350 protein-coding genes and 7 tRNA genes are annotated in these 343,533 nt (G+C 67.2%); 189 read left to right on the top strand and 168 right to left on the bottom strand.

Features of this window, described 5'->3' with window-relative positions; translation table 11 throughout:
- Nucleotides 1-28 precede the first annotated feature (28 nt).
- Both AB4879_RS12970 and AB4879_RS12965 read right to left on the bottom strand, forming a co-directional pair.
- The gene (locus AB4879_RS12970; protein ID WP_370507871.1) at nt 29-1,051 is read right to left on the bottom strand and encodes an iron-containing redox enzyme family protein; all 1,023 of its coding nucleotides are present in this window, start codon (nt 1,049-1,051) and stop codon (nt 29-31) included.
- A 60-nt stretch (nt 1,052-1,111) separates the two neighbouring features.
- A complete protein-coding gene (locus tag AB4879_RS12965; RefSeq protein WP_370507870.1) occupies nt 1,112-1,477 on the bottom strand; it encodes a hypothetical protein in 366 nt (121 codons plus the stop codon).
- A 44-nt stretch (nt 1,478-1,521) separates the two neighbouring features.
- On the opposite strand from AB4879_RS12965, the gene AB4879_RS12960 reads away from it, so the two are divergent.
- From AB4879_RS12960 to AB4879_RS12950, 3 genes are all read left to right on the top strand, one after another.
- Complete coding sequence (locus AB4879_RS12960) at nt 1,522-3,192, top strand: FAD-binding dehydrogenase (RefSeq protein WP_370507869.1); 1,671 nt, start codon at nt 1,522-1,524, stop codon at nt 3,190-3,192.
- A 138-nt stretch (nt 3,193-3,330) separates the two neighbouring features.
- Nucleotides 3,331-4,059 carry a hypothetical protein gene (locus tag AB4879_RS12955; protein ID WP_370507868.1) on the top strand — a complete coding sequence of 243 codons (729 nt, stop codon included), beginning with the start codon at nt 3,331-3,333 and terminating at the stop codon, nt 4,057-4,059.
- Between the two features lie 149 nt (nt 4,060-4,208).
- Nucleotides 4,209-5,594, top strand: coding sequence for an alpha/beta hydrolase fold domain-containing protein (locus AB4879_RS12950; protein ID WP_370507867.1), 1,386 nt, complete (start codon nt 4,209-4,211; stop codon nt 5,592-5,594).
- 19 nt (nt 5,595-5,613) lie between these two features.
- Here the strand turns inward: AB4879_RS12950 and AB4879_RS12945 are convergent, their stop codons facing one another.
- Nucleotides 5,614-6,330, bottom strand: coding sequence for an SDR family oxidoreductase (locus AB4879_RS12945; protein WP_370507866.1), 717 nt, complete (start codon nt 6,328-6,330; stop codon nt 5,614-5,616).
- A gap of 70 nt (nt 6,331-6,400) precedes the next feature.
- On the opposite strand from AB4879_RS12945, the gene AB4879_RS12940 reads away from it, so the two are divergent.
- Nucleotides 6,401-7,276, top strand: coding sequence for a LysR family transcriptional regulator (locus tag AB4879_RS12940; protein ID WP_370507865.1), 876 nt, complete (start codon nt 6,401-6,403; stop codon nt 7,274-7,276).
- Between the two features lie 74 nt (nt 7,277-7,350).
- Here the strand turns inward: AB4879_RS12940 and AB4879_RS12935 are convergent.
- From AB4879_RS12935 to ponA2, 4 genes are all read right to left on the bottom strand, one after another.
- Nucleotides 7,351-7,424, bottom strand: a tRNA-Pro gene (locus AB4879_RS12935).
- A 241-nt stretch (nt 7,425-7,665) separates the two neighbouring features.
- Nucleotides 7,666-8,784, bottom strand: a complete 1,119-nt coding sequence (locus tag AB4879_RS12930) for a PLP-dependent cysteine synthase family protein (RefSeq protein ID WP_370507864.1) — start codon at nt 8,782-8,784, stop codon at nt 7,666-7,668.
- A 25-nt stretch (nt 8,785-8,809) separates the two neighbouring features.
- Nucleotides 8,810-9,766: a metallophosphoesterase gene (locus AB4879_RS12925; protein ID WP_370507863.1), complete on the bottom strand. Its 957-nt coding sequence runs from the start codon at nt 9,764-9,766 to the stop codon at nt 8,810-8,812.
- 38 nt (nt 9,767-9,804) lie between these two features.
- On the bottom strand, nt 9,805-12,237 hold the full coding sequence (ponA2, locus tag AB4879_RS12920) for a transglycosylase/D,D-transpeptidase PonA2 (RefSeq protein WP_370507862.1): 2,433 nt from the start codon (nt 12,235-12,237) through the stop codon (nt 9,805-9,807).
- A gap of 292 nt (nt 12,238-12,529) precedes the next feature.
- On the opposite strand from ponA2, the gene AB4879_RS12915 reads away from it, so the two are divergent.
- On the top strand, nt 12,530-12,883 hold the full coding sequence (locus AB4879_RS12915; RefSeq protein ID WP_083120837.1) for a WhiB family transcriptional regulator: 354 nt from the start codon (nt 12,530-12,532) through the stop codon (nt 12,881-12,883).
- Nucleotides 12,884-12,922: 39 nt separating this feature from the next.
- On the opposite strand, the gene AB4879_RS12910 is transcribed toward AB4879_RS12915, so the two are convergent.
- Nucleotides 12,923-14,056, bottom strand: a complete 1,134-nt coding sequence (locus AB4879_RS12910) for an ArsA family ATPase (protein WP_370507861.1) — start codon at nt 14,054-14,056, stop codon at nt 12,923-12,925.
- 55 nt (nt 14,057-14,111) lie between these two features.
- Nucleotides 14,112-15,134: an ArsA-related P-loop ATPase gene (locus tag AB4879_RS12905; RefSeq protein WP_370507901.1), complete on the bottom strand. Its 1,023-nt coding sequence runs from the start codon at nt 15,132-15,134 to the stop codon at nt 14,112-14,114.
- Between the two features lie 62 nt (nt 15,135-15,196).
- On the opposite strand from AB4879_RS12905, the gene AB4879_RS12900 reads away from it, so the two are divergent.
- The 3 genes from AB4879_RS12900 to AB4879_RS12890 are packed head-to-tail and all read left to right on the top strand — an operon-like array spanning nt 15,197 to nt 16,607.
- On the top strand, nt 15,197-15,358 hold the full coding sequence (locus AB4879_RS12900) for a DUF4177 domain-containing protein (protein WP_005138621.1): 162 nt from the start codon (nt 15,197-15,199) through the stop codon (nt 15,356-15,358).
- Nucleotides 15,355-15,810, top strand: a complete 456-nt coding sequence (locus AB4879_RS12895; RefSeq protein ID WP_370507860.1) for a RidA family protein — start codon at nt 15,355-15,357, stop codon at nt 15,808-15,810. The genes AB4879_RS12900 and AB4879_RS12895 overlap by 4 nt, the downstream gene beginning before the upstream one ends.
- Nucleotides 15,807-16,607, top strand: a complete 801-nt coding sequence (locus AB4879_RS12890; protein ID WP_370507859.1) for an MBL fold metallo-hydrolase — start codon at nt 15,807-15,809, stop codon at nt 16,605-16,607. The genes AB4879_RS12895 and AB4879_RS12890 overlap by 4 nt, the downstream gene beginning before the upstream one ends.
- Before the next feature lie 10 nt (nt 16,608-16,617).
- Here AB4879_RS12890 and crp read toward each other — a convergent pair whose 3' ends face one another.
- Together crp and AB4879_RS12880 are read right to left on the bottom strand one after the other, a co-directional pair.
- On the bottom strand, nt 16,618-17,292 hold the full coding sequence (gene crp / locus AB4879_RS12885; protein ID WP_005138643.1) for a cAMP-activated global transcriptional regulator CRP: 675 nt from the start codon (nt 17,290-17,292) through the stop codon (nt 16,618-16,620).
- A 100-nt stretch (nt 17,293-17,392) separates the two neighbouring features.
- The gene (locus AB4879_RS12880; RefSeq protein ID WP_102809480.1) at nt 17,393-17,692 is read right to left on the bottom strand and encodes a hypothetical protein; all 300 of its coding nucleotides are present in this window, start codon (nt 17,690-17,692) and stop codon (nt 17,393-17,395) included.
- 226 nt (nt 17,693-17,918) lie between these two features.
- On the opposite strand from AB4879_RS12880, the gene nth reads away from it, so the two are divergent.
- Genes nth through marP form a run of 4 tightly spaced genes read left to right on the top strand, consistent with a single transcriptional unit; the run spans nt 17,919 to nt 21,247 of the window.
- Nucleotides 17,919-18,599, top strand: coding sequence for an endonuclease III (nth, locus tag AB4879_RS12875; protein WP_199190038.1), 681 nt, complete (start codon nt 17,919-17,921; stop codon nt 18,597-18,599).
- Nucleotides 18,600-18,621: 22 nt separating this feature from the next.
- Nucleotides 18,622-19,263 carry a TlpA disulfide reductase family protein gene (locus AB4879_RS12870; RefSeq protein ID WP_102809478.1) on the top strand — a complete coding sequence of 214 codons (642 nt, stop codon included), beginning with the start codon at nt 18,622-18,624 and terminating at the stop codon, nt 19,261-19,263.
- Between the two features lie 23 nt (nt 19,264-19,286).
- On the top strand, nt 19,287-20,063 hold the full coding sequence (locus AB4879_RS12865) for a CoA pyrophosphatase (protein WP_370507900.1): 777 nt from the start codon (nt 19,287-19,289) through the stop codon (nt 20,061-20,063).
- The gene (gene marP / locus AB4879_RS12860; RefSeq protein ID WP_370507858.1) at nt 20,060-21,247 is read left to right on the top strand and encodes an acid resistance serine protease MarP; all 1,188 of its coding nucleotides are present in this window, start codon (nt 20,060-20,062) and stop codon (nt 21,245-21,247) included. Before AB4879_RS12865 ends, marP begins: the two co-directional genes overlap by 4 nt.
- A gap of 7 nt (nt 21,248-21,254) precedes the next feature.
- On the opposite strand, the gene AB4879_RS12855 is transcribed toward marP, so the two are convergent.
- Entirely contained in the window at nt 21,255-22,196 is a 942-nt protein-coding gene (locus AB4879_RS12855; protein ID WP_370507899.1) for an alpha/beta fold hydrolase, read from the bottom strand.
- On the bottom strand, nt 22,190-22,702 hold the full coding sequence (locus AB4879_RS12850; protein ID WP_036341835.1) for a phage holin family protein: 513 nt from the start codon (nt 22,700-22,702) through the stop codon (nt 22,190-22,192). Before AB4879_RS12850 ends, AB4879_RS12855 begins: the two co-directional genes overlap by 7 nt.
- 252 nt (nt 22,703-22,954) lie before the next feature.
- On the opposite strand from AB4879_RS12850, the gene AB4879_RS12845 reads away from it, so the two are divergent.
- Complete coding sequence (locus tag AB4879_RS12845) at nt 22,955-23,557, top strand: serine protease (RefSeq protein WP_370507898.1); 603 nt, start codon at nt 22,955-22,957, stop codon at nt 23,555-23,557.
- A gap of 1 nt (nt 23,558) precedes the next feature.
- Here AB4879_RS12845 and acs read toward each other — a convergent pair whose 3' ends face one another.
- Entirely contained in the window at nt 23,559-25,517 is a 1,959-nt protein-coding gene (gene acs / locus AB4879_RS12840) for an acetate--CoA ligase (protein ID WP_370507857.1), read from the bottom strand.
- Nucleotides 25,518-25,630: 113 nt separating this feature from the next.
- On the opposite strand from acs, the gene AB4879_RS12835 reads away from it, so the two are divergent.
- On the top strand, nt 25,631-26,377 hold the full coding sequence (locus tag AB4879_RS12835) for an oxidoreductase (protein ID WP_370507856.1): 747 nt from the start codon (nt 25,631-25,633) through the stop codon (nt 26,375-26,377).
- 373 nt (nt 26,378-26,750) lie between these two features.
- On the opposite strand, the gene AB4879_RS12830 is transcribed toward AB4879_RS12835, so the two are convergent.
- Nucleotides 26,751-27,614, bottom strand: a complete 864-nt coding sequence (locus tag AB4879_RS12830; RefSeq protein WP_370507855.1) for an HAD-IB family hydrolase — start codon at nt 27,612-27,614, stop codon at nt 26,751-26,753.
- 410 nt (nt 27,615-28,024) lie between these two features.
- On the opposite strand from AB4879_RS12830, the gene ssd reads away from it, so the two are divergent.
- From ssd to AB4879_RS12795, 7 genes are read left to right on the top strand one after another with little or no spacing between them, the layout of a single operon-like run.
- Nucleotides 28,025-29,092: a septum site-determining protein Ssd gene (ssd, locus tag AB4879_RS12825; RefSeq protein WP_370507854.1), complete on the top strand. Its 1,068-nt coding sequence runs from the start codon at nt 28,025-28,027 to the stop codon at nt 29,090-29,092.
- Nucleotides 29,089-30,255 (top strand): TadA family conjugal transfer-associated ATPase, encoded by a 1,167-nt coding sequence (locus tag AB4879_RS12820; RefSeq protein WP_370507853.1) that lies wholly within the window; start codon nt 29,089-29,091, stop codon nt 30,253-30,255. The genes ssd and AB4879_RS12820 overlap by 4 nt, the downstream gene beginning before the upstream one ends.
- Nucleotides 30,252-31,031: a type II secretion system F family protein gene (locus AB4879_RS12815; protein ID WP_370507852.1), complete on the top strand. Its 780-nt coding sequence runs from the start codon at nt 30,252-30,254 to the stop codon at nt 31,029-31,031. The genes AB4879_RS12820 and AB4879_RS12815 overlap by 4 nt, the downstream gene beginning before the upstream one ends.
- Complete coding sequence (locus AB4879_RS12810) at nt 31,028-31,597, top strand: type II secretion system F family protein (protein ID WP_370507851.1); 570 nt, start codon at nt 31,028-31,030, stop codon at nt 31,595-31,597. Before AB4879_RS12815 ends, AB4879_RS12810 begins: the two co-directional genes overlap by 4 nt.
- 34 nt (nt 31,598-31,631) lie before the next feature.
- Nucleotides 31,632-31,823, top strand: a complete 192-nt coding sequence (locus AB4879_RS12805) for a DUF4244 domain-containing protein (RefSeq protein WP_370507850.1) — start codon at nt 31,632-31,634, stop codon at nt 31,821-31,823.
- A 35-nt stretch (nt 31,824-31,858) separates the two neighbouring features.
- Nucleotides 31,859-32,149, top strand: coding sequence for a TadE family type IV pilus minor pilin (locus AB4879_RS12800; protein WP_102810434.1), 291 nt, complete (start codon nt 31,859-31,861; stop codon nt 32,147-32,149).
- Between the two features lie 19 nt (nt 32,150-32,168).
- Nucleotides 32,169-32,486 carry an Rv3654c family TadE-like protein gene (locus AB4879_RS12795; protein ID WP_370507849.1) on the top strand — a complete coding sequence of 106 codons (318 nt, stop codon included), beginning with the start codon at nt 32,169-32,171 and terminating at the stop codon, nt 32,484-32,486.
- A gap of 22 nt (nt 32,487-32,508) precedes the next feature.
- On the opposite strand, the gene AB4879_RS12790 is transcribed toward AB4879_RS12795, so the two are convergent.
- Nucleotides 32,509-33,534, bottom strand: coding sequence for a PAS domain-containing protein (locus tag AB4879_RS12790; RefSeq protein ID WP_370507848.1), 1,026 nt, complete (start codon nt 33,532-33,534; stop codon nt 32,509-32,511).
- Between the two features lie 307 nt (nt 33,535-33,841).
- Nucleotides 33,842-36,169 carry a DEAD/DEAH box helicase gene (locus tag AB4879_RS12785; protein ID WP_370507847.1) on the bottom strand — a complete coding sequence of 776 codons (2,328 nt, stop codon included), beginning with the start codon at nt 36,167-36,169 and terminating at the stop codon, nt 33,842-33,844.
- 289 nt (nt 36,170-36,458) lie between these two features.
- Here AB4879_RS12785 and AB4879_RS12780 point away from each other — a divergent pair, with 289 nt between their 5' ends.
- From AB4879_RS12780 to topA, 3 genes are all read left to right on the top strand, one after another.
- The gene (locus AB4879_RS12780; protein WP_005138711.1) at nt 36,459-36,662 is read left to right on the top strand and encodes a cold-shock protein; all 204 of its coding nucleotides are present in this window, start codon (nt 36,459-36,461) and stop codon (nt 36,660-36,662) included.
- Between the two features lie 154 nt (nt 36,663-36,816).
- Entirely contained in the window at nt 36,817-37,395 is a 579-nt protein-coding gene (locus AB4879_RS12775; RefSeq protein WP_370507846.1) for a hypothetical protein, read from the top strand.
- 113 nt (nt 37,396-37,508) lie between these two features.
- The gene (gene topA / locus AB4879_RS12770) at nt 37,509-40,316 is read left to right on the top strand and encodes a type I DNA topoisomerase (protein ID WP_370507845.1); all 2,808 of its coding nucleotides are present in this window, start codon (nt 37,509-37,511) and stop codon (nt 40,314-40,316) included.
- Here topA and AB4879_RS12765 read toward each other — a convergent pair.
- Nucleotides 40,313-41,935, bottom strand: coding sequence for an adenylate/guanylate cyclase domain-containing protein (locus AB4879_RS12765; RefSeq protein ID WP_199189888.1), 1,623 nt, complete (start codon nt 41,933-41,935; stop codon nt 40,313-40,315). The genes topA and AB4879_RS12765 overlap by 4 nt on opposite strands.
- A gap of 72 nt (nt 41,936-42,007) precedes the next feature.
- On the opposite strand from AB4879_RS12765, the gene AB4879_RS12760 reads away from it, so the two are divergent.
- Together AB4879_RS12760 and AB4879_RS12755 are read left to right on the top strand one after the other, a co-directional pair.
- Nucleotides 42,008-43,222: a DNA polymerase III subunit delta' gene (locus AB4879_RS12760; protein WP_102807373.1), complete on the top strand. Its 1,215-nt coding sequence runs from the start codon at nt 42,008-42,010 to the stop codon at nt 43,220-43,222.
- Between the two features lie 23 nt (nt 43,223-43,245).
- Nucleotides 43,246-43,321: transfer RNA gene (locus AB4879_RS12755), tRNA-Thr, on the top strand.
- Between the two features lie 50 nt (nt 43,322-43,371).
- Here AB4879_RS12755 and AB4879_RS12750 read toward each other — a convergent pair.
- Both AB4879_RS12750 and AB4879_RS12745 read right to left on the bottom strand, forming a co-directional pair.
- The gene (locus AB4879_RS12750) at nt 43,372-43,740 is read right to left on the bottom strand and encodes a carboxymuconolactone decarboxylase family protein (protein ID WP_370507844.1); all 369 of its coding nucleotides are present in this window, start codon (nt 43,738-43,740) and stop codon (nt 43,372-43,374) included.
- 27 nt (nt 43,741-43,767) lie between these two features.
- Nucleotides 43,768-45,558: a hypothetical protein gene (locus tag AB4879_RS12745; RefSeq protein ID WP_370507843.1), complete on the bottom strand. Its 1,791-nt coding sequence runs from the start codon at nt 45,556-45,558 to the stop codon at nt 43,768-43,770.
- A 38-nt stretch (nt 45,559-45,596) separates the two neighbouring features.
- Here AB4879_RS12745 and AB4879_RS12740 point away from each other — a divergent pair, with 38 nt between their 5' ends.
- Nucleotides 45,597-46,529 carry an NAD-dependent epimerase/dehydratase family protein gene (locus AB4879_RS12740; protein WP_370507842.1) on the top strand — a complete coding sequence of 311 codons (933 nt, stop codon included), beginning with the start codon at nt 45,597-45,599 and terminating at the stop codon, nt 46,527-46,529.
- On the opposite strand, the gene AB4879_RS12735 is transcribed toward AB4879_RS12740, so the two are convergent.
- From AB4879_RS12735 to AB4879_RS12715, 5 genes are read right to left on the bottom strand one after another with little or no spacing between them, the layout of a single operon-like run.
- Nucleotides 46,526-46,864: a DUF2304 domain-containing protein gene (locus tag AB4879_RS12735; RefSeq protein ID WP_102807370.1), complete on the bottom strand. Its 339-nt coding sequence runs from the start codon at nt 46,862-46,864 to the stop codon at nt 46,526-46,528. The genes AB4879_RS12740 and AB4879_RS12735 overlap by 4 nt on opposite strands.
- Nucleotides 46,861-47,562 carry a glycosyltransferase family 2 protein gene (locus AB4879_RS12730; protein ID WP_102807369.1) on the bottom strand — a complete coding sequence of 234 codons (702 nt, stop codon included), beginning with the start codon at nt 47,560-47,562 and terminating at the stop codon, nt 46,861-46,863. Before AB4879_RS12730 ends, AB4879_RS12735 begins: the two co-directional genes overlap by 4 nt.
- Before the next feature lie 25 nt (nt 47,563-47,587).
- The gene (locus AB4879_RS12725) at nt 47,588-48,874 is read right to left on the bottom strand and encodes a hypothetical protein (protein ID WP_370507841.1); all 1,287 of its coding nucleotides are present in this window, start codon (nt 48,872-48,874) and stop codon (nt 47,588-47,590) included.
- Nucleotides 48,871-50,208 (bottom strand): M1 family metallopeptidase, encoded by a 1,338-nt coding sequence (locus AB4879_RS12720; protein WP_370507840.1) that lies wholly within the window; start codon nt 50,206-50,208, stop codon nt 48,871-48,873. The genes AB4879_RS12725 and AB4879_RS12720 overlap by 4 nt, the downstream gene beginning before the upstream one ends.
- A complete protein-coding gene (locus tag AB4879_RS12715) occupies nt 50,205-54,134 on the bottom strand; it encodes a Pls/PosA family non-ribosomal peptide synthetase (RefSeq protein ID WP_370507839.1) in 3,930 nt (1,309 codons plus the stop codon). The genes AB4879_RS12720 and AB4879_RS12715 overlap by 4 nt, the downstream gene beginning before the upstream one ends.
- Before the next feature lie 208 nt (nt 54,135-54,342).
- Between AB4879_RS12715 and AB4879_RS12710 the strand changes: the two genes are divergently transcribed.
- From AB4879_RS12710 to AB4879_RS12690, 5 genes are read left to right on the top strand one after another with little or no spacing between them, the layout of a single operon-like run.
- Nucleotides 54,343-55,311, top strand: coding sequence for a TerC family protein (locus AB4879_RS12710; protein ID WP_370507838.1), 969 nt, complete (start codon nt 54,343-54,345; stop codon nt 55,309-55,311).
- A 43-nt stretch (nt 55,312-55,354) separates the two neighbouring features.
- Nucleotides 55,355-55,723: an STAS/SEC14 domain-containing protein gene (locus AB4879_RS12705; protein ID WP_102807366.1), complete on the top strand. Its 369-nt coding sequence runs from the start codon at nt 55,355-55,357 to the stop codon at nt 55,721-55,723.
- 47 nt (nt 55,724-55,770) lie between these two features.
- Nucleotides 55,771-56,493 (top strand): GntR family transcriptional regulator, encoded by a 723-nt coding sequence (locus AB4879_RS12700; protein WP_370507837.1) that lies wholly within the window; start codon nt 55,771-55,773, stop codon nt 56,491-56,493.
- Between the two features lie 53 nt (nt 56,494-56,546).
- The gene (locus AB4879_RS12695) at nt 56,547-58,097 is read left to right on the top strand and encodes an NCS1 family nucleobase:cation symporter-1 (protein WP_102807364.1); all 1,551 of its coding nucleotides are present in this window, start codon (nt 56,547-56,549) and stop codon (nt 58,095-58,097) included.
- Nucleotides 58,094-58,822 (top strand): aspartate/glutamate racemase family protein, encoded by a 729-nt coding sequence (locus AB4879_RS12690; protein WP_370507836.1) that lies wholly within the window; start codon nt 58,094-58,096, stop codon nt 58,820-58,822. The genes AB4879_RS12695 and AB4879_RS12690 overlap by 4 nt, the downstream gene beginning before the upstream one ends.
- Here the strand turns inward: AB4879_RS12690 and puuE are convergent.
- The 3 genes from puuE to AB4879_RS12675 are packed head-to-tail and all read right to left on the bottom strand — an operon-like array spanning nt 58,792 to nt 61,401.
- Nucleotides 58,792-59,709: an allantoinase PuuE gene (puuE, locus tag AB4879_RS12685; RefSeq protein ID WP_370507835.1), complete on the bottom strand. Its 918-nt coding sequence runs from the start codon at nt 59,707-59,709 to the stop codon at nt 58,792-58,794. The two genes, AB4879_RS12690 and puuE, sit on opposite strands and share 31 nt — an antisense overlap.
- Nucleotide 59,710: 1 nt before the next feature.
- Entirely contained in the window at nt 59,711-60,748 is a 1,038-nt protein-coding gene (gene alc, locus AB4879_RS12680; RefSeq protein WP_102807361.1) for an allantoicase, read from the bottom strand.
- 44 nt (nt 60,749-60,792) lie between these two features.
- On the bottom strand, nt 60,793-61,401 hold the full coding sequence (locus AB4879_RS12675; protein WP_370507834.1) for a TetR/AcrR family transcriptional regulator: 609 nt from the start codon (nt 61,399-61,401) through the stop codon (nt 60,793-60,795).
- A 78-nt stretch (nt 61,402-61,479) separates the two neighbouring features.
- Here AB4879_RS12675 and AB4879_RS12670 point away from each other — a divergent pair, with 78 nt between their 5' ends.
- A complete protein-coding gene (locus AB4879_RS12670) occupies nt 61,480-62,325 on the top strand; it encodes an alpha/beta fold hydrolase (protein WP_370507833.1) in 846 nt (281 codons plus the stop codon).
- Here AB4879_RS12670 and AB4879_RS12665 read toward each other — a convergent pair.
- The 3 genes from AB4879_RS12665 to AB4879_RS12655 all read right to left on the bottom strand — a co-directional run bounded on the left by AB4879_RS12665 (nt 62,322) and on the right by AB4879_RS12655 (nt 64,402).
- A complete protein-coding gene (locus tag AB4879_RS12665; protein ID WP_370507832.1) occupies nt 62,322-63,284 on the bottom strand; it encodes an alpha/beta hydrolase in 963 nt (320 codons plus the stop codon). The two genes, AB4879_RS12670 and AB4879_RS12665, sit on opposite strands and share 4 nt — an antisense overlap.
- 9 nt (nt 63,285-63,293) lie before the next feature.
- A complete protein-coding gene (locus AB4879_RS12660; protein WP_102807357.1) occupies nt 63,294-63,830 on the bottom strand; it encodes a 2-oxo-4-hydroxy-4-carboxy-5-ureidoimidazoline decarboxylase in 537 nt (178 codons plus the stop codon).
- 83 nt (nt 63,831-63,913) lie between these two features.
- Complete coding sequence (locus tag AB4879_RS12655) at nt 63,914-64,402, bottom strand: inorganic diphosphatase (protein WP_102807356.1); 489 nt, start codon at nt 64,400-64,402, stop codon at nt 63,914-63,916.
- A gap of 161 nt (nt 64,403-64,563) precedes the next feature.
- Between AB4879_RS12655 and dacB the strand changes: the two genes are divergently transcribed.
- From dacB to hpt, 4 genes are read left to right on the top strand one after another with little or no spacing between them, the layout of a single operon-like run.
- A complete protein-coding gene (gene dacB / locus AB4879_RS12650; protein WP_370507831.1) occupies nt 64,564-65,946 on the top strand; it encodes a D-alanyl-D-alanine carboxypeptidase/D-alanyl-D-alanine-endopeptidase in 1,383 nt (460 codons plus the stop codon).
- A complete protein-coding gene (locus tag AB4879_RS12645) occupies nt 65,943-66,989 on the top strand; it encodes a zinc-dependent metalloprotease (RefSeq protein WP_370507830.1) in 1,047 nt (348 codons plus the stop codon). The genes dacB and AB4879_RS12645 overlap by 4 nt, the downstream gene beginning before the upstream one ends.
- Complete coding sequence (gene tilS, locus AB4879_RS12640; RefSeq protein WP_370507829.1) at nt 66,968-67,933, top strand: tRNA lysidine(34) synthetase TilS; 966 nt, start codon at nt 66,968-66,970, stop codon at nt 67,931-67,933. The genes AB4879_RS12645 and tilS overlap by 22 nt, the downstream gene beginning before the upstream one ends.
- Entirely contained in the window at nt 67,930-68,541 is a 612-nt protein-coding gene (gene hpt / locus AB4879_RS12635) for a hypoxanthine phosphoribosyltransferase (protein WP_199189881.1), read from the top strand. The genes tilS and hpt overlap by 4 nt, the downstream gene beginning before the upstream one ends.
- 78 nt (nt 68,542-68,619) lie before the next feature.
- On the opposite strand, the gene AB4879_RS12630 is transcribed toward hpt, so the two are convergent.
- Nucleotides 68,620-69,339, bottom strand: a complete 720-nt coding sequence (locus tag AB4879_RS12630) for an SIMPL domain-containing protein (RefSeq protein WP_370507828.1) — start codon at nt 69,337-69,339, stop codon at nt 68,620-68,622.
- Between the two features lie 36 nt (nt 69,340-69,375).
- Between AB4879_RS12630 and AB4879_RS12625 the strand changes: the two genes are divergently transcribed.
- The 3 genes from AB4879_RS12625 (at nt 69,376) to AB4879_RS12615 (ending at nt 71,490) form a co-directional block, all read left to right on the top strand.
- Entirely contained in the window at nt 69,376-70,149 is a 774-nt protein-coding gene (locus AB4879_RS12625) for an MBL fold metallo-hydrolase (RefSeq protein WP_370507827.1), read from the top strand.
- Nucleotides 70,150-70,293: 144 nt separating this feature from the next.
- Nucleotides 70,294-70,896 carry a TetR/AcrR family transcriptional regulator gene (locus tag AB4879_RS12620; protein WP_102807350.1) on the top strand — a complete coding sequence of 201 codons (603 nt, stop codon included), beginning with the start codon at nt 70,294-70,296 and terminating at the stop codon, nt 70,894-70,896.
- A gap of 90 nt (nt 70,897-70,986) precedes the next feature.
- The gene (locus AB4879_RS12615) at nt 70,987-71,490 is read left to right on the top strand and encodes a Clp protease N-terminal domain-containing protein (protein WP_102807349.1); all 504 of its coding nucleotides are present in this window, start codon (nt 70,987-70,989) and stop codon (nt 71,488-71,490) included.
- Here the strand turns inward: AB4879_RS12615 and AB4879_RS12610 are convergent.
- Both AB4879_RS12610 and AB4879_RS12605 read right to left on the bottom strand, forming a co-directional pair.
- A complete protein-coding gene (locus tag AB4879_RS12610) occupies nt 71,487-72,668 on the bottom strand; it encodes an LLM class flavin-dependent oxidoreductase (RefSeq protein WP_370507826.1) in 1,182 nt (393 codons plus the stop codon). The two genes, AB4879_RS12615 and AB4879_RS12610, sit on opposite strands and share 4 nt — an antisense overlap.
- On the bottom strand, nt 72,665-73,564 hold the full coding sequence (locus tag AB4879_RS12605; RefSeq protein WP_370507825.1) for an alpha/beta fold hydrolase: 900 nt from the start codon (nt 73,562-73,564) through the stop codon (nt 72,665-72,667). Before AB4879_RS12605 ends, AB4879_RS12610 begins: the two co-directional genes overlap by 4 nt.
- Before the next feature lie 174 nt (nt 73,565-73,738).
- On the opposite strand from AB4879_RS12605, the gene ftsH reads away from it, so the two are divergent.
- From ftsH to AB4879_RS12550, 11 genes are all read left to right on the top strand, one after another.
- Complete coding sequence (ftsH, locus tag AB4879_RS12600; RefSeq protein WP_102807347.1) at nt 73,739-76,069, top strand: ATP-dependent zinc metalloprotease FtsH; 2,331 nt, start codon at nt 73,739-73,741, stop codon at nt 76,067-76,069.
- A gap of 17 nt (nt 76,070-76,086) precedes the next feature.
- On the top strand, nt 76,087-76,689 hold the full coding sequence (gene folE / locus AB4879_RS12595; protein WP_102807395.1) for a GTP cyclohydrolase I FolE: 603 nt from the start codon (nt 76,087-76,089) through the stop codon (nt 76,687-76,689).
- Nucleotides 76,686-77,540, top strand: a complete 855-nt coding sequence (gene folP / locus AB4879_RS12590; RefSeq protein WP_370507824.1) for a dihydropteroate synthase — start codon at nt 76,686-76,688, stop codon at nt 77,538-77,540. Before folE ends, folP begins: the two co-directional genes overlap by 4 nt.
- Nucleotides 77,533-77,934 carry a dihydroneopterin aldolase gene (gene folB / locus AB4879_RS12585; RefSeq protein ID WP_102807394.1) on the top strand — a complete coding sequence of 134 codons (402 nt, stop codon included), beginning with the start codon at nt 77,533-77,535 and terminating at the stop codon, nt 77,932-77,934. Before folP ends, folB begins: the two co-directional genes overlap by 8 nt.
- Nucleotides 77,931-78,452 carry a 2-amino-4-hydroxy-6-hydroxymethyldihydropteridine diphosphokinase gene (gene folK / locus AB4879_RS12580; protein ID WP_102807345.1) on the top strand — a complete coding sequence of 174 codons (522 nt, stop codon included), beginning with the start codon at nt 77,931-77,933 and terminating at the stop codon, nt 78,450-78,452. Before folB ends, folK begins: the two co-directional genes overlap by 4 nt.
- Nucleotides 78,452-78,925: a DUF3180 domain-containing protein gene (locus AB4879_RS12575; RefSeq protein WP_370507823.1), complete on the top strand. Its 474-nt coding sequence runs from the start codon at nt 78,452-78,454 to the stop codon at nt 78,923-78,925. The genes folK and AB4879_RS12575 overlap by 1 nt, the downstream gene beginning before the upstream one ends.
- Nucleotides 78,926-78,992: 67 nt before the next feature.
- Nucleotides 78,993-80,327, top strand: coding sequence for a DUF6779 domain-containing protein (locus tag AB4879_RS12570; RefSeq protein WP_370507822.1), 1,335 nt, complete (start codon nt 78,993-78,995; stop codon nt 80,325-80,327).
- A gap of 95 nt (nt 80,328-80,422) precedes the next feature.
- On the top strand, nt 80,423-81,358 hold the full coding sequence (locus AB4879_RS12565) for a Rossmann-like and DUF2520 domain-containing protein (RefSeq protein WP_370507821.1): 936 nt from the start codon (nt 80,423-80,425) through the stop codon (nt 81,356-81,358).
- Entirely contained in the window at nt 81,355-82,284 is a 930-nt protein-coding gene (gene panC / locus AB4879_RS12560; RefSeq protein WP_102807341.1) for a pantoate--beta-alanine ligase, read from the top strand. Before AB4879_RS12565 ends, panC begins: the two co-directional genes overlap by 4 nt.
- A complete protein-coding gene (panD, locus tag AB4879_RS12555; protein ID WP_102807340.1) occupies nt 82,284-82,700 on the top strand; it encodes an aspartate 1-decarboxylase in 417 nt (138 codons plus the stop codon). Before panC ends, panD begins: the two co-directional genes overlap by 1 nt.
- A gap of 2 nt (nt 82,701-82,702) precedes the next feature.
- Nucleotides 82,703-83,515: a type III pantothenate kinase gene (locus tag AB4879_RS12550; protein ID WP_115317527.1), complete on the top strand. Its 813-nt coding sequence runs from the start codon at nt 82,703-82,705 to the stop codon at nt 83,513-83,515.
- On the opposite strand, the gene AB4879_RS12545 is transcribed toward AB4879_RS12550, so the two are convergent.
- Nucleotides 83,512-84,780, bottom strand: coding sequence for an alanine racemase (locus tag AB4879_RS12545; RefSeq protein WP_370507820.1), 1,269 nt, complete (start codon nt 84,778-84,780; stop codon nt 83,512-83,514). The genes AB4879_RS12550 and AB4879_RS12545 overlap by 4 nt on opposite strands.
- A 23-nt stretch (nt 84,781-84,803) precedes the next feature.
- Between AB4879_RS12545 and lysS the strand changes: the two genes are divergently transcribed.
- The 7 genes from lysS (at nt 84,804) to AB4879_RS12510 (ending at nt 91,777) form a co-directional block, all read left to right on the top strand.
- A complete protein-coding gene (gene lysS / locus AB4879_RS12540) occupies nt 84,804-86,324 on the top strand; it encodes a lysine--tRNA ligase (protein ID WP_370507819.1) in 1,521 nt (506 codons plus the stop codon).
- A gap of 115 nt (nt 86,325-86,439) precedes the next feature.
- A complete protein-coding gene (lsr2, locus tag AB4879_RS12535; RefSeq protein ID WP_036341782.1) occupies nt 86,440-86,781 on the top strand; it encodes a histone-like nucleoid-structuring protein Lsr2 in 342 nt (113 codons plus the stop codon).
- Between the two features lie 251 nt (nt 86,782-87,032).
- A complete protein-coding gene (clpC1, locus tag AB4879_RS12530; protein ID WP_370507818.1) occupies nt 87,033-89,561 on the top strand; it encodes an ATP-dependent protease ATP-binding subunit ClpC in 2,529 nt (842 codons plus the stop codon).
- Between the two features lie 107 nt (nt 89,562-89,668).
- Nucleotides 89,669-90,037: a YbjQ family protein gene (locus AB4879_RS12525; protein ID WP_036341780.1), complete on the top strand. Its 369-nt coding sequence runs from the start codon at nt 89,669-89,671 to the stop codon at nt 90,035-90,037.
- A gap of 145 nt (nt 90,038-90,182) precedes the next feature.
- Entirely contained in the window at nt 90,183-90,395 is a 213-nt protein-coding gene (locus AB4879_RS12520; protein WP_083118814.1) for a CbtB-domain containing protein, read from the top strand.
- Between the two features lie 24 nt (nt 90,396-90,419).
- Nucleotides 90,420-91,223 carry a CbtA family protein gene (locus AB4879_RS12515; protein WP_102807335.1) on the top strand — a complete coding sequence of 268 codons (804 nt, stop codon included), beginning with the start codon at nt 90,420-90,422 and terminating at the stop codon, nt 91,221-91,223.
- On the top strand, nt 91,220-91,777 hold the full coding sequence (locus AB4879_RS12510) for a histidine phosphatase family protein (RefSeq protein ID WP_102807334.1): 558 nt from the start codon (nt 91,220-91,222) through the stop codon (nt 91,775-91,777). Before AB4879_RS12515 ends, AB4879_RS12510 begins: the two co-directional genes overlap by 4 nt.
- Here AB4879_RS12510 and AB4879_RS12505 read toward each other — a convergent pair.
- A complete protein-coding gene (locus AB4879_RS12505) occupies nt 91,757-93,121 on the bottom strand; it encodes a serine hydrolase (RefSeq protein WP_370507817.1) in 1,365 nt (454 codons plus the stop codon). The two genes, AB4879_RS12510 and AB4879_RS12505, sit on opposite strands and share 21 nt — an antisense overlap.
- A complete protein-coding gene (gene mhuD, locus AB4879_RS12500) occupies nt 93,096-93,413 on the bottom strand; it encodes a mycobilin-forming heme oxygenase MhuD (protein WP_036341775.1) in 318 nt (105 codons plus the stop codon). The genes AB4879_RS12505 and mhuD overlap by 26 nt, the downstream gene beginning before the upstream one ends.
- A gap of 55 nt (nt 93,414-93,468) precedes the next feature.
- Here mhuD and AB4879_RS12495 point away from each other — a divergent pair, with 55 nt between their 5' ends.
- Nucleotides 93,469-94,242, top strand: a complete 774-nt coding sequence (locus tag AB4879_RS12495; RefSeq protein WP_102807332.1) for an alpha/beta fold hydrolase — start codon at nt 93,469-93,471, stop codon at nt 94,240-94,242.
- Here AB4879_RS12495 and AB4879_RS12490 read toward each other — a convergent pair.
- Nucleotides 94,216-94,413, bottom strand: a complete 198-nt coding sequence (locus tag AB4879_RS12490; RefSeq protein ID WP_102807331.1) for a hypothetical protein — start codon at nt 94,411-94,413, stop codon at nt 94,216-94,218. The two genes, AB4879_RS12495 and AB4879_RS12490, sit on opposite strands and share 27 nt — an antisense overlap.
- Before the next feature lie 71 nt (nt 94,414-94,484).
- Here AB4879_RS12490 and AB4879_RS12485 point away from each other — a divergent pair, with 71 nt between their 5' ends.
- A complete protein-coding gene (locus AB4879_RS12485) occupies nt 94,485-95,444 on the top strand; it encodes a GlxA family transcriptional regulator (protein ID WP_370507816.1) in 960 nt (319 codons plus the stop codon).
- Here AB4879_RS12485 and AB4879_RS12480 read toward each other — a convergent pair.
- Nucleotides 95,441-96,316, bottom strand: a complete 876-nt coding sequence (locus AB4879_RS12480; protein WP_370507815.1) for an A/G-specific adenine glycosylase — start codon at nt 96,314-96,316, stop codon at nt 95,441-95,443. The two genes, AB4879_RS12485 and AB4879_RS12480, sit on opposite strands and share 4 nt — an antisense overlap.
- Before the next feature lie 37 nt (nt 96,317-96,353).
- Here AB4879_RS12480 and AB4879_RS12475 point away from each other — a divergent pair, with 37 nt between their 5' ends.
- Together AB4879_RS12475 and AB4879_RS12470 are read left to right on the top strand one after the other, a co-directional pair.
- On the top strand, nt 96,354-96,971 hold the full coding sequence (locus tag AB4879_RS12475) for a carbonic anhydrase (RefSeq protein ID WP_102807393.1): 618 nt from the start codon (nt 96,354-96,356) through the stop codon (nt 96,969-96,971).
- Nucleotides 96,972-97,060: 89 nt separating this feature from the next.
- Nucleotides 97,061-97,846: a hypothetical protein gene (locus AB4879_RS12470; RefSeq protein WP_370507897.1), complete on the top strand. Its 786-nt coding sequence runs from the start codon at nt 97,061-97,063 to the stop codon at nt 97,844-97,846.
- A 14-nt stretch (nt 97,847-97,860) separates the two neighbouring features.
- Here the strand turns inward: AB4879_RS12470 and disA are convergent, their stop codons facing one another.
- Genes disA through AB4879_RS12455 form a run of 3 tightly spaced genes read right to left on the bottom strand, consistent with a single transcriptional unit; the run spans nt 97,861 to nt 101,021 of the window.
- A complete protein-coding gene (gene disA, locus AB4879_RS12465; protein WP_199189877.1) occupies nt 97,861-98,970 on the bottom strand; it encodes a DNA integrity scanning diadenylate cyclase DisA in 1,110 nt (369 codons plus the stop codon).
- Nucleotides 98,967-100,415: a DNA repair protein RadA gene (gene radA, locus AB4879_RS12460; RefSeq protein WP_370507814.1), complete on the bottom strand. Its 1,449-nt coding sequence runs from the start codon at nt 100,413-100,415 to the stop codon at nt 98,967-98,969. Before radA ends, disA begins: the two co-directional genes overlap by 4 nt.
- A gap of 57 nt (nt 100,416-100,472) precedes the next feature.
- A complete protein-coding gene (locus AB4879_RS12455; RefSeq protein WP_370507813.1) occupies nt 100,473-101,021 on the bottom strand; it encodes a hypothetical protein in 549 nt (182 codons plus the stop codon).
- A 295-nt stretch (nt 101,022-101,316) separates the two neighbouring features.
- Between AB4879_RS12455 and carD the strand changes: the two genes are divergently transcribed.
- Genes carD through rlmB form a run of 5 tightly spaced genes read left to right on the top strand, consistent with a single transcriptional unit; the run spans nt 101,317 to nt 105,347 of the window.
- Complete coding sequence (gene carD, locus AB4879_RS12450; protein WP_019512593.1) at nt 101,317-101,805, top strand: RNA polymerase-binding transcription factor CarD; 489 nt, start codon at nt 101,317-101,319, stop codon at nt 101,803-101,805.
- A gap of 17 nt (nt 101,806-101,822) precedes the next feature.
- Nucleotides 101,823-102,485 carry a 2-C-methyl-D-erythritol 4-phosphate cytidylyltransferase gene (gene ispD, locus AB4879_RS12445; protein ID WP_370507812.1) on the top strand — a complete coding sequence of 221 codons (663 nt, stop codon included), beginning with the start codon at nt 101,823-101,825 and terminating at the stop codon, nt 102,483-102,485.
- Nucleotides 102,482-102,973, top strand: coding sequence for a 2-C-methyl-D-erythritol 2,4-cyclodiphosphate synthase (ispF, locus tag AB4879_RS12440; RefSeq protein WP_102807323.1), 492 nt, complete (start codon nt 102,482-102,484; stop codon nt 102,971-102,973). Before ispD ends, ispF begins: the two co-directional genes overlap by 4 nt.
- 28 nt (nt 102,974-103,001) lie before the next feature.
- Nucleotides 103,002-104,405 carry a cysteine--tRNA ligase gene (cysS, locus tag AB4879_RS12435; protein WP_102807322.1) on the top strand — a complete coding sequence of 468 codons (1,404 nt, stop codon included), beginning with the start codon at nt 103,002-103,004 and terminating at the stop codon, nt 104,403-104,405.
- Entirely contained in the window at nt 104,406-105,347 is a 942-nt protein-coding gene (gene rlmB / locus AB4879_RS12430) for a 23S rRNA (guanosine(2251)-2'-O)-methyltransferase RlmB (protein WP_102807321.1), read from the top strand. It begins immediately after the preceding gene.
- 2 nt (nt 105,348-105,349) lie between these two features.
- On the opposite strand, the gene AB4879_RS12425 is transcribed toward rlmB, so the two are convergent.
- Genes AB4879_RS12425 through AB4879_RS12400 form a run of 6 tightly spaced genes read right to left on the bottom strand, consistent with a single transcriptional unit; the run spans nt 105,350 to nt 110,881 of the window.
- Nucleotides 105,350-106,585: an SLC13 family permease gene (locus AB4879_RS12425; protein ID WP_370507896.1), complete on the bottom strand. Its 1,236-nt coding sequence runs from the start codon at nt 106,583-106,585 to the stop codon at nt 105,350-105,352.
- A gap of 10 nt (nt 106,586-106,595) precedes the next feature.
- Nucleotides 106,596-107,516, bottom strand: a complete 921-nt coding sequence (locus AB4879_RS12420) for an MBL fold metallo-hydrolase (RefSeq protein ID WP_370507811.1) — start codon at nt 107,514-107,516, stop codon at nt 106,596-106,598.
- Nucleotides 107,516-108,274: a LamB/YcsF family protein gene (locus AB4879_RS12415; RefSeq protein WP_370507810.1), complete on the bottom strand. Its 759-nt coding sequence runs from the start codon at nt 108,272-108,274 to the stop codon at nt 107,516-107,518. Before AB4879_RS12415 ends, AB4879_RS12420 begins: the two co-directional genes overlap by 1 nt.
- A gap of 29 nt (nt 108,275-108,303) precedes the next feature.
- Entirely contained in the window at nt 108,304-109,170 is an 867-nt protein-coding gene (locus AB4879_RS12410) for a metal ABC transporter permease (RefSeq protein ID WP_102807318.1), read from the bottom strand.
- On the bottom strand, nt 109,163-109,975 hold the full coding sequence (locus AB4879_RS12405; RefSeq protein ID WP_102807317.1) for a metal ABC transporter ATP-binding protein: 813 nt from the start codon (nt 109,973-109,975) through the stop codon (nt 109,163-109,165). The genes AB4879_RS12410 and AB4879_RS12405 overlap by 8 nt, the downstream gene beginning before the upstream one ends.
- A gap of 9 nt (nt 109,976-109,984) precedes the next feature.
- Complete coding sequence (locus AB4879_RS12400; protein ID WP_370507895.1) at nt 109,985-110,881, bottom strand: metal ABC transporter solute-binding protein, Zn/Mn family; 897 nt, start codon at nt 110,879-110,881, stop codon at nt 109,985-109,987.
- Between the two features lie 135 nt (nt 110,882-111,016).
- Here AB4879_RS12400 and AB4879_RS12395 point away from each other — a divergent pair, with 135 nt between their 5' ends.
- Nucleotides 111,017-112,117, top strand: coding sequence for a LacI family DNA-binding transcriptional regulator (locus AB4879_RS12395; protein WP_370507809.1), 1,101 nt, complete (start codon nt 111,017-111,019; stop codon nt 112,115-112,117).
- Here AB4879_RS12395 and otsB read toward each other — a convergent pair.
- The gene (otsB, locus tag AB4879_RS12390) at nt 112,114-112,872 is read right to left on the bottom strand and encodes a trehalose-phosphatase (RefSeq protein ID WP_370507808.1); all 759 of its coding nucleotides are present in this window, start codon (nt 112,870-112,872) and stop codon (nt 112,114-112,116) included. The two genes, AB4879_RS12395 and otsB, sit on opposite strands and share 4 nt — an antisense overlap.
- 5 nt (nt 112,873-112,877) lie before the next feature.
- Nucleotides 112,878-113,477: a cholesterol catabolism transcriptional regulator KstR gene (gene kstR, locus AB4879_RS12385; RefSeq protein ID WP_199189876.1), complete on the bottom strand. Its 600-nt coding sequence runs from the start codon at nt 113,475-113,477 to the stop codon at nt 112,878-112,880.
- Between the two features lie 274 nt (nt 113,478-113,751).
- Between kstR and AB4879_RS12380 the strand changes: the two genes are divergently transcribed.
- Nucleotides 113,752-115,857 carry an acyl-CoA dehydrogenase gene (locus AB4879_RS12380; RefSeq protein WP_370507807.1) on the top strand — a complete coding sequence of 702 codons (2,106 nt, stop codon included), beginning with the start codon at nt 113,752-113,754 and terminating at the stop codon, nt 115,855-115,857.
- A gap of 11 nt (nt 115,858-115,868) precedes the next feature.
- Here the strand turns inward: AB4879_RS12380 and AB4879_RS12375 are convergent, their stop codons facing one another.
- Nucleotides 115,869-116,936 carry a 2Fe-2S iron-sulfur cluster-binding protein gene (locus AB4879_RS12375; protein WP_370507806.1) on the bottom strand — a complete coding sequence of 356 codons (1,068 nt, stop codon included), beginning with the start codon at nt 116,934-116,936 and terminating at the stop codon, nt 115,869-115,871.
- Between the two features lie 144 nt (nt 116,937-117,080).
- Here AB4879_RS12375 and hsaA point away from each other — a divergent pair, with 144 nt between their 5' ends.
- From hsaA to hsaB, 3 genes are read left to right on the top strand one after another with little or no spacing between them, the layout of a single operon-like run.
- Nucleotides 117,081-118,265, top strand: a complete 1,185-nt coding sequence (gene hsaA / locus AB4879_RS12370) for a 3-hydroxy-9,10-secoandrosta-1,3,5(10)-triene-9,17-dione monooxygenase oxygenase subunit (protein ID WP_370507805.1) — start codon at nt 117,081-117,083, stop codon at nt 118,263-118,265.
- Nucleotides 118,266-118,308: 43 nt separating this feature from the next.
- Nucleotides 118,309-119,208, top strand: a complete 900-nt coding sequence (gene hsaC, locus AB4879_RS12365) for an iron-dependent extradiol dioxygenase HsaC (RefSeq protein WP_370507804.1) — start codon at nt 118,309-118,311, stop codon at nt 119,206-119,208.
- A 3-nt stretch (nt 119,209-119,211) separates the two neighbouring features.
- Complete coding sequence (hsaB, locus tag AB4879_RS12360) at nt 119,212-119,778, top strand: 3-hydroxy-9,10-secoandrosta-1,3,5(10)-triene-9,17-dione monooxygenase reductase subunit (RefSeq protein ID WP_370507803.1); 567 nt, start codon at nt 119,212-119,214, stop codon at nt 119,776-119,778.
- On the opposite strand, the gene AB4879_RS12355 is transcribed toward hsaB, so the two are convergent.
- Together AB4879_RS12355 and AB4879_RS12350 are read right to left on the bottom strand one after the other, a co-directional pair.
- Nucleotides 119,775-120,539: an alpha/beta fold hydrolase gene (locus AB4879_RS12355; RefSeq protein ID WP_102807309.1), complete on the bottom strand. Its 765-nt coding sequence runs from the start codon at nt 120,537-120,539 to the stop codon at nt 119,775-119,777. The genes hsaB and AB4879_RS12355 overlap by 4 nt on opposite strands.
- A gap of 27 nt (nt 120,540-120,566) precedes the next feature.
- On the bottom strand, nt 120,567-121,481 hold the full coding sequence (locus tag AB4879_RS12350; RefSeq protein WP_370507802.1) for a LysR family transcriptional regulator: 915 nt from the start codon (nt 121,479-121,481) through the stop codon (nt 120,567-120,569).
- Nucleotides 121,482-121,572: 91 nt separating this feature from the next.
- Here AB4879_RS12350 and AB4879_RS12345 point away from each other — a divergent pair, with 91 nt between their 5' ends.
- Complete coding sequence (locus tag AB4879_RS12345; RefSeq protein WP_370507801.1) at nt 121,573-121,935, top strand: nuclear transport factor 2 family protein; 363 nt, start codon at nt 121,573-121,575, stop codon at nt 121,933-121,935.
- Nucleotides 121,936-121,937: 2 nt separating this feature from the next.
- Complete coding sequence (locus AB4879_RS12340) at nt 121,938-122,801, top strand: oxidoreductase (protein WP_370507800.1); 864 nt, start codon at nt 121,938-121,940, stop codon at nt 122,799-122,801.
- Here the strand turns inward: AB4879_RS12340 and AB4879_RS12335 are convergent.
- A complete protein-coding gene (locus tag AB4879_RS12335) occupies nt 122,777-123,595 on the bottom strand; it encodes a MerR family transcriptional regulator (protein ID WP_370507799.1) in 819 nt (272 codons plus the stop codon). The genes AB4879_RS12340 and AB4879_RS12335 overlap by 25 nt on opposite strands.
- A gap of 90 nt (nt 123,596-123,685) precedes the next feature.
- Between AB4879_RS12335 and AB4879_RS12330 the strand changes: the two genes are divergently transcribed.
- The 3 genes from AB4879_RS12330 (at nt 123,686) to AB4879_RS12320 (ending at nt 127,467) form a co-directional block, all read left to right on the top strand.
- Entirely contained in the window at nt 123,686-125,224 is a 1,539-nt protein-coding gene (locus tag AB4879_RS12330) for a GMC family oxidoreductase (RefSeq protein WP_370507798.1), read from the top strand.
- Between the two features lie 144 nt (nt 125,225-125,368).
- Nucleotides 125,369-126,724 (top strand): MFS transporter, encoded by a 1,356-nt coding sequence (locus tag AB4879_RS12325; protein ID WP_370507797.1) that lies wholly within the window; start codon nt 125,369-125,371, stop codon nt 126,722-126,724.
- Nucleotides 126,721-127,467, top strand: coding sequence for a 3-hydroxybutyrate dehydrogenase (locus tag AB4879_RS12320; protein ID WP_370507796.1), 747 nt, complete (start codon nt 126,721-126,723; stop codon nt 127,465-127,467). Before AB4879_RS12325 ends, AB4879_RS12320 begins: the two co-directional genes overlap by 4 nt.
- Nucleotides 127,468-127,474: 7 nt before the next feature.
- Here the strand turns inward: AB4879_RS12320 and AB4879_RS12315 are convergent, their stop codons facing one another.
- The 7 genes from AB4879_RS12315 to fadD3 are packed head-to-tail and all read right to left on the bottom strand — an operon-like array spanning nt 127,475 to nt 135,449.
- Complete coding sequence (locus tag AB4879_RS12315) at nt 127,475-128,758, bottom strand: DUF222 domain-containing protein (protein ID WP_370507795.1); 1,284 nt, start codon at nt 128,756-128,758, stop codon at nt 127,475-127,477.
- 31 nt (nt 128,759-128,789) lie between these two features.
- Nucleotides 128,790-129,950: a pyridoxal phosphate-dependent aminotransferase gene (locus AB4879_RS12310; protein WP_370507794.1), complete on the bottom strand. Its 1,161-nt coding sequence runs from the start codon at nt 129,948-129,950 to the stop codon at nt 128,790-128,792.
- Between the two features lie 5 nt (nt 129,951-129,955).
- Entirely contained in the window at nt 129,956-130,840 is an 885-nt protein-coding gene (locus AB4879_RS12305) for a patatin-like phospholipase family protein (protein WP_370507793.1), read from the bottom strand.
- A 10-nt stretch (nt 130,841-130,850) separates the two neighbouring features.
- Complete coding sequence (locus AB4879_RS12300) at nt 130,851-131,798, bottom strand: acyl-CoA dehydrogenase family protein (protein WP_370507792.1); 948 nt, start codon at nt 131,796-131,798, stop codon at nt 130,851-130,853.
- A complete protein-coding gene (locus tag AB4879_RS12295) occupies nt 131,795-132,760 on the bottom strand; it encodes an acyl-CoA dehydrogenase family protein (RefSeq protein ID WP_370507791.1) in 966 nt (321 codons plus the stop codon). Before AB4879_RS12295 ends, AB4879_RS12300 begins: the two co-directional genes overlap by 4 nt.
- The gene (locus tag AB4879_RS12290; protein ID WP_370507790.1) at nt 132,757-133,911 is read right to left on the bottom strand and encodes an acyl-CoA dehydrogenase family protein; all 1,155 of its coding nucleotides are present in this window, start codon (nt 133,909-133,911) and stop codon (nt 132,757-132,759) included. The genes AB4879_RS12295 and AB4879_RS12290 overlap by 4 nt, the downstream gene beginning before the upstream one ends.
- Nucleotides 133,911-135,449 (bottom strand): 3-((3aS,4S,7aS)-7a-methyl-1,5-dioxo-octahydro-1H-inden-4-yl)propanoate--CoA ligase FadD3, encoded by a 1,539-nt coding sequence (fadD3, locus tag AB4879_RS12285; RefSeq protein WP_370507789.1) that lies wholly within the window; start codon nt 135,447-135,449, stop codon nt 133,911-133,913. Before fadD3 ends, AB4879_RS12290 begins: the two co-directional genes overlap by 1 nt.
- A gap of 79 nt (nt 135,450-135,528) precedes the next feature.
- Here fadD3 and ipdE1 point away from each other — a divergent pair, with 79 nt between their 5' ends.
- Genes ipdE1 through fadA6 form a run of 4 tightly spaced genes read left to right on the top strand, consistent with a single transcriptional unit; the run spans nt 135,529 to nt 139,229 of the window.
- Nucleotides 135,529-136,683, top strand: a complete 1,155-nt coding sequence (ipdE1, locus tag AB4879_RS12280) for an acyl-CoA dehydrogenase IpdE1 (RefSeq protein ID WP_370507788.1) — start codon at nt 135,529-135,531, stop codon at nt 136,681-136,683.
- A complete protein-coding gene (gene ipdF, locus AB4879_RS12275) occupies nt 136,683-137,474 on the top strand; it encodes a (5R,7aS)-5-hydroxy-7a-methyl-1-oxo-2,3,5,6,7,7a-hexahydro-1H-indene-carboxyl-CoA reductase (protein WP_102807296.1) in 792 nt (263 codons plus the stop codon). The genes ipdE1 and ipdF overlap by 1 nt, the downstream gene beginning before the upstream one ends.
- Complete coding sequence (gene kstR2 / locus AB4879_RS12270) at nt 137,456-138,061, top strand: TetR family transcriptional regulator KstR2 (protein WP_370507894.1); 606 nt, start codon at nt 137,456-137,458, stop codon at nt 138,059-138,061. The genes ipdF and kstR2 overlap by 19 nt, the downstream gene beginning before the upstream one ends.
- Before the next feature lie 10 nt (nt 138,062-138,071).
- A complete protein-coding gene (gene fadA6 / locus AB4879_RS12265) occupies nt 138,072-139,229 on the top strand; it encodes a steroid 3-ketoacyl-CoA thiolase FadA6 (RefSeq protein WP_102807295.1) in 1,158 nt (385 codons plus the stop codon).
- 30 nt (nt 139,230-139,259) lie between these two features.
- Here fadA6 and AB4879_RS12260 read toward each other — a convergent pair whose 3' ends face one another.
- Genes AB4879_RS12260 through echA20 form a run of 7 tightly spaced genes read right to left on the bottom strand, consistent with a single transcriptional unit; the run spans nt 139,260 to nt 145,274 of the window.
- The gene (locus AB4879_RS12260) at nt 139,260-140,372 is read right to left on the bottom strand and encodes an NDMA-dependent alcohol dehydrogenase (protein WP_102807294.1); all 1,113 of its coding nucleotides are present in this window, start codon (nt 140,370-140,372) and stop codon (nt 139,260-139,262) included.
- Nucleotides 140,373-140,418: 46 nt separating this feature from the next.
- Nucleotides 140,419-141,156: a hypothetical protein gene (locus tag AB4879_RS12255; protein WP_370507787.1), complete on the bottom strand. Its 738-nt coding sequence runs from the start codon at nt 141,154-141,156 to the stop codon at nt 140,419-140,421.
- Nucleotides 141,153-141,794: a SatD family protein gene (locus AB4879_RS12250; RefSeq protein ID WP_370507786.1), complete on the bottom strand. Its 642-nt coding sequence runs from the start codon at nt 141,792-141,794 to the stop codon at nt 141,153-141,155. The genes AB4879_RS12255 and AB4879_RS12250 overlap by 4 nt, the downstream gene beginning before the upstream one ends.
- Nucleotides 141,795-141,837: 43 nt before the next feature.
- Nucleotides 141,838-142,896 (bottom strand): (3aS,4S,5R,7aS)-5-hydroxy-7a-methyl-1-oxo-octahydro-1H-indene-4-carboxyl-CoA dehydrogenase, encoded by a 1,059-nt coding sequence (gene ipdC, locus AB4879_RS12245; RefSeq protein WP_370507785.1) that lies wholly within the window; start codon nt 142,894-142,896, stop codon nt 141,838-141,840.
- Entirely contained in the window at nt 142,896-143,642 is a 747-nt protein-coding gene (gene ipdB / locus AB4879_RS12240) for a cholesterol ring-cleaving hydrolase subunit IpdB (protein ID WP_370507784.1), read from the bottom strand. Before ipdB ends, ipdC begins: the two co-directional genes overlap by 1 nt.
- A complete protein-coding gene (gene ipdA, locus AB4879_RS12235; RefSeq protein WP_370507783.1) occupies nt 143,639-144,517 on the bottom strand; it encodes a cholesterol ring-cleaving hydrolase subunit IpdA in 879 nt (292 codons plus the stop codon). Before ipdA ends, ipdB begins: the two co-directional genes overlap by 4 nt.
- Nucleotide 144,518: 1 nt before the next feature.
- Nucleotides 144,519-145,274: a (7aS)-7a-methyl-1,5-dioxo-2,3,5,6,7,7a-hexahydro-1H-indene-carboxyl-CoA hydrolase gene (echA20, locus tag AB4879_RS12230; protein ID WP_370507782.1), complete on the bottom strand. Its 756-nt coding sequence runs from the start codon at nt 145,272-145,274 to the stop codon at nt 144,519-144,521.
- A 32-nt stretch (nt 145,275-145,306) separates the two neighbouring features.
- On the opposite strand from echA20, the gene AB4879_RS12225 reads away from it, so the two are divergent.
- Nucleotides 145,307-146,122 carry an SDR family oxidoreductase gene (locus AB4879_RS12225; RefSeq protein WP_370507893.1) on the top strand — a complete coding sequence of 272 codons (816 nt, stop codon included), beginning with the start codon at nt 145,307-145,309 and terminating at the stop codon, nt 146,120-146,122.
- A gap of 13 nt (nt 146,123-146,135) precedes the next feature.
- Nucleotides 146,136-147,041: an SDR family oxidoreductase gene (locus AB4879_RS12220; RefSeq protein WP_370507781.1), complete on the top strand. Its 906-nt coding sequence runs from the start codon at nt 146,136-146,138 to the stop codon at nt 147,039-147,041.
- 1 nt (nt 147,042) lies between these two features.
- Here the strand turns inward: AB4879_RS12220 and AB4879_RS12215 are convergent, their stop codons facing one another.
- A complete protein-coding gene (locus AB4879_RS12215; protein WP_102807386.1) occupies nt 147,043-147,447 on the bottom strand; it encodes a nitroreductase family deazaflavin-dependent oxidoreductase in 405 nt (134 codons plus the stop codon).
- Nucleotides 147,448-147,531: 84 nt separating this feature from the next.
- On the bottom strand, nt 147,532-149,181 hold the full coding sequence (locus AB4879_RS12210; protein ID WP_370507780.1) for an amidohydrolase: 1,650 nt from the start codon (nt 149,179-149,181) through the stop codon (nt 147,532-147,534).
- 177 nt (nt 149,182-149,358) lie between these two features.
- On the opposite strand from AB4879_RS12210, the gene AB4879_RS12205 reads away from it, so the two are divergent.
- The 5 genes from AB4879_RS12205 to AB4879_RS12185 all read left to right on the top strand — a co-directional run bounded on the left by AB4879_RS12205 (nt 149,359) and on the right by AB4879_RS12185 (nt 156,275).
- Complete coding sequence (locus tag AB4879_RS12205) at nt 149,359-150,762, top strand: cytosine permease (protein WP_370507779.1); 1,404 nt, start codon at nt 149,359-149,361, stop codon at nt 150,760-150,762.
- Complete coding sequence (locus AB4879_RS12200) at nt 150,759-152,354, top strand: GMC family oxidoreductase (RefSeq protein WP_370507778.1); 1,596 nt, start codon at nt 150,759-150,761, stop codon at nt 152,352-152,354. Before AB4879_RS12205 ends, AB4879_RS12200 begins: the two co-directional genes overlap by 4 nt.
- Before the next feature lie 58 nt (nt 152,355-152,412).
- Complete coding sequence (locus AB4879_RS12195; protein ID WP_370507777.1) at nt 152,413-153,012, top strand: TetR/AcrR family transcriptional regulator; 600 nt, start codon at nt 152,413-152,415, stop codon at nt 153,010-153,012.
- A 110-nt stretch (nt 153,013-153,122) separates the two neighbouring features.
- On the top strand, nt 153,123-154,541 hold the full coding sequence (locus AB4879_RS12190; protein ID WP_370507776.1) for an aspartate aminotransferase family protein: 1,419 nt from the start codon (nt 153,123-153,125) through the stop codon (nt 154,539-154,541).
- Between the two features lie 189 nt (nt 154,542-154,730).
- Entirely contained in the window at nt 154,731-156,275 is a 1,545-nt protein-coding gene (locus AB4879_RS12185; protein ID WP_370507775.1) for an APC family permease, read from the top strand.
- Between the two features lie 54 nt (nt 156,276-156,329).
- On the opposite strand, the gene AB4879_RS12180 is transcribed toward AB4879_RS12185, so the two are convergent.
- Both AB4879_RS12180 and AB4879_RS12175 read right to left on the bottom strand, forming a co-directional pair.
- Entirely contained in the window at nt 156,330-156,893 is a 564-nt protein-coding gene (locus AB4879_RS12180) for a YitT family protein (RefSeq protein WP_370507774.1), read from the bottom strand.
- A gap of 70 nt (nt 156,894-156,963) precedes the next feature.
- Nucleotides 156,964-158,460, bottom strand: coding sequence for an aldehyde dehydrogenase (locus AB4879_RS12175; protein WP_370507773.1), 1,497 nt, complete (start codon nt 158,458-158,460; stop codon nt 156,964-156,966).
- A gap of 87 nt (nt 158,461-158,547) precedes the next feature.
- On the opposite strand from AB4879_RS12175, the gene AB4879_RS12170 reads away from it, so the two are divergent.
- The 7 genes from AB4879_RS12170 (at nt 158,548) to AB4879_RS12140 (ending at nt 165,373) form a co-directional block, all read left to right on the top strand.
- Nucleotides 158,548-159,459: a LysR family transcriptional regulator gene (locus AB4879_RS12170; RefSeq protein ID WP_370507772.1), complete on the top strand. Its 912-nt coding sequence runs from the start codon at nt 158,548-158,550 to the stop codon at nt 159,457-159,459.
- Between the two features lie 97 nt (nt 159,460-159,556).
- Nucleotides 159,557-160,855, top strand: coding sequence for a flavin-containing monooxygenase (locus AB4879_RS12165; protein ID WP_370507771.1), 1,299 nt, complete (start codon nt 159,557-159,559; stop codon nt 160,853-160,855).
- A 31-nt stretch (nt 160,856-160,886) separates the two neighbouring features.
- Complete coding sequence (locus AB4879_RS12160) at nt 160,887-161,330, top strand: RidA family protein (RefSeq protein ID WP_370507770.1); 444 nt, start codon at nt 160,887-160,889, stop codon at nt 161,328-161,330.
- Nucleotides 161,327-161,995: a DUF1028 domain-containing protein gene (locus AB4879_RS12155; RefSeq protein WP_370507769.1), complete on the top strand. Its 669-nt coding sequence runs from the start codon at nt 161,327-161,329 to the stop codon at nt 161,993-161,995. Before AB4879_RS12160 ends, AB4879_RS12155 begins: the two co-directional genes overlap by 4 nt.
- Nucleotides 161,992-163,167: a M20 family metallopeptidase gene (locus AB4879_RS12150; protein WP_370507768.1), complete on the top strand. Its 1,176-nt coding sequence runs from the start codon at nt 161,992-161,994 to the stop codon at nt 163,165-163,167. Before AB4879_RS12155 ends, AB4879_RS12150 begins: the two co-directional genes overlap by 4 nt.
- Nucleotides 163,164-164,567, top strand: coding sequence for an aspartate ammonia-lyase (locus tag AB4879_RS12145; RefSeq protein WP_370507767.1), 1,404 nt, complete (start codon nt 163,164-163,166; stop codon nt 164,565-164,567). The genes AB4879_RS12150 and AB4879_RS12145 overlap by 4 nt, the downstream gene beginning before the upstream one ends.
- A complete protein-coding gene (locus tag AB4879_RS12140; protein WP_370507766.1) occupies nt 164,567-165,373 on the top strand; it encodes a carbon-nitrogen hydrolase family protein in 807 nt (268 codons plus the stop codon). The genes AB4879_RS12145 and AB4879_RS12140 overlap by 1 nt, the downstream gene beginning before the upstream one ends.
- Nucleotide 165,374: 1 nt before the next feature.
- On the opposite strand, the gene AB4879_RS12135 is transcribed toward AB4879_RS12140, so the two are convergent.
- Genes AB4879_RS12135 through AB4879_RS12125 form a run of 3 tightly spaced genes read right to left on the bottom strand, consistent with a single transcriptional unit; the run spans nt 165,375 to nt 167,396 of the window.
- Entirely contained in the window at nt 165,375-165,830 is a 456-nt protein-coding gene (locus tag AB4879_RS12135; RefSeq protein WP_158249014.1) for a nitroreductase family deazaflavin-dependent oxidoreductase, read from the bottom strand.
- A gap of 15 nt (nt 165,831-165,845) precedes the next feature.
- On the bottom strand, nt 165,846-166,226 hold the full coding sequence (locus AB4879_RS12130; RefSeq protein WP_370507765.1) for a hypothetical protein: 381 nt from the start codon (nt 166,224-166,226) through the stop codon (nt 165,846-165,848).
- 6 nt (nt 166,227-166,232) lie between these two features.
- Nucleotides 166,233-167,396, bottom strand: a complete 1,164-nt coding sequence (locus AB4879_RS12125) for a steroid 3-ketoacyl-CoA thiolase (RefSeq protein ID WP_102807283.1) — start codon at nt 167,394-167,396, stop codon at nt 166,233-166,235.
- Between the two features lie 120 nt (nt 167,397-167,516).
- On the opposite strand from AB4879_RS12125, the gene AB4879_RS12120 reads away from it, so the two are divergent.
- The 7 genes from AB4879_RS12120 (at nt 167,517) to AB4879_RS12090 (ending at nt 174,465) form a co-directional block, all read left to right on the top strand.
- Nucleotides 167,517-168,755 (top strand): cytochrome P450, encoded by a 1,239-nt coding sequence (locus AB4879_RS12120; RefSeq protein ID WP_102807385.1) that lies wholly within the window; start codon nt 167,517-167,519, stop codon nt 168,753-168,755.
- 35 nt (nt 168,756-168,790) lie between these two features.
- Entirely contained in the window at nt 168,791-169,798 is a 1,008-nt protein-coding gene (locus tag AB4879_RS12115) for an acyl-CoA dehydrogenase family protein (RefSeq protein ID WP_370507764.1), read from the top strand.
- The gene (fadE29, locus tag AB4879_RS12110; RefSeq protein ID WP_102807281.1) at nt 169,799-170,962 is read left to right on the top strand and encodes an acyl-CoA dehydrogenase FadE29; all 1,164 of its coding nucleotides are present in this window, start codon (nt 169,799-169,801) and stop codon (nt 170,960-170,962) included.
- Nucleotides 170,959-171,930, top strand: a complete 972-nt coding sequence (locus AB4879_RS12105; protein ID WP_370507763.1) for a bifunctional MaoC family dehydratase N-terminal/OB-fold nucleic acid binding domain-containing protein — start codon at nt 170,959-170,961, stop codon at nt 171,928-171,930. Before fadE29 ends, AB4879_RS12105 begins: the two co-directional genes overlap by 4 nt.
- The gene (locus tag AB4879_RS12100; protein WP_036346359.1) at nt 171,927-172,328 is read left to right on the top strand and encodes a MaoC family dehydratase; all 402 of its coding nucleotides are present in this window, start codon (nt 171,927-171,929) and stop codon (nt 172,326-172,328) included. Before AB4879_RS12105 ends, AB4879_RS12100 begins: the two co-directional genes overlap by 4 nt.
- Nucleotides 172,328-173,494: a lipid-transfer protein gene (locus tag AB4879_RS12095; RefSeq protein ID WP_370507762.1), complete on the top strand. Its 1,167-nt coding sequence runs from the start codon at nt 172,328-172,330 to the stop codon at nt 173,492-173,494. The genes AB4879_RS12100 and AB4879_RS12095 overlap by 1 nt, the downstream gene beginning before the upstream one ends.
- Before the next feature lie 101 nt (nt 173,495-173,595).
- Nucleotides 173,596-174,465 carry a hypothetical protein gene (locus tag AB4879_RS12090; RefSeq protein WP_370507761.1) on the top strand — a complete coding sequence of 290 codons (870 nt, stop codon included), beginning with the start codon at nt 173,596-173,598 and terminating at the stop codon, nt 174,463-174,465.
- A 37-nt stretch (nt 174,466-174,502) separates the two neighbouring features.
- Here AB4879_RS12090 and AB4879_RS12085 read toward each other — a convergent pair whose 3' ends face one another.
- From AB4879_RS12085 to kstD, 3 genes are all read right to left on the bottom strand, one after another.
- Nucleotides 174,503-175,120, bottom strand: coding sequence for a hypothetical protein (locus AB4879_RS12085; RefSeq protein ID WP_370507760.1), 618 nt, complete (start codon nt 175,118-175,120; stop codon nt 174,503-174,505).
- Nucleotides 175,121-175,294: 174 nt separating this feature from the next.
- The gene (locus AB4879_RS12080) at nt 175,295-176,155 is read right to left on the bottom strand and encodes a MaoC/PaaZ C-terminal domain-containing protein (protein ID WP_370507759.1); all 861 of its coding nucleotides are present in this window, start codon (nt 176,153-176,155) and stop codon (nt 175,295-175,297) included.
- Nucleotide 176,156: 1 nt separating this feature from the next.
- The gene (kstD, locus tag AB4879_RS12075) at nt 176,157-177,839 is read right to left on the bottom strand and encodes a 3-oxosteroid 1-dehydrogenase (RefSeq protein ID WP_370507758.1); all 1,683 of its coding nucleotides are present in this window, start codon (nt 177,837-177,839) and stop codon (nt 176,157-176,159) included.
- A 154-nt stretch (nt 177,840-177,993) separates the two neighbouring features.
- Here kstD and AB4879_RS12070 point away from each other — a divergent pair, with 154 nt between their 5' ends.
- From AB4879_RS12070 to AB4879_RS12055, 4 genes are read left to right on the top strand one after another with little or no spacing between them, the layout of a single operon-like run.
- On the top strand, nt 177,994-178,779 hold the full coding sequence (locus AB4879_RS12070) for a 2-keto-4-pentenoate hydratase (RefSeq protein WP_083118733.1): 786 nt from the start codon (nt 177,994-177,996) through the stop codon (nt 178,777-178,779).
- A 13-nt stretch (nt 178,780-178,792) separates the two neighbouring features.
- Nucleotides 178,793-179,710: an acetaldehyde dehydrogenase (acetylating) gene (locus tag AB4879_RS12065; RefSeq protein ID WP_083118732.1), complete on the top strand. Its 918-nt coding sequence runs from the start codon at nt 178,793-178,795 to the stop codon at nt 179,708-179,710.
- Nucleotides 179,707-180,753, top strand: coding sequence for a 4-hydroxy-2-oxovalerate aldolase (gene dmpG / locus AB4879_RS12060; protein ID WP_102807274.1), 1,047 nt, complete (start codon nt 179,707-179,709; stop codon nt 180,751-180,753). Before AB4879_RS12065 ends, dmpG begins: the two co-directional genes overlap by 4 nt.
- Nucleotides 180,754-180,783: 30 nt before the next feature.
- Entirely contained in the window at nt 180,784-182,874 is a 2,091-nt protein-coding gene (locus AB4879_RS12055) for a RecQ family ATP-dependent DNA helicase (RefSeq protein WP_370507757.1), read from the top strand.
- Here AB4879_RS12055 and AB4879_RS12050 read toward each other — a convergent pair.
- Nucleotides 182,871-184,955, bottom strand: a complete 2,085-nt coding sequence (locus AB4879_RS12050) for a PQQ-dependent sugar dehydrogenase (RefSeq protein ID WP_370507756.1) — start codon at nt 184,953-184,955, stop codon at nt 182,871-182,873. The genes AB4879_RS12055 and AB4879_RS12050 overlap by 4 nt on opposite strands.
- On the opposite strand from AB4879_RS12050, the gene AB4879_RS12045 reads away from it, so the two are divergent.
- Both AB4879_RS12045 and AB4879_RS12040 read left to right on the top strand, forming a co-directional pair.
- Complete coding sequence (locus tag AB4879_RS12045) at nt 184,954-185,511, top strand: hypothetical protein (RefSeq protein WP_370507755.1); 558 nt, start codon at nt 184,954-184,956, stop codon at nt 185,509-185,511. The genes AB4879_RS12050 and AB4879_RS12045 overlap by 2 nt on opposite strands.
- Nucleotides 185,512-185,642: 131 nt before the next feature.
- Nucleotides 185,643-186,038 (top strand): hemophore-related protein, encoded by a 396-nt coding sequence (locus tag AB4879_RS12040; RefSeq protein WP_102807271.1) that lies wholly within the window; start codon nt 185,643-185,645, stop codon nt 186,036-186,038.
- Between the two features lie 81 nt (nt 186,039-186,119).
- Here the strand turns inward: AB4879_RS12040 and AB4879_RS12035 are convergent, their stop codons facing one another.
- Entirely contained in the window at nt 186,120-187,031 is a 912-nt protein-coding gene (locus tag AB4879_RS12035) for an IclR family transcriptional regulator (RefSeq protein WP_370507754.1), read from the bottom strand.
- Between the two features lie 123 nt (nt 187,032-187,154).
- Between AB4879_RS12035 and AB4879_RS12030 the strand changes: the two genes are divergently transcribed.
- From AB4879_RS12030 to AB4879_RS12020, 3 genes are read left to right on the top strand one after another with little or no spacing between them, the layout of a single operon-like run.
- Nucleotides 187,155-188,282, top strand: coding sequence for a hypothetical protein (locus tag AB4879_RS12030; RefSeq protein WP_102807269.1), 1,128 nt, complete (start codon nt 187,155-187,157; stop codon nt 188,280-188,282).
- Between the two features lie 4 nt (nt 188,283-188,286).
- Nucleotides 188,287-189,069, top strand: a complete 783-nt coding sequence (locus AB4879_RS12025; RefSeq protein WP_102807268.1) for an SDR family oxidoreductase — start codon at nt 188,287-188,289, stop codon at nt 189,067-189,069.
- On the top strand, nt 189,069-190,208 hold the full coding sequence (locus AB4879_RS12020; protein WP_370507753.1) for a sulfotransferase: 1,140 nt from the start codon (nt 189,069-189,071) through the stop codon (nt 190,206-190,208). The genes AB4879_RS12025 and AB4879_RS12020 overlap by 1 nt, the downstream gene beginning before the upstream one ends.
- Nucleotides 190,209-190,283: 75 nt before the next feature.
- On the opposite strand, the gene AB4879_RS12015 is transcribed toward AB4879_RS12020, so the two are convergent.
- Nucleotides 190,284-190,742 carry a hypothetical protein gene (locus AB4879_RS12015; RefSeq protein WP_102807266.1) on the bottom strand — a complete coding sequence of 153 codons (459 nt, stop codon included), beginning with the start codon at nt 190,740-190,742 and terminating at the stop codon, nt 190,284-190,286.
- A 2-nt stretch (nt 190,743-190,744) separates the two neighbouring features.
- Nucleotides 190,745-191,887: a Rieske 2Fe-2S domain-containing protein gene (locus AB4879_RS12010; RefSeq protein WP_102807265.1), complete on the bottom strand. Its 1,143-nt coding sequence runs from the start codon at nt 191,885-191,887 to the stop codon at nt 190,745-190,747.
- A 120-nt stretch (nt 191,888-192,007) separates the two neighbouring features.
- On the opposite strand from AB4879_RS12010, the gene AB4879_RS12005 reads away from it, so the two are divergent.
- Nucleotides 192,008-192,532: a gamma carbonic anhydrase family protein gene (locus AB4879_RS12005; RefSeq protein WP_370507892.1), complete on the top strand. Its 525-nt coding sequence runs from the start codon at nt 192,008-192,010 to the stop codon at nt 192,530-192,532.
- Between the two features lie 86 nt (nt 192,533-192,618).
- Nucleotides 192,619-192,753 carry a hypothetical protein gene (locus AB4879_RS12000; protein WP_370507752.1) on the top strand — a complete coding sequence of 45 codons (135 nt, stop codon included), beginning with the start codon at nt 192,619-192,621 and terminating at the stop codon, nt 192,751-192,753.
- Here AB4879_RS12000 and AB4879_RS11995 read toward each other — a convergent pair.
- Genes AB4879_RS11995 through AB4879_RS11975 form a run of 5 tightly spaced genes read right to left on the bottom strand, consistent with a single transcriptional unit; the run spans nt 192,750 to nt 197,292 of the window.
- Nucleotides 192,750-193,151 (bottom strand): nuclear transport factor 2 family protein, encoded by a 402-nt coding sequence (locus AB4879_RS11995; RefSeq protein WP_370507751.1) that lies wholly within the window; start codon nt 193,149-193,151, stop codon nt 192,750-192,752. The genes AB4879_RS12000 and AB4879_RS11995 overlap by 4 nt on opposite strands.
- A gap of 5 nt (nt 193,152-193,156) precedes the next feature.
- On the bottom strand, nt 193,157-194,035 hold the full coding sequence (locus AB4879_RS11990; RefSeq protein WP_370507891.1) for a TIGR03619 family F420-dependent LLM class oxidoreductase: 879 nt from the start codon (nt 194,033-194,035) through the stop codon (nt 193,157-193,159).
- Entirely contained in the window at nt 194,035-195,219 is a 1,185-nt protein-coding gene (locus AB4879_RS11985; protein ID WP_370507750.1) for a thiolase domain-containing protein, read from the bottom strand. Before AB4879_RS11985 ends, AB4879_RS11990 begins: the two co-directional genes overlap by 1 nt.
- Nucleotides 195,220-195,221: 2 nt before the next feature.
- A complete protein-coding gene (locus AB4879_RS11980; RefSeq protein ID WP_370507749.1) occupies nt 195,222-196,283 on the bottom strand; it encodes a thiolase domain-containing protein in 1,062 nt (353 codons plus the stop codon).
- 13 nt (nt 196,284-196,296) lie between these two features.
- Entirely contained in the window at nt 196,297-197,292 is a 996-nt protein-coding gene (locus tag AB4879_RS11975; protein WP_370507748.1) for a Zn-ribbon domain-containing OB-fold protein, read from the bottom strand.
- Nucleotides 197,293-197,359: 67 nt separating this feature from the next.
- Between AB4879_RS11975 and AB4879_RS11970 the strand changes: the two genes are divergently transcribed.
- Complete coding sequence (locus AB4879_RS11970; protein WP_115317438.1) at nt 197,360-198,391, top strand: LLM class F420-dependent oxidoreductase; 1,032 nt, start codon at nt 197,360-197,362, stop codon at nt 198,389-198,391.
- Nucleotides 198,392-198,446: 55 nt separating this feature from the next.
- On the opposite strand, the gene AB4879_RS11965 is transcribed toward AB4879_RS11970, so the two are convergent.
- The gene (locus AB4879_RS11965) at nt 198,447-199,166 is read right to left on the bottom strand and encodes an acetoacetate decarboxylase family protein (RefSeq protein WP_083118716.1); all 720 of its coding nucleotides are present in this window, start codon (nt 199,164-199,166) and stop codon (nt 198,447-198,449) included.
- A 59-nt stretch (nt 199,167-199,225) separates the two neighbouring features.
- Here AB4879_RS11965 and AB4879_RS11960 point away from each other — a divergent pair, with 59 nt between their 5' ends.
- Entirely contained in the window at nt 199,226-200,437 is a 1,212-nt protein-coding gene (locus AB4879_RS11960) for a cytochrome P450 (RefSeq protein ID WP_370507747.1), read from the top strand.
- Nucleotides 200,438-200,663: 226 nt separating this feature from the next.
- Nucleotides 200,664-201,362, top strand: a complete 699-nt coding sequence (locus AB4879_RS11955) for a cutinase family protein (protein ID WP_199189884.1) — start codon at nt 200,664-200,666, stop codon at nt 201,360-201,362.
- On the opposite strand, the gene AB4879_RS11950 is transcribed toward AB4879_RS11955, so the two are convergent.
- Entirely contained in the window at nt 201,349-202,149 is an 801-nt protein-coding gene (locus AB4879_RS11950) for a crotonase/enoyl-CoA hydratase family protein (protein WP_102807258.1), read from the bottom strand. The genes AB4879_RS11955 and AB4879_RS11950 overlap by 14 nt on opposite strands.
- Before the next feature lie 68 nt (nt 202,150-202,217).
- Here AB4879_RS11950 and AB4879_RS11945 point away from each other — a divergent pair, with 68 nt between their 5' ends.
- Genes AB4879_RS11945 through AB4879_RS11935 form a run of 3 tightly spaced genes read left to right on the top strand, consistent with a single transcriptional unit; the run spans nt 202,218 to nt 206,584 of the window.
- Nucleotides 202,218-203,870, top strand: coding sequence for an acyl-CoA synthetase (locus AB4879_RS11945; protein WP_036341706.1), 1,653 nt, complete (start codon nt 202,218-202,220; stop codon nt 203,868-203,870).
- The gene (locus AB4879_RS11940) at nt 203,870-205,000 is read left to right on the top strand and encodes an NAD(P)H-dependent flavin oxidoreductase (RefSeq protein WP_370507746.1); all 1,131 of its coding nucleotides are present in this window, start codon (nt 203,870-203,872) and stop codon (nt 204,998-205,000) included. The genes AB4879_RS11945 and AB4879_RS11940 overlap by 1 nt, the downstream gene beginning before the upstream one ends.
- Before the next feature lie 27 nt (nt 205,001-205,027).
- Nucleotides 205,028-206,584, top strand: coding sequence for an acetolactate synthase large subunit (locus AB4879_RS11935; protein ID WP_370507745.1), 1,557 nt, complete (start codon nt 205,028-205,030; stop codon nt 206,582-206,584).
- Here AB4879_RS11935 and fadD17 read toward each other — a convergent pair.
- From fadD17 to AB4879_RS11920, 3 genes are read right to left on the bottom strand one after another with little or no spacing between them, the layout of a single operon-like run.
- Nucleotides 206,581-208,113 (bottom strand): long-chain-fatty-acid--CoA ligase FadD17, encoded by a 1,533-nt coding sequence (gene fadD17 / locus AB4879_RS11930; protein ID WP_370507744.1) that lies wholly within the window; start codon nt 208,111-208,113, stop codon nt 206,581-206,583. The two genes, AB4879_RS11935 and fadD17, sit on opposite strands and share 4 nt — an antisense overlap.
- Nucleotides 208,110-209,207, bottom strand: a complete 1,098-nt coding sequence (locus tag AB4879_RS11925; RefSeq protein WP_370507743.1) for an acyl-CoA dehydrogenase family protein — start codon at nt 209,205-209,207, stop codon at nt 208,110-208,112. The genes fadD17 and AB4879_RS11925 overlap by 4 nt, the downstream gene beginning before the upstream one ends.
- 27 nt (nt 209,208-209,234) lie before the next feature.
- Complete coding sequence (locus AB4879_RS11920) at nt 209,235-210,419, bottom strand: acyl-CoA dehydrogenase (RefSeq protein ID WP_102807253.1); 1,185 nt, start codon at nt 210,417-210,419, stop codon at nt 209,235-209,237.
- Between the two features lie 175 nt (nt 210,420-210,594).
- Between AB4879_RS11920 and AB4879_RS11915 the strand changes: the two genes are divergently transcribed.
- Together AB4879_RS11915 and AB4879_RS11910 are read left to right on the top strand one after the other, a co-directional pair.
- Nucleotides 210,595-210,786: a ferredoxin gene (locus AB4879_RS11915; protein ID WP_102807380.1), complete on the top strand. Its 192-nt coding sequence runs from the start codon at nt 210,595-210,597 to the stop codon at nt 210,784-210,786.
- Nucleotides 210,787-210,799: 13 nt separating this feature from the next.
- Nucleotides 210,800-211,720: a 3-oxoacyl-ACP reductase gene (locus AB4879_RS11910; protein ID WP_370507742.1), complete on the top strand. Its 921-nt coding sequence runs from the start codon at nt 210,800-210,802 to the stop codon at nt 211,718-211,720.
- 13 nt (nt 211,721-211,733) lie between these two features.
- Here the strand turns inward: AB4879_RS11910 and AB4879_RS11905 are convergent, their stop codons facing one another.
- From AB4879_RS11905 to AB4879_RS11885, 5 genes are read right to left on the bottom strand one after another with little or no spacing between them, the layout of a single operon-like run.
- Entirely contained in the window at nt 211,734-213,194 is a 1,461-nt protein-coding gene (locus AB4879_RS11905) for a trehalose-6-phosphate synthase (protein ID WP_370507741.1), read from the bottom strand.
- Nucleotides 213,195-213,197: 3 nt separating this feature from the next.
- Nucleotides 213,198-213,362: a hypothetical protein gene (locus AB4879_RS11900; RefSeq protein ID WP_199189873.1), complete on the bottom strand. Its 165-nt coding sequence runs from the start codon at nt 213,360-213,362 to the stop codon at nt 213,198-213,200.
- A 31-nt stretch (nt 213,363-213,393) separates the two neighbouring features.
- Nucleotides 213,394-213,837: a hypothetical protein gene (locus AB4879_RS11895; RefSeq protein WP_102807251.1), complete on the bottom strand. Its 444-nt coding sequence runs from the start codon at nt 213,835-213,837 to the stop codon at nt 213,394-213,396.
- 27 nt (nt 213,838-213,864) lie between these two features.
- Complete coding sequence (locus AB4879_RS11890; RefSeq protein ID WP_102807250.1) at nt 213,865-214,251, bottom strand: intersectin-EH binding protein Ibp1; 387 nt, start codon at nt 214,249-214,251, stop codon at nt 213,865-213,867.
- Between the two features lie 52 nt (nt 214,252-214,303).
- Nucleotides 214,304-214,612 (bottom strand): intersectin-EH binding protein Ibp1, encoded by a 309-nt coding sequence (locus AB4879_RS11885; protein WP_370507740.1) that lies wholly within the window; start codon nt 214,610-214,612, stop codon nt 214,304-214,306.
- A 410-nt stretch (nt 214,613-215,022) separates the two neighbouring features.
- Between AB4879_RS11885 and AB4879_RS11880 the strand changes: the two genes are divergently transcribed.
- Nucleotides 215,023-215,853 (top strand): SDR family oxidoreductase, encoded by an 831-nt coding sequence (locus AB4879_RS11880; RefSeq protein WP_102807248.1) that lies wholly within the window; start codon nt 215,023-215,025, stop codon nt 215,851-215,853.
- On the opposite strand, the gene AB4879_RS11875 is transcribed toward AB4879_RS11880, so the two are convergent.
- Nucleotides 215,836-216,735, bottom strand: a complete 900-nt coding sequence (locus AB4879_RS11875; protein WP_370507739.1) for an NAD(P)-dependent oxidoreductase — start codon at nt 216,733-216,735, stop codon at nt 215,836-215,838. The genes AB4879_RS11880 and AB4879_RS11875 overlap by 18 nt on opposite strands.
- Before the next feature lie 22 nt (nt 216,736-216,757).
- On the bottom strand, nt 216,758-218,329 hold the full coding sequence (locus AB4879_RS11870) for an LCP family protein (RefSeq protein WP_370507738.1): 1,572 nt from the start codon (nt 218,327-218,329) through the stop codon (nt 216,758-216,760).
- Nucleotides 218,330-218,469: 140 nt separating this feature from the next.
- On the opposite strand from AB4879_RS11870, the gene AB4879_RS11865 reads away from it, so the two are divergent.
- Nucleotides 218,470-219,345 (top strand): xanthine dehydrogenase family protein subunit M, encoded by an 876-nt coding sequence (locus tag AB4879_RS11865; protein WP_370507737.1) that lies wholly within the window; start codon nt 218,470-218,472, stop codon nt 219,343-219,345.
- Nucleotides 219,338-219,832, top strand: coding sequence for a (2Fe-2S)-binding protein (locus AB4879_RS11860; RefSeq protein ID WP_370507736.1), 495 nt, complete (start codon nt 219,338-219,340; stop codon nt 219,830-219,832). The genes AB4879_RS11865 and AB4879_RS11860 overlap by 8 nt, the downstream gene beginning before the upstream one ends.
- Here the strand turns inward: AB4879_RS11860 and AB4879_RS11855 are convergent.
- Nucleotides 219,829-222,147 carry a xanthine dehydrogenase family protein molybdopterin-binding subunit gene (locus tag AB4879_RS11855; protein ID WP_370507735.1) on the bottom strand — a complete coding sequence of 773 codons (2,319 nt, stop codon included), beginning with the start codon at nt 222,145-222,147 and terminating at the stop codon, nt 219,829-219,831. The genes AB4879_RS11860 and AB4879_RS11855 overlap by 4 nt on opposite strands.
- A 103-nt stretch (nt 222,148-222,250) precedes the next feature.
- Nucleotides 222,251-222,676, bottom strand: coding sequence for a YkvA family protein (locus AB4879_RS11850; protein WP_370507734.1), 426 nt, complete (start codon nt 222,674-222,676; stop codon nt 222,251-222,253).
- 17 nt (nt 222,677-222,693) lie between these two features.
- Between AB4879_RS11850 and AB4879_RS11845 the strand changes: the two genes are divergently transcribed.
- From AB4879_RS11845 to AB4879_RS11835, 3 genes are all read left to right on the top strand, one after another.
- Nucleotides 222,694-223,194, top strand: coding sequence for a DUF427 domain-containing protein (locus AB4879_RS11845; protein WP_370507733.1), 501 nt, complete (start codon nt 222,694-222,696; stop codon nt 223,192-223,194).
- Nucleotides 223,195-223,290: 96 nt separating this feature from the next.
- Nucleotides 223,291-224,592, top strand: coding sequence for an ammonium transporter (locus AB4879_RS11840; protein ID WP_102807241.1), 1,302 nt, complete (start codon nt 223,291-223,293; stop codon nt 224,590-224,592).
- Between the two features lie 82 nt (nt 224,593-224,674).
- The gene (locus AB4879_RS11835; protein WP_370507732.1) at nt 224,675-225,349 is read left to right on the top strand and encodes a GAP family protein; all 675 of its coding nucleotides are present in this window, start codon (nt 224,675-224,677) and stop codon (nt 225,347-225,349) included.
- 18 nt (nt 225,350-225,367) lie between these two features.
- Here the strand turns inward: AB4879_RS11835 and AB4879_RS11830 are convergent, their stop codons facing one another.
- Together AB4879_RS11830 and AB4879_RS11825 are read right to left on the bottom strand one after the other, a co-directional pair.
- On the bottom strand, nt 225,368-227,263 hold the full coding sequence (locus tag AB4879_RS11830; RefSeq protein WP_370507731.1) for a zinc ribbon domain-containing protein: 1,896 nt from the start codon (nt 227,261-227,263) through the stop codon (nt 225,368-225,370).
- Entirely contained in the window at nt 227,254-228,885 is a 1,632-nt protein-coding gene (locus AB4879_RS11825) for a peptidase S53 (protein WP_370507730.1), read from the bottom strand. Before AB4879_RS11825 ends, AB4879_RS11830 begins: the two co-directional genes overlap by 10 nt.
- 156 nt (nt 228,886-229,041) lie before the next feature.
- On the opposite strand from AB4879_RS11825, the gene AB4879_RS11820 reads away from it, so the two are divergent.
- Nucleotides 229,042-229,461, top strand: coding sequence for a hypothetical protein (locus tag AB4879_RS11820; RefSeq protein WP_370507729.1), 420 nt, complete (start codon nt 229,042-229,044; stop codon nt 229,459-229,461).
- Nucleotides 229,462-229,473: 12 nt separating this feature from the next.
- Here AB4879_RS11820 and AB4879_RS11815 read toward each other — a convergent pair whose 3' ends face one another.
- On the bottom strand, nt 229,474-230,793 hold the full coding sequence (locus AB4879_RS11815; RefSeq protein ID WP_370507728.1) for an Ig-like domain-containing protein: 1,320 nt from the start codon (nt 230,791-230,793) through the stop codon (nt 229,474-229,476).
- Between AB4879_RS11815 and AB4879_RS11810 the strand changes: the two genes are divergently transcribed.
- Nucleotides 230,750-231,277, top strand: a complete 528-nt coding sequence (locus AB4879_RS11810; protein WP_370507727.1) for a hypothetical protein — start codon at nt 230,750-230,752, stop codon at nt 231,275-231,277. The genes AB4879_RS11815 and AB4879_RS11810 overlap by 44 nt on opposite strands.
- A 184-nt stretch (nt 231,278-231,461) precedes the next feature.
- Nucleotides 231,462-232,256: a DUF2127 domain-containing protein gene (locus tag AB4879_RS11805; RefSeq protein ID WP_370507726.1), complete on the top strand. Its 795-nt coding sequence runs from the start codon at nt 231,462-231,464 to the stop codon at nt 232,254-232,256.
- Between the two features lie 8 nt (nt 232,257-232,264).
- Here the strand turns inward: AB4879_RS11805 and AB4879_RS11800 are convergent, their stop codons facing one another.
- The gene (locus AB4879_RS11800; protein WP_370507725.1) at nt 232,265-233,260 is read right to left on the bottom strand and encodes an NADPH:quinone oxidoreductase family protein; all 996 of its coding nucleotides are present in this window, start codon (nt 233,258-233,260) and stop codon (nt 232,265-232,267) included.
- A gap of 77 nt (nt 233,261-233,337) precedes the next feature.
- On the opposite strand from AB4879_RS11800, the gene AB4879_RS11795 reads away from it, so the two are divergent.
- From AB4879_RS11795 to AB4879_RS11785, 3 genes are read left to right on the top strand one after another with little or no spacing between them, the layout of a single operon-like run.
- Nucleotides 233,338-234,633: an acyl-CoA dehydrogenase family protein gene (locus tag AB4879_RS11795; protein ID WP_370507724.1), complete on the top strand. Its 1,296-nt coding sequence runs from the start codon at nt 233,338-233,340 to the stop codon at nt 234,631-234,633.
- Nucleotides 234,630-235,640: an NAD(P)-dependent alcohol dehydrogenase gene (locus AB4879_RS11790; protein WP_370507723.1), complete on the top strand. Its 1,011-nt coding sequence runs from the start codon at nt 234,630-234,632 to the stop codon at nt 235,638-235,640. The genes AB4879_RS11795 and AB4879_RS11790 overlap by 4 nt, the downstream gene beginning before the upstream one ends.
- Nucleotides 235,637-236,215, top strand: coding sequence for a TetR/AcrR family transcriptional regulator (locus tag AB4879_RS11785; RefSeq protein ID WP_370507722.1), 579 nt, complete (start codon nt 235,637-235,639; stop codon nt 236,213-236,215). The genes AB4879_RS11790 and AB4879_RS11785 overlap by 4 nt, the downstream gene beginning before the upstream one ends.
- Here AB4879_RS11785 and AB4879_RS11780 read toward each other — a convergent pair whose 3' ends face one another.
- Both AB4879_RS11780 and AB4879_RS11775 read right to left on the bottom strand, forming a co-directional pair.
- Complete coding sequence (locus AB4879_RS11780; protein ID WP_370507721.1) at nt 236,216-236,977, bottom strand: SDR family NAD(P)-dependent oxidoreductase; 762 nt, start codon at nt 236,975-236,977, stop codon at nt 236,216-236,218. It abuts the gene before it with no gap.
- A complete protein-coding gene (locus tag AB4879_RS11775; RefSeq protein ID WP_370507720.1) occupies nt 236,974-237,993 on the bottom strand; it encodes a phosphotransferase family protein in 1,020 nt (339 codons plus the stop codon). The genes AB4879_RS11780 and AB4879_RS11775 overlap by 4 nt, the downstream gene beginning before the upstream one ends.
- 129 nt (nt 237,994-238,122) lie before the next feature.
- Here AB4879_RS11775 and AB4879_RS11770 point away from each other — a divergent pair, with 129 nt between their 5' ends.
- Nucleotides 238,123-239,214 carry a sensor domain-containing diguanylate cyclase gene (locus AB4879_RS11770; protein WP_036346322.1) on the top strand — a complete coding sequence of 364 codons (1,092 nt, stop codon included), beginning with the start codon at nt 238,123-238,125 and terminating at the stop codon, nt 239,212-239,214.
- On the opposite strand, the gene AB4879_RS11765 is transcribed toward AB4879_RS11770, so the two are convergent.
- Nucleotides 239,211-239,615 carry an HNH endonuclease gene (locus AB4879_RS11765; protein ID WP_370507719.1) on the bottom strand — a complete coding sequence of 135 codons (405 nt, stop codon included), beginning with the start codon at nt 239,613-239,615 and terminating at the stop codon, nt 239,211-239,213. The genes AB4879_RS11770 and AB4879_RS11765 overlap by 4 nt on opposite strands.
- Before the next feature lie 97 nt (nt 239,616-239,712).
- Here AB4879_RS11765 and AB4879_RS11760 point away from each other — a divergent pair, with 97 nt between their 5' ends.
- The gene (locus tag AB4879_RS11760) at nt 239,713-240,117 is read left to right on the top strand and encodes an HNH endonuclease (RefSeq protein ID WP_370507718.1); all 405 of its coding nucleotides are present in this window, start codon (nt 239,713-239,715) and stop codon (nt 240,115-240,117) included.
- A gap of 106 nt (nt 240,118-240,223) precedes the next feature.
- On the opposite strand, the gene AB4879_RS11755 is transcribed toward AB4879_RS11760, so the two are convergent.
- A tRNA-Thr gene (locus AB4879_RS11755) sits at nt 240,224-240,295 on the bottom strand.
- 44 nt (nt 240,296-240,339) lie between these two features.
- Nucleotides 240,340-241,086 carry a hypothetical protein gene (locus AB4879_RS11750; RefSeq protein ID WP_370507717.1) on the bottom strand — a complete coding sequence of 249 codons (747 nt, stop codon included), beginning with the start codon at nt 241,084-241,086 and terminating at the stop codon, nt 240,340-240,342.
- Nucleotides 241,087-241,214: 128 nt separating this feature from the next.
- Between AB4879_RS11750 and AB4879_RS11745 the strand changes: the two genes are divergently transcribed.
- Nucleotides 241,215-241,934, top strand: coding sequence for a response regulator transcription factor (locus AB4879_RS11745; protein ID WP_102807223.1), 720 nt, complete (start codon nt 241,215-241,217; stop codon nt 241,932-241,934).
- Nucleotides 241,935-241,972: 38 nt separating this feature from the next.
- Nucleotides 241,973-243,412, top strand: coding sequence for a sensor histidine kinase (locus AB4879_RS11740; protein WP_370507716.1), 1,440 nt, complete (start codon nt 241,973-241,975; stop codon nt 243,410-243,412).
- Here AB4879_RS11740 and AB4879_RS11735 read toward each other — a convergent pair.
- Complete coding sequence (locus AB4879_RS11735) at nt 243,409-243,813, bottom strand: HIT family protein (RefSeq protein WP_370507715.1); 405 nt, start codon at nt 243,811-243,813, stop codon at nt 243,409-243,411. The genes AB4879_RS11740 and AB4879_RS11735 overlap by 4 nt on opposite strands.
- A 109-nt stretch (nt 243,814-243,922) precedes the next feature.
- On the opposite strand from AB4879_RS11735, the gene AB4879_RS11730 reads away from it, so the two are divergent.
- Nucleotides 243,923-245,143, top strand: a complete 1,221-nt coding sequence (locus AB4879_RS11730; protein ID WP_370507714.1) for a glycosyltransferase — start codon at nt 243,923-243,925, stop codon at nt 245,141-245,143.
- A gap of 1 nt (nt 245,144) precedes the next feature.
- Nucleotides 245,145-247,112 carry a glycosyltransferase family 39 protein gene (locus AB4879_RS11725; RefSeq protein WP_370507713.1) on the top strand — a complete coding sequence of 656 codons (1,968 nt, stop codon included), beginning with the start codon at nt 245,145-245,147 and terminating at the stop codon, nt 247,110-247,112.
- A gap of 1 nt (nt 247,113) precedes the next feature.
- Here the strand turns inward: AB4879_RS11725 and AB4879_RS11720 are convergent, their stop codons facing one another.
- The 10 genes from AB4879_RS11720 to AB4879_RS11675 form a co-directional block, all read right to left on the bottom strand.
- The gene (locus AB4879_RS11720) at nt 247,114-247,983 is read right to left on the bottom strand and encodes an SDR family NAD(P)-dependent oxidoreductase (protein ID WP_370507712.1); all 870 of its coding nucleotides are present in this window, start codon (nt 247,981-247,983) and stop codon (nt 247,114-247,116) included.
- 82 nt (nt 247,984-248,065) lie between these two features.
- Entirely contained in the window at nt 248,066-248,491 is a 426-nt protein-coding gene (locus AB4879_RS11715) for a ketosteroid isomerase family protein (protein ID WP_370507711.1), read from the bottom strand.
- An 18-nt stretch (nt 248,492-248,509) separates the two neighbouring features.
- Nucleotides 248,510-250,462 carry an FAD-dependent oxidoreductase gene (locus AB4879_RS11710; protein ID WP_370507710.1) on the bottom strand — a complete coding sequence of 651 codons (1,953 nt, stop codon included), beginning with the start codon at nt 250,460-250,462 and terminating at the stop codon, nt 248,510-248,512.
- A gap of 87 nt (nt 250,463-250,549) precedes the next feature.
- Nucleotides 250,550-251,683, bottom strand: coding sequence for an NDMA-dependent alcohol dehydrogenase (locus AB4879_RS11705; protein WP_036341670.1), 1,134 nt, complete (start codon nt 251,681-251,683; stop codon nt 250,550-250,552).
- A 171-nt stretch (nt 251,684-251,854) separates the two neighbouring features.
- Nucleotides 251,855-252,403: a nuclear transport factor 2 family protein gene (locus AB4879_RS11700; RefSeq protein ID WP_036341669.1), complete on the bottom strand. Its 549-nt coding sequence runs from the start codon at nt 252,401-252,403 to the stop codon at nt 251,855-251,857.
- A gap of 11 nt (nt 252,404-252,414) precedes the next feature.
- The gene (locus AB4879_RS11695; protein WP_102807214.1) at nt 252,415-252,618 is read right to left on the bottom strand and encodes a ferredoxin; all 204 of its coding nucleotides are present in this window, start codon (nt 252,616-252,618) and stop codon (nt 252,415-252,417) included.
- Nucleotides 252,619-252,622: 4 nt separating this feature from the next.
- Entirely contained in the window at nt 252,623-253,975 is a 1,353-nt protein-coding gene (locus AB4879_RS11690) for a cytochrome P450 (protein WP_370507890.1), read from the bottom strand.
- 2 nt (nt 253,976-253,977) lie between these two features.
- On the bottom strand, nt 253,978-254,802 hold the full coding sequence (locus tag AB4879_RS11685; protein WP_370507709.1) for an SDR family oxidoreductase: 825 nt from the start codon (nt 254,800-254,802) through the stop codon (nt 253,978-253,980).
- A gap of 23 nt (nt 254,803-254,825) precedes the next feature.
- Nucleotides 254,826-256,040 carry a cytochrome P450 gene (locus AB4879_RS11680; protein ID WP_102807211.1) on the bottom strand — a complete coding sequence of 405 codons (1,215 nt, stop codon included), beginning with the start codon at nt 256,038-256,040 and terminating at the stop codon, nt 254,826-254,828.
- Entirely contained in the window at nt 256,037-256,630 is a 594-nt protein-coding gene (locus AB4879_RS11675) for a TetR family transcriptional regulator (protein WP_370507708.1), read from the bottom strand. Before AB4879_RS11675 ends, AB4879_RS11680 begins: the two co-directional genes overlap by 4 nt.
- Nucleotides 256,631-256,804: 174 nt before the next feature.
- Here AB4879_RS11675 and AB4879_RS11670 point away from each other — a divergent pair, with 174 nt between their 5' ends.
- The 4 genes from AB4879_RS11670 to AB4879_RS11655 are packed head-to-tail and all read left to right on the top strand — an operon-like array spanning nt 256,805 to nt 260,346.
- Nucleotides 256,805-258,271: an aldehyde dehydrogenase gene (locus tag AB4879_RS11670; protein WP_370507707.1), complete on the top strand. Its 1,467-nt coding sequence runs from the start codon at nt 256,805-256,807 to the stop codon at nt 258,269-258,271.
- 28 nt (nt 258,272-258,299) lie between these two features.
- The gene (locus AB4879_RS11665; RefSeq protein WP_102807208.1) at nt 258,300-259,052 is read left to right on the top strand and encodes an SDR family oxidoreductase; all 753 of its coding nucleotides are present in this window, start codon (nt 258,300-258,302) and stop codon (nt 259,050-259,052) included.
- Entirely contained in the window at nt 259,049-259,906 is an 858-nt protein-coding gene (locus tag AB4879_RS11660; protein ID WP_370507706.1) for an NAD(P)-dependent oxidoreductase, read from the top strand. Before AB4879_RS11665 ends, AB4879_RS11660 begins: the two co-directional genes overlap by 4 nt.
- A gap of 2 nt (nt 259,907-259,908) precedes the next feature.
- Entirely contained in the window at nt 259,909-260,346 is a 438-nt protein-coding gene (locus AB4879_RS11655; protein WP_102807206.1) for a carboxymuconolactone decarboxylase family protein, read from the top strand.
- Here the strand turns inward: AB4879_RS11655 and AB4879_RS11650 are convergent.
- On the bottom strand, nt 260,343-261,209 hold the full coding sequence (locus AB4879_RS11650) for a pyridoxamine 5'-phosphate oxidase family protein (protein ID WP_370507705.1): 867 nt from the start codon (nt 261,207-261,209) through the stop codon (nt 260,343-260,345). The genes AB4879_RS11655 and AB4879_RS11650 overlap by 4 nt on opposite strands.
- An 18-nt stretch (nt 261,210-261,227) precedes the next feature.
- The gene (locus AB4879_RS11645; RefSeq protein ID WP_370507704.1) at nt 261,228-261,797 is read right to left on the bottom strand and encodes a TIGR03086 family metal-binding protein; all 570 of its coding nucleotides are present in this window, start codon (nt 261,795-261,797) and stop codon (nt 261,228-261,230) included.
- A gap of 99 nt (nt 261,798-261,896) precedes the next feature.
- Here AB4879_RS11645 and AB4879_RS11640 point away from each other — a divergent pair, with 99 nt between their 5' ends.
- The 5 genes from AB4879_RS11640 to AB4879_RS11620 all read left to right on the top strand — a co-directional run bounded on the left by AB4879_RS11640 (nt 261,897) and on the right by AB4879_RS11620 (nt 266,416).
- Nucleotides 261,897-262,490 (top strand): ABATE domain-containing protein, encoded by a 594-nt coding sequence (locus AB4879_RS11640; protein ID WP_370507703.1) that lies wholly within the window; start codon nt 261,897-261,899, stop codon nt 262,488-262,490.
- Between the two features lie 45 nt (nt 262,491-262,535).
- Complete coding sequence (locus tag AB4879_RS11635) at nt 262,536-263,897, top strand: HNH endonuclease signature motif containing protein (RefSeq protein ID WP_370507702.1); 1,362 nt, start codon at nt 262,536-262,538, stop codon at nt 263,895-263,897.
- A 166-nt stretch (nt 263,898-264,063) separates the two neighbouring features.
- A complete protein-coding gene (locus AB4879_RS11630; RefSeq protein ID WP_370507701.1) occupies nt 264,064-264,762 on the top strand; it encodes a YciI family protein in 699 nt (232 codons plus the stop codon).
- Nucleotides 264,763-265,983: an RNA polymerase sigma factor gene (locus tag AB4879_RS11625; RefSeq protein WP_370507700.1), complete on the top strand. Its 1,221-nt coding sequence runs from the start codon at nt 264,763-264,765 to the stop codon at nt 265,981-265,983.
- A gap of 151 nt (nt 265,984-266,134) precedes the next feature.
- Nucleotides 266,135-266,416: a hypothetical protein gene (locus AB4879_RS11620; RefSeq protein WP_370507699.1), complete on the top strand. Its 282-nt coding sequence runs from the start codon at nt 266,135-266,137 to the stop codon at nt 266,414-266,416.
- On the opposite strand, the gene AB4879_RS11615 is transcribed toward AB4879_RS11620, so the two are convergent.
- Together AB4879_RS11615 and AB4879_RS11610 are read right to left on the bottom strand one after the other, a co-directional pair.
- The gene (locus AB4879_RS11615) at nt 266,379-267,011 is read right to left on the bottom strand and encodes a TetR/AcrR family transcriptional regulator (RefSeq protein WP_370507698.1); all 633 of its coding nucleotides are present in this window, start codon (nt 267,009-267,011) and stop codon (nt 266,379-266,381) included. The genes AB4879_RS11620 and AB4879_RS11615 overlap by 38 nt on opposite strands.
- 62 nt (nt 267,012-267,073) lie before the next feature.
- A complete protein-coding gene (locus AB4879_RS11610; RefSeq protein ID WP_370507697.1) occupies nt 267,074-268,312 on the bottom strand; it encodes a cytochrome P450 in 1,239 nt (412 codons plus the stop codon).
- An 87-nt stretch (nt 268,313-268,399) separates the two neighbouring features.
- Between AB4879_RS11610 and AB4879_RS11605 the strand changes: the two genes are divergently transcribed.
- Both AB4879_RS11605 and purD read left to right on the top strand, forming a co-directional pair.
- Nucleotides 268,400-269,938, top strand: coding sequence for an acyl-CoA carboxylase subunit beta (locus AB4879_RS11605; RefSeq protein WP_370507696.1), 1,539 nt, complete (start codon nt 268,400-268,402; stop codon nt 269,936-269,938).
- A gap of 27 nt (nt 269,939-269,965) precedes the next feature.
- Nucleotides 269,966-271,237 (top strand): phosphoribosylamine--glycine ligase, encoded by a 1,272-nt coding sequence (gene purD, locus AB4879_RS11600; RefSeq protein ID WP_370507695.1) that lies wholly within the window; start codon nt 269,966-269,968, stop codon nt 271,235-271,237.
- Here the strand turns inward: purD and AB4879_RS11595 are convergent.
- Nucleotides 271,224-272,495, bottom strand: a complete 1,272-nt coding sequence (locus AB4879_RS11595; RefSeq protein ID WP_370507694.1) for a cytochrome P450 — start codon at nt 272,493-272,495, stop codon at nt 271,224-271,226. The two genes, purD and AB4879_RS11595, sit on opposite strands and share 14 nt — an antisense overlap.
- A 152-nt stretch (nt 272,496-272,647) precedes the next feature.
- Complete coding sequence (locus tag AB4879_RS11590) at nt 272,648-273,559, bottom strand: alpha/beta hydrolase (RefSeq protein WP_370507693.1); 912 nt, start codon at nt 273,557-273,559, stop codon at nt 272,648-272,650.
- A 104-nt stretch (nt 273,560-273,663) separates the two neighbouring features.
- On the opposite strand from AB4879_RS11590, the gene AB4879_RS11585 reads away from it, so the two are divergent.
- Nucleotides 273,664-274,293, top strand: a complete 630-nt coding sequence (locus tag AB4879_RS11585) for a TetR/AcrR family transcriptional regulator (protein WP_199189936.1) — start codon at nt 273,664-273,666, stop codon at nt 274,291-274,293.
- An 18-nt stretch (nt 274,294-274,311) separates the two neighbouring features.
- Nucleotides 274,312-275,310, top strand: a complete 999-nt coding sequence (locus AB4879_RS11580) for an SDR family NAD(P)-dependent oxidoreductase (protein ID WP_370507692.1) — start codon at nt 274,312-274,314, stop codon at nt 275,308-275,310.
- A 20-nt stretch (nt 275,311-275,330) separates the two neighbouring features.
- Here the strand turns inward: AB4879_RS11580 and relZ are convergent, their stop codons facing one another.
- Complete coding sequence (gene relZ / locus AB4879_RS11575; protein ID WP_370507691.1) at nt 275,331-277,049, bottom strand: bifunctional ribonuclease/(p)ppGpp synthase; 1,719 nt, start codon at nt 277,047-277,049, stop codon at nt 275,331-275,333.
- 40 nt (nt 277,050-277,089) lie between these two features.
- On the opposite strand from relZ, the gene purB reads away from it, so the two are divergent.
- Genes purB through AB4879_RS11560 form a run of 3 tightly spaced genes read left to right on the top strand, consistent with a single transcriptional unit; the run spans nt 277,090 to nt 280,682 of the window.
- Nucleotides 277,090-278,508: an adenylosuccinate lyase gene (gene purB / locus AB4879_RS11570; protein ID WP_370507690.1), complete on the top strand. Its 1,419-nt coding sequence runs from the start codon at nt 277,090-277,092 to the stop codon at nt 278,506-278,508.
- 4 nt (nt 278,509-278,512) lie between these two features.
- Entirely contained in the window at nt 278,513-279,739 is a 1,227-nt protein-coding gene (locus AB4879_RS11565) for a cytochrome P450 (RefSeq protein WP_370507689.1), read from the top strand.
- Nucleotide 279,740: 1 nt separating this feature from the next.
- The gene (locus AB4879_RS11560) at nt 279,741-280,682 is read left to right on the top strand and encodes a tellurite resistance/C4-dicarboxylate transporter family protein (RefSeq protein ID WP_370507688.1); all 942 of its coding nucleotides are present in this window, start codon (nt 279,741-279,743) and stop codon (nt 280,680-280,682) included.
- Here the strand turns inward: AB4879_RS11560 and AB4879_RS11555 are convergent.
- The gene (locus AB4879_RS11555; protein ID WP_370507687.1) at nt 280,650-281,471 is read right to left on the bottom strand and encodes a mycofactocin-coupled SDR family oxidoreductase; all 822 of its coding nucleotides are present in this window, start codon (nt 281,469-281,471) and stop codon (nt 280,650-280,652) included. The two genes, AB4879_RS11560 and AB4879_RS11555, sit on opposite strands and share 33 nt — an antisense overlap.
- A 51-nt stretch (nt 281,472-281,522) precedes the next feature.
- On the opposite strand from AB4879_RS11555, the gene AB4879_RS11550 reads away from it, so the two are divergent.
- Nucleotides 281,523-282,176 carry a TetR/AcrR family transcriptional regulator gene (locus AB4879_RS11550; protein ID WP_370507686.1) on the top strand — a complete coding sequence of 218 codons (654 nt, stop codon included), beginning with the start codon at nt 281,523-281,525 and terminating at the stop codon, nt 282,174-282,176.
- Here the strand turns inward: AB4879_RS11550 and AB4879_RS11545 are convergent.
- From AB4879_RS11545 to AB4879_RS11510, 8 genes are all read right to left on the bottom strand, one after another.
- Nucleotides 282,164-282,910 (bottom strand): amidohydrolase family protein, encoded by a 747-nt coding sequence (locus AB4879_RS11545; protein WP_370507685.1) that lies wholly within the window; start codon nt 282,908-282,910, stop codon nt 282,164-282,166. The genes AB4879_RS11550 and AB4879_RS11545 overlap by 13 nt on opposite strands.
- Nucleotides 282,907-284,469: a GMC family oxidoreductase gene (locus tag AB4879_RS11540; protein WP_370507684.1), complete on the bottom strand. Its 1,563-nt coding sequence runs from the start codon at nt 284,467-284,469 to the stop codon at nt 282,907-282,909. The genes AB4879_RS11545 and AB4879_RS11540 overlap by 4 nt, the downstream gene beginning before the upstream one ends.
- Nucleotides 284,469-284,660, bottom strand: coding sequence for a ferredoxin (locus AB4879_RS11535; RefSeq protein ID WP_102808179.1), 192 nt, complete (start codon nt 284,658-284,660; stop codon nt 284,469-284,471). The genes AB4879_RS11540 and AB4879_RS11535 overlap by 1 nt, the downstream gene beginning before the upstream one ends.
- A gap of 14 nt (nt 284,661-284,674) precedes the next feature.
- Nucleotides 284,675-285,100 (bottom strand): hypothetical protein, encoded by a 426-nt coding sequence (locus AB4879_RS11530; protein ID WP_370507683.1) that lies wholly within the window; start codon nt 285,098-285,100, stop codon nt 284,675-284,677.
- Entirely contained in the window at nt 285,100-285,627 is a 528-nt protein-coding gene (locus AB4879_RS11525) for a hypothetical protein (protein ID WP_370507889.1), read from the bottom strand. The genes AB4879_RS11530 and AB4879_RS11525 overlap by 1 nt, the downstream gene beginning before the upstream one ends.
- Nucleotides 285,624-286,979 (bottom strand): SRPBCC family protein, encoded by a 1,356-nt coding sequence (locus AB4879_RS11520; RefSeq protein ID WP_370507682.1) that lies wholly within the window; start codon nt 286,977-286,979, stop codon nt 285,624-285,626. Before AB4879_RS11520 ends, AB4879_RS11525 begins: the two co-directional genes overlap by 4 nt.
- A 104-nt stretch (nt 286,980-287,083) precedes the next feature.
- Nucleotides 287,084-287,944: a DUF559 domain-containing protein gene (locus tag AB4879_RS11515; RefSeq protein WP_370507681.1), complete on the bottom strand. Its 861-nt coding sequence runs from the start codon at nt 287,942-287,944 to the stop codon at nt 287,084-287,086.
- A 75-nt stretch (nt 287,945-288,019) separates the two neighbouring features.
- On the bottom strand, nt 288,020-288,658 hold the full coding sequence (locus tag AB4879_RS11510) for a hypothetical protein (RefSeq protein WP_102808184.1): 639 nt from the start codon (nt 288,656-288,658) through the stop codon (nt 288,020-288,022).
- Between the two features lie 51 nt (nt 288,659-288,709).
- Here AB4879_RS11510 and AB4879_RS11505 point away from each other — a divergent pair, with 51 nt between their 5' ends.
- The 4 genes from AB4879_RS11505 to AB4879_RS11490 all read left to right on the top strand — a co-directional run bounded on the left by AB4879_RS11505 (nt 288,710) and on the right by AB4879_RS11490 (nt 292,984).
- Nucleotides 288,710-289,618: a phosphoribosylaminoimidazolesuccinocarboxamide synthase gene (locus tag AB4879_RS11505; protein ID WP_370507680.1), complete on the top strand. Its 909-nt coding sequence runs from the start codon at nt 288,710-288,712 to the stop codon at nt 289,616-289,618.
- Nucleotides 289,615-291,726: a S9 family peptidase gene (locus AB4879_RS11500; RefSeq protein WP_370507679.1), complete on the top strand. Its 2,112-nt coding sequence runs from the start codon at nt 289,615-289,617 to the stop codon at nt 291,724-291,726. The genes AB4879_RS11505 and AB4879_RS11500 overlap by 4 nt, the downstream gene beginning before the upstream one ends.
- Nucleotides 291,723-292,211 (top strand): glutathione peroxidase, encoded by a 489-nt coding sequence (locus AB4879_RS11495; RefSeq protein WP_370507678.1) that lies wholly within the window; start codon nt 291,723-291,725, stop codon nt 292,209-292,211. Before AB4879_RS11500 ends, AB4879_RS11495 begins: the two co-directional genes overlap by 4 nt.
- 68 nt (nt 292,212-292,279) lie before the next feature.
- Nucleotides 292,280-292,984 (top strand): DUF2334 domain-containing protein, encoded by a 705-nt coding sequence (locus AB4879_RS11490; RefSeq protein WP_370507677.1) that lies wholly within the window; start codon nt 292,280-292,282, stop codon nt 292,982-292,984.
- Here the strand turns inward: AB4879_RS11490 and AB4879_RS11485 are convergent, their stop codons facing one another.
- Genes AB4879_RS11485 through AB4879_RS11475 form a run of 3 tightly spaced genes read right to left on the bottom strand, consistent with a single transcriptional unit; the run spans nt 292,985 to nt 294,823 of the window.
- The gene (locus tag AB4879_RS11485) at nt 292,985-293,791 is read right to left on the bottom strand and encodes an SDR family oxidoreductase (protein WP_370507676.1); all 807 of its coding nucleotides are present in this window, start codon (nt 293,789-293,791) and stop codon (nt 292,985-292,987) included.
- Between the two features lie 18 nt (nt 293,792-293,809).
- Entirely contained in the window at nt 293,810-294,151 is a 342-nt protein-coding gene (locus AB4879_RS11480; RefSeq protein ID WP_370507675.1) for a hypothetical protein, read from the bottom strand.
- Nucleotides 294,152-294,184: 33 nt separating this feature from the next.
- Nucleotides 294,185-294,823, bottom strand: a complete 639-nt coding sequence (locus AB4879_RS11475; protein ID WP_370507674.1) for an MBL fold metallo-hydrolase — start codon at nt 294,821-294,823, stop codon at nt 294,185-294,187.
- Nucleotides 294,824-294,833: 10 nt separating this feature from the next.
- On the opposite strand from AB4879_RS11475, the gene AB4879_RS11470 reads away from it, so the two are divergent.
- From AB4879_RS11470 to purQ, 3 genes are read left to right on the top strand one after another with little or no spacing between them, the layout of a single operon-like run.
- Nucleotides 294,834-295,511 carry an ATPase gene (locus AB4879_RS11470; RefSeq protein ID WP_370507673.1) on the top strand — a complete coding sequence of 226 codons (678 nt, stop codon included), beginning with the start codon at nt 294,834-294,836 and terminating at the stop codon, nt 295,509-295,511.
- 54 nt (nt 295,512-295,565) lie between these two features.
- Complete coding sequence (gene purS / locus AB4879_RS11465) at nt 295,566-295,805, top strand: phosphoribosylformylglycinamidine synthase subunit PurS (RefSeq protein ID WP_102808192.1); 240 nt, start codon at nt 295,566-295,568, stop codon at nt 295,803-295,805.
- Complete coding sequence (gene purQ / locus AB4879_RS11460; RefSeq protein ID WP_370507672.1) at nt 295,802-296,479, top strand: phosphoribosylformylglycinamidine synthase subunit PurQ; 678 nt, start codon at nt 295,802-295,804, stop codon at nt 296,477-296,479. Before purS ends, purQ begins: the two co-directional genes overlap by 4 nt.
- On the opposite strand, the gene AB4879_RS11455 is transcribed toward purQ, so the two are convergent.
- Together AB4879_RS11455 and AB4879_RS11450 are read right to left on the bottom strand one after the other, a co-directional pair.
- The gene (locus tag AB4879_RS11455; RefSeq protein ID WP_102808194.1) at nt 296,476-297,273 is read right to left on the bottom strand and encodes a family 1 encapsulin nanocompartment shell protein; all 798 of its coding nucleotides are present in this window, start codon (nt 297,271-297,273) and stop codon (nt 296,476-296,478) included. The genes purQ and AB4879_RS11455 overlap by 4 nt on opposite strands.
- Nucleotides 297,273-298,295: a Dyp-type peroxidase gene (locus tag AB4879_RS11450; RefSeq protein ID WP_370507671.1), complete on the bottom strand. Its 1,023-nt coding sequence runs from the start codon at nt 298,293-298,295 to the stop codon at nt 297,273-297,275. Before AB4879_RS11450 ends, AB4879_RS11455 begins: the two co-directional genes overlap by 1 nt.
- A gap of 42 nt (nt 298,296-298,337) precedes the next feature.
- On the opposite strand from AB4879_RS11450, the gene AB4879_RS11445 reads away from it, so the two are divergent.
- The gene (locus AB4879_RS11445; RefSeq protein WP_370507888.1) at nt 298,338-299,609 is read left to right on the top strand and encodes a M18 family aminopeptidase; all 1,272 of its coding nucleotides are present in this window, start codon (nt 298,338-298,340) and stop codon (nt 299,607-299,609) included.
- 6 nt (nt 299,610-299,615) lie between these two features.
- On the opposite strand, the gene AB4879_RS11440 is transcribed toward AB4879_RS11445, so the two are convergent.
- Nucleotides 299,616-300,008 (bottom strand): nuclear transport factor 2 family protein, encoded by a 393-nt coding sequence (locus AB4879_RS11440; protein ID WP_370507670.1) that lies wholly within the window; start codon nt 300,006-300,008, stop codon nt 299,616-299,618.
- Nucleotides 300,009-300,152: 144 nt separating this feature from the next.
- On the opposite strand from AB4879_RS11440, the gene AB4879_RS11435 reads away from it, so the two are divergent.
- From AB4879_RS11435 to AB4879_RS11420, 4 genes are read left to right on the top strand one after another with little or no spacing between them, the layout of a single operon-like run.
- A complete protein-coding gene (locus AB4879_RS11435) occupies nt 300,153-301,448 on the top strand; it encodes a cation:proton antiporter (protein ID WP_370507669.1) in 1,296 nt (431 codons plus the stop codon).
- A gap of 10 nt (nt 301,449-301,458) precedes the next feature.
- Nucleotides 301,459-303,753 (top strand): phosphoribosylformylglycinamidine synthase subunit PurL, encoded by a 2,295-nt coding sequence (gene purL / locus AB4879_RS11430; protein ID WP_370507668.1) that lies wholly within the window; start codon nt 301,459-301,461, stop codon nt 303,751-303,753.
- On the top strand, nt 303,750-305,534 hold the full coding sequence (locus AB4879_RS11425; RefSeq protein ID WP_370507667.1) for an alpha/beta hydrolase: 1,785 nt from the start codon (nt 303,750-303,752) through the stop codon (nt 305,532-305,534). Before purL ends, AB4879_RS11425 begins: the two co-directional genes overlap by 4 nt.
- Nucleotides 305,531-306,079: a lysostaphin resistance A-like protein gene (locus tag AB4879_RS11420; protein WP_370507666.1), complete on the top strand. Its 549-nt coding sequence runs from the start codon at nt 305,531-305,533 to the stop codon at nt 306,077-306,079. Before AB4879_RS11425 ends, AB4879_RS11420 begins: the two co-directional genes overlap by 4 nt.
- Here the strand turns inward: AB4879_RS11420 and AB4879_RS11415 are convergent.
- Entirely contained in the window at nt 306,076-306,501 is a 426-nt protein-coding gene (locus tag AB4879_RS11415) for a PPOX class F420-dependent oxidoreductase (protein WP_370507665.1), read from the bottom strand. The two genes, AB4879_RS11420 and AB4879_RS11415, sit on opposite strands and share 4 nt — an antisense overlap.
- Before the next feature lie 51 nt (nt 306,502-306,552).
- Here AB4879_RS11415 and AB4879_RS11410 point away from each other — a divergent pair, with 51 nt between their 5' ends.
- Together AB4879_RS11410 and purF are read left to right on the top strand one after the other, a co-directional pair.
- Nucleotides 306,553-306,945: a sterol carrier family protein gene (locus AB4879_RS11410; protein ID WP_102808287.1), complete on the top strand. Its 393-nt coding sequence runs from the start codon at nt 306,553-306,555 to the stop codon at nt 306,943-306,945.
- Between the two features lie 89 nt (nt 306,946-307,034).
- Nucleotides 307,035-308,567 carry an amidophosphoribosyltransferase gene (purF, locus tag AB4879_RS11405; RefSeq protein ID WP_102808288.1) on the top strand — a complete coding sequence of 511 codons (1,533 nt, stop codon included), beginning with the start codon at nt 307,035-307,037 and terminating at the stop codon, nt 308,565-308,567.
- Nucleotides 308,568-308,570: 3 nt separating this feature from the next.
- On the opposite strand, the gene AB4879_RS11400 is transcribed toward purF, so the two are convergent.
- Nucleotides 308,571-309,893, bottom strand: a complete 1,323-nt coding sequence (locus AB4879_RS11400; protein WP_370507664.1) for a DUF2867 domain-containing protein — start codon at nt 309,891-309,893, stop codon at nt 308,571-308,573.
- A gap of 56 nt (nt 309,894-309,949) precedes the next feature.
- Nucleotides 309,950-310,384, bottom strand: coding sequence for a cupin domain-containing protein (locus AB4879_RS11395; protein WP_370507663.1), 435 nt, complete (start codon nt 310,382-310,384; stop codon nt 309,950-309,952).
- 29 nt (nt 310,385-310,413) lie between these two features.
- On the opposite strand from AB4879_RS11395, the gene AB4879_RS11390 reads away from it, so the two are divergent.
- A complete protein-coding gene (locus AB4879_RS11390; RefSeq protein WP_370507662.1) occupies nt 310,414-311,031 on the top strand; it encodes a DUF2461 domain-containing protein in 618 nt (205 codons plus the stop codon).
- 48 nt (nt 311,032-311,079) lie between these two features.
- Entirely contained in the window at nt 311,080-312,150 is a 1,071-nt protein-coding gene (purM, locus tag AB4879_RS11385; RefSeq protein WP_083118618.1) for a phosphoribosylformylglycinamidine cyclo-ligase, read from the top strand.
- Between the two features lie 37 nt (nt 312,151-312,187).
- Here the strand turns inward: purM and AB4879_RS11380 are convergent, their stop codons facing one another.
- Nucleotides 312,188-312,379, bottom strand: coding sequence for a DUF3073 domain-containing protein (locus AB4879_RS11380; RefSeq protein ID WP_102808205.1), 192 nt, complete (start codon nt 312,377-312,379; stop codon nt 312,188-312,190).
- Between the two features lie 137 nt (nt 312,380-312,516).
- Nucleotides 312,517-313,608: a folate-binding protein YgfZ gene (locus AB4879_RS11375; RefSeq protein WP_102808206.1), complete on the bottom strand. Its 1,092-nt coding sequence runs from the start codon at nt 313,606-313,608 to the stop codon at nt 312,517-312,519.
- Nucleotides 313,609-313,673: 65 nt separating this feature from the next.
- Here AB4879_RS11375 and AB4879_RS11370 point away from each other — a divergent pair, with 65 nt between their 5' ends.
- Nucleotides 313,674-314,534 carry an aminodeoxychorismate lyase gene (locus tag AB4879_RS11370; RefSeq protein WP_370507887.1) on the top strand — a complete coding sequence of 287 codons (861 nt, stop codon included), beginning with the start codon at nt 313,674-313,676 and terminating at the stop codon, nt 314,532-314,534.
- 289 nt (nt 314,535-314,823) lie between these two features.
- Here AB4879_RS11370 and AB4879_RS11365 read toward each other — a convergent pair whose 3' ends face one another.
- The 9 genes from AB4879_RS11365 to lmeA form a co-directional block, all read right to left on the bottom strand.
- Nucleotides 314,824-315,165, bottom strand: coding sequence for a hypothetical protein (locus tag AB4879_RS11365; protein WP_370507661.1), 342 nt, complete (start codon nt 315,163-315,165; stop codon nt 314,824-314,826).
- Nucleotides 315,166-315,309: 144 nt separating this feature from the next.
- The gene (locus AB4879_RS11360; RefSeq protein ID WP_102808208.1) at nt 315,310-315,627 is read right to left on the bottom strand and encodes a hypothetical protein; all 318 of its coding nucleotides are present in this window, start codon (nt 315,625-315,627) and stop codon (nt 315,310-315,312) included.
- On the bottom strand, nt 315,627-316,271 hold the full coding sequence (locus AB4879_RS11355) for an FABP family protein (protein WP_102808209.1): 645 nt from the start codon (nt 316,269-316,271) through the stop codon (nt 315,627-315,629). Before AB4879_RS11355 ends, AB4879_RS11360 begins: the two co-directional genes overlap by 1 nt.
- Nucleotides 316,272-316,424: 153 nt before the next feature.
- Nucleotides 316,425-316,727 carry a DUF1416 domain-containing protein gene (locus AB4879_RS11350; RefSeq protein WP_083118612.1) on the bottom strand — a complete coding sequence of 101 codons (303 nt, stop codon included), beginning with the start codon at nt 316,725-316,727 and terminating at the stop codon, nt 316,425-316,427.
- Nucleotides 316,728-316,729: 2 nt separating this feature from the next.
- Nucleotides 316,730-317,563 (bottom strand): sulfurtransferase, encoded by an 834-nt coding sequence (locus tag AB4879_RS11345; protein ID WP_102808210.1) that lies wholly within the window; start codon nt 317,561-317,563, stop codon nt 316,730-316,732.
- Between the two features lie 35 nt (nt 317,564-317,598).
- On the bottom strand, nt 317,599-318,069 hold the full coding sequence (locus tag AB4879_RS11340; protein WP_370507660.1) for a DUF4395 domain-containing protein: 471 nt from the start codon (nt 318,067-318,069) through the stop codon (nt 317,599-317,601).
- Between the two features lie 90 nt (nt 318,070-318,159).
- Nucleotides 318,160-318,261 carry an Ms5788A family Cys-rich leader peptide gene (locus tag AB4879_RS11335; protein WP_353616982.1) on the bottom strand — a complete coding sequence of 34 codons (102 nt, stop codon included), beginning with the start codon at nt 318,259-318,261 and terminating at the stop codon, nt 318,160-318,162.
- Between the two features lie 20 nt (nt 318,262-318,281).
- A complete protein-coding gene (locus AB4879_RS11330) occupies nt 318,282-318,701 on the bottom strand; it encodes a TlpA family protein disulfide reductase (protein WP_370507659.1) in 420 nt (139 codons plus the stop codon).
- Nucleotides 318,698-319,501 (bottom strand): mannan chain length control protein LmeA, encoded by an 804-nt coding sequence (gene lmeA, locus AB4879_RS11325; RefSeq protein WP_102808290.1) that lies wholly within the window; start codon nt 319,499-319,501, stop codon nt 318,698-318,700. Before lmeA ends, AB4879_RS11330 begins: the two co-directional genes overlap by 4 nt.
- A gap of 198 nt (nt 319,502-319,699) precedes the next feature.
- On the opposite strand from lmeA, the gene AB4879_RS11320 reads away from it, so the two are divergent.
- The 6 genes from AB4879_RS11320 (at nt 319,700) to pstB (ending at nt 325,520) form a co-directional block, all read left to right on the top strand.
- Nucleotides 319,700-320,497: a response regulator transcription factor gene (locus AB4879_RS11320; protein ID WP_199189938.1), complete on the top strand. Its 798-nt coding sequence runs from the start codon at nt 319,700-319,702 to the stop codon at nt 320,495-320,497.
- Entirely contained in the window at nt 320,494-321,426 is a 933-nt protein-coding gene (gene mshD / locus AB4879_RS11315) for a mycothiol synthase (RefSeq protein WP_370507658.1), read from the top strand. Before AB4879_RS11320 ends, mshD begins: the two co-directional genes overlap by 4 nt.
- A gap of 151 nt (nt 321,427-321,577) precedes the next feature.
- On the top strand, nt 321,578-322,708 hold the full coding sequence (gene pstS, locus AB4879_RS11310) for a phosphate ABC transporter substrate-binding protein PstS (RefSeq protein WP_199189931.1): 1,131 nt from the start codon (nt 321,578-321,580) through the stop codon (nt 322,706-322,708).
- A 75-nt stretch (nt 322,709-322,783) separates the two neighbouring features.
- A complete protein-coding gene (gene pstC / locus AB4879_RS11305; RefSeq protein WP_102808293.1) occupies nt 322,784-323,809 on the top strand; it encodes a phosphate ABC transporter permease subunit PstC in 1,026 nt (341 codons plus the stop codon).
- The gene (gene pstA, locus AB4879_RS11300; RefSeq protein WP_370507657.1) at nt 323,806-324,720 is read left to right on the top strand and encodes a phosphate ABC transporter permease PstA; all 915 of its coding nucleotides are present in this window, start codon (nt 323,806-323,808) and stop codon (nt 324,718-324,720) included. The genes pstC and pstA overlap by 4 nt, the downstream gene beginning before the upstream one ends.
- 23 nt (nt 324,721-324,743) lie before the next feature.
- On the top strand, nt 324,744-325,520 hold the full coding sequence (gene pstB, locus AB4879_RS11295; RefSeq protein ID WP_102808215.1) for a phosphate ABC transporter ATP-binding protein PstB: 777 nt from the start codon (nt 324,744-324,746) through the stop codon (nt 325,518-325,520).
- 68 nt (nt 325,521-325,588) lie between these two features.
- On the opposite strand, the gene phoU is transcribed toward pstB, so the two are convergent.
- The 4 genes from phoU to AB4879_RS11275 all read right to left on the bottom strand — a co-directional run bounded on the left by phoU (nt 325,589) and on the right by AB4879_RS11275 (nt 330,737).
- Nucleotides 325,589-326,254 carry a phosphate signaling complex protein PhoU gene (gene phoU, locus AB4879_RS11290; protein ID WP_102808294.1) on the bottom strand — a complete coding sequence of 222 codons (666 nt, stop codon included), beginning with the start codon at nt 326,252-326,254 and terminating at the stop codon, nt 325,589-325,591.
- 95 nt (nt 326,255-326,349) lie between these two features.
- Nucleotides 326,350-328,347: an LCP family protein gene (locus AB4879_RS11285; RefSeq protein ID WP_370507656.1), complete on the bottom strand. Its 1,998-nt coding sequence runs from the start codon at nt 328,345-328,347 to the stop codon at nt 326,350-326,352.
- A gap of 234 nt (nt 328,348-328,581) precedes the next feature.
- A complete protein-coding gene (dusB, locus tag AB4879_RS11280) occupies nt 328,582-329,715 on the bottom strand; it encodes a tRNA dihydrouridine synthase DusB (RefSeq protein WP_370507886.1) in 1,134 nt (377 codons plus the stop codon).
- A gap of 26 nt (nt 329,716-329,741) precedes the next feature.
- Nucleotides 329,742-330,737 carry an acyl-ACP desaturase gene (locus AB4879_RS11275; RefSeq protein WP_102808218.1) on the bottom strand — a complete coding sequence of 332 codons (996 nt, stop codon included), beginning with the start codon at nt 330,735-330,737 and terminating at the stop codon, nt 329,742-329,744.
- Between the two features lie 210 nt (nt 330,738-330,947).
- Here AB4879_RS11275 and AB4879_RS11270 point away from each other — a divergent pair, with 210 nt between their 5' ends.
- Nucleotides 330,948-331,418, top strand: coding sequence for a hypothetical protein (locus AB4879_RS11270; protein ID WP_370507655.1), 471 nt, complete (start codon nt 330,948-330,950; stop codon nt 331,416-331,418).
- Here the strand turns inward: AB4879_RS11270 and AB4879_RS11265 are convergent.
- Complete coding sequence (locus AB4879_RS11265; protein WP_370507654.1) at nt 331,400-331,996, bottom strand: TetR/AcrR family transcriptional regulator; 597 nt, start codon at nt 331,994-331,996, stop codon at nt 331,400-331,402. The two genes, AB4879_RS11270 and AB4879_RS11265, sit on opposite strands and share 19 nt — an antisense overlap.
- A gap of 68 nt (nt 331,997-332,064) precedes the next feature.
- Here AB4879_RS11265 and AB4879_RS11260 point away from each other — a divergent pair, with 68 nt between their 5' ends.
- A complete protein-coding gene (locus tag AB4879_RS11260) occupies nt 332,065-333,096 on the top strand; it encodes an oxygenase MpaB family protein (RefSeq protein WP_370507653.1) in 1,032 nt (343 codons plus the stop codon).
- A 226-nt stretch (nt 333,097-333,322) separates the two neighbouring features.
- On the opposite strand, the gene AB4879_RS11255 is transcribed toward AB4879_RS11260, so the two are convergent.
- The 4 genes from AB4879_RS11255 to AB4879_RS11240 form a co-directional block, all read right to left on the bottom strand.
- Nucleotides 333,323-333,481, bottom strand: a complete 159-nt coding sequence (locus tag AB4879_RS11255) for a hypothetical protein (RefSeq protein WP_165760831.1) — start codon at nt 333,479-333,481, stop codon at nt 333,323-333,325.
- A 115-nt stretch (nt 333,482-333,596) separates the two neighbouring features.
- The gene (locus AB4879_RS11250; RefSeq protein ID WP_370507652.1) at nt 333,597-335,081 is read right to left on the bottom strand and encodes a sugar transferase; all 1,485 of its coding nucleotides are present in this window, start codon (nt 335,079-335,081) and stop codon (nt 333,597-333,599) included.
- 98 nt (nt 335,082-335,179) lie between these two features.
- A complete protein-coding gene (locus AB4879_RS11245) occupies nt 335,180-335,845 on the bottom strand; it encodes a GAF domain-containing protein (protein ID WP_370507651.1) in 666 nt (221 codons plus the stop codon).
- An 85-nt stretch (nt 335,846-335,930) separates the two neighbouring features.
- Nucleotides 335,931-336,003, bottom strand: a tRNA-Lys gene (locus tag AB4879_RS11240).
- A gap of 122 nt (nt 336,004-336,125) precedes the next feature.
- Here AB4879_RS11240 and AB4879_RS11235 point away from each other — a divergent pair.
- From AB4879_RS11235 to AB4879_RS11200, 8 genes are all read left to right on the top strand, one after another.
- A tRNA-Glu gene (locus AB4879_RS11235) sits at nt 336,126-336,198 on the top strand.
- A 41-nt stretch (nt 336,199-336,239) separates the two neighbouring features.
- Nucleotides 336,240-336,316 (top strand) — tRNA-Asp (locus tag AB4879_RS11230).
- A 38-nt stretch (nt 336,317-336,354) separates the two neighbouring features.
- Nucleotides 336,355-336,428: transfer RNA gene (locus tag AB4879_RS11225), tRNA-Phe, on the top strand.
- A 145-nt stretch (nt 336,429-336,573) separates the two neighbouring features.
- Nucleotides 336,574-337,335: an SDR family NAD(P)-dependent oxidoreductase gene (locus AB4879_RS11220; protein ID WP_370507885.1), complete on the top strand. Its 762-nt coding sequence runs from the start codon at nt 336,574-336,576 to the stop codon at nt 337,333-337,335.
- A complete protein-coding gene (locus AB4879_RS11215) occupies nt 337,332-338,156 on the top strand; it encodes an SDR family NAD(P)-dependent oxidoreductase (protein ID WP_370507650.1) in 825 nt (274 codons plus the stop codon). The genes AB4879_RS11220 and AB4879_RS11215 overlap by 4 nt, the downstream gene beginning before the upstream one ends.
- Nucleotides 338,153-339,226: a phosphotransferase family protein gene (locus tag AB4879_RS11210; RefSeq protein WP_370507649.1), complete on the top strand. Its 1,074-nt coding sequence runs from the start codon at nt 338,153-338,155 to the stop codon at nt 339,224-339,226. The genes AB4879_RS11215 and AB4879_RS11210 overlap by 4 nt, the downstream gene beginning before the upstream one ends.
- 21 nt (nt 339,227-339,247) lie before the next feature.
- Nucleotides 339,248-340,582 (top strand): flavin-containing monooxygenase, encoded by a 1,335-nt coding sequence (locus AB4879_RS11205; RefSeq protein ID WP_370507648.1) that lies wholly within the window; start codon nt 339,248-339,250, stop codon nt 340,580-340,582.
- Nucleotides 340,579-341,520, top strand: a complete 942-nt coding sequence (locus tag AB4879_RS11200) for an alpha/beta hydrolase (protein WP_370507647.1) — start codon at nt 340,579-340,581, stop codon at nt 341,518-341,520. Before AB4879_RS11205 ends, AB4879_RS11200 begins: the two co-directional genes overlap by 4 nt.
- Here AB4879_RS11200 and AB4879_RS11195 read toward each other — a convergent pair.
- Complete coding sequence (locus tag AB4879_RS11195) at nt 341,474-342,295, bottom strand: mycofactocin-coupled SDR family oxidoreductase (RefSeq protein ID WP_370507646.1); 822 nt, start codon at nt 342,293-342,295, stop codon at nt 341,474-341,476. The genes AB4879_RS11200 and AB4879_RS11195 overlap by 47 nt on opposite strands.
- Complete coding sequence (locus AB4879_RS11190) at nt 342,292-343,467, bottom strand: acyl-CoA dehydrogenase family protein (protein ID WP_102808245.1); 1,176 nt, start codon at nt 343,465-343,467, stop codon at nt 342,292-342,294. Before AB4879_RS11190 ends, AB4879_RS11195 begins: the two co-directional genes overlap by 4 nt.
- Nucleotides 343,468-343,533 lie beyond the last annotated feature (66 nt).

Below are 343,533 nucleotides of genomic sequence, written 5' to 3'. Positions count from 1 at the left end.
CCCCCGCCCCCCCCCCCCCCACGATGCGTCAGCTGGTCAGCGGCCGACGTAGCGAGCTGCGCCCGCTGGTCCAGCACCGCATCAGGTGATCGGCGAGCCGATCTTCCACCATCAGGTGGGCCCGGATCCCGAAGATGACGTCCCGGTCCAGCGCCGGCTCGCGACTCACCAGGTCGCCGACCACATCGGTGCGAACCACCTGCTCGTGCACGGCGTCGGCCTCCACATGCTCGCGGTAGAACTGCGCGCACGTCTCGGGCGCACCCATGCGCTCCATGGCATCGACCAGGCGCCGTGATCCCGGCGACGAGGTGATCTCGGTGGAGGCGAAGTGCCCGATCGCGGCTCCCCGATATGCGCGGTGCAGGCCGAACATCGACATCAGGTTCACCACGGCCAGCGACTCGGCGGGCACCGCGTCGATGTACCCGAGGTAGCTGGCGTCCAGCCCGGCGGCGACCATCAGGTCGGCGAAGAGCTGCTGGTGCGCGTGATCGCTTCTGCCACCGCCGAATTCGTCGAACTCGATGGCGACGAAAGCCGCCTTGGCCAACCCGGTCAACCGGGGGATGGCCCACGCGTGCGGGTCGCCCTCCTTGAGGTGATAGAGCGAGCGATGCACGAAGTATTCCTGCATCTGCTCCCAGGTGCCCGTGCTGCGCAGATAGTAGGACGGGCCTGTGCCGTCGGCCGGTTCGATCGTCAGCTTCGCCATCTCGGCGTCGGCCGTGTCCTCGGGACTGATGTCACCGACATCACGCTGCACAGCGGTCAGGAACATCTCTTCGAGTTGGGCGCGCAAGTGCAGCAGTCCCGGGTTCCACTCCCAACCCGGATCTACGCCGGCAAACCCGCGGTAGTGGAGCTCGTAGCAGACGTAGAGCGCAAGCTGGATGTCGATGCCGTAAGGATCGGAGTCATGCAGCGACGCTTCGATCCGCTGCAGATGGTTGCGCGGCGCACGTTCGGTGAGAAGCTCGAGGACTGCCATCGATACCGGCCCACGAGCTTCGGGGAGGCGCGGTTCTACAACTATGGGAGCAAGCGTCACTGAAAGCTTGTCCCCCTAGAGGCGGGGAGCTAAACCCCGTCTGTCACTTCAGTTGCGGCTTTATTTGTGTGAGCAAGCGGAGATCAGGGCATCGGGGTCGGTGACGCTGACGAGTAGAGATCGCAGAGTCGTCGGAATCCCGACCACCTTGGCCTGCACCGGGGGATCGATGCCCAGCTCGACGACCCCTTTGGACGAGCCGTTCACCAGCCATCGGCCGCGCCAACCGTGCACCCCCCACCCGAGAAAAGGCCCCTTCGCAGGTGCGGCCTCGGTGATCGACGCCAGTGGAATGTCGGCCGAGAAACCCCAGCCCATCGACACGTGCAAGATGCCGCCGACGACCGATACGTCGCAGCGGCCGGGGCCGAGGCCCAGCGGAGCAGCCAGTGGCCGGTACCACCGATCGAAACTGATTTCCGTCATGGGGGGACGATAATTCTCTCTCCACACCGAAGGGCTCAGATCAAATGGATGCAGACGTCATCGTGATCGGCGCCGGCCTGGCCGGTCTGGTCGCCACCCACGAGCTGACCAGCCGCGGTAAGAAGGTGCTGCTGCTCGACCAGGAGAACCAGGCCAACCTCGGCGGCCAGGCGTTCTGGTCGTTCGGCGGCCTGTTTTTGGTCGACACCCCCGAGCAACGTCGGCTCGGCGTCAAGGACAGTCTCGAGCTCGCCTGGGGTGACTGGTCCGGCAGTGCGCAGTTCGACCGGGTCGACGACGAGGACAGCTGGGCGGTGCGGTGGGCCCGCGCCTACGTCGAGTTCGCCGCCGGCGAGAAACGCTCCTGGCTGCTCGGGCACGGCATCAAGTTCCTGCCGACCGTCGGCTGGGCCGAGCGCGGTGACCTCCGGGCCGACGGGCACGGCAATTCGGTGCCGCGCTTCCACGTCGCCTGGGGCACCGGCACCGGCGTGGTCGAGCCGTTCGTCAACTCCGCGCTCGCTGCCGCCGAGCGCGGCCTGGTGACCTTCCGGCACCGGCACCGGGTGGACGAACTGGTCATCGCGGACGGTGTCGCAACCGGCGTACGAGGCACGGTGCTGGCACCCGACGACGCCCCTCGCGGCGCACCGTCGAACCGGGATCGCGTGGGCGAATTCGAATTTCAGGCCCAAGCCGTAATCGTCACCACCGGCGGTATCGGTGGGAACCACGACATCGTCCGGCGCTACTGGCCGCAGCGGATGGGCACGCCACCGGCGTCAATGATCACCGGTGTGCCGGCCTACGTCGACGGGCGGATGCTCGACATCGCCGCCGGCTCTGGCGTGCGACTGGTCAACCGAGACCGGATGTGGCACTACACCGAAGGTGTGCAGAACTGGGATCCGATCTGGCCGAAGCATGCCATCCGGATTCTGCCGGGACCGTCATCGATGTGGTTCGACGCACTGGGCCGGCGGCTGCCCCAGCCGTACCTGCCCGGCTATGACACCTTGGGCACGCTGCGCTATCTACGCACCACTCCGGACATTGCCGGATATGACCACAGCTGGTTCATCCTCACTCAGAAGATGATCGAGCGGGAGTTCGCCCTGTCGGGTTCCGAGCAGAACCCCGACATCACCGGCAAGGACCGCGCAGGGTTCCTCAAGGAACGGTTGTTCAGCAAGGGTGCGCCGGCGCCGGTGGAGGCCTTCAAGCGCAACGGAGCGGACTTCGCGGTGGCCGACGGCCTCGGCGAACTGGTGACCAAGATGAACGCACTGACCGACGAACCGCTGCTGGATGCCGGGCTGATTCGCCGACAGATCGAGGCGCGCGATCTGCAGATGGCGAATCCGTACTCCAAAGACGCTCAGGTACAAGGCATTCGCAACTCTCGCCGCTACATCGGGGACCGCATCGGCCGGACCGCGGCGCCGCATCGGATCCTCGACCCGGCCGCTGGACCGCTGATCGGGGTGAAGCTGCACATCCTCACGCGTAAAACTCTCGGCGGTATCCAGACCGATCTGTCATCGCGAGCCATCGGAGCGGACGGCAAGCCGATCGACGGTCTGTACGCGGCAGGGGAGGTCGCCGGGTTCGGCGGGGGTGGCGTCCACGGCTACAACGCGCTGGAGGGAACGTTCCTCGGCGGGTGCCTGTTCTCCGGTCGCGCCGCGGGCAGGGCGGCCGCAGCAGCACTGTGAGCCGCGACGTTGATGCGTCCAGCCGCCTGAACTGAGGGTTTGCCACGTTGCTGGGCGGATTCGCATTAGCTTAGAAAATCGTAAGTGTCGGTTTGTCGCCCGGCCCGATAGTATGGCGCCATCAGGAAGGGGGCCGTTATGAGCCTTCGTCATACATCGCTTCGGGCGGTGGCTGCGACTTCGTTGTCGCTGGGGGCGTTGTTTGCGGCGGCTGGCACGGGTGCAGCCGCTCCCAATGCGACGGCCGATCAGGGGTCGGATCTGCAGACGTACCTCGACAGCTTGACGAACACGTACAACAACACCATCGGTCGTTCGGTGGATGAGGCTCGCCAGACGGCCCAGGACCAGGCCGCGCAAAACGTCGGGCTCGCCATCGGGGTACCGATCGCCAATGGTGCGATCGGTGGTACCACCGCGGTGGCCGGCAGTGTGGGCTCTGCGCTGGTGTTCTCCGCATTCCAGAGTGGGAACCCGCTCGCGGCCTTGACGGGCGCGGCGGTTCCCGCCGCAGCCTCGGTTCCGGTGGCAGCAGCGGTTCCGGCCGCAGCATCGGTTCCGGCGGCTGCGGTGCCGGCGGCTGCGGTGTTGCCTCCGCCACCGGCAGCCCCCGCGTTGCCACCACCGCCCGCGGCAGCTGCGTTGCCGGCAGCTCCGGTGTTGCCTCCGCCACCGGCATTGGGCCCCATGCCTCCGCCACCGGCGCTCGGCCCGCTGCCTCCGCCGCCCGCGATCGGACCGCCGCCGCTGCCGCCGCCACCCGCGCTGCCGCCGCCGCCGTGGATTCCATTCCTGCCGGGCTCGCCGCCGCTACCCGGCCCGCCCCCGCTGCCTCCGCCGCCGGGGTTACCGCCGCCGCCGTTCTGACGCGGAGCCATTAAGGCTGGACCGTTCGCCGCATGCCGGCGAACGGTTTCTGTCTATGTTCACCTCGCCGGCCACGCCGCAAATCGCGTTGCGACCCGGGCCGTCCTGCTAGTTTCGGCCTAACCACAGCGTCGTCGGGAGGTCGGGCCATGGCAGCAGGCGTGTTCGTCGGGCGAGTCGGTGGGCTTGCCGCTGCCCTCGGGGTGGGTGCGGGCATAGCGCTGGCCGCCCAAGGTGTCGCATGGGCGGACACCGGATCCGCGTCGGACGGCCCGTCCTCGTCGGCGACGTCGACCAAGAACACATCCGCGTCCAGCGCTCGACTAAAGCCTCGTTCAGTGACGAAATCGCAAGCACTGTCGGTGGTTTCGAATCCGGTGCGGATCACGTCCACAGTCCCCGCCCCGAAGACGCCCAACGTCGCGGCGGTGGCAATCTCAGTTCTCGGTGCCACCCGGCGCGACAACCAGGATGCGGTCTCACCGGCTACGGCAACGGCAAAGCCCTCGGCTACAACGTCTTTGGGGGTCAACCCCACCACCGATGCCGTCGCACACGCATCGTCGGCCAGGGTGACACCCAAGGCGGAGGCGGTGTTCGCCGAGGCGGCGCCGCCGGTCGATGAGAATTTGTACAGCGGTCCGCCGCCCACCATTTTCCAGCGCGCGGTGGTGGCCGGCCTGCGGGCCATCAATTTCGTGACCAAGACCTTCAATCTGCCGTTCAGTTTGAGTGGAACCAGCGCGCAGATCCCATTCTTCACCGACGGGAAGCCGGACTTCTTCCTGCTGTCCGGGATCACCGCGCAGAAAACGGAATACGAAGGCATGGCCGTGTGGACGCTGACACCGCGCGACCCCAGCGGCCAGTACGTGGTGGCCATTCACGGTGGCTCGTTCATCGGCCAGATCAGCATCTTCCACTGGTGGACCTACACAGACATGGCCCGCGATACGCACGCGACCATCGTGGTCCCGCTGTATACCCTTGCGCCCGTTGGCAATGCGGCAACCGACATCCCGGTGATGGCCGACTTCATCGACGCGCAGATCGCCGCCCACGGCTCGGACAACGTGAGCGTGATGGGCGACTCGGCCGGTGGCACCATCGCCTTGGCCGCATTGCAGGAAATCGTCAAGCGCGACGGGACCCAGCCGCATCGCCTCCTTCTGCTGGCCCCCGCCCTCGATCTCAGCGACACGTTCCCCAACCCGGTGGACGACCCGCTGCTGGGCAATCCCCACGACGGGCACGACAACAACCTGCTGTCGTGGGCGGGCGATCTCGCCGCGGACGATCCCGTCGTCAGCCCGATCTTCGGCTCGCTGGGCGGACTGGCGCCGACGACGGTGTACTCGAGCTCTCGGGATCTGCTGACCCAGCAGGCGCTGCGGTTGCGTGACAAGGCGACCGCGGCCGGTGCGGACTTCACGTTCGTGCTCAGGAAGGGCCAGTTCCACGACTGGACAATCTTCGCGCCCCTGCCTGACGCCTACCGGGAGCGGGCCGGGATCTATCAGTCGCTGGGCCTGTAGAGCTCGGACGAGCGGTGCGTCAGACCAGCAGCGAACCGCCCTCCACCGTGATGACGGTGCCGGTGCCGAACGTCTGCTCCATGCAGTAGACGTAGGCGAGCACCGCGTCGTCTACCTCACCGATGCGACCCAACGGAATCCGTTGCGCCTCATGGTCGAAGAGCGCACTTCGATCGGCCTCAGCCATCTCGTCCCACAGCGGGGTGCGGATCATCCCCGGTGCGACCGCGTTGACCCGGATCGGGGCGAGTTCGACCGCGAGCGCGGTGGTCAATGCGTTCATCGCTCCGCACAAACTGGATGGGAGCGGGCCGTAGCCGGGGTCCCACGCTGCCGTGCCACTGGTCAACGTGATTGAGCCGCCACTACGCAGTCGAGGGCCGAATATTCGCGCCGCGCTCAAAGCACCGACGAACCGAGTTTGCAGGAAGCCGTTGACGACCGCCGGCGTGAGGTCTGCGAGCGGAACCAATTCGAGTGATTCGCCGGCCGTGTACACCAGATGGTCAAGGTCGCCGACATCGGCGGCGAGCCGGTCGAGGGCCGAGGGGTCCGTGAGGTCGACGGTGGCCCCGCGCGCTCCGGCGGGCAATTCCGCTAGCGCACGGTCGACGCCGGCCTGATGGCGAGACGCGACGTACGGGGTGGCGCCGCGATCGGCCACGGCGTGTGCCACGCCGAGGCCGATGCCGGAGGTTCCGCCGATGACGAGGACGTTGGTGTGCTTCAGACTCATGATTCAACGGTCCGCCGCGCGAGGGCGTACGTCCAAGACTCTCTTCGTCGCCGAGCGATACCCTCGGGGTATGAGCGGTCCCGACCTGGACATGCGCAAGCTTCGATACTTCGTCGCGGTGGCCGAGGAGCGGAACTTCGGGCGCGCCGCCCGCCGGCTGCACATCGCCCAGCCGGTGCTGTCGCGACAGATTCGGGCCTTCGAGGACGAACTCGGCGTTCGACTGCTGATCCGCGACACCCGAGGTACCACACTCACTGATGCGGGCAGCCAGTTGCTGCAGGATGCGCGCTTCTTGCTGTCGGAGTCAAAGGCGTTGCAGGACAGGCTCACCCGAGCTGCGAGTAGCACCCGAGTCGTCAAAGTCGGTGTAATGCCGGGCCTGTTGGCGACCGCGGCCGTGCGGAGCTTCGTAGCGGCAAACCCGGCCCACCGTGCGGAGGTGGTCCCGATCGGTTGGGCCGAACAGCTCGAATCGGTGCGCAACCGCACTCTCGATGTGGTCTACGCCCGTGAGCCCATCGACCATCGCGGGCTCGGGGCTGCGGCGCTCCTCGAGGAACCGCGCGACGCTCTGCTGCCCGCCGACGACCCCCTTGCCCGCCGTCAGTCGGTGCGGCTCTCCGAGCTGGCCTCGTACCGCCCACTGCAGGATCCTGCCCTGATCCCGGAATGGTGCGCCCTCGCGATGCCCGAACACCGCCGCGGTGGTCACCGCATTGCGTCCACCATGGAGGAGAAACTCGAACGCGTCGCCGCACACGAAGGATTCGCGATCCTCCCGCGGTCGGCAACAGCGTTCTACCGGCGGCCCGACGTGTGCGTCGTCCCCATTGAGGATCTGGCACCGGCTCGGGTCACGCTGATATGGGATGCTGCTGTCGCCGATCCGGTCCGCGACGCGTTTGTGACCGCCGCTCTGGCATGCGCGGGTGAAACGGCCTGACCCACCTAGGCCGTTTACGCAAGAGGCCCTGACCGGCTAACCCGGATCAGGGCCACTAGCTGCATCAACTGGAGTCGGGGTGGCGGGATTCGAACCCACGACCTCTTCGTCCCGAACGAAGCGCGCTACCAAGCTGCGCCACACCCCGCGTGAAGCCTCGACAGCGTATCGCACGCGACGGGTGAGAAGCCAAACGGCTTGTCGGGCCCATCGGCGAAGTTCACGGCGTGTCGCGGGATGGATCTGACTTGTCGGTGGCGTTATGGAAACTGACGGCGACACAAATGCGCCGAGCAGCGAAAGGTGGGGCGGATGATGACCGCTTTGGGGGCCGTGGTGTACGGGGGTTTCTTCCTGCTCGCAGCGCTGTGGCTGGTGGTGACCGGCGACTACGACGTCGTCGACGAGCCGGACCAAACCCAGCCGCAGGATCGTTCGAACTCGGCCAGCGCGTCCGCGTGCTCGCCGGGGTTGAGGTTGTGACCCGCTAACCAGTCGGCGTTGTAGTACGTGTCGGCGTAGCGGTCGCCGCTGTCAGCGATCAGGGTGACCACCGAGCCGCCGACACCGGCCGCGACCATCTCGGCCAGCAGGCCGAACGCGCCCCAGACGTTCGTTCCCGTCGAGGGCCCGACACGACGGCCCAATACCCGCGAGACATGATGTGCCGCCGCGATCGACGCGGCATCGGGAACGCTCACCATGCGGTCGACGATCTCCGGCAGGAACGACGGCTCGACGCGCGGACGGCCGATGCCCTCGATGCGCGACGGCGGCCCGGTGACGACGTCGCGGCCGTGCGCGTACGACGGAAAGAACGCCGAGTTCTCCGGGTCCACCACGCACAACTTCGTTTCATGGCGTCGGTACCGGACATAGCGCCCGATCGTGGCGCTGGTGCCCCCGGTGCCGGCGCCCACCACGATCCACGTCGGGATCGGATGGCGTTCGGCACTCATCTGGTCGTAGATCGACTCGGCGATGTTGTTGTTGCCCCGCCAGTCGGTGGCCCGCTCGGCGTTGGTGAACTGGTCCAGGTAGTGGCCGCCGGTCTCCTCGGCGATCCGCTGAGCCGCCGTGTACACCTCGCCGGGCTCGTCGACGAAATGACATCGCCCGCCCTGCGCCTCGATCAGCTTCACCTTGGACGCGCTCGTCGAGGCGGTCATCACGGCGACGAACGGCAATCCCAACAACGCGGCGAAATAGGCCTCGGAGACCGCTGTCGATCCTGAGGACGCCTCGACGACCGTGGTGTGCTCGCCGATCCAGCCATTGCACAACCCGTACAGAAACAGCGAGCGGGCCAGCCGGTGTTTGAGACTGCCGGTGATATGCGTCGACTCGTCCTTGAGATAGAGCGCGATGTCGACGCCACCGCTCCACGACGCCGGCAGTGGATAACGCAGCAGATGGGTGTCCGCACTGCGCCTGCTGTCGGCCTCGATCAGCCGGATGGCGTTGTCCACCCAGCCGCGCGGGCGGGTGTGAGCCGCGATCGACGTCATGGCCGGCTGGAATGGCAGGCGGCGGTCACCGCACCGAGGCGGTGGGGCTGGACCGCACCACGCTTCGCGTCTCGTCGTGGCCGCCGGTCGGTGCGGCCACCAAGGTCAGCAGTGTCGCTTCGGGACGGCAGCAGAACCTGTACGGCGCGAACGGCGATGTGCCGATGCCCGCCGAGACGTGCAGGGCGGTATCGGCGCCCCACCGCGAGGCGCCCTTGACGCGGGACCGGTCCAGATCGCAATTGGTGACCAGGGCACCGTAGAACGGCAGGCACAACTGTCCGCCGTGGGTGTGGCCGGCCATGATCAGCTGATAACCGTCGGCGGCGAAGCGGTCCAGCACCCGGGTGTAGGGCGCGTGTGCGACACCGAGGGTCAGGTTGGCCGCAGGCGACGGCGGCCCGGCGATGGTGTCGTAGCGGTCCCGGCCCAGATGCGGGTCGTCGACGCCAGCGGCGGCGATTGTCAGCCCGGCCACCTCGAAGTCGCGGCGGTTGTGGGTCAGATCCAGCCAGCCACGCTCGGTGAACGCGGCGCGGAGGTCCTGCCACGGCAGCGGCTTGCCGTGGATACGACCGTTGCTGTCGTACAGGTACCGTGCGGGGTTCTTGAACTTCGGGGCGAAGTAGTCGTTGCTGCCGAACACGAAAACACCCGGCACCGACAACAGGTCCCCGACCGCCTGCACCACCGCGGGCACGGCCTTCGGGTGCGACAGGTTGTCGCCGGTGTTGACCACCAAATCGGGCTCCCAGCGGGCCAGTTCACGCAGCCAGGCCTGCTTGTGCCGCTGCGACGGGCGCATATGGATATCGCTGAGGTGCAGCACCCGCAACGGGGTGGAGCCGGGCGACAGCACCGGCATGGTCACTTCGCGGACGACGAACGCGTTGCGTTCGATCACCGTGGCATAGCCGACCGCAAGCGCGGCCGAGCCGGCGGCCACGAGGGCGGACGACTTCACAGCGGACGGCACAGCCATAACGGCAAGAATACTGCCCCCGTCCGCCCTTCACCCGATCATGGTGGCGGCGGAGGCGGCGCCAGCAGCGGAACGGTGATCGGCGGGAGTCCGGGGATCTCGACGACGGTCTGCCCGAACGGCGCACCGTCGAGCCCCGGTATCGGCGGAGCCCCAGGCGGAGGCGGCGGCGGGGCAGGCGGTATGCCGTTGCTGATCTGGATCGTGATGATCGAGCCGGGAATCGTCTGCCCGCCCGGCGACGTGCCGACCACCGTGCCGGCCGGCGATGTGCTGTTGACCGGGCTGGCCTGGTCGGCCACCTGGAAGCCGGATTCCTTCAGGCGGGTCCGCGCCGCGTCCTGGGTCAGGCCCGACACGGTCGGCACCCGGGAGCCCGGGCCGCCGTCGACGTAGCGCGGATCGGTGGGCGGGAGCGCGACGTCGCCGAAGTTCGTCGCGATCGGCTTCATCGCCGTGAACCAGGTCTTGGCCGGTTCATTACCGCCGTAGAGGTTGCCGTCGCCGCACTGCCGCAGCGGGAAGGAACACAGATCGGACGGGGAGGTGGAGTCGTCGTAGATATAGGCGGCCGCCGCGTAGCGGTTGGTGTAGCCGAGGAAACCCGAGGACCGATGTGCCTCGGTGGTGCCGGTCTTGCCCGACGTCGGCAGGTCCCAGCCCACCGAGCGGGCCGACGCTGCCGCGGTACCGCTGACATCGTCCTTGCTCAGCGCGTTGGACAGCGTGTTGGCCAAGCCTTCCGGCACCACCTGATCGCAGGTCTCGGTGGTGACCGAGACCTCGTTGCCGTTGCGGTCGTAGAGCTTGTCGACGGGGTTGGGCGGGCACCAGGTGCCACCGGAGGCCAGCGTGGCCGCGACGTTGGACAACTCGAGCGCGTTGACCTGAATGGGGCCCAGCGTGAACGATCCGAGATTCTGCCGCTTGATGAAGTCGGCGAGGCTCTCGTTGGTGTCCGGATCGTACGGACGCGCGGTACCGGGCTCGGCGTAGGAACGCAGGCCCAGTTTGACGGCCATATCGACCGTGCGCTGCACACCCACCTGGGAAATCAGCTTTGCGAACGCGGTGTTGGGCGACTGGGCCAGCGCATCGGTGACGCTCATCGATCCGCGGTAGTTGCCGTCGTTCTGCACACACCAGGTGTCCCGTGGGCAGCCTTTGGCGCCGCCACTGCCGAGGCCTTTCGCCTCGAAGCGCGAGGGGGCGTCGAGATTGGCGTTGATACCCATGCCCATGTCCAACGCGGCGGCCGTGGTGAAGATCTTGAAGATCGAGCCCGCACCGTCACCGGCGAGCGAAAAGGGTTGCGGCTGCATGGTTTCCCCGACCGCGGAGTTCAGACCGTAGGTCCGGTTACTGACCATCGCGACCACCGGGTGGGAGTCCTTGCCCGGCAGCACGACGCTCATCACGCTGGCGATGCCGTTGATATCCGGCGGGGCAAGCGCGTCGACGGCGCTCTTCACCGAATTCTGCACATCGGGGTCCAGCGTGGTCTTGATCAGATAGCCGCCGCGGGCGAGCTGGTCCTTGCTGATGCCGGCCCGCGCGAGGTACTCCTGCACGTAATCGCAGAAGAACGCGCGGTCGCCGGCGGCGATGCAGCCGCGCGGCAGTTCATTCGGCTGCGGCAGGATGCCCAGCGGTTCCTGCTTGGCGGCCCGCAGCTCATCGGCCTTGCCCGGGACGTTGTCGATCATCGTGTCGAGCACGAGGTTGCGGCGCGCCAGGGCGCCGTCGGGGTTGGTGTACGGGTTCAGCGCGCTGGTCGACTGCACCATCCCGGCCAGCAGTGCGGCCTGCTGCCAGTTCAGCTGGGAGGCGTCAATGCCGAAGTAGGTCTGGGCGGCGTCCTGGATGCCGAAGGCGCCGTTGCCGAAGCTGACCAGGTTCAGATAGCGGGTCAAGATCTCAGCTTTGGTGAACGTCTTGTCCAGCGTGAGCGCCATCCGGATCTCCCGCAGCTTGCGGGCCGGCGTGGTCTCCACGGCCGCACGCTTCTCGGCGTCCGTCTGGGCGATCACCAGCAGCTGATAGTTCTTGACGTACTGCTGCTCGATCGTGGAGCCGCCGCGGGTGTCGACATCGCCGGAGGCGTAACCGGCCAAGCCGGTGAGCGTGCCTTTCCAGTCGACACCGTTATGTTCGGCAAATCTCTTGTCCTCGATGGACACGATTGCCAGCTTCATGGTGTCGGCGATTTTGTCGCTCGGAACCTCGAAGCGACGTTGCGAGTACAGCCAGGCGATGGGGTTGCCCTTGGCATCCACCATGGTGGTCACCGCGGGCACTTCGCCCTCGACCAGCTGAGCCGAGCCGTTGGCCACCACATCGGAGGCGCGGTTGGAAATCAGTCCCACCCCGCCGACCACGGGAAATAGGAGCGCCGCCAGTATCACGCTGGCCAACAGGCAGCACCAGGCCAGCTTGATGATCGTGGCCCCGGCTGGCGGGCGTTCCGACATGAGCTACAGAGTAACGAGAGACCGGGACGGGTCTTGCGCAGCGTCCCTCGGCCTACGAGGATATCGACGGTATTTACGCGATAGTCAGAAAATGCCAGTTCATGATCGGTCTGGACGGTCGTCCCAAAAAACCTGTGATTCAACTGTTGCGCAAAAGATACCTGACCACCTAACTTAAACAGACAGTGCGATACAGGTAACACTCCAAGTCGCAATGTGGCGTAGATCGCATACGCGGCCTACACCAGAAGATTGTCAGCCGCAGACAGCGGCCGGACGAAGGGGACCGTCGGTGTCAGGTATTCGGACCGCTGTTCGCAAGCCAAGCGCAGCGCTTTTGCACGGATCCATCCCAGGTGCGGACGGGGAAGCCCGGATCGCGTGGGTTTCGCGAGCTTTGTGCCGGTCAACCGACCCCGATGAGCTATTCGTCCGCGGCGCCGCCCAGCGCAAGGCCGCGGTCATCTGCCGTCACTGTCCGGTCATGGCCGAGTGTGGCGCGGACGCGCTCGACAATCGGGTGGAATTCGGTGTGTGGGGCGGCATGACGGAACGTCAGCGTCGCGCACTGCTCAAGCAGCACCCCGAAGTGGTGTCCTGGTCGGAATTCTTCGCCGCGCAGCGCAAGCACCGCAGCGTCAGCTAATTTTCGCGAGGAGTCCCGGCCGAGCGGCCGGGACTCTCTTTACGCGGTTTCTCCCGTGATCTGATCGGCGATCGCCTGCAAGGCGTCGAGATCCGACACATCGAACGGCAACGAGGGCACGCCCACCACCGGAACATGCGGATTGGCGCCCGTGAACCGCGACAACAACCGCACCTCCCGCTTGGCGGTCTGCGCCCGGTCGGCGTGGATCTGCAACACCGCCGCCGCAAGTTGGTTCCCGTTGTCGGGGCCGGCTGCTTCCAACTCCTCGATGCCGTCGATGGCGCGCTCCACGGTGAGCGAGGACAGCGTCGGGTGGGTGCGGTTGAGGATCAGCCCCGCCAACGGCATGCCCTCCGTCGAGAGCCGGTCGACGAAGAATGACGCCTCGCGAAGCGCATCCGGCTCGGCCGCCGACACCACCACGAACTGAGTGCCGCGGCGCTTGAGCAACTCGTAGGTGCGGTCCGCCTTCTCGCGGAAACCGCCGAACGTCGAATCCAGCGATTGCACGAATGCCGAAGCGTCCGAGAGCATCTGCGAACCGAGGATGGTCGACATGGCCTTCATCGCCAGGCCGACGACACCGGTCACCAGCTTGCCGAAGCCCCGGCCGGGCGCCAGGAGCAACCGCCACAGGCGGCCGTCCATGAAGCTGCCGAGCCGCTTCGGTGCGTCGAGGAAGTCCAAGGCGTTGCGCGACGGCGGGGTGTCCACCACCACCAGATCCCAGCGGTCCTGCCCGAGCAGCTGGCCGAGCTTCTCCATGGCCATGTATTCCTGCGTGCCGGCCAGCGATGTGGCGACGGTCTGATAGAACTGGTTGTCCAGAATCGACTGTGCGCGTTCGGATCCCGAGTATTCGACCACCATCTCGTCGAACGTCCGGCGCATGTCGAGCATCATCGCGTACAGCTCACCGCTCACCTCCGGAGCCAGCGGTACCCGCTGCGGCGTGTTGCCGAGCTCCTCGATTCCCAAGGCCTGCGCCAGCCGCTTGGCGGGGTCGATGGTCAGTACCACGACGGTGCGGCCGTATTCCGCGGCGCGCAACGCCATCGACGCGGCGGTGGTGGTCTTGCCGACGCCACCGGCGCCACAACACACCACGACCCGGTTGGACTTGTCGGCCAGGATCGACTTCATGTCGAGTACTGGGGGCGCGGTGCTCATCGCTTCACTCCGATTGTCGTCGTCACGTCCGTCTGATGTGCCCTCTTCGCATCACTCATCGGACACCTTGCTGCGCAAGCGTTTCCGCCAACTCGTACAGACTTCCCAAATCCACCCCGTCGGCGATCGTCGGGAGCTCCAGGCGTGGAACCTCCAGACGGTCGAGTTGCTCAGCGCTCTCGGAGCGGGCCTTGATCCGGCTGGCGTGCTCGATGGTCTCCGTCAGCAGGCCGGCGAAGTCGTCGTCGGCCAGATTGATGCCCACCTTGTCGAGGCCGGCGCGCACCGCGTCGGCATCGATGTCGCCCTCGGCGGCCTTCGCGAGGTCGGCGGCGGGCAGGAACGGCGGGATGTTGCGGTTCACGATCACGCTGCCGATGGGCAGGCCGAGTTCTTTGAGTTCCTCGATGGCCTCGATGGTCTCCTGGATCGGCAGCGCCTCGAGCAGGGTCACCAGATGGATCGCGGTCTGCTCGGAGTGCAGCAGCTTGACCACGCCGTCGGCCTGCGAGTGCACCGGGCCGCCCTTGGCCAGGTCCGAGACGGCCTTGGTGACGTCGAGGAACCGGGCGATCCGGCCGGTCGGAGGAGAGTCGACGACGATCGCGTCGTACGCCGGGCGCTTGTTGCGGTCCAGTCGCACCACCGACTCCTTGATCTTGCCGGTGAGCAAGACGTCCCGCAGGCCCGGCGCGATCGTCGTCGCGAACTCGATGGCACCGATCCGGCGCATCGCCCGGCCGGCCAGGCCGAGGTTGTAGAACATGTCGAGGTACTCCAGGAACGCCGCCTCGATGTCGACAGCCAGCGCGTTGACGTGGCCGCCGCCCTCGGCGGTGGCGATCTTCAGCTCCTCGTAGGGCAGCGGCGGAACGTCGAACAGCTGCGCAATGCCTTGCCGCCCTTCAACTTCCACGAGCAGCACCCTGCGACCGCCCGCGGCCAGGGTCAGTGCGAGCGCCGCTGCGACCGTGGTCTTGCCGGTACCGCCCTTGCCGGTCACGAAGTGCAGACGCGCCTTGGTCAGACGGGAGGGCCAGGCCAGAGAGCTGCCGTCGCTCGATGTGGTCGCCATCAGTGCATGCTAGCCAAGCCCCTGTGGGCCCCGGCGGCAAAGGGAGCGAGCGATAGGCTTCGGTCATGAGTCAACCCACGACATGGGAATACGCCACGGTTCCGCTGCTGACCCACGCCACCAAGCAGATCCTCGACCAGTGGGGCGCCGACGGCTGGGAACTGGTCGCGGTCCTCCCCGGCCCTACCGGTGAACAGCATGTCGCGTACCTGAAGCGCCCCAAGTGACCCCATCCCAGCGGTTGGCCGAGCTCGGGCTGACCCTGCCGACGCCCGCCAAGCCGCTGGCGGCGTACGTGCCCGCGGTGCGGACCGGCAACCTCGTCTACACCTCCGGCCAGCTGCCGACCGAATCGGGCAGCCTGATCCACACCGGCAAGGTCGGCGCCGAGGTGACCGCCGAGCAGGCCAAGCAGGCCGCGCAGGTGTGTGCGCTGAACGCACTGGCCGCGATCGACGCGCTGGTGGGCCTCGACAAGGTGACGCGGGTGGTCAAGGTGGTCGGGTTCGTCGCGTCGGCGCCCGGCTTCACCGGTCAACCCGGTGTCATCAACGGCGCCTCGGAGTTCCTGGGTGAGGTGTTCGGCGAGGCCGGCACGCACGCCCGCTCCGCGGTCGGAGTATCCGAGCTGCCGCTGAACGCGCCGGTGGAGGTCGAACTCATCGCCGAGGTGGAATGACCCATCCGGCGTACGGGATTCTGCGGCCGGTGACCGACACGGCCTCGGTACTGCTGTGCAACAACCCGGGGATCATGACGCTGGACGGCACGAACACGTGGGTGCTGCGCGGGCCCGGCAGCGCCGAGATGGTGATCGTCGACCCGGGTCCCGACGACGACGAGCACATCGACAGGCTCGCCGAGCTCGGCACCATCTCGCTGGTGCTGATCAGTCACAAGCACGAGGACCACACCGGTGGCATCGACAAGATCGTCGACCGGACCGGAGCCGTGGTGCGCTCGGTGGGCAGCGGGTTCCTGCGCGGGCTCGGCGGACCGTTGAGCGATGGTGAGGTCATTGACGCCGCCGGCCTGCGGATCACGGTGATGGCCACCCCCGGACACACCGCGGACTCACTGTCGTTCCTGGTCGACGATGCCAGGGGCAAGCGCAGCGCCGGGAAAGGTCCGGTGCTGACCGCCGACACGGTGCTCGGCCGTGGCACCACCGTCATCGACGACGAGGACGGCAGCCTGACCCAATACCTGGATTCGTTGCGCCGGCTGCAGGGGCTCGGGCCTCGCACGGTGCTGCCGGGGCATGGCCCCGACCTCGACGACCTCGAAGCCGTCACCACCTTGTATCTATCGCACCGCGAAGAACGGCTCGAGCAGGTTCGCCAGGCCCTGCGGGCGCTCGGTGCGGACGCCACCGCGCGCCAGGTCGTCGAACACGTCTACACCGACGTCGACCAGAAACTGTGGGACGCCGCCGAGAAATCGGTGCGCGCCCAGCTGGACTATCTGCGCGCGTGATCAGCGGGCTCTAGCGTGCTCGCCGCGCCAGCCGCTCGCTGTCGCTGATCAGCACACTCTTGCCCTCCAGGCGGATCCAGCCGCGGTGGGCGAAATCGGCCAGGGCCTTGTTGACCGTCTCGCGCGAGGCGCCCACCAGCTGGGCGATCTCCTCTTGGGTGAGGTCATGGGTGACCCGCAGTGCGCCGCCCTCCTGGGTGCCGAATCGCTGAGCCAGCTGCAGCAGCTGCTTGGCGACCCGCCCCGGGACGTCGGTGAAGATCAGGTCGGCAAGGTTGTTGTTGGTGCGGCGCAGGCGGCGGGCCAACACCCGCAGCAACTGCTCGGCGATCTCCGGCCGGTCGGCGATCCACGCCCGCAGCGCATCACGGTCCATGGAGACCGCGCGCACCTCGGTGATCGTGGTGGCGCTGGACGTCCGCGGCCCCGGGTCGAAGATGGACAGTTCACCGAACATGTCCGACGGACCCATGATTGTCAGCAGGTTTTCCCGGCCGTCCGGGGAACGGCGGCCGATCTTCACCTTCCCGGAGATGATGATGTACAGCCGGTCGCCGGGCTCGCCCTCGGCGAAGACCGTATGCCCCCGCGGGAAGTCAACCGGCTGAAGCTGTTTCGTCAGCGCGGAAACAGCGCTGGGTTCAACTCCCTGGAAGATTCCGGCCCTCGCCAGGATCTCGTCCACGTCGCCCCTCTTAAACTCTTCGGTGATATGAAATGCGCAGGCCAGCTGTGTGGCTGGGCAAGGTCAGTCTAGTGGTTGCCGGTCTTTCGACGTGCCAACGCTACACACGATTGGCGTATTGAGTCCGGTGAAATTGCGGATTGGGACGTGGGTAGGCATGTGAGCGCGTGGGCAAACCGGGCTCGTCATCGCTGCGCCGGACCGGTGTTTCGGCCCGTCCGGACGCGGGTTCGGCGTGCGGCGCAACCTGTGCGGCCGGCGTCGTGGCAGCCCGTTCCAGATATTCGGTGACCTCGTCGGCGGCGGTCCGATCGACACGCAAGGCCTCTTCAAGTCTTTGCAACCCGAAGGTTGAAAGCATCAAAAGCCCGGGGACGCATACCGCGAGCAACCAGGTCACGGGGGAAAGTAAACACGGGCAAGGTCTCAGCGGGATCACGAATTGTCACCGGTCGGTCCGCAGCTCGGCGTACCCCAGTCAGTACCCTTGCATCGTGACCACGAACAGCCCGTCAACCAGGCGCAAGACCGGTGGCGGCGCTGCGACCCCGCCGGCCGCGAGCACGGCGGAAACAAAGAAGTGGGACTCCGAAACCCATCTGGGTCTGGTGCGGCGCGCCAGGCGGATGAACCGCACCTTGGCCACGGCGTTTCCGCATGTGTATTGCGAGCTCGATTTCACCAACCCGCTCGAACTGACCGTCGCCACCATCCTGTCGGCGCAGTCCACCGATAAGGGCGTCAACCGCACCACGCCGGCGTTGTTCAAGAAGTACCGCACCGCCCGCGATTACGCGCAGGCCGACCGCGCCGAACTCGAGGAGCTGGTCCGTCCCACCGGCTTCTACCGAAACAAGGCCAATTCGCTGATCCGGCTGGGCCAAGAACTCGTCGAGCGGTTCGACGGTGAAGTGCCGCGCACCCTCGACGAATTGGTGACGCTGCCCGGCGTGGGCCGCAAGACCGCCAACGTGATCCTCGGCAATGCCTTCGACATCCCCGGCATCACCGTCGACACCCACTTCGGGCGGCTCGTTCGCCGTTGGCGGTGGACCGCCGAGGAAGACCCGGTCAAGGTGGAACACATCGTGGGCGAACTGATCGAGCGCCGCGAGTGGACGCTGTTGAGCCATCGCGTGATTTTTCACGGCCGCCGGGTCTGCCACGCCCGCAAGCCGGCCTGCGGTGTGTGCGTCCTGGCCAAGGATTGCCCGTCGTTCGGGCTCGGGCCCACCGATCCGCTGATCGCCGCGCCGCTGGTCAAGGGTCCCGAAACCGAGCATCTGCTGGCCCTGGCCGGCCTCTGACGTTGCGGCCCGAACTGCACTGATGACGACGTCGACCCGCTGGACGCTGGTGGTGCTCGCTGTGGCGGCAGCCCTGATCGTCGCGTTTGCCCTCGAGCTCGGTGACACCCCGCCGGGGTCGGGCGGGTCGCCGGGCGCCCCGGTGTCGCGGACCCACCGCGACGCCGACACGCCCGAGGCGCTGGCCGAGCCGCGCCGGCGCGCCGACCTGCCGCCGTGTCCGGCCGCAGCCGACAACCCCGGCCCGAAGGAGTTGCGCGGCATCGTCGTCGAGTGTGCCGCCGACGGCGCACAGGTAGATGTGGCGCGCGCGCTGGCCGGCCGCACGGTGGTGCTCAACCTCTGGGCCTATTGGTGCGGGCCGTGCGCCGACGAACTGCCTGCGATGGCGGACTACCAGCGTCGAGTCGGGCCGGACGTTGCCGTGGTGACCGTGCATCAGGACGAGAACGAGGCGGCCGGCCTGCTGCGACTGGCCGAGCTCGGCGTGCGGCTACCCACCCTGCAGGACGGCCAGCGCCGGATCGCCGCGGCATTGGGAGTGCCCAACGTGATGCCTGCGACCGTCATACTGCGCGCGGACGGTAGCGTTGCCAAAATCCTGCCGCAGGCGTTCACCAATGCCGACGAGATCGCTGCTGCGGTGAAGAATGCAGTGCAGTGACGACAGACGAGAGAGACGCGCCGGTGACCCAGGGTTTCCCCCGCTCGGCAGGCTCGGGCGCGCTCACCCCGGAGTATCGGCCGCCGTGGCTGGCGCCGCTGGTCGACAACGTCGACCTCGTTCCGCATGCCTATCGCCGCAAGGTTCCGCCTGAGCTGCTGGCAGCGGTTGTCGAAGCTCGCGGAGCCGATACCAATGCGCGCGACGCCGCCGTGCTCGTGCTGTTCTCCGGGCCGAGCGCCGGTCACACCGACGGGCAGTTGCCCGATGACGCCGATCTGTTGCTCACGGTGCGGGCCGGCTCGCTGCGCCACCACGCCGGCCAGGCCGCGTTCCCCGGTGGTGCTGCCGACCCGGGAGACGACGGGCCGGTGGGCACCGCGCTTCGAGAAGCGCAGGAGGAGACCGGCATTGACCCGGATCGCCTCCATCCGCTCGCCGTGCTGGAGCGAATGTTCATCCCGCCCTCGGGTTTTCACGTCGTACCGGTGCTGGCCTACTCACCGGATCCGGGGCCGGTTGCCGTCGTCGACAGCGGTGAAACCGCACTCGTCGCGCGAGTTCCGGTGCGGGCGTTCATCAATCCTGAGAACCGGCTGATGGTTTACCGGACGGGAGCTGGACGCGGGCTGGCGGGGCCGGCGTTTCTGCTCAACCAGATGTTGGTGTGGGGGTTCACCGGACACGTAATCTCAGCGATGCTCGATGTGGCCGGTTGGTCGCAACCGTGGAACAGCGAAGACGTCCGGGAGTTGGACGAGGCCATGGCGCTCGTCAGAAGCAGTGAGGAGCCCCTGTGACGAGTTCGCAATGGCTGGACATCGCCGTACTGGCGGTGGCCTTGGTGGCAGCCGTCTCCGGCTGGCGGTCCGGGGCCCTGGGCTCGATGATGTCGTTCGTCGGCGTGATCCTCGGCGCCATCGCCGGAGTGATGCTCGCTCCCCACATCGTCAGCCACATCAGTTCGCCGCGGGCCAAGCTGTTTGCCGCCCTGTTCCTGATTCTGGCGCTGGTGGTCGTCGGTGAAGTGGCCGGCGTGGTCCTCGGCCGGGCGGTCCGCGGCGCGATCCGCAACCGCGCCGTCCGCACCGTCGACTCGGTGATCGGCGTCGCGGTGCAACTGCTGGTGGTGATGGTCGCGGCGTGGCTGCTCGCCAGCCCGCTGACGTCGTCGGATCAACCGAACCTGGCAGCCGCCACACGCGGCTCGAAAGTGCTTGCCGAAGTGGACAAGTACGCACCCGAGTGGCTCAAGGCGGTGCCCAAGCGAATGTCGGCACTGCTGCGCACCTCCGGTCTGCCGGATGTCCTGCAGCCGTTCGGCCGCACTCCCATTCAGGCCGTGGACGCCCCCGACGCATCGCTGGCCGACAGCCTGGTCGTCGGCAATGCGCGTGCCAGCGTGGTGAAGATCCGCGGTGTCGCCCCCGGCTGCCAAAAGGTGCTGGAGGGCACCGGTTTCGTGATCGCCCCGAACCGGGTGATGTCCAACGCGCACGTGGTGGCCGGATCGGACAGTGTCACCGTGGAAGCCGAAGGGCAGACCTACGACGCGACCGTGGTGTCCTATGACCCCAACGAGGACATCTCGATCCTGGACGTCCCGAATCTGCCGCAACGCCCCTTGGTGTTCGCCGACCAGCCGGCCAAATCCGGCACCGACGCGGTGGTCCTGGGGTACCCCGGTGGCGGCGAGTTCGCGGCCACTCCGGCGCGGGTGCGCGAGACAATCGAGCTCAACGGACCGGACATCTACCGCACGACGACGGTCAACCGCGAGGTCTACACGATCAGAGGGACTGTGCGCCAGGGCAACTCGGGCGGACCGATGATCAACCGGGCGGGCCAGGTACTCGGTGTGGTGTTCGGCGCCGCGGTGGACGACAACGACACCGGGTTCGTGCTGACGGCCAACGAGGTGTCGCGGCAGCTGGCCAAGATCGGCAACACCGCCAAGGTGCCCACCGGGGCCTGCGTCACCTAGCGGTGTCTTAGACCTGCCCGAGGAACCGCCGCAGGTGTTCGTTGACCTCGTCCGGGGCCTCTTCATGGGCGAAGTGCCCGACACCGGAGACCGACACGAACCTGCCGCGCGGCGCGTACCGCTGGGTGCGGTCCACCGGGTCGGCCAACACATAGGGGTCTGCGTCGCCGCGCAGGTGGAGCAGCGGGACGACAAGCGGACGGTTCATCAGCTTCATGAATCGCCAGCCCTCGCTGCGCAATTGGCTGCGGACCGCCCAGCGCTGGTACTCCAGCGCGGAGTGCGCCGCTGACGGGATCTGGATGGCCCGGCGCATGTGCGCGATGGTTTCGGAAAAGTCCTCGGAAGCAAGCCATTTGCCCGATGCCCGACTGCGCACCAGATGTTCGAGAAGGTCGGCGTTGTGGCGGGTGAGGGCGCGCTCCGGCCAGATCGGAATCTGATAGCGCAGCAGCGTGGGCAGCAGGGCGCGGCCCTGGTCGCGGCGGCCGAGCGCTGAGGCCCGCAACGCGGCGGGATGCGGCGAGCTCACCAGTGCGATCGCCCGCACCGCGCGCGGATGCAACACCGCCGTCGCCCAGCACACCAATCCGCCGTCGGCATGCCCCACCAGCGTGGCCGAACTGTGGCCGAGCGCGCGAATCAAGCCGGCGGTGTCACCGGCGAGTGTCCAGCCGTCGTAGCCGCGCGGCGGCTTGTCGCTGCCGCCGTACCCGCGCAGATCGACGGCGACCACCCGGGCGCCGGACAGACCGCGCAGTTGATGACGCCACGACCACCAGAATGAGCCGAAACCGTGCAGCAGGATCACCAGCGGCCGCGACGCGTCAGCACGCGGATCACCGCCATCGGTCGATTCGACACAGTGGAACCGGATTCCGTTGGCGTGAACGTCGAAATGCCGCCACGGTCCCGCGATCCGGGCGACCGAGGGATCGAAAATCACCAGCCGGAGGGGTCAGTGGGCGGCGGGGTGCCGGTCGTGGCGACCTTGGCCGGTGACCTGTCGTGGCCGGGCGTGAATGCCTCGCGTGCTTCCTTGACCGATTCGATGGTCTTCTGCGGCCCGCGAATCCGGCGCACCTTGAGGTAGCCGAACAGCGCAAACACCGCGGTGGTGACCACCATCAGCAGGAAGACGATCAGGAAGGCCACCCAGCGCCACAGCCAGGTGTCCAGCAGCTCGGCGAGGAAGAAGAAGAGGAAGAACGTCGAGTAGAACAGCACGACCAGCGCGAGGATGAAGAAGACGCTGCCGGTGAGGCCCTTCTTCACATCGCGGGTGATCTCCGCCTTGGCGAGTTCGACCTCGGCGCGCACGAGGGTGGACATCTGTGCTGTGGCGTCCTTGACCAGGTCGCCGACGGAGGGATTGGCCGGTAGCGCGTTCGGATCCACCAGCGGGATCGAGGTGACGGTGGTGGGTACACCGGTCTTGCGATCGCCATTGCTCACGGCTGTCCTCCAACTTTCTGTCGTCGCGGTTCATGTTGCCATGCCGTGCCCGCAGCGGGGATACCCACTGAGCTGTTACGCAAGGTACGGGTGTGATCACGCTAGACTCGCCGTGTCGGGGCGGACGGTGAATGGAGGTTGCCAGTGACGACCGCGCAGCGTGTACGCCTGATCGCGGGGTCCGTTGTGGTGGCCCTTGTCGCCCTGATCTCCGGCGTGGCACCGGTCGCGACGGCCGACGGCAAGGTGCCGATGGGCGGTGGGGCGGGCATCGTCGTGAACGGCGACACCTATTGCACACTGACGTCCATCGGCAACGACAACACCGGTGCGCTCATCGGCTTCACCTCCGCGCACTGCGGTGGCCCGGGCGCCCAGGTCGCCTCCGAGGACCGTCCTGACGACGGCGTGATCGGCACCATGGTCGCCGGCAACGACGGCCTCGACTACGCGGTGATCCGGTTCGACCCTGCCAAGGTGCAGCCGATCTCGAACTACAAGGGCTTCGTCATCGACGGCATCGGTCCAGACCCGACGTTCGGTGAGGTCGCCTGCAAGCTCGGCCGCACCACCGGCTACTCGTGCGGCGTCACCTGGGGTCCCGGCCAGGATCCGGGCACGATCATCAACCAGGTGTGCGGCCAACCGGGCGACTCCGGTGCACCGGTCACGGTGAACAACAAGCTGGTCGGAATGATTCACGGCGCGTTCAGCGAAGACCTGCCCACCTGCGTGGTCAAGTTCATCCCGTTGCACACACCCGCGGTGACGATGTCGATCAACGCGATCCTGGGCGACGTCGCAGGCAAGAACCGGCCCGGCACCGGGTTCGTACCGACGGCCGACGTCGGCTGACTCAGCTCTTGCTCGCCCGGATCGCTTCGAACACCGTCGGATCGACCAGGGTGGACGTGTCGCCCAGTTCCCGGCCTTCGGCGACATCGCGCAGCAACCGTCGCATGATCTTACCGCTGCGGGTCTTGGGAAGCTCTGGGACGACATGGATTTCGCGCGGCTTCGCGATGGGGGAGATCTCCTTGGCCACCTCGGCGCGCAACTCCTCGACCATCTGATCGCTCGGCATCTCGGCGTGGTGCGCCTTGAGGATGACGAACGCGCAGATCGCCTGCCCGGTGTGGTCGTCGGTGGCACCGACGACGGCGGCCTCGGCGACTCCGGCATGCCCGACGAGTGCGGACTCCACCTCAGCGGTCGAAATCCGGTGCCCTGACACGTTCATCACGTCGTCGATGCGGCCGAGCACCCACACTTCGCCGTCGCTGCCGTACCGGGCGCCGTCACCGGCGAAGTACCAGCCCTGCTCGCCGAAGCGTGCCCAGTAGGTCTCCTTGAACCGCTCCGGGTCACCCCAGATGCCGCGCAGCATCGACGGCCACGGCTTGTCCAGCACGAGGTAGCCGGTGACGTGTTCACCGCCGTCGACGCTGGGGGCCAGCTCATTTCCGTCGTCGTCGACGATCTTGGCCGAGATGCCGGGCAGCGCCCGCATCGCCGAACCCGGCTTGCAGTCCGTCACACCGGGCAGCGGCGAGATCATGATCGCGCCGGTCTCGGTCTGCCACCAGGTGTCGACGATGGGAGTCTTGTCGGCGCCGAAAACCAGGCGGTACCAACGCCAGGCCTCCGGGTTGATCGGTTCGCCGACCGATCCGAGCAGTCGCAGGCTGGACAGGTCGTGTTCGAATGCGAGCTCCCGGCCCCACTTCATGAACGTGCGGATCAACGTGGGCGCCGTGTAATAGATTGTCACGCCGTACTTTTCGATCACCTGGAAGTGGCGGTGCTCATCGGGGGAGGCCGGGGTGCCTTCGTACACGACCTGAGTCGCGCCGTTGGACAGCGGCCCGTAGACGATGTACGTGTGGCCGGTGACCCAGCCGATATCGGCTGTGCACCAATACACGTCGGTCTCCGGCTTGATGTCGAACACGTTGTAGTGGGTGTAGGACGCCTGCGTCAGATAGCCGCCCGAGGTGTGCATGATCCCCTTCGGCTTACCCGTGGTGCCGGAGGTGTACAGCAGGAACAGCGGATGCTCGGAGTCGAACGCCTCGGGGGTGTGCTCAGTCGACGCCGAGTCCACGACCTCGTGCCACCACTGGTCGCGGTTCTCGGTCCAGCCGATGTCGATGCCGGTGCGGCGCACCACCAGGACGTGCTGGACGCACTCCTGGCCTTGCACTGCCTCGTCGACAGCCTCCTTGAGCGACACCGCCTTCCCGCGCCGATACTGGCCGTCGGTGGTGATGACCACCTTGGCCTCGGCGTCCTCCACGCGGGCCCGCAGCGCGGCCGCCGAGAACCCTGCGAAGACCACACTGTGCATCACGCCCAGACGCGCGCAGGCCAACATCGCCACGATGGCCTCCGGGACCATCGGCATGTAGATGGCGACCCGGTCGCCCGCTTCCAGTCCGAGGTCTGTCAGTGCGTTGGCGGCTTTACACACCTCGTCCTTGAGTTGGGCATAGGTAAGCACCCGCGAGTCGCCGACCGGTTCGCCCTCCCAGTGGATGGCCACGCGGTCCCCGTTGCCTGCCTCGACGTGCCGGTCGACACAGTTGTAGGCGACGTTGAGCTTGCCGCCGACGAACCATTTCGCGAACGGCGCGCCGGACCAGTCCAGTACCTCGGTGAAGGGCGTCTCCCACGCCAGCCGGTTGGCCTGCTCTGCCCAGAACGCCAACCGGTCCGCCTCGGCCTCGTCGTAGAGGGCGGCGGTGGCGTTGGCGGTGGCGGCGAATTCGTCCGACGCCGGGAAACTTGACTGAACTTCGGTGTGCGCCTCGGTCATGTCTGTGAGCGTAGTCACCGAAGGTTGCATCGGAGTTGGCACGTCACAATCGTCGGCGGGCGGTTACTGCCGCGCGCCGAACGGCAGCTGGGAATCGGATAGCGTGACCGAACGTGAGTGATGTCCTGGCCCCGCTGATGACTCTGCCCGGGGTGGCTGATGCCGCCGAGGCCGCCCGGGAAGCGTTGGCCAAGGCGCACCGGCATCGCACCAATCTGCGGAATTGGCCGGTGACCGCCGCGGAGTCAGCCGTCCGCGGAGCGCGCTCGTCATCAGCCCTCGACGGCGGCGCCGTGCAACTGGATGCCTCCGGTGCCGAACCCAACGATCCGGTGCTGGCCGGTGCGCTGCGCGTCGGCCAGGCACTGGAGGGCGGAACCACCAACCTGGTCGGAGTGTGGCAGCGCGCCCCTCTGCAGGCGCTGGCGCGGCTGCACGCGCTGGCCGCGGCCGACCTCATCGACGGAGACCTTCTTGGCCGGCCGCGCCAGAATCCGGAGGTGTCCGCGCGGCTGGATCTGGTCACCCGGCTGACCACCGGCGGCAGCTCGGCACCGGCGCCGGTGCTGGCGGCCGTCGCGCACGGCGAGCTTCTCGCCCTGGCGCCGTTCGGTCCGGGGGACGGGGTCGTGGCCCGCGCGGTGTCGCGGCTTGTCACGATGGCCACGGGTCTGGACCCGCACGGGCTGGGGGTGCCGGAGGTGTACTGGATGCGCCGCGCCGATGAGTATCAGGACCGCGCGCAGGCGTTCGCGACGGGCGACCCCTCGGCCGTCGGAGCCTGGCTGCTGATGTCGTGCCGAGCGTTGGAAGACGGTGCGCGAGAGGCGATATCGATCGCGGACGCGGCCGCCAAATAGACCCGGACAGCGAAGCGGGCGACGATCCGAAGGTCTTCGGCTCGCCGCCCGCTAGCACGGTTTCTCGGTTACCAAGCGTGCCAGGTGGGCTGCGTGGGTTGGCCTCGGCGTTCTTGCGACGCGTTTCGTTTACAACCCCACCCAAGGAGTCGTTCTGTCCGCCCGCTCTTCGCAATTACGCAGGCCCGCAACACTTCTGCCATTATCGCGGCGTGCTCCGCGTGGGTGCCGGGAACCGTGCTGGGCCGCTTGGCTTGGGAGATAGTGCCTTCTCTTCCGGCGCTATCTTGGCCTTGCCAGGCGTCCGTGCCTTCCTTTGTACTCCGTGACCACGGTCACAGCAAGGGGCTAATCGGCAACGAATTGGATGCGTTTAGAACGACAGCCGGCGTAGCACGGAGTACGTCAGTGCGCCGGCAGCCAGCGCGCTGATTCCCAACGCGGCCGTCGTCGCCACCGCCGCGCCCGACGGCGCCGGGATCCTGTCGCGCAACGGCACCGGGCGCAGGAAGGTCAGCACCGGCCAGCCCTGTGCGGTGGCTTCCTTGCGCAATGCGCGGTCGGGGTTGACGACCGTCGGGTGGCCGACCGACCTCAGCATCGGCACGTCGGTGATCGAATCGGAGTAGGCGTAGCAGTGCTCGAGGGAATACCCCTCCAGCGCGGCCAGCTCGCGGACGGCGGCGGCCTTTCCCTCGCCATAACAGTAGAAGGCAACCTCGCCGGTGTACTTGCCGTCCTCGATGACCATCCGGGTGCCCATGGCGTGGGTGGCACCCAGTGCGCGCGCGATCGGGGCGACGATCTCCTCGCCGGAGGCCGAGACGATCACGACGTCGCGTCCACACAAGCGGTGGTCTGCGATCAGTTCGGCAGCTTCCGCAAAGACCAGGGGGTCGACAATGTCGTGGAGCGTCTCGGTGACGATGGCCCGCACCTGTTCGACATCCCAGCCTGCGCACATCGCGGTGACGTAGGAGCGCATCCGGTCCATCTGGTCGTGATCGGCGCCGGACATCAGGAAGAGGAACTGCGCATAACTCGACTTCAGGACGGCTCGCCGGTTAAGTAGTCCCTGATCGAAGAAGGGTTTGCTGAAAGCCAACGTGCTTGACTTGGCAATGACGGTCTTGTCGAGATCGAAGAACGCCGCCGTCCGAGAGTTGAGCCCAGTCGCGGGCTCCGGCCGAACGCGGATTAGCTGGTCGGCGGCCGAGGCAGGGTCGGTCACGCTCATCAGGATAGGCGTGGCGAACGCCCCGGTTCGGGGGCGAGGACAAAGTGGCAGGCCAAGCCACGTGTCGCACCCTGCATTTTCACAGCGAATACATGGTTTCGAAGTGGTAGCAACACTTGCGCGACTCCACATCCTCGTGTGTATAGTAAGTATTACTCGGCTTATGCCGGGTGTGCATCAGCCCGACCCCCCGGGGCTGATACACGACGACCTCCGCCTCCTCCCCCCCTGGCGGGGGTCGTCCCTTTTTCAGACAAAGAATCTCCGGCGATCCCGGCAAACTTGAGAAACGTTGCCGGGATCACTTCTGTGCTGCCTCGGTGTCGGTAGTCACTCCCCAGATCCGCGTTCATCCACAGATCCGTCCCTGGCGACTGGCGCAGGCGCGCCGCGCCGCCGACTCTTGCGTCGTGAGCAGCAGTCCGGGTGTCGTCCTCGTCCTCGCCGGCGACACCGAGTTACGCGAACAGGCCGAGCGTGTCGCCGCCGCGGTGGGTCTGCGTCCGATGACCGTTTCTGCGCCGCCCACTCGCAAGGCATGGTCGGCCGCCGTCGCTGTCATCCTCGATGAGAACGCGGCCAGGAGCTGCGAGCGAGACGGTCTGCCCAGGCGCGACGGGGTGATCCTGATCTGCCCGACCGCCCCACATGGACCGGTGTGGGCAGCGGCGATGGCCGTTGGCGCTCAACAGGTTTGCACACTTCCCGCCCAGGACGCCGAGATCGTGCGACATCTCGCTGACGCCGCCGAGGCGGTTCGTGACGGCCCACGCACCGGGCGGGTGATCGCCGTGACCGGCGGCCGGGGCGGCGCAGGCGCATCGACGTTCGCGACGGCGCTGGCGCAGGTGACGGCGTCATCGCTGCTGGTCGACCTCGATCCGTGGGGCGGCGGTATCGACCTCGTGATCGGAAGTGAGGCCGTGCCCGGGTTGCGGTGGCCCGACCTGAGCCTGCAGGGCGGTCGTTTGGCCTGGACGGCGGTGCGCGAAGCGCTCCCGAGGCACCACGGTGTCAGCGTGTTGTCCGGCGATCGGCACGGCCACGAGATCGAACCAGGTGCCGTCGAGGCTGTTGTGGATGCCGGGCGACGCGGCGGAGTTCTGGTGATCTGCGATCTGCCACGGCGAATGACTCCGGCGGTCACGTCCGCCCTGGACAGTGCTGACCTGGTGGTGATGGTCACCAGCTGCGACGTCCGGGGCGTCGCAGCGGCCGCGGCCCTGGCGCCGGTGTTGCGCAGGATCAACCCGAACGTCGGCCTGGTGGTGCGCGGTCCGGCTCCCAGCGGATTGCGCGCCGCCGAGGCGGCCGAGGTCGCAGACCTGCCACTTTTGGCGGCCATGCGCCCCGAGCCGATGCTGGCCGAACGGCTGGAGCGCGGTGGCCTGCGACTGCGGCGGCGTTCTCCGCTCGGTGCGGCGGCCCGAACAGTGCTCGAGGTCCTGACCGCCGGCGGACAGGTGCGCGCGGCATGAACGCGTCGTTGGTCGAACGGGTCCGCGAGCGACTGGCTGCCGAGTCGTCGTCTTTGCGGCCGGCGGCTGTCGCGGCCGCCATCCGCGCCGAATCCGGGGGAGTGCTCGGCGACACCGAGGTCCTGACCAACCTGCGGGTCCTGCAGACCGAGCTCACCGGGGCCGGGCCGCTCGAGCCGTTGCTGCGTGCACCGGGAACGACCGACGTTCTGGTGACCGCCCCCGACGCGGTATGGGTCGACGACGGCACCGGCTTGCGCCCGGCCTCGGTCCGCTTCGCCGATGAAGCCGCCGTGCGCCGGCTGGCACAGCGGCTCGCCGTGGCCGCGGGGCGACGACTGGACGACGCGCAGCCCTGGGTCGACGGGCAGCTCACCGGGATCGGGACCGGCGAGTTCTCGGTGCGTCTGCACGCCGTGCTGCCGCCGGTCGCCGTCGCGGGCACCTGCGTGTCGCTGCGGGTGTTGCGGCCCGCGACCCAGGATCTCGCCGCCCTGATCGCGGCGGGGGCGATCGCGCCGGACGCCGCCGAGCTGCTCACCGGCATCATCGACGCCCGGCTGGCGTTCCTCATCTCGGGCGGTACGGGCGCAGGCAAGACGACTCTGTTGGCAGCTGCGCTCGGGGCGGTGGGCGGCGGCGAGCGGATCGTGTGCGTCGAAGATGCCCCCGAACTGGCGCCCCGCCACCCCCACCTGGTGCGGCTGGTGGCGCGGGCCGCCAATGTGGAGGGCGCCGGCGAGGTCACGATGCGGCAGCTGGTCCGGCAGGCCCTGCGGATGCGGCCGGACCGGATCGTCGTCGGGGAGGTGCGCGGCGCCGAGGTCGTCGACCTGCTGACGGCTCTGAACACCGGCCACGACGGCGGGGCGGGGACCGTGCACGCCAACAGCCCGGCCGAGGTGCCGGCCCGGCTGGAAGCTCTCGCGGCCCTCGGCGGTCTTGACCGCGCGGCGTTGCACAGTCAACTGGCCGCGGCGGTGCAGGCGGTGGTGCATGTGGGTCGCCGCCGCGACGGCACACGCCGGCTCACCGAGATAGCGGTGCTGTGCCGCGCGGACGGTGGCGGCGTGCATGCGATCACGGCGTGGCATGCCGACCGGGGTTGGCAGGACGGTCGGCAACTACTCCAGACGCTGATCGACCAGCGGCGGCGTCCGTGACCGGAATCCCCTTTGCTGCTCTGCTTTTGGGGCTGGCGGTGCTGGCGGCACCGCCACCCCCGCGGTCGCGGTTGGGGCTGGAGCCGCGGCGGGCCGGTGTGCGGGTGCCCGCGCTGGTGGCGTCTCTTGCGGTCGTCGCCGTGGCGCTGCCGCCTGCGGTGCTGCTGGCCTCGGTGACGCTGGGTGTCACGCTGATCCACCGGCGGCGGCGCCGACTGCGGCGACAGGACCGCAGCGAGGCCGGCTCCACATTGGCCGGGGCGCTGGAGACGCTGGCCGGCGAGCTGCGAGTGGGTGCGCATCCGGTGCGCGCCTTCGCCGTCGCCGCCGGGGAGTCCGGCGGCGCCATCGGCACCGCGCTGCGGTCGGTCGCGGCCCGCGCCGGATTGGGCGCTGACGTCGGAACCGGACTGCGGGCGCTCGCGGAGTCGACATCGGTTCCCGCGCAATGGGAGCGGCTTGCGGTGTGCTGGCAACTGGCGGCCGATCACGGGCTGGCGATGGCGGCGCTGATTCGAACCGCTCACCGCGACATCGTCGAGCGGCAACGGTTCACCGCGCGGGTCGAGGCCGGCCTGGCCGGGGCGCGCGCGACCGCGGCGATCCTGGCCGGACTACCGCTGCTCGGGATCCTGCTCGGTGAGCTGATCGGTGCGCATCCGGTCGGATTTCTCCTCGGCGGCGGTGCGGGCGGCTGGCTGTTGACCGTGGGTGTGGCGCTGGTCTGCGCGGGACTGGCGTGGGCTGATCGCATCACCGATCGGCTGCTGACGTGACCACGGCCGCAGCGTTGTTGGCCGCCGCAGTACTGCTCGCACCGGGGCCGCTCGTGGTCCGTCGGCGAATAGGGTTGTCCACCAGTGCTTCTGCACCCATCCGCCGCGCAGACGCGGGTACCGACCCGCTGGCGATCTCGTCAGCGCTCGACGTGTTCGCGGTATGCCTGGCGGGCGGAATGTCGGTGTCCGCTGCGGCCGCGGCGACGGCGCCCTCGGCACCGGATCGGCTCGGTGCGGTCTTGCGACGCGCAGCAGACCTGTTGGCGCTGGGCGCCGACGCCGACACTGCCTGGTGCCCGCAGCCCGGCGAGGACAGCGATGCCCTGGCCAGGTTGGCGCGTCGGTCGGCGTCGTCGGGAAGCGCACTGGCACAGGGTGTGGCCGAACTCGCCGAGCAGTCGCGGCAAGACGCCGGCCACACCGCCGCGGCGGCGGCCGAGCGAGCCTCGGTGCTGATCGCTGGACCGCTGGGCCTGTGCTTTCTGCCGGCATTCGTCTGCCTGGGCATCGTGCCGGTGGTGGCCGGCTTGGCCGGTGACGTCTTCGCATCGGGAATTCTGTAAAGGTAGCAAGGGAGGAAAACAATTGAGCAACAATATGTTTCGAAGATTGAAGGCGCGGGTGGTGCTGGCGGCGGTCGACGATGCCGGGATGTCGACGGTCGAATACGCGATCGGCACGATCGCCGCCGCGGCGTTCGGGGCGATCCTCTACAGCGTGGTCACCGGCGACTCGATCGTCGGCGCGTTGACCAACATCATCAACCGTGCGCTGAACACGAAGGTCTAACCGGTGACGGCGGTTTCGCCACCGTCGAGGCGGCCCTGGCCATCGCCGCTCTGGTGGTGGTCCTGGTCGTCTGTGCCGGTGGAATCACCGCGGTCGCGATGCAGGTGCGCTGCATCGACGCCGCCCGCGAGGCGGCCCGGCTGGCGGCCCGGGGTGATGAGGCGGGCGCGGACACCGCGGCCCGCTGGGTCGGGCCCGCGGGCGCGACGGTGCGGATCCGGCATGACGGGGGCTTCGTCGTCGCGACGGTCACCGGGAGGTCCCGGCTGCTGCCCGGCGTCGTCATCACCGCCGACGCGGTCGCGGCCACTGAGCCTGGCGCGTGACGAGCACGGTGTCGCGACAGTGTTGGCGGCGGTGCTGATCGCCACCTTGGCGGCGATCACCGTGGCCGGTGTCCAGATCGGAAGCGCCGTGGTGGCACGGCATCGGGCGCAGGCCGGCGCGGACATGGCGGCGCTGGCCGCGGCCATGTGGCTGGCCCAGGGGTCGGAGACGGCGTGCCGGCAGGCCGCAGCGGTCAGTCGCGCCATGGGGGCGGCGCTGAGCGGGTGCGACGTCGACGAACTCGACATCGTGATTCACGTCGAGGTTGCGACCGGCCGGCTTCTCGGGGGCCGTGCGCACGCCGCGGCGCGGGCGGGTCCCATCGATGTGGGCTAGGCGCGCACCAGACGCGGGCTGGCTAGCTGGTGGAGGTGCCCTTGGCGGTCAGTCGCGCCGCCGACAGTTCCGCCGCGGTGGGCAGACGCAGGGTGATCAGTCCGGCGAAGATGTTCTTGTCCACCTCGACCCGGTTGACGGTGACGTGCATCGGCACCCAGCCGCCGTCCACCCCGGGTAGCCGCAATACCTGGCTGGTGCTGCCGGTCGCGAAGTCGTCCGCCATCGGGATGAGCAGGTCGCGGTCGTCGGGGTGGAACTGGACGCTCTGGCGCCAGTCGTAGTGCGGGCACGGATCGTCGAGCCACTTCAACAGCTTCCACGTGTTGAGGTCGACGAGGGCCCGGTGGACGCCCGGCTGCGACAGCCCGTCGAGAATGCGCTGCGCGAGATGATCGGGCGGCAGCGCGCCCTCGTCGAGATCGCAGCGCAGGTTCATCGCCCGGGCGACGAGGTGCTCGGTGGCGTCGTCGGCCATCTCCGATGCGGTCCGTGCCACAAAGCCCGCCCGAATCGTCTCGCCATTACTATCGGTGAAAGTCCAAGTGGTGCAGTATGTTCGGCCGGGTGCGGCATCGATCGCCAGGGCCAGCACCTTCGCCTCGTCGCGGTTGAAGCTGCGCGACGGCAGATCCTCGGCGAAAGCCCGCCCATGCGTGGGCTCCTTGGTGGGATCCAGCCCGGCGTTCACCAGCGATTCGACGGTGTCGGTGGCGATCCCGAGAGTCATGTCCCACTTCAACGGCCCCGGTATCGGCCGCTCGGGTGGCTCCGCATCGGCCGAGCCGATCCAGACGTGCACGCCATGTATTCGACCGTCGGACATCTGGACGGGCTCGGTGCGGATCACCCGGTCGCTCTTCGGGGTGATGCTGGCAAGGCTGTTGCCGGTCGCGACGGTCTCGGCGATCGCGGTCTGGATTGCGGCCAGGTGCGGGTTGCGTCGCAAATAAATGGCCAGGGGGACCAGATTCTTCATCTGACGGCCCTGAGCGACCACCACCGGTTCGGTGCCGAGTGTCTCCACCAGCAGCCAGTCGGGCGTCATGGTGGCAGTTTAACGAGGCCACCTTGGGACGAGCTTGGGGCCGACCGACGGAATCCGCTGGTGGGAAACAATGAGTTGGTCCGGCAAAGCGCCGCGATGCCGATTTTCTTGCGGCCGCATCCGCGGTTCGGTATTTTTTCGCGTACCCGACCTGTCGGGATGGGAACGGTTCGCGTTGTCCGGCCGTTCGCCGCGGGCAGTGATGTCAGGCTGTCGCAACGCCCCGCAGTGGGGGCGCAGCGCCATCACGGTGGCGCGTGCTTGCATCGAGCGTGTCGGCTGTTCGAGGGGTCGGTCGGCACACCGGTCAGGCACCGCCTGCAGCCACCTGTGCGAGAACGAGCTTGAGGACGGCGACCGCTCCGGACTTGTCCAGCGGGTCATTCCCGTTGCCGCACTTGGGCGACTGCACACATGACGGGCAGCCCTGCGGGCATTCGCACGCTTCGATCGCTGCCGCGGTGGCCCCCAGCCAGGTGGTGACCAGACGATAGCCGCGCTCGGCGAAACCGGCCCCACCCGGATGCCCGTCGTAGACGAACACCGTGGGCAGGCCGTCGGCGCCGACGGCGGTGGACACGCCGCCGATATCGCCGCGGTCGCAACTGGCCACCAGCGGCAGCAACCCGATCGCGGCGTGCTCGGCGGCATGCAACGAGCCCGGTATCCGCAGCTGTTCGATCCCGCTGTGCGCCAACGCTTCCGGCGTGATCGTGTACATCACGGCGGTGGTCTGCAGGCAGTGCTCGGGCATGTCCAGTTCGACGAAATCGATCACCTCGCCGGACAACCGGCGGCGAAGGTAGCCGATCACCCGGTGGGTCACCGACACCGGCACCAGACCCAGTGTCACCGGGCCGTGGTGCACGCGTTCGCCTGTCCCGGTCACCGCGATGTCGGTGACCTCCCTGGCGAATGTGGTGTAGCCGGGGTCCTCGGCGTGTACGAATGCCACGCCGTCGGAGAAGCTCAGCGAGTCGACCAGGTAGCTCTCACCCTGATGCAGATACACCGCACCGGGGTGAACGGCGGCCGGCGCCTGGCCCGCGTCGGCGCTGCCGAGCATGCGTCCGGTCCCGGCCTCGACGATCGCGACGCTGCCCCCGGCCGAACCGCGGATGTCCACCGCCGGATGGGGATCGAGCCCGGCGGCGGGGAAGTACTTGCCGCCGCGCCGGCGCAGCAACCCGTCGTCGACCAACTCGGCTGCCACCGGTTCGGCCTCCCAGCGCCGCACTTCCGCTTCCTCCAACGGCATCTCCGTCGCCGCGCACAGCAGCTGCGGACCCACGACGTAGGGGTTCGTCGGATCGATGACCACCCGCTCAACCGGCTTGTCCAGCAACGCCTCCGGGTGGTGCACCAGGTAGGTGTCCAACGGGTCGTCACGGGCCACGAGAACCACCAGTGCACTCTGACCGCGCCGTCCCGACCGGCCGGCCTGCTGCCAGAATGACGCCACCGTCCCCGGAAAGCCCGCCAGCAGAACGGCATCGAGCCCGGCGATATCGATACCCAGCTCGAGCGCATTTGTGGTGGCCAGCCCGCGTAATTCGCCGTCGGCGAGGGCGCGCTCCAGTTCCCGGCGGTCCTCCGCGAGGTACCCGGCCCGATAGGACGCCACGGTGTCGAGCAGATGCGGGGCGATGTCCTCCAACCGGGCCCGGGCGCCCAGCGCTGTCAGCTCCGCCCCGCGCCGCGACCTGACGAAGGTCAACGTCCGCGCTCCTTCAGCAACCAGATCGGCCATCATGCGGGCTGTCTCGGCACCCGCCGAACGGCGCACCGGCGCACCGTTTTCGCCCGTCAGATCGGTCCGCAGTTCCGGCTCCCACAGCGCCACCGTGCGCGCTCCGTGCGGTGATCCGTCCTCGGTCACCGCCGTCACGGTCTGCCCGATCAACTCGGCGGCCGTCTCGCCGGGGGCCGCGGTGGTCGCGCTGGCGAAGATGACCGTCGGCCCCGGGCCCGACGCCGGGGCGTAGCGCTGGCACAGCCGCAGCAGCCGTCGCAACACCATGGCCACGTTGGAACCGAAAATGCCCCGATAGTAATGGCATTCGTCGACGACGATGTAGCGCAACCCACGCAGGTAGACCGCCCATCGGGCATGGTTGCGCAGCAACGACAGATGGATCATGTCGGGATTGGAGAACAGCCAGCGGGACCGTTCGCGGGCGAATTTCCGTACCTCGACCGGTGTGTCGCCGTCGTAAGAAGTCGGTGCGACGTCGGCCAGCGCGGCCACTGCGGTGGTCAAAGAATGGGCGGTGCGCAATTGGTCATGGCCGAGCGCTTTGGTGGGGGACAAATAAAGTGCTCTGGCGCGCGGATCACGCGCCAGCGCATCCATGATCGGTAATTGGAACGCCAGCGACTTGCCCGATGCGGTACCCGTGCTGATGACGACGTGGCGGCCGGCGTGCGCGAGTTCGGCGGCTTGCACCTGATGCGACCACGGCTCGTCGATTCCGTGATCATGGAACGCGCGGAGCACATCTGGATCAACCCAGGCAGGCCAGTCCGCTCCGCTCGCCTGGCGGGCGGGAAGCTCGGCCACGTGAAGCAGCGCAGCCGGCGATGATTCGGCACCTGCGACCGCTGCGTTAAGCAGCTCGCTGCCGAAACTCACCATTTGAAATCAGCCCTTTCTAAAAGCGATCTACATCCCTGTATCGAATTGTTCATCAGTTAGTAGCACTGAGACTGTCGCAACAGCTCTGGACGTGATTGGATAAGGGCGGTCGCAGCTTCTGTGTTCGTGTGTCAACACTCGCAGGATCGACGTTGCGATCGCGGTTCCTGCGAGGGTTGTAGGTCGGGTGAGTTCCGGCGACTCCACGAAGGATGGCGGTCGGAACGGGCCCGGTCTGCCGAAAACTCGGTCGGCCGCTCCCGGTTGGAAGAGAAGGAAAGTACGAAAGATGCCACAGGGAACTGTGAAGTGGTTCAACGCCGAGAAGGGTTTCGGGTTCATTGCGCCCGAGGACGGCTCTGCCGACGTGTTCGTCCACTACACGGAAATTCAGGGGTCGGGCTTCCGCACCCTTGAGGAGAACCAACGGGTCGAGTTCGAGGTCGGTCAGAGCCCCAAGGGCCCCCAGGCCACAGGCGTTCGCGCCGTCTGATCAACAGCGACATCACGAAACACCCCCGAGTCCCGGTAACGGGCATCGGGGGTGCTTTCGTTGGTGGGAGTCCCAACCAGGGCCCGCCACGCCCGCCGCCAGTCGTAGTGCTCGGGTGCGTCCCGCTCGTGTCCCGCTGCCTTACTGTCGACTCGTGAGCCAGCTGTCCTTCTTCTCGGCTGAGTCGGTGCCCCCCGCGGTCGCCGACCTCACCGGGCTGCTCGCCACCACCGGACAGGTAGTGGTTGTCGGCGGAGGGGCGCGGTTGTCGGTGGTGGTCGACGACATGTGGCGGGCCGACGCGCTGGCGGAGATGATCACCGAAACCGGCCTCGCAGCCGAAATCACCCGCACCGACGAGAACAATCCGCTGGTGCGGACGGCGGTGGACGCACGGCTGGCCGGCATCGCCGCAGAATGGACCAGGGGGGCCGTCAAGACGGTGCCGCCGCAATGGCTGCCCGGATCCCGGGAGCTGCGCGCCTGGACGCTGGCAGCCGGCATTCCCGAAGCCGACCGGTACCTGCTCGGACTCGACCCGCACGCGCCCGACACTCATTCACCGCTGGCGTCGGCGTTGATGCGGGTGGGGATCGCACCCACGCTCATCGGCACTCGAGGCGCCCGGCCGGCACTGAGAATCAGCGGCCGTCGGCGGCTATCGCGCCTGGTAGAGAACGTCGGGGAACCCCCGAATCAGATCGAAGCGTTGTCAGCGTGGCCTCGGATCTGAGAGATTCCCCTGCGAGGGTCGGTTTGCGTTGACCGGTCCAGAGTGCGAAATTGTCAGGTGCCCGCGGGTTTGGGGGTACCTGAGGGACAAACAGAAGTGGAGCGTAAGGGCAGTTGGCTGACGAGGGAAGCCGCCGAAGCGGCGGTGACGGACGGGGCAATGGCGCCGTTCGGCGGCTCGTCATCGTCGAGTCGCCCACCAAGGCCCGCAAAATCGCGGGTTACCTGGGCTCCAACTACATCGTGGAGTCGTCCCGGGGGCACATCCGCGACCTGCCGCGCAACGCCGCCGACGTGCCCGCCAAGTACAAAACCGAGCCCTGGGCGCGGCTGGGCGTCAATGTCGAAGACAACTTCGAGCCGCTCTACATCATCAGCCCCGAGAAGAAGAGCACGGTCACCGAGCTCAAGGGCCTGCTCAAGGATGTCGACGAGCTCTATCTGGCCACCGACGGTGACCGCGAGGGCGAGGCCATCGCCTGGCACCTGCTGGAGACGCTGAAGCCGCGCGTCCCGGTCAAACGGATGGTCTTTCACGAGATCACCGAGCCCGCCATCCGCGCGGCCGCCGAAAACCCCCGCGACCTCGACAACGATCTGGTCGACGCGCAGGAAACCCGACGTATTCTCGACCGGCTCTACGGCTACGAAGTCAGCCCGGTGCTCTGGAAGAAGGTCGCCCCGAAGCTGTCCGCGGGCCGGGTGCAGTCCGTGGCAACCCGCATCATCGTTCAGCGCGAACGCGACCGGATGGCCTTCCGCAGCGCCTCCTACTGGGACATCATCGCCGAGCTCGACGCCAGCGTCTCGGACCCGAACGCCGCGCCGCCGCGGTTCACCGCCCGGCTGGTCAACGTCGACAGCAAGCGGGTGGCCACCGGCCGCGACTTCGACTCCCTCGGCGCGATCCGCAAGCCCGACGAGGTGGTGGTGCTCGACGAGGCGGCGGCCGGTTCGCTGGCCACCGGTTTGCGAGGCGCCGGCCTGTCGGTGGCGTCGGTGGAGGAGAAGCCCTACACCCGTAAGCCGTACCCGCCGTTCATGACCTCGACGTTGCAGCAGGAGGCGGGCCGCAAACTGCGGTTCTCTGCCGAGCGCACGATGAGCATCGCGCAGCGGCTGTACGAAAACGGCTACATCACCTATATGCGTACCGACTCGACGACACTGTCGCAGTCGGCCATTGATGCCGCGCGCAATCAGGCCCGCCAGCTTTACGGCGACGAGTACGTGCATCCCTCGCCGCGGCAGTACACCCGCAAGGTCAAGAACGCGCAGGAGGCACACGAGGCGATCCGTCCCGCCGGTGACGTCTTCGCCACCCCCGGGGCGCTGCATCGCGAACTCGACACCGACGAGTTCCGGCTCTATGAGCTGATCTGGCAACGCACGGTCGCCTCGCAGATGGCCGATGCCCGCGGCACCACGTTGAGCCTGCGTATCGGCGGAACATCGTCGGACGGGCGGGAAGTCACGTTCGCTGCCAGCGGCCGCACCATCACGTTCGCCGGCTTCCTCAAGGCCTATGTCGAGACCGTCGACGAGCAGGCCGGCGGTGAGGCCGACGACGCCGAGAGCCGCTTGCCGCAGCTGCGCCAGGGTCAGCGGGTGGACGCCACCGGGCTCACGGCCGACGGTCACACCACCAATCCGCCGGCCCGCTACACCGAGGCGTCGCTGATCAAGGCGCTCGAGGAGCTCGGAATCGGCCGTCCTTCAACGTATTCCTCGATCATCAAGACGATCCAGGACCGCGGCTATGTGCACAAGAAGGGCAGCGCGCTGGTGCCGTCCTGGGTGGCGTTCGCCGTGACCGGTCTGCTCGAACAGCACTTCGGTCGGCTGGTGGATTACGACTTCACCGCCGCCATGGAGGACGAACTCGACGAGATCGCCACCGGCCAGGAGCGGCGCACCAACTGGCTGTCCAACTTCTACTTCGGCGGCGAGCACGGCGTGGCGGATTCGATCGCGCGCGCCGGCGGCCTCAAGAAGCTGGTGGGCGTCAACCTCGAAGGTATCGACGCCCGAGAAGTCAACTCCATCAAGCTCTTTGACGACGAAGAGGGCCGCCCGATCGTGGTTCGGGTGGGCAAAAACGGCCCCTACCTGGAGCGGATGATCGCCGATCCGGACAGTGCCGACGGCGAGCTCAAGCCGCAGCGGGCCAACCTCAACGACGAGATCACCCCCGACGAGCTGACCCTCGAGATGGCCGAAACCCTTTTCGCCACACCGCAAGAGGGCCGATCACTCGGCGTGGACCCGGAGTCCGGACACGAGATCGTGGCCAAAGACGGCCGATACGGCCCGTACGTCACCGAGGTGCTGCCCCCGCCGCCGGACGATGACCCCGGCGTGGGCGCCAAGAAGGGCAAGAAGCCGACCGGCCCCAAGCCGCGCACCGGTTCCCTGCTGCGCTCGATGGATCTGCAGACCATCACCCTCGACGACGCTCTGAAGCTGCTCTCACTGCCGCGGGTCGTCGGCGTGGATCCCGCCAACGGCGAGGAAATCACCGCGCAGAACGGCCGCTACGGCCCATACCTCAAGCGCGGCACCGACTCTCGCTCGCTGGCGACCGAGGATCAGATCTTCGAGATCACCCTCGAAGAGGCGTTGAAGATCTACTCCGAGCCCAAACGTCGTGGCCGGCAAGGTGCGGCCGCACCACCGCTTCGCGAGCTGGGTGTCGATCAGGCGTCGGGCAAGCCCATGGTGATCAAGGACGGCCGCTTCGGTCCGTACGTCACCGACGGGGAAACCAACGCGAGCCTGCGCAAGGGTGACGACGTCCTGTCGATCACCGACGAGCGGGCCTCCGAGCTGCTCGCTGACCGCCGGGCTCGTGGACCGGTCAAGCGCACGGCAAAGAAGGCGACGCGCAAGGCGCCGGCCAAGAAGGCCGCCAAAAAAGCCTAACCGCCTGAGCCGGTGGCCATTTCGCCGCGAGTTTCGCTGGGCAGCAAAAGGTTCACCGGCCGGGCCAGCTGCGTGGGCGCGCGGCGGCCGCGCAGCTCGACGATCTCGCCGACATTCCAGCACAGCGCCTCGGCGTCCAGGGCGCCGCTGACCGCGATCGCCGACGCCAGTACGTGTCCGTTCTCCAACTTGGCCAGCTCCGTCAATCGGGCGGCTTCGTTGACCGGGTCGCCGATCACGGTGTACTCGAACCGGGCCTGCGCGCCGATGTGCCCGGCGATCGCTCGCCCGGCCGAGACCCCGATACCGAACTCGGTCTGGCCCAGCACACCGACCAGCTCGTCATGCAGTTCGCGGGAGGCGGCCAGCGCCGCCCCGGAAGCATCGGGGTGTTCGATGGGCGCGCCGAAGATGCACAGCGCCGCGTCGCCCTGGAACTTGTTGACGAAGCCGCCATGCTTCTTGACGGTGTCGACGACCACCCGGAAGAACTCGTTGAGCATGCTCACGACCTCGCTGGGTGGACGTGAGGCGGCCAGCTGCGTCGAGCCGACCAGGTCGACGAACAGCACCGCGACGTCGCGCTCCTGGCCGCCGAGCTCGGTGCCGCGCTCCAGGGCGCGCCGCGCGACGTCCTCACCGACGTAGCGGCCGAACAGGTCGCGCAGCCGCTGCCGTTCGCTCAGATCGCGGACCATGTCGTTGAAGCCGGCCTGCAGCAGGCCCAGCTCGCTGGCGTCATAGATCTGCATGTGGGCGTTGTAGTTGCCGCGCTGGACCTCTCCGAGCGCCCAGCGCAACTGGCGCAGCGGATCGGCGATCGACATGGCCGCGAGCACGTTGCCGGCCATCCCGACCACCAGCGCGGCGACGGCCATCAGCAGGATCGGGGTGAACAGGGAGTCGGCCGACGCCGCGAGCAGCGAGAACTTGCTGGCCACCACCGACAGGACGATCGCCAGCAGCGGCACCCCGGTGGACAGCAGCCAGGTCAGCACCAGCCGCTGGACGACGCCCGGCCGGTGGAACTTCTCCGGAACTCCGCCGCGCAGCGCGGCGACCGCCACCGGGCGCAGCACACGTTCGGATTGCAGGTAGCCGATGATCGTGGTGGCCGTAGCGCCCAGCAGCGTGGAGACCGCGAGCACCGGGGCGGCATGGCTGGCCACCGGCCAGCTGGCGGCGATGAACACCACTGCGCCCAGCACCCAGTTGGTCATGCTGATCACCGAGCGGTAGATGGGCATCCGCAGCGCCCGCAGCCGGGCCGTCTCGGTCGCGGCCGGGTCGTCCTCGGCCAGCAGCGCGTCGCGGCGTTGCCAGCGGAACACCGGAACGAGCAGCTTGAGGCTGACGAAGGCACCCACCGCGAACGAAATGAACAGGTAGCTCAGAAAGATGACCAGGTTCAACGTCGGCAGGTCCTGGAGCATGACCCGATCCGACGGCGGCAACCCGAACCGCAGGAAGCCCAGCACCAGCAGAGCGCCGATGATGTCGGCCTGCAGCATGCCCAGGGTGAACACCGGCCACGGTGTACGCGCAACCCACCGGACGAATCCATTGATCCGCCCCGGGCTGAGTTGCGCGGTGGTCACGAACCCACCGTATCGGTACAGACCGACCGATCAGCACCTCTAGAAGCCGGTGGGCAGCGATTGTGTCGTTGCTGCGCACTAGTGTTTGAGGCGATGTCCGGAGTTTTCACGCGGTTGGTGGGCCAAAGCGCCGTGGAAGCGGAGTTGGTCGGTGCCGCTCGGGCCGCCCGGGGTGATTCCGCTCACGATGTGGCCGCCACCGGCACCATGACACACGCCTGGCTGATCACCGGTCCGCCCGGATCGGGGCGCTCGGTGGCCGCTCAGTGCTTCGCGGCGGCCCTTCAGTGCACCGCCGAGGGCACCCCCGGCTGCGGGGAGTGCCGGGCGTGCACGACGACGATGGCCGGAACCCACGGCGATGTCCGGCGGATCATCCCCGAGGGACTGTCCATCGGGGTCCACGAGATGCGCGCCATCGTCCAGATCGCGTCCCGGCGGCCCAGCACCGGCCGCTGGCAGATCGTCGTCGTGGAGGACGCCGACCGTCTCACCGAGGGTGCGGCCAACGCGCTGCTCAAGGTGGTGGAGGAACCACCGCCGTCGACGGTGTTCCTGCTGTGTGCGCCGTCGGTGGACCCGGAGGACATCGCCATCACCCTGCGGTCGCGGTGCCGGCACGTCGCGCTGGTGACGCCGCCGGCCGGGGCGATCGCGCAGGTGCTGATCGACCGTGACGGGTTGTCCGCCGAGGAAGCGCACTGGGCGGCGTCGATCAGTGGCGGTCATGTCGGTCGGGCCCGGCGGCTGGCCACCGATCCCGACGCCCGCGACCGCCGGTCCCGCGCGCTGAGCCTGGCCCGCGACGCCGCCACGCCGTCGCGCGCGTATGCGGCCGCCGAGGAGTTGGTGGCCACCGCCGAGGCCGAGGCCAAGGCCCTCAATGTGGGCCGCGACGAGGCGGAGGCGGACGAACTGCGCACCGCGCTGGGAGCCGGCGGCACCGGGAAGGGGACGGCGGGGACCCTGCGCGGGTCGGCGGGTGCGATCAAGGATCTCGAGCGGCGCCAGAAGTCCCGGCAGACCCGCGCCTCGCGCGACGCGCTCGACCGTGCGCTGATCGACCTGGCGACGTATTTCCGCGATGCCCTGGTGGTGGCCAACGGCGCGGGCTCGGTGGCGCCGAATCACCCCGACATGGCCGAGCGGGTGGCGGCTCTGGCGGCGCACGCGTCCCCGGAGCGGCTGCTGCGCTGCATCGAAGCGGTGCTCGAGTGTCGCGAGGCGCTGGCGATCAACGTCAAGCCCAAGTTCGCCGTCGATGCGATGGTGGCCACCGTGGGTCAGGCACTGCGTTCGGACCTGTAGACTCACTGCTCGGTCGAGGCCGCGCCACCTTAGCTCAGTCGGTAGAGCAATTCACTCGTAATGAATAGGTCAGGAGTTCGATTCTCCTAGGTGGCTCCACTCTTTACCCGCACGACTGTGCGGATGAGTCCGCGCAATCGTGTACGTCCCTAATCGCTCGACAGCGCTTTGGCGGCGATGGTGCGGGCCGTGGCCGCCGCCGGGAACCCGGCGTAGCCGCTGGCGTGATAGATCACCTCGGCCAATTCCTCCTCGGACAGTCCGTTCTGCCGGGCGATCCGGAAGTGGGCGTCCATCTCCTCGGTGGCCCGCAGCGCGATCAGGATGCCCAGCGTCACCAGGCTCCGGTCGCGGCGACTGAGCCCCTCGCGGGTCCACAGCCGGCCGAACACGCTCTCGACACCGATATCCATCAGTTCGGGGGCGAACCCACCACCGAAGTCGACGTCCCCGTCGGGCAGTGTTCCTGGCAGCATCTCCCGGAAAACACGCAGGCCATCCTCGCGCAAGTTAGACATACAAACTACTTTGGCACACGGCCGGGATCAGTGCGGTGCCAGATACCCGACCGGGCCCGATGCCAGGCACAGCGAGAGCGCGGCGGTCGACGCCCGCACGGTGATCGCGTCGCCGGCGCCGGGCAGCCGGACGAAGACCCGGTTGAGGCCGGGGTGCACGGGCACCTTGGTCTCGGGTCCCTCGTTCAGCGACATCACCATCGAGCCGTCGCTATTGGCGAGATAGTTGATCTCGGCCGTCCAGTCCGCCGGCAGCAGCGGTCCGTCCAGCGGCATGCGAACCGGCGCGTCGGGCTGGACGAAATAGCCGCAGCCGGGCTGTGGGCCCGCGACGATCGTGCGGGTCCAGGTGACGATCGCGTCCACCAGCCGGCCGCTGCTGTCGAGCATGCGCAATTGTGTGGTGGAACCGCCGAATTCGGGCCGGTCGTGAATGAGCGCGAACATATGACTGGCCAGGTTCTCCGGGTACGCGACCCGCTGCAGAACCAGTGGGTCGACCTCCTGGTCGAGCAGTGCCGCCGACGAGGAAACCCGCGCCTGCGCCAGCGCACGAACCGCGTTCTGCAGGTAGGGCTGTGCGGGATTGTCACGCCAGCTCGTCAGGAACGTCGACGTCGAATACACGCTGCTGACCACGAATGCCAGCGCGACCGCCGACACCGCGGCGGTGCGGGCGCGCGAGGCGTCCAGCCATCGGGTGTCACGGTTCGGCGCGCAGAACGCCACTGCCGCAAGCAATGTCAACACAATGACCAGATCGGGGAAGTACCGCAGGGTCTGGGCCAGTTCCAGGGCGGTGAACTTCGACGAGCGCAGCAGATAGATCGGGATCTGACAGGCCACCGCGTATCCGACCGCAACCAACCAGACAACGCCGATGCGCCGCTTACGCAACAGCGAGACGACCACGACCGCGACCAGCACCAGCCAGCCCAGGATCATCACCGACACCGGCGGCACCGCCCACGGCGAGGCCGGCGCCCACCGCTGCCACTGCCACGGGCCGCCGGCCAGGCCCGGCACGATCCCATGAGTGATCGAGCGGGACAACAGATCCCACGTCATCGCCAGATCGGAGCTCCAGCGCCGGTGATCGACGACGGTCAGATAGACGGCCACCCACACCGCCGTCAACGCCAGCGCGGGCGTCCACAGCGCGACGCCGCGATGCCACACCGTGCGCAGCGCTGCGCTGCCGCCCTGGACGTGATACAGCAGGGCGGCGACCGCGAACGCGACGAACGGGATCACGGCCGCCTTCTCGAAGAACAACAGGCCGCCCAAGAACACCAGGACCGCGGTGATCGCATACCGTCGATTCCCGGTGCGCACCAGCAGGATTGCGTCGGCACACACCCAAGCCATCGCGGCGAGCATCGGTAGCGAGTTCAGCGCGGCCGCCCACCACGCGAATCCGGGCACACCCAGCGGGCTGAACAAGGCAAACGTCAACGGAATCAACAACACCGGTCGCCAGCCGAGGATCACGTGCAACGCACGCAGCAGCGACAGCGACACCAGCAGCTGCAGTACCACCAGGCTGGCCGCCGGCCACGCCCACACCAGCGGGGCCAGCCGGGTGATCACCCCGGCCACCAGAAACGCTCCCGGCATGACGTGCCCGTCGTGATCGTCGAACAGATACGACGTCGACAACAGGTCCTGAGTGCCGGCCCGGCCCACCAGGATCAGGTCATCCCAGTAGAAGTAACCGCCGAACGCCAGGATCGCCCGGACCACCAGTTGAACGGCAATAAGGGCGACGGCCGCGGCAGCCACCGGTGGCATGCGCGCCACCCGGGTCGGAACTGCCATCGCGTCGACTGTACTCACCTGTCGGTAGGGTGACCGACATGCAGGTACTGGTCACGGGCGCGGCCGGCTTCATCGGTTCGACGCTGGTCGACCGCCTGCTCGCCGACGGGCACACCGTCGTCGGGCTCGACGATCTGAGCCGCGGAAGCAGCGCCAACCTGGCGGCGGCGAGCACCGGCGGCAGGTTCGAGTTCATCGAGGCCGACATCGCCGGCGCGGACCTGATCGGCCTGTTCGACAGGCACAAGCCCGAGGTGGTCCACCACCTGGCCGCGCAGATCGACGTGCGCCGCTCGGTGGAAGAGCCGGAATTCGACGCGGAGGTCAACGTCGTCGGCACGGTGCGGCTGGCCGAGGCGGCCAGGCGCTCCGGCGTCCGCAAGGTCGTGCACGCCTCCTCGGGCGGATCGATCTACGGCGTGCCGACGAACTTCCCCACCAACGAAACCGCCCCGGTCGACCCCGCGTCGCCCTACGCGGCAAGCAAGGTGGCCGGCGAGCTCTACCTCAACACCTTCCGCCACCTCTACGGCGTGGACTGCTCGTTCATCGCGCCGTCGAATGTTTATGGCCCGCGCCAAGACCCGCACGGTGAGGCCGGCGTCGTCGCGATCTTCGTCAACGCGCTGCTGGCCGGCCTGCCCACCCGGGTCTACGGCGACGGCTCCAACACCCGCGACTATGTCTTCGTCGACGACGTCGTCGACGCCTTCGTCCGGGCCGCAGGAACCGGCGGGTGCGGGCAGCGGTTCAACATCGGCACCGGCGTGGAAACCAGCGACCGTCAACTTCACTCGGTGGTGGCCAAGGTGATCGGAGTGGCCGACGACCCGGAGTTCGCCCCGGCGCGGCTCGGCGACGTCAAGCGGTCCTGCCTGGACGTCCGCAAAGCGGAGATGGTGCTGGGCTGGCAGCCGCGGGTGCGCCTCGAAGAAGGCATCGCCCGCACCGTCGACTACTTCCGGGGCTAGTGCTCCGGGGTGCGCGCCCCCTCCAGGGCGACCGCACGGGCCAGGCGGGCGTACTTCAGCTCGAGTTCCTTGAACCGCAGATACGTGCTCAATGTGGTGAACACGAACGCAATGATCAGCGAATAGGTGATCAGGTCCGCGCCACGGCGAACCCCCAGGAAGTTGGCCAGCACCGTGGTGTCATCCGGGCGAAGGATGGCGTAGATCGCCAGCACCACGAACAGCACGTAGCCGACCTTGACCCAGGCTTTGGCCTTGGCGTTGGTGCGGGACCGCAGCAGGTAGACCAGCAGTGCGATCACCGCCGCGATCAGCAGGACCTGGATCCAGTTCATCGGCGCATCCTTCCGCGCAGAAACCCGTCGAAGACGATGTTCACCCCGTTGAGCAGCGGTTGACCCTTGGACATCGAGTAGTCGGTGTAGAGAATCTCGACCGGCTCTTCGGTTACCCGCCAATGGTTTTCGGCGATCAGGGTGATGAACTCCCCGGCGTGGCTCATCCCGTTCATCGTCAGATTGAGGTTGTCGGCCACGGTCTTGTTGAACACGCGCAGCCCGTTGTGCGAGTCGGTCAGATGCAGCCGGTGGCTGCTGGGGCTCAGCACGGCCGCCGCGCGCAGGATCACCCGCTTGAGCGGCGGTGTGTGGCTGACGGTGGTGCCGGCGAAACGGGTGCCGATCACGATGTCGACGTCGCCCTTGGACAGCCGCTCGATCATGGCGAGGACGTCCTTGACGCGGTGCTGGCCGTCGGCGTCGAAGGTGACGAACACCGCTGCGCCGGGCTGGCGGCGGGCGTACTCGACCCCGGTCTGGATGGCCGCGCCCTGCCCGAGATTCACGGGGTGGCGGACCACGTGGGCGCCCGCCCGCCAGGCGATGTCGGCGGTGCCGTCCTTGCTGCCGTCGTCGACGCAGACCACGTGGTCGAAGACTTGGCGCAGGTCCGCGATGACGTCGGCGATGACCTGCGCCTCGTTGAACGCCGGAACGATGATCCAGGCGTCGGGGTAGGACGTGTCGATGTCCACAAGGTACACGCCGAGAACTGTGGCTTCAGCGTGCGGCGCGGCCCAGCGCGGCCAGGTGGACGACGATGCCGACCAGCGGTCCGCACAGCAGGGCCACCACGGTGCGATCGGTCAGGCCCATGGGCAGGCTCAACAGGGCCGCGGAGACGACGGTGGCCCCGACCCAGCCGATCGAGTAAGCCCGGTGCAGGCCGGCGGCGACGGTCGCGGCCCCGGTTACGGTCAGCAGTGCGATCGCCACCGCGCCGGCGGTCAGCCAGGCCAGCAGGAGTCCGCCCGGGCCGTACTCGTCGCCGAACGCCACCCGGATCAGCCACGGCCCGAGCAGTCCGGCGGCCACCACCCCCACGGCACCGAGCACCAGGACCACCGCCGCCGGCGCGATCAGCGACCTGAGCCGGTGGCCGCGGTGGTCGACGAAGTGTGCGATCAGGTTGCCCTGCATCGCGGTGAGCGGAACCAGCAGGGGCGCGCGGGTCAGCGTCACCGCCAGGATCACCACGCCGCCGGCCGCGCCGAGGTCGCCGCCGGAGGTCGCCTTGAGCAGCACCGGGAAGCCCATGACGAGGATGGCGCTGGCGCCGGCGGCGGCGATCGAGTGTCCGGCCCCGCGCAGGAAGGTGGCGGTACTGCCGGGAGTGCGCAGCCCGGCCGCGGTCCGCGCACCCGGTGATACCGACAGCAGCAGCAGCCATCCGATCGCACCGGCGACCGTCGCCCACAAGAAGCCGTCCAACCCCCAGCCCACCGCGAAGGCCGCCACCGCGACCACCACCCGCATGATGGCGTCGGTGACCATCAGCGCCCCGTAACCACCCCACCGGCCGGTACCGGCGAGCAGACCCAAAAGTGTTGCGTGAATGCAGAATCCGGCCAGACCAACGCTCAGCAGCACCACCGATAGCGGCCGGGACACGCTGAACACGTGCGGCGCCCAGAGGAACGAGGTGCCGGCCATGACAAGGGCGGACACCACGCCGACCGCCGTCGCGATCCGCATCGGGTGCGTTCGGGGTCCCTCGGCGATCTCGACATAACCCGCGGAGCGGACCTCCCGGGTGGCCTCCTGCAGCAGTCCGTACGCCGCGCCGCCGACCAAACCGAACGCACCCCAGAACACCCCGAACACCGAGAAGCCGGCCGGGTCCAGCGCGCGGGCGGCCAGGTAGAGGACCGCGTATCCGCACACCGCCGAGATCGCCGTGGCCGCACCGACTCTGGCCACACTGCTGCGGGTGATCGCCCCGGTGCCGCTGATCTGGTCAGCACCGGTGGCGCTCAGCGCCTCGAACGAGGCACCCGCGTCGGTCACAGCCGCGGCACCTCGGTGGAATACAGCCAGGCATCCCACAGCGGACGCAGCGAGATATCGGCGTAGTTGGCGGCAAGACCGGTGAAGTCGTCGGTCACCACCGTGCTGTGCTGGTGGCGGCTGGTCCAATCACGCAGCAGCGCAAAGAATTTCTCGTCGCCGAGGGTGCCGCGCAGCACGTGCAGGGTGAGCGCACCGCGCTTGTAGACCCGGTCGTCGAACATATCCCGCGGCCCGGGATCGGCCAGCAACAGGTTCTGCGGCGAGGACGCCAGCTTGGCGTGATAGTGGCGGGCCCACTGATCGGCGGAGCGTCCGCCGGAGTTCTCCGACCACAGCCATTCGGCGTAGCAGGCGAATCCCTCGTGCAACCAGATGTCGCGCCAGCGCCGCGCGGTCACGCTGTTGCCGAACCACTGATGGGCCAGCTCGTGGGCGATCAGCCGTTCGGCGCCGCGCTTGCCGTCACAGTGGTTGGCGCCGAAGATCGAGATACCTTGTGCTTCAAGCGGTATCTCCAGATCGTCATCGGTCACCACAACGGTGTAGCCGTTGCTCAACGGGTACGGGCCGAACAGCTTGACGAACAACTTCATCATCTGCGGCTGACGGCCGAAGTCCTGGTCGAACTCGGGACGCAGCCGGTCGGGCAGCACCGCCTGCATCGGCACCTGGGATTTGGGCAGCTTGTGGGCGCCGTACATGCCGATCTGCAGGGTGATCAGATAGGTCGAGGTCGGCTCCGGCTGTTCGTAGGTCCACACCGTGTGGGCGGCCCGAACGCGCCTCGAGACCAGTTCACCGTTGGCCACCGCACGGTAGGGGCTGTCGGTGCTGATCTGGATCCGGTAGCTGGCCTTGGCGCTGGGATGGTCGTCGCACGGGAACCACGACGCTGCGCCGTTCGGCTGGCCGGCCACCAGTGCGCCGTTGGACAACTCCTCGAAACCGACTTCACCCCAATAACTTCGAATCGGTCGGGGGTTGCCGCCGTAGCGCACGCTGATCGACATCGCCGCACCGGCGGGCAACGGCGTGGACAGGGTGATGTGCAGCTTGCCGTTGGATGCGGAGAAGTTCGACGGTCGACGGCCGTTGACCGTCACCTTCGACACCGACAGGGCGGCGGACAGATCCAGTGTGAACGTCTTCAGGGACGCCAGCGTCGCCGCGGTGATGGTGGCGGTACCGGTCAGCCGGTTGATCGCGACCTTGTACTCCAGGTCCAGTTCGTAGCGTGACACCCGATAGCCGAAGTTGCCGTTGTTCGGCAGATACGGATCGATGACCGGTGGGCCGCCTTTCTTGGCGGCCTTCTTGGCGGGTTGTTTCACGCGGCGCTGTCCTCGGCTTTGCGCGCATCGTTGCGGGTCTTCTTCCTCGAAACGAGCCACGGCGCAATCGGATTGCCCTGCCAGCGGGTTGACGGCGGTACCTCGTCGCCGCGCATCACCAGCGATGCCGGGCCGACGGTGGCACCGGCGCCGAGCCTGGCGGCGGGCAACGCCACGCAGTGCGGGCCCAGCGTGGCACCCTCGTCGAGCACGACGGTGTCCATCCGCATGATCCGATCATGGAACAGGTGCGTCTGCACCACGCACCCGCGGTTGACGGTGCTGGCGCGCTGCAGTGTCACCAGGTCGGCTTCCGGAAGCCAGTACGTCTCACACCAGACGCCCCGGCCGATCTTGGCGCCCAGCGCCCGCAGCCAGAGGTTCATCACGGGGGTGCCGCTGGCGGCGCGGGCGAACCACGGCGCCGCCACCGTCTCCACGAACGTGTCTGACACCTCGTTACGCCACACGAACGACGACCAGAGGGGCTGCTCGTCGGCCGGAATACGGCCCACCACAAGCCATTTGGCGGCCACTGCGGTGCCGCCTGCGACTGCGCCCGCGACCAGCAACACGACGCCGCCGGCCAGCGCGGCGAGGGCGTAGCCGAATTCGAGCGCCAAGGCCTGCAGCGCGGCCAGCACCGCCACCCCGATCGCGAAGGTGACGATCACCGGGAACAGTCGGCAGGTTTCGACCGCGGCGCGCATCACCTTCAATCGCATCGGCGGGCTGAACGTCAGTGATGCGTCGCCTTCGTCGGCGCGGCGGCGCAACCGGATCGGCGGACTCCCCAGCCACGACGAACCGGCTTTCGCCTTGTGCGGGGCGGCTGAAAGCACCGCCACCAGGCCGTCGTCGGGCACGCGCCGGCCCGGCTGGGTGATGCCGGAGTTGCCGAGGAAGGCGCGCTTGCCGACGGTGGCCTTGGCGACGTGGATCCAGCCGCCGCCCAGTTCGTAGGAGGCCACCATGGTGTCGTCGGCCAGAAATGCGCCGTCTTCTACGACGGTGAACTTCGGGGTCAGCAGCGCGGTCGAAATCTCGGTGTTGCGGCCCACTTTCGCGCCGAGCGCCCGCAGCCACCACGGGGTGAGCAGGCTGGCGTAGACGGGGAACAGGTAGTTGCGGGCGGCATCCATCAGCCGTTCGGTGGTCCACAGCTGCCAGCCCACCCGGCTGCGTACCGGGTGATAGCCCTCGCGCAGCCCGATCGCGAGAATCCGCACCGCCACGACCGTGAACGCCGCGTACACCACCAGGGCGACCAGCGCGGCCACCGGAATCCACGGCGCCGCCGCGGCCAGGGCCGAACCCAGCGTCGCACTGTGCCGAGCCGGCCAGACCAGCACACCCAACCCGATCGCCAGCGCCAGCAGCGGCACCGCGCCGAGGAGCATGGACGTCATACCGTAGACGGCCACCCACAGGGCGGCACGCGGCGGCCGGTGCTCCGGCCAGGGATGGCGGGCCTTGCCGGACTTCACCGCCGGCGAACCCTTCCAGTACTGCCCGTTTTTCACCTTGCCGACCACGCCCGAGCCGGGCGCAACGTCGGCGTCTTTTCCGACGACGGCACCCGGGAACAGCGTGGTGCGTGCCCCGATGCTGGCGTCGTTGCCGACGCTGATCGGGCCGACGTGGAAGAGGTCGCCGTCGATCCAATGCCCGGTCAGGTCGACCTCCGGTTCGATGGAAACCCGGTGGCCGAGCGTGAGCATGCCGGTCACCGGGGGCGCCGAATGCAGATCCACGCCTTTGCCGATCCTGTTACCCAGCGCTCGTGCGTAGTACACCAGCCAGGGCGCACCCGCGAGGTTCTCGGCGCCGCTGGCGTCGGCCAGCCGTTCGGCCAGCCACACCCGCAGGTGTTCGGATCCGCCCCGCCGATAGGTGCCCGGCTCCAGCCCGGACAGCAGGGTCCGCGCGCCCAGCACAGCGATGCCCATCCGGCCGATCGGGGTGATGAACAGGACGAAGGCCACCGCCACCAGCCACCAGTTGAGCGGTGCCAGCCACGGCAGCGGATGCACAGCGGCGGCCACGTTGTTGATCAGCGCCAGCCACGTCACCCATTGCAGCCCGGTCAGCGTGGCAAGCGGCACCGACAGCAACACCTGGGCCGCCTGCGTCGACACCGGCGTCGGCGTGACGTGGCGTGGGGTGACCGCGGCCGCCGGCTTCTGTTCGTCGAGGAATTCGGCCAGCGACCCCAGCCGGGGGTGGTCGTAGAGCTGGGCGACGGTCAGCTGCGGATAGCGCTCACGCAGCGCGGCCACCAGCTGAGCCGCCGACAGCGAGCCGCCGCCGAGCGCGAAGAAGTCCGCCTCCGGGCCGTCCACCACGGCGCCGAGGACGTCCCGCCACAACCCGGCCAGCCAGCCCATGGTGCCGCCCAGGTCGGGTTCGGAGTCCTGATAGCCCGGCGGCGGCCACGGCAGCGCGTTGCGATCGACCTTGCCCGAGGTCCGGGTCGGCAGCTCGTCGAGCAGCACCAGGCGCGGCACCAGCGCGGCGGGCAGGGCCTCGGCCAGGTGGGTCCGGGCCGCGGCGAGGTCGAAATCGGGATTGGCGCTGGAGATGTAGCCGACGAGCATCGGAGTGCCGCTGGCGGTGCGCCGCACCGCTGCCGCTGCGCCGCTGACGCCGGGCAGGTTCACCAGCGCCGAGTCGACCTCACCGAGTTCGATGCGGCGTCCGCCGACCTTGACCTGGTCGTCGGCGCGACCCTGGAAATACAGGCCGTCGGCCTCCAGCCGGACGAGGTCGCCGCTGCGGTAGGCCCGCGCCCACTCCAGTGACGGCATCGGCGCGTACTTTTCGGCGTCTTTTTCCGGGTCCAGGTAGCGGGCCAGGCCGACGCCGCCGATCACCAGCTCGCCCACCTCGCCGAGAGCGACCGGGGCGCCGGTGGAGTCGACCACCGCCAGGTCCCAGCCCGGCAGCGGGCGCCCGATGCTGACCGGGCTGCGGCCGTCGAGGCGGGCGGCGCTGGCCACCACGGTTGCCTCGGTCGGGCCGTAGGTGTTCCACACCTCGCGGCCTTCGACCGCGAGCCGTTCGGCCAACTCGGGCGGGCAGGCTTCGCCGCCGAAGATCAGCAGCCGCACCGCTTCCAGCGCCTCGGCCGGCCAGAGCGACGCCAGCGTCGGCACCGTGGACACCACGGTGATGTCCCGCGCCACCAGCCACGGCCCGAGGTCCATGCCGCTGCGCACCAGGGCGCGAGGCGCAGGCACCAGACATGCGCCGTACCGCCAGGCCAGCCACATCTCTTCGCACGAGGCGTCGAATGCCACCGACAAACCGGCCAGCACCCGGTCGGCGGGTCCGATCGGGTTGCTTTGCAGGAACATTCGCGCCTCGGCGTCGACGAACGCCGCCGCGTTGCGGTGGGTGACCGCGACACCTTTGGGGGTTCCGGTGGATCCGGAGGTGAAGATGATCCACGCGTCGTCGCGACCCAGTGGTGCCGTCGCGCGCCATCCGCGTGACGAACCCGGCCCGCGGGTCAGGCCGGCCTCGGTGATGACGGCGACCACGCCGGCCTCGTTGAACACCAGCTCGGCGCGCTCGTCGGGGTCATCGGCGTCGACCGGGACGTAGGCCGCCCCGGCGGCCAGCGTGGAGAGGATCGCGACATAGAGGGCGTAACTGCCGGACGGCATCCGGATGCCGATCCGGTCGCCGCGGCCGATGCCGCGGGCGGCCAGCCAGTCGACGCTCTCCTCGATGTCGGCGATCAGCTCGGCGTAGGTCAATTGCACCGTGCCGTCGTCGATGGCGGCGGCCTCGGGGTACCGATTGGCGGTGTCGTAGAGGATGTCGATGAGGGTGCGCGGGGCCGGTGCCTGCTCCGACAACAGGTATTGCGGGGGAATTTCCGGCGTCGCCACGACGAGGATCCTAGGCCGCCTCGTCGACATCGCGGTGCCGGACGCGGCCGGTGGCCGAGGCGATCCCTCGTTCGGTTTGCTGCTGGGTGCGCCGACCTGACAGACTGCTGCCAGAGGGGAGTATTCCTTCGTCGCGGTGTCGTCACCACGGCGGCCAACGTTGGTCGTCCGGTGCCGCGGGCTGAGCTTTGCTCGGCGGAAGAGACCTCGGACGTTTTGTGACGCCCGGAGGTCCTCTATGAATGTGACACCGCTCGAATGGTTCATCACCATCGGCGTGACGGTCGCAGTGCTCCTGTTCGACGTGATCTTCATCGCGCGGCGCCCGCACGAACCCACGATGCGTGAGTGCGGCATCTATCTGTCGTTCTACATCGGCCTGGCCATCGCATTCGGCGTGTGGGTGTGGAACTTCCACGGCGGCCAGTTCGGCCTGGAGTTCTACGCGGGCTGGCTCACCGAGTACAGCCTGTCGGTGGACAACCTGTTCATCTTCATCATCATCATGGCCAGCTTCAAAGTGCCCAAGATCTATCAGCAAGAGGCACTTCTGATCGGCATCGTCCTTGCGCTGATCTTCCGCGGTATCTTCATCGCGCTGGGCGCCGTTGCCATCGAACAGTTTTCGTGGATCTTCTATATTTTCGGCGCGTTTCTGGTGTACACCGCGATCCGGCTGGCCCGCGACACCGAGCACGACGACGACGCCGAGAACACCGTGGTTCGGCTGGCCCGCAAGTATGTTCCGTCGACCGACAAATGGGACGGGCTGAAGCTGTACGTCAAGGAGGGCGGCAAGCGCCTGATGACCCCGATGTTTCTGGTCATCGTCGCCCTGGGCACCACCGATCTGCTGTTCGCGCTGGACTCCATCCCGGCGATCTACGGCCTGACCCGCGAGCCCTACATCGTGTTCACCGCAAACTTGTTCGCGCTGATGGGGCTGCGGCAGCTCTACTTCCTGCTCGGCGACCTGCTCAACCGCCTGGTCTATCTGTCGCAGGGCCTGGCCTTCATCCTGTTCTTCATCGGGGTCAAGCTGGTGCTGCACGCGCTGCACGAGAACGAGCTGCCCTTCATCAACGGTGGTGAGGGCTTGCACGTCCCGGAGATTCCGACGCTGCTGAGTCTGGCGGTGATCATCCTGACGCTGTTCCTGACCATGGTCGCCAGCCTGATCAAGACCCGGGTGGTCGACAAACGCTGAAAAAGCCGGGCCGCCGGAGCGGGCACGGTTCTACGCTGAAGAGATGATCGAAGTCCTTTCCGACCTGCCCGAGGGTGTGACGGGCATTCGGGTGTCAGGCCGGGTCAGCGGCGAAGACCTCAAGGCGTTCAAGCCCGCCATGGACGACCTGATGAAGGGTGGCGACATCCGGATCGTCGAAGTCATCGACTCCGACTATGAGGGGTTCGGGCCCGGCGGTCTGGTCGAGGATCTCAAACTCGGCTTGGGCACGCTGTTCACCCGGCACGGCGCCTTCAAGCGCGTCGCGGTGGTCAGCGACAAGGAGTGGGTGATCCACACCATTCACGCGGTGGGCTGGCTGATGCCCGGTGACGTCGCGGTGTTCGGCCTCGGCGAGCTCGAGCAGGCCAAGCAGTGGGCGGCCGGCTAGGCCGTAGCCGTAGCACCGCCGAAACATAGTGGGCCTACCGTGACCCGATGCTGCGACGACGGTCGGCGCTGCTCGATCGGCTGGTGGTCGACCACCCCGGCAGCCCGCAACAGGCCATCCTCGACGAGTTGAGGCGGGTGATCCTCGACGGCGCCGTCGCGCCCGGGACACCGATCCCGTTGGCCGAGGTGGCGGATCTGTTCGGGGTGAGCCAGATCCCGGTCCGGGAGTCGCTCAAGACACTGATCGGAGAGGGGCTGGTCGCGCACCGATCCAACTCCGGGTACACCGTCGCGCAGCTCACGGTTCAGGAACTGCGCGAAATGTACATCGTGCGTGAGACTTTGGAGGCAGCGGCGCTGGCGTCGGCAGTCGCCAACGCCACCGACGCCGACCGGGCGGCGATCATCGCGGCGAACGACGCCCTGCAGCAGGCCATCGACGACGACGATCCGCTCACCTATCACCGGCAGAGCAGGCAGTTCCATCTCTCGTTGAGCCGGCCGTCGCGCATGTTCCGTCTGCTGCACATGCTCGAATCGGCATGGAACATGACCGAACCCGTGCAGTCCATGGTGCATGTCGCGCCGTCCGCCCGGGCCGCACTGCACGGCGACCACCGCGAGATGGTGCTCGCATTCCTGGCCGGTGACGTGGAACAGCTGCTCACTGTCGCCGAGTTGCACGCCCAACGGCTCAACTCCGTCATCGCCGCATTGCCGACAGACACCGGGCTGTTCCTGCCGGCGGATATATCTTCGGCGCAATAGCCGGGTAGTTCACCGGAAATACCGGGGAAACGCGCCGTCGATAGCGTCCGGCCATGACCGACATCGACACACCGCAGAGCGTGAAAGACCTGCCGCCCGGCGCCGTTGTCGGCGCCGGCGACATCGTTGAAGCCGCCGGTCACCCGGTTGGCGGGGGACTGATCAAGCCGGGCTACGACCCGCGCCTGACCAACGAGGACTTGGCCCCGCTGCGCAAGCAGCACTGGAGTTCCTACAACATCTTCGCTTTCTGGATGTCCGACGTGCACAGCGTCGGGGGATACGTCACGGCAGGCAGCCTGTTCGCCCTCGGCCTCGCCAGCTGGCAGGTCCTGATCGCACTGCTCGTCGGCATCGTGATCGTCAACATCTTCTGCAACCTGGTGGCCAAGCCCAGCCAGGCCACCGGCGTGCCGTATCCGGTGATCTGCCGCAGCGTCTTCGGCGTGCTCGGTGCGAACATCCCCGCCATCATTCGCGGTCTGATCGCGGTGGCCTGGTACGGCATTCAGACCTATCTTGCCTCCGCCGCGCTGGATGTCGTTCTGCTCAAACTCTTTCCCGGACTTGCGCCGTACGCCGACGTCAACCAGCACGGATTTCTGGGGTTACCGTTCCTCGGCTGGGGCAGCTTCCTGCTGCTCTGGGTCCTGCAGGCCTGCGTCTTCTGGCGTGGGATGGAATCCATCCGCAAGTTCATCGACTTCTGTGGTCCGGCCGTGTACGTGGTGATGTTCATGCTGTGCGGCTATCTGATCTACAAAGCCGGCTGGGGCGCAATCGATCTCAACCTCGGTGACGTCAAGTACACGGGCCTGGACGCCGTGCCGGTCATGCTCGGCGCCATCGCCCTGGTGGTGTCCTACTTCTCGGGCCCGATGCTGAACTTCGGAGACTTCGCGCGCTACGGCAGGTCGTTCGCGGCCGTCAAGCGGGGCAACTTCCTCGGACTGCCGGTGAACTTTCTGGTGTTCTCCATCCTGGTGGTCGTCACCGCCTCGCTCACGGTGCCGGTCTTCGGAGAGCTGATCACCGACCCGGTCGCGACCGTGGCCAAGATCGACTCCACCTTCGCAATCGTGCTGGGAGCGTTGACTTTCACCATCGCCACCATCGGTATCAACATCGTCGCGAACTTCATCTCGCCGGCTTTCGACTTCTCCAACGTCAGCCCGCAGCGGATCAGCTGGCGTGCGGGCGGAATGATCGCCGCCGTCGGCTCGGTGCTCATCACGCCATGGAACCTCTACAACAATCCCGAAGTCATCCACTACACCCTGGAGACGCTCGGAGCGTTCATCGGCCCGCTGTTCGGCGTGTTGATCGGCCACTATTACCTGATCCACAAGCAGAGGGTGAACGTCGATGCTCTGTTCACCCTCGCCGAGGACGGAACATATTGGTACAAGAAGGGTTACAACCCAGCGGCGGTGATAGCCACGGCGGTCTCGGCTCTGGTCGCGGTGGTCCCGGTGCTGGCTGTCGGAGTGCCGGGTATGCATACCGCCGCGCAGTACAGCTGGTTCATCGGATGCGGGTTGGGGCTGGCCATCTACTACGTGCTTGCGACGCGCACCAAACTCGCGGTCGCCCCGCTTCCGTGACCCGGATCTGGGTGATCAATCCCAACACCACCGCGGCCATGACCGACACAATCGCCCACTGCGCCGAGTCGGTGGCCGGATCCGGCGTGGCCATCACCGGAATAACCTCCGAGATCGGACCGGAGTCGATCGAGAGCCACTACGACGAGGCGCTGTCGGTTCCGGGCGTGCTGCGAGCCGTGCGGCGAGGTGAACGGGAGGGTGTCGACGGCTACGTCATCGCCTGTTTCGGCGATCCTGGCCTCGACGCCGCACGCGAGGTGGCGGCCGGACCGGTCATCGGTATCGCGGAGGCCGCGATGCAGACGGCCAGCCACCTCGGCAGTGGGTTCAGCATCGTCACCACGCTGGCGCGAACCATCGGCCAGTCGGCGCGCCTCGCCGAACGCTATGGCATGCAACGGTTCTGCCGCGGTATCCATGCCTGCGAGATTCCGGTACTCGATCTGGACGCCGACCCGAACGCGCGCAAGGTGGTCACCGAGGCCTGCCGTGACGCTCTGGAGGCCGACGGGTCCGATGTCGTGGTGCTGGGGTGCGCCGGTATGGCCGAGATGTGTGCCGAGATCTCCGCCGAATTGGGTGTGCCCGTCATCGACGGGGTCACCGCCGCGACGCTGACGGTGCAGTCGTTGGTGACGATGGGTTTGCGCACGTCGAAGCGAGGCGAGTACGCGGCACCGCCGGACAAGCGTTATCGGACCGCTGAATCGCCGGCGGGGTGAGCCCTGCGCCAGTGTTCGGCGATCTCGATACGGCGTGCGATCCAGACCCGCTCGTGGGATTGGATGTGGTCGCAGAACCGTTCGAGCGCCGCGGTACGTGCCGGCCGACCGGCGAGGCGGCAATGCAGTCCGATGGACAGCATCTTCGGGGCGCCCGCCAGACCCTCGGCGTAGAGCACATCGAACGCGTCGCGCAGATGCGCGAAGAATTCTTCACCGTTGGAAAAGCCTGCGGCAGAGGCGAACCGCATGTCGTTGGTGTCCAGCGTGTAGGGGACGACCAGATGGTGACGGCCGTGAACCTCCACCCAGTACGGCAGGTCGTCGGCGTAGGAGTCGGAGTCGTAGACGAAGCCGCCGTGGTCGACGACGAGTTCGCGTGTGTGCGGCGAATCGCGGCCGGTGTACCAGCCCAGCGGTGCTGAGCCGGTGAGGTTCCGCAGGATCTCGACGGCCTGCACCATGTGCGCCCGCTCGGTGTCCCGATCGATCGACTGGTAGGACTTCCATCGCAGGCCATGGCAGGCGATCTCGTGGCCGAGCTCACCGAAAGCCGCCACCGCCTCGGTGTTTCGCTGCATGGCCATCGCGACCGCGAAGACGGTCAGCGGGATGCCGCGGCGCTCGAAGAGTCGAAGCAGCCGCCACAGCCCTGCGCGTGAGCCGTACTCATACAGCGACTCCATACTCATGTGACGGTTGGGGAAGGCCTCGGCCGGAGTCATCTCGGACAGGAAGGTCTCCGAGGCGGGATCTCCGTCGAGCACACTGCTTTCCGCGCCCTCTTCGTAATTGAGCACGAATTGCACCGCGATGGCGGCGTCGCCCGGCCAGTGTGGGTGCGGGGGTGTGCGGCCGTAGCCGACCATATCCCTCGGATAGTTCATCTCAGGCCGCCGCGGCCCACTTGTCGGCGACCCGAAGCAGTCCCGTCTCGGTGAGCCGGCCGAACAATCGCAGCCGTGCCATACCGCCGTCGGGAAACACCTCGAGGCGGGCGTCCGTGACAGGGCGTTGGCTGGACAGCAGGAAACGATGCCGGGTGTCGGGCTGCAGATCGGTACGGGGCAGCAGCTCGAACCAGTCGCCACCGTCGTCGCGGCCCACCAGGCGGGCGCTGCCGGGGGCGTTGCCGAGGAAGTAGGACGTGTCCAGTTCGGCCACGGTGAGCACGCCCTGACCCGCCAACTGCACCTGCACCCAGTCGTTTCCGTTGTCGCGCCGACGTGAGGTCTCCCACCCTTCGCCCATGGTGTGCGCGGTGCCGGGCAGCAGCAGGTTGTTCGGGGACGAATAGAACATGTTGGAGCAGGCCGTGACTCGGGCGCCGTTGTCCAGGGCGGCGAGGTCGAGGGGGATACCGTCGACGAGCCGCGGGTCGAGCAGACCCTGGCCGTGGACCCGCAGCCGGGCCACTCCGCCGTCGGGGTAGATGGACAGTCGTACATGTGTCCACCGGCGAGACGACCTGGCCTCGAAGGGGTTGCGGGTATCGCCGTTGACGTTGGCGCGTTCGACGATCGTGGTCCACTGCGTCCGGTGCGCGAGGTCTTCGGCGCTCGGATATCCCTGCACGAAGGCGGCCTCGACCGAGATCTGTGGTGGGTAATTGCCGGTGAACCATGCGGTGTCCACCACGACGCCGGCGATGATGGCAGGCGCCCCGAGTCGGACGATCGCGCTGTCGTGGTCGTCGGGCCCCGCATCACGGCGGCGGCGTGTTTCCCAGCCGTCGTAGATCTGCCCTTTGTGCCCGAACGTGGCGGGACGGAACTCGGCCGGCTTCGCGGTGATCAGGTTCTCCCGCTCGGCGAAGAGATCGTCGTTGGCCCACACCACCGCACCGCCGGCGGGCCGTGCCGCCAGATCAGGCAACGAGGTGAAGTGGAGATGCGTCTGCGAGGACTTCTGCGGGCCGCCGATCACTTCACGAGCCTAAGGGACCGTGCCGATTTCGGCCGGGCAGGACGTCAGGGCCGGCCGGCCAACATGCCGTCGACGATGCGGTGCAGGGCGTTGCGCACCTCGGTGCCTGCGCGTGGGGGGTCCTCGGCATGAGCGATCGTCAGTGCCGCGGCGTCCAGCGCCCCGATCAGGATGTGCGCCAGCGGACGCACCGGCGCGGAAGCCAGTTCACCGGAGTCCATCGCGGCTTGCAGCAACTGCTCGGTCATGCCCAGGCTGTATCGTTCGGCGATATCACGGAAGCCGTTCCAGCCCAGAACATTCGGAGCGTCCAGCAGGATCAGCTGACGAATCTCGCGCTCCGAGCTGATGTCGAGCCAGGCGTCCACCGCGGCGTGCAGCGTGGCGGCGGGAGTCGGTGGCTGCTTGGCGAACACGACCGCGGCCAACCGATTCATCACGTCGGCCTCGACCGCCTCTACGACGTCGAGGAACAACGCCGATTTGTCGGCGTACTGGTGATACATCGCCCCCCGGGTGACGCCGGCGCGCTGGGCGATCTCCGGCGTCCCGACGTCGGCATAACCGCGTTCACCCCAGAGCTCGCGCGCGGCCGCGCGCAGCGCGTCCCGGGTGGCCGCGGAGCGCTGCGCCTGAGTGCGTCTGGTGGTCATGTCTTGTATTTCCGTACATCCTGTCGGTATCTTACATGCAGACTGTCTGTTTGTTAGTTGTCATCGAGGGAGATCGTCATGCACACCGTAGAGCTCAGCAGCGGAACCATCCATTACGAAACGGCCGGACCGGCCACGGGCAGACCGCTCGTCTTCATCCACGGGTACGCGATGGGCGGGTCGCTGTGGCGCCCGTTAAGCGCCAGGCTGGCGCGGCACGGCCTGCGGTGCGTCATCCCCACCTGGCCGCTGGGCGCACACCAGACGGCGATGCGGCCATCGGCCGATATGACGATGCGCGGCGTCGCCGCGATGGTCGCCGAGTTCCTCGACAAGGCCGGGCTCGACGACGTCGTCCTGGTCGGAAACGACACCGGGGGAGCCGTCGCCCAGGTGGTCGCCACCGAGTTCCCCGACCGGCTCGGCGCGCTCGTGCTCACCAGTTGCGATGCGTTCGAACACTTTCCGCCGCCGATCCTGGCGCCGTTCATCTCCGCGGCGAAAGTTCCGCTGCTGTGGCGTATCGCAGTGCAGGGCATGCGGTCTCGTACGGTCCGGCGCCGCGCATACGGGGCGCTGGCGCACGCCGACCTCGACGCGCTGACCGCCGAATGGACCCGCTCGGCCGTCCGCGACCGCGCGATCGCCGAAAACCTGCGCCGGTTCACCGGATCGCTCAGCAGGCAGACCACTCTCGACGCCGCCGCCAAGCTGCCGCGGTTCGCCGAGCCGGCATTGATCGCCTGGTCGGCCGATGACGCGTTCTTCCCGCAAGCCGACGGACGCAGGCTTGCCGAGGCCCTGCCGAACTCCCGGTTGGAGGTCATCGAGGGTGCGCGGACGTTCTCGATGCTCGACGCGCCTGATGTGCTGGCCGATCTGATCGCCGAGTTCGCCACGGCCACAAGCACTGTCGGACGCTAGACGGCGCGCAGCCGGCGGATCCGGTCGGCGACCGCGCGCTCGGACACCGCCGCGGCGGGGGCCAACGCCTCCCAGGCATGCGGGCAGCCGGGATGCACGTGCAGTTCGGTGGGCACACCGGCGGTGGAAAGCCGTGCGGCATAAGCGATGTTCTCGTCGCGGAAGATGTCCAGATCGCCGACGTCGAGGTAGGTCGGCGGCAGTCCGGTCAGGACCTGCGCGCGGGCCGGTGCGGCGTAGATCGACACGTCATCGCCGCCGGCGCGCTCGCCGAGGAGCGCGCCCCAACCGGTGATGTTGTCGTTGTAGTTCCACGTCAGCAATTCCGGTGCCAGCTCAGGATCCGGGGTGGTGGTGCGGTCGTCGAGCATCGGATAGATCAGAACCTGCGCGGCCAGCGCCGGGCCGCCGCGGTCGCGGGCCAGCAGGCTCACCCCGGCAGCCAGGCCGCCACCCGCGCTGTCACCGGCCACCGCGATACGAGCCGGGTCGACGCCCAGCTCGGCGGCGTTCTCGGCCAGCCAGCACAGCGCGGCATAACAGTCCTCGACCGGCGTCGGATCCGGAAACTCCGGCGCCACACGGTAATCCACCAGCAGCATCGGGGCACCGGTGGCCGCGACGTAGCCGCGCATCGCCGTGTCATAGGCCGGAGCGGTCTCGGCCAGGCTGTAGATCATGCCGCCGCCGTGCAGGTAGAGCACGGCACTGCCGGGCAGCCCCGAGGTGGGGAAGTACCACGCCAGATCAAGCTCCGCACCGTCGGCGGTGGCCAGCGTGTGCCGCGACACCTCGACGCCGTCGACCGGATCGCGGGACGCGCCCAGCGTCTGGAACAACGGGATCGCCCGCTCTCGGCGGGTCGCCACATCCCCGATCGCGGGCGGCTCGAGAGCGGCGGCAGCCTCCATCAACGGTTGCAGCAGGGTCAGTACTTCGGGATCCATCGGCAGGGCCACGGTTGCACCCTAGCCCCAGTTGTCGTAGCCGCCCTCGGGGCCGAGCATCCGTTCGAGCCGGCTGCGATTGATCCGGGCCAGCTCGTTGCACACGACCTTGCGTTCGGTTTCGGGGTCGTGGTGCATCCGGTCGCGGACCGCCGCGATCACCGACTTGGCGCACACCTCGCGGGGCAAACCGCCGATGTGCATGACGAAGCCGAAGCCGAAATGCTCGTTGTACTCGGTGACCGCCGCGGTGAGTTCGGCCATCACTTCGGGCGAGGAATCCCACACTGAGCACTGCTCGGCCTGCGACTTGGTGCTGCCCGGGCGACGCCCGACATGCGGGTAGGCCTGGAGGATGTCGTCGATCGAGGACTCCGACAGCGAGAACAGCAAGTCGTCGGCCCGGCGGAACAGTTCGGCCCGGTCGGCGTACGGGCGGCCCCTGGTCAGGTCCCGCGCGAGGGTGACGCTGTTGCAGCACTCGTAGAGCGCGTGGACAGCCTTACTGTCCGGCAGCTCGTTGAAGGCCTCGAGACCGATGCCCTGGTGCATCAACACCAGTTCATGATCGAAAAGCCATAGGACAACCGCGTTACCGATTGTTACAGCCAGGCAAACTTTCTCACCAGGGCGGTCAGCCCTCAGTGATCTGCTTTGGCGAACCGTTCGCGGGAGCGCTCCACCTCGGCCTCGGCCTCGGCGCGTCCGACCCAGTCGGAGCCCTTGACGAACTTGCCCGGCTCGAGATCCTTGTAGTGGGTGAAGAAGTGCTGGATCGAATCGAGTTCGTCCTTGGGCACGTCGCCGATGTCCTGGATGTGATCCCAGCGGTTGTCCCCGGCAGGCACACACAGCACCTTGTCGTCGCCGCCGGCCTCGTCGACCATCTTGAACATGCCGACCGGGCGCACCTCGATCAACACCCCCGGAAACACCGACAGCGGCAGCAGCACCAGCGCATCCAGCGGGTCGCCGTCCTCGCCGAGGGTGTCCTCGATGAAGCCGTAATCGGCCGGGTACGCCATCGGCGTGTAGAGGTAGCGGTCGAGGCGCACACGTCCGGTTTCGTGGTCGACCTCGTACTTGTTGCGCTGGCCCTTGGGGATCTCGATGGTGACGTCGAACTCCACCGTGCGACTCCTTATTTCCGCTGACACCTGCCCGCCGGGATTATCCCCGGTCGCTTCGCTCTGCCCGCCGAACCCGGCGACGCGGCCTACCCTAACGCCCGCGCTGGCCTGCACCGCACGGTGGTTCGGCACAATGAGACGAAACGAAAGTCAGGAGAGCGATGAGGCCGACTCAATGGCGGCGCTCCACTCACGTGGTGCTCGCCGTGGCGGTGATCGCGCTGGTTGCGGCCGTCGTCGCGGTGGCCGCCGTCCTGACGCACGGTGACACCAGCAGCGCGCAGGCCCCGCCGGGCCACGCACTGGTGACCGCCAGTCCCGGTGTGGTCCCGGTGTCCGATACCGCGCCGGTGCCCACCGCTGCCGGTCTGAACGCCACGCTGGCCCTGCCCGTCGCCGATCCCAATCTCGGCAACGTCAGCGGCCGGGTCACCGACGCGCGGACCGGCACCCAGCTCTGGGAGCATCGTGCGGACGTGCCGCTGCTGCCCGCCTCGACCAACAAGACGCTCACCACCGGCGCTGCGCTGCTGGCGCTGAACCGCGACGAGCGGGTCACCACGACCGTCGTCGCGGCCGATCAGACCACCCAGCCCGGCGTGGTGGTGCTTGTCGGCGGCGGCGATCCGATCCTGTCGGCCGCCCCGGCCGGCCAGGAGACCTGGTATCGCGGCGCCGCCCGGATCAGCGATCTCGCCGATCAGGTGCGCAAGAGCGGAGTCACCGCGACGGCAGTTCAGGTGGACGATTCCCTCTACAGCGGACCGGATTTCGCGCCCGGCTGGGATCCCGCCGACATCGACGGCGGCGACATCGCCCCGATGCAGTCGGTGATGATCGACGCCGGTCGCATCCAGCCGACCACGGTCGATTCGGCGCGGTCCCGAACCCCCGCCCTGGACGCCGGCCGCGCTCTGGCCAGCGCGCTGGGCGTCGACCCGGCCAAGGTCACGATGGCGGCCAGGCCGCCGACCGGCAGGCAGCTGGCAGCGGTGCAGGGCGCACCGCTGATGGAGCGGCTGCGGCAGATGATGAACGCCTCCGACAACGTGATGGCGGAGGCGATTGCCCGGGAAGTCGCCAAGGCCGGTGGACGGCCGATGAGCTTCGCCGGCGCGGTCGACGCGATCACCACCAAGCTCTCCTCCGCCGGCGTCGACATGACCGGTGCCACGCTGTTCGACTCCAGCGGGTTATCGGTGCTGGACCGGCTCACGGCAAAAACGCTCGACGAGGTGATCCAGGCCGCCGCGGGGCCCGATCAGCCGGCCATGCGCCCGCTGCTGGATGTGCTGCCGATCGCCGGCGGCAGCGGGACGCTGTCGGACCGCTTCCTCGGCGGTGACTCCAAGGGGGCGTCGGCGGGCTGGCTGCGGGCCAAGACCGGGTCGCTGACGGCGGTCAACACCCTGGCCGGGGTGGTCACCGACGCCGACGGCCGGGTGCTGACGTTCGCGTTCATCTCCAACGACGCCGGGCCGATGGGCCGGGTGGCGCTCGACGCACTGGCCAGCGTCCTGCGGACCTGCGGGTGCGGCTCATGAGCTCGCAGGTGACGGTGGGCCGCGCCGTGGACTGGGCCTTCGCCGGGAATGTCGGCGCCTGGCTGGCCCGGCCCGGGCCGCCCGCCACGGACTACACCCGCAGCCAGGCCGTCGACGAACTGTCTGTCGCGGCGCGCAAAGCCGAAGGCCCGGTCCGCGAGGTCACCCGGATGGGCGGCGACGCCCCCGTCGCCGAAGCGCGCATCGTCGACCGCCCGGGGTGGATCCGGGCGGCGTCGGACTCCATGCGGGTGATGACCGGTGGCACGGAAACACCGAGCAACCCGGTCACCGGACGGGTGACCGGCGCGCAGACCGGTGCGGTGCTGGCGTTCATCTCCTCGGGGATTCTCGGCCAGTACGACCCGTTCGCCGACACCGGCACCGAGGACGGCCTGCTTCTGCTGGTCTACCCGAACGTGATCGCCGTCGAGCGCCAACTGCGGGTGTCGCCGGCCGACTTCCGGCTGTGGGTGTGCCTGCACGAGGTCACCCACCGGGTGCAGTTCTCCGCCAATCCGTGGCTGGCACAACATATGTCGCAGGCGCTCGGGGTGCTGACCTCCGATACGGCCGACGATGTGACGCAGGTGGTGGGACGGCTGGCGGACTTCGTCAAGAAGCGGCGCGGGGGTGAGTTGGGTGCCAACGACGCGGGCATCCTGGGGTTCATGCGCGCGGTGCAGTCCGAGCCGCAGCAGGTGGCGCTCGATCAGCTGCTGGTGCTGGGCACGCTGCTCGAAGGTCACGCCGACCATGTCATGGATGCGGTCGGCCCGGCCGTCGTGCCGTCGGTGCAGACCATCCGCAACCGGTTCGATCAACGCCGCCAACGCAAGCAGCCGCCGCTGCAGCGGCTGTTGCGGGCGCTTCTTGGGGTGGACGCCAAGCTCAGCCAGTACACCCGCGGCAAGGCGTTCGTCGACCACGTGGTGGCCCGGGTCGGGATGGACCGGTTCAACACGGTGTGGACGAGTGCGGACACCCTGCCGCTGCCCGACGAGATCGAAGATCCGCAGCGGTGGATCGACCGGGTGCTCTAGCCGCGCTGCGGGCCGGCGTGGCAGGCTTCGCGACCGAGCACCTGCCGGGCGCGACGTCCTGGTGCGTCGCGCTGTCCGGTGGACCGGACTCCCTGGCGCTGACAGCGGCGGCCGCCGCGGCCCTGCCGACCACCGCCCTGATCGTCGATCACGGTCTGCAGCCCGGCTCCGAGCGGGTCGCCGAGACCGCCCGCAGGCAGGCCCACGACCTCGGCTGCGTGGACGCCCGGGTGCTGCGGGTACAGGTCGGCGCCGACGGCGGTCCGGAGGCCGCCGCACGCACCGCGCGCTACGCCGCATTGGACGCCGCACGCGCCGGTGCGCCGGTACTGCTGGCGCACACCCTCGACGACCAGGCCGAGACCGTGTTGCTGGGACTGGGCCGCGGCTCGGGGGCGCGGTCGATCGCCGGCATGCGGGCCTGCGACCCGCCCTGGCACCGGCCGCTGCTGGGGGTGCGCCGCGCTGTCACCCATGCCGCATGCTCCGAGCTCGGGTTCACCCCGTGGGACGACCCGCACAATCACGACGCCCGGTTCACCCGGGTCCGGCTGCGCACCGAGGTGCTGCCGCTGCTCGAAGACGTGCTCGGCGGTGGTGTTGCCGAGGCGCTGGCCCGCACCGCGGCCGCGCTGCGGGAGGACACCGACGCTTTGGACGACTGGGCCGCCTTGGCGGCCGACGCCCTCGGCGACACCGGCGACAGCGTCGCGGTCACCGCGCTGACCGCGCTGCCCACCGCGGTGCGGCGCCGGGTGATCCGGGGCTGGCTGCTCGGCGGCGGCGCGACCAACCTCACCGACAAGCAGATCCGCGCGGTGGACGCGCTGGTCACCGCCTGGCACGGGCAGGGCGGAGTGGCGGTCGGCTCCGGACTTCGGCAGCAAAGATTGTTCGCCGCCCGCCGCGACGGCAGGCTGATGATGTACACACAACCGGTGTGAGATTGGTTGTCGGGCCTTGCTCGTGGCACAGTGTGGACGTGTCGGCGCACGAGCTGTACCCCGGGGACATCAAATCGGTCCTGTTGTCCCAAGAGCAGATTCACACCCGGACCGCTGAGCTGGCGGCCTCAGTCGCCCGCGACTACGCGGATTCGCTGAACGGTCAGGATCTGCTGCTGCTCACCGTGCTCAAGGGTGCGGTGATGTTCGTCACGGATCTCGCTCGTGCGATCCCGCTGCCCACGCAGTTGGAGTTCATGGCGGTCAGCTCGTACGGATCGTCGACGTCGTCGTCCGGGGTGGTCCGGATCCTCAAGGATCTCGACCGCGACATCCACGACCGCGATGTGCTGATCGTCGAGGACATCGTGGACTCCGGGCTGACGCTGTCCTGGCTGCTGCGCAACCTGGCGACCCGCCATCCCAAATCGCTGCGGGTGTGCACCCTGCTGCGCAAGCCGGACGCGGTACGCGCCGACGTCGACATCGAATACGTCGGCTTCGACATCCCCAACGAGTTCGTGGTCGGCTACGGCCTGGACTACGCGGAGCGTTATCGCGATCTGCCGTTCATCGGCACGCTCGAACCGAAGGTGTATCAGGGCTAGTCGGTCCGCTCCGTCCACACCGACGTTTGGCTGCGAAAGTCCTAGTGGAGCGCGCCATTTCGTCGATCTCGGCGATCGCTAGCTGAGCTCCCAGACCGCGGTCACCGAGAAGCTCACGGTCTGCTGGCCGGGCGCCAGCGGCACTGAACTGGCCATCGCGCCGCGGGGTGCGGGCATCGGCACCGGCGGAGTCGGGGGTGTGCCGCCGGGGGCCTCGGAGATCGAGATGATCTTGCCCAGCGACAGCCCGGACAGGTCGGCATACTGCTGCGCGCGCTGCTTGGCGTCGTTGAACGCCCGGGCCCTGGCGTCGCCGACCAACTTGGCGTCGTCCTCGATGGAGTAGCTCACCGAATTGATCCGGGTGGCGTCACCGCCGGCGCTGACGATATTGGCCAACACCTGCGAGGCCGTGTCGAGTTTGCGGATCTTGATCTGGATCGAATTGCTCGCCCGGTAGCCGGTGATCACCGAGTTGTCGCCGTACTGGGGCTGCAGGCTGACGCCGGTGGTGCTGATGTCCTTGGTGTCGACGCCGCTGGCGTTGAGCGCGTTGAGGACTGCGTTCTGGCGGTCGTTGGCCTGGTTCATCGCCGTGGTGACGTCGGCTGCGGCCGCCTCGACGCTCACGTCGGCGGTCAGTGTGTCGGGCACGCCCTTCACATCGCCGGAGCCGACGACGGTGACCTGCCGCGGGTTGGCGGGCACCGCGGGTGCCGAGTCGCAGCCGGTGAGGACGGCGGCGGCGGTAGCCGCCGAGGCCAGCGCAATAACGACACGACGTCCGGCGATGGGCATGGGAGACACCGTAGCGTGGCGCACTAGGTTTTTGGGATGGCCAAGCTGCAGCTCACTCACCTCGGCGGCCCCACCACGCTGATCGAGGTCGACGGCTGGCGGATCCTGACCGACCCGACCTTCGACTCGCCCGGCCGCCGGTACACGTTCGGCTGGGGCACGTCCTCGCGCAAGGTCGCCGGCCCGGCCCGGCCGCTTGACGTCGTGGCACCCGTCGACGTGGTGTTGCTCAGCCACGATCAGCACGCCGACAATCTCGACGACGCCGGCCGTGCCCTGCTCGCCCGGGCCGGCACCGTCGTCACCACAGTGCCCGCCGCGCGCCGGCTGGCCGCGCCGAATGTCCGTGGCCTGGCGGACTGGGAGTCGACGACGCTGCAGGCTGAGGACCGTCCGTCGCTGACGGTGACCGCCACCCCGGCCCGGCACGGCCCCAGGTTCAGCGGCCCGATCACAGGGAAGGTCAACGGGTTCGCGCTACACCGCGACCGCGAGGACACCGCCGCGCTGTGGATGTCCGGGGACACCGTGCTCTACCAGGGTCTGCGTGAGGTCGCCGAGCGGATACCGGTCGACGTGGCGCTGCTGCATCTCGGCGGTGTGCGGTTCGGGTTCACCGGGCCGGTGCGCTTCACGATGACCGCCCGCGAGGGCCGCGAGTTGACCCGCCTGATGCGGCCACGGGTGGTGGTGCCGGTGCACTATGAAGGCTGGACGCACTTCCGTGAGCCGGAAGCTGTTGCGCGCCAGAACCTGTCGGATCTGACGAACGTCCACTGGCTCACGCCGGGGGAGCGCACCGCGGTCTAGGCCTGCTTGCCGGCGCAGCTGAGCGGGTAACCACCGGGCGTTGATGGTCTTGCTCTGCCCTCGATGCGTGTCCACGGTGCGAAGCACGCAGACCTATGGTCGTTATTGACGGATGGGTCGGGTCGGCAAGGTGGAAGGGGACATGTGAACTCGGGGAGTCGCTCAGACCGGTCGAGACAGGACCGGATCCTCGACGCTGCGATGGAGGTGTTTTCCCAGCAAAGCGCCGCTGAGGCGACACTGCAGATGATTGCGGACTCCGCGGGTGTCTCGGTCGGGTTGGTGCAGCACCATTTCGGCTCGAAGGACGGCCTGATCGCGGCCGTCGACGCGCATGTGATGGCCGTCATCGGCGCCGCGATGACACAGCCGTTACCCGACTCGCCCACCGAGGCTGTGCTGGAGATGGGTAGCAGAGTGGGCTCGCTCCTGTCCGACCACCGAGCCGTCGTCGACTATCTCGCTCGTTTGCTGGTAGACGGCACCGACTCGGGCGTCGCGTTCTTTGACGCGACGGTGGCGATCGTGGTGAGCCACTGGCAGCAGTTGGCGGAGATCGGGGCCACGCGAGAAAACCTCGATGTGGTCTGGGCGGCGCTGAACCCGACGATACTGGTGTTCGGCGCCATCATCCTTCGTCGACATATCGAGCGCCACCTGCCAGAACCGCTGTGGACCCCCGAGCAGCTGAGTCGCTGGGAAGAGTCGGTCAACACGCTGCTCCGCTACGGCCAATTCAGAGGCTGAGTCGGTCGCACCGGTCGCAAGATATGCCGATCCGGCTGCGGGGGCGAGCCGGGTCCAGTACCATATGTGAATATTGTACAATACGTAAGTATGGTTGCTGGGAGCGCATTTCCGGGCGGGGATCTCGTCGCGGCCCGGGTTGCGGCTGCCCTCTCCGGCCTGAGTCCTGACGGTCGCGCCGCGGTGAATCGGGCCTACAGCGAGGCCTACGGATATGCCAGCGACCTCGTGGGGTCCGCGCACGTACTGATCGGGTTGGTGGCCGACACCTCGAATGCGGTCAGTTCGGCACTTCACGAACGCGCGGTGATCGTCGAGACGATTCAACGGCAGTTCGAGCAGATCACCGGCGCACAGCGCCGGGAGTCGCCGCGGTATATCCACCTGACCTTCAGCTCTCATGCCAAGGCGGTACTCATCGGTGCTGCCGATCTTGCTCGCGACACCCGATCCCCGATGACCGGCCTCAACCATCTGTGGCTGGCGGTCAGCCGGGCCGAGGGCTCGGTCGCCCGTCGCATCCTGGCCGACCTTGGCCACCTGAGTTACGTCGAGCAGCTGTGTGCGGCGTCAATGTCCCCGGACGTCAGCTAAGCCTGCTCGCCGGCGTGCTCGCCGATCGCCTTCATGATCGCCTCACCGGCGCGACCGAACAGATCGTCGCGTTTGCGCTGCGCCCAGTCGTGCGACGCCCGCGGGGCCTGAAGCTGTCCCTTGAAGTGCGGCATGACTTTTCGCGCGAACAACTCATACGAGTGATAGGTGGCCTGGGGGTCGGCCCAGTCGTGGCCGAGCATCAGGAACGTGCCGAAGCCGCCCGAGCGGTCCAGCAGATCGGTGATGTAGGCGATGGCATCATCGGGTGTGCCGATACAGCAGTTGCCCCCGGCCGCATAATCGGCGACGAACTGCCGTGGGGACTGCTCTGCGGCCTCCACGTCATTGGACAGCGGTACGAACCCGGCGGCGCCGAAATAGTTTGCGAAATCCTGCAGTCCGTAGGTGCAGTCCTCGATCGCCTGCTCGCGGGTGTCGGCCAGGTGCATGATCCCCAGCACCCGCCACGTCGAGCGATCGGGCTCGGGCCGGCCGGCCTTGGCGGCCTGATCGACCACGACACCCCAGGCGTCCTCCAGCGCCGCGTACCCGCCGGGCACCGACATCGACAACGACAGCAACGAGGTGCCCAGCTGTCCGGCCAGTCGCGGACCCGATGGGGAAACCATTGCGGCCGTGGAGATTTCCGGGTACGGCCAGGTGTAGGGCCGGATATGCAGCTGCGCGTCGCGCAGGGTGAACCAATCTGAGTGCCGGTCGACCCGCTCGTCGGGCCCGGCGCGGAACAACGCCAGGATCGCGTCGAGCGACTCCTGCATCATCCGCCGCTGCTCGACCGGATCGATGCCCATCATGTACGCGTCCGACGGCAATGCGCCGGGCCCGGTGCCGAAGATCACCCGGCCCCGGGTCAGGTGGTCGAGCAGCACCCAGCGGTCGGCGACCATCAGCGGGTGGTGGTAGGGCAGCGACACCACGCCGGTACCCAGCCGGATGTGCTTGGTGCGCTCGGCGGCGGCGGCGATGAACACCTCCGGGCAGGCGATCAATTCGTACCCGCCGGAGTGGTGTTCGCCGAACCACGCCTCATCGAACCCGAGCCGATCCAGGGCGACCGTCCGCTCCAGGTCGTATTCCAGTGCGACGGTTGGGGATTGGCCTACCGGATGAAACGGCGTGATGAACACTCCGAAGTTCAGCGGCTTTTGCGTCACGACGACTCCACTTCGCGTAGGAACTCCAACAGGATCCGATTCACGTCCTCGGGGCGCTCCTGCTGCACCCAGTGCCCGGCGCCGTCGATCCACCGCTCGGTGTACGGCCCGGCCACCACCTCACGGGCGCGGGCCGGATTCATCGTCGGCGCGATCGGGTCTGCGGTACCGCCGACGAACAGCGCGGGCACGGTGATGTGCGCGCCGGCGAGCTGAGGCGTCGACTCCCAGTTCCGGTCGTAGTTGCGATACCAGTTCAGCGCGCCGGTGAATCCGGTCCTGCCGAACTCGGCGACGTAGTGGTCGAACTCGGCGTCGCTGATCCACCCGGGCGGCGCCGACGGGGAGAGGTCGGCGAACATCTCGCGCATGGTGGCGGCCACATCGGCGGCCATCTCGGCGTCGGCCCTGCCGGGTTCCTGGAACCGCAACATATAGAAGTCGTCGCCGAACTTTTCCCGCCACCGCTCGGTGGGCCGGCTCCGCGCCCGCGGGATCGGCGGCACGCTCAGGCCGGCGACCGCCCGGACCCGGTCCGGATGCAGCAGCGCGGTATGCCACACCACCATTGCGCCCCAGTCGTGGCCGATGAACACGGCCTGCGCCGCGCCGCCGCCAACTTCGGAGTCCAGCAGGGCCACCAGGTCGCCGGTGAGGCGGTGGATGTCGTAGGCCTCGATCGCCTCGGGTGCCGACGATCCGCCGTAGCCGCGCTGGTCGGGTGCCAGTACGTGGTAGCCGGCGTCGGCGAGGACGGGAATCTGGTGTCGCCACGAGTACGCCAGCTCGGGGAAGCCGTGCGCCAGCACCACCGCGGGCGCCCCCGGGTCACCGGCTTCGAGCACCCGCAACCGGACCTCGGCCACGTCGACTAACCGTTCGGTCGGAGCGAGCACGGTGCCAGCCAAGCACAGCTTCGGGCGGCCCGGAAGTGTCCGTTCGGCGCACAGCGAACAGCTACCAAAGCCTGACGGAAACCCTGTGGGCACTTGCCCACGTTGTCCTAGCGGTAGCCTGAACTATCCCAGCTGCGCATATCGGAAGGACCGGGCCGTAACGGCCGATGCTTGATGAACCGCAAAAACGTGATCCGCACACTCACGGTGATTGCCGTCGTGCTGTTGCTCGGCTGGTCGTTCTTCTATTTCAGCGACGACACCCGGGGTTACAAACCCATCGACACGTCGGTGGCGATGTCGCAGATCACCGGGGACAACGTCAAGAGCGCGCAGATCGACGACCGCGAGCAACAGCTCCGCCTCGAGCTGAAGAACGGCAACGGCGACACCGAGAACTCCAACAAGGTGATCACCAAGTACCCGACCGGGTACGGGGTGGACCTGTTCAACGCGCTGAGCGCCAAGAACATCAAGACCAACACCGTCGTGAACCAGGGCAGCATCCTGGGTTCGCTGCTGGTCTACATGCTTCCGTTGCTCCTGCTGGTCGGCCTGTTCGTGCTGTTCTCCCGCATGCAGACCGGCGGCCGGATGGGCTTCGGCTTCGGCAAGTCGAAGGCCAAACAGCTGGGCAAGGACATGCCCAAGACGACCTTCGCCGACGTCGCCGGCGTGGACGAAGCGGTCGAGGAGCTGTACGAGATCAAAGACTTCCTGCAGAACCCGTCGCGGTATCAGGCGCTCGGCGCCAAGATCCCGCGCGGCGTGCTGCTCTACGGTCCGCCCGGAACCGGTAAGACGCTGCTGGCCCGCGCGGTCGCCGGCGAGGCCGGAGTTCCGTTCTTCACGATTTCGGGTTCGGACTTCGTCGAGATGTTCGTCGGCGTCGGCGCCTCCCGGGTGCGCGACATGTTCGAGCAGGCCAAACAGAACAGCCCGTGCATCATCTTCGTCGACGAGATCGACGCTGTGGGTCGCCAGCGTGGCGCCGGTATGGGCGGCGGCCACGACGAGCGCGAGCAGACGCTGAACCAGTTGCTCGTCGAGATGGACGGATTCGGCGACCGGCAAGGCGTCATCCTGATCGCGGCCACCAACCGGCCCGACATTCTCGACCCCGCGCTGCTGCGCCCGGGCCGTTTCGACCGCCAGATCCCGGTCACCAGCCCCGACCTCGCCGGCCGCAAGGCTGTGCTGCGGGTGCACTCGCAGGGCAAGCCGATGTCCCCCGACGCCGACCTGGACGGACTGGCCAAGCGCACGGTCGGCATGTCGGGCGCCGACCTTGCCAACGTCATCAACGAGGCCGCGCTGCTCACCGCCCGCGAGAACGGCACCATCATCACCGCGGCCGCGCTGGAGGAAGCCGTCGACCGGGTGATCGGCGGACCCCGCCGCAAGGGGCGCGTGATCAGCGAGCTGGAGAAGAAGATCACCGCCTACCACGAGGGTGGGCACACCCTGGCGGCCTGGGCGATGCCCGACATCGAGCCGATCTACAAGGTGACGATCCTGGCCCGCGGCCGTACCGGCGGCCACGCCGTGTCGGTACCCGAGGACGACAAGGGTCTGATGACCCGCTCGGAGATGATCGCCCGGCTGGTGTTCGCGATGGGCGGTCGCGCGGCCGAGGAGCTGGTGTTCCGCGAGCCGACCACCGGCGCGGTGTCCGACATCGATCAGGCCACCAAGATCGCCCGCGCGATGGTCACCGAGTACGGCATGAGCGCCAAGCTGGGCGCGGTCAAGTACGGCACCGAGCACGGCGATCCGTTCCTGGGCCGCACGATGGGCACCCAGTCGGACTACAGCCACGAGGTCGCCCGCGACATCGACGACGAGGTCCGCAAGCTGATCGAGGCCGCGCACACCGAGGCGTGGGCGATCCTCACCGAATACCGCGACGTGCTCGACACCCTGGCCGGTGAGCTCCTGGAGAAGGAGACGCTGCACCGCAAGGAGCTGGAAGCCATCTTCGGTGACGTGAAGAAGCGGCCCCGCCTGACGGTGTTCGACGACTTCGGCGGACGCATCCCGTCCGACAAGCCACCGATCAAGACCCCGGGTGAGCTGGCCATCGAACGTGGCGAGCCGTGGCCCAAGCCGATGCCCGAGCCTGCCTTCAAGAAGGCGATCGCGCAGGCCAGTGCGCAGGCGCAGGCGCAGGCGCCGCGCGGCGGAAACGGCAACGGCGCGCACGCCGGCCAGCAGCCGCAACCGGGCTCGACGCAGCCCGACTACGGCGCTCCGGCCGGCTGGCATGCCCCCGGCTGGCCGCCGCAGGGTGGCCCGCAGCAGGGCCAGCAAGGCCAGCCGCATGGTCAGCAGGGCGGATATTGGTATCCGCCGCAGCCCGGTTGGGGCCAGCCGCATCCGCAGCAGGGCCAGCAATATCCGCCCTATCAGCCGTATCCTTCCCCCAGCCACACGGGTCAGCATGCGAAGCCGCAGGACGATTCGGGTGACGACGGGGGCCGGTCGAATCATGAGTCCCACGGCTGATGACGAACGGAGCTTCGATGGCGCAGCCCAACGCGAGCACGTTGGAGACCCCTGTGTTCGATCAGACCCGGGCCGAGGCCGCTGTTCGTGAACTGCTGCTGGCGGTCGGCGAGGACCCCGACCGGCACGGTCTGCAGGACACACCGGCGCGGGTCGCGCGGGCCTTCCAGGAGATGTTCTCCGGGCTGTACACCGATCCGGACGCGGTGCTGGACACCACCTTCGACGAGCAACACGACGAACTCGTGCTCGTCAAGGACATCCCGATGTACTCCACCTGCGAGCACCACCTGGTGGCGTTCCACGGTGTCGCGCACGTCGGCTACATCCCCGGCGAGGACGGCCGGGTGACCGGACTGTCGAAGCTGGCCCGGGTGGTTGATCTGTATGCCAAGCGCCCCCAGGTGCAGGAACGGCTGACCACCCAGATCGCCGACGCCGTGATGCGCAAGCTCAAGCCGCGCGGGGTGATCGTCGTGATCGAGGCCGAGCATTTGTGCATGGCGATGCGCGGGGTGCGCAAGCCGGGTGCGAGTACGACGACATCGGCGGTCCGCGGACAGTTCAAGTCCGACCATGCATCGCGATCCGAGGCGCTGGATCTCATCTTGCGTAAATGACGCAATCACACGGACCGCGCACCCTGGTGATGGGAGTTGTCAACGTCACCGACGACTCCTTCTCCGACGGCGGACGCTATCTCGACCCGGCCCGCGCCGTCGAACACGGACTGGCCCTGGTCGCCCAGGGTGCATCCATCATCGACGTCGGCGGTGAGTCCACCCGCCCCGGTGCGGTGCGCATCGACGCCGCCGTCGAGTCCGCCCGCGTCATACCCGTCATCAAAGAGCTTGCCGCCCAAGGGATCACGGTGAGCATCGACACCATGCACGCGGCTGTCGCGGCCGCCGCGCTGGACAACGGCGCAACCATCGTCAACGACGTCTCGGGCGGCAAGGCCGATCCGGTGATGGCGCCGCTGGTGGCCGAGGCGAAGGTGCCCTGGGTGCTGATGCATTGGCGCTCGGTGCGGACCGAGCATCCCCACGATGTGCCGGACTACGGCGACGTGGTGACCGAGGTGCGCGACGATCTGCTCGCCGGTGTCGACGCCGCCGTCGCGGCGGGCGTGGATCAGGAGAACCTGATCATCGATCCGGGTCTGGGGTTCGCCAAGACCGCCGACCACAACTGGGCGTTGCTGCACGCGCTGCCGGAGTTCGTCGCAACCGGAATCCCGGTGCTGGTCGGTGCGTCCCGCAAGCGGTTTCTCGGTTCGCTGCTCGCCGACGCCGACGGCACCGTCCGACCGCCGGACGGCCGCGAAACCGCGACCGCGGTGATCTCGGCGCTGGCCGCGGTCCACGGCGCCTGGGGTGTCCGGGTACACGACGTGCGCGCAAGTGTGGACGCACTCAAAGTGGCTGGAGCATGGGGTGGCGGACGAGAACAAGCAGGTGCGGATGGCTGACCGGATCGAGCTGCGCGGCCTGACGGTCCGCGGTAACCACGGCGTCTTCGATCACGAGCGCCGCGACGGACAGGACTTCATCGTCGACATCACCGTGTGGATCGACCTGGCCGCCGCCGCCGCCAGCGACGACCTCGCCGACACCTTCGACTACGGCACGCTGGCCCAGCGTGCGGCAGCCATCGTCGGCGGCCCGGCGCGCAATCTGATCGAGACGGTCGCCGGCGAGATCGCCGAGGATGTGATGAACGACCGGCGGGTGCATGCCGTCGAGGTGGTGGTGCACAAGCCGAACGCGCCGATCCCGTTGACGTTCACCGACGTTGCGGTGGTCGCGCGGCGGTCCCGCCGCAGCGGACGCGGCCAGATCGTTCCGCTCGGGGGTGAGCTGTGACGCGCGTGGTGCTGTCGATCGGCTCCAATCTCGGGGACCGGATGGCGCGGCTGCAGGCCGCCGTCGACGGGCTCGGCGATATGGTGCGCGCGCTCTCACCGGTCTACGAAACCGATGCCTGGGGTGGGGTCGAGCAGGGACCGTTCCTCAACGCGGTCGTGGTCGCCGACGATCCCGAGGCCGACGGTCACGAATGGTTGCGGCGCGCACAGGCTTTGGAGAACGCCAACGACCGAATCCGCGAGCAGAAGTGGGGACCGCGCACCCTCGACGTGGATCTCGTCACCTGTCATGACGGCGACGCCGAGGTCTTCTCCCGCGACGAGGGTCTGACCCTGCCTCATCCGCTGGCCCACATGCGGGCCTTCGTGATGGTGCCGTGGCTGGCCGTCGACCCCGACGCCGAGCTCACCGTGGCCGGGGAGAGCCAGCGGGTCGACCGGCTGCTGGCCGAGCTCGATGCGGTGGACCGCGACGGAGTACGCCTGACCCCTCTGGTGCTTCGGCTGGGCGCTTGATGGGGCCGACACGTAAACGCGATCTCACCGTCGCGGCCGTCGGAGTCGCGGTCCTGGCTTGGTTGTTGATGCGGGTGCTGTACCGCGACTTTCCTGCGATCACGGCATGGACGGGACTGTCTTTACTGGCGGTCGCCGTGCTCGAGGGCGCCTGGGGGGTGTCTGTGCGGACGAAAATCCGAGACGGGCAGATCGGTGTCGGCGGCGGGCGGCTACACCCGCTGGCTGTCGCACGCAGCGTGGCGATTGCCAAAGCCTCGGCGTGGGTCGGCGCGCTGATGCTGGGCTGGTGGGTCGGCGTGCTGGTCTACCTCTGGCTCCGGCGAACTGAACACGTGGCCGGCACCTTCATCCCCGGTGCGGTCATCGCGGTGCTGAGTGCCCTTGCGCTGGTGGCTGCCGCGCTCTGGCTGGAGTATTGCTGCCGCTCGCCCGGTGACCCGACCGACGATCCGGACGCCGCCCGGGAATAGTGCGAAGACGGCGAATCGCCGCAGCTCGACGACACGCGGACGGACATCGCGCGGGTACAGTCAGCCCATGACCGTTCTGTCCCGCGGCGCCAAGAATCGGCGCGGCGGCCGCAGGCCGGGTTGGCTGCTCTTGACGGTGTTGCTGGTCCTTGCCATTGCGGCCAGTTCCGCGTTGGTGTTCACCACTCGCGTCGAGCTGCTGAAGCTGGCGGTCATTCTGTCGTTGTGGGCCGCGGTGATCGGGGCATTCGTCTCCGTGATGTATCGCAGGCAGGCCGATATCGATGCCGCCCGGGCGCGTGATTTGAAGTTGGTCTACGACCTGCAGCTCGACCGGGAGATCTCGGCCCGCCGCGAATACGAACTCAGCGTCGAGTCGCACCTGCGCCGCGAGCTGGCGTCCGAGCTGCGTGCGCAGGCCGCCGACGAGGTCGCCGCGCTGCGGGCAGAATTGGCGGCGCTGCGGGCCAACCTGGAGATCATGTTCGACGCCGACCTGGGTGACCGGCCGGCGCTCGAGGGCGATCGGGCCGCCGACTGGACCCGCGACACAACGACCATGCCGCCGGTGCCCGGGCGTGTCGAGAGCAGCCGGATCACCCCGGTCCGGCCGCAGGACGCGGGCAGCCGCACCGCCGAGAACCCGATCATCGACGTTCCCGAAGAGCCGCTGGTGTCGGCGCAGCCGGAGCAGTCGGAGCGGCCGGAGCCGCGGCGCCGCCGCCGGGCCGAGCCGCAGCCCGAGCCGGTTGGTTCGCACCGGCGGCCGTGGGAAAACGGCGGGCAGAACGCCGAGCCGGCTGCCGAGCCGGAGCGACCGTTCGCGCCGCCCCCGCCGGACGCCGATGTCGCCGCCGCGGCCGCCGCCCTGGCGCCAGAACCCACGCAGTCCGAGCCGCCGCCCCCGTCGCCTGAGGGCGCCGAATGGCGACCGGTCGAACCCGACGGCCGCTGGCTGCCGCCGGGCTCGCCGGGCAGCAATTGGGTTGCCAACGCCGACAACGGTTTCGTCGTGCCGTCCGCCGCGGCGCAGGGATCGTCTGTCGACGGGCCCCGGGGTCGGCATTGGACCCCACCGCAGGAGGCGGCGCCCACAGTGGCGCCCGCCGAGGAACCCCGGCCGGAACCCCGGCCGGAACCCCGGCCCGAACCAGCGATGCAGCCGTCGCCGGAACCAGCCGCCCCCCGGTCGCGCCATGCCGTCGACAGTCCCGGCCAGCCCGCCATGACCACCCCACCGCCGCCGGCCCGGCACCGCGGGACCGAGGAACAGGAGGAGCCGCGGCGCAGAGCCCGGGACGCTGAGCAGACCGGCGGCCAGTCGGTCGCCGACCTGCTGGCCCGGTTGCAGGCCAATGCCACACCCGGGGAGGGCGGCAGGCGGCGTCGACGCGACGAGTAGGTCGCGAATCGGGGCGAGTTAGAGTTGTCCCGACCGTCCGGTACCTGGCACAGGACTGGAACGAACAACTCATTGACGTCAGCGAGGTCGTCTACGTGGGGACCCCCAGCGGCTTGCGCCCGGCCCGGCTCAAGATCGGCATCGTGTCGGCCGGCCGTGTCGGTACCGCCCTCGGTGTCGCGTTGGAGCGGGCCGAACACGTGGTGGTCGCCTGCAGCGCGATTTCGATGGCGTCGCGCCGGCTCGCCGAACGTCGGCTGCCCGACACCGAGATCCTGCCGGTGCCCGACGTCGCCGACCGGGCCGAGCTGCTGCTGCTGACGGTTCCCGATTCAGAACTGCCCGGCTTGGTGCGGGGGCTGGCGGCCACCGGTGCGGTGCACCGCGGAACCATCGTCGTGCACACATCGGGTGCGAACGGAGTTGCGATCCTGGCGCCGCTGGCCGACTTGGGGTGCGTCCCGCTGGCGATCCATCCGGCGATGACGTTCACCGGCGCCGATGAGGACATCGTCCGGCTGTCCGACAGCTGCTTCGGCGTCACCGCGGCCGACGAGATCGGCTATGCCATCGCCCAGTCGCTGGTGCTCGAGATCGGCGGCGAGCCGTTCGGGGTGCGCGAGGATGCGCGCACGCTGTATCACGCGGCCCTGGCCCACGCCAGCAATCATCTCGTCACGGTGGTAGCCGATGCGCTGGATGCGTTGCGAGCGGCGGTATCCGGCCAGGAGCTGCTCGGGCAGGAATTGGTCGGTGACGCGCCCGGTGGCCTGGCGGAGCGGATCGTGGGCCCGCTGGCCCGTGCCGCACTGGAGAACACGCTGCAACGCGGGCAGGCGGCGCTGACTGGGCCGGTCGCCCGCGGCGACGCGGCTGCGGTAGCGGGCCATCTCGCTGCACTTGACGCGGTGAATCCCGAACTGGCCCAGTCTTACTGCGCGAACTCATTGCGCACCGCCCAGCGCGCGCACGCCCCCGAGGAGGTTGTTGAGGTGTTGGCCAACTGGTCCGGACAAGGGCGGCGGCCATGACACCGCCGAAATTCATTGCTGGACAACTCAACCTGTACCAGACGCCGCAAGAGGTATCCGATGTGACCCGCGCGCTGCGCCACACCGGCAGGCGGGTGATGCTGGTGCCGACGATGGGCGCACTGCACGACGGCCACCTGTCGCTGGTGCGCGCGGCCAAGAAGGTGCCGGGTGCGGTGGTCGTGGTGTCGATCTTCGTCAATCCCTTGCAGTTCGGCGCCGGCGAAGATCTCGACGCCTATCCACGCACGCTGGAATCCGACCTCGAGCTGTTGCGCCGTGAAGACGTCGACGTGGTTTTCGCCCCGAGCGCATCGGCCATGTATCCAGCCGGCCCCCGGACCACAGTGCACCCCGGTCCGTTGGGTGGCGAGCTCGAAGGCGCCTCTCGACCAGGGCATTTCGCCGGAATGCTGACCGTCGTACTGAAGTTGCTGCAGATCGTGCGGCCGGACCGGGCGTTCTTCGGCGAAAAGGACTACCAGCAGCTCGTGCTGATCCGCCAGATGGTCGACGACCTCAACGTCGATGTCCGCATCGTCGGTGTACCCATCGTCCGCGAGGCTGACGGGCTGGCCATGTCCTCGCGCAATCGTTACCTCAATTCTGAAGAGCGCGAACAGGCTTGCGCGTTGTCCTCAGCTTTGTTGGCCGGCATGTGGGCGGCGGCCGGCGGCGCCGATGCCGCGCTGGACGCCGCTCGGGCGGTGCTCGACGAGGTGCCCGCCATCGAGGTCGACTACCTGGAACTGCGGGGACCGTGGCTTGATCAGGCTCCGCTGTCCGGCCCCGCCCGGCTGCTGATCGCCGCCCGGCTGGGCACCACCCGATTGCTGGACAACATCGCTGTCGATCTGTCCACCGACACCGCACCGCCCGGTGTCGGCGGCACCGGCGATCACCCCGAAATCACCTGGAGAAATTGATGTTCCGGACGATGCTGAAGTCGAAAATCCACCGCGCGACCGTCACCCAGGCCGACCTGCACTACGTCGGCTCGGTGACCATCGACGCCGACCTGATGGACGCCGCCGACCTTCTCGAAGGCGAACAGGTGACCATCGTCGACATCGACAACGGTGCGCGGCTGGAGACCTACGCGATCACCGGACGGCGTGGCACCGGTGTGATCGGAATCAACGGGGCGGCAGCGCATCTGGTCCACCCCGGTGATCTGGTGATCCTGATCGCCTATGGCGTGATGACCGATGCCGAGGCGCGGGAGTACCGGCCACGAGTCGTGTTCGTCGACGCCGACAACCGGCAGATCGATCTCGGTGACGACCCGGCGCATGTGCCGGACGACGTCACCGGTCTGCTGTCGCCGCGGACGGTGAGCTGACCGTGCTGCTGGCGATCGACGTCCGCAACACCCACACCGTCGTCGGGTTGATCTCCGGATCCGGCGACCATGCGAAAGTTGTGCAGCACTGGCGAATCCGTACTGAGCCGGAAGTGACTGCCGACGAACTCGCACTCACCATCGAAGGATTGATCGGCGACGACTCTGAACGCCTGACCGGTGCGACCGGCCTGTCCACCGTGCCCTCGGTGATGTACGAGGTGCGCCTCATGCTCGAGCAGTACTGGTCCGCAGTGCCGCACGTGCTGATCGAACCTGGTGTGCGCACCGGGATTCCGCTGCTGGTCGACAACCCGAAGGAGGTGGGAGCGGACCGGATCGTGAACTGCCTGGCCGCTTACGCCAAGTTCTCCTCCGCCGCCATCGTGGTGGACTTCGGATCCTCGATCTGTGTGGACGTGGTCTCCGCCAAAGGTGAATTCCTCGGTGGCGCAATCGCTCCCGGTGTTCAGGTGTCGTCGGACGCGGCAGCCGCACGGTCTGCGGCGCTGCGGCGCGTCGAGCTCACCAGGCCACGGTCGGTGGTCGGCAAGAACACCGTGGAGTGCATGCAGGCCGGTGCGATGTTCGGTTTCGCAGGTCTGGTCGACGGCCTGGTGAACCGCATCCGGGAGGATGTCGACGGCTTCGCCGGGTCCGACGTGGCTGTCGTCGCCACCGGTCATACCGCTCCGTTGATGCTGCCCGATCTGCACACGGTGCAGCACTACGACCAGCACCTCACGCTGGACGGCCTGCGGATGGTCTACGAACGCAACCGCGACAACCAGCGCCGGATCAAATCGGCCCGCTAGAAGAACGTTCGCACCAGATCGATCACCCGGCCGTGCTCGTCGAGCACCGGGATCAGCTGCCATTTGTCGAACACCGTGCACGGGTGCGATACCCCGAACTCGATCCAGCTGCCGACCGCGACCACGTCCTCGGCGGCCGGGGACAGCCGCAGAAACGCGTGCTGGTCGTTGAGCGCGGCGACTTCACAACCCGCCAGGTCCGTCCAGCCGGAGCCGATTCGAAGTCGTCGTGGCACAGGGAGATCTGCGTCGAACGACACGTCGCGACGGCCCATCGTCAACAACGCCAGGCCCGGCTCGGGCCGCGAACACACCTGAGCCCACACGTGCATCGCCGGTATGAACCCGCCCGGCTCGGCACCGGGTCTGGTCAGCGGCGAGGTCCGCAGATAGAGCCCGTCGTCATTGGTCAGATACACCCCGCTGCGCAAGACCGTGCGCCACGGACCGGTCAGCGTCTCGGCCACCAGGTCGAAATGCGTACTGCCACCCGCGGTTACGACCATGTCCGAACACAGCGGCGCCAGCCGCATCGCCACCGCGCGAACCCACTCGAGGTAACTCCGCACCCGGTCGAGACCGGCGGGCGACACGTCGTGGCCCAGGGCGGCCTCGTAGCCGGCCACCCCGACCAGCCGAAGGCGCGGACTGGCGACCGCCGCGGCGGCGACCGCATCGGCGCTCGCGTCGTCGCGGCAGCCGGTGCGAGTGCCCATTGCGCCGAGCTCGACGCAGACATCCAGCGGGCGTCGCGCGCCCGCCGCCTGCAGTGCCTCGGTCATCAGTGCCACCCCACGCGCGGAATCCACCCAGCAGATCAGCCGGAACTCGGGATTGCCGTCGAGCTCGGCGGCCAGCCACGCGAGGGCCGCGGCGTCCACCAGCTCGTTGGCCAGCACCACCTCGCGGACCCCGAACGCGCGGAAGGTTCGCACCTGGCTGATCGTCGCGGCGGTCACCGCGCATGCACCGGCCGCGAACTGCCGGGCCAGCAGTTGCGGCGACATGTGGGTTTTCCCGTGCGGCGCCAGCTCGACCCCGTGCCGGGCACACCAGCCCGCCATCGTTGCCAGGTTGTGCCGCAGCGCCGTATCGGAGAGCGTGCAGATCGGGCCCAGCGGTCCGGCGTCGAACAGGTCGGGCGCCGCCGCACGGATCTGTGCCACCGTCAGCCCCGCCCAGGAGGCCGGCAGCCCCTTGAACCGCCAGTCCACTCGTTCGCCCGCCAAGGCTGTGAGCGCGGCCGCGTTTAGGAGGGACCCCATGACCTCATTTAAGCTGGCACGTCGTGAGCTCTGCTGATACTCCGGAAACCGACCACGCGGACTCCGACGTCCCCGAGCAGTTCCGGATTCGCCAGGGCAAGCGCGAGGCCTTGTTGGCCGACGGGAAAGACCCCTATCCCGTCTCGGTGCCGCGAACCCATTCGCTGGCCCAGATCAGGGCCGCGTATCCCGATCTGGAAGCCGACTCCGCCACCGGCGACATCGTCGGCGTCACCGGCCGGGTGGTGTTCGCCCGCAACTCGGGCAAGTTGTGCTTCGCCACCCTGCAGGAAGGCGACGGGACCCAGCTGCAGGCCATGATCAGCCTGGCCGGCGTCGGTGAGGACGCCCTCGAAGCCTGGAAGACCGAGGTGGATCTCGGTGACATCGTGTTCGTGCACGGAGAGGTGATCAGTTCCCGCCGCGGGGAACTCTCGGTGCTGGCCGATTCGTGGCAGATGGCCAGCAAGGCGTTGCGTCCACTGCCCGTCGCTCACAAGGAAATGAGCGAAGAGTCGCGCGTCCGGCAGCGCTACGTCGACCTGATCGTGCGCCCGCAAGCCCGCACCGTGGCCCGGCAACGCATCGCGGTGGTCCGTGCACTGCGCAATGCGTTGGATCGTCGCGGGTTCCTCGAAGTCGAAACGCCGATGCTGCAGACGCTCGCCGGTGGTGCGGCAGCACGGCCGTTCATCACCCACTCGAACGCGCTCGACGCCGACCTGTATCTGCGGATCGCGCCGGAGTTGTTCCTCAAGCGATGCGTGGTGGGTGGTCTCGAGAAGGTTTTCGAGCTCAATCGAAACTTCCGAAACGAAGGCGCCGATTCGACGCATTCGCCGGAATTCTCCATGCTCGAGACTTATCAAGCATGGGGTACGTATGACGATTCGGCGATCGTCACCCGTGAAGTTATTCAGGAAGTTGCGGATGAGGCGATCGGCACGCGGCAAGTGCCATTGCCGGACGGCACAATCTATGACCTCGACGGTGAATGGCCGTCACTGGAAATGTACCCGTCGTTGTCTGAAGCCCTCGGTGAAGAGATCACCCCGAACACGTCGCTGGAATATCTCCTCACTATTGCCGACCGGCTCGAGGTGGAGATCCCGCGGGATCGCGGCTACGGGCACGGCAAGGTGATCGAAGAACTGTGGGAGCACACAGTCGGGGACACATTGTGGGCCCCGACATTCGTCAAGGATTTCCCGGTCGAAACCACACCGCTGACCCGCCAGCACCGCAGCATCCCCGGCGTCACGGAGAAGTGGGATCTCTACGTGCGCGGGTTCGAATTGGCCACCGGCTATTCCGAGCTGGTCGACCCGATCGTGCAGCGCGAGCGCTTCGAGGCCCAAGCCAGGGCGGCCGCGGCGGGCGATGACGAGGCGATGGCACTCGACGAGGATTTCCTCGCGGCAATGGAGTATGCGATGCCCCCGACGACGGGAACCGGAATGGGCGTCGATCGTCTGCTGATGGCACTCACCGGCTTGTCAATTCGGGAAACTGTTTTGTTCCCGATTGTTCGCCGACATGGCTGAGGTGCGCTTATCCGAGCTACGTTGAATGATGTGGGCCACTGTGGCACATTGGTTCGCATGGGGAAGACGCTCGACTATGGGTTGTTGAGCGCAGGCAGAAGGATTCAGTGAGGCAATGGCCAAAAAAGTGACCGTCACTCTCGTCGACGATTTCGACGGTGCGGGCGCAGCCGATGAAACGGTCGAATTCGCGCTCGATGGAGTGAGCTATGAGATCGATCTTTCTTCAAAGAATGCTCAGAAACTGCGTAACGATCTCAAGCAGTGGGTCGAAGCCAGCCGCCGCGTGGGCGGCCGTCGCCGTGGTCGCTCGGGCCCGGCCGGCCGTGGCCGCGCGAGCATCGATCGGGAGCAGAGCGCCGCGATCCGGGAATGGGCGCGCCGCAATGGCCACAAGGTGTCGACGCGGGGACGCATCCCGGCCGACATCATCGACGCCTTCCACGCCGCAACCTAGGCCCCAGCTAACCTGCTCGTCCCACACCGCGAGGAAGGTGGCGGCGCCGTTTCGCTCGCGGCGAAGCGGACGCCGGTGATTGCCGGAAACGATTCGCAGCTCCGCCGCGTTGGTGTGCTAGGTCCGCACCGCTAGGGAAAGCGGTAAGGGTGACAAGGGAGGACGCCTTCCCGGGCCGCCCATTAGAGTGGACGACAGGTACGTGGTGACTACCGCTGTACCTAATCGTGATGGAGAGCAGGTAACCGAGGATGTTCGAGAGATTCACCGACCGTGCCCGCAGGGTCGTCGTCCTGGCTCAAGAAGAGGCCCGGATGCTCAACCACAACTACATCGGCACCGAGCACATCCTGCTGGGACTTATTCATGAGGGTGAAGGCGTAGCCGCCAAGTCACTGGAGTCGCTGGGCATCTCACTTGAAGGTGTCCGCAGCCAGGTCGAGGAGATCATCGGTCAGGGCCAGCAGGCCCCGTCCGGGCACATCCCCTTCACCCCGCGCGCCAAAAAGGTTCTCGAGCTGAGCCTTCGCGAGGCGCTGCAGCTCGGCCACAACTACATCGGCACCGAGCACATTCTGCTCGGCCTGATCCGCGAGGGCGAGGGCGTCGCCGCCCAGGTGCTCGTGAAGCTCGGCGCCGAACTGACCCGGGTGCGCCAGCAGGTCATCCAGCTGCTGAGCGGCTACCAGGGCAAGGAGACCGCGGAAGCCGGCACCGGCGGCCGTGGCGGCGAGTCCGGCAACCCGTCGACGTCGCTGGTCCTCGACCAGTTCGGCCGCAACCTCACCGCGGCCGCCATGGAGGGCAAGCTCGACCCGGTCATCGGCCGCGAGAAGGAAATCGAGCGGGTGATGCAGGTGTTGAGCCGGCGCACCAAGAACAACCCGGTGCTGATCGGCGAGCCCGGTGTCGGTAAGACAGCCGTCGTCGAGGGCCTGGCCCAGGCCATCGTGCACGGCGAGGTTCCCGAGACACTCAAGGACAAGCAGCTGTACACCCTCGACCTCGGGTCGCTGGTGGCCGGCAGCCGTTACCGCGGTGATTTCGAGGAGCGCCTCAAGAAGGTGCTCAAGGAGATCAACACCCGCGGCGACATCATCCTGTTCATCGACGAGCTGCACACGCTGGTCGGTGCGGGTGCCGCCGAAGGTGCCATCGACGCGGCGTCGATCCTCAAGCCGAAGCTGGCTCGAGGCGAGCTGCAGACGATCGGCGCCACCACGCTCGACGAGTACCGCAAGTACATCGAGAAGGACGCCGCCCTGGAGCGCCGGTTCCAGCCGGTCCAGGTTGGTGAGCCGACGGTGGCGCACACCATCGAGATCCTGAAGGGTCTGCGCGACCGGTACGAGGCCCACCACCGGGTGTCGATCACCGACTCGGCGATGGTCGCGGCGGCGACGTTGGCCGACCGCTACATCAACGACCGGTTCCTGCCGGACAAGGCGATCGACCTGATCGACGAGGCCGGTGCGCGCATGCGCATCCGCCGGATGACCGCGCCGCCAGACCTGCGTGAGTTCGACGAGAAGATCGCCGACGCTCGCCGGGAGAAGGAATCCGCGATCGACGCCCAGGACTTCGAGAAGGCTGCGAACCTGCGGGACCGGGAGAAGCAACTGGTCGCGCAGCGCGCTGAGCGTGAAAAGCAGTGGCGCTCAGGCGATCTCGATGTTGTCGCCGAGGTCGACGATGAGCAGATCGCGGAGGTGCTCGGCAACTGGACCGGTATCCCCGTGTTCAAGCTGACCGAGGAGGAGACCACCCGGCTGCTGCGCATGGAGGACGAGCTGCACAAGCGGATCATCGGCCAGGAGGATGCGGTCCGGGCGGTCAGCAAGGCCATCCGCCGCACCCGCGCAGGCCTGAAGGATCCCAAGCGCCCGTCCGGCTCGTTCATCTTCGCCGGCCCGTCCGGCGTCGGTAAGACCGAGCTGTCCAAGGCGCTGGCGGAGTTCCTGTTCGGCGACGACGACGCACTCATCCAGATCGACATGGGCGAGTTCCACGACCGCTTCACCGCGTCGCGGCTGTTCGGTGCCCCGCCCGGATACGTCGGCTACGAGGAGGGCGGCCAGCTCACCGAGAAGGTGCGGCGCAAGCCGTTCTCGGTGGTGCTGTTCGACGAGATCGAGAAGGCCCACCAGGAGATCTACAACACCCTGTTGCAGGTCCTCGAGGACGGCCGTCTCACCGACGGTCAGGGCCGCACGGTCGACTTCAAGAACACCGTGCTGATCTTCACCTCGAACCTGGGCACCTCCGACATCAGCAAGGCGGTCGGTCTCGGCTTCACCCAGGGTGGCGGCGAGAACAACTACGAGCGGATGAAGCAGAAGGTCAACGACGAGCTGAAGAAGCACTTCCGCCCGGAGTTCCTCAACCGCATCGACGACATCATCGTCTTCCACCAGCTGACTCAGGACGAGATCATCCAGATGGTCGACCTGATGGTGGGCCGGGTGTCCAAGCAGCTCAAGACCAAGGACATGGAGATGGAGCTGACCGACAACGCCAAGGCGCTGTTGGCCAAGCGCGGCTTCGATCCGGTGTTGGGTGCGCGGCCGCTGCGGCGGACCATCCAGCGCGAGATCGAGGACGCCCTCTCGGAGAAGATCCTCTTCGAAGAGGTCGGCCCCGGTCAGCTGGTCACGGTCGACGTGGAGAACTGGGACGGCGAAGGCGCCGGCGAGGACGCGAAGTTCACCTTCGCCGGTGGTCCCAAGCGTCCGGAGATCGCCGAGGCGGATCTGGCCAACGCAGGCACCGCCAGCGAGTAGGCACCAACGAAAAAGACCCCCGACGATGTCGGGGGTCTTTTTCGTATCGGCGATGAATTGTTTTCGTCCGCATCGATTCCCCCGCGCGCGACCGCTACCCTCTGCTCATGCTTGTGGTCACCACCAACGACATCCCCGGCTGGGAGATCCAGCGGGTGTGCGGCGAGGTCTTCGGTCTCACCGTGCGATCGCGCAATGCCTTCTCCCAGATGGGCGCGGGCTTCAAGAGCATGTTCGGCGGCGAGCTGCAGGGCATGACGAAGAACCTCGCGGAGAGCCGCAATGAGGCGATGAATCGCTTGATGACCGAGGCCCGCACCCGTGGCGGAAACGCGATCATCGGAATGCGGTTCGACACCACCGAACTCGGCGATGTCTGGACCGAAATCTGCGCCTACGGCACCGCGGTGCAGGCGGTCCCGGTCACCGATGCCGCCAAGTACACCGCGCAGCAGCTGGGTTACGGCGCCGGCTGACCCCGCGGAGGTATAGCATCCTCGGGGTAAGAGACGAGTCGAGGAATCTGGTGAAATTCCAGAACGGTCGCGCCACTGTTGACAGTCAGACCCGAGGCCCGTCATGGTTCGCATTGGGACGCGTAGCTCCCTGGAAGGACACCGAATGACTACTCCGCAGACAAAGAGCCACTCACGCGCCGTCGATCTCTCGGCCGCCAAAGCTGTCGTCTGGCTCTCGCTGACCGCCTTCTTCGCGCTGCTGGTGCTGTATTTCGTCGGTGTCGACCAAGGCGCCACCTCGGTCTTCGGCGACAACATGTACATCCACGAATTCGTGCATGACGCCCGCCACCTCCTCGGATTCCCCTGCCACTGAGCCGGCGGAAAACACTCCACGACAATGGAAAAATCAATAATTTGGCGCGGCATTCTGGCCGGCGCCCTCGCAGGCGTGTTCGGATTCGTCTGGTCCAAGATCTTCATCGAGCCGATCGTCGGACGAGCCATCGACTTCGAAGACGGCACCACCGCGGCGCATGAAGCCATGGAGGCGGCGTCCGCGCACGGGCACGGGCACAGCCATGAGGGCGGCGAGCTGTTCACTCGCACGGTGCAGTCCAACATCGGTATGGGACTGGGCGTGCTGCTCTTCAGCGTGGCGCTCGGCGCGTTGTTCGCTGTCGTGTTCTGCGTGGCGTACAGCCGCATCGACACCGTGTCGGCCCGCACGCTCGCAGTGCTGACCGCGGGCGCGATGCTCATCTCGCTGTGGGTGGTGCCGGCACTGAAGTATCCGCCCAGCCCGCCGGCCACCAGCCTCGACGAAACCATCAAGCAGCGCGCGCTGCTGTACATCCTGATGGTGGCGCTGTCGGCGCTGTTCATGGTCGCTGCGGTCTACCTCGCCTTCCAGCTCACGCCGAAGCTGGGTGCCTGGAACGCCACGCTGGCCGCCGGCGGCGCGTACATCGTCGCGGTCGCGATCGTGATGCTGCTGCTGCCGACGATCAACGAGACGCCGGGACCGATGGTGAATGACGCCGGAATGATTGTGTTCCCGGGCTTCCCGGCGACGGATCTCTATGAGTTCCGGCTGTATGCGCTGGGCACCCAGGTGATCGTCTGGACAACGATCGGTCTGGTCGGTGGGGCGATGCTGCACCGGCTGCTCGATAGCAAGCAGCAGGAACCCATCGCTGCGTGAGCGAGGTCGTCCGGCTGACCCTGGTGTCACACGCCATGACCGATGCCATGGCAGCCGGGCGATTTCCGCTCGACGAAGAGCTCAACCCCCTGGGTCGACGGCAGCTGACCGGGATCGACCTGGTTGCCGCCGATGAGGTGTTCTCCGGGCCGGAACTACGGGCACGACAGAGCGCGCACGCGCTCGGTCTTACGCCTGCAATTGATCCGCGGCTGGCCGACCTGGGGTGCGGTTCCTGGGGCGGACTGAGTCTCGACCAGGTGCAGCCCGGTGAGCTCACGCAGTGGTTGACCGACCCTGAAAGCCGCCCGCACAACGGCGAATCGGTGGTCGAGCTGATCGCGCGGGTACGCGGTTGGTTGGTCGATGTGGCCCGCACACCGGGGCGGGTTGTCGCTTTCACCCACCCGGCGGTTGTTCGCGCGGCGATCCTGAGCACCCTCGATGCGCCGCCACAATCGTTCTGGCGCATCGATATAGCACCGGCCAGCAGCACCGCCTTGCATCACCGAGGTTCGGGGTGGACGCTGCGCTCAGCGGTAGCGGGGCAGTAGCCCGAACACCTGCTTGATGATCATCATCGCCCAACCACCCGCGTTCGCGCTGTGGAAGCGGGGCCAGTTGAACTGGAAGCTGACCACCCAGGCCTGGCCGGTTCGGTCCACCGCGTACCAGCTGAAAGTCATCTCCCCGGGCAGGTTTCCGGCCTTCGCGGCGATGTAGGGCCACTCGGCGGGGTCGAGGTCGATACCCGCGGCTTCGGACATCACGTCCTTGACCGGAGCCGCACGGCCGACGGCGTTGTGCTGCAGGGCGGCGTGCACGCGGCAGATGTCCTCGGCGTTGGCATACCACTCCACGCCGTAGGTCGAGGCCGGTGTGTGGGAGCGCATCGGATCGGGGTCGTACGGGCGGGAATCCGCGTCGTGCAACAGGTTTCCCCGATTCGCCGGCACGGTCGTCTTCCACTGCTCACGCACATCGGGGTTGCCCCAGCCGATCGCGAACAGTTCCCGCATCGTCGGGAACGGCGTCATGCTCGCCGGGTCGTGGTGTCCGGCGGCGACCAGGGCCTCTTCGACGGCGTGGGTTCCCACCCGTCCGATCAGCATGTCGGTGGCCATGTTGTCGCTCGTGGAGATCATCTTGCCCGCGGCCTCGCGGACGGTGATCTGGGATCCGGGGGGAAGCTTGTCGAAGCCCGATGAACCGAGTTTCTTCAACTCGGCGGTGATCGTGAGCTTGTCGTCCCAGTTCACAGTTCCTGCCCTGACGGCAGTTTCAACCGCGTACAACACGTATGTCTTGAAAATCGAAGCCAGCGGCAGGGATTCAGTGGTGTTGGTACCCGCCACCTTCTCGCAGCGGCCGTCGTCGACTTTGGAGACCTGCCACGAATAACGGGCACCGGTGCGGTTCAGGGCGGTGTCGACGTCCTGCCACGATTCGATCTTCGGTTTCTCGGTGGTGACGACGAACCGGCTGACGAACGTGTCGTCGCCGATGCGCAGGTCGATGTCTTGGCGGGCGCCGTAGGAGGTCAGCATGTGCAGGGTGGCGACGTTGGCGCCGACTTCGACGCCGGCCAGCGTGTAGGGCCGGTCCCACCACAGCGAGTCCATGGTGTGGGCGACCGGGTCCACCAGGTCCGGAGCGGCCAGCGTCTTGACGCTCTCGTCTCCGATCGGCCAGTCCGAGTTCAGCATGTCCATCACCTGCTTGGCTCGGACGCCCTGCGGGGTGTTGAGGTCGATGCGGACACCCGCGCCGGCGTTGGCGGGCGGCGCGGGGGCTGATGTGCAGCTGGTTGCCAGGGCGGCGGACGCGATCACGGTGGCCGCCGCCACCGCACGCCGGCACACCCGGCGTGCGCTACGCCTTCGAGCCGGTCCCGGCAACGTCCAACACAACCTCGAACTCGAGCAGATGGGCACCCTTGGCCACCGGGTTCGCGCGCTCACCGGCGTGCGCGTGGATCGCCGGTCCGCTGGCCCAGGCCTGGAACGCCTCCTCGGACTCCCATGTGGTCACCACGAAGTAGCGGTCCTCGCCCTTGACGGGCCGCAGCAGTTGGAACCCGAGGAAGCCCGGCTGGTTGTCTACGGCGTGGGCGCGGTTGGCGAACCGCTTCTCCAGCTCTGGACCGGCGCCAGGCGGAATCTCGATTGCGTTGATCTTCACCACGGACATGGCGCAAGGTTACCGCGCCCGCCCGGGCCGGTGACCGACCGCGCAAGATGAACCGGTGAGCACTGAGCTGCTGACCTATCGGGGTGGCACCGGGAGGCCCGTGGTGTTGGTTCACGGCTTGATGGGCCGCGGCACCACGTGGTCGCGACAGGTGCCGTGGCTGGCCCGGTTCGGGTCGGTTCACACCTACGACGCACCGTGGCACCGCGGACGTGAGGTCGAGGATTCCGAACCGGTCAGCACCGAACGGTTCGTCACCGACCTCGGCGACGCCCTTGCACGCCTCGACGGGCCGGCCGTACTCGTCGGGCACTCGATGGGCGGTCTGCATTCCTGGTGCCTGGCTGCGCAGCGCCCCGACCTGGTGCGCGGGTTGGTGGTCGAGGACATGGCGCCGGACTTCGTCGGCCGCACGACCGGCCCGTGGGAACCGTGGGTGCATGCCCTGCCGGTCGAATACTCCACCGAACAGCAGGTTTTCGACGAATTCGGGCCGATCGCGGGGCGCTACTTCCTCGAAGCCTTCGACCGCACGGCGAGCGGCTGGCGGCTGCACGGCCAGCCCGCTCGCTGGATCGAGATCGCGGCGGAGTGGGGGACTCGGGATTACTGGCGGCAGTGGCAGGCGGTCCGGGCGCCGGTGTTGCTGATCGAGGCGGGTGACTCGGTGGCGCCGCCCGGGCAGATGCGCCGGATGGCCGAGCTGGGCGGGCCGTCGGCACGCTACGTCCATGTCCCCGGGGCAGGCCACCTCGTTCACGACGACGCCCCGGATCGGTACCGGGACGCCGTCGAGTCGTTCCTAGCGGCGCTCCCCGAGAGCACCTGACGACGGCCAGGTCGGATGGTGTTCGAACCTGGTCCGTACGGCGTCGAGATCGTGGGCGATCCGGCGCAGGTCGGCATCGTCTGCGAAGAGTGGACCGACCATCGGTGCCCACACCCGGAATTGATCGGGGTGCAGATGCAGTTTCTTGGCGATGGCGGCGAATGCGTTCATGGCAGTAATGCTGCGGGGAAAAAGATTCCGCCAACAGTGGCAGTACTGACCCGGTGAGATAAAATTCTGCCATGCCTTTGAAGAGTGTCTCGGCGCTGGTTCTGAACAACGTCGCCGTCTTCGAGTTCGGCGTGGTCTGCGAAGTCTTCGGAATCGACCGGGCGGCAGACGGTGTGCCCAACTTCGATTTCAAGGTGTGCGGTCCGCAGGCAGGCGTGCCGCTGCGCACCAGTGTCGGCGCCACCCTGGTGCCCGACCATGGCCTCGACGCCCTGATCGGCGCCGACGTGGTGGCGGTATCGGCGGTCACCGGCCCGGTCGAGGCGTACCCGCCGGAAGCTCTGGAAGCCCTGCGGGCCGCGCATGCGGCCGGGTCGACGATCCTGACCGTGTGTTCCGGCGCCTTCGTGGCGGGCGAAGCGGGCCTGCTCGACGGACGCCGCTGCACCACGCACTGGATGCACGCCGACGACCTCGCGCAGCGTTATCCGACGGCGATCATCGACCGCAATGTGCTGTTCGTCGACGATGGCGATCTGGTGACCAGCGCCGGTACCGCCGCCGGCATCGACGCGTGCCTGCACCTGGTGCGCCGTGAACTCGGCAGCGCGGTCACCAACATCATCGCTAGGCGAATGGTGGTTCCTCCGCAGCGCGACGGCGGCCAGCGTCAGTACATCGAGCAACCCATCCCCGCGCGATGCTCGGAAGGCTTTGCGCCGCAACTGGATTGGATTCTGTCCAACCTCGACAAGCCGCACACGGTCACGAGCATGGCTCGCCGAGCCAACATGTCGGCGCGCACGTTCGCGCGGCGCTTCGTCGAGGAGGCCGGCACCACGCCCATGCAGTGGGTCACCGATCAGCGGGTGCTCTACGCCCGCCGCATGCTCGAGGAGACCGATCTGGACGTCGACCGCATCGCCGAGCGGGCGGGATTCGGCAATGCCACGCTGCTACGCCACCACTTCCGCCGGATCGTCGGCGTCACCCCGTCGGACTACCGCCGCCGGTTCGCCCGGTCTGCCTAGTCGGCCTCACCGCACAGCGCGAACCGGCCATCGGCGGTCTGTTCAACCAGGCCGTCCACCAGAAGTGAATCCAGCGCGCGGTCGCGCTGTGCGGTATCGGTCAGCCAGACGACGTCAAGCTGCTCGCGCGGTACCGGAGAAGTGCTGGCGCGCAACACATCCAGCAACTTCCCGCGTACCTGCCGGTCGGTGCCGGCAAACCGCTGGGCGGGTCGTGGCGCGGTCGCCGCAGGCGGGTGGCCGGCGGCCCGCCAGGCGCAAACACTCAGCGGGCACACCCCGCACTTGGGCGAGCGCGCCGTGCACACCGTCGCGCCGAGCTCCATCAGCGCCGCCGAGAACACGGGCGCCGTCTCGTCATCGGGCATCAGCGCCAAGACGTCGGCCATATCTCTTGTGGCGGAGGGATTTCCAGCATCGGCGCGGCCGTGGATCGCGCGCGCCACGACCCGTCGGACATTGGTGTCCACCACCGGCACGCTCTGCTGGTAGGCGAAACAGGCCACCGCGCGGGCGGTGTAGGAGCCGACACCGGGCAGGGTCAACAACACCTCGACATCGTCGGGCACCCGGTCGTCGTGTTCGGTGGCGATCACGGTCGCGCACTCGTGCAGGCGCTTTGCTCGGCGCGGATAGCCGAGCTTGCCCCAGGCGCGAAGCACGTCCGCGGCGCTGGCTGCAGCCGTCGCCGACGGTGTCGGCCAGCGCGCCACCCAATCCAGCCAGATGGGCGCCACCCGCGCGACCGGAGTCTGCTGCAGCATGAATTCGCTGACCAGGATTTGCCACGCCGTCACATCGGGAGCGCGCCACGGCAGGTCGCGCCGGGCATGCCCGTACCACACGACGAGCTCGTCACAAATGGAACTCATATAGTTTCGAGGTGACAGACAAGGCAGAATGACGGCCATGCCGAACACCAGCCCGATAACCGCATGGAAGGCACTCAAAGAGGGTAACGAGCGATTCGTTGCCGGCCAGCCAGAGCATCCCAGCCAGAGCATCGAGGACCGTGCGCGGTTGGCCGGGGGGCAAACCCCGACCGCAGTCATCTTCGGGTGCGCTGACAGCCGGGTTGCCGCCGAGATCATCTTCGACCAGGGCCTGGGCGACATGTTCGTGGTTCGCACGGCGGGACACGTCATCGACTCCGCGGTGCTGGGATCCATCGAGTACGCGGTCGGCGTTCTCAACGTGCCGCTGATCGCCGTCCTCGGACACGACAGCTGTGGCGCGGTCAAGGCGACGTTGTCCGCCCTCGACGACGGCGCGGTGCCCGGCGGATACATTCGCGATCTCGTCGAGCGGGTGACACCGTCGATCCTGGTGGGTCGCCGCGAGGGCCTGACCCGCGTCGACGAGTTCGAGGCCCGCCATGTCGTCGAGACCGGCACGCAGCTGATGGCCCGGTCCGCCCTCATCGCCGAGCGGGTCGCCGCCGGCACGCTGGCCATCGTGGGCCTGACCTATCACCTCGCCGACGGCAAAGTTGCGTTGCGCGAACACCTCGGCGATATCGGCGAATAAACACTTTTCCAGCTAGCTAACAAGGCGACACGCCGAGCGGGGTCGGACAACTCGCGGTGACCTGCCCTTACCGTGGAAACGTGCTGGATCTGGATCTGGAACCGCGTGGACCCCTACCCTCGCAAATCTATTGGCGACGCCGTGCTCTGGCAATCGGCATCGTCGCGGTAGTTACCGCAATCGTCGTCGGGGTGGCCTTCATCGTCTTCAGCGGTGGCTCGGATTCGAAGAGCGCCGTGAAGACCACGCCCGTGGCTCAACCGCAGAATCCCCAGCCGGACAACAAGACTCCCGTCGTCGCGCCGCCGCCGCCGGCGGAGACCCCGTCGGGACCCGTCGCGGTCGCACCGACGCCCACCGAGGCCGTCGTGCCACCGCCGGTGCTCAAAGAGGGCGACGACTGCCCGGATTCCAACCTGGCGGTCAAGGGCATCACCAACCAGCCGCAGTACGCGATCGGCGACCAGCCGAAGTTCACCATGGTCGTCACCAATATCGGTCTGGTGGCCTGCAAGCGTGACGTCGGTGCAGCCGTGCTCGCCGCCTACGTGTACTCGATGGACGGCAAGCGGTTGTGGTCGAACCTCGACTGCGCGCCGTCGAACGAGACGCTGGTCAAGACGTTCAACCCGGGTGAGCAGGTGACCACCGAGGTGACCTGGACCGCCATGGGCTCCGCACCGCAGTGCCCGCTGCCGCGCCAGCCGATCGGACCCGGCACCTACAACCTGGTGGTCCAGCTGGGCAACCTGCGTTCAGCGACGGTGCCGTTCATCCTGGCCGACGCTCCGCCGCCGGGTGCCGCACCAGCCGCCGGGCAGCAGCTGCCCGCCGGTGCCCCGGGCGAGGCCCCGCCGCCGGCGCCCGCGGGGTAAGCATTCAGATAGCGTCAGACCAGCCGGTCGGCGATGGTCGACTCGGCCAGCTGCGACAAGCCCTCGCGAACGTGCCGTGCCCACATCGCGCCGATGCCGTCGACGGACTGCAGGTCGGTGGCGCTGGCTGCCAGCAGTCCCTGTAGCGAACCGAAGCGGCGTACCAGCAGGTCGACGTGGGCGAACTGCAGGCGCGGGATGCCGGCCATCGCCCGATAGCCACGCGCGCTGAGCGCCGAATCCTGCGCCTCCGCCGTCGAGGGATAGCCGAATACGCGCGACAGCGCGGTGAAGTCCAACAGTTCGGTGTCCGACAGCGAGTCCAATTCGGCCAGCGTCGAGGCGACCTGAGCCTTCGACGGCGGGTCGGGGTTGGCGTGATAGTCACGCATGATCAGCTCGCGGGCGGTGTCGTTGCCGCCGAGCAGTTCTTCGAGCTGTAGTCGCAGCTGTCTGCCATCGGTGCCGAGTTCCACTGCGTCATAATCGATTTCGAGTCCGATGCGGCGAACCATCTCGAGCCGCTGCACCACCGTCATGACGTCGCGCAGCGTGACGAAGTCCTCGATCTCGGCGGTGGACAGCTGCCGGGACACCTCGTCGAGGCGAGCCTTGTAGCGCTCCAACGTGGCGATCGCCTGGTTGGCCCGCGACAGGATGGTGGCTGAGTCGGCCACCACGTGGCGCTCGCCGGAGACGTACACCGTGACGATGTTCATCGAGTGGCTCACCGAGACCACCGGATAGCCGGTCTGGATCGCGGTGCGCTCGGCGGAGCGGTGCCGGGTTCCGGACTCGTCGGTGGGGATCGTCGGATCCGGGACCAGTTGGACGTTGGCCCGTACGATCCGGCTGCCGTCGGTGGACAGCACGACGGCGCCGTCCATCTTCGACAGCTCGCGCAACCGGGTCGGGGCGAACCGCACATCAAGGGAGAACCCGCCGTCGCAGATCGTCTCGACCCGCTCGTCGTAGCCCAGAACGATCAGCGCACCCGTGCGACCACGCAGGATGCGCTCCAGGCCGTCGCGAAGGGCAGTGCCGGGCGCCAGTCGCCCGATGGTCTCGCGCAGCGTGACCGCCGTTGGCTGGGCGGAGCCGCTGGCTCCGTTGACGGTGCTCACAGCCACTTATTGTCCACTGCGTCGAGGTCGTTACTCGACCCCTCCCGCCGAAGCTGCGTGACGACCTTGTCGTAGGGCCGTTTTGCGATCGTCAACATCGAGCGCAGGGCGTCACCGATGGTGGCCGATTCGATGGCTTTGAAGCCCTTGGGGACGGCGCCGCACCCCATCGGTACGAGCGCCTCGGTGAAGCCAAGGCGTGCCGCTTCGGCGAGTCGGCGGTCCATTCCGGTGACGCGGCGCAGATCCCCGGCTAGGCCCACTTCGCCGATCACCACGGTGGTGCTGGGCAGCGGCAGGTCCGCGTAGGCCGATGCCATCGCCATCGCGACCGCCAGGTCCGACGAGGGATCCATCAACCGCATCCCGCCGACGGTGGACAGATAGATGTCGGTGGCGCTGACCTTGAGGTTGGCCCGCCGCTCCAGCACCGCGGCGATCATCGCCGCCCGTGAACTGTCCACCCCGCTGACCGCGCGGCGTTGCGGTGCGTTCTCGGGACGGTAGGCCAACAGGGCCTGGATCTCGCCGATCAGCGGGCGCTTACCGTCGAGCGCCACCGTGACCGCGGTGCCGGGTACCGGGTTGGGCCGGTCGTCGAGAAACAACCCGGACGGATCGGAAATCCCCTGAATACCGTTGTCCTGCAATACGAAACAGCCGACCTCATCGGAGGCGCCGAAGCGGTTCTTCACCCCGCGGACCATCCGGAGGGTGGAGTTGCGGTCGCCCTCGAAGTGCAGCACCACGTCCACCAGATGCTCCAGCGAGCGCGGCCCGGCGATCGCTCCGTCCTTTGTGACGTGGCCGACCAGCACCAGCGCCACGCCGCTCGACTTGGCCGCGGCGGTCAGCGCAGTCGTCACCGCGCGTACCTGGGTCACTCCGCCGACCACGCCGTCGGTGTCACCGGCTGTCATCGTCTGCACCGAGTCGACCACCACCAGACTCGGCTGCACCGCCTCGATATGGCCGAGCACGGTGTTGATGTCGGTTTCAGCGGCCAGGAACACCTCGTCATGGGTGCAGCCGGTCCGCTCAGCGCGCATCCGGATCTGGCCCGCGGACTCTTCGCCGGAGACATACAGCGCGCGCCGGCCCGAACTCGCCCACCGGTGCACCACGTCGAGCAGCAGTGTGGACTTGCCGACCCCGGGATCACCGGCCAGCAGGCTGACCGAGCCGGGCACCACCCCGCCGCCGAGGACTCGGTCGAGTTCGTCGACGCCGGTGGGGAAGTGACGGGTGCGGTCGGGGTTGATGGAGCTGATCGGTACCGCGGGGGTGGAGGGCACGACGGCGCGCTGTGCAGTGGTGCCGGCGGCGCTCGCCCCGGCCACCTCGTCGACCGTGCCCCAGGTTCCGCACTCCGGGCAACGGCCGACCCACTTGGCCATTACATGGCGGCATTCCGAACAGCGATATTGCGAACGCGCCTTGGCCACGGCCGTGACGCTATCGGGTGGGTCCGACAGATCCGCGTATTAGCGGTCCGTGTCAGCTCACTCCTGGCCTGCGGGTGCCCCTTGCCGCTCCGCGCCACCCGCCGAGATGGGCACCTGGACTGTCGCCTGGCCGGCCTTCTCGAAGGTGAAGGTGAAGCCATAGGTCAGGCCGTTGGAAATCGGCTGGGTGAGAGTGACCTCGGCTTTGGCCGGCTGCACACTGCCCATCGGCGCCGCTTCGGCCTGGCCGTCGGCACTGCCGACGATCAAGGACGTTCCGGCCGGGATCGAGGTGTTTCCGGTCAGCTCGACCGAACCCACGTCGGAGCTGACGCTGACCAGCTTGTCGTTGGTGTCCGGGGAGATGTTTGCCGCGGCGAAGATCAGCTCGACGGCGCGCCCCGGCTTCAGGGCGTCACCGGATTGCACTGCCTGGATGTGCACGTTGCGCAGCGCGATGCTTCCGACATTCGCGGTGGCGCCGTTGACGGCCGACTGCTGGTCGGCGGTCTGCGAGATCTGGCCCGCACCGCACCCTGTCAGGATCAGGCCGCAGGCCGCCAGGCCAGCGGATGCGGCGACGAGGCGATTCGTCAAGCGGTTCACAACAGCCTCCTGCTCGGCCCGTGTGGACGGCTTCGTCGCGCCGCCGCGGTTCGACTATGCACAGTAGTAGGTAGCGTCGCGCGGCGGTAGCTGAGGGTTCACGGGGCGGTGACAGAAGTGCGCGGCCGGGACCGGGCGGGGGTGTGCTGAGCAGTGGGTACGAGCGCCCGCGTTGCACGCTTTCGTCACCCTGTCAACCCCCTCTCTTCACCTTCGGTGCCCCTGACCTGCATCGTTGTTCCGCACGCTGTCGGCCACCGTGGTAACATCGGAGTGTGAAAGGGGCTCGAAACTGATGATTTTTAAGGTCGGAGACACCGTTGTCTATCCACACCACGGTGCTGCATTGATCGAGGCCATTGAAACCCGGACCATCAAAGGCGAACAGAAGGAATACCTCGTCTTGAAGGTGTCCCAGGGGGACCTCACTGTCCGAGTTCCCGCCGACAACGCCGAATATGTCGGCGTTCGCGACGTGGTCGGACAGGAAGGCCTGGACAAGGTGTTTCAGGTGCTTCGTGCCCCGCACACCGAAGAGCCGACCAACTGGTCGCGCCGCTACAAGGCCAACCTCGAGAAGCTGGCGTCCGGTGACGTCAACAAGGTCGCCGAGGTCGTTCGCGACCTGTGGCGCCGGGATCAGGAGCGCGGTCTGTCGGCGGGCGAGAAGCGCATGCTGGCCAAGGCCCGGCAGATCCTCGTCGGCGAGCTGGCCCTCGCTGAGAACACCGACGACGAGAAGGCCACCATCATTCTCGACGAGGCGCTGGCCGCCGCGTCCTGACTGCCCTGAGGGGTTAGGTGTCGGACACGGTCGCGGTCGTCACGGCCGCCGGTTCCGGTGAACGGCTGGGCGCGGGTATCCCAAAGGCTTTTGTGGATCTCGGTGGCCGAACCATGCTCGAACGCGCGGTGGACGGTCTGTTGGCCTCCGGCGTGATCGACCGGGTGGTCGTCGCCGCGCCGGCCGAGCGGGTCGACGAAACGAAGCTGCTGCTCGACGGTCGTGCCACGGTTGTCGCCGGCGGTCCGGAGCGTCCGGAAACCGTACGACGAGCATTGGCTTCCGTCGGCGACCCGGAGTTCGTTCTCGTGCACGACGCCGCCCGGCCGCTGACGCCGGTCGAGCAGATCCAGCGGGTGGTCGCGGCCCTGCGTGACGGCCTGCGCGCGGTCATTCCGGTGCTGCCGGTCACCGACACCATCAAGGCCGTCGACGCCAACGGCGTCGTCCTCGGCACTCCCGAGCGCTCCGGGCTGCGTGCCGTGCAAACACCCCAGGGCTTCGACACCGCGTTGCTCCGCCGCGCGTACGAGCACGTCGGCAGCGCGTCGGTCACCGACGACGCCTCGCTGGTCGAATACCTGGGCACCCCGGTGTACACCGTCGCCGGCGACCCCCTCGCATTCAAGGTCACCACGCCGCTGGATCTCCAGCTGGCCCTAGCTCTGCTGGTCGCATGACGATTCCCCGCATCGGGCTGGGCAGCGACGTCCATCCGATCGAGTCGGGCCGGCCCTGCTGGCTGCTGGGGCTGTTGTTCGACGATGCCGACGGCTGCTCCGGACATTCCGATGGGGACGTTGCCGTCCACGCGCTCTGCGATGCGCTGCTCTCGGCGGCGAGCCTCGGCGATCTCGGGTCGGTGTTCGGCGTGGACCAGCCGCAGTGGCGCGGTGTCACCGGCGCCCGCATGCTCGAACACGTCCGCGAGCTGCTCACCGCCGCGGGCTTCACGGTCGGCAACGCCGTCGTCCAGGTGATCGCCAACCGCCCCAAGATCGGGCCGCGCCGGGAGGAAGCCCAACGCCTGCTGTCCGGCCTGCTGGGCGCGCCGGTATCGGTCTCGGCGACCACCACCGACGGCCTCGGGCTGACCGGCCGCGGGGAAGGGATGGCGGCCATCGCCACCGCCCTGGTGGTGGCCGGGTCCGCCTCGATGCCTGACTGAGCCGTTCAGGCCGGTAAGCTGGCGCGTCGTGACCGGCACCCTGCGACTCCACGACACCTACAGCGGTGCCGTGCGCGATTTCGCGCCGATCCGTTCCGGTCATGCCTCGATCTATCTCTGCGGCGCCACCGTCCAGGGCTTGCCGCACATCGGGCATGTCCGCAGCGGGGTCGCCTTCGATGTGCTGCGGCGTTGGCTGACGGCCAAGGGTTTCGACGTTGCATTCATCCGCAACGTCACCGATATCGACGACAAGATCCTCACCAAGGCCGCCGACGCAGGCCGGCCGTGGTGGGAGTGGGCGGCCACCCATGAGCGGGCATTCTCGGCGGCTTACGACGCCCTGGGCGTGCTGCCGCCGTCTGCCGAGCCCCGGGCGACCGGACACATCACCCAGATCGTCGAGCTCATCGAGCGACTGGTCGACACCGGCCACGCCTATACCGGCGCAGGGGACGTCTACTTCGACGTACAGAGCTTCCCGGAGTACGGCAAGCTGTCCGGGCACAAGGTCGACGACGTGCACCAGGGCGAGGGCGTGGCCACCGGTAAGCGCGACCAGCGTGACTTCACCCTGTGGAAGGGTGCCAAACCCGGCGAGCCGTCCTGGCCGACGCCGTGGGGAGCGGGCCGCCCAGGCTGGCACTCCGAATGCGTTGCGATGGCGCACGAATACCTTGGCTCGGAATTCGATATTCACTGCGGTGGTATGGATCTGGTCTTTCCGCACCATGAGAACGAGATCGCGCAGGCGCGTGCCGCCGGCGACGGCTTCGCCCGGTACTGGCTGCACAACGGCTGGGTCACCATGGGCGGGGAGAAGATGAGCAAGTCGTTGGGCAATGTCCTGTCGATTCCAGCTGTGCTGCAACGGGTTCGGCCCGCAGAGCTGCGCTACTACCTGGGTAGTGCCCACTACCGGTCGATGCTGGAGTTCTCCGAGAACGCACTGCAGGATGCGGTCAAGGCGTACACCGGCATCGAGGAGTTCCTGCACCGGGTGCGGACTCGTGTCGGCGTCGTGGTGCCGAGCACGTGGACCGAGAAGTTCGGTGCGGCGCTCGATGACGACCTCGCCGTACCCGCCGCCCTGGCCGAGGTGCATGCCGCCCGCGCGGACGGCAACCGGGCCCTGGAATCCGGCGACCACGAGACCGCGCTGGCGAAGGCGCGTGAAATCCGTTCGATGATGGGGATTCTCGGGTGTGACCCGCTCGACGAGCGCTGGGAGACCCGCGACGAGACGTCGGCGGCCCTGGCTGCGGTCGATGTGTTGGTGCGCGCCGAGCTGAACCGCCGCGACGGTGCTCGCCAGACCCGCGACTGGGCTCTGGCCGATGAGATTCGGGACCGGCTCTCCGAAGCCGGCATCGAGGTGACCGATACCGCCGACGGACCGCAGTGGGCGCTACGCGACGAAGGCGGCAAGTAGATGGCGGGAAACTCCAAGCGGCGCGGTGCGATTCGCAAGGAAGGCACGAAGAAGGGTCCGACCGTCGGGTCCGGCGGTCAGCGCCGCCGTGGGCTGGAGGGCCGCGGCGCGACGCCGCCGGCAAGTGCTCGCACCGGGCATCCGGCGGCCCGACGCGCCGCGAATGCTGACAAGCGGGCGCGCCAGTATTCGAAGCCCACCGACGAGACCGAGATGGTGCTGGGCCGCAACCCGGTGTTGGAGTGCCTGCGTGCGCACGCACCGGCGACAGCGCTGTATGTGGCGCTGGGCGCGGAAGCCGACGAGCGGCTGACCGAGTCGGTCACCCTGGCCGCGGACCGCGGCATCGCGATTCTCGAAGTGCCACGCCACGATCTGGACCGGTTGAGCTCCAACGGGTTACACCAGGGCATCGCTCTGCAGGTGCCGCCCTACAATTACGCCCACCCCGACGATCTGCTGGCGGCCGCCACCTCTGACGTCGAACCGGCGCTTCTGGTCGCACTGGACAACATCTCCGACCCGCGCAACCTCGGCGCGATCGTGCGGTCGGTGGCCGCCTTCGCCGGCCACGGTGTGCTGATCCCGCAGCGGCGCTCCGCATCGGTGACGGCGGTCGCGTGGCGTACCAGCGCCGGTGCGGCTGCCCGCGTGCGGGTCGCGCGGGCCACGAATCTCACTCGCACGCTGAAGGATTGGGCCGACGCCGGTGTTCAGGTGATCGGGCTCGATGCCGAGGGCGACACCACGCTCGACGATCTCGACGGCTCTGGGCCGCTGGTGCTCGTGGTCGGCTCGGAGGGCAAGGGGCTATCGCGACTGGTACGCCAGAATTGCGATGCGGTGGTGTCGATTCCGATGGCAGGGCCGACGGAGTCGCTAAATGCATCGGTCGCTGCCGGTGTGGTGCTCGCCGAGATCGCCCGTCAGCGTCGCCGCTAGCGTTACACCCCGATCAGCTGCACCCCGGCCCACAACGTCAGCACCGCCACCACCAGGCAGGCCGGAACCGTCGCCAGACCCAGCCAGGTGAATTCGCGCACGCTGGTCGGCTCGCCCTGCTGGTGCAACACCCTGCGCCACAGCAGATTGGCCAACGACCCGGCGTAGGTCAGGTTCGGTCCGATGTTCACCCCGATCAGCACGGCGAGCACTGCGGCCGGACCGCTGCCTGCGGCCAGCGGGAGCAGCACCAGTACAGCGGGCAGGTTGTTGACGACATTGGACAGCAGCGCCGCCACCGTCGCGATGCCGAGCAGTGCCGGCAGGCTGCCACCCGACGGCAGCAGATCCGCGGCGGCGGTGTCGAGACCGTTGACCATCACCGCTTTGACGACCACCGCCAGCGCCAGTACGAACAGCAGGAACGGCAGATTCAGCGAGTGCACGATCCCGCCGATCGTGCTGCGCCCCTGCGCCAGTGAGCGCACGCCGAGTACCACCGCGCCGGCCAGTGCCGCCCAGGCCGGCGACAGGCCTGCGAACGAGGTCACCGCGAACCCGACCAGCGTCAAGGCCAGCACCACGAGGACGAACACCGGCCGGTCCGGCTGCGGGGGCGGGCTTTCGGGCGGCACGTCGGCGAGATCGCGCCGAAACGCCAGCCGCAGCACCAGGTATTCGACGGCGATAGCCGCGAGCCACGGCGCGGTCATCAACGCGCTGAAGCGGGTGAACGACAGCCCGGCGGCGCTGAACGCGAGCAGATTGGTCAGGTTGGACACCGGCAGTAACAGTGATGCCGAATTGGACAGGTGCGCAGTCGCGTACAGGTGTGGGCGGGGCGGCACTTTCAGCGTGCGTGCGGTGGCCAGCACCACCGGGGTCAGCAGCACGACGGTGGCGTCCAGGCTGAGCACCGCGGTGGTGGCCGCCGCGATCAGGAACACCTGACCCAGCAGCCGCCGCGGTTTCCCCGCGGTGCCGCGTGCCATCCAGGTGCCCGCCGCCTGGAACAGCCCCTCGTCGTCGCACAACTTGGCCAGCACCAATATCGCGGCCAGGAAGGCGACCACCGGAAGCATCCGGCTCGCCTCGTCGGCGGCATCGTGGGTCGACACCGCACCGATCGCGATGACCAGGGCGGCGGCGGGCACCGCTGCCCATGCCTCTGACCAGCCCCTGGGGCGGGCGATGGCGAAGACGAGGACGACCACCAGGGCCAGCAGGGCGACGATCAGCACGGCGCGATCAGGCCCACGGGTCTTCGCGTTGCCACACCGTCGGCAGATGCAGCGCGACTCCGTCACGCTCGGCCAGGACCGACAGCACCCGCATCGTCACGTTCAGGTCGTCACCGGCATACGGCAACGCGATCAGCGGCTCGGTGAGCGGGCGGAAGAAGTCGTCCCAGTGGATCAGCACGACGCGGCGCGCCCCGACCGCCCTGACCGTCTGCTCCCAGTACTGCTCGATGTAGGTCCGGGGTTGCACACCGAGCTGGCCGACGCCCAGATAGACGATGTCGGCGCGACAACCGTCGAGGGCACCCGGCAGGAAGCCGGCGCTGCCCTGGATGAGCAGCCGCCGATCGCTGGGCGCGTGGTGGATCAGGGTCGACCACGCCTCGCCGCAGCGGAACGCCGACGCTTTGACCGGCGGCACGACCGGTGCGGTGATCGTGCCGGGGAAGCGGTCCGGCGGGCAGTGGTGCGATTCGATGAGTGTCACCGCGAACGGGCCGAGTGTCAGCTCCTGCCCCGACGCCGCGACGACGATCTGATCGTCCGGAAGGCGGTATCCCCGAGCGATATTCGCCGCTGACTCGCCGCCGATCAGCCGGGCGCCGGTGCGGGCAGCGACCAGCGCCGAGTCCATCGCGTGGTCGTAATGGGTGTGCACGGGCAGCACCGCGGCCAGCCGGTTGATGTTGGCCCGGTTCAGGCAGTGGTCGATCCGCGATGCCGACGGCGTCAACCGCCGCAGCCCGACATCCAGCATCGGCGGGCGGGAGAAGAAGCCGTCGGTCAACAGCGACGAGGTACCGTCGTCGACCAGCAGCGTCGACACCCCCAGCCAGGTGACCGACAGCGCGGTGTCCGGGTCGGCCTCCGGGACATCGAAGCGGTCGCGGTACTGGCCGATATCGGGCCTGCCGAGTTTGAGCCGCATCAGATGAACGCCGCCACGTCGACCCCGTCGCGCAGCAGGCGATCGCGGACCGCGGTCGCGATTTGCACCGCGCCCGGCGAATCACCGTGCACGCAAATCGATTCCACCCGTATGTCGATCGTCGATCCGTCGACGGCGGATACCTGTCCGCGGTGCACCATCCGCGACACCCGCTCGGCGATCTGCTCCGGATCGTGTAGCACCGCGCCGTTCTCGCGGCGGGAAACCAGCGCTCCGTCGGAGCGGTAGGCGCGGTCGGCGAACGCCTCGGCGACGGTGCGTAAGCCGAGTCGTTCGGCTTCTTCGAAGAAGACCGAACCCGCCAGGCTCAGCACCGGCAGGCCGGGGTCGACGGCGTGCACCGCCTCGGCGACCGCCCGGGCCTGCTCGCGATGGGTGACAATCGTGTTGTACAGCGCGCCATGGGGTTTGACGTAGCCGACGTCGGTGCCCGCGGAGCGGGCCAGGGCCTGCAAGGCGCCGATCTGGTAGATCACCTCCGCGGTGAGTTCGGCCGGTTCGACATCGATGAAGCGGCGGCCGAACCCGGCCAGGTCGAGATAGCTCACCTGGGCGCCGATCCGCACCCCGCGCTCGGCGGCAGCACGGCTGGTACGGGCCAGCCCGGCCGGGTTGCCGGCGTGGAAGCCGCACGCCACGTTGGCGCTCGTGACGACGTCGAGCATGGCCGCGTCGTCACCGAGCTCCCACACCCCGAAACCTTCGCCGAGGTCTGCGTTCAGGTCGACGGACGTCACCGGACCAGCCTAACCAGCCGGCGGATCGATCAAGCCGCGGCGGGATCCACCTGGCGGCGGCTGACGGCCCAACACACCAGATAGATCACGAACGAGATCGTCGTGACAAACACCGACACCGGAACTCCGGGCGCCAGCGACAGCACGATGCCGACCACCGCGGACAGTTCGGCGAAGATCACCGACGCCGCGATCACCGCCGCCGGTGAACTGAACACCCGGGCTGCCGCGGCTGCCGGCGTGATGAGCAGTGACATGACCAGTAGCGCTCCGACGATCTGCACGCCTTGAGCGGCCACCACGCCGACCAGGGCGGCGAACACGATGCCCAGCATGCGCACCGGAACACCGCGCGCCGCAGCCACTTCGGGGTCCGCGGTGGCGAACAGCAGAGGCCGGTAGCTGAAGGTCAGCACGCCGACCACCAACACGGTCACCGCGATCAGCAGCGTCAGACCCGAGTAGCCGACGCCGACGATCTGACCGGTCAGCAGCGCGAAGCTGGTGCCGGCCCGGCCCGGGTACAGATGGATGAACAGCACCGCCAGGCCCAGCCCGAAGGCCAGCACCACGCCGATCGCCGAGTCGCGCTCGCGGGCCCGCTGCCCGAGGATGCCGAACAGCACGGCGGCCAGTGCGCTGCCCACCAGCGCCCCCAGGCCGACGTTGAAGCCGACCAGTAACGCGAAGGCCGCGCCGGTCAGCGACAGCTCGCTGGAACCGTGCACGGCGAACGACATCTGGCGCATCACGATGAACGGCCCGATCAGCCCGGCCACCAACGCCAGCAGCGCGGCGGCGATCAGGGCCTGCTGAACGAAGCCCCGGCCCAGCAGGTCGGCGGTGATGTCGAATGCGAACAGGTGATCCAGCAGGTGTGCGAAGCGGTCATTCATGGGTGTGTCCGTGGGTGTGGCCGGAGTGATCGAGGTGTTCGCCGACCACCACGTAGCGATCGCCGACCTGCACCACCTGGATGTCGGCCTGATACAGCTCCGAGAGCGTCTCCGAGGTCATCACCTCGGCGACCGTGCCGATCCGGAACCGGCCGTTGACCAGATAGAGCACCCGGTCCACGTAGGGGACCACCGGGTTGATCTCGTGCGTCACGAACATCACCGCGGTACCGGATCTGCGGCGCCGGTCGATGAGCTGGGCGACCAGCCGGGCGCTGGCCGGATCCAGGTTGAGCAGGGGCTCGTCGCAGAGCAGCAGCACCGGGTCGCTGGCCAATGCCTGCGCGATGCGCACCCGCTGCAGTTCGCCACCGGACATCACCCCGACCGGAACCTTGGCCAACTTCAGGGCCTGGACCTCTGCCAGCGCCCGCTGGACGACCGAGTTCCGGTGCTGGCGCTCCTTCGGCGACAGCGGCCCGATGCCCCAGTGGTGGCCGTCCACCCCGAGGCGGACCAGGTCGCGGCCGCGCAGGCTCAGGCCCCGGTCGACCGAGCGGTGCTGAGGCACGTACCCGATCCGCTCGCTGCCCGCCTCGATCGGCCTGCCCTCGATGGTGGCCGTGCCCGCGCTGAGTTCCAGCTGACCCAGCAGCACCTTGAACAGCGACGTTTTCCCGGTGCCGTTGGGGCCGAGGATGGCGATGAACTCACCGCGGGCCACCTTCAGATCGAGGTGGTCCCAGAGCACCCGGTCCCCGAACGCCAGCCGAGCACCGGACAGGCAGACGACCTCGGTACTCACAAGCAGTGATTATCGGTTCTGCTGCAAGGCGGCGGTCAACCGGTCGGCGGTATCGCGCTGCCAGGTCAGGTAGTCCTTGCCGTCGGGCAGCGTCTCGGTGACGCTGACGACGGGCACACCGGCGCTCGCAGCCGCGGCCTGCACCTGTTTGGTGACCTCGGTGATCGTTTGTTCGTTGAACACCACAGCGGCGATCTGGCGGGCCTTGATGAGGTCCAGCATGGCCGCGACGTCGACGGGGGCGGGGTCGGTGTCCTGCTCGACGGCGCTGGCGAATCCGGCCGGTGTCTTATCGGTCAGGCCGGCTGCCTCCAGGAGATAGTGCGCGACGGGTTCGGTCGCGACCACCGCGGCGCCCGGGTGGGTGGTGCGGATCGCGTTCTCGGTCTGCGCTATCGCGTCGGCCTTGCGGTTGAAGGTCTCGGCGTTGGACTTGTAGTCGGCGGCGTGCTGCGGATCGTCCTGGGCGAGTTTGTCGGCGATCGAGCTGGCCACGGCCCGCGCGGTGGACAGGTCGTAGAAGACGTGCTCGTTGGCCGGCTGGGGTTCGCCGGCGGGCGGCTTCAGCAGTGCGTAGGCGTTGACAGCAGCCACTGACTTGTGGCTGGCCAGGACGTCGTCGACCCAGTGGTCGTAACCGCCGCCGTTGTAGACCACCAGCGACGCGTCGGCGATGTCGGCCGCGTTCGAGGGGCTGGCCTCGAACGAGTGCGGGTCGGCGGAGGCGCTGGTGATGATCGAGGTGACCTTGGCGTGGTCGCCTGCGACCGCCTGCGCGACGCTGCCCCAGACGTCGGTGGACGCCACCACGGTGGGGGTCTGTGCTGCTGCCGGGCCGCTGCCCGGGGACTTGTCGCCGCCGCATGCGGTGAGACCAGCCGCCAGCGCCAACGCCGACAAACCCATGACCGCACGGATCGCAGTACTGCGCACGAGCCCTCCTTGTGACCGAGTAGACCTAATACAAATGAAAACCGTTTCCAATAACCATAGGGCATCGGTACCGGTCATGCGCAACTCGATGCGCTAGCCTCACGGAGCATGTCCCGAAGTCCCGCGCCGCGGCGGCGGGCGACTCTGGCCTCATTGGCTGCCGAGCTCAAGGTTTCGCGGACCACGATCTCCAACGCATACAACCGGCCCGATCAGTTGTCGGCGGATCTGCGGGAGCGGGTGCTGGCCACGGCCAAGCGGCTGGGATACGCCGGCCCGGATCCGGTGGCCCGGTCGCTGCGAACCCGAAAGGCCGGCGCGGTCGGCTTGGTGATCACCGAGCCGCTGACCTACGCCTTCAGTGATCCCGCCGCACTGAACTTCGTTGCCGGGCTCGCTGAATCGTGCGAAGAAGCCGGACAGGGCCTGCTACTGGTCGCGGTCGGACCCGATCGCAGTGTCTCGGACGGCACGAATTCCGTTCTGGCAGCAGGAGTCGACGGATTCGTCGTCTACGCCGCGGCCGACGACGATCCCTATCTGCAGACGGCGTTGCAGCGCCACGTACCGATCGTGGTCGTCGACCAGCCCGCGGACGTCCCGGGTGCATCCCGGGTCTGCATCGACGACCGGACCGCCATGCGGGAACTGGCCGACTATGTCGTCGGGCTCGGGCATCGCGAAATCGGTTTGCTGACAATGCGATTGGGTAATGAGCGACGCGTCGGTGACCAGGCGGCAGGCGTCGTTAGTGCAGATCGGCTGACGGGATCGCGCTTTCACGTCCAGACCGAGCGGATCGGCGGGGTGCGCGATGCGATGGTGGCTGCGGGACTCGACGCGACCGCCCTGACCATCGTGGAGAGCTGTGAGCACCGCCCGGCGTCGGGTGCCGCGGCCGCCGAGTTGGCGCTGCAGACCAACCCGCGGATCACCGCATTGATGTGCACCGCCGACGTCCTGGCGATTTCAGCGATGGATTATCTACGCGCCAAAGGCATTTACGTGCCCGGCCAGATGACGGTCACCGGGTTCGACGGCATCCCTGAGGCTTTGAGCCGGGGGCTGACCACGGTGTCGCAGCCCAGCCTGGAGAAGGGCAAGCGCGCCGGACGGCTGCTGCACAGTCCGCCGCGCGACGGCTTGCCGGTGATCGATGTGCTGCCAACCGAACTGGTGCGGGGGCGGACGGCGGGCCCGCCCGTCTAACCCCGCCGGGCGCGAACCAGATACTCCAGGGCGGTCGCGACGTCGTCAGGGGAGTCGACTCGATAGCGAGCCAGGGTCTGGCCCGTACCGACCTTCACCCCGACGTCGCCGTCGGTGAGCCGCTTGAACCCTTTTTCGTCGGTGACGTCGTCGCCGAAGAACACCACCGCGGTCGCGTCGAGCTGTTCGCGTAGTTGCTCGAGTGCGGCACCCTTGTCGGTGTCGATGACGGCGAACTCGCGAACCGCTTTGCCTTCGGTGATGTGAATGTCCCAGTCCTGCACCGCGTTCAGCGCCTCGTCGAGGGCCTTCTGGGCGTCCTCGGGGACCGCGTTGCGTACGTGGAAGGCCACACTGACCGGCTTGGTTTCGATGCTCGCGCCGGGATAGCGCCGCGCCAGGGCCGCCATGATCTGCTCGAGTTCGGCCAGCCGGGCCCTGGCCGCGTCGTCGATCGCGTCGAGGAAGTCGGCGTCGAACTCCGCGCCGTGGCTGCCCACTAGATGCACATCACCGGGAGCGCCGGACAGAACCTTCAGGTCGCGAAGCGCACGTCCGGAGATCAGCGCCGCATTGGTGGACTGCAATGTCGCCAGCGCGGCAAGGGCGTCGGCGGCGGCGGGCAGGGGACGGGCGTCGGCGGGGTTGGACACGATCGGCGCGACGGTGCCATCGAAGTCGGACGCCACCAACAACTGTGGGACGCGCGCGACCTCGGTCAGCGCGCGATGCAGATCCTCGGGAAGATCGGGCACGGGTCCTAGGACTCGCCGTCGTCGCCGATCAGCAGCCGCACTGCGAGATCGAGCCGTTTGCTGACGTCGGTCGCCGAGGCCCGTCGGGTCAGCCAGGCCAACAGGTTCGACAGCCACACATCGGAGATGACCCGGGCGATGTGGTACTGATCTTCGGTCGGTTCGCCGTCGCTCATGGCGCGCGCGAACATGCTGTCGATGATCTTCTCCACGTGATCAACTTCACCTGCGGCCGAGGCGTCGGCGAACACGTAGGCCCGCGTCATGGCCTCGGTCAGCAGCGGGTTGCGCTGCATGGCCCGGTTCAGCTTGCTCACCATGAAGCTGAGCCGGTGGAAGGGTGAGCCGCCGGCCACCGCGGTCCGGTCGGTCTTGGCGTCGATGCGCTCGAACTCGCGGGCCAGCGCCGACACCAGCAGGTGCACCTTCGACGGGAAGTAGCGGTACAGCGTGCCGACCGCCACGTCGGCACGGTCGGCCACCGCACGCATCTGCACGGCCTCGTATCCGCCCTTGGAGGCGATCGCCATGGTGGCGTCGAGGATGCGCTTACGGCGTTCGCGCTGCGCCTCGGATCCGAGCTCTGATTCGGCGAGTACGGACACCGGTATCACCTCACGTGGCTGCGAACCTGCACCGCCGGCCGTCGATTTCTGCGCTGGCGATGACATGGGTCGGCTAGCTCCTTCCAAGGCTGTTCTGGGAGAAACGATACGCATCGCTACACCGCGTCGCGCACCTCTGCCTCCCCTGGGACAGCCGCGTGTCCTGCTGCGATGCCGGTCGACTTGACTGTTGATCGCTGGCACTATTAGAACACGTTCTAGTGGGCCGAGAAGTTTTTCAGCGCCCGTTCTTTGTGACCTTTAGGAGCCGCGGGTGTCTGCGACCATCACCGACGAACAGTTTGCCGCCCGCGAGTTGGTCCGCAGCTGGGCGGCCTCCTCCGGCGCCCTGGCCGCTGTTCGCGACGTCGACCACGGCACGCCCGACGCGTGGCGCCCGGTGTATCGAGGGCTCGCCGAGCTGGGCTTGTTCGGTGTCGCGGTGGCCGAGGAGGCCGGTGGCGCCGGCGGTTCCATCCAGGACTTGTGCGCAATGGTCGAGGAGGCGGCGCGGGCGCTGGTCCCCGGACCGGTCGCGACGACGGCGGTCGCCACGCTGGTGGTCACCGATGCCGACCTGCTCGAAGCGCTGGCTTCGGGTGAGGCCACCGCCGGCCTGGCGCTGGCTGCCGACCTGCGCAAAGACGGTGATCAGATCTCGGGTACCGCCGATTTCGTGCTCGGCGCCGACACCTCGGGAGTACTGCTGCTGCCGGTGGGTGACGAGGTCGTCGTCGTCGACGCCGGAGCCGACGGGGTTTCGGTCGAGCTGTTGGCGGCCACCGACTTTTCCCGCCCCTTGGGCCGGGTGACGCTGAATTCGGTTCCCGCCACCACGCTGGCCGTCGCGCGGCGCCGGTTCGAGGACCTGGCCGCGACCGTGCTGGCCGCCGAGACCGCGGGGGTGGCCCGCTGGACGCTGGACACCGCCGTGGACTACGCCAAGGTGCGCGAGCAGTTCGGCAAGCCGATCGGCAGCTTCCAGGCCATCAAGCACATGTGCGCCGAGATGCTGCTGCGTTCCCAGCAGGCGTCCGTGGCGGCGGCCGATGCCGCGGTCGCGGCTGCCGGTCAGGATTCCCAGCAGCTGTCGATCGCCGCCGCGATCGCCGCCGCGATCGGTATCGAGGCGGCCACCGCCAACGCCAAAGACTGCATCCAGGTGCTCGGCGGCATCGGCATCACCTGGGAGCACGACGCCCATCTCTACCTGCGTCGCGCCTACAGCATCGGCCAGATCCTCGGTGGCCGGCCGGCGTGGCTGCGCCGGGTCGCCGCGCTGACGCTGGACGGGGTGCGCCGCGAGCTGCACATCGACCTGGACTCCGTCGCGCACCTGCAGCCTGAGATCGCCGCCGCGGTCGCGGAGGTGGCCAAGCTGCCGGCGGATCAGCGTCGGCCCGCGCTGGCCGACTCCGGTCTGCTCGCGCCGCACTGGCCCAAGCCCTATGGCCGGGAGGCGTCACCGGCCGAGCAGCTGCTCATCGATTCCGAGATGGCCAAGGCTGACGTGCAGCGCCCTGATCTGGTGATCGGCTGGTGGGCGGTGCCGACGATCCTGGAGGGCGGGACGCCTGCGCAGATCGACCGGTTCGTACCGGCCACCCTGCGCGGCGAGATCATCTGGTGCCAGCTGTTCAGTGAGCCCGGCGCCGGGTCGGACCTGGCCGCCCTGCGCACGAAAGCTGTTCGCGCCGAAGGTGGTTGGAAGCTCACCGGTCAGAAGGTGTGGACCTCTGCCGCGCAGAAAGCGCACTGGGGTGTCTGCCTGGCCCGCACCGACGCCGACGCTCCGAAACACAAGGGCATCACGTACTTCCTGATCGACATGCGCTCGCCCGGCATCGTGGTGCGGCCGCTGCGGGAGATCACCGGCGACGAGCTCTTCAACGAGGTCTTCTTCGACGACGTCTTCGTGCCCGACGACATGGTGGTCGGCACCGTCAACGACGGCTGGCGGCTGGCCCGCACCACGCTGGCCAATGAGCGCGTCGCGATGGCGCAGGGCACCGCGCTGGGCAATCCGGTGGAGGAGATGCTGCGCTCGGTCGCCGCCCGTGAACTCGACACCGCGCTGCAGGACCAGACAGCCAAGCTGATCCTGTCCGCGCAGGCCGGCTCGCTGCTCGATCAGCGCATCGCGCAGCTGGCGGTCGGCGGACAGGACACCAGCGCAGAAGCCAGCGCGCGCAAGCTGATTGGCGTTCGGCACCGGCAGGCGCTGGCCGAGTTCCGCCAGGAGCTGTCCGAGTCGGGCGGCCTCACCGTCGACGGATTCGTCCACGACTTCCTCAACACCCGATGCCTGACGATCGCCGGTGGCACCGAGCAGATCCTGCTGACCATGGCCGGCGAACGGCTGCTGGGCCTGCCGCGGTAGCGAGCGCCTCGCTATTCGTCGTACGTGACGTCGACGGAATCGGAGGTCGGCCGCGCCTGGCAGGCCAGGATCAGCCCCTCGTCGATGTCGCTGGGCTCCAGGACGTCGTTGATGTCCATCTCCACGTCACCGCTGCGCTTGACCACCGCGCACGCCCCGCAGTGCCCCTCGCGGCAGGAGAACGGGACGTCGAGGCCTTTGTCGAGCAGGACGTCGAGCAGTTTGGCGTTGCGCGGCCACGACACGGTGTGGGTCTGTCCGTCGAGTTCGACGACGGCTTCCGCGGGCGGTTCGTCGCCGTCGTCGGTGATCGTCACCGCGGCGAACGGATCGGTGTCCAGTGAGCGGAACACCTCGATGTGCACCTGCTTGGCCGGCACCTGCAGCGAGTCCAGTGCTTGTTCGGCGGCCTGCATGAACGGTCCCGGCCCGCAGATGAACGCCTGCCGGTCGGTGTAGGGCGCCATCACGGTGCTCAGTGCCGCGGTGCTGGGCAGTCCCTGCACCGACTCCAGCCAGTGCACGACCGTCAGCCGGTCGGGGTACTTGGCGGCCAGGTCACGCAGCGTGCCGGCGAAGATCACGGAACGCTCGTCGCGGTTGGCGTAGAGCAGGGTCACCTTGCCGCTGCCCTCCGAGAGGGCCGACTTGCAGATGGCCAGCATCGGGGTGATGCCGCTGCCCGCCGCGATCAGCAGGAAATCGGTGTCCAGGGTCTTGGGCACGAAGGTTCCCGACGGTGCGAGCACGTGGATCTTCATCCCCCGGTGCGCGTGGTCGCACAGCCAATTCGACGCGTAGCCGTCAACGGTGCGCTTGACGGTCACGGTCAGAGCGTCGTCGGTGAACGGCGAGCTGCACAGGGAGTAGCAGCGGGCCACCGACCCCGTCCGGTCGCTGGGGATGCGCAGGGTCAGGAACTGGCCGGGCGCGTAGCGCAGCCGATCAGCCGGGATGTCGGCACCGGCGGGCACGCCGAACACCAGCGATCGCGAGTCGTCGGTTTCGTCGACCACGTCGGTCACTTCCAACTCGAGCACGTGGCTGCCCAGCGGCTCGTCGGGTGGAACCTGCGTCACGGTGTTCAGCCTTCCCTCCGCCTAACTAGAACAGGTTACAGAAATCGCTTTCCATATCGCTACCAGCCGCAGGCTCGCCCTGCTCGACACAAATCGTAACGTGTTCTAGTCTTGGGTCCAGAACCACACTCTGGGAGGCATGCAGTGACGTCCATTCAACAGCGTGACGCGAACGCAGTTCTCACCGGCATCGATGAACTGTTGCCCAAGCTTCGCGAGCGCGCGCAGGAGACCGAAGACCTGCGTCGGATCCCCGAGGCCACGATCGCCGAGCTGGACGAGGTCGGCTTCTTCAAGCTGCTGCAGCCCGAGCAGTGGGGCGGCCTGCAGAGTGACCCGACGATGTTCTACGAGGCGGTGCGACGGCTGGCCAGCGCCTGCGGGTCCACCGGCTGGGTGGCTGGCATCCTCGGTGTGCACAACTGGCATCTGGCGCACTTCGATCAGCAGGCTCAGGAAGACGTCTGGAGTGCCGACCCCACGGTCCGGATCTCCTCGTCGTACGCCCCGATGGGCGCCGGCGTGGTGGTCGACGGCGGCTATCTGGTCAACGGCGCATGGCACTGGTCGTCGGGTTGCGATCACGCCACCTGGACGTTCGTCGGCGGCCCGGTGATCAAGGACGGCAGGCCGGTCGACTTCGGCAGCTTCCTGGTCCCGATCAGCGACTACCGCATCGAGGACGACTGGCATGTGGTGGGGCTCAAGGGAACCGGCAGCAACACCCTGGTGATGAAGGACGTGTTCGTGCCCCGCCACCGGTTCACCTCGTTCAAGGCGATGGGTGACCTGGCGTCGCCGGGTCTGCAGACCAATGCCGCGCCGGTGTACAAGATGCCGTGGGGCACCATGCATCCCACGACCATCTCCACCCCGATCGTCGGTATGGCGTACGGCGCCTACGCCGCTCATGTCGAGCATCAGGGCAAGCGCGTGCGCGCCGCCTACGCCGGCGAGAAAGCGAAGGACGACCCGTTCGCCAAGGTCCGCATCGCCGAAGCGGCCAGCGACATCGACGCGGCCTGGACCCAGCTGTCGGGCAACCTCGCCACCGAATACGCGTTGCTGCTCGACGGTCAGGACATCCCGCTGGAGCTGCGCGCCAAGGCCCGCCGCGACCAGGTGCGCGCCACCCAGCGGGCGATCGCGTCCGTCGACCGTCTCTTCGAGAGTGCAGGGGCCACCGCACTGGGCACCGACACTCCGCTGCAACGGTTCTGGCGTGATGCGCACGCCGGCCGGGTGCACGCCGCCAACGATGCCGAGCGCGCCTACGTGATGTTCGGCAACCAGGAATTCGGGCTGCCGCTCGGCGACACGATGGTCTAATCGGTTCGACAAGCTGACGATCGACTTTTCTCGGAGGTGGGGTATGACGCTGAAAGCCCTCGGCTATATGCGGATTGAGGCCACCGACGTGGCGGCCTGGCGAGACTTCGGCACCAAGGTGCTCGGCATGGTGGAAGGCGACGGGGCCATCCCCGGCGCGCTCTACCTCCGCATGGACGAGTTCGCCGCCCGACTGGTCATCGTGCCCGGCGAGCAGGACCGGCTGCTGATATCGGGTTGGGAGGTCGCCGATGCGCCGGCGCTGCAGACTCTGCGCGAGACCCTGGCCAAGGCGGGCGTCGACTTCGTCGAAGGCACCCGCGAGGAGAAATCCGAGCGACGCGTCGAGGGGCTGATCCGGTTCTCCGATCCCGCGGGCAACACCCTTGAGGCGTTCCACGGTGCGCAGTACCTCGGTCGCCGGTTCGTCAGCCCCTATGGCCACAAGTTCGTCACCGCCGAACAGGGTCTCGGCCATGTCGTGCTCACTTGTGACGACGATGCCGCCGCGCAGGCGTTCTATCAGGACGTGCTCGGATTCAAGCTGCGGGATTCGATGAGCCTGCCCCCGGAGATCGCCGGTCGCCCGGCTGACGGGGACCCGGTCTGGCTGCGGTTCTACGGCTGCAACCCGCGCCACCATGCGCTGGCGTTCATGCCGATGCCGAACCCGACCGGCATCGTGCACCTGATGGTCGAGGTGGAGAACTCCGACGACGTCGGCTTGTGCCTGGACCGTGCGTTGCGCCGCAAGGTGAAGATGTCGGCGACGCTCGGCAGGCACACCAACGACAAGATGCTGTCCTTCTACATGAAGACCCCCGGTGGCTTCGACGTCGAATTCGGTTGTGAGGGGCTCGAAGTCGACGATCACGACTGGATCGCCCGAGAGAGCACCGCCGTCAGCCTGTGGGGCCACGACTTCTCCGTCGGGTTCAAGTAGCCGATGGCGTCCCCGGAGATCGACCCTCGCACGTTCCGCCATGTGCTCGGGCAGTTCTGTACCGGCATCACGATCATCACGACCGTGCACGAGGACACTCCGGTCGGCTTCGCCTGCCAGTCATTCGCGGCGCTGTCCCTCGAGCCGCCGCTGGTGCTGTTCTGCCCGACCAAGCTGTCCCGCTCCTGGGCGGCCATCGAGGCCAGCGGGAAATTCTGCGTCAACGTCCTGCACGAGAACCAGAAGGACGTGTCGGCCCGGTTCGGGTCGAGGGAACCGGACAAGTTCGGTGGGATCGACTGGAGCCCAAGCAAGCTCGGCTCACCGGTGATCGACGGCACGCTGGCTCACATCGACTGCACCGTGCATTCGGTGCACGACGGCGGCGACCACTTCGTGGTGTTCGGTGCCGTGCACTCGCTGTCCGAGGTGCCGAAGAAGAAGCCGCGCCCGCTGCTGTTCTACCGCGGCGAGTACACCGGCATCGAGCCGGACAAGAACAGCCCGGCGCAGTGGCGCGACGACCTCGACGCGTTCCTCACCACCACGACGACTGACACCTGGCTCTAACGCTGCTCGTCGATGAAGTCGACGATGGCCGCGGCCACCTCTCGGTGAACCGTCTCGTTCAGGATGTCGTGATGCGCACCCGGGAACTCGTGCAGCCGTAACGGTTCGATCTGCTCGGCGTAGGCGCGCAGCGCGCTCACCGGGGCGATCGGATCGAGCTCGCCGTGGATGGCCAGCGTCGGGACGGCCAGCTTCGGCAGTTCGGCGCCGAAGTGGTCCCAGGCCCGGTCGAGTTCGCGTGCCAGGGCGCCGCCGTCGGCGTCGACGAAGGCCAACGGGTCGTTCTCCAGCGAGTCCAGGTAGAACGGGTCGCCGGACAGCCAGCTCGGGTCGAGCTCGACGGCGTCGCCGCCGAGCAGTTCGGGGACCGGAACCAGGGGAGACCCCGAAATCACCGCTGCCGCATACTGTTTCGGATCCTTCAGGAGGCGGAACAGGGTGACCACCGAGCCGAACGAATGGCCCTGGGCGATCAGCGGAATCCCGGGAGTCTGCTGCCGGGCCAGTTCGGTCAGCGAATCGGCCAGTGCCGAGCTGTCCTCGATCGACCCGAAGTCGCCGCGCTCGCCGGGCGAGAGCCCATGGCCGAATTGGTCGACGGCCCACAAGTCGATGCCGGCCGCGTTCAGCGCGAAACCCAGGCGGTGGTAGACGCCGGTGTGCTCGCCGAACCCGTGCAGGAAGATGACCGCCGCGTGCGGCTGGTCGGCGGCCCAGTGCCGGTAGTAGGCGCGGCCGCGGTCATGGTCGATGAAGGGCATGGCATGAGCCCACCAGCTCCGGCGTTGTCACGCAACACTTCCGCTCAGTGCGCCCGCCATCTCGCGCATGCGAACCGTGATCGCCTCGACCAGCGCCCCGACCTCGGGCCGTCGCAAGGTTTCCTCCCGCGCCACCAGCCAGTAGCTCAGATCGACGGCGACCTCGTCGGGCAGTACCCGAACCAGGTCGTCGTGGCGGTCGGCCATGAAGCAGGGCAGCAGTCCAAGGCCGGCGGCCGCCCGGGTCGCCTCGACGTGGACGAAGACGTTGGTCGAGGTCACCGATTCCTGCATCGCCGGAACGAAACTCGACGCCAGGTCCAGATCGTCGACCTGCAGCATGGAATCGATGAAGTACACCAGTCGGTGGCGCGCCAGCTCGGCGACGGTGGCGGGGGAGTCGTGCCGGGACAGATAGTCATGTGATCCGTAGAGCCCGAGCCGGTAGTCGCCGAGTCGGGTCGCGACGGCGCGGCGCACCCGCGGCTCGCCGACCACCACCTCGATGTCGAGGCCCGACCGCTGTTGCGACGCGCGCCGTGTCGCGGTGACGATCTCGACGGTGACGCGGGGGTGCCGGCGTTGCATCTGGGCCGCGGCCGGGGCGGCGATGTAGGCGCTGAACCCATCGGTCGCCGACAGCCGGACGACTCCTTCCAGTGAGCGGGATCCGTCGGCGTCCGTGGCCAGCGCGCGTACCGCAGACTCGATGGTTTCGGCGGCCGCCAGTGCGTCGCGACCGAGGTCGGTCAGCTCCCATCCGCCGGCAGCGCGCGCCAGTACCCGGCCGCCCAGGGTCTGCTCCAGGGCAGCGATCCGCCGCGAGATCGTGGTGTGGTTGAGGCCGAGTTCGTCGGCGGCCGTCACGAACCGGCCGGAGCGCCCGACGGCCAAGAGCACGAGCAGATCGTCGGCGCTCGGACGGGCGGGCGGCACAGACATAGCTGCATGGTCGCAGATCACCGCGGCCGATTCCGCGGTCCGGATGAAGCGGGGTTGACCCTCCCCCTGGGGGAAGCCGCAGGGTGACGCTATGACAACGCATAACACCGAAACCACCACGGCCTGGGATGCGCTTCCCGCCGTGGTCAGGACGTACCTCACCGCGCACCGGACCCGCGACGTGGCCGCCGCGACCGCCACCTTCACCGCCGACGCCGCGGTCACCGACGAGGGCCACACCGTGCACGGCCGCGCGGCGATCGAAACCTGGCTGGCCAGTGCGGGCAACGAGTACACCTTCACCACCGAGTTCACCGGAGCCACCGCGACCGATGCCGAGCACGTCGACGTGCTCCAGCGCCTGGAAGGCGACTTTCCCGGCGGGGTAGCCGATCTGCACTATCGGTTCACCCTGGACGGCAACCTCATCAGCCGACTGGTCATCGAGCCCTGACGATGAAGAACTGGTTCATCACCGGCGGCACCCCCGGTGGATTCGGAATGGCGTACGCCGACGCGGCATTGGAGATCGGCGACCGGGTGGTGCTCACCGCACGCCGGCCCGCGGAACTCGATGACTGGGCCCGGGCCCACGGCGACCGAGTGTTGGTCCTGCCTCTCGACGTCACCGATGCCGCCCAGGTGCAGGCCACCGTCCGCGCGGCCGAGGAACACACCGGTGGAATAGATGTTCTGGTCAACAACGCCGGACGCGGCTGGTACGGGTCGATCGAAGGCATGGCGGACGACGACGTCCGCGCGATGTTCGAGCTGAACTTCTTCGCGCTGCTCTCCGTCATCCGGGCGGTGCTCCCCGGTATGCGCGCCCGCCGTAGCGGGTGGATCGTCAACATGTCCTCGGTGGCTGGGCGCAGCGGCGTCACCGGCTTCGGCTACTACAGTGCGACGAAGTTCGCTGTCGAGGCGGTCACTGAGGTACTCGCCGAAGAGGTTGCGCCGCTGGGCATTCAGGTGATGGCCGTCGAGCCGGGCGCCTTCCGCACCCACGCCTATGCCGGCTTCGACGACGAACCGATCACCGAATCCATTGTCGACTACCGGCCGATGCTCGAGCAGGTCCGCTCGGTGATGGTGGAGCAGAACGGCACTCAGCCGGGAGACCCGCAGCGTGGGGTGCGCGCGGTGATCGCTGCGATGGCCCAGGATTCACCGCCCCGGCGGCTGATCCTCGGCAGCGGCGGGGTCGACGCCGTCGTTGCCACGCTCGAGAACTCGCTCGCCGAGGTCCGCGCCCATGAGTCGCTGTCCCGTGGCGCCGACTTTCCACCGGCCGACTATCCCGGTGCGGGGGCGAGTTGAAACACCGGCCAGCCGATCTCTGTCCGCCACATGGTCGAGTCGTCGGTGTCACGGGGTCCGACCACATAGGTCTCGTGAATCGGACCGTCGACGGCAAGGGCATGCGTGACGACCCAGGCGCCGAGACGGCCGTAGGTCACATCGATGTCGTCGTGCGGTCCGGAATGGACCGCGACGGCGAGGTCCGCCGCCGGAAGCTCGACGACCTCGATCCGGCCGGATGGTCGTGGGGTACGGACTGGCCGGAATACCATCATCACCCCGGCGCCGTGCGCGAACAGTGCGTTCGCGTACTGCCCGCCGGGCGGCCCGGTGCGTTCCGGCGGGGGAAAGGCCGCATCGAGTTCGGTCATCGCATCGTCATACCAGCGCACCGAATCACCGAGGCGTGCTTGCTCGGTGATCGCGGCGACGGTTCGGGCGGGCACCGACCGAAGCTCGACATGAACGTCGGCGGGATCCGGACGCAGCAGCCGACGCAGCGATACGACAGCCGCCTGGGTGCGGGTCAACTCGGCCTCCAGTCGCCGCAGGTGACCCGCAATGACCTCAGCCCGTTCCTGCGGATCGTCGGTGGCCAGGATCGACCGGACCTCGGCGAGCGGCAGATCGAGCCGGCGGAGCTGATGGATCACCTGAGCGGTGGGGATCTGTTCGGGCGCGTAGTACCGGTAACCCGAGACCGCGTCGACCGATGCGGGCTCGAGCAGTCCGGCTTCGTGGTAGCGCCGCAGCGTCCGCACGCTCAGGTGCGTCACCGTGGCGAACTCGCCGATGGTCAGTTCGGACCGCACACACCCTCCTCCCTCATCGACCGCAACCTGTAGCGCCGCTCTCGCGCGCTGGTCCGGCCACACCGTCAACCACAGCCTAAGGAAGTTCCGTTGCACTCCGTTTTGACCAACTACGACGCCTTGATCAACCACGACTACGTCATCGTCGGCGCCGGATCGGCAGGGTCGGTGATCGCCGCCCGGCTCTCGGAGGACCCGGCAGTCCGGGTGTTGCTGCTCGAGTCCGGGCCGGCCGACACCAAACCCGAGATCGCCGCGCCGCCCGCATGGCCGACGTTGTGGGGCAGTGAGATCGACTACTCCTACACCACCGTTCCGCAGGCGGGCACCGTCGGCTCGGCCCACAACTGGCCGCGTGGCCACACGCTGGGGGGCAGTAGCAGCATCAACGCGATGGTGTACCTGCGGGGGCACCCGAGCGACTTCGACAGCTGGGCAGAAGCCGGTTGCACCGGATGGGATTACACGTCCGTCCTGCCCTACTTCCGCCGGATGGAGACGGTACCGGGCGGGGACCCACGCTACCGCGGCACCGACGGCCCGGTGCTCCCCGCTCCTGCCGCGACCAAAGTGGCCAATCCGCTGTCGAAGGTGTTCCTCGATGCCGCGATCGCCGCCGGGTTCCCGCTGACCGAGGACTTCAACGGGGCCGACGCGGAGGGGGCCGGCTGGCACGATCTGTCGATCTCCGGTGGCGCCAGGCAGAGCGTCGCGGCCGCCTATCTGCACCCCGCGCGGGACAGGCCCAACCTGACCGTCATGACGGACTCTCGCGCACACCGACTGCGATTCGTCGGAAACCGTTGCGTCGGTGTCGATTTCGTACAGGGCGGTCGAGAACTGACCGGGTACGCCGAGGCTGAGGTGGTCATCAGTGCCGGTGCCGTGGACTCGCCGCGCCTGCTGCTGCTGTCGGGTATCGGCCCCGCCGCGGAATTGCACGCGGCCGGGGTCGGGGTCATCCATGACCTGCCGGGCGTCGGTCGCAACCTGCACGACCATCCGCTGTGTGGCGTGGTTTACGAGGCTGCGCAGGCGATTCCGGCGGGTCAGACCAACCACGCCGAGACGTCGCTGCTGTGGCGCAGCTCAGCGGCGCTTGCGGGCCCGGACATGCAGCTCATGTTCATCCACGTACCGTTTCATCCGCCGCATCTGGACGCGCCGGCGAACAGCTTCACGCTCGGGGTCGCGACGGTGCCGGAAGCGCGTGGTTCGATCCGTCTGGCGGGACCCGACCCGGTGACACCGCCACTGATCGATCCCAACTACCTGGGGACGGAATCCGACGTGCGGCGAATGGTCCACGGGGTCGAGGTGGCGCGCGAGATCGCGGCGACAGAGCCGTTCGCGCCGTGGCGAGCACGTGAGGTGCTGCCGGGGCCCGATGTCACCGATGAGGCGGCGCTCCGGGCTTTCGTCGCTCGCGGCACCGGCACCTACTACCACCCGGTCGGCACCTGCGCGATGGGAATCGGAGCCGACGCGGTGGTCGGACCGGACCTGCGAGTGCATGGTCTGACCGGTGTACGGGTGGCCGACGCATCGATCATGCCGCGGCTCGTGCCGGTGAACACCAACGCCGCCGCGATGATGATCGGCGAGAAGGCCGCCGATCTGCTGAGGTGACGAGCGGCCGCGAGCCCGGATTTATCTGCATAATCGCAGACCGCTCCTGCGCATTTCGACATTGCGCCCTCTGCGGCGTGCGCTAATACTCATCGACGTGTGGCTGCCGTCACATGGGGGCATGGAGTTACCGAGGAGGGACAGATGAGCGTGACCACTGTGACGAGCGGCCTTCGCAAGGTGGTCGCTGCCTCGATGGCGGGCACCGTCGTCGAGTGGTACGAGTTCTTCCTCTACGGCACCGCGGCCACGCTGGTCTTCAACAAGATCTTCTTCGCCAAAGGGACCAGCGACCTCGACGCGATCCTCGCGGCGTTCATCACCTATGCCGTCGGCTTCGCCGCACGACCGCTCGGTGGAATCGTGTTCGGCCATTTCGGCGACAAATACGGCCGGAAGAAACTCCTGCAGTTCAGCCTGGTGCTCGTCGGCGCATCGACATTCTTGATGGGCTGCCTGCCGACCTTCGGGCAGATCGGATACTGGGCGCCCGCGCTTCTGGTGGTGCTGCGCTTCCTTCAGGGCTTCGCCGTGGGCGGGGAGTGGGGCGGCGCGGTGCTGCTGGTCGCCGAACACAGTCCCAGCCGGGAGCGCGGATTCTGGGCCAGCTGGCCGCAAGCCGGCGTCCCGGTGGGCAATATCCTCGCCACGGTGGTGCTGCTGACGTTGACGACCACGCTGTCCGAAACCGCGTTCCTGTCCTGGGGCTGGCGGGTCGGCTTCTGGCTGTCGGCGGTGGTGGTGCTGATCGGCTACTACATCCGGACCAAGGTCACCGACGCCCCGATCTTCGTGGCGGCCCAGCGGGAGGCGGAGCAGATCAAGGCGAGTTCGTACGGTGTCGTCGAGGTCGTCAAGCGTTATCCGCGTGGGGTTTTCACCGCAATGGGGCTGCGCGTCGCGGAGAACATCATGTACTACCTGGTAGTCACCTTCTCGATCACTTATCTCAAGGTGCAGGTGCACGCCGACACGAGCGATATCTTGTGGTGGCTGTTGGCCGCGCACGCAGTACATTTCGTGGTGATCCCGTACGCCGGCCGGCTGTCGGACCGCTTCGGGCGCAAACCGGTGTATCTCCTCGGAGCGCTGGGCGCCGGCGCGTGGGGCTTCTTCGCCTTCCCGATGATGAACAGCGGGCACTACCTGTTGATCATGGGCTCGATCATTCTCGGTCTGGTCATCCATGCGCTGATGTACGCACCACAGCCGGCGCTGATGGCCGAGATGTTCCCGACCCGGATGCGGTATTCCGGTGTGTCCCTGGGCTATCAGGTCACCGCGATCTTCGCGGGATCGCTGGCGCCGATCATCGCGGTGAAGCTGTTGGAGATCTACAAGTCGGCGGTGCCGATCGCGATCTATCTGGCGGGCGCCGCGGTGATAACCCTGATCGCGCTGGCGTTCGCCCGGGAGACCAAGGGCATCGACCTTGCCGATATCGACACCGCCGACGCCCAGCGCGACAGCAGGGCAGTCTCCGCGACGGCGCCGGCATGACTGCACTGAAGGGGCGCTCGGCTCTGGTCACCGGGGCGGCCAGTGGGATCGGCGCGGCGTGCGCGCGCGAGCTGGCCGCTCGCGGGGCGCGAGTCACAGTTGCCGACATCGACGGTGCCGGGGCAGCCGAATTGGCCACCGAAGTCGGCGGAAAAGCTTGGGAGGTGGATCTTCTCGACGTCACAGCATTGGAAGAGTTGCACCTGGACTTCGACATCCTGGTCAACAATGCGGGCATGCAGGTCATCGATCCGATCGTCGACTATCCGCCGGACAAGTTCCGGATGCTGATCGCACTGATGGTTGAGGCGCCGTTCCTGTTGGTGCGTGCCGTGTTGCCGGTCATGTACGAGCGCGGGTTCGGCCGGATCATCAACATCTCGTCCATCCACGGGTTGCGTGCCTCGGAGTTCAAGGTCGCCTACGTGACGGCCAAACATGCGCTGGAGGGGCTGTCCAAGGTGACCGCACTCGAGGGCGGCCCGCACGGCGTGACCAGCAACTGCGTCAACCCCGGGTATGTGCGAACTCCGTTGGTGACCAAGCAGATCGCCGACCAGGCCCGCACCCACGGCATCGACGAGCAGGAAGTGCTGGAGACGATCCTGCTCAGCGAGAGCGCGATCAAAAGGCTGGTCGAACCCGAGGAGGTCGCCGATCTGGTCGGCTGGCTGGCGTCGCCCGCCGCGGCGATGGTGACCGGCGCTTCCTACACGATGGACGGCGGCTGGAGCGCCCGCTGACAGGACGTCAGGCAGCGTCGAAGGTCACCAGGTCGACGCTGAGCTGACTCTCGATGATGCTGAGCCGTTTTCGGATCGGCGGCCCGGGCAACGGTGGGGCGATGGACCGATACGTGGCTCCGGTCGGAGTGGTGAAGTCGGCCTGATGCATGCCGTCGCGCTCGGCAGTACGTACCCGCCAGCCGCGAGCCTCTTTGGCGTAATTGCACGCCTCGCACTCCCCGAGGCCGTTGAGCGCGCTCGTACTGCCGGATTCCCGGTGCGGTAGCGCATGATCCCGATGGCGAATAGGGGCGTCGCAGTACGGCGTTCGGCACGTTTGGTCCCGCAGTCCGATGAACGCGGCCAACCCTCTCGGAAAGATTCGTGAACGCGATTCCATCGCAACCAGCTGTCCGCTGTCGGGATGCCGATAAAGCCTTCGCAACGTGGTTCTGGCGTTGTCATCGAGAGCGGCGTCGCCGACCATCTTGCATGCGAATCCGGCGGGCACCGGACCGTAGCCGTCCAACCATGCCGACTCATTGTCATCCCCAGCCAAGGTGGTATCGGCCATCACCAGGTTGAGCGACACGGGTACGGGCTGTTCTGCGGGTCTGCCGGTGACGCGCTCCACCACGGTATCGGCCATGACCTGACCGCGGGAGCGTCCGTCGAAGGTGATGTCTGCCTGTCGTCTGACTGTGGCGTACACGGCGACCCCCTGCGCGACGGGCAACAACACCGTTACGTAGGCCATAGTGTCCGGCGCGGGACGGATCCACACGCACCGATCGGCTGCCGCTTTGGCGCTGCGTTCGACAACGGCTTGCGCGTCCAGTCGCACGGCGATCTTCTTTGCCTCAGCGGCAACCCGCTTGTCACCCCAGCCTTCGAGTGCCGAAGTATCGCTACATAGTTCGGCGTCCAGTTGCCGGCGATGCTCGATCGAAAGACATGCTGACTCGCGCACGATCGTTGTCGCGCGCCACTCGTTGAGTGCGCCACATCCCAGCGCGGCAAGGGTGTGCGGCATTTCGCGTACAAGCGCGGTCGCCAACCCGAGGTGTTGGCCACCCCGCGTCGGGGCGACGCGGCGAGCAAGAGCCACCTCGTTGGCCAGTCCACGGCCGCGTTTCGGCTTCGGAACACCCGCTTCCGCTTCCGCCACATGCCGCTTGGTCGCCCACGCTTCGGTTGCGCGGGCCTGGGCGGCAGCTGCAGCGGCCTTCAGCTGTTCGAGCTGTGCGACGATCCCACGCAGCGTTGCTTCGTCGGCGTCAGCGTCGAACTCGAACAAACTTTCGAACATGTGGTCGACGGTACCCCGACCCACCGACAAGTCAGCGAAGCCAGGGTCCCAACCGGCGCAGCGCCTCCTCGATGTCGCTCGACGGCCCGGCGAACGACAACCGTACGAACGACCCGCCGCGCACGGTGTCGAAGTCGACCCCCGGGGCGATCGCCAATCCGGTGTCGGCCAACAGCTTTTCGCAGAACGCCAACGAATCCGAGGTGTAGTCCGAGACGTCGGCGTAGACGTAGAACGCCCCGTCGGTGGGGGCCAGCCGGGTCACACCGATATCACGCAAACCGGTCAGCAGCCGCTCCCGGTTGGCGGCGTAGTGGTGCAGATGGCCCTCCGCTTCGGCGATGGCCTCCGGCGTGAACGCCGCCACCGCGGCGTACTGCGGGAGCACCGGCGGGCAGATCGTGAAGTTCCCGGTGAGGCAATCCACCGCGCGGCGCAGCTCCTGCGGTACCAGCAGCCAGCCCAGCCGCCAGCCCGTCATCGCGAAGTACTTTGAAAAGCTGTTCGCCACAACCGCATTACGCGACGTCTGCCAGGCGCACGACGTCTCCGGTGCACCGGGGTAGAGCAGCCCGTGGTACACCTCGTCGCTGATCAGCCTGGCCCCGGTCTGGTCGCACCAGGTGGCGATCGCCGCGAGTTCCTCAGGCGGGATGACCGTGCCGGTGGGGTTGGCCGGGCTGGCCACGATCACACCCTGCACCGGTGGATCCAGCTCGGCCAGCATCTGCACCGTCGGCTGGAACCGCGTCTCCGGCCCGCACGGGATCTCCACCACCTCGCATCCCAGAGCGGACAGGATGTTGCGGTAGCAAGGGTAGCCCGGGCTGGCGATGGCCACGCGGTCGCCGGCGTCGAAGCAAGCCAGGAATGCCAGCAGGAATCCGCCGGAGGAACCGGTGGTGACCACCACGTCGTCGGCGCTGACGTCCACGCCGTAGCGGTCGGCGTAGGACCCGGCGATCGCCTGCCGTAGCTCCGGGATGCCCAGGGCGACGGTGTAGCCCAGCTGGTTGGCCTCCAGGGCGGCCGCCGCTGCCGCGCGCACCGGTTCCGGAGCGCCGACGCTGGGTTGGCCGGCCGACAGGTTCACCAGATCACCGTGGGTGCGTTGACGTTCGGCGGCGGCCAGCCACACGTCCATGACGTAGAACGGGGGGATGCCGGCCCGCGACGCCACGTGATCGTTCACCGGACTCACGCTAGAGGACCTTTCTCCGGCGGGCGCTGACGGTACAGCCCGGGTCCGTCGACGTGAAGCTCGTCGAGGAACTGTCGCGCCGAGAGGTAGGCGTCCTCGATCAGCTCGGCTGTGTGGGTGAAGTCCAGCGGCGAGACCAGCCGCGGCGCGGGTCCGGGCAGGTAGACCACCGGGATGTTCTCGGCCACCAGCGTCGCCTCGGATACCGACTGCGAATGCATGGTCACCAGTGCGGTGTAGAGCAGGATGTCGGCGATGGTGTCGGTGGAGCGCGGCAGCTGACCGGGGAAAAAGCAGTCCAGCACCACAAGCGAGCGGGCGCCCATCGCGACGGCCTGGCGCATCGGGACGTTGGCCACCACGCCGCCGTCGTAGAGCCGCAGGCCGTCGTGCTCGACGGGCGGATAGATGCCGGGTATGGCGGAGCTGGCCAGCAGCGCGGGCAGCAGCGGGCCCTGCCGAAGCACATGGGGCTGCGCGGTCGCGACATCGACGGCGACGGCCGCGAACGGCAGGACGAGATCGGCGAAATCCGTGGTAGGGCCGAGGAAGTCGGCGATGACGGCTGCCAGCCCGGTGTTGGGGAACAGGTGGGTCTTGACCCGTTGCAACAGCAACGCCTGGGCGATCAGGCCGCCGGGAAACACTTCCTCCCGTGTCATCCGCGCCCACGCGTGGGACAACCGGTTGGCGGCCCCGACCGGGTCGGACGCCAGCACCGCCCCGTTGATCGATCCGACGGAGGTGCCGGCCACCAGGTCGGGACCCAGGTCTCGCTCGCTCAGCGCCTGCAGCATGCCGACCTGGACTGCACCCAGGCTGCCGCCCCCGCCGAGGACGTAGCCGATCGGATGGGGCAGGTTGACCGCGGTGGACTTCACTGAAGTCAGGCTAGAACACCTGTGATTCGAGCTGGCGCAGTTGGTCCGACAGCGGACCGAGCAGCTGGGCGCTGCCGTGCGCGCGCTTGAAGTACAGCTGGATGTCGTGTTCCCAGGTGATGGCGATTCCGCCGTGTAGCTGGATCGCTTCACCGGCGACCTTGGTGAACGCCTCGGTGGCCGCCAGGCGGGCCAGCGCTGCCGATGTCGGCGACGGTGCGGCAATGGCATCCTCGACGACGGCGCGGGCGGACTGCACCGCGACGTACAGATCGGCCATCCGGTGTTTGAGCGCCTGGAAGCTGCCGATGGGGCGGCCGAACTGCACGCGTTCCTTGGTGTAGGCGACGGTGAGTTCCAGGCAGCGGGTGGCCGCACCGATCTGCTCGGCGGCCAGCAGGATCGACGCGGTGTCGGCCAGGCCGGGATCGGTGCCGATGACGTCGGTTGATCCCGCGGACACGCGCGCCAGCCGGCGGGTCGGGTCCATGGTCTGGACTGTTTCGGCGCTGACGTCACTCCACCGGGTCAGTGAACCGCTTTCGATACCGACCACCACATCGGCGATGTCGCCGTTCACCACGTATCCGGGGTCGAACACCACGGCGCCGACGGTCTCACCCGCAGCGAGCTGCTCGAGTGTGTCGGTGTCGGGTTCGTCCGCGGCGAGCAGGGCCAGCTCGGCCAGTGTCGTTCCCAACAGTGGCGTCGGGACCAAGCCGCGACCCAGCTCCTCGAGAACTGCTGCGGCATCGGCCAATTCCCCGCCGGCACCGCCGAGTTCCTCGGGCACCACCAGTGCGGCGACGCCGACCTGCTCGCACAGCTTGGACCACAACGATGCGTCGTAACCGAGATCGGACTCCATCGCGTCGCGCACCGCCGCGGGCGAGGCGTGCTTGTCGATCAGCGCTGCGACGGTCTCGCGCAGCATCTGCCGTTCTTCGGTGGATGTCATGTCAGCGCCTCCAGCACTCGACGACGATGGCTGGTCGGATCGCCCCACGCCGAATGCAGCGCCTGCACCCGTAGCAGCCACAGTGACAGGTCGTGTTCGGAGGTGAATCCGATTGCGCCGTGGGTCTGTAGCGAGGACCGTGCCGCCAGCAGCGCGGCGTCCGAGGCGGCCGCCTTGGCTGCGCTGACGTCGCGTGCGGTGTCAGGGGACCCGTCGGCCAGCGACAGTGCCGCGCCGTAGACCAGGGGGCGGGCCAGCTCCACCGCGATGTGCACGTCGGCGAGCTTGTGCTTGATCGCCTGGTAACTGCCGATGATGCGGCCGAATTGGCTGCGCTGCTTGGCGTATTCGACCGACATGTCCAGCATCGCCTGCGCGGCGCCGACCAGTTGCGCTGCGGTCGCCAACGCCCCGTATTCAAAGGCCAGGGCCACGTCGGCGGCGCGGGTGTCTGCGGCGGTGACGTCGAACAGGGTGCGACTGGGGTCGACGGAGGAGTGCCCGTCTCCGACGGTGGCGTCACCGACCCGACCCTCCTGCGCCAGCAAGGTCAGTCCGGCGAAGTCGGCGTTGACCGCGCGGGGCACCGACGGCGGCAATGCCACCGTGGCGATCAGCTCGCCGGACGCCAGAGCAGCCGAACGGTCGGCCCAATCGTCCTGATCGGCCAGCAGAATCGGCGCCACCGCAATGGATTCCGTGACCGGACCGGGAACGTTCCATCGGCCGAGTCGCTCCAGGGCGACCACCAGGTCGACGGGATGCGCTTCGATGCCGTCGTACTTCTCGGCAACGGCGAGGGCGGTCACACCGAGGTCGGTCAGCGCCGACCACACCTTGCGTGCGGGTGCGGTGTCGCCCTGTGCCCACGCCCGGACGGAGCCGGGGACATCGGCGGCGCCCAGTGCGGCGTCGATACTGGCGGCGAAGTCCCGCTGCTGTTCGTCGAGTGCGAATTTCATTTCTTCGCTCCTGCGCTCGCTGAGCTTTCTCGGGGCAGCCCGAGCAGACGCTCGGCGATGATGTTGCGCTGAATCTCGTTGGTGCCGGCGTAAATCGGACCACCCAACGCGAACAGCAGGCCCTCGGTCCAGGAGTCGGTCAGCTCGGCGTCGGCGCCGCGCAATTCCAACGCCGTCTGGTGCAGTGCGACGTCGAGATCCGACCAAAACACCTTGGTCACCGACGACTCGGCGCCCAGTTCGCCGCCTTCGGCGACCCGGGTCACGGTGCCGAATGTGTGCAACCGGTAGGCCTGCGCCTTGATCCAGGCATCGGCTACCCGGTCGGCGAACGCGGGGTCACCGCCACGGTCGTGCCACTCCGACACCAGACGCTCAGCCGGTGCGAGGAACCGCGCCGGGCTGCGCAGTGACATACCGCGTTCGTTGCTCGACGTGCTCATGGCGGCGCGCCAACCGTCGTGCACGGCGCCGATGACGTCGGCGTCTGGGACGAAGACGTTGTCCAGGAACACTTCTCCGAAGCCGGTGTCGCCACCGAGCTGCGCGATTGGGCGCACCGTCACACCTTCGGCCCTGAGGTCGAACATGAAGTAGGTCAGCCCGCGATGACGCTCGGCGCTCGGGTCGGACCGGAACAGCCCGAAGGCACGGTCACCGAACGGCGCGCGGCTGCTCCAGATTTTCTGGCCGTTGAGCAGCCAGCCCCCGTCGGTCTGGGTGGCCGTGGACCGCAGCGACGCCAGGTCGCTCCCGGACTCCGGCTCCGACCAGGCCTGCGCCCAGATCTCCTCGCCGCTGGCCATTTTCGGCAAGACACGGTCCAGTTGTTCTTCGGTGCCGTGCGCGAACAGGGTCGGCCCCAGCATGGAGGTGCCGTTGGCGCTGGCGCGTCCCGGCGCGCCTGCGCGGAAGTACTCCTCCTCATAGGCCACCCATTGGAGCAGCGAGGCGTCGCGGCCGCCGTATTTCTCCGGCCAGGTCACGACCGACAGGCCTGCGTCGAACAGGATGCGATCCCAGCGCCGGTGCTGTTCGAACCCTTCGGCGTTGTCGTAGGACTTCGTCGGGAACGAGTCTTTGTTGGCCGCCAGGAAGTCCCGCACCTCGGTGCGGAACTCTTCGGTCGCGTCGTCGTAGTGCAGGTCCATCAAACCATCTCTCGCAGTGTGGGTTTGACCACTTTGCCGCCGGGGTTTCGTGGCAGTGCCGCCACGAATACCACCGAGCGCGGGGTCTTGAAATTGGCCAGGTGCTTGCGGGTGTAGTCGATCACGGCCTGCTCGTCGAGGTCGCTGTCCGGCCGGCGCACGATGAACGCCCGCCCGACCTCACCGAGGCGTTCGTCGGGCACACCGATCACGGCGGCGTCGGCGACTCCCTCGAGCCGGGCCAGTACCTGCTCGATCTCGGCGGGGTAGACGTTGAAACCGCCACAGATGTACATGTCCTTGAGCCGGTCGGTGATGCGCAGGTTCCCCGCCTCGTCGACGGTGCCGACATCGCCGGTGTGCAGCCAGCCGTCGCTGTCGATTGCGGCCGCCGTCGCCGCAGGATCATCGAGATAGCCGAGCATCACATTGGGTCCGCGCAGCAGCACCTCACCGGCACCGGTGTCGTCTGGGGAATCGATGCGCAACTCGAAATCGGCGATCGGCCGTCCGCAGGTGGTGGCGACGGTGACCGCGTCGTCGTCGGCGCGGCACATGGTGCCGAATCCGTTGGCCTCGGTCAGCCCGTACGCGGTCAGCACGATGTCGAAGTCCAGCTCGGCCTGCATCCGTTCGATCAGCACGACGGGCACCGTCGCCGCGCCGGTCACCGCGAACCGCAGCGAGCTCAGGTCGTATTGCGTGCGATTCGGGTGATCCAGCAGCGTCTGGAAGATGGTCGGCGGCCCGGGCACCACGGTGATGCGCTTCTCGGCGATCACCCGCATGGCCTGCTCGGGGTCGAACGTCAACTGGGGGATCAGCGTCGCGCCGGTCTGCAGGCAGGCCAGGATGCCGGCCTTGTAGCCGAAGTTGTGGAAGAACGGGTTGATGCACAGGTAGCGGTCGGCGCTGGTGAGCTGGCCGCACTCGGCCCATGCCGCGGGGGCGGCCAGTGACTGCCGGTGCGCGCAGAGCACACCTTTGCTGCGGCCGGTGGTGCCCGAAGTGAACAGCACGTCGGACGGGTCGTCGGGGCGTACCGCCGCCGCCCGGGCGTCGACCTCCGAGAGCGGCACCTGCGGGCCGGCGAGGAACTCGTCCCAGGTGCCGTCGGTCTGGTCGATCGGGATGCGCACGATGTGCCGGAGGTCCGGCAGCGCGGCGCGATCGAGATCGCCAACCCGGTCGGCGCCCAGGAACCGGCCCATGCCGAACAGCAGCGGTGCGTGGGTCCGGGCCAGGATGTCGGATGCCTCGTCAGCGGTGTACCGCGTGTTCAGCGGCACCATCACCGCACCGGCGTACTGCGTGGCGAGGCAGGCGATCACCCAATGCCAGGTATTCGGTGACCAGATCGCGATCTTGTCGCCGGGCTGTACGCCCAGCCCGATGATCGCGGCGGCCGTCCGGCGGACCTCGTCGCGCAGCTCGGCGAAAGTGAACGTGCGGTCGTCGGTGACCAGTGCGTCGTGGTCGGCGAAATCGAGAGCCATCCGGTCCAGCACCGCGGGTGTGGTGCGCGGGGCGCTCGTCATCGAGACTCCTCAAGGCTTGATACCCGGTGCATCGGTCCCGGGCTAACAAAGCAAGTGCTTGGTAGGTTAGCCTACAAGGGTGATCACGGTCGAGGAGTTCCGGGCGGAGGTCCGCGAGTGGCTGGCCGACAATCTGGTCGGTGAATATGCCGCACTCAAAGGCCTCGGCGGCCCGGGTCGCGAGCATGAATCCTTCGAGGAGCGGTTGGCCTGGAACCAGCACCTTGCAGCAGCGGGCCTGACCTGCCTGGGCTGGCCGGTGGAGCACGGCGGGCGCGGCCTGTCGGTCGCCCACCGGGTGGCGTTCTACGAGGAGTACGCCAAAGCCGACGCCCCGGACAAGGTCAACCACCTCGGCGAGGAGCTGCTCGGGCCCACCCTGATCGCGTTCGGCACCCCCGAGCAGCAGCAGCGGTTCCTGCCGCGGATCCTCGACGTCACCGAGCTGTGGTCGCAGGGCTATTCCGAGCCCGGCGCCGGCAGTGACTTGGCCAACGTCGCCACCTCAGCCGTCCTCGACGGTGAGGATCAGCAGTGGCATATCAATGGGCAGAAGGTGTGGACCTCGCTGGCGCACTGGGCGCAGTGGTGCTTCGTGGTCGTTCGCACGGAAAAGGGCTCCAAGCGGCACGCCGGCCTGTCCTTCCTGCTGGTGCCGCTCGATCAGCCGGGCGTGGAGATCCGCCCGATCATTCAGCTGACCGGCGACTCGGAGTTCAACGAGGTCTTCTTCACCGATGCCCGCACCGATGCGAGTCTGGTGGTGGGCGAGCCGGGCGACGGCTGGCGGGTGGCGATGGGGTTGCTGACTTTCGAGCGCGGGGTGTCCACTCTCGGCCAGCAGATCCGTTATGCCCGTGAGCTTTCCGGTGTCGCCGAGCTGGCCAAGTCCAACGGTGCGATCGACGATCCGCTGATCCGCGAGCGACTCACCCGGTCGTGGGCGGGGCTGCAGACCATGCGCTCTTATGCCTTGGCAACCATGGACGTGGAACAGCCGGGTCAAGACAACGTGTCGAAGCTGTTGTGGGCGAACTGGCATCGCGATCTCGGCGAGCTGGCGATGGACATCAAGGGCCGCTCCGGGCTGCTTCTGGATGGCGGCGAGTTCGACGAATGGCAGCGGCTGTTCCTGTTCTCCCGGTCGGACACCATCTACGGCGGGTCCAACGAGATCCAGCGCAACATCATCGCCGAGCGGGTGCTCGGCCTACCTCGAGAGGCGAAGGGCTAGTGGCGTCATTGTCGGAGGTGCCCGAAGAGATCGCGGGCCACGGTCTGCTGACCGGGAAGGTCGTCGTCGTGACGGCGGCGGCGGGTACCGGTATCGGATCGTCTACTGCGCGCCGCGCGCTGCTCGAAGGTGCCGATGTCGTCGTCTCCGACCATCACGAACGCCGGCTCGGTGAAACCCGGGACCAGCTGGCCGAATTGGGGTTGGGCCGGGTCGAAGCGGTGGTGTGCGATGTCACGTCGACCGCTCAGGTCGACGCGCTGATCGCATCCACCACCGCGCGGCTGGGCCGCCTCGACGTGCTGGTGAACAACGCCGGCCTCGGCGGCACCACTCCTGTCATCGACGTGACGGACGAGGAATGGGACCGGGTGCTCAACGTCACGTTGACCTCGACGATGCGGGCGACCCGCGCGGCGCTGCGGTACTTCCGCGACGCCGGTCACGGCGGTGTGATCGTCAACAACGCCAGTGTGCTCGGATGGCGGGCGCAGCATTCGCAGTCGCACTACGCCGCCGCCAAGGCCGGCGTGATGGCGCTGACCCGATGCAGCGCAATCGAAGCCGTCGAATACGGGGTGCGCATCAACGCCGTGTCGCCGAGCATCGCGCGGCACAAGTTCCTGGAGAAGACCAGCTCCGCCGACCTGCTCGACCGGCTCTCAGAGGGCGAGGCATTCGGCCGCGCCGCCGAGCCGTGGGAGGTGGCGGCCACCATCGCGTTCCTGGCCAGTGACTATTCGAGTTACCTGACCGGCGAAATCATTTCGGTATCGAGTCAACGCGCGTGACCGAGCAGCCGGTCAGCCGTCGCGACGAGCTTCTGGTGCTCGCCGCGACGATGTTCGCCGAGCGCGGCCTGCGTGCGACCACTGTGCGCGACATCGCCGACTCGGCGGGCATTCTGTCCGGCAGCCTCTATCACCACTTCAAGAGCAAGGAGCAGATGGTCGAGGAGGTCCTGCGCGACTTCCTGGACTGGCTGTTCGACCGTTACCAGCAGATCATCACCACCGAGCCGAATCCGTTGGAGCGGTTGAAGGGTCTGTTCATGACGTCCTTCGAGGCAATCGAAGACCGGCACGCCCAGGTGGTGATCTACCAGGACGAAGCCAAACGGCTGACGACCTTGCCGCAGTTCGATTTCGTCGAGGCTCGCAACAAAGAGCAGCGCAAGATGTGGCTCGACCTGCTCAACTCCGGCGTCGAGCAGGGCTACTTCCGGCCCGACATCGACGTCGACGTGGTGTACCGGTTCATCCGGGACACCACGTGGGTTTCCGTGCGTTGGTACCAGCCGGGTGGCCCGCTGACGGCCGAAGAGGTTGGCCGCCAATACCTTTCCATCGTCCTCGGCGGAATAGCCGCCGCAAAGTAAGGAGATCGACATGGCCCCCGCTTCACAGGCATACGTCATCGACGCCGTACGCACCGCGGTCGGCAAGCGCAACGGTTCGCTGGCCCACGTCCATCCCATCGACCTCGGCGTGGTGGCGTTCCGCGGCATCTTCGACCGGGTCGACGTCGACCCCGGCGCCGTGGAGGACGCGATCGTCGGCTGCCTGGACACCATCGGCCCGCAGGCCGGCAACATCGGCCGCAACACCTGGCTGGCGGCCGGGTTCCCCGAAGAGGTGCCGGGCGTGACCGTCGACCGCCAGTGCGGCTCCAGCCAGCAGGCGATTTCCTTTGGCGCCCAAGCCATCATGGCGGGTACCGCAGACCTCATTCTGGCCGGCGGCATGCAGAACATGAGCCGCATCCCGATCTCGTCGGCGATGACCGTCGCCGAGCAGTTCGGCTTCACCTCACCGACCAACGAGTCTGAGAACTGGCTGCACCGCTACGGCGATCAGGAGATCTCACAGTTCCGCGGCGCGGAGATGATCGCCGAGAAGTGGGGCCTGTCCCGCGAGGAGATGGAAGAGTTCTCCAAGGGCAGCCACGACAAGGCCTTCGCCGCCATCCGCAACGGCAACTTCGAGAACGAGATCGTCCCGGTGGGCGAGTTCCGCACCGACGAGGGCCCACGCGAGTCCACCCTGGAGAAGCTGGCCAGCTTGAAGACGCTGCGCGAGGGTGGCCGCCTGACCGCCGCCATGGCCAGCCAGATCTCCGACGGCGCCAGCGCGGTGCTCCTTGCCAGCGAGCAGGCCGTCAAGGACCACAAGCTCACTCCGCGGGCGCGCATCCACCACATCAGCGCCCGCGGCGCCGATCCGGTGTTCATGCTCACCGGCCCGATCCCGGCGACCAAGTACGCACTCGACAAGGCCGGCCTGACGATCGACGACATCGACGTCGTCGAGATCAACGAGGCGTTCGCGCCGGTGGTGATGGCCTGGCTCAAGGAGACCAAGGCCGACCCGGAGAAGGTCAACCCCAACGGCGGTGCGATCGCACTGGGCCACCCGCTCGGTGCCACCGGGGCCAAGTTGTTCACCACCATGCTCAACGAGCTCGAGCGCCGCGGCGGCCGCTACGGCCTGCAGACGATGTGCGAAGGCGGCGGCACCGCCAACGTCACGATCATCGAACGGCTCTAACGAGTTTGTGTCTGCTCACCGGCCCCGGCGTCAGTGGTCGTGCAGCACGACTCCACGGATGTTGCGGCCGGCGAGCATGTCGTCGTAGGCGTTGTTGATCTCGCCCAGCTTGTATTCGTGGGTGACGGTCTCGTCGAGCAGCAGCTTGCCCTGGCGGTAGAGGCTGAGCAGCTTGGGGATATCCGCGCGCGGGTTGGCCTGGCCGTAGAGGCTGCCGAGGAGCCGCTTCTGGAAGAGTGTGAACATCGTCATCGGCAGCACCGGCGTCACGTCGGTCATCGGCGCCAGCGCGGTGAGCACCACGGCGCCGCCCTTGCTGACGAGTTCCAGTGCGTCGTTGATCATCTGGCCTTCGACCAGCCCGACCGTCAGCAGCGCGGAATCGGCCATCACGCCCTTGGTCAGCTCGCGCACCAACTCGGTGCCTTCCGCGATCGACGTCGCGAAGTGGGTGGCGCCGAACAGAAATGCCTTGTCCCGCTTGCTCTCCACGATGTCGATCACGATGATCTTCTCCGCGCCCGCCAGCCGCGCGCCCTGGATGGCACCGCTACCGATGCCGCCGCAACCGATCACCACCACGGTGTCACCCGGCGCCACATCGGCGGTGTTGACCGCCGAACCCCACCCGGTGGTGACACCGCACCCGAGCAGGCAGGCCCGGGTCAGCGGGATGTCGTCGTCGATCTTGACCAGCGAGGCCTCCGGCACCGTGCCGTAGGGGGCGAAGGTGCCCAAACCGATTGCCGCGTAGATGTCTTGGCCGCGGGCATGCCGGCGGAAGGTGCCGTCGGGCTGCAGGCCCATGAGGATCTCGGCACCCATGTCGCACAGGTTCGACTTGCCGGTCGCGCACCAGCGGCAGCGTCCGCATGCGGGAAGGAATGCGGCGACGATGTGATCGCCGACCTTGAGGTCCCGAACTCCCGGCCCGACCTCCTGCACGATGCCCGCGCCTTCGTGCCCACCGATCAGCGGAATGGGCGCGACCAGATCACCGTCGCGGATGTGGTGATCGGAGTGGCACAGCCCGGTGGCCTCGAACGAGACCAGGACCTCGCCGTCCTTCGGCGGATCGAGCTCGACTTCTTCGACGCTCCAGTCTTGGCCGTAATCCCACAAGATGGCGGCATTCATTTTCATGGTGCACAACGTATGACGCCGACGCCGTCCCGCGACGGCGATTCGGCTAACCGAGAGCGGTCAGGGCGAGGCCACCGAGCGCCACGATCCAGCTGGCGAAGCTGCCCACCAGAAAGTACTCAGTCACGTCGTCGATCCCGATTCCGCCATTCTCCCTGGCCTTTTGGGCATTGATCTCCGGAAAACGGATGATGCTCTTGGCCGCCACCACCGCCGACGCGACGGCCAGCTGCCCGGCCAGGGCCAGCCCCACGATCAACAACCGTTCCATCGGCCCGAGCAGCCGCCCGCCCTTCAACTTGTCGGACGGCTGCGGCTCGCCGGCGGGCTTGACCGAGCCCACCGACCCCAGCAGCAGACGGACCAGCTGGTTACCTGTCACGATCTGCAGCAGAATCACGCCGACCACCAACATGATTCGGGTCGGATCGACCGCGGACACCGGGGCCCACCCGAGCCAGGCCTTGACCGGGCCGGTCACCGGCGAACCCAATCCGGACAGCAGGATCAACACCGCCAATACGGCCCCGAACAACACCAGCGGCGCCGCTTGCCAGCGGCCACCGGCCCGCTCGGCGCGGGTGCATGACAGCTCCCAGGCCACCGAGGCAGCCGCGGCGATGCCGACCAGGACCAGATCGCCGGGATGCAGCAGCCCGCACAGCGCGGCCGCGATCATCGCGACCACCGGACCGATGACGACGGCCGGCCATCGGCGCTGGGTCAACCTGCGCAGGCCGTCGGCGCAGCCGACGGCGATCAGAAACACCGCGACGGCGCTCACCGGACAGCCCTGAGCTGTTCGGAAGCCAGCACCAGCAGATCCAGTCCATCGCGCGCGGTGCGCTGGGACACCGCCGATGCACTGATTCCTTCCATGGCTGCCAGTTCCTTCTTCGTCTTGTGGTCGAGCAGTCCCCGCAGGATCCGAAGAGACCGGGCGTCTATCGATCCAAGCAGGTGGTCCCGACACAACAGGGCGGCGTTGACGGCCTGGGGGTCAGGCCCGGTGTCGCCGTAGCGGCGGTAGGCGGTGCGCACCGTCGCCAGCGCAGGTTGCTGCTGGGCGGCTGCCGTCCACTCGATGGCTTCCCGCGCCGACCACCAACCGGGGCCGTCCTGAATGCCGGTGTCGGAGTCGAGCACGGCCACCTCGCCCCAACCGATACCGAAGCGCACGTCGATGTCGGGGTCGAGCGCCAAGCGCACGGTCAACGCGGCGTCGATCGCGGCGCCGACGGTCGGATAGCTGCCCTGGAACTCGTCACCGACCGTGAACGCAGGAGGGTCCGGCGCGACTGCCCCGAGCGCGTCGGTGACGCGACGGTGCAGGTCCGCGCGGTCGGCGGAGTGGCGGGAGTCGACGACGTCGCCGATCAAAGCCGCCCGACATGATGAAGCGATAACCTTCACTTCAGGCATATGAAGATTATAGCTTCATTTGAACAAAATGAAGCGAATAGCTTTACACGATGTAGGAGCCGGCCGACTGTAGGTGTTTGATGGCGTCGGTGACGATGGCCTCGACCAGTTCGGCGCAGGACGGCAGATTCTCGATGATCCCGGCGACCTGGCCGGAGGCGAGTACACCCGCCTCGGTGTTGCCTTCGACCAGCCCGGCCTTCAGCAGCATCGGGGTGTTGGCGGCCATCAGCACCTGCGACCAGGTGAGGTCCTTGCCGTGGCGCATTGCTAGACCGTCGCGGATCATCCCCGCCCACGTCATCTGCGACATCTTCTTGAATTTGGCGGCATTGCGCGCGGCGGCGGTGAAACCGCGGATCGGCGAGCCGCTCTCGAGTTTCTCGACGAGTTCGGTGCGCAGCACCCGGTGCGGCATGCCGTCGACCCGGGTGGACACCACGGTGCCGTCCAGCGCGGCCGTGAGGTATCGCTGCTTGATTTCCTCGGGCACGGTCGAATCCGAGGTCAGCAGGAAGCGGGTTCCCATCGCGACTCCCGCCGCGCCGTAGGACAGCGCCGCGGCCAGACCGCGTCCGTCGAAGAAGCCACCGGCGGCGATCACCGGGATGTCGACGGCGTCGAGCACCGACGGCAGCAGCAGGGTGGTCGCGACCGGGCCGGTGTGACCGCCGCCTTCACCGCCCTGCACGATCACCGCGTCGGCGCCCCAGCCGGCCACCTTACGAGCATGCTTGGCCGCCCCGACCGACGGAATCACCACGGAGCCCGCCTCTTTGAGCTTCGCGATCAGCTCCTGCTTCGGCGCCAGGGCGAACGACGCGACCTTGACACCCTCTCGGATCATCAGGTCGACCCGGTCGCCGGCATCTGCGCCGTCGGCCCGGATATTGACTCCGAAGGGTTTGTCCGTGGTGGCCTTCACCTTGCGGATGGCGGTCGCCAACTCGTCGATCGTCATCGTCGCCGAGGCGAGGATGCCGAGGCCGCCGGCATTCGAGGTGGCCGAGACCAGTCGGGCGCCGGCAACCCAGCCCATGCCGGTCTGTACCACCGGGTGCTCGATGCCGACCAAGTCCGTCAGCGGCGTCTTGAGCTTCATTACTTGACTTCTCTGTCCCGCAACGACTTCGGGTCGATGACTTCTTGCAGGAGCTTCTGCTCCTCACCGGACGGCAGCCGGGAGGTCTCGGCCTCGCCGAGGCCGTGCACCTCGAACGAGGTGTTCTCCGCGACCTGCTCGGGCTCCACGCCCGGATGCAGCGACACCGCGCGCATCTGGTGGTCGGGTCCGTTGAAGTCGAACACGCCGAGGTTGGTCACCACCCGGTAGACGTTCATGAAGCGGTAGGCGGGATTGTCCGGATCGACCTTGTCCCAGCCGATTCCGGAGACGATGTCGACGCTCTCGCCGAACACCCGCTTGGAATGGTTGCCGACCCAGTAGCTCGTCGCGTGGTTGATCGTGTTACCCGGAGCGCCGCGCACGCCGAACATCTGCCGCGTCGGATGCTGCAGCGGACCGAAAGCGGACAGGTTCTGGTTGCCGTAGCGGTCGATCTGGTTGGCACCCATCACCACATGGCGACGTCCCCAGGCGAGCGTCTCGAAGACGCGGCCGAACGGCATCCAGCCCTCGATGGCTCCGGTGGCGCCCATCGCCGGGGTGTCGGCGAGGATGCGCGCCTCGCCGTCGGTCAGCAGGATGTCGGGGGAGAACGTCAGCCGGGCCAACCGGGCACCGATCGACACCATGTTGGCCATCGGGCTGACCATGATTTCGCCTGCGGCACGGAACAATTCCGCGCAGGCGACTGCGCACACCTCGGCGCGGGTCGCGGAGATCATGCTTGTTCCTCCTTGAACTTGCGCACTGCGGCTTGGTAGTCGTCTTCGCTGCCCGACAGATAGGTCGAGACGAACTCGGCCCACGTCTCGTCGGATCCGGCGGCCTCGGCGTAGTGACGCTGAAATTTCTCGTCGCGACGGTAGTCGGGCTCGGCGGTGGTGAAGTGTGCACCGTTGGGTGCCTCGATGACCTTGTCGACCATCATGCGGTTGATCAGGAGTGCTTGCGGCGGAACTGATTTCACCAGCTCGTCGGTCGGCACCACCTTCTCGACCGACATGACGCGCTGCTGCGCCGACATCAGGAACAGGTCGTCGAAGTACGGGTCGATGCCGGTGTACGCGGCATTGCCTTGTGCGTCACCGAGATTGAGGTGCACCAGCGCGACGTCCAGGTTCAGGGCGGGCATGGCGACCAGCTCTTCGTAGCCACTACCGGTGGGGTACGGCGACTTGACGGTCTTGAGCTCGTCACCCCAGAACGCCTGCACGTCACTGCCCAGTCCGGCGCGGATCGGCAGGAACGGCAGCCGCTGGGCGGCAGCCTGCAGACCGCAGCGCAGCATGCCCTCGTCCATCTCACGCGCCTCGATCGCACCCGTCGTGCGGGCCTTGGCGAACCACGGATCGTAGAACGGCGGCGAGTCCAATGACACGAAGCCGTAGTAGACCCGCTTGACCTTGCCCGCCGAACAGAGCAGTCCGAGATCGGGGCCGCCGTAGGTGACGACGGTCAGATCGGTGACGTCGGTGCGCAGCAGGGCGCGCACAAGAGCCATCGGCTTACGTCGGGAGCCCCAACCGCCGATACCTATCGTCATCCCGCTCTCGACGACGGCTACCGCCTCATCGAGGGTTGTCCGCTTGTCTGCCATGCTATTTCGATCCCTTGTCAGTTCCCGCAAACGCGTCGCGGTGCTCATCGGAGACGCCGGCCAGGTTCAATTCGAACGTGAAGCCCTGCTCCATCCGGTACCGGGCATTGACCGGCTGGACGTCGATGAAGTTCAGCGCCTCCTTGGCGGCGCGGATCACCCGGGTGTCCTTGGACGCGATGTCGCGGGCCACCCGCAGTGCCGCCTCGTCGAGGTCGGCGCGGGGCACCACCTCGTGCACCGAGCCGAAATGATGCAACGTCTCGGCGCTCACCGTCGCGGCGGTGAAGAACAGCCGGCGCATCATGTGCTGCGGCACCAACCGGGACAGGTGGGTGGCCGCGCCCAGTGCGCCGCGCTCCACCTCGGGCAGACCGAACTTCGCGTCGTCGGATGCGACGATCACGTCGGAGTTGCCGACCAGTCCGATGCCACCGCCGACACAGAATCCGTTGACCGCCGCGACCACCGGAACCTCGCACTCGTACACCGCGCGGAATGCGTGGAAGCACCCGCGGTTGGCGTCGATCAGCGCGGTGAACCCTTCGGTGTTCTGCATCTCCTTGATGTCGACACCGGCGTTGAAGCCGCGGCCCTCGGCGCGCAGGATCACCACGTGGGTGTTCATGTCGCGGCCCGCCGCGGTGATGGCGTCACCGAGTTCGAACCAGCCGCGGGAGGGGATTGCGTTGACGGGCGGGTAGTTCACCGTGACGGCGACGATGCCCGGTTCGACGGTGCTGGTGGTGATGGTCATCGGGATACCTGGGCCACTTCCTGACGGGGTGAATACCTAAGCAAGCACTTGCTTGGTACGCTAGCACAGTGACCGAAGCGGCTGACAGCGGTATCAACCTGCAACTGAGCGCCTCTGTCGTCCTCGTGACGGGGGGTGTGCGGGGTGTCGGCGCCGGAATCAGCGCTGTCTTCGCCGCGCAGGGCGCCACCGTCATCACGTGCGCCCGGCGTCCGGTCGAGGGGTCGCCGTACGAGTTCAGGGCATGCGACATCCGCGACGACGACGCCGTCAAGGCTCTCATCGACGGGATCGTCGCCGACCACGGGCGCCTCGACGTCGTCGTCAACAATGCCGGCGGCTCACCCTATGTACTCGCGGCCGATGCGTCGGCGAAATTCAGCACCAAGATCGTGGAGCTCAATCTCCTTGGTGCGCTGTCGGTCTCGCAGCACGCCAATGCCGTGATGCAGACCCAGGACTCCGGTGGCTCGATCATCAACATCACCAGCGTGAGCGGCCGACGGCCCACACCGGGCACCGTCGCCTACGGGGCGGCCAAGGCCGGCATGGAGAACATGACCACCACGCTCGCCGTGGAATGGGCGCCGAAGGTCCGGGTCAACTCCGTCGTCGTCGGCATGGTCGAGACCGAACAGTCCGAACTTTTCTACGGTGACGCCGAATCCATCGCGGCGATTTCGGCGAACGTGCCGCTGGGCAGGCTGGCCAAGCCCGAGGACATCGGTTGGGCCACAGCATTTCTCGCCTCTCCAGCGGCGTCCTACATCAGTGGTGCATCGCTGGAGGTACACGGCGGCGGGGAACCGCCGCACTACCTGTCGACCACCACTGCCGACATCAAATAAGGAGAAAACGTCAATGGGACTTCTCGACGGCCGTGTCGTCATCGTGACGGGAGCGGGCGGCGGCATCGGCCGGGCGCACGCGCTGGCGTTCGCCGCTGAAGGCGCGCGCGTGGTGGTCAACGACATCGGGGTCGGGCTCGACGGCTCGCCGGCCGGTGGCGGTAGCGCCGCGCAGGGTGTGGTGGACGAGATCACCGCTGCCGGGGGGGAAGCCGTCGCCAACGGGTCCAACGTCGCGGACTGGGCGCAGGCCGAGGCGCTGATCCAGACCGCGGTCGATTCGTTCGGTGGACTCGACGTGCTGGTGAACAACGCCGGCATCGTGCGGGACCGGATGTTCGTCAACGCCACCGAGGACGAATTCGACGCCGTCACCGCGGTGCACCTCAAGGGGCACTTCGCCACCATGAAGCACGCCGGAGCCTACTGGCGCGCGCAGTCCAAGGCGGGCAACGCCGTTGATGCCCGCATCATCAACACCAGCTCCGGCGCCGGCCTGCAGGGCAGCGTCGGGCAGGCGACCTACAGCGCATCGAAGGCGGGTATCGCGGCCCTGACGTTGGTTGCCGCCGCCGAGATGGGCCGATTCGGCGTCACCGTCAACGCCATTGCACCGTCGGCGCGTACCCGGATGACCGAGACCGTGTTCGCCGACATGATGGCCACGCAGGACAGCGATTTCGATGCGATGGCACCGGAGAACGTTTCGCCACTGGTGGTCTGGCTCGGCAGTGTGGAGTCCAAGGACGTCACCGGCCAGGTGTTCGAGGTCGAGGGCGGCATCATCCGGGTGGCCGAGGGCTGGAACCGCGGCGGGACCATCGACAAGGGCGACCGGTGGGATCCCGTCGAGCTCGGCCCGGTCGTGCGCGACTTGATCGCCAACTCGCGCACCCCGCTGCCGGTCTTCGGCGCCTAGCTCACAGCGGCTCGCACACCACCAGCGGGATGCGCCGGTCCGCAGCGTCCTGATACCCCTTGTACGGCGGGTAGATTCGCGTCAGCTGGCGCCAGTACACCCGGCGCTCGTCGTCGGTGGCGTCCCGCGCCGTCATATCCCGGACGTCAGCGCGCACCTGCACCTGAACCTTCGGGTTGGCTTTGAGGTTCAGGTACCACGCGGGATTGGAGTCCCGGCCGCCATAGGAGGCGGGCAACACGATGCGCTCCCCGTCCTGCAGATACAACGTGGCGGTGGTGCGCGGCTGACCGGACTTGCGGCCGGTAGTCGTCAGTAGTGCGGCGGGAAACCACAGCAGCTTGGCGCCCAGCTTGCCGTTGGTGCGGCGATACACCGCAATGTGGGCGCGGGCGAAGTACTTCATCGCTTTCGCCAGCACGCTCGAGTTGCGAATGGGGTGGGACTGGTCGGTCACGACTGTGAGATGCCCGCGATGGCCGAATGTGAATCACCCCCGGTGCACGACCTCGCCGCCGACCATGGTCAGCGCCACCTGTAGGGTCCCGACGTCCTCGGCGCCGAACACGTCGCCGTCGAGTGCGACCAGGTCGGCGATCTTGCCGACGGCGATGGTGCCGCGCTGCTCGTCATGGTTGGCGTACGCCGAGCCGGCGGTGTACGCCGCCAGGGCGGTGCGCAATCCGATGGCCTCCTGTGCCTGCAATGGAGTGTCGAACACGTCCGTGCCGACTGCATGCGGATCGGCACGGGTACCTGTGCGGTGCACGGCGGTGTGGATGGCCCACAACGGGTTGGGATCGGTCACCGGCCAGTCGCTGCCCATCGCCAGGCGCGCACCATGTCGTTGCAATGATCCGAACGGGAAGTGCCACCGAGCGCGGTCCGGTCCCAGTAGCGGCAGCTTGCGCTCGACGATCTCACTGTCTCGACGCGCCCACAACGCCTGGATGTTTGCGATCACGCCGAGCGCACCGAATCGCGGGATGTCGCTCGGGTCGACGACGTCGAGGTGCGCGATCTGGTGTCGCCCGTCGAACTGCGGCGTCGATCGGACCGCCACTTCCAGCGCGTCGAGACACTCGCGCACGGCGCGGTCGCCGACGGCATGCATGTGAATCTGAAAGCGTTCGGCGGCAAGACGAATCGCTATCTCAGTGAGCTCGCTCGCGTCGATGAACGACATCCCGGTCGGCGCACTGCCGTAGGTGCCGCTGTGATAGGGCGCAAGCATCGCTGCCGTGCAGTTCTCACAGATGCCGTCCTGCATCACTTTCACGGTCGTGGCGCTGAACCGGCCTTGCCCCGCTGCGGCGCGGCGGGCCAGTAGCTCGTCCATCTGGGCCAGCCCCGCCTCGGCCGTCCACCACAGTGCTCCGACCACCCGCGAGGTGAGCTCACCGGCGGCATCCGCGTCGAGGTAGGTGGCGAGAATGTCAGTGAGCCCGAACGCCGGAATGCCGACCCCCGCGTCCTGCCAGCTCGTGACGCCGACCGAGTGCAGCCGTCGCTGTGCCTCGAGCAGAGCTCGCCGGAGGAACTCCGGGGTGACCTGCGGGATGAGCCGGTTGAGCGGTTCGGCTGCGCTTTCGAAGAGCATCCCGGTCGGCTGGCCATCGTGGTCGCGGACGATGCGGCCGCCCGGCGGGTCGACGGTGTCATGGTCGATTCCCGCGAGTGCGAGCGCGCGGCTGTTGACCCAGACGCCGTGGCCGTCGTGGCTCGACAGCACGACCGGGCGGTCGGCCACCAGATCGTCGATATCGGCGGCGGTGGGGAAACCACCGTCGAACGCGTCGCCGTACCAGCCGCTTCCCGCGATCACGTGATCCTCGGGATGGGCTGCCGCGTAATCGGCTATCGCCGCGCGATAGCCGGCCCGGTCGTGGGCGAGTGTGGACAGATCGCAACGGAGAGCCTGCATTCCGGCGGCGACGGGATGGACGTGGGCGTCGATGAAGCCGGGCAGCAGGGTCGCGCCGCCGAGGTCGATGATCTGGGTGCCGGCGCCGATCAGGTCCCGGTCGACACCGCGCCCGACGGCTACTATCCGGCCCTCTCGCACCGCGACGCTGTCGGCGGGGTCGGCACCGTCTGGGCGAAAGACCGAGGCATTGACGAAGACGTAGTCGGCGTGCACCGGAAGATCGTCACGCCGGCTCGGTACCCGGTCAACGTCGACTTCTCGATGGCTTACATCGATGAAATAGATCTAGCAGTCCGGTTCTTTGTGATTTATCCGTTTCAGTCCTGGCCGAATACTGAGAGTGGTCGCGGTCTCAGCCGCGAAAAACGTCGTATGTGAAGGCCGGTGTCCATGACCGCACCCAGCTCCAGACCGGAATCCGTCGAACGCCGGACGATCGATCACGTTCCGGTGGACGAACGCCATGGCCGCGCGCGTGATCTGTTCACGGTGTGGTTCGGCTCCAACATCATGCTGCTGACGATCATCACCGGGGCCCTGTCCACCACGGTCTTCGGTCTGCCCTGGTGGGCCGGTGCGGTCGCGGTGGTACTCGGCAACGTGGTCGGCGCCGTCGTGATGGCATTGCACGCTGCACAGGGACCGCAGATGGGGGTACCCCAGATGCTGCAGACCCGCGCCCAGTTCGGTTCGTACGGCAGCCTTCTGGTCGTGGTTCTGGTGGTGTTCATGTATCTGGGGTTCTTCGCCTCCAACGCGGTCCTGGGCGGACAAGCCCTTTCGCACGTGACCGGCATCCCCACCAACTGGTCGATCGTGATCATCGGACTGATCAGCGTGGCTGCCACCATCGTGGGCTACCGGCTGATCCACCGGGTGACAGCGGTGTTGTCGGTAGTGGCCGGTGGTGCGCTCGTCGTCGCCTTCGTGTGGATCGTCGGCGTCAACGGCGTGCCTGCCGGCACGTGGCACACCGACGGTTTTACCTGGGTCGGCTTCATGGCCACGCTCTCGGTCGCCGCTCTGTGGCAGATCGCTTACGCCCCATACGTTTCCGATTACACCCGGTATATGCCGAAGGATACCGGCCAGCGCGCCGCGTTCTGGGGCACCTACTCGGGGTGTGTGCTCGGCTCGGTGCTACCGATGCTGCTCGGTGTGCTGGTTGGTGCCGCGCTGCCCAACGACGAGACACTCGACGGACTCTCGACGCTGACCCACGGCGTCACGACCGGGGTGTTCGCGATCTTCGCGATCGGTATCACCGCCACCAACGCGATGAACTTGTATTGCGGAACGCTGTCGACGATCACGATCGGGCAGAACATCGTCCCGCGATGGAATCCCCAGGCCGGCAGTCGCGCGGCCGTCGCGATCGTGCTGTTCGTGCTCACGTTGATCCCGGCGCTTGTCAGCGCGGACGACTTCCTGGCCAACTACGCCAACTTCCTGGCGCTGCTGTTGTGTGTGCTGATTCCGTGGACGGCGGTGAACCTGGTCGACTACTACCTGTTGCGCCACGGCCACTATGACATCGACGCGCTCTTCGAACGTGACGGCGGAATATACGGCCGCTTCAACTGGGTGGCCATTGGCTGCTACTTCGCCGGCATCCTGGTTCAGATCCCGTTCCTGTCGACGACGTTGTTCACCGGTTTCGCCGCCGAGGCCATCGGCAAGGTGGATATCTCGTGGATCGTCGGCCTGGCCGTCATCTGCCCGCTCTACTACGTGCTGATGCGGCCACGCGTTTCCGCCGCAACCATAACCGGCGCGGCACCGAGCGTCGCGTGAGCGATTGCGAGTTCCTGGTCGTCGGGGGTGGCACCGCGGGATGCATTGTTGCCGCGCGCCTTTCGGCGAGCCCCGACGTCCGGGTCACCCTGATCGAGCCCGGGCCTTCGGACGCAGGCGAACCCCGTGCGCTGGACATCCGCCGGTGGCCGGAGATGGTGGAGAGCGAGTACGACCTCGACTACCGCAGCATCGCGCAACAGCGGGGCAACTCCAACATCCGCCAGGCGCGGATGCGCATCCTGGGCGGATGCTCCACGGCCAACACCATGATCAGCTGGCGACCGCTGGCCGCCGATCTGCAGGAGTGGGCGGCACTCGGTGTCGAGGGCTGGGACTCTGACACGGTCGACGCCTGCTTCGACAGATTAGCGACGCCGATCGTTCCGATACCCGAGCAAGATCAGAATCGTTACCTCGCCGACGTCGTTGCATCCGCGGTGACCGCCCTCGATCTGCCTCGGCGGTCGAACTGGAACAGCGATGCCGACTTCGCCCGCACCGGGGTGGGAGCGGGCTTCTTCGAGATCGGCTACACGCCCGAGACTCATCTGCGGTCGTCGACATCGGTGCACTACCTTCACGACATCATCGGCGTGCGCGACAACCTCATTGTTCGGCACGGAATGCGCGCGGTGCGCATCGTGCTCGAGGACGGGGTCGCGGTGGGCGTGGTAGCCGTCGACGATGACGGAACGGAGCACGATATTCGTGCCTCGCGCGAGGTGATCTTGTGTTGCGGAGCAATCGACTCGCCGAAGTTGTTGCAGCTCTCGGGGATCGGGCCGCAAGACGTTTTGGCCGCGGCGGGTGTGACGACTGTCGTGGACAGCCCTGGTGTCGGGGAGAATCTGATGGACCATGCTGAGGGCCTCATTGTCTGGGAGGCCCGGCGCGACATCCCCGACACCTGTGCCACCGGCTGGGACGCCGGTGCCGCGGTGCGGCTGCGCAGCGATGGTCCCGCGCGGCCCGACGTCCTCATGCACTTTCCGGTGGAGGCCGTCGCCGACCATGCCGTCACCTACGGTGTCGAACTGCCCGATCGGATCGTGGCGTTGGCGCCCAACGTCGCGAAGCCGGTCAGCCGGGGCCGCGTGTGGATCACCACGGCGGATCCCGAGGCACCGCCCGAGATCGACTACGGCTACTTCACCGACAGCGACGGCGCCGATGAAGCGACATTGATCGCCGGGATCCGCCTAGCTCGACGGATCGCAGCGACGGCACCGATGTCGGAGTGGATCGGTGCAGAGGTCTTTCCCGGAGCGGACCTCACCACCGACGAGGAACTCTCGCCCGCACTGCGCGCCACCCACCAGACCGTCTACCACGTGTCCGGCACGTGCCGGATGGGAGCATCCGAAGACCCACTGGCGGTGTGTGATTCGAGATTGCGTGTTCGCGGTGTGCGCGGGTTGCGGGTCGTCGACGCGTCGGTACTCCCGACGATCCCCTCGGTCAACCCGGTGGGGACGATCATGGCGGTTGCCGAACGTGCCAGCGACCTTATCGCCGAGGACAATCGCACGAGAGTGACGGTGCCTCGCATGCCGTGCGATGACTCGCAGATGGCGTCGTCAGACCGATAGGAGAGCCGGCGGCGTACCGTACCCTTGGCGGACACCTCGGGACGGGTAGGAGCAGGCTGTGGCGCGAGTGCGCAACCAGGACGCCCGACGCAGTCAATTGGTGGCAGCGGCGATCGAGGTCATCGCCGACCGTGGGCTGGGTGCCGTGCGCGCCAAGGACATTGCCGAGGTCGCGGGTATATCGCCCCGGCTGGTGGCTTACTACTACCCGGAGATCGACGATCTCATCGACGAGGTGTACCGCAGCGCCGTTGACCGGTACTACTGGCAACGGCTGGAGGCGATCAGCAAGCTCGACAGTCCGGTCGACCGGCTCGTCAGTCTGATCGAATCGGGCCTCCCCGCCGGGGACGGTGACATGCTCAGCCGAGCTCTGTACGAGTTCTCCGTCAACGCCGGACGTGAACCCACTCATGGCACGCTCATGACGCTGCTGTTCGAGCGGGAGGTCTCGCTGTACGTCTCCGTTCTCGAATCTGGCGAGAAGACACAAGATTTCGTGCTATCAGAGTCGGTGCTCGCGATCGCACAGAACTTTGTCGCACTCGAGGACGCCTTCGGCATGTATATCAACGGGGGCAACTCGTCTTTGGACGCCGGCGCCGCCGCGGCCTTGCTGCGCAGTTATGCGCGCTCGGCCACCGGAATCGATATCTGATAAACCCGCTGTCCCACTTGACGTGAACTCCTCCAAGGAGCATTCTTTGCGGTATAGCGCAAAGAATGTGAGCGATCCGATGCGAACATCCGGTGAGAGGACAGCACCACATGACCGACACGATCGAGAGCCCCAGCACTTCGGTTCATGCCGCCGAGACGGCCGACTTGGGAAGATTGGCCCAGCGGCACCTGGTCATGAGTTTCACCGCGGGCTCGGCATACACGGGTGCGCCACCGCCGGTCATGGTCCGGGGAGCGGGAAGTCGTCTTTGGGATGCCGACGGGCGTGAATACATCGACGCGCTGGCCGGATTGTTCTGTGTCAACGTCGGTTACAGCTTCGGCGCGGAGATCGGCAACGCCGTTCGCGACCAGATGGCCGAGCTGCCCTACTACACCAACTGGAACGCCGCGCACCCGCCGGCGGTGAAGCTGGCAGCCAAGATCGCCGAGTTGGCACCACCTGGGTTGGACCGCGTGTACTTCACCTCCGGCGGCGGTGAGTCCAACGAAGCCGCAGTCAAACTCATCCGCCAGTATCACCAGGCTCGCGGTGAGTACACCCGAATCAAGTTCCTCTCGCGCCGCTCGGCGTACCACGGAACGTCCTACGCGGCACTGTCTCTCAACGGGATGACCAATTTACGCAAACAGTTCGAGCCGCTGATGTACGGGTCTCGGCACATCTCGAACAGCAAGCGTTACAGGCGGCCGGCGGGAGAGACCGAAGAGCAGTTCACCGGTCTGCTCCTGAGCGAGATGGAATCGTTGATCGTGCAGGAGGGCCCGGAAACCGTGGCGGGGATCTTCCTGGAGCCGCTGCAGAACGCGGGGGGCTCGCTGGTGCCGCCTGCGGGGTACCACGAAGGCGTGCGGGAGATCTGCGATCGGTACGGCATCGTGCTGGTCGCCGATGAGGTGATCTGTGGATTCGGCAGGCTCGGGGAGTGGTTCGGTTCGACCCGGTTCAATGTCGCGCCCGACATCATCACCTTCGCAAAGGGGGTGTCGTCAGCGCATGTGCCCCTCGGCGGCATGATCACCAAGAGTGAGATTCTGGATGCGGTCAACAACGGGCCAGACGGAATGTATTTGCACGGCTTGACGTTCGGCGGTCATCCTGCTGCCTGTGCGGCCGGACTGGCGAACATCGCGGTGATGGAGCGTGAGGACGTACTCGGAAACGTCAGGCGCAACGAGGACTACTTCAGCGCGCAGCTGGACACTCTGCGCGACCAGCAACTCGTCGGCGACGTTCGAGGTCTTGGCTACCACTACTCATTGGAATTGGTGACCGACAAGCAGCGGCGCACGTGGGCCGCTGAGACGGCAGCCAACGACTTCGTCTACGACATGCTCCAGCCTGCGCTGCTGAAGGCTGGAATCCTTTGCCGCGCAGCGGTGGATCACGAGGGCGCACCGTTGGTTCAGTTCTCCCCGCCATTGGTGTTCGACCGGGCGGACATCGACGAACTGGTCGCGCGAATGCGCAGGCTGCTCGACGAGCTGGCCGGGTCCGTGCGGTAGCCGCTTGGGCAAGGTGCCCGAGGCCGCCGGCTTCGGGCGCTTTGTCGATCCCGAAAATGGTTGTGCTACATCGATTTATACGATTCCTTAATCAGGAAAAGAGTGCTTTACAGGTGGCCGCGCGGGCCTCAGTGTCATATCTCACAGCAGCGGTATTCCATCGCTGACGACTCAAGTAAGGCGCGATAAATGGCCCCAGACAAGCCATTCGAAGTATCGGCGGAGCAACAGACTGTACTGGCCGCCAGTCAGACCAGACATCTGCAGAAGTCGCTCGGCCGGCTCGACATCATCTTTCTCATCGTGGCAGCGGTGGTCTCCATCGAAGTGCTCGGGCAGGTATCCAGCTTCGGAGGTCAGACCTTCACCTGGGCACTTGTGCTTGCGGTGCTGTTTCTGGTGCCGTACGGGCTGATCTTCGCCGAGATCGGCAGTACCTTCACCGACGAGGGCGGTGTGTACGTGTGGGTGCGGCGGGCGTTCGGCCGGCCGATCGCTGCCATCGCCTCGCTGTTGACGTGGGTGACACAGCCGGTGTGGGTGGGCGGATCGTGCACGTTCATCGCTGCGGAGGTGTGGAGTAAGTACGTCATGCCGTTTGAACACGGCTCACTGACCGACTACCTGTTCAAGACCGTATTCGTCTGGATGACTGTGCTCGCCGCTGTCGTCAGCCTTCGGCACGGCAAGTGGATCCCCAACCTGGGCGCCATCCTCAAGATCGGATTCCTGGTGAGCTTCCTCGTGACCGCCGGAATTTATGCCACCCGCAACGGCCTGGCCGGATTGACGGGTAGTGACTTCTCCCCGACTCTTGCGGGTCTGCTCGGTGTCACGCCGTTGCTGTTGTTCTCCTACCTGGGATTCGAGTCCGGCAACAGTGCGGCCGAAGAGATGAAGAAACCGGCCCGCGACGTACCTATCGCCATCGCACGCTCGTCGGCCATCGCCGCGGCCGCCTACCTGCTGCCGATCGCCGCCATACTGCTCGTCGTGCCCGCCGACCAGATCACCGGTATCGGCGGCCTGATGGAAGCGGTCGCCACCGTCTACAGCGTCTACGGCTCCGCGGCTCCGGTGATGCTGACAGTGACCGGCGTGGTGTTCGCACTCGTGCTCATGACGCAGGGCTCTGCGTGGATGATCATCAGCGACCGAATGCAGGCAATGGCTGCGGCCGACGGGGCGTTCTTCGGGGGCTTCTTCGGTCGCTTCCACCCAAAACTGGGGACGCCCGTGCGGGTGAATCTGCTGTCCGGCGTCGTCGGCACCGTCTTCATGCTGGCAGCGATGGCCGTCAGTGGCTCAGCGGCAGCGGTTTTCGGCGTCGTGCTGTCGATCTCGGTGTCGACGTTCCTGTTGAGCTATCTGATCTCTATTCCGGCGGCGGTGCGTCTGCGCACGGCATTCCCAGACGTGGTCCGACCGTTCCGGGTCCCGGTGTCGAACAACGTGTTCCGCGCGATGGGTGCGCTCTGCTTCGCCTGGGTGGCACTCGGGAGTTGGGTTGCCGTCTTCCCCGGCACGCTGGACCACCTCTTCGGGTTGGATTACGACTTCGAGGAGACCTGGGGTGTGAGTGCGGGCGTCTTCGAGGCGTTCACGCTCGGCACACTGGCCGCTCTGACCGCCCTGGGACTCATCGGCTATCTGACCGCGAAACCACTTCGGACCGAACAACGCTCCGTCGACCGTGTCGACGCGACCTCGAAGGGCGAACACGCCCTGCACTGAGGCGCTGGTGTCGCGGCCGCGTGGTGGGCCAGGTCTCCACCCGCGGTCGCGATATCAGATGTCGCTGTAGGGGATCCGGCCCACCAGTCGCACCGCGAGGTGGACGCAGGGTCCGATGAAAGCCGCGAACAGCAGGGTTCCGATCCCCGCGACGCCGCCCAGCAGCCAGCCAGCGATCAAGACGGTCGCCTCGACGGCGCCTCGTGCGGCGCCGAGTGGCCACCCAGAGACCCGCGCGATTCCGGTCATGAGGCCGTCCCGCGGACCGGGTCCGAGCCCGGTAGAGAGGTAGATTCCACTACCCACCGCGACGACGAGGATGCCGCCGACGCACAGCCCCACCCGCCCCGCCAGGACGGTGAGATCAGGCAACCAGTGCAGCGTCACATCGAGCGCCGTTCCAACGAGGAGCACGTTGGCAACCGTGCCGAGACCGGGCCTCTGCCGAAGGGGGATCCACAACAGCAGCACCAGGGCGCCGATGAGATTCGTCATCAATCCGATGGACAGTCCGGTGCGCACTGCGGTGCCCTGTGCGAACACCGTCCACGGCGAGTTACCCAGGTGCGCGGCGACGATCATGGCCTCCCCGGTGCCGAACAGCCATTGGCCGGCCACTAGACGCACCGCCCGCAGCGGGCTCGGCGCCCACCTGGTCAGCACGTCGAATGCAGCGAATCGCGCTGTGCTACAGGGCGATCCACGTAGTCTTGAGGCCCGTGTACTTGTCGAGTGCGTGCAGGGACAGATCCCGGCCGAAGCCGGACTGTTTGAAGCCGCCGAACGGCGTCTGCGCGCTCAGCGCGTCGACCGTGTTCACCGACACGGTGCCTGCTCGCAACGCGGCGGAGACCGTGTGGGCGCGGCGCAGGTCGTTTGTCCATACCGACGCGGCCAAGCCGTAGACGGTGTCGTTCGCCATCCGGATCGCATCGTCCTGATCGTCGAAGGTCTGAACGGCGAGAACGGGCCCGAACACTTCATCGGTGATCAGTTCGTCGGCCGGGCCGAGTCCCGTCACGACGGTCGGCTCGATGAAACAGCCGCCGTCGATGCGTCTACCGCCGGCGCGGATGTCGCCGTGCTCGCGTGCCCTGTCCACGAAGCCGAGGACGTGTTCGGTGTGGGCGGCGTCGACGATGGCGCCCTGCACGGCCGCCGGATCCAGCGGATTGCCCGGCCGCATCTGCGCGGCGCGGTTCACCAACTCGGCGACGAACTCCTCGGCGATCGACTTCTGCACCAGCAGGCGAGAATTCGACGAGCACACCGCGCCCTGGTTGTAAAAGGCGCCGAACAGTGCCTTCTCGATAGCCTGCTCCAGGTCGGCGTCCGCGAACACCAGATTGGGACTCTTGCCGCCGCATTCGAGCCAGACCTGCTTGAGGTTGGAGTCGGCGGCGTAGCGCAGGAACGCCTTTCCGGTGGCGGTCGAGCCGGTGAAGGCGAGGACGTCGACGTCGGGATGCAGACCGAGCGCAGCACCCGCGGTCTGACCGAGACCCGGGACGACGTTGAATACCCCATGGGGCACGCCGGCTTCGATGGCCAGTTCGGCCAGCCGCAGCGAGGACAGCGGAGCGCGCTCGGAAGGCTTGAGTACCACGGAGTTTCCGGCAGCCAGTGCAGGGGCGACCTTCCACACGGCGAGGTCGAGCGGGAAGTTCCACGGTGTCACGGCGCCGACCACGCCCAGCGGCTCCCGGGTGACCAGCGCCAGGTTGCCGGGTTCGGTGGGGGCGATCTCGCCGTTGATCTTGTCCAGTGCCTCGCCGTAGTAGGCGACCAGGCCGGCGGCCGAGGGGACATCGACGGTGTGGGCCTCGGTGACGAGCTTGCCCATGTCCATGGAGTCCAGCAATGCCAGTTCGACGCTGTGCTCGGTGATCAAGTCCGCCAGCCGCAACAGCACCCGCTTGCGCTCGGAGATCGAGGAGCGTGACCACTGGCCGCCGTCAAACGCGCGCCGGGCGGATCGCACGGCGAGATCGACATCGACGTCCTGGGCCGAGGCCACCGCTGCGATGACGTCGCCGGTGGCGGGGTTGACCGAGTCGAAGGTCGCCCCGGATTCGGCCGGCCGGAAGGTGCCGTCGATGAAGACGCCGGCTCGAGGCTCGACCTCGGCGGCGTGCCGGGTCCAGTCGGCCAGATTCTCGGGGTGGGCATCTGCGGTGAGTGTCACGGCTCCACCCTGCACTGACGCTATGAACCTGTACAGCAGGTGTTTCCGAACCCTAGGATCGGTTTTCCTGATGCGGAAGGCGTCGACATGTCCGACTACACGTTGCGGCAACTCGAATACTTCGTCGCCGTGGCCGAGGCCGGCAGCGTCACCCGGGCTGCGGCATCGGTCCACCTGTCGCAGTCGGCGATGTCGGCCGCACTGGCCGACCTGGAGAACGCGTTGTCGGTCCAGCTACTCGTTCGCCATCACGCTCGCGGCATCAGCTTGACGCCCGCGGGCAAGGAGCTGCTGGTGGCCAGCCGCCAGCTCTTGGCTTCGGCGGCCGACCTGCGCGCGGTCGCACAGGGGCTGGGCACCTCGCTCAGTGGCACCCTGTCGATCGGCTGCTTCCAAGTGGTGGCGCCCTACCTATTGCCGGAGCTGCTGGCCACCGCCGCCGAGAAACTTCCCAAACTCGACCTACTGACCACCGAGGTCGACCTCGCCGATCTGGCCGAAGGAGTTGCCAACGGGACCTTCGAACTCGGGATCGGCTATGACCTCGTGGACGATCCGCGGTTGAAGCGCTGGCCGTTGTACACGCTGCCGCCCTATGTCCTGGTTTCGGGGGAGCACCCCTTCGCCACACGGGACAGCGTCGACCTCGCCGAACTGGCCGACGAACCGATGGTGTTGCTCGACCTGCCGCACAGCCGCGACTACTTCCAGAGCGTGTTCCGGGCTGCCGGTGTCACGCCGAACATCCGGTATCGCTCGACGACGGTCGAGACCTGCCGGGCGCTGGTCGGTCGCGGCCTGGCCTACTGCGTGCTCAACCTGCGGGCCGCCGTCCCGACGGCGCTCGACGGCCACGCCGTGGCAGCGGTCCCGATCAGTGGTGACCCGCCGAGCCTGACCGTGGTGCTGCTCGACGCTGTCGCCGCCCGCCCCACCCGCCGGGCCAGCGTGATAGCCGACCTCTGCCGCAACCTGTTCGCGAACCCGCCCACGATCTGACGTCCCGAACTGCGTGGATCGGTTTCCTCGATGCCGTACATCGGATCTACGCGCTGTACAGATGCAAGCGTGGCTTGAACCATGGAGGGCAAGCAGGATGCCGAGTCCGTGGAGGTCAGAGTTGGCGATCGAAGAGGTCATCGAACAGGCGGAGGTCCTCGTTGTCGGTGCGGGGCAGGCGGGGATCGCAATGAGCGAGCATCTCAGTGCGCACAACGTGCCGCACCTGGTTGTGGAGCGCGATCGCATCGCCGAACGATGGCGGTCATGGCGCTGGGACTCGTTGGTCGCCAACGGTCCCGCGTGGCACGACCGGTTCCCAGGGCTGGAATTCGACGTCGCCCCCGACGCCTTTGCGGGCAAGGAAGAGGTCGTCGACTACCTCGTCGCATACGCGGAGAAGATCGACGCCCCGATCCGTACCGGTGTCACCGTCACATCGGTGCGAAAACTAGAGGGGCAGAGGGGATTCCGGGCCGAGACATCTGCTGGAACCATCGACGCCCGATACGTCGTCGCCGCCACCGGCGCCTTCCAGAAGCCGATCATCCCGGCGGTCGTTCCCGTAAACGAGGCCATCCATCAGCTGCACTCCAGCTCTTATCGCAACCCCGAGCAGCTGCCCGAAGGTGCCGTACTGGTGATCGGTGCGGGTTCGTCGGGAGTGCAGATCGCCGACGAACTGCGTGAGTCCGGGCGCAGTGTGTATCTCGCGGTCGGCCCGCACGATCGACCGCCCCGCAGCTATCGTGGCCGCGACTTCTGCTGGTGGCTGGGCGTTCTCGGCAAGTGGGACATGGCCGCACCGCCGCGCGGCGCCGAGCACGTGACGATCGCGGTCAGCGGGGCACATGGCGGGCACACCGTCGATTTCCGTGATCTGGCGGCACGTGGAATCACCTTGCTCGGGATGGCCGGACCCTACGAGAACGGCGTGATGAACTTCGCTCCGGATCTGCGCGCCAACATCGAAAGCGGTGATGCGAACTACCTCTCGATGCTCGACGAGGCAGATGCCTACATCGCCCGTAACGGGCTCGACCTACCCGAGGAGCCGCAGGCTCGGGTGTTCGCCCCCGATCCGGAGTGCGTGAGAAACCCGATCGGCTCGCTGGAGCTTGCGGCGGCAGGCATCACGTCGATCGTCTGGGCCGTCGGCTTCGCGTTCGACTTCGGCTGGCTTCAGGTGGACACCTTCGACGACAGCGGCCGTCCACGTCATCAGCGCGGTGTGTCGAGCGAGCCCGGTGTGTACTTCCTCGGCCTGCCGTGGCAGTCCCGCCGGGGGTCGAGCTTCATCTGGGGAGTCTGGCACGACGCCAAGTATCTGGCCGATCAGATCGCGATCCAACGCAGCTACCTCGCCTACCAGGCGCCTGTGCTCGCCGATCACTGACTGCGCCACCCCTGAGAGAGGACATCTGTTGATGAGCGATGTGACACCGGCCGGCGCGACCCACAGGCGAATCCGACCGTTCAACACCAAAAACACCTACCCCGAGCAGAACCTCGACAACGATCTCTGCCAAGCGGTGGTGGCCGGAGGAGTTGTCTATCTGCGCGGGCAGATCGGCCAAGACCTCGACACCCGGGAGTCGGTGGGTATCGGTGACGTCGAGGCGCAGGCCGAGAAGGCCATGGCCAACATCGCGATGCTCCTCGACGAGGCCGGCAGCGGTCTCGAGGACATCGTTAAAGTGACCGTCTATCTCGTCGACATCCGTTACCGCGAGACGGTTTACCGCGTCATGGGGCGCTGGCTGAAAGGCGTCTACCCGGTCTCTACCGGGCTGGTCGTCGACGCGCTGGCCCGCCCCGAATGGCTGGTGGAGATCGATGCCACCGCGGTGCTCAGTGGAGATCGGTCGTGACGTTCTCGCTCGTTGTGCGCAGCGGCGCGGCGTTCGGCATGGTGGTGTGCTCGTCCAGTCCCGCTGTCGCATCCCGATGCGTGCACCTTCGCGCGGGCGTGGGAGCGGTGGCCAGTCAGAATGTCACGAACCCAAACCTCGGCGCGCTGGCCCTGGATGCGCTTGCGGCAGGGGCGAATGCGTCCGCGGCTCTTGAGAAGACCGTCGCGGCGGAGCCGTTCGCCGAGTATCGGCAGCTGATCGTCGTGGATGTCGCAGGAGGCACGGCGATCCACACCGGCGCCAAGGCGCTGGGCAGCCGCCACGAGCGGCAGACCGAGAATGCCGCCGCCGCCGGCAATATGCTCGCCGAACCGGCCGTGATCGACGCATTGATCGATGGATACCTCAATTCCGTTGCACTGCAGACCGAACAGCGGCTGTTGGACGGCCTCGCCGCCGCCCTGGCGGCCGGTGGTGAAGCGGGACCTGTGCACTCCGCGGGCCTTCAGGTAGTCGAGGACGTACCGTGGCCGGTCACCGATCTGCGGGTCGACTGGCACGAGGATCCGATCGGTGAACTTCACCGGCTGTGGGCGGTGTGGGCGCCGCAGAAGGCCGACTATCGCACCCGCGGAATCGATCCCACAGCCGCACCGTCGTACGGAGTGCCGGGGGACCTATGACCGCCGCACTCGACGATGCCGTCCGGTCGGCGGTCGATCGCGCGACCGGCCAGATCCTTGCCCTGTCCCACGACCTGCACGCGCACCCCGAGATCGCCTGGGAAGAGGTCCGGTCCTGCGCGCGCGTGGCCGGTGATCTCGCGGACTCGGGATTCGCCGTCGAGGAGAACTTCACGGGTCTGCCGACCGCTTTCCTGGCTCGCCGCGGCACCGGGCCGCTGCATCTGGCGCTGTGCGCCGAGTACGACGCACTCCCGGGGATGGGGCATGCGTGCGGCCACAATGTGATCGCCGCGATCTCCACTGGTGCGGCCGTTGCGTTGGCGCCCTACGTCGACGATCTGGGCATCACGCTGTCGGTGTTCGGGACACCTGCGGAGGAGGGCGGCGGCGGCAAGATCGAGATACTCGAGCGTGGTGGATTCGCCGGCGTGCATGCGGCCGCGATGGTGCATCCCGGACCGGTCGATGTTGCTCGCGCTGAGCCATATGCTGTGGCGCACAGCCATATTCAGTACGACGGAAAAGCAGCACACGCCGCGGCATATCCGGATCGGGGAGTGAACGCCGCTGATGCCTTCACCATCGCCCAGGTGGCGATCGGCCTGCTGCGCCAGCAGCTGCCCCGCGACGTCAGGGTGCACGGGGTGATGACCAACGGCGGTGAGGCGCCGAACGCCATTCCGCAGCGCACCGAAGGGCGCTGGTACGTCCGGGCCGGCACGCTGGCCGAACTCGCGGGCCTGGAGGAACGCGTCAACCGGTGCTTCGAAGCCGGCGCGCACGCGACGGGCTGTGAACTGACCATCACTGCCGAGAGCAAGCCCTACGCAGAGTTCCGGACCGACGAAGGACTACTTGCCGGATACGTGCGCCGCGCCGAGGATCTCGGCCGACGGTTCAGTTCCGGGTCCGACTCGCTGATGAACCGCGCGTCCACCGACATGGGCAATGTCTCCCAGCGTATTCCGGCCATCCACCCCTACATCGGAATCGACTCGCTGCCCGCGGTCAACCACCAGGTCGAATTCGCTGCTGCCGCGATCTCCCCAGCCGCCGACCGGGCCGCGACCGATGGTGCTCTGGCACTGGCGCTTACGCTCCTGGATGCGGCGGTTGATACCGGCACTCGCCAACGCCTGATGTCCACCGCCGAAGGAGATGCGCGATGAGCGTTCGTGTCGAACACGATCTGCTCGGCGACTACGAGGTCCCCGACGCGGCGTACTACGGCGTTCACACCGCCCGCGCGGTGGCGAACTTCCCGATCACTGGGACACCGATCTCGCGCTATCCGGAGCTCATCGTGGCGCTTGGTTGTGTGAAACTGGCTGCTGCTCTCGCGAATAAGCGACTGGGACTGCTCAGCGCCGAACGCGCCGACGCCATCGTCTCGGCATGCCGGGAGCTCAAGTCCGGGATGCTGCATGACCAGTTCGTCATCGACGTCATCCAAGGCGGCGCCGGCACGTCGACCAATATGAACGCCAACGAGGTGATCGCCAACCGCGGCCTGGAGTTCCTCGGATATCGTCGCGGCGAGTACCGGCATCTACACCCGCTCGAGCACGTCAACCTCGGCCAGAGCACCAACGACGTCTACCCGACGGCGTTGAAGATCGCGCTCCAGTTCGCGGTCCACCGATTGCAACTCGCGATGGCCGAACTGGTTTCGGCCTTCGCCGACAAGGCGGTCGAGTTCGGTGGCCATCTGAAGATGGGACGCACCCAGCTGCAGGACGCGGTCCCAATGACGCTCGGGCAGGAGTTCGGCAGTTACGCGGTGATGGTGGGTGAGGACAGTGACCGGTTGGGGGAGGCGGCCACGCTGATCTGTGAGATCAACCTCGGTGGCACGGCGATCGGCACGGGGCTCAACTCCCATCGGGGATATGCCGAGGCGGTCTGCGAAGAGCTCTGTGTCGCAACTGAACTGCCGCTGGTGACCGCATCGAATCTCGTGGAGGCCACCCAGGACGTCGGTTCCTTCGTCCAACTGTCCGGGGTGCTCAAGCGTACGGCGGTCAAGCTGTCGAAGATCTGCAACGATCTGCGGTTGCTGTCTTCTGGTCCGCGGGCTGGTCTGGGCGAGATCAATCTGCCTGCGGTGCAGGCAGGGTCGAGCATCATGCCAGGCAAGGTCAACCCGGTGATTCCCGAAGTCGTCAATCAGGTCGCCTTCGAGGTGGTCGGCAACGACGTCACCATCAGCATGGCGGCCGAGGGCGGCCAGTTGCAGCTCAACGCCTTCGAGCCGATCATCGCCCACAGTCTGTTCGAATCGCTGGCCCATCTGACCGCCGCCTGCGACACCCTGCGGACCCGCTGCGTCACCGGGATCACCGCGAACGTGGCTCGCATGCGGGCCACCGTCGACCAGTCCATCGGACTGGTGACGGCGCTCAACCCGTACATCGGCTACGAGGCCGCGACCCGGCTCGCCGCAGACGCGCTGAACTCGGACTCCGACATCGCCTCGCTCGTTCTCGATCGCGGCCTGCTGACGGCCTCGGAGCTGGAGAGGATCCTGACACCCCAGAATCTGACCGGGCCGGCCCACCGGAGTAGCTGATGACGAACTCCCTGACCATCGGTATCGCGCAATGGCTGGCGCGATGCGGTGAGCCGGACCGCAATTTCGACGACGCGCTGCGTCATGTCGCCGACCTCGCGGACCGTGGCTGCGAACTCATTGTGCTGCCGGAGCTTTGGCCCTGCGGATACGATCCCGCGACGGTGGCCGAAGATGCGCGCACGACGGCTGAACCGCTAGACGGTGCGCGGGGCCGGGCACTGGCAGATGCCGCGCGCAGCCGCGGGGTGTGGCTGTTCGCGGGGACGGTGCCGGAGCTGGCCGCAGACCGGATCTACAACACCGCACCGTGTTACGGACCTGACGGCACGCTCGTCGGGCTTCATCGCAAAGTCCACCTGTACACCCCACTGAACGAGCACGAGGTGTTCACAGCGGGCGAGCGTGCCACCGTCGTCGAGATCGACGGTGTCGGCACAGTGGGATTGAGTACGTGCTTCGACGGTGACCATCCGGCGTACGCGCGCTCATTGCGCGATGCGGGCGCCCGCGTCGTGGTTGCACCGTGTGCATACGAAGTAGCCACCGAATCCTGGTGGGACATCCTGTACCCCGCCAATGCGCTGGCCAACGGCCAGTGGTGGATCATGGCGAATCAATGCGGGGGTGACCTGCTCGGCAAGAGCCGGATCATCGCACCGGACGGCTCCGTCGTGGCTCAAGCGCCCCGGGTCGGGGATACCGACGGTACCGATCTGCTCGTCGCTACCGTGGACCTCGGCGCGGGCATCGAGGCCGCGCAAGTCGCCGCGGGTGCGCTCTGGTCGCCGAGATCTTGGGCGTAGCTTACGGATCGCAAATCACGATGGGGATGACCCGATCGGTCCAGGACTTGTAGTCCTCGAAGCCGGTGTAGAACGCGGTCATCTTGGGCCAGTACTCGGCACGCTCGGCCTCGGTGGCATCGCGCGCCGTCAGTTCGAGCACCTCGTCCTTGATCTGGACCTTCACCTTCGGGTTTGCCTTGAGGTTGAGGTACCACAGGGGGTGCTTGTCGCTGCCGCCCTGGGATGCCACCAGCACCACCCGATCACCCTCGCGGAGGAAGAGCAGCGGCGCGACGCGCGGCTCACCGCTCTTGCGCCCGATCGTCGTCAGCAGCGCCACCGGCGCACCTTCGAGGAAACTGCCGCCGATCTTGCCCTTGCTCGCCTTGTACAGCGCGGTCTGCGCTTTGGACATCCACCTGATGATGAACTTCGTCGTCGGTGTGTCGAGGCCCTTGGGGCGGGGCTTGGGCAAGGAGAACTCCTCGGGCTAGCTCGTGATGAACGGGCGAACGACCGCCCGGATGTGATGGATCTTGCCATCTGCGGCCGGGATCAGAAACGTCTCGTCGATCCGTGCGGCGACTCGTCGTCCCGCGAGCGTCGGTTTGGTGAGGAGTTCGAATCGGGCGTGGACCTCATCGCCGTTCACACTGAATTCCGGCTCGCTGACCGACTTGATGACGAGGTACTGCGGACCGCGATTGAGGCTGCGGCGCAATTGATCTCCGGAGAATCCGGTTTTGACCCCGAACTCGATGCGGGTGCAGCCCGGCGCGAACGGTACATCGTCAGCCTTGTGACTGGCCAACGCCTCGATATAGGCCCGCGCGGCCGCGATCCGGGCCTCGTCGGAGGCAGGCGTTGTCACGTTCGACTAGATCCGCTCGATGATGGTGCCGGTCGACAGCGCACCGCCGGCGCACATCGTGATCAGGGCGGTGCTCTGATCGGTGCGCTCCAGCTCGTGCAGTGCGGTGGTGATCAACCGGCTTCCGGTGCTGCCGACGGGGTGACCCAGTGCGATCGCGCCGCCGTTGACGTTCACCTTGTCCATGTCGGCTTCGTGGACCTGCGCCCAGCTGAGCACCACCGAGGCGAAGGCCTCGTTGATCTCCACCAGGTCGATGTCACCGAGCTTCATGCCTGCCTTCTCGAGAACCCGCGCGGTGGACTGCACCGGGCCGTCGAGGTGGTAGTAGGTCTCGGCACCGACGAGCGCCTGGCTGATGATGCGCGCCCGCGGCTTGAGCCCCAGCGCACGTGCCTTGTCTTCGTCCATCCACAACACCGCGGCCGCACCGTCGGAGATCTGCGACGAGGTGCCCGCGGTGTGCATGGCGCCCTCCATCACCGGCTTGAGCCCGGCCAGGCCCTCCATGGTGGTGTCGCGCAGGCCCTGGTCACGGCTGACCATGTGGCGCTCGTCGGTGGGTCGCTTGTTCTCGTCGAGGACCGGAGCTTCGATCGGGGAGATCTCACGGTCGAAGCGGTGCTCGTCCCAGGCCCGCTTGGCTCGTTGCTGAGACAGAAAGCCGAGATGGTCGAGATCCTCGCGAGTGATACCGCGGCGCTTGGCGATCCGTTCGGCGGCGGTGAACTGATCGGGCATGTCGATGTCCCACGACGCGGCGCGGATCAGCGAGCGGTCCGGGCCGGCGTTGGCGCCGAGGCCCACGCGGCTCATGGCTTCGATACCGCAGGCGATGCCGACGTCGATCGCGCCGGTCGCGATCAGCCCGGCGATCAGGTGGTTGGCCTGCTGGGCGCTGCCGCACTGGCAGTCGACGGTGGTGGCACCGATCTGCTCGGGCAGGCCCGCGGTCAGCCACGCAACGCGGGTGATGTTGTTCGACTGCTCGCCGTACTGGGTGACGCAGCCGCCGATGACCTGCTCGACCTCATCGGCATCGATGCCGGCCTTTTCGACCACGGCCTTCTGGACGGCCCCCAATAATTCGGTCGCATGCAGACCGGACAGCCAGCCGCCCCGCTTTCCGATGGGACTGCGGGTGGCTTCGACGATGACAGGATTACCCATGAGGTCAGGCTAGAACACGTTTCATTAGTCTGACAAGCGAGGATGCCATGGTGCCTTTTGTCTGCGGTGAAGGCATGTTTTACTGGCACTAGAACACGTCATATTGAGGAGCGCATGATCATGCCAACCCCCAACATCCCGGTCGGCTTCGACTTCCTGGATCCGGACCTGCATGTGCAGCGGCTGCCGGTGGAGGAGCTCGCCGAGCTGCGCCGGGTCGCGCCGATCTGGTGGTGCGAACAGGCTATCGGCAAGGGCGGCTTCAACGACGGCGGTTATTGGGTCGTCACCAAGCACAAGGACGTCAAAGAGGTCTCCCGCCGCAACGACGTTTTCCTCAGCTCGCCGAACACCGCCATCCCGCAGTTCCCGGACGAGATGGCCCGCGAGGACATCGACCTGCAGAAGGTCGTCATGCTCAACATGGACGGCGAGTACCACGACCGGTTGCGCCGGATCATCTCCAAGGGGTTCACCCCGCGCGCCATCGGCGCACTGCGTGACGAGCTCGACCGGCGGGCCCAGATCATCGCCAAAGAGGCTGCCGCGCACGGTAACGGTGACTTCGTCGAGCAGGTGGCTTGCGAGCTGCCGCTGCAGGCGATCGCCGATTTGCTGGGGGTGCCCCAGGAGGATCGCGCCAAGCTGTTCCGCTGGTCGAACGAGATGACCGGCAACGGTGACGAGGAGTTCGACGTCGACCCCAAGCAGTCGTCGATGGAGGTGCTTGCCTATGCCATGCACATGGCCGAGGTGAAGGGTAAGAACCCCGGCAACGACATCGTGACCGCGCTGATCAACGCCGACATCGATGGCGAGAAGCTCTCCGACGACGAGTTCGGCTTCTTCGTGATGATGCTGGCCGTGGCCGGCAACGAGACCACCCGCAACTCGATCACCCACGGCATGATCGCGTTCGCGAACAACCCCGACCAGTGGGAGCTCTACAAGAAGGAGCGCCCGGAGACCGCGGCCGACGAGATCGTCCGCTGGGCCACGCCGGTCACCGCGTTCCAGCGCACCGCCGCCGAGGACGTCGAGCTGTCCGGTGTGCAGATCAAGAAAGACCAGCGCGTCGTGATGTTCTACCGCTCGGCCAACTTCGACGAAGAGGTCTTCGAGGACCCGTACAGCTTCAACATCCTGCGCAACCCGAACCCGCATGTGGGCTTCGGTGGCACTGGGGTGCACTACTGCGTGGGCGCCAACCTGGCCAGGATGACGATCAACCTGATCTTCAACGCCGTTGCTGACCACATGCCCGATCTCACCTCGGCCGGCACGCCGGAGCGGCTACGTTCGGGGTGGCTCAACGCCATCAAGCACTGGCAGGTCGACTACACCGGGGCATCGGCCTAAAACGCGTATCGCCTGAGAATCAAGGAGGATTCTTCGTGGACTTCAGTCCGGACGAAGGGCAGCAGGCAGTCACCGACGTGGTGACGTCCGCACTCGAGCGGGACAACAGCTGGGACGCGCTGGTTTCTGGTGGCGTCGTGGCGTTCGGTGTCCCGGAGCGGCTCGGCGGTGACGGCCTCGGCCTGGCCGAGATCACCGCGGCGCTCACCCAGATCGGCAGGTTCGGCAACATCAGTCCTGCGTTCGCGACCCTCGGTCTGGGTCTGCTTCCGCTGCTGGACCTGGCGTCGGACTCTCAGCAGGATCGGTACCTCGCCGGTGTCGCCAAAGGGGCGGTGCTGACGGCGGCGCTCAACGAGCCGGGGCGTGCCCTGCCCGAGCGACCCGAGACGCGGCTGACGGACGGCAAGCTGAACGGCACAAAGATCGGCGTTCCCTTTGCCGAGCTTGCGGATTGGATGGTCGTGAGCACCGATAGCGGTGTGGTGGTCGTGTCGCCGACGGCGGCCGGTGTGAGCCTGGCGAAGACACCGTCGGCGACGCACGCCGACGAATACGTCGTCACCTTCGCCGACACCCCCGTCGACAGCGCAGATGTGTTGGGCGGCAGCGACTCCGTGCGGCGGATCAACCAACTGGTGGTGGCCGCCGTCGGCGCCTACGCGTCCGGTTTGGTGGCGGGCGCGCTGCGGCTCACCGCCGACTACGTCGCCAACCGGCACCAGTTCGGCAAGCCGCTGTCGACCTTCCAAACCGTCGCCGCGCAGCTCGCCGAGATCTACATCGCCTCGCGAACCATCACGTTGGCGTCGACGGCGGTGTCCTGGGCGCTGTCCGAGGGACGCGATGCGACCGAAGACATCGACATCCTCGGCTACTGGGTGACGTCGCAGGCGCCGCCGGTCATGCAACTGTGCCACCATCTGCACGGCGGGATGGGGATGGACATCACCTACCCGATGCACCGCTATTACTCGTCGATCAAGGATCTCACCCGACTGTTGGGTGGCAAGGCACACCGTCTGGAACTGGTGGGAGCGTAAATGTTCATCGAGCTGACTCCCGAGCAGAAGCAGCTGCAAGCTGAACTGCGGGAATACTTTTCGAATCTCATCTCGCCTGAGGAAGCCCAGGCGATGGAGTCCGACCGGCACAACGAGGCCTACCGCGCGATCATCAAGCGGATGGGTTCCGACGGCAAGCTGGGCGCCGGCTGGCCCAAGGAGTACGGCGGCCTGGGCTATGGGCCCATCGAGCAGTCGATCTTCGTCAACGAGGCGCAGCGCGCCGACGTGCCGCTGCCCGCGGTCACATTGCAGACCGTCGGACCGACGCTGCAGCAGTACGGAACCGAAGCGCAGAAGAAGAAGTTCCTGCCGGCGATCCTGGCCGGTGAGGTGCACTTCGCGATCGGCTACAGCGAACCGGAGGCCGGGACCGATCTGGCCTCGCTCCGGACCTCGGCGGTCAAGCAGGGTGACGAGTACATCGTCAACGGCCAGAAGATGTGGACCACCGGTGGGCACGATGCCGACTACGTCTGGCTGGCCTGCCGCACCGATCCGGAAGCCGTGAAGCACAAGGGCATTTCGATCCTCATCGTCGACACCAAGGATCCGGGTTATTCCTGGACGCCGGTCATCCTGTCCGACGGCGCCCACCACACCAACGCCACGTACTACAACGACGTGCGAGTGCCCGCCGACATGCTGGTCGGTGAAGAGAACGGCGGATGGCGGCTGATCACCACCCAGCTCAACAACGAGCGGGTCATGCTGGGACCGGCCGGACGGTTCGCCGCGCTCTACGACAAGGTGCATTCCTGGGCGTCGAAGCCGGGCAGCAACGGCGACACCCCGCTCGATCACGCCGACGTCAAGCGCTCACTGGGCGAGCTCAAGGCGATGTGGCGGATCAACGAGCTGCTCAACTGGCAGGTCGCGGCGTCGGGCGAGGAGATCGACATCGCGGACGCGGCCGCCACCAAGGTGTTCGGCACCGAGCGCATCCAGTATGCCGGCCGCCTCGCCGAGGAAATCGTTGCTGCACATGGCAATCCGGCCGATGCGGAGACCGCGGAGCTGATGGACTGGCTGGACAGCCAAACCAAGCGCAACCTGGTGATCACCTTCGGTGGCGGAGTCAACGAGGTCATGCGAGAGATGATCGCGGCTGCCGGTCTGAAGGTGCCGAGGGTTCCTCGGTGAGCGCCGTCGACGACATCAAGGCCGCGGCCGAGCGGGTCAAGGCTGAAGGCAAGAGCAAGCCGCGGGTCGGCAGGCATCCGGTCAACCAGCCGATGGTCGACCACTGGCTGGACGCGATCGGGGACAAGAACCCGATCTACGTCGACGAGGCTGCCGCCAAGGCGGCAGGCCATCCCGGTCTGGTCGCCCCGCCGGCGATGATCCAGGTGTGGACGATGATGGGTCTGGGCGGCGTCCGGCCTGACGACGACCCGCTGGGCAAGATCATCGAATTGTTCGACGAGGCAGGCTATATCGGCGTCGTCGCGACCAACTGCGAACAGACCTATCACCGCTATCTGCGGCCGGGCGAAGAAGTCAGTGTCGCTGCTGAGCTGACCGATGTCGTCGGACCGAAGCAGACGGCACTCGGTGAGGCGTTCTTCATCACCCAGACCATCACGTGGTCGGTCGGTGATGAGGATGTCGCCGAGATGATGTGGCGCATCATGAAATTCATCCCCGCCGATAAGGATGGGGCCAAGGCTTCCGCTTCGTCGGTGCCCGATGACCTCGACGCCGATTCTGCCATGCGCCCGGCGTCGTCGAAGGACACCAAGTTCTTCTGGGACGGCGTCAACGCGCACGAACTGCGCATCCAGAAGCGCGGCGACGGCACGCTGGTCCATCCGCCGGTGCCTGCGTTGTGGCTCGACAAGGAGCAGGAGACCGACTACGTCGTCGCCAGCGGCAACGGCACCGTCTTCAGCTTCGTGGTGCACCATGCGCCGAAGGTGCCGGGCCGCACCCTGCCGTTCGTGATCGCGCTTGTCGAACTCGACGAAGGCGTGCGGATGCTCGGCGAGCTGCGCAACGTCGATCCCTCGACCATGAAGATCGGAATGCCCGTCCGCGCAATGTATATCGACTTCCCGGCCAACGACGTCGGGCCTGCGTGGACCAACTATGCGTGGGAGCCGGCCAAATGAGCGCGCCTGCAATTGAAGTCGGCACCAAGCTGCCGGAGCTGAAGTTCTACGGCGATCCGACGTTCATCGTGTCGACGGCGATCGCCACCCGGGACTACCAGGATGTCCACCATGACCGGGACAAGGCGCAGGCCAAGGGCTCCAAGGACATCTTCGTCAACATCCTCACCGACACCGGTCTGGTGCAGCGGTTCATCACCGACTGGGCCGGCCCGACCGCCGTCATCAAGTCGATTGGTCTGCGCCTGGGCGTGCCCTGGTATGCCTACGACACGGTGACGTTCACCGGTGAGGTCACTGCAGTGGAGGGCGATGTGATCTCGCTGAAGATCGTGGGCAGCAACAGTCTTGGTGATCACGTGATCGCCACCGCCACGCTGACGATCGGCGCCGCGTAATGCCGGGCGAGCTGAGCGGCAAGGCCGCGATCGTCGGCATTGGCGCCACCGATTTCTCGAAGAACTCCGGTCGCAGTGAACTGCGGTTGGCCTCCGAGGCGGTGCTCGACGCCCTCGACGACGCCGGCTTGACGCCCGCCGACGTCGACGGCATGACCACGTTCACGATGGACTCGAACACCGAAGTCGCCATCGCGCGGGCCACCGGTATCGGCGATCTGAAGTTCTTCTCCAAGATCCACCACGGCGGCGGTGCGGCCTGTGCGACCGTCCAGCAGGCGGCGATCGCGGTGGCCACCGGTGTCGCGGATTGTGTTGTGGCATACCGGGCTTTCAACGAGCGCTCCGGCATGCGGTTCGGCCAGGTGCAGATGCGGCTGGTCGAGAACGCGGACTCCACCGGCGTGGACAACTCGTTCTCGTACCCGCACGGGCTGTCGACGCCGGCTGCGCAGGTCGCGATGATCGCGCAGCGCTACATGCACTACTCCGGTGCGACCAGCCGTGATTTCGGCGCGGTGTCGGTTGCGGACCGTAGGCACGCGGCCAACAACCCGAAGGCGTACTTCTACGAGAAGCCGATCACCATCGAGGATCATCAGAATTCGCGGTGGATCGCCGAGCCGTTGCGACTGCTGGACTGCTGCCAGGAGACCGACGGCGGTGTGGCCCTGGTGATCGTCTCGGCTGAGCGCGCCAAGGATCTCAAGCACCGGCCCGCCATCATCGAGGCGGCGGCGCAGGGGTCGAGCCCGAACCAGTACTCGATGACGAGCTACTACCGGCCCGAGCTCGGGCTGCCCGAAATGGGTTTGGTGGGCAAGCAGATGTGGGCGCAGTCGGGTCTGACGCCGGCCGACATCCAGACCGCGATCCTGTACGACCACTTCACCCCTTTCACGCTGATTCAGTTGGAGGAGTTGGGTTTCTGCGAGCCGGGTGATGCCAAAGACTTCGTCAAGGACGGGGCGCTGGAGATCGGCGGACGGCTACCGATCAACACTCACGGCGGTCAGCTCGGCGAGGCCTACATCCACGGGATGAACGGCATCGCCGAAGGCGTGCGCCAGCTGCGCGGCACGTCGGTCAACCAGGTGGACAACGTCGAGCACGTGCTCGTCACCGCCGGCACCGGCGTCCCGACGTCGGGCATCATCCTGGGCTAGGGCTTTTCGCCGAGCGTAACGCCGGAGCCACGTTCAGCCCCGAGCGTGACTCTGGCGTGACGTTCGCGGCGGTTGTCGGTGGTTAGCGGCACACTGCCGCCATGAGTCAGCCGTTCATCGGAAGCGAGGCCGTCGCCGCCGGAGACATCACCAAGACTGCGCTGCGGCGCCGCTTCACTCGCATCTTCCCCGACGTTTACGTAGCAGCCGGCACCGAATTGGACGCCCAGGGTTGGGCTCGGGCCGGCTGGCTGTGGTCGGGGCGTAAGGCCGTCATCGCCGGCCGTTCTGCCGCAGCACTGCATGGCGCGAAGTGGATCGACCGCAGCGGACCCGTCGACCTAATCCACGACAACAGGAATCGACGTGCAGGCGTGAATGTCCGCGGAGATCGGCTCGGCGACAGCGATTTCCAGCTGATCGATGGCATGCCGGTGACCACTCCGCTGCGGACGGCGCTCGATCTGGCCTGCTGGTATCCGCGACGCGTTGCAATGCCCACTCTCGATTCGCTTGCCCGAGCTACGTCGATCGACGCCACCGATGCTCTGGTCCTGGCCGAGCGATTTCCGGGCAGACGCGGAATCCGGGTGGCCCGCGAAAGTCTCGGGTTCGTCGACGGGGGAGCGCAGTCGCCCAAGGAAACGTGGCTGCGCCTGCTGCTGATCGAGGCGGGCCTCCCGCGACCCCAGACCCAGATACCCGTCTACGACGCGTTCGGTGAATTGGTCGCTTATCTCGATATGGGGTGGGAGGACATCAAGGTAGCCGCCGAGTACGACGGACAGCAGCACCGCACCGACCGGATGCAGTACGCCTGGGACTCGCGCCGCCGCGAAAAGCTGGAAGAGCTGGGATGGATCGTCATTCGGGTGCTGGCCGGCGATCAGCCGGCCGATGTCATTCGGCGGGTGCGGGCCGCTATCGCACGCCGAGCGTCACTCCAGGGTCACATTCGACGTTCAGCGTGACTCTGGTGTGACGCTCGGCGGGAAAGCGAAAAAGCAGCTAGCTCAGGTTGTTCTTGATCTGAGTGTCTTGCATCTTGGCAATGGCCAACGCGGTGTCCGACTGCACCGGATCGTTGGGCGCGCTGCTGAACTCGATGCTCGTAGCTGCCTTACCTTGGGAGAAGTACACCTCGGTGATGGCTTTCGAGCCGTCGGGCGATTTGCCGGTGGCGATGAAGCCGCCGTCGCCGACGTCAGCGGGCTGCGGCGCTCCGTCGACGTCCTTGGAGACCGTTGCCTTTGCATCATCGACCCTCTTGACCGCCGCAGCGGGATCCGCTTCGATCACGATCTGGAAGGTGATGGTCTGGTTCTGCGCGGCGTTGGTCATGGTCTGGCCGATTCCGGTGATACCGGGCGGGGGCGTGTCCGGCGGGCCGGCCACGAAGCTCGGGTCGATGTCAGAGGCCTTCAGCAGCAGTTTGCTGTAGTCGTCCGCGGGGGCGGCCTCCGCGGCGCTGGTGGTCTCCGAAGCGGCGGCCGAGGAACTCGACGCCGCCGATGACGACGACGACGATTCGGACCCCTTGTCGTCGCTGCCGCAGCCGACTGCGGCAACGCCGACCAGCAGCGCCGCACCGACGAGGCCGACGGTCTTGGTAGGGGCAATCTTCATAGGGACGTCCTTTCGTAGAAGCACCAAAGTTTGCTTTGCGTAAGTCCTACCTTGGAGCCTGCTGAAAGGCTGACCTATCCGTAAATATCACGTCCAAATCACAGACTTCGTAATCTGGACGGTCGACCGCACGCAGCGGCGACGGTACCCACCCCGCGTCGGCGGGGCTGACACTTAGACCGGGATGAACTCCACGTCGGAGAGGATCACGGCGTCGTCGCGGCCCGGAGCGGTGACGACGCCGACGTAGCGGCCGTCTTCCTTCCATGCGCTGACCTTGATGGTCTCACCGGGATAGCAGACCCCGGCGAAACGCGCGCCGTAGGTCTTCACAGCTGAAGCGTCGGAATCGAGCAGTGTGTCGACCAGCGCCTTGCAGGTCATGCCGTAGGTGCAGAGTCCGTGCAGGATCGGCTTGGGAAAGCCTGCCGCCGCGGCGAATTCGGGATCGGAGTGCAGCGGGTTGCGGTCCCCGCAGAGCCGGTAGAGCAGCGCCTGCTGCGGCAGCACCGGAACCGAGATCTCGTAGTCCGGCGCGCGATCGGGGGCGGCCACCGACGTCGATGGGCCGCGCTCGCCGCCGAAGCCACCTTCGCCGCGGGCGAAGATCGACCGTTTGGTGGTCCACAGCAGTGTGCCGTCCGGGTCGGTGACCGTGGTCTCGCTGACGATGACGGCGGCCTTGCCCTTGTCCCAGATCTCGGTGAACCGCTGCACCGAACGCGCGGTGCCGCTGGGCGGTAGCGGCGCGGGCACCGTCACCGCTTCGCTGGCGTGCAGTACCTTGCTCAGCTCGATCTCGATGCCGGGGAACTTGACCTCGGGCGGCTCGGTCATGTGGAAGCTGGCGGCCACGTTGCCGAAGGTGGGAAGCACCTGGGGGGTGCGGTCCACCAGGTAGCGCAACTCCTTGGGATCCATCGGATCGGAGCCCGCGCCGAGGCTGAGCTGATAGAGCTGCACATCGCTGCTCGTCCACGAGAACTCGACGGGTTCCAGTTCGGCGCCGAGCGCGACGGACAGATCGATCGGCATGTCAGCCCTTCCCTGCAATATGCAGCGCCGCCAGGTACCCGAACGCCATCGCGGGGCCGATGGTGCCGCCCGGGCCGGGATAGGTGTGCCCCATCACCGGGGAGCTGACATTACCGGCCGCGTAGAGGCCTTCGATCACCGAACCGTCGTCGCGCAGAGCCCGTCCGTTCACATCGGTGCGCACACCGCCCTTGGTGCCCAGATCGCCGGGCACCATCTTGGCGGCGTAGAACGGGCCGTTCTTGATCTCGCCGAGGTTGGGGTTGGGCTTGTTGGTCGGATCGCCGTAGTAGCGGTCGTAGGCGCTTTCGCCGCGGCGGAAGTCCTCGTCCTTGCCGGAGCGGGCGAACCCGTTGAACCGCTCGACGGTCGCCAGGAACGCGTCCGCGGGCAGTCCGGTGACCTTGGCCAGCTCCTCGAGGGTGTCGGCCTTGACGATGACGCCGGATTCCATCCACTTCTTCGGAATGCGTTGTCCCGGTTGCAGTCCGGCAAAGATGTAGCGGTCACGGTACTGCTGGTCGAACACCAGCCACGCCGGCACGTTCTCGCCGGGACCGGCGCCCTGACCGTACTGGCCGCCGTACATGTGGTGGCAGGCCTCGACGTAGGGCATCGACTCGTTCATGAAGCGCTTGCCGGACAGGTTGACGATGATCGAGCCGGGGGAGTTGCGCTCGGACAGCGCGAACCATGGCGCGCCGACCAGCGGGACGGTCGGACCCCACCACGCGTCCTCCATCAATTCCAGCGCCGCACCGAGCTTTTCAGCGGCAACGATGCCGTCGCCGGTGTTGGCTGCGGCCCCCACCGTCCACTCGGTGGTGATCGGCGCGCGCTGATACTTGACCCGCATCTGCTCGTTGTGCTCGAACCCGCCGCTGCCGAGGATGACGCCCCGGCGTGCGCGGATCAGTTGCGGGTCAGCCGCTTCCGGTCCGGTGGTGTCCCGGACATAGATGCCGCGGACCACGCCGTCCTCGACGTACAGATCGGTCAGCGCGGTGTTGAGCAGCACGGGAACACCGGCCTCGCGCAGGCCGATCCGCATCGGGGCGATCAGCGCCCGGCCCATTCCCACCAGGTTTTTGCCGCGTGCGTTGGCCCACACGGTGCGGGCGCCGACCTTCAAGCTCCTCAACACGCCGCGGGGGTGGCGCTTGAGCTGATTGAGGCGCATGTAATCCTGCTGCATCACAACGACATTGAGCGGAACCTTGCCGTACGCCGGCTCCAGGAACTTCTCGTCGGGGCCGAGTTTCTTGGCGTCGAAGGGCTTGGGTTCGACCGAGCGTCCGCCGGGGCGGCCGCCCGGCGCCTCCGGGTAGTAGTCGGAGTACCCGGGCACCCAGCACAACTTCAACGGCGTGTGCTTGAGGACGAACGACAGCATTTCCGGCCCGCGTTCGAGGTAGGTGTCGATGCGCTCGGGTTCCACCACGTCGCCGATGATCGAGTGCAGATAAGTGCGCGCGGCTTCTTGGGTGTCGGTGACCCCGTCACGCTTGAGGATCTCGTTGTTGGGGATCCACACGCCGCCACCCGAGCGGGCGGTCGAGCCGCCGAAGTGCGCGGCCTTCTCGACGACGACTGTCGATAGTCCCTGGTGAGCGGCGGTAAGTGCGGCGACCATGCCGGCAGCACCGCTTCCGACGACGACGACGTCGAACTCCTGAGCTGTCATACTAGAACACGTTATAGAATTGCCCCGTCCGGGCGCTACTGACCCCTCCTTTCCGATCAGCGGAACGCTTACCCCACGGCGCTGCGGACGGCACTAGAATTGCCCGCACCGGGCGCCGTTCGCCCCGGTCACACCGACGATGGGACTCCCCGGAATGCTGAGCGTTTCGACGCGCGAAGAGCTCGCCGCCGACCTTGCGGAGGCGGAGCGCAGCCGCGTCCCGATGACGCCGCTGACGGCCAATCACCCCGATATCGACGTGGTCGACGCCTACGAAATCCAGCTGATCAACATTCGGCAGCGCATCGCCGAAGGCGCCCGGGTGGTCGGTCACAAGGTCGGCCTGTCATCGGAGGCCATGCAGAAGATGATGGGCGTCGACGAGCCCGACTACGGCCATCTGCTGGCCGACATGGAGGTGTTCGAGGACCAGCCGGTTCCCGCGGGGCGCTTTCTGTTTCCGCGCGTCGAGGTCGAGGTCGGATTCATCCTCGCCGACGACCTGCCCGGCGCCGGGTGCACCGAGGACGACGTGCTGGCGGCCACCGCGGCGTTCGCCCCGGCGATCGAACTCATCGACACCCGGATCAAGGACTGGAAGATCGCGCTGTGCGACACCATCGCCGACAACGCGTCGTCGGCGGGCTACGTGCTCGGCAAGGAGCGGGTGTCGCCCAAAGACGTTGACATCCGGGGCATCGACGCGGTGCTCACCCGCAACGGCGAGGTGGTGGCCGAGGGCCGCAGCGACGCCGTCCTCGGCAATCCGGTCACTGCAGTGGCGTGGCTGGCCCGCAAGGTCGAGAGCTTCGGTGTACGGCTGAAGGCAGGCGACATCGTCCTGCCGGGCTCGTGCACCAGGGCCATCGACTGCCGCCCAGGCGACGAGTTCGTCGCGGACTTCGCCGGTCTGGGTTCAGTCCGGCTGTCATTCGAATAAGAGGAGGCTTCACATGCCCCAGAAGAGTTCTGTCGCCATCGTCGGGTCGGGCAACATCAGCACCGACCTGCTGTACAAGCTCCTTCGTTCGGAGTGGCTCGAGCCGCGCTGGATGATCGGTATCGATCCCGAGAGCGAAGGTCTGGCCCGGGCGCGCAAGCTCGGACTGGAGACCAGCCACGAGGGTGTGGACTGGCTGCTGGCCCAGTCGGAGAAGCCGGACCTGGTGTTCGAAGCCACCAGCGCTTACGTCCACCGGGCCGCCGCGCCCCGCTACGAAGAGGCCGGTATCCGGGCGATCGATCTGACGCCGGCCGCCGTGGGCCCCGGCGTGATCCCGCCGGCCAACCTGCGTGCGCACCTGGACGCGCCGAACGTCAACATGGTCACCTGCGGTGGCCAGGCCACGATCCCGATGGTCTATGCGGTGAGCCGCGTCGTCGACGTGCCGTACGCCGAGATCGTCGCGTCGGTGTCGTCGGCGTCGGCAGGCCCCGGCACCCGGGCCAACATCGACGAGTTCACCAAGACCACCAGTGCCGGCGTGGAGGTGATCGGCGGCGCGAAGCGAGGCAAGGCGATCATCATCCTGAATCCGGCTGATCCGCCAATGATCATGCGAGACACCATCTTCTGCGCGATCCCCGAGGATGCCGACCACGACGCGATCACGCAGTCCATCAAGGACGTCGTCGCCGAGGTGCAGACCTATGTGCCGGGCTACCGTCTGCTCAACGAGCCGCAGTTCGACGAGCCGACGGTGTACAACGGCGGCCATCACCTCGTCACCACGTTCGTGGAGGTCGAGGGTGCGGGTGACTATCTGCCGCCGTATGCGGGAAATCTGGACATCATGACCGCCGCGGCCACCAAGGTGGGCGAGGAGATCGCCAAGGAACGCGCCTCTGCAGGAACGGGAGCTCAAGCATGAGCGACATCTACTTCAACCCCATGTGGGACGTCCGGATGACGGACACGTCGCTGCGCGACGGCAGCCACCACAAGCGCCACCAGTTCACCAAAGAAGAGGTCGGTGCCATCGTCGCCGCGCTGGACACCGCCGGTGTCCCGGTCATCGAGGTGACCCACGGTGACGGGCTGGGCGGCTCGAGCTTCAACTACGGGTTCTCCAAGACACCCGAGCAGGAGCTGATCAAGCTGGCCGCCGAGACGGCCAAGGAATCCAAGATCGCCTTCCTGATGCTGCCCGGCGTTGGCACCAAGGAGGACATCAAGGAGGCGCAGAACAACGGCGGCTCGATCTGCCGGATCGCCACGCACTGCACCGAGGCCGACGTCTCGATCCAGCACTTCGGGCTGGCCCGCGAACTCGGGCTGGAGACCGTCGGCTTCCTGATGATGAGTCACACGATCAGCCCGGAGAAGCTTGCCAAGCAAGCCCGGATCATGGCCGACGCCGGCTGCCAGTGCGTCTACGTCGTCGACTCGGCTGGTGCGCTGGTACTCGAAGGCGTGGCCGACCGGGTGAGCGCGCTCGTCGCCGAATTGGGCGACGACGCGCAGGTGGGCTTCCACGGCCACGAGAACCTGGGCCTGGGCGTGGCCAACTCGATCGAAGCCGTCCGCGCGGGAGCCAAGCAGATCGACGGGTCGTGCCGCCGCTTCGGCGCCGGCGCGGGCAACGCTCCGGTCGAGGCGCTGATCGGGGTGTTCGACAAGATCGGCGTCAAGACCGGCATCGACTTCTTCGACATCGCCGACGCCGCCGAGGAGGTCGTCGCACCGGCGATGCCGGCCGAATGCCTACTGGACCGCAACGCGCTGATCATGGGCTACTCCGGGGTGTACTCGAGCTTCCTCAAGCACGCCATCCGCCAGTCCGAACGCTACGGCGTGCCCGCGCACCAGCTGCTGCACCGGGCCGGGCAGCGCAAGCTCATCGGTGGCCAGGAGGACCAGCTCATCGACATCGCGCTGGAGATCAAGCGCGAGCAGGAAGCCGCCACCAAGTAGCTTGTCGTCCCCTCCGGGCACGATGGGACCGTGACCGCGACCCGAGCTGACGCACAGAAGATCCTCGAGCAACTGGCCGGCGCGCAGGCGGTGCTGCGCGATGACCAGTGGACGGCCATCGAGGCGCTGGTGGTGCACCGGCGGCGGGCTCTGGTCGTGCAGCGCACCGGCTGGGGCAAGTCGGCGGTCTACTTTGTCGCCGCCAAGCTGCTGCGCGAGCAGGGCCGCGGGCCGACGGTGATCGTGTCACCGTTGCTGGCGCTCATGCGCAACCAGGTGAGCGCCGCGCAGCGCGCCGGGGTGCGTGCGGCGACCATCAACTCCGGCAACGTCACCGAGTGGGATGACATCCACCGCCGGGTCGCCGACGGTGATCTCGACGTGCTGCTGGTCAGTCCGGAGCGCTTGAACAATCCGGAATTCCGCGTCCAGGTGCTGCCATCGTTGGCCGCCGACGCCGGCCTGGTGGTGGTGGACGAGGCGCACTGTGTCTCCGACTGGGGACATGACTTCCGGCCGGACTACCGCCGCATCCGAACGTTGATTGCCGAATTGGGTTCCGGCGTACCGGTGTTGGCCACCACGGCGACGGCAAATGACCGCGTGGTCGGCGACGTGGCGGCTCAACTCGGCGTCGGTGGTGGCGACACGCTGGTCCTGCGCGGCGGCCTGGACCGCGAGTCGCTTCATCTGTCGGTAGTGAAGGTACCCACCGCCGCCGGGCGCGCGGCCTGGATTGCGGCGCAGCTCAATTCGCTGGAGGGGTCCGGCATCATCTACACCCTGACCGTCGCCGCCGCCCGCGATCTGGCGGCGGTCTTGCGAGAGCAGGGCCATCAGGTTGCCGCCTACACCGGGGCCTCCGACCCTGCCGAGCGGGAGCAGATGGAGGTCGACCTCCTCGCCAACCGGGTCAAGGCTCTGGTGGCCACCTCCGCGCTCGGGATGGGATTCGACAAACCAGATCTGGGTTTCGTCATCCACCTCGGGGCGCCACAGTCGCCGATCGCGTACTACCAGCAGGTGGGCCGCGCCGGCCGCGCCACCGCTCGCGCCGAGGTGATCCTGCTTCCGGGACACGAGGACGCCGAGATATGGAGCTACTTCGCTTCGGTCGCCTTTCCGCCGGAAGCGTTGGTGCGCAAGGTGATCAGCGTGCTGGAGCCGGACCGTCCAATGTCGACGCCAGCGCTGGAACCGCTGGTCGACCTTGGCCGCAACCGGCTGGAGATGGTGCTCAAGGTGCTCGATGTCGATGGCGCGGTACAGCGGGTGAAGGGCGGCTGGATCGGCACCGGTCAGCAGTGGACCTATGACGAAGAGCGCTATCGCACGCTGGACGCGGCCCGGCGTCGTGAACAGCAGGCCATGCTCGACTATCAGAACTCGACGGGCTGCCGGATGGCCTTTCTCCGTGCGCAATTGGACGATCCGGAACTGTCAGCGCAGGATAGCTGCGGCCGATGCGACAACTGTTCCGGGTCCCGCTTCACCGCCGAGGTCGACGAGCGTGCGCTCGACGCTACCAACGACCGGCTCCAGCAGTGCGGTGTCGAGGTGGCGCCACGGCGGATATGGCCGACCGGCATGGCCAAGCTCGGGGTCGACGTGAGTGGGCGTATCGACGACGGGCCGCTTGAGGGTCGCGCGATCGGACGGCTCACGGATCTGGGCTGGGGCACCCGGTTGCGCCGGTTGCTGGATGCGCCGGATGGCCCGGTCCCCGACGAGTTCGTCCGCGCCGCGATCGCGGTGTTGGCCGACTGGCCGTGGGAGACGCGACCGGAGGCCGTCATGGGGCTCGACTCGTCGACGCATCCGATCCTGATCCGCTCCGTCGTCGACCGTCTCGGCCAGGCGGGCCGCCTGACGAATCTGGGGACCCTTCACTACCGTCCGACCCGACGGCCGGTCACGGCAGTGAACTCGGCCTATCGGGTCGCGGCACTGCATGACGCCTGGCAGGAGCCTGACTTCACTGCGCTGCAGCAGGTTCCGCGTACGGTGCTTCTTGTCGACGACGTCACCGACACCGGCTGGACGCTGACCACCGCGGCGCGCTGCCTGCGCCGGGCGGGCGTATCGGAGGTACTGCCGTTCGCGCTCGCGGGCGTCAGCTAAGCGGTGCTGGGCGTCTTGTCGAAGTACACCGTGTAGGTGGAATCGCTTCCTGGCGTCGAGATCTGGTGCTCCTGAGTGAGGCCGTCCGACCACCGGTTGAAGACCAGTTGCCCGTCGGCGACGGTTTGCGGCGAGCCCGCGTCCAGGTGCCGGACCACACCGACGACCGCCTGCTGGCTGAACGTACCCGTGTGCGGAATGCCGTCGACGGTGTACACCGCGTTCGGGTCGTTGCTGTTGAACGTCAACGTCACGAGGTTGGGCTTGATGTCCACCGTCTTGGTCGTCGACAGTCCACTGCTGTCGGTGACGGTGAGGCTGATCTCGTACCACGTGGTGGGCACGTTGTGCTCGTTGGTGGCGAGTGAGACGGTGCCGCTGGGGCCGACGACGCTGTCCACGTAGGGGTGGATGTGGTCGGCGTGGTGGAAGATCACCCGCCAGTTGTAGGCGCTGTCTGGCAGAGCGCCATCCTCGGCATCGGTGGCCGTGGCGCTGAAGCTGATGACATCGCCGGCGTTGTAATGAGAGTCGTTGATCGGGGTCAGGATCTGCACATCCGGCGGCGTGCTGCCGACGACGACGTTCTGGCTCGCGGTGTTGGTCCGCTGCCCGTCACTGACTGTGAGCGTGACGGTGTAACTGCCGTCGGTGTTGTACGTGCGGACCGGGTTCACGGCCACCGATGTGCCGCCGTCACCGAAGTCCCAGCTGTAGCTCAGTGTCGTTCCCGGGTCCGGATCGCTGGAGCCGGCGGAGGAGAACTGCACGCTCAGCGGCGAATATCCGTTGGTCGGGGTGGCCGTCAGAACGGCTGTGGGAGCACGGTTTCCGCCGGACGCCGCGATACGGTACAGCTCGCCGGGATAGATGTTGAGCTGATACAGATTACCGTCCGGCCCCTGCCGTATCTGCACAGTCGTGCCCGCGTCGGTGTCCAGGAGTTGTTCGCCGATCACATTGGTGTAGGTGGAGTCGAAAGTCAGCGCCTTGAGCCAGTGCAGCGTGTAATCGGCGACGAAGACCTTGTTCTGGTACTCGGCCGGCAACGCGGTGCCGGTGTACACGATCACCGAGGTGATCGAGCCCGCCCGCCCCGGCGGGGGAGTGTGCGGGTAGGCGTAGACCGGATTGTCGTAGGCGCAACTCGCACAAGGCCCTTCCTGGACCGGCCAGCCGTAGTTGCCGCCGGCGACGACGTTGTTCAGCTCTTCCCAGGATTCGTCACCTACGTCGCCCACCAGCAGCTGGCCGGTGGGGGTGAACGTCATCCGGAACGGGTTGCGCATGCCCAGTGCGTAGATCTCCTGGCGCGCCCCGGGCGTGTTGTAGAACGGATTGTCTTGCGGGATGGTGCCATCGGGATTGATCCGAAGTATCTTGCCGAAGATGGTCGACAGGTCCTGGCCGTTGGTGTTCAGGCTGTCATCGCCCATCGCGAAATAGATCTTGCCGTCGGGTCCGAACGCCATGGTGTTGCCCTGATGCATCGACCCGGTTTGCACCGAATCGATCAGCACCTTCTCTGATGTGAGATCGACGGTGTCGTTGACCATGGTGAATCGTGACAGCCGGGCGTGGGAGTCCGTCGAGTTGTAGGTGGTGTAGAAGTACCCGTTGTGCGCGAAGTCCGGGTCCAGTTCGAATGCGTCCGAGGGCTGGATCTCGCCGACCTTGACCGCAGTAGCGCCTTCGGCGTTGGCGGCGATCTTGAGCGAGCCGTCCCGCTGCAGAATCAGGATGCGGCCGTCGGGGAGAAACTGGAAATCAGTCGGCTGGTCCAGCCCGTCGACGATCGTGGTCCGGTCCAGGTCGGCGGGAAGCGGCTGGGATTGAACAGGGTTGGCGCACCGAATCAGGTCCTGCGATGCGAAGGTGAGTCGGTCGAGCGCGAGTGCGAGCTGTTCGTTGACGACCGCAACCGCATGAGCGATCGGCGGTGTCGCCAGAATCTGGTTGATGCTGCGGCGCGCGAACTCGGCGACGGCCGCCAAGATCGGATTATCGACCGGCGGCAATGCGGGACCGCCGCCACTCTGCTCACCACCGACGACCTTGCCGATGGTCTCGAGCACCCTCATGACGAGCTTGCAGGCGCAAATCTTCACCGGCTTAAGCAGATTGGTCAAGGGGTTGCCCGGTGACGGTGACGGTGACGGTGGTGGTGTCGATGTCGGTTTTCCGCTGTGCCCGGTGTCATCGAGACCGGGCCCGAACACCGACGAGGCGGTGCCGGGTTCCGGGGTTTGCGCAGCCTCCGGCGTCGATCTGGTCGTTGTTCGCCGCGGAGTTGTTGCTGTCGAGACTGTTTGGCTGGCGCGCACGCGCGGCGGCACCACACCGGTGGACGTGACGGCGTGCCTCGGCCCGCTGCGGGCCGGGCCGGTGGCGTGGGAGCGTGCACTTCCCGCGCCATGGCCTGTTCCGCTGTCAGTTCGCGACGGTGAACTCGACGTGGAGTCGTCGGCCCACGCGACGGGCGAGCCGTACCCCAATCCCACGCCGATCCCCATGGCCACGGCCAAAGTGCCCACCCGGCCGACATACTGCGCGTATCCGTGCGATGCCATACAACTGCCCCCCAGGCTTGCTGTGCAAGGGAATCGTCGGTCGCGCAAGGCCGGGCGAATGCAGTAGCGCACTACTGCTTTTTCCGCTCGGCGGGATCGGACTACGCAACGCGGGCGGTAACACGGTGCGGCACCGGCGCGACGTTCCATTCAGTGGCTGTGCGGCCGTACTGCTGCGCGCCGTGAAGGGAGAACCCAATGTTCAGTCGTCGTGCCGTTGTTGTGGCAGTGCTGGCCGCAGGTGTGGTCGGCGCGGTTGTCTCGATGCCGTCCGCCCTGGCCGACCCCACGCCCGCGCCTGCACCTGCCGCGGCAACCGAGTGCTCGGCAGCGGGTCTGTCAGCCACGATCAGCTCGGTGACCAAGGATCTTTCCGACTACTTCGCCGTGCACCCCGACGCCAACGAGGCGTTGCTCGACGCCACCAGGCAGTCGGCCTTCAGCGCGATCGGCGCGTTCAACACCTACTTCAACGACCACCCGGACCAGGCCAGCGACATCCGGGCCATCAAGGCGCCGCTGGTTGATTTCCAGAACCGGTGCGGCCTGCAGGTGGAGCCTGCCGAGGCGCTGGTCGTCATCGGCGAGCTGTAGTCGGGGCTGGGCCCCGCGAGATCGCCGCCGTCGGGGCTGGGCCCCGCGAGATCGCCGCCGTCGGGGCCGGGCCCCGCGAGATCACCACTGCGGTTTGGTGCCGCCGAGCTGGGTGGTGAGGGCGTCGGCGGTCGCCACCAAACCCTTTGCGTGCTTGGCGATTTCGGAATCGGTGAGAGCGCGACCGATCTGAAGCGACACCACCATCGCCTGCCGGTGGTGGTGGTCATAGACGGGTGCGGAGATGACGCTGACGTCGTGCCGCTGGCGTGACCCCGGCCCCTCGGCTTCGCTTCGCAGGTACACCCGCTCACCGATATCGGAGATCAACTCGCCCAAGAGGGCACGCAGTTCGTCGGGCATCGAGGTGGACATGCCCGCCATCAGCGCGTACAGCCGCCGCCCACCGGGGGTGAGTCGTTCGACGAGGTATCCCGCGGTCCGGCATTCGGCGATGACGCGGTCCAGCCGCTCCGTCTCGGTCCGCAGCGGAATGGTCGGCGCGCGGCCGAGCCAGCCGCGCAGCGCTTCGTCGTCCCACAGCACGAACATCAAGCCCACCGGTGGCGCGAAGGGGTAGCTCTCCCCAACCCGCACCCCGACATCGGAACCGGGCGGCCCGACCAACTCGAGCAGCGTGATCCGGTCGTCCACGACACCGGCCAGCGCGGCTGTGGTCTCGAAGGCCTTCGACAGCCTGCTGAGTTCGGCCCGTGCTGCCGGATTGACCCGCAACGACTCCTGGGCGAGGTGACCGAGCGTGATCAGGCTTGGGCCCAGCCGGTAGGTCTTGTCGGCCGCGTCGCGAACCAGGTAGCCCGACTCGGTCAGCGTCGTGACGATGCCGAGGCAGGTCGGCTTGGCCAGCTGCAATCGCCGAGAGAGTTCCGACAGGCCGAACTTCTCTTGCGGGTGTTTGGCGAGGAAGTCCAGAATCGCCACCACGCGCTGCGTGGGGGGCGATGATCGACCAGAAACGGAACCATCCGGCATTGCAAAATCCTACCTCTGTGTTCCATATATGGACCAAGTGTTGGTTGACGAAGATTAGAACACGTTCTAGTCTCAGTCCCAAGAACGTACCAGTGCGGTCCAATTTTGAAACGCGAGGCGGTCATGTACACACAGCCCTTGGTGGACGCCATTGCCGAGTCCGAACGGCTGGTGAAGGAAGCCGACTTCATCGAGAGTGAGGCGGACCTGCTCGAGGGACTGCAGTACCTGGCCGGCTGTGTCGCGGCGTGCACGCACGTCGCCTTCGACTACGACCGCGACCATCCCTTCCTGCACTCGGGCACCGGCCCGTTCACCAAAATGGGCCTGGACAATCCGGACACCATGTACTTCGGCACCCGGGTGGTGGCCGGCAACGAGTACGTCGTCACCGGTAAGCGCGGGACCACCACCGACGTCAGCTTCCAGCTGCTCGGTGGCGAGTACACCGACGAAGTGGTCCCGGACAGTGAAACGGCATTCGACGACCGCAAGCTCGACATCGCCGCCGACGGCACCTTCGAGTGGCGGTTCACCCCGGATAGCAACGCGCAGCTGGTCATTCGGGAGGTGTACAACGACTGGTCGGCGCAGCGGGGACACTTCGCGATCGCGCGCACCGACACCGCGGGGACGGCGCCGCCGGCGCTGAGCAAGGAGCTGATCGAAAGACGCTGGGCGACAGCAGGAAAGCAGCTCGTACAACGTGTCAAGACGTGGCTACAGTTCCCGAAGTGGTTTTACGACAACCTGCCGGTCAACACACTGACCTCGCCGCGGCTCACCCCGGGCGGGCTGGCCACCCAATACTCATCGGTCGGGCACTATGACATCACCCCCGATCAGGCGATCATCATCACGCTGCCGGTCACTGACGCCCCGTACCTCGGGTTCCAGCTCGGCAGCCTCTGGTACATCTCGCTCGACTACATCAACCACCAGACCTCGCTGAATGGAACTCAGGCGCAGGCCGATCCGGACGGCAAGATCCGCATCGTCGTCGCCGACAAGAGCCCCGGGGTGACCAACTGGGTCGAGACGCTCGGGCATGGCAAGGGTTACCTGCAGTTCCGCTGGCAGCGAGTATCGCGCGCGTTGACCGAGGCCGATGGGCCGACGATGGAGATCGTCGATCTCGGCGAGGTCGCGGGCAAGCTGCCCTACTACGAGCAGAACAAGATCTCCGAAGACGACTGGCGAGAGCGAATTGCACTGCGTCAGAAGCTGATTGGCAACAGGATGGTGGGGTAGACACATGGCCGGCTTGCTCGAGAACAAGGTCGTCGTGATCAGTGGCGTCGGTCCCGCGCTGGGCACCACGCTGGCGCGCCGATGTGCCGAGGAAGGCGCCGACCTGGTGTTGGCGGCACGGACGGTCGGGCGTCTTGACGATGTGGCCAAGCAGGTCACCGACCTCGGCCGCCGCGCGCTGTCGGTGGGCACCGACATCACCGACGAGGCTCAGGTCGACAACCTGGTCAAGGAGACCCTGGCCGCCTACGGCAAGGTCGACGTGTTGATCAACAACGCGTTCAAGGTGCCGTCGATGAAGCCCTTCGCCAACACCTCGTTCGACCACATCCGCGAGACGGTGGAACTCACGGTGCTCGGTGCCCTGCGGCTGATCCAGGGATTCACCCCGGCACTGGTCGAGGCCAAGGGCTCGGTGGTCAACGTCAACTCGATGGTGCTCCGGCACTCCGACCCCAAACAGGGTGCCTACAAGCTGGCCAAAGCGGCGCTGCTGTCGATGTCCCAGTCGTTGGCCAGTGAACTGGGACCCCAGGGCATCCGGGTGAATTCCGTTCTGCCCGGATACATCTGGGGTGGCACATTGCAGGGCTACTTCGAGCATCAGGCCGGTAAGTACGGCACGACCGTCGACGAGATCTACAAGGCTGCCGCGGTCAACAGCGATCTCAAGCGGCTACCCACCGAGGACGAGGTCGCCTCGGCGATCCTGTTCATGGCCAGCGATCTGTCCAACGGCATCACCGGCCAGACCCTGGACGTCAACTGCGGGGAGTATCACAACTGATGAGCTCAGACTTTCTTTCGGTCGAGAGCCTGCTCGCCTCGGCCGTCAAAGCCACCGGCATGGACGACTTCGGCGTCGACGACGACAACTACCAAGAGGCGCTGAGCGTACTTCTGGAGTCGTTTCGCACCGATGCCGATCTGACCGAGCTCGGCAGCAAAATGCACCGGTTCTTCGTGCGAAATGCGTTGGTGGCCAGGCTTGTTTCCGAGGCCGCCTTCAAGCAGTATCCGGAGCACGTCGACGTGCCGATCGAGCGTCCGATCTTCGTCACCGGCTTGCCGCGCACCGGCACCACCGCATTGCACCGGCTGCTGTGCGGAGATCCGCGGCACCAGGGGTTGGAGCTGTGGCTGGCGGAATTCCCGCAACCCCGGCCGCCGCGGGAATCCTGGAAGGACAACCCGGTCTTCCAGCAGATCGACGCGCAGTTCACCAAAGCCCATGAGGAGAACCCGGATTACACCGGCCTGCACTACATGACCGCCGATGAGGTGGAGGAGTGCTGGCAGCTGCTGCGTCAGTCGGTGCACTCGGTGTCCTACGAGACGCTCGCGCACGTGCCCACGTACGCGCAATGGCTTTCCCGACAGGACTGGACCAAGCCGTACGCGCGGCATCGCAAGAACCTGCAGCTGATCGGACTCAACGATCCCGAGAAGCGGTGGGTTCTCAAGAATCCCAGCCATCTGTTCGCCTTGGACGCGGTGTTCGCCGTCTACCCGGATGCGCTGATCCTGCAGTGCCACCGGCCGGCCGAAACGATCATGGCGTCGATGTGCTCGCTGGCTCAGCACACCACCGAGGGCTGGTCGAACACATTCAAAGACGACGTCATCGGCGCCGACTCACTGGAGACCTGGTCGCGCGGGCTGGAGCTGTTCAACACCGAACGTGCCAAGCGCAATCCGGCGCAGTTCTACGATGTCGACTACTTCGAGCTCATTCGCGAACCGATCAGCACGGTGGAGAAGATCTACTCACACTTCGGTATCGAGCTGACCGATGAGGCGCGGGCGGCGATCCAGCGGACGGACGAGGAGAGCAAGCAGGGCCCGCGGGCACCCAAGCACACCTACTCGCTGGCCGACTACGGACTGACCGAGGAGCAGGTCAAGGAGCGCTTCAAGGGGCTGTAGCAGCCCCGAGATCGACGAAATGTCGCGATTTACTCGCACTTTCGCGGCGAAGCGTCGGTTTCGGCGAGGGGCGGCCTAACCGTCGCCCGGTGCCGGGGCGCTGGAGTACTCCTCCAGACATCCTTCTGCCACAGCATGTCTGATGCTGTCGGACAACTTCGGGCAGGACCGGGTGCGGGCGCTGCTGCCGCCCGCTTCCCGGATCTCGGCGAAATAGGCGCAGCGCTGCTGCGCTTCGCTGCTCCACTGCACCGCGGTGTGGGCGGCCCCGAGCTTCTTGACCTTCACCGCGATGTGGCAGAACCGGCAGTCGATCTCGACCAGGCCGGCCGACAGGTACCGTTCCCGGTCCTGGCGGGTCGATTCCTGGACGGCAGCCATCCGCTGCGGATCCGCGGCGAAACCCGGTGCCTTGGACCATGATCCGGACGCCTCGTCGCTGTGCTCGTGCGGCTCGTCGTGCTCGTGCACGCCGAGCAACTCGAGCATGGACCGCGCCAGATCGTCGACGTCAGGCGTTTCGTCGGGGCTCATATTCACACCTGGGTCGGCTGTCCTTCAGAATCGGCCTGCTTGCGGAGGTTCTCCTGAACCTCAACCTGCCACTTCTCGTTGGCCGGGGCGGTATCCACTTCGAGTTCGAAGCGATCGGTCATGTCGGGCGTCACGTCGGCGACGTCGACGTAGAACTGCTGATACCAGCGGCGCATCTGGTAGACGGCGCCGTCTTCTTCCACGAGCAGCGGATTGTCGATGCGGGTCTTGTGCTTCCAGATTTCGACATCCTGCAGGAAGCCCTTGCTGACGCCGACGACCATGGCATCCGACAGCTTGTCGCTCATGGCATCGTCCATGCCCTTGGGCTTCTCGACGATCACACCCCACTGCAGCATGAACGAGTCCTGCGTCACCGGGTAGTGGCAGTTGATCAGGATCGACTCGGCCTTGAAGCCGCCGTAGTTGTTGTGCAGCCAGTTGATCATGAACGACGGGCCGAAGTACGACGCCTCGGAATCCAGGTGCGACTCGGTGTAGGCGGAGCCGCCGAGCGTGACGTCGGGCCGGCCGACGTTGTGCAGGTACTGCGAGGCGATGTGGCCCTCGAAGACGTTCTTGAAGTACGTCGGCAAACCGAAGTGGATGTAGAAGAAGTGCGCCATGTCGGTGACGTTGTCGACGATCTCGCGGCAGTTGGAGCCCTCGATCAGCATCGAGTTCCACTTCCACTCGGTCCACTCACCGCCCGCGTACTCCGGGATCTCCGGGATCCGCACCTCGGGCTGCGGTGGGTTGCCCTCGTGGTCGTGCCAGACGAACAACAGCCCGCTGCGCACGTCGGTCTCCCATGACCGGGTGCGGGCCAATCGCGGGGTCCGCTTGGCGTAGGGGACCAGGCGGCAACGGCCGTCGCCGCCCCAGCGCCAGTCGTGGAACGGGCACGCGAGAGCGTCGTCCTTGATCGTGCCCTGCGACAGGTCACCGCCCAGGTGCCGGCAGTACGCGTCCAGGACGTGCACATCGTTGTTGGAGTCGGCGAAAACCACCAGTTTGGTCCCGAACGCGTTGATCGGGTGGGGCTTGCCGTCCAGGTACTCAGTGACTGGACCCAGGCAGTGCCAGCCCCGGGCGTACCGGTCCGGCAGGGTTCCAGTGTCGATCTCGCGAATGCCGCTTGTCACCCTCGCGCCCCTCCAACTCGTAGGTTCTAACTAGAACACGTTACAGTTTTTCCGACTCATCGCGCAATGAGAGCACCACTAGCTGCGGATTACCCATCTGAAGTGCGGTATATCTGGACGATGCCGATGTATTCGTTCGAAGGGCGTTCACCGCGGGTGGATCCGACCGCATTCGTCGCGCCCACTGCGGTGCTCATCGGAGACGTGACCGTGGAGGCCGGCGCATCGGTGTGGTTCAACACGGTGCTGCGGGGGGACTACGCGCCGATCGTGATCCGGGAGGGCGCCAATGTGCAGGACGGGTCGGTGCTGCACGCCCCGCCGGGCATCCCGGTGGACATCGGTCCCGGGGCGACGATTGCGCACATGTGCACCATCCATGGGGTGCACGTCGGGGCCGAGGCGCTGATCGCCAATCACTGCACGGTCCTCGACGGCGCGGTGATCGGCGCCCGCAGCATGATCGCTGCGCACTCACTGGTGGTCGGCGGCACCCACATTCCGGACGAGGTGCTGGTCACCGGATCACCGGCGAAGGTCAAGGGGCCGATCGCCGGAACGCGGGCCGAGGTGTGGGTGAACATCAACCCCAAGGCGTACCAAGATCTGGCTCAGCGCTACCTGACCGGCTTAGACGAAGTCTGAGATCCCCGTCTCCCCGGCGTTTGGCCGATTTCGGCGTCGGGTATGTCCCCGCTACCTGACAAGACGTAGCGCGTGGAGGACTGAGGATGGCACTCGATATCTGCCCGGCGTGTGGCTATCCCACCATCGCAGCGGCCGTGTGTGCGGCCTGCTCGTTGGCCGCACCGGCACCAGCGCAATGGCCGCTGGCCTACGCCGAGCCGACCGCCCCCGCCGCCTAGATCTTCTGTGCGCTCGCGGTCGCCTTGTCCAGTTCCCAATACGCGCGCAGCGCGACGATCTTGCCCTGGTCGTCGACGCGATAGGTGAAGACGCCCTCGGCGATCACCCGGTACCCGCTGGACTCGATCACAATGTGGCCGACGTTGGCTTCCTCGTTGCCGCACTGGTACGTCTTCTCGAAGTTGAACGTCAGCGCGCTGGGGGCGATCGCCATGTCGTAGAACTTCGCGATCGCGTCCTTGCCCCGGTGGCCCTTGCCCTCAGGGTCGAAATGCGACGGTCCGATCGGGTCTTCGACGATCGCATCGTCGGCGAACACCGCAAGCCATGCCTGCTTGTCATGGGCCATGGCCGCCTCGCGGGATCGCCGCCCCGCTTCGTGGGCCGGTGTGCTCATCGGTCTCAGTCCTGCCAGCCCGAGTGGATGTACGTCTCGGCGAACCGCTTCATCGAGTCGATCTTCTTGTCCACCGGCGCGTCGAAAGGCAGCCCCTCGAACACCCACGGAATCCCGATGTAGTCGGTGACGCCGGCCTTGACCAGGTCCCGGTGACCGTCGACGCCGAACTTGTCGATGCAGACCGCCTGGTACTCGAAGGGGTCCTCGGCTCGACCGGCCTCGGCGAGCAGCTGCTTCAGCGTGGAGATCGTCTCGGCCAGCTCGTCGCAAGTCATCATCGCGCTGGTCCAGCCATCGCCGATCCGGACCGCACGCTTGAGTGCCACGTCAGTGTGGCCGCCGACGTAGAACGGCACCGGCACCGACGGCGCGGGGCTCATCTGCAGCCGGTCGAAATCGTAGAACTCGCCGTGGTGCTCGACCATGCCGCCGGCGAGCACCAGCTTGATGACGTCGATCATCTCGTCGACCCGTTTGCCGCGCTTGGCATACGGCACGCCGCACCATTCGAATTCCTCAGGCGCCCAGCCGATCCCGACACCGAAGCCGAACCGGTTGTTGGTCAGGTTCGCCACGGAGCCGACCTGGCGGGCCAGCAGCAGCGGGTTGCGCGAGCCGAGCTTCATCACGTTGGTGTAGAAACGCAGCTTCGAGGTCACCGCACCCAATGCGCCCGCGAGGATCAACGGATCGACCCAGGGCGAGTGCTCGTCGAACATCCGCTTGCCGTCGGCGGTGTAGGGATAGTCGACGGACTGCTTCTCGAAATAGAAGATCGAGTCCGGCAGCGCGATGTTGTCGAAGCCGAGATCCTCTGCCGCCTTGGCAATTTCGATGAGCTGGTCAAGCGGGCTGAACGCGATGCTGACCGTGTACTGCATCATGAGGACGGCTTAGCTGGTTTTTCCGAGCCGACCACCCACATCGAGTAGTACTGCGCGCCGCCGCCGTACGCATGGCCCAACGCCTTGCGCGCACCCTCGACCTGATGCTCGCCGGCCTTGCCCATCACCTGGATCGCCGACTCGGCGAACCGGATCATGCCCGATGCCCCAATGGGATTGGAGCTCAGCACGCCGCCGGAAGGGTTGAACGGGATCTTGCCGCCGATAGCCGTCTCGCCGGCCTCGGTCAGCTTCCAGCCGCCGCCTTCCGGCGCGAAGCCCAGACTCTCCAGCCACATCGGCTCATACCAGGAGAACGGCACGTAGACCTCGGCCACGTCGATCTCGTCGATCGGGCTGGTGATCCCCGCCGCCTTCCACAGGGCGGCGGCCGCATCACGGCTGGCCTGCGGGTTGACCTGGTCGCGGCCGGCGTAAGCCAGCGGTTCGGTGCGCAGCGCCGTCGCGTGTACCCAGGCGACCGGATGTCCGTCGGCCACGCGGGCGTCGGCGGCTTCCTCGACGCCGATCACCATGGCCGCCGCGCCGTCCGAGGACGGGCAGGTCTCGTCGTATCGGATGGGATCCCACAACATCGGGGACTCCATCACCTTCTCGACGGTGATGTCGGGCTGGTGCAGGTGTGCCAGGGGGTTTTTGGCGCCGTTGTGCCGATCCTTGACCGCGACGATCGCGCCGATGTTGAGCGGCGCGCCGGAGCGTCGGATGTAGGCCCGCACGTGCGGGGCGAAGTAGCCACCCGCGCCTGCGCCAACGGGCTTGGTGAACGGCACTGGAATGCTCAACGCCCACATGGCATTCGACTCGGACTGCTTCTCCCACGCCATGGTCAGCACGCGCTTGTACTTGCCCGACTGCACCAGGCTGGCGGCGACGATGGCCGTGGACCCGCCCACCGAACCCGCGGTGTGCACGCGGATCAGCGGCTTGCCGGTGGCGCCGACGGCGTCGGCCATGAACAGCTCGGGCATCATCACGCCCTCGAAGAAGTCGGGCGCCTTGCCGACGACGACGGCGTCGATGTCGTCGAAGGTCGACCCCGAGTCCTCCAGCGCCCGGTCGATCGCCTCGCGCACCAGACCGTTCATCGAGACGTCTTTGCGCTTCGCGACGTATTTCGTCTGTCCCGTTCCGAGAACTGCGGCGAGCTTTTTGGCCATGACTACTTCCCCTCCAGCACGGCGACGAGATTCTGTTGCAGCGCAGGGCCGCTGGTGGCGTGAGCCAGCACCCGACCCGCCGAACCAGAGAAGATGTGCTGGGCGGCGAACCCGATCCGCTCGAGGCCGGCCGAGAACATCGGGTTGGCGGCCAACGCGCCGCCCGACGGGTTGATCTTCGTCGACTCCGGCAGGCCGATCGCCTCGGTCAGGATCAGCTGCTGGTGGCTGAACGGCGCATACAGCTCCGCGATCTCGATGGAGCTGGTGTCGCCGCCGGTGGCCGCCTTGGCCGACGCCGCGGTCGACGGTGAGGTGGTCAGGTCGCGGGCACCGAGCACCGGCGTTTCGATACGGTGCTCGAAACCGGTGATCCACGCCGGGTTCTCCCGCAACTCGCGCGCCCGGTCGCCGGCCGCCAGCACGATGGCCGACGCCCCGTCGGTGATAGGCGCGATGTCGTGGCGTCGCAACGGATCTGCGAAGTATGGCTGAGCCAGCAGTTCGCTGACGGACCCGGTGGGTGCCACCTTGTCGGTGCGGCCGCCTGCGGCGAACGCATCCAGCGCGACCTGAGCCATCTGCTCTTCGGTCCACTTGCCGGAGTCCAGGCCGAATCGCGCCTGCAGGCCCGCCATCGACACCGAATCGGGCCACAGCGGTGCGACGGTGTACGGGTCGGTCTGCAGTGCGAGCACCCGGCGCAGCGTGCCGGCCGAGGACTTGCCGAAGCCGTACACCAGCGCGGTCTCGACCTCGCCGGTCAGGATCTTGATGTACGCCTCGTACAGCGCCCAGGCCGCGTCCATCTCGACGTGTGATTCGTTGATCGGCGGCACTGCACCGATCGAGTCGATCGCTGAGATGAACGAAAACGCGCGACCGGCAAGGTAATCCGAGGAGCCGGAGCACCAGAAGCCGATGTCGGTCTGCTTCAGGCCGAGCTCGTCGTAGAGCGATTTGAAGCACGGCATCAGCATCTCGACGCCGTTGGTGGTGCCGTTGGTGCGCCGGACATGCGGAGCATGAGCGAAGCCGACGACCGCTACATCGCGAAAAGTCATGTGGCGATTCCCTTTAGAGGTGGTGCTTGTAGGTGTCGTATTCGGCGTCGGGTTCGCCGGTCGGTTTGAAGTACTCGATGTTGTCGATGCCCAGACCCCACTCCTCGCGGGGCTTCCACACCGCTTGAACCCGCATGCCCATCCGCACGTCAGCGACCTCGATCTCCTGAATCAGGTGCAGGAACGGGATGTCGGCGCCGTCGAGCAACACGTAGGCCGCGACGTACGGCGGCTTGATGCGCTGTCCGGCGAACGGGATGTTGATGATGGCGAACGTCGTCACCGTGCCCTTGTCCGGCAGCTCGATGAAGTTGTCCAGCTCGAGGCCGGTGGCCGGGTCGGCTTCCTTCGGCGGGAAATAGACCTTGCCGTCGCTGCCGGTACGGGCGCCCAGCAGCTTGCCGTCTTCCAGTCCGCGCAGGAATGCGCTCTCCGGAAGCGATGCGGTGTGCTGGATTTCGATGCTGCTCGGCGATACCAGGATGGTCACCGGCTCGCGGTCGTCGCCAGCGGACGATTCCACCGCCTCTTCAGCGTCCCCGAGCGCGAAGTACGCAATATCGGTGATCGCGCCGACGGGCTCGTCGATCCAGTGCGCGTGGACCCGCGCGCCCGTGCTGATCGCGTCGGGTGAGTCCGCGGCAACCGCGTGCAGCAGGGCGGTGTCTGCGCCGTCGAGCTTGATCAGCGCCCAGGCGAACGGCTTGTCCAGCGGCTGGCCCTCCAGCGGGTGGGACTGCCAGGTCCACGACTCGACGGTCCCGACGCCGGCAACCGGCACCACCTCCGTCAACGGCGCGTAAGTCACGGGGTCATACTCAGCGGGTGGTACGAGCACTCGCCCGTCCGAGCCGCGGACACCGAGGATGCGTCGCTCACGCAATGCGGTGAAGAACTGGCCGAGGAGTGGTCCGACTGAACGGGTGTAGTCGAATGACAGCTTCAGCGGTGCCGAAAGGGGCTTCTGATGCGCGTCGATCTGCACCGGGCTGCTTTGGCTGGTGGTCACATCATCGAGTAGAACAGGTTCTAAGAATCGTGGCAAGGACCGTGTCCCGGCCAGAAAGGCGGCACCGATGAAGCTGGGTCTGCAACTCGGATACTGGAGCGCACAACCCCCGACAAACCATGCGGAGCTGGTGGCCGTGGCCGAGGAGGCCGGGTTCGACACCGTGTTCACCGCGGAGGCGTGGGGCTCGGATGCGTTCACCCCGTTGGCGTGGTGGGGGCGTGAGACCACCCGGATGCGGTTGGGCACCTCGGTGGTGCAGCTCTCGGCGCGTACCCCGACTGCGTGCGCGATGGCGTCGCTGACGCTGGACCACCTTTCCGGCGGTCGGCACATCCTGGGCCTGGGTGTCTCCGGTCCCCAGGTCGTCGAGGGCTGGTACGGGCAGAAGTTCCCGAAGCCGTTGGCGCGCACCCGCGAGTACATCGACATCATCCGGCAGGTCTGGGCGCGGGAAGCCCCGGTCACCAGCGCCGGCCCGCATTACCCGCTACCGCTGTCCGGTGAGGGCACCACCGGGTTGGGCAAGCCGCTCAAGCCGATCGTGCACCCCCTGCGGGCCGACATCCCGATCATGCTGGGCGCCGAAGGCCCGAAGAACGTCGCGCTGGCCGCCGAGATCTGCGACGGGTGGCTGCCGATCTTCTACTCACCGCGGCTGGCGCCGATGTACAACGAGTGGCTCGATGAGGGCTTCGCCCGGCCGGGTGCACGCCGCAGCCGCGAGGACTTCGAGATCTGCGCGACCGCGCAGGTGGTCGTCACCGACGACCGGGCCTCGATCATGGACCTGATCAAGCCCCACCTGGCGCTCTACATGGGCGGAATGGGTGCTGAGGACACCAACTTCCACGCCGACGTCTATCGGCGGATGGGGTATTCCGAGGTCGTCGACGAGGTCACCCGACTGTTCCGCAGCGACCGTAAGGACGACGCGGCCAAGGCCGTTCCCGACGAGCTGGTCGACGACTCGGCGATCGTGGGCGACATCGACTACGTGCGCAAACAGATCGTCGCGTGGGAAGCCGCCGGCGTGACGATGATGGTCATCGGCGCCCGCACCCCCGAACAGATCCACGAGGCCGCAGCCCTGCTGTAGACACTTCTTGCGAGTTGTCTAGTCGGGGCTTTAGATTGACCGGATGACGCTCGGCTCAGCTCAGCACGTGGGCGTCGCCGAACGTCATGTCGACGTGGGCGACCGATCCGGACACCATCGCGCGCTTCGGCAGCCCCAGCGTGGCCAGCTCTTTGGCGTAGGGGTGGTCGCCGAGCCGCAGCGTGGCGCCGCCCGGCCGGAAGCGGACACCGGAATTCTTCATCTCCCAGGGCACCTCGCGAGTGGTGCCGTCGGCGAAGGTGTAGGTCTTGAGCACCTGGGTGCGGGGGCGCAGCGACGGGATGGGCAGACCCCGGTGGAACTCGATTCCGGCGATCAGCGATCCGTTCTCACTGACGTCGAAGGTGAACGGGTTGGCCTCGCGCACGTTGAAGTCGGCCATGATCTTGGGGAAGCCCCAGATGGTGCGGCCGGCCTCGAGTGTGAAGGACTGATCCACTGGCAGGTGGTGGATGAACGCCGCGGCATCGCCGAGTGCCTTGAGCCCCCGCGCATTCGAGCCCGGCGGATTGACCATCACGCAAGTTCCGAACTCGTTGTACTTGCCCAGGTCGCCGTCGATGTAGCGGGCCAGCATCAGGTTGACCACCGCGCGGCCGGGGCGGAATTCGCAGACTTTCAGTCCGCTGTAATCGACAAGTCGCTGCGCGGCATCGGCCGGAACCGAGAACATAGCCGTGTGGACGTCGGCCTTGCGAACCCGTACCGGCATGGTGAGCACCGTGCCGGCAATCGTGTGCTGCGAATCAGACATGCGGTCACTGTAAACCGCTTTGACACCAAGCGTGAACGAAAAGTAGTGGAGGGAACGGAATGACAGGCACTCTGGCGCCGGCCAAGCCGAATGTTGATCTGACTGACGGCAATTTCTATGCCGACGGCGGTGCGCGCGAGGCGTATCGCTGGATGCGGGCCAATGAGCCGGTGTTTCGCGACCGCAACGGTCTTGCCGCCGCGACGAGCTACCAGGCCGTCATCGACGCCGAGCGCGATCCCGAGACCTTCTCCAACACCGGCGGCATCCGGCCCGACAACCCGGGCATGCCCTACATGATCGACATGGACGACCCCGGACATCTGTTGCGGCGCAAGCTCGTCAACGCGGGCTTCACCCGTAAGAGGGTGATGGACAAGGTCGCCGGGATCGATACGTTGTGCGACACGTTGATCGACGCGGTCTGCGAGCGGGGAGAGTGCGACTTCGTCCGCGACATCGCCGCGCCGCTGCCGATGGCCGTGATCGGCGACATGCTCGGTGTGCTGCCCGAGGAACGCTCGACACTGTTGAAGTGGTCCGACGACCTGGTGTGTGGCTTGAACTCGGCTGCTGACGCCGAAACACTGCAGGCGGTGATGGATGCGTTCGCCGGCTATTCCGCGTACGCCACCGAGACCATCGCCAAGCGTCGGGCGGAGCCGACCGACGATCTGTTCTCGATCCTGGTCAACTCCGAGGTCGAAGGCCAGCGCATGGCGGACGACGAGATCATCTTCGAGACCCTGCTGATTCTCATCGGCGGCGACGAGACCACTCGGCACACGCTGTCGGGCGGCACCGAACAGCTTGTCCGCCATCGGGATCAGTGGCAGCGTCTGGTCGCTGACCCGAGCCTAATACCCGGCGCCATCGAGGAGATGCTGCGCTGGACCTCGCCGGTGAAGAACATGGCCCGAACCGCCATGCGCGATGTGGACTTCCATGGCACCCAGTTGCGCCAGGGCGAGAAGATGCTCTTGATGTTCGAGGCCGCCAACTTCGACGAGTCGGTGTTCGGCGACCCGGAGAACTTCCGTATCGACCGGAACCCGAACAGCCACTTGGCCTTCGGCTTCGGAACCCACTTCTGCCTCGGTAATCAGCTGGCCCGGCTGGAGTTGAGCACCATGGTGCGAAAGGTTCTCGAACGTCTGCCGGACCTGCGGCTCGCCGACGAGTCCGCGCTCCCGCTGCGGCCCGCCAACTTCGTCAGCGGCCTCGAGCAGATGCCGGTGGTGTTCACTCCGTCGCCGCCGGTGCTGGCCTAGGCGCGACTCGCACGACCGTCACACCAGAGTCACGGCCGACGCCCAGCGTGACGCTGGGGTGACGCTCGGGTGTTTGACTACTCCCGATTCTGGGAACCACGACCCCACCTCGGGGTGAGCGGTGTTGCTTGCCGGACCGGGGCGACATCGTGACTAGTTGTGGGGCGAGATGAGTGTGACCGAATCTGACCAGGCCCATTTCCTGCGGCGCTTCTTTGTCGCTGCGATGCTGACCACCGCGACGCTGGTGACGGCGCCGGCGGGCATCCCGGTTGCCTCGGCCGATGAGGGATGTCCCGACGTGGAGGTGGTCTTCGCCCGTGGCACCTTCGAACCGCCCGGCGTCGGCGGCATCGGGCAGGCGTTCGTCGACGAGCTGCGAGCTCAGCCGCAACTGGCGGGTAAGTCGGTCGACGTGTATGCGGTGAATTACCCTGCATCGCTGCAGTTTTCGACCGCAGCCGATGGCGTGATCGACGCGAGTAACCGGGTCCGCGACATGGCGAATCGGTGTCCGGACACCAAGATGGTGCTCGGTGGCTATTCGCAGGGCGCGGCGGTGGCCGGCTACGTCACGGCCGACAAGATCCCGGATGGCTACATCCCGCCCGACGGCATCACCGGGCCCATGGCGCCGGAGATCGCCAAGCACGTCTCGGCCGTCGCGTTGTTCGGCAAGCCGTCCAACGGGTTCTTGAACACCATCGACCGGAGCGCGCCACCGATCACGGTGGGCAGCCTCTACGCCGCCAAGACCATCGACCAGTGCGTCCCCGAAGACCCCATCTGCTCACCGACCGGCGGAAACAATGGCGCTCACCAGGCGTACGCCGTCAACGGAATGACCGCGCAGGCAGCCGGTTTCGCGGCGGACAAGATCGTTGCGGCAATGGCGACGACCCCGAAGGCGACTAGCGCATCTTGAACTGAGGGGCCCGCTTCTCCTTGAACGCCAGCGGACCTTCCTTGGCGTCGTCGGACAGGAACACCGGGATGCCGTTGGCGGTGTCGGGCTTGAATGCGTCGAGTTCGTGCATGCCCTCGGCCTCGCGGATGGTCTTGAGGATCGCCTGTACGGCGAGCGGGCCGTTGTTGTTGATCACCTCAGCGATCTCGAGCGCCTTGTCCAGAGCCGTGCCGTCGGGCACGACGTACCCGATCAGCCCGTAGGACAGCGCCTCCGCGGCGGTGATGTGCCTGCCGGTCAGCAGCAGGTCGCAGGCGATGGTGTACGGGATCTGCCGCGGCAGGCGGACAGCGGAGCCCCCCATCGGATACAGGCTCCACTTGGCCTCGGAGATACCGAACTTCGCGCTCTCACCCGCCACCCGGATGTCGGTGCCCTGCAGGATCTCGGTGCCCCCCGCGATGGCGGGGCCCTCGACGGCCGCGATGAGCGGCTTGGTGAGCCTGCGGCCCTTCAGCAGGCCCTCGATCTTCGTCGGGTCGAAGGCGCCGCTCTTGAACGAGTCACCGGGAGGGGCCTTGGTCGCGCCCTTGAGGTCCATGCCCGCGCAGAAGTAGCCGCCGGCGCCCGTCAGGATGCAGGTGCGGATCTCCGGATCGTTGTCGACGCGGTCCCACGCCTCCACCATGATCGAGAGCATCTCGGTGGAAAGTGCGTTGCGCGCCTCGGGCCGGTTCAGCGTGACGATGAGAGTGTGTCCGCGCTGCTCAATGAGGGCATCGGGGCTTTTTTCGGACTCGCTCACGGGTACCTGCCTTCCAGCGTCACTGCCACAGACTTGTCAGGAAATGTAACACGTTCTAATTTGGGTCCGTGGCCCTGAACATAGCTGATCTAGCCGAGCACGCCATCGACGCCGTGCCAGACCGCGTCGCCTTCATTTGTGGTGACGACAAAATCACCTTCGCCGAGTTGGAGGAGAAGGCGAACCGCTTCGCGCACTACCTCCTCGACCATGGCGTCAAGAAGGACGACAAGGTCGGGTTGTACTGCCGCAACCGCATCGAGATCGTCATCGCGATGCTGGGCACCATCAAGGCGGGCGCAATCCTGGTCAACGTCAACTTCCGCTATGTCGAGGGCGAACTGCGGTATCTGTTCGACAACTCCGACATGGTCGCGTTGGTGCACGAACGCCAGTACGCCGACCGGGTCGCCAACGTGCTGCCCGAGACACCGAACGTCAAGACGATCCTCGTGGTCGAAGACGGCAGCGACAAGGACTTCGCCCGCTACGGCGGCGTGGAGTTCTACACCGCACTCGCCGAAGCCTCACCCGAGCGGGACTTCGGCGAGCGCAGCGAGGACGACATCTACCTGCTGTACACCGGCGGGACCACCGGCTTCCCCAAGGGCGTGATGTGGCGCCACGAGGACATCTACCGGGTTCTGTTCGGCGGCACCGACTTTGCCACCGGTGAGTTCGTCAAGGACGAATACGATCTGTCCCGGGCGGCCGCGGAGAACCCGCCGATGGTGCGTTACGCGATCCCACCGATGATCCACGGCGCCACCCAGTCGGCGACCTGGATGTCGATCTTCTCGGGCCAAACCACGGTGCTGTCACCGGAATTCGACGCCGACGAAGTGTGGCGCACCATCCACGAGCACAAGGTGAACCTGCTGTTCTTCACCGGCGACGCCATGGCGCGGCCACTGCTCGACGCGCTGCAGGCCGCCCTGGACGGCGGCCGGGAATACGACCTGTCGTCGCTGTTCCTGCTGGCCAGCACCGCGGCGCTGTTCTCCACCAGCCTCAAGGAGAAGCTGCTCGAACTGCTGCCCAACCGGGTCATCACCGATTCGATCGGCTCGTCGGAGACCGGCTTCGGTGGCACCAGCATCGTGGCCAAGGGCGAGCACCACAACGGTGGACCGCGGGTCACCATCGACCATCGGACGGTCGTGCTCGACGAGGACGGCAACGAGGTCAAGCCCGGATCCGGCGTGCGGGGTGTGATCGCCAAGAAGGGCAACATCCCGGTCGGGTACTACAAGGACGAGAAGAAGACCGCGGAGACGTTCAAGACCTACAACGGCGTGCGCTACGCGATCCCCGGCGATTATGCCGAGGTCGAGGCGGACGGGTCGGTGACGATGCTGGGTCGCGGCTCGGTGTCGATCAACAGCGGTGGCGAGAAGATCTACCCCGAAGAGGTGGAGGCCGCGCTCAAGGGCCATCCGGACGTCTTCGACGCCCTGGTGGTCGGTGTGCCCGATCCGCGCTTCGGCAACCACGTTGCCGCCGTCGTCGCCCCCCGCAAGGGAGCCCGCCCGTCGCTGGCCGACCTGGATGTGTTCGTGCGCAAGGAGATTGCCGGCTACAAGGTGCCGCGCAGCCTCTGGATCGTCGACGAGGTCAAGCGCTCACCCGCCGGCAAGCCCGACTACAAGTGGGCCAAGGACCAGACCGAGCTGCGCCCCGCCGACGAGGTGCACGCCAAGCACGCTGGAGCCGCTAGCTGATGCGCACCGAGCTCTGCGATCGCTTCGGCATCGAATATCCGATCTTCGTCTTCACCCCGTCGGAGAAGGTGGCCGCCGCGGTCACCCGCGCCGGCGGCATGGGTGTCCTGGGGTGCGTGCGGTTCAACGACCCCGACGACCTCGAAGCCGTGCTGCAGTGGATGGACGCCAACACCGACGGCAAGCCGTACGGCGTCGATGTGGTGATGCCGGCGAAGGTCCCCACCGAGGGCTCGTCGATCGACATCAACAAGCTGATCCCGCAGACACATCGGGACTTCGTCGCCAAGACGCTCGCCGACCTCGGAGTGCCGCCGCTGCCCGAGGACGAGGCGAAGTCCGAAGGCGTGCTCGGGTGGCTTCACTCGGTGGCCCGCAGCCACGTCGAGGTTGCGCTGCGGCACCCCATCAAGCTCATCGCGAACGCGCTCGGCTCACCGCCCAAGGACGTCATCGATCAGGTGCACGAGGCCGGGGTTCCGGTGGCCGCGCTGGCCGGAAGCGCCAAGCATGCCCAGCGGCACGCGGAGAACGGCGTCGACATCGTGATCGCCCAGGGCCACGAGGCGGGCGGGCACACCGGTGAGATCGCCTCGATGGTGCTCGTGCCGGAGGTCACCGATGGGTTGGCTGGACTGGACCGGCCGGTCGCCGTGCTCGCAGCGGGTGGTATCGGCACCGGCCGCCAGGTGGCTGCCGCGCTCGCGCTTGGTGCACAGGGTGTTTGGATGGGGTCGGCGTTCCTGACCGCCGCCGAGTACGACCTCGGTGTTCGCACCGAGGGCGGAGCATCGGTGATCCAGGAGGCGCTGCTGGCCGCCACCTCGAGTGACACGGTGCGTCGCCGCATCTACACCGGCAAGCCGGCCCGCCTGCTCAAGAGCCGGTGGACCGAGGCGTGGGACGCCGAGGGTGCACCCGAGCCGCTGCCGATGCCGCTGCAGAACATCCTGGTCTCCGAGGCGCATCAGCGGATGAGCGCCTCCGCGGACCCGTCCACCGTCGCGATGCCGGTCGGTCAGATCGTGGGCCGGATGAACGAGATCCGACCGGTCGCCGACATCATCGCCGAACTGGTCACGGGCTTCGAGGCCGCGACGCGGAAACTGGACGCGATCCGCGACAGCTAGCCCGCCGGGCTGACTAAGCTCGGTCGGGTGAACGGCGCACAGGCACTGATCTCGACCCTGGTCGACCACGGTGTGCGGGTGTGCTTCGCCAACCCCGGCACCTCGGAGATGCATTTCGTCGCCGCGCTGGACACCGTGCCGCAGATGCGTGGTGTGCTCACCCTTTTCGAGGGCGTCGCCACCGGGGCTGCCGACGGTTACGCCCGCATCGCGGACGAGCCCGCCGCGGTCCTGCTGCACCTGGGTCCGGGGCTGGGCAACGGCCTGGCCAACCTGCACAACGCACGACGGGCACATGTGCCCGCCGTCGTGGTCGTCGGCGACCACGCCACCTATCACAAGAAATACGACGCGCCGCTGGAGTCCGATATCGACTCGGTGGCTCAGACCGTGTCGGGCTGGGTGCGCCGCACGATGGCCGTCGCCGACGTGGCCGCCGATACCGCTGCCGCCATCGCGTCTGCCCGCGCCCACCGGCACATCGCCACCCTGATCCTGCCCGCGGATGTCTCGTGGGATGAGGGCGCATCCGGTGTGAAAGAGGTTGCGGCACAGCCGGCCGCGGTCCTCCACGATGCCGAACAGGTCGAGTCGGCGCTGCGCTCGGGTGAGCCGACGGTGATCATGGTCGGGGGTGACGCCACCGGGTCCGACGGACTGTCCGCGGCGGTCCGGCTCGCGCAGGCGTGCGGGGCGCAGGTGTTGTGCGAAACCTTCCCGACTCGCCTGGAGCGCGGGGCCGGCCTGCCGGCTGTCGAACGGCTCGCCTACTTCGCCGAGGCGGCGACCGCCCAGCTCGCCGGAGCCCGACATCTGGTGCTGGCCGGTGCGCCACATCCGGTGTCGTTCTTCGCCTATCCCGGCAAGCCGAGCGATCTGGTGCCCGACGGTTGTGCGGTACACACCCTGGCCGGGCCCGTCGGCGCCAGGGCCGCACTGAGCACGCTGGCCGACCGGATCGCACCGGACGAGACCGCCGCCACCGCGGTGGCGTCGCGGCCGTCGTTGCCGAGCGGTCCGCTCAACGTGATGACCTCCGCCGACGTGATCGGTGCGCTGCTGCCCGAACATGCCATCGTCGTCGACGAGTCGAACACATCGGGAGTCCTTCTGGCGCAGGCCACCGCGGGCGCCCCGGCGCATGACTGGCTCACCCTGACCGGTGGCGCGATCGGCTATGCGCTGCCGGTGTCGGTCGGTGCCGCCATCGCCGCGCCGGATCGGCCGGTGCTGTGCCTGGAGTCCGACGGTTCGGCGATGTACACCATCTCGGCCCTCTGGACTCAAGCCCGCGAACAGCTCGACGTCACCACGGTCGTCTACGCCAACCGTGCCTACGACATCCTGCGCATCGAACTGCAGCGGGTGGGAGCAGAGGCAGTGGGGGAGCGGCCGGGCCCTAAAGCCGAGTCACTCCTGGACTTGACCAGTCCCACAATCGATTTCGTTCGCATTTCCAAAGGCATGGGTGTTCCGGCCCGCCGGGTGGGCACCGCCGAGGAGCTCGCCGACGCGCTGCGGTGGGCCTTCGACGAACCGGGACCGCACCTCATCGAAGCGGTCATGCCGTCGATCACCGGCTAGTGGCGGATTTCGAACACCGGGTCGGCACACTCCAGTGCCTCGGCGGACAGTTTGCGCTTGATGATCTTGAACGTCTCGGTGCGCGGCAACGACGTGCTGACTCGCACGAACGCCGGCCACTGTTTGGGCCCGAGGTCGCTTTGGGCGGTCAGGAACTCCCGGAAGTCGGTCACGTCGAACGTGGCGCCCTCGGGCATGACCAGCGCGGCCATCACCCGGTCACCGACCGCGGGGTCGGGGATGGCATAGACCGCCGCCTCGGTCACGTCGGGATAGCGCATCAGCACCCGCTCGATCGGTGCGGTGCCCAGGTTCTCACCGTCGACCCGCATCCAGTCGCCCAGCCGGCCGGCGAAGTGCACGTAGCCGGCGTCGTCGCGGTAGGCCAGATCGCCGCTGTGGTAGACCCCACCGGTCATCCGCTCCGACTCGGCGTCCGGGGCGTTGTAGTAGCCGCGGAAGTTACCCGGCCCGGTGAGGTTCACCAGTTCGCCGATGACCCCCGGCGGGCACGGCTCGCCGGTCTCGACGTCGACGATCTCAAGACCGTCGGGTAACGGCCCCAGCGCACCCTCGGGGGTGTCCGGGGTGCGGGCGATGTTGACGCCGCCCTCGGTGGATCCGAACCCGTCGACCACTGTCACGCCGAAACGCTCGGCGAACCGGTCGATGTCGCGCGGCGCGGCTTCGTTGCCGTAGACGACCCGCAGCGGGTTGTCGGCATCGTCCGGGCGAGCGGGGGTGGCCAGGATGTAGGACATCGGCTTGCCCACGTAATTGGCGTAGGTGGCCTTGAACCGGCGCGCATCCGGGATGAACTGGGAGGCGGAGAACTTGCGGCGCAAGGCAATCGACGCCCCTGCCGCCACCGCGACGGCCCAGCCCGCCATCACCGCATTGGAGTGGAACAACGGCATCGACAGGTAACAGGTGTCAGCGGGTCCGAGGCCGAATCTTTCGGACAGCATCACACCCGGGACGGCCACCTTCTCGTGGGTGCACCGCACCGCCTTCGGGTCGCCGCTGGTGCCCGAGGTGAAGATCAGCATGAACAGGTCGTCGGATGTGCTGGGCGCGAACGAGATCGGAGATCCGCGGAACCGTGCGAGCTCATCGGCCCACTCCGGCGAACCGACGTCGATGACGGCCACACCCGCCGGGGCGAAACCGGCGCCGTAAGTGTCGAGCTCACCATCGGTGAGGACCAGCTGACAGTCGGCGGTCGCGATGTCACGCGCCAGCGCCTCGCCGCGGCGGGTCGGGTTCAGCCCAACCGGAACCAGTCCGGCCATCGCGGCCGCCACCAGCAGCGACGAAAAGAACGGCGTGTTGCCCAGCAGCACGCCGACGTGCGGTGGCTTGGCCGGATCGAGCCGCGCTGTCAGTGCCGCCGCCAGATCGGCGGCATCCTGAATATGTTGGCGCCAGGTCGAATACGAGCCATCGTCGGCGTGGATGCCGCGATCGTCGACTTCAGCCAGCCGCGCCAGCAGGTCGGTGACGGTCGGCTGGTTCACCGATCCGGTCAAGCCGGCGTGTCGGCCAGCTCACGGCCGATCTGCCGCAGCTGCGCGGTGGCGCCGCCCAGTGCGAACTCGATCTGCTTGGCAGTGAGGAAGTATCGGTGCACCTGGTGGTCGACATCGATCCCGACACCACCGTGGACGTGCACGGTGGTGTGGGCGACGCGGTGTCCCGCCTCGGCAGCCCAGAACGCGGCGGTGGCGACTTCGGGGTCGGCGGGCAGGTCCTCAGACAGCCGCCAGGAGGCTTGCACCAGCGCCAGGCCAAGGCCCTTGATGTCGATGTAGTCGTCGGCAAGCCGGGCGGAGACCGCCTGGAAGCTGCCGATCGGCCGGTCGAACTGCTCGCGGGTGCGGGCGTACTCGGCCGTCAACTCGAGCGCCCGCTCCAGCACGCCGAGCTGGAAGGCGGTGTACCCCAACGTCTTGTGGGTGGACAACCACGCCAGCACCTCGGCGTCACCGACGATCCGGTCGGCGCCGACCTCGACGCCGGCGAGGTCGAGCTCGCCTGCGCTGTTCAGTCCGGTGGTCAGCAGCGGCGTCACCGATACTCCGGCGTCGTCCTTTGCCACCAGGAAGACCTTTGTGCCGGAATCGGTTTCAGCGGGAACCAGGAATGCGTCCGCGACCGGACCGAATGGGACCTGGGTACGGGTGCCGGTCAGGCGGAACCCGCCACCGGAGGCGGCGGCCTGCACCGGGCCCTGACCGAATTCCCCGTCGAGGGCGACGGTCAGGATCTTCTCGCCGGCCACCGCCGGGGCTGCCCACTGCTCGCGCAGCTCCGGTGTGCCGACCCGGCCCAGCGCTCCCGCGCCGAGGACGACCGACTCCAGGTAGGGCACGGCGGCCAGTTGGCGGCCCAACGCCGCCAGGATCGCCGTCTGCTCCAGGACGCCGAACCCGGCGCCGCCCACCGATTCCGGTGCGGCGGTGGACAGGATGTCCGCGTCGATGAGCTTGCGCCACAGTTCGGTGTCGAAGCGCTGCTCGAGGCCGTCCAGCTCACGCTGGTGCTGAGGAGTGCAGACGGCGTCGACGATGGTGCCGACGAGACCCGAAAGATCCTGTGCCGCTTCTGTTCTGGTGAAGTCCATGTTGGTCCTAAGTTGTCTCGGGTCGGGTCAGCGGTTGACTCGGGGCAGGCCCAGGGCGACCATGCCGATGATGTCGCGCTGGATCTCGTTGGTGCCGCCACCGAAGGTGAGGATCAGGGCCGCGCGGTGCATCCGCTCGATCCGGCCGCGCAGGAGGGCGCCGGGCGAATCCTGGCGCAGGGTGGCCGAGGGCCCGAGGATCTCCATCAGCAACCGGTAGGCCTCGGTGGCCAGTTCGGTGCCGAAGACCTTGGCCGCAGAGGCATCGGCGGGGCTCAGCGTCCCGCTCTTGGCGGAGGCCAGCTCCCAGTTGATCAGCTTGAGGTACTCGCCCTTGGCCAGCACGCGCGCGAGGTTGAGCTGCACCCATTCGGAGTCGATCAGGCGATTGCCGTGGGCATCCTTGGTGTTCTGCGCCCACTCCCGAACCTGGTTGAGCGCCAGGAAGATCGGCTGGGCCGACACCAGTGCGACCCGTTCGTGGTTGAGCTGGTTGGTGACCAGCTTCCAGCCGCCGTTCTCCTCGCCCACCCGGCTGCTCACCGGCACGCGGACATCCTGGTAGTAGGTGGCGCTGGTGCCGACGCCGGCCATCGTGTGCACCGGAGTCCAGGAGAAACCGTCGGCGGTGGTCGGCACGATCAGCACCGAGATGCCGCGGTGCTTCTTCGCCTCGGGATTGGTGCGCACCGCCAGCCAGACGTAGTCGGCGTACTGGATCAGGCTGGTCCACATCTTCTGACCGTTGACCACGTAGTCGTCGCCGTCCTGCACCGCGGTGGTGCGCAACGCCGCGAGGTCGGTGCCCGCACCGGGTTCGGAATAGCCGATCGCGAAGTGCAGGTCACCCGAGGCGATCTTGGGCAGGTAGAACTTCTTCTGCTCCTCGGTGCCGAACGCCATGATCGTCGGCGCGACGCTGTTGATCGTCAGGAACGGCACCGGCGCGCCGGCGATGGCCGCCTCGTCGGTGAAGATCAGGGAGTCCATCGGGTCGCGGTTCTGCCCGCCGTACTCCTCGGGCCAGTTCAGCGTGAGCCAGCCGTCCTTACCCATCTGGGAAACGGTCTCGCGATAGATGTTGCCGGTGCCGATCTCGCCGCCCGAGGTCGACGTGAGTGCTTCCAGGCGGTCCGGCGTCATCAGCTTGCCGAAGTACGAGCGCAGCTCGCGGCGCAGCTCCTCTTGTTCGGGGGTGTAACTGATCCGCATCGACTCGATCCTCCGCTGAAAGTTGCAAGCTGTCGACGACCCGCCGACACTCCTGGTTGTAACACGTTCTAGTCTTGTGGTCCAGCGCCCGTTAGGCCGGGATGTGGATCGATCTGGTCGTATCGTGGTGCTGCGAACGCCCGGCCGTCGGGGTCTGTCAGCCAAGGAGGTTGTCGTGCGAGTCGAAGTCGACCGTGATCGTTGTGAAGGTAACGCTGTCTGTGTGGGAATCGCGCCGGACCTGTTCGAACTGGACGACGAGGACTACGTGATGGTGACCAAGGATCCGATTCCCGCCGACCAGGAGGCGCTGGCCGAGCAGTCCATCGCCGAATGCCCTCGGGCAGCACTGACCCGCAAAGACTAGAGGTATTAGTAACTTGACTGCAGAAGTGACCGGCGACGCCACCGATCTGACCGGACGCGTCGCCGTTGTGACCGGTGCCGCCTCGGGCCTCGGGCGCGCCGAGGCCATCGGGCTGGCCCGCTCCGGTGCGACGGTCGTCGTCAATGACATGGCCAAGGCGCTCGATCAATCCGACGTTCTCGATGAGATCAGTGCCGCCGGCTCCAAGGGCGTCGCGGTGGCCGGCGACATCAGCCAGCGCTCGACGGCCGACGAGCTGGTCTCCTGCGCCGACTCACTCGGTGGGTTGAGCATCGTCGTGAACAACGCCGGCATCACCCGGGACCGCATGCTGTTCAACATGTCCGACGAGGACTGGGACGCGGTCATCGCGGTGCACCTGCGCGGACACTTCCTGCTGACCCGCAACGCCGCGACCTACTGGCGCAATCAGGCCAAGGACAACGGGGGATCGGTCTACGGCCGGATCATCAACACCACGTCGGAAGCCGGGCTGTCGGGACCGATCGGCCAGGCCAACTACGGTGCCGCCAAGGCGGGTATCACCGCACTCACGCTGACGGCGTCCCGCGCACTCGGCCGCTACGGTGTGCGGGCCAACGCGATCGCTCCCCGGGCGCGCACCGCGATGACCGCCGACGTGTTCGGCGAGGCTCCTGATCTGGCCGAGGGTGAGGTCGATCCGCTGTCGCCCGAACATGTGGTGACACTCGTGCGCTTCTTGGCCTCGCCGGCCTCGGACAAGGTCAACGGACAGGTGTTCGTCGTCTACGGGCCGTCGGTCGCGTTGGTCGCCGCACCGACCACCGAGCATCAGTTCGATGCGGACGGCTCCGCGTGGGATCCGGCGACGCTGGGCGCCTCGATGGGCGCCTACTTTGCCGACCGCGATCCGGAGCGGACGTTCGGTGTGATGGGCCTGCTCCGCGACTGATCTGCCTAGGGGGCTACTCGGCCTCACCGGTGACGGGCTTACCGGCGAGTGCATCGAGGAAGGATCGCGCCCAGCGATCGACGTCGTGGGCCAGCACCTGCCGCCATAGCGCCCGCATCCGCCGCCTGCCCTCCTCGGCGGTCTGGTTGAGCGCGGCTTCGATGGTGTCCTTGACGCCCTCGAGGTCGTGCGGGTTGGTCAGGTAAGCCTGGCGGAGTTCCGCTGCGGCGCCGGTGAATTCACTCAAGACCAGCGCGCCGCCGAGATCACTGCGGCAGGCGACGTACTCCTTGGCGACCAGGTTCATGCCGTCGCGAAGCGGCGTCACCAACATGACGTCGGACGCCACGAAGAACGCGATCAATTCCTCACGCGGTACCGGCCGGTGGATGTAGTGCACGACCGGATGACCGACTTCACCGTATTCACCGTTGATGTGGCCGACCTGCTGCTCGATCTCGTTGCGCAGCACCCGATAACTCTCGACCCGCTCGCGGCTGGGAGTGGCGAGCTGCACCAGGACGGTGTCGTCCCGCTTCGCGCGTCCCTCGGCAAGCAACTCCGAAAACGCCCTGAGCCGAACGTCGATGCCCTTGGTGTAGTCGAGCCGATCCACGCCCAGCAGGATCTTGCGCGGGTTGCCGAGTTCGGCCCGCAGCTCCTTCGCCCGCTTACGAACGTCGCGGTTACGGGCCTTGCTGTCCAACTCGGCGGAATCGATCGAGATGGGAAAGGCGCCGACCTTCACAGTGCGGAAGCCCAATTGCACTTCGCCGAATCGGGACCGTACACCAACCGATGCGCGAGAGGTGTTGGCGCCGACCAGCCTTCGCGACAGAAACAGGAAGTTCTGCGCGCCACCGGGCAGATGGAAACCGACGAGATCGGCGCCCAGCAGACCTTCGATGATCTCGGTGCGCCACGGCATCTGCATGAACAGTTCCACCGGCGGGAACGGAATGTGCAGGAAGAACCCGATGGTCAGATCGGGGCGCAGCGTCCGCAGCATCTTGGGCACCAGTTGAAGCTGGTAGTCCTGAACCCACACCGTGGCACCTTCGGCGGCGGCCCGCGACGTCGCCTCGGCGAAGCGCCGGTTGACCTCGACATAGCGATCCCACCACTCCCGGTGGTAGATCGGCTTGACGATCACATCGTGATAGAGCGGCCACAGGGTGGCGTTGGAGAAACCCTCGTAGTACTCGGCGACGTCCTCGGCGGACAGTCGCACCGGGACGAGCTGCATGTCGTCCTCGACGATGGGTTCCTCGGGACCGTCGACAATGCCCGGCCAGCCGATCCACGCACCGCGCTGGCGACGCAACAATGGCTCCAGCGCGGTGACCAGACCACCCGGGCTGCGCTTCCACGTCACGCTGCCGTCGGGCAGCCGCTCCATGTCGATCGGCAGCCGGTTGGCGACCACCACGAAATCAGAATCTCCGGAGCGGGCGGCGTCCTTGCCCCCGGACACCGGTTACGCCTCGAGCTTTGAGGGCCCAATGCCGAGCATCGACAGGAAGACCCGGCACTCGTCGGCGTCATTCGCATAGGCCGCGACGACGCGACGGGCCTGGCGCGCCGTGCTGTCGGCCAGCGGCTCGACATCGTCGATATCCGTGGAATTTGTTTTTGCAGGCATTGCTCAACCTTAGCGAAGGGGCTTTGAGCCGCTACGGGCTCGAGGAAATGGTGGATCTGGGCTGGACGGCGACTTCGTCCTGGCTGGTCTCGTAGCACGCCGCCGACTCCCAATATCCGGTGCACGGGGTGCCGTTGATGTTGGGAACCAGGTCGGCTCCGATGCCGGTGTCGGAGGTCGACGTCACGTCTTGGGTGGTCCGCGGCTGTAGGTCGTCGAACGCCTGATCGCCGTTGGTGGTGGCCACCGCGGTCATGGTTGGTGTGCAGTTCCCGGTCGACGGGTCCAGCGACTCACCCGATTGGCAACCCGCCGACCCGCCCGGCTGGGTATCCACCGGCTGAGGCACCGGCACCGGCTGCGGCTCGGGAATCCCACCCTCGCCTTCTGCCTGCGCCAGCGGAGCTGTGGCCACCGCGAGCGTGAACACGCCCGCGGTGAGCAGCTTTGTCACCCAGGTGAAGTGGATCGGCATCGTTGCCCTCTCTGATCTGCTCCCTGACTAGGGGCTAGACGAAATGCTCGAGTGCGGAGACACAGCCGGAACCTGGTTCTCCTGCAGACCGATGCACTGTCCGGTGTTGGCGCCGGTGCACGGAATCCCCTGAACTTCGGGGAGGCTGCTGGAATCGCCCGGCGTCGAGTAGGTCACGTTACCGCCGCCGCTGGACGGCGTGGGGTAATTGCCGCCCGGCTGGTTGGGCACCAACTCCGGAATGCACTGATCGGTGTAGAGATCCTCGGACTCGCCGGCAGGGCATGCCATCACCGGACCCATCGGCGCGCCCGACGGCGCAGCGAGGAACGCAACCGCGGGCGCAGCCGCGATGGTGAGGCTGAACCCGCCGGCGAGGAGGATGCGGCGGCCGACTGAGGAGGAAATCGCCATACTTCACGCTTTCTTGAGAAGTTGACGGAGTTCCGAAGTCGGCCCTCCGTTTTTACGGACTGACGGTCGAGCGAGGTTGAACCACAGGAGCCTGCTGCTCTTCCTGCAATCCTATGCATTGACCGGTGTTTGCGCCTGTGCAAGGGATTCCCTGGACCTGCGGCAGGCCGCCCTGGGGACCCGTGGTGGGCTGCATTTCGCATCCGCCGGTCGCCGGATTGACGGCCTGGCCGGGGGGACACTCGGCGATCGGGGCGATGGCCGGAACGGCGACGGCGGCCAGTGCGGGGCCCGCCGCCACCGCGAGCGCGAAGCCGCCCGCGAGAGCGAAGCGCCGTGTCGCAATCTTCAAGTTAGCCATGATTGTGCCTTCTACTCGGTTTGCTGCGTGACCGTGGAGGCAGTGTATGGCTGCCATTAGAGTCCCGCAGTTGTTCGGCCGTTTTATCGGAACCTCCCGCCGGGCCGTTACACCGGGGTCAATATTCAAGGCGGTGACATTTTCCGTTGACTGAAGCGCTGATCACGACGCACAACGGCGGTCGGCCAAAATGCGGGTGCCACAATGCCGCAGACCCGGGGAATGAAACCGAATTACTTCCCCGGCATGTGGTGAGCGCGGATTTCGGTCGGCTCGTCGTATCCCGCGGTGCGGTGGACTGACTACGTGTGGATGTTCGCTGGAAGCGGTGGTGGGACGGGCCCTATGCCACGACGTGACGCCGTGGTTCTATACGTAGAACCTGTTTCAGTTTTGCGTGAGGAGTCGGCGTGCAGCTCTCGTTCGAGGATCGGACGTACCTGGTCACCGGTGGTGGCAGCGGTATCGGCAAGGGTGTGGCGGAGGGGCTGGCCAAGGCCGGCGCCAACGTCATGATCGTTGGCCGCGGTGCCGATCGGCTGGCCGCGACCGCCGAGGAGATCAACGCCGCCGCGCCGAACGGCAGCGTCCGCTACGAGCCCGCCGACGTCACCAACGAGGACCAGATCGCCGCGGTGGTGGATGCCGCCACGGCGTGGAACGGCCGACTGCACGGTGCGGTGCACTGCGCAGGCGGGTCGCAGACCATCGGTCCCATCACCCAGATGGACTCCGAAGCCTGGCGCGCCACGGTCGACCTCAACATCAACGGTTCGATGTACGTGCTCAAGCATTCGGCCCGGCAGATGGTACGTGGCGGCGGTGGATCCTTCGTCGGCATCTCCTCGATCGCGTCCAGTAACACCCACCGGTGGTTCGGGCCGTACGGCGTCACCAAGTCGGGTCTGGACCACCTGATCCAGCTGGCCGCCGACGAACTCGGCGCGTCCTGGGTGCGTGTCAACGGCATCCGGCCGGGCCTGATCCGCACCGAACTGGTGCAGATGGTTCTCGACTCACCCGAGATCAGCGGGGACTACGCCGAATGCACACCGCTGCCGCGCCCCGGTGAGGTCGACGACGTTGCGAACGCGACACTGTTCCTGCTCAGCGATGCCGCGCAGTGGATCACCGGACAGATCATCGGCGTCGACGGCGGGCAGAACCTGCGCCGCGGGCCGGACTACTCGGCGATGCTCGAGCCGGCGTTCGGCGCCGACGGGCTACGCGGAGTGGTCTGAGGCCGCCGCGTCGCGCGCCGCAAGGCTGCCGACCGCAGACCAATCCAGGTGGTCGCCACCGGCGGCAAGCAGCCGCAGGAACCGGTCGCGCAGCAGGCTGGCGATCGGCAACGGCACCCGCAGCTCCTCCGCCGCGGCAAGGACCAAACCAATGTCCTTGTGCCCCAACGGTGCGGCGAATCCGGCCGGCTCGAACTGCTCGCCGGCGATGAGCCCGCCGTAGGTCTTGTACACCGGCGCCGAGAACAGCGTCGACGTCAGGATGTCCAGATACTGATGCTTGTCGACCCCGCCGCGGTCCACCAGCGCCATTGCCTCCCCGAGGGACTCGATCACCGAGCCGATCAGGAAATTGCCACTCAGCTTCACCAGGTTGGCGGCCGACGGATCCTCTGACACCACGAACGTGCGCTGGCCGATCGCGTCGAAGACAGGCGTCATCGCGCCCACGGTGTCGGACGGCCCCGCGGTGACGACGAACAGCGCCGCCGCCGCGGCGGCTTCCGGACGGCCGAACACGGGTGCTGACACGAACTCCTGGCCGGCGGCGGCGTGCGCTTCAGCGAGGCGTTTCGACAGCGCGACGCTGATCGTGCTGGAGGAGATGTGGACGGTGTCCGGTCCGGCCGAACCGATGATCCCGTCGTCGCCGAACGTCACCGCCGTCACCGCGTCGTCATTGGCGAGCATCGTCAGAACGACCTCGCCGCGGCACGCGTCGGACACGCTGTCGGCGGGTCGGGCCCCGACCGCCGCCAACTCGTCCACCTTCGCCCGGGATCGGTTGTAGACGGTCACGTCGTGACCGGCCTTGATGAGATTCGCGGCCATGCCCGCGCCCATGTTTCCCAGCCCGATGACTCCGATGCGCATAGCACCCAAGTTAGTGGACTCGGCACGAGCCTCAATTCACGCAGGGCACCTTGCCACCGTCGATCGGAGCGCCCTGGTCCGGAGTGGGCGTGACCGTCATCTCCGACCAGCTGCGGGCCGTCGAGGTCGCCACGGTGTCCTCGGTCTGCGGCTGCTCCGGCGGTAGGTCGTAGCCCTGGCCGAGAACCACCCGGATGTGGTCGGCGGCCACCGAGCCGGTGGCCTGCGGGGCGTTGTCCACGCCCAGCAGCGTGGCCACCGACTGGGCATCGGTCTGCGCCCCGGCTCCGTAGGTGATCACCGTGTCGATGGGCTCGCCTGACTCGCGGTCTCGGACCTCGCTGATCGTGAACTCGTGCTTGCCGAGCAGGCTTGCCGCCTGCGAGGCCAGCCCCGAGGTGTCGCTGGCGTTGACCACGCTGACGACGGTGTGCGGATTCGGCGGCGGAAGTGGTTGAGGCGCAGCGGTAGTGGTCACCGACGCCGAGTCGCCGCCGATCGCTCTGGCGATCTCGGCGCGGATCTTGGCCGGGTCGACGATGTTGACGTCCTGGCCGTTGATGGTGTCGTAGCGCACCACCGGCAGGGTTCGGAACTCGACGTCGCCGCCGGCAAGCGCGGCCATCCTGCGGAACTGGTCCTCACCCCACCCCTGCGACAACACGATGTCCTGGCGGGCGACATCCATCAGGCGCTTGAACTTGTCCAGATCGGTGAACGAGCCCGACTGCTGCAGCTCGCGCGAGACCGACAGGAGGAAGGCCTGTTGACGATGGGTGCGGTCGAGGTCCCCGTTCTCCAGGCCGTGCCGCTGCCGCACGAACGCCAGCGCCTGCTCGGCATTGAGTCGCTGCGGGCCGGCCGGGAAATCGGCGCCCGAGTAGTCGTCGTGTACGGCGTGGTTGAGGCAGACGTCCACGCCGCCCAGGCTGTCCGCCAGGTGATAGAAGCTCGCGAGGTTGACTTCGGCGAAGTAGTCGATGGGCTGTCCGGTCAAGTTGCGGACGGCACGGATCGTCGCTTTGCGGCCGGCCTCTCGTCCCGCGCGCTCGAGTTCTTTGCGGTCGCCGATGCCCTCGTCGACCAACTTCTGCTCGGTCTGGAACTTCGTCAGCCCGTAGGCCTCTTTGATCTTGATGTGGCTGTAGCCCTTGATCCCGCTGACGGCGACGTAGTCGTCGCGCGGTATCGAGAACGCGACGACATGGTCGTCGGCGCTGATGTGCACCAGGATCAGCGTGTTGGTGTTGTAGCCGCCCGAGTCCGAGTCGCCGGCGTGCAGCTTGTCGAGCACCTCGTCGGGCAGTTCGTTTCCGTCTTGATCTTTCCGGGAGTCCAGCCCGATCAGCAGGATGTTCATCGCGCCACCGCTGGACCGCGGCTCGTCGGAGCCGAGCGCCTGCGACACCGTGATTCCGCTGAGCAGTCCGTGTGCTTGGGAGTACGCCAGCCCGGTGAGCGTCACCACGACCACCGAGACCAGGCCGGCCACGGTCTGGACGATGGTGCGCAGCGCCCGCCGGCGGCCGGTGTTGGACCGCTCTCGGTGACGGCCACGGCGGTTGCCCGCGGCGGCCGCACGTGAGGGCGGCGACGGATCCATGACCGACAGTATGCGGGCAATTGCTGGTGAGGCCCCAGCTAGGCCGGGTGGCCCAGCGGGACCCGGACGGATCCGTCCAGGCCTTGCGCCGCCCGCTATGCTGAGCACATGCTCAGCATGACTACCTGCGGCGGCCGCCGATGAAGCCGGCGCCCTTCGACTATCACCGGCCCGACAGCGTCGCCGCCGCGACTCAGATGCTCAGCGAATTCGGTGACGACGCCAAGCTCCTCGGGGGCGGACAGAGCCTGGTTCCGATGCTGTCGATGCGCCTGGCGTTCTTCGACAACCTGATCGACATCTCGCGCCTCGGCGAGATGAAGGGCATCAGGGCCGACGGCGACTCCGTGTGGATCGGCGGTGGCACCACCCACGCGGTGGTCGGCGCCGACGAACGGGTCCGCACCAGCGTGCCGTTGTTGACCAGGGCCACGCCGCTGATCGGGCACTTCCAGATTCGCAGCCGGGGCACCATCGGCGGGTCGATCGCGCACGCCGACCCGGCGGCCGAATACGGCGCCGTCGCCCTGGCGCTCGACGCCACGATCGAGGCGGTGTCGGTATCCGGGCGGCGTGAGATCCCGGCCGGCGAGTTCTTCGCCGGGGTGTGGGAGACCGCGATGGCAGCCGACGAGGTGCTGGTGGGTCTGCGCTTCCCGGTCTGGTCCGGCCGGTGCGGCTTCGCGGTCGAGGAATTCGCCCGCCGGCATGGGGATTTCGCGATCGCCGGTGCCGTGGCCGCCGTCGAACTCGACCACGACGACAAGGTTCGGCGCAGCGCCATCGGACTGCTGGGACTGTCCGCCACACCGAGGCGAGCGTCAGCCGCCGAGGCGGCCATCGCAGGCCGCCCGGTCGGCGACGTCACCGCCGAGGAGATCGGTGAGCTCGCGATGACCGGACTCGACGACATCCCGGCCGACCTGCAGGGTTCGGCCGACTACCGGCGAAAAGTCGGCGCGGCCATGGCCGCGCAAGCCTGGCGGGCAGCGGTCAAGGAGGCCTTCGATGCATGAACGTCCGATCCGGTTGTCCGTCAACGGGACTCCCTATGAGGCGACCGTCGAGCCGCGGCTGACCCTGGCCGACTTCCTGCGTGAGCGGTGCGGCCTGACCGGAACGCACCTGGGATGCGAGCACGGCTCATGCGGCGCCTGCACGGTGCTGCTCGACGGGGCCGCGGTGCGGTCGTGCCTGGTGTTCGCGGTGCAGGCCGAGGATGCCGAGGTGTCCACCGTCGAAGGGGTGGCTTCGGCCGACGGTGAGCTGTCGCCGGTACAGGCTGCCCTGCGTGACTGTCACGGGCTGCAATGTGGCTTCTGCACACCGGGATTCGTCATGTCGATCACCGCGCTGCTGCGCGACAACCCGCATCCCACCGACGAGGAGATCCGCGAGGGCCTGTCGGGCAACTTCTGTCGCTGCACCGGCTATCAGGGCATCGTCAACGCGGTGCACCAAGCCGCGGAAAGCGGTGTCGAAACCGGGGCGGCCGCAACCTAATCGGTCGCGGCCGCCTCGATCATGGCGACGATCTGTGACGGCGTGGCAGGCAACGTCGTGACCGTCACCCCGAGCGGGGCCAGGGCGTCATTGATCGCGTTGATCACCGCGGGCGTCGAGCCGATGGCACCGCCCTCGCCGCATCCCTTGTAGCCGCCGACGCCCGGGCTGGGCACCTCGACGTGCCCGTACTCGATCGGCGGTACCTCGGTCGCGGTGGGCAGCAGGTAGTCGACGAACGTGGTGGACAACGGATTTCCCTCGTCGTCATACACGAGGTTCTCCAACAATGCGCCGCCGATGCCCTGCACGGTGCCGCCGGCGATCTGCCCCTCGACGATGTTGGGGTTGATCATCGGGCCGACATCCTCGCTGACGATGTAGCGGGTCAGCGTGACCCGGCCGGTGGTGACGTCCACCTCGCACGTGCAGGCGTGAGTGGCGTTGGCCCAGTGGATCATCGTCTGCGAGGTGAATCGCGCGGTGGCCTCCAGCGTGGCCGCCATCCCCGGCGCGAGCTGTTGGGGCTCGTAGTAGGACCGATAGGCCAGATCCGCGAAAGACACACTCTTGGAGGAATCTTCGCGGGAGGTGGCCTTCGAGTTGGCCAGCTCGATATCGTCCTCCGGCACGCCGAGCACGTGGGCCGCCATCGCCACCAGCTGGCCACGCAGGATCGTGCCCGCGTCGTTGACCGCGCCTGCGGTCATCGGTCCGCTGCGGCTGCCCTGGGTGCCTGCGCCGTACGGCGTCACCGCGGTGTCGCCCTGAATCGTCGACACATCGGCGATGTCGGCGCCGAGCGCGTCGGCGGTCAGTTGCACGACGGTGGTCTCGATGCTGTTGCCGCTCGAGCCGCCGTTCACGTACACATTGATCTTGCCGGTCGGCTCCATCCGGATGGTGCAGCCCTCGGTGGCCAGGTGTCCTGTCGCGGCCCCGGTCGGCTCGATGTAGGCCGAGAATCCGAGCCCGAGGTAGCGTCCCTGCGCCAGCGCCTCGGCCTGCTCCTTGCGGAAGCCTTCATGGTCGAGGATCTTGACGGCCTGTTCGAAGGTTTCCATCGGCGCGACGTGGTCGTACGGCATGCCGTTGGGGTTGAAGAACGGCATCTCGTCGCGGCGGAGCAGATTCTTGCGGCGCAGCTCGACCGGATCGATGCCCATCTTGCGGGCTGCTATGTCGAGAAGTATTTCCCGCGTGAGGGTTTCGTACTGCCAGGGTCCGCGGTAGGCGGCCAGACCGCTGGTGTTGGTGAACACCGTCTTGTAGTTGAAGCTCGACTTGGGCACCCGGTAGGGGCCGGGGAAGAACATTCCGATCGCGGCGGTCGTCAGCACCGGGTACGGGGTGGGGTAGGCGCCGATGTCCTGGATGAAGTCGATGTCGACGGCGGTGATCGCACCGTCGGCGTCGAATGCCATTCGCGCCCGGCCGTCGACGTGACGGGCCTGCCCGGCCGACATCAGGTTCTCGCGGCGGTCCTCGATCCACTTCAGCGGTGCCGAGACCTTGCGCGCGGCCAGCAGGATGCACATGTCCTCGCGCATCGGAACGACCTTCTGGCCGAAACCGCCGCCGGTGTCCCGGGCGATCACCCGCACGCCCTGGGCCGGGATGCCGAGCAGCCGCGCGGCGAAGGCGCGCAATTCGTGCGGCGTCTGGGTGGAGGCCCACAAGGTGAGTTCCTGTGTCGCGGCGACCCATTCGACGACCAGCCCGCGGGTCTCGATCGGCACCGGCACGTGGGTCTGCTGATAGATCCGTTCGTCGGCGACATAGGCGGCCGCGGCGAACGCCTCTTCGTCGGGCGGCGCTCCGGCCAGGCCACCGGCGACGTTGTCGGGGTAGGCCTCGTGGACCACCGCCTCGTGGCCCACGGCCCTGGTGAAATCGGCGATCGCGGGCAGCGGGTCGTAGTCCACGTCGATCAGTTCGAGGGCGTCCTCGGCGAGGTAGCGGTTCTCGGCGATCACGATCGCAATGGGGTCTCCGACGAACTTCACCTCACCCTCGGCCAGCGGCGGGCGCGGGGTGTCCGCGACGTCCTTGCCCGCCACCGCGTGCCACGCCTCGTGGACGTCGCCGTTCAGATCGGCCGCGGTGAGGACCGCATGCACACCGGGCATGGCCACGGCCGCCGAGGTGTCGATGCGGTTGATCCGGGCGTGCGCGAACGGGCTGCGCACGAAGCAGGCATGCAGCATGCCTGGCCGGACGACGTCATCGACATAGGTGCCGTGCCCGGTGAGCAGGCGAGTGTCCTCGACCCGCGGGACACGGGTTCCCGCGTAGCGGGTGGCTGGTGCGGCCATGGCGTTCGCTCCAATGCGTCGTCGGCGAGCCGGATCACGACAGCGCTAAGCAGTCGCTCAGCAGAGCGTACCGAAGGAGGCGGCCATCGTCACCGAGGGTTGGTCAAACCGGATCGGGCAACCGGCACAACCGGCGCAGCGCGGCCAGTCCGGCGGGCGTCCCCGGCCAGTGCCTCGCCAGCGCCTCCGGCCCCGCGGTGCGGGTGACCCAGCGCAGCGCGAGGGCCGTGATGATCACGTCGTCGGCGTAGCCGAGCACCGGGATGAAGTCGGGAATCAGGTCGATGGGCGAGGCCAGAAATATCAGCACGCCGGCGAGAACGACGCGGATGCGGCGCGGCAGCTGCCGGTCGGCGGCCAGCCGCTTGAGCAACCGCACCGTGTCGGGCAGCAGGCGAAGCAGGTCGGTGATGCCGACCTGGTCGGGTTTGCTGACCCACAGTGTGATCGCCAGGACCAGCCACGCCACGACCAGGGCGGTGGCGAGCGAGACCGGAATCAGCCACCAGTCACCCATCACGCCGTCCATCTTCGTATCGTCGAAGCATGAACGAGTGGCCGACACCGGAGCAGGCAGGCCCGGGCCAGGAATCAGTGTGGGATTACCCGCGTCCGCCGCGCCTGGAGCCGTTCGCGGGCACGATCACCGTTGAACTCGGCGGCCGCGTGGTCGCAACCACCACCCGCAGCTGGCGAGTGCTCGAGACCAGTCATCCGCCGACCTACTACCTACCGCGGGAGGCTTTCTCCGACGGTGTCCTGCGCGATGCGCCGGGAGCATCGATGTGCGAATGGAAAGGGCAGGCGCGCTACTACGACCTGGTGGCCAGCGATGCGGTGGCGTCCAGGGCGGCGTGGACCTATCCCCGGCCGACGCCTCCGTTCGCCGAGATTGCCGGTGCCGTCGCGGTGATGGCCAGCTTGGTCGACCGGTGCACCGTCGACGGTGAGACGGTCGTGCCCCAACCGGGCGGGTTCTACGGCGGCTGGATCACCAGCCGGGTGGTCGGTCCGTTCAAGGGAATCCCCGGCTCGATGGGCTGGTGACGGTGTGAGCCGCGCGAAACACGCCTGAAACATGATCGCCGCACCGTCGAAACTTCGCGCCGACATTCTCGTCGGGACCGTCGAAGGAGCCGGACTTTGCAAGCGATCGATCCTGCCGCCACCGCGTGGCTGCTGGCCAGCACAGCGCTCGTCCTGTTGATGACACCGGGACTGGCCATCTTTTACGGCGGCATGGTCCGCACCACCGGTGTGCTCAACATGATCATGATGAGCTTCATCGCCATTCCGCTGGTCACCGTGGCCTGGTTGCTGTTCGGCTACACGCTTGCGTTTTCCGGAACCAGCCTCGGCGGGGTGATCGGCGATCTGTCGCACATCGGGATGGCCGGAATCGGCCCCGGCACTGTGCACGGCCAGGTTCCCGAACTGCTCTTCTCCACATTTCAGCTCAGCTTCGCGATCATCACCGCCGCGCTGATCAGCGGTGCGATCGCCGACCGGGCCAAGTTCGCCGCGTGGATGATCTTCGTGCCGGTCTGGTCCATCGTGGTGTATGCCGTTGTCGCGCACTGGGTCTGGGCCCCGGGCGGCTGGCTCTTCAAGCTCGGGGTACTCGACTACGCCGGCGGCCTGGTCGTCGAGATCGTCTCCGGGTCCTCCGCGCTGGCCCTGGCCCTGGTGTTGGGTCCGCGCATCGGGTTCAAGGTCGACGCGATGCGCCCGCACAACCTGCCCTTCGTTCTGCTGGGCGTCGGACTGCTGTGGTTCGGCTGGTTCGGCTTCAACGCCGGATCCGCGCTCGCTGCCAACGGCACGGCGGCGGCCATCTTCCTCAACACTTTGGTGGCCGGCTGCCTGGGCATGCTCGGCTGGTTGTCGGTCGAGCAGATTCGCGACGGGCGGCCGACGACGTTCGGCGCGGCCTCCGGGGTCGTCGCGGGGCTGGTCGCGATCACACCCTCGTGCGGCACCGTGAACACCCTCGGAGCCGCGATCGTCGGGGTGGCGGCGGGCGTCGTGTGTTCGTTCGCGATCGGCCTGAAATTCCGGTTCGGCTATGACGACTCGCTCGACGTGGTCGGTGTGCACTTCGTCGGCGGCGTGGTCGGCGTGCTGCTGATCGGCTTCCTGGCCACCGCGGTGATGACCGGCGGCCCGCAGGGCCTTTTCTATGGCGGCGGACTGGCTCAACTTGGTAAGCAGGCGGTCGCGATGGTCGTGGTGGCGGCGTACGCGTTCATCATGTCGTTCGCGCTCGCCAAACTCATCGATCGGACGATGGGCTTCCGGCTCAGCCCTGAGGACGAGACCGCGGGGGTGGACTTCACCCAGCACGCCGAAACCGCCTACGCCGAGGGTGTGCACGGGCATCAGCCGCTGCGGCGCCCGCTGTTCGGCGACCCGAGGCCGCGATCCGACGCCGCCGACGAGGACTGACCGCCCTCGAATTACGCTGCGCGCAAGGCTGTCGCCGGCGGCCCGGACTGCGTAACTTGGCGCTGCTGACCGGAGGTGATGGGTGTCGGGTGACTGGGCTACGGTGTCCGCCGAGCTGATTCCGCTGGCGTTGGTGGTGGCACTCTCGCCGATCTCGATACTGCCGGCCTTGCTGCTGGTGCTGTATTCCGCGCGGCCCCGCGCCGCGGGACTGGCGTTCGCGGCCGGCTGGGTGACCGGGCTGACGGTGTTGACGGTGCTTTTCCTGAATGTCCCCAGGCTCGTGGGCGGCTCGGCCGAGACGTCATCGGTCTGGCAGTTGCGTCTGCGGCTGGTCGGCGGCGTCGCGCTGATCGTGACCGGCGGGTGGCTGTGGTTGCGGCGAAAGAAAGCCGTGCGATCGTCGCACTGGCTCGACGCCATCGGCAGATGGTCCCCGGCCCGCACCGCGGCGATCGGAGTGGCGTTCGGAGTTCTCAACCCGAAGATCATCGTCGCTTGTGCCGCAGCGGGTTTGGCGATCGACGCGGCCACGCTCGGGCCTGCCGCTCAGGTTGTCGCGGTGGGGTACTTCGTGGTGGTGGCGGGTTCGGGAACACTTCTGCCGGTGCTGGCCCACGCGGTGGCGGCCACGCGATTCGACCGATCGCTGGAGCGGTTGCGGGCGTGGATTCAGCGCCGCCAAGCCGAGATCAGCGCGGTCGCGCTGGTGGTCATCGGTGCGGTGCTGCTGATCACCGGAATATTCGGCCGCTGACCGTCGGACGCTCATCGGTCAGCGTGCCGGATCGCCCTGCCAGGAGAAGCTGTTGACGTATTTGTCCAAGTCCATTGCCAATTCCAGGTTGGCGCTCGCCGGCCGGCCGGGGCCGAACGTCGGGCCGAACTGGCGGTAGGGACCGATGGCCCCGGCGATCAGCGCCAGGTCGTGCTTGACCGCGACGAGGATCACCAGCCGCAGATGCCGGTAACTGGCGTCGCCGTCCTGCGGCCAGATGTCGGCGACCTCGCCGTAGCCGAACTGGTAGCCGACCATCGCGTTCGGGATCTCGTAGGCCGTCCGGGCGTCCGGATAGCGCGCCGCCAGGAATGCCTCGGCGACCTCTCTGGCCGACTTTCCGCCGGCCGGGATGCCCCACAGCTTCATCGTGCCGCCGTCCCCGCCGGTGAACCGCGCCGTCACACCGTCGTCGGCGAAAGAGAGATCGTAGGCCGAGCCAGGTGCGGGGTAGGACACCGAGAACCGGCCGTCGGGCGCGGTGAACCGGGGCAGCGCCGCGACCGGCGTTCCGGTGGGCGGCCGACCGCAATCCGGCGGGCAGTTGTAGACGACAGCCGGCTCGGAGATGCTTGCGGACAGGGCGATCAGCGGCGTAGTGATCACCACGATCACCACCAGCCACGAGCTCAGTACGCGGACGCTCGACGTGCGAGACAACGGTGGTGAGGTGTATGTCTGCGCATCCACCGAGTATCCCGGCCAGAGCTCGGTTGCCGCGTCGGTCTGCGCTCCTGCCGTCGGGATGACCGCCCGCCGGTCGGCTCGGGACTTGGCCGATGACGCGTGGTTTGCCGCACCGCAGGACGGACAGAACGCCATCTCGGGCACCACGTTTCGGCAGTGCAGACACAGCAGCGGCTCGCCACGCACCGGATCGGGCTGCTCGTGTAGCAGGGCGAGTTGCAGACCGAGGCGCAGTGCGAGCAGTGCGACCAACGCCATCGCGATGTGCAGGGCGAGCATCTTCTCCTGTGCAAGGCCGGCGACGTCGGTGATGCCGACGATCGCGTAGACCCCCAACACGATGGTCCCGAAGACCGTCAACGCGGCGACCACCAAAGACCGTCGCCACCGGACCGCACCGGCCGGACGCTTGAACCACAGTGCGGCACCGATCAATCCGCCGGCGCAGGCCGCGGTGAGCGGTATCGCCAGCCCGCGGATGCCGGCTTCCACCAGCAGCCACTCCACCGGCCTGTTCTTGGCGACGGTAGCGGCCGCGAACTGCGGTGCAAGCCGGGTGAACGTCGCCGCCGCGGTGAAGCTCAGAGCCGACAGAACGCCTATCACGAAGCCGTTCAACGATTCCCGCGCTCCCGGCCGCACCAGTCGCACGACAACGGCGGGAATCATCATCAACAGAGCCCCGCCCTCGGCGACCCCGAGGCCGTCGCGCAGCACTCGGCGCCCGGCGATACCGGCATCAAATGGTGCCCCCGTTTCCCGGATCACCAGATCACCGGTCAGAAAGACCCAGCCGACGCCCATCGCAATCCCCAACACGACGGTGATCACCAGCGAACTGCGCGGAATGTCGCGGTAGATCCCGGACTGGTGCCGGTAGATCGCGAACAGCAGCGGCAGGCCGAGCGCCGAGACGGTCACCAAGGCGCCGGGCAGAGCCAACTGGATGGCGACCGCCATCGCCACGACGATGAGGACGAGCCCCAGATTGAATGGTGTGCGGGAGAATTGACTCAGGTGCGGAAACAACGAACTGGCAATCGCCGGCCGCAACACGTGCTCGTCCGGCGCGGCGCAGAACGCGCGCGGGCGCAGCCACTGCGGGCCATCTCCTGGCTGCGGATTCAGGTGTGCGCCACAAGTTCCGCAGTACACCCCGGCGGGAACCTCGGTGCCGCACGCCGGGCATTCCATGCTCAGCCGCATCCGACACCGCATTTCTGCAGCGCCAGAATGTCGCGTGCCAGATGGTCGAGGTCCGGAGTTCCCAGTCCCGTCACGAGGTCATAGCCGGGGCCTGCGTCATCGACGGCATTGCCGCCCAGAGTGACGTCCCGGAATGCGGGAAGCCTTGCGCCCTGGGCAATCTCGTACAACAGAGGATTGAGCTCTCCGATGGGGCCGCCGCCGTTGCGTCGAAGATAGTCGTTCATCAGCGCTGTCATCCCGGCCCAGATCGGCGCGGCGAGCGAGGTGCCGCCACCCATGACGTGCTGGCGTCGAAAGACGATGCGCACACCGGTGTACGGGTCAGCGACGGCCGCGATGTCCGGGGTGAGCCGGCGTCCGGGCGGAGCCGCCACGCGTAGCCCCGCCTGCCACGGCGGCCGCTCGAACAAGTTGGACACCCCACCGCCCGTGCCGTGGGAGATAGCGGGTGCGAACCACGACTGTTCGGCCAGCCAACGCCCGTCGGCGTCGGTGGACAACGTGGTACCGCCGACATCGGTCATCTCCGGCAAAGAGGCCACCGAATCCAGGCCGACGTCGTCGGGTGACGGTGGGGAGGACCAGTTGTGGCCACCTTTGCACTCCAGTCCGGCGAGGTCGCCGCTGGCGTTGAACGCGGTGGTGCCGCGTCGCAGCGCGGCACGAAGTGCCGAGCGGGCCGGGATCAGATCCGCGGCGGTCGCGATCTTGTCGCATCCCCAGCCGATCGAAAAGCTCCATATCGCACCGGGATAACGTCGATCCGCCTCTTCCATCAAGGCGCCGATCTTCTGATAGGTGGCGTCACCGGACACGGTACCCCGGGCGTTGACCAATACCGTCTTGGCGTCGGGGGCCACGGCATGGATGGCTTCCAGGTCCATGGTCGCCTCGCCGCTGCGCTGAGATGGCATGTCGCCCATCAGTTCTGGGGTGAACTTCGGCAAGTCGAAGGCGGACGCGAACATGTCGAGGTCCTCTTGGTCGAACCCGTCGAAAGCGAACACCAGAACTGTCGAACCTTTACCGGTGTACCCGCTTTCGCGCAGCGGCGCAGCGTTGTAGGTACGGAGCAGCCCGGCCGGCCCCAGCCCTTGATCGGGCACATCCAGCGGCACGATAACCGGGACCGATTCGTTGTGCGGGACGTATCCGAGGATCCGGCCGAGCTCGGTCACATCGCCGACGACGGGCGTAGGAACGGCCGGCTGCTGCGGCGAGGCGTAGAAGACCTGACCGGTCCGGCCGCGAAAGTCGTGTACGGCGACATCGAACGCGAGGCCGACCGCGGACGCCGCGCCGGTCACCGCGGCCCAGTGATCGCCCGGGCGCCAGCGCACCGACAGTCGGTGCTGCTGAGCCCAGCTGATCAGCGCCGCGGGTCGGGAATCGTCTCGAAGCCCGGCAATCAGCTGGACCACAGCGGCGCCGGATGGACCCAGGTCGGTGGATGCCGTCAGCAGCGACGCATACGGACCGCTGATAGCGCCGGGCAGTGCTGGGGTCCGGTCGGACGGGGTGACCGAATACGCAAGGGCGACAAGGGTCGCGGCGACAGCTACGAGCGAGATCCACTTCGCCCGACTGGCGCTTCGTGTCCGAATTGACCCAATGGGCATCGTCGCCGCACCCCCGATTTGTCGGAGACTATCAGCGGCGGCGCGACGGGGTGGTGATGTCGGGAAGGTTGCGCGCGGACGAACATCTCTTGACGCGGCCTCAGGAAAGGGCTGATCGGGTTTGACGGTTTCGCGCAGGCCGATAGGTTTTGCGGCATGGTCAAGCACGGCATTAATCGGTCGGTCACGATGTCTCGTCAGCTCACGCTGGCCGGCGGCTTTCTGGCAATCATTGCCGTTGCCGGTCTTTCAGCGGGATGCGGCCAGTCGTCCAAGGAGAGCCCGTCGTCCACCACCTCGAGTAGCGCCTCGACGAGCAAACCAGCCCCGTCTCCCACCGAGAAGGGAGTCATCCAGATGCCGCCGCGTGCTTTCAACCAGAATCAGAACGCGGCGGACGGCATGCTGGCGCTGCAGAGTCAGGGCTACAACGTCCAGTACAACTTCTCCGCCGGAAGCGGCAGTGACCGCCCGTTGTCGGAGTGCAAGATCACCGGTGTCGACGGCCTGCAGGGGGATCACCCGCCTGCCAACACGACCGTCTATCTCACGATCTCCTGCCCAGGCAGCAACTGACAGTTCGCGGTGTTACTGCCGCCGGCGGCGGACGAGCATCAGGCCGATGAACAGCACCGCCACGGTCGGGGACGCCGACACCATCGTGTAGCCGAGATCCTTCATGATCCCGATCTCGATGGGGCTCAGTGTCCGGACGCCCAGCCCGGTGTCCGATGAGGCGTTCATCAGTTTCTCGTTGGCGCCGGTGTAGTAGTCGTCGTTCAGGTGCGACATCGAGCTGCCGGACTCCCACGGGTTCGGGCTGTACAGCGGCACCGGGTTGCCGCCGTTGGCCGCCATCGCGTTGGCACCGCCGAAGTACATGCCGTTGCTGACACCTCCGGTCAGGTTCGGGTTGTAGGCGGTGTTGAACGTCGTGCCGTCGAACACCGAGGTTCCGTTCTTCGTCACCATGAACTTGTCGAAGGTGGTCCAATTCGGCCCAGCGTTGTTGCCGGAGGCGACGCTGTCGACAACCGACAGGAAGCCGTAGGTGTGCATCAGCTCGTGCATCGCCGTGGACTGGAAGTCGTAACTTCCGCCGGGCACCGTCGAGAAGTAGCCCCAGCCGTAGCCGAAGTTCCAGTCGATGGTGCCGTCTGCGGCCGCCCCGTTGGAGTCCACACCGGTGAGGATCTTGTTCTGCACCACGGTGTCGTAGAAGCCGGCATTGTCACTGATCAGGTCGCTGCCTGCCGATGCCAGCGTCGCACCCGCCAGCGAGTACTGGCCGGTGACCGCATAGGTGATGTTGACGTCGTACTGGGGCTCGAAATAGCTCGACAGGTAGATCGCCGTTGCGGCCAACTCGGCGCGAGCGGCACTGGACCAGAACTGCGAGCCGTTGCCGTAGGTGAAGGTGTAGGTGATCCGCGGCGTGCCGGCGGGCTCCTGGTATATCGAGCCGGCCGCATAGGTGCTGGAGGTCCGGAACCAGTTGAGCAGGTTGATGTGCGGCCCGGTGTCGGTGGCCGAGACGACGAAGGAGTCGACGATGTTCGAGCCCGGGTCGTTCGGGGTGTAGGTGTAGCTGCCGTCGGAATTGACGACGACATTGCCGTAGTGGCCTTGCTGGGTCACCTTGTAGACGAGGTGGTCGCCCTCGGGGTCGGTCGCATCGATGGTCCCGGTGATCGGCCCGGTGGTCTCACCGGTCAGCTGAACGGGTGCGACCGTCGGTGCCTCGTTGAAGAACGTGCGGCGCACCAACAGAGCAGCGCCCTCGAAAAGCCCCTGAATCGACCCCACCAGACTGGTCAACACATCGGTGGGCGACGCACTGGCCGAGGGCACCCGGAAGGCGGTGATGGTCGTCGCCTTCGCGGTCGCCGGGGTCGGTGTGGCGGTCACCGCCTGGGTGGTGGAACTGGTGGCCGGCTGCTGGTTGTCGGTTGTCTGCGCCGGGGTGCTCTCGGCGTCGGCGCTCGCGGCGGACGTGACACTCGCGGCGGACGTGGCATCGGAGACCGTGCGGCTGGACTGCGCGGTGGGCTTCTCGGCGCTCGTCGTGGCGGGGGTGCCGGCGTGGACGCGCGCCGCTGACGTGGGCTTGCGGCTGCTACTGCTGGCGGCGGAGGGCGTCTTCGACGATGACGACGCGGTGTCGTTCTGGCTGGGTTTGGCCGTGCGAGCCGATTTTGCGACCCCGCTCTTGGCCTTTGCCGGACCGGCCGATGTGGAGGACGAACCGCTGTCGGGACTGTCCGCACTGGCAATGGCGACGGTCGGCCAGACCAGAGACAGGCCCAATGCGACGGCGGCTGCACCAGCTCGTGCGCCACGCTGGACATTTGCCATGGAAGTACCGCCTTCGTGCGTCGTCTGTTGCCGGTGAAGTCGGCGGACTTCAGGCAAACCCCCCGATGTGGGTGCCAAACTGCCGAGGCGGCCGGGCACCCGTTTGCTTTCTCAGCGAATATTAAGCTAAGTCGGCGCCTTTGTGGAGCGGTTACGCGCGAAGTTCGCCCCGATCGTGACCGCCCCAGGTAGTTGACATCGTGAGGCGACATGATGGATCGGTGGCGACATCGAACGAACAGCGCAAGGCTGCGAACTCACCCCGCGGCATCAACCGCTGGGAACTGTTCACCTGCGCGCGGCGGGGGCACGTCACCTACGCACCCGACGACGCCGCCCTCGCCGAGCGGTTGAGTGGGACGACTGGGCTGGGTGAAGTGTGGCGCTGCCTGCGGTGCGGGGAGTTCGTCATCGGACCTCCCCATGGCCGCGGCCCGGCCGACCACGCCCCGCTGATCCTTCGCGGCGGCGCGTTGCGGCAGGCGATCATCGTGCGGGCGCTGGCAGTGGAGCGGTGGGTCCGGGCGCTGCTGATCGCGCTTGCCGCGTGGGCGGTGTGGCAGTTCCGTGGCGCGCAGGGCTCGATCCAAGCCGCCGTCGAACGCGACCTGCCATTGCTGCGGGCGTCGGGAATCAAAGTCGACCAGATGACCGCCGTGCACGAGTTGGAGAAGGCACTGGCCACCACACCCGGCACGCTGATGCTGGTGTTCGTCGCGCTGCTGGTCTACGCGCTGCTGGAGCTGATCGAGGGTGTCGGTTTGTGGCTGCTGTCGCGCTGGGGCGAATACTTCGCCGTGGTCGCGACGTCGATCTTCCTGCCGTTGGAGGTTTACGACCTCCTGGGCAAAGGGGTCACGCTCACGCGCGGGGGAGCGTTCGTCATCAACGTCGCCGCGGTCATCTATCTGCTGGTGTCCAAGCGACTGTTCGGCCTGCGCGGTGGCCGCGAGGCCTATGACGAGGAACGGCGCGGCGAGCAGTTGCTCGATGTCGAACGGGCTGCCCTGGCCTGACTCGCTGGTCACACGGCAAGGACGCACTTGCCCGGTTGGCTGCGGTCGGCAACGTGCGTGAGGGCTGCGGGAGCGTCGGCGAACGCCCACCGCGTGCCAACGGTGTCCTGGATGGCGCCGCGGTCGAGGAGATCGGTGAGGCCGCGCAGCACCTCCTCGGTGTGTTCGCGCGACTCCGGGGCGGCGAGAACACCCACCAGTGAGGTGTTGGTGACCGCCATCATCTGGACGTCGACCGTCGGCCAGCTGCCGCTGGCGAAACCGACGGCGAGGTGTCGGCCGTCGCGGGCCAGTGCACCCATCGCGTTGCTGCCCTGAGCCCCGCCGACCGGGTCGAAGATCATGTCGACGCCCCGCCAGTCGGTGAGTTCCCGCAAAGCCTGGGCCAGGGGACAGCCGTCGTCGGCGGCGTCGTCTCTGGCCACCACGACGTGGTCCGCGCCGAACGACCGGCAGAACTCGGCACGACTCTGGTCACCGGCCACCGCAATCACTGTGGCTCCCAATGCCTTACCGAGTTGGACGGCCGCGATGCCGCTGCCGCCGGCCGCACCGAGGACCGCCAGGCGCTGCCCGGCTCGCAGCTGCCCGCGATCGACCAGGCCGGTCCACGCGGTGACGTTGGGGATCCAGAAGCCGGCGGCGGCGCAGTCGTCGAGCGTCGCGGGCGCCGGGACGACCGACGCCGCAGGCGCCAATGCTTCCTCGGCGAACGAGCCGTTGCCGTTCATGAAGTCGCTGACTCCCATGACCCGGGTGCCGATCGGGATGTCGATCCCGGGACCGACCGCGGTGACCGTACCCGCCAGCTCCTGGCCGGGGGTGAAGGGGACGGCGGGGGTGAGCGGGTAGGTGCCGCGGCACATCAGGACATCGGGCAGGCCGATTCCGGCCGCGGCGACGCGGACCCGCACCTGACCAGGCCCGGGGTCGGGCACTTCGCGCTCCACCAACCGCAAAACGGCCTCGGGCTTGCCGGGGCCGTGCACCTGCCACGCTCTCATCGGTCGGTACCTCCGCGGCGTTGCGCTCGACGATCACACCATGATTACACTGTGATCCGATCGGCGGAAGGGCTGTCATGGCGTGGGATTTCGAAACCGACCCCGAGTTCGCCGAGCAGCTGGCGTGGATGCGGGAGTTCATCGATGCCGAGGTGATCCCGCTGGAGCCGATCCTTTCCGAGCTGCCCGCCGACGAATGGCAGGCGGTCAAACGTCATCTGCAGGACCGGGTCAAAGCGCAGGGGCTCTGGGGAATGTTCCTCGATCCCGCCCTCGGCGGGACCGGCGGCGGTCAACTCAAACTGGCCCTGATGTCGGAGATCATCGGCCGCTGCATGGTGTCGATGGAACTGTTCGGTGTGCAGGCGCCGGACAGCGGCAATATGGAACTGCTCGCCCACGGCGCCGACGAGGCGCAGAAGCAACGGTGGCTGTTCCCGAATCTGCGCGGTGAGATCTCGAGCGCCTTCGCCCTGACGGAGCCGTTCCTGGCCGGCGCCGACCCCACCGTCATCGCCACCACCGCCGTGGCCGACGGAGACAGTTGGATCATCAACGGCCACAAGTGGTTCACCACCAACGCGTCGTGTGCCGACATCATCCTGGTGGTGGCCGAGACCGATGCCGACAAGCGGCCGCACCGGCACGCATCGATTTTCGTGGTGCCGACCGATACGCCCGGGCTCGAGATCGTCCGGGAGATTCCCACAATGGCGCACGCCGACCCGGAGTACGGCCGGCGCGGTAACCACGCCGAGGTGGTGCTCCGGGACTGCCGGGTACCGGCGGATCATCTGATCGGGCCGCGGGGTGCGGGTTTCCTGCTGGCCCAGCAGCGCCTCGGTGGTGGCCGGATCCACCACGCCATGCGCTGGCTCGGACAGGCGCAACGTGCACTGGACATCATGGGGGAGCGCGCCGTGTCGCGGCAGTCGCACGGGCGTCTGCTCGGTGAGCATCAGATGGTCCAGGACTTCATCGCGTTGTCGCACACTGAGATTCAGGCCGCGCGGTTGTTGACGTTCCACACCGCCTGGAAGATGGATCGGCTGGGGGCCAGTGCGGTGCGCGCCGATCTGGGGATGGTCAAGGCGCACGTGTCGAAGGTCGTGCTCGCGGTGCTCGACCGCACGATTCAGGTCTGTGGAGCGCTGGGGTACTCCGGTGATCTGCCTGTCGAGCAGTGGTATCGGATCACCCGGTTCGGATCGATCGGCGACGGCCCCGATGAGCTGCACAAGTCGGTGCTGGCCCGGCATGTACTCAAGAAGTATCAGCCTGTCGACGGGTGGCCGACCGAACATCTGCCGTCGCGTCGGCCTGCGGCGCAACAGAAGTGGGAACAGCTGAGGCAGGAAGCGGGAATCGCATGAGCACCTACACGGCGATGGTGATGACGGCGCAAGGGGCGGCGCCGGAACCGGAGCAGCGGCCGGTGCCGGATCCCGGCGCGGGTGAAGTGCTGGTGAAGGTCAACGCGTCGAGCGTCAACTATCACGACATGGTGAATCTGGCCGGGCTGATCTGGGGGGAGTGGCCTCGAGTCCCGATGAGCGACGGCGCGGGCGAGGTGGTGGCGATCGGTCCCGATGTCACCGACTTCTCGGTGGGCGACCGCGTGATGAGCGCCTTCCACCCGGGTTGGCACGACGGGCCGCCCACTCCGCAGGCCAAGGCCGAGCTGCCCGGCGACAGCGGGGACGGCTGGTTGCAGCAGTACCGCATCGCGGCCAGCGATGGGCTGGTCGCGACGCCACCGCATTTGAGTGACATCGAAGCGGCGACCCTGCCGTGCGCGGGGGTCACCGCGTGGAATGCGTTGCTGGAGGCCGGAATCGGTCGCGGCGACGTGGTCGTCACGCAGGGCACCGGAGGTGTCTCGTTGTTCGCCGTCCAGTTCGCGCACGCGCTCGGTGCGGACGTCATCGTGACCTCATCGTCTGATGAGAAGCTCAAGATCGGATCTTCGCTGGGAGCGGCGCATCTCATCAACTACCGCGATACGCCGGACTGGGAGAACGAGGTCAAGCGAATCACCGGGGGACGCGGCGCGGATCTGGTGGTCGACCTCGGTGGGCCGGAGACGCTGGCCCACTCGGTGCGTGCTGCCCGGATGGGCGGCACCGTGGCGGTGATCGGCGTGCTCACGGGGTTCGATGCTGCGCCGGTACCGGTTGCCGAGTTGATGCTCAACAACATTCGGGTCATCGGCATCACCGTCGGCAGCGTGCTGAGTTTCGTCGAACTGTGTGAGTTGATCACCACCGCCGGGATCAAGCCGCACATCAGTCATGTCTTCGACTGGACAGAGGTGGGTGACGCCGTCCGCGTCTTGCAGGCCGGCGAACACGTCGGCAAGATTGCGCTGAAGATCTCATGACCGGCGAAATCGACTTGCGCCCTGAACAAATCGTGGCCGCTGCGGTCGACATCCTCCGCGAGGGTGGGCTCGACGCGGTCAGCATGCGCAGTGTGGCGGGCCGGCTCGGGGTGACGCCGCCGCCGGTGTATGCCCGCATAGGCAACAAGAACGCGCTGCTGGCTGCCGTGGCCGACCATTTTCTGGCTGACCTGGCGCCGGAGCCGGGCAGTGATGAACCATGGCCGGACTATGCGCGGCGCTGGACCGCGCAACTGCGGCAACGGCTCACCGAAGCCGCCGACAGCAGGCTCTTCCTCCAAGTGAAGCGACCAGCCTATCTGGAGGCGTCCCGGCCGCTGCTGAAATGCATGCGTCGCGACGGGATGCCGCGCGAGCACGCGGTCCGCGCCTGTCGACTGCTGACCTGGGCGACGGTGGGCTTCGTCGCGATGGACCATCCGCCGCTCGACGTGCCGGTTGGCCGTAATCGGCTGGCCGGCAGCCATCCCGATGGCGTGACCGCCGGTGAGATCGATGAGTTGTTCTCGCTGCACATCGATTACCTCATCGAGGGGATCCGCCGCGACAGCTGACTAGGCGACGCCACCGTCGATCGTCATCAATGATCCGGTGGTGTAGCTCGACGCGTCGGACAGCAGGTAGATCACGGCGCCGACGATCTCCTCGGGTCGGCCGACCCGCCCCAGTGCAATCGGCTTGACGACGTCGGGCAGCGCGTCCGGGTTGCGGACGAAGCCCGACGCGGCGTCGGTGTCGAATGTTCCGCAGACGATGCAGTTGACCCGCACACCGGCGGAGGCGAATTCGAGTGCCGTCGCTGTGGTGAGCGCGTTGAGACCGGCTTTGGCGGCGCCGTAGATCGGCGCAACGGGGGTCGGTTTCACCGACGCGAGCGAACTGATATTGACGATCGATCCGCCGCCGGTATTCGCCATGGCGTTCGCGGCCAGGGCCGTGAGGCGGGTCGGACCTTTGAGGTTGACGCCGATCACCTTGTCGAACAACGTCTCCGACGTTTCGAGTAAGGACGGGGCCAGCGGACTCATCCCGGCGTTGTTGACCAGGCCGTCCAGCCGGCCCCAGCGTTCGGTGGCGGCGTCGACGACGGCAGGCAGGCTTTCCCAGTCGCCGACGTGGCACTGCAGCGGGAATGCCTCGCCGCCTTGGCTGTTGATGCGATCGGCCAGTGCCTCGCAGGAGGCGAGCTTGCGGCTGGCGATTACGACTTTCGCTCCGCGCGCGGCGAGGCCGATGCTCATGGCGGCGCCGAGTCCACGGCTGCCGCCGGTGATCAGCACGATGCGGCCGGAAACGTCGAAGAGCGGATCTGTCATCGGGCAAACCTCCTGGCGCGGGTGATCAGGCCGTCTGCGATCACGCCGAAGACCTCGTGGACCGGGTTGCGGGATTGGCCACGAACATGTTTGGCGTAGGAGCCCTCCAGGACGATGGCGAGTTTCCACGCGCTGAACACCTGATACCAGGTGAAGTCGGACAGGTCGCGGCCGGTCGACTGGGCATACCGTTGCACGAGCTGCTCCGGTGTTTGGCAGTGGTCGGGATGGATGCCGTTCGGCGTGCCGGGGGCGGCCAGTGCGATGGGGTTGCTCTCCTCGGGCCAGAAGATCATCGCCCAGGCGAGGTCGACGAGTGGATCGCCGACGGTGGTCATCTCGAAATCCACGACGCAGGCGATGCGCGGCGGGGCAGTGGGTGCCCAGATGACGTTGTCCACCTTGTAATCACCGTGCATGACGGTCAGATCGCCGTGTGCTGGCACGTGGTCGCGCAACCAGGTTGCGAGGTCGTCGACGTCGGGCAGGTCGCGGATCCGATAGCTGTCGAGCTGGCCGAGCCAGCGGTCGACCTGCCGGTCGAGGAAGCCCAGCGGATGGGACATCTCGGCCAGTGGCGTCGATGCCCAGTCGACAGCGTGCAACTGCGCCAGGGTGTCGATGAGTTGCTCGCCGATCCTGTCCTGCGACCCCGGGTCTTGTCGTAGCGCCGCGGGCAGGCCGTCGCGGCGGATGACGTCACCGTCGACGAAGGACATCACGAAGAAGGGTGCGCCGATGATGGCGGGGTCTTCGGAGCGGGCCAAGACTGTCGGCACTGGAATGCCCTGTGATTTTAGGATTTCCATGATGCGCGCTTCGCGGACCACCTGGTGCGCGGTGTCTGATACCGTGGCGAGGGGGGCGCGGCGCACCACCCAGGTTTCGCCGAGCCGGTCGATGCGGAACATCTCGCAACTGCCGCCACCGCGGATCGGCGTCACCGCCACGTCGGCCGACTCGCCGGTGACCTCGGCCAGCCACGCGCTGAAGCGCGGGACATCGAAGTCGGTCACCACTTAAGCGTTGTACACCGTGGGTAGTGGCGTTGTCACCGACCACGTTCCACCATCGAGTTAAGATCCTACTGACGGGGGTAGCTGTGAGATATCAGTGACTGGTGTCAAGGACTGATGGGGGAGCACATGTCAGAGGCCGCTTTTCCGATACCAGCCAATGAGCGCGAGCGACTGAACGTCCTTGCGGATTACAACATCATGGACTCGCTGCCGGAACAGGCCTATGACGACTTCGTCAAGTTGGCGTCGGCCATCTGCGGCACGCCCATCGCGCTCATCTCGTTGTTGGACAAGGATCGGCAATGGTTCAAAGCCGACTTCGGTCTCGGGGTCAGCGAAACTCCGCGTTCGCAGGCGTTCTGCGCTCACGCGATCATGAAGCCCGATGACGTGATGACCGTGGAGGATGCCACCGCCGACGAACGCTTCGCGACCAACCCCTTGGTGACCGGCGATCCGCACATCCGCTTCTACGCCGGCGCACCGCTGGTGGCGCCGACCGGTGAGGCGCTGGGCACCATTTGTGTGATCGACCGCCAGCCGCGGACCCTCAGCGAGACACAGCGGGAGGCGCTGGCAATTTTGTCCCGCGAGATCATCGTGCAGCTCGAGCTACGCCGCAGCATCGAGACTCTGGAGCAGGCGGTGCTGGACCAGGAGAAGTACGTCGAACTGCTGCAGGAGTATCAGCGCGACATCGAGAAGGTGCGGGTGCACCTGGAGTCTCAATCGGTAACCGATGTGTTGACCGGAGTGAAAAACCGCCGCTCGTTCGACATGACTCTCGACGAGGAGTGCATGCGGGCGCGAACCCGCGGCAGCACCTTGTCACTGATCATGATTGACGTCGATTTGTTCAAGGCATTCAACGACATCCACGGACACCCGGCCGGTGACGAGGTGCTGCGTGGGGTTGCCCGTCTGCTGCAATCCGAACTCCGGGTCTCCGATTCGCTGTTCCGCTACGGCGGCGAGGAGTTCGCGGTCGTGCTCCCCGAAACCACCTGCAAGGGTGCGTTCGTGCTCGGCGAGCGGTTCCGCCGGGCCGTGCAGCGTGCGCCGTGGCCCAAGCGCCCGATCTCGATCAGCATCGGCGTCGCGGCCACCGACGCGGACACCACGTCACCGCAAGATCTCCTACAGGCCGCGGATCGCGCGCTCTACCAAGCCAAGCAGAGCGGGCGGAATCGGGTCGTCATGGCGTCGGGCGACGGCTAGTACGTCTGACCGTCGGCGTACCGCTGCCGACGGTAATGGCGGCCCTTCCCCCGGTTGCGGCCCTTGTACGTCGGCAACTGCGAGTCGCAGTTCGGACATATCAGTCGCAGGTTTTCTCGCCGATTGTTGGTCGGATCGCCGTCGATGTGATCCAACACAAAGGCCAGGTGCAGACCCAGCCACACATTGGATCCACCGCAGATTGCGCAGCAGCCGGACTGAGCCTCGTTGAGGTAGGTCCGTATGTAGTGGTTACGGCGGGTGTCGAGCCACGCATCACCGGACTCGAGCCAGAGTTTCGTACTGGCATCCTGCCGGGCGCGCTGCTGACATGCGTTGCTGCAGAAGACTTTTTGGCTGCGCTTGGCGAGCGTAGAGCCACATTGGCGACATTGCCTCATGGGCAGAATCTACGACCTGTCACCGACAATCGCTGGCGTGGATGAGGCGACGTATTCCAATGCAAAATCTGTCGGTGGCAAGTCGTAGCGTCAGTCCATGACGGTCACGTGCATCGGGTGCGGAATCGATATTCAGGGCAGCCAGAAGGTGTACTGCAGCAACGCATGTCAACAGGCGTACCGCCGGCGGGCGCTCTTAGATGCCTGGCTCGAAACGGGCGCATCCGGCCGCATGTCTTATAGAGGTCATTTTGTCCGTGATTACCTCTACGCGCAGCAGGATGGGCGCTGCGCCATCTGCGCAATAGCGAGCCATTGGAACGGCGCGAGCCTAGCGCTGATCATCGATCACATCGACGGGAACGCGACGAACAACCGTCGCGAGAATCTGCGGCTCATCTGTCCCAACTGTGACAGCCAGCTGCCGACATTCAAGGCTAAAAATCGCGGTAGCGGTCGCCACTACCGCCGACAGCGCTACGCCAACGGCCAGTCGTACTAGCAAATGTTTGCTGTGAATCTTGTCGAGGGCACAAACAGGCCTGGCGTCGGGAATGATCGAAGTGTGCAAAAGTGAGCGCTACCAGCATGTATGCTCTCAATTCGAGAGCCCCCTATCGGGATTGAACCGATGACCTACATATTACAAGTATGTTGCTCTACCACTGAGCTAAGGAGGCTTGGCCGACCGGAACGGGCGGAACCGCTTAACAGACTAGCGAACTCACTGTTCGTCGTCGTCGATGACCAGCCGCTCGCTGCGCACCCGCTCGGTGCCGACTGGGCGCGGCGGTGTGTAGCTGCGGCGCCGGCCGGGGATCGGGATCCGGTCGGCGATATTGCTGAGCGGGTTGACCACGAGGCTCAGCGTGGTGACCGCCTCGCGCAGCGTCTCGATCGTCGGTGCCAGCGCTTCCAGCCCAGGCGCCAGCCGGTTCAGGGTGTCGGCGACATCGGCCAACTGCTCCAGGGGGCCGTTGCGCGCGGTCAGCTTCTCCACCAGGCCGCCCTCGGCCATCAGCCGGTCGGCCAGACCTTCCTCGCCGAGGATCCGCTCGATCAGGCCGTCCTCGTCGAGGAGCTGATCAACCAGCCCGCCGGGCGCCAGCGACCGGTCCAGTCCACCGCCCTCGGCGGTCAACCGGTCCAGAACACCGTCCGGCGCGGTCATCCGGTCGATCAGACCGCCCGGCCGCATCAGCCGGTCCAGCGGGCCGTCCGGTGCCAGCGCCCGCCCCAGCGGGGCGTCGTCGTCGAGCAATTGGGCGAGTTTGTTCGCCCGCGAGATGGTGTCCTCCAAGCCGAACATCTGCGCCATCGAACTCGGGGACGCTGCGCCCCCGGCCTCGCCCAGCGCTTGTTTGGTGAGGTCAACGCCCGCTCTGGCGACGTCGAGCCCGACCTCGGCTGCGGCCAGTCCCACCCGTACCGGTGCGCTCGCGATACCAACGAGCGTCTTCGCCAGGTCCATCTGGCAAGTGTAGGAGCGGAAAAAGTTTGTAACCGGAGGTATCGGCTAACCGACGGGAAAACCAACTCACAGGAATCTCACAGCGCCTAGGCAGCGTGGGTTCACCAATGTGAGAGGAAATTGTCAGCATGGCCGCACCTGTTACACCCGAAACCAAACCCGAGGCACGTGTCCTCGTCGTGGACGACGAGACCAACATCGTGGAGCTCCTGTCGGTAAGCCTGAAGTTCCAGGGCTTCGAGGTCCACACCGCGTCCAGCGGCCCGGCGGCCCTCGACCGCGCTCGGGAGGTCCGGCCAGACGCCGTGATCCTCGACGTCATGATGCCCGGCATGGACGGCTTCGGTGTGCTGCGCAGGCTGCGCGCCGACGGCATCGACGCGCCCGCGCTGTTCCTGACCGCGCGCGACAGCCTCCAGGACAAGATCGCCGGACTCACGTTGGGCGGCGACGACTACGTCACCAAGCCGTTCAGCCTCGAAGAGGTCGTCGCCCGGTTGCGGGTGATCTTGCGCCGTGCCGGCAAGGGTGTGGAGGAGCCGCGCAATTCGCGGCTGAGCTTCGCCGACATCGAGCTCGACGAGGACACCCACGAGGTGTGGAAGGCCGGTGAGCCGGTCTCGCTCTCGCCGACCGAGTTCACCCTGCTGCGCTACTTCGTGATCAACGCCGGCACCGTGCTGAGCAAGCCCAAGATCCTCGACCACGTCTGGCGCTACGACTTCGGCGGTGACGTCAACGTCGTCGAGTCCTACGTCTCCTACCTGCGCCGCAAGATCGACACCGGCGAAAAGCGCCTCCTGCACACCCTGCGCGGCGTCGGATACGTGCTGCGGGAGCCGCGGTAATCGGGCGCGTCGCGCCGCTCGGCGCGAACAATAGAGAGATGCCCACGCCCTACCACCGAGCCTTGCCGCTGAGAGTCGGCCTGGTGGCCGCCATGCTGCTGCTCGTGGGATGCGGCTTGCTGGCCTCCGGGATCGCCGTCACCTCCACCCTGCAGCACGATCTCATCAATCGCGCCGACCAGACCCTCCTGGACGCCTCCCGGGGCTGGGCCCAGGCCCCTCGCCGGATGCCCCCGCCCGACGAGGAGCCCAACCCGGCCAGGCCGCCGTCGAACTTCTACGTCCGCGGCGTCGACGCCGACGGCCACATCTGGATGGCCGTCAACGACCGTGACGCCGAGCCCGCCCTGCCCGACGACAACGACGTGGGGCCGGTGCCGGTGACCGTCGGGTCGCTGGAGCACTCCCCGGTTGAATGGCGTGCGGTGTCGGTGCGCGGGCCCGGCGGCGAGCTGACCACGGTGGCCATCGACATGTCCGACATCCAGTCGACCGTCCGCAGTCTGGCCTGGTCGCAATTCGCGATCGGCACGGCTGTCCTGATCATCCTCGGCGTCGCCGGCTACTGGGTGGTGCACCGCAGCCTCCGACCGCTCGTCGAAGTCGAGAAGACCGCCGCCGCGATCGCCGCCGGACAGCTGGATCGCCGTGTGCCCGAACGTGATCCACGCACCGAGGTCGGCCGGTTGTCGTTGGCGCTCAACGGCATGCTCGCCCAGATCCAGACCGCGATGGCGTCATCGGAGGAGTCCGCCGAACAGGCCCGCACCTCCGAAGAACGCATGCGGCGCTTCATCACCGACGCCAGCCACGAATTACGCACTCCGCTGACCACCATCCGCGGCTTCGCCGAGCTCTACCGGCAGGGCGCGGCCCGCGACGTCGAGATGCTGATGTCCCGCATCGAAAGCGAGTCGCGCCGGATGGGTCTACTGGTCGATGATCTGCTGTTGCTGGCCCGCCTCGACGCGCAGCGTCCGCTCGAACAGCGCCGCGTCGACCTGCTCACCCTGGCCACCGACGCCGTGCACGACGCCCAGTCGATCGCCCCGAAGCGCACCATCACCATGGAGGTCTTCGACGGCCCCGGCACCCCCGAGGTCATCGGCGACGAAGCCCGGCTGCGTCAGGTGCTCGGCAATCTGGTGGCCAACGCCCTGCAGCACACCCCGGAGACCGCCCGAATCAGTGTGCGGGTGGGCACTTCGTCGGACGACGCGGTCCTCGAAGTCGCCGACGAAGGCCCGGGCATGACACCGGAGGACGCCCGGCGGGTGTTCGAGCGGTTCTATCGCACCGACTCCTCCCGCGCCCGCGCCAGTGGCGGCACCGGACTGGGGCTGTCGATCGTCGACTCGCTGGTCTACGCCCACGGTGGCCGCGTCACGGTGTCGACCGCGCCGGGCCAGGGCTGTTGTTTCCGGGTCAGCCTGCCGCGCATCGCCGACGTCGCGACCCCGGTGGCCCCAGGGATCTAGCCGATGTCGGCCAGCGCGGCCGTGATCTTGGCCTGCGCCTCGTCGAGCGACGCGGGGGAGGGACTGCGGTCGACGTTGGCGAAGCCGAAGTCAGATAGGTTGCGCGCGGGAAACACGTGCACGTGCAGGTGCGGCACTTCGAGCCCGGCGATGATCAGCCCGGACCGCTCGGCGCCGAACGCCGCACACACCGCCTTGCCGATCCGCTGGGACACCGCCATCACCTTGTTGAACACGGCCGGCTCGACGTCCTGCCAGTTGTCGACCTCGGCCCTCGGAACCACCAGCGTGTGCCCGGGGGTCATCGGCTCGATGGTCAGGAAGGCGACGACCTCGTCGTCTTCGTAGACGAATCGTCCCGGCAGTTCGCGGTTGATGATCTTGGTGAAGACGGAGGCCATGTGCCCAAGCATATGAGTAGCCGCCCGGGGCCGATCATGAAGCTGGCTCACAGCAACCCCTCAGATCCGGCCCAGTGCCACGGCAGCTTGGCCCGCGACGATCATCGGTATGACCGACACCCTGCCGGCCGAGCAGCACTCTGCTGCGATCGGCGTCGGGGGTCGCTACGTTCTCGACATCGTCATCCCCGTGTACAACGAGGAGCGCGACGTCGCGGCCTGTGTGCGACGGCTCCACCAGTTCCTGCTCGACGAGGTGCCCTACCGGGCCCGAATCCTGGTGGCCGACAACGCCAGTACCGACGCCACGTTGTCGGTGGCGCGGGAGCTCGCCGAGGAACTGTCCGACGTCGACGTGATCCACCTCGACGCCAAGGGCCGTGGCGGCGCACTGGCTGCCGCGTGGGCGTCATCACGGGCCGACGTCGTCGCCTATATGGATGTCGACCTGTCGACTCATCTTTCGGCGCTCATGCCGTTGGTCGCGCCGCTGGTGTCCGGGCATTCCGACATCGCGATCGGATCGCGGCTGGCCGCTTCGTCGCGGGTGGTGCGTGGCGTCAAGCGAGAAGTGGTCTCCCGCGGCTACAACCTGCTGCTGCGCGGCTTGCTCGGCGCGCGGTTCTCCGACGCCCAGTGCGGCTTCAAGGCGTTGCGCGGCGACGTCGCCCGCCAGTTGCTGCCGTTGGTCGCCGACACCGGGTGGTTCTTCGACACCGAACTGCTGGTGCTGGCCGAGAAGGCCGGCCTGCGCATCCACGAGGTGCCGGTCGACTGGATCGACGACCCGGACTCCCGCGTCGACATCCTTGCCACCGCGATCGAAGACCTCAAGGGCTGCTGGCGGGTCGGCCGGGCGCTGACCACCGGCGCCCTGCCGCTGCGCGACCTGCAGGCCGCGCTGGGCCGCGAGCCGCTGGTGCCGGGCGTACCCCGCGGCATGGTCGGCCAGATGGTGCGCTTCGGGCTGATCGGCATCGCCAGCACCATCGCCTTTGCGCTGCTGTATCTTTCGCTGCATCCCGCACTCGGCGCGCAGGCCGCCAACCTGACCGCTCTGCTGCTCACCGCCCTGGCCAACACCGCCGCGAACCGGGCCTTCACCTTCGGTATCCGCGGCCGAGCCGGTGTTGGCCGCCACCATGTCCACGGCCTGCTGATCTTCGCCTTCGGGCTGGCCATCACCAGCGGCTCGCTGTATCTGCTGCACCGCTACGACCCGACCGTCGGTAAGGGCGTCGAACTGTCAGTTCTGGTCGTGGCCAACCTGGTCGCCACCCTCGTGCGATTCGTGGCGTTGCGACGGGTATTCGGCGCGTCCAACCGCTGATATGACCATCACCGTCGAGTCGCCGGAAGGCGGCGTCGCACAAGCCATTACCCGGCGTACCCGGATACGCCCGCAGCGCTGGGCGCTGGTCGTGTTGCTGGCCGCGACTGCCGTGCTCTATCTGTGGGCCCTGGACCGATCGGGCTGGGCCAACGCGTTCTACTCCGCCGCCGAGCAGGCAGGCTCGCAGTCATGGAAGGCGCTGCTGTTCGGGTCGTCGGACGCCGCCAACTCGATCACCGTCGACAAACCGCCGCTGTCGCTGTGGATCCCGGCCCTGTCCATCCGCCTGTTCGGTCTCAATTCGTGGAGCATCCTGGCACCCCAGGCGGTCATCGGGGTGGTCTCCGTGGCCCTGCTCTGGGATGCCGTCCGCCGGCCGTTCGGTGAAGCAGCCGCACTGATCGCCGGCACGGTCCTGGCGTTGACCCCGGTGGCTGTGACGATCTTCCGCTACAACAATCCCGACGCGCTTCTGGTCCTGTTGATGATCGCCGCGGTGTGGGCGCTGCTGCGGGCGATCGATGACGGGCGGCTGCGCTGGCTGCTGGTGTCGGGATGCTGTGTGGGACTCGGGTATCTGACGAAGCAGCTCGAGGTGGCGTTGGTGCTGCCCGCTCTGGCGATCGCGTATCTGGTGGCCGGTCCACGATCGCTGCTCGCCAGGCTGGGCCAACTCGTGGCGGCGCTGGCCGCCGCGGTGGCCGCGGCGGGGTGGTGGGTGCTGCTGGTGCAGCTGTGGCCGGCGAGCGCGCGGCCGTGGATCGGCGGGACGCAGACCAATTCGATCCTCGAACTGACCCTGCGCTACAACGGCTTCGGCCGGCTCAATGGCGACGAGCCGGGTAGCCTCGCCTCGCCCGGCTTCATCTCGCCGGTACATACCGGTGGCCGGACTTCGCCGCACCCCTGGGGTCAGCCCGGCATCGGCAGGTTGTTCGAGCCGGAGCAGATCGGTGGCATCGGCTGGCTACTGCCCGCCGCACTGGTGTTCGCGGTCGTCGTGCTGGTGTGGCGGGGCCGGGCGGCGCGGCGAGATCTGCGCCGCGCCGCCATTCTGGTGTGGGTTCTCTGGTTGCTGGTGACGGCGTGGGTGTTCAGCTACATGGCAGGCATTTTCCACCCGTACTACACCGTGGCTCTTGCCCCGCCGATCGCCGCGCTGACGGGCATCGGCATCGCGGTGAGTTGGCAAGAGCGGCAACGCCTGTGGGTCAAAGCGGCGCTGGCGGTCGCGGTGGCGCTGACAGCTGCCATCGCGGTGGCCGTGCTGCGGCACGTCCCCGGCTTCTACCCGTGGTTGCGGTGGGCCATCCCGCTCGCCGCCGTCCTGGTGCTGGCCGGGCTGATGATCGCCGTCATCCCGATGTCGGTGATCGTCGCGGCAGGCGCACTTGTCGCTCTCGGCGGACCCGTGGCCTACAGCGTCACGACCGTCGAGCACGGAAATTCCGGTGCAATGCCGATCACGGGACCGGTTCCCCGCATCGTGACCGCGATGACCAAGGGTGTCGCTCCGGTCCAGCGCGCCGAGATCACGTCAGCCACCGGGCCCGGATTCCTGCTGCCCCCGCGATCATCCACCACCGCACCGCATCTGGTCGGCTGCAGCTTGCTGGACTCTGGTGTGCCCGACCGGCAACTGGTCGGTCTGCTCGACGCGGATGCGCAGCGGTACACCTGGGTGGCCGCCACCATCGGATCGATGTGTGCGGCCGGCTATCAGCTGGCCAGCGGTCACCCGGTGATGCCGGTCGGTGGATTCAACGGGACCGATCCGTCTCCGGCACCCGACGAGTTCTTGCGGATGGCGCTGTCCAAGCGAATCCACTACTTCCTCGTCACCAACCCGGTCCACGAGGACAAGTGGGGACATCTGGACACCAATGCGCTGATCCAGCAATGGGTTCAGCGCAACTTCACCCCGATGCGGGTCGGCAGGGTCCTGATCTACGACCTCACGACGTAGGTCAGGCCAACATCGCCGCGATCTCGCTGATTGTCCACGGCGGCGAGTCGTGGTGATCCCGGTAGTTGATGAACCCGGGGGAGGGCTTGTCGAACCTGCCCACGAAACCGCCTGCGGCGATGAAGATCTGGCCGGTGATCTTACTGGCGAGGTCGCTGACCAGGTAGGCGTACATCGGTGCGACGTATTCCGGTGGCGCGGCGTCGAGCGCACCGTGGGCGCTGACGTCGTCGAGGATGCCGCGTTGCCGCAACGATTCGATCTGTTCCTCGAAATCCGATCCACTGGACAGCCGGGTCTTGGCACCCGGGCACACCACGTTGGCGCGTACCCCGTGCTCGGCCAGCTCGGCCGCGATCGCCATCGTCAGGCCGTTGACCGCACCTTTGCCTGCCGGGTAGCCGGTTCCGCCGTAATCGCCAAGGAAGGCAAAGGAACTGGTGTTGACGATCGCGCCTCGGCCGCGGGCCACCATCCTGGGGGCGGCCGCCCGGCAGGTCGCGAACGTGGTTCCGACGTGGATGTCGAGGAGCTCGCGGAACTCGGCAGCCGTGACCGTGAGTATCGACGAGCCCGGCGGCTCGGGTGCGCCTGCGCAGTTGACCAGGGCATCAACAGCGCCGAATTCGCTCTGGCACAGAGCGATCAAGTCCTCGGCGACCGCCTCGTCCGCGGCCGAGCCGCCGTGTGCGACGGCGCGGCCACCGGCGTCGTTGATGGTGGCGACCGCCGCCTCAGCAGCCGCCGCGTCGCGGCCGTTGACCACAACGCCCGCACCGCATTCGGCCAGCAGCGCCGAGACGGCGGCCCCGATACCCCGTGAGCCGCCGACGACGACCGCGCCGAACCCTTCTAGCGGCCGGTCACTCACCTTCGGCAGGCGCCTGGGTAAATGAGGCGGTCCCAGCTTCGCCTGGCCTCCGCCGGCGCTGGCGCGCCAACTCCGGCCAGCCTCACTGAACCGCCTGGCCGAACTGCATGCCGTCCATGTTCCAGTAGCCCCGCATATTGGTGATCAGGCCGGCGTCGTTGACGGAGTAGGTGAACACGCCGCGTACCGTGCTGGTCATTCCGCCTTCGAATTGGCTGCGCAGCACCAGGATGTGCGCAACTTCGTTCGCAGAGCTCGACGGGAACGTCTCCTCGCAGGTGACGCGAAGGTTGTTGACCGAGATGTTGGCGTCGTAGAAGTCGGCGACCGCCGCCTTGCCGCGCACGCCGTTGCCGTCGGGGTTGGTGATGGCCTGCCCGATCGGATCCTCGATCACGACATCGTCGGCCATCAGGGCCAGCCAGCCCTCGCGGTCGTGCGACATCACGGCGCGCCAGGATGCTTGCGATGCGGCCAGTGCGGGAGTGTGTTCGGTGGTTGTGGACATCAATTTCTCCTTATGTTGTCAGATACTGCAGGCGGCGCGAGCGCCATCGTCGGTGGCTTTACGGATCAGTCCCATACCGGTGCAGTCGCCAACGGCATGCACCTTGGCGCCGGGCAACCGGTCGGTGAGGTCGTCGAACAGGGCGGTGTCCGCCTCGAGGCGTCCGGTGATGATCACGCTGTCGGCCGCGAGTTCGCGGCGGGTGCCGCCATGCGGGGTGAACACCACGCTGTTGTCGGTGATCTGGTGCACGTCGGCGCGCACGTGCAGCGGCACTCCCAGGCGGTCGAGCCGGTCCATGTGTTCGGTGCGGCGCTTGAGGCCCACTTCGGCGGCGATGGTGCGGCCGGATTCCAGCACGGTGACGAATCGGTCTTGGGCGCAGAGATATTCGGCGAGCTGGATCGCGGCGAGGCTGCCGCCGACGATCACCACTCGGCGACCCGCTGGGAGCGCGGCGGGGTGTGCCAGCAGATCGCGTACGCCGTGACCGCTGATCACCCGGGGATTGTGTGCGCCGTCGATGTCGGGCACCACGATGTCGGCGCCGGTCGCGACGATCACCGCGTCAGGCTGCAGCGCGGCGACCTCGTCGACGTCGACCGGGTGTGACATCTCGAGTGTCACTGTGCTGGCTGCGATCTCACTGCGCAGATACTTCAGGAACGGTTCGTTCTCCGGATGCACGATCGACGCCCACACCAGAGCGCCACCCAGTTCGGCGTTGCGCTCGAACAACGTCACACGGTGCCCCCGCTCGGCGGCGACCCGGGCCGCTTCCAGGCCGCCAGGCCCGCCGCCGACGACGACGACGTGCTTGGGTTGCGCCACCGGGTGCACCGCCAGCTCACGTTCCTTACCGGTGCGGGGGTTCACCGCGCAGTCGACCGAGAACCGCTGTTCCATGGCGTCGATGCAGTTCTCGCACGAGATGCATCGGCGCACCCGATCCGCCTGACCGGCGTGAAGTTTGGCGGCCAGGTTCGGATCTGCCAGCATCGGCCTGCCCATCGCGATGAAGTCCGCGTGCCCGTCGGCGAGGATGTGCTCGGCGCGCGCAGGATCGTGGATGCGCCCCACCGCGATCACCGGCACGTCGACCACCTGCTTGACCGCGGCCGCGGCGCCCACGTTGAGTGCGTCGCCGTCGTCGGCGGCGTTGACCATCCCGGTGACCAGGCGGTCGATCACCCCACCGCTGACGTGAAAGGCGTCGACGCCGGCCGCCACCAGTTGCGGTGCCATCTGGGCCGTCTCGTAGCTCGGGCGGCCGCCGGCCACCCGCTCGTAGCCCGAGATCCGCAGCGTGACCGGCAGGGCGTCGCCGATCTCGGATCGGATCGCGGCCAGGGTCTGCAACACCACCCGAATGCGGCCGCCGGGGGAGTCGCCGCGGTAGTCGTCGGTGCGCCGGTTGCGTTGGGGCGCAAGGAAAGAACCCAGGAACATGTATCCGTGGGCAGCGTGGAGTTCGATGCCGTCGTAGCCGGCCTCGGCTGCGCGGCGCACGGCGGCTTTGAACAGGTCGATGATCCCGGTCAGCTGGGCCTCGGTCACCTCGGCCGAGGGGCGCCCGGTCAGGTAGGACGGGATCACCGACGGGCCCAGCGACGTGACGCCGTGCATCTCGGGCCCGAGCCCGTCGGGGCCGGCATGCACGATCTGCGGCTGGATCTTCGCGCCGTGCTCATGCACGGCCTCGACCAGTGCGCGGTGGGCGCTCACCGCCTCGTCGGTGCCGAGGTGAAGCCCGCCCGGAGTCTCTGGCTGTAGGTGGTCGATCCCGGTGGCGCCCACGGTGATCAGCCCGACGCCGCCTTTCGCGCGGGCGGCGAAGTAGTCGCGGGTGCGCTGCGACGGCAGACCGTCGGGCGTGCCGTACATGGTCTCCATCGGAGACATCACGAGCCTGTTGCGCACCGTCATCGAGCCGATGCGGCCTTCACGCAACAGGTTCGGGAAGCCGCTCATGGCCGCTGCACCATGAATTCCGGGCCGTGCCCGCGCCTTTGGGCAAGGCGGGCACGGCCCGGAAGGTCCATCAAGGACACGCGCAGGTCAGCGGTCCTCGTCGGTGTAGCGGATGACGCCGCGGATGTTGCGGCCTTCGAGCATGTCCGCGTAGCCCTCGTTGACCTGCTCGAGGCGGTACTGCCTGGTCACCATGTCGTCGAGGTTCAGCCGACCGGCCTTGTACATCGACAGCAGCTGCGGGATGTCGTAATGCGGGTTGCCGCCGCCGAAGATGGTGCCCTGCAAGCGCTTCTGCATCAGGGTCAGCATCGCCAGGTTCAGCGTCACATTGCTGTCGGCCATGTTCGCCACGGCGGTCGCCACCACGGTGCCGCCCTTGGCGGTGATGTTCATGTAGTGGTCGATGTCCTCGCCCTTGAGCTCGCCCACGGTGACGATGGTCTTGTGCGCCATCCGTCCCTGGGTGACCTCGGCAACGCCGGCCATCGCGCTGAAGATGTCGGGGTAGGCGTGGGTGGCACCGAACTTGAGTGCGTTGTCACGCTTGAACTCGACCGGGTCGACAGCGAAGATGTTGCGCGCACCGGCGTTCAGCGCGCCCTGCAGTGCGCCGGTGCCGACGCCGCCGACGCCGACGATCACGACGTCGTCGCCGGGACGGACGTCACCGCTGCGGACGGCCGAGCCGTAACCGGTGGTCACGCCGCAGCCGACCAGGCAGGCCACCTCGAACGGGATGGTCGGGTCGATCTTCACCACCGAGCTCTTGTGCACGACCATGTACGGGCTGAACGTGCCCAGCAGCGTCATCGGGATGACGGGCTGGCCGTTCTTCACGGCGTGGATGCGGTGGGTGCCGTCGGACACCGCGGTGCCGGCCAGCAGGCCCGCGCCCAGATCGCACAGGTTGCGCAGCCCTTCCTGGCAGGCCGGACACTCACCACACGACGGGATGAACGAGAGCACCACGTGATCGCCGGGGGCCAGGTGCTCGACGCCCGGGCCTACCTCGGTGACGATGCCGGCGCCCTCATGACCGCCCAGAACCGGGAAACCGGCCATCGGGATGTCGCCGGTGACCAGATGGTGGTCGCTGTGGCACATGCCAGAAGCTTCCATCTGGATTTTGACTTCGTCTTTGACCGGATCGCCGATCTCGATTTCCTCGATCGACCACGGTTGGTTGAACTCCCAGATGAGAGCACCTTTTGTCTTCACAGCGAACCTCCACTCGCAAAACCCGACCCCGGGGTTTTCCAGGGCGGCCGGCCGTGCCGGATGGTCAATCTAGGCAAGAATTAGAACGTGTTCCTGTCCTGCTGACCATTATGACCTCCGTCACTTTCCACGTCACTGCCGGGGGCCGATTACTTGACGCCTGTCGAGTATTCACCAGATCGGCACCGGCGCCTCACCGAGGGGGTAGTAACCGGGCAGCTTCTCACCGGCGACGCTGCGCTCGATGCGCTTCTGCATGGTGGGGGTCAGGTCGCCCGACGAGATCAGCTTGACGAAGGCCTTCTGCACGTGGCCGAAGTCGAAGAAGTCGCGCTGCCATTCGATCAACAGGTCGTCGTTCAGCCGGAACCAGCTGCCGCCGATGCCGTAGATCTCGTCGCGGGTGCCGTCGGACTTGTTGGCGATCTGCTTCCAGAACCCGACGATCTCGTTCTGCTTCTCGTCGACGAGGACCTTCTGATACTCGTAGACCCAGTTCTCCAGGCCTTCCATCTCCATGCCCAGGGCGACGTCGCGGATTTCGTCCTTGCCGACACACATCACGTCTTCCTTGGGCCCGATGTTCCAGCCGTAGGTCGCGTCATCGGTGTAGAACTCCGCCAGATTCTTCCAGTCACCGGCCGCTTCGGAGTCCTTATTGGCCTGCAGCCAGCGCTGGACCCAGTCGTCGAGTGCTTCTCGTTTGGAAGATGAAGTCATTGTTCCGCCTTCTATTTTTCGATGATGGATAGGGCTCGGGTGGGACACATCTCTACGGCGCGCTCAACGTCGTCGCGCATCTCGTCGGGGGGTTCGCTGTCGAGAATCTCGACGGCACCGCGTTTGGGAACCCGAAAGACGTCGGGCGCCTCCAGTTCGCACATGGCGTGCCCCTGGCATAGGTCCTCGTCGAGTTCGATGCGGTAGCAGCCCATCGGACTACGCCTTCACGCGCTTGCGGTAGCGGACCTTCGCCGGCCGGGCCAGCTGCACCACCATCTTGGAGTGGTCGTTCTGATAGCTCTCCGGCGGCTGTGCCATCTCGAACTCGTACTCCCGCAACAGAACCGAGAAAATCGCCTTGATCTGCATCTGGGCGAATGCGGCACCGACGCACCGGTGTCGCCCGGCGCCGAAGGGAATCCAGGTCCAGCGGTTGACGATGTCTTCCTGCCGGGGCTTCTCGTAGCGATCCGGGTCGAAGGCATCGGGGTTGGGGAAGTCCTCGGGAATGCGGTTGGAGATCGCCGGTGAGGCGGCCACCATCTGTCCCTTGTGGATCGGATATCCCTGCACCTCGAACTCGTCCTGGGCCACCCGCATCAGGATGATCAGCGGCGGGTGCAGTCGCAGCGTCTCCTTCAGCGCGTTGTCGATGTTCGGGATCTGGCGCAGCGCATGGAAACTCACCTCCTGGCCGTCGGCGTAGAGGTCGTCGAGCTCCTGCTGCACCTTGGCGTAATAGTCGGGGTTGCGCAGCAGCTCGATCAGCGTCCACGACGAGGTGCCCGAGCTGGTGTGGTGACCGGCGAACATCAGCGAGATGAACATGCCGGTGACCTCGTTGGCCGAGAAGCGCGGATTGCCCTCTTCGTCCTTGATGGACACCAGGACGTCGAGCAGGTCGCGATCGCTCTTGTCGGTGGGGGGGTTGGCGATTCGGCCGGTCATGACCTCCTGCACCAGCTCCACCAGGCTGGCCCTGGCTTCGTCGCGGATCCGGAAGCTCTCGATCGGAAGGTAGGGGTCGACGTAGCAGAGCGGGTCGGTGCCGCGCTCGAGCAGGTGGTAGTAGTTCGCGAATCGCGAGTCGAGCTGGTTGCGGAACTTCAGTCCGATCAGGCATGCGGTCGAGGTGTAGATGGTGAGCTCGGCGAAGAACTCCAGCAGATCGATTTCGCCTTCGTCGCCCCAGTTTTCGATCATCCGGCGCACTTCGTTCTCGATGGTCGCCGCGTGGCCCTTCATCTGCTCACCGCGCAGCGCGGTGTTGTGCAGCATCTCGGCCCGACGCTCCGGGTCCGCGTCGAACACCACGCCCTCGCCAAAGATCGGCGTCATGAACGGGTAGGCCTCGGCCTGGTTGAGGTCGGCGTCGGGGGAGCGGAAGAAGAACTCGTTGGCCTCGGAGCCGGTCAGCAGGATGACCTGCTTGTCGGCGAGCTGGAACCAGCCGAGGTCACCACACTCCTCGCGGATGCGCTGCATCAGCCCGATCGGGTCGGTACGGAACTCCTCGAGGTGGCCGTGCTCTTCTTCGCCACCCGAAACACGTTGTACCTCTTTGGTTATGGTCACGATGGCATCCCTTCTTCACCGAGGGCGAGCTTCTGGCGGTCTTTGTTGTCGGCCAACGGCGCTTCGGGCTGGAGCTCCATATTGGCGATGAAGCTGCCGCGGGGGGTCTCCGCGACGAACGTGATGGCGCGGGCGAGGTCGGCGGCGCGCATGAAGTAGTCGTGTCGAGCCTGTCCCCACTTGGCCCAGTCCTCCAGCGCAGGTCCGATGAGTTCGGCCGGCAGGCTCCAGCCCATCGAGGTCTTGGTCGGGCCGGGATGGACGATCGAGGCGCGCACCCCGGTGCCTTCCAGTTCCATCTGGTAGTTGGTCACCATCGAAACCAGGGCGGCCTTGGCCGCACCGTAGGCGCCCATGTGGGGCCGTGGCCGCAGCGACACATCAGATCCCACGAAGATCAGGTCGCCACGCTGCCGTTCGAGCATGCCCGGCAGGACTGCGGAGGCGACTCGGTAGGCGCCGACCAGATGGATCTGGACCTGGGACTCGAACTCGTCGATGCTGATCGAGTCGAGCTTGCCGAAGTATGTGTCACCCGCACCGGCCACCAGTACCTCGATCTCGCCGAGTTCGGCGGTGATCTGCTCCACGGCGGCCTTTACCGAGTCGGGGTCGGTCACGTCCAAGTGCACTGCGATGGCCTCGCCACCGTCGGCACGGATCTTGTCCACGATCTCCTGCAACTTGTCCACCCGACGGGCACCCAGAGCGACGGGAAAACCGTTGGCGGCGAGCTTGATCGCGGTGGCTTCACCGATACCGGACGACGCGCCGGCGACCAGCGCGGGCCTGCGGTCGGGAAGGGGGTCGAAACGGGGCATTCGGGAACCTTTCGGGCGTGCTTCTAGCGAGCTTGCACTGTGATGGGCAGATGGGCGAAACCGCGGACGTTGCTGGAGTGGACCCGCACCGAATTCGCTTCGTCGACCTCATAGCCGCGGATGCGTTTGAACAACTCCTCCAACGCAACCCGCGCTTCCATCCGGGCCAGGTGCGCACCGAGGCAGAAGTGTGCGCCGCTGCCGAAGCTCTGCAGCTTGGCGCCGATGTCGCGGCCGATGAGGTAGTCGTCGGGATTGTCGAAGGCGCGCTCGTCGCGGTGGGCCGATCCCGGCAACAGCAGGACCACGTCCCCGTCGGGGATGACGGTGTCGTAGAGCGTCAGCTCACCGGCGACGGTGCGGGCCAGGATCTGGCTGGACGTGTCATAGCGCAGCGTCTCCTCGACCCAGAGCGGCACCCGGGACAGGTCGGTGTAGACCTCCGCCAGCTGGTCGGGATTCTTGTGACCCCAAAATGCGGCATTGGCAAGAAGTTTGGTGGTGGTCTCGTTGCCGGCGATCACCATCAGGAACATGAAGCCCAGCACTTCGTCGTCAGTGAGGCGATCACCGTCGATCTCGGCGTCCAGCAGGGCCGTCGTGAGGTCCTCGCTCGGGTTCTTCCTGCGCTCTTCGACCATCGCCTGGTAGTAGACGATCAGGTTCAGTGACGCCTCGACCGCCTCCGGCGGCACGTCGGTGACACCTTCGTCGCGGTGCATCACTCCGTCGGCCCAGGCCCGCACCTGAACGCGGTCGGCCTCCGGCACCCCCATCAGTTCGGAGATGACGTCCATCGGCAGCTTGCCCGCGAACTCGTCGACGTAGTCCACCGTCCCGCCGGCGGCGGCCTTCTCCATCAGGACGTCGAGATGCTTGGTGGCGATCTCGGTGACGCGGGGCTCGAGTTCGCGAATCCGCCTGGGCGTGAACCCTTTCGAGACCAGGGTCCGCAGCCGCAGGTGAGCCGGGTCGTCCATCGCCAGGAAGGACATGGTCTTGGAGGCATGCGGTCCGCGCGAGGCCGGGTCCAGCGAGACACCGTACTTGTTGGACAGTGTCGTACTGTTGCGGAATCCCTGGAGGACGTCGGAGTGGCGGGACAGCGCCCAGAACTTCAGTTCCTCGTTGTAGTACAGCGGAGCCTCGTCGCGCAGCCGCTTGTAGTACGGATAGGGATCTTCGTGGAAGTCGTAGTTGTACGGGTCGAGCAGAATATCCGGACTCTGCACGCTCATTGGTTCTCTCCCAAGATAAGACTCACGACGTATTCCATTCGGTCGGCGACCTCGCGGTAGCTCAGGGTGCCGCTGCCGGCGTGCACGAGCGCGCCGAAGTACGTCACCTCCAGTGCGGACACGATCTTCGGATCGGCGTCCGGTCCCAACGCCGACTTGATGCGCTTGTGGATCTCGGCGCCGATCCGGTCGCGGACCCGCACCACCCCGGCGTCGTTGCTCAGCACCGCGGTGGTGCAGGCTGCGGCGAACTCCGGCTCGTCGGCGATCACCAGCGCAAGACTGCGCAGCGACTGCTGAACGCGGTGCAGGCGCGGGTCGTTGACGTCGGTGAAGTAGGGCACCTCGAGAACGCGGTCGAGGTACACCTCGGCGATCAGATGATTCTTCGACGAGAAGTACGTGTAGGCGGTGGCCGGCGCGACCTTCGCGCGTGCGGCGACGGCGCGGACGGTGAGGTCGGCGTAGGACGACTCCCGCAGCATCTCCAGGCCGGCCCGCAGGACCTTGCGGAAGGTCTCTTCCTGGCGGCGATTGCGCGGCACGTCATCCCCGTTGGGGCTGACAGCCATGGCGGCATCGCTGGACACATGTCCAAGTTATCGGAATGGAGTCTGGCAAGGCAAGAGGCGGTGATGAATTACCTGTTCATAGCCTTCTTTGTATGGGCGCAGGACGGACCCTTGCACCGCGCCCGCGTCTGCCGCTATGGTGCGAAAGACGAAATCTCGGACACGTGTCCAACGAAGCAGACGGGAATCGGGATGGCGATTGCGGCGGACAGGAACAGCGATCTCTTCATCGACGGGGAGCTGGTGCCGGGCGGCAATGGCCGATACCCGACGATCAATCCGGCAACCGAAGAGGTCCTGGGTACCGCGGCCGACGGCAGTGCCGAGGACATGAGCCGGGCCATCGACGCCGCGCGCCGTGCCTTCGACACCACCGAGTGGTCCACCAACACCGAACTCCGGGTACGTGGCATTCGCCAGCTGCGCGACGCGATGAAGGAGCACGTCGAGGAACTGCGTGAGATGACGATGGCGGAGGTGGGTGCCCCGCGCATGCTGACCGCTGCCGCCCAACTCGAGGGGCCGGTCGAAGACCTGTCGTTCTCGGCCGACACTGCCGAGAGCTACTCGTGGCGGCAGGATCTGGGTATCGCGGCGCCGATGGGCATCAAGACTGCGCGGACCATCGTCCGCGAGGCGGTCGGCGTGGTCGGTGCGATCACGCCGTGGAACTTCCCGCACCAGATCAACCTCGCCAAGCTCGGCCCGGCACTGGCGGCGGGCAACACCATCGTGCTCAAGCCTGCGCCCGATACCCCCTGGTGTGCAGCGGTTCTCGGTGAGCTGATCGCCGAGCACACCGATATCCCGCCGGGCGTGGTCAACATCGTCACCTCCAACGACCACGCGGTTGGAGCCATGCTGTCCAGTGACCCACGCGTCGACATGGTGTCGTTCACCGGTTCGACGAACACCGGCCGGGCGGTGATGGCCGCGGGCGCCGCGACCATCAAGAAGGTCTTCCTGGAGCTCGGCGGCAAGTCCGCATTCCTGGTGCTCGACGACGCCGACCTGGCCGGCGCGTGCTCGATGGCGGCGTTCACCGCGTCGATGCACGCCGGACAGGGCTGCGCGATCACCACTCGTCTGGTGGTGCCACGCTCCCGCTACGACGAAGCGGTCGAGGCGGCCGCGGCGACGATGGGCGGCATCAAGGCGGGCGACCCGACCAACCCCGGAACCATCTGCGGGCCGGTCATTTCCGAGCGGCAACGCGACCGGGTGCAGTCCTACCTCGACCTCGCGATCACCGAAGGCGGCCGGTTCGCCTGCGGCGGAGGCCGCCCAGCAGACCGCGATACCGGCTACTTCATCTCGCCGACTGTCATTGCGGGGCTCGACAATTCGGCGCGGGTGGCGCGGGAGGAAATCTTCGGCCCGGTGCTGACGGTGATCGCCCACGACGGTGACGACGACGCGGTCAACATCGCCAACGATTCGCCATACGGCCTGTCGGGCAGCGTGTTCAGCAGTGATCCCGAGCGCGCGCAAGGCGTCGCGGACCGGCTGCGGGTCGGCACCGTCAACGTCAACGGCGGCGTGTGGTATTCCGCGGACGTACCCTTCGGCGGCTACAAGCAATCCGGGGTCGGCAGGGAAATGGGTCTGGCCGGCTTCGAGGAATACCTCGAGCTGAAAGTCATTGCCACAGCGGTCTGACCGCACCACAGACTAGAGAGGAACTCAGATGGGACAGTTCGACGACAAGGTGGCCATCGTCACCGGCGCAGGCGGCGGTATCGGCCAGGCGTATGCCGAGGCGCTCGCCCGGGAAGGCGCCGCCGTGGTGGTCGCCGATATCAACACCGATGGCGCGCAGAAGGTCGCCGACGCGATCTTGGGTGAGGGCGGCACCGCGCTGGCACTGCCGGTGGACGTCAGCGATCCGGTGTCGGCCAAGGCGATGGCCGATCAGACGCTCGCCGAATTCGGCGGCATCGACTACTTGGTCAACAACGCCGCGATCTTCGGCGGGATGAAGCTGGACTTCCTGATCACCGTCGACTGGGACTACTACAAGAAGTTCATGAGCGTGAACCTCGACGGCGCGCTGGTCTGCACCCGGGCGGTGTACAAGAAGATGGCCAAGCGCGGCGGCGGTGCGATCATCAACCAATCGTCCACCGCGGCATGGTTGTACTCGAACTTCTACGGGCTGGCCAAGGCCGGGGTCAACAGCCTCACCCAGCAGCTGGCCACCGAACTCGGTGGCCAGAACATCCGGATCAACGCGATCGCGCCGGGCCCGATCAACACCGAGGCCAACCGCACCACCACGCCGCAGGAGATGGTCGCCGACATCGTCAAGGGAATTCCGTTGTCGCGCATGGGCGAAGTCGACGACCTGGTGGGGATGTGTCTGTTCCTGCTGTCCGATCAGGCGAAGTGGATCACCGGCCAGATCTTCAACGTCGACGGTGGACAGATTTTCCGCTCATGACGACGTCTAGCGAGCTGAAGGTCGGCTACATCGGGCTGGGCAATCAGGGTGCGCCGATGGCCAAGCGGCTCGTCGAGTGGCCCGGCGGCCTCATCGTCTTCGATGTGCGGACCGAGGCCATGACCCCGTTGGCCGAACTCGGCGCCACACTGGCGGACAGCGTCGCCGACGTCGCCACGGCCGACGTCATCGAAGTGACCGTGCTCAACGACGAGCAGGTCCGTGACGTCGTCGGCGAACTCGCCGCGCACGCCAAGCCGGGCACCGTGATCGCGATCCATTCCACGATCGAGCCGGACACCGCCGCAGAGCTGGCCGAGCAGCTGCGCCCCAAGGGTATTCACGTCGTCGACGCCCCGGTCAGCGGCGGAGCGGGTGCCGCCGACAAGGGCGAGCTGGCCGTGATGGTCGGCGCCGACGACGAGGCGTACGAACTGGTCAAGCCGGTGTTCAAGAAGTGGGCATCGATGGTGGTTCGCGCCGGCGAGCCGGGGGCCGGAACCCGGATGAAGTTGGCTCGTAACATGTTGACCTACATCGGTTTTGCCGCCGCCTGCGAGGCGTCGCGGCTGGCCGAGACAGCCGGAATCGACTTGCAGAAGTTGGGCCGGGTGGTACGGCACAGCGACGCCCAGAGCGGCGGACCGGGCGCGATCATGGTCCGCGACGACACCAAGCCGCTGCAGCCCGACCACTTCGTCTACAACATGTTCGTCCACACCCGCGGGCTGGCCGAGAAGGATCTGAAGCTGGCGCTGGGCCTCGGTGAGGCCAACGGCGTCGAATTGCCGTTGGCCGAGATCGCGTTACGGGACCTGGCCGCCGGTCTCGGTGTGCCCAACACGAAGGAGTGACGATGGACGAATTGCGCCGCAAGGGCCTGGACAAGATGAACGAGGTCTACGGCTGGGAGATGCCGGACTCGCCGGGCGACTACTTCGCGCTCACCGCCGATCATCTCTTCGGCACCATCTGGTCGCGGCCGGGATTGTCCATGCGCGACAAGCGGATCATGACGCTGACCGTCGTCACCGCGCTCGGCATCTCCGACCTGGCCGAGATTCAGGCCAACGCCGCCCTGCACAATGAGGAGCTCACCCCTGAGGAGCTCAAGGAGATGGCGATCTTCTTGACGCACTACCTGGGGTTCCCCTTGGGCTCGAAGTTGGACGGCGTTGTCACCAAAGTTGTGTCCAAGCGCAAGAAAGCCGCCGAAGCCGGTCAGGGCGAAGACAAGAAGGCGAACGTCAACGACGCGCTCAAGATGCACAGCGGGACGACGCTCGACGACTAGCCGAGCGTGGCGATGACGCGTTGGGCGGTGAAGATCACCCGACGTCCGGTCCGAAGGTGGTCGTCGGATTGCTCGGCATCCCACACCACCTCTGCGGTACCGGACAAGTGCAGGGTGGTGCCCGCGTCGACGAACAACAGCGCCGCGTTCGGGTCCACCGCCAGATTGCCGAAGCTGTTGAACATGTTGTTGCCGGGGTAATCCGGCCACCACAAACTGTGGGCCTTCGCGCGCACGAAGCCCGCGGTTCCGCCACGGTGTGATGCATCGTTGCCCGATGTGGGATGGGTGGTGCCGAGGAAGAACGCCGCCGACCTTTCGATGAGCTCGCGGTCCTCGGAACGTAGCGCGGTGCCCGTGAAGACCCTCGTGCGATGGGGCTGGCGCAGGTCTGCCGTGGGCTGGGCGGACGGGTCGATGTACTTCGGGCAGTTGCCGTAGGCCTGATCAACGTCGATGTCGATGCCGCCCGGATCCCGTTGCATCAGTTGGCCATTGATGCGAAATCGGCGCCGTGCGGCAAAATCGATGACGAGCACACCGACCGGCTGATCGGTCGGTGCTGTAGCCAGTGGATCCGCGTCAGGAAGTTCGCTGTCGATGTGAAGTCTTGTCGGTGTCGTGGCGCTGAGGAACCCGGGTTCGCCCGATACCGGTGAAATCCACAGCCGGCCTTCGGTGTCGCGTGCCGTGAGGACGGCCAGTCGTGACGACGCCAGGAACGCGGCTATGCCGGCGCCGAGGCGGCCCCGACTCGCCATGGTCGCGAGGTGCGCCGCCCGTTCACCAACGCCGGCTCGTTTCTGGACGGCCAGTTCGCCGCTGTGGAATCCCACAGCGGCGGGCCGTTCTTCATGCGTCATAGGTACGCCTCATGCCCGTCAGAGGGGGTGACGGCCGGCGAAGGCGACGACCCGTTGGGTCGGGGTGGCCGTGCCGTCTGTGTGTACGGCGGGGCCGAAGAGTTCCTGGGGTCGCAGAGCAGGCACGAGCGCCGATCCCACGTTTTCGGCGAGCGCTGCCTCAGCGTCGTCGAACTCGACCGCCCGGTTGATCGCGACCGCCAGATCCCAGCTGTGGATGAGCGTCGAATAGGTGACGATTCCGACCGCCTGTGCGGCAGGCATCTCACCGAGCACCGATGTGACCGGTTGCTGCCAGTCGGTGATCGCCGCCCAGGCTCGCTGAGAGCGCTCGATGGAACGTCGCGCCACGGCCAGGGGGTCGGAGCCGAGGATGTCGGCGCCGCTGAACAACTCCTCTTCGCTGGGGCCGTCGCCGCCGTCCGCAGCGGCGGCAAACGCATCGATCGAGGCGATGGTGTGGCTCACCAGGGATCGGACATCCCAGCCGGTGCAGGGGCTGGGTAGGCCCAGATCAGTGGCGTCGAGCGTCGTCACCAGGTCGACCAGGCGGCGATCAGCGCTACGCAGTACGTCCAGCGGGTCCATCGGCACTTCCTCATTTCTAACGGTTATGTACAAAAATTGACGTTAGTATATCTATGTCGCCGACCCTAACGCTGTCAAGCCGCTGCTAGCATTAGTGCGATGGAATCGGGGTCTCTGCTGCACAAGGCGCAGGCGGCGGGGTTCATCGTGGCCGGAGAGCCGCTGGCTCTTGACCTGGCGGACACCCTCATCACCGTCGGCGAGCCTGCCGTGGACCTTCTCCCGGACGAGGAGGCCAATCGGCGGTGGTGGGAGCTGCAACAGGAACGGTTGCCCGGCGGCCCGCCGCCGCCGCTGGAGTCCACGGTTGAACTGCGCCAGGCGATCCGGCACATCCTGGATGCGCGCCTCGCGGAGGTGGACCCCGACGCAGCGGCCGTCGCCCGTGTCAATGCCGTTGCCGCCGGCGCGCCCTCGACACGCTCGCTGGTGCACACCCCGTCCGGCTGGGCGGCGATCGCCACGCGCCACGCCCCCGCCGATCGTCCCTACCTGCTCGCGCTCGCGGCAGCCGCGGAAAGCCTGATCGATGTGCTCACCGGCCCCGCCCAGGACCGGCTGCGGAGATGTCAAAACCCGGCGTGCAGCATGCTTTTCGTTGCGTCGGACGCCCGTCGCAAGTTCTGCACCCAGAACATCTGCGCCAACAGGACGCGGGTGGCTCGCCACTATCAGCGCCACCGACCGGACTAGCCGCAGTTTCGTTTTTTGTCGATGGTTCGAACTAGTGTTCGAGTCATGAGTTCGATCGATGCGGCGCTGGAGGCGCTCGACGATGCGGTCGAGGCCCTGGCTGCAGTCGATCTCGATGTGCTTGATCCGCCGCAGCGGTTTGTGGTGTTGGAGCGGCTGGAGTCCGCGCGGCGTCGGCAGGTGGCTGTGGCGCATGCGGTGGTCACCCGGTTGGAGCAGTTCGAGGGCTGCCCGCCGGTGCCGATCACACTGGCCGATGCGTTGCGGATCAGCCCGCGCGAGGCGAGACGGCTGATCCGGGATGCCGAGCAGGTGGCGCCTCGGCGGGCGTTGACCGGGGAACCGCTGGCTGCGGTCTTGCCGGAAACGTCGAAGGCCTGGCATTGCGGTGAGTTGGATGGTGAACATCTGCGGGTGATCCAGAAGTTCTTCCGCGAGCTACCCGAGCATGTGCCGCCGATCGAGCGGGCGAAAGCTGAACGCTCCCTGGCGCACAAGGCGCGCGTGCTGCGACCCGATCAGTTGGAGAAGGTCGCCCACCGGCTGGCGCTGCACCTCAATCCCGACGGGACCTTCTCTGATGAGGACCGGGCTCGCAAGCGGGGATTCGTGTGGTGCGGTGGGCAAGGTGTCGATGGGATGAGTGTGGGGCGGCTGGTCGCCGACCCGGAACTACGGTCGCTCGTCGATGCCTGGATGGCGAAGTTCGCCGCACCCGGAATGTGCAATCCGGCCGAGGAAAGTCCGACGGCGACCCCCAGCGAGGAGGTCGCCGAGCGGGATGCCCGCAGTTATGCCCAGCGTCAGCATGATGCGCTCAAGGCGTTGGTGCGCGGACAGCTCGGTGATCCGAAATTCGTTCAGCACAACGGTTTACCCGTCACGGTGATCGCGACGGCCACCGTGCAGGACCTCCACGCGCAGGCGGGCCACGCGGTCACCGCGAGTGGAACGCTGCTGCCGATCCCCGACCTGATCCGGATGAGCGCGCACGCGTACCACTACCTGGCGCTCTTCGACGGCGTGGATGGCCGCGCGCTGTGGCTGGGCCGCACCAAACGGATTGCCTCGGCCGATCAGCGAATCATGTTGCACTCCAAGTACCTCGGCTGTACCCGGCCGGGTTGCGACGCGCCCGGCTATCACAGCGCAGTGCACCACGCGGCGCAAGACTGGAAGAACGGCGGCACCACCGACGTCGACGACCTCACCTTGGCCTGCCCACCGGATAACCAACTCGTAGAAACCGGTGGCTGGACCACCCGGCAACTCCCCAACGGCAGCACCGAATGGATCCCGCCACCCGATCTCCCCACGCTGCGGGGCGGTGTCAACGACTACCACCACCCGGAACGACTACTGGGCGACGATAGTGACCCGCCGTCGGATGAAGCAGGTGCGGCCTGAGAATTCGCGGACGCGTCGGCAATCAGCCCGGCTTGGACGCGACGACAAAGTAGCCATCCGTCCAGAATAGTTCGATTCGGATGTCGGATTCCGCGCGCGCCATTCGTCGTAGGGATGGAGAGTGAAACCAGCGGGGTTTCACGGCCGACGTTGGAAGGACATCGCCATGTACTACTTCGCACTGCTGCAGGTCCGCGAGCGCGATCTCACCGCAGAGGAAGCAGGCCGGGAAATGCAGGCCTACGCCGAGTTCCACGCCCGCGAGTCGGCGGCGATCCGAGAGGGAGATGTGTTGGGTCCGGCCGCCGACGCGGTCCGGATCACCGGCGGACCGGATGCGCCGGTCATCACTGACGGTCCGTACGCCGAGGGCGCCGAGGTGGCCGGCGGTTATTACCTGTTCGAGGCCGACAACCTCGACGACGCACTGCAGCTGGCCCGGCAGATTCCGGCGGCCCAGTATGGCGCGATCGAGGTGTGGCCGGTGGTGCACTGGAACGCGGTGGGGCGGCCGACGACCGATTCCGATTGGCTGGCACTGCTTCTCGAACCCGCCGATGAGGTCAATGTTCCTGGCACGCCAGAATGGGATCAGGGGCTGGCCGAGCATGCCGAGTTCGGGGCCGCGGCGGGATCGCACATCCTCGGCGGGGCGCCGCTGCATCCGCCGTCGACGGCGACGACGGTGCGTGTGCGGGACGGCGAGGTGGTGTTGACCGACGGTCCGTACGCGGAGGGCGCCGAAGTCGCCAACGGGTTCTATGTGCTGTCGGCCGCCGACCGTGACGAGGTGACGAAGGTGGCGTCGATGATCCCGGCGTCGGTCGTCGAGCTGCGCCGGCTGGCGGGAGTGTCTGGGCTGTAGATGGGTTCGCTGGACAGTGTCTTCCGGCGGGAGTGGGGTCCCGCGGTGGCCGCGCTTGCGCGGTGGTCGGGTGATCTCGACATCGCCGAGGACGCCGTCCAGGAAGCCTGCGCGGAGGCACTGCGGAGCTGGCCACGCGACGGGTTGCCGGATAATCCCGGCGCGTGGCTGGTCACCGTCGGCCGTAATCGGGTCAGGGATCGCCTACGTCGCGAATCCGTGCGCCCGGGAAAGGAATTGCTGGCTGTGCAGGGTGATGGGCGTGCCGATGACCGCGTGGTGCACGGTGTGCGCGACGACGAGCTCCGGATGATCTTCACCTGCGCGCATCCCGCCCTCGAGCGGTTGTCGCAACTCGCGCTGACCCTGCGGCTGATATCGGGCCTGACTGTGCCGGAGATCGCACGCGCGCTTCTGCTCACCGAAACTGCCGTCGGACAACGCATCACCCGCGCCAAGAGCAAGATCCGGCACGCCAACATCCCGTTGCGAGTACCCCCGTCCGAGCTGTTGGCCGAACGCACCCCGCACGTGCTGTCATGCATCTATTCGGTGTTCACCGAGGGGTACTGGTCCACGGCCGGACCGTCCGCGATCCGGGACGAGCTGTGCGACGAAGGTGTCCGGCTGGCCGGCGAATTGTGCCTGCTGATGCCCGCCGAGCCCGATGCCCGCGCGTTGTATGCCCTTGTTCTGTTGCATGATTCGCGACGGTCGACGCGGGTCGATGCCGACGGTGCGTTGGTGCCGCTCGACGAGCAGGACCGGTCCCGGTGGGACCGCGGCCGGATCTCCCGCGGGCTCGACGCGCTACGCCGTGCGCAGGGGGCGAGCGGGCCGTACCTTCCGCAGGCGGTGATCGCCGCCGCGCACGCGACTGCGCCGAGTTGGGAGCAGACCGACTGGCAGACCATCTGCCGGGCGTATGACCAGCTCGTGCGGCAGACGGACTCGCCGGTGGTGCGGGCGAACCGGGCGCTCGCGATAGGCCTGCGCGACGGCCCGGATGCCGGCTTGGCGGCTCTGGAGCAGGTGGCGCACGATCCGCGGCTCGCCCGATCGGCGCTCGTGCCCACGGTGCGGGCCGACTTGTTGCGCCGAGCGGGGCGACGCGCAGAGGCGGCGCGCTGGTATCGGAACGCGATCGATGTGAACGGATCCGAACCGGGCAAGGCGTTTCTGCGCCGTCGAATTGCCGAATGCGGCGGGGCGATCGCATAACAAAGAGGTCGGTAAGACAACGGTAAGGAAACGCGCAGATCGCAAACGGTTATCGCGCCGTGTCACAAATGTGACATTTGTGCACCAGTGTTACCGAAGTGAAATCGAGCGCCGCCGGCCTCGGTGAGGGATGGGAGTGGCCGTGACCTCTATGACTTCTATGACGATGTACGACCAGTCATGGACGGCCCCGACCATGTTGAGCCTGTGGACGGAGCCGCTGACCAAGCGCGGCAAGGTCGTTCGTCAGGCATCCAAATGGGCCGGTGTCATCGACACGACCGTGACGGTGCTCTGCCCGCCGGTGGTGTCGGTGTGCGCGATCTTCGCCGCCGTGGTGTGGCCTGCGCAGGACCCGAGCGAGCTGGTCGGCCACGCGGCGACCTCCGCGCCGGTCAACGCCCTGGTGCAGGAGAACGCACCGGCTCCCTAACCGGCGTGAGCAATGCCGCGCCGACCCAGCGGCGCAGATACTGGCGCAAGTCGTCGCCGTGTCGCGGCGGCCGGCCCGGATCGAGCACGAACGACTGGATGATCCGCAGCAGGTGTTCACCGAGCTCGTCGAGATCACTGTCGCTGAAACCCGCTGCGCCCCAATCGACGTCGAAGCGGCGCAGCATCGAACCCGCGAACGCCAGCGCGACATCGGAAGTGACCTCGGCGCTGAACGTGCTCGAGCGCTCGGGTCCGAGCAGCAGACCCATGTGCTTGTCGTGGGGCAACCATTCCACCGCCGCGGCGATGCCTTCGGTCACCGCGTCGGCCGGGTCGGTGATGCCGGCCAGGTGATCGGCCAGCCGGTCGAGGAACCCGGTCGCGGCCGCCATGGCCGACGCCTGCAACAGCGCGTCGGTGCTGGGGAAGTAGCGGTAGACGGTCTGGCGGGTGACACCCAGCGTGCGCGCGACGTCGGCGATGCTGAGGTCGGCACCGTGTGAATCGATGGCCTTGTTGGCTGCCGCCAGGATTCTGGCGACGGCTTCCTCGTCGGTGGCCGGCGCTGCTCCCGACCATCCGTGTGTCCGCATGTCAGCCGCCCACTGCGGAGTTCGGATAGCCCGGGTAGCCCATGACCCGGGATGTTATCGCGCTACCGATAGGTGACCGGCAATTGCTTGACGCCGTTGAGCCAGCCCGACCGCAGCCGCTTCGGGTCGCCGAGCTTGCTGATGTCCGGGATCTGGTTGGCGATCTCGTTGAAGATCAGTTTGATCTCCATGCGCGCGAGGTTGGCGCCGATGCAGAAGTGCGCGCCGTTGCCGCCGAAACCGAGGTGGGGGTTCGGGTCGCGCAAGATGTTGAACTGGAACGGGTTGTCGAAGACTTCCTCGTCGTAGTTGGCCGAGCTGTAGAACAGGCCGGCCCGCTGACCTTTGCGGATCGTGACGCCGCCGAGTTCCACGTCGGCGGTGGCGGTGCGCTGGAAACAGTGCACCGGGGTGGCCCACCGAACGATCTCGTCGGCCGTCGTCTCCGGCCGTTCGCGCTTGAAAAGCTCCCACTGGTCCGGGTTTTCGAAGAACGCGTTCATGCCGTGGGTCATCGCGTTGCGGGTGGTCTCGTTGCCGGCCACCGCCAGCAGGATCACGAAGAACGCGAACTCCACCTCGGACAGCGACTCTCCGTCCAAGTCAGCCTCCACCAGGCGGGTGACGATGTCGTCGGCCGGGCACTGCCTGCGCTGCTCGGCCATCGAGTACGCATAGCCCATCAGCTCGGCGTTGGCCTCGATCGGATCGACGTCGTTGAAGTCCGGGTCGTCGGTGTTCATGATGCTGTTGGTCCAGTGGAACAGCTTCTGGCGATCGTCTTCCGGAACGCCCAGCAGGTCGGCGATCGCCAGCAGCGGAAGCTGCATCGCGATGTCGTCGACGAAATCGCCGGTGTCTTTCGCGGCGGCCGCGGCCACGATGTCGCGTGCGGCGTCGGCCAGCTTCTCCTCCAGCTTGGCCACCGCGCGCGGGGTGAACAGCCGCGAGACCAGCTTGCGCAGCCGGGTGTGCTCGGGTGCGTCGTGGTTGATCAGCAGGGCTTTGGTGATCTCCACCTGGTCTGCGGTCATGTCGTCGGCGAAGCGCATGACGACGCCCTTGGCGTTGGTCGACCACAGGTCGCCGTCGCGGGAGATGTCCCGGATGTCGCGGTGCTTGGTGATCACCCAGTACCCGCCATCGTCGAAGACGGTGCTGCCGAGCGGCTGCTCGTTCCACCAGACCGGCGCGGTCTGGCGCAACTGCGCGAACTGCGCGACGGGCATGCCCGCTTCCAGCAGGTCGGGGTCGGTGAAGTCGAAGCCCGCTCCGAACGGACACACGCTGGCGGTGGTCATGGTCTACCTCGCTGTGGTTGTGATGTAGCGCACCTTTGGAACGACCATACACTGCAACGCTGAGTGTATGCCCGTTAGGTTCGATCGATGACGGATCGTCCCGACCTCGCGGAGTTGCTGCGCCGGCGCGCGCTGACCGAAGACGCGGCCCGCCCCGACGCGGTCGACCGCAGGCACGCCGCCGGCGGCCGGACCGCCCGCGAGAACATCGCCGACCTGGTGGACGCCGATTCGTTCGTCGAGTACGGGCGGTTCGCGATCGCCGCGCAGCGCCGCCGCCGCGACCTCGACGACCTGATCGCCCGCACCCCCGCCGACGGGCTGATCGCCGGCACCGCGCAGGTCAACGGCAAGCCGTGCGCCGTGTTGTCCTACGACTACACGGTGCTGGCCGGCACCCAGGGCTACGTCGGGCATCGCAAGAAGGACCGGCTCTTCGAGCTCATCGAGCGGATGCGGCTGCCCACGATCTTCTTCGCCGAGGGCGGTGGCGGCCGGCCCGGCGACACCGACGTCCCCACGGTTTCGTCGCTGGAAACCCGGGCCTTCAAACTGTGGGCGGCGCTGTCAGGGGTGGTGCCGCGAATCGCGGTCGTCAAGGGCCGCTGCTTCGCCGGCAACGCGGTGATCGCCGGCTGCTCGGATCTCATCGTGGCCACCGCCGACACCTCGATCGGTATGGGCGGTCCGGCGATGATCGCCGGCGGTGGGCTGGGCGATGTCGAACCCGACGCTGTCGGGCCGATCTCGGTGCAGGCGCCCAACGGTGTCGTCGACGTCGTCGTCGCCGACGAGGCCCAAGCCGTCGCCGTGGCCAAGCAGCTCCTCGGCTATTTTCAGGGCGTCACCGAGCCCGGCGCCGTCGCCGACCAAAGCGCTTTGCGCACAGTCATTCCCGAACGTGCCCGGCGTGCCTATCCGATCAAGCCGGTCATCGAGACCATCGCCGACCAAGGCTCCGTGACGTTCTTGCGGGAGAAGTTCGCCGCCGAGATGGTCACCGCGCTGGCCCGCATCGACGGCCGCCCCGTCGGTGTGATCGCCAACAACACGATGGTGATGGCCGGGGCGATCACCGCGGCGGCGGCCGACAAGGCAGCGCGCTTCCTACAACTGTGCGACACATTCGGCCTGCCGGTCGTCTCGCTGATCGACTGCCCCGGTTACATGGTCGGCCCGGCCGCCGAGGCCGAGGCGCTGGTGCGGCGGGCGTCGCGGATGCTGGTCGCCGGCGCGGCACTGCGGGTGCCGTTGGTGGCGGTCGTGCTGCGCCGCGGCTACGGGCTGGGCGCTCAGGCGATGACCGGCGGCAGCCTGCACGAGCCGCTGCTGACCGTGGCCTGGTCAGGTGCGCACCTCGGGCCGATGGGTCTGGAGGGCGCGGTCCGCCTGGGCATGCGCAAGGAACTGGAGGCCATCTCCGACGACGCCGAGCGGGAACAGCGGGTCGCCGACGCCACCGCTGCGATGGAAGAGAACGCCAGAGCGCTCAACGCCGCGCAGATCTTCGAGGTCGACGACGTCATCGACCCGGCGGAGACCCGCGGCCTGATCGTCGCGACACTGGCCGCCGCCGCGGCGCGTGGTGAACTCCCGCCACCGAGGCGATTCGTCGACACCTGGTAGCGAAGTGGGGCGATAGGGTGTGAACCTGTGCGCGTCCTCGTGATCGGATCCGGTGCCCGCGAACACGCCCTGTTGTTGGGCCTGCGCAGAGATCCGCAAATCGACTTTTTGGCCGTCGCGCCCGGCAATGCCGGGACGTCGGCGCTGGCCGAGCAGCACGAGGTGGACGTCACCTCCGCCGAAGCCGTCACCGCGCTGGCCCGCAAGCTCGAGGTGGACTTGGTGATCATCGGCCCCGAGGTGCCGCTGGTTCTCGGCGTCGCCGACGCGGTGCGCGCCGCGGGGATCGCCTGCTTCGGCCCGTCGAAGGACGCCGCCCGGATCGAGGGCTCCAAGGCGTTCGCCAAAGACGTGATGGCGGCCGCCGGTGTCCGTACCGCGGGCAGCGAGACCGTCGACAACCCGGCGCGCCTCGATGCCGCCCTGGATCGTTTCGGTCCCGCCGCGGGCCAACCCGCCTGGGTGGTCAAGGACGACGGGCTGGCCGCGGGCAAGGGTGTGGTGGTCACCGACGATCGCGATGTGGCCCGTGCGCACGCCGCGTCGCTGCTGGACTCGGGGCACCCGGTGCTGTTGGAGGCCTTCCTCGACGGACCCGAGGTGTCGCTGTTCTGTCTGGTCGACGGCGCGACCGTGGTTCCGCTGCTGCCCGCCCAGGACTTCAAGCGGGTCGGGGACAATGACGCGGGGCCCAATACCGGTGGGATGGGCGCGTATTCGCCGCTGCCGTGGCTGCCTGCCGACGTGCTGTCGGCGATCGTCAGCGGCGTTGTCGAACCCGTCGCCGCCGAACTGGTTCGCCGCGGCTGCCCGTTCTCGGGGCTGCTGTATGCGGGGCTCGCGATCACCTCGACCGGGCCCGCCGTCATCGAATTCAATTGCCGCTTCGGCGATCCCGAGACCCAAGCGGTGTTGGCGCTGCTGGAATCCCCGCTGGGGCAGCTGCTGCATTCCACCGCGACCGGGACACTGGCCGACGCAGGCCCGCTCGAGTGGCGCGACGGATACGCCGTCACCGTGGTGGTGGCCGCCGAGAACTACCCCGGCCGCCCTCGGGTCGGAGATGTCATCACCGGGTCGGAGGCCGACGGCGTCCTGCATGCCGGCACCGCCCGGCGCGACGACGGCGCGGTCGTGTCCTCCGGCGGCCGGGTGCTCTCGATCGTCGGCACCGGAGCCGACCTGGTCGCCGCCCGCGAAGAGGCCTACCGGATCGTCTCCTCGATCCGATTGCCGGGCAGCCACTTCCGCAGTGACATCGCGCTGGCGGCCGCCGAGGGCCGCATCACACTAGCTTGACCGGCAGCCGCTTCACTCCGTGAATCACATTGCTGTGCAAGTACTCCGGCTCGCCTACCTGTACCTCGGGTAGCCGGGTGAGGAGCTGGTGGAACAGCTGCCGCAGCTCGGTCCTGGCGAGGTTGGCGCCAAGGCAGAAGTGCGGCCCGCCGCCACCGAAGCCGAAGTGCGGGTTCGGTGATCGGGTGATGTCGAATTCGCCCGCCCGGTCGAACACCGCGTCGTCGCGGTTGGCCGAACAATAGAACAGCGCGACTTTCTCTCCGGCCTTGATCGGGGTGCCGGCCAGTTCGGTATCGGCGGTGGCATGGCGGGCGAAGTTCAGCACCGGGGTGGCCCAGCGGATGAACTCCTCGACCGCCGGGCCGATGCGGGCGTCGAAATCCGCTATCAGCCAAGCCTTTTGGCTGGGGTTATCGGCCAGCGCCTTGAACGCATGCGAGGTGGTCTGCTTGGTGGTGTCGTTGCCAGCGGAGGCCAATAGCACCATGAACGACCCGATCTGGACGTCGGTGAGCTGGTGGCCGTCGACCTCGGCGTTGACGATGTTGGTCATCAGGTCGTCGTGTGGCTCGCGACGGCGCAGCTGAGCCAGCTCGATTCCCGAACTCGTGAGGATCCCGATCTGGGTCAGCGCGTGCGTCGCGCGTTCTTCGAATGAGGCGTAGTCGTCATCGGTTGCGCTGAACAGGCTTTCGGCCGCGTAGGCCACCGCGTGCTGATCTTGCGGAGCGATGCCGATCATGTCCGACACCGTGCGCATCGGGAGCTTGGCCGAGCATTCGGCGACGAAGTCGATCTCGTCGCCGTCGCGCAGCCGTTCGATCAACCGGTCGACGATGTCGGCGGCGTTGGCCTGGATCTGGGCCTCGATGCGGCGAACCTGCTTGGGGGTGAACGTCGCACTGATCAGCCGCCGGTACAGGGTGTGCTCCGGCGGATCCATGGCCAGGAAGAAGCTGGTGGCCTGCTGGATCTCGGCGGGAAGCGGGTCGACGCTCATGCCCAGCGCCGAGCTGAAGATGTCGGCGTGCTGGCTGACGTACTTGATGTCGGCGTGGCGGGTGACCGCCCAGTACCCGGTCTCGGAATGGGGGAAGACCGAGGACACCGGCGCATGCCAGGACAGCCCGTCGCCGGCCCTCAGCTGCGCGAACGTCCGGTCCCGGGTGGCGAAGTCGGCGGTCCAGAAGTCCGGCGCCGAGATGTCGAGCGGGTGGTACGGCCGTGGGGAGAGCGGGGGGCTTGCGACGGTCATGGTTTCCTCGCCGGGCTGTCGAGAGGCTTATCGAATGGTTGACAGTAACTGCGACTGTAGACAATTCCACAACGAGAGACAATCGCCGTCGAGACGGCACACAGATCCACAAATTGGCGCAGCAGCCGCTCTCAGTGCGACCTCAACGTGGTTTAGGCCGTGAGTAGCGGCGCCATCCACGCGATTTCGCCGGGCAGCTGCGAACTCCAGTAACCGCCGTCGTGGCCGCCGGGCGAGAATCCGCCGGCCGGCGGGGTGGGCAGCTGGGCGATGAACTGCTTGGTTGCTGAATAGAACGGGTCGCTGTTGCCGCAGTCGATCCGGATCGGGATCGACGCCAGCGCAGGCAGGCCGAACACGGTGTTGGCGGCAAAGTCGTCGGGGCCGTCGAAGGCACCGGGTGCCGCCGCGCCCGATGACAGCCACAGCGCCGGGCTGACCGCGGTGATCGCCGCGGTGCGGGCCGGTCCGAGGCGCGCCCCGAGCAGCAGGGCCCCGTAACCGCCCATCGACCAGCCCAGGAACGCCACCCGAGAGGTGTCCAGGCCCTGGCTGCTGAGCATCGGGATCAGCTCGTCGAGCACCATCTTCCCGGAGTCCTCACCCGAGGCCCGCTGATGCCAGTAGCTGCCTCCACCGTCGACCGCGACCACCGCGAACGGCGGCAGTCCGGCCGCAACCGCTTGCGCCAGGCCCTGTTCGACGCCGCCCGCCATCACGCCCGCCGCGTCCTGACCCTTGCCGTGCAGCGCGATGACCGGCCGCAACGGCGCGGTCTGGCCGGGCGGGCGGGCGATGGCCCAGTTGGTGTTGACCCCGCCGCGCGCGGCGGAGACGAAGGAGCCGGTGACCATCGTGGGGGCGGCGGCGCCCGCTGCGGGCGGCTCCAGCGGGGCGGGTGGTGCCAGGGGAGCGCCGACGCCGGTCATCGCGACGTCCGGTCCCGCGAGCTGAGTCGCGGAATCCAGGGCACGGCCGGCGGCGAAGGCGCCCGCGGCACCTGCAGCGGCTCCGGCGCCGAGTCGCAGAACCGCGCGACGGCTCAGGTTCGCCATGCGGGCCATCTTGCCATCGCGCCGGGGGCGTGGGCGATCGAGCCTAGCGCCACCTCGGTGCCAGGTTAATGATTCGGTGAAAGAGCGATGTCCCGTTGATGCTGCTGGCAGCATTGCTGAACGTGACGGCAGCGATGACGCCCAAGGGTGAGCGGCGACGGTATGCGCTGATCAGCGCTGCCGCCGAGCTGCTTCGCGAAGGTGGATTCGAAGCGGTGCGCCATCGTTCGGTGGCGCGTCGTGCAGGGTTGCCGCTGGCGTCCACCACCTACTACTTCTCCTCGCTCGACGACCTCGTACTCAAGGCCGTCGAGTACATCTGCGCAGTGGAAACCGCCCAATTGCGGGCCCGGGTGGACGCGCTGCCGCGTCGGCGGCGCGGCGCCGAGGCGATTGCCGACGTATTGGTGGACCTGCTGGTCGGCGATCCCGACGGGGAGGCCAGCAGCGAAGAATTGATCTCGCGGTACGAGCGCTACATCGCCTGCGCCCGGCAACCCGAACTGCGGGAGATCCAGCACCGGCTGGCCCGGCAGCGGGTCGACGCCGTGGTGTCGGCCATGGCGCGCTCGGGCCGCAACGCGCGGACCGACCTGGTGACGGCTCTGGTCAACGCCGTCGACGGCTCGGTGGTCTCGGCTCTGGTCAGCGACGGCGACGGTCCGCGAGAGGTGGCCAGGGCCACCGTGATGGACGTGATCGACGTGTTGGTCCCGATCGACGAGCGCACTGTGCGGGTCTGAGCGATTACGTTCGAAGACATGGATCTTTCCGGGCTCGCCCGGCCGGCTACGGAACTGCTCGACGGCGTGATGGACCGGGCGCTGATCGTGGGCTACACCAAAATCGGCTCGGGGCTGCGCAGGCATTGGTGGGCCGCCGATGCCGACCCGCAGGCTCTGCTGGGTAAACGGGTGGTGATCGCGGGCGCGACGGCTGGGATCGGCCTGGCGATGGCGCACTCGTTCGCCGCGCTGGGTGCGACCGTCCATCTGCTGGGCCGCAACCCCGAGAAGGTGGAGACATCGTGCGCCGCGATCCGGGAATCGGTGCCCGGCGCCCACGTGGTGGGGGAGGTGTGCGACGTCTCGGACCTCGATGCGGTGCGGGACTGGACAACCGATTTCGCCAACCGAGTCCCTGCGCTCAACGGCCTGGTCCACAACGCCGGCCTGATGCCCAAGGAGCGCGTCCTCACGCGTGAGGGCCATGAGGTGCAGCTGGCGACGCATGTGCTGGGTCCCCATCTGATGACCGAGCGGCTGCTCCCGCTGCTGCGGGCGGCAGGCGGGGCGTCGGTGGTGTGGGTGTCCTCGGGCGGCATGTACGGCTCACCGCTGGTGGTCGACGATCTGGAGTTCCGGCGCGGCTACAACGGGGTGCGGGCGTACGCGCGGACCAAGAAGATGCAAGTGGTGCTGGCCGACTCGTGGGCACGTCGGCTGGCCGGCACCGACATCCGGGTGGAGAGCATGCATCCCGGCTGGGTGGACACCCCCGGCGTGGCCGAGTACCTGCCGCGGTTTCGGGTCCTCACCCGCCCGCTGCTGCGGGACGTGGCCGACGGCGCCGACACCGCGGTCTGGCTGGTCGCCACCCGGCCGGAGTCCACGCCCGGGCATTTCTGGCACGACCGCCGCCAGCGGCCGACCACATTCGGCTGGCAACGCCACGAAAATCCGGCCAAGGTGCGGCGCCTGCTGGAACAGGTCAGCCGGCTGACCGGGACGTCGGACGAGTGGACCGGCCTGCGGGCATGAGCTTTACGTCGCCCCCCTTGTCAGCTCGGCGGGCCCTGCAACCGCACGAGCCGGTTCTGCAGCAGCGCCACCCGATGCGCGTTGCCCGGCAGGCCGACGTAGCGGTCGGCGAACGTGGCCAGTAGTGCGTCGTCCAAGCGTCGCACCGCACCCGCCGGGAAGCGGTAGTCCATCTTCTTGTTGACGGCATCGGTGTCGATATTGGTCAACAGCTCCTCGAGGGCGTCGAGGGTGAGGATGCCCAGGTCGACGAGCAGCGCCGCCATCCAGCCGTAATGCTCGGTCCGCGACCAGCCCGCTTCGGGAAAACGGTGCCCCAGGTAGGTGGCCAGCACCGGCGTCGCGATACCCGCCTCCGCCGCGTCCGGGCTGCCCACTTCGGCCATGGATGTGCGCAATCGGTCACGGATCTCGGTGAACTCGCGGTCGGCCAACTCGAGTAGGCCCGCGGCCAGGGTGAACCGGCGGTCGAGTTCCGCGGCGTCCTGCTCGGGGACCGTTCCCTTGTACCGGATGTCGTGTTCGAATTCCGCCCACGCGTGTTGCAGGACGGTACGTATCTGGACCGAGGCCGGCTGCGTCTCAGCGTCATTGGCGATCAGCATGTGCCTGCTGGCATACCCCCAGCGGCCCTCGCGAGCCGTCACCTGCCCCATGTCGAGGTCGGTCAACACGTCGAATTCCTCGGACAACAGGGTGCCGACGGCGGTGACGTCCTCGCGCAGGTAGGTGATCACCCGCAGGCCGACCTGGTCGGTGATCTGCGCGGACGGATCCGTGTAGAGCCGCTGGCCGTTGCTGCTGCGATCGGCCTTGGCCGCGAACGACGCGACGCTCTTGGTGCGGGCCGTCACGCTGAGGTAGTTGATGCCCGCGTCGTCGAGCAGACGCGTGACCAGCGCCAGGTAGTTCTCGGTGGTGGCGACCAACGCAGGCCGACGCTCGGCGTACCGGGCGACGGCGTCACCGACCACACCGGGCATGGGTTCCGGCGGCGTGGGCGTCAGATCCGGCGGCAGTGTCGGCGTCACGATGTAGCCGGTGGCGAAGTCTCCGTAGATGGTCACCGAACCCGGCCGCGCAGTGGCGTACAACCCGACGTAGGCGCACACGACCGCATCGATCGGATCTTCCGCGTGGCGCAATTCGCTTTTGCGCTGGGCGTTCTCGACGGTCGCACGCATGGCGATCCAGTCCGGGTGATCGCCGACCCGCAGCGGCACCGTGGCGTGGGCGAGTCGCTCGATCTCGTCCATCAGCCGCAGCAGCTCGGTGCGCAGTTGGGTCACGCTGCGGCCCTGCTTCTGCTTGTACTTCAGCGTGCGGCCCAGCCGGAACAGCACCACCGTGGCCGGATGCGGATAGACCTCGATGGCCCGCCGTGACGCCCGGGAGCGCGGGTCCATGTCCAGGCCGAGGGTTTCGGCGATCCGCGCGCCCCGCGGCGTTCCGGCGAATTCCGGCTTCTTTTTGTTCGCGGGGTGCGCGCCGGCCTCGAACTTGGCGAAGTCGCGGTTCAGGTCCGTTTCGCAGCCGCGCTGGCCCGTCTCGTTGGTGACGATGAGTGGGGCGTCGATGGCGACCAGGCAGGGACCGTCGACGAACGGGCCGACCTCCTCGAGGATGCTCGAATCGTCTTGCGCGCTAGCGATATGGACGAGCCGTCCGTCGTCGTCGAGCGCGGCGACGCCCGTCGGCTTGCGTTCACCCCAGGCGAGATCCAGGCCGACAAAGTGCATCCGTCTACCTTGCCGTACCAGGGCCGTAAGCTGTGGGCTTGTGACAATCCCCAATGTGCTGGCCGGCCGCTACGCCAGCGCGGACATGGTCGCGATCTGGTCGCCCGAAGCCAAGATCGTCGCCGAACGCCGGCTGTGGCTGGCAGTGCTGCGCGCCCAGTCCGAACTCGGCGTGGACGTGCCCTCTCGCGTGGTCGAGGACTACGAACGGGTGCTCGATCAGGTCGACCTCGCGTCGATCGCCGCGCGCGAACGGGTCACCCGCCACGACGTCAAGGCCCGCATCGAGGAATTCAATGCCCTGGCCGGACATGAGCACGTGCACAAGGGCATGACCAGCCGCGACCTCACCGAGAACGTCGAGCAGCTGCAGATCCGCCGCTCGCTGGAACTCGTGCACGCCCACGGGGTGGCGGTGGTGGCACGGCTGGCCGAGCGCGCGGTGCTCTACCGCGACGTGGTCATGGCCGGCCGCAGCCACAACGTCGCCGCGCAGGCCACCACGCTGGGCAAGCGGTTCGCGTCGGCCGCCGAGGAGACCCTGATCGCTCTGGAGCGGATTCGTGAGCTGATCGACCGCTATCCGCTGCGCGGCATCAAGGGCCCGATGGGCACCGCCCAGGACATGCTCGACCTGTTCGACGGCGACGCCGTCCGGTTGGCCGAACTGGAGCGCCGGGTCGCCGAATTCCTGGGCTTCAACGCCGTCTTCACCAGCGTCGGGCAGGTCTACCCGCGGTCGCTGGACCACGACGTGGTCTCGGCGCTGGTTCAGCTGGGTGCCGGTCCGTCGTCGTTCGCGCACACCGTGCGGCTGATGGCCGGGCACGAGTTGGTCACCGAGGGCTTCGCGCCGGGACAGGTCGGCTCGTCGGCGATGCCGCACAAGATGAACACCCGCAGCTGTGAGCGGGTCAACGGGCTGCAGGTGGTGCTGCGCGGCTACGCGTCGATGGCCGCGGAACTCGCTGGCGCGCAATGGAATGAGGGCGACGTCTTCTGCTCGGTGGTGCGCCGGGTGGCGCTGCCGGACGCGTTCTTCGCCATCGACGGGCAGATCGAGACGTTCCTGACGGTGCTCGACGAGTTCGGCGCCTATCCCGCGGTGATCCAGCGGGAACTGGATCGCTACCTGCCGTTCCTGGCCACCACCAAGGTGCTGATCGCGGCGGTGCGGGCCGGTGTGGGCCGCGAGACCGCGCACGAGGTCATCAAGGAACATGCGGTGGCCGTCGCGCTCGCGATGCGGGAGAAGGGCGCCGAACCCGACCTGCTGGATCGGTTGGCCGCCGACGAGCGGCTGCCACTGGACCGGGCGGCGCTGGACGCCGCGCTGGCCGACAAGGCGGCGTTCACCGGGGCCGCGGGCAGTCAGGTTGACCAGGTGATCGTCGCAGTGGACCACCTGGTCAGCGACTACCCCGACGCGGCCAAGTACACCCCCGGCGCGATCCTGTAAACCAATGTTGCTGCGCGACATCGACTTCACCGACCTCGATAACTTCGCCGAGGGTTTCCCGCACCACTTGTTCGCGATCCATCGCCGCGACGCGCCGGTGTACTGGCACTCGCCGACCGACAACACACCGGACGGCGAAGGGTTCTGGTCGGTGGCCACCCACCCGGAAACCCTTGCCGTGCTGCGAGATCAGGACACCTACTCGTCGGTGACCGGCGGAGACCGGCCGTTCGGCGGCACACTCCTGCAGGATCTGTCGATCGCCGGTCAGGTGCTCAACATGATGGACGACCCGCGCCACACCCGGATCCGGCGCCTGGTCAGCTCGGGCCTGACCCCGCGGATGATCGGCCGGGTCGAGGACGACCTGCGCCAACGCACCCGCGCGCTGCTGGACGCGGTCGAGCCCGGGGTGCCCTTCGATTTCCTGGTGGACGTGGCCGCCGAGTTGCCCATGCAGATGATCTGCATTCTGCTGGGAGTGCCGGAGAGCGAACGGCATTGGCTGTTCCGGGCCATCGAACCGAGCTTCGACTTCGGGGATTCCCGCAAAGGCGAGATCGGCACCATGTCGATCGAGGAGGCGGGATCGCGGATCTATGCCTACGGCTCCGAGCTGATCGCGAAGAAGCGCGCCGAGCCCGGTGACGACATGCTCTCGGTGGTGGCCAACGCCACCGTCGACGACCCGGATGCGCCGTCGCTCAGCGACATCGAGCTGTACCTGTTCTTCAACCTGTTGTTCAGCGCGGGTGCGGAGACCACGCGCAACGCGGTCGCCGGCGGCCTGCTGGCGTTGGCTGCGCACCCTGATCAACGCCGGCGGCTGAAGGACGATCTCGAACTGTTGCCGACCGCGGTGGAGGAGATCGTCCGGTGGACCTCTCCGTCACCGTCCAAGCGGCGCACCGCAACCCGGGACACCGAGCTCGGAGGGTGCTCGATCCGGGCGGGTGACAAGGTGCTGGTGTGGGAGGGTTCGGCCAACCGCGACGGCGCCGTGTTCGAGGACCCCGACTCCTTCGACGTGGGCCGTAAACGCAACCCGCACCTGGGGTTCGGCCAGGGTGTGCACTACTGCCTGGGCGCCAACCTGGCCCGGCTGGAGCTGCGGGTGCTCTACGAGGAACTCCTGACCCGCTTCGCCGAGATCCACGTGGTCAAGCCGGTCGAATGGGCCCGCAGTAATCGGCACACCGGCATTCGGCATCTCTTCGTCGAGCTCGGCTGACATGCGGCCACCGCCCGACGTGTTCGCGGCGGTGATGGCCACCGGCATCGTGTCGATAGCTGCCGCCGATCACGGCCACCGCTGGATCAGCCTGGCGCTGGCAGTGATCGCCGCGATTGCATTGCCGGTACTCGTCGTGGCGTGCGCGCTCATCTGGCGGCGGTCGGCACCGGACTTCGGCGACCCGGACGTGCTGCTGCGGCTGTTCACCTACGTCGCGGCGTGTGCGGTGCTCGGCGCGCGCCTGGTCGAATACCGCGCTGTGCTGTGGATCCTGGCCGGTCTGGCCTTGCAGTTCTGGCTCACGCTGACGCCGCTGGTGGTACGGCGGATGTGGCGGATCCGCTGGCTCGGGTTGCGCGACCGTTCGCATGGTGCGTGGGAACTGGCCAGTGTGGCCACCTCGGGGCTGGCCATCCTGTCCGCGGATCTGCAGTGGCTGTTCGGTGCGCTGGTGTTCTGGGTGCTGGCGCTGCTGGCGTACGCCGCGATGACGGCGCTGATTCTCTGGCGGGCCTTCCACGAGCGGCTGGACCCCGGCGGGTTCGAGCCTGACGGCTGGATCCTGATGGGCGGCCTGGCGATCGCTACCCTCGCCGGTGATCGGATCCACCGCATCTGGACCTCGGAGGTGGTCGTGACGACCACCGTGGTCACCTGGGCGCTTGCGACGCTGTGGATTCCGGTGCTGGCCTACTTCGGGATCCGGCGCTTCACTGTTCCCGGTGCGTGGGGGTTCCGGGGGGTGTGGTGGGCGATGGTGTTCCCGCTGGGCATGTACTCGGCGGCGACGTTCGCGATGGCCGCCGAAACAGGGTGGCGCGGACTGCACACCATCTCGCTGGTGTTCTTCTGGGTCGCGTTGGCCGCGTGGGTCATTCTGACCGCGGGCGGGCTGCGCTACCTCCGGTCACATCACCGCGTGACCGGCATCGACCGGTAGCGCGACGCCGGTGATGTAGCGAGCCTTGGGGCCGGCCAGGAAGACCACCACATTGGTGACGTCCTCGGCTTCGACGAACGGGACCGGCAGCAGATTGGCCGAGAGCGCGGCGCCGTTGGGGTTCTCCTGGAACGTCTTGAGCGTGTGGTCGTTGAGGATCATCGGGGTGCCGACCCCGCTGGGGTGCACTGTGTTGACCCGGATGTTGTGTTGGGCATAGGCATTGGCCGCGGAGCGCATCAATCCGACGACGCCGTGCTTGGCCGCGGCATAGGCGAACATCGCCGCGCTGCCGTCGCCGCCCTTGCCGACCAGGCCCTGCGCCGAGCTCGTCAAGATGATCGAGCCGCCGCGGCCCTTGCGGATGATCGAGGGCACGGTGGCAACGATGGTGTGCCACACCCCGGTGAGGTTGGTCTCGACGATGTCGCGGTACACCTCGGTGTCCAGCGGATCCTTGCGACCGATCGCCACCACCCCGGCGTTGGCCACCACGATGTCGATCTCGCCGAGCGCGTCCACGCCGCCGCGTACCCCGGCCTGCAGTGCGTCGAGGTCGCGCACGTCGGCGACGACCGGAACGATGCGGCGGCCCTGTGCCTCCACGAGGCGGACGGTCTCGTCGAGATCTTCCTTGGTGGCCAGCGGGTAGGGGATCGAGTCGATGTCGGCGCAGCGGTCGATCGCGATGATGTCGGCGCCCTCGGCGGCCAGCGCGACGGCATGGCTGCGGCCCTGGCCGCGGGCTGCGCCGGTGACTACTGCGACGGTGTCGATGAGGTCTGCCACGACGCGGACTCTAACCGATCGGCGCACGACTGTGAGAAGCTTCTGGAAGCGATGGCGAAACCCAAAGGTGCAGCGTCGGCCACATCCTCGCTCCTCGGCCGGCCGGTGGGCGCCAACAGCGAGGAGACGAGGCAGCGCATCCTCGAGGCGACCATGCGCTGCGTCGCGGCCGTCGGCTACTCGCGGACGACGATCCGAGAGATCGCCCGCGCGGCGAACATGACCAGCGGCAGTCTCTATCACTACTTTCCGAACAAGGCCGAACTCGTCAAGGCCACCTTCGACGAGGTCGCGACCATCGCCGTGCCCCGGCTGGAGCAGGCCGCCGAAGACAACACCGCGACAATCGACAAGCTGATGGCGGTGCTTGACGAGAGCGTTCGGGTGATGCAGGACTACCCGCTCGCCGTCGCCTTCGACCGGGCCATCCGCGCCGAGAGCCCGCAGCATCTGCACCTCGCCGAGAACAGCGACACCCGATTCGTCGCGCTGCGCAACCTGATCCGCGACATCCTCTCCCAGGGCGCCCGCGAGAAGGTGCTGGGCCGCGGTGTCGACGTGGAAAGCGCGGCCAACGCGGTGTACATGATCTTCCGGGGCCTGAACGAATACGCCGCCAGCACACCGCCGCCCGAGGAGTACCACGCGACGGTGGCCGCGCTCAAACAGCTGCTCCGTGGCCAGCTCTTCGGTCAGGGCCGGTAGAAGTTCTGCGCGTTCGTCGCCAGCACCGCATCGATGTGGTCGGCGCCGACGGCATCGGCTATCCGCTCGATATCGCTGTCCTGGAACGGAATTGCCGCCCGGGTGGAGGGTAGGTCGCTGCCGAAGATCAGCGCGGCGGGATTCGCGGTCACGATGTCGCGCATCAGGGCGTCGGGGTCGGTGACGCTGATCCGGCCGAAGCCGGTGGCCTTCACCACGGCGCCGGATTCCACCAGCCGCAGCAGCGCTCCGCCGGTGTCGTCCGACATGGCCAGGTGGTCGATGCTGATCCGGGGCAGGGCGGCCAGGATGGATGCCAGTTCGGTGAAATCGGCGGCATCGAGGTAGAACTCGCTATGCCAGCCGGCGACCTCGTGCACGCGGCGGGCGAGAGTGTCGACGTCGCCGAGTGTCGCCGATCCGCCGCGGTACAGGTTGAACCGGACGGCCCGCACGCCGGCGCGGTCCAGTGCGATGATCTCGTCGTCGGTGCTATCACCGGGAATCTGGGTGACACCGACGAATCCCGGACCAAGTTGTGCCAGAGCATCTTTCAGGTAGCTCTGGTCGAAGGCCTGGAAGGATCCACTGACCACGGCACCACCGCTGACGTCGAGCGGGACGACACGCTCGCGGTAGTCGGCGACGGTGAACGCCGCAGGCAGGTAGCCGTTGTTGGGCACCAACGGAAACCGGGGATCGATGATGTGGAAATGCGCATCGAAGATGCTCACACGCCGGCCTTGATGAAGTCGGCGCACCGCTCACCGACCATGATCGCCGGTGCGTTGGTGTTGGCCCGGGGGATACGAGGGAACACCGACGCGTCGGCCACCCGCAGGCCGGTCACGCCGCGCACTTTCAGGGTCTCGTCCAATACGCTGCCGTCGTCGGTGCCCATCGCCGCCGAGCAGGCGGGGTGTCCGGTGGTGGCGACCGAACTACGCAGCCACGCCTCGATCTGGGCGTCGGTGGCGGTGTCCGGGCCGGGGTGCAGTTCGGCGGTGACCACCGAGGCGAACGGCTCGGTGGCGACGATCTCCCGGGTGCGTCGCACGATGCGGATGAACGCCTGCACGTCGTCCGGGTGGCCCAAGGTGTTGAGCCGAATCTCCGGCGGCACATGTGGATCCGCGGACTGCACCAGCACTGTGCCCCGGCTTCTCGGTGTCCAGTAGGACTGCAGCACCGACGAGGCACGACGAAGCTCTTGCTCCATCGCGATCAGGTTGACGTAGCTGGGGGAGTGGATCAGCTGAAAATCCGGGGCAGGCAGGTCCGGCGTGGACCGGACCTGCGCGATCGCCTCCATCGCATTGCTGGTGAACTTCCCGGTGCGGCGAAACAACCACCGCAGCAACCACTGTGGCTTCTGTGCGTCCGACAGGCCGACGAAGCCGGGCTGGACGTCCCAGCTCATCGCGGCGGCCGGATGATCGGTGAGGTTGGTTCCCACCCGAGGGCTTTCGACGACAGGCGGTATTCCTGCCGCGCTGAGGCGGTCGGCCGCGCCGATGCCGGAGAGCTGCAGCAGCTGGGGCGTTCCATACGCCCCGGCCGACAGAACGATCTCGCGGTCGGCGGAGACCATATGCCGCTGGCCCTTGCGTTCGTACTCCACGGCCACCGCGCGGCCGTCGCGGATCACCACCCGGTGCACCAGCGCGCCCGTCACCACGCTGAAATTCGGACGACGCCGCGCCGCGGGCAGATACGCCCGAGCGGTGTTCCAGCGCTGCCCCTTCCAGACCGTCACCGGCGCAATGGACGAACCGTCGAGATCAGGTCCGCCGATGTCCTCGTTGTCGCTGACGCCGGCGGCGCGGGCGGCGTCCACCCATCGAATGGAGGTCACGTCGGGCTCCGCCAGCCGGGTGATTCGGACCGGGCCTGCGGTCCCGTGCGACGGGCCGCCCAGATAGTGCGACTCGATACGGCGGAACACCGGCTCCACATCGGACCACTCCCAGCCGGGCATGTCCCAGCCGTCGTAGTCGAGTCTGGTGCCGCGGATCCACACCATCGCGTTCATCGAGCTGGTCCCGCCGAGCACCCGGCCCCGGGGCTGAGGGATGACCCGGCCGTCGCACGCGGGCTCCGGTGCGGTGCGGTAGTCCCAGTCGGTCGGCCCGCCCATCTGCGCGGCGAAGGCCAGCGGAGCCCGCACCGTCAGGCGCCGGTCCGAACCGCCGGCCTCCAGCAGCACAACGCGTGCGTTCCCTTCGGCCAGGCGCGCGGCCACCGCACAGCCTGCCGACCCTGCGCCGATGACGACGTAGTCGAATGCGGCCACTAGCCCTGTGCGCTGATGGCGTGTTCGGGGCAGTCCTGCACGGCCTTGGCGACGAGATCCTGGTACTGGGCCGGTATCTCGTCGACCACCACTTCGGCGTAGCCGTCGGCGGTCCAGGCGAACACGTCCGGGCACGTCGACACGCAGTCACCGTGGCCGGCGCAGCGGTCCGGATCCACCGAAGCCTTCATCGGTTCCCTATCCGTCAGATCTCGACACCTTCGTAGCTGGCGAGCATATCGGGATCGGGCAGTGCCATTTGGAGATATACGTCGATGCGGGTGATCTTTGCGCTCTGGTCGAACTCGTAGACCGACACCGAGTTGACCGAGTTACTGAAATCGCCGATTCTGCTGCGCTCTTCGAGCTCGAGGAACACCACGTTGCCGGCCTCGGTGACCCGCTTGAAGTCCGACTCCCACTCCGACGATGTCGCCCAGTTGGTCAGGAACGCGACGTACTCGCCCCAGTTCATCACCTCTTTGAAATTGCCCACCCGGACGAAGTTCTGCGTGTCGATGAGTTCAGCCAGCGGCGCCCAGCTCTCGGCGCTGAAGCCCGGCTGCTTGGCCTCGTCGACCAAACGCTTCATCAGGGCGCTGTAGTCCAGCACGGTCTGCGACAGCGTCATCAGACGGTCAATCCCTCCTCGGCCAGCCGGCGATCCAAGGCATCGGTGTATTCGTGGGTTCCGTGGAACGGTCCGTGCACACCGATCGCGACATCCAGGAAGTCGCTGTACTCACTGTTGACGTGGGTCTCCCAGCGCACCACTTCACCGTTGTCGTCGGTGTCGATGAAACTGTAAGAGTAGAAACCCATTACGGCGCCGGTGTCTTTGTTGGTGCCCTGCCAGCGGGTCTTCATCACGAATCCGTTGTCGGCAGGCCAGTGCTTGAAGTCGACGGGCTTCCAGTCCGGGAAGCGCAGGGAATAGACCTTGGCCTCCATGGTCGAGGCGCGCGCGGATTCCTCCGGGAACTCGCTGAGTTTGAACGCCTCGTCGCCGGTGAAGTACGGCGAGGCATACATGCAGTCCGGGTGGAACTTCCAGACTTCGACGAACTGTTCGCCGTCCTGCACACCCTGGCGCAGGTAGGCGTCGCCGTAGGCCCGGGCCATCCGATTGTGCAGCGAGATTCGGTCTTCGAGGTTCACTGTGCTGCCTTTCCTGCCATCCATCGATCCATGGTGTCGTGAAACTTTGCGACCACGACCTCTTCGTTCACCAACATCAGGTGATCGAGTCTCTCGTTGCGCAGCCCCGCCTGCTGACGCTGCATCTGCTCGTAATCCTGTTGCAGCGCTTCGAAATACTTGTAACTGCCTGGTTCGTCGACCTCGGTCAGGTCCACCGAGAACTGGTCGGCCATCTCCTTGGGCAGATACATGTAGCTCGCGACATGCCAGATGCACCGGTTGGGGTCCCCGTCGGGGTGCGGCCTCGCCAGGATCACGTGGCACTCGCCGGCCCTGATGGTCATCATGAAGTTGGGGAAGAGGAACCAGCCGTGGTTGTCGCTCATCTGGGCGTCGGTCAGGCCGCTGACGTCCAAGCCCATCTCGGTGAGGTGCGCACGGGTGGCCTTCTGCAGCAGCGTGCGCGCCGTGACCCCGTCGGGGAAGTCGATGGAGCCGTCGTCCGCGGTGTATTCCTCGACGAGTTCTTGGAATCGAGGGATCACCGCGACCGTCCCCGGGAAGGTCTCGGGCAGTGACAGCGTGCCTTCGACCTGTTTTTCGGGGGTGGCCCCCACGACGTCGAAGGGGGCCATCGCGATGGTGTGGTTCTCGAAGAACTTGTAGCGCGTGGTCTCGGGCTGAATATTGAGCACCGCCAACAATTGTGGGTGGACTCCATTGACGTGATAACCCTCGTTGAAGGCGTCCATCACGACCTTCCAGTTGCAGTCCAGTGCTTCTCGGACGTTCATCACCGTCGACATCAGTTCGAGGTGATACGGCTGTAGCGTCGCCATCGCCTCCGCACCGATCCACTCCGCCAGCGGCTGGGCGCCGGGATCGGGGTTGATGAAGATGAAGCCGCCGAAGGTGTCCACCGGAACTGTGATCAGCGAGTTGTCGCTCTTGTCGATGCCGCCGGCGTTCTGTTCCCGCAGCAGTCCCTTGAGCCGGCCGTCGAGGTCGTAGGACCACAGGTGGTATTGGCACAGGAAGCCGCGCTTGGCGTTGCCGGTGCGACCCTGGCAGATGGCATTGCCGCGGTGCCGGCAGGCGTTGACGAAACCGCGCAGGTGTTCGTCCTTGCCCCGCACGATCAGGAAGGACTGGTCGTAGATCGTGTACTCCAGCCAGTCGCCGACTTTGGGAAGGTCGTCCACCCGGCCGGCGATCTGCCACGTCTTCATCCAGATCGCGGCACGCTCGCGTTCGGCGTACTCCCGCGATCGGTAGCGATCCGTGGAGACCCGGGACGCGAAGCTGCCCGCCAGTTCGTCGAGTCCCGGTGCGTGGTCGACCCATTCGCCGGGCAGGGCTGTAGACGTCATTGATGAGCCTCCCTGAGCAGATTAATCAATCATTTGATTAATTACTCTGCGGCCCTCGAGGCGCGGTGTCAAGGTTTGGCGCGGTTACGGGGGTACAGGTCCGGTTATCGCGCCGAAGTCGCGCGGCGGATCTCCGCGACGACGCGGTCTGGCTGCTGGGTGAGGTCCAGCCAGGTGAAGCGCAGCACCTGCCAGCCCTGCAGGGCGAGCCGATTCTGTCGAACCCGGTCGTTTTGAAAGGCGGCCTGATCGCTGTGGAAAGCCCAACCGTCGATCTCGATGGCAACCCGCTGAGCCGGGAAAGCGATATCGATGACATACCCGTCAACCGGGTAGTTCGCCCGCCAGCCGGTGATGCCCGTCCGCTTGAGGAGGCGGATGATCAGTCGCTCGGCCTCGGAGCGCGCACCGCCGCCGGCGGCGTCGAGCAGCCGCCCGCTTGCGGTGGCTCCGTGCCGGCCACGGTTGCGGGCGTGTGCGCGCCTCAGCGCAGCGAGTTCGACGCGACGCTGCAGAGCGGTGTCCATGATGGCCGGGCTGCCACCGCGGCGGACGGCTGCCTCCAGAGCGGTCAGCGGCGGGGCGGTGACCCGTAGCCCGCGGTGCTCGGTGACGTCGACTTCGGCGAGATCCCGCCGCCGCACGCGTGTCCCAGGGGCCGCGCGGCCGTGGCTGTTGCGCGGCACCGTGATCTCGACGAGGTCGGGTGGCTCTGCCGAGAGTCCCAGCCACCAGCCGGCCGCCAAACCGCTTGCGGCAGCGCGGGGCCCGCGACTCCACACCGCGGCACGAATGCGTGCCGCGGCCGTGAACGGACGGTCGTCCACGAAGTACACCCCGGGGCCGCAACGTCGCCACAGCCCGGCGCCGACCCGGTGTCGCACCGCGTCCTGGCTGAGCCCCGACCGGCGCGCCTGAGCCAGTGTGACCACTCCGTCCTGGCAGCGCAGGTAATCCTCGAGCACACAAGATTTGGACGCGGTACGCGCCGCGGCGGTTCCTGAGCGAACTCGGGCGCGCTAACCGGGGTGCAGGCCCGGTCAGCGCGCCGGATTCCGCCAATAGCGCGGGGCGGCCACACCTGCGGAGCGCAGTTCGAGGGTGGCCAGGCCGCGGATCGCATACGGGTCCTCGCGCCGCCAGGCGCCGACCGGGTCGAAGCTCACCTCGGTGAGCTTGCGCAGCGGCCGGTTGGCCAGGGCGCGCAACGCCAGCAACTGCTCGCCGGCGGGGGTGCGGGCCAGTGCGATGACCGTCCACTTGCGGCGGAAGAACCGGATCCGCAGAAACAACCACGGCATACCGACGGCGAGGACCGGGGGAGCCGCCACCGCGAACGCCAGCACCACCGCCAGCCAACTGGCCGTGGTGTCCAGGCTGTGGCCCGCGCCCGCGACATCGAGGGCGGCCTCACTGGCGGCCCGTAGCGGCTTGGCGACGGTGTCGCCGACCAACGGGATCTTGTGCGCACTGTCACCGGCGGAATGCAGGTTGTCCGAGATGCCGGTGGCACCGTCTTTGACCTGGCGGCCGACGTCGGCGATCGTCGTGACAGCGGTGTGCACCGCCAGCCCGACCACCACCCACACGGTGATCCATGATGCGACCAGCAGGTCGCTGACCAACTGCACCAGCAACCGGCCGGGGGTGGTGGCGTAGGGCAGGAACCGCGATCTCATGGCTCGATCCCAGCACAGTCGCGCCAAGTCAGCGGCCGTTAGGCTGACGCGGTGTCCCGCCCCGCCCTGAGCGACTATCAACATCTGGCCAGCGGAAAAGTCCGCGAGATCTACCGGATCGACGACGAACACCTGTTGTTCGTCGCCAGCGACCGGATCTCGGCCTACGACTTCATCCTGGACAGCCTGATTCCCGACAAGGGCCGCATCCTCACCGCGATGAGCGTGTTCTTCTTCGATTTCATCTCGGAGCAGATCCAGGTGCCCAACCATCTGGCCGGCCCGCCCGACGACCCGCGGATCCCCGCCGACGTGCTCGGTCGCGCTCTCGTGGTGCGCAAGCTGGAGATGGTGCCGATCGAATGCGTCGCCCGCGGCTACCTGACCGGCTCTGGCCTGCTGGACTATCAGCGCGACGGCACGGTGTGCGGAATCGCGCTGCCGCCGGGCCTGGTCGAGGCGAGCAGGTTCGACGAGCCGCTGTTCACCCCGGCGACCAAGGCCGAACTCGGCGAGCATGACGAGAACATCTCGTTCGACCGGGCCGTCGAGCTGGTCGGCTCGGTGCGCGCCAACCAGCTTCGCGAGCGCACGCTGCAGGTCTACCGGCACGCCGCCGACCACGCGCTGACGAAGGGCATCATCATCGCCGACACCAAGTTCGAGTTCGGCGTGGACGCCGACGACCGGGTGGTGCTGGCCGACGAGGTCTTCACCCCCGACTCGTCGCGGTATTGGCCGGCCGACACCTACCAGGCCGGTGTGGTGCAGCCCAGCTTCGACAAGCAGTTCGTCCGCAACTGGCTCACCGGTCCCGAATCAGGTTGGGACCGCTACGGTTCGGCGCCGCCACCGCCGCTACCGGACGAGATCGTCGAGGCCACCCGCGCCCGTTACATTGAGGCATACGAACGCATTTCGGGGCTGTCGTTCAACGACTGGATCGGAGCAGGCGCATGAACCCACCCGTCGCCAAGCGGGTCGACACCCGGCGCGTGTTCCACGACGACGTCTTCGTCGACCCCTACGAATGGTTGCGTGAAAAAGCCGATCCGGAGGTCATCGCCCACCTCGAAGCGGAGAACGCCTACGCCGACGAGGCCACCGCACATCTGGAACCGCTGCGGCAGAAGATCTTCGACGAGATCAAGGCGCGGACCAAGGAAACCGACATGTCGATTCCGACGCGTCGCGGTGACTGGTGGTACTACGGTCGCAGCTTCGAAGGCAAGCAGTACGGGGCACACTGCCGCTGCCCGGTCGCCGGGCCAGACGACTGGGACCCGCCGGTGTTCGACGAGGACACCGCAGTCCCCGGCGAGCAGGTGCTGCTCGACGAGAACGCCGAAGCCGACGGGCACGAGTTCTTCTCGCTCGGCGCGAGCAGCGTGAGCCTCGACGGCAACCTGCTGGCCTATTCGGTCGACACTGTCGGTGACGAGCGATACACGCTGCGGTTCAAGGACTTACGCACCGGTGAGCTGTACGCCGACGAGATCGCCGGGATCTCGTCCGGGGTGACCTGGGCGGCCGACAACGCCACCGTGTACTACACCACCGTCGACGAGGCGTGGCGGCCCGACACCGTGTGGCGGCACCGGCTCGGCTCGGGCGAGCCCGACGAGCAGGTGTTCCACGAACCGGACGAACGGTTCTGGGTCGGAATGGGCCGCACCCGCAGCAACAAGTACGTGATCATCGCGGCTGGATCGGCGATCACCTCCCAGGTGTGGGTGGGTGACGCCGATGACCCGAACGCGGAGTTCACCTCGGTGCTGCCGCGCCGCGACGGTATCGAGTATTCGGTGGAGCACGCGGTGATCGGGGGCGAGGACCGCTTCCTGATCCTGCACAACGACGGCGCGGTCAACTTCACCCTGGTGGAGGCACCGGTCAGCGACCCGGCTGACCAGCGCACGCTGATCGCCGCGCGCGACGACGTTCGGCTGGACGGGGTCGACGCCTTCGCCGACCACCTGGTGGTCAGCTACCGACGGGAGGCGTTGCCGCGGATTCAGTTGTGGCCCATCGGCGCCGACGGCTACGGAACGCCTGAGGAGATCGCGTTCGACTCCGAGCTGGCCTCGGCGGGCCTGGCCGGCAACCCCAACTGGTCGACAGCCAAGTTGCGGGTGGGCACCACCTCGTTCGTGACTCCGCTGCGCATCTACGACCTCGATCTCGCCACCGGTGAGCGCACCCTGCTGCGTGAGCAACCGGTGCTGGGGGGCTACCGCAGCGAGGACTACGTCGAGCGCCGCGACTGGGCGATCGCCGAGGACGGCACCAGGGTGCCGATTTCGATCGTCCACAAAGCGGGCATTGAATTCCCCGCTCCCACAGTGTTGTACGGATACGGCGCGTACGAGTCTTCGGAAGATCCGCGATTCTCGGTGGCGCGCCTGTCGCTACTCGACCGGGGAATGGTTTTCGCGGTCGCCCACATTCGCGGTGGCGGCGAGATGGGCCGGCTCTGGTACGAGGACGGCAAGCTGCTGCAGAAGCGCAACACATTCACCGACTTCATCGCGGTCGCACAGCATCTGGTCGACACCGGGTTGACCAGGCCGCAGAATCTGGTGGCGCTCGGCGGAAGCGCGGGCGGTCTGCTGATGGGCGCGGTGGCGAACCTGGCGCCGCACCTGTTCGCCGGCATCCTCGCGCAGGTGCCGTTCGTGGACCCGCTCACCTCGATCCTCGACCCGTCGCTGCCGCTGACGGTGACCGAGTGGGACGAGTGGGGAAACCCGTTGGAGAATAAGGACGTCTACTTCTACATGAAGTCCTATTCGCCGTACGAGAACGTCGAAGCCAAGGAATACCCGGCGATCCTGGCGATGACATCGCTCAACGACACCCGCGTTCTCTACGTCGAACCCGCGAAGTGGGTTGCCGCGCTTCGGCACACCAAGACCGACGAGCATCCGGTGCTGCTGAAGACGCAGATGGCCGCGGGTCACGGTGGCATCAGCGGCCGCTACGAGCGGTGGAAGGAAGCGGCGTTCCAGTACTCCTGGCTGCTGGCCACCGCAGGCGCCGAACAGCACGAGGTAACCTCACCGGCATGAGTCTGACCGACATCCCGCTCACCACCCTCGACGGCGAAGCCACCTCGCTGGCCGACTACGCCGACCGGGCGATCCTGCTGGTCAACGTCGCGTCCAAATGTGGCCTCACTCCGCAGTACGGGGCGCTGGAGAAGCTGGCCCGCGATTACGGTGATCGCGGTCTGACCGTGATCGGGGTGCCCTGCAACCAGTTCATGGGGCAGGAGCCGGGGACCGCGGAGGAGATCCAGACGTTCTGCTCCACCACCTACGGGGTGACGTTCCCGCTGTTGGCCAAGACCGACGTCAACGGCGACGACCGGCACCCGCTGTACGCCGAGCTCACCGCCGTCGCCGACGGTGACGGCAAGGCCGGCGACATCGCGTGGAACTTCGAGAAGTTCGTGATCGCGCCGGGCGGAACGGTGGTCAACCGGTTCCGGCCGCAGACCGAGCCCGACGCCCCCGAAGTGATCGCCGCGATCGAGGCGGTCCTTCCCGGCTGACCCCAATGGTCGCCTGACCTCAAGGTGACAGACACCATCTGGACACCTGGAATTGCCAGACTGCGAGGGTGGCTGGACAACTCATCGTGTCGGTGTCCGGGATCAGCGATCGGACGCGCGGCGACGTCGACGAGTTCTGTGCCGCGCTCGACAGTCGCGCGGTTCCGCTGTCGCTGCTCGTCGCCCCTCGGCTCAAGGACGGGTACCGGCTGGAATCCGACTCCCGCACCATCGGCTGGCTGACGGACCGGCGATCCGGGGGTGATGTGGTGGTGCTGCACGGATTCGACGCCGCCGCCACCAAGAAGCGCCGCGGCGAGTTCGGTGCGCTGCCCGCGCACGAGGCGAACCTGCGGCTCATGGGCGCCGATCGGGTCCTCGAACACGTCGGTCTGCGGAGTCGGCTGTTCGCCGCGCCGGGCTGGACGGTCTCCGCCGGGACGGCACTGGCCTTGCCGCGCAACGGCTTCCGTCTGCTCGTCGATTTGCACGGCATCACCGACCTGGTCACCGGTACGACAACGCGCTCCCGGGTGGTCGGAATCGGCGAAGGGTTCGTCACCGAGCCGTGGTGGTGCCGGACGCTGGTGCTATCGGCGGAGCGCACCGCGCGACGTGGCGGGATCGTCCGATTGGCCGTCACCGCAAAGCAATTGCGCAAGGTCGGGCCCCGTCAGGCCATGCTCGACGCGATCGATCTGGCCTTGCTGCACGGCTGCACGCCGACGGTGTACCGGTGGGAAACCGACGCCCCCGCGGCTTCCGCAGCCTGATTAGCTGCGTGAGCTGGACCCGCTCGCCGTGGTAGCCATACCGCCGTCGACCGGGATGATCGCCCCGTTCATGTAAGACCCGGCCCGGCTGGCCAGGAACACCGCGATACCGGCCATGTCATCGTCGCGGCCGATCCGCCCCAGCGGCGACGAGGCCGCGATCGCGTCCCCGAACGCGTCGAGCGTGGCGGCCATCATCTTCGACTGGAACGGCCCCGGTGCCACCGCGTTCACCGTGATGTGCTGAGGGCCAAGTTCTTTGGCCAGCACGCGAGTCAACTGGTGCACGGCTGCCTTGCTGGCCGAGTACGAGTAGGTGTTCATCACCGGCACCTGGATCCCGTCGATGCTGCCGATGTTGATCACCCGTGCGGGATCGTCGGCAGTCGCGGCATTGCGCAACGCGCCGACCAGTTCCTGCACCAGCCAGAACGGCGACTTCACATTGAGGTCGAGCACCTTGTCCCAAGCCGAGGTCGGAAACGATTCCAGCGGCTCGCCCCACGTCGCCCCGGCGTTGTTGACCAGGATGTCCAGCTTGTCCGTGCCGGCCAGGACCTCGGCGGCCAGGCGCTTGCATTCGTCCTGACGGGACAGGTCGGCCGGGATGGCGCGGATGGTGCCGAACTGCGACAGCTCGGCGACCACCTGCTCGCACTTGTCGGCCTTGCGCGAACTGATGATCACCTCGGCGCCGGCTTGCAGCAGGCCGCGGGAGATCATCACCCCGATACCGCTGCTGCCCCCGGTGACCAGCGCGGTCTTGCCGGACAGTCCGAACAGCCTGGTCAGGTCAGCTGTGCTCATGAGTTTCTCCCTGGGTCTCTAATCCGGCGGCTGGTCGAGTAGGTTTTTGCGCCGCGCGTCCTGCTGTGCGCGGAGCGCCTTGATGTCGTAGCGGGGGTCACCGTCCAGGTCGAAGACGGCTCGGTTCGAGGTGGCGTCCCATCGCACCCCCACGATGTCGCCCACCGCGGGTTTCAATCCGCCGACGGTGAACGTCTCGGTGATCTCGATGCGGACCGGTGCGGCGCCCGGCGGATGAACGTCGACGACGAATTGGTACTTGCGGTAGTCGTTGGTCGCGATCTTGGCGGCCTGCTGCGCGTGCACGACGGTCGCCTGACAGTGCTGTCCGCGTCGACGCACCCGCCAGCTGTCGAACATCAGTTGGTCAATTCGCCTGTCCGCCTTGTGCGCTCAGAATCGGAACGAATTCTCTTCCGGCAGCACCCGGAAATCCGTGTCGGTCATCTCGGTGAGCCGACCGTAGTAGATGCCGCGCGCCTCCGGAGCCACCACCCCCTGATGGATCGGGACCGCGTGCTCCGGCGCGACCGCCCGCAGATAGTCCACCGCCTCGGAGATCTTCATCCACGGGGCGGCCGCCGGGGTGGCCAGCACATCCACCGGCTCGCCGGGGACGAACAGCGCGTCACCGGGGTGCATGAGCCGGGCCGGGTGCTCGGCGTCGCCGACCAGATACGAGATGTTGTCGATGACCGGAATCTCCGGATGGATGACGGCGTGGCGCCCGCCCACCCCGCGGATGGTCAGCCCGGCCACGTTCAGCTCGTCGCCGACCTGCACGGCGCGCCAGGGTTCGCCGAGCTCGGCCGCGGTCGCCGGATCGGCGTAGAGCACCGCGTTCGGGTTGGCTTCCACCAGCGCAGGCAGCCGTTCGCGGTCGGCATGGTCGGGATGCTGGTGGGTGATGAGGATCGCCGACAGACCGGTCACGCCCTCGAAGCCGTGCGAGAAATTACCCGGATCGAACAGCAAGGTGGCGCCGTCGAACTCGGCGAGAAGACATGAATGCCCGAAATGCGTCAGCTCCATGCTTACGATTGTGCGCGCACTGGAAGGCGTCGAATACATGCGGTTGGTCATCGCGGTGATGCTGGTGGCCTGCGGGCTCGCCATCCCGCCGCACGCTGCCGCCGATCCCGACACCTGCCCGCCCAACTGCGACCGCATTCCGGACGCGGCATGGATAGCCCCCTGGGCGATACCGCTCAACGCCCGCTACACCTGGCCCCGGCTGGCCGGGGTGGCGGTCACCGCCGTCGCACCCCGGTTCCGGTTCGAGGAGCTGTGCCGAACACCGCCGGTGGCCCAGGACCCACGCGCCTACGCCGTCGCCGAACGCGCCTCCGTCGTCAACCCGGACGGCCAATGGCAGCTGCAGGCACAGGTGATGCACTGGCGAGGAGAGACCTGGCGCGGCGGCCAACTGGCGCAGGACGTCTTCCACGCCGCGGTCGCCGCGCTGCGGTCCTGCCAGCGCACCAACCCGACAGCGTCGCCGTCGCTGACCGTCAACGAGCCCGACCGGATGGCCGCGGTGATCAGCGGTCCGGTGATCCTGCGCCAGTACGTGGTGGCCAATCCGGCGAACAGCACGGTGACCGAGCTGGCGATGTGGTCAACCGCACCGCCGCAGACCCCATGGCCGATGGCCAGCGACGACAACCTGCTCGACGCCCTCGGCGCGCCGCTGTGCACCGCCTACATCGGGTCCTGCTGATGAGCCGCCGGTAGAGTTACACCGCAACATTCGCCGACGTCAGCAGGAGCGCCTGTGGCCCGAGTAGTGGTCAACGTGATGCCCAAAGCCGAGATCCTCGACCCGCAAGGTCAGGCGATCGTCGGCGCACTGGGCCGGCTGGGACACACCGGCATCTCGGATGTCCGCCAGGGCAAGCGATTCGAGCTCGAGGTCGACGATTCGATCAGCGACTCGGCGCTCGCGGAGATCGCCGAATCGCTGCTGGCGAACACCGTGATCGAGGACTGGTCGGTCACCCGGGAACAAGGGTGAGCGCCCGGATCGGGGTCATCACCTTCCCCGGCACGCTCGACGACGTCGACGCCGCCCGCGCCGTGCGGCTCGCCGGCGCCGAGGCGGTAAGCCTCTGGCACGGCGACGCCGACCTCAAGGGCGTCGACGCCGTGGTGGTGCCGGGCGGCTTCTCCTACGGCGACTACCTGCGCTGCGGTGCGATCGCGAAGTTCGCGCCGGTGATGGGCGAGGTGATCACCGCCGCCAAGGCCGGTCTGCCGGTGCTCGGCATCTGCAACGGCTTCCAGGTGCTCTGCGAAGCCGGACTGCTGCCCGGCGCGCTGACCCGCAACGCCGGGCTGCACTTCATCTGCCGCGACGTCTGGCTGCGGGTGGATTCGATCACCAGTGCATGGACGTCGCGGTACGAATCCGGCGCCGAACTGCTGGTCCCGCTGAAGTCCGGCGAGGGCCGCTACGTGGCCGGCGAGGCTGTGCTCGACGAACTCGAAGGCGAAGGCCGGGTGGTGTTCCGCTACGCCGAGAACCTCAACGGCTCGATGCGCGACATCGCCGGGATCAGCTCCGCCAACGGCCGGGTCGTCGGGCTTATGCCGCACCCCGAACACGCCACCGAAGCGCTGACCGGCCCGTCCGACGACGGGCTCGGCATCTTCTACTCCGCGCTGGACGCGGTGCTGGCGGCCAGCTAGGCGGTCAGCGCGACCGACGCCTCAGCGGTGTAGCACAGGAACGTCAGCGTCTCCTCCAGGTACAACTGGACCGTCTCCGCGTCATGGCTCAGGTAGCCGATCGCCACATCGGTGCCCAGCTGCAGGTCGAAATCGCCGCCGCGGGTGCTCAGCAGGAACGCGCCGTCGATCGCGGGCGCCCAGATGATCTCGCCATCCACCAGCCGGTTGAGGTGCTCGCGGATCGGATAGCCGTGCTCGGTGGTCTCGCTGACCTTGGTGTAGGCGTCGGCGGACAGCAGCACCGAGTACGGACCGTCCACACCGGCCAGCCGCAGCTCAGACAGGGCCTGGGCGAAGACGTCGGGGTACTCGCGGGCGTCCTCCGGCAGGGCCAGCGCCGGGTTGGAGCTGCACGTCCGGATGCCGTCGATCGACGCGTCGGCGTACCCCTCGAAGATCGCACGGTCCTCGATGAACGCCAGCTTCTTGGCCGCGGCCTTGACCGGATCCCAGTCCGAGTCCTGCGCGCCGCGCTCCACGTCGTCGATTGCGGTGCGCGACACCGTGAACGGCACCCGCAGCCGAACCAACGGCTTGGATTCCCGAAGGTGCGCCAGCACGCCGTCGGCCGGCGCTGCCACGTCGCGCAGATGACCGGTGCTCACCGCGGCCGTCACCGGACCGCCCGGCTCACTGACGTCGACGACCCGACGACCGGCGATATGCCGCTTGAACGTCCGGCTGGCCTCCAATTCGATTTCGCTCCAAGCCGATTCGGTGATCGGAGCGAGCTCGCGGTAGAGGTTGTTCATCAGGACTGTCCTTTCAGGCTGCCGATCGCCAATGAGCCGTCGGAGGTGGGGGCGGGTGCCGGGGGAGCTGTGTCGACGTCGCCGAAGCCCGGCATCGGCGGCGGATCGTTGAGGAAATCGGTGAGGGGGGTGAAGAACAGGGTGCCGGTGACGGGGGTGGAGAAATCCAGGATCCGGTCGGTGTTCCCGGGCGGGTCGCCGATGAACATGTTCTCCAACATCTTCTCGGTGACGGCCGGGGAGCGCGAATAGCCGATGTAGTACGTGCCGAACTCGGCTTTGCCGATCTCCCCGAACGGCATGTTGTGCCGCAGGATCTTGAGCTCGTTGCCATCGGCGTCCTCGATGACGTTGAGCGCGATGTGGGAGTTGGCCGGCTTCACGTCGTCGTCCATCTCGATGTCCTCGAGTTTGGAACGTCCGATGACGCGTTCCTGTTCGGTCACCGACAGCGATTCCCACGACGCCATGTCGTGCAGGTACTTCTGCACGTGCACGTAACAGCCGCCGGCGAAATCCGGGTCCTCGTCCCCGATTTGGCTGGCGCTCACCGCAACCGGACCGTCCGGATTCTCGGTGCCGTCGACGAAGCCGAGCAGATCGCGGTTGTCGAAGAACTTGAAGCCGTGCACCTCGTCGACGATCGTGATCGCCCCCGCCATCGCCTTGGCGACCCGGCCGGCCAGCTCGAAGCAGACGTCGAGCACCTCGGCGCGGATGTGGAACAACAGGTCACCCGGAGTGGACGGGGCGTGGTGGCGGGCGCCGTGCAGCTCGACGAACGGGTGCAGATCCTTCGGACGCGGCCCGGTGAACAGGCGATCCCACGCCTGCGATCCGATCGACGTCACCATCGAGAGGTGCTTGGACGGATCGCGAAAGCCGATCGCCCGGACGAGCCCGGCGAGGTCGGGCAGCGCGTCGTGCACCGCGGCCTCGCCGCCGTCGTCGATCGTGGCCACCAGGAAGATGGCGGCAGGTGTCAGGGGAGCCAGTACCGGTTGCGGTAGCGGGGTGGGCACCGTCTGACCCTAACGAAAATGACGTCGGCGATGATGGTGATCATGTCCACAGCTGCCAGCGCGCGGGGATTGTGCGAATTCATCGACGCGTCGCCGTCGCCGGTCCACGTCTGCCAGACGGCGGCGCAGCGGCTACGCGACGCGGGCTACACCGAACTGGCCGAAACCGATCGGTGGCCCGACCGGGGCGGCCGGTTCTTCACGGTGCGGGCCGGCTCGCTGGTGGCCTGGAACAGCGAAGGCGACAATCGGCCCTTCCGCATCGTCGGCGGCCACACCGACAGCCCGAACCTGCGCGTCAAACAGCATCCGGACCGGGTGGTGGCCGGCTGGCAGGTGGTCGCGCTCGAACCGTACGGCGGGGCGTGGCTCAACTCGTGGCTGGACCGCGACCTCGGGATCAGCGGGCGGCTCTCGATACGGGACCGCGGCGCCGACGGTGGGGTGTCGCACCGGCTGGTGCGCATCGACGCCCCGATCCTGCGGGTGCCGCAGCTGGCCATCCACCTCGCCGAAGACCGCGCGGCGGTCAAGCTCGATCCGCAACGCCACGTGAACGCGGTCTGGGGGCTGGGTGACACGCCACGGTCGTTCCTGTCCTACGTCGCCGAGCACGCCGGGGTGAACCCGGCAGACCTGTTGTCGGCCGACCTGATGACCCACGACCTGACCCCGTCGGCGCTCATTGGTGCGGATGGCGAGTTCGTCAGCGCACCCAGGCTGGACAATCAGGGCACCTGCTACGCCGGGCTGGAGGCGTTCCTGGCCGCCGAGCCGCACGGTTACCTGCCGGTGCTGGCACTGTTCGACCACGAGGAGGTCGGCTCGACCTCGGATCACGGCGCCCAGTCCGATTTGCTGCCGACCACGCTGGAACGCATCGTGCTGGCCGCCGGTGGTGACCGCGAGGATTTCCTGCGCACGCTCACCGCGTCCATGGTGGCCTCCGGTGACATGGCGCACGCGACCCATCCCAACTACCCCGACCGGCACGAACCCGGTCACCTGATCGCCGTCGACGGCGGCCCGGTGCTCAAGGTGCAACCGAACCTGCGCTACGCCACCGACGGCCGGACCGCGGCCGCGTTCGAACTGGCCTGCCGGCAGGCGGGTGTGCCGCTGCAGCGCTACGAGCACCGCGCCGACCTGCCGTGCGGCTCGACGATCGGGCCCATGACGTCGGCGCGCACCGGCATCCCCACCGTGGACGTCGGGGCGGCCCAGCTGGCCATGCACTCAGCCCGCGAACTGATGGGTGCGGCCGACATCATCGCGTATGCCGCTGCGCTGCAAGCATTTCTGGCACCGCGGTAGCTGCGCTCAGCCGGGGAACTCGGCCGGGTCGTAGCGGATGACGTTCTCCACCACGATGCCGTCGCGGGTGCGCACCCGGTCGATGCCACGGATGCGGAACGGCCCGCCTGGACCTGTCGCCGTTCCGACGTAATGCAGGAACACCAGCTCCTCGTTTGCCGAGTCGCCGGGAACCGTTGCGCTGTCGATCAATTCGAGCCGCAGGTCGGGGTAGGCCGTCAGGAGATCGGCGATCTTCTGGGTGTAGCCGTCGAGGCCCCGAACCGGTTCGGGGTGTCCGGGCCAGTATCCGACGATGTCGTCGGCCAGGATGTCCTGGCCTGCTGACAACTCGGGCGCGGCCCAGAAGGCGGCCCACATCTGCGCGCTGAACGTGTGCGTGGTCTGGATATCGGTCATGGTCGGCCTCCTGCGTCGGGCGCTCGGTGTCGAGCGCGTCACCGCCAGCCTGTCGCTGCCGCTGCGGGCGCTCAATTACCCGCGAGGTCATGCCGGGTCACCCCGGCGCGCGCACGCCGGGTGTCTGCGGAAAGATGCGTTGCTGTGGTGCAGTCGCTGATCGCGCTCTCGGTGGTGCTGGCGGTCTGGGCGCTGCTGGCCCGCCCGATGCAGCGGGGCCGGATCACCGCGCCGATCCTGCTGGTGGTCGTCGGGGCGGGCATCGAGTACGGCACCTACCACGCGGTGGCCGACACCTTGAACTCTCAGGTCGCCCAACACCTTGCGGAACTGATCCTGGCGGTGCTGGTGTTCGTCGACGCCACCGACGTGCGCGGCGGGCTGTTGGGCCGCGACCCGCGCTCGGCGTTGCGGTTGCTGGGTGTCGCGCTGCCGCTCAGCATCGGGCTGGCCTTCGTCCTGGGCTGGTTGCTGCTGCCCGGGGTCACCTGGCCGGTGCTGCTCGTGCTGGCCTGCATCGTGGTGCCGACCGATTTCGCGCCCGCGTCCCGGATCCTGCGCGACGCGCGCATTCCCGAGCGGGTGCGCGACCTGCTCAACGTCGAGGCAGGCTACAAAGACGGAATCATCGCGCCGGTGTTGGTCTTCGCGCTGGCACTGGCGTCGGGTCCCGACGACGAAGAGCCGCCGATGGACGCGCTCGCCGAGGCGCTTCCCGAGATCGGCATCGCCCTGCTCGTCGGCCCGGCCGTCGGGTGGCTACTCGGCAGGCTGGCCAACGCCGCCGACGGGCGCAACCTGATGACCGAGCAGTCCAAGCGGATCATCTACGTCGCCGCGCCGCTGCTGTCCTACTCGCTGAGTGTGGGCCTGGGCGGCAACGGGTTCGTGTCGGCGTTCCTGTGCGGGATGGCGCTGAACTATGTGCGGAAGGTCCGGCGGGCTGGGGGTACCGCCCCGCCGAAGGCTAGGGGGAGAGCGGAGCGACCCGGGGATTTGGCTGAGGACAAGCACCGGGAACTGGAACTCATCGACGACGTGGCCGTGCTGCTGACAGCGTTCATGTGGTTCGTGGTGGCCGGGATCGGTGTGATCGCGCTGATGTCGGGCGGTGTCACGTGGGGCATCGTCGGTTACACGGTCGTCGCCGTGACCATCGTGCGGCTCATCCCGGTGATGTTCGCGCTGCTCGGATCGAGGATGGATTGGCGCGAACGGCTGCTGGTCGGCTGGCTGGGACCCCGGGGGACCACCTCGATCGTCTTCGGTCTGCTGGCGTTCAACGTGCTCGAAGGCGGCATCGAGAAGCAGGTGCTGTTGATCATGGTGCTGGTGGTGTTGAGCAGTGTGGTCGTCCACGGCCTGTCCGCCGCGGGCGTCGCGCACGCCTTCGCCCGCTCCCAGGCGCGACGACGCGGCGCTGCGCAGCTGCGCCACTAGACTGTTTGGCGTGACATCTGGGCTCTCTGGAGCAGTCGACACCGTCGACCACGCGTCAACCACCCCCGAGCACCCGCAGCCGTATCGCGAACTCGGCCTCAAAGACGACGAATATCAGCGGATCCGGGACATCCTCGGCCGCAGGCCCACCGACGCCGAGCTCGCCATGTACTCGGTGATGTGGAGCGAACACTGCTCGTACAAGTCCTCCAAGGTGCACCTGCGCTACTTCGGTGAGACCACCACGGAGGCCATGCGGTCCTCGATGCTGGCCGGTATCGGCGAGAACGCCGGCGTGGTGGACATCGGCGACGGCTGGGCGGTGACGTTCAAGGTCGAGTCGCACAACCACCCGTCCTACGTCGAGCCCTACCAGGGCGCGGCCACCGGTGTCGGCGGCATCGTGCGCGACATCATGGCCATGGGCGCGCGCCCGGTGGCCGTCATGGACCAGCTGCGGTTCGGTGCTGCCGACGCCCCCGACACCCGCCGGGTGCTCGACGGCGTGGTCCGCGGCGTCGGCGGCTACGGCAACTCGCTCGGCCTGCCGAACATCGGCGGCGAGACGGTGTTCGACGCCTCCTACGCAGGCAACCCTCTGGTCAACGCGCTGTGCGTGGGGGTGCTGCGCAAGGAAGATCTACACCTGGCGTTCGCCTCCGGCACCGGCAACAAGATCATCCTGTTCGGTGCGCGCACCGGTCTCGACGGCATCGGCGGGGTGTCGGTGCTGGCGTCGGACACCTTCTCCGGCGACGAGTCCGGCGCGGGCCGCAAGAAACTCCCGAGCGTCCAGGTGGGTGACCCCTTCACCGAGAAGGTGCTCATCGAATGCTGCCTGGAGCTGTACGCCGCCGGTCTGGTGGTCGGGATCCAGGACCTCGGCGGCGCCGGATTGTCCTGTGCGACATCCGAGCTCGCGTCCGCCGGCGACGGCGGCATGCGCATCGAGCTGGACCGGGTGCCGCTGCGGGCCAAGGACATGACCCCGGCTGAGGTGCTGTCCAGCGAGTCGCAGGAACGCATGTGCGCGGTGGTCACCCCGGAGAACGTCGAGGCGTTCCTGGCGGTGTGCCGCAAATGGGATGTGCTGGCCACCGTCATCGGTGAGGTCACCGACGGCGACCGGTTGCAGATCACCTGGCAGGGCGAGACCGTCGTCGACGTGCCGCCGCGGACCGTGGCCCACGAGGGTCCGGTCTACGAGCGCCCGGTGCAACGGCCCGACAGTCAGGACGCGCTGATCGCCGACACGTCGGCCACCCTGCCGCGGCCGCAGACCGGTGACGAACTGCGCGCGACTGTGCTTGCGCTGGTTGGCAGTCCGCATCTGTGCAGCCGGGCGTTCATCACCGAACAGTACGACCGCTACGTGCGCGGTAACACCGTGCTGGCCGAGCACGCCGACGGCGGGGTGCTGCGCATCGACGAAGCCACCGGCCGCGGCATCGCGCTGTCCACCGATGCGTCGGGACGGTACACACAGCTCGATCCGTACACCGGCGCACAGCTGGCGCTGGCCGAGGCCTACCGCAATGTCGCCGTCACCGGGGCGACGCCGGTCGCGGTGACCAACTGCCTCAACTTCGGTTCGCCCGAAGACCCCGGGGTGATGTGGCAGTTCTCTCAGGCTGTCCGCGGGTTGGCGGATGGCTGTGCGGCCCTGGGCATTCCGGTCACCGGCGGCAATGTCAGCTTCTACAACCAGACCGGGGCGACGCCCATCCTGCCCACCCCGGTGGTGGGTGTGCTGGGCGTCCTCGACGACGTGACGCGCCGGTTGCCCACCGGGCTCGGCAACGAGCCGGGGGAGACCCTGCTGCTGCTCGGTGACACCCGCGACGAGTTCGACGGCTCGATCTGGGCGCAGGTCACCGGTGACCACCTCGGCGGTGTGCCGCCACAGGTGGACCTGGAACGGGAGAAGCTGCTCGCCGAGGTGCTGGCGGCCGCGTCCCGCGACGGCCTCGCCTCGGCAGCCCACGACCTCAGTGAAGGCGGGCTCATCCAGGCGGTCATCGAAGCGGCGTTGGCCGGTGAAACCGGTTGCCGCATCGTGCTTCCCGAAGGGGTTGACCCGTTCGTCGCACTGTTCTCGGAGTCCGCTGGCCGTGCCCTGGTCGCCGTGCCACGCACCGAGGAGAGCCGCTTCGTGTCGATGTGCGAGGCCCGCGGGCTGCCGGTCACCCGGATCGGGGTGTCGGACCCCGGCTCGGATTCCGTTGACGTGCAAGGCTTGTTCACCGTGACGCTGGCGGAGCTGCGCGCCACCTCCGAGAAAGTGCTGCCCGGGCTGTTCGGATGACCAGTGCGGTCGACGACGTCACCGGTGAGGCGCAGTCCCCGCAGGGGGCGCAGCGTCGCCGCGAGTCGCTGATCGAGTGGGCGTGGAGCCTGGTCCGGCTGGACTTCGTCGGGGTGGCGGTCGGCGCGCTGTTCTTCTGCCTGTCCCTGACTCCGTCGTTGGTGCCGCGCGACTGGGTACTGTCCGGTGTGATCGGCGGGATCAACGCCGCCATCGGCTACGCCATCGGGGTGCTCGCAGGCAAAGTGGTTCGCCGGCTCTTCCTCAACCACCAGCCGTGGTGGCCGCCGAGTGCGCGGGTCGCCGTCCGCCTCAAGATCGCGACCGTGGTGCTGTCGATCGGTGCCAGCGTGCTGATGCTGGTGCCGGCCGCCGCGTGGCAGCGCCAGATCGCGGCCGTCATGGGTATCGACGGTCCGTCCACGCTGATCTACCTGCGTACGCTGGCCGTCGCGCTGGTTGCCGGTGGGCTGTTCGTCAGCGTCGCGCGGGTGATCAAGGACGCCATCAAGTTCCTCGCGCGGCAGATGATCCGGCGCTGGGACATCAACGACGAGGTCGCGATGTTCATCGGCACCGCGATCGTCGTGGTGCTGGTCATCACCCTCGTCAACGGTGTGCTCTACCGCGGCTTCATCGCCGGTGCCAGTGCGGTGTTGCAGCCGCAGAACGACACCACCCGCCCCGGCGTCGAACAACCTATCCAGCCCGAAAGATCAGGCAGCCCAGCATCATTCGCCGCATGGGACACACTTGGATTCCAGGGCCGCAACTTCGTCGGCACCGGGCCGGATGCCGCCGAGCTCACCGAGCTCAACGGGCGGCCCGCCAAGGAGCCGATCCGGATCTACGCCGGCCTGGAAACGGCGGACACCACCGAGGGCCGGGTGGCTGTGCTGCTCTCGGAGTTACAGCGCACCAAGGCTTTTGAGCGCAAGGTTCTGGTCATCATCCCCACCACCGGCACCGGCTGGGTCGACCCGGTGGCGGCCAGGGCCATCGAGTCGATGTACAACGGCGACACCGCGCTGGTCGCCATGCAGTACTCGTACCTGCCGAGCTGGATCTCGTTCCTGGCCGACCGCGACAAGTCGGTCGAGGCGGGCCGGGCGATGATCAACGGCATCCAACGCCGATGGCTGCAATGGCCGGAGGCCACGCGGCCCAAGCTGATGCTCTACGGCGAGAGCCTGGGGTCGCTGGCCGGACAGGGCGCGTTCGGATACCTGCCCGACGTCGTCGACAAGGGGTTCTCGTCGGTGCTGTGGGTGGGGCCGCCCAACGCCAGCGCCTTGTGGAAAGCGCTGACCGTGCGGCGCGATCCGGGCTCCCCGGAGTACCAACCGCGCTACGACGGCGGGCGCACCGTGCGGTTCGCGCAGGCGGCCGGGCCCGAGCAGATCGCCGGGATCGCGGCATCGCCGACGTGGAAGGGCACCCGGGTGCTCTATCTGCAGCACCCGTCCGACCCGGTGGTGTGGTGGTCACCGCGGCTGCTGTTCACCAGGCCGGACTGGCTGCGGGAGCCGCCGGGCTTCGACCGCAGCCCGGCCATGCAGTGGTACCCGATCGTCACGTTCTGGCAGGTGAGTGCCGATATGGCGGGCAACGTCACCAGCTCGCAGGCGGCGCCGAACGGGCACGGCCACAACTATGGCGACAGCCCGCTCGACGGCTGGGTCGCGGTCGCCGCACCCGACGGCTGGACGCATGCCGACACCGACCGTGTCCGGCGCTCCCTCGACAAGCTCATCGCGGCAGGCGGGCCCGAATTCCAATGATCACCAAGGATTCCGGCGCGCCTGCCGTGCGCGCGATCGTCAGCACCGGGTTGGCGGCGGCCGTCGGCGCGCCGCTGGGGTTGCGCCCGCCGCGACTGTGGTCGGGGCTGAGATCCGGTGCGGTGGTCTTCGGGCTGGTGGTCGCGGCTGTCGCGGCATTGACGAGAGTTCCCCGGGTGCGCCAAGGGATGATCGACCGCACGGTCCCGCCGGATCCCGTCCGCTGGCTGGCACTGGAGATTCCGGTCGCCACGGCCTGGACGGAGGAGATGCTGTTTCGGGGACTGCTCCAGACCGCCGCCGTACGGGCGTTCGGGCCGACGTTCGGCCCGTTGGCGCAAGCGGTCGCCTTCGGGCTCTGGCACATCCCCGACGCCCGGCGGGTCGGCGACCCGGTACTGGGCACCGTGGTGGTGACGGGCGTGGCCGGATGGGTGTTCGGCTGGCTCGCCAGACGGTCGGGAAGCGTGCTGGCGCCGGTGCTCGCACACACGGCGTTCAACGAGTCCGCCGCGGTCGCCGCACTGGTGCTGCAGCGGCGCTAGTCGCCCGTCGTCGGCACGTCCCGGCTGTCCGGCACCAGGTCGTGCGGCTCGGTCTCGGTGTCGTCGATGCCGAAGCTGATGATCCGTTTGGGTGTGATTCGGATGATTGCAGTGTCGATGCCGTCGCCGGGGGAGTCGGTCTCGGCCTGTTCGGCGGTGCCACGGATCTCCAGACACCGCACCCGCCACGGGCTGCGCGAGGCGATGTCGTCGACCACGAACGCAACGGTGTTGTTGGTGGCCAGGTTGCGGAACTTGCGGCTCTTGGCCATGTGGTAGCCGACGACGTCGAGGGTGCCGAGCGCGTCGTTGTAGGAGAAGCCGACCGGACTGTTCTGCAGCGTGCCGTCCGGCGCGATGGTGGCCAGCCTGCCGAGATCCGCCGACTTCAGGTACTCGATTTCGTGCGGTTTGAACGCCATCACACCACGGTAGGACCTCAACTTCGGTTGACGTCAATACCGCATACTCGACTGGTGCCCGCCCGCAGCGCCGACCCCGAAGCCACCGTCGCCGCGGTGCGCGCCGTGGCGGACTGGCTGCGTGACGACAGCGCGGCCGGCCCCGACCGCCAGGCGATCGCCACAGCCGTCCGATTGACCGCCCGCACCCTGGCCACGCTCGCGCCAGGCGCGAGCGTCGAGGTGCGCGTGCCACCTTTTGTTGCGGTGCAATGCATCTCCGGGCCCCGCCACACCCGTGGCACACCCCCCAATGTGGTGGAGGTCGATCCGCGGACGTGGCTGCGGCTGGCAACGGGTCTGCTCGACGTCGGCGAGGCGGCCCGACTGGGCGCGTTGCGGCTGTCGGGATCCCGGGCGGGCGAGGTCGCGGCCTGGCTCCCCATCGTGACACTCACCGACTGAGGCCCCGACACTCGGCGTTCAGTTCCGTGTTTGGAGCCGATGCCCGTAAACTGGCTTACGTCACCAACCTGCGCCAGGGAGCAGCCCATATCGTGACCGAACAAGTGGAGAACGACCCTCGGGAAGAGTGCGGCGTCTTCGGCGTATGGGCTCCAGGCGAGGATGTAGCCAAGCTCACTTATTACGGTCTCTATGCCCTGCAGCACAGGGGTCAGGAAGCCGCAGGCATCGCCGTCGCCGACGGATCGCAGGTCCTGGTGTTCAAGGATCTGGGTCTGGTCAGCCAGGTGTTCGACGAGCAGACGCTGGCCGCCATGCCGGGCCACGTCGCCATCGGCCACTGCCGGTATTCCACCACCGGGTCCACGACCTGGGAAAACGCCCAGCCGGTGTTCCGTAACACCGCGGCGGGCACCGGAATCGCGTTGGGACACAACGGAAACCTGGTCAACACGACCGATCTGGCCGCCCGCGCCCGCGACGCCGGGTTGATCAACCCGAACATGCCGGGTGCGGCGACCACCGACTCCGACATCCTCGGCGCCCTGCTGGCCCACGGCGCGGCGGACTCCACGATCGAGCAGGCCGCCCTGGAACTGCTGCCCAGCGTGCGCGGGGCGTTCTGCCTCACCTTCATGGACGAGAACACGCTCTACGCCGCGCGCGACCCGCACGGCGTGCGCCCGCTGTCGCTGGGCCGGCTCGACCGCGGCTGGGTGGTGGCCTCCGAAACCGCCGCCCTCGACATCGTCGGCGCCTCGTTCGTCCGCGACATCGAGCCCGGTGAGCTGCTGGCCATCGACGCCGACGGGGTGCGCTCCACCCGGTTCGCCAACCCGACCCCCAAGGGTTGCGTGTTCGAGTACGTCTACCTCGCCCGCCCCGACAGTGTCATCGGCGGCCGGTCCGTGCACGCCACCCGCGTCGACATCGGCCGCCGGCTCGCCGCCGAGCAGCCCGTCGACGCCGACCTGGTCATCGGCGTCCCGGAGTCAGGCACACCCGCCGCGGTCGGCTACGCCCAGGGGTCCGGCATCCCGTTCGGCCAGGGGCTGATGAAGAACGCCTATGTCGGGCGCACGTTCATCCAGCCATCGCAGACCATCCGCCAGCTCGGTATCCGGCTCAAGCTCAACCCGCTCAAGGAAGTGATCCGCGGTAAGCGGCTCATCGTCGTCGACGACTCGATCGTCCGCGGCAACACCCAACGCGCGCTGGTGCGGATGCTGCGGGAGGCGGGCGCGGTCGAGGTGCACGTGCGCATCGCGTCGCCGCCGGTGAAGTGGCCGTGCTTCTACGGCATCGACTTCGCCACCCCGGCCGAACTGATCGCCAACGCGGTGGACCATCAGGGCGAGATGCTCGAAGCGGTACGCCACGCGATCGGTGCCGACACCCTGGGCTACATCTCGCAGCAGGGCATGATCGCGGCGACCGAACAGCCCGCGACGCGGCTGTGCTGCGCCTGCTTCGACGGGACCTACCCGATCGAACTGCCCGGCGAGACGGCCCTGGGTAAGAATGTCGTCGAGCACATGCTGGCCACCGCCGCCCGCACCGGGCTTCCGATCCAGCCGGTCTCCGTCGACAACGACAACGTCTCGGCGCTCAGCAGGCCCTGACGCTCACCCGGCGGCCTCGCTGACCTTGCGCAGCTGCGCGCGGAGCGTCGCCGAGTGCAGCGGACGTCCGGCGAGCCAGTAGACCCGGCCCAGCAGCCCGCGCGGATAGAAGATCGCCCGCTGCTCGTATCGGCTGCCGCCCTGCTCGGGTGAAACCCGCATCTCCAGCCACCGCACGCCTGGGCTGCGATCGTCGGCCCGTAGCCGCAGCATCGCACCCTCGTCGCGGCCCTCGACATGCCAGCGCTCCGGAACGCTGTGTTCGACCGCTTCCCACAGCCGCTCCGGGCTGACCTTCGTGCGCCACGACCGGGCGTCGGTGTAGACGATGGCGCCGGCCCAATCCGGGTCGCTGGGCAGCGGTGCGGCGGTGCCGGTGTCCCACGTGGTCTCCACCTCGCCGCGGGCGATCCGGGCCAGGGCGAGGGAAACCGCCCGCCGGTAGGGGGTGAGGCCGGCGGCAGGCCGGTCGATGATGGTGTCGATGTCGTGGTTGGCCATGACGGCGTCGCAGTGCAGGGATTCGACCAGCGGACGGGCCAGACCGGACGGGATGGGCGTCACAAAGCCCACCCACAGTGCGGCGATCCGTGGGGTCAGCACCGGCAGCACGATCATGTGCCGTCGACTCAGTCCCGCCACCTCGGCATAGATCTGCATCATGTCGCCGTACTCCAGGACGTCCGGCCCGCCGATGTCCCAGGCCCGCGACTTCGGCACGTCGGCGGTGGCGGCAGCAGCCAGGTAGTGCAGGACGTCGCGGATCGCGATCGGCTGAATCTTGTTGTGCACCCACTTCGGCGTCGTCATCACCGGCAGCCGGTCGGTGAGGTGACGGATCATCTCGAACGACGCCGATCCGGAGCCCACCACCACGCCGGCCTGCAGCACCACGGTCTCGATGCCCGACGCGATGAGGATCTCACCGACCGTGGTGCGCGACGCCAGATGCGTGGACAGCTCGGCGCCCTCGGGGTGCAGGCCGCTGAGGTAGATGATGCGCTTCACGCCCGCGCTGCGGGCGGCGGTGACGACGTTCTGGGCCGCGCGCCGCTCGTCGGCGGCGAAATCCGCCGACGTGCCCATGGAGTGCACCAGGTAGTAGACGACGTCGACGTCGGTGAACGCCTCGGCGAGCGAGTCGGCGTCGGTGAGGTCACCGCGGGCGATCTCGATCTGGTCGCGCCACGGCACGTTCGCGAGCTTGTCCGGATTTCGTGCCAGCGCGCGGACCGCGAAGCCGTCCTCCAGCAGTCGCGGCACCAGACGGCCGCCGACGTAACCGGTGGCACCGGTCACCAAGCATCGGATCTGCTTCGCCGACATGGATCCTCCGTTCGTCGCCTCCGTAATTCGGAGCCGAGGACCGGTTGGATTGCCACTTATTCGAACGGGCAACCCGGATTCGGTGCATCGACTGCCAGTGGGCTGCCCGCGGGCTTGATGTAGAGCACCCACATGACCACGGGGACCGGGCCCTCATTGCGGCCCTCGTGGATGTACCCGGTGCCGCTGCCCTCGCTGATCGAGTCGCCCGCGTTGTACACACCGTCGACCGAGCAGTCGCCCTTGTAGTGGGTCAACGTGCCCTGCTTGATCACCCCGAACACCTGGCCGGGGTGGTAGTGCCAGCCGGTGGTTCCGCCGGGGGCGATGGTCAGCTCCCGGGTGACGAAGTCCCTGCCGTTGAGAGTTGACTGCACCAGGGTCTCGGCCTCGATGCCCGAGTTGGGCGTCGCCACAGCAGGCGCGGCGAACCACACCGCACTGGTCATCGCGGCGGTCAACGCCACAGGGAAACACCGCACTGGTTTCATCGGGCACCAGAGTGTCACACAATGTCGGAATGGCGTTTCGGGGCTGGCCGATCGAGGCCGTGGAGTTCTACGAGGGCCTGGAGGCCGACAACTCCAAGGTCTACTGGACCCGGCATCGCAGCGTCTACGACCGTCAGGTGAAGGCGCCGATGGAGGAACTGCTCGCCGAGCTGGCCGGTGAGTTCGGCGAGGGCACGCTGTTCCGGCCGCACCGCGACGTGCGGTTCAGCGCCGACAAATCCCCGTACAAGACCAACTGCGCGGCCAGGCTCGGCTCCGGCTACGTGTCGTTCTCGGCTGACGGTCTGTCGGTGGGCAGCGGTCTGTACATGCCCGATGCCGCGGCGCTGGCCCGGTACCGGGCGGCCGTCGACGCCGAGAAGTCCGGCGCCGCGCTGGCCGGGATCGTCGACGCGCTGCACAAGGGCGGCTACGACACGATGGCCCACGATGTTCTCAAGACCGCGCCGAGGGGCTACCCGAAGGATCATCCGCGCATCGAGCTGCTGCGCCACAAGGGCATCGCGATGATGAAGACCTGGCCGGTCGGCGCCTGGCTGGGCACGGCGAAGGCCAGGGATCGGGTGGTCACCACCCTGCGGGCCGGGGCGCCGCTGCGTGACTGGCTGGCCCGGCACGTCGGCTGACGACTGGCCCGTTCCGGCGGCCGACGTCGACCGGTAGCCTTATGCCCGATGACGGATCGCGAGGAAGACAACCTGATCTCCTACGCATCGGCCGGGGTTGATATCGAGGCCGGTGACCGCGCGGTCGAGCTGTTCAAGCCGCTTGCGAAGCGGGCCACCAGGCCCGAGGTGCGGGGCGGACTGGGCGGCTTCGCCGGGCTGTTCGCGCTGCGCGGGGACTACCGGGAGCCGCTGCTGGCCGCGTCGACCGATGGTGTCGGCACCAAGCTCGCCGTGGCGCAGGCGATGGACAAGCACGACACCGTCGGCTTGGACCTGGTCGCGATGGTGGTCGACGACCTCGTGGTGTGCGGCGCCGAACCGCTGTTCCTGCAGGACTACATCGCCGTCGGACGTACCGTTCCGGAGCGCGTCGCCGCGATCGTCTCGGGCATCGCCGAGGGCTGCGTGATCGCCGGATGCGCGTTGCTGGGCGGGGAGACGGCAGAACATCCCGGGCTGATGGAGCCCGACCATTACGACATCTCCGCCACCGGCGTCGGCGTCGTCGAGGCGGACGACGTGCTGGGTCCCGACCGGGTACGCCCCGGCGACGTGATCATCGCGATGGGATCGTCCGGCCTGCACTCCAACGGCTACTCGCTGGCCCGCAAGGTCCTGCTCGAGATCGACCGGATGAACCTCGCCGGCCACGTCGAGGAGTTCGGCCGCACGCTCGGGGAAGAATTGCTCGAGCCCACCAGGATCTACGCCAAGGACTGCCTGGCGCTGGCCGCCGAGACGCAGGTGCGCACGTTCTGCCACGTCACCGGTGGTGGGCTTGCCGCCAACCTCGAACGGGTCATCCCGCACGGTCTGGTCGCCGAACTGGACCGCGGAACCTGGACTCCCGCACCGGTGTTCGCGATGATCGCGCAGCGCGGCCGTATCGACCGCCCGGAGATGGAGAAGACGTTCAACATGGGCGTCGGCATGGTCGCCGTCGTCGCGCCGGAGGACACCGACCGCGCACTGGCGATCCTGACTGCACGCCATCTGAACTGCTGGACACTGGGCACCGTCACCAAGGGCAAGGATGGCCCGAGAGCGAAGCTGGTAGGACTACACCCTCGCTTTTAGGGATCAGGCCCAGCGCGTGTGAACAGGGGGCGGCGGCTCAGCGCCGCCAGCTACCCTCGTCGGCCCACGGGTCCTCGCCGAACCCGTTGTCCACGGTGTCAGGCTCATCCGACTCAGACTCCGACCCGGACAGCTCCTGTTGGAGCCGACTGAAATCGGTCTGTGGGGAGCTGTATTTCAGCTCCCGAGCAACCTTGGTCTGCTTTGCCTTAGCCCGGCCGCGGCCCATGGGGGAACCCCCTCGCGCAATAACGGAGCGGCCCGGGATGCAGGCGGCTCCGATCTGTGTGTTCGTTATTGTCCTGTCCACACCTTACCGTGCCCCGCTGCGATGTGCTGGCAGGCCCGTTCGGCCGTGGGAGAACGTCAGTTCGCGCCGCGGCGCAAACGCTCGACCGCGAGCCGCCCGGCCCCCACGGCATCGGTCGGCGGCAGCGATTCCGGGTCCATCTCGGCGGCCACCTCATGCTCGCCGCCCGTGGTCAGAGCGGTATCGGCCGGAATGCCCCGCTTCACCAGGGCCAGGGCGATCGGCCCCAGATCGACATGGTCGACGACGGTGCCCAGCCGGCCCACGACACGCCCAGCGGCCAGCAGCGGATCACCCGTGACCGGCCGCTCCCCGGATCCGTCGAGATGCACCAGGACCAGCATCCGGGGCGGCTTTCCCAAGTTGTGGACCCGCGCGACGGTCTCCTGGCCGCGATAGCAGCCCTTGTCGAGGTGCACAGCTCCTTGCCCGGGGCCGCCGATCCACCCGACCTCGTGCGGGATCGTGCGCTCGTCGGTGTCCACGCCCAGCCGTGGGCGCTGGCCCGCGACCCGAAGCGCCTCGTACGTCCATACCCCGGCGCGGCGAACGCCGGCCGCGTCCAGCCTGCTCAACCAGGTCGTCACCTCGGCCCGGGGGACCACCAGGTCGAGTTCGATCTGGCCGGCCGCCGCGGGCATCCGGCGCAGGAAACCACCGCCGGCCAGCGGAACGGCCGTCGACTCCGCGGGCAGCTCGTCGACGCCCAGCGCGCCGAGGACCGCCGATTCGGCGAGACGCGGCCCGAGCAGGGAGAGCACAGCCAGGTCGGCGGCCTCGGGTGCGACATCGGCCCAGAACACCATCTTGCGCAGATAGGCCAGCAGCGGTTCACCGCGGCCGCGTTCGGTGTCGAGATAGGTGACGCCACCCAGCTCGGTCTGCACCCAGTGGTCTTCGACACGGCCCTGGCCGTCGAGGCTCAGGTTCTCGGTGGAGGCGCCGTCGGGCAGCTCACTGACGTGCTGGGAGCACAGCGAGTGCAGCCAGCTGCGCCGGTCGGATCCGGTGAGTGTGATGACCGCACGGTGCGAGCGATCGACAACGACGGCATCGTGCTCGGCGCTGCGCTGCTCACCGAACGGGTCGCCGTAGTGCCAGATCACGCCGGCATCGGGGGAGTTGTCAGGTGCGGGGACTGCTGACACACATCAACTCTACGGGGCTGCCACTACGCTCATGCTCCATGCTTGGAATGCCCGGCCGCCCCTCGGTGCTCGTCACTCTCGACGGCGAGGTACGAGATCCGGCGCAGCCGCTGCTGTTCGCCGACGACCTCGCGGCCGTCCGGGGCGACGGCGTGTTCGAAACCCTGCTGGTCCGCGGCGGCCGCGCCTGCCTGGTGGACGCGCATCTGCGCCGGCTCACCCAGTCGGCCAAGATGATGGACCTGCCGGAACCGGACCTGTCGGCCTGGCGGCGGGCCATCGGCATCGCGGTGGGGCAGTGGACGTCGCTGACGGCTGCCGAGGGCGCCCTTCGCCTGGTGTACAGCCGCGGTCGGGAGTCCGGCTCGGATCCGACCGCCTACCTCACGGTCAATCCCGTGCCGGACCGGGTTGCCGCCACCCGCCGCGACGGGATCGCCGCGGTGCTGCTCGACCGCGGGCTGCCGTCCACCGGAGTGGACGCGATGCCGTGGCTGGTGGCGGGTGCCAAGACGCTGTCGTACGCGGTGAACATGGCCGCGCTGCGGCACGCCGCCGACAGGGGCGCCGGTGACGTGATCTTCGTCAGCTCCGACGGGTACCTGCTGGAGGGTCCGCGCTCGACGGTGGTGATCGCCACCGACGACGGCTCGGGGACAACCCTGCTCACGCCGCCGCCGTGGTACCCGATCCTGCGTGGCACCACGCAGCAGGCGCTGTTCGAAGTTGCCCGTGAGAAGGGCTACGACTGCGACTTCCGCGCGCTGCGGCCGTCCGACTTGTATGCCGCACAGGGGGTTTGGCTGGTGTCCAGCATGACACTCGCGGCTCGGGTGCACACTCTCGACGGGCAGCCCCTGCCGCCCACTCGGCTGGCCGCCGAAGTGGCGGCGCTGGTCGATGCCGCGATCGTCTGTGATCGCTGATCGCGAAAATGTGTTGGCACAACCTTTCTGACGCGGGTACTTTCGTCGGTACACAAGAAGGGAGGTGGTCCGGAAAATTGATAGCTTCTAGGACATGTGAGGTGGCTGCCCGCTAGCAGCACCAGGTGCCGGGATTTACCTGCGCTCTGAGCGCGCTGGCGAATTCCAGGCAGCTACCCGGCCCCCGAGCTCTTGGTTAGTCCGACCAAGGAATAACGGCTCGGGGGCCGCTCCTTTTCTCAGGCCTTTTTCTCGGGCCCTTACTTTGGGGCTCTTACTTTGGGGCCCCTCAGCGCTGTTGAGGCGGCGCGGGCGCCAATGACGCGCACGCCTGTAGACCCTTGTCCCACACCGATTGGTCGACACCCGGCGGTGCCGGCGGTGGCCCGCCGGCCGCGCCGGGGTTGGGCTGCCCGCCCGGACCGCCCGGTGGCGGGCCGTCCTGTCCACCAGGGCCGCCCTGCGGTGGTGCGGGCACACCGTTGTCGGTCATGCACTTCGCGAACGGATCATTCGGCCCGGCCGGGTTGCCCGGTGCGGCGTCGCTCGAGGGCGCACCGGCCACCGCGACCCCGATCAGGGCCGCACTCATGGCGCCGATAACCGCGGTGTGCAACGGTCGCAGAGTCATCTCGTCGTCTCCATCTGTAGGGGAAGACCGACCGTATGCACTGTGTGTAGGCGTCGATTAGCCGGCGGCTGTGCGACAGCTGTGAGTGATCGCGCGGGCGGGTGTCGAGGAAAAGCGTTGTCGGCGAGGCGGATTCGTCAGAGATTAGCCGGCCGGGCCCGGCTCGAGCGGCGAGCAGGCTTTCATCGCTTGATCCCAGACGCCGGGGTCGACCCCCGACGGCGGACCCAGGACCGCGGTACCGGCCGAGTCTGGAACGCCGTGCTCGTGCAGGCAACGGGCCAGCGAACCGTGCTCGGCCGGGGCGGGTGTCGTGCTGCTCGGGGGTGTGGTGCCAGGCAGGGGACTGGTGGTGCTCGGCGCCGGGCTGATCGCCGTCGGCTGCGAGGGCGACGGGGCGGGGACGCACCCGGCGAGGAGTGCGGTGGCCGCCGTGGCGACCACCAGTGCAACGCCGCGCATCAGCCGACGTATCGCGTCAGCCGCGCGGACAGGTGCGGAACGAGGCCGCCGTCGGCGTCGACCCGCTCCTCGACATAGGCCAGGTCGCCCTCGACGATCCCGTACAACCGTTTCGCACCGCCGACCAGCACACCGGACTTGCTGCGCGCCAACGCATCGGTCACCAGCTCCCACGACGACTGATTGCGGGGGTGGCCGTAGAACAATTCGACGTAGCCCGCGGAGTGCGCCAGCATCAACTCGATGGCCTGCGACTCACCGGGGTCGGCCGGGTCGGTGACGAATCGCCAGAAGCCGGATTCCCGCAACCCCGGGCCGGCGTACTCACCGGACTCGTCGAGGCGCCAGGACCTGGACTCCCAGTTCAGATATTCACCGCCGTCGTGCGAGACGATGATCTGCTGTCCGAAGTGGTAGTCGCCGTGGGTGCCGCGGCCTTCGCCCTCGCCGCGCCAGACCCCGACCAGCGGCAGCAAGGCCAGCAGTGCGTCGTTGAGGTTGGCGCCCAGGCGCAGATTGGCGGTGTCGGCGGGTACCGGTAGGTCGTCGAAAACCGGGACGTTGCGGACGGCCGTTTCCTTCGCCCGCTCGGCCGCAGCCGCTACGGCGCGATCGGCGGTACCGGAGATGTCCTCGGAACTCACGACTCGTCGGTGATCAGTCGATACAGCGCGTACAACGCGAACCAGGTGATCAACACAACCGTCGCGACCAGCAGGATCTCGTAGAAAAGAACCACGGTGACAGTCTATCTGGGGCCCGGGCGGAGGTGCCGCCCGAGCCCGTCCCCACACGTCTTACGCGACTTTGATGTCGACTTCGTGGATCCCGGCGCCGGTCGGCGCCACGGTGGCGTCGCCGTTGCCGACCTTGGACAGCGCACGCACTGTCCAGGTGCCCGGTGCCGCGAAGAACCGGAAATCACCGGTCGCCGAGGCCACCACCTCGGCGGTGAACTCGTCGCTCGAGTCCAGCAGACGCACGAAGGCGCCGCCCACCGTCTGACCCGAGTCGTCCACCACGCGGCCCGTGATCACGGTCTCCTTCTCGAGGTCGACACCGGCGGGCAGAGTCTGTCCTTGTTTAGGTGCAGAGCACATGATCAACTTCCCAACTCGATCGGGGCTCCCACCAGGGAGCCATATTCGGTCCAACTACCGTCGTAGTTCTTGACGTTCTTGTGCCCCAACAGTTCTTGCAGCACGAACCAGGTGTGCGACGACCGCTCGCCGATTCGGCAGTAGGCGATCGTCTCCTTCTCGCCGTCCAGGCCGGCCGCGGCGTAGAGCTTGGCCAATTCCTCGTCGGACTTGAAGGTGCCGTCTTCGTTCGCAGCCCTGCTCCACGGAACGTTGATGGCGCCGGGGATATGCCCGGGGCGCTGGCTCTGTTCCTGCGGCAGGTGAGCAGGCGCGAGGATCTTGCCGGAGAACTCGTCCGGGGAGCGGACGTCCACCAAGTTCTTTATGTTGATCGCGGCGATCACCTCGTCGCGGAACGCGCGGATCGTGTTGTCCGGGGTCTTTGCCGCGTACGACGTGGCGGGCCGCTCGGGCACCTCGGTCACCAGGGGGCGTCCGTCGAGTTCCCACTTCTTGCGGCCGCCGTCGAGCAGCTTGACGTTCTCGTGGCCGTACAGCTTGAAGTACCAATACGCGTACGCGGCGAACCAGTTGTTGTTGCCGCCGTACAGGATCACAGTGTCGTCGTTGCTGATTCCCTTGTCCGACAACAACTTCGAGAACTGTTCCTGGTCGACGAAGTCACGCTTGACCTGGTCCTGCAATTCGGTCTTCCAGTCCAGCCTGACGGCGCCGGCGATGTGGCCGTCTTCGTAAGCCGAGGTGTCCTCGTCGACCTCGACGAAGACGACGTTCGGCGCGTCGAGATTGCTCTCGGCCCAGTCGGTGGAGACCAGGACGTCGGAGCGTGCCATGAAGTAGTTCCTTTCGGTTGCGTGTCTAGAAAAGCTCAGGTGCTGGCCGGCGTCCGCAGCCTGGCCACGAGGGGATAGATCTGGCAGCCCAGGCAGATGCCGAAGGCTGCGTTGAGGAAAGCGGCGAACAGGGCGAAAGCGGTGGCGACGGTGCCGAGCAGCGGTGCTCCCAGAGCGAAGCCGGCGACGCCGGCGACGGCGAATATCAACCCCACGAACTGCGCGAACTTCAACGGCGGCACCGGCTCCCGCTCGGAGACGGGACTCAGCCGCGGTGCGACGAGGTTGGCGAAGATCACTCCGTAGGGGTGCCGACGCGGCCCGCGCAGCGCCCCGATCGCGAACACCACGGCCTGCAGTCCGAGCAGCACACTCGCCGCAACGGTGCTGAAGCCCGAGACGACGAGAACCGCGACCAGCACGGCCGTGGTGACCCACGCCGCAAAGCGGGGCCCGCGGACATCCACCTGGGCGACGGCGGGGGTGCTGGTGATGCTTGTCGACATGGTTTCTTCTCCTGTTGCTGATCGGGCTGGGCGGAGACGAGCCGCAAACGGCCGCTCCAGAGTGGCGGCGCGAAAGAAGGGCGCGGCGACTCAGCAGCTACAGCAACAACAGCAACAACCCGCAACGCGGCACAGATCGACTGCGCGGCGCTTGGTGAGCGCTAGCTCAAGGCGGGTCGACACGCGAGTCATGGTACCCAATGACCGGGCTCTCAGGCCAACAGAGGCTCGAGGGCTGCGCGCAGGTCAGCGGCCTTGGGGACCCCCGCCGTGCGGTACCGCTGCCGGCCGTCGGCGTCGAAGATGAACGTGGTCGGCAGCGACAGCACCGAAAGCTTGCGTGCGGCAGCCGGATCGGCATCCATGTCGATCTCGACGTGGGCGACGTCACGAAGGTCGGCGCAGACCTGGTTGACCACGCGTCGCACCCCTGCGCAGGGTCCGCACCACACTGCGCTGAAATGCACGACCGTCGGGCCGGTCCGGGATAAACCCAGGTCGCTGACGTCGACGTCGTGCGATTCGGCCTCGCGCACAACTCCGGATCGCCGGTTATGCAGCACGCCTGCGACGATCGCCACCCCCAACGCGGCGGCAATGGCGACGATCGCGGTGATCACAGCGGGGCTCATGACTGTGTGAACCCATCGAGCCGGATGGTTACTCCCTCGGCGATGCCTTCGATGATGATGTCCGAGCCGCGAGCACCCTCGGTGGTCGGACGCACCCCGAACGGCAGCTTCTGGCTGGGCAGGCTGCCGCTGAACGCCGCGAGCACCGCTGCCTTCTTGTCGTCGGGGACCGGCTGGTCAGCGGTGCCGGGACCGGTCTGCACATCCGTCGCGGTGAAAATCAGCGTGGTCTGCTCCGGGCCGGCCACCGACAGGTCGACGGCAACGCTGACCGGCTTGTCGAAGCCGGCTTTCTTCGGCGTCCCGGTGAAGACCAGGCCCTTGCTACCGGAGATACCCGACTCGGTGGTCCCGCCGGTGGCGTCGTTGGTCTCCTTCGACGGGGCCTCAACCATCAGGTCGGTGATCCCGACGAACCGGCCGAGGTGGAGGGAGTCGATGATGATGCGGCTCTCGAGCTTGCCGACCGGCAGGTCCGCATCCGGTCTGATCAGCCACGATGCCTGGGTGAGGTCGATGTTGTGCAGGGTGGCCTCCAGTGCGGCCTTGCCGACCACGGGATGGCGCACTCCGTTGGCCTTGATCTCGATCTCGTCGAAGTGGTGGTGCATGGCCTGGCGGATGAACGGAAAGCCCAGGATGGCCACCGACGGGTCGAACGACAACCCGGCGGCGCTGCGAACGGTGCGCGCCAGCCGGTACTCGGCGTAGATCGTCGCCCCGAAATCGACGCCGACCGCCCCGACGACCACGGCGAGCAGCGTGGCACCGAGAGTGATCAGGAGCTTTCGCACCTGCACATTCTGGCGTACAACCGGTGCGCAACCGCCGCCGCGCACCCCCTCGACAGCAGAGGAAGTCGTTCAAATCAGCTAAATAGCAGGTAGCGGGTTAAAGTTAGATGACCCATGGCCGGGTAACGGCCATATGTCGCCCATGAGTCTGGTGGGTCACCGCGACGGCGCTGTCGACGATGAGTATCCGGGGCATTGGAGAGTTTGTTGGACCTGCTACTTCTCACCGTCGACCCGCACCCAGAATCGGTGCTGCCGTCGCTGGCGCTGCTCGCGCACAATGTGCGGTCGGCGCCCACCGAAGTCTCGTCGCTGCTGGAGGCGGGCTCGGCGGATATCGCGATCGTCGACGCGCGCACCGACCTGGCGGCCGCCCGTGGCCTGTGTCGCCTGCTCGGGACAACCGGGACGTCCGTGCCGGTGGTGGCCGTCGTCAACGAGGGCGGCCTGGTCGCCGTCAACATGGACTGGGGTCTGGACGAGATCCTGCTGCCCAGCACCGGGCCCGCGGAGATCGACGCCCGGCTGCGTCTCCTGGTCGGCCGGCGCGGCGGCGTGGCCACCCAAGAGAGCGCGGGCAAGGTCAGCCTCGGGGAACTGGTCATCGATGAAGGCACCTATACCGCGCGGTTGCGCGGTCGCCCGCTGGACCTCACCTACAAGGAATTCGAACTCCTGAAGTATCTGGCGCAGCACGCCGGCCGGGTGTTCACCCGCGCGCAGCTGCTCCAGGAGGTGTGGGGCTACGACTTCTTCGGCGGCACCCGCACGGTCGACGTCCACGTGCGACGTCTGCGCGCCAAACTCGGACCCGAATACGAATCGCTGATCGGAACGGTCCGCAACGTCGGCTACAAAGCGGTCCGTCCGGCCAGGGGGCGTCCGGCGCCCGTCGACTCGGACTTCACCGAGGACGACGACGAGGACGCATTCGACGACGGCGAGGACATCGCGGATTCGATGAGCGTGCGATCGGTGTCGCAGCCGCTGCGCAGTCAGTGAGCGCCCCGCATTGGCGCACCGCCCTGACCCCGGCCGAGCAGGAGCAGGTGCGCGCCATGATCGAGGCCGCCACCCGAACTGACGGGGTCGCGCCGGTCGGCGAGCAGGTCCTGCGCGAGCTGCCACAGTCCCGCACCCGGCACCTGGTCGCCACCGACGGCGACGACGTGGTCGGCTACCTCAACCTGACGCCGGGACGCGACGACGCCGAGGCGATGGGTGAGCTCGTCGTGGCACCGCAGGCCCGACGGCGCGGTATCGGCTCAGCGCTGCTCGGGGCCGCCGTGGACGCCGCCGACGGCGCCGTGCGGTTCTGGGCGCACGGCACCCTGCCCGCGGCCCGGGCGGTGGCCGACGCGCTCGGAATGACGGTGGCCCGCGAGCTCATGCAGATGCGCCGCGCACTCCGGGACATCCCTGAAGTTGTTGTGCCCAAAGGTATTCGGATTCGCACCTACGCCGGCCCGGCCGATGACGCCGAACTGCTGCGGGTGAACAACGCCGCCTTCTCCTGGCATCCCGAACAAGGTGGCTGGGGTTCAGCAGATCTCGACGAACGGCGCCGTGAATCGTGGTTCGATCCGGCGGGTCTGTTCCTTGCCTTCGACGACGCCACCGACCAGTTGCTCGGTTTTCACTGGACGAAAGTGCACGCCGACCATCCCGGGCTGGGCGAGGTCTACGTGGTCGGTGTGGACCCCGCCGCGCAGGGCCGCGGACTGGGCCGTCTGCTCACCCTGGTGGGCATCGAGCATCTGGCCCGCGTGCTGGGCTCACACCAGGAGCCCGAAGTCCTGCTCTACGTCGAAGCCGACAACGCTGCCGCGGTCAACACCTACGAACGGCTCGGATTTGCTGTCTCGAACATCGACACCGCTTACCAAGTTGCCGGAAGAGCAAATATTGACCGTGGCGGTAGTCACAGCTAGTTAGCGGCTGCCCGCAATGCGTCGTTCATCAACCTGTTCACCTTCCGTTCATATTCCGGGTGGGTTCCGTCCACTACCAACGCCTAACTTCCGGGGTGATGCATGTGCTCCTACCGGGGCGAACAGGGCAACACTGGAGAAAGTGGGATAGGTGAATCTGAACAGGTTTGGCAAGGCGTTCTTCGTGACTGCGTCAGCAACGGCCATCACCGGCCTGACGCTCACCGCCTGCGGAAGCGACAACAACGCCGCTACGTCGTCGTCGACCAACGCGGCGTCCGGTTCGTCCAGCGCTTCGGCTGACTGCGGTGGCAAGAACGCCGTGACCGCCGAGGGCTCGACCGCGCAGCAGAACGCCGTCGCGGTGTTCAACCAGGTGTGGGGCCAGAAGTGCCCGGGCAAGAACCTCTCGTACAACCCGACCGGCTCCGGCGCGGGTGTCACCCAGTTCGTCGCCGGCCAGGTCGACTTCGCCGGCTCCGATTCGCCGCTGTCCAAGGACCAGGTCGACCCGGCCGCCAAGCGCTGCGGCGGCAACCCGGCGTGGAATCTGCCGATGGTGTTCGGCCCTGTCGCCATGGGCTACAACCTGCCCGGCGTCGACAAGCTCGTCGTCAACGCCGACGTGCTGGCGAAGATCTTCACCGGTGCCATCACCAACTGGAACGACCCGGCGATCGCCGCGCTGAACAGCGGAGTGTCGCTGCCCGACCAGAAGATCACCCCGATCTACCGCTCGGACTCCTCGGGTACCACCGACAACTTCCAGAAGTACCTGACCGCGGCCGCGCCGCAGACCTGGACCAAGGGTGCGGGCAAGGAATTCCAGGGCGGTGCGGGCGAAGGCGCGCAGAAGACTGCCGGCGTCGTGCAGGCCGTCCAGGCCACCCCGGGCGCGATCGGGTACGTCGAGAAGGGCTTTGCCGACCAGGCCAAGCTGAGCATGGCTCAGATCGACACCGGCAGCGGGCCGGTGGAGCTCACCGACGACTCGGCCAAGGCGGCGATCGATTCGGCGAAGTTCGCGAGCGAAGGAAATGACCTCGTGCTCGACCTGAACTCGCTGTACTCCACCAAAGCTCCGGGCGCCTACCCGCTGATGCTGGCGACCTACGAGATCGTCTGCTCCAAGGGCTACGACGCCGACACCTCGGCGGCGGTCAAGTCGTTCCTGACCGTGGCGGCCAACGACGGCCAGGCCGGCCTGCCCGCTGCCGGCTACGTCCCGCTGCCGGACGCGTTCAAGCAGCGGTTGCTGACCTCCGTCAAAGCAATTCAGTAACAGCGCTGGCGAGGCAGGTCGATTGCGGTGACGATGGAGAGATCAGTGAGCGATGGGGTGGATGTGACCCAAGACATGCCCGGGCCAAATCCAGCTGAGGCTGGAGCCGGCGAGGTCGTGGCTGAGCCCTTCCCGGAAAAGCCCTCGATCCCGACGAACCCGTCCGGAACAGCCAAGGTGCGCCTCGGCGATCGGATTTTCCGCGGGTTGTCCGAAGGTTCCGGCATTCTCGTCATCGCGCTGATCGTCGCGATCGGCCTGTTCCTCGTCTGGCGTGCGGTACCGGCGCTGGGCCGAAACGACGCCAACTTCTTCACCTACGGCGGCAACTGGCTCACCACGGACACCGCCCACATGAAGTTCGGCATCCTGGACCTGCTGCAGGTGACGGTGTTCGTCTCGCTGTTCGCTCTGGTCCTGGCGATGCCCGTCGCGCTCGGTATCGCGATCTTCCTGACGCAGTACGCCCCGCGCCGGGTGTCCGGGCCGCTGGGTTACATGGTCGACCTGCTGGCTGCCGTGCCGTCGATAATCTACGGCGTCTGGGGTATCTACGTGCTGGCCCCGGTGCTGCAACCTTTGGCACTGTGGCTCAACGGCAATCTCAGTTGGCTGTTCTTGTTCGACACCGGCAATGCGTCGGTGGCCGGCGGTGGCACCATCTTCACCGCGGGCATCGTGCTGGCGGTGATGATCCTGCCGATCATCACCGCCGTCAGCCGCGAGGTGTTCGTGCAGACGCCACGTGGACAGATCGAGGCAGCACTGGCGCTCGGCGCGACCCGCTGGGAGGTGGTCAGGACCACCGTGCTGCCGTTCGGTCTGTCCGGCTACATCAGCGGTGCGATGCTCGGCCTGGGCCGCGCCCTGGGTGAGACGATCGCGCTGCTGATCATCCTGCGCGGCACGCAGAAGGCGTTCGGGTGGTCGCTGTTCGACGCCGGTTACACCTTCGCCAGCAAGATCGCCTCGGCCGCTTCGGAATTCAATGACCAGTACAAGGCGGGGGCCTACATCGCCGCCGGCCTGGTGCTGTTCATCCTGACGTTCGTGGTGAACTCGGCGGCCCGCGCCGCGGTGGCCGGAAGGGGTGCCCGATGACCTCGACCCTCGACAAGCCGGTCAAGGCACCGACCTTCCAGGCGGTGAGCCTGCGGCGCAAGCTGACCAACAACACCGCAACCGTTCTGGTGACGCTGTCGGTGTTCGTCGCTGTGGTGCCGTTGATTTGGGTGCTGTACTCGGTGATCAGCAAGGGCCTCGGCATTGTTCTCGACAGCGGCTGGTGGACTCATTCGCAGTCCGGCATGACGGCGTTCATGGCCGGCGGTGGCGTCTACCACGCGCTGGTGGGAACCGTGTTGCAGGGCTTGTTCTGCGCGGTGATCTCGATACCGGTCGGCGTGTTCGTCGGCATCTACCTGGTCGAATACTGCGGCGGAACCAGGCTGGGCAAGCTCACCACATTCATGGTGGACATCCTCACCGGTGTGCCGTCGATCGTCGCCGCGCTGTTCATCTACGCATTGTGGGTGGCCACGTTGGGCTTTCAGCGTTCCGGCTTCGCCGTGTCGCTGGCCCTGGTGTTGCTGATGATCCCGGTGATCGTGCGGTCCACCGAGGAGATGCTGCGGATCGTTCCGATGGACCTGCGTGAAGCCAGCTATGCGCTTGGCGTTCCGAAATGGAAAACCATTGCGCGCATTGTCATTCCGACTGCACTGTCGGGCATCGTCACCGGCGTGATGCTGGCCCTGGCCCGCGTCATGGGCGAGACCGCGCCGCTGCTGATCCTGGTCGGCTACTCGCAGGCGATGAACTTCGACATGTTCAACGGATTCATGGGCTCGCTGCCCGGCATGATGTACGACCAGACATCGGCCGGTGCGGGTGCCAACCCCGTTCCCACCGACCGACTGTGGGGCGCCGCGCTGACGCTGATCGTGCTGATCGCGGTCCTCAACATCGGTGCGCGCTTCATCGCCAAATTCTTTGCCCCTAAAAAGGTCTGAGCAGGTTTAGGAGACTACTGACCATGGCCAAGCGGCTGGATCTCAAAGACGTCAACATCTACTACGGCGCATTCCACGCTGTCGCCGACGTGTCGCTTGCGGTGCCGCCGCGCAACGTGACCGCCTTCATCGGCCCGTCGGGTTGCGGAAAGTCCACGGTGCTCCGCACGCTCAACCGCATGCACGAGGTCATCCCGGGTGCGCGGGTCGAGGGTTCGGTGCTGCTCGACGGCGAGAACATCTACGGATCCGGGGTCGACCCGGTCGGTGTGCGCAAGACCATCGGTATGGTGTTCCAGCGGCCAAACCCGTTCCCCACCATGTCGATTCGCGACAACGTGGTGGCCGGCCTGAAGCTGCAGGGTGTCCGCAACAAGAAGGTGCTCGACGAGACCGCCGAGCGTTCGCTCAAGGGCGCCAACCTGTGGAACGAGGTCAAGGACCGGCTGGAAAAGCCGGGCGGCGGGTTGTCCGGCGGTCAACAGCAGCGGCTGTGCATCGCCCGCGCCATCGCCGTCCAACCCGACGTGCTGCTGATGGACGAGCCGTGCTCGGCGCTGGACCCGATCTCCACGCTGGCCATCGAGGACCTGATCGGTGAACTCAAGCAGGAGTTCACGATCGTGATCGTCACGCACAACATGCAGCAGGCCGCGCGGGTCAGTGACCAGACCGCGTTCTTCAACCTGGAGGCCACCGGCAAGCCGGGACGCCTGGTCGAGATCGACGACACCGAGAAGATCTTCTCCAATCCGCGCCAGAAGGCCACCGAGGACTACATCTCCGGCCGATTCGGGTAGGCCTACCCGCTCAACAAAAATCCGGTATCGCCGAGGCGATACCGGATTTTTCAGCTTCGGGCCGAAGCTCAGGTCGTCGCGATTTCCTCTTCTTCGGGCAGCCGGCCGGTGACCTGGAAGATCACCCGGCGGGAGATCTCGACGGCATGGTCGGCGAAGCGTTCGTAGAAGCGGCCCAGCAGCGTCACGTCGACCGCGGCGGCCACGCCGTGCTTCCACTCGCGATCCATCAGCACGGTGAACAGATGCCGGTGCAGGTCGTCCATCGCGTCGTCTTCTTCGCGAATACGGCGCGCCTTCTCCGGATCCCGGGATAGCAGAACCTCACGCGCGCTGTTGCCCAAATCGACTGCGACACGGCCCATTTCGGCGAAGTATCCGTTGACTTCCTCGGGCAGCGTGTGCTGGGGATGCCGGCGACGCGCGATCTTGGCGACGTGCAGGGCCAGGGCTCCCATCCGGTCGACGTCGGCGACGATCTGAATGGAGCTGACGATCGCCCGTAGATCACCGGCTACCGGCGCCTGCAAGGCCAGCAGGACGAAGGCGGCTTCCTCGGCGCGCGCGCTGGCCGCCGAGATCTGCTCGTGGTCGGTGATCACCTGTTCTGCCAACACCAGGTCGGCCTGAAGCAGGGACTGGGTTGCTCGTTCCATCGCCAGTCCGGCCATCCGGCACATCTCGGCCAGTTGGTTGGTCAGCGCGTCGAGCTGCTCGTGGTATGCGGTCCGCATGGCGTCCACCCTACTTTCTGCCAGTGCACCCAGTATGCCGAGGTGGAGTGAACGAACGGTGAATGAACGCAAACGCCCGGCATGCTCGAGGCGGCTTATTCGCAGGTGACGTCCGCGGCGTTGGTGACCGTGAGGTCCTCGGGCAGTTCGGTGGGAGTGCTCTTGGAGTTGTGGCTGACCTCGACGCTGACCGCGGATCCGCTCGGCGGCGGGGCGGCCACAGTGCTGAAGTCGGACCCGAGCACCACCTGGACGGTCTCGCCAAGGCCGTCCATCCGCTCCATCTGCGCGGCGGGGAATGCCGCGGCGACGGTGGCGGCGGCTTGCTCGTTGCCCGCCGAGAACATCACCGTGGTTCCGGTGACGGTGCCGGTGTAGTCGTCCGGGGTCAGCACGTGGAAGCCGTGTTGTTCTAGCGCGGTGGCGGCGGTGGAGCCGAGCCCGTCCTGGCCGGTGGAGTTCGACACCTGCACCGTGATGTCCTGCGGATCGGTGGTCACGGCGTTGACCAATTCGGTCTGAGTCGTTTGTTCGGGCTGCTCGCCCTGGCCGGGCTTGGCCGCTTGAATGGCGTTCTGCGACGCCGTCATGGGGCTGGTCGTCGCGTTGGTGTCGTTCTCGCCGGGCAGCGGATCGTCGTTGATGATCGCGTCGAACAACGCGCGGATGTCCTGGGTGCGTGGCGGTTCGTTGCCGTCGGCGTCGGTGATTCCGGTGGTGGGCACGGTGACAAACGTGATCCGGCCCGCGTTGACGCCCTGCAGCGACTGACCGAGGTCGACCAGGTCCTTGGTCCGGACGTTGTCCACGTAGGTGTCGTCGATGAATTCGTTGACCACGTTGTTCAGCTTGGTGAGGCTGAACAGGGTGTCTTTGGAGATGATCGAGCGCAGCAGCGACGACAGGAACAGCTGCTGGCGCTTGATGCGGCCGTAGTCCCCGTTGAGCTCGGTGGTGACCTGGCGGGCGCGGACGTAGTTCAGCGCGGTGTGCCCGTCGAGCGTCTGGCGGCCCGCGTTCGCCAGCACCGTGCCCAGCTCGTAGTCCTTCAGCGGGGTGGTGCTGCACACCTCGACGCCGCCGACCGCGTCGACCATCTTGGAGAAGCCGGCGAAGTCGACGGCCATGAACCGGTTGATCGACAGCCCCGACATCTTCTGGATGACCTTGACCAGACATTTCGGCCCGCCATAGGCGTATGCGGAGTTCAGCTTCGTCTCGGTGTAGCGGTAGTCGTCACTCACCTCGCCGGTGGCCTTGTCGGTGACCGGGCCGTACTTACCGGTGTCGGGATCCCACGCCTGGCAGTACGCGGGAGTGATGGCCAGGTCGCGGGGGAACGACACCACGACGACGCGCTTGCGGTCGGCGGGGACGTTGACCAGCATCACGGTGTCCGACCGGGCGCCGCCCGCGTCTTCAGTGGTGCCGGCACCGATCTCGCCGTTGGCGCCGGTGCGGCTGTCGACGCCGACGATCAGGAAGTTCTCGTCGCCGAACTGTGCGTTCGGGTCGATGATGTCGCGCGAATTGGTGTCCAGTGCTGCGACATTGCGCAGCAGATTGTTCTTGGTGGACTGCCACTGCCAGGCGCCGCCGGTCAGCACCAGGGCCGACACCGCGAACAGCGCCGCCGCGGATCGCCCGGCCAGCAGCACCGGCTTGCGGCGCGACTTGTCCTTCTTCTTCGTGGTGCTCGACGGCGCCGGGTCGGGGTCAGCGGCCAACGCGCCGCGCGCGCGTCCAATCGCCTCGAGGTCGGGCACTTCGTCGGCGTAGGCGGCGGTGACGACCGGGATCGGCTCGGTGAGATCGGTCAGGTCGGGGAGGTCTGCGGCGTCAGGGGAGACGGGGTCGTGCTCGTCGTCCTCGGCCCGGTGTCGGGTGGGCTCGATCGCGGCTCGGGAGCCGGACACCTTCGCGATCAGGTCGGCGACGGTGACGCCTTGGGTGTGGTTGCCGCTCGGGGGAGCGGACGCCGTCACCCGCTCCCAGGGTGCGGCGCCGGCCGCGGCTCGAGGAGTCCTGATCACCCGCTCGCCCTCGTCGGGGGCGCGGTGCTGGCCAGGAGTGGCGTTGCCGCCGTCACTCATGTTCCAGTCGCCTCCGACTCTGGGTCGTGCGCATCGACGCGCGTGCAAATGATGGTCCGGCGGTACCGACACCTCGGCCGGCATCGATGCGCGGCCGTCTCAACTGTCCTATGTCTTGTAGCAGCACTCGGTGGCTGTCCGCCACTCCAGCGGCCCACGACAAGACAAGATCACCATCGTACTGAGACACGCTGTCGAACCGCTAGCTCGCACAGGTGTCGGGACCGTCTCGGTTCAGCCTCCGGAGTTCATCACATCGGCCCCCGCAGGCACCGTGCAGTCGTCGGGGTCATCGAGCCAGCCTTCTGGCAGGGTGACCGACGACGCCGACCCCTGCCGGCCCCGCGGCCCCGTCGCGGCATCCGGAAACGGGATGTCGCGGTCGAGGCGGTCGAGCAGGCTGTCGAGCTCCGCCAGGGTCTTGACCAGCGCCAACGCCCGCCGGATGTCGGCGCCCGCGGGGAAGCCGTGCAGATACCAGGCGACGTGCTTGCGGATGTCGCGCATGCCTTTGTCTTCGCCGAAGTGATCGGCCAGCAGCTCGCCGTGGCGGCGGATGATGTCGGTGACTTCGCCGAGCGTCGGCGGGGTCGGCGTCGGCGAGCCGGTGAAGGCCGCCGAGAGCTCCGCGAACAGCCAGGGTCGGCCCAGACAGCCGCGACCGATGACGACTCCGTCACACCCGGTCGAGGCCATCATCGCCAGGGCGTCGTTGGCCTCGAAGATGTCGCCGTTGCCGAGCACCGGGATCGTCGTCACCGCCTCCTTGAGGCGGGCGATCTCGTCCCAGTCGGCGGTCCCGGAGTACCGCTGGGCGGCGGTGCGCGCATGCAGCGCGACCGCTGCGGCGCCCTCCTGCTCGGCGATCCGGCCTGCGTCGAGATGGGTGCGGTGGTCGTCGTCGATGCCGATCCGGAATTTCACGGTCACCGGCACTGAGGTGCCTTCGGTGGCGCGGACGGCGGCGGCCACGATCTGGCCGAAGAGGCGTCGCTTGTAGGGCAGCGCGGCACCGCCGCCGCGACGGGTCACCTTGGGCACCGGGCAGCCGAAGTTCATATCGATGTGGTCGGCGAGGTCCTCGGTGACGATCATCCGGGCGGCCTCATACGTCGTCGCCGGATCAACGGTATAGAGCTGCAACGAACGCGGCGACTCCTGCGGAGCGAACGTCGTCATGTGCAGGGTGACCGGGTGGCGTTCGACGAGCGCTCGGGCGGTGACCATCTCGCAGACATAGAGGCCCGACACGGTTCCGGCCCGCGCCTCCTCCAGCTCCCGGCACAGGGTGCGGAATGCGACGTTGGTGACGCCGGCCATGGGCGCCAAGACAACCGGGCTGCGGAGGGCGAAAGGCCCGATCCGCAGCCCGGTGGCCGCTGGTGCGATGTCGACTATGTTGCCGCCCCTGCCAATGCCTTGGCGCTGCGCTTCTCGGCCAGACGCGCGTCCCGCTCGAGCTTGCGAGCCTTGGACTCTTCGAACTTGTCGGCCGCCTCTTCGATTTCCGTGATCAGGTTCGCGAGATCGTCGCGCATGGCTGCCGCCTCGCCGGTGAAGTCGTCACGCTCGAAGATGCGCCACTTCTTGAGTACCGGCATCACCACGTCGTCGAGGTGGATCCGCAGGTCGTACACGCCGCCCATCGCGATGATGACGGCCTTGCGCCGGAAGTCCGGCACGGTGTAACCGGGCATCTTGAAGTTGCGCAGCACCCGGTGCAGCGACTTCATCGCCTGGTTGGGGGCCACGTCGAAACCGGCCTCGCTGACGTCGCGGTAGAAGATCATGTGCAGGTTCTCGTCGTTGGAGATCCTGGCCAGCAGCTGCTCGGCGACGGGGTCGTTGCAGGCCTTGCCGGTGTTGCGGTGCGACACCCGGGTGGCCAGCTCCTGGAAGCTGACGTACATGACCGAGTCGAACAGGCTCTCGGCGAACAGATCGCCCTGCTGATTCTGGCCCGGCGAGAAGCCGCGGGTCATCTGCTCCATCCGCAGCTCTTCGAGCTCGACGGGATCGCAGTTGCGGGTGACCACCAGGTAGTCGCGGATCGAGATGCCGTGCCGGTTCTCCTCGGCGGTCCACCGGTTCACCCAGTAGCCCCACGGGCCGTCCATCGAGAAGTTCATCGCGATCTCGCGGTGGTAGGCGGGCAGGTTGTCCTCGGTCAGGAGGTTCTGCACCATCGCCGTGCGGGCGACTTCGGAGAGCTTCGACTGCTCGGGATCCCAGTCCTGGCCGCCGAGGGCGTAATAGTTCTTGCCGTCCGACCACGGGATGTAGTCGTGCGGGTTCCAGTCCTTCATCATCGTCATGTGGCGGTTGATGAGTTTCTCCGCCACCGGTTCCAGCTCGTGCAGGAGATCGAGGTCGGTCAGGTCTTTCGACATGAGCCCTCCAGTTATCTGTTCCTAGTGGTTGCACTCAATATATCTGTGTATCTCGGTGACATTCAAGTTCCCCCTGCGGCATGTTGGTAACGGTTCCGGGCATCCTTCGCCGGACTGCAGATTCCGGCGACCCGGCGTACTATTTGCGCACCAGAAATATCCAGCATTTCGTACGTAAATGCCCAGGCAACGCACATGTCGGAGGTCGCGATGAAGAACAGTTTGGTCCTCGGCGTAGGTGCGCTCGGTGCGGCGGTGGCATCGGCTGCGATGTTCGGCTCCGGCACCGCGTCGGCAACCAACGAATACGCTGGTCAGACCTATGCTGATGCGGCGCAGGCGATCAGCGACGCCGGTCAGTCGGCGACCATCGCCACCCGGGTCGGCAGCTTCCTGCCGACCGATCAATGCATGGTCACCGGATCGCGCAGCGCCGACTTCCTTGACTCCAGCGGCACCAACCCCGGTAACCGCGTGTTGCTCTACCTGAACTGCAACAACACTTTCGCGACGGCCGGCGTGCCGGGTAACTCGATCGGCAGCCCGGAAGGACGTGCGGCTCGCGCCGACTATGAGGAGCAGCTCGCCAAGGCCCAGGCTGAAGCGGATCAGAGCGAGTCGAGCGAGCTGGATCAGACCGGCAACGTTCCGGGTGAGGCGGGTCAGGTCGCCGGCGGGTAACTCGCCGTCGGAGCGAGCAGCAGGTCCACGCAATAGTCGATGAACTGCTCGCGCGACGCGGGAAGCTGGCCGTCGAGGTAGGCGGTGAACAGCGCCGTCAGCGCCCCGATCAACCCGGTGGCCATCATTTTCTGCAGCACCGGATCGCTGATCGCGGTCAGCTTGCTCTGCAACAGCTCGATGAAGCTGGGCATCCACTCCGCGCCGGAGTGAATCAGCACGGCTTCGACCTGCGGCGCCAGCAGCAGCACACGGCCCCGGACCGGATCGTCCACCATCAGACTCACGAACTGTTCGACTGCCGCGCGCGGCGTCGTGGCCGACTTCAGCGCGGTCATGGCGCGATTGCAGACGTCGTCGTAGACGGCTCGGACGAACTCGTCGCGGTCGGAGAAGCTTTCGTAGAAGTAGCGCTCGGTCAGGCCGGCTTGGCGGCAGACCGCCCGTACTGTCAGCGCTGGGCCGCCGGGGCTGCCGAGCAGTGTGACGCCGGCGGCGATCAGTTCGTCGCGGCGCAGCGCCTGCCGGTCCGACAGCGGGACGCCGGACCAGCGGCCCCGTCGTTGACCCGGCGTCACATCGCTCCTAAGCTCTTGGTGACAACGCATGTAGTCAAAATGCCAGACTTCCTCGGGAAGGTCACCAGTTGAGTCAAGATACTTCCGAATCGTGCCCCGTCACCAGCGACGCCGCGCAAGTGGCGTCCGGCTGCCCGGTGACCGACGGCGGATATGACAGCCCGCCGTCGGTACTCGGCCCTGACTCGCTGACGTGGAAGTACTTCGGTGACTGGCGCGGACTACTCCAGGGGCCATGGGCCGGCTCGATGCAGAACATGCATCCTCAGCTCGGCGCCGCCGTCGAGCAGCACTCGATCTTCTTCATGGAGCGGTTGCCTCGGCTGTTGCGATCGCTGTACCCCATCGGTGGTGTGGTGTTCGACGGCGATCGGGCGCCGGAGACTGGTGCGGAAGTGCGCGATTACCACATTCCGATCAAGGGTGTGGACGCTCAGGGGCGCCGCTACAGTGCGCTCAACCCCGACGTCTTCTATTGGGCCCACGCAACGTTCTTCATGGGCACGGTCCTGACGGCCGAGCACTTCGGTGACGGTCTGACCGAGGACCAGAAACGCCAACTGTTCGACGAGCACGTCACCTGGTACCGGATGTACGGCATGAGCATGCGCCCGGTCCCGGCAAGTTGGGAAGAGTTCCAGGTGTACTGGGATCACATGTGCCGCAACGTGCTCGAGAACAATTGGGCCACCCGCGAGGTTCTCGACCTGTCGACGATGCCCAAACATCCATCGCTGCAATGGATTCCGGACTTCCTGTGGTCGGCCTACCTCAAAGTGCTCGGCCCGCTCGCGGTCTGGATCACCGTCGGGCTCTACGATCAGCCGGTCCGCGACCTGATGGGCTACACGTGGTCGACGCGCGATGAGCGTCTGCACAGGTTGTTCGGCCGCATGGTCAACCTGGCGTTCAAGGCGCTGCCCGAGCGTCGTCGGATGCACCCGCGTGCGCGTGCGGGCTGGGATCGTGCGACCGGCCGCATTCCCGTCGACGCACCGCTGATCCACACCCCGGCCCGCAATCTGCCGCCGAAAGAGGAGCGTGACAAGGGAATTCATTACCTGGGCGACTCATGCCCGGCGAAAACCGTGGCGTCCTGAGGCCTCGTCGACGAAACCGGCACGCAGAGCTACCGGTCAGCTACGTCGGTCGGGTATCCGGTGATCGTTGCCGGCGCAAAATTTGCGCGTCGAACTTCGCGGTCGTTGCGCAGAGCGCGGAATGCGGCGGAATGCGTTGGGGTGAAACCCGCCCGCCACGCCAGATCAACGGACGGCCGGGTTGACGGCCCCTCGCGGTGAGCGGCGCCCCAGGCGAACGGGTGCGTCAATTGCTTTCGGCCGCAGCCAAACCCCAGCACATCACGGCATAGGATGCGGCGAAGGCGATGTCGTCGATGTTCTCGTCATTGCCGCCCAGGCGCCGTACTTGGTCGGCGATCGCGTGGCGGATCACATCGGTTGACGTGAGCAGTGGGTGACTCATGTTAACTCCTGAGGCGCGCGTGAAACAGGACTGCCCCGCTCCCCGATGCGTTAACTGGGAGTTACCCGCTCGGGGTATCTTTCACACACCAGCTAACCGCGCCGTTATCGAAGCTTTACTCCGCGCGACGCAGCACCGCCGGAATCGTCAGCGCCAAGATCTTGAGATCGAGCGCGATTGAGAAGTTCTCTATGTAGTAGTTGTCCCACTCGGCGCGATCGGCGATGGACGTCTGCCCACGGAGGCCATGCACCTGAGCCCAGCCGGTGACACCGGCTCGAACCCGGTGACGCTCGCCGTATCGCTGAATCTGCGCCTCGAACAATTCGACGAACTCCGGTCGTTCGGGCCGGGGACCCACCAAGCTCATCTCGCCCTTGAGCACGTTGAGGAACTGCGGCAGTTCGTCGAGTGAGGTGGCGCGCAGAATTTTGCCGATTTTCGTGCGACGGTCGACACCCTCCACACCACCGGGTGCGGCGCCGGTCTTGAGCTGGAAAGCCGCGTCGGCGGCGTCGGGTGCCCGCATCGTGCGGAATTTCAGGCAGTCGAAGACGCGTCCGTCGCGGCCCACCCGAGGCTGGCGGAAGAAGATCGGACCCGGCGAGCTCAACTTCACCAGGAGCACCAGAGTGAGGAAGACCGGTGAGATGAACAGCAGCAGAAGGAAGGACATCACCCGGTCGAGGATGTGCTTGACGGTGAACTGCCAGCCGCGCGGGTTGGTGTGGGGCAGCGCCAGCAGTGGGGTGCCGCCGACGTGTTCGATCCGGGCTCGCTCGCCGATCGTGTCGAACATGCGCGGCACAACCCAGACCCGCAGGCCGTTCTGGTGGGCGGCTCGGACCACATGGGTCAGCACCAGATCTTGGGTCCGGGAGAACGCGATGATGACGTTCTGCGCTCCGGTCTCCTGAATCGCTTTGTCGATGTCCTCGGGCGGGCCCAGATAGGGGATATCGGGCCGCGGGTCGCCCGGCTGGCCGAACCACGGTTCGGCGTCGATGATGCCGACCGGCCCGAGCCCGTATTCCGGGTACTCCTCGAGGCGGTTGATGATGTGGCCGGCGACGCGGCCGTTGCCGACGATGAGGGTCGGTGCCACGAGGTGATGGTGTCGCCGCAAGGTGCGCTGGACGATCACTCGGACGAGCCGGCCGAAGGGCATGAGGACCGCGGCGCAGAGCCAGATCTTGAGCACGGTCGACCCCGGTCGACCGGACTCGTGGGTGAGCAGCATGCCGGCGAGTAGGAACATCGTGGAAATCGCGACGGTCGCTTCGATGGGCCCGATCTCGTCGAGGAATTCCCGGTTCAGGCGACGCCGGTAGACCCCTCGCGCGGCGAGCGTGGCGACGACGACCGGGACGAACAGGATGGCCAACCACAGGTCCGGGGGGTATTCGTTGCTGGACATCGCCCACTGCGCGCCGAGGGCGGTCGCGATCGACACCGAAAGAACGTCGATGGAGACGGTGATGATGGTGCTCAGTGGGTCGGTTCGAACCCGCTCGGCAAATGTTTTCTTCCGCGGCGCAAATTTGCCGCTATGAGCCGGCGTGGTCGGCGAATTCTCGACCTGAAGAGTTCGTGTAGCCATGACCGCTCACTTCACCCACCGAACCACAGGCGGGACGCTACCCGATATCACTACCCGTCGAGTCACATATCCCCCCGTGTGGCGAACTTTGGCAAAGATCACGTGTCGCGCGGCTCGGCCAGTAACCGCTGGCGCGCGACGGCGGCGAGATCGTTGAGTATCTGTACCTGGCCGCTGGACCAGTGCCGCGGGCGAGTGTCCCACGTGCACAGCGTCCCCGCGACGTGGCCGTTGCCATCGATCAACGGAATTCCGGCGTACGCCAGCACCCCTTCCCTGACCGCTGGATGGTCGGCAAGGAGAGGGTGCGCTCGGGTGTCGTCGACCACCAGCGGCTCGCGGCTCGCGACGGTGAACTTGCAGATCGACATCTCGATCGGCCGCACTCGGGGCAGCGCTTCGTCGCTCGCAGTGCTACCGGCCAGCACCTGGCGGTCGGGATAGACGAGGGACACTGCTGCCATCGGGGTGCCCAGCGCCTCGGCGGTGAGGACCGCCACGCGATCCAGCGTCGCGCTGCGGAAGTCGTCGTGGTTGCCCAGCCGCTCCAGCACCGCCAGGCGTTCGGGGTCCGACACGGCGTCGTCGACGATCGCGTCGACGGCACTCTGCTCACCGGAAAGCTGGTCGACGACGGCTTGGACCGTCTGGTCGTGTTCAGGGCCGGCAAGACGCGCAATCACATGCCTGCCGGTCTGCCGGTCGACGCCGTGGCGCGGGCCGTGCCCGGCGCCGCCCGCGGGCTGCGAGGCCCCGTCACTCATGTGGTTCACGATAGGTCACCCCCGACGGTGACGGGCGATGTCAGAAAGGTCCGCTTCGGCGAAGAACCCGTTCATTCCCCTGTTGTGCCCCCACCAGGGCTCGAACCTGGGACCTGCGGATTAAAAGTCCGTAGCTCTACCGACTGAGCTATAGGGGCGCGTCGCACACAATACTGCCTTCGATCATGTGCCTCGGTTTTGGGATTGAGCCTGTGGTGCCCTAAGCTAACGACGCTCTAACGTGCACTCGTTGTGAGTACCCCGGAGTGATTCGGTTCTGGCCCCCATCGTCTAGTGGCCTAGGACGCCGCCCTTTCACGGCGGTAGCACGGGTTCGAATCCCGTTGGGGGTACGCGTGACGACGGCAACGTCGGAAGCAAGCAGTACGAGTAAGGCCCTGTGGCGCAGTTGGTTAGCGCGCCGCCCTGTCACGGCGGAGGTCGCGGGTTCGAGTCCCGTCAGGGTCGCCATGTATGTGGTGAGGCATTGGATTGACGCAGTGCCTTCCGGCCAGGTAGCTCAGTTGGTACGAGCGTCCGCCTGAAAAGCGGAAGGTCGCCGGTTCGATCCCGGCCCTGGCCACTCAGTTTTCTTCAGCCCCGTTGCTGGGCTGTTTCCCTTCTTCGGCTCCGGGATGCCGCTCTACCGCGACTCTTGCCGTATCGCTTACAGTAGACACGACTTGAACGATCCCGCGCGAGCGTCCACAGGAGGCCGAGTGTCGGAAATAGCAGCGCAGCGGGCAGTTGTCGTGGGCGGCGCATCGGGCATCGGCTGGGCGGTTGCGCGGGGATTGGCCGCCACCGGGCGACAGGTGACGATCGCCGACCGCAACGCCGACGGTGCCGCGCAGCGCGCCGCCGAACTCGGTGCACCGCATGACGCCACCGGCGTGGATGTCACCGACGAAGCGAGTGTCGCAGCGCTGTTCGAGGGCGTCGGAGTCGTCGACGTCGTGGTGAACACCGCCGGATTCGGTGGCTTCGGCCGCATCACCGAGCTCGCCGTCGAGGATTTCCGCGCGATCGTCGACTGCTGCCTCACCGGTGCGTTCATCGTGATGAAGCACGCCGGGCGCCACCTGCGCGAGGGCGGTTCGCTGGTCTCGATCACCTCACTCAACGCCCGGCTCGCCGCGCCGGGCATGAGCGCCTACTGCTCGGCCAAAGCCGGACTGGCCATGCTGACCCAGGTGGCCGCTCTCGAGATGGGCCCGCGTGGCATCCGGGTCAACGCCGTGTCGCCCGGCTTTGTCCACACCCCGCTGACCGAACTGGTGACCATGGCCGACGGTGTCCTCGAGGACTACCTCGAGAACACACCGCTCGGCCGGGTCGGTGTTCCCGAAGATGTCGCCGAGGCGGTGCTGTTCCTCTGCTCGGACCAGGCTTCCTGGCTCACCGGCGAGGTTGTGGACCTCAACGGCGGCGCTCACCTCAAGCGCTATCCCGACGTGCTCGCCCACGTCGACCGAATGGCGTCGGCGTGACGCCGTTCGTCGGCAAGCAGGCGATCGTCACCGGCGCAGGCTCGGGAATCGGTGCGGCACTGTGCCGGTCGCTGGCCGATGCCGGTGCCGACGTGCTGTGCACCGACATCGACGGCGCAGCCGCCGAACGCACCGCCGCCTCGTTGAGCAAGCGGGGGACCGCGCGGCAACTCGACGTCACCGACGCCACGGCCGTGCAGCAGGTGGTCGATGGCGTCGTCGAGACCACCGGCCGGATCGACCTGCTGTTCAACAACGCGGGCATCACCTGGGGCGGCGACACCGAACTGCTCACCCTGGATCAGTGGAACAGCATCATCGACGTGAACATCCGCGGTGTCGTGCACGGGGTGCACGCCGCCTACCCGCAGATGGTCCGCCAGCGCAGCGGCCACATCATCAACACCGCATCGATGGCGGGTCTGGCCGCCGCCGGCCGGATCACCAGCTACGTGATGACGAAGCACGCCGTCGTCGGCCTGTCGCTGGCACTGCGCACCGAAGCCGTCGGCCACGGGGTCGGCGTGCTGGCCATCTGCCCGACCGCGGTGGACACCCCGATTCTCGACAAGGGCTGGCTGGGCGACTTCGACGGCCGCGAGTTCTACCGAATGGGCCAGCGTAATGAGACTTTCTATAGCCCGGACCGGTTGGCCGCCGATACGCTGCGGGCCATCGAACGCAACAAGGCCCTCCTGGTCGCACCTCGTCAGGCCCGCGCGGCATGGCTTTTCGCGCGTCTGGCACCCGGCTTGCTCAACCGGATGGCTGTGCGCTTCGTCGACCGACAACGCTCCGACGGAAGGCAGCCCACACCATGAGCGCCGCGACCGCGATCCCTCGCTATCCCTCCGACGTCACCAGCGACTGGCTGACCGGCGTCCTGCGCGGTTCCGGCTCAGCGGCCGACGTCGACGCCGTCGAGGTGACGCCGGTGGGCACCGGTCAGACGGGCGCGACGTTCCGCCTCGCGGCCACCTATGCCGACAACCCGGACAACCTGCCCGCCAGCTTCATCCTGAAACTGCCCGCCAACGACGACGCCGTCCGGGACCGGGTCACACTGGGCTACCGCAGCGAGTGCGCGTTCTATCAGTCCGTCGCCGAGCTGGTGACCATCCCGATCCCGCAGTGCTACCACGTCGAGATCGCCGACGACGGAGCCAGTTACGCCCTGCTGCTCGCCGATCAGGCACCGGCGGTGCAGGGCGACCAGATCGCCGGGTGCGACCTGCCCGAGGCCCGCCTGGCGGTGCGCGCGCTGGCCGGTCTGCACGGGCCGACCTGGTGTGACGAACGTTGGCAGACCTTCCCCGGCCTGGCGATGTCGGTTGTCGGGGAGGACGCCATCCGGGGCCTCGGTGACATCTCGAAGATGGCCGCCGGCATCACCATCGAGAAGCTCGGGTCCAGGCTGAACACCCAGGACGCCGAAACATTGGTGGCAGCAATGGATCTGGTGACGCCATGGCTGCTGAACGCGCCGGACCGATTCGCGCTGCTGCACGGTGACTACCGGCTGGACAACCTGCTCTTCGACGGCGACCGGGTCAGTGTCGTCGACTGGCAGACCCTCGGAGTGGGATTGGCGGGGCGCGACCTGGCGTACTTCACCGGGACCAGTCTGGAACCGGCGCTGCGGGCCGAGGCCGAGAGGGACCTGGTCGCGGAGTACCACCAGGCCCTGCTCGATACCGGGGTCGCCGACTACGACGCGGCCACCTGCTGGCACGACTACCTTCTGGGGATGATCCAGGTTCCGCTGATCTCCGCGCTGGGCTGTGCGTTCGCGGTGGAAACCGAACGCGGCGACGACATGATGGCCGCGATGCTGCGTCGGGGCTGCGCGGCCATCCGCGACCTGGGCACACTAGAGCTCGTCACAGGCTAGGAGTACACGTTGGGCGGATCCATGCCGCGCACCGCCATCATCGGCGCGGGCGTCAGCGGGCTGACCTCAGGCAAAATGCTCAAGGACTACGGCGTTCCCTACACCACCTTCGAATTGTCCGACCGCATCGGCGGCAACTGGGCCTTCGCCAACCCCAATGGATTGAGCAGTGCCTACCGGTCGCTGCACATCGACACCTCTAAACAACGGTTGTCGTTCCGGGACTTCCCGATTCCCGAACACTTCCCGTCGTTCCCGCACCACAGCGATATCAAGACCTACCTCGACTCCTACGCCGACACCTTCGGGCTGGAAGAGAACATCGAGTTCAACAACGGCGTCGCACACGCCGGCCTGAACTCCGACGGCCGCTGGGACATCACCGACCAGAAAGGCCAGACGCGGGAGTTCGACCTGCTGGTCGTCGGCAACGGCCACCACTGGGACGCCCGCTTTCCGGACTTCCCCGGTGAATTCACCGGCGAGACAATCCATTCGCACCACTACATCGATCCGCAGACCCCGCTGAATCTGACCGGCAAACGAATCCTGGTGGTCGGCATCGGCAACAGCGCTGCCGATATCACCGTCGAGTTGTCGTCTCGGACCTTGCAGAACACGGTGACGCTGTCGACCCGCTCGAGCGCCTGGATCGTGCCCAAGTACATCGCCGGGCGCCCGGGTGACAGCGTCTGGCAGACATCGCCCTACATTCCGTTGTCCTGGCAGCGCAAGGCCGTTCAGCTGCTGGCGCCCGCGATGGGCATCAACCCTGAGCTGTACGGACTGCCCGCCCCGAACCACAAGCTGTTCGAGGCGCATCCCACGCAATCGGTGGAACTCCCGCTGCGGCTCGGGTCCGGTGACGTCATCCCGAAGCCCAACGTGAGCCGCCTCGACGGCGACACCGTCCACTTCGACGACGGCACCAGCGGGGTGTTCGACGTGATCGTGTACGCCACCGGCTACAACATCACGTTCCCGTTCTTCGATCCTGAGTTCATCAGCGCACCGGACAACGCCATCCGCCTGTACAAGCGAATGTTCAAGCCGGGTATGGACAATCTGGTGTTCATCGGCTTCGCCCAGGCGGTGCCGACGCTGTTTCCGTTCATCGAATGCCAAGCGAAGCTGCTGGCTGCCTACGCGGTGGGGCGCTATGCTCTGCCACCGGCCGCTGAGATGGAACGGGTGATCGACGCCGATCAGAAGCTCTACGTGGGGCATTGCACCGACCGCCCGCGGCACACCCAGCAGGTCGACTACTTCCACTACGACCACGACATCCGCACCAGGGAACTACCTGCCGGCATGAAGCGTGCCGAACTGGCGCGTCGCCGAAGGGTCGCCGTATGACCCGCGCCGACGTCACCTTCGATTCGTCCGGCGTACGCTGCAGCGCATGGCATTTCCCCGGCGAGGGGGATTCTTTCACCGGCCCGGCCGGGCGCCCGGTGGTGGTGATGGGCCACGGCTTCGGGGGAACCAAGGACTCCGGGCTGGAGCCGTTCGCCGAGCAGATCTGCGCCGCAGGCGCGGACGTACTGGCTTTCGACTACCGAGGCTTCGGCGCGTCGGAAGGTGAACCCCGGCAGACGGTTTCGGTTGCCGGGCAGATCGCCGATTTCGAGGCGGCGATCGCCGCGGCCAAGCGGTTGCCTGGCGTCGACCCGAATCGCATTGTGCTGTGGGGATCGTCGATGTCGGGTGGCCATGTGATCCGGGTGGCCGCCGACCACATCGACGTCGCGGGGGTGATCGCGATGACGCCCTTGACCAGCGGCGTGGCCGTCAGTCGTGCGGCCGTCGAACACCGCGATGTCGGGCAGGCGTTGAAATGGACGGCGGTGGGCCTCAAGAGCCGAATCGACGTGTCACGCGGCCGCCGTCCGACGCTGATGCCCCTGGTCGGCCGTCCCGGTGAGCCGGGGGCCCTGGCCTTGGACGGAGCCTACGAGAGCTACACCGCGATGGCCGGACCGACCTGGCGCAACGAGGTCGACTCCGCGGTGGGTCTGCAGATCGCTTCGATCCGAACGGCGGACGCCGCCAAGCGATTACGGTGTCCGCTGCTGGTGCAGGTCGCCGATTTCGACCGCTACGTGCCTGCTGAATCGGTGGTCAAGACCGCGGTGCTCGGCCGGGGACAGGTGCATCACTATCCGTGCGATCATTTCGACGTGTGGCCCGGGCACGACTGGTTCGAGAAGGCCGTCGGCGACCAGGTGGCCTTCCTGACTCGTACCCTCAGTACTTCGTCGAGCCCTGATCTACTGAAATCGCCTCAGCAGTAATCAGTTTCGCATCGTCGCTGGCCAGGAAGCAGACCGTGTCGGCGATGTCCTCCGGCTCGGCGATATAGATGGGCAGGAACGGCAGCATCATGTTCTGCAGCGCCGGGTTGGTCTCCATCGCCTTGCCCAGTTCGGCCACCATGTCGCCGGTGCCCATGTCGGTGTTCACCGGTCCCGGGTGAACGCTGTTGACCCTGATGTTGTGCTTGCCCAGCTCGGCGGCGAACGCCCTGGCCATCCCGGTGACGGCGTGCTTGCTTGCGGTGTAGTGCACCATGAACGGCTGCAGCTTGATCCCGGCCGCCGAGCTGATCAGGATGATGGAACCTCCGGAGCCACCTTCCACGATCGAGGGCGCGCCAGCCATCACGGTGTTCCACGTACCGGTCACGTTGACGTCCATGACATCCCGGAAGGCTTCCGGGGTGATCTGGTCCCACGCAGCAGGCGAGGTGATGCCCGCGTTCGCGACGATGATGTCGAGCCGGCCGAGTCTGGCCACGCCGTCTCGCACGGCGTCTTTGAGCCCATCGAGATCGCGGGTATCCATCACCGCCGACACGATCCGCTGTCCCGTGGCTTCGACCAGGCGCACGGTCTCGGCCAGGTCCTCCGGCGTGGCCGGGTTGTACGGAACGCAGTCGGGCAGCTTGCCTGCGATGTCGACGGCGATGATGTCGGCGCCCTCGCCGGCCATCTTCACCGCGTGCGCGCGGCCCTGTCCGCGGGCGGCTCCGGTGACGAATGCGACCTTGCCGCTGAGCTTTCCCGTCATGCTTTGCGCTGCGCTTCCTTGACTAGTCCGCCGCCCACGATGAGGCGCTGAATCTCGCTGGTGCCCTCATATAGCCGTAACAGCCGGACCTCGCGATAAATCCGCTCGACGGGCACGCCGCGCATGTATCCGGCGCCGCCGTGTACCTGGACCGCGAGATCGGCTACGTTGCCTGCCATTTCGGTACAGAAGAGCTTCGCCACCGAGGGCGCGATCCTGCGGTCTTCGTCGTCCACCCATTTGCGTGCGGCGTCCCGCACGAGTGCGCGTCCGGCCATCACCCCGGTCTGCTGGTCGGCGAGCATCGCCTGCACCAGTTGGAAACTGCCGATCGGTGTGCCGCCCTGGGTCGCAGTTGCCGCGTAGCTGACGGACTCGTCGAGCGCGCGCTGGGCGGAACCGACTGCCAGCGCGGCGATGTGAATACGGCCGCGGGCCAATGAGGTCATCGCCGCGCGGTAACCGATGTCCTCACTGCCGCCGATCAGGGTGTCGTCACCCACCCTCACGTCGGTGAAGTTCACGTCGGAGGTCCACGCGCCCTCCTGACCCATCTTGGCGTCCTTGACCCCGATCTCGACGCCCGGCGTATCCGCCGGGACCAGGAAGACCGCGATCCCGGCGCCGTTGTCGTCGGCGGGCCGGGTCCGGGCGAACACGATGAACAGGTTCGCCACCGGGGCGTTGGTGATGTATTGCTTGCGGCCGTTGATCACCCAGCTGTCGCCGTCCCGAACGGCTTTCGTCTTCAGCCCGGAGGGGTTGGATCCAGCGCCCGGCTCGGTCAGCGCGAACGACGCGACCACGTCGCCGGAGGCGATCGGCTCCAGCCAGCGCGACTTCTGCTCGTCGGTGCCGAATCCGACGAGGACCTGCCCGGCTATCCCGTTGTTGGTGCCGAACATCGACCGCAGCGCCAGGCTGGTGTAGCCCAGTTCCATGGCGAGCTCGACATCCTGGGCGATGTTCAGGCCGAGGCCGCCCCATTCCTGCGGGATGGCGTAGCCGAACAGACCCATCGCTTTGGCCTGGTCGCGCAGGTCGTCGGGCACCTTGTCCTCGGCGAGTATCTCGGCCTCGCGTGGGACCACGGCGGTACGCACGAATTGCCGGGTCTGGGCCAGGATCTCGCGGAAGTCGTCGTCGCTGACGTCGGTCGTCGGGCCGGTCATCAGGCTCCTTGGGTCGGGGGCGCTGCCTGGCGCGATCATATATGAAATATGATGTTGCCCATTCGG

The organism is Mycobacterium sp. SA01, assembly GCF_041287105.1.
In the GTDB taxonomy this organism is placed as follows: domain Bacteria; phylum Actinomycetota; class Actinomycetes; order Mycobacteriales; family Mycobacteriaceae; genus Mycobacterium.
This window is presented reverse-complemented; position numbering and strand designations above follow the sequence as displayed.

Coding starts and splice junctions, on each gene's coding strand:
- AB4879_RS12965 (WP_370507870.1), bottom strand. CDS start 1,477: ATGACGGAAATCAGTTTCGATCGGTGGTACCGGCCACTGGCTGCTCCG.
- AB4879_RS12960 (WP_370507869.1), top strand. CDS start 1,522: ATGGATGCAGACGTCATCGTGATCGGCGCCGGCCTGGCCGGTCTGGTC.
- AB4879_RS12955 (WP_370507868.1), top strand. CDS start 3,331: ATGAGCCTTCGTCATACATCGCTTCGGGCGGTGGCTGCGACTTCGTTG.
- AB4879_RS12950 (WP_370507867.1), top strand. CDS start 4,209: ATGGCAGCAGGCGTGTTCGTCGGGCGAGTCGGTGGGCTTGCCGCTGCC.
- AB4879_RS12945 (WP_370507866.1), bottom strand. CDS start 6,330: ATGAGTCTGAAGCACACCAACGTCCTCGTCATCGGCGGAACCTCCGGC.
- AB4879_RS12940 (WP_370507865.1), top strand. CDS start 6,401: ATGAGCGGTCCCGACCTGGACATGCGCAAGCTTCGATACTTCGTCGCG.
- AB4879_RS12930 (WP_370507864.1), bottom strand. CDS start 8,784: ATGACGTCGATCGCGGCTCACACCCGCCCGCGCGGCTGGGTGGACAAC.
- AB4879_RS12925 (WP_370507863.1), bottom strand. CDS start 9,766: ATGGCTGTGCCGTCCGCTGTGAAGTCGTCCGCCCTCGTGGCCGCCGGC.
- ponA2 (WP_370507862.1), bottom strand. CDS start 12,237: ATGTCGGAACGCCCGCCAGCCGGGGCCACGATCATCAAGCTGGCCTGG.
- AB4879_RS12910 (WP_370507861.1), bottom strand. CDS start 14,056: ATGAGCACCGCGCCCCCAGTACTCGACATGAAGTCGATCCTGGCCGAC.
- AB4879_RS12900 (WP_005138621.1), top strand. CDS start 15,197: ATGAGTCAACCCACGACATGGGAATACGCCACGGTTCCGCTGCTGACC.
- AB4879_RS12890 (WP_370507859.1), top strand. CDS start 15,807: ATGACCCATCCGGCGTACGGGATTCTGCGGCCGGTGACCGACACGGCC.
- nth (WP_199190038.1), top strand. CDS start 17,919: ATGAACCGCACCTTGGCCACGGCGTTTCCGCATGTGTATTGCGAGCTC.
- AB4879_RS12870 (WP_102809478.1), top strand. CDS start 18,622: ATGACGACGTCGACCCGCTGGACGCTGGTGGTGCTCGCTGTGGCGGCA.
- AB4879_RS12845 (WP_370507898.1), top strand. CDS start 22,955: ATGGGCGGTGGGGCGGGCATCGTCGTGAACGGCGACACCTATTGCACA.
- acs (WP_370507857.1), bottom strand. CDS start 25,517: ATGACCGAGGCGCACACCGAAGTTCAGTCAAGTTTCCCGGCGTCGGAC.
- AB4879_RS12830 (WP_370507855.1), bottom strand. CDS start 27,614: ATGAGCGTGACCGACCCTGCCTCGGCCGCCGACCAGCTAATCCGCGTT.
- AB4879_RS12820 (WP_370507853.1), top strand. CDS start 29,089: ATGAACGCGTCGTTGGTCGAACGGGTCCGCGAGCGACTGGCTGCCGAG.
- AB4879_RS12805 (WP_370507850.1), top strand. CDS start 31,632: ATGTTTCGAAGATTGAAGGCGCGGGTGGTGCTGGCGGCGGTCGACGAT.
- AB4879_RS12790 (WP_370507848.1), bottom strand. CDS start 33,534: ATGACGCCCGACTGGCTGCTGGTGGAGACACTCGGCACCGAACCGGTG.
- AB4879_RS12785 (WP_370507847.1), bottom strand. CDS start 36,169: ATGGTGAGTTTCGGCAGCGAGCTGCTTAACGCAGCGGTCGCAGGTGCC.
- AB4879_RS12780 (WP_005138711.1), top strand. CDS start 36,459: ATGCCACAGGGAACTGTGAAGTGGTTCAACGCCGAGAAGGGTTTCGGG.
- AB4879_RS12760 (WP_102807373.1), top strand. CDS start 42,008: ATGTCCGGAGTTTTCACGCGGTTGGTGGGCCAAAGCGCCGTGGAAGCG.
- AB4879_RS12750 (WP_370507844.1), bottom strand. CDS start 43,740: ATGTCTAACTTGCGCGAGGATGGCCTGCGTGTTTTCCGGGAGATGCTG.
- AB4879_RS12745 (WP_370507843.1), bottom strand. CDS start 45,558: ATGGCAGTTCCGACCCGGGTGGCGCGCATGCCACCGGTGGCTGCCGCG.
- AB4879_RS12740 (WP_370507842.1), top strand. CDS start 45,597: ATGCAGGTACTGGTCACGGGCGCGGCCGGCTTCATCGGTTCGACGCTG.
- AB4879_RS12735 (WP_102807370.1), bottom strand. CDS start 46,864: ATGAACTGGATCCAGGTCCTGCTGATCGCGGCGGTGATCGCACTGCTG.
- AB4879_RS12715 (WP_370507839.1), bottom strand. CDS start 54,134: ATGTCGACGAGGCGGCCTAGGATCCTCGTCGTGGCGACGCCGGAAATT.
- AB4879_RS12710 (WP_370507838.1), top strand. CDS start 54,343: ATGAATGTGACACCGCTCGAATGGTTCATCACCATCGGCGTGACGGTC.
- AB4879_RS12705 (WP_102807366.1), top strand. CDS start 55,355: ATGATCGAAGTCCTTTCCGACCTGCCCGAGGGTGTGACGGGCATTCGG.
- AB4879_RS12700 (WP_370507837.1), top strand. CDS start 55,771: ATGCTGCGACGACGGTCGGCGCTGCTCGATCGGCTGGTGGTCGACCAC.
- AB4879_RS12695 (WP_102807364.1), top strand. CDS start 56,547: ATGACCGACATCGACACACCGCAGAGCGTGAAAGACCTGCCGCCCGGC.
- puuE (WP_370507835.1), bottom strand. CDS start 59,709: ATGAACTATCCGAGGGATATGGTCGGCTACGGCCGCACACCCCCGCAC.
- AB4879_RS12675 (WP_370507834.1), bottom strand. CDS start 61,401: ATGACCACCAGACGCACTCAGGCGCAGCGCTCCGCGGCCACCCGGGAC.
- AB4879_RS12670 (WP_370507833.1), top strand. CDS start 61,480: ATGCACACCGTAGAGCTCAGCAGCGGAACCATCCATTACGAAACGGCC.
- dacB (WP_370507831.1), top strand. CDS start 64,564: ATGAGGCCGACTCAATGGCGGCGCTCCACTCACGTGGTGCTCGCCGTG.
- AB4879_RS12645 (WP_370507830.1), top strand. CDS start 65,943: ATGAGCTCGCAGGTGACGGTGGGCCGCGCCGTGGACTGGGCCTTCGCC.
- AB4879_RS12630 (WP_370507828.1), bottom strand. CDS start 69,339: ATGCCCATCGCCGGACGTCGTGTCGTTATTGCGCTGGCCTCGGCGGCT.
- AB4879_RS12625 (WP_370507827.1), top strand. CDS start 69,376: ATGGCCAAGCTGCAGCTCACTCACCTCGGCGGCCCCACCACGCTGATC.
- AB4879_RS12615 (WP_102807349.1), top strand. CDS start 70,987: ATGGTTGCTGGGAGCGCATTTCCGGGCGGGGATCTCGTCGCGGCCCGG.
- ftsH (WP_102807347.1), top strand. CDS start 73,739: ATGAACCGCAAAAACGTGATCCGCACACTCACGGTGATTGCCGTCGTG.
- folE (WP_102807395.1), top strand. CDS start 76,087: ATGGCGCAGCCCAACGCGAGCACGTTGGAGACCCCTGTGTTCGATCAG.
- folP (WP_370507824.1), top strand. CDS start 76,686: ATGACGCAATCACACGGACCGCGCACCCTGGTGATGGGAGTTGTCAAC.
- folB (WP_102807394.1), top strand. CDS start 77,533: ATGGCTGACCGGATCGAGCTGCGCGGCCTGACGGTCCGCGGTAACCAC.
- AB4879_RS12575 (WP_370507823.1), top strand. CDS start 78,452: ATGGGGCCGACACGTAAACGCGATCTCACCGTCGCGGCCGTCGGAGTC.
- AB4879_RS12570 (WP_370507822.1), top strand. CDS start 78,993: ATGACCGTTCTGTCCCGCGGCGCCAAGAATCGGCGCGGCGGCCGCAGG.
- panC (WP_102807341.1), top strand. CDS start 81,355: ATGACACCGCCGAAATTCATTGCTGGACAACTCAACCTGTACCAGACG.
- panD (WP_102807340.1), top strand. CDS start 82,284: ATGTTCCGGACGATGCTGAAGTCGAAAATCCACCGCGCGACCGTCACC.
- AB4879_RS12545 (WP_370507820.1), bottom strand. CDS start 84,780: ATGGGGTCCCTCCTAAACGCGGCCGCGCTCACAGCCTTGGCGGGCGAA.
- lsr2 (WP_036341782.1), top strand. CDS start 86,440: ATGGCCAAAAAAGTGACCGTCACTCTCGTCGACGATTTCGACGGTGCG.
- clpC1 (WP_370507818.1), top strand. CDS start 87,033: ATGTTCGAGAGATTCACCGACCGTGCCCGCAGGGTCGTCGTCCTGGCT.
- AB4879_RS12525 (WP_036341780.1), top strand. CDS start 89,669: ATGCTTGTGGTCACCACCAACGACATCCCCGGCTGGGAGATCCAGCGG.
- AB4879_RS12520 (WP_083118814.1), top strand. CDS start 90,183: ATGACTACTCCGCAGACAAAGAGCCACTCACGCGCCGTCGATCTCTCG.
- AB4879_RS12515 (WP_102807335.1), top strand. CDS start 90,420: ATGGAAAAATCAATAATTTGGCGCGGCATTCTGGCCGGCGCCCTCGCA.
- mhuD (WP_036341775.1), bottom strand. CDS start 93,413: ATGTCCGTGGTGAAGATCAACGCAATCGAGATTCCGCCTGGCGCCGGT.
- AB4879_RS12490 (WP_102807331.1), bottom strand. CDS start 94,413: ATGAACGCATTCGCCGCCATCGCCAAGAAACTGCATCTGCACCCCGAT.
- AB4879_RS12485 (WP_370507816.1), top strand. CDS start 94,485: ATGCCTTTGAAGAGTGTCTCGGCGCTGGTTCTGAACAACGTCGCCGTC.
- AB4879_RS12480 (WP_370507815.1), bottom strand. CDS start 96,316: ATGAGTTCCATTTGTGACGAGCTCGTCGTGTGGTACGGGCATGCCCGG.
- AB4879_RS12475 (WP_102807393.1), top strand. CDS start 96,354: ATGCCGAACACCAGCCCGATAACCGCATGGAAGGCACTCAAAGAGGGT.
- carD (WP_019512593.1), top strand. CDS start 101,317: ATGATTTTTAAGGTCGGAGACACCGTTGTCTATCCACACCACGGTGCT.
- ispF (WP_102807323.1), top strand. CDS start 102,482: ATGACGATTCCCCGCATCGGGCTGGGCAGCGACGTCCATCCGATCGAG.
- rlmB (WP_102807321.1), top strand. CDS start 104,406: ATGGCGGGAAACTCCAAGCGGCGCGGTGCGATTCGCAAGGAAGGCACG.
- AB4879_RS12420 (WP_370507811.1), bottom strand. CDS start 107,516: ATGCGGCTCAAACTCGGCAGGCCCGATATCGGCCAGTACCGCGACCGC.
- AB4879_RS12410 (WP_102807318.1), bottom strand. CDS start 109,170: ATGAATGACCGCTTCGCACACCTGCTGGATCACCTGTTCGCATTCGAC.
- AB4879_RS12400 (WP_370507895.1), bottom strand. CDS start 110,881: ATGGGTTTGTCGGCGTTGGCGCTGGCGGCTGGTCTCACCGCATGCGGC.
- AB4879_RS12395 (WP_370507809.1), top strand. CDS start 111,017: ATGTCCCGAAGTCCCGCGCCGCGGCGGCGGGCGACTCTGGCCTCATTG.
- hsaC (WP_370507804.1), top strand. CDS start 118,309: ATGACGCTGAAAGCCCTCGGCTATATGCGGATTGAGGCCACCGACGTG.
- hsaB (WP_370507803.1), top strand. CDS start 119,212: ATGGCGTCCCCGGAGATCGACCCTCGCACGTTCCGCCATGTGCTCGGG.
- AB4879_RS12355 (WP_102807309.1), bottom strand. CDS start 120,539: ATGCCCTTCATCGACCATGACCGCGGCCGCGCCTACTACCGGCACTGG.
- AB4879_RS12350 (WP_370507802.1), bottom strand. CDS start 121,481: ATGTCTGTGCCGCCCGCCCGTCCGAGCGCCGACGATCTGCTCGTGCTC.
- AB4879_RS12345 (WP_370507801.1), top strand. CDS start 121,573: ATGACAACGCATAACACCGAAACCACCACGGCCTGGGATGCGCTTCCC.
- AB4879_RS12340 (WP_370507800.1), top strand. CDS start 121,938: ATGAAGAACTGGTTCATCACCGGCGGCACCCCCGGTGGATTCGGAATG.
- AB4879_RS12325 (WP_370507797.1), top strand. CDS start 125,369: ATGAGCGTGACCACTGTGACGAGCGGCCTTCGCAAGGTGGTCGCTGCC.
- AB4879_RS12320 (WP_370507796.1), top strand. CDS start 126,721: ATGACTGCACTGAAGGGGCGCTCGGCTCTGGTCACCGGGGCGGCCAGT.
- AB4879_RS12315 (WP_370507795.1), bottom strand. CDS start 128,758: ATGTTCGAAAGTTTGTTCGAGTTCGACGCTGACGCCGACGAAGCAACG.
- AB4879_RS12300 (WP_370507792.1), bottom strand. CDS start 131,798: ATGACATCCACCGAAGAACGGCAGATGCTGCGCGAGACCGTCGCAGCG.
- AB4879_RS12295 (WP_370507791.1), bottom strand. CDS start 132,760: ATGAAATTCGCACTCGACGAACAGCAGCGGGACTTCGCCGCCAGTATC.
- AB4879_RS12290 (WP_370507790.1), bottom strand. CDS start 133,911: ATGGACCTGCACTACGACGACGCGACCGAAGAGTTCCGCACCGAGGTG.
- fadD3 (WP_370507789.1), bottom strand. CDS start 135,449: ATGACGAGCGCCCCGCGCACCACACCCGCGGTGCTGGACCGGATGGCT.
- fadA6 (WP_102807295.1), top strand. CDS start 138,072: ATGGCCCCCGCTTCACAGGCATACGTCATCGACGCCGTACGCACCGCG.
- AB4879_RS12260 (WP_102807294.1), bottom strand. CDS start 140,372: ATGAAAATGAATGCCGCCATCTTGTGGGATTACGGCCAAGACTGGAGC.
- AB4879_RS12250 (WP_370507786.1), bottom strand. CDS start 141,794: ATGCCTGAAGTGAAGGTTATCGCTTCATCATGTCGGGCGGCTTTGATC.
- ipdC (WP_370507785.1), bottom strand. CDS start 142,896: ATGAAGCTCAAGACGCCGCTGACGGACTTGGTCGGCATCGAGCACCCG.
- ipdB (WP_370507784.1), bottom strand. CDS start 143,642: ATGATCTCCGCGACCCGCGCCGAGGTGTGCGCAGTCGCCTGCGCGGAA.
- ipdA (WP_370507783.1), bottom strand. CDS start 144,517: ATGGCAGACAAGCGGACAACCCTCGATGAGGCGGTAGCCGTCGTCGAG.
- echA20 (WP_370507782.1), bottom strand. CDS start 145,274: ATGACCATCACCACCAGCACCGTCGAACCGGGCATCGTCGCCGTCACG.
- AB4879_RS12220 (WP_370507781.1), top strand. CDS start 146,136: ATGGGACTTCTCGACGGCCGTGTCGTCATCGTGACGGGAGCGGGCGGC.
- AB4879_RS12215 (WP_102807386.1), bottom strand. CDS start 147,447: ATGAAGTACTTCGCCCGCGCCCACATTGCGGTGTATCGCCGCACCAAC.
- AB4879_RS12205 (WP_370507779.1), top strand. CDS start 149,359: ATGACCGCACCCAGCTCCAGACCGGAATCCGTCGAACGCCGGACGATC.
- AB4879_RS12190 (WP_370507776.1), top strand. CDS start 153,123: ATGACCGACACGATCGAGAGCCCCAGCACTTCGGTTCATGCCGCCGAG.
- AB4879_RS12185 (WP_370507775.1), top strand. CDS start 154,731: ATGGCCCCAGACAAGCCATTCGAAGTATCGGCGGAGCAACAGACTGTA.
- AB4879_RS12170 (WP_370507772.1), top strand. CDS start 158,548: ATGTCCGACTACACGTTGCGGCAACTCGAATACTTCGTCGCCGTGGCC.
- AB4879_RS12165 (WP_370507771.1), top strand. CDS start 159,557: ATGCCGAGTCCGTGGAGGTCAGAGTTGGCGATCGAAGAGGTCATCGAA.
- AB4879_RS12160 (WP_370507770.1), top strand. CDS start 160,887: ATGAGCGATGTGACACCGGCCGGCGCGACCCACAGGCGAATCCGACCG.
- AB4879_RS12150 (WP_370507768.1), top strand. CDS start 161,992: ATGACCGCCGCACTCGACGATGCCGTCCGGTCGGCGGTCGATCGCGCG.
- AB4879_RS12145 (WP_370507767.1), top strand. CDS start 163,164: ATGAGCGTTCGTGTCGAACACGATCTGCTCGGCGACTACGAGGTCCCC.
- AB4879_RS12140 (WP_370507766.1), top strand. CDS start 164,567: ATGACGAACTCCCTGACCATCGGTATCGCGCAATGGCTGGCGCGATGC.
- AB4879_RS12125 (WP_102807283.1), bottom strand. CDS start 167,396: ATGGGTAATCCTGTCATCGTCGAAGCCACCCGCAGTCCCATCGGAAAG.
- AB4879_RS12120 (WP_102807385.1), top strand. CDS start 167,517: ATGCCAACCCCCAACATCCCGGTCGGCTTCGACTTCCTGGATCCGGAC.
- fadE29 (WP_102807281.1), top strand. CDS start 169,799: ATGTTCATCGAGCTGACTCCCGAGCAGAAGCAGCTGCAAGCTGAACTG.
- AB4879_RS12100 (WP_036346359.1), top strand. CDS start 171,927: ATGAGCGCGCCTGCAATTGAAGTCGGCACCAAGCTGCCGGAGCTGAAG.
- AB4879_RS12095 (WP_370507762.1), top strand. CDS start 172,328: ATGCCGGGCGAGCTGAGCGGCAAGGCCGCGATCGTCGGCATTGGCGCC.
- AB4879_RS12090 (WP_370507761.1), top strand. CDS start 173,596: ATGAGTCAGCCGTTCATCGGAAGCGAGGCCGTCGCCGCCGGAGACATC.
- AB4879_RS12085 (WP_370507760.1), bottom strand. CDS start 175,120: ATGAAGATTGCCCCTACCAAGACCGTCGGCCTCGTCGGTGCGGCGCTG.
- AB4879_RS12080 (WP_370507759.1), bottom strand. CDS start 176,155: ATGCCGATCGATCTGTCCGTCGCGCTCGGCGCCGAACTGGAACCCGTC.
- kstD (WP_370507758.1), bottom strand. CDS start 177,839: ATGACAGCTCAGGAGTTCGACGTCGTCGTCGTCGGAAGCGGTGCTGCC.
- AB4879_RS12070 (WP_083118733.1), top strand. CDS start 177,994: ATGCTGAGCGTTTCGACGCGCGAAGAGCTCGCCGCCGACCTTGCGGAG.
- AB4879_RS12065 (WP_083118732.1), top strand. CDS start 178,793: ATGCCCCAGAAGAGTTCTGTCGCCATCGTCGGGTCGGGCAACATCAGC.
- dmpG (WP_102807274.1), top strand. CDS start 179,707: ATGAGCGACATCTACTTCAACCCCATGTGGGACGTCCGGATGACGGAC.
- AB4879_RS12045 (WP_370507755.1), top strand. CDS start 184,954: ATGACGAGCTTGCAGGCGCAAATCTTCACCGGCTTAAGCAGATTGGTC.
- AB4879_RS12050 (WP_370507756.1), bottom strand. CDS start 184,955: ATGAGGGTGCTCGAGACCATCGGCAAGGTCGTCGGTGGTGAGCAGAGT.
- AB4879_RS12040 (WP_102807271.1), top strand. CDS start 185,643: ATGTTCAGTCGTCGTGCCGTTGTTGTGGCAGTGCTGGCCGCAGGTGTG.
- AB4879_RS12035 (WP_370507754.1), bottom strand. CDS start 187,031: ATGCCGGATGGTTCCGTTTCTGGTCGATCATCGCCCCCCACGCAGCGC.
- AB4879_RS12030 (WP_102807269.1), top strand. CDS start 187,155: ATGTACACACAGCCCTTGGTGGACGCCATTGCCGAGTCCGAACGGCTG.
- AB4879_RS12025 (WP_102807268.1), top strand. CDS start 188,287: ATGGCCGGCTTGCTCGAGAACAAGGTCGTCGTGATCAGTGGCGTCGGT.
- AB4879_RS12020 (WP_370507753.1), top strand. CDS start 189,069: ATGAGCTCAGACTTTCTTTCGGTCGAGAGCCTGCTCGCCTCGGCCGTC.
- AB4879_RS12015 (WP_102807266.1), bottom strand. CDS start 190,742: ATGAGCCCCGACGAAACGCCTGACGTCGACGATCTGGCGCGGTCCATG.
- AB4879_RS12005 (WP_370507892.1), top strand. CDS start 192,008: ATGCCGATGTATTCGTTCGAAGGGCGTTCACCGCGGGTGGATCCGACC.
- AB4879_RS12000 (WP_370507752.1), top strand. CDS start 192,619: ATGGCACTCGATATCTGCCCGGCGTGTGGCTATCCCACCATCGCAGCG.
- AB4879_RS11995 (WP_370507751.1), bottom strand. CDS start 193,151: ATGAGCACACCGGCCCACGAAGCGGGGCGGCGATCCCGCGAGGCGGCC.
- AB4879_RS11990 (WP_370507891.1), bottom strand. CDS start 194,035: ATGCAGTACACGGTCAGCATCGCGTTCAGCCCGCTTGACCAGCTCATC.
- AB4879_RS11985 (WP_370507750.1), bottom strand. CDS start 195,219: ATGGCCAAAAAGCTCGCCGCAGTTCTCGGAACGGGACAGACGAAATAC.
- AB4879_RS11980 (WP_370507749.1), bottom strand. CDS start 196,283: ATGACTTTTCGCGATGTAGCGGTCGTCGGCTTCGCTCATGCTCCGCAT.
- AB4879_RS11970 (WP_115317438.1), top strand. CDS start 197,360: ATGAAGCTGGGTCTGCAACTCGGATACTGGAGCGCACAACCCCCGACA.
- AB4879_RS11965 (WP_083118716.1), bottom strand. CDS start 199,166: ATGTCTGATTCGCAGCACACGATTGCCGGCACGGTGCTCACCATGCCG.
- AB4879_RS11960 (WP_370507747.1), top strand. CDS start 199,226: ATGACAGGCACTCTGGCGCCGGCCAAGCCGAATGTTGATCTGACTGAC.
- AB4879_RS11955 (WP_199189884.1), top strand. CDS start 200,664: ATGCTGACCACCGCGACGCTGGTGACGGCGCCGGCGGGCATCCCGGTT.
- AB4879_RS11940 (WP_370507746.1), top strand. CDS start 203,870: ATGCGCACCGAGCTCTGCGATCGCTTCGGCATCGAATATCCGATCTTC.
- AB4879_RS11925 (WP_370507743.1), bottom strand. CDS start 209,207: ATGGACTTCACCAGAACAGAAGCGGCACAGGATCTTTCGGGTCTCGTC.
- AB4879_RS11920 (WP_102807253.1), bottom strand. CDS start 210,419: ATGCGGATCAGTTACACCCCCGAACAAGAGGAGCTGCGCCGCGAGCTG.
- AB4879_RS11900 (WP_199189873.1), bottom strand. CDS start 213,362: ATGCCTGCAAAAACAAATTCCACGGATATCGACGATGTCGAGCCGCTG.
- AB4879_RS11895 (WP_102807251.1), bottom strand. CDS start 213,837: ATGCCGATCCACTTCACCTGGGTGACAAAGCTGCTCACCGCGGGCGTG.
- AB4879_RS11890 (WP_102807250.1), bottom strand. CDS start 214,251: ATGGCGATTTCCTCCTCAGTCGGCCGCCGCATCCTCCTCGCCGGCGGG.
- AB4879_RS11885 (WP_370507740.1), bottom strand. CDS start 214,612: ATGGCTAACTTGAAGATTGCGACACGGCGCTTCGCTCTCGCGGGCGGC.
- AB4879_RS11870 (WP_370507738.1), bottom strand. CDS start 218,329: ATGGATCCGTCGCCGCCCTCACGTGCGGCCGCCGCGGGCAACCGCCGT.
- AB4879_RS11865 (WP_370507737.1), top strand. CDS start 218,470: ATGAAGCCGGCGCCCTTCGACTATCACCGGCCCGACAGCGTCGCCGCC.
- AB4879_RS11860 (WP_370507736.1), top strand. CDS start 219,338: ATGCATGAACGTCCGATCCGGTTGTCCGTCAACGGGACTCCCTATGAG.
- AB4879_RS11855 (WP_370507735.1), bottom strand. CDS start 222,147: ATGGCCGCACCAGCCACCCGCTACGCGGGAACCCGTGTCCCGCGGGTC.
- AB4879_RS11850 (WP_370507734.1), bottom strand. CDS start 222,676: ATGGACGGCGTGATGGGTGACTGGTGGCTGATTCCGGTCTCGCTCGCC.
- AB4879_RS11845 (WP_370507733.1), top strand. CDS start 222,694: ATGAACGAGTGGCCGACACCGGAGCAGGCAGGCCCGGGCCAGGAATCA.
- AB4879_RS11830 (WP_370507731.1), bottom strand. CDS start 227,263: ATGCGGCTGAGCATGGAATGCCCGGCGTGCGGCACCGAGGTTCCCGCC.
- AB4879_RS11825 (WP_370507730.1), bottom strand. CDS start 228,885: ATGCCCATTGGGTCAATTCGGACACGAAGCGCCAGTCGGGCGAAGTGG.
- AB4879_RS11820 (WP_370507729.1), top strand. CDS start 229,042: ATGGTCAAGCACGGCATTAATCGGTCGGTCACGATGTCTCGTCAGCTC.
- AB4879_RS11810 (WP_370507727.1), top strand. CDS start 230,750: ATGGTCGTCGCCTTCGCGGTCGCCGGGGTCGGTGTGGCGGTCACCGCC.
- AB4879_RS11800 (WP_370507725.1), bottom strand. CDS start 233,260: ATGAGAGCGTGGCAGGTGCACGGCCCCGGCAAGCCCGAGGCCGTTTTG.
- AB4879_RS11795 (WP_370507724.1), top strand. CDS start 233,338: ATGGCGTGGGATTTCGAAACCGACCCCGAGTTCGCCGAGCAGCTGGCG.
- AB4879_RS11790 (WP_370507723.1), top strand. CDS start 234,630: ATGAGCACCTACACGGCGATGGTGATGACGGCGCAAGGGGCGGCGCCG.
- AB4879_RS11785 (WP_370507722.1), top strand. CDS start 235,637: ATGACCGGCGAAATCGACTTGCGCCCTGAACAAATCGTGGCCGCTGCG.
- AB4879_RS11780 (WP_370507721.1), bottom strand. CDS start 236,977: ATGACAGATCCGCTCTTCGACGTTTCCGGCCGCATCGTGCTGATCACC.
- AB4879_RS11770 (WP_036346322.1), top strand. CDS start 238,123: ATGTCAGAGGCCGCTTTTCCGATACCAGCCAATGAGCGCGAGCGACTG.
- AB4879_RS11765 (WP_370507719.1), bottom strand. CDS start 239,615: ATGAGGCAATGTCGCCAATGTGGCTCTACGCTCGCCAAGCGCAGCCAA.
- AB4879_RS11760 (WP_370507718.1), top strand. CDS start 239,713: ATGACGGTCACGTGCATCGGGTGCGGAATCGATATTCAGGGCAGCCAG.
- AB4879_RS11750 (WP_370507717.1), bottom strand. CDS start 241,086: ATGGACCTGGCGAAGACGCTCGTTGGTATCGCGAGCGCACCGGTACGG.
- AB4879_RS11745 (WP_102807223.1), top strand. CDS start 241,215: ATGGCCGCACCTGTTACACCCGAAACCAAACCCGAGGCACGTGTCCTC.
- AB4879_RS11740 (WP_370507716.1), top strand. CDS start 241,973: ATGCCCACGCCCTACCACCGAGCCTTGCCGCTGAGAGTCGGCCTGGTG.
- AB4879_RS11735 (WP_370507715.1), bottom strand. CDS start 243,813: ATGGCCTCCGTCTTCACCAAGATCATCAACCGCGAACTGCCGGGACGA.
- AB4879_RS11730 (WP_370507714.1), top strand. CDS start 243,923: ATGACCGACACCCTGCCGGCCGAGCAGCACTCTGCTGCGATCGGCGTC.
- AB4879_RS11725 (WP_370507713.1), top strand. CDS start 245,145: ATGACCATCACCGTCGAGTCGCCGGAAGGCGGCGTCGCACAAGCCATT.
- AB4879_RS11715 (WP_370507711.1), bottom strand. CDS start 248,491: ATGTCCACAACCACCGAACACACTCCCGCACTGGCCGCATCGCAAGCA.
- AB4879_RS11710 (WP_370507710.1), bottom strand. CDS start 250,462: ATGAGCGGCTTCCCGAACCTGTTGCGTGAAGGCCGCATCGGCTCGATG.
- AB4879_RS11700 (WP_036341669.1), bottom strand. CDS start 252,403: ATGACTTCATCTTCCAAACGAGAAGCACTCGACGACTGGGTCCAGCGC.
- AB4879_RS11695 (WP_102807214.1), bottom strand. CDS start 252,618: ATGGGCTGCTACCGCATCGAACTCGACGAGGACCTATGCCAGGGGCAC.
- AB4879_RS11685 (WP_370507709.1), bottom strand. CDS start 254,802: ATGCCCCGTTTCGACCCCCTTCCCGACCGCAGGCCCGCGCTGGTCGCC.
- AB4879_RS11680 (WP_102807211.1), bottom strand. CDS start 256,040: ATGAGCGTGCAGAGTCCGGATATTCTGCTCGACCCGTACAACTACGAC.
- AB4879_RS11670 (WP_370507707.1), top strand. CDS start 256,805: ATGGCGATTGCGGCGGACAGGAACAGCGATCTCTTCATCGACGGGGAG.
- AB4879_RS11665 (WP_102807208.1), top strand. CDS start 258,300: ATGGGACAGTTCGACGACAAGGTGGCCATCGTCACCGGCGCAGGCGGC.
- AB4879_RS11660 (WP_370507706.1), top strand. CDS start 259,049: ATGACGACGTCTAGCGAGCTGAAGGTCGGCTACATCGGGCTGGGCAAT.
- AB4879_RS11655 (WP_102807206.1), top strand. CDS start 259,909: ATGGACGAATTGCGCCGCAAGGGCCTGGACAAGATGAACGAGGTCTAC.
- AB4879_RS11650 (WP_370507705.1), bottom strand. CDS start 261,209: ATGACGCATGAAGAACGGCCCGCCGCTGTGGGATTCCACAGCGGCGAA.
- AB4879_RS11645 (WP_370507704.1), bottom strand. CDS start 261,797: ATGGACCCGCTGGACGTACTGCGTAGCGCTGATCGCCGCCTGGTCGAC.
- AB4879_RS11640 (WP_370507703.1), top strand. CDS start 261,897: ATGGAATCGGGGTCTCTGCTGCACAAGGCGCAGGCGGCGGGGTTCATC.
- AB4879_RS11635 (WP_370507702.1), top strand. CDS start 262,536: ATGAGTTCGATCGATGCGGCGCTGGAGGCGCTCGACGATGCGGTCGAG.
- AB4879_RS11630 (WP_370507701.1), top strand. CDS start 264,064: ATGTACTACTTCGCACTGCTGCAGGTCCGCGAGCGCGATCTCACCGCA.
- AB4879_RS11625 (WP_370507700.1), top strand. CDS start 264,763: ATGGGTTCGCTGGACAGTGTCTTCCGGCGGGAGTGGGGTCCCGCGGTG.
- AB4879_RS11620 (WP_370507699.1), top strand. CDS start 266,135: ATGACTTCTATGACGATGTACGACCAGTCATGGACGGCCCCGACCATG.
- AB4879_RS11615 (WP_370507698.1), bottom strand. CDS start 267,011: ATGCGGACACACGGATGGTCGGGAGCAGCGCCGGCCACCGACGAGGAA.
- AB4879_RS11610 (WP_370507697.1), bottom strand. CDS start 268,312: ATGACCACCGCCAGCGTGTGTCCGTTCGGAGCGGGCTTCGACTTCACC.
- AB4879_RS11605 (WP_370507696.1), top strand. CDS start 268,400: ATGACGGATCGTCCCGACCTCGCGGAGTTGCTGCGCCGGCGCGCGCTG.
- AB4879_RS11595 (WP_370507694.1), bottom strand. CDS start 272,495: ATGACCGTCGCAAGCCCCCCGCTCTCCCCACGGCCGTACCACCCGCTC.
- AB4879_RS11590 (WP_370507693.1), bottom strand. CDS start 273,559: ATGGCCCGCATGGCGAACCTGAGCCGTCGCGCGGTTCTGCGACTCGGC.
- AB4879_RS11580 (WP_370507692.1), top strand. CDS start 274,312: ATGGATCTTTCCGGGCTCGCCCGGCCGGCTACGGAACTGCTCGACGGC.
- relZ (WP_370507691.1), bottom strand. CDS start 277,049: ATGCACTTTGTCGGCCTGGATCTCGCCTGGGGTGAACGCAAGCCGACG.
- AB4879_RS11565 (WP_370507689.1), top strand. CDS start 278,513: ATGTTGCTGCGCGACATCGACTTCACCGACCTCGATAACTTCGCCGAG.
- AB4879_RS11560 (WP_370507688.1), top strand. CDS start 279,741: ATGCGGCCACCGCCCGACGTGTTCGCGGCGGTGATGGCCACCGGCATC.
- AB4879_RS11550 (WP_370507686.1), top strand. CDS start 281,523: ATGGCGAAACCCAAAGGTGCAGCGTCGGCCACATCCTCGCTCCTCGGC.
- AB4879_RS11535 (WP_102808179.1), bottom strand. CDS start 284,660: ATGAAGGCTTCGGTGGATCCGGACCGCTGCGCCGGCCACGGTGACTGC.
- AB4879_RS11530 (WP_370507683.1), bottom strand. CDS start 285,100: ATGACGCTGTCGCAGACCGTGCTGGACTACAGCGCCCTGATGAAGCGT.
- AB4879_RS11520 (WP_370507682.1), bottom strand. CDS start 286,979: ATGACGTCTACAGCCCTGCCCGGCGAATGGGTCGACCACGCACCGGGA.
- AB4879_RS11510 (WP_102808184.1), bottom strand. CDS start 288,658: ATGAGATCGCGGTTCCTGCCCTACGCCACCACCCCCGGCCGGTTGCTG.
- AB4879_RS11500 (WP_370507679.1), top strand. CDS start 289,615: ATGAACCCACCCGTCGCCAAGCGGGTCGACACCCGGCGCGTGTTCCAC.
- AB4879_RS11495 (WP_370507678.1), top strand. CDS start 291,723: ATGAGTCTGACCGACATCCCGCTCACCACCCTCGACGGCGAAGCCACC.
- AB4879_RS11485 (WP_370507676.1), bottom strand. CDS start 293,791: ATGAGCACAGCTGACCTGACCAGGCTGTTCGGACTGTCCGGCAAGACC.
- AB4879_RS11480 (WP_370507675.1), bottom strand. CDS start 294,151: ATGTTCGACAGCTGGCGGGTGCGTCGACGCGGACAGCACTGTCAGGCG.
- AB4879_RS11475 (WP_370507674.1), bottom strand. CDS start 294,823: ATGGAGCTGACGCATTTCGGGCATTCATGTCTTCTCGCCGAGTTCGAC.
- AB4879_RS11455 (WP_102808194.1), bottom strand. CDS start 297,273: ATGAACAACCTCTACCGCGAGCTCGCTCCGATCACCGAATCGGCTTGG.
- AB4879_RS11445 (WP_370507888.1), top strand. CDS start 298,338: ATGTCCACAGCTGCCAGCGCGCGGGGATTGTGCGAATTCATCGACGCG.
- AB4879_RS11440 (WP_370507670.1), bottom strand. CDS start 300,008: ATGACCGATATCCAGACCACGCACACGTTCAGCGCGCAGATGTGGGCC.
- AB4879_RS11425 (WP_370507667.1), top strand. CDS start 303,750: ATGACCAGTGCGGTCGACGACGTCACCGGTGAGGCGCAGTCCCCGCAG.
- AB4879_RS11420 (WP_370507666.1), top strand. CDS start 305,531: ATGATCACCAAGGATTCCGGCGCGCCTGCCGTGCGCGCGATCGTCAGC.
- AB4879_RS11415 (WP_370507665.1), bottom strand. CDS start 306,501: ATGGCGTTCAAACCGCACGAAATCGAGTACCTGAAGTCGGCGGATCTC.
- AB4879_RS11400 (WP_370507664.1), bottom strand. CDS start 309,893: ATGTCGGCGAAGCAGATCCGATGCTTGGTGACCGGTGCCACCGGTTAC.
- AB4879_RS11395 (WP_370507663.1), bottom strand. CDS start 310,384: ATGAAACCAGTGCGGTGTTTCCCTGTGGCGTTGACCGCCGCGATGACC.
- AB4879_RS11390 (WP_370507662.1), top strand. CDS start 310,414: ATGGCGTTTCGGGGCTGGCCGATCGAGGCCGTGGAGTTCTACGAGGGC.
- purM (WP_083118618.1), top strand. CDS start 311,080: ATGACGGATCGCGAGGAAGACAACCTGATCTCCTACGCATCGGCCGGG.
- AB4879_RS11380 (WP_102808205.1), bottom strand. CDS start 312,379: ATGGGCCGCGGCCGGGCTAAGGCAAAGCAGACCAAGGTTGCTCGGGAG.
- AB4879_RS11365 (WP_370507661.1), bottom strand. CDS start 315,165: ATGACTCTGCGACCGTTGCACACCGCGGTTATCGGCGCCATGAGTGCG.
- AB4879_RS11360 (WP_102808208.1), bottom strand. CDS start 315,627: ATGCGCGGCGTTGCACTGGTGGTCGCCACGGCGGCCACCGCACTCCTC.
- AB4879_RS11350 (WP_083118612.1), bottom strand. CDS start 316,727: ATGTGCTCTGCACCTAAACAAGGACAGACTCTGCCCGCCGGTGTCGAC.
- AB4879_RS11345 (WP_102808210.1), bottom strand. CDS start 317,563: ATGGCACGCTCCGACGTCCTGGTCTCCACCGACTGGGCCGAGAGCAAT.
- AB4879_RS11340 (WP_370507660.1), bottom strand. CDS start 318,069: ATGTCGACAAGCATCACCAGCACCCCCGCCGTCGCCCAGGTGGATGTC.
- AB4879_RS11335 (WP_353616982.1), bottom strand. CDS start 318,261: ATGACTCGCGTGTCGACCCGCCTTGAGCTAGCGCTCACCAAGCGCCGC.
- AB4879_RS11330 (WP_370507659.1), bottom strand. CDS start 318,701: ATGAGCCCCGCTGTGATCACCGCGATCGTCGCCATTGCCGCCGCGTTG.
- pstC (WP_102808293.1), top strand. CDS start 322,784: ATGCCCGGGCCAAATCCAGCTGAGGCTGGAGCCGGCGAGGTCGTGGCT.
- pstA (WP_370507657.1), top strand. CDS start 323,806: ATGACCTCGACCCTCGACAAGCCGGTCAAGGCACCGACCTTCCAGGCG.
- pstB (WP_102808215.1), top strand. CDS start 324,744: ATGGCCAAGCGGCTGGATCTCAAAGACGTCAACATCTACTACGGCGCA.
- phoU (WP_102808294.1), bottom strand. CDS start 326,254: ATGCGGACCGCATACCACGAGCAGCTCGACGCGCTGACCAACCAACTG.
- AB4879_RS11285 (WP_370507656.1), bottom strand. CDS start 328,347: ATGAGTGACGGCGGCAACGCCACTCCTGGCCAGCACCGCGCCCCCGAC.
- AB4879_RS11275 (WP_102808218.1), bottom strand. CDS start 330,737: ATGTCGAAAGACCTGACCGACCTCGATCTCCTGCACGAGCTGGAACCG.
- AB4879_RS11270 (WP_370507655.1), top strand. CDS start 330,948: ATGAAGAACAGTTTGGTCCTCGGCGTAGGTGCGCTCGGTGCGGCGGTG.
- AB4879_RS11255 (WP_165760831.1), bottom strand. CDS start 333,481: ATGAGTCACCCACTGCTCACGTCAACCGATGTGATCCGCCACGCGATC.
- AB4879_RS11250 (WP_370507652.1), bottom strand. CDS start 335,081: ATGGCTACACGAACTCTTCAGGTCGAGAATTCGCCGACCACGCCGGCT.
- AB4879_RS11245 (WP_370507651.1), bottom strand. CDS start 335,845: ATGAGTGACGGGGCCTCGCAGCCCGCGGGCGGCGCCGGGCACGGCCCG.
- AB4879_RS11210 (WP_370507649.1), top strand. CDS start 338,153: ATGAGCGCCGCGACCGCGATCCCTCGCTATCCCTCCGACGTCACCAGC.
- AB4879_RS11205 (WP_370507648.1), top strand. CDS start 339,248: ATGCCGCGCACCGCCATCATCGGCGCGGGCGTCAGCGGGCTGACCTCA.
- AB4879_RS11200 (WP_370507647.1), top strand. CDS start 340,579: ATGACCCGCGCCGACGTCACCTTCGATTCGTCCGGCGTACGCTGCAGC.
- AB4879_RS11195 (WP_370507646.1), bottom strand. CDS start 342,295: ATGACGGGAAAGCTCAGCGGCAAGGTCGCATTCGTCACCGGAGCCGCC.
- AB4879_RS11190 (WP_102808245.1), bottom strand. CDS start 343,467: ATGACCGGCCCGACGACCGACGTCAGCGACGACGACTTCCGCGAGATC.